This window comes from Corynebacterium mustelae (assembly GCF_001020985.1).
GTDB lineage: Bacteria > Actinomycetota > Actinomycetes > Mycobacteriales > Mycobacteriaceae > Corynebacterium > Corynebacterium mustelae.
The window spans coordinates 1-461,373 of sequence record NZ_CP011542.1; the positions used below are offsets into that span (position 1 = coordinate 1).

Annotated in this window: 414 protein-coding genes, 16 tRNA genes, 1 other RNA gene, 2 pseudogenes and 1 CRISPR repeat array (1 of these 434 only partly in view); of the genes and pseudogenes, 283 read left to right on the forward strand and 150 right to left on the reverse strand. The window is 52.3% G+C overall.

The genetic code is table 11. From position 1 onward, the window contains the following. Positions 1–207 precede the first annotated feature (207 nt). The 5 genes from dnaA to gyrB all read left to right on the forward strand — a co-directional run bounded on the left by dnaA (position 208) and on the right by gyrB (position 7,591). Entirely contained in the window at positions 208–1,821 is a 1,614-nt protein-coding gene (dnaA, locus tag CMUST_RS00005; protein WP_407922014.1) for a chromosomal replication initiator protein DnaA, read from the forward strand. Between the two features lie 591 nt (positions 1,822–2,412). Then, on the forward strand, positions 2,413–3,600 hold the full coding sequence (gene dnaN / locus CMUST_RS00010; RefSeq protein ID WP_047260799.1) for a DNA polymerase III subunit beta: 1,188 nt from the start codon (positions 2,413–2,415) through the stop codon (positions 3,598–3,600). A gap of 24 nt (positions 3,601–3,624) precedes the next feature. Next, positions 3,625–4,797, forward strand: a complete 1,173-nt coding sequence (gene recF, locus CMUST_RS00015) for a DNA replication/repair protein RecF (RefSeq protein WP_047260800.1) — start codon at positions 3,625–3,627, stop codon at positions 4,795–4,797. Next, positions 4,794–5,360 (forward strand): DciA family protein, encoded by a 567-nt coding sequence (locus tag CMUST_RS00020; RefSeq protein ID WP_047260801.1) that lies wholly within the window; start codon positions 4,794–4,796, stop codon positions 5,358–5,360. Before recF ends, CMUST_RS00020 begins: the two co-directional genes overlap by 4 nt. 179 nt (positions 5,361–5,539) lie before the next feature. Continuing rightward, positions 5,540–7,591, forward strand: a complete 2,052-nt coding sequence (gene gyrB / locus CMUST_RS00025) for a DNA topoisomerase (ATP-hydrolyzing) subunit B (RefSeq protein WP_047260802.1) — start codon at positions 5,540–5,542, stop codon at positions 7,589–7,591. A gap of 58 nt (positions 7,592–7,649) precedes the next feature. On the opposite strand, the gene CMUST_RS00030 is transcribed toward gyrB, so the two are convergent. The 7 genes from CMUST_RS00030 to CMUST_RS00060 form a co-directional block, all read right to left on the reverse strand. Next, positions 7,650–8,411 (reverse strand): MerR family transcriptional regulator, encoded by a 762-nt coding sequence (locus CMUST_RS00030; protein ID WP_047260803.1) that lies wholly within the window; start codon positions 8,409–8,411, stop codon positions 7,650–7,652. Next, complete coding sequence (locus CMUST_RS00035) at positions 8,408–10,006, reverse strand: hypothetical protein (RefSeq protein ID WP_052844444.1); 1,599 nt, start codon at positions 10,004–10,006, stop codon at positions 8,408–8,410. The genes CMUST_RS00030 and CMUST_RS00035 overlap by 4 nt, the downstream gene beginning before the upstream one ends. Before the next feature lie 2 nt (positions 10,007–10,008). Continuing rightward, positions 10,009–10,905, reverse strand: coding sequence for an ABC transporter ATP-binding protein (locus CMUST_RS00040; RefSeq protein WP_047260804.1), 897 nt, complete (start codon positions 10,903–10,905; stop codon positions 10,009–10,011). A 200-nt stretch (positions 10,906–11,105) separates the two neighbouring features. Continuing rightward, positions 11,106–11,549: a DUF6918 family protein gene (locus tag CMUST_RS00045; protein ID WP_047260805.1), complete on the reverse strand. Its 444-nt coding sequence runs from the start codon at positions 11,547–11,549 to the stop codon at positions 11,106–11,108. Positions 11,550–11,899: 350 nt separating this feature from the next. Next, positions 11,900–12,976: a hypothetical protein gene (locus CMUST_RS00050; RefSeq protein WP_047260806.1), complete on the reverse strand. Its 1,077-nt coding sequence runs from the start codon at positions 12,974–12,976 to the stop codon at positions 11,900–11,902. Positions 12,977–13,101: 125 nt separating this feature from the next. Next, on the reverse strand, positions 13,102–13,407 hold the full coding sequence (locus CMUST_RS00055) for a hypothetical protein (protein ID WP_047260807.1): 306 nt from the start codon (positions 13,405–13,407) through the stop codon (positions 13,102–13,104). Beyond that, entirely contained in the window at positions 13,407–13,631 is a 225-nt protein-coding gene (locus tag CMUST_RS00060) for a hypothetical protein (RefSeq protein WP_047263220.1), read from the reverse strand. Before CMUST_RS00060 ends, CMUST_RS00055 begins: the two co-directional genes overlap by 1 nt. Positions 13,632–13,742: 111 nt before the next feature. On the opposite strand from CMUST_RS00060, the gene gyrA reads away from it, so the two are divergent. The 8 genes from gyrA (at position 13,743) to CMUST_RS00100 (ending at position 21,170) form a co-directional block, all read left to right on the forward strand. Then, positions 13,743–16,319 (forward strand): DNA gyrase subunit A, encoded by a 2,577-nt coding sequence (gene gyrA / locus CMUST_RS00065; protein WP_047260808.1) that lies wholly within the window; start codon positions 13,743–13,745, stop codon positions 16,317–16,319. Beyond that, positions 16,319–16,663, forward strand: coding sequence for a DUF3566 domain-containing protein (locus CMUST_RS00070; RefSeq protein ID WP_047260809.1), 345 nt, complete (start codon positions 16,319–16,321; stop codon positions 16,661–16,663). Before gyrA ends, CMUST_RS00070 begins: the two co-directional genes overlap by 1 nt. 188 nt (positions 16,664–16,851) lie before the next feature. Beyond that, positions 16,852–16,928, forward strand: a tRNA-Ile gene (locus CMUST_RS00075). Positions 16,929–16,937: 9 nt separating this feature from the next. Then, positions 16,938–17,010: transfer RNA gene (locus CMUST_RS00080), tRNA-Ala, on the forward strand. A gap of 513 nt (positions 17,011–17,523) precedes the next feature. Next, positions 17,524–19,200 (forward strand): ABC transporter ATP-binding protein/permease, encoded by a 1,677-nt coding sequence (locus tag CMUST_RS00085; RefSeq protein WP_236690130.1) that lies wholly within the window; start codon positions 17,524–17,526, stop codon positions 19,198–19,200. After that, on the forward strand, positions 19,197–20,894 hold the full coding sequence (locus CMUST_RS00090) for an amino acid ABC transporter ATP-binding/permease protein (protein WP_047260810.1): 1,698 nt from the start codon (positions 19,197–19,199) through the stop codon (positions 20,892–20,894). The genes CMUST_RS00085 and CMUST_RS00090 overlap by 4 nt, the downstream gene beginning before the upstream one ends. A gap of 117 nt (positions 20,895–21,011) precedes the next feature. Then, positions 21,012–21,088 (forward strand) — tRNA-Ile (locus CMUST_RS00095). 9 nt (positions 21,089–21,097) lie between these two features. Then, positions 21,098–21,170: transfer RNA gene (locus tag CMUST_RS00100), tRNA-Ala, on the forward strand. A gap of 396 nt (positions 21,171–21,566) precedes the next feature. On the opposite strand, the gene pdxR is transcribed toward CMUST_RS00100, so the two are convergent. Next, positions 21,567–22,976: a MocR-like pyridoxine biosynthesis transcription factor PdxR gene (gene pdxR, locus CMUST_RS00105; protein ID WP_047260811.1), complete on the reverse strand. Its 1,410-nt coding sequence runs from the start codon at positions 22,974–22,976 to the stop codon at positions 21,567–21,569. Between the two features lie 90 nt (positions 22,977–23,066). On the opposite strand from pdxR, the gene pdxS reads away from it, so the two are divergent. Further along, positions 23,067–23,951 (forward strand): pyridoxal 5'-phosphate synthase lyase subunit PdxS, encoded by an 885-nt coding sequence (pdxS, locus tag CMUST_RS00110; RefSeq protein WP_201779210.1) that lies wholly within the window; start codon positions 23,067–23,069, stop codon positions 23,949–23,951. A 198-nt stretch (positions 23,952–24,149) separates the two neighbouring features. Here the strand turns inward: pdxS and CMUST_RS00115 are convergent, their stop codons facing one another. After that, entirely contained in the window at positions 24,150–24,596 is a 447-nt protein-coding gene (locus CMUST_RS00115; protein ID WP_047260812.1) for a protein kinase family protein, read from the reverse strand. Positions 24,597–24,674: 78 nt separating this feature from the next. On the opposite strand from CMUST_RS00115, the gene CMUST_RS00120 reads away from it, so the two are divergent. The 5 genes from CMUST_RS00120 (at position 24,675) to CMUST_RS00140 (ending at position 30,386) form a co-directional block, all read left to right on the forward strand. Beyond that, positions 24,675–25,922, forward strand: a complete 1,248-nt coding sequence (locus tag CMUST_RS00120; RefSeq protein ID WP_047260813.1) for a hypothetical protein — start codon at positions 24,675–24,677, stop codon at positions 25,920–25,922. Between the two features lie 123 nt (positions 25,923–26,045). Then, positions 26,046–27,047, forward strand: coding sequence for a substrate-binding domain-containing protein (locus CMUST_RS00125; protein WP_047263223.1), 1,002 nt, complete (start codon positions 26,046–26,048; stop codon positions 27,045–27,047). Further along, positions 27,044–28,072 (forward strand): ABC transporter permease, encoded by a 1,029-nt coding sequence (locus tag CMUST_RS00130; RefSeq protein WP_047260814.1) that lies wholly within the window; start codon positions 27,044–27,046, stop codon positions 28,070–28,072. The genes CMUST_RS00125 and CMUST_RS00130 overlap by 4 nt, the downstream gene beginning before the upstream one ends. Positions 28,073–28,078: 6 nt before the next feature. Beyond that, on the forward strand, positions 28,079–28,837 hold the full coding sequence (locus CMUST_RS00135) for an ATP-binding cassette domain-containing protein (protein WP_047260815.1): 759 nt from the start codon (positions 28,079–28,081) through the stop codon (positions 28,835–28,837). Between the two features lie 235 nt (positions 28,838–29,072). Next, positions 29,073–30,386 (forward strand): ATP-binding protein, encoded by a 1,314-nt coding sequence (locus CMUST_RS00140; protein WP_083987369.1) that lies wholly within the window; start codon positions 29,073–29,075, stop codon positions 30,384–30,386. A gap of 6 nt (positions 30,387–30,392) precedes the next feature. Here the strand turns inward: CMUST_RS00140 and CMUST_RS00145 are convergent, their stop codons facing one another. Together CMUST_RS00145 and CMUST_RS00150 are read right to left on the reverse strand one after the other, a co-directional pair. Continuing rightward, positions 30,393–30,734 (reverse strand): hypothetical protein, encoded by a 342-nt coding sequence (locus CMUST_RS00145; RefSeq protein ID WP_047260816.1) that lies wholly within the window; start codon positions 30,732–30,734, stop codon positions 30,393–30,395. Between the two features lie 33 nt (positions 30,735–30,767). Beyond that, positions 30,768–31,475, reverse strand: a complete 708-nt coding sequence (locus CMUST_RS00150) for a hypothetical protein (protein ID WP_052844446.1) — start codon at positions 31,473–31,475, stop codon at positions 30,768–30,770. Positions 31,476–31,553: 78 nt separating this feature from the next. On the opposite strand from CMUST_RS00150, the gene CMUST_RS00155 reads away from it, so the two are divergent. Beyond that, the gene (locus tag CMUST_RS00155; RefSeq protein WP_047260817.1) at positions 31,554–32,078 is read left to right on the forward strand and encodes a peptidylprolyl isomerase; all 525 of its coding nucleotides are present in this window, start codon (positions 31,554–31,556) and stop codon (positions 32,076–32,078) included. A 158-nt stretch (positions 32,079–32,236) separates the two neighbouring features. On the opposite strand, the gene cas5e is transcribed toward CMUST_RS00155, so the two are convergent. The 4 genes from cas5e to CMUST_RS00175 are packed head-to-tail and all read right to left on the reverse strand — an operon-like array spanning position 32,237 to position 36,001. Next, a complete protein-coding gene (gene cas5e, locus CMUST_RS00160) occupies positions 32,237–32,935 on the reverse strand; it encodes a type I-E CRISPR-associated protein Cas5/CasD (RefSeq protein ID WP_047263226.1) in 699 nt (232 codons plus the stop codon). Next, positions 32,932–34,002, reverse strand: a complete 1,071-nt coding sequence (locus CMUST_RS00165) for a type I-E CRISPR-associated protein Cas7/Cse4/CasC (protein ID WP_047260818.1) — start codon at positions 34,000–34,002, stop codon at positions 32,932–32,934. The genes cas5e and CMUST_RS00165 overlap by 4 nt, the downstream gene beginning before the upstream one ends. Continuing rightward, entirely contained in the window at positions 34,002–34,592 is a 591-nt protein-coding gene (locus CMUST_RS00170; RefSeq protein WP_047260819.1) for a type I-E CRISPR-associated protein Cse2/CasB, read from the reverse strand. Before CMUST_RS00170 ends, CMUST_RS00165 begins: the two co-directional genes overlap by 1 nt. 11 nt (positions 34,593–34,603) lie before the next feature. Continuing rightward, entirely contained in the window at positions 34,604–36,001 is a 1,398-nt protein-coding gene (locus CMUST_RS00175) for a type I-E CRISPR-associated protein Cse1/CasA (RefSeq protein WP_158408172.1), read from the reverse strand. Positions 36,002–36,336: 335 nt separating this feature from the next. Between CMUST_RS00175 and CMUST_RS00180 the strand changes: the two genes are divergently transcribed. From CMUST_RS00180 to CMUST_RS00215, 8 genes are all read left to right on the forward strand, one after another. Beyond that, positions 36,337–37,029 carry a type I-E CRISPR-associated protein Cas6/Cse3/CasE gene (locus CMUST_RS00180; RefSeq protein WP_047260821.1) on the forward strand — a complete coding sequence of 231 codons (693 nt, stop codon included), beginning with the start codon at positions 36,337–36,339 and terminating at the stop codon, positions 37,027–37,029. A gap of 5 nt (positions 37,030–37,034) precedes the next feature. After that, a complete protein-coding gene (locus CMUST_RS00185; RefSeq protein ID WP_052844447.1) occupies positions 37,035–39,710 on the forward strand; it encodes a CRISPR-associated helicase/endonuclease Cas3 in 2,676 nt (891 codons plus the stop codon). 7 nt (positions 39,711–39,717) lie between these two features. Beyond that, positions 39,718–40,668, forward strand: a complete 951-nt coding sequence (gene cas1e / locus CMUST_RS00190; protein ID WP_047260823.1) for a type I-E CRISPR-associated endonuclease Cas1e — start codon at positions 39,718–39,720, stop codon at positions 40,666–40,668. An 8-nt stretch (positions 40,669–40,676) separates the two neighbouring features. Continuing rightward, complete coding sequence (gene cas2e / locus CMUST_RS00195; protein ID WP_047260824.1) at positions 40,677–41,024, forward strand: type I-E CRISPR-associated endoribonuclease Cas2e; 348 nt, start codon at positions 40,677–40,679, stop codon at positions 41,022–41,024. 39 nt (positions 41,025–41,063) lie between these two features. Continuing rightward, positions 41,064–41,824: direct repeats of the CRISPR family, unit length 29 nt; unit sequence GTATTCTCCGCGCATGCGGAGGTAGTTCC. A gap of 252 nt (positions 41,825–42,076) precedes the next feature. After that, entirely contained in the window at positions 42,077–42,379 is a 303-nt protein-coding gene (locus CMUST_RS00200) for a hypothetical protein (protein WP_047260825.1), read from the forward strand. Positions 42,380–42,736: 357 nt separating this feature from the next. After that, positions 42,737–43,381: a rhomboid family intramembrane serine protease gene (locus CMUST_RS00205; protein ID WP_047260826.1), complete on the forward strand. Its 645-nt coding sequence runs from the start codon at positions 42,737–42,739 to the stop codon at positions 43,379–43,381. A 415-nt stretch (positions 43,382–43,796) separates the two neighbouring features. Beyond that, positions 43,797–44,183 (forward strand): hypothetical protein, encoded by a 387-nt coding sequence (locus CMUST_RS00210; protein WP_047260827.1) that lies wholly within the window; start codon positions 43,797–43,799, stop codon positions 44,181–44,183. Positions 44,184–44,224: 41 nt separating this feature from the next. Beyond that, positions 44,225–44,911, forward strand: coding sequence for a hypothetical protein (locus tag CMUST_RS00215; RefSeq protein ID WP_047260828.1), 687 nt, complete (start codon positions 44,225–44,227; stop codon positions 44,909–44,911). A 185-nt stretch (positions 44,912–45,096) separates the two neighbouring features. On the opposite strand, the gene crgA is transcribed toward CMUST_RS00215, so the two are convergent. Genes crgA through CMUST_RS00255 form a run of 8 tightly spaced genes read right to left on the reverse strand, consistent with a single transcriptional unit; the run spans position 45,097 to position 54,412 of the window. Next, positions 45,097–45,366, reverse strand: a complete 270-nt coding sequence (crgA, locus tag CMUST_RS00220; protein WP_047260829.1) for a cell division protein CrgA — start codon at positions 45,364–45,366, stop codon at positions 45,097–45,099. A 43-nt stretch (positions 45,367–45,409) separates the two neighbouring features. Then, positions 45,410–47,443 carry a Stk1 family PASTA domain-containing Ser/Thr kinase gene (gene pknB / locus CMUST_RS00225; RefSeq protein ID WP_047260830.1) on the reverse strand — a complete coding sequence of 678 codons (2,034 nt, stop codon included), beginning with the start codon at positions 47,441–47,443 and terminating at the stop codon, positions 45,410–45,412. Next, a complete protein-coding gene (locus CMUST_RS00230) occupies positions 47,440–48,876 on the reverse strand; it encodes a serine/threonine-protein kinase (RefSeq protein ID WP_047260831.1) in 1,437 nt (478 codons plus the stop codon). The genes pknB and CMUST_RS00230 overlap by 4 nt, the downstream gene beginning before the upstream one ends. Then, positions 48,876–50,327, reverse strand: coding sequence for a penicillin-binding transpeptidase domain-containing protein (locus tag CMUST_RS00235; protein ID WP_047260832.1), 1,452 nt, complete (start codon positions 50,325–50,327; stop codon positions 48,876–48,878). Before CMUST_RS00235 ends, CMUST_RS00230 begins: the two co-directional genes overlap by 1 nt. Continuing rightward, entirely contained in the window at positions 50,324–51,646 is a 1,323-nt protein-coding gene (locus tag CMUST_RS00240; RefSeq protein WP_047260833.1) for an FtsW/RodA/SpoVE family cell cycle protein, read from the reverse strand. The genes CMUST_RS00235 and CMUST_RS00240 overlap by 4 nt, the downstream gene beginning before the upstream one ends. Further along, positions 51,647–53,071, reverse strand: a complete 1,425-nt coding sequence (locus CMUST_RS00245) for a PP2C family protein-serine/threonine phosphatase (RefSeq protein ID WP_047260834.1) — start codon at positions 53,069–53,071, stop codon at positions 51,647–51,649. After that, positions 53,071–53,529: an FHA domain-containing protein FhaB/FipA gene (locus CMUST_RS00250; protein ID WP_047260835.1), complete on the reverse strand. Its 459-nt coding sequence runs from the start codon at positions 53,527–53,529 to the stop codon at positions 53,071–53,073. The genes CMUST_RS00245 and CMUST_RS00250 overlap by 1 nt, the downstream gene beginning before the upstream one ends. 16 nt (positions 53,530–53,545) lie before the next feature. After that, positions 53,546–54,412, reverse strand: a complete 867-nt coding sequence (locus CMUST_RS00255; protein WP_047260836.1) for a DUF3662 and FHA domain-containing protein — start codon at positions 54,410–54,412, stop codon at positions 53,546–53,548. Between the two features lie 208 nt (positions 54,413–54,620). Here CMUST_RS00255 and CMUST_RS00260 point away from each other — a divergent pair. Beyond that, a tRNA-Leu gene (locus CMUST_RS00260) sits at positions 54,621–54,704 on the forward strand. Between the two features lie 302 nt (positions 54,705–55,006). Beyond that, positions 55,007–58,552 (forward strand): SIR2 family protein, encoded by a 3,546-nt coding sequence (locus CMUST_RS00265; protein WP_047260837.1) that lies wholly within the window; start codon positions 55,007–55,009, stop codon positions 58,550–58,552. A gap of 84 nt (positions 58,553–58,636) precedes the next feature. Here CMUST_RS00265 and CMUST_RS00270 read toward each other — a convergent pair whose 3' ends face one another. Beyond that, a complete protein-coding gene (locus CMUST_RS00270) occupies positions 58,637–59,827 on the reverse strand; it encodes an MFS transporter (protein ID WP_047260838.1) in 1,191 nt (396 codons plus the stop codon). A 146-nt stretch (positions 59,828–59,973) separates the two neighbouring features. On the opposite strand from CMUST_RS00270, the gene CMUST_RS00275 reads away from it, so the two are divergent. The 4 genes from CMUST_RS00275 (at position 59,974) to CMUST_RS16255 (ending at position 62,405) form a co-directional block, all read left to right on the forward strand. Further along, a complete protein-coding gene (locus CMUST_RS00275; RefSeq protein WP_047260839.1) occupies positions 59,974–60,615 on the forward strand; it encodes a lipocalin family protein in 642 nt (213 codons plus the stop codon). Between the two features lie 131 nt (positions 60,616–60,746). Further along, entirely contained in the window at positions 60,747–61,244 is a 498-nt protein-coding gene (locus tag CMUST_RS00280) for a MarR family winged helix-turn-helix transcriptional regulator (protein ID WP_047260840.1), read from the forward strand. Continuing rightward, positions 61,231–61,974: a HEAT repeat domain-containing protein gene (locus CMUST_RS00285; RefSeq protein WP_047260841.1), complete on the forward strand. Its 744-nt coding sequence runs from the start codon at positions 61,231–61,233 to the stop codon at positions 61,972–61,974. The genes CMUST_RS00280 and CMUST_RS00285 overlap by 14 nt, the downstream gene beginning before the upstream one ends. Before the next feature lie 107 nt (positions 61,975–62,081). Beyond that, positions 62,082–62,405 (forward strand): CHY zinc finger protein, encoded by a 324-nt coding sequence (locus tag CMUST_RS16255; RefSeq protein ID WP_236690131.1) that lies wholly within the window; start codon positions 62,082–62,084, stop codon positions 62,403–62,405. On the opposite strand, the gene CMUST_RS00290 is transcribed toward CMUST_RS16255, so the two are convergent. Together CMUST_RS00290 and CMUST_RS00295 are read right to left on the reverse strand one after the other, a co-directional pair. Then, positions 62,402–63,037, reverse strand: coding sequence for a response regulator (locus CMUST_RS00290; RefSeq protein ID WP_047260842.1), 636 nt, complete (start codon positions 63,035–63,037; stop codon positions 62,402–62,404). The two genes, CMUST_RS16255 and CMUST_RS00290, sit on opposite strands and share 4 nt — an antisense overlap. Then, positions 63,034–64,239 carry a sensor histidine kinase gene (locus CMUST_RS00295; protein ID WP_047260843.1) on the reverse strand — a complete coding sequence of 402 codons (1,206 nt, stop codon included), beginning with the start codon at positions 64,237–64,239 and terminating at the stop codon, positions 63,034–63,036. Before CMUST_RS00295 ends, CMUST_RS00290 begins: the two co-directional genes overlap by 4 nt. 111 nt (positions 64,240–64,350) lie before the next feature. On the opposite strand from CMUST_RS00295, the gene CMUST_RS00300 reads away from it, so the two are divergent. Further along, entirely contained in the window at positions 64,351–65,208 is an 858-nt protein-coding gene (locus CMUST_RS00300) for a CPBP family intramembrane glutamic endopeptidase (protein WP_047260844.1), read from the forward strand. 166 nt (positions 65,209–65,374) lie between these two features. After that, complete coding sequence (locus CMUST_RS00305) at positions 65,375–66,772, forward strand: MFS transporter (RefSeq protein ID WP_083987373.1); 1,398 nt, start codon at positions 65,375–65,377, stop codon at positions 66,770–66,772. Positions 66,773–67,231: 459 nt separating this feature from the next. Here the strand turns inward: CMUST_RS00305 and CMUST_RS00310 are convergent, their stop codons facing one another. From CMUST_RS00310 to CMUST_RS00325, 4 genes are read right to left on the reverse strand one after another with little or no spacing between them, the layout of a single operon-like run. Then, positions 67,232–67,681 (reverse strand): hypothetical protein, encoded by a 450-nt coding sequence (locus tag CMUST_RS00310; protein WP_047260845.1) that lies wholly within the window; start codon positions 67,679–67,681, stop codon positions 67,232–67,234. Positions 67,682–67,688: 7 nt separating this feature from the next. Beyond that, positions 67,689–68,138 (reverse strand): hypothetical protein, encoded by a 450-nt coding sequence (locus CMUST_RS00315; RefSeq protein ID WP_047260846.1) that lies wholly within the window; start codon positions 68,136–68,138, stop codon positions 67,689–67,691. Next, positions 68,135–68,554, reverse strand: coding sequence for a YbjN domain-containing protein (locus CMUST_RS00320; RefSeq protein ID WP_047260847.1), 420 nt, complete (start codon positions 68,552–68,554; stop codon positions 68,135–68,137). Before CMUST_RS00320 ends, CMUST_RS00315 begins: the two co-directional genes overlap by 4 nt. 2 nt (positions 68,555–68,556) lie before the next feature. After that, complete coding sequence (locus CMUST_RS00325) at positions 68,557–69,954, reverse strand: M20/M25/M40 family metallo-hydrolase (protein ID WP_047260848.1); 1,398 nt, start codon at positions 69,952–69,954, stop codon at positions 68,557–68,559. A gap of 138 nt (positions 69,955–70,092) precedes the next feature. Here CMUST_RS00325 and bioB point away from each other — a divergent pair, with 138 nt between their 5' ends. From bioB to CMUST_RS00415, 17 genes are all read left to right on the forward strand, one after another. Next, a complete protein-coding gene (bioB, locus tag CMUST_RS00330; RefSeq protein WP_047260849.1) occupies positions 70,093–71,088 on the forward strand; it encodes a biotin synthase BioB in 996 nt (331 codons plus the stop codon). 23 nt (positions 71,089–71,111) lie between these two features. Continuing rightward, positions 71,112–71,357: a biotin synthase auxiliary protein BsaP gene (bsaP, locus tag CMUST_RS00335; RefSeq protein WP_047260850.1), complete on the forward strand. Its 246-nt coding sequence runs from the start codon at positions 71,112–71,114 to the stop codon at positions 71,355–71,357. A 108-nt stretch (positions 71,358–71,465) separates the two neighbouring features. Then, positions 71,466–72,167, forward strand: a complete 702-nt coding sequence (locus CMUST_RS00340) for a VIT1/CCC1 transporter family protein (RefSeq protein ID WP_047260851.1) — start codon at positions 71,466–71,468, stop codon at positions 72,165–72,167. A gap of 130 nt (positions 72,168–72,297) precedes the next feature. Continuing rightward, positions 72,298–72,564, forward strand: coding sequence for a hypothetical protein (locus CMUST_RS00345; RefSeq protein ID WP_158408173.1), 267 nt, complete (start codon positions 72,298–72,300; stop codon positions 72,562–72,564). A 68-nt stretch (positions 72,565–72,632) separates the two neighbouring features. Further along, positions 72,633–73,547, forward strand: a complete 915-nt coding sequence (locus CMUST_RS00350; RefSeq protein WP_047263228.1) for a Sir2 family NAD-dependent protein deacetylase — start codon at positions 72,633–72,635, stop codon at positions 73,545–73,547. Between the two features lie 41 nt (positions 73,548–73,588). Next, complete coding sequence (locus CMUST_RS00355; protein WP_083987374.1) at positions 73,589–74,245, forward strand: YceI family protein; 657 nt, start codon at positions 73,589–73,591, stop codon at positions 74,243–74,245. A 146-nt stretch (positions 74,246–74,391) separates the two neighbouring features. Then, a complete protein-coding gene (locus CMUST_RS00360; RefSeq protein WP_047260854.1) occupies positions 74,392–75,426 on the forward strand; it encodes an iron-siderophore ABC transporter substrate-binding protein in 1,035 nt (344 codons plus the stop codon). 85 nt (positions 75,427–75,511) lie between these two features. Further along, entirely contained in the window at positions 75,512–76,447 is a 936-nt protein-coding gene (locus CMUST_RS00365; protein ID WP_083987659.1) for a FecCD family ABC transporter permease, read from the forward strand. Next, entirely contained in the window at positions 76,444–77,490 is a 1,047-nt protein-coding gene (locus tag CMUST_RS00370; protein WP_047260855.1) for a FecCD family ABC transporter permease, read from the forward strand. The genes CMUST_RS00365 and CMUST_RS00370 overlap by 4 nt, the downstream gene beginning before the upstream one ends. Continuing rightward, the gene (locus CMUST_RS00375) at positions 77,487–78,302 is read left to right on the forward strand and encodes an ABC transporter ATP-binding protein (protein WP_047260856.1); all 816 of its coding nucleotides are present in this window, start codon (positions 77,487–77,489) and stop codon (positions 78,300–78,302) included. Before CMUST_RS00370 ends, CMUST_RS00375 begins: the two co-directional genes overlap by 4 nt. A gap of 12 nt (positions 78,303–78,314) precedes the next feature. Then, on the forward strand, positions 78,315–79,298 hold the full coding sequence (locus CMUST_RS00380; protein WP_047260857.1) for a siderophore-interacting protein: 984 nt from the start codon (positions 78,315–78,317) through the stop codon (positions 79,296–79,298). A 99-nt stretch (positions 79,299–79,397) separates the two neighbouring features. After that, positions 79,398–80,849, forward strand: coding sequence for an AMP nucleosidase (gene amn, locus CMUST_RS00385; RefSeq protein WP_047260858.1), 1,452 nt, complete (start codon positions 79,398–79,400; stop codon positions 80,847–80,849). Positions 80,850–80,861: 12 nt separating this feature from the next. Next, on the forward strand, positions 80,862–82,340 hold the full coding sequence (locus CMUST_RS00390) for a hypothetical protein (protein WP_052844449.1): 1,479 nt from the start codon (positions 80,862–80,864) through the stop codon (positions 82,338–82,340). Positions 82,341–83,431: 1,091 nt separating this feature from the next. Further along, on the forward strand, positions 83,432–85,045 hold the full coding sequence (locus CMUST_RS00400) for a SpaH/EbpB family LPXTG-anchored major pilin (protein WP_047260860.1): 1,614 nt from the start codon (positions 83,432–83,434) through the stop codon (positions 85,043–85,045). 51 nt (positions 85,046–85,096) lie between these two features. After that, on the forward strand, positions 85,097–85,972 hold the full coding sequence (locus CMUST_RS00405; RefSeq protein WP_236690132.1) for a class C sortase: 876 nt from the start codon (positions 85,097–85,099) through the stop codon (positions 85,970–85,972). 65 nt (positions 85,973–86,037) lie between these two features. Then, positions 86,038–86,838, forward strand: a complete 801-nt coding sequence (locus CMUST_RS00410) for an LPXTG cell wall anchor domain-containing protein (protein ID WP_144414080.1) — start codon at positions 86,038–86,040, stop codon at positions 86,836–86,838. Between the two features lie 7 nt (positions 86,839–86,845). Then, on the forward strand, positions 86,846–89,908 hold the full coding sequence (locus tag CMUST_RS00415; RefSeq protein WP_047260863.1) for a SpaA isopeptide-forming pilin-related protein: 3,063 nt from the start codon (positions 86,846–86,848) through the stop codon (positions 89,906–89,908). Positions 89,909–90,104: 196 nt separating this feature from the next. Here CMUST_RS00415 and CMUST_RS00420 read toward each other — a convergent pair whose 3' ends face one another. The 3 genes from CMUST_RS00420 to CMUST_RS00430 all read right to left on the reverse strand — a co-directional run bounded on the left by CMUST_RS00420 (position 90,105) and on the right by CMUST_RS00430 (position 93,238). Beyond that, positions 90,105–91,520 carry a dicarboxylate/amino acid:cation symporter gene (locus CMUST_RS00420; RefSeq protein WP_047260864.1) on the reverse strand — a complete coding sequence of 472 codons (1,416 nt, stop codon included), beginning with the start codon at positions 91,518–91,520 and terminating at the stop codon, positions 90,105–90,107. A gap of 198 nt (positions 91,521–91,718) precedes the next feature. Further along, entirely contained in the window at positions 91,719–92,636 is a 918-nt protein-coding gene (locus CMUST_RS00425) for an esterase/lipase family protein (protein ID WP_083987661.1), read from the reverse strand. A 20-nt stretch (positions 92,637–92,656) separates the two neighbouring features. Then, entirely contained in the window at positions 92,657–93,238 is a 582-nt protein-coding gene (locus tag CMUST_RS00430; protein ID WP_047260865.1) for a DNA-3-methyladenine glycosylase, read from the reverse strand. 147 nt (positions 93,239–93,385) lie between these two features. Here CMUST_RS00430 and CMUST_RS00435 point away from each other — a divergent pair, with 147 nt between their 5' ends. Together CMUST_RS00435 and CMUST_RS00440 are read left to right on the forward strand one after the other, a co-directional pair. Further along, complete coding sequence (locus CMUST_RS00435; RefSeq protein ID WP_047260866.1) at positions 93,386–93,958, forward strand: nitroreductase family protein; 573 nt, start codon at positions 93,386–93,388, stop codon at positions 93,956–93,958. Positions 93,959–94,053: 95 nt separating this feature from the next. Then, the gene (locus CMUST_RS00440) at positions 94,054–94,644 is read left to right on the forward strand and encodes a gamma carbonic anhydrase family protein (protein WP_047260867.1); all 591 of its coding nucleotides are present in this window, start codon (positions 94,054–94,056) and stop codon (positions 94,642–94,644) included. 40 nt (positions 94,645–94,684) lie between these two features. On the opposite strand, the gene CMUST_RS00445 is transcribed toward CMUST_RS00440, so the two are convergent. Together CMUST_RS00445 and CMUST_RS00450 are read right to left on the reverse strand one after the other, a co-directional pair. Continuing rightward, positions 94,685–95,740, reverse strand: a complete 1,056-nt coding sequence (locus CMUST_RS00445; RefSeq protein WP_047260868.1) for an ROK family protein — start codon at positions 95,738–95,740, stop codon at positions 94,685–94,687. 319 nt (positions 95,741–96,059) lie between these two features. Further along, complete coding sequence (locus tag CMUST_RS00450; RefSeq protein ID WP_047260869.1) at positions 96,060–96,842, reverse strand: NAD-dependent deacylase; 783 nt, start codon at positions 96,840–96,842, stop codon at positions 96,060–96,062. 48 nt (positions 96,843–96,890) lie between these two features. Between CMUST_RS00450 and CMUST_RS00455 the strand changes: the two genes are divergently transcribed. The 3 genes from CMUST_RS00455 (at position 96,891) to CMUST_RS00465 (ending at position 99,398) form a co-directional block, all read left to right on the forward strand. Continuing rightward, complete coding sequence (locus CMUST_RS00455; RefSeq protein ID WP_047260870.1) at positions 96,891–97,967, forward strand: TIGR00730 family Rossman fold protein; 1,077 nt, start codon at positions 96,891–96,893, stop codon at positions 97,965–97,967. A 148-nt stretch (positions 97,968–98,115) separates the two neighbouring features. Beyond that, complete coding sequence (locus tag CMUST_RS00460) at positions 98,116–98,541, forward strand: MarR family winged helix-turn-helix transcriptional regulator (protein ID WP_047260871.1); 426 nt, start codon at positions 98,116–98,118, stop codon at positions 98,539–98,541. A gap of 161 nt (positions 98,542–98,702) precedes the next feature. Continuing rightward, complete coding sequence (locus CMUST_RS00465) at positions 98,703–99,398, forward strand: hypothetical protein (protein WP_144414081.1); 696 nt, start codon at positions 98,703–98,705, stop codon at positions 99,396–99,398. A 42-nt stretch (positions 99,399–99,440) separates the two neighbouring features. Here CMUST_RS00465 and hrpB read toward each other — a convergent pair whose 3' ends face one another. Then, on the reverse strand, positions 99,441–101,825 hold the full coding sequence (gene hrpB, locus CMUST_RS00470) for an ATP-dependent helicase HrpB (RefSeq protein ID WP_236690133.1): 2,385 nt from the start codon (positions 101,823–101,825) through the stop codon (positions 99,441–99,443). A gap of 137 nt (positions 101,826–101,962) precedes the next feature. On the opposite strand from hrpB, the gene CMUST_RS00475 reads away from it, so the two are divergent. The 7 genes from CMUST_RS00475 (at position 101,963) to CMUST_RS16705 (ending at position 106,362) form a co-directional block, all read left to right on the forward strand. Beyond that, positions 101,963–102,598, forward strand: coding sequence for a DNA-3-methyladenine glycosylase I (locus CMUST_RS00475; RefSeq protein WP_047260873.1), 636 nt, complete (start codon positions 101,963–101,965; stop codon positions 102,596–102,598). Between the two features lie 113 nt (positions 102,599–102,711). Then, positions 102,712–103,419, forward strand: coding sequence for an SDR family oxidoreductase (locus CMUST_RS00480; protein ID WP_047260874.1), 708 nt, complete (start codon positions 102,712–102,714; stop codon positions 103,417–103,419). A 17-nt stretch (positions 103,420–103,436) separates the two neighbouring features. After that, positions 103,437–104,123 (forward strand): LysE family translocator, encoded by a 687-nt coding sequence (locus CMUST_RS00485; RefSeq protein WP_047260875.1) that lies wholly within the window; start codon positions 103,437–103,439, stop codon positions 104,121–104,123. Positions 104,124–104,249: 126 nt separating this feature from the next. Further along, a complete protein-coding gene (locus CMUST_RS00490; RefSeq protein WP_047260876.1) occupies positions 104,250–104,570 on the forward strand; it encodes a heavy metal-binding domain-containing protein in 321 nt (106 codons plus the stop codon). An 11-nt stretch (positions 104,571–104,581) separates the two neighbouring features. After that, complete coding sequence (locus CMUST_RS00495; RefSeq protein ID WP_047260877.1) at positions 104,582–104,875, forward strand: RNA-binding S4 domain-containing protein; 294 nt, start codon at positions 104,582–104,584, stop codon at positions 104,873–104,875. Next, entirely contained in the window at positions 104,876–105,691 is an 816-nt protein-coding gene (locus tag CMUST_RS00500; RefSeq protein WP_047260878.1) for a VOC family protein, read from the forward strand. Further along, positions 105,691–106,362, forward strand: a complete 672-nt coding sequence (locus CMUST_RS16705) for an MGMT family protein (RefSeq protein WP_158408174.1) — start codon at positions 105,691–105,693, stop codon at positions 106,360–106,362. The genes CMUST_RS00500 and CMUST_RS16705 overlap by 1 nt, the downstream gene beginning before the upstream one ends. Positions 106,363–106,475: 113 nt before the next feature. Here CMUST_RS16705 and CMUST_RS00510 read toward each other — a convergent pair whose 3' ends face one another. Both CMUST_RS00510 and CMUST_RS00515 read right to left on the reverse strand, forming a co-directional pair. Next, entirely contained in the window at positions 106,476–107,591 is a 1,116-nt protein-coding gene (locus CMUST_RS00510; RefSeq protein ID WP_047260879.1) for an ATP-binding protein, read from the reverse strand. 114 nt (positions 107,592–107,705) lie between these two features. After that, a complete protein-coding gene (locus CMUST_RS00515) occupies positions 107,706–108,605 on the reverse strand; it encodes an alpha/beta hydrolase (RefSeq protein WP_047260880.1) in 900 nt (299 codons plus the stop codon). A gap of 45 nt (positions 108,606–108,650) precedes the next feature. Here CMUST_RS00515 and CMUST_RS00520 point away from each other — a divergent pair, with 45 nt between their 5' ends. From CMUST_RS00520 to CMUST_RS00535, 4 genes are read left to right on the forward strand one after another with little or no spacing between them, the layout of a single operon-like run. Then, positions 108,651–109,241, forward strand: coding sequence for a CG0192 family protein (locus CMUST_RS00520; RefSeq protein WP_047260881.1), 591 nt, complete (start codon positions 108,651–108,653; stop codon positions 109,239–109,241). Beyond that, complete coding sequence (locus CMUST_RS00525) at positions 109,242–110,180, forward strand: ABC transporter ATP-binding protein (RefSeq protein WP_047260882.1); 939 nt, start codon at positions 109,242–109,244, stop codon at positions 110,178–110,180. A gap of 6 nt (positions 110,181–110,186) precedes the next feature. Next, positions 110,187–110,918, forward strand: a complete 732-nt coding sequence (locus tag CMUST_RS00530) for a hypothetical protein (protein ID WP_047260883.1) — start codon at positions 110,187–110,189, stop codon at positions 110,916–110,918. A 4-nt stretch (positions 110,919–110,922) separates the two neighbouring features. Continuing rightward, positions 110,923–111,648: a hypothetical protein gene (locus CMUST_RS00535; protein ID WP_144414082.1), complete on the forward strand. Its 726-nt coding sequence runs from the start codon at positions 110,923–110,925 to the stop codon at positions 111,646–111,648. Positions 111,649–111,715: 67 nt separating this feature from the next. Here CMUST_RS00535 and CMUST_RS00540 read toward each other — a convergent pair whose 3' ends face one another. After that, positions 111,716–113,635, reverse strand: a complete 1,920-nt coding sequence (locus CMUST_RS00540) for a M13 family metallopeptidase (RefSeq protein WP_047263234.1) — start codon at positions 113,633–113,635, stop codon at positions 111,716–111,718. Between the two features lie 52 nt (positions 113,636–113,687). Between CMUST_RS00540 and CMUST_RS00545 the strand changes: the two genes are divergently transcribed. From CMUST_RS00545 to CMUST_RS00555, 3 genes are all read left to right on the forward strand, one after another. Continuing rightward, the gene (locus tag CMUST_RS00545; protein WP_047260885.1) at positions 113,688–114,308 is read left to right on the forward strand and encodes a hypothetical protein; all 621 of its coding nucleotides are present in this window, start codon (positions 113,688–113,690) and stop codon (positions 114,306–114,308) included. Between the two features lies 1 nt (position 114,309). Beyond that, positions 114,310–115,254, forward strand: coding sequence for a PrsW family intramembrane metalloprotease (locus tag CMUST_RS00550; RefSeq protein ID WP_052844450.1), 945 nt, complete (start codon positions 114,310–114,312; stop codon positions 115,252–115,254). A gap of 74 nt (positions 115,255–115,328) precedes the next feature. Then, positions 115,329–116,543 (forward strand): MFS transporter, encoded by a 1,215-nt coding sequence (locus CMUST_RS00555; RefSeq protein WP_047260886.1) that lies wholly within the window; start codon positions 115,329–115,331, stop codon positions 116,541–116,543. Between the two features lie 104 nt (positions 116,544–116,647). On the opposite strand, the gene CMUST_RS00560 is transcribed toward CMUST_RS00555, so the two are convergent. The 5 genes from CMUST_RS00560 to CMUST_RS00580 all read right to left on the reverse strand — a co-directional run bounded on the left by CMUST_RS00560 (position 116,648) and on the right by CMUST_RS00580 (position 124,582). Beyond that, positions 116,648–119,965 carry an arabinosyltransferase domain-containing protein gene (locus CMUST_RS00560; RefSeq protein WP_047260887.1) on the reverse strand — a complete coding sequence of 1,106 codons (3,318 nt, stop codon included), beginning with the start codon at positions 119,963–119,965 and terminating at the stop codon, positions 116,648–116,650. Further along, positions 119,962–121,971: a galactan 5-O-arabinofuranosyltransferase gene (locus CMUST_RS00565; protein WP_047263236.1), complete on the reverse strand. Its 2,010-nt coding sequence runs from the start codon at positions 121,969–121,971 to the stop codon at positions 119,962–119,964. Before CMUST_RS00565 ends, CMUST_RS00560 begins: the two co-directional genes overlap by 4 nt. 72 nt (positions 121,972–122,043) lie before the next feature. Next, positions 122,044–122,805 (reverse strand): decaprenylphospho-beta-D-erythro-pentofuranosid-2-ulose 2-reductase, encoded by a 762-nt coding sequence (locus CMUST_RS00570; RefSeq protein WP_047260888.1) that lies wholly within the window; start codon positions 122,803–122,805, stop codon positions 122,044–122,046. An 18-nt stretch (positions 122,806–122,823) separates the two neighbouring features. Continuing rightward, the gene (locus CMUST_RS00575; RefSeq protein ID WP_047260889.1) at positions 122,824–124,251 is read right to left on the reverse strand and encodes an FAD-binding oxidoreductase; all 1,428 of its coding nucleotides are present in this window, start codon (positions 124,249–124,251) and stop codon (positions 122,824–122,826) included. A 106-nt stretch (positions 124,252–124,357) separates the two neighbouring features. Continuing rightward, positions 124,358–124,582, reverse strand: a complete 225-nt coding sequence (locus tag CMUST_RS00580) for a hypothetical protein (protein ID WP_047260890.1) — start codon at positions 124,580–124,582, stop codon at positions 124,358–124,360. 283 nt (positions 124,583–124,865) lie between these two features. Here CMUST_RS00580 and CMUST_RS15675 point away from each other — a divergent pair, with 283 nt between their 5' ends. Beyond that, positions 124,866–125,678 carry a hypothetical protein gene (locus CMUST_RS15675; RefSeq protein ID WP_052844451.1) on the forward strand — a complete coding sequence of 271 codons (813 nt, stop codon included), beginning with the start codon at positions 124,866–124,868 and terminating at the stop codon, positions 125,676–125,678. On the opposite strand, the gene CMUST_RS00590 is transcribed toward CMUST_RS15675, so the two are convergent. Further along, the gene (locus CMUST_RS00590; protein WP_047260891.1) at positions 125,675–126,388 is read right to left on the reverse strand and encodes a hypothetical protein; all 714 of its coding nucleotides are present in this window, start codon (positions 126,386–126,388) and stop codon (positions 125,675–125,677) included. The two genes, CMUST_RS15675 and CMUST_RS00590, sit on opposite strands and share 4 nt — an antisense overlap. Here CMUST_RS00590 and CMUST_RS16710 point away from each other — a divergent pair. Together CMUST_RS16710 and CMUST_RS00595 are read left to right on the forward strand one after the other, a co-directional pair. Further along, complete coding sequence (locus CMUST_RS16710; protein WP_158408175.1) at positions 126,387–126,557, forward strand: hypothetical protein; 171 nt, start codon at positions 126,387–126,389, stop codon at positions 126,555–126,557. The genes CMUST_RS00590 and CMUST_RS16710 overlap by 2 nt on opposite strands. Before the next feature lie 34 nt (positions 126,558–126,591). Next, the gene (locus CMUST_RS00595; protein ID WP_201779211.1) at positions 126,592–127,047 is read left to right on the forward strand and encodes a GtrA family protein; all 456 of its coding nucleotides are present in this window, start codon (positions 126,592–126,594) and stop codon (positions 127,045–127,047) included. A gap of 10 nt (positions 127,048–127,057) precedes the next feature. On the opposite strand, the gene glfT1 is transcribed toward CMUST_RS00595, so the two are convergent. Next, positions 127,058–127,990 (reverse strand): galactofuranosyltransferase GlfT1, encoded by a 933-nt coding sequence (glfT1, locus tag CMUST_RS00600; protein ID WP_047260892.1) that lies wholly within the window; start codon positions 127,988–127,990, stop codon positions 127,058–127,060. A gap of 229 nt (positions 127,991–128,219) precedes the next feature. Between glfT1 and CMUST_RS00605 the strand changes: the two genes are divergently transcribed. The 4 genes from CMUST_RS00605 to CMUST_RS00620 are packed head-to-tail and all read left to right on the forward strand — an operon-like array spanning position 128,220 to position 131,615. Beyond that, complete coding sequence (locus CMUST_RS00605; protein WP_047260893.1) at positions 128,220–129,164, forward strand: metal ABC transporter substrate-binding protein; 945 nt, start codon at positions 128,220–128,222, stop codon at positions 129,162–129,164. Between the two features lie 8 nt (positions 129,165–129,172). After that, positions 129,173–129,886: a metal ABC transporter ATP-binding protein gene (locus CMUST_RS00610; protein ID WP_047260894.1), complete on the forward strand. Its 714-nt coding sequence runs from the start codon at positions 129,173–129,175 to the stop codon at positions 129,884–129,886. Next, complete coding sequence (locus tag CMUST_RS00615) at positions 129,886–130,755, forward strand: metal ABC transporter permease (protein ID WP_047263239.1); 870 nt, start codon at positions 129,886–129,888, stop codon at positions 130,753–130,755. The genes CMUST_RS00610 and CMUST_RS00615 overlap by 1 nt, the downstream gene beginning before the upstream one ends. After that, positions 130,752–131,615 (forward strand): metal ABC transporter permease, encoded by an 864-nt coding sequence (locus CMUST_RS00620; RefSeq protein WP_047260895.1) that lies wholly within the window; start codon positions 130,752–130,754, stop codon positions 131,613–131,615. Before CMUST_RS00615 ends, CMUST_RS00620 begins: the two co-directional genes overlap by 4 nt. Positions 131,616–131,637: 22 nt before the next feature. Here CMUST_RS00620 and CMUST_RS00625 read toward each other — a convergent pair whose 3' ends face one another. From CMUST_RS00625 to CMUST_RS00635, 3 genes are read right to left on the reverse strand one after another with little or no spacing between them, the layout of a single operon-like run. Then, positions 131,638–134,370 (reverse strand): IucA/IucC family protein, encoded by a 2,733-nt coding sequence (locus CMUST_RS00625; RefSeq protein WP_083987376.1) that lies wholly within the window; start codon positions 134,368–134,370, stop codon positions 131,638–131,640. After that, entirely contained in the window at positions 134,367–135,110 is a 744-nt protein-coding gene (locus CMUST_RS00630) for a cyclase family protein (RefSeq protein ID WP_047260896.1), read from the reverse strand. The genes CMUST_RS00625 and CMUST_RS00630 overlap by 4 nt, the downstream gene beginning before the upstream one ends. 32 nt (positions 135,111–135,142) lie before the next feature. Then, positions 135,143–135,877: a cyclase family protein gene (locus CMUST_RS00635; RefSeq protein ID WP_047260897.1), complete on the reverse strand. Its 735-nt coding sequence runs from the start codon at positions 135,875–135,877 to the stop codon at positions 135,143–135,145. A 105-nt stretch (positions 135,878–135,982) separates the two neighbouring features. On the opposite strand from CMUST_RS00635, the gene CMUST_RS00640 reads away from it, so the two are divergent. Then, positions 135,983–136,675 carry a GNAT family N-acetyltransferase gene (locus tag CMUST_RS00640; RefSeq protein WP_047260898.1) on the forward strand — a complete coding sequence of 231 codons (693 nt, stop codon included), beginning with the start codon at positions 135,983–135,985 and terminating at the stop codon, positions 136,673–136,675. Positions 136,676–136,743: 68 nt separating this feature from the next. Here the strand turns inward: CMUST_RS00640 and wzt are convergent, their stop codons facing one another. After that, positions 136,744–137,544: a galactan export ABC transporter ATP-binding subunit Wzt/RfbE gene (wzt, locus tag CMUST_RS00645; RefSeq protein ID WP_047260899.1), complete on the reverse strand. Its 801-nt coding sequence runs from the start codon at positions 137,542–137,544 to the stop codon at positions 136,744–136,746. Between the two features lie 15 nt (positions 137,545–137,559). Next, positions 137,560–138,441 carry a galactan export ABC transporter permease subunit Wzm/RfbD gene (wzm, locus tag CMUST_RS00650; protein WP_047263241.1) on the reverse strand — a complete coding sequence of 294 codons (882 nt, stop codon included), beginning with the start codon at positions 138,439–138,441 and terminating at the stop codon, positions 137,560–137,562. A gap of 129 nt (positions 138,442–138,570) precedes the next feature. On the opposite strand from wzm, the gene CMUST_RS00655 reads away from it, so the two are divergent. After that, a complete protein-coding gene (locus tag CMUST_RS00655; protein WP_047260900.1) occupies positions 138,571–139,758 on the forward strand; it encodes an aminotransferase class V-fold PLP-dependent enzyme in 1,188 nt (395 codons plus the stop codon). A gap of 54 nt (positions 139,759–139,812) precedes the next feature. On the opposite strand, the gene CMUST_RS00660 is transcribed toward CMUST_RS00655, so the two are convergent. Further along, entirely contained in the window at positions 139,813–140,763 is a 951-nt protein-coding gene (locus CMUST_RS00660) for an NAD(P)H-quinone oxidoreductase (RefSeq protein WP_047260901.1), read from the reverse strand. Between the two features lie 72 nt (positions 140,764–140,835). Between CMUST_RS00660 and CMUST_RS00665 the strand changes: the two genes are divergently transcribed. After that, a tRNA-Ser gene (locus tag CMUST_RS00665) sits at positions 140,836–140,920 on the forward strand. A gap of 52 nt (positions 140,921–140,972) precedes the next feature. Here the strand turns inward: CMUST_RS00665 and hisC are convergent. Further along, positions 140,973–142,004 carry a histidinol-phosphate transaminase gene (gene hisC / locus CMUST_RS00670; protein WP_047260902.1) on the reverse strand — a complete coding sequence of 344 codons (1,032 nt, stop codon included), beginning with the start codon at positions 142,002–142,004 and terminating at the stop codon, positions 140,973–140,975. Between the two features lie 119 nt (positions 142,005–142,123). Here hisC and CMUST_RS00675 point away from each other — a divergent pair. From CMUST_RS00675 to CMUST_RS00685, 3 genes are all read left to right on the forward strand, one after another. Then, positions 142,124–142,212 (forward strand) — tRNA-Ser (locus CMUST_RS00675). 441 nt (positions 142,213–142,653) lie between these two features. Then, entirely contained in the window at positions 142,654–144,231 is a 1,578-nt protein-coding gene (locus CMUST_RS00680; protein ID WP_047263242.1) for an SLC13 family permease, read from the forward strand. 104 nt (positions 144,232–144,335) lie between these two features. Then, positions 144,336–144,408: transfer RNA gene (locus tag CMUST_RS00685), tRNA-Arg, on the forward strand. Positions 144,409–144,855: 447 nt separating this feature from the next. On the opposite strand, the gene CMUST_RS00690 is transcribed toward CMUST_RS00685, so the two are convergent. After that, the gene (locus tag CMUST_RS00690) at positions 144,856–145,896 is read right to left on the reverse strand and encodes a prephenate dehydrogenase (protein ID WP_047260903.1); all 1,041 of its coding nucleotides are present in this window, start codon (positions 145,894–145,896) and stop codon (positions 144,856–144,858) included. Positions 145,897–145,934: 38 nt separating this feature from the next. Here CMUST_RS00690 and CMUST_RS00695 point away from each other — a divergent pair, with 38 nt between their 5' ends. The 4 genes from CMUST_RS00695 to CMUST_RS00710 all read left to right on the forward strand — a co-directional run bounded on the left by CMUST_RS00695 (position 145,935) and on the right by CMUST_RS00710 (position 147,429). After that, a complete protein-coding gene (locus CMUST_RS00695) occupies positions 145,935–146,414 on the forward strand; it encodes a tRNA adenosine deaminase-associated protein (RefSeq protein ID WP_047260904.1) in 480 nt (159 codons plus the stop codon). Between the two features lie 75 nt (positions 146,415–146,489). After that, positions 146,490–146,921 carry a nucleoside deaminase gene (locus CMUST_RS00700; protein WP_047263243.1) on the forward strand — a complete coding sequence of 144 codons (432 nt, stop codon included), beginning with the start codon at positions 146,490–146,492 and terminating at the stop codon, positions 146,919–146,921. Between the two features lie 87 nt (positions 146,922–147,008). After that, entirely contained in the window at positions 147,009–147,248 is a 240-nt protein-coding gene (locus tag CMUST_RS00705; RefSeq protein WP_047260905.1) for a CsbD family protein, read from the forward strand. Positions 147,249–147,338: 90 nt separating this feature from the next. After that, positions 147,339–147,429, forward strand: a tRNA-Ser gene (locus CMUST_RS00710). A gap of 424 nt (positions 147,430–147,853) precedes the next feature. Here CMUST_RS00710 and CMUST_RS00715 read toward each other — a convergent pair. From CMUST_RS00715 to CMUST_RS00730, 4 genes are all read right to left on the reverse strand, one after another. Then, positions 147,854–149,311, reverse strand: coding sequence for an IS1634 family transposase (locus CMUST_RS00715; RefSeq protein ID WP_052844452.1), 1,458 nt, complete (start codon positions 149,309–149,311; stop codon positions 147,854–147,856). Between the two features lie 332 nt (positions 149,312–149,643). Then, on the reverse strand, positions 149,644–150,813 hold the full coding sequence (locus CMUST_RS00720; RefSeq protein ID WP_047260906.1) for a type II toxin-antitoxin system HipA family toxin: 1,170 nt from the start codon (positions 150,811–150,813) through the stop codon (positions 149,644–149,646). Then, positions 150,814–151,041, reverse strand: coding sequence for a type II toxin-antitoxin system Y4mF family antitoxin (locus CMUST_RS00725; protein WP_047260907.1), 228 nt, complete (start codon positions 151,039–151,041; stop codon positions 150,814–150,816). Between the two features lie 5 nt (positions 151,042–151,046). After that, positions 151,047–151,256, reverse strand: coding sequence for a hypothetical protein (locus CMUST_RS00730; protein WP_047260908.1), 210 nt, complete (start codon positions 151,254–151,256; stop codon positions 151,047–151,049). Between the two features lie 100 nt (positions 151,257–151,356). Here CMUST_RS00730 and CMUST_RS00735 point away from each other — a divergent pair, with 100 nt between their 5' ends. The 3 genes from CMUST_RS00735 to CMUST_RS00745 all read left to right on the forward strand — a co-directional run bounded on the left by CMUST_RS00735 (position 151,357) and on the right by CMUST_RS00745 (position 156,584). Then, positions 151,357–153,828, forward strand: coding sequence for an MMPL family transporter (locus CMUST_RS00735; RefSeq protein WP_083987378.1), 2,472 nt, complete (start codon positions 151,357–151,359; stop codon positions 153,826–153,828). A 5-nt stretch (positions 153,829–153,833) separates the two neighbouring features. Further along, positions 153,834–155,093 carry a tRNA guanosine(34) transglycosylase Tgt gene (gene tgt, locus CMUST_RS00740; protein WP_047260909.1) on the forward strand — a complete coding sequence of 420 codons (1,260 nt, stop codon included), beginning with the start codon at positions 153,834–153,836 and terminating at the stop codon, positions 155,091–155,093. 105 nt (positions 155,094–155,198) lie between these two features. Next, complete coding sequence (locus CMUST_RS00745; RefSeq protein WP_047260910.1) at positions 155,199–156,584, forward strand: ATP-binding protein; 1,386 nt, start codon at positions 155,199–155,201, stop codon at positions 156,582–156,584. 137 nt (positions 156,585–156,721) lie between these two features. On the opposite strand, the gene CMUST_RS00750 is transcribed toward CMUST_RS00745, so the two are convergent. Then, complete coding sequence (locus tag CMUST_RS00750) at positions 156,722–157,375, reverse strand: queuosine precursor transporter (protein ID WP_047260911.1); 654 nt, start codon at positions 157,373–157,375, stop codon at positions 156,722–156,724. 23 nt (positions 157,376–157,398) lie between these two features. On the opposite strand from CMUST_RS00750, the gene gluQRS reads away from it, so the two are divergent. Then, positions 157,399–158,295: a tRNA glutamyl-Q(34) synthetase GluQRS gene (gene gluQRS / locus CMUST_RS00755; protein WP_047260912.1), complete on the forward strand. Its 897-nt coding sequence runs from the start codon at positions 157,399–157,401 to the stop codon at positions 158,293–158,295. On the opposite strand, the gene CMUST_RS00760 is transcribed toward gluQRS, so the two are convergent. Both CMUST_RS00760 and CMUST_RS00765 read right to left on the reverse strand, forming a co-directional pair. Beyond that, positions 158,283–159,323 (reverse strand): glycosyltransferase, encoded by a 1,041-nt coding sequence (locus tag CMUST_RS00760; protein WP_201779212.1) that lies wholly within the window; start codon positions 159,321–159,323, stop codon positions 158,283–158,285. The genes gluQRS and CMUST_RS00760 overlap by 13 nt on opposite strands. 162 nt (positions 159,324–159,485) lie before the next feature. Further along, positions 159,486–159,571 (reverse strand) — tRNA-Ser (locus CMUST_RS00765). A gap of 118 nt (positions 159,572–159,689) precedes the next feature. Between CMUST_RS00765 and ffs the strand changes: the two genes are divergently transcribed. From ffs to recR, 21 genes are all read left to right on the forward strand, one after another. Further along, positions 159,690–159,786: signal recognition particle sRNA small type (gene ffs, locus CMUST_RS16260), an RNA gene on the forward strand. A gap of 311 nt (positions 159,787–160,097) precedes the next feature. Beyond that, complete coding sequence (locus tag CMUST_RS00770; RefSeq protein ID WP_047260913.1) at positions 160,098–161,999, forward strand: vWA domain-containing protein; 1,902 nt, start codon at positions 160,098–160,100, stop codon at positions 161,997–161,999. Positions 162,000–162,228: 229 nt separating this feature from the next. Then, the gene (locus CMUST_RS00775) at positions 162,229–163,497 is read left to right on the forward strand and encodes an aminotransferase class I/II-fold pyridoxal phosphate-dependent enzyme (protein WP_047260914.1); all 1,269 of its coding nucleotides are present in this window, start codon (positions 162,229–162,231) and stop codon (positions 163,495–163,497) included. A 3-nt stretch (positions 163,498–163,500) separates the two neighbouring features. Then, entirely contained in the window at positions 163,501–164,067 is a 567-nt protein-coding gene (locus tag CMUST_RS00780) for a suppressor of fused domain protein (protein ID WP_047260915.1), read from the forward strand. Between the two features lie 45 nt (positions 164,068–164,112). Beyond that, a complete protein-coding gene (locus CMUST_RS00785; protein WP_047260916.1) occupies positions 164,113–166,749 on the forward strand; it encodes a DNA polymerase III subunit gamma and tau in 2,637 nt (878 codons plus the stop codon). 72 nt (positions 166,750–166,821) lie between these two features. Continuing rightward, positions 166,822–167,133 carry a YbaB/EbfC family nucleoid-associated protein gene (locus CMUST_RS00790; RefSeq protein ID WP_047260917.1) on the forward strand — a complete coding sequence of 104 codons (312 nt, stop codon included), beginning with the start codon at positions 166,822–166,824 and terminating at the stop codon, positions 167,131–167,133. 379 nt (positions 167,134–167,512) lie between these two features. Next, positions 167,513–167,851 carry a WXG100 family type VII secretion target gene (locus CMUST_RS00795; RefSeq protein ID WP_047260918.1) on the forward strand — a complete coding sequence of 113 codons (339 nt, stop codon included), beginning with the start codon at positions 167,513–167,515 and terminating at the stop codon, positions 167,849–167,851. Between the two features lie 84 nt (positions 167,852–167,935). Next, on the forward strand, positions 167,936–168,229 hold the full coding sequence (locus CMUST_RS00800) for a WXG100 family type VII secretion target (protein ID WP_047260919.1): 294 nt from the start codon (positions 167,936–167,938) through the stop codon (positions 168,227–168,229). Positions 168,230–168,340: 111 nt separating this feature from the next. Next, positions 168,341–172,627, forward strand: coding sequence for a DUF6531 domain-containing protein (locus CMUST_RS00805; RefSeq protein ID WP_052844454.1), 4,287 nt, complete (start codon positions 168,341–168,343; stop codon positions 172,625–172,627). Next, positions 172,576–173,697: an RHS repeat-associated core domain-containing protein gene (locus CMUST_RS17000; RefSeq protein WP_144414085.1), complete on the forward strand. Its 1,122-nt coding sequence runs from the start codon at positions 172,576–172,578 to the stop codon at positions 173,695–173,697. The genes CMUST_RS00805 and CMUST_RS17000 overlap by 52 nt, the downstream gene beginning before the upstream one ends. Before the next feature lie 36 nt (positions 173,698–173,733). Then, positions 173,734–174,321, forward strand: a complete 588-nt coding sequence (locus tag CMUST_RS00810; protein ID WP_047260920.1) for a hypothetical protein — start codon at positions 173,734–173,736, stop codon at positions 174,319–174,321. Positions 174,322–174,336: 15 nt separating this feature from the next. Beyond that, positions 174,337–174,765, forward strand: coding sequence for a hypothetical protein (locus CMUST_RS00815; protein WP_047260921.1), 429 nt, complete (start codon positions 174,337–174,339; stop codon positions 174,763–174,765). 27 nt (positions 174,766–174,792) lie between these two features. Further along, entirely contained in the window at positions 174,793–175,572 is a 780-nt protein-coding gene (locus CMUST_RS00820; RefSeq protein WP_047260922.1) for a pentapeptide repeat-containing protein, read from the forward strand. Between the two features lie 106 nt (positions 175,573–175,678). Then, positions 175,679–176,116 carry a hypothetical protein gene (locus CMUST_RS00825; protein WP_047260923.1) on the forward strand — a complete coding sequence of 146 codons (438 nt, stop codon included), beginning with the start codon at positions 175,679–175,681 and terminating at the stop codon, positions 176,114–176,116. 15 nt (positions 176,117–176,131) lie between these two features. Further along, on the forward strand, positions 176,132–177,361 hold the full coding sequence (locus CMUST_RS00830; RefSeq protein WP_047260924.1) for a hypothetical protein: 1,230 nt from the start codon (positions 176,132–176,134) through the stop codon (positions 177,359–177,361). 36 nt (positions 177,362–177,397) lie between these two features. Further along, positions 177,398–177,997, forward strand: a complete 600-nt coding sequence (locus CMUST_RS00835) for a hypothetical protein (protein ID WP_047260925.1) — start codon at positions 177,398–177,400, stop codon at positions 177,995–177,997. 9 nt (positions 177,998–178,006) lie between these two features. Next, positions 178,007–178,594, forward strand: coding sequence for a hypothetical protein (locus CMUST_RS00840; protein ID WP_047260926.1), 588 nt, complete (start codon positions 178,007–178,009; stop codon positions 178,592–178,594). 15 nt (positions 178,595–178,609) lie between these two features. Next, on the forward strand, positions 178,610–179,041 hold the full coding sequence (locus tag CMUST_RS00845) for a hypothetical protein (RefSeq protein WP_047260927.1): 432 nt from the start codon (positions 178,610–178,612) through the stop codon (positions 179,039–179,041). A 45-nt stretch (positions 179,042–179,086) separates the two neighbouring features. Then, the gene (locus tag CMUST_RS00850) at positions 179,087–179,665 is read left to right on the forward strand and encodes a hypothetical protein (protein WP_047260928.1); all 579 of its coding nucleotides are present in this window, start codon (positions 179,087–179,089) and stop codon (positions 179,663–179,665) included. After that, a complete protein-coding gene (locus CMUST_RS00855; RefSeq protein WP_158408176.1) occupies positions 179,652–180,005 on the forward strand; it encodes a hypothetical protein in 354 nt (117 codons plus the stop codon). Before CMUST_RS00850 ends, CMUST_RS00855 begins: the two co-directional genes overlap by 14 nt. A gap of 131 nt (positions 180,006–180,136) precedes the next feature. Continuing rightward, positions 180,137–180,793, forward strand: a complete 657-nt coding sequence (gene recR / locus CMUST_RS00860; RefSeq protein ID WP_047260930.1) for a recombination mediator RecR — start codon at positions 180,137–180,139, stop codon at positions 180,791–180,793. Positions 180,794–180,797: 4 nt separating this feature from the next. On the opposite strand, the gene CMUST_RS00865 is transcribed toward recR, so the two are convergent. The 3 genes from CMUST_RS00865 to CMUST_RS00875 all read right to left on the reverse strand — a co-directional run bounded on the left by CMUST_RS00865 (position 180,798) and on the right by CMUST_RS00875 (position 184,215). Beyond that, positions 180,798–181,511: a type 1 glutamine amidotransferase gene (locus CMUST_RS00865; protein WP_047260931.1), complete on the reverse strand. Its 714-nt coding sequence runs from the start codon at positions 181,509–181,511 to the stop codon at positions 180,798–180,800. A 2-nt stretch (positions 181,512–181,513) separates the two neighbouring features. Further along, positions 181,514–182,854: a MurT ligase domain-containing protein gene (locus CMUST_RS00870; RefSeq protein ID WP_083987379.1), complete on the reverse strand. Its 1,341-nt coding sequence runs from the start codon at positions 182,852–182,854 to the stop codon at positions 181,514–181,516. Positions 182,855–182,943: 89 nt separating this feature from the next. Next, entirely contained in the window at positions 182,944–184,215 is a 1,272-nt protein-coding gene (locus CMUST_RS00875; protein WP_236690134.1) for a DNA polymerase III subunit epsilon, read from the reverse strand. Positions 184,216–184,808: 593 nt separating this feature from the next. On the opposite strand from CMUST_RS00875, the gene CMUST_RS00880 reads away from it, so the two are divergent. Continuing rightward, positions 184,809–188,813: a DUF5979 domain-containing protein gene (locus tag CMUST_RS00880; RefSeq protein ID WP_047260932.1), complete on the forward strand. Its 4,005-nt coding sequence runs from the start codon at positions 184,809–184,811 to the stop codon at positions 188,811–188,813. A 124-nt stretch (positions 188,814–188,937) separates the two neighbouring features. Here CMUST_RS00880 and leuA read toward each other — a convergent pair whose 3' ends face one another. Continuing rightward, positions 188,938–190,755 (reverse strand): 2-isopropylmalate synthase, encoded by a 1,818-nt coding sequence (leuA, locus tag CMUST_RS00885; protein WP_047260933.1) that lies wholly within the window; start codon positions 190,753–190,755, stop codon positions 188,938–188,940. 632 nt (positions 190,756–191,387) lie between these two features. On the opposite strand from leuA, the gene CMUST_RS00890 reads away from it, so the two are divergent. Both CMUST_RS00890 and CMUST_RS00895 read left to right on the forward strand, forming a co-directional pair. Next, positions 191,388–192,662 (forward strand): hypothetical protein, encoded by a 1,275-nt coding sequence (locus CMUST_RS00890; RefSeq protein ID WP_144414086.1) that lies wholly within the window; start codon positions 191,388–191,390, stop codon positions 192,660–192,662. Between the two features lie 248 nt (positions 192,663–192,910). Beyond that, a complete protein-coding gene (locus CMUST_RS00895; protein ID WP_052844457.1) occupies positions 192,911–193,309 on the forward strand; it encodes an ArsR/SmtB family transcription factor in 399 nt (132 codons plus the stop codon). Between the two features lie 129 nt (positions 193,310–193,438). Here CMUST_RS00895 and CMUST_RS00900 read toward each other — a convergent pair whose 3' ends face one another. After that, positions 193,439–194,290 (reverse strand): DMT family transporter, encoded by an 852-nt coding sequence (locus CMUST_RS00900; protein ID WP_047260934.1) that lies wholly within the window; start codon positions 194,288–194,290, stop codon positions 193,439–193,441. 196 nt (positions 194,291–194,486) lie between these two features. On the opposite strand from CMUST_RS00900, the gene CMUST_RS00905 reads away from it, so the two are divergent. The 5 genes from CMUST_RS00905 to CMUST_RS00925 all read left to right on the forward strand — a co-directional run bounded on the left by CMUST_RS00905 (position 194,487) and on the right by CMUST_RS00925 (position 209,032). Then, positions 194,487–195,752, forward strand: a complete 1,266-nt coding sequence (locus CMUST_RS00905; protein WP_047260935.1) for an aspartate kinase — start codon at positions 194,487–194,489, stop codon at positions 195,750–195,752. Positions 195,753–196,299: 547 nt separating this feature from the next. Then, on the forward strand, positions 196,300–201,696 hold the full coding sequence (locus tag CMUST_RS00910) for a DUF5979 domain-containing protein (protein WP_047260936.1): 5,397 nt from the start codon (positions 196,300–196,302) through the stop codon (positions 201,694–201,696). A gap of 205 nt (positions 201,697–201,901) precedes the next feature. After that, positions 201,902–202,945, forward strand: a complete 1,044-nt coding sequence (locus CMUST_RS00915; RefSeq protein ID WP_047260937.1) for an aspartate-semialdehyde dehydrogenase — start codon at positions 201,902–201,904, stop codon at positions 202,943–202,945. 673 nt (positions 202,946–203,618) lie between these two features. After that, entirely contained in the window at positions 203,619–206,945 is a 3,327-nt protein-coding gene (locus CMUST_RS00920; protein ID WP_047260938.1) for a DUF5979 domain-containing protein, read from the forward strand. A gap of 554 nt (positions 206,946–207,499) precedes the next feature. Continuing rightward, a complete protein-coding gene (locus CMUST_RS00925; protein WP_047260939.1) occupies positions 207,500–209,032 on the forward strand; it encodes a catalase in 1,533 nt (510 codons plus the stop codon). Positions 209,033–209,129: 97 nt separating this feature from the next. Here the strand turns inward: CMUST_RS00925 and CMUST_RS00930 are convergent, their stop codons facing one another. The 9 genes from CMUST_RS00930 to CMUST_RS00970 all read right to left on the reverse strand — a co-directional run bounded on the left by CMUST_RS00930 (position 209,130) and on the right by CMUST_RS00970 (position 217,205). Beyond that, positions 209,130–209,654 carry a carboxymuconolactone decarboxylase family protein gene (locus CMUST_RS00930; RefSeq protein ID WP_047260940.1) on the reverse strand — a complete coding sequence of 175 codons (525 nt, stop codon included), beginning with the start codon at positions 209,652–209,654 and terminating at the stop codon, positions 209,130–209,132. A gap of 1 nt (position 209,655) precedes the next feature. Next, positions 209,656–210,252: a peroxiredoxin gene (locus CMUST_RS00935; RefSeq protein ID WP_047260941.1), complete on the reverse strand. Its 597-nt coding sequence runs from the start codon at positions 210,250–210,252 to the stop codon at positions 209,656–209,658. Between the two features lie 265 nt (positions 210,253–210,517). Next, the gene (locus CMUST_RS00940) at positions 210,518–211,075 is read right to left on the reverse strand and encodes an RNA polymerase sigma factor (RefSeq protein WP_047260942.1); all 558 of its coding nucleotides are present in this window, start codon (positions 211,073–211,075) and stop codon (positions 210,518–210,520) included. A 51-nt stretch (positions 211,076–211,126) separates the two neighbouring features. Beyond that, positions 211,127–211,450, reverse strand: coding sequence for a Na+/H+ antiporter subunit G (locus CMUST_RS00945; protein ID WP_047260943.1), 324 nt, complete (start codon positions 211,448–211,450; stop codon positions 211,127–211,129). After that, positions 211,450–211,689: a cation:proton antiporter gene (locus CMUST_RS00950; protein ID WP_407922000.1), complete on the reverse strand. Its 240-nt coding sequence runs from the start codon at positions 211,687–211,689 to the stop codon at positions 211,450–211,452. Before CMUST_RS00950 ends, CMUST_RS00945 begins: the two co-directional genes overlap by 1 nt. A 33-nt stretch (positions 211,690–211,722) precedes the next feature. Further along, positions 211,723–212,139, reverse strand: a complete 417-nt coding sequence (locus tag CMUST_RS00955; RefSeq protein ID WP_047260945.1) for a monovalent cation/H+ antiporter subunit E — start codon at positions 212,137–212,139, stop codon at positions 211,723–211,725. 2 nt (positions 212,140–212,141) lie between these two features. After that, positions 212,142–213,737, reverse strand: a complete 1,596-nt coding sequence (locus tag CMUST_RS00960) for a monovalent cation/H+ antiporter subunit D family protein (protein ID WP_047260946.1) — start codon at positions 213,735–213,737, stop codon at positions 212,142–212,144. A 4-nt stretch (positions 213,738–213,741) separates the two neighbouring features. Continuing rightward, a complete protein-coding gene (locus CMUST_RS00965) occupies positions 213,742–214,188 on the reverse strand; it encodes a cation:proton antiporter subunit C (RefSeq protein ID WP_047260947.1) in 447 nt (148 codons plus the stop codon). After that, on the reverse strand, positions 214,185–217,205 hold the full coding sequence (locus CMUST_RS00970) for a DUF4040 family protein (protein WP_047263251.1): 3,021 nt from the start codon (positions 217,203–217,205) through the stop codon (positions 214,185–214,187). Before CMUST_RS00970 ends, CMUST_RS00965 begins: the two co-directional genes overlap by 4 nt. 204 nt (positions 217,206–217,409) lie before the next feature. On the opposite strand from CMUST_RS00970, the gene CMUST_RS00975 reads away from it, so the two are divergent. After that, the gene (locus tag CMUST_RS00975) at positions 217,410–218,978 is read left to right on the forward strand and encodes a hypothetical protein (protein WP_047260948.1); all 1,569 of its coding nucleotides are present in this window, start codon (positions 217,410–217,412) and stop codon (positions 218,976–218,978) included. Between the two features lie 1,008 nt (positions 218,979–219,986). On the opposite strand, the gene CMUST_RS00980 is transcribed toward CMUST_RS00975, so the two are convergent. The 3 genes from CMUST_RS00980 to CMUST_RS00990 form a co-directional block, all read right to left on the reverse strand. Beyond that, on the reverse strand, positions 219,987–221,855 hold the full coding sequence (locus CMUST_RS00980; RefSeq protein ID WP_052844458.1) for a right-handed parallel beta-helix repeat-containing protein: 1,869 nt from the start codon (positions 221,853–221,855) through the stop codon (positions 219,987–219,989). 249 nt (positions 221,856–222,104) lie between these two features. Continuing rightward, on the reverse strand, positions 222,105–224,090 hold the full coding sequence (locus CMUST_RS00985) for an OPT family oligopeptide transporter (protein WP_047260949.1): 1,986 nt from the start codon (positions 224,088–224,090) through the stop codon (positions 222,105–222,107). Positions 224,091–224,304: 214 nt separating this feature from the next. Next, complete coding sequence (locus CMUST_RS00990; RefSeq protein WP_047260950.1) at positions 224,305–225,828, reverse strand: adenylate/guanylate cyclase domain-containing protein; 1,524 nt, start codon at positions 225,826–225,828, stop codon at positions 224,305–224,307. Between the two features lie 73 nt (positions 225,829–225,901). Here CMUST_RS00990 and CMUST_RS00995 point away from each other — a divergent pair, with 73 nt between their 5' ends. From CMUST_RS00995 to CMUST_RS01010, 4 genes are all read left to right on the forward strand, one after another. Beyond that, on the forward strand, positions 225,902–227,098 hold the full coding sequence (locus tag CMUST_RS00995; protein ID WP_236690135.1) for a DNA polymerase III subunit delta': 1,197 nt from the start codon (positions 225,902–225,904) through the stop codon (positions 227,096–227,098). Between the two features lie 64 nt (positions 227,099–227,162). Further along, positions 227,163–227,238 (forward strand) — tRNA-Thr (locus CMUST_RS01000). Between the two features lie 254 nt (positions 227,239–227,492). Further along, complete coding sequence (locus CMUST_RS01005) at positions 227,493–228,038, forward strand: ImmA/IrrE family metallo-endopeptidase (RefSeq protein WP_052844459.1); 546 nt, start codon at positions 227,493–227,495, stop codon at positions 228,036–228,038. Continuing rightward, complete coding sequence (locus CMUST_RS01010; protein WP_047260951.1) at positions 228,038–228,553, forward strand: hypothetical protein; 516 nt, start codon at positions 228,038–228,040, stop codon at positions 228,551–228,553. The genes CMUST_RS01005 and CMUST_RS01010 overlap by 1 nt, the downstream gene beginning before the upstream one ends. Position 228,554: 1 nt before the next feature. On the opposite strand, the gene CMUST_RS01015 is transcribed toward CMUST_RS01010, so the two are convergent. The 8 genes from CMUST_RS01015 to CMUST_RS15690 form a co-directional block, all read right to left on the reverse strand. Then, on the reverse strand, positions 228,555–229,745 hold the full coding sequence (locus tag CMUST_RS01015) for a tyrosine-type recombinase/integrase (RefSeq protein ID WP_047260952.1): 1,191 nt from the start codon (positions 229,743–229,745) through the stop codon (positions 228,555–228,557). A gap of 8 nt (positions 229,746–229,753) precedes the next feature. After that, positions 229,754–229,993 (reverse strand): helix-turn-helix transcriptional regulator, encoded by a 240-nt coding sequence (locus CMUST_RS01020; protein WP_047260953.1) that lies wholly within the window; start codon positions 229,991–229,993, stop codon positions 229,754–229,756. 196 nt (positions 229,994–230,189) lie between these two features. Next, positions 230,190–230,327: a hypothetical protein gene (locus CMUST_RS16715; RefSeq protein ID WP_158408177.1), complete on the reverse strand. Its 138-nt coding sequence runs from the start codon at positions 230,325–230,327 to the stop codon at positions 230,190–230,192. A gap of 120 nt (positions 230,328–230,447) precedes the next feature. After that, a complete protein-coding gene (locus CMUST_RS15685; protein WP_052844460.1) occupies positions 230,448–230,867 on the reverse strand; it encodes a hypothetical protein in 420 nt (139 codons plus the stop codon). Next, entirely contained in the window at positions 230,864–231,478 is a 615-nt protein-coding gene (locus CMUST_RS01030) for a DUF433 domain-containing protein (protein WP_047260954.1), read from the reverse strand. Before CMUST_RS01030 ends, CMUST_RS15685 begins: the two co-directional genes overlap by 4 nt. Positions 231,479–231,562: 84 nt before the next feature. Further along, positions 231,563–231,985, reverse strand: a complete 423-nt coding sequence (locus tag CMUST_RS16935) for a hypothetical protein (protein WP_052844461.1) — start codon at positions 231,983–231,985, stop codon at positions 231,563–231,565. Between the two features lie 74 nt (positions 231,986–232,059). After that, positions 232,060–232,452: an ImmA/IrrE family metallo-endopeptidase gene (locus CMUST_RS01040; RefSeq protein WP_052844462.1), complete on the reverse strand. Its 393-nt coding sequence runs from the start codon at positions 232,450–232,452 to the stop codon at positions 232,060–232,062. A 74-nt stretch (positions 232,453–232,526) separates the two neighbouring features. Continuing rightward, positions 232,527–232,928 (reverse strand): helix-turn-helix domain-containing protein, encoded by a 402-nt coding sequence (locus tag CMUST_RS15690; RefSeq protein WP_052844463.1) that lies wholly within the window; start codon positions 232,926–232,928, stop codon positions 232,527–232,529. A gap of 59 nt (positions 232,929–232,987) precedes the next feature. On the opposite strand from CMUST_RS15690, the gene CMUST_RS01050 reads away from it, so the two are divergent. Continuing rightward, positions 232,988–233,254 carry a helix-turn-helix domain-containing protein gene (locus CMUST_RS01050; RefSeq protein ID WP_047260955.1) on the forward strand — a complete coding sequence of 89 codons (267 nt, stop codon included), beginning with the start codon at positions 232,988–232,990 and terminating at the stop codon, positions 233,252–233,254. A 109-nt stretch (positions 233,255–233,363) separates the two neighbouring features. Here the strand turns inward: CMUST_RS01050 and CMUST_RS01055 are convergent, their stop codons facing one another. Beyond that, positions 233,364–233,732, reverse strand: a complete 369-nt coding sequence (locus tag CMUST_RS01055; protein WP_047260956.1) for a hypothetical protein — start codon at positions 233,730–233,732, stop codon at positions 233,364–233,366. A 307-nt stretch (positions 233,733–234,039) separates the two neighbouring features. Next, positions 234,040–234,201, reverse strand: coding sequence for a hypothetical protein (locus CMUST_RS16720; RefSeq protein ID WP_158408178.1), 162 nt, complete (start codon positions 234,199–234,201; stop codon positions 234,040–234,042). Positions 234,202–234,427: 226 nt separating this feature from the next. On the opposite strand from CMUST_RS16720, the gene CMUST_RS01060 reads away from it, so the two are divergent. The 43 genes from CMUST_RS01060 (at position 234,428) to CMUST_RS01260 (ending at position 266,744) form a co-directional block, all read left to right on the forward strand. Beyond that, entirely contained in the window at positions 234,428–234,625 is a 198-nt protein-coding gene (locus tag CMUST_RS01060) for a hypothetical protein (protein WP_144414087.1), read from the forward strand. Further along, positions 234,625–234,918, forward strand: coding sequence for a hypothetical protein (locus CMUST_RS01065; protein ID WP_047260958.1), 294 nt, complete (start codon positions 234,625–234,627; stop codon positions 234,916–234,918). The genes CMUST_RS01060 and CMUST_RS01065 overlap by 1 nt, the downstream gene beginning before the upstream one ends. Beyond that, on the forward strand, positions 234,908–235,093 hold the full coding sequence (locus tag CMUST_RS01070) for a hypothetical protein (RefSeq protein ID WP_047260959.1): 186 nt from the start codon (positions 234,908–234,910) through the stop codon (positions 235,091–235,093). Before CMUST_RS01065 ends, CMUST_RS01070 begins: the two co-directional genes overlap by 11 nt. Positions 235,094–235,147: 54 nt before the next feature. After that, positions 235,148–235,360, forward strand: coding sequence for a helix-turn-helix domain-containing protein (locus CMUST_RS01075; protein WP_144414088.1), 213 nt, complete (start codon positions 235,148–235,150; stop codon positions 235,358–235,360). 3 nt (positions 235,361–235,363) lie between these two features. After that, entirely contained in the window at positions 235,364–235,912 is a 549-nt protein-coding gene (locus tag CMUST_RS01080; RefSeq protein ID WP_047260961.1) for a hypothetical protein, read from the forward strand. A 4-nt stretch (positions 235,913–235,916) separates the two neighbouring features. Next, positions 235,917–236,144, forward strand: coding sequence for a hypothetical protein (locus CMUST_RS01085; protein WP_047260962.1), 228 nt, complete (start codon positions 235,917–235,919; stop codon positions 236,142–236,144). Between the two features lie 13 nt (positions 236,145–236,157). Then, positions 236,158–236,319 (forward strand): hypothetical protein, encoded by a 162-nt coding sequence (locus CMUST_RS16725; protein WP_158408179.1) that lies wholly within the window; start codon positions 236,158–236,160, stop codon positions 236,317–236,319. 146 nt (positions 236,320–236,465) lie between these two features. After that, positions 236,466–236,642, forward strand: coding sequence for a hypothetical protein (locus CMUST_RS16730; RefSeq protein WP_158408180.1), 177 nt, complete (start codon positions 236,466–236,468; stop codon positions 236,640–236,642). A 227-nt stretch (positions 236,643–236,869) separates the two neighbouring features. After that, the gene (locus tag CMUST_RS01095) at positions 236,870–237,115 is read left to right on the forward strand and encodes a hypothetical protein (protein ID WP_047260964.1); all 246 of its coding nucleotides are present in this window, start codon (positions 236,870–236,872) and stop codon (positions 237,113–237,115) included. Then, positions 237,112–237,891 carry a hypothetical protein gene (locus CMUST_RS01100; protein ID WP_047260965.1) on the forward strand — a complete coding sequence of 260 codons (780 nt, stop codon included), beginning with the start codon at positions 237,112–237,114 and terminating at the stop codon, positions 237,889–237,891. Before CMUST_RS01095 ends, CMUST_RS01100 begins: the two co-directional genes overlap by 4 nt. Next, the gene (locus tag CMUST_RS01105; RefSeq protein WP_047260966.1) at positions 237,891–238,325 is read left to right on the forward strand and encodes a hypothetical protein; all 435 of its coding nucleotides are present in this window, start codon (positions 237,891–237,893) and stop codon (positions 238,323–238,325) included. The genes CMUST_RS01100 and CMUST_RS01105 overlap by 1 nt, the downstream gene beginning before the upstream one ends. Before the next feature lie 140 nt (positions 238,326–238,465). Further along, entirely contained in the window at positions 238,466–239,539 is a 1,074-nt protein-coding gene (locus tag CMUST_RS01110) for an HNH endonuclease (RefSeq protein ID WP_047260967.1), read from the forward strand. Between the two features lie 212 nt (positions 239,540–239,751). Further along, complete coding sequence (locus CMUST_RS01115; protein ID WP_047260968.1) at positions 239,752–240,324, forward strand: hypothetical protein; 573 nt, start codon at positions 239,752–239,754, stop codon at positions 240,322–240,324. A 223-nt stretch (positions 240,325–240,547) separates the two neighbouring features. Continuing rightward, positions 240,548–240,619 (forward strand) — tRNA-His (locus tag CMUST_RS01120). Positions 240,620–240,645: 26 nt separating this feature from the next. Then, positions 240,646–240,861 (forward strand): Acb2/Tad1 domain-containing protein, encoded by a 216-nt coding sequence (locus tag CMUST_RS16495; protein ID WP_047260969.1) that lies wholly within the window; start codon positions 240,646–240,648, stop codon positions 240,859–240,861. Further along, positions 240,833–241,156, forward strand: a complete 324-nt coding sequence (locus tag CMUST_RS16265; RefSeq protein ID WP_158408181.1) for an HNH endonuclease — start codon at positions 240,833–240,835, stop codon at positions 241,154–241,156. Before CMUST_RS16495 ends, CMUST_RS16265 begins: the two co-directional genes overlap by 29 nt. Positions 241,157–241,450: 294 nt before the next feature. Further along, complete coding sequence (locus CMUST_RS16270) at positions 241,451–242,083, forward strand: hypothetical protein (RefSeq protein WP_236690136.1); 633 nt, start codon at positions 241,451–241,453, stop codon at positions 242,081–242,083. After that, entirely contained in the window at positions 242,043–242,477 is a 435-nt protein-coding gene (locus CMUST_RS01135) for a phage terminase small subunit (protein ID WP_047260971.1), read from the forward strand. The genes CMUST_RS16270 and CMUST_RS01135 overlap by 41 nt, the downstream gene beginning before the upstream one ends. Positions 242,478–242,499: 22 nt before the next feature. Beyond that, positions 242,500–244,137, forward strand: coding sequence for a terminase (locus tag CMUST_RS01140; protein WP_047260972.1), 1,638 nt, complete (start codon positions 242,500–242,502; stop codon positions 244,135–244,137). After that, a complete protein-coding gene (locus tag CMUST_RS01145; protein WP_144414089.1) occupies positions 244,134–245,519 on the forward strand; it encodes a phage portal protein in 1,386 nt (461 codons plus the stop codon). Before CMUST_RS01140 ends, CMUST_RS01145 begins: the two co-directional genes overlap by 4 nt. A 17-nt stretch (positions 245,520–245,536) precedes the next feature. Beyond that, on the forward strand, positions 245,537–246,958 hold the full coding sequence (locus CMUST_RS01150) for a VG15 protein (protein ID WP_047260974.1): 1,422 nt from the start codon (positions 245,537–245,539) through the stop codon (positions 246,956–246,958). Next, the gene (locus CMUST_RS01155) at positions 246,955–247,293 is read left to right on the forward strand and encodes a hypothetical protein (protein WP_047260975.1); all 339 of its coding nucleotides are present in this window, start codon (positions 246,955–246,957) and stop codon (positions 247,291–247,293) included. Before CMUST_RS01150 ends, CMUST_RS01155 begins: the two co-directional genes overlap by 4 nt. A gap of 73 nt (positions 247,294–247,366) precedes the next feature. Next, positions 247,367–247,906 carry a hypothetical protein gene (locus CMUST_RS01160; protein ID WP_047260976.1) on the forward strand — a complete coding sequence of 180 codons (540 nt, stop codon included), beginning with the start codon at positions 247,367–247,369 and terminating at the stop codon, positions 247,904–247,906. Between the two features lie 20 nt (positions 247,907–247,926). Further along, positions 247,927–248,295 carry a DUF2190 family protein gene (locus tag CMUST_RS15695; RefSeq protein WP_052844465.1) on the forward strand — a complete coding sequence of 123 codons (369 nt, stop codon included), beginning with the start codon at positions 247,927–247,929 and terminating at the stop codon, positions 248,293–248,295. Positions 248,296–248,310: 15 nt separating this feature from the next. Then, positions 248,311–249,216 (forward strand): major capsid protein, encoded by a 906-nt coding sequence (locus CMUST_RS01170; protein WP_047260977.1) that lies wholly within the window; start codon positions 248,311–248,313, stop codon positions 249,214–249,216. Positions 249,217–249,218: 2 nt separating this feature from the next. Continuing rightward, positions 249,219–249,611 (forward strand): hypothetical protein, encoded by a 393-nt coding sequence (locus tag CMUST_RS01175; protein WP_047260978.1) that lies wholly within the window; start codon positions 249,219–249,221, stop codon positions 249,609–249,611. Between the two features lie 3 nt (positions 249,612–249,614). Beyond that, on the forward strand, positions 249,615–249,923 hold the full coding sequence (locus CMUST_RS01180) for a hypothetical protein (protein WP_047260979.1): 309 nt from the start codon (positions 249,615–249,617) through the stop codon (positions 249,921–249,923). Further along, positions 249,923–250,240, forward strand: coding sequence for a hypothetical protein (locus CMUST_RS01185; RefSeq protein ID WP_047260980.1), 318 nt, complete (start codon positions 249,923–249,925; stop codon positions 250,238–250,240). Before CMUST_RS01180 ends, CMUST_RS01185 begins: the two co-directional genes overlap by 1 nt. Positions 250,241–250,249: 9 nt before the next feature. Beyond that, positions 250,250–250,672 (forward strand): phage tail termination protein, encoded by a 423-nt coding sequence (locus CMUST_RS01190; protein ID WP_047260981.1) that lies wholly within the window; start codon positions 250,250–250,252, stop codon positions 250,670–250,672. A 52-nt stretch (positions 250,673–250,724) separates the two neighbouring features. Further along, on the forward strand, positions 250,725–251,657 hold the full coding sequence (locus CMUST_RS01195; RefSeq protein WP_047260982.1) for a hypothetical protein: 933 nt from the start codon (positions 250,725–250,727) through the stop codon (positions 251,655–251,657). Positions 251,658–251,737: 80 nt separating this feature from the next. Beyond that, positions 251,738–252,124: a hypothetical protein gene (locus CMUST_RS01200; protein ID WP_047260983.1), complete on the forward strand. Its 387-nt coding sequence runs from the start codon at positions 251,738–251,740 to the stop codon at positions 252,122–252,124. 146 nt (positions 252,125–252,270) lie between these two features. Next, positions 252,271–252,537: a hypothetical protein gene (locus CMUST_RS01205; protein ID WP_144414090.1), complete on the forward strand. Its 267-nt coding sequence runs from the start codon at positions 252,271–252,273 to the stop codon at positions 252,535–252,537. 17 nt (positions 252,538–252,554) lie between these two features. Further along, positions 252,555–257,189: a transglycosylase SLT domain-containing protein gene (locus CMUST_RS01210; RefSeq protein WP_047260985.1), complete on the forward strand. Its 4,635-nt coding sequence runs from the start codon at positions 252,555–252,557 to the stop codon at positions 257,187–257,189. A gap of 13 nt (positions 257,190–257,202) precedes the next feature. Beyond that, entirely contained in the window at positions 257,203–258,069 is an 867-nt protein-coding gene (locus CMUST_RS01215) for a phage tail domain-containing protein (protein WP_047260986.1), read from the forward strand. 6 nt (positions 258,070–258,075) lie between these two features. Continuing rightward, positions 258,076–259,716 (forward strand): Gp37-like protein, encoded by a 1,641-nt coding sequence (locus tag CMUST_RS01220; protein WP_047260987.1) that lies wholly within the window; start codon positions 258,076–258,078, stop codon positions 259,714–259,716. Continuing rightward, positions 259,717–260,115, forward strand: a complete 399-nt coding sequence (locus CMUST_RS01225) for a phage gene 29 protein family protein (protein WP_047260988.1) — start codon at positions 259,717–259,719, stop codon at positions 260,113–260,115. Further along, positions 260,112–261,959, forward strand: a complete 1,848-nt coding sequence (locus CMUST_RS01230; RefSeq protein WP_047260989.1) for a hypothetical protein — start codon at positions 260,112–260,114, stop codon at positions 261,957–261,959. Before CMUST_RS01225 ends, CMUST_RS01230 begins: the two co-directional genes overlap by 4 nt. 3 nt (positions 261,960–261,962) lie before the next feature. Next, on the forward strand, positions 261,963–263,699 hold the full coding sequence (locus CMUST_RS01235; protein WP_047260990.1) for a hypothetical protein: 1,737 nt from the start codon (positions 261,963–261,965) through the stop codon (positions 263,697–263,699). Positions 263,700–263,710: 11 nt separating this feature from the next. After that, a complete protein-coding gene (locus CMUST_RS01240; RefSeq protein ID WP_047260991.1) occupies positions 263,711–264,124 on the forward strand; it encodes a hypothetical protein in 414 nt (137 codons plus the stop codon). Positions 264,125–264,191: 67 nt separating this feature from the next. Next, on the forward strand, positions 264,192–265,520 hold the full coding sequence (locus CMUST_RS01245) for a GH25 family lysozyme (RefSeq protein WP_236690137.1): 1,329 nt from the start codon (positions 264,192–264,194) through the stop codon (positions 265,518–265,520). 1 nt (position 265,521) lies between these two features. After that, on the forward strand, positions 265,522–265,950 hold the full coding sequence (locus CMUST_RS01250; RefSeq protein ID WP_047260993.1) for a hypothetical protein: 429 nt from the start codon (positions 265,522–265,524) through the stop codon (positions 265,948–265,950). Positions 265,951–265,960: 10 nt separating this feature from the next. Then, entirely contained in the window at positions 265,961–266,401 is a 441-nt protein-coding gene (locus CMUST_RS01255; RefSeq protein ID WP_047260994.1) for a hypothetical protein, read from the forward strand. Next, positions 266,394–266,744, forward strand: coding sequence for a hypothetical protein (locus CMUST_RS01260; protein ID WP_047260995.1), 351 nt, complete (start codon positions 266,394–266,396; stop codon positions 266,742–266,744). The genes CMUST_RS01255 and CMUST_RS01260 overlap by 8 nt, the downstream gene beginning before the upstream one ends. A gap of 517 nt (positions 266,745–267,261) precedes the next feature. Here CMUST_RS01260 and CMUST_RS01265 read toward each other — a convergent pair. Continuing rightward, a complete protein-coding gene (locus CMUST_RS01265; protein WP_047260996.1) occupies positions 267,262–267,684 on the reverse strand; it encodes a GNAT family N-acetyltransferase in 423 nt (140 codons plus the stop codon). Positions 267,685–267,979: 295 nt separating this feature from the next. On the opposite strand from CMUST_RS01265, the gene CMUST_RS01270 reads away from it, so the two are divergent. Continuing rightward, positions 267,980–269,149 (forward strand): AAA family ATPase, encoded by a 1,170-nt coding sequence (locus CMUST_RS01270; RefSeq protein ID WP_047260997.1) that lies wholly within the window; start codon positions 267,980–267,982, stop codon positions 269,147–269,149. 68 nt (positions 269,150–269,217) lie between these two features. Here CMUST_RS01270 and CMUST_RS01275 read toward each other — a convergent pair whose 3' ends face one another. Further along, a complete protein-coding gene (locus CMUST_RS01275) occupies positions 269,218–269,787 on the reverse strand; it encodes a hypothetical protein (RefSeq protein ID WP_047260998.1) in 570 nt (189 codons plus the stop codon). 289 nt (positions 269,788–270,076) lie between these two features. On the opposite strand from CMUST_RS01275, the gene CMUST_RS01280 reads away from it, so the two are divergent. Next, complete coding sequence (locus tag CMUST_RS01280) at positions 270,077–271,015, forward strand: GDP-mannose 4,6-dehydratase (RefSeq protein WP_047263260.1); 939 nt, start codon at positions 270,077–270,079, stop codon at positions 271,013–271,015. Between the two features lie 50 nt (positions 271,016–271,065). Here the strand turns inward: CMUST_RS01280 and CMUST_RS01285 are convergent, their stop codons facing one another. The 11 genes from CMUST_RS01285 to CMUST_RS01335 form a co-directional block, all read right to left on the reverse strand. Next, positions 271,066–271,854 (reverse strand): hypothetical protein, encoded by a 789-nt coding sequence (locus CMUST_RS01285; RefSeq protein WP_047260999.1) that lies wholly within the window; start codon positions 271,852–271,854, stop codon positions 271,066–271,068. A gap of 135 nt (positions 271,855–271,989) precedes the next feature. After that, positions 271,990–273,630: an AMP-binding protein gene (locus tag CMUST_RS01290; RefSeq protein ID WP_047261000.1), complete on the reverse strand. Its 1,641-nt coding sequence runs from the start codon at positions 273,628–273,630 to the stop codon at positions 271,990–271,992. 99 nt (positions 273,631–273,729) lie between these two features. After that, positions 273,730–274,614 carry a cytochrome c biogenesis CcdA family protein gene (locus CMUST_RS01295; RefSeq protein WP_047261001.1) on the reverse strand — a complete coding sequence of 295 codons (885 nt, stop codon included), beginning with the start codon at positions 274,612–274,614 and terminating at the stop codon, positions 273,730–273,732. A gap of 18 nt (positions 274,615–274,632) precedes the next feature. Then, positions 274,633–275,493: a DsbA family protein gene (locus tag CMUST_RS01300; RefSeq protein ID WP_047261002.1), complete on the reverse strand. Its 861-nt coding sequence runs from the start codon at positions 275,491–275,493 to the stop codon at positions 274,633–274,635. A 55-nt stretch (positions 275,494–275,548) separates the two neighbouring features. Further along, a complete protein-coding gene (locus CMUST_RS01305; RefSeq protein WP_047261003.1) occupies positions 275,549–275,899 on the reverse strand; it encodes a DUF2304 domain-containing protein in 351 nt (116 codons plus the stop codon). 5 nt (positions 275,900–275,904) lie between these two features. Beyond that, positions 275,905–276,681 carry a glycosyltransferase family 2 protein gene (locus CMUST_RS01310; protein ID WP_083987384.1) on the reverse strand — a complete coding sequence of 259 codons (777 nt, stop codon included), beginning with the start codon at positions 276,679–276,681 and terminating at the stop codon, positions 275,905–275,907. Positions 276,682–276,713: 32 nt separating this feature from the next. Next, positions 276,714–277,529 carry a glycosyltransferase gene (locus CMUST_RS01315; RefSeq protein ID WP_047261004.1) on the reverse strand — a complete coding sequence of 272 codons (816 nt, stop codon included), beginning with the start codon at positions 277,527–277,529 and terminating at the stop codon, positions 276,714–276,716. 10 nt (positions 277,530–277,539) lie between these two features. Then, entirely contained in the window at positions 277,540–278,400 is an 861-nt protein-coding gene (rfbA, locus tag CMUST_RS01320) for a glucose-1-phosphate thymidylyltransferase RfbA (RefSeq protein WP_047261005.1), read from the reverse strand. A gap of 6 nt (positions 278,401–278,406) precedes the next feature. After that, positions 278,407–279,834, reverse strand: coding sequence for a sugar nucleotide-binding protein (locus CMUST_RS01325; protein WP_047261006.1), 1,428 nt, complete (start codon positions 279,832–279,834; stop codon positions 278,407–278,409). Positions 279,835–279,870: 36 nt separating this feature from the next. After that, a complete protein-coding gene (gene rfbB, locus CMUST_RS01330; protein WP_047263262.1) occupies positions 279,871–280,863 on the reverse strand; it encodes a dTDP-glucose 4,6-dehydratase in 993 nt (330 codons plus the stop codon). A gap of 89 nt (positions 280,864–280,952) precedes the next feature. Then, positions 280,953–283,097 (reverse strand): hypothetical protein, encoded by a 2,145-nt coding sequence (locus CMUST_RS01335; RefSeq protein WP_047261007.1) that lies wholly within the window; start codon positions 283,095–283,097, stop codon positions 280,953–280,955. 444 nt (positions 283,098–283,541) lie between these two features. Here CMUST_RS01335 and CMUST_RS01340 point away from each other — a divergent pair, with 444 nt between their 5' ends. Next, positions 283,542–283,844 carry a hypothetical protein gene (locus CMUST_RS01340; protein WP_047261008.1) on the forward strand — a complete coding sequence of 101 codons (303 nt, stop codon included), beginning with the start codon at positions 283,542–283,544 and terminating at the stop codon, positions 283,842–283,844. A gap of 819 nt (positions 283,845–284,663) precedes the next feature. Here CMUST_RS01340 and CMUST_RS01350 read toward each other — a convergent pair. From CMUST_RS01350 to CMUST_RS01370, 5 genes are all read right to left on the reverse strand, one after another. Then, positions 284,664–285,899, reverse strand: coding sequence for a hypothetical protein (locus tag CMUST_RS01350; protein WP_236690138.1), 1,236 nt, complete (start codon positions 285,897–285,899; stop codon positions 284,664–284,666). Positions 285,900–285,904: 5 nt separating this feature from the next. Then, complete coding sequence (locus CMUST_RS01355; RefSeq protein WP_047261011.1) at positions 285,905–287,272, reverse strand: M1 family metallopeptidase; 1,368 nt, start codon at positions 287,270–287,272, stop codon at positions 285,905–285,907. A 9-nt stretch (positions 287,273–287,281) separates the two neighbouring features. Next, entirely contained in the window at positions 287,282–289,261 is a 1,980-nt protein-coding gene (locus tag CMUST_RS01360; protein WP_047261012.1) for a prolyl oligopeptidase family serine peptidase, read from the reverse strand. A 163-nt stretch (positions 289,262–289,424) separates the two neighbouring features. Next, positions 289,425–290,492, reverse strand: coding sequence for an alpha/beta hydrolase (locus tag CMUST_RS01365; protein ID WP_047261013.1), 1,068 nt, complete (start codon positions 290,490–290,492; stop codon positions 289,425–289,427). An 872-nt stretch (positions 290,493–291,364) separates the two neighbouring features. Then, on the reverse strand, positions 291,365–292,432 hold the full coding sequence (locus tag CMUST_RS01370; protein WP_047261014.1) for an alpha/beta hydrolase: 1,068 nt from the start codon (positions 292,430–292,432) through the stop codon (positions 291,365–291,367). A gap of 478 nt (positions 292,433–292,910) precedes the next feature. On the opposite strand from CMUST_RS01370, the gene CMUST_RS01375 reads away from it, so the two are divergent. Continuing rightward, positions 292,911–293,438: a hypothetical protein gene (locus CMUST_RS01375; protein WP_047261015.1), complete on the forward strand. Its 528-nt coding sequence runs from the start codon at positions 292,911–292,913 to the stop codon at positions 293,436–293,438. Between the two features lie 499 nt (positions 293,439–293,937). Next, the gene (gene lpdA, locus CMUST_RS01380) at positions 293,938–295,350 is read left to right on the forward strand and encodes a dihydrolipoyl dehydrogenase (RefSeq protein WP_047263263.1); all 1,413 of its coding nucleotides are present in this window, start codon (positions 293,938–293,940) and stop codon (positions 295,348–295,350) included. Positions 295,351–295,383: 33 nt separating this feature from the next. Here the strand turns inward: lpdA and CMUST_RS01385 are convergent, their stop codons facing one another. From CMUST_RS01385 to ramB, 4 genes are all read right to left on the reverse strand, one after another. Then, positions 295,384–295,626 carry a hypothetical protein gene (locus CMUST_RS01385; RefSeq protein WP_047261016.1) on the reverse strand — a complete coding sequence of 81 codons (243 nt, stop codon included), beginning with the start codon at positions 295,624–295,626 and terminating at the stop codon, positions 295,384–295,386. Continuing rightward, positions 295,623–296,591, reverse strand: a complete 969-nt coding sequence (locus CMUST_RS01390; RefSeq protein ID WP_047261017.1) for a serine hydrolase domain-containing protein — start codon at positions 296,589–296,591, stop codon at positions 295,623–295,625. Before CMUST_RS01390 ends, CMUST_RS01385 begins: the two co-directional genes overlap by 4 nt. After that, complete coding sequence (locus CMUST_RS01395; RefSeq protein WP_047261018.1) at positions 296,588–297,034, reverse strand: winged helix-turn-helix domain-containing protein; 447 nt, start codon at positions 297,032–297,034, stop codon at positions 296,588–296,590. The genes CMUST_RS01390 and CMUST_RS01395 overlap by 4 nt, the downstream gene beginning before the upstream one ends. Before the next feature lie 84 nt (positions 297,035–297,118). Further along, entirely contained in the window at positions 297,119–298,540 is a 1,422-nt protein-coding gene (gene ramB, locus CMUST_RS01400; RefSeq protein ID WP_047261019.1) for an acetate metabolism transcriptional regulator RamB, read from the reverse strand. A gap of 447 nt (positions 298,541–298,987) precedes the next feature. Between ramB and CMUST_RS01405 the strand changes: the two genes are divergently transcribed. The 11 genes from CMUST_RS01405 to CMUST_RS01455 all read left to right on the forward strand — a co-directional run bounded on the left by CMUST_RS01405 (position 298,988) and on the right by CMUST_RS01455 (position 308,594). Further along, complete coding sequence (locus CMUST_RS01405; protein WP_047261020.1) at positions 298,988–299,746, forward strand: succinate dehydrogenase cytochrome b subunit; 759 nt, start codon at positions 298,988–298,990, stop codon at positions 299,744–299,746. A 28-nt stretch (positions 299,747–299,774) separates the two neighbouring features. Continuing rightward, on the forward strand, positions 299,775–301,790 hold the full coding sequence (locus CMUST_RS01410; protein ID WP_047261021.1) for a fumarate reductase/succinate dehydrogenase flavoprotein subunit: 2,016 nt from the start codon (positions 299,775–299,777) through the stop codon (positions 301,788–301,790). Continuing rightward, positions 301,790–302,539, forward strand: coding sequence for a succinate dehydrogenase/fumarate reductase iron-sulfur subunit (locus CMUST_RS01415; RefSeq protein ID WP_047261022.1), 750 nt, complete (start codon positions 301,790–301,792; stop codon positions 302,537–302,539). The genes CMUST_RS01410 and CMUST_RS01415 overlap by 1 nt, the downstream gene beginning before the upstream one ends. 191 nt (positions 302,540–302,730) lie before the next feature. Next, positions 302,731–303,081: a hypothetical protein gene (locus CMUST_RS01420; protein WP_047261023.1), complete on the forward strand. Its 351-nt coding sequence runs from the start codon at positions 302,731–302,733 to the stop codon at positions 303,079–303,081. Positions 303,082–303,362: 281 nt separating this feature from the next. Next, positions 303,363–304,820 carry an IS1634 family transposase gene (locus tag CMUST_RS01425; protein WP_052844452.1) on the forward strand — a complete coding sequence of 486 codons (1,458 nt, stop codon included), beginning with the start codon at positions 303,363–303,365 and terminating at the stop codon, positions 304,818–304,820. Positions 304,821–304,846: 26 nt separating this feature from the next. After that, positions 304,847–304,969 carry a hypothetical protein gene (locus CMUST_RS17110; protein WP_269082584.1) on the forward strand — a complete coding sequence of 41 codons (123 nt, stop codon included), beginning with the start codon at positions 304,847–304,849 and terminating at the stop codon, positions 304,967–304,969. 430 nt (positions 304,970–305,399) lie between these two features. Further along, the gene (locus tag CMUST_RS16735) at positions 305,400–305,555 is read left to right on the forward strand and encodes a hypothetical protein (protein ID WP_158408182.1); all 156 of its coding nucleotides are present in this window, start codon (positions 305,400–305,402) and stop codon (positions 305,553–305,555) included. 34 nt (positions 305,556–305,589) lie between these two features. Next, positions 305,590–306,384: a CPBP family intramembrane glutamic endopeptidase gene (locus CMUST_RS01440; protein WP_047261025.1), complete on the forward strand. Its 795-nt coding sequence runs from the start codon at positions 305,590–305,592 to the stop codon at positions 306,382–306,384. 90 nt (positions 306,385–306,474) lie between these two features. Next, positions 306,475–307,770, forward strand: coding sequence for a DUF445 domain-containing protein (locus tag CMUST_RS01445; protein ID WP_047261026.1), 1,296 nt, complete (start codon positions 306,475–306,477; stop codon positions 307,768–307,770). A 30-nt stretch (positions 307,771–307,800) separates the two neighbouring features. Next, the gene (locus CMUST_RS01450; RefSeq protein WP_407921993.1) at positions 307,801–308,094 is read left to right on the forward strand and encodes a DUF2516 family protein; all 294 of its coding nucleotides are present in this window, start codon (positions 307,801–307,803) and stop codon (positions 308,092–308,094) included. Continuing rightward, the gene (locus tag CMUST_RS01455; protein ID WP_047261027.1) at positions 308,094–308,594 is read left to right on the forward strand and encodes a beta/alpha barrel domain-containing protein; all 501 of its coding nucleotides are present in this window, start codon (positions 308,094–308,096) and stop codon (positions 308,592–308,594) included. Before CMUST_RS01450 ends, CMUST_RS01455 begins: the two co-directional genes overlap by 1 nt. A gap of 17 nt (positions 308,595–308,611) precedes the next feature. On the opposite strand, the gene CMUST_RS01460 is transcribed toward CMUST_RS01455, so the two are convergent. From CMUST_RS01460 to CMUST_RS01470, 3 genes are read right to left on the reverse strand one after another with little or no spacing between them, the layout of a single operon-like run. After that, positions 308,612–309,457, reverse strand: a complete 846-nt coding sequence (locus tag CMUST_RS01460) for an LmeA family phospholipid-binding protein (protein ID WP_047261028.1) — start codon at positions 309,455–309,457, stop codon at positions 308,612–308,614. A gap of 56 nt (positions 309,458–309,513) precedes the next feature. Then, positions 309,514–310,320 (reverse strand): class I SAM-dependent methyltransferase, encoded by an 807-nt coding sequence (locus tag CMUST_RS01465; protein ID WP_047261029.1) that lies wholly within the window; start codon positions 310,318–310,320, stop codon positions 309,514–309,516. A 28-nt stretch (positions 310,321–310,348) separates the two neighbouring features. After that, positions 310,349–310,852 carry a DUF2505 domain-containing protein gene (locus CMUST_RS01470; protein ID WP_047261030.1) on the reverse strand — a complete coding sequence of 168 codons (504 nt, stop codon included), beginning with the start codon at positions 310,850–310,852 and terminating at the stop codon, positions 310,349–310,351. Between the two features lie 29 nt (positions 310,853–310,881). On the opposite strand from CMUST_RS01470, the gene CMUST_RS01475 reads away from it, so the two are divergent. Together CMUST_RS01475 and CMUST_RS01485 are read left to right on the forward strand one after the other, a co-directional pair. After that, the gene (locus CMUST_RS01475) at positions 310,882–312,006 is read left to right on the forward strand and encodes a UDP-N-acetylmuramate dehydrogenase (RefSeq protein WP_047261031.1); all 1,125 of its coding nucleotides are present in this window, start codon (positions 310,882–310,884) and stop codon (positions 312,004–312,006) included. Between the two features lie 1,069 nt (positions 312,007–313,075). Continuing rightward, positions 313,076–313,828, forward strand: coding sequence for a hypothetical protein (locus CMUST_RS01485; RefSeq protein ID WP_144414092.1), 753 nt, complete (start codon positions 313,076–313,078; stop codon positions 313,826–313,828). Between the two features lie 105 nt (positions 313,829–313,933). Here CMUST_RS01485 and CMUST_RS15700 read toward each other — a convergent pair whose 3' ends face one another. Continuing rightward, positions 313,934–314,374 (reverse strand): SMI1/KNR4 family protein, encoded by a 441-nt coding sequence (locus CMUST_RS15700; protein ID WP_052844466.1) that lies wholly within the window; start codon positions 314,372–314,374, stop codon positions 313,934–313,936. A 48-nt stretch (positions 314,375–314,422) separates the two neighbouring features. Then, the gene (locus CMUST_RS01495; protein WP_047261034.1) at positions 314,423–316,126 is read right to left on the reverse strand and encodes a long-chain-fatty-acid--CoA ligase; all 1,704 of its coding nucleotides are present in this window, start codon (positions 316,124–316,126) and stop codon (positions 314,423–314,425) included. Positions 316,127–316,360: 234 nt separating this feature from the next. Here CMUST_RS01495 and mshA point away from each other — a divergent pair, with 234 nt between their 5' ends. After that, positions 316,361–317,671 (forward strand): D-inositol-3-phosphate glycosyltransferase, encoded by a 1,311-nt coding sequence (mshA, locus tag CMUST_RS01500; RefSeq protein ID WP_047261035.1) that lies wholly within the window; start codon positions 316,361–316,363, stop codon positions 317,669–317,671. A 26-nt stretch (positions 317,672–317,697) separates the two neighbouring features. On the opposite strand, the gene CMUST_RS01505 is transcribed toward mshA, so the two are convergent. The 3 genes from CMUST_RS01505 to CMUST_RS01515 form a co-directional block, all read right to left on the reverse strand. Beyond that, on the reverse strand, positions 317,698–318,444 hold the full coding sequence (locus CMUST_RS01505) for an SDR family oxidoreductase (RefSeq protein WP_047261036.1): 747 nt from the start codon (positions 318,442–318,444) through the stop codon (positions 317,698–317,700). 117 nt (positions 318,445–318,561) lie between these two features. Then, the gene (locus CMUST_RS01510) at positions 318,562–319,365 is read right to left on the reverse strand and encodes a DUF1963 domain-containing protein (protein ID WP_047261037.1); all 804 of its coding nucleotides are present in this window, start codon (positions 319,363–319,365) and stop codon (positions 318,562–318,564) included. Positions 319,366–319,417: 52 nt separating this feature from the next. Beyond that, on the reverse strand, positions 319,418–320,221 hold the full coding sequence (locus CMUST_RS01515; RefSeq protein ID WP_047261038.1) for a DUF1963 domain-containing protein: 804 nt from the start codon (positions 320,219–320,221) through the stop codon (positions 319,418–319,420). 216 nt (positions 320,222–320,437) lie between these two features. Between CMUST_RS01515 and CMUST_RS01520 the strand changes: the two genes are divergently transcribed. The 3 genes from CMUST_RS01520 (at position 320,438) to CMUST_RS01535 (ending at position 323,109) form a co-directional block, all read left to right on the forward strand. Then, positions 320,438–320,668 (forward strand): hypothetical protein, encoded by a 231-nt coding sequence (locus tag CMUST_RS01520; RefSeq protein WP_144414093.1) that lies wholly within the window; start codon positions 320,438–320,440, stop codon positions 320,666–320,668. Continuing rightward, positions 320,665–320,937: a hypothetical protein gene (locus CMUST_RS01525; protein WP_047261040.1), complete on the forward strand. Its 273-nt coding sequence runs from the start codon at positions 320,665–320,667 to the stop codon at positions 320,935–320,937. Before CMUST_RS01520 ends, CMUST_RS01525 begins: the two co-directional genes overlap by 4 nt. A 675-nt stretch (positions 320,938–321,612) precedes the next feature. Further along, on the forward strand, positions 321,613–323,109 hold the full coding sequence (locus CMUST_RS01535; RefSeq protein ID WP_047261042.1) for a succinic semialdehyde dehydrogenase: 1,497 nt from the start codon (positions 321,613–321,615) through the stop codon (positions 323,107–323,109). 84 nt (positions 323,110–323,193) lie between these two features. Here CMUST_RS01535 and CMUST_RS01540 read toward each other — a convergent pair whose 3' ends face one another. Continuing rightward, on the reverse strand, positions 323,194–323,694 hold the full coding sequence (locus tag CMUST_RS01540) for a hypothetical protein (protein ID WP_047261043.1): 501 nt from the start codon (positions 323,692–323,694) through the stop codon (positions 323,194–323,196). Positions 323,695–324,190: 496 nt separating this feature from the next. On the opposite strand from CMUST_RS01540, the gene CMUST_RS01545 reads away from it, so the two are divergent. After that, positions 324,191–325,810 (forward strand): DUF885 domain-containing protein, encoded by a 1,620-nt coding sequence (locus tag CMUST_RS01545; protein WP_047261044.1) that lies wholly within the window; start codon positions 324,191–324,193, stop codon positions 325,808–325,810. Positions 325,811–325,815: 5 nt separating this feature from the next. Further along, the gene (locus tag CMUST_RS01550) at positions 325,816–326,541 is read left to right on the forward strand and encodes a TSUP family transporter (RefSeq protein WP_047261045.1); all 726 of its coding nucleotides are present in this window, start codon (positions 325,816–325,818) and stop codon (positions 326,539–326,541) included. 97 nt (positions 326,542–326,638) lie between these two features. Here the strand turns inward: CMUST_RS01550 and CMUST_RS01555 are convergent, their stop codons facing one another. From CMUST_RS01555 to CMUST_RS01575, 5 genes are all read right to left on the reverse strand, one after another. Then, positions 326,639–327,400: an ABC transporter permease gene (locus tag CMUST_RS01555; protein ID WP_047261046.1), complete on the reverse strand. Its 762-nt coding sequence runs from the start codon at positions 327,398–327,400 to the stop codon at positions 326,639–326,641. Positions 327,401–327,471: 71 nt separating this feature from the next. Next, the gene (locus CMUST_RS01560) at positions 327,472–328,425 is read right to left on the reverse strand and encodes an ABC transporter ATP-binding protein (protein ID WP_052844467.1); all 954 of its coding nucleotides are present in this window, start codon (positions 328,423–328,425) and stop codon (positions 327,472–327,474) included. A gap of 361 nt (positions 328,426–328,786) precedes the next feature. Further along, the gene (locus CMUST_RS01565; RefSeq protein ID WP_047261048.1) at positions 328,787–329,983 is read right to left on the reverse strand and encodes a hypothetical protein; all 1,197 of its coding nucleotides are present in this window, start codon (positions 329,981–329,983) and stop codon (positions 328,787–328,789) included. 255 nt (positions 329,984–330,238) lie between these two features. Next, the gene (locus CMUST_RS01570; RefSeq protein WP_047261049.1) at positions 330,239–331,330 is read right to left on the reverse strand and encodes a hypothetical protein; all 1,092 of its coding nucleotides are present in this window, start codon (positions 331,328–331,330) and stop codon (positions 330,239–330,241) included. Positions 331,331–331,444: 114 nt separating this feature from the next. Next, positions 331,445–332,608 (reverse strand): hypothetical protein, encoded by a 1,164-nt coding sequence (locus CMUST_RS01575; RefSeq protein WP_047261050.1) that lies wholly within the window; start codon positions 332,606–332,608, stop codon positions 331,445–331,447. A gap of 565 nt (positions 332,609–333,173) precedes the next feature. Here CMUST_RS01575 and CMUST_RS01580 point away from each other — a divergent pair. Genes CMUST_RS01580 through CMUST_RS01590 form a run of 3 tightly spaced genes read left to right on the forward strand, consistent with a single transcriptional unit; the run spans position 333,174 to position 335,877 of the window. Continuing rightward, positions 333,174–333,920, forward strand: a complete 747-nt coding sequence (locus CMUST_RS01580) for a phosphoglyceromutase (RefSeq protein ID WP_047263267.1) — start codon at positions 333,174–333,176, stop codon at positions 333,918–333,920. A gap of 23 nt (positions 333,921–333,943) precedes the next feature. Then, positions 333,944–335,185 (forward strand): sensor histidine kinase, encoded by a 1,242-nt coding sequence (locus CMUST_RS01585; RefSeq protein ID WP_047261051.1) that lies wholly within the window; start codon positions 333,944–333,946, stop codon positions 335,183–335,185. Further along, positions 335,185–335,877 (forward strand): winged helix-turn-helix domain-containing protein, encoded by a 693-nt coding sequence (locus CMUST_RS01590; protein WP_047261052.1) that lies wholly within the window; start codon positions 335,185–335,187, stop codon positions 335,875–335,877. Before CMUST_RS01585 ends, CMUST_RS01590 begins: the two co-directional genes overlap by 1 nt. Here the strand turns inward: CMUST_RS01590 and CMUST_RS01595 are convergent. Next, a complete protein-coding gene (locus CMUST_RS01595) occupies positions 335,874–336,809 on the reverse strand; it encodes a hypothetical protein (protein ID WP_047261053.1) in 936 nt (311 codons plus the stop codon). The genes CMUST_RS01590 and CMUST_RS01595 overlap by 4 nt on opposite strands. A gap of 34 nt (positions 336,810–336,843) precedes the next feature. Here CMUST_RS01595 and CMUST_RS01600 point away from each other — a divergent pair, with 34 nt between their 5' ends. The 6 genes from CMUST_RS01600 (at position 336,844) to CMUST_RS01625 (ending at position 342,699) form a co-directional block, all read left to right on the forward strand. Then, a complete protein-coding gene (locus CMUST_RS01600) occupies positions 336,844–337,797 on the forward strand; it encodes a Ppx/GppA phosphatase family protein (RefSeq protein WP_083987386.1) in 954 nt (317 codons plus the stop codon). 3 nt (positions 337,798–337,800) lie between these two features. Beyond that, positions 337,801–339,390 carry a hypothetical protein gene (locus CMUST_RS15705; protein ID WP_052844468.1) on the forward strand — a complete coding sequence of 530 codons (1,590 nt, stop codon included), beginning with the start codon at positions 337,801–337,803 and terminating at the stop codon, positions 339,388–339,390. Positions 339,391–339,890: 500 nt separating this feature from the next. Then, entirely contained in the window at positions 339,891–340,697 is an 807-nt protein-coding gene (proC, locus tag CMUST_RS01615) for a pyrroline-5-carboxylate reductase (protein ID WP_047261055.1), read from the forward strand. Between the two features lie 285 nt (positions 340,698–340,982). Then, on the forward strand, positions 340,983–341,183 hold the full coding sequence (locus tag CMUST_RS01620; protein WP_047261056.1) for a helix-turn-helix domain-containing protein: 201 nt from the start codon (positions 340,983–340,985) through the stop codon (positions 341,181–341,183). 360 nt (positions 341,184–341,543) lie between these two features. Continuing rightward, positions 341,544–341,645 (forward strand): 30S ribosomal protein bS22, encoded by a 102-nt coding sequence (locus CMUST_RS16275; RefSeq protein ID WP_003402602.1) that lies wholly within the window; start codon positions 341,544–341,546, stop codon positions 341,643–341,645. Positions 341,646–341,916: 271 nt separating this feature from the next. Beyond that, the gene (locus CMUST_RS01625; RefSeq protein ID WP_052844469.1) at positions 341,917–342,699 is read left to right on the forward strand and encodes an NYN domain-containing protein; all 783 of its coding nucleotides are present in this window, start codon (positions 341,917–341,919) and stop codon (positions 342,697–342,699) included. A gap of 122 nt (positions 342,700–342,821) precedes the next feature. On the opposite strand, the gene CMUST_RS01630 is transcribed toward CMUST_RS01625, so the two are convergent. Continuing rightward, on the reverse strand, positions 342,822–343,865 hold the full coding sequence (locus CMUST_RS01630; RefSeq protein ID WP_047261057.1) for an HAD-IB family hydrolase: 1,044 nt from the start codon (positions 343,863–343,865) through the stop codon (positions 342,822–342,824). Between the two features lie 285 nt (positions 343,866–344,150). Here CMUST_RS01630 and CMUST_RS01635 point away from each other — a divergent pair, with 285 nt between their 5' ends. From CMUST_RS01635 to ccsB, 17 genes are all read left to right on the forward strand, one after another. Beyond that, the gene (locus CMUST_RS01635; RefSeq protein ID WP_047263271.1) at positions 344,151–344,366 is read left to right on the forward strand and encodes a glutaredoxin family protein; all 216 of its coding nucleotides are present in this window, start codon (positions 344,151–344,153) and stop codon (positions 344,364–344,366) included. A gap of 195 nt (positions 344,367–344,561) precedes the next feature. After that, entirely contained in the window at positions 344,562–345,956 is a 1,395-nt protein-coding gene (locus tag CMUST_RS01640; RefSeq protein ID WP_047261058.1) for a glutamyl-tRNA reductase, read from the forward strand. A 6-nt stretch (positions 345,957–345,962) separates the two neighbouring features. Further along, complete coding sequence (hemC, locus tag CMUST_RS01645) at positions 345,963–346,856, forward strand: hydroxymethylbilane synthase (protein ID WP_047261059.1); 894 nt, start codon at positions 345,963–345,965, stop codon at positions 346,854–346,856. Positions 346,857–346,874: 18 nt separating this feature from the next. After that, positions 346,875–347,693, forward strand: coding sequence for a uroporphyrinogen-III synthase (locus tag CMUST_RS01650; RefSeq protein WP_052844470.1), 819 nt, complete (start codon positions 346,875–346,877; stop codon positions 347,691–347,693). A gap of 60 nt (positions 347,694–347,753) precedes the next feature. Next, positions 347,754–348,764, forward strand: coding sequence for a porphobilinogen synthase (gene hemB, locus CMUST_RS01655; protein ID WP_047261060.1), 1,011 nt, complete (start codon positions 347,754–347,756; stop codon positions 348,762–348,764). Between the two features lie 134 nt (positions 348,765–348,898). Continuing rightward, positions 348,899–349,480: a hypothetical protein gene (locus CMUST_RS01660; protein WP_047261061.1), complete on the forward strand. Its 582-nt coding sequence runs from the start codon at positions 348,899–348,901 to the stop codon at positions 349,478–349,480. Positions 349,481–349,618: 138 nt separating this feature from the next. After that, the gene (locus CMUST_RS01665; protein WP_047263273.1) at positions 349,619–352,234 is read left to right on the forward strand and encodes a heavy metal translocating P-type ATPase; all 2,616 of its coding nucleotides are present in this window, start codon (positions 349,619–349,621) and stop codon (positions 352,232–352,234) included. Between the two features lie 620 nt (positions 352,235–352,854). Next, entirely contained in the window at positions 352,855–353,895 is a 1,041-nt protein-coding gene (hemE, locus tag CMUST_RS01670) for a uroporphyrinogen decarboxylase (protein WP_083987671.1), read from the forward strand. A 58-nt stretch (positions 353,896–353,953) separates the two neighbouring features. Next, the gene (locus CMUST_RS01675) at positions 353,954–355,366 is read left to right on the forward strand and encodes a protoporphyrinogen oxidase (RefSeq protein ID WP_047261062.1); all 1,413 of its coding nucleotides are present in this window, start codon (positions 353,954–353,956) and stop codon (positions 355,364–355,366) included. Positions 355,367–355,396: 30 nt separating this feature from the next. After that, positions 355,397–356,737, forward strand: coding sequence for a glutamate-1-semialdehyde 2,1-aminomutase (gene hemL / locus CMUST_RS01680; protein WP_047261063.1), 1,341 nt, complete (start codon positions 355,397–355,399; stop codon positions 356,735–356,737). Between the two features lie 181 nt (positions 356,738–356,918). Continuing rightward, positions 356,919–357,527: a histidine phosphatase family protein gene (locus tag CMUST_RS01685; protein ID WP_047261064.1), complete on the forward strand. Its 609-nt coding sequence runs from the start codon at positions 356,919–356,921 to the stop codon at positions 357,525–357,527. Positions 357,528–357,544: 17 nt separating this feature from the next. Continuing rightward, positions 357,545–358,147, forward strand: a complete 603-nt coding sequence (locus tag CMUST_RS01690; RefSeq protein WP_047261065.1) for a TlpA family protein disulfide reductase — start codon at positions 357,545–357,547, stop codon at positions 358,145–358,147. 16 nt (positions 358,148–358,163) lie between these two features. Beyond that, positions 358,164–358,970: a cytochrome c biogenesis CcdA family protein gene (locus tag CMUST_RS01695; RefSeq protein ID WP_236690139.1), complete on the forward strand. Its 807-nt coding sequence runs from the start codon at positions 358,164–358,166 to the stop codon at positions 358,968–358,970. Between the two features lie 103 nt (positions 358,971–359,073). Then, a complete protein-coding gene (locus tag CMUST_RS01700) occupies positions 359,074–360,624 on the forward strand; it encodes a cytochrome c biogenesis protein ResB (protein ID WP_047263275.1) in 1,551 nt (516 codons plus the stop codon). 183 nt (positions 360,625–360,807) lie between these two features. Next, positions 360,808–361,581: a nucleotidyltransferase family protein gene (locus CMUST_RS01705; RefSeq protein WP_047261067.1), complete on the forward strand. Its 774-nt coding sequence runs from the start codon at positions 360,808–360,810 to the stop codon at positions 361,579–361,581. A 28-nt stretch (positions 361,582–361,609) separates the two neighbouring features. Continuing rightward, positions 361,610–361,810, forward strand: a complete 201-nt coding sequence (locus CMUST_RS01710; RefSeq protein ID WP_047261068.1) for a hypothetical protein — start codon at positions 361,610–361,612, stop codon at positions 361,808–361,810. Between the two features lie 743 nt (positions 361,811–362,553). Continuing rightward, entirely contained in the window at positions 362,554–363,585 is a 1,032-nt protein-coding gene (gene ccsB, locus CMUST_RS01715) for a c-type cytochrome biogenesis protein CcsB (protein ID WP_047261069.1), read from the forward strand. Between the two features lie 35 nt (positions 363,586–363,620). On the opposite strand, the gene CMUST_RS01720 is transcribed toward ccsB, so the two are convergent. Further along, positions 363,621–363,959, reverse strand: coding sequence for an ArsR/SmtB family transcription factor (locus CMUST_RS01720; RefSeq protein WP_047261070.1), 339 nt, complete (start codon positions 363,957–363,959; stop codon positions 363,621–363,623). 77 nt (positions 363,960–364,036) lie between these two features. Continuing rightward, complete coding sequence (locus CMUST_RS01725; RefSeq protein ID WP_047261071.1) at positions 364,037–364,348, reverse strand: hypothetical protein; 312 nt, start codon at positions 364,346–364,348, stop codon at positions 364,037–364,039. Positions 364,349–364,548: 200 nt separating this feature from the next. Between CMUST_RS01725 and CMUST_RS01730 the strand changes: the two genes are divergently transcribed. Continuing rightward, entirely contained in the window at positions 364,549–364,851 is a 303-nt protein-coding gene (locus CMUST_RS01730; protein WP_236690185.1) for a DUF4229 domain-containing protein, read from the forward strand. Here CMUST_RS01730 and CMUST_RS01735 read toward each other — a convergent pair. The 3 genes from CMUST_RS01735 to CMUST_RS01745 form a co-directional block, all read right to left on the reverse strand. After that, the gene (locus CMUST_RS01735; protein ID WP_047261073.1) at positions 364,840–365,745 is read right to left on the reverse strand and encodes a 1,4-dihydroxy-2-naphthoate polyprenyltransferase; all 906 of its coding nucleotides are present in this window, start codon (positions 365,743–365,745) and stop codon (positions 364,840–364,842) included. The two genes, CMUST_RS01730 and CMUST_RS01735, sit on opposite strands and share 12 nt — an antisense overlap. Positions 365,746–365,807: 62 nt before the next feature. After that, positions 365,808–366,947 (reverse strand): o-succinylbenzoate--CoA ligase, encoded by a 1,140-nt coding sequence (menE, locus tag CMUST_RS01740; protein WP_047261074.1) that lies wholly within the window; start codon positions 366,945–366,947, stop codon positions 365,808–365,810. A gap of 86 nt (positions 366,948–367,033) precedes the next feature. Then, complete coding sequence (locus tag CMUST_RS01745; protein WP_047261075.1) at positions 367,034–367,987, reverse strand: 1,4-dihydroxy-2-naphthoyl-CoA synthase; 954 nt, start codon at positions 367,985–367,987, stop codon at positions 367,034–367,036. A gap of 236 nt (positions 367,988–368,223) precedes the next feature. Here CMUST_RS01745 and CMUST_RS01750 point away from each other — a divergent pair, with 236 nt between their 5' ends. Next, complete coding sequence (locus CMUST_RS01750; RefSeq protein ID WP_047261076.1) at positions 368,224–369,258, forward strand: o-succinylbenzoate synthase; 1,035 nt, start codon at positions 368,224–368,226, stop codon at positions 369,256–369,258. Positions 369,259–369,315: 57 nt separating this feature from the next. On the opposite strand, the gene CMUST_RS01755 is transcribed toward CMUST_RS01750, so the two are convergent. Both CMUST_RS01755 and CMUST_RS01760 read right to left on the reverse strand, forming a co-directional pair. After that, positions 369,316–369,561, reverse strand: a complete 246-nt coding sequence (locus tag CMUST_RS01755; RefSeq protein WP_047261077.1) for a hypothetical protein — start codon at positions 369,559–369,561, stop codon at positions 369,316–369,318. A 57-nt stretch (positions 369,562–369,618) separates the two neighbouring features. Then, entirely contained in the window at positions 369,619–369,993 is a 375-nt protein-coding gene (locus CMUST_RS01760; protein ID WP_047261078.1) for a roadblock/LC7 domain-containing protein, read from the reverse strand. Between the two features lie 179 nt (positions 369,994–370,172). Here CMUST_RS01760 and CMUST_RS01765 point away from each other — a divergent pair, with 179 nt between their 5' ends. The 7 genes and pseudogenes from CMUST_RS01765 to CMUST_RS01790 all read left to right on the forward strand — a co-directional run bounded on the left by CMUST_RS01765 (position 370,173) and on the right by CMUST_RS01790 (position 376,218). Further along, positions 370,173–370,898 (forward strand): hypothetical protein, encoded by a 726-nt coding sequence (locus CMUST_RS01765; RefSeq protein WP_047261079.1) that lies wholly within the window; start codon positions 370,173–370,175, stop codon positions 370,896–370,898. Continuing rightward, positions 370,898–371,356, forward strand: a complete 459-nt coding sequence (locus CMUST_RS01770; RefSeq protein WP_047261080.1) for a roadblock/LC7 domain-containing protein — start codon at positions 370,898–370,900, stop codon at positions 371,354–371,356. Before CMUST_RS01765 ends, CMUST_RS01770 begins: the two co-directional genes overlap by 1 nt. A gap of 572 nt (positions 371,357–371,928) precedes the next feature. After that, positions 371,929–372,166: pseudogene (locus CMUST_RS16500) on the forward strand (hypothetical protein); the annotation flags it as partial. 45 nt (positions 372,167–372,211) lie between these two features. Then, entirely contained in the window at positions 372,212–373,837 is a 1,626-nt protein-coding gene (menD, locus tag CMUST_RS01775) for a 2-succinyl-5-enolpyruvyl-6-hydroxy-3-cyclohexene-1-carboxylic-acid synthase (protein ID WP_047261081.1), read from the forward strand. A gap of 3 nt (positions 373,838–373,840) precedes the next feature. Next, on the forward strand, positions 373,841–374,338 hold the full coding sequence (locus tag CMUST_RS01780) for a DUF3592 domain-containing protein (protein ID WP_201779213.1): 498 nt from the start codon (positions 373,841–373,843) through the stop codon (positions 374,336–374,338). A 5-nt stretch (positions 374,339–374,343) separates the two neighbouring features. Then, positions 374,344–375,477 carry a glycosyltransferase family 4 protein gene (locus CMUST_RS01785; protein ID WP_047261082.1) on the forward strand — a complete coding sequence of 378 codons (1,134 nt, stop codon included), beginning with the start codon at positions 374,344–374,346 and terminating at the stop codon, positions 375,475–375,477. 51 nt (positions 375,478–375,528) lie between these two features. Next, positions 375,529–376,218: a demethylmenaquinone methyltransferase gene (locus CMUST_RS01790; protein WP_047261083.1), complete on the forward strand. Its 690-nt coding sequence runs from the start codon at positions 375,529–375,531 to the stop codon at positions 376,216–376,218. On the opposite strand, the gene CMUST_RS01795 is transcribed toward CMUST_RS01790, so the two are convergent. Next, positions 376,215–377,525, reverse strand: coding sequence for a geranylgeranyl reductase family protein (locus CMUST_RS01795; RefSeq protein ID WP_047261084.1), 1,311 nt, complete (start codon positions 377,523–377,525; stop codon positions 376,215–376,217). The two genes, CMUST_RS01790 and CMUST_RS01795, sit on opposite strands and share 4 nt — an antisense overlap. 137 nt (positions 377,526–377,662) lie before the next feature. Here CMUST_RS01795 and CMUST_RS01800 point away from each other — a divergent pair, with 137 nt between their 5' ends. The 7 genes from CMUST_RS01800 to CMUST_RS01830 all read left to right on the forward strand — a co-directional run bounded on the left by CMUST_RS01800 (position 377,663) and on the right by CMUST_RS01830 (position 380,787). Further along, positions 377,663–378,694, forward strand: coding sequence for a polyprenyl synthetase family protein (locus CMUST_RS01800; RefSeq protein ID WP_047261085.1), 1,032 nt, complete (start codon positions 377,663–377,665; stop codon positions 378,692–378,694). A gap of 62 nt (positions 378,695–378,756) precedes the next feature. Continuing rightward, a tRNA-Tyr gene (locus tag CMUST_RS01805) sits at positions 378,757–378,839 on the forward strand. A gap of 144 nt (positions 378,840–378,983) precedes the next feature. Further along, positions 378,984–379,409 carry a hypothetical protein gene (locus CMUST_RS01810; protein ID WP_047261086.1) on the forward strand — a complete coding sequence of 142 codons (426 nt, stop codon included), beginning with the start codon at positions 378,984–378,986 and terminating at the stop codon, positions 379,407–379,409. Positions 379,410–379,654: 245 nt separating this feature from the next. Then, positions 379,655–379,882 (forward strand): hypothetical protein, encoded by a 228-nt coding sequence (locus CMUST_RS01815; RefSeq protein ID WP_144414096.1) that lies wholly within the window; start codon positions 379,655–379,657, stop codon positions 379,880–379,882. A 512-nt stretch (positions 379,883–380,394) separates the two neighbouring features. Next, positions 380,395–380,467: transfer RNA gene (locus CMUST_RS01820), tRNA-Thr, on the forward strand. A gap of 37 nt (positions 380,468–380,504) precedes the next feature. Beyond that, a tRNA-Met gene (locus CMUST_RS01825) sits at positions 380,505–380,576 on the forward strand. Between the two features lie 138 nt (positions 380,577–380,714). Then, positions 380,715–380,787 (forward strand) — tRNA-Trp (locus CMUST_RS01830). A gap of 96 nt (positions 380,788–380,883) precedes the next feature. Here the strand turns inward: CMUST_RS01830 and CMUST_RS01835 are convergent. Next, positions 380,884–382,062 (reverse strand): IS481 family transposase, encoded by a 1,179-nt coding sequence (locus CMUST_RS01835; protein ID WP_047261088.1) that lies wholly within the window; start codon positions 382,060–382,062, stop codon positions 380,884–380,886. Between the two features lie 294 nt (positions 382,063–382,356). On the opposite strand from CMUST_RS01835, the gene CMUST_RS01840 reads away from it, so the two are divergent. From CMUST_RS01840 to CMUST_RS01870, 8 genes are all read left to right on the forward strand, one after another. Continuing rightward, a complete protein-coding gene (locus CMUST_RS01840) occupies positions 382,357–385,620 on the forward strand; it encodes a hypothetical protein (protein WP_047261089.1) in 3,264 nt (1,087 codons plus the stop codon). Between the two features lie 159 nt (positions 385,621–385,779). Beyond that, complete coding sequence (gene secE, locus CMUST_RS01845; protein WP_047261090.1) at positions 385,780–386,103, forward strand: preprotein translocase subunit SecE; 324 nt, start codon at positions 385,780–385,782, stop codon at positions 386,101–386,103. A 167-nt stretch (positions 386,104–386,270) separates the two neighbouring features. After that, on the forward strand, positions 386,271–387,092 hold the full coding sequence (gene nusG / locus CMUST_RS01850; protein ID WP_047261091.1) for a transcription termination/antitermination protein NusG: 822 nt from the start codon (positions 386,271–386,273) through the stop codon (positions 387,090–387,092). A gap of 208 nt (positions 387,093–387,300) precedes the next feature. Next, complete coding sequence (locus CMUST_RS01855; protein WP_047261092.1) at positions 387,301–388,584, forward strand: ATP-binding protein; 1,284 nt, start codon at positions 387,301–387,303, stop codon at positions 388,582–388,584. 13 nt (positions 388,585–388,597) lie between these two features. After that, a complete protein-coding gene (locus tag CMUST_RS16740) occupies positions 388,598–388,741 on the forward strand; it encodes a hypothetical protein (RefSeq protein ID WP_158408183.1) in 144 nt (47 codons plus the stop codon). Positions 388,742–388,929: 188 nt separating this feature from the next. Continuing rightward, positions 388,930–389,361 (forward strand): 50S ribosomal protein L11, encoded by a 432-nt coding sequence (gene rplK, locus CMUST_RS01860; protein WP_047261093.1) that lies wholly within the window; start codon positions 388,930–388,932, stop codon positions 389,359–389,361. A gap of 81 nt (positions 389,362–389,442) precedes the next feature. After that, positions 389,443–390,147 (forward strand): 50S ribosomal protein L1, encoded by a 705-nt coding sequence (rplA, locus tag CMUST_RS01865; protein WP_047261094.1) that lies wholly within the window; start codon positions 389,443–389,445, stop codon positions 390,145–390,147. A 389-nt stretch (positions 390,148–390,536) separates the two neighbouring features. Continuing rightward, a complete protein-coding gene (locus tag CMUST_RS01870) occupies positions 390,537–398,141 on the forward strand; it encodes a DUF5979 domain-containing protein (RefSeq protein ID WP_047261095.1) in 7,605 nt (2,534 codons plus the stop codon). 193 nt (positions 398,142–398,334) lie between these two features. Here CMUST_RS01870 and CMUST_RS01875 read toward each other — a convergent pair whose 3' ends face one another. Both CMUST_RS01875 and CMUST_RS01880 read right to left on the reverse strand, forming a co-directional pair. Further along, positions 398,335–399,666: an aspartate aminotransferase family protein gene (locus CMUST_RS01875; RefSeq protein WP_047261096.1), complete on the reverse strand. Its 1,332-nt coding sequence runs from the start codon at positions 399,664–399,666 to the stop codon at positions 398,335–398,337. A 100-nt stretch (positions 399,667–399,766) separates the two neighbouring features. Beyond that, a complete protein-coding gene (locus tag CMUST_RS01880) occupies positions 399,767–401,266 on the reverse strand; it encodes a CoA-acylating methylmalonate-semialdehyde dehydrogenase (RefSeq protein WP_047261097.1) in 1,500 nt (499 codons plus the stop codon). 351 nt (positions 401,267–401,617) lie between these two features. On the opposite strand from CMUST_RS01880, the gene CMUST_RS01885 reads away from it, so the two are divergent. Continuing rightward, positions 401,618–403,414 carry a PucR family transcriptional regulator gene (locus tag CMUST_RS01885; protein WP_052844471.1) on the forward strand — a complete coding sequence of 599 codons (1,797 nt, stop codon included), beginning with the start codon at positions 401,618–401,620 and terminating at the stop codon, positions 403,412–403,414. Positions 403,415–403,513: 99 nt separating this feature from the next. Here CMUST_RS01885 and CMUST_RS01890 read toward each other — a convergent pair whose 3' ends face one another. Together CMUST_RS01890 and CMUST_RS01895 are read right to left on the reverse strand one after the other, a co-directional pair. Then, complete coding sequence (locus CMUST_RS01890; protein WP_236690140.1) at positions 403,514–404,026, reverse strand: hypothetical protein; 513 nt, start codon at positions 404,024–404,026, stop codon at positions 403,514–403,516. Between the two features lie 53 nt (positions 404,027–404,079). After that, positions 404,080–405,615: a sodium/proline symporter gene (locus CMUST_RS01895; protein WP_047261099.1), complete on the reverse strand. Its 1,536-nt coding sequence runs from the start codon at positions 405,613–405,615 to the stop codon at positions 404,080–404,082. A gap of 721 nt (positions 405,616–406,336) precedes the next feature. On the opposite strand from CMUST_RS01895, the gene rplJ reads away from it, so the two are divergent. The 3 genes from rplJ to CMUST_RS01910 all read left to right on the forward strand — a co-directional run bounded on the left by rplJ (position 406,337) and on the right by CMUST_RS01910 (position 408,101). Next, on the forward strand, positions 406,337–406,852 hold the full coding sequence (rplJ, locus tag CMUST_RS01900; protein ID WP_047261100.1) for a 50S ribosomal protein L10: 516 nt from the start codon (positions 406,337–406,339) through the stop codon (positions 406,850–406,852). An 89-nt stretch (positions 406,853–406,941) separates the two neighbouring features. Further along, positions 406,942–407,328, forward strand: a complete 387-nt coding sequence (gene rplL / locus CMUST_RS01905) for a 50S ribosomal protein L7/L12 (RefSeq protein ID WP_047261101.1) — start codon at positions 406,942–406,944, stop codon at positions 407,326–407,328. 212 nt (positions 407,329–407,540) lie between these two features. After that, positions 407,541–408,101 carry a hypothetical protein gene (locus CMUST_RS01910; RefSeq protein WP_047261102.1) on the forward strand — a complete coding sequence of 187 codons (561 nt, stop codon included), beginning with the start codon at positions 407,541–407,543 and terminating at the stop codon, positions 408,099–408,101. Between the two features lie 43 nt (positions 408,102–408,144). Here the strand turns inward: CMUST_RS01910 and CMUST_RS15710 are convergent, their stop codons facing one another. Further along, positions 408,145–408,948, reverse strand: coding sequence for a DUF1266 domain-containing protein (locus CMUST_RS15710; protein WP_052844472.1), 804 nt, complete (start codon positions 408,946–408,948; stop codon positions 408,145–408,147). Positions 408,949–409,071: 123 nt separating this feature from the next. On the opposite strand from CMUST_RS15710, the gene CMUST_RS01920 reads away from it, so the two are divergent. The 7 genes from CMUST_RS01920 to CMUST_RS01950 all read left to right on the forward strand — a co-directional run bounded on the left by CMUST_RS01920 (position 409,072) and on the right by CMUST_RS01950 (position 421,378). Further along, a complete protein-coding gene (locus CMUST_RS01920; RefSeq protein WP_144414097.1) occupies positions 409,072–409,614 on the forward strand; it encodes a hypothetical protein in 543 nt (180 codons plus the stop codon). Between the two features lie 4 nt (positions 409,615–409,618). Further along, positions 409,619–410,596, forward strand: coding sequence for a hypothetical protein (locus CMUST_RS01925; RefSeq protein ID WP_047261104.1), 978 nt, complete (start codon positions 409,619–409,621; stop codon positions 410,594–410,596). A 66-nt stretch (positions 410,597–410,662) separates the two neighbouring features. Next, positions 410,663–411,814 (forward strand): DUF3068 domain-containing protein, encoded by a 1,152-nt coding sequence (locus CMUST_RS01930; RefSeq protein ID WP_047261105.1) that lies wholly within the window; start codon positions 410,663–410,665, stop codon positions 411,812–411,814. A gap of 412 nt (positions 411,815–412,226) precedes the next feature. Then, complete coding sequence (gene rpoB, locus CMUST_RS01935) at positions 412,227–415,721, forward strand: DNA-directed RNA polymerase subunit beta (RefSeq protein ID WP_083987673.1); 3,495 nt, start codon at positions 412,227–412,229, stop codon at positions 415,719–415,721. A gap of 115 nt (positions 415,722–415,836) precedes the next feature. Continuing rightward, positions 415,837–419,844, forward strand: coding sequence for a DNA-directed RNA polymerase subunit beta' (locus CMUST_RS01940; protein ID WP_047261106.1), 4,008 nt, complete (start codon positions 415,837–415,839; stop codon positions 419,842–419,844). A 523-nt stretch (positions 419,845–420,367) separates the two neighbouring features. Next, complete coding sequence (locus CMUST_RS01945) at positions 420,368–420,550, forward strand: hypothetical protein (RefSeq protein WP_047261107.1); 183 nt, start codon at positions 420,368–420,370, stop codon at positions 420,548–420,550. 24 nt (positions 420,551–420,574) lie between these two features. Next, entirely contained in the window at positions 420,575–421,378 is an 804-nt protein-coding gene (locus CMUST_RS01950; protein ID WP_047261108.1) for an endonuclease/exonuclease/phosphatase family protein, read from the forward strand. Here the strand turns inward: CMUST_RS01950 and CMUST_RS01955 are convergent, their stop codons facing one another. Beyond that, on the reverse strand, positions 421,379–422,023 hold the full coding sequence (locus CMUST_RS01955; RefSeq protein WP_047261109.1) for an anaerobic ribonucleoside-triphosphate reductase activating protein: 645 nt from the start codon (positions 422,021–422,023) through the stop codon (positions 421,379–421,381). Continuing rightward, a complete protein-coding gene (locus tag CMUST_RS01960) occupies positions 421,989–423,782 on the reverse strand; it encodes a ribonucleoside triphosphate reductase (RefSeq protein ID WP_047263280.1) in 1,794 nt (597 codons plus the stop codon). The genes CMUST_RS01955 and CMUST_RS01960 overlap by 35 nt, the downstream gene beginning before the upstream one ends. A 293-nt stretch (positions 423,783–424,075) precedes the next feature. On the opposite strand from CMUST_RS01960, the gene CMUST_RS01965 reads away from it, so the two are divergent. Genes CMUST_RS01965 through CMUST_RS01980 form a run of 4 tightly spaced genes read left to right on the forward strand, consistent with a single transcriptional unit; the run spans position 424,076 to position 427,857 of the window. Next, positions 424,076–425,377 carry a sensor histidine kinase gene (locus CMUST_RS01965; protein WP_052844473.1) on the forward strand — a complete coding sequence of 434 codons (1,302 nt, stop codon included), beginning with the start codon at positions 424,076–424,078 and terminating at the stop codon, positions 425,375–425,377. A 25-nt stretch (positions 425,378–425,402) separates the two neighbouring features. Then, complete coding sequence (locus tag CMUST_RS01970; RefSeq protein ID WP_083987387.1) at positions 425,403–426,110, forward strand: response regulator; 708 nt, start codon at positions 425,403–425,405, stop codon at positions 426,108–426,110. Further along, entirely contained in the window at positions 426,107–427,087 is a 981-nt protein-coding gene (locus CMUST_RS01975; RefSeq protein WP_047261110.1) for an ABC transporter ATP-binding protein, read from the forward strand. The genes CMUST_RS01970 and CMUST_RS01975 overlap by 4 nt, the downstream gene beginning before the upstream one ends. After that, a complete protein-coding gene (locus CMUST_RS01980; protein WP_047261111.1) occupies positions 427,084–427,857 on the forward strand; it encodes an ABC transporter permease in 774 nt (257 codons plus the stop codon). Before CMUST_RS01975 ends, CMUST_RS01980 begins: the two co-directional genes overlap by 4 nt. Here the strand turns inward: CMUST_RS01980 and CMUST_RS01985 are convergent. Next, positions 427,854–428,240 carry an A1S_2505 family phage non-structural protein gene (locus tag CMUST_RS01985; protein ID WP_047261112.1) on the reverse strand — a complete coding sequence of 129 codons (387 nt, stop codon included), beginning with the start codon at positions 428,238–428,240 and terminating at the stop codon, positions 427,854–427,856. The genes CMUST_RS01980 and CMUST_RS01985 overlap by 4 nt on opposite strands. Positions 428,241–428,633: 393 nt before the next feature. On the opposite strand from CMUST_RS01985, the gene CMUST_RS01990 reads away from it, so the two are divergent. The 5 genes from CMUST_RS01990 (at position 428,634) to CMUST_RS02010 (ending at position 432,725) form a co-directional block, all read left to right on the forward strand. Then, positions 428,634–429,623 (forward strand): chymotrypsin family serine protease, encoded by a 990-nt coding sequence (locus CMUST_RS01990; protein ID WP_144414098.1) that lies wholly within the window; start codon positions 428,634–428,636, stop codon positions 429,621–429,623. Between the two features lie 146 nt (positions 429,624–429,769). Further along, on the forward strand, positions 429,770–430,723 hold the full coding sequence (locus CMUST_RS01995; protein WP_052844474.1) for an ABC transporter ATP-binding protein: 954 nt from the start codon (positions 429,770–429,772) through the stop codon (positions 430,721–430,723). Positions 430,724–430,737: 14 nt separating this feature from the next. Continuing rightward, positions 430,738–431,484, forward strand: coding sequence for an ABC transporter permease (locus CMUST_RS02000; protein ID WP_052844475.1), 747 nt, complete (start codon positions 430,738–430,740; stop codon positions 431,482–431,484). Then, complete coding sequence (locus tag CMUST_RS02005; RefSeq protein ID WP_047261115.1) at positions 431,474–432,253, forward strand: hypothetical protein; 780 nt, start codon at positions 431,474–431,476, stop codon at positions 432,251–432,253. Before CMUST_RS02000 ends, CMUST_RS02005 begins: the two co-directional genes overlap by 11 nt. Positions 432,254–432,545: 292 nt before the next feature. Further along, positions 432,546–432,725, forward strand: a complete 180-nt coding sequence (locus CMUST_RS02010; RefSeq protein ID WP_047261116.1) for a hypothetical protein — start codon at positions 432,546–432,548, stop codon at positions 432,723–432,725. Positions 432,726–432,853: 128 nt separating this feature from the next. On the opposite strand, the gene CMUST_RS02015 is transcribed toward CMUST_RS02010, so the two are convergent. Beyond that, positions 432,854–433,627 (reverse strand): DUF1707 SHOCT-like domain-containing protein, encoded by a 774-nt coding sequence (locus CMUST_RS02015; protein WP_047261117.1) that lies wholly within the window; start codon positions 433,625–433,627, stop codon positions 432,854–432,856. A gap of 275 nt (positions 433,628–433,902) precedes the next feature. Between CMUST_RS02015 and CMUST_RS02020 the strand changes: the two genes are divergently transcribed. Together CMUST_RS02020 and pulA are read left to right on the forward strand one after the other, a co-directional pair. Further along, positions 433,903–435,003, forward strand: coding sequence for an ABC transporter ATP-binding protein (locus CMUST_RS02020; protein WP_047261118.1), 1,101 nt, complete (start codon positions 433,903–433,905; stop codon positions 435,001–435,003). A gap of 384 nt (positions 435,004–435,387) precedes the next feature. Next, positions 435,388–437,307 (forward strand): type I pullulanase, encoded by a 1,920-nt coding sequence (gene pulA, locus CMUST_RS02025; protein ID WP_047261119.1) that lies wholly within the window; start codon positions 435,388–435,390, stop codon positions 437,305–437,307. Here the strand turns inward: pulA and CMUST_RS02030 are convergent. Next, a complete protein-coding gene (locus tag CMUST_RS02030; RefSeq protein WP_047261120.1) occupies positions 437,304–438,902 on the reverse strand; it encodes an alpha-amylase family glycosyl hydrolase in 1,599 nt (532 codons plus the stop codon). The two genes, pulA and CMUST_RS02030, sit on opposite strands and share 4 nt — an antisense overlap. Before the next feature lie 173 nt (positions 438,903–439,075). Further along, complete coding sequence (locus tag CMUST_RS02035; protein WP_144414101.1) at positions 439,076–439,555, reverse strand: hypothetical protein; 480 nt, start codon at positions 439,553–439,555, stop codon at positions 439,076–439,078. Between CMUST_RS02035 and CMUST_RS02040 the strand changes: the two are divergent. The 11 genes and pseudogenes from CMUST_RS02040 to CMUST_RS02090 all read left to right on the forward strand — a co-directional run bounded on the left by CMUST_RS02040 (position 439,518) and on the right by CMUST_RS02090 (position 452,410). Then, positions 439,518–440,758: pseudogene (locus CMUST_RS02040) on the forward strand (extracellular solute-binding protein). The gene CMUST_RS02035 and the pseudogene CMUST_RS02040 sit on opposite strands and share 38 nt — an antisense overlap. 293 nt (positions 440,759–441,051) lie before the next feature. Beyond that, the gene (locus CMUST_RS02045) at positions 441,052–442,374 is read left to right on the forward strand and encodes a carbohydrate ABC transporter permease (RefSeq protein ID WP_236690187.1); all 1,323 of its coding nucleotides are present in this window, start codon (positions 441,052–441,054) and stop codon (positions 442,372–442,374) included. 23 nt (positions 442,375–442,397) lie between these two features. After that, positions 442,398–443,252 (forward strand): sugar ABC transporter permease, encoded by an 855-nt coding sequence (locus CMUST_RS02050; RefSeq protein WP_047263285.1) that lies wholly within the window; start codon positions 442,398–442,400, stop codon positions 443,250–443,252. A gap of 80 nt (positions 443,253–443,332) precedes the next feature. Beyond that, positions 443,333–444,061 (forward strand): hypothetical protein, encoded by a 729-nt coding sequence (locus CMUST_RS02055; protein ID WP_052844476.1) that lies wholly within the window; start codon positions 443,333–443,335, stop codon positions 444,059–444,061. Between the two features lie 316 nt (positions 444,062–444,377). Next, a complete protein-coding gene (gene rpsL, locus CMUST_RS02060) occupies positions 444,378–444,749 on the forward strand; it encodes a 30S ribosomal protein S12 (RefSeq protein ID WP_047261122.1) in 372 nt (123 codons plus the stop codon). A 5-nt stretch (positions 444,750–444,754) separates the two neighbouring features. Continuing rightward, on the forward strand, positions 444,755–445,222 hold the full coding sequence (gene rpsG / locus CMUST_RS02065) for a 30S ribosomal protein S7 (RefSeq protein WP_047261123.1): 468 nt from the start codon (positions 444,755–444,757) through the stop codon (positions 445,220–445,222). Positions 445,223–445,507: 285 nt separating this feature from the next. After that, entirely contained in the window at positions 445,508–447,580 is a 2,073-nt protein-coding gene (gene fusA, locus CMUST_RS02070) for an elongation factor G (RefSeq protein ID WP_047263287.1), read from the forward strand. 323 nt (positions 447,581–447,903) lie between these two features. Next, positions 447,904–449,097, forward strand: a complete 1,194-nt coding sequence (gene tuf / locus CMUST_RS02075) for an elongation factor Tu (protein WP_047261124.1) — start codon at positions 447,904–447,906, stop codon at positions 449,095–449,097. A 176-nt stretch (positions 449,098–449,273) separates the two neighbouring features. After that, positions 449,274–450,077, forward strand: coding sequence for a TrmH family RNA methyltransferase (locus CMUST_RS02080; protein WP_052844477.1), 804 nt, complete (start codon positions 449,274–449,276; stop codon positions 450,075–450,077). 228 nt (positions 450,078–450,305) lie between these two features. Further along, positions 450,306–451,808 (forward strand): hypothetical protein, encoded by a 1,503-nt coding sequence (locus CMUST_RS02085; RefSeq protein ID WP_047261125.1) that lies wholly within the window; start codon positions 450,306–450,308, stop codon positions 451,806–451,808. A gap of 71 nt (positions 451,809–451,879) precedes the next feature. Next, positions 451,880–452,410: a DUF421 domain-containing protein gene (locus CMUST_RS02090; RefSeq protein ID WP_047261126.1), complete on the forward strand. Its 531-nt coding sequence runs from the start codon at positions 451,880–451,882 to the stop codon at positions 452,408–452,410. Positions 452,411–452,467: 57 nt separating this feature from the next. Here the strand turns inward: CMUST_RS02090 and CMUST_RS02095 are convergent, their stop codons facing one another. From CMUST_RS02095 to CMUST_RS02110, 4 genes are all read right to left on the reverse strand, one after another. Next, positions 452,468–454,168, reverse strand: a complete 1,701-nt coding sequence (locus CMUST_RS02095; protein ID WP_047261127.1) for an ABC transporter family substrate-binding protein — start codon at positions 454,166–454,168, stop codon at positions 452,468–452,470. Between the two features lie 203 nt (positions 454,169–454,371). Continuing rightward, positions 454,372–456,255 (reverse strand): ABC transporter ATP-binding protein, encoded by a 1,884-nt coding sequence (locus tag CMUST_RS02100; RefSeq protein ID WP_047261128.1) that lies wholly within the window; start codon positions 456,253–456,255, stop codon positions 454,372–454,374. Beyond that, positions 456,252–457,190 (reverse strand): ABC transporter permease, encoded by a 939-nt coding sequence (locus CMUST_RS02105; RefSeq protein WP_047261129.1) that lies wholly within the window; start codon positions 457,188–457,190, stop codon positions 456,252–456,254. The genes CMUST_RS02100 and CMUST_RS02105 overlap by 4 nt, the downstream gene beginning before the upstream one ends. 2 nt (positions 457,191–457,192) lie before the next feature. Beyond that, entirely contained in the window at positions 457,193–458,176 is a 984-nt protein-coding gene (locus CMUST_RS02110; protein WP_047261130.1) for an ABC transporter permease, read from the reverse strand. 934 nt (positions 458,177–459,110) lie between these two features. On the opposite strand from CMUST_RS02110, the gene rpsJ reads away from it, so the two are divergent. The 5 genes in view from rpsJ to rplB are tightly spaced (at most 32 nt apart) and all read left to right on the forward strand, a layout consistent with a single transcriptional unit that may run on beyond the window. Further along, a complete protein-coding gene (rpsJ, locus tag CMUST_RS02115) occupies positions 459,111–459,416 on the forward strand; it encodes a 30S ribosomal protein S10 (protein ID WP_047261131.1) in 306 nt (101 codons plus the stop codon). 32 nt (positions 459,417–459,448) lie between these two features. Next, positions 459,449–460,105, forward strand: a complete 657-nt coding sequence (rplC, locus tag CMUST_RS02120) for a 50S ribosomal protein L3 (protein ID WP_047261132.1) — start codon at positions 459,449–459,451, stop codon at positions 460,103–460,105. Next, complete coding sequence (gene rplD, locus CMUST_RS02125) at positions 460,102–460,755, forward strand: 50S ribosomal protein L4 (protein ID WP_047261133.1); 654 nt, start codon at positions 460,102–460,104, stop codon at positions 460,753–460,755. The genes rplC and rplD overlap by 4 nt, the downstream gene beginning before the upstream one ends. After that, on the forward strand, positions 460,755–461,057 hold the full coding sequence (rplW, locus tag CMUST_RS02130) for a 50S ribosomal protein L23 (protein WP_047261134.1): 303 nt from the start codon (positions 460,755–460,757) through the stop codon (positions 461,055–461,057). The genes rplD and rplW overlap by 1 nt, the downstream gene beginning before the upstream one ends. Positions 461,058–461,081: 24 nt before the next feature. Beyond that, positions 461,082–461,373, forward strand: the beginning of a protein-coding gene (gene rplB / locus CMUST_RS02135; RefSeq protein ID WP_047261135.1) for a 50S ribosomal protein L2. Its footprint extends 551 nt past the window's final position; the window shows 292 of its 843 coding nt (coding positions 1–292); it begins with the start codon at positions 461,082–461,084; its stop codon lies beyond the right edge, outside the window.

A 461,373-nucleotide genomic window follows, 5' to 3' on the forward strand; every position in this document is an offset into this window, starting at 1 on the left:
GTGGCCGACAACTCCTCCCAGCCCAGAACGTTACAAACGACGTGGAATGCTGTGGTCAATGAGATTGTGCAGATCCGCACTCAGGAAAACAATGGTGCAGATCCGTTCAGTCCGCAACAACGTGCCTACTTAGGCCTAGCCAAACCACTGGCATTAGTGGAGGGGGTTGCACTTATTTCTGTGCCGCATCCTCGAGCAAAAGAGTTTATTGAATCTGAATTAAGCGGAGTCATTTGTCAGGCTCTGACCAAGAGTTTCGGTCGCTCATATTCTTTGGCGGTGACAGTAGATCCAGAAAACGCGATCCAACCATTTGAGTATCGAGTGACTCAGCAGGATCAACCAAGTAATCCACCCCCGATGCAGCAGCCACATCAGCCACCGGTTTCGCCAGCTGAGATGGCAGCGCCAATAGAAGCCCAATCGAATCCTGGTGGCAACTTTTCCCAACAATTTGGTGCGTCACCTTCGGTTTCGGTACCACAACCGATGGGTTTTTCCTCCGATACGGATCGGTTTTCTCCCCCAGTAAACATTCCGGCAGAAATGGCCACTGAGCAAATGGGGTCGCCGGTTCCGGGTGGTCATTACCCGATCCAACCGCATCATGTCCAGCCCCAACCGGCCGCACATGTTAGCCAGCAACAGCAGTATTTTTCGAATTATCCCCAGCAGTCAGATCCACAGCAGGGGTGGGGGATTAGCCATGCGGAACAAGTACCAAACCCGGTTGAAGCTCAACCTGCTTGGCGTACCCGCGAACAACCTGCTCATAACCCGAATCGGGAAGCTTCGTTAAACGAAAAATATACGTTTGATACTTATGTTGTTTCTGATTCCAATAAACTTCCAACATCGGCGGCAATTGCGGTCGCCGAAAAACCAGCACGAGCATACAATCCATTGTTCGTATGGGGGGACTCAGGTTTGGGTAAAACCCACTTGATGCATGCTATTGGAAATTACGCACATCAATTGAATCCGAAATTGCGTATTAAATATGTTTCCAGCGAGGAATTCACCAACGATTACATCAATTCTGTTCGGGATGACCGCCAGGAATCTTTTAAACGTCGATATCGTGATCTTGATATTTTGATGGTTGACGATATCCAATTTTTACAGGGTAAAGAAGGTACTCAGGAAGAGTTCTTCCATACGTTTAATGCATTGCAGCAAAACGGGAAGCAGATTGTCTTAAGTTCAGATCGGCCGCCAAAACAGCTAACCACGCTGGAAGACCGGTTGCGAACCCGATTCCAAGCTGGCCTTATTGCTGATATTTATCCGCCAGATTTGGAAACCCGTATTGCAATTTTGATGAAGAAGTCCCAGGCTGATGGTATTAGTACGTCCCGAGATGTTTTGGAACTTATTGCTTCGCGATTTAATTCTTCGATTCGGGAATTAGAGGGTGCGTTCATCCGCGTTTCCGCTTTTGCTTCGCTTAATAACAAGCCGATCGATGTTCATACGGCTGAGGCCGCATTACGGGATATCATGCCTGATGAGCAAAGTGTCGAAATTACCCCGGATACGATCATGCTGGTCACTGCCGAGTTTTTTGATATAAGCCATGAACAATTAGTGTCCACGACAAAGTCACGGCCGATAGCTCATGCCCGTCAGTTGGCGATGTACTTATGCCGCGAACTTACCGAATTGTCGCTGCCGAAGATTGGGGAGCTGTTTGGTGGTAAGGACCATACGACGGTGATGTATGCGGATCGAAAGATCCGGAAGGAAATCACGGAAAAACGTGATACCTATGATGAAATCCAAAAACTAACGTCAAAGATTAAAAACTACGGTCGTAGCTAGACATATAAATAGTAAAACTGGGCTTTCGTTTGATTACGAGAGCCCAGTTTTACTTTTCGACGTTCCACTGAAAGTAGTGAAAGTTATCCACAGTATCCACAACCTTATTCACACCCCTGTAATTACATAATTGTAATTTGGTGATGATGGACACATTTAAAGGTTGTGAAGTGGCATTTTAGCCCTGTGTATAACTCAATTTTTCTTGTGAGTAACCCGAACAGAACTGGGGATCAATTGTGGAAAATTCTGCTGGGGATAAAGTTATCCACAATTCCCCAAAGTTATCCACAGGTTTTGAACAATAAGACTAACATCCGAATTTTCGTCGATAAGCTGCCGCAATCACCCCTTATCCACAGTACTCACAGGACTTACTGTTGTTACCACTAAAATTTCTTTAAATATCTAAAGAGAAAGAAGGGTTGGGGAAATCGAAGCGCGTGTCAGGCAAACTGAGTCGGCAGCTATGAGAAGAAAAATCAAATAACAACTTTCCCAATTCCAAGCACACAGGTAGGTTGGAACTTGTAATTTGATAACCTTGGTCACGATTTACCCGTTATTGCCAATGAAGGAGCCAGTGTTCATATGGACGCACCAAACGTGTCATTTGAAGTAGCGAAAGACGATTTAGCTAGCGCTGTTTCATGGGTCGCTCGTAATTTGCCGTCCAAACCTACACAACCGGTTCTCCGCGCCATGCTCATTACCGCCGATGACGACGGCTTGGAATTTGCTGGTTTCGATTACGAAGTTTCCACCAAGGTGCGCATTCCAGCCGAGGTCAATCAACCTGGTCGCATTGCTGTCGCGGGTAAACTGATCGCAGAGATCACCGCAACGTTGCCGTCTAAACCAATCAAAGTTTTCGTTGAAGGTTCGATGGTGCAATTAGTGTGTGGTTCCTCCCGCTTTGAACTACCCTCCATTCCACTTGACGATTACCCAACATTGCCAGCGTTACCCGAGGTTACTGGTGCAATTAACCCCCGATTGTTCATCGACGCAGTTACTCAGGTTGCCGCAGCTGCAGGTCGAGACGACACACTGCCAATGCTTACTGGCGTCCACATGGAAATTGATGGCGAAAACGTCACGCTTACTGCTACTGACCGGTTCCGCCTAGCGCTACGAAGCTTTCAGTGGGCACCCGCTGTGGCTGATGCCCAAGCAAAATTGTTGATCCCAGCAAAAAACCTGTTAGAAAACGCACGTACGCTTGATGCAAATTCCTCTGAACCAGTTGAAATTGCAGTTGGCACCGGCGAATCCATTGGCGCCGATGGATTGTTTGGTATTCACATTGAAGACCGCCAAACCACCACCCGAATGTTGGATGCAGACTTCCCGAATGTTGCTCCGCTTTTGCCCAAGCAACACAAGTCGATGGCAAGCGTGGAGATTTCCGCACTACAGGATGCTATTCGACGCGTTGCTTTGGTCACCGACCGCAATGCACAGATCCGGATGCAGTTTTCACCGGGTGAAGTGATTTTGTCTGCGGGTGGTTCTGATGCTGGTCATGCCGAGGAATCTGTGCCTTGTGCATACACCGGTGAAGATGAATTACTTATTGCATTTAACCCAGGTTATTTGCGTGATGGGTTGAGCGTAATCCGCACCAATCGAGTTGTTTTTGGCTTTACTGAAGCCTCACGTCCTGCGATTTTGGTACCAGAACCAGAGGAAATGCCAGAAGCAAATGCCGACGGAATGTTCCCCACTCCAGAGACTGATTTCACCTATCTTCTGATGCCAGTTCGCCTGCCTGGATAACCTTTTAAGAAAGACGATTCCGCTGTGTACATTCGCCAACTCAAGCTGCGGGATTTCCGATCGTGGCCTGAGTGCCATGTCACACTCAAACCTGGAATCACCCTGTTTATCGGCCGCAATGGTTTTGGTAAAACCAATATCATCGAGGCAATCGGTTATATTGCCCACCTGGGATCACACCGGGTTAGCACTGATGCGCCGTTAGTTCGTCAGGGACAATCATCAGCTCGGGTATCCGTCACCGCTGTCAACCAGGGGCGAGAATTATCAGCGCATTTACTGATAAAAGCACAAGGGACTAACCAAGCACAGATCAACCGCACCCGATTGAAAGCGCCTCGTGAAGTGCTCGGTGTGGTCAAGTCTGTGTTGTTTTGTCCAGAAGATTTAGCACTTATTCGTGGTGAACCTACCGAGCGCCGCCGGTATCTAGATAATATTCTTGCATCCAGAAAACCTCGGTTAGCTGGGGTGAAAGCAGATTACGAAAAGGTTCTAAGACAGAGAAGCAGCTTACTAAAGACTGCCAGCGCAGCGCTGCGCAAAGGATATGGCAACGATGACGGTACGTTAAGCACCTTGGATGTGTGGGATGCACAATTATCGCACTTAGGTGCAGAATTAATACAAGCTCGACAGGCATTAGTGGCCGAATTACAACCTGAGGTCTTTAAATCGTATGCCGGGATTGCTCCGGAATCTCGACCCGCCCGTATTGCTTATCGGTCTACTGTCCCAGAGCTTTCCGATGATCGTGCGGTCATTGAAGCGAGCATGTTGGCCGAACTGGGGAATCTGCGAAAAAAAGAAATTGAACGTGGCCAAACACTGGTGGGCCCACACCGGGATGATCTGGAGATTTACCTAGGAGATGCGCCAACCAAAGGGTTTGCAAGTCATGGGGAAACCTGGTCAATGGTACTTGCACTTAGGTTGGCGGAATTTAACCTTTTGCGATCTGATGGCACAGATCCAGTACTCATTCTTGATGATGTTTTTGCCGAACTTGATGCGAAACGACGCCAGCGATTAGTCGAATTAACAGCCGGTGTGGAACAGGTTCTTATAACCGCTGCAGTGGATGGGGATTTACCGGATAACCTTTCAGAATCTGAAATTCAGCAATTCCGCATAGATGTTAAAGACACTGAAACTGGTCGGGTATCAATTATTTCCTCGATTGGGGAATCCGAATGAATAAGGCAGAAAAAGACAATGAGGATTCCGTTGCGGCCACCTTCAAACGGATGCGACAAGAGGCGAAGAATCGTGGTGGAAAGCTTCCTGATCTAGCTGCACCGGCTGCGTCACGGGAAACGTCGATAAGCAGAAGCAGAAACGCAAAAAAGCCGCATACACTGGGCAAACCCACCGGAAAAGACGGCCGCTACATTCCTTATGGGCAGACAAGCTTGGAGGGATTCGGGACATTAGTGCAACGTGAAATCCGAAACCGCGGCTGGAGCAAACCAATTGCGGGTGGTTGGGTGCATTCGCACTGGCCAGAGCTGGTCGGTGAACACGTGGCGGCGCATACCAAAGTGGAAATGCTGAAAGATAAAGCATTGTTTATTAGTTGTGATTCAACTGCATGGGCGACCAACCTACGAATGATGCAACGGCAAATCCTACAAACGATTGCCAAAAAAGTGGGACCAGATGTAGTGAGCGAACTGAAAATTTTCGGCCCGAAGACCCCTAGTTGGCGGTTTGGGCCACTACATGTGAAAGGGCGCGGTCCAAGAGACACCTATGGTTAAGAATCTCACGGAAGCCGAATCATGAAAAGCACCCCAGAATCGGTGTCGAAGAAGCCTAAATTGCGAAAAACTTGTCTATTTGGGTCTACGACGCGCCGAAACCTTTTCTATGTAGGGGGCTAGGCAGTGTAGAATGAAACGGTCTAAATCTAAAATTTTTAAAAGGAGTGCTAGGTTACGTGGCTACCGCTGAACACGAATATGGCGCCTCATCAATCACCATTCTTGAAGGGCTCGAGGCCGTTCGCAAACGTCCCGGCATGTATATCGGCTCCACCAACGAGCGAGGACTGCACCATCTCGTTTGGGAAGTCGTGGATAACTCGGTTGACGAAGCAATGGCAGGCTATGCCGACAAGGTCGAAGTGACCATTTTAGCCGATGGCGGCATTGAAGTTATCGACAATGGCCGTGGCATCCCGGTCGAAATGCATCCGTCTGGTGCACCTACTGTCCAAGTTGTCATGACTCAGCTGCACGCTGGCGGTAAATTCGACTCCGAATCTTACGCAGTTTCTGGTGGTCTCCACGGTGTGGGTATATCCGTAGTAAACGCGCTTTCCACTCGGGTGGAAGCTGATATCAAGCGCGATGGCAAGCACTGGTACCAAAATTTCAACAACGCTATTCCAGAAAATCTGGTCGAGGGCGGAAATGCCCGTGGTACTGGCACCACCGTGCGGTTTTGGCCAGATGCAGAAATCTTCGAGACCACCACTTTTAACTTCGACACGATTGCTCGCCGACTCCAAGAAATGGCATTTTTGAACAAGGGGTTAACCATAACCCTGACGGATAAGCGCGCCTCGGATGAAGAAATTGCGCTTGAAGAACTCGCCGAAGCTGGTGATTCTGCGCAGACCGCGGGGACTATTTCGTTAGACGATGTTGATGAGACTGTCGACATTGCCACCCAACAACCACCAGCAAAAAAGAAGGAAAAGAAAAAGACTTTCTACTATCCCAATGGGTTGGAAGACTACGTCACACATCTGAATAAAACCAAGCAGGCAATCCACCCGTCTATCGTCAGCTTTGAAGCAAAAGGCAAAGAGCATGAGGTAGAAATCGCCATGCAGTGGAATAGCGGCTATGCCCAAAGCGTGCATACCTTTGCAAACACCATCAATACTTTCGAGGGTGGAACCCATGAAGAGGGCTTCCGTGCCGCGCTGACCTCGTTGATGAACAAATATGCCCGTGAACATCGGCTTTTGAAGGAAAAAGAGGCGAACCTCACCGGTGAAGACTGCCGGGAAGGCTTGGCCGCAGTGGTGTCCGTTCGAGTCGCCGATCCGCAGTTTGAGGGCCAAACCAAAACCAAACTTGGTAATTCCGAGGTTCGCGGTTTCGTGCAAAAAGCAGTTAATGAGCACGTTGCTGACTGGTTCGATGCTAACCCAGCGGAAGCCAAAGTGATCGTGACCAAGGCGGTCTCTTCCGCGCACGCTCGGGTTGCTGCCCGCAAAGCGCGGGAAATGGTTCGCCGGAAATCTGCCACCGATCTTGGTGGTTTGCCTGGCAAGCTCGCTGATTGCCGCTCCAAAGACCCATTAAAGTCTGAGCTGTACATCGTGGAGGGTGACTCCGCTGGTGGTTCAGCTAAAGGTGGTCGGGATTCCATGTACCAGGCTATTTTGCCGCTGCGCGGTAAGATCCTCAACGTGGAAAAGGCTCGGCTGGATAAAGTGTTGAAAAACAACGAGGTCCAGGCGATTATTACCGCATTGGGTACTGGTATCCACGACGAATTTGATATTAAGAAGCTGCGGTACAACAAGGTTGTCCTCATGGCCGACGCCGACGTCGACGGTCAGCACATCGCCACCTTGCTTCTAACCCTGCTGTTCCGCTTCATGCCGCAATTGATCGAACAGGGACACGTGTATTTGGCACAGCCGCCGTTGTACAAGCTCAAGTGGGCTAAGGGGGAGCCAGGGTTTGCTTATTCCGATGCGGAGCGGGATCACTTGTTGAAAGAAGGCCTGGACGCGGGCCGTAAGATCAACAAGGATGACGGCATTCAGCGTTATAAGGGTCTGGGTGAGATGAATGCTAAGGAGCTGTGGGAAACCACCCTCGACCCCAGCACTCGCATTCTACGCCGCGTCGACATGATCGATGCACAGCTTGCCGACGAGCTGTTCTCCATTCTGATGGGCGATGACGTGGCAGCTCGCCGCTCCTTTATCACCCGCAAAGCAAAAGACGTTCGGTTCCTCGACGTGTAAAACCGTTGCGCTGATTTCCTTCGGCCACGCCACCTGGCTATCCCAGCTAGGTGGCGTTTTAGGTGATATTGTCAATGTCCCGCAGCCGAGAAAAACAGAGCGAAATATACGTTTGCATTCCCGGTTCCGGATAGGCGGCACGGGTAAGCTTTTCGACGATCGAGCTGCGCACTAGTGTGCTGGTGAGTTTTCGCATCCGATCGTCGAATGGCATGATTTCGTCCCGCAGTTTCAGGGTTTCATCTGTTAGTTCTTCGCAGTCCGCCATGGTCCATTCGGAGCCAAAAAGCTTTTCCAGTTTGATACAGAAATCGGCCAGCCGGTCGGCGGAGACGCGACGAGTGGAGTCGTTGAATTCGTCGCGGAAGAGCCCTAGCTGGAATAATACTTCTGAAAGCTTTCGTTTCTGTCGCACCATTGCCAGTGACTTATGGGCACCCCGGGCTATAAGTGCTGCTTCTATTTCGTCGTAGTAACCAGCTATAGGGTCTGGCGGGTTAACAGAGGTGGCGCTACGCCGGTCTTGTAATTCCAGAAGTTTCTTCCGTTGCTGTTTTAGCTTCGCGATCTGGGAATCAATGGATGCTAAAACATCCTCGAAACTTAAAAGTTTGGCGGAATCCAATTGGTGTTTGATTTCCGACAGTGGAATGCCGGCACTAGCCATGTTTCGGATATGAATGAGTAAGGCTACGTCTTCGAAGGTGTAATTACGCCACGCGCCGGTGCGTGCAGGAACCGGCATTAACCCAATCTGATGGTAATGCCGGATGGTGCGCACACTCACATCGGCGATTTCTGCTAGTTCGGAAATTTTCATTCGGCTAGATCCCGGTGTGTGAAACGGATAAGGCCGAGTATAAACGTCGAAAAGCCAATGACGATGAGCACAGCCGCACCGTAATAATGGTCGACTGCATGCGGTGCCCACGCGAAAACGGAGAGTTTTTGCAACCAATCTGGGAATTTGAGTAGTTCGCCGAAATAGGTGATTAATCCCGACCCGGCAAGCGGAAGCCACACTAGAGCGCTGAGTCTGTGCCAGCCGCCGATAATGAATGCGGCGATACCGGCGCAGGCTATTGCTGCTGGTAACAGGTCAATTATTGACCATGCCAAGGTGGAAAACGAAGAATCTGGCACCCGAGAATCCGCAATTGCACAATAGGCAGCGATCACACTCGTCACTACTGTTACAACAACGGCCGCAATACAGCTAAATACCCAGGTTAATGTGTAATTTTTCTTGAGGCTTAGCCCGGTGCTTAGCAGTAACGATACCTGTCCGTGGTGTTCATGTTGGTTAAACGATACAACGAGCGATATCACCATGCAGCAGACCAAAATCCCGATAATCGGGCTGGTAAATTCCGCGAAGATCGAAACTAAATCGGTGTTAGTGGTCATTAATGACAACAGTTCTTTGGTTCGTGGTGAAGAATCCATCAAGGAATTCATCTCGCCAGTTAGAGCATAGAAACCGGTGCCGATTGCAACGATCGCCACCGACCACCATACAAGCAGCCCACCGTGGAGCCGCCACCATAAGCCGGAGAAACTAAAACCAGAAACCCGCGGTGTTACCTGGTCGCGTCTTGGGAACCATTGTTCATGAAGATCCCTGCGAGTCAATAAAATCGGCAGGACCAAAACGCAATTGACGGCGAAGAAAACCGCCAGCGGCCAGTAGGTGTCGCGGTCAAACGCGTGGATAACATCACGCCAGCCAAAGGGACTCAGCCACTGCAGCCACGCGATATCGAAAATGTCGGCCACAACCCGGATGGCAAACGTTAGCGCGAGAAAACCCAAACCAGCACCACGGGTTGCTCGGGCTGTGGAAAAAGCTTCACCGCAATTGATCGTGACCAGGCCGAAGGTGAGGGAAAACAAGGCGGCAAAACCACCAGCCAAGGCACATGATCGTAACTGAAACCCCGACAAACTCAATGATGCCGACCATAGGGTAATAAAAACCATGAAGCCGAAGAGTAGGGCAGTGATTACCGAAAGGATGACCGCCACTGTTTTTAACGATCGGGGGCTTAGCCCAAGGCTGTGGAGGATTTCTGTAATTCCAGATTCTTCCAAGTTTCGGGTGACATATGCGGCTTGAAAGATACTCATGACCGCGCCCAAAATGAGAATCCAGGTCATGTTTTCCCACATGGTCCACGTCGCCACCGTTAAGTTCTCCGGTACTTTTCCATACATCACCACCATGCCAAGCGATGCGCGAATACCATCGCCAACTATTTGTAGCGATTTCGGATCGGGGTAGGAACTGTCAATCGGATACGGGGTGGTGGCAAGAAAAATACCCAGCGGCAGCAACCACGCCGTTAAGAAAACTAGTCTGGTGCGCAGCATAAAGAGCACCGTCATGGGGATTGCCCGGCTTGATGTTGTACTCATGGTTAATCCTTAGGCAGCGTTGCGGTGGCTGCGGTTGGGGATTCAACCTGGTAATGCTGCATAAAGAGCTCTTCCAGGCTAACCGGGCAGCAACTGATATCGGTGGCATTACGGTGGACAAGCTCCTGCAATGTTGCGTTAATCTCGGCACCAGTGTGCAGTTGATCGTAGGTTTCTCCAGTGGCTGTTACTGCCCGAATCCGCATGCCCCGCATATGCGAAAGGCTTGCTAAGGGGCCAGATTCGACGATTTCGCCAGCGCGAATAATGCTGATGAAATCGGCGACTTCTTGGATCTCGGAAAGAATGTGGCTCGACATTAACACCGCGACACCTTCGTCGCGACGTTCCCGGACAGCCTTTAAGAATTCCTGCTGGATCAGCGGATCAAGCCCTGAGGTTGGTTCGTCTAACACCAGTACGTCCACATCAGCTGATAACGCGGCCACCAGCATAACTTTTTGTCTATTACCTTTGGAATATGCCCGGATTTTCTTATTGGGGTCTAGGACAAAACGATTGATCAGGTCGGCTTGCCGGGCTTTCTCCGCATCCGAAACTAATGTCCCTGCAGCCTTGTGTCGAATCCGACTTAATGTTTTTATAACTTGACCGCCAGTGAGATTTGGCCACAGGTTTACATCGCCGGGAACGTAGGCCGCCCGGACGGTCGCTTGTGTGGGGTTACGTGTCGGATCATATCCACCTAGGCGAATTGTGCCGTTATCTGGTCGAAGCATTCCAAATAAGCACCGGATGGCTGTCGATTTTCCAGCACCATTAGGGCCTAGAAAGCCATGAACACTGCCCCGGTTTACCTGTAGATTAACACCCTGCAGTGCGGCTACTGGCCCAAAGGATTTATATAGATCGGAAATTTCAATGAGGTTATCGGTCATACCTTCAATTCTGCGGTGTGACGTCACGTAACAGTCAAGGAGAAAATTTTTCTAGGACTTCATCATTCATGGAAAACACATTTTTACTGGTAATGATGAGTGGGAAAACACCAAAACCTCTTGGGCATCAGAGTTTTTAGCTCCAACACCCAAGAGGTTGGACGGTACCTAAGGTACAACCGTTGCGGTTGTGGCGTGATTTAGACCTTCTTCATGTACCGCTCGATGACGTCGCCAAGCATGGGCAGGTGCGGCTTGATCAAGCCAGCTGCCTTGGAGCGGATGGTGTTATAGCCCTTTTGTACAGCAGAGTTGTCGACTTTTTGGGCGTTCTTGTCCAAAACTTCCAGGATGTCGTCGACAACGGCGTCGGAGTGGGTATTGAGGAAGGTGCCGAAATCAGCAACATCTGATGCTTGGTATTCCACCCAGCGTGGCTGGAGAGTTTCCAGGATTTCTGGCAACAGCCGGTTGGTGGCTTTTGCCACAACCTTATCGTTGACCTTCTTGGCTGCTCCGAGCAGACCCTTGACGGTCATGCCGGAGATACCGGAAGTGGAATCCACTGCGGATTCTACGAGTCCGGCGAGTTCGGCGGCCAGGGTTTCGCGCTGATCGCCAAGAAGAACGGAAAGATCTGACATGTAACATCCTCCTAGAAGATGGTTGAAGTCGAAATAGGGTTCATAGTTGAGGATAAAAGAAAAGCGATCGTAATGTTTGATCTCACCCTGAATGTAATCAAGGTGCAATCAACGATCACGATCGCTGGGTTGCAATTCTTCCGCCACAGTCGTATAAAACCCGAGGTGAAATAACACATTATTCACTCGAATTAACTGTAATCACAACAGTAACAGATGTTACAGGAGTGACTGTGGTTGCGCAACGAGACACGCATGAACGGGGTGAAAAATAAAAAACCGGGCAGATTGACTGTTACTTACGTTCAATCTGCCCGTGGTGTGTGCGGTTTGGCCCAGATAATAACCGCTTATCGACGCATGAGTGTCGATAACTGTGGCAGGGCAGCTAAAGCCGCGACAATTGCAACTAACCAACCAGCCACAGCGGCAACGACAGCCACGATAGTCGATTGGGACTTCTTCGGCTGCTGGTTTTTCTGTAGCCTTTCGATTTCGCGTGTTAATTCTTGATTGCGGTTAGCGACTGCTTCTTCACTGGTTCGCGCATCTCTGGCGGCCTTTTGCGCTTGGGCTAGTTCAGCGGCATTTTTTGCTGCCAGTTTTTCCGCCTGAGCTGCTTGCTCGGATCGAGCCTGCTTTTCGCGGTTCAGCTCTGTTTCTAATTCGGTGATTCGCTCTTGACGTGCTGTTTCTTCCTGTTTGTCTTTTTCGGATTTAGCTTGACAATCAGTCATTGCTTCGATCATGGCGTTTGTTTGATAGCCACCCACATCACTGATTGTTTCTTGGAATAAAACAGCTAGCTGCGCGTATTTGTCGGTTTGTGCACGGAGTTTCATCGCTTCAAGAAGCATGGGTTGTACGGCACGATCTTCTTTGGTTTGCTGCCAGTTTTCAAGCGCCTCAGCGATGTGTGGATCCATACTCTCAACCGTTTTGTTGCCGAATTCGCTCCAAAATTCTTCTGGAAGTAATAAAAGTCGATAATCTGATTCAGAGTAGTTAAGGAACCTAAAGTTAAATAGACTTCCGGTTCGCATCGTCTCAATCAGCGGATCCGAGGTTACGCCAAAATCCTTAATTTTCTGCGTGACGCTAACCGTAACCTGGTTTTTCCTTTCATCTGAAAGCGTCCTTGTTATGTCGTTATGTTGGTTGGACCATATCCGCAATTCTTCTCTAGTAATTCCGATGAGCCTGGCAAATTCGTCAAATCCTGCTTCGTAACGGCTTTGAATATCGTGACCTGCTGCAATTAACTCAGGATCATTTATACTGGCTAAAAATGTGCAGGTATGGGGTGCTCCGGCGACCGTAACGAAGCCAACTGTATCTGGCACAGCAGCATGTGCATGCTGAGCAAAGGAAAAAGTGGCTGCGCTATAGACGCATGCTACGGTTACGGAAGCGAGAAAGCGGTGCATGGTAAATCCTGTCTTAGGTTGATGGCAATCATGCGCGGTTGGTCTACATCATCTACACTATTCTAATTTTTATCTAAGTAAAATCACAGCTTTAGTGGTGTGCTTCCAGATAGGACTGTATTCAATTAGATTTCGGTGACTTCGATCGTTGTGTCGGCATATGCTTTATAAACCGCAGCGACAGCTTGGGCGAAATCGGAGTTTTTCGAGTTTAACGGCTTTAGTGTTCTGGTTGTCTTTTCAATAGCGCTGGCTACCTGTGCTGCGGATTCATGGACACGTATCCCTTGGAAGGCAGCCTGGGTTATGGCGGCAATGGCATAAAGCGCGCTGAAATTAGAAATGTTTAATTTGTGCTCTTCACAAAAAACATCAGCAATAATCAGCAGTTGCTCTGGGGTTAATGTCGGTGGGGGCGTGTGTGTAGGCATTACTGCTGGTTTTCGTTTCGGGCTCGGCGAATTCGGGCAGAAAGTGCGGCTTGAGTGGGAATGATGTGTTGTGCCAATTGGGTGATTTGGTCGTCGACCAGCGTGCGTGCCGCAGCGGAAACGATCGCACGAATCGCTGCTTCCTGTTTACTGCAATTCTGCGCGCGGGCAAGAAGAATGAGGGCGCGGTCTTGTTCCGCGGTTAATCGTAGTGTCATGGCCATACCCAAGATGGTATCAATCTGATACCATCTGTGTGTGAAAAACGCCGCTACAGCGCCATAGCAGGATAGAATTGGTACGTTCATCATTTTTGAAAAACGAAAGGCGCTTTAATGAGCGACGATCTCTTCTCCGGAGACGAATACGATCGGGTAAAACCGATCGACCTAAACGAGGAGATGCAGACTTCCTATATCGACTACGCGATGTCAGTCATCGTGGGTCGAGCGTTGCCTGAGGTGCGCGACGGTCTCAAACCTGTGCACCGCCGCATTCTTTATGCAATGTACGACAACGGCTACCGGCCGGATCGTAGCTACGTGAAGTCCGCTCGGCCCGTGGCAGACACCATGGGTAATTACCACCCGCACGGCGACTCTGCCATTTATGACACTTTGGTGCGTATGGCCCAAGACTGGAACATGCGGTATCCGCTTGTCGACGGCCAAGGTAACTTCGGTTCCCGAGGCAACGACGGTCCCGCCGCCATGCGTTACACCGAGTGTCGCTTGACCCCGTTGGCGATGGAAATGGTGCGTGACATCCGCGAAAACACCGTGGATTTCTCGCCCAACTACGACGGCAAAACCCAAGAACCGGACATCCTGCCCGCCCGGGTTCCGAACCTACTCATGAACGGTTCGAACGGTATTGCGGTGGGTATGGCAACCAATATTCCACCGCATAACCTGCGGGAACTAGCGGACGCCATTTATTGGTTACTGGAAAATCCTGAAGCTGAGGATACCGCCGCGCTTGAAGCGTGCATGCAATTTGTTAAGGGCCCCGATTTCCCCACCGCTGGCCTCATTGTTGGTACCCAAGGCATTAAAGACGCCTACACCACTGGGCGCGGTTCGATTCGGATGCGCGGTGTTACCTCCATTGAAGAAGAGGGAAGTCGCCAGACAATCGTCATAACCGAGCTGCCGTATCAGGTAAACCCCGACAATTTGATCTCCAATATCGCCGAGCAGGTGCGTGACGGCAAACTCGCTGGCATTTCCAAGATCGAGGATGAGTCCTCTGATCGCGTCGGTTTGCGTATCGTCGTCACCTTAAAGCGGGATGCGGTGCCTCGGGTTGTGCTCAATAACCTGTATAAGCACTCTCAGTTGCAAACCAGCTTCGGCGCTAACATGCTTTCCATCGTCGATGGGGTGCCGCGTACCTTGCGGTTGGATCAAATGCTTCGGCATTACGTCGCCCACCAGATCGAAGTTATTGTTCGCCGTACCCAGTACCGGTTGGACGAGGCTGAAAAACGTGCCCATATTTTGCGTGGTTTGGTCAAAGCGCTCGATATGTTGGACGAGGTCATCGCCTTGATCCGTCGCTCTGAAACTGTTGACATTGCGCGCAGTGGTTTGATGGATCTGCTTGCCATTGACGAAGTCCAAGCGGACGCCATTCTATCCATGCAATTGCGCCGGTTGGCGGCTCTGGAACGGCAAAAGATCATCGACGAATTGGCCGAGATTGAAGAAATCATTGCTGATTTGAAAGACATTCTCGCCACACCTGAACGTCAGCGCACCATCGTGCGGGATGAGTTGAAGGAAATCGTCGACAAGTACGGCGACGAGCGTCGTTCTGAAATCATCGCCGCCACTGGCGAGGTTACCGAAGAAGACCTGATCGCCCGCGAGAACGTCGTGGTTACCATCACCTCCACCGGCTATGCGAAACGCACCAAGGTTGATCTTTATAAATCGCAGCGACGTGGTGGCAAGGGAGTTCGGGGTGCAGAACTCAAACAAGACGATATTGTGCGGCATTTCTTCGTGTGTTCCACGCATGACTGGATTTTGTTCTTCACCAATTTCGGTCGCGTCTACCGTCTGAAGGCATACGAACTTCCTGAGGCATCCCGTACCGCGCGGGGACAGCATGTGGCTAACCTGCTGGAATTCCAACCGGAAGAACGCATAGCCCAGGTTATCCAAATCCAAAGCTACGAAGATGCGCCGTATCTTGTATTGGCAACCGCCCAAGGTCGGGTAAAGAAATCGCGATTGTCGGATTACGAATCCAACCGCTCCGGTGGACTAATCGCCATCAACCTTCAGGAAGGCGATAAGCTCATCGGCGCAGCGCTGTGCTCCGGCGATGACGACTTGCTCCTGGTATCTGAGGAAGGCCAGTCGATTCGCTTCAAGGCCGATGATGAGCAACTGCGTCCGATGGGCCGCAGCACCGCTGGTGTTAAGGGCATGCGGTTTAGGGGCGACGACCAATTGCTCGCTATGACAGTAGTTCGCGAAGGTGCGTTCCTTCTCGTTGCAACCAGTGGCGGTTACGGCAAACGCACTAGCCTGGAAGAATACTCTTCGCAGGGGCGTGGCGGTGTTGGTGTCGTTACTTTCAAGTACAACCCGAAGCGCGGCAAGCTCATTGGTGCCTTGGTTGTTGACCAGGATGACCAAATCTTTGCCATCACTTCCGCCGGTGGCGTAATCCGCACCGAAGTTAATCAGATTCGACCATCGTCGCGCGCCACCATGGGGGTACGGCTGGTGAATTTGGAAGATGGGGTGGAATTGCTCGCCATTGACCGTAATGTTGAAGGCGAAGGTGAGGAAGAAGCTTCCGCCGTTGCTGCTGGTAATGACGGTAAAAAACCCGTCAACCAGCAAGAAACCATTGATGAAATAATCGATGAAACCGCCACGAATGAAGGTGACAGCTAATGGCAACACGTGAGTATTCCATTCAGTTCATTTCACCCATGTCAGCGTTTCGCACCGGGTTCGCCTTGTCGATCATCGGATTGTTCGCTTGGCTGGTGTGCTCCGCATTTCTATACTTCGGCCTTAAAGCGGCTGGGGTGTGGGGACAATTCAACGATGTAATCGGCGGTGTTGGCGGCGAACAATCCATCACCTTCGGCGTAGTGATGTCAATGTCGCTACTGGTGGGAGCGATCTTTGCAATTATTTCCTCCTGCCTGGCACCACTGATGGCTATTGTCTATAACGCGGTTGTTGATCTGTTTGGCGGCATTCGCGTGACCTTGCGTCAAGAGGTGGAGTAACCAACTCTAAACCGTGGGGTGTGGGTGAGAGGTTTATGCTTGTCGACGCTCCACGGTTTGCGGCCGCTTTAGACACGGTAGGTTAAAACTTGCTAGACTTAAGTTCGTCATGATGAGTCTTAGGTATTGACCTTGTGATTTGCCTAAGCTTTACCGACCGGATATAGTTCTATTTCGTTCCGTTTTTTGGGCCTATAGCTCAGTCGGTTAGAGCGCATCGCTGATAACGATGAGGTCGCAAGTTCGATTCTTGCTAGGCCCACCATGGAATAAAGGGGCATTAGCTCAATTGGTAGAGCGTCTGCCTTGCACGCAGAAGGTCAGGAGTTCGATTCTCCTATGCTCCACAAATAGGCTCCCAACCAGTACTGGTTGGGAGCTTTCGCATTCCCGCCACCTTGTCCTGAATATCGTATCGCTGAAATTGTGACTACCTAACAAAGTGTTCAAACGAAAGATGGTTTTTGATAGGCATCTAACCAGTGTCGATGGTGAAATTACCAATAACAATTGGCGCCATATTCGAAGAAGGAATACTGGCGTTGATTATCCGGATGACAGTATTCGCGGATCTAAAAACATCACAAAATTCACCTAAAGGGAAGTCATAGCGCTGTCTAGCCATGACTCAATGACCTGGATTATCAGGCAATATACCAATCTGTCGGGAAATCAGCGTATTTATCTTAGAATCCCGGTGAACGAGTCCATGCCGAAAAATTTACACCTGATAGTTATTGTTTCCCCATTATTAACCATGGCAGGTTTTCTGGATAGGTGAAGCGAAACTTCCCCTCATGCCCCAATGCACAGCTCAGATCAATTGGGGGAGGGGATAGCCAGCTAGTTACTATATCTTTATGAAACTTAGGCAACGCAAAGCTGCATCGTCATCTGCGGCACGGCCTGCAGTTCCGTATCGGCTGAGTAATTTAGCTGTGGTGACGATCGTCCTCAATGTTGTTCTTACCTGGTGTGCGGTTGGCGGAATGTGTCTAACATTCATCGGCGCGGGAAAAATAATCGACGCTTATCCCGGCGACTACCCGGTGACACTGATAATTGCCGGGCCAGTGCTGGTATTTCTCGCGGTGCTGCTACGCACCATCATTGAGGCCCGCGGCCAGATCAGCGAGGAATGTCGTATCCGCCATCGCATTGTTGATGCAGTGTTTGGGGCGGGTCCGGCGCACATGGCCACTACCCGCACCGGGGCGGTGGTGTCACTGGCTACTGAATCCAGTGAGAAAATGATGGCACTGCGGGTGAAATTCGTAGCCCAAGTCATTTCCTCGCTGAGCGCACCACTACTAGTCATAGCGACAGTGGCTGTGGCGATCTCAGTAAAAATAGCGTTGGTGTTACTTGCTATGCTTCCCATTGTTCCGCTGCTCATCGGTGCGTTTAGAAAAGTCGTGTCCAAAGTATCCAGTGGCTCCCAGGATTCGCGGAAAGCCCTGGCTGCGGCGTATATGAACGCGCTGCAATCGCTGAGCACATTGCAACTTTTAGGCGCGGCAGGTCGAGTCGCAGAACAATTGGCAGAAACCGGGGAGAAAAACCGAGTTGCGGTGATGAAACTGCTGCGCGGTAATCAATTGATTTTATTTGTCATGGATTCCGCATTCAGTCTTGCGCTGGTTACCGTGACAGCCGGGTTAGCGATGTGGAACGCGGCGAATGGCACCATTACGACCGGTCAGGCGATTGCGCTTGTAGGTTTAAGCATCTTGCTATTAGAACCCATGGATCAAGTTGGCGCGTTTTTTTACGTCGGAATGAGTGGATTAGGTGCGCAACGCGGCATTTTCGCATTTCTACGGAAGCGCACTACCACCACAAATGACGAGGTTAGGCCTAGCCGGAAAGTGGATGTGAAAAACGCCGATGGCTCCGAACCCGTCGTGATAGTCGACAACGTCGACTTCGGTTACGAGCAACCAGTCCTACGCGGCGTCAACCTGAACATTTACCCAGGGGAACGAGTAGCGATCGTTGGTCGGTCCGGGCAAGGAAAATCCACCTTGTTGTCCCTTATCAAAGGGGCGTTGCAGCCAACCGAGGGAACGGTTGAGGTGGCGGGAGCTTCTGGTACTGCGTTGGCTGGGGCGTCGGCAAGCGTTATGCAAACAACCTGGTTATTTAGCGGTACCATCGCGGATAACCTGCGTATCGCCCGCCCGGATGCCACCGAGACGGATATGTGGCAGGCACTAGAGCGCGCCCTCGTTGCGGATGAAATCCGCAGGTTACCCGACGGGATAGACACGGTGCTAGGCGAACAAGGCCTGGGGTTATCGGGCGGTCAGGCGCAACGGCTTTCCCTGGCGCGGGCAATCATCTCCGGCAGAAAAATCGTGCTTCTCGACGAACCCACCTCGCATGTCGATTTGGTGTCAGAACGCAAAATACTCAATGCCATTGATGACCTAGGACGGGATTACACCCTCATCATGGTTACGCACCGATTAGGGGCATTAGCTGGGATGGATCGGGTAGTAGAAGTCGACAACGGAGAAATTAAGGAACGCGCATGAACCACAACCCAACCGTTATACAGTTGGTGACCTGGCTTCTGGGCATCACCCGTCCCGTACTTAGGCCACTAGCTGTATCCACACTGTGCCGCATTCTTAATCAAGTACTGGGAATAGTGCTCTACGTCGTGCCGGTCTACGCAATAATCGCCGGGAACCTCACAATCTCCACAGTAATAATCATCATGGTAGCTGCAGCACTAGCCAAGGCGTTCCTACGCTATCTCGAACATTATTTTGGGCATTTAGTGGCGTTTAAAGCACTTGAATTAATCCGCATCCGGGTTTTTAAAGACATCTACCCGCAGGCACCAGCCATCATGTCACGCACCGGAAGCAAAGCTGTGGGAAGCGGTGACATGCTCAGCCGACTAACCCGAGACATCGGCCAGATCGAAGTATTCTTCGCCCACACCACCGCCCCGGTCATCTCCGCGATTGTGGTGCCCACCGCCGTCATCATAGCCATCAGTATTCTTGCGCCGTGGCAAGGGCTCATTGCGGCGATTATCCTGCTTGTGGTCTTTGTTATCACCATTGATACCCACGTCTATCGGTATGCGGTTGAGGTCACCGGAATCCGCGGCACCATCGCTCAACACGTTACCGATTCAGTCGGTGGAGTTGCCGAAGTTACTGGTTATGGTGCAAGTAACCGCCGCATGAAGCAACTCGATGAGCTCGAACAACCATTGGTAACCAAAGTGCGGCGTCGGGGTGCGGTAGTAGGGGCACGCAACGGCCTAGTAGCAGCCGCGCGCATGTCAGTTGTATTCATGCTGCTACCTGGGGCGGATAATCTGGCAGTAACAGTAGCTTCCATGTTCGCAGTTCTGCGCTGCTGGGACATGATTAACGAAGTCACAGATCTAAGCAACCACCTCTCGCAATCCCTGGCGGCTGCGCGCCGGGTATGGACGCTGTCCCACGCGGGCTTGCAATTGCCAGAAGGTGAACACGAAATTTCGCCGCATGGGCCCGGGTTATCCGTGGCATGGCAGGATGTGAGCTTTAGCTATGAGTCCGCCGCGCACCCGGTGGTGGAGAACATTAGCCTTAGTGTTTCGCCTGGCCATTGGGTTAATATCGTGGGTTCCACCGGTTCTGGTAAATCGACGCTTGCCAAGCTACTATTGCGGTATTGGGATGTGGGTGCCGGAAAAATCGAACTCGATGGGGTGGACATTCGGGACATGTCGCTGGAATCGTTACGCTCAGCGGTCGCCGTGGTCACCCAGGATATTCGTGTCGGACATGCAACAGTTGCGGAGAATCTTCGATTAGCCCGGCCCAATGCCAGCGATGAGCAGCTTTTCGACGCCCTCACCGTCGCCTGCCTTGCGGATGAAGTAACACTTAGCGATAACGTTGGTGAAGGCGGAATGGCATTATCCGGCGGCCAGCGCCAACGATTATCGCTGGCCCAAGCCTTGTTGCGGGGCGGAAGAGTATTGGTTCTCGATGAATTTACCGCCCACCTCAACCCGGAACTCGTGGCCCAAGTGCGAAGCCGACTATTAGCCGCCTATCCAGATGTCACCGTCATTGAGATTTCCCATGCGCTCGATGATATTGATTCCGCCGATTGGGTGGCAGTCATGGATCAAGGCCGAATTGTCGAACAAGGAACCCCAACACACTTGCGTGCGGCGGATGGTGCATTATGTCATTTACTCAGCCGTGATAAACGTTAAAAGAGCACACAAAAAGCCTCCCCAATGCTGTGCTCTTAATGGAGTTTTATTGTTATTGAACTGGCGTTTTGCTAAGTGTAATCGCTTAGGATAAAGTTCTATTTCGTTCCGTTTTTTGGGCCTATAGCTCAGTCGGTTAGAGCGCATCGCTGATAACGATGAGGTCGCAAGTTCGATTCTTGCTAGGCCCACCATGGAATAAAGGGGCATTAGCTCAATTGGTAGAGCGTCTGCCTTGCACGCAGAAGGTCAGGAGTTCGATTCTCCTATGCTCCACAAATAGGCTCCCAACCAGTACTGGTTGGGAGCTTTCGCATTATTACGATAACTACGGTTTTCCGCAGCTCCTGCATGCAATTCCAAGGATGTCAAGCGTTTATGTTTTAGGTGAGCTTAAATATACGCGGAATGATTCCAACCAGATTTTGTGGTTGATTGGTTAACAATCATCGCTGTGCTATCGTCGGGCTTGCAAATGGGAATCACGTAAATTGTATATGGATAGCATATAAGCGAAACCATTCATTTACCTGTACTCCCATTCCTTCTTCCAAGGCGCTCCCCTAATTCCGGGTTGAGCGCCTCGTTTGTTTATTCCAGACCTTAGTTTCACTTTTGTCCCCTAACTCCTTTTTTGAAATTTAAACTTCACAGTCGTGGAAAACCTGTCATTCATTTGCTCCTGGTGGCGTGGGCTATTTCGTGAAGTGCGAAGTCTAGGGTGTCGTCGTCATGGCAGCCGAAGCCAAAAACGATGCCGTTTTCGGCGTTGTCGCCACCCCAATAATCTTCAAGCGCGGTCACGTGGATGCCGCTTTTTGCACATTCCGCCACGATTTCGTGAGCGGGCCGTGTGCATAGCAATACTGCGTGAAGTCCACCGGTGATAGGGAGGAGGGTTGCATTGGGAAGGTCAGTTAAAACCGCCATGACGCTATCGCGGCGTCGACGATATATGCGCCGAAGCCGAACGATGTGGCGTCGTAAAGCACCAGTGCGCATGAAATGAGTCAACGCGGTTTGGGTGATAGAACTTACTGGTTGGCCGGAGATTGACCGTAGGTGCGTGAGTGCCGGAATCAACTGGTGGGGAACCACCAGGTAGCCGCAGGCAACGGCAGGGGAAACCACGGCGGAAAAAGTGCCCAGCAAGACTGTGTTTTCTGGTGCCAATGCCGCCAGCGCGGGCACCGGTTGACCCACGTAACGTAGTTCAGAGTCGAAGTCGTCTTCGATAATGATACTGCCCGTGTCACGTGCCCAATGTGCTATCGCTATTCGACGACTACCAGACAACACGCCGCCGTAGGGGTATTGATGACTCGGGGTGATAAGAACAGATTGATTATCCGGCAGGCTCTGGAGTTCTTTGGGGTTCAATCCCGCTGAATCTGTTGCGATATTGTGCAATGCAAACCCCAAAGATTCCGGTATGCGACGCAGGCTGGGAAACCCGGGGGCTTCGACCCCTACTATCTTCGCGGTGGGATGCTGGCTGGGTAGCGCCCGAAGAAAAAGCGTCAGTCCTTCGCGGCTACCAGCGGTAACGAAGATGCGTTCTGGTTCGACCACCAGGCCGCGCATGAGCCGTAGATGTTCGCTTATCTCGTTGCGAAGATTCAGGTCACCTGCCTCGGGTGCATTATTGGTCACCGCGATGGCTGTGCATGCTTTGCGCCAAGCCGCCCGCCAGGTGGCATCCACGATGGTACTGGTGTCGGGTAGGCCGGGAGTTAAATGAATTTCGGCGGACGTGGGTCTTGGTGGTTTGGGGTGGCTGCCATCGCTGTGGGGAAATGCCGGTGTGGTGAGTTTGCCTAATTCGGGATTAATTTTCGTGCCGGAGCCGCTGATGCTCACGAGGAATCCCTCAGCAATGAGCAATTCGTACGTGGCCACGATTGTTCCACGTGAAACCCCGGTCTGTTGCGCTAATGTTCGGGTGCTGGGCAGGTGATCGCCAGCGTTTAGTAAACCTGTGGTGATGAGTGTTTTTAACTGCTGTGCTAATTGGGTTGGTAGCGGTCGGGGATCGGTTGTATCGGGGGTTAATGAAACATCGGCTACAAGATCAGGGCGCATCAGAATCACAGTTGCACACAAAAGTGGTCCATTGCAACTTGCGTAATGTGGATCTGGTTGATAAACCGCTTGCGTGATTCCATGGGCTACATGGCAGAAAATCTAATGGATAGAATCAAACGCACGCCAGCCCAGGCGCTTATCGGTGGGGTAATTATGGATGTGGTGAATCCGGATCAAGCGCGTATAGCTGAAGCCGCCGGAGCAACAGCAGTGATGGCATTGGAACGGGTGCCTGCAGACATCCGAGCCCAAGGGGGAGTTGCCCGGATGAGTGATCCTGCGATGATCGAAGAGATCATAGCGGCGGTTACCATCCCGGTGATGGCAAAGGCGCGAATTGGGCATTTTGTTGAAGCACAAATCTTGCAAAGCTTAGGCATTGATTTCATTGACGAATCGGAAGTACTAAGCCCGGCGGATTACACGCACCACATTAATAAGTGGGATTTCACCGCGCCGTTTGTGTGCGGCGCTACCAATCTTGGGGAAGCGTTACGACGGATTACTGAGGGGGCGGCGATGATCCGCTCGAAAGGGGAAGCTGGGACGGGGGATGTTTCTGAAGCGGTCCGGCATTTGCGGACGATCACGGGGGAGATCAATAAGCTGCGGACGCTGCATCCAGATGAGCTATTTGTGGCGGCTAAGGAGCTGCAAGCTCCTTATGAGCTAGTGCGTAGCGTTGCAGAAACTGGCAAGTTACCTGTTGCGTTGTTTGTTGCAGGTGGCGTTTCTACCCCGGCTGATGCAGCATTGGTTCGGCAGTTAGGTGCTGAGGGAGTTTTTGTGGGGTCGGGAATTTTCACTGCTGAGAACCCGGAGAAACGAGCCAAAGCGATTGTGCAAGCAGCGACGCATTACGACAATCCGCAGGTTGTTGCTGATGTTTCACGTAATCTTGGCGCGGCGATGGTGGGGATAAATGTTATGGACATTCCTGCGCCGCATCGGTTGGCCGAACGGGGGTGGTAATTAACACTAGATTTTTCGTTGATAAGAACACAATGGAAGTTTCTAAGTTTATCGTCCATTTTCAATGCGAAGTCTGAAAACGTTTGCATATGAAAACAGTCTCATTGGGGCGTCGAAAAGTAGAAAATTTGACGGTTAAAATATCTACTTTTTGTCGCCCCATTGTCGTTAGTGCTGCCTGTTTATATGCATTATTTTTTACATAACTTCAGCATCGGAAAGATTCTCGAAACCCACAATCTTTTCTCCGAAACCAGTTATCAAAATTCCATAGGGGGCACCAATAGGTAGGTCGCATTCTTGAAAAAGAAGATCCCAGTTTTCACCGTCTCTAAAAGTAAAAAGCGGAAGATCTATAAATTTTTTGTTATCAAAATTGGTGCAGGTATTGGTATCTTTCAATCCCACTTTTTCGGGGGTGGTGGCGATAGTTCTAAGTAGCAATTCCAAAGCCTCATGTTCGAATTGCGTACTTTTATCGACAATTTTTGTAATAAAGTCGAAATCGATGGAATTAATATCTAGGTTTTCGTCGATTTCTATAAAAATATTGCCCGAGTTTAAAAAGTAAATCTGCGAATCCGGGGTGGGTATAACCTCCATTTCGCCAATAGGGGTTAAGACGGTTTGCTTCTCGACGTTCATGAGAAGAATAATAAAACCTTACAATATGAAAAACCTTGGTATAACGTGAGAGAAGAACAAAGTAATTCAGGAGTCGCCATGTCTATTTCCATAACCCCCGAACATGTTATGCGTGCTCGGCAGCTGGTTTTGGCAGCCGCCGCACGAAATAAGCTGGTAGCAACTATTCAAACCACTGAATCTGGTGAGATTTTTGCTCTTGATAACGGCTATGGAATTAGCGTGCAAACGTTTGCTGAGCGAATTGCGCAAGCGGATCAGGCCGAGTGGGCTGAATTAGCAAACCAAATAGTTCGCACCGGGCATGACGATTCGGTTACCTCTGCCGCTATTACCGAAACTGAGACCCAGAGCGGTGTTTCCATTAATCCGGAAGTAGATTCGCAACCAATTGCCGAACCTGAGCTAGTTATTGGTGGCATTTCGGGTTTACTGGCGGACTCACAACTTTCAGTTGCTGGTGATGAATCAGAAACGGTACCTGTATTAGATCAAGACGCTATAGCGCCTAGTGAGACAGCTGCTATTTCTAGCGTTACTGCTCAGGCAGGGGATGTTTCTGACATGGCTATTAGCACTATTACCATGCCAGAATCCGTTATTACTGAAGAAACTAGCGAGCCAGCTATCAATGCCCCGGTTCAATCGACGGTTACCGAGCCACCAGCAAAAACTGAGGCTGAGATTCTGCGCAGTATTCGCACCCGCCTGATTCCATTGGATGTCAATGACACCGAGCGTTTCTCTTACGCTCGGAAGTTCCCGGCAGGAATTCTTCAAATTCTTTGCGAAGATACCCCAGAGGCAGTGAAGCTTCTCACTGCTGAAAACGTAGCTGAGTTAAATATCCCGCTGGAAAAACTCTATGAGGTTGGTCAGGCAAACACCGATGCTGAGCCTATTTCGCGCATCGTTGATGTTGACGACACGGTGCGAGTTATTGAGGGAGAAAGTTTCTTTATTGCCGCAAAAGCTGGCAACATGCGCGCGCTTGTCGATTCCGTCATTGGTCCGGCTCCGCACGGAGTTGTTTTTGGTATTCCCAATCGCGGCACGATTGTTTTCGCGCTACCGCACACTCTTCATCCCGCTGATGCGCTCATTGGTGTTACTCAAACGATGGATTCTATCGCACGTAACCCGGAGGTATATCACCCTGGTGGTTTGATAAGTTCTGCTGCGTTCTACTGGTCGCCGGACGATACCATCGATGTGGTGGGTTGCCGTCGGAAAAAAGACAACGGTGAAGAGACATTATCGATTGTTCCGTCGGAGGCGTACGAGAAGTACTGCCCACTAGGTTCGCATCAGAATTTGCTTTTCTAAATTGTTTTTGACTTAAAAAAGGAAAAATAATACTTTCTTAACACCCAGCTTAACAGCACTTTATCGGTAAAGTTGCAGGTCAAAGGGTTTGACGTTGGGCAATTTATCAGCCACCATGATTCGGTGAAGTCTTTTAAAAAAGCGATTCAAATTCTTGCCAGCCTCACTCTCATAGGTGGGTTGGCAGCCTGCTCTTCAACCGGTGGTGCTCAGAAAAACGCCGCCGACCCGGCGTCGACAAGCGGCGGTACGGTTGACACCCCACGGCTCGTTGTTGCTATGGTTACCCACGGCGCGCCCGGTGATACTTTCTGGGATTTAGTGCGCAAAGGCGCAGAGGACGCCGCGAAGAAAAACAACATTGAATTGCGGTATTCTAACGACCCACAAGCCCCTAACCAGGCAAACCTCGTGCAAGCAGCCGTTGACGCGAAAGTCGACGGCATTGCTGTGACCTTGCCTAACGCCGAAGCCATTGGCCCGGCTGCCCAGAAAGCCGTGACCGCTAAGATTCCAACCGTCGCACTCAATGCGGGAATGGACGAATACCAAAAATACGGAATTTCTGGCTTTTTCGGGCAAGAAGAAAAAGTTGCTGGCACCCAAGCGGGGGAACGTCTCAACAACGACGGTGCGAAACATGCGCTGTGTGTTATCCATGAGCAGGGAAATTCCTCCCAAGAATCCCGTTGCGCCGGATTGGCTGACGGTCTCAGTGGCGGCAAGGTAGAGATTTTGTACGTCAACGGCCAGGATCTGACCGCCGCCCAAGCAACAATGCAAGCAAAACTTGCCCAAGATCCCAATATCGATTGGGTGATGGGGCTGCAGGCTCCGGTCGCTATCCGCGCCATTGATGCCGTATCCGCCGCAGGTTCGCAGGCGAAAATTGCAACATTTGACACCAATGCGGAATTAGTAGATGCAATCAAGAACCAGAAAATTGCGTGGGCGGTCGATCAACAACCGTATCTACAGGGATACCTCGCTGTTGATGCACTGTGGTTAGCCAAGCGCAACGGAGCCACGGTCGGCGGTGGTCGTCCGGTATATACCGGCCCTAGCTTCGTTGATGAAACAAATGTTGATACCATCGCGGCAGCAGCTAAGGCAGGACTCCGATGACCGAAACGTCAGCCGACGATCGCCTTAACTCCCGCACGAGCTTTTCGACGCTTATCCGCCGTCCCGAATTAGCCAGCGTCCTAGGGGCTGTGGTGATCTTTGCACTATTTATGGTTGTTGCACCCCCATTTCGCTCTTTTGAGGCTTTCGCCACCGTCTTGTATGCCAGTTCCACTCTCGGAATTGTGGCACTCGCGGTGGGGCTTTTGATGATAGGTGATGAATTTGATCTTTCGTCTGGCGTGGCTGTGACCACAGCTGCCCTGTCCGCTACCATGCTTAATTACAATCTCGGGCTTAATTCCTGGGTCGGTGCTGCCATCGCCCTTGTGATCTCCCTAAGCATTGGCGCGCTCAATGGCTACCTCGTTACCCGCACCGGCATTGCGTCGTTCCTTATCACACTGGCGGCATTTCTCATGCTGCAGGGACTAAATCTCGCGGTAACCAAACTTGTCACCGGACAGGTAGCAACCCCACCAATTAGCGATATGGAAGGTTTCCCCTCAGCTCGGCTGGTTTTTTCTGGTTCCATCCCGATCGCGGGCATTAACGTGCGGGTTACCGTTTTCTGGTGGATATTCTTTGTCGCAATCGCATCATTCATGCTGTATAAAACCCGATTCGGTAACTGGATTTTCGCCGTTGGTGGCGACCAAAACGCTGCCCGCGCCGTGGGTGTTCCCGTACGAAAAGTTAAAATAATCCTCTTCATGTTTGTTGGGTTTGCCGCATGGTTCGTCGGAATGCACACCCTTTTTGCCTTCGACTCCATCCAAGCAGGCCAGGGAATTGGAAACGAATTCCTTTATATCATCGCCGCAGTCATCGGTGGCTGCGCTCTTACCGGGGGGCGCGGCACCGCCATAGGAACCGCAATCGGTGCGCTCATCTTCGGAATGACAAACCAAGGCATCGTCTATGCCGGGTGGAATCCCGACTGGTTCAAATTCTTCCTCGGCGCAATGCTGCTATTCGCCGTGTTGACCAATACCTCTTTCGCCAAATACACCACGAGGCGGTAACCCACTATGGCAATCATCGAACTACGGGACATCACCAAATCCTATGGCTCCTTCGACGCTTTGCGTGGGATTAATCTCACCGTCGATGGTGGGGCTGTAACCTGCGTCCTTGGCGATAACGGTGCCGGAAAATCCACCTTGATAAAAATACTTTCTGGGTTGCACGAACCCACCAGCGGCGACATGCTTATCGACGGCGAACCAACCCACTTCGCCAACCCTCGCGCCGCCCTCAATGCTGGAATTGCCACCGTCTACCAAGATCTCGCCGTTGTCGATCAAATGTCCGTATGGCGTAACTTCTTCCTCGGCAACGAATTAACCAGCGCATTCGGCCGACTGAAAGCCGAAGAAATGAAAAACATCACCCAGGAACAACTACGGGGAATGGGCATTGACCTGCCCGATGTTGATGTGGAAGTCGGCAGTCTGTCCGGTGGGCAACGCCAAGTAGTCGCAATTGCTCGCGCCATCTACTTCGGTGCCCGCGTCCTCATTCTTGACGAACCCACCGCCGCGCTTGGCGTTAAACAATCCGGCATGGTTCTCAAATTCGTCGCCGCTGCCCGCGAAAACGGCATTGGCGTGGTGCTCATTACCCACAACCCACACCACGCCTATCTGGTTGGCGACCAATTCACCATCCTCAACCTGGGGCGACAAATACTAAACGCGGATCGGGACAGCGTCACTTTGGAAGAACTAACCAAACAAATGGCTGGTGGTGGTGAACTTGAAGCACTAAGCCACGAACTCAGCCGATAGCTGGTCACAGCGGAACCCACCAGGCGCACCTTGCTGCAACAAAACCAAAGCCTGGTGGGTTCCGCTAATTCGTGCGGTGGGTTCCGCTAATTCGTGCGGTGGGTTCCGCTAATTCGTGCGGTGGGTTCCGCTAATTCGTGCGGTGGGTTCCGCTAATTCGTGCGGTGGGTTCCGCTAATTCGTGCGGTGGGTTCCGCTAATTCGTGCGGTGGGTTCCGCTAATTCGTGCGGATAAGTGACAAAATGGTTTTTAGCAGGGACAATAGAAGATATAAATGTAGAGTATCCTCGCTTCCAGCTTCCGGTCTTAGAAAAGCGACTTCGACGAAATCCGGTCGTCGTTATCCAAGGGGCCCGACAGGTGGGTAAAACCACTCTTACCCGGATGACCGATGGTGTGGTCTCCGAAAAGGAAATTGTTTTTACAAACTTAGATGACGCAAACACGCTTCGGTATGCGCAGGAAGACCAAAAATCGTTTCTGTCACAAGCCAAAAATGGTCTTCTTGTTATTGATGAGACGCAACGGCTGCCCGAATTACTGTTAGGCATTAAAGCCGTAGTAGATCAGTCCCGGCGGCCAGGCATGTTTCTCCTTACTGGGTCTGCTGACATGCTTGAAGTCCCGAGTGTTGCCGATTCACTGGCTGGCCGACTGAGTCGGATTAATCTATTTCCATTAAGTGCAGGTGAAGTGGAACATGAACCTGGGCGACCGCACGAGGATTTTGTGAGCTTTATCCAACAAGCAAGCGCCAATGACATGAGGAAATTGCCGAAAGATTCGCTTGAGCCCAGGCGGATTTTATTAGGTGGGTATCCTGAGATTCTGCTGCGCGAAGATGACATGGAAGATTGTTACGACTGGGTAGAAAACTACGTTCAATCACTTGCAACTCATGACGCCAAGGAGGTTTTTGGTGTTCATAGTAGCGGGGTCATACTGGGGATCATTCGTCGAATAGCGGCGGAAGGGATAGCTGAGTTTAATGCCTCAAAGATTGCGCGAGAACTTGATGTTTCCGAGCGAACCGTGCGCAAGTACGTCGAAATTTTGACCGCGATGCGACTTGTTCACGTGGTACCGGCGTGGAGCCGCAATACGACACAACGGTTGATAAAACGACCGAAAGTTTTGCTCAACGATTCAGGCTTGGCAATGATGGTGACGAAGCTGCACCTTGAACAGTTAACTGCTGTAGGCGGGCGTGAAATACTTGGGCATTATTTGGAACAGTTTGTTGTCGCAGAGCTTTTTAAACAACAGTCTTGGAGTGCAACACCATTCAAGATTTTCCATTACCGGCATCGGGATGGACAGGAAATTGATGTTTTGCTGGAAACCAACGACGGAACGCTCATCGCTATCGAAGTGAAACTAGGCACCACGATTCACGAGAAATGGTTGAAAAATCTCACATCGTTTAAACAGCAATACAAAGACCGCAAGGTTATCGGCGTTGTGCTTCATGGCGGAGACGACGTACAGCACATGCATGGATGGCTACATGTGCTGCCAATTTCGTCCTTGTGGCGACACGGCCTGTGATAGAGCCTAGTCGCAGGTGTTTTCGGCAAGTGAGTGCTTTTCGACGAATGCGTCGTACCAGTCGTCATAATCGTCGGGCACTTCACTCACAAAACCGTTACCATGCGCGAGAAGCATAGCTGTGTGGTACGTCTCTTCGTGAGCATCCAACAAGGCTGTGTAAAACGTTGGTGGGTCAACGCGCAGCATGTACTCGGTTACTTTTTCCTCAGCACGCTTAGGGTTCCACCGGAGGTAGTGGGTGAGAATACCAAACAACATGTAGGAAAAGCTGCGTTGATTGCATACAAGGGTCTCCCCAGTTTTCTCGTTAGTAAGAACGATTCCGTCGCGGAATTGATCAAACATAATTAGGCTTCACATAAAAGCGGGAGAGAGCGGTTACTTCTTGCCTTTGCGTTCCAGCTTAAGCTCTAGTTCTTCTGCTTCCTTGGCTTTAGCGGCGGCCTCGGCGTCGTCGTCAAGCGGAGCGTCGGAATGCTTAGCCAGTTGCTCTTCTAAGGCGTCGAGTAACTCCTCGTCGCGTTCAGGAGCACCCTCAGCGGGAGTGGCGGTGGAATACACCAAGCGGGATTCCTCAGCAGCGTAATCGTCAACCTTTGGTGGTTCCGTGTCGTATTGCTTCTTGCCCTGACCCAGGCCGAAAAGGTAATAAATCGCACCGCCGAGAGCAGCAGCAATCGCGGCAGCTAAACCGAACGTGAGCAACTTCTTGCCGCGCTTTTCCTTGCGGGCGAGCTTTTTAGCCTGCTTCTTAGCAGCCTTAGCCTTCTTAGCTTGTTGTTTTTTAAAAGCAGCAGTTTTGGTGTGTGCTTTCTCACCTAGCTCGGCAATTTTGTCGGTAGCGCGTTCAGTCGCCTTATCCAGATGCATTTCAGACTTCACATCGTCGATACGCTTGAGTGCTTTCTCCGATAGAGTGTTGAAACGCTGCGTGGATTCGTCGATAAGCCCCTGCACATTGTAGGTATTAGCGGCATCAACCAACGCCTCGTAAGCTTGCTTAGCTTTACGATCACGGTAGTCAGCGTAGCTCCCGTAAGCTTTCTTTGCGACGGTAGTGGCGGTCCTTAGGGCAGTAAGATTCATGTTCGCTCCTAGAAAAATCAACGACAATCATTCCCCAGCCTAGCGATATTTAGCCTGGCGTGCTTTAAGATGGGCATCATGAGTTTCAAGACTGCAACTGCAATCCTGCACACCAACTTTGGTGACATTGAAATCGAACTGTTCGGCAACCATGCACCAAAAACTGTCGAAAACTTTGTCACCCTCGCACAAGGCTCCGCGCCATACACCGAGAAGAATGCCGCTGGCTCTGACGAAGGGCCATTCTACGACGGTGCCATCTTCCACCGCGTCATCAAAGGGTTCATGATCCAAGGCGGCGACCCAACCGGCACCGGCATGGGCGGCCCAGGCTACCGCTTCGAAGACGAATTCCACCCAGAACTGCAATTCGACCGCCCATTCCTGCTGGCAATGGCAAACGCTGGCCCCGGCACCAACGGCTCGCAGTTCTTCATCACGGTGGCACCAACCCCGCATCTGAATATGCGCCACACCATCTTCGGTGAAGTCACCAACGAAGACTCCCAGAAAGTGGTGGAGAAGATTTCCACCACTACAACTGACTACTCCGACCGCCCAGTCGAGCCAGTAGTCATCGAGTCCATTGAGATCAAAGACTAAACACAACAGCTTTTAATCCCCAGTTTTACACAACGCATATGAACGACAAGTTCGGCGAGTGAAACTGGGGATTTTTGGGTTGCGAAAAACTCCTGTACCAAAAACAAGGTGTGCCGTTAGTTGGAGATATCCAAACCAACGGCACACCAATTGTGTATTTAGTGTGGTGCTAGGAAAAGCTTTTTCGTATCGTTCAGCCAAGAGTCCCGTGTAGAAACCACAGGAACAGAGATTCTCATAGGAGAAGTACTGCACCCTGGTCCCAATTGGAAAACTCGTAAGATCTTATTTTCCTGACCATCAGGTAATTTGGAGTCAACAGTAGGGATTTTTGTTAGCAGATCCTCAGAACTGGAGCCTAGGAAAAAGGGGAATGCTGGGGCGAAAGCCTTACGGCCTAAATAGGTTGAAAATCTAGGGTTTTTCAACCCATCCAGCAGTATGTCACCAAATTCATCAGATGCGACTTGAACTATAAATTCGGCACCTGCAAGGTAAGTACGCTGAACCAAAGATGTTAACCCTTGGCCATCAGGAGTAGCCGTCAACAGCTTATTCGTGGGGCGCTTACCCATCGCAAGTAGCAAACGAGATCGGAACTCCATTTCTGTATCGCGAGGATTAATCGTCTGAAAATCATCAATGAGAACACCACGATTATCCTCACGAACTTGGAAACACAGCGAATTTAACCAATCCGGCCACTCACCACGCAGGAACCCGCATGCCCCTGCAACCAAACCAACCAAACCGCTATGAGTTGGTCTAGGCTCAGTCCGGACAAAATTGCCCGTAATCGCAGGGCCGGCCCAAGACTGAAAAGGCCCTGCTAGACGGAAATAAACGGAATCTGTCATTGCTTGATCCACGCAACAATAGCGGCCACCAACTCATCCTTAGACCCCTTGGTGGCATTCTTAAACTTGTCATCCAAGCTGGTTGCGGTGCCAGCAACAAATTCCAAGCCATCAAAATTAGCAGGATCAAAAGCGCGTGCAGCCTCATACTGCTTGTTCAGTTCATCCAGCGTAGGCTCCAAAAAACCGCCATTCGTTCGGTCAGCCTGAACTGGAGCCTCAAAATCATAGCTGGAGCGGTAACGCTGCTCCTCAGCAAAGACAAGAGCGGGCTGAACAAAAGGTGCAGTAGAGTGCTGCTTACCACGAGGCAAACCGTAGATAATGGCGTCGACAAGCAATGCTAAACTCTCCTCTGCATTTTCGGAATCAAAACCAGTCCATGAACGATGCAACTGCTCCTTATCAATCGAAACAGTACGGTAAAAAACACCAGAAGTGTACTGAGCAACACCCAAATATGTAGCCCCAGACTCACGGTTTGCCTCCTTGATATCATCCACAGTGGAAAAATAATCAGTAGCAATATTCACAGCATGTGAAGTCACAGCAGGCGAAACACTCAACGCGGCCTCAGTGCCCTTCTGCGGAGCCTTCGCAAACATACGACCGAAAGCCGCAATAGCCAAAGAACCAGTTTTGCCATCCAGCAAAAATTCGTCATCAGTATTGCCCAAAATCTGGGCAGCAGCGACCTCAAGTTCCTCAGAACTCAGCCAGATAGAGCGTGCAGGCTCTTTTCCATTCTTGGTATCACCGCCTTCATCGTTCTTAGTCAAATTGCCAATGATTTTCTTTGCGGCCTTTTTCAGAGCTTTCTCATCAGCTGAAGGATTAATCTCAAGTGCACGCTGAACAACTGTATCCTCAAGCTGACCAGAACGCACTGAAGTAACCAACGCGCTATTTTCGTATTTCGTACGAATGCCCTTTTTAATCGCTTGAGAACTCAATAGCGCAGCCTGGAAACCGCCCCGACGAACATGCTTAGGGGTACCAGTGTCATCGCGGTTCAAATTGGAATATGGCACCGAAGCGACAATGTGAAGAGTGAGGTGATTAGACATTATTCCGTTCCTTCCGGAGTAGAGAGAATTTGGGAGCCGTAATAATCACGGAGGATCTGTAAACGGCGAGAGAGAGAAGAATCATCGTGGCCTTTGCCCCAATACCAAAAAACTTCAATCAGATTGATGCAATCAAATTGTTCCTGGAAACCGTGGCTCTTGGCATAATTTAAAATTCTACGAACCGTAGTAATCGCTTCTTCCACATCCTGAGTATGCAAATACCCCAGACGTGAAGAAACCATTCCATTCAAATCTTGAGAGGATTCACCCGTTGCATAAGCAAGGTGATTGGCCCAAGATCCAAACTTAGAAAGAGGTTTACACTCCTCATTCGATGAACCCTGAGACGAAGCGGGATTAACACCGCACAACTCGGGAAACTCTGCTATGAGAGCAGCACAACGCAACGCTACAGTACGCTGCATAGCGGAAGAATCCTGAAGGTAATGAAGCACATAAGGGTACGCACGATACTCGGTGGACAAAGAAGCACCGGCACGAAGCGCAGAAATTTCGCGGCGGGAACCGTCATTCTTAGCGATGTTAAGAATATGATTCACCAACCTGTGATAATGGAAAGTTGACATATCCTACACTCCTACTTCTCTCGCAGTTTTGCGTAGAGATTTCTTCGTGTTTGATTTTGAACAGCGAAATTACGCTTGGGATTTTGCAGAAGATAAGGTTTAACCACGGCATCTAACGCATTAATAGCCGCATCAACAGCGTGCCTTCGTACTACCTTCTGATCAAAGTCTTTCTTCTCTTTTACAGTCGTGATGATCTCTTCGTATACAGGCGTGATGTGACGCCAGAACGCAGACTTCGCGGTGTCCAGAAGATCCGCAAGGTCATCGAAAGTTGGGCACCTATCGTTCTTGCCCATGCGCCGAAACGGATTCAACATCGTAAGCTTAAGTTCAAAAATGAACTCCGCGTGAGAAACTAATTGCCGCTGGATTAAAGGATCTTGATCCAAACACCACAAGGTATCGGACGTCTGGGTAACCACTGATTCACGAATGAGGGGAGTAGAAGCATTGCCCCCAATCTGATGCCGGATAAATACCAAGGAATCACCGCGCTTGAAATTAGGTGGCAGCACTGACTTGCTGAAGTGCGAATCAAGATGTGCGACGGTATTTTCCCGTGCCCACTCCACCGCTAGTTCAGTGAGATCCTTGCTGAGGTCAAGGCGCTTGACCTTCAAAGCGTTAGAGTGAGAATCGCGAATATAAAGATAAAACGGATCTTCAGTATTGCGTTGATCACACCAAGCTTTGTAGGCATCCTTGTTCTCTGGGCTTGGGATTTCAGGAACGAAATGCTCTGGAGGGGTACCACCAATGCCAACACCAGTAAGCTCTCCGTCCTCCCAGAACCCGCATACGGAGTTTGACATCCAGGAAGCCCTCCACAATGGGTGGGATTCGCCATTGACGAAGGAATGCTCACCTGTAGGGTCTGCCCAAGCTGGCAGTCCTTCCCCCTCAACCCAAGATTTCGGAACTGATGCAAGAAGAGATTCCCACAAGGTATTGGCGTGAACAAAAACTTCAGTAGAAGTATTGCCAGCTCCAACAAACCTGATCCCAGGAGAGCCATTCTGACACTTCCTATTTTCAAATTTACTGTTACCGGCTGAAGAATAGATTTTAAAAATAAGAAGCGCTAAAAGCGCTTCCCCTTTGGGGAGGGTTTCGGGCTTTTTCTTGGAAAAATTCCAATATGCCTGAGAATTTTCACCTGGTGCGGTGGGGGACAACTTGAACGTGGGATTCTTGCCGCGGGAAACGACCCCAGTTATGTCTGGGATCTGCAAAAAATTTCTTTCACCTCCATACAGGGGTAAATCTTTTTGTAGTTCGGCGAATACTTCTGAAAGTAAGGAAACTGGGAGGGGATCTTTGAGATTTCTTTTAGCTAACTTTTTGTCTTTTCTGACAATCAGTGCGGCTATGTGGGTTAAAAGTCGAAGAATTGCACCTAGCTCCATACCTGGAACATCGCGAAGTAGTTGAAAACTGGGTTCGGTGGCGTGGGTGAAAACTTCATAGGTAGTCAACGTGCCGAGAGAGCTTTTGATGAGGGGCACATCTGTTAGGGGCATGGGTTGCATGTCATCTCCTTTGCGCCTTTTGGTTTACTGTTGACGTTCTTGACGATAGACGTCTACTATATTGTTGTCAAGTAAAAAATAGCACTACTCCCGCTAACGCGGGTAAGGACCACAATCGTGACGGTAGACGGAACTACCCCCAAGATGAATTTTTTGGGGAACGTGGTCGGTGCTATTTTCAACCATTCAGTCTAGGGAAGAAGTGTCAACAAATGCCATTTACTACTTTTCTAACCAAGTTTCCTGCCCATGAGGCACTCAATCGTATAGCCATCGAAAAAAAGAATCGCGAAAAGCAATGGAATATTGATGATCCGGAGTTTCGCCATCGTGCAGTGATGGGTTTATTCCCAAACTTTGAAAGCGACAGCGCCCGGTCGCAATCTAATATTCTGTTTCGCTACGAATTTGTCCCAGGTCAGCCACCGTACTTTCTCGTACAGTCTGACGTTCCGGTTGTTGCGCCTGATTTGGTGGGGCACATTGAGTCGAAACAAGTTGAAATCGGTGGTTATGAATCTGGTGAGGCGGTTCTTTTCCGGATTTCGCTCAATACCGTTACCCGTCGCGAAGTGGAAAATGCGGATGGGGATAAAATAACCAAAGTCGTTCCTGTGCCGTTGGCTCCAGTGAATGCTGATTCTGGGCTCACCCCGGCGGAAGGGTTTGTCGTTGATCGCTTGCGGTCAGCGCTGGTGAATATTGAGTTCCTCAACCACAATCGCCATGTGCTGGGTGTTAGCCCACGTGGGCGTGCGGCGAAGGCATCCAAGGTTGTTCAGGTTGATACTTTTGATGCAGTCGGTTTCGTCAATGACCCGCAGGAATTAGAAAATTTTCTTCATCGAGGGGTTGGTCGGGCGAAGGCATACGGATGTGGGCTACTTACTGTTAAAAGGGTGTAATAGCAGTGAATTTTGATCTTCTTAACGCAGTATGGGCTAAACAACAAGGATTAGCTCAACCATATCCTTTGGTGTGTCATTTGTTGGATACTGCAACCGTCATGTCTGAATTGGTGCGAGCGTGGTTACGGCCTGGTTTGGTAGATCTTATTTGTGGTGAGCTTGGTGCTGATGCTGAGCGCATTTTAATGCTGGTTGCGGGGCTTCACGATCTAGGTAAAGCAAATCCGCATTTTCAATATCAGCCTAGGCAAGCAGGGGATCAGTGGAATGATATTCGGCGTCGTTTGGAGAATCTTGGCTTAGAATTCGATTCGTTGGTTAGCGAAGAATTCCAGAATGTTGGTGTTCTCCGTCGGCATGAGAATTGGTCGACGTATCTGCTTGATCTTGATGATGAAGAACGAGCTGCTGATTCGTGGTTGGTGTTGGCTTTGGCTGGCCACCACGGGAAGTTTCACAAGGCGACCACGTGTGGGTATGAATACTCGACAATGCTTTCGGTGAAGGATGACCTTGATTCGTCACAGTGGGCGGACGTTCACGAAAGCTTGATCAACGCAGTGGAGGAAGCTGCGGGAATAGCAGTTGATGATTTGCCGGTCGAGGTTTCCCCTACTGTAACTGTATTGATTTCTGGGCTACTAGTGTTGGCGGATCGTTTAGCATCGCAAACTTCGTGGATTGCTGAGATGCAACACTATCTTGAACGCAATCCGGAAATTCTTAGCTCTCCTTCGGCGTGGGTTGACTATCGCCGAGAACGTGCGAGGGAAGTCATTGATGAGAACGTCGGAATTTATGAAAACTGGTCGAGTGTAGATCAGGCTTTGCACGATATTTTAGATGGTTTTCCGCCGCGGTTTACACAGGAAGAAGCATTGCGTCAGGGCGATGGTTTGTGGAATGTGATGGCGGCTACTGGTTCCGGGAAGACCGAATCGGCACTTTTACGCCATGCGCAGCGCAATGAGCGTTTAGTGTTTTTGCTCCCTACCCAGGCAACAACAAATGCGATAATGCGCCGTGTGCAAAAAGCATATCGTTCGACGTCGAATGTTGCTGCGCTTGCACATGGTATGGCCGTTAATGAGGATTTTTATACACGTGATGTTTCTGTACAAAACACAGAATGTAAAGATCCTAACTGCGATCATAGAGGGCTGAGTCCAAAGAAGTGTGAAGAACATTATCGTGATCATGGTGGGTTGTATCCTACTGAGTTTGTGAAGTCAGGCTCCTCGCGCCTTTTAGCACCGGTTTGTGTGGGAACTGTGGATCAAGCTTTGATGGCTTCATTGCCTACAAAGTTCAATCATCTAAGGCTTTTAGCTTTGGCGAATGCTCATGTGGTTATTGATGAGGTACATACACTTGATCAGTATCAGTCTGAGCTGTTGAGTGATTTATTGGTGTGGTTGTCGGCGACGAAAACGTCAGTGACATTTTTGACTGCAACGATGCCACGGTGGCAACAAGAAATTTTCAAGAAAGCGTATGTCAAGCAGTGTGCTAGTGTTGAGCGGTTTCCTTCAAGCTCTCTGTGGTCTTTCGACGGCGGGGATTGTGTGTCAAAGCCGATTCCCACACAACCGTATGAGTTGGGTATAGATATTGAGAAGGTGCCTTTTGATTTGCTCGTTGCTCAACATATTGCTTGGGTGAAGAATATGCGGACGCAATTTCCACATGCGCGAATTGGAATTATTTGCAATACGGTTGATCGAGCACAGGAAGTAGCACGTATCTGTGTTGGTGAACTTGGCGAAGAAACTGTATTGCTTCATTCGCGAATGACTACTCAGCATCGCCGGGAGTGCGTTCAGCATCTTGAGTCGAGTATCGGAAAGAATGGTACTGCTGATCGGGTGGTGGTTGTAGGTACACAGGTTATTGAGGCATCTTTGGATATTGATTTGGATGTCCTGCGTACAGAGTTGTGTCCTGCGGAGTCGTTAATTCAACGTGCGGGCCGTTTGTGGCGGCGTGATGATAAAAGACGTGTTGATCGTGTGCCAGGGTTGGAACAAAAGGCTTTGTCTGTTGCTGTGATTGATGAGCCGCGTAGCTTCCAGACTCTTCCGTATTTTTCTGCACAGCTGGGTCGTGTTGAGCGTTGGCTGAGTGAAAAGTCGTCGATTTCTTTCCCGGATGCAGCACAGGATTTTATTAATTCTTCGTCAATGGGGTTAAGTGAGCTTTTTGCACAGTTGGATGAAAAGGCTGATGCAGAGGTTTTAGCGGAGATTTCAAAGCTTGCGTTGCGTCGTAACACTGGGTTGTCCACAGTGGTGGGTTTCAGTGATGTGTTGGATGAGGAGGCTTTCTTTGACGCCTTTTCCAGGATTACTGCGAGTAAGGATGTTGATGAACTTGCGACTCGTTTGGTGGATTCTGAGCAGGTTCCAGTTATCGTGCAGGACTCAACGGGGACAATTCCGGGGGCTTGGCATGGGACAGTTGCGGAGTTAAACAAGGTTCGTTGGAATGATTCTGCCAGAATTAAGGAGGCGCTTTCTGCCGCGATTCAGATTCCTGTATCGCCTAAATATGCTTCTTTGCTGGCGCGTAAGAACCCGATTGACTCGGGTGGTTCATTGCTATGTCGCTATTTCGTTGTGGAAGAAGCGAGTGATTTCTATGATCCTTTCCTTGGTTTGTGTTCGCCTGAACAAGAGTGAGTGACTGATGGCCTATTCTGAAGAAGCGATTGCATTTTCGACGTTACCTGTGAGCCACCAAATTCGGCTCGAAGACCGTTTATCCTTCCTTTATCTGGAGCACTGCAAGGTTCGACAAGATCGTACAGGTGTCATTGCTCTACAGGGCGATGATCCTTCTGATCCAGATAGTTTGTTTTTCGGATTGCCGAGTCGTGTGCGTATCCAGTTACCAGTTGCGGGGCTAAGTGTACTGATGCTTGGCCCCGGCACAAGCATCAGCCAACCCGCCGCAACATCTTGTGCGCGTGCAGGGACGTCAATTATGTATTGCGGTGGTGGAGGTGTGCCAATGTATAGCTTGGCGACGCCGCTGACAGCGTCAGCGCGCTGGGCTATAGCGCAGGCACGACTGGTGTCGAATGAAGCAAAACAACGTAAAGCCGCAACGATTTTGTACCGAAAGCAGTTGGGAATTGAGGATATGCCAGGTACTTCAATCGCAAATATGCGTGGTCTTGAAGGACGCTTAATGCGTGATACTTACAAGCGATTTGCAGCGAAGTACAAAATTCGGGATTTTAAGCGGGATACAGCAGCGACTGATCCAGTGAACGAATCTCTTAATTTAAGCAATGCCATTTTGTACGGCTGTGCTGCTTCTGCCTGCTCAGCTATCGGGCTCAACCCGGCGTTGGGAATTATTCATCGTGGGGATGCGCGCTCTTTACTTTTTGATCTAGCTGACCTGTACAAACCATCATTGACAATTCCACTCGCTTTCAAGCATGCCAACCGTGAAGATTATTTAGCCGCAGTAAGACGGGATATGCGTAAATCATTGGTCAAAGACCGCATTTTGGCTGAAATGCTATCTGTGTTGATGGAAATTCTCGAACCTCACTTACCAGCACGTGATGATGATCGCCTTATCGGTGGAAGAAATAATGAAGTCACTGGCCATACCCAGTACGGATAGGTGTGAAAATGTTCGCAGTTGTTAGTTGCACAGCGATTCCCGATCACGTGCGTGGCTATTTGACACGGTTCTTTTCGGAAGTTTCAGTAGGGCTATATGTGGGGATAGTAACTCCCGTAGTGCTTGAGAATCTGTGGGAACGTATCGAACAAACCATAGTGGAAGGTTCTTTTACCCTGATTTATAGTTCGCATGAGATGGAGCAAGGCTTTGTAGTTAAAAGTTTTGGCCAGCAGTCACGATCAATCGTCGATATTGACGGGTTGCTTTTAGCAATCCGAATGCCGATGGAAGAAGAAATACTAGAGGTTGAAAGCGAAATGGTATCTAATTCTCCGGAATCAAATTTCGCATAAAAGCGAGACTTTGCTATTAATATATCAGGCTCACGTAGTGTATTCTCCGCGCATGCGGAGGTAGTTCCGAAAAGATCAGATTGAGTCTCCGCCAAAGCATGTATTCTCCGCGCATGCGGAGGTAGTTCCCACATCGGCGGCATGGAGTCCATTATTTTCGAGTATTCTCCGCGCATGCGGAGGTAGTTCCGATGCGGCGAATATCATTGGCGTTTCTCCATCGTATTCTCCGCGCATGCGGAGGTAGTTCCCCCAACCGGTCATACCGCGCCGGGTTGGTGAGGTATTCTCCGCGCATGCGGAGGTAGTTCCCAATTGACGGGTATCGTCAACCGACTTCGCCGGTATTCTCCGCGCATGCGGAGGTAGTTCCCATCATCGACAGGTGGCGCAAAGGCGTAGATTGTATTCTCCGCGCATGCGGAGGTAGTTCCGACGGGGAATAAAATCCTCAATACCCACAAAGGTATTCTCCGCGCATGCGGAGGTAGTTCCGATGTGGAGCGAGACCCAATACGGCTAGTACTGTATTCTCCGCGCATGCGGAGGTAGTTCCACGGTTGGCTGAGTTTAATTGCAGCCTATCCGGTATTCTCCGCGCATGCGGAGGTAGTTCCGATCTTGCTTACGATGGTCTGGCACTCTAGGTGTATTCTCCGCGCATGCGGAGGTAGTTCCCTGCTGAAGACATCGGTATTGGTATCGTCACCGTATTCTCCGCGCATGCGGAGGTAGTTCCGTATCCGGCGCACATCTTGAACCCCGGTGGGCGTATTCTCCGCGCATGCGGAGGTAGCTTCAGCTGTGTGGTTCGCGAGGGCGCTGTGGAATACTCAACGAATTGACCGCGCCGGGATCCGGATACCTATGTTTATGGACTTGTTGAAGCTCTAGCTGGGAAAATGCTGGTGAAAAGCATCGGAAGCTCGAAGAAGGAGGATTCTCGAATGTTGTGGATAAATACGATGTATTCATAGTGGACAAGGCAAATCTTGCTATTAGAAGTTGATACAGTGACATTAATGAATTTCTAAGGAAGGAGGTGAGAAGTAATGCCCGCTAATGATTTAATTCAACGGGTAGCGGATGAAGCGCGACCACCTGCAGTGTTGGGTCGGTATCCGGGGCTAGAGATTTTTCTCGAGGTCCTACTCGATGATCTTGTTACTTCTAATGCGTGGTTGTCGCTTGAACTTAAGAAGCCGTTCTTAGCATTGTGGGTTAATGAACCGGAGTTTGACGATCCTGATCTTGACGACCCAATTGAAGAGCTTAGTTACAATAATGTTCACGCGTTTGCGGTTATGGATCCGGTGGTCGATTTAGAAAGTCTTCGTAATTGGAAGGATTCATAGACCAAGAGATCAACTATTTAACCCCAGTCTTCTATTTGGTGGAACTGGGGTTTTCTATACCCAGAAAGGAAGACAGGTGTTCAGATGTGGAGTGGTCTTTCACTGGAGCATTTTTGGTGTAGCAGCCGGGAATAGTGCAAGTGGTGTTTCTGCTAAAAACGATACGCAGCAAATCCTAATGTTTGTGGGTCTAAGTTTCAGGTGGCCTCACTGATTTGGCTTGTGAGTGTGATCGTCGTAAAGCTAGTGAGGCCGGAAGCACTTTTTGCGGCTCATTGTTCAGAATAGGAAAGCCCCTGATTGGTGAGTTTGTTTCAGTAGCTATTCGCGCATCGCTTCGTTTCGTAAAATACAACAATGAACTCTTCAATCTCCCATACTATTCGCAATTACTATCGCCAGGCGCCTGTGACGAGTGCGCTTTTTATTGTCATGGCGGCGCTGGCGTTGATTACGTCTGTGCAGTCGGGTTCGGTAGAAAACAATCTGGATTACTCGTCAGTGGGGCAGGAATTCGTGCTATATGGGCCGGACCTTAATGTGGCAGGGGTTGTGGGGTCTATGTTTGTCCATGTTGGTATTGGGCATTTCATCGTTAATAGTTTCTTTCTTCTGCTGCTTGGCCGCGAAATTGAGCCGGTGGTGGGGTCGTGGCTGTATGGTGCGGTGTTTTTAACAGCGGGTATTGGGGCCGCAGCCGCCGTGTATGTCATGGATTTTTACGCCCCAACGGCGGGCGCTTCGGGCGCGTTATATGGGTTGATGGCGTTGTTGGTGGCTCTTGCTTTTCGACGCCGGGCTGATCTTCGGGCACCGATTGTGTTTATTGGGATCAACGTGTTGTTTAGTCTTATTTCACCGGGTGTGAGTTTATGGGGGCATCTTGGTGGTCTTGTTGCCGGGGCGCTGATGACCCCGGTGGTGTTGAGCAATGTGAAGATCGTGCAGTGGGTGTCGATTGTGGTCGCATTTGTGATAGCTGTGGGGATTTTGGTTAGTTAACAGCCTGTAGAGTTTTGTCCACAGGTGTGGTTATCCACAGAAGTTATCCACATTGTGGAAAATTACAAGAATGTTGTTCGCTAGGTGGTGATCTAATTGTTTTTAGAAAATGCCAGTTCAGAACATGTGAATATAATCAGTTGTGAACAAGTGATCTAATGTAGAAAAGTGGAAATAGTTTTTCACACCCTGTGAAAAAGTGGAATTATTCAATTCCTCCACAGTTTCTTCCACAGCCTGTGGATAACTTTCTGGGATAGTTGTGGATTAAATCGTGGTCAGGTGTTCGGTGGGTGTTGGTAAAGAGCTGTCTTCACTCTAAGCGGGTTAATTAAACCCGAGTTCATTCCATTTGTGGTGAAGTTTTCTCAATAGTTGTTTTCACTAGGATGAGGTTTGAAGGGAGTGACACATCATGCGAAAGCTCCGCTGGATAGATCCACTGGTTGTTGTGGTGATTGGATTCGTAGGATTCTGCGTGCTTAGCGCACTGATTTTCTTCGATCGGCATCCTGGTGGGGTAGGGGAAGCTGCGCTCTGGTTATCAGGCTTTGCTATCGTCGGTGTGATCCTCGTGTTTGTCCTTTCGCTGATTCGTTCAGCTTCTAACGCCAAGCCGCTTTTCATATATCTTCCGGGTGGTGCGATCCTTGTTGCTTTTCTGTTGGGATATTCGCTCACGCTAGATGGGACTGGTCTGCACCCCGAGTCTATTCGTTTTACTGCCATTATCACTGCCGTAATAGCGGTGGTGACTGCGATTGTGATGGAGGTGATGGTACGGCCACAGCAACACAAATAACCCCAATCCATGACGATGAGATCCGAGAGGAGGAAAACACGATGAAAATCTCACGTCCAATTTTCTCAACACTACTTGCCGCTGGTTTAGCCGTTTCTCTTGCCACCCCAGCGCACGCTGCGGCACCTTTCGTTCAATGGGCAACAACACCTGGTGTGGAAAAGTGTCGGGTGAAGGTTTGGGAGGTACGCACCCCTGATTACGGTGCATATCGAAACCATGCAACCCGGGTCTACAACGATTTTAAAAAGGCTACTGGGTTAAACGACGGTCACATGTATCGCTGGCACATGGGCATTGACTCATCGGCGGTACAAAAGACGCTTGCCCTGGAATCACATGATCCGACCAAGTTGTCCTTCGCTGAGGAATCCTTACGTTCGGTGTACCTACCTGCCGTTCATGATCAGGTTTATCGTTCGCCAGAATTCCGCTATTTAGTCGGTGAGGATGACTATTGGAATAAGGATATTCCAGGAAAGCGCATGACCCTGCAACGTGAGCGGGTACGGGTGACTGCTGAACGCGAATCGCTGACCGGCACGACTCTTGAAGCAATGGCCAGGGTGCGTGAAGAAACCACGCTTGCCGACTTGGCTGAAGCGGACCGCATTTACGCCGATTGCCAGCGAATGCCAGGAATTCCGACAATTGAGCAGATTGTTGCAGGTATCGTTGCGTTTATTAAACGCTACCTACCATTCTTAGTCACACTGCTTAGGCTCTAATGCCCGAAGCGAAATAGCCACGAACTTTTTGCGAGGTTCGTGGCTTTCTAGTAGAAACCGTGGCTAATCTAGGTCGTAGTTTCAAACAAAACACTAAGAATTGAAATGAAACGTCGAAAAGCAAAAAGCAACCCCGCATAGTGGTTACGGCGCAAGCACTACGCGGGGTGGGAAACGGCAGCTTGTTAGCGCCAACCCATGGTCATGAGCAGGCCGACGATGAATAGGCCGAAGCCGATGGCGTAATTCCAAGGGCCAAGTTCCATCATGAATGGGATGTGCAAACCAGCTAAGTAGTTAACGATAAGCCATGCTAGGCCTGCTAGCATCAGCCCGAACATGATGATCTTGTACCACAGTGGAGTGCCGGTGGAATTGATTTTCACCGGGGTGCGGTTAGCAGAGGAGCCGGCGGAAACGGGTAGTGAGTTATGAGAGATTTTAGCCTTTGGCATGAGTTCACCTTTTAATTGTTTTTAAGCAGTATATGAGTCAATGTTATTGCCCAAGCGAGGAGATGTCGAACTCCCATAGCTGAACTGACACGGTACCGTCCTTACGCACTGGGGAACCAGCCGCGGGTGTTTGATTGGCAATCCGTCCGCCATTGATGAGCGAACCAGTGCCGATAGGGGCGCCTTCGGAGATTTGAGCGCGGGTGCCTTTCCATCCAGCCCGATGCAGTTCGGTGAGCGCATCATCGATCACCATGTTGGTGATATTTGGCATTTGGATCATGGAACCATTGGATACCTGCACTTGGACTTCGGTCTTTGCTGGTACCTGGGTGCCTTCGCCAGCGACGGACACCACGGTGCCCTCGGGTTGCACACTATCGATGTATTCGACCTTTGGGTTGAACCCTAGTGAGGTGAGGTTACCTTCCGCTTGGGACCACTGCATGCCGGTGACCACCGGGATTCGTTCGGTGGCTTCGCCAGTGGATACTGTGATGGTCACCTTGGAACCCTTGGAAGCTTGCAAACCGGGAGGTGGGTTCTGGCCAATGATTTTTCCTTCTTCAACGGTATCGGAAGCTTCTTCTTTGACCAATGAATCCAGAACCAGTCCTGCGCGTTTGAGAACAACAGCTGCTTCAGCAGTGGTTTTTCCGCTTAGGTCTGGAACCTCGATGAATTCTTTACCTGTGGACACCATCAAAGTAATCAGTGTGCCGGATTGCACTGATGAACCTTTGGTGGGGTTGGTGCGGATCACGTTGTCTTTTTCTACCGTGGGGCTGGCTTCTTCAGTGATTTCCACTTTGAGACCGAGTTGCTCTAGTTGTGCCACGGCATTGTCACGATGTTCGTTGGCTAGATCTGGAACAGTGACCAATTCTTTGCTTATGCCTAGTAACCCGCGCAGATCATTGGTGAAGTATTCGTATGTGAACGCGCCAACGATGCTTAAGGCGGCAACCGCCGCAACACCAACTAGTACTTTGAATCCAGTGCGCTTGGGTTGCGGTTCTGGTTCGTCGTATTCCACCGGATCTTGCGCCACCGCCTGTACCGGCTGATTATTGCTGGACGCTGCCGTCGGCTGGAACTGCGTGGTCGGCATATGCTGCGCCGTTGCTGGGGGCTCTTGAGCGCTGATCGCTGGCACAACGGTGGTGTCGGCCTCCGAGGGGGCGGGGTCGTGAATGCTTGGCTCAACATACTGGCGGGCAGCCATTGTCACCGCGTTGCGTTCTAGGCGTTGCAGGTCAGCTGCCATTTCCATCGCCGTTTGGTACCGGTCACCGGGGTGTTTTGCCATTGCGGTCAACACCACCGCGTCGACATTCAGTGCGGCGGTAGGGGTGAGATCCGGAATGAACTCCGATGGTGGGGTGGCGTCTTCTTGGACGTGCTGGTACGCCACGGCGAACGGGGTGTCACCGTCGAAAGGCGGCCGCCCGGTGATGATGTCGTACATTACGCAGCCGAGTGCGTAAATATCGGAACGACCATCGACAGGCTTGCCGCGGGCCTGCTCCGGGGACAGGTACTGGGCGGTGCCGATAACAGCCGACGTTTGAGTCATCGCCGAGGTGGCGTCGTTAAGCGCCCGGGCGATGCCGAAGTCCATGATCTTTACCACGCCAGTGTTGGTAATCATGACGTTGGCAGGTTTGATATCGCGGTGGATGATGCCAGCATCGTGGCTAGCCTGCAACGCTTCACACACGGGGATCAACGTTGTCGCGGCTTCGTCCGGGGTGAGCGGGCCGTTGTCGCGCACGATGTCGCGCAGGTTACGGCCATTGACCAACTCCATGACGATATACGGAGTGCTGAGTCCGTCCCTCAGTGTTTCTCCGGTGTCGTAGACAGCGACGATCGCCGGGTGGTTCAACCTGCCTGCGTTTTGTGCTTCTTTGCGGAATCGTTCGCGGAACGTCGCGTCGAGAGCTAGGTCGGAGCGCAGCATTTTAACTGCGACCTCGCGCCCCAACAACGTATCGTTAGCGGCATATACTTCCGACATTCCGCCGGTGCCAACTACCGAGCCGAGTTGGTAGCGATTGGCAATAAGCTCACTCACTGGCCTGCTCCTGGGTTGGTTAGTTCGTTCGAGGGGAAAGTTCCGACATCCGGTTGCGTCTCGGGCAACGTCACCAGTGGCGGATTAGAAGGAATTGTAGTCGGTGGTTCTGGCAAAACCATCGTTGGTGACTGTTCAGTCGTTTCAACAGGGGGTTCTGCGCTTGGGGTAGCAGTCATTGACTCCGGTGGTTGTTCTGACGGTGTGGTCTCTGGCTGCGGTTTCGGTGTTGGTGTTGGAGTCCGGGTAGTTTTCTCTACCGTTGGCTCCTCAGTCACCGTCACCGTTTCCTGCGTCGGGGTCTCCCGGCTGGATGATTCCGACATCCCAGCACCAAAGAACCCGGTGCTGTAGAGATATACACCAGCCCCCACCAACGCTAGGAGGATCACAGATAGACCCAGACCGAGTGCGAAGCTTGAACCACTTTTCTCCGGTTCGCGCCGGGTTGCAGGGATTGCTTGTGATACAGGTGGTTTTGCCACGCTTTGCGACGGCCCCAAGGTGGTCACCGGCATGCTGGAGGTCACGGCAGTTGCGGAGGCAGCCGGAGCTGCGGCTACGACGGGTGTGCCTTGTGGTCGGGGTGGTCGCTTCCCCAATCTGGCTGCTGATATGGCTTTTTCCAATTCGCTGCCATTGGCATAGCGGTGCTCAGGTTCCTTGCGCAGCGCAATGCCAATCAACTCTCGGGTTGGGGCGGAGATGGATGTAGGCAACGGCGGTGGTGCCTGATTAATGTGTGCGATCGCAACCGATACAGAGGAATCACCCGTAAATGGTCGCCGACCAGCCAGCATTTCATAGCCAACCACGGCGAGGGAATACACATCTGTAGCGGGGGTGACGTCCTTGCCTTGTGCTTGTTCTGGTGAGACGTACTGGGCGGTGCCGACCACCATGCCGGTACGAGTAAGAGGTACTGATGCGGCCGCTTTAGCTATGCCAAAGTCGGTGATTTTTACCCGCCCGTTTTGGGTAATGAGCAGATTGCCCGGTTTAATGTCACGGTGTACCAGTCCCATGCCATGAATGCTGGCCAAGCCGTGGGCGGCTTGTTCTAAGAAATCCAAGGCGGATTCCTCCGGAATGGTCCCTTTACGTTCAATCATGTCAGCGAGTGATTCGCCCCGGATGAACTCCATGACGATAAAACAGAACGTGCGCCCAGTATCGTCAACAGATTCCCGGTAATCGTAGGTCTGCACGATATTTTCCGAGACGATATTTTCACTGGCTAGGGCTTCGTTGCGGAACCTGGAGAGGAACTCTTCGTTGTCGGAGAATTCCGGTTTTAACACTTTGATGGCGACTTCCCGCTCGTTACGCACGTCGTCGGCAAGCCAAACGGTAGACATACCACCGTTGCCCACCACCCAATTTAGAACGTAGTCGGGACCAATAAGCTGCTGTAACAACTGTTGATCGCTCATCACTGTCCTCCTTGGGCATTCGCCGATTGAATCGCTGCGATAACCGCGCGGCCGATGGGGGCCGCGACGGAACCACCAGTGGCGGCTTGGCCTAAGTCACCACCATTTTTCACTACTACTGCAACGGCAATATCTTCACCTGGTGCGAAAGCAATGTACCACGCATGTGGGTTGGAATTTCGAGAATCTTCACCATGCTCGGCGGTGCCGGTTTTAGAAGCAATGTTTTGGCCCGCGTGACCTGCAGTGTGTCGTTCAGACGCCCGCATTAATTCCGTCAAGGTACCCGCAATTTCGGGGCTAATGGAATTATCCAATTCCTGTGGTTGCGTCTCTTCCAGCACTGATAGATCGTTAGCCACTACCCGGGAAACCAGGTGCGGTTCCATCCGCACACCGCCATTGGCGACGGTGGCGGCAACAACCGCGTTTTGCAACACACTCATGGCAACATCGCGTTGCCCAATCGCGGTCTGGCCCAGTGCCGGATCATCTGGAATATCACCAATCCGACCTTGCGCCATTGGAACCCCGAGATCATAAGTCTCGGTCACACCGAAACCTGATGCGGCATCTCGCAGTGCATCGGCCCCAGTGTCAATTGCCATTTCCACGAATGCAGTATTGCAGGAATATTGGAACGCAGTTAACAGATTTACCTGCTGGGAACCGGCGCAAATTTGTCCGCCGTAGTTTTCCAACGTGGCTGTTGTGCCTGGCAGCGTGATTTGCGGCGCCCCGGTGACCGTTGAATCAGGTGAATAACCGTTGTTCAACGCGGCAGCAGTGGTGATCACTTTGAAAGTGGAGCCTGGCGGTAAGGTTTCCTGCGTTGCGTGATTAAGCAGAGGTTTACCTGGGTTTGCGTTCAAATCCGCCCACGCGGATTCAGCGGTAGTGTTATCAGCAATCAACGCCGGGTTATAGGAAGGGCTGGACGCCATAGCCAGAATCTCGCCAGTCGAGGGTTTAATCGCCACAACCGCGCCCTCATAATTGGCGTTGGTCAGCTGCGAATAGGCAGTCTCTTGGGCGGAAGGCAGGAGGGTTAATTCTACGTTTCCTACCACTTTATCCTGCGAAATCAACCGCTTCCACCACAACTTAGCCGAGTTGGCTGTACCTGATAGCACGTCGTTATGGCTGGCCTCAATGCCGGTGGCACCATAAATATCCGATAGGTAGCCTTCGACAGCACCGAAGGACTCGGGAGCGTTAGGGTAGCGACGGTGATAGAAACCATCCTCGCCCTCGAAGGATTCAGCCAGGACAATTCCGTCCGCCGAAATTTGGCCGCGCGGCTGTGATTTGGTTTCGATGATCGCTCGGCGGTTCAGCGGGTTCTTGGCGTATTCGTCCTCTTTAAAACCCTGGATGATAGTGAGATTCACCAGCAATATGATCACCATTACCAGGATAAAAATCATGGAATTGCGGATCGATTTATTCATGATCGAGCCTCCTGTGCAATAGAACCAGCACGAGAAGAATCCGAAATACGCAGGATAATACCCAATAGAATGTAGTTAGCCATCAGTGAGGAACCACCTTGGGACATAAACGGAGTGGTCAAACCAGTCATAGGCATTAAAGCAGTAATACCAGCGGTGACCACGAATATCTGGATACCCAAAGTGAGTGACAACCCAGAAGCTACCAGTTTGCCGTAGGAATCCTTAGTCAACATTGCGGTGTGCATACCGCGGGTGATGAAAACACAGAACAACATCAGGACTGCGGCTAGGCCAATGAAACCTAGTTCTTCACCTACAGCTGCCAGAATGAAATCCGATTCAGCGACTGGAACAAGATATGGATACCCCTGACCTAGGCCGGAGCCGGTAACACCACCGGTGGACATTCCAAACAGGGCTTGGGAGAGCTGGTAGCCAGTAACCTCATAATTGCCAATTGGGTCAAGGAAGTTGCTGAACCTGGATTGGATTTTATCTGAGATCTGATAAACAGCCGTGCCGCCTAATGCAACCAGCACCGCTCCGATTAACAGCCAGGAAACCCGACCCGTAGCTAGGTATAACATGCCAAGGACGGTACTAAACAGTAGCAATGCCGGGCCGAAGTCGTTTTCGCCAGCCATGATTAAAATCGCGACGGCCCACACACCAAGGATGGGGCCTAGGTCCCGCAGCCGGGGAAATTCCAGACCTAGGAACCGATAGCCTGCGACGTTAAACAGGGCTCGTTTATTGATGAGTAGCTGAGCGAAAAACAGCAGCAATAGAATCTTAGAAAACTCGCCAGGCTGCAAGGTTAGCGGGCCGATGGAAATCCAAATGCGGGCGTCAGCGACGATGGCTGGATCTGTTGGCCACACCAACGGCAACGCTAGAAGAATTAACCCAGCCAAACCCATGATGTAGGAATATCTGGTGAGATTGCGGTGGTCACGCAGGAAACCCAGTACCAATAACATCAGGATAATACCCAGCAACGTCCAAATAACCTGTCGGGAAGCCATGGCCGTTTCCTTAGCGTTATCTAGCCGGTACACCATGGCGAGACCAAGCCCATTGACCAGCGCGGCCACCGGAAGCATGATTTGATCGGCCTTCGGCGCCAGGAAGCAAAGAGCAATATGGGCGATGGTGAACACTCCGATGAAGCCACCGATCACCTTCAGCAGCTCCATGTTTACCGCCAGCCCCAATGCCACATTGAGGTTAAGCAACGTCACCGCAATGATTACCGTTGCTGCAATCAGCAGGGTGAATTCGGTGCGTCGAGCGGTTATTGTTTGCCACACACTCACTTACTTCACCTCCCGGCACGTTACACCAGGAGTGTTTAAGTTGCCATCAGTGGCCGTCGTGGTGGGTTCGTTGCTTTGCGACGGTTGCTGGCTATCCTTTTGTGTCTGAGCTTCGCTTTCTCGGGTCACACACACCGGCAATGCCTCGTCGGCAAGTCGTTGCATCTGTTGCAGTACTTCACCATAGTCACCACCCGGCAACGTTGCTACGGATGCACGAGCGGATTCTTTCAAATCAACCAGCTTGAAGCGATTGCAGTTTTCTTTCTCACCATAGGAAATCATGGTGAGATTTCCGTTAGCGGTTAGGCACGCCTCTTGATACGGGGTATTCCATAACCCACCCAGAATGTCAGAATTAAGGCCCTGATGAATCACCAAAATTTGGCTATCCGGGGTGGTAGTTATGAAATAACGCTCCTTAATCACATTATTAGCGAAAAAAAGACCACCACCGAGCGCAATCAACACGATCAGAAAGAAAAGGCCACGCTTTAAACCTTTGCGCTTCTTCCTAGGCTTTTCGACGCCACCAGGCGGCGTGGAATCCGTATCATTGCTTAACTTCGGCGTTATTGCTTGCGATTCCCGTGCTGCCGAAATGGCAATAGCTGCACGCCCGGCTGCCGTATCCGGGCGCGGATCTTCTTGGGTTTCACCATTAATGGCACCAGCAGTCACCGGAACGGTAGGCAACTTCGACGATTCGTAGTCATCATCGACGACATCAGCTACCAAAACAGTCACATTATCTGGGCCGCCTGAACGCAACGCCAATTCGATGAGGCGGTTGACACAATCCTCAGGTGTCGCCTCCTCTGTGAGGATGGTCTGAATAGTGCTAAACGTCACCGGATCGGATAACCCATCCGAACACAACATCAGTCGATCGCCTGGTTTGGCATCCAACATATGTAGCGTTGGCTCCACCGCACGACCGGTATAAGCCTTTAAAATCATTGACCGTTGTGGATGAGTGGAAACATCCTCCGGATCTAATTCACCCCGATCAACCAGCGACTGAACGTAGGTGTCATCTGAGGTGATTTGCTCCAGTTGGCCATCTCGTAGCCGGTATCCACGGGAATCTCCCACATGACACAACCCAAATTCTGTGCCATTGAACATCAATGAAGTCAGGGTAGTACCCATACCGTCAGTCTCGGGTTTCTCCCGAATACGGCGGGCAATGGCGTGATTGGCGTCGTCAGCAACGGAAGCCAACAACGCCAACATGTCATTATCACCCGGATCAGCATCAAGTTCCTTGATGTGGCTGATCATTATTTGGGAGGCAACTTCACCAGCTGCATGTCCACCCATGCCGTCGGCAAGCGCCAGCAGATTAGCGCCCGCATACGCGGAATCTTCATTATTTTTCCGCACTAAACCCCGGTCAGAGCCAATGGAATAATTTAATTTCATTAGCCAACCAACCTCACAATGGTACGGCCGACTTTAATATCACTGCCACCGGATACCCGTTCCGGCGAATCAATGCGTTGCCCCTGCACAAAAGTGCCATTGCGGGAGTCTAAGTCTTCAACAAACCACTCAGAACCACGCTTCATCAGCCGTGCATGCCGCCCGGAAGCGAAATCATCCGCCACCACAAAATCACAATCCGGCGCCCGGCCAATCGTGATTTCCGTAAGCGCACCCAAATCCATGCGGGAACCAGTCATAGGCCCATCAACGATAGTCATTTGTTTCGGTGCGCCACCAATCGCCGCTGGTGGCGGTACTGCGGAACCGCCCGCACTCGCCGCTGCTGTGGTGGAAAGGGAAACATCCTTACGCATCGCGTTTAAGGCTATGAAAATGAAAAACCATAACAAAACAAGCAAGCCAATGCGCAGTCCAAGCAGAATTGCTGAATCCATTACAGCTTAAACTCCTTTAATTGACGATGCGTACTTCAATATGGGAATGACCGACAGTAATCACATCACCGTCGGCAAGCAACCAGTTGTCAATCGGGGTGTCATTAACAGTCGTGCCGTTCGTTGACTGCAAATCCACCAAAATTGCGTCTTGGCCGTTCCAAATAATCTCCGCATGTTGCCGGGATACACCCGTATCTGGCAACCGGAAATCCACATCATTACCACGGCCAATAATATTGGATCCCTCGTTAACATAATACGTGCGGGAGGAACCATCCTGGAGCAACAAACTCACCGCAGTAGTCGCACGCGGCTGGCTCGGCGGTGGGGCCTGTGCTGTCATGTGTTCCGTAATCGGATTGTCGTAGCTCACATCAGGCTCGCTTTCACCTTCAAGGGATGGGGATTCAATGGAATTATAATCTTTCGACTGCTCATCATCGGCACTCGGCTGCGATTGTGCAGTATCGATACTTATAAAACCACTTTTTTGGGTACAAGTGTCAGTAATCAAACTTTCCGCCCGTAACTGCCCCGTCCGCAATGACTCATCACACTCGATCGTCACCACAACAAACCCCGGGGTCGTCCAGTTTTTATTTCGGATAAACCGGGACAGTTGGTCCGCGAAATCACTGCCCAAGTGGGGGTGTTCTGCGGAAAGCTTCTCAAAGTCCTTGGTGCTTACCCGCACCGAAAAAACATTAGGGGCTTCGGTGGTGCCTTCATAAGTGCGGACAAGATTATCCTCAGCTTCTTGTTTGAGAAGTTCCTCAATCTCAGCGGGGACAACATGACCACCGAAAACACGGGCAAAGCTATTGTCCAATCCACGTTGCATGGCGCTATCAAGCTTTGCGATCTTGCTCATGAAAGACATTCGTGCTTTGCCTCCTTATACGTAACTCTTAAGTAAATATTGACTAGTGATTCTCCCAGTATAGGGACAATGACCAACATGACCTATATTCACGCACCACAAAACAACACCAACAAGGAGAAAATTATTCAAGCTGAACTGGCAATTTGACGCAAATCCACGAGATTATGCTATGTTAATCAAGTCGCAACGCATATGCGTTCCACCTGCCCAGGTGGCGGAATTGGCAGACGCGCTGGCTTCAGGTGCCAGTGTCCGCAAGGACGTGGGGGTTCAAGTCCCCCCCTGGGCACAAAATAAATCCACAATCACCATAATTTCGGTGGTTGTGGATTTTGCTATGGATTAAAAATCAGCATCAATCAAATGAGCTTGATGTGACTAACGGTGCGGATCGATTAACCCTCAGAACTAACTCTTAACGAGGTTTTGGTAGTGCGCAAATGGAAAATCAATGTTGATTGCAGCTTCTAACAATCCGATCATTACAGTTCACACAATTCCAAAAAATATTCTTTCACATGGTATTTTCTAATAGCGAATATTCTTTTCTGGTGTTGGATGCCCCAAAATCATAGAAGCGAGAAAACTAATATGTGGATTACCGACGAAGTGGAATTACCCGATGCAGTTTTGGATGCACAGAATTCAGGAAAGCTTGTTTTCTTCGTCGGTGCAGGCGCTTCAATGGATGCGCCATCAAGTCTTCCGTCCTTTAAATTTTTAGCTGAAAAACTGGCAGGACTCGCAGAAGTTGAATTCGATAAACAGGAACATATTGACACCTTCCTAGGTTCCTTGCCTGGGCAGTTTGATACCCACCGGCATACTGCAAAGTTAATTAAAATCGATGGCTCTGAGCCAAACAGCACCCACAAAGCAATCGTGTCGCTGGCTGGTGTGAAAGGATCTCTCCGAGTTGTTACGACTAATTTTGACACCCACCTATCAAAAGCGGCCGATGATTTAGGGATAGATATACCGGAAGTGTGGCACGCACCAGCGATGCCTTTAGGCGATGATTTTGAGGGAATTGTCCATATTCATGGTTCTGTCGATGCACAAGCCAAAAATCTTGTCTTGACAGATTCGGATTTTGGACGTGCATATTTAACTAACGCATGGGCTACCAGGTTCTTGAACAGCATGTTTCATAATTTCACAGTGGTTTTTATCGGATATAGTCACGATGATCTTATTATGAAGTATTTGGCTTTGGGGCTGCCTAAAGGTACGTCACGTTTTGCTTTTACTGGATACAGCGCGGCTGATGAAAGAAAGAAAAACAAATCGAAGTGGAAAAGATTAGGGATTACCTCAATTGATTATCCAATAACGGAGAGCAAACATCACGCACTAGTGGAGGCCCTAGAAAAATGGGCAAAAAGTGTCCGTATGGGGCGAACCGAACATCGTGAACGCATTAGTGATGTGTTTAAGGGCGGTACAGGGAATCTAACTCCAGTGGATCAAGACTATTTGAAAAACCGTCTCAAACAGCAAGAAGGTGTTGAAGATTTTATTGAGGCCGCGTCATCACAAAATGAAGATTTGCATTTGCAATGGTTAACCTGGATGGAAGAGGATCCCGTTTTTCAAAATCTTTTTGAGGGGATTGAAGATCCTTCTGTTGGCCCTAAACTATGTGAATGGTTTTCTAATACCTATATCTCAAAAGAAAAATTAAACAGGGCGGCCCTTAGGACCGTGGCGAAATTAGGTCAAAAATTTTCCCCGAGTTTGTATTCAGAGATAAATGATGGAGTCACAAAACTTTATGAGCAAAACGCAGAAGATGCTCAAAGGTGGCAAGTCTTTCTAGCCTCATCCATTGAGGGAATTTCTGCTCCCACACCTATTCCTAGTCCATTGCTATGGAACACAGACGATAAACTTCTTCGAAGTTGGGCTATGTTGCGGGATCCGATCCGGCCCATGATGAAACTAGATCTGCCGATAGTGGAGTCAGAGGATAGATCAGAATTAACAATCCCCTATATGAAATTACGCTGGTGTCTAGGCACAGAGACATTGCGTAATTGTTTGGAATCCGTTGCTAAAAGTAGCGATCTAGATAGAAATCAGATCGGTTCCCTCCTTGAAAGCATTTTAGAAATAGCATATTTTCTGCAAGCCTCTTATAGTGGGACAGACTTTGACTATCTTGGCTACTTCCGATTTGCGATCGAGCCGCACCCTCAAGATTCTTTGAATGGAGAAATTGACGTTGTAGTTGATGCACTTAGAGATTTCGGAGAGAAAGCAGATTCTGAGATACCTACTTTAATTAAGCGATGGTGGGGTTTCGGTCAACCGTTATTTCAGCGGATAGCAATTCATCTTCTTAACCATGCGGATGAAATGTCCCCCGATGAGAAACTTCAATGGTTATTAGATAGAAACTTGTTGTACCAAAGTGAAACGAAGCATGAAGTGTATGGTGTTCTAAAGTCTGTCGTGCCTAATGCGACGGAAAAGTTACGCACGCAGCTTCTTGATGCCGCTGTCGCGGGGATTGAGATTGATGAGAGTACTTCGATTGATAATCACGAAAAGATGAAGTACAACTTGCTCAATTGGCTCGTACGAAAATGTGATGAGAGCTGGGATCAGGCGAAAAAAGCTTTAGAAAAACTCCAGGGAGAAAATTCAGATTTTGAACCTGGGGAATGTTTGGATCTAAATCATTATTGGATTATCGAAGGCTGGCAGAACGAAAATAATGCGCTTCCTGATACCGAATTATTTATAAGTCAACTCAAGAGAGATGTACCGGGCGCAATCAACACCCTTTTTGATCTAAAGGCACAATTACTCCCTTCTCGTTTCTCGTTCGTAGCAGACAATTATGTGCAAAAAGCTGTCAAAGAAGATCCAGAATTAGGGATAAAGATTTGGGATTTTCTAGACAAAGAATTACCGGAAGAAAGGAGTGCTGACGCTACCTATTTCAAGATGAAAATCATTCGTGCCTGGTCAAATGCTTCGTTATCGGAATCGTTTGACAACGTATTTTCTCGTATAAGATCAGTTCAAAAAGATGTCGATTTTATCGAAGCGATCAGTAGTTTCTTGCACGAACAGGTTGATCATCTAGAGAATTCTAATGTAGAAAAGCTGCGTTGGCTTGCATTTGAAATTTGGGAAAATCATACGTCATCGGTTTCACATTATGATCCGGCAACGATTTCTGAAACTGACCACGTTTTTTGGGCCAGTGAAATTGTTCGCTATTGGGAAAAAGAAGTCAGCCGTCGATGGCAACACAACCAGGAAAACTGGGAAGGGTTCGACGATGAGGAGAAAAGAGCGTTTAACGATTTTCTTGAAATTGATGGGCCGTTAAGAAAGTCGACGATTTCAGAATTGGCTAGTTCGTTGTATTTTTTATTTGCTGCGGATCCAGAATATGTCAAAAGTAATTTAATACCACTATTTTCAAATGGTGTCGATTCCCTTTATTGCTGGGAAAACTATCTTTATCATCCGAGGTGCTCAAATAAACTCTTAGAAGAAGGTTTTTTTGGGGCTGTTAAGCATCGTTGGGAATATCTTAAAGAAATATCTTCGGAGGAACTTCAAAGACAATTCTTGCGCTTAACGGTGTTAATAGCGATGTATTCCGGAATTTCCGATGAGGAGCGTCGTGATTTGTTGGGTCAGGGAATTGTGCAATATGAAGGAGAATTTGCTCCTAAAATAGCTGAAACAGTTTTGGAATTTTGCAGGGAAAAACCCGAAAATATTTCTGAGATGTGGGAGTCGTGGTTGAGGGAATGGGTTGGATCACGGATTGATGGTATCCCGCGTGAAGCTTCTCCAGAAGAATTAGCTCGTTGGATGGACATTGTGCCATTCCTTGGAAAATATGCACAAGAAGGAATCGATTTAATTGAAACGAACGAAATTGGTTTTGAAGATGGAATGCTAATTGATAACGACTTGAAGAACCTTCAAGATGAGCTACTTTTCGATTATCTTAGAATTAGAATCGATAAATCATTCTTTCTTAATTCAAGGATTAAATATATTGTTGGTATGAAGATTGAGGAATTAAAAAAGATAGATCAAGACAAAGCTCACGAGTTAGAAAAGTTGGTTGGGGAAAAACCTATTCAAAAGTCGCCTGGCTGGCCTTAATTGATTTTGTGAGGGAAATGGAAAGCTTTCTGACGCTGTCAAAATCTACTTCGCATGTCTGGTGGAAGTGTCTTTTGTGGTTTCTCAAAATCCATCCCCACGCCGAGCAACGCTCACCCACACCCCTGCGGCGCAGCCGAGAATCAGGCTTAAGCAAATGATGGTTGGTTGCAGTCCGAATGTTTGTATGCCCCAGCCTGCGGCTAGCGCAAAGATCACTTTGGCTGATCCGGCGACGGAGTTGCGGATTAATGCGAATTGTCCGATTTGATTATCTTTGGGTGCTTGGTTGGTAAGAACCTGCATGCACACGATGTGGCTGGTGAGTATGAGGGACAGGATGAATACAAGTGGGGTGGCACTGTAAATCGAATCGGTGAAGGTTAGTGCTAGGAAAAGGGTGCTGCTGAGTGCCAGCGCGGTGTTTAATGCGAACCGGCTAGTTTTTGTGGTGGTTGATAGGAGTATCCCGCCGATAATCCCACCGATCATTGATGAGACGGACAGTGCTGAATATGCGGTGGCTGTGCCGGGTGCCACGGCGACTGCAAGTGGCACGAGAAGCGTCGATAAGGCGACCATTGCGCCGCTGCTGGGGATGGAGAACAGCAGGATCGTACGTAGGGGCCGTGAGCGAAAAACTGACGTTGGTGGGGTAGTTGCACTGATTGTTCTTGGTGTTGTTTCGGCTGGGCCAACTGATTGTGGTGGGTGGTTTCCAATTAGTGTGGCAATGCCGAAGCTTAGTCCGTATAGGGTCGCGGCCAGCGCGAATGCAAAGGTTGCGGAGATCAGGTCTAGTGCCACGCCAGCTAGCCCAGCGCCGATTGCGCCGCCGATCATTGCGGCGGTGGTTGCGCGGCTCATAATGAGAGCACCTTGTTCGGGTGGAAATTGTTGGCGAATTGTGCGACCAATATATGCTTTATTAAACATTTTGACCAGGCTTAATACCGCGAAAAATACGAAGAATATTGTCAGTAAAACCTTGGGATTTGTCAGTAGATAATTCGCCACGGCGAGAATTATGGCGGCGGTGAAAATTGCAAGTGTCGTAAGCGATAGCAATTTGGGTGCATTGCCGGAGTCGGCGCGGTTGCGCAATATAATGCCGCCGATGACGCCGGGGAGATAGACCATTGCGTTTAGTGCGCCAACGATGAATGCTGATTGGGTTAAATCGTAGGCCACCCAGGATACGGCGATTGCTTGCAGGAATTCGGCAAGCGCCGAGAGAAGAAAGAACCCAGGTATGAGGTGTGGTGATCGTCCCAATCGTATTGCCCTTTCTTGAGTGTGCTACCCACCAACCTACCGCAGCTTTGTTTGTGCACTTTTTGCTTGTCGACGCCCCACAAGCGCGGTAAAAACAATACACTTGAGGTAGTTTTTGTTTTCGATTGTGATCGAGGTTGTGCGTTATGCGAAAAGTAGTTTCTCTTATTGCCGCAGCGGTGGTGTCCATTGGGGTGCTAGCGCCAGTGGCACAGGCAGATGATATTTTCAATGGTGGTCGTTCCAGCGGTGGTTCCTCGCAATTGATCCCACCTGGTATCACGGGTTCCGAACTGCCGGAGATTGATGGTTCGGTAGATCTGAAAAAGTATGTGGGCAAGTGGTATCAGGTTGCAGCGGTTCCGCAGCCATATACGCTTCAGTGCGCGAACAATACTACTGCCGAGTACGGACTAGTCAACGATACGACCATTTCGGTGCGTAATTCGTGTGGTACTCCGCTAGGTCAGCAGTCATATATTGATGGTTCGGCAACTGTACGCTCGAAGGCGTCGCTTCGGGTGAATTTCCCAGGCGTGCCATTCCAGAAGGAAGATGGCCCAACGAACTATCGGGTGACGTATCTAGCCGATGACTACTCGTTGGCGATTGTTGGCTCACCGAATCGCTCGGCTGGTTTCGTGTTGTCCCGCACGCCGCAGTTGTCTCAAGAGCAGTGGAAGATGGTGCGTTCCACCGTTGAATCGCGTGGTTGGTGGTCCTGTGCATTCTGGACTGTTCCAATGGCTGGCGGTCGTGGTGACGCCGTACCGGTGTGCAGCTTGTAAATAAAAAACACGTTAGCGGTGCTTATAGATTGCGATTGTGCTTTCTGTAGCACCGTTGTTTTTATGTGCCAGAGTTTGTGGAATAACGCAGCCATAGAATTTTAATTAGGCGCCTAGTAATATGGTGGCTAATGAATGAGTTTTTTGATGCAAAACAAGAATTAATGCTGGCCCAGCTCGGAGACACTGAATCCGTGCGGTTGGTCATGGCAGTTTTAGCGACTGCGCGGAAGATTGACGCTATGTGCGCGCACGTTCTTGGCGACTACGGGCTTAGTGAAGGGCGAATGGCGGTTCTACTGGCATGTCATTCAGAAGCGGAAGTAACGCCTCGACAATTGGCGCAGCGTATTGGTGTTACAACAGCAACAGTCACTGGGCTGTTAGATCGGTTGCAGCGAGACGGGCTGATTATTAGGAAGCCACATTCTGCTGATAGGCGTGCGGTGATCGTCCGAAACACTGAAGCGGGAACCCAGTTGGTGAAAAAACTTCTGCCACGTTATTCCACCTGGTTAACGGGAGTGGCAGCCGGAATATCTGATGAGGATATTGACATAACGGTGCGGGTGCTTGGTGCTATACACGCGAATCTTCAGGTAGGGGTGAGACCCGATGGCTCGGCTTAGTGCGGATAATCATCTAAAAAGTCTCAATGAAGGTACGGCGCAATCGCGGACCCTTTCGGATGCTGTAGCGATTGATCAGGCCGAATTGCTTGCACATGTTCTGCCCGAAATGGCGCAGAAACGGGTGGCGGAGATAGCTGCCGTGAATAGCGCTGGGATTCTGAAACGGATGCGGGCGATCGGACAGTTGCTTGTCGAGCACTCTAGTGGGGAAACACTAAAGTTTCTCGCAGCTCATACTTCAGATACGGTGCGAGGGTGGGCATGTTTCATGCTGGCAGAACAGTCGCAGAGCGATAACCAAAAGCTATTGGAAAAGATTAAACCGTTCGCTGATGATCCGCACTTTGCGGTACGAGAATGGGCATGGCTTGCCGTTCGACCAAACTTGGTGGCCGATCTCGATAGAAGCATTGCGCTTCTGACCACCTGGACGGGGGACGAATCTAAGAATGTGCGGCGGTTTGCCAGTGAGGCGCTTCGGCCACGTGGCGTATGGTCAGCTCATATCCTGGAACTGAAGACTCACCCAGAACGTGGCGAACCACTGTTGTATCCCTTGCGCGCGGATTCGTCGCGTTATGTGCAGGATTCAGTAGCCAATTGGATTAATGATGCTGCGAAATCGAATCCGCAGTGGGCGTTGGATTTGTGTGATGCCTGGCGAGCTGAATCAAAAACGGCAGCAACGGAACGCATTATTTCCCGTGGTTTACGTTCCATTACCTGACAATCGTGAAAATATAACTGTGTGGGACTGCCTGTCTACGTGTTGGAGAAATAGAAGGGCTTGTAGCTCCTGGACGTTTCCCTAACCCCGCCGATACAGTGGTGGTTGTGTGTGCAAAGACTATTCAGGGCATTGGGGTAGATGCCTGTGGCAGGTGCGTGCATTATCACAGCGATGTGGACGTGGTTGGCAATAAATGCGCTGAGTGTGGCATGTTTTGGGCGTGCTACACCTGCCATGAATTAATGGCGGATCACCCGTTTGGCCGGATGCCGCTTGATCAGCCAGCAGTGCTGTGCGGGGTATGCGGCCTGGTCATGGATTACGTGCAATACAGTGCGGTGGCGCAGTGCCCACGCTGTCAGCACGCCTTTAATCCTGGGTGTTCGATGCATCGTCACTTATATTTCATGGTTGAGCAGAATTATTAGGGCAATTGTCCGAAGGAACGTGCCAGTCTCAAGGCTAAAATGGTGCGGTCCCGCGCTGAGAGTTTCCGTAGCAGTGCCGATACGTGGTTTTTCACCGTTCCCTCCGCTAAGCAGAGAGACGCTGCGATTTCGGCGTTGTTTTTGCCCTCGGCGACCAGGCGAGCCACGGCGCGTTCAGCGCGGGTAAGCGTGGTAATCTGCCGGGTTTTCTCCGGTGGGGTTGCCGGGGTGTGGGCGAAGCGGGCGATGCGGGGGTCGAGCACCATGCCGCCGGATACGGCGGCATCGAGTGCGGCGGCGAGTTGTTCGGGGGAGACGTCCTTGAGCAGGTAACCGCTTGCCCCGGCGTCGATAAGCGATCGCACCAGCGATGCGTCGTCAAACGTTGTCAGTACCAGCACCGGCAGCCCGGGGTGCGTTGTGGCGCATTGCTTTACGACGGCTAACCCGTCGACGTTCGGCATGACAGCATCGGTAACAACCACGTCGGGCGAGTGGGTATCCACCAGGTCGGAGACGATGCTGCCGTCGGTGGTGGTGGCCACGACGTCATAACCGGGCATGGTTTCAAAAATCAGGGACAGTCCCCGAAGCAGCATCGGGTGGTCGTCGATAAGTATGAGACGGGTCATGGTGTCTCCTTGGGTACCCGAAGTGATAAAACGAAGCCATTATCACCGGTCACGTCGACAGTGCCGCTAAGCTCTAGGGCACGTTCGGTCAGTGAACGGATGCCGAAACCGGGGACAATATCGGCGCAGCCTATCCCATCGTCGCTGATGGAAAAGTCAACCATCGTGCCATCACAGCGCAGATCAATATGGACATGGTGGGCGTGGGCGTGCCGGGAAATATTCGTCAGTGCTTCTTGGGTGGCCGCCAGAAGCAACGCCTCCACCTCGGGGGTAAGCGTGTCGACGGAATCAGAAACGGTGACAGTGACATCCAAACCAGTGTTAGAAAACGCCGTTCCCAAGGTAGTTAACGCCTCGACAAAGCTTTCCGATTCCAATTGCACCGGGTGAAGGGCGCGCACAACCACCCGCATATCATCAAGCGCCTCGGTCACAGTAGTCCGGGCGAACTGTAATTCCTCCCTCGCGCGTTTCGGGTCAGACGCCATCATGCGATCAGCGAAGTCCAAACTCAAATTAACCGTGGTTAGCCGGTGCCCCAACCCGTCGTGCAACGCGGCAGCGATGCGGCCCCGCTCCCGCGACAACGTCAAATCCCTGGAAGTCCGCAGCAATTCCCGCAATTGGGCATTGCTTTCTTGCAGCTTAGCCAAGGTGTGTTTGCGATCAACATAATAGAAGGCGGATTTTTTAGCCAGCATGGCCAATTGCAATCCCACCCCTAAGATGATTGCGCAGTTTAAGACTTCTGCCCCAAAACGTGGACCCGGTGTTCCCGCATAGAGATGAATAAGGAAAACTGCGATGAGGAAAAGACCGGAATAGATCACTCCGGCCCGAAACGACACACTGACCACTATGACGAAAACCGACAAGCACACCACAATCAGCGTGTAGATAAACGCACCCATGATCGAGACGAGAATGCTTAAACCAACGAAAACACAAGCTGGTAACCGCACGTCACTGCCGGTTTTCACTCGGCGCACCCACCACAACCATGTGATAGTAAACAGCGTCATTGCACACAGCTGTGCCCACACTATTGGTGAACGCGCAAAGGAGACCGTGGTCAGATAGATGATGATGCACAGCGCAAACAAATAATAGAGAAACGGCAACCCCACGGCAGCGATGGCATGTGGCGGCACCGATCGGGTATCAATATCCGTATCGTGTGCGCTGAGCAAGCTAACCATGACTATCAATCTTAATAAGCACCACCCATGACTTGGGTCATGATTTTTCGGAACCAAAGTCATGACCGTAAGCACTACCTGTGCAGCTAGGCGGCAATTAGCGTGATATACATGAACACTTCATCCTCGCCACGCATTCCCATTAATTCCTGGGGGCTGACCGTGCGGGCGGTCATTGCCTTTGTCATCCTCTTGGCGGCAAACTTTATTCGGACACCATTTCATGTCCTGTTTGACGTGCAGGGTGAGGCACAAACGCCAACAGAATACGTTATTAAATCAGCGATATTTTGCGTCACTCCAGTGGTGGTTGTTTTTCTCGTCTGGCTCTGGTTGAGGTACATCGAACGGCAATCGTGGGCGATCACCACATTTCATTTTCGGCTAAAACCCGCCCTCAGCGGGGCATTCGGCGGGCTTATCGTGGTGGCCATTCCCGTCGTTATAGCGTGGCTAATTCTCAGTCTGATAGAAACACCCGCCGAGATTTCGCAACTACAAGGAGCGACGGAGAACCCAGTAACGACGACAATGATGATTGCCCAAGTGGTTTTCATCTTCGTTCGAGCGGTTATCCTGCAAGGGTTTCCGGAAGAATTGCTATACCGGGGCTGGCTATTTGGGCTCACCGCGAAGAACCGCCCGATATTCACCCTCATCTGGACCACACTTGCCTTTACCGTCATTCACCTGGTGTCATCTGGCGGCCAGCAAAGTTGGACCGAGCGCCTGTTATATCTGGTCATGCCGCTGGGAATGGGGCTGATAGCCGGTGCGGTACGGTTGTGGAAAGATTCCGGCTGGTGGTCGATGGGAACACACGGTGGTTTCCATGTGCTCAACCCACTAATAATGTTCATCAACCCAGTCGGGGTAGGTGCGTCCGGATGGATAGCAATGGGGCTTGCCCAAGCAATCATGGCCGGAATAATAATCTTGCTCTGGCAACAAAAACATGCTGCTGCTTAAAGATGCTTGGGTTATATGCCTGCTAACACGCACACGCAGACAAAAACATGGGCATGGGGATACTGCAGTAGGCTAGGAACGCATTTTTAATAATGTGTTACACATTCGCAGCCAAACGCGAAATAGTTTTTGCCAAGGTAATGAAGATGCAGAAAGATAAACCCCTATGACCCAACTACAAACCCGCCGAGAGGACACTCGGGTGGCGGCAGCCACCATCATTGGAACCGCCATTGAATGGTACGATTTCTTCCTCTACGCTGCCGCAGCTGGCCTGGTGTTTAACAAAACATTCTTCGCCACCGGCGACGGTGCAGTTGCAACCATCTTGTCATTCCTCACCGTAGGCCTATCCTTCTTGTTCCGCCCACTCGGCGCGTTCCTCGCAGGGCATTTCGGCGACCGCATCGGGCGTCGAAAAGTTCTCATGATCACTTTGGTCGGCATGGGGGTTGCCACCACCTTGATCGGACTGTTGCCCACCTACGCAACAATCGGCATCGCCGCGCCACTCATCCTGATCGCACTGCGCATCGTGCAGGGAATCTCCGCTGGCGGCGAATGGGGCGGTGCAGTACTCATGGCGGTCGAACACGCACCGGCTGGGCGACGCGGCTTATTTGGCGCATTCCCGCAGATTGGCGTGCCCATCGGCCTGCTCATGTCCTCCGGCATGATGGCGTTGATGACCACCATCGCGCCGGGTGAGGCATTCTTGGAATGGGGGTGGCGCGTTCCATTCCTATTCAGTTTTGTACTCATCTTCATCGGCCACTACATCCGGCATGGCGTGGCCGAATCCCCAGTCTTTGCCGAAATCGCAGAGCGCAAGGAAGTAACCAAAAATCCGCTTGGGAAAATGCTGCGCTACAACTTCGTGGTGGTTTTCCTCGCCGCCCTAGTATTTGCCGGTAACGGCGCATCCGGCTACATGACCACCGGTGGTTTCATCCAAAACTTTGCGACGAACCCCGACGGTCCCATCGGTCTAGAACGCGGTCCGGTTCTTCTTGCGGTCACCGGTTCCGCCGCAACCTGGCTGCTGTTTACCTTACTTGCCGGAATAATCTCCGACCGCATTGGTCGCCGCGCCACCTATATCGTCGGCTATATCGCACAAATTATTGGCATTTGGTTGCTCTTCCCGCTGGTTTCCACCGGTGACATCTGGTTGCTTTTCGCCGCCTTGGCCATCCTCACCGTCGGTCTGGGCTTCACCTACGGCCAGCAATCTGCGTTCTACACCGAACTGTTCCCCGCGTCGGTCCGGTTCTCCGGCGTATCCGTCACCTACGCACTCGGCGCGATTCTGGGTGGCGCATTCTCCCCAATGATTGCCGCCTACCTGATTAAACAGACCGGCTCCACCGACGCCGTCACCTACTACCTCACAGCTATGGCGTTACTCGGCATGATCGCGGTCCTGTGCTTTAACAACCGCGACAACATTCCACTGGGTCCGAACCATGAAGCCGAGCAGAAAGTAAGCCCATTGCGTTTTACATCGTCACCGGTGTCCTCTGTGACGGAACAAGCCCCAGTAGCAGAAGTCACAGTCCGATAAGGGCCTGTCACTGGCCGCCACAATGAGGTGGGAGATTACTCTGCAAAGGTCTTTTCCCAGCTAAAACCTCTTGTGCGGGAACAAAAATTGCTTCTATACTTTGGGTAGGCGCTTACACCATTTGGTGTAAACCAACCCAGCCGCAGCCCCGAGATTCCTTTTAAGAATCTTGGGGTTGACGTGATTTTTCACCGAGGTGGCGGGGAATTTCGAGGCAGTGATCATCCGTATGTATCCGCAATTCTTGGATGTACGGCTGGAAAGCACTGTTCTACTGAAGCTATGCACAGTTGATACATATAGATTTTCGCGGTAGGCTTTGAGTTAGAGAAGGCAAGGACAAGGTCCCTTGTCATTGCGATAGAGAGATCTTCAGGACATGCGCGTCTGGAGGTCTTTTCTTTTTATTTTCAGTGATTTGAGGGACCCCATTAGGAATGAATGAAGCGCCAGCCTTATCTAACACCCGCACGCCCCATCCGTGCACGGCCTAGTTTTCCACGCCCAGATCACGGTGATGCATAGTGCTGCAAGTGACGCGGTGGCGAGATAGGGCTGGATGGGTTGCCACACGCCAAGCGCCCCGGAGGTGCCGAGGATGAGGAGCACAATTTTGTTGCAGACGGGGCAGGCGATGGCGAAAAGTGCGCCGGTTATACCCAGCGCTATTGGTGTTTGCTGCTTGTTGACGCCCCGTTTCGGCAGTCCTGCCCATGCGGCGGTAAGAACTGCTGTGGCTATAAGGACGGGAAGCTCCCACGGGCGCACGGGTACGTCGCGGCCGAATATGGGATTGGGGATGATGTCGGTAGGAAGCCCCAAGATGATAAAGGTGGCGGCTGCCCATATGAGGGCACGAACGAGGTTGAAGTGGGGTGTTTGGGTTCCCACATGTGTGCTGGTTTCCATGCGTGTTTTAGGGTTCCTCCCAGTTGAAGGCTGTTGTCATTATTTCTACTCGTTTGGTGAGGTCGGCGATAATGCGCCCGGTGAGTGCCGTGAGTTGTTCATCGGTGATTCCCACCCGTGCGGGAATGGTGTGGTTGACTGCAGCAAATGCCCCGTCCTCATTGTCAGCGAAATCGAGGCTGTAGTTTCCCAGAAGATTGCTGGGTTGGTTGTGGGTATCGACCCAGGCGAAAACCTCGTCGAGGTTTTTAAAGTCGTGATAGTCGTCGGGTAATTCCCAGTACAGGTGTTGAATGACGAAACAGTATTGCAGCAGTTCATTGCGCAGTTCGACGGTGAGTTCGTGTCCATTGAGGAAGGCGTAAAGGATAGGGTAGTCCGCTAACTGTTCGGAATCTACACCGTTTGCGGCGAGTGCCGCCGAGACGCGTTCAAGGGTGATGGGGGTTGGGTTCATGATTGTTCTCGAATATAGTTGGGGAATTTCTTTTCCAGTGTTTGCTGAATTTCTAGGCAGCACTGGAAGACGTAGAGCAGCATGTCGGAGATTTGTTCGTCGGTGAACTCTATGTCGATTGGCCAGTCATATGTGGTGTACACGGAGATTTCATCAGGTCTGGTCACATCGGTGAAGCATCCAGAAAGCCACCCGTCATAGTTGAGGGTGTGTACTCTGCGCCGCAGTTTTGCTTTCTTCTTCGGTTTCAGTCCAATCCAGGTCCACTGGCTTTTAAACCGCAGTAGCTTCGACTCATGGTCGATGGTGATAAAAAGGCTGGCGGTTTCGGCGGGGAGCTTTAAAGTATCAGGGCCGTGGGTTACGTGGTCGGTGTCCTCGGCTTCGAGTATTTTCTTTAGACGCTCAAGATTCATGGCTAATTCTCCTCCATGTGGCAGGGATTGGTTGCGCGCAAGAAAGTGGCGGTGACGTGCGCGTATCCCTGGATGGTCAGTGCTAGGTCTTCGAGGTGGAGGTGTTCGTCGTGGGAGTGTAACTGGCCGTGAGCGTGGCCGAGGCTTCGGCCTACAGCGTGGACGGCAAAACCATAGCCGACTCCGCCAAGTTGCCTGGCAAACCGCAGGTCGGAGCCACCGGCGGCCACCATGGGAAGCACCTGGGCCTGCGGGAAGAACGAGAGCAATGTGTTTTCCAGGCAGCGATAGAGCGGAGTGTCGGTGGGGGATAAGGTAGCGTCTTCACAGATCAGGCGCTCGACCTCAACTTTATCCGCGAGGTCGCCTAGGGCGTCGAAAAGCACGGCGTCAACGTCGTCTTGGCTGTGGCCGGGCAGTGGGCGGATATCCATTTCCAGCCATGCGTGGGAGGGGAGGACGTTGATGGCTTGGCCTGCGCGCAGCACTGTTTGGGCGATGGTCAGGTGTGACACGGCATCGCTGTAGGCGGCGAGTTCACCCAGTGTGCGGTAGCTTTCCTCATTGCCTGCTTTCAGTGCTTTAGTGGTGGCGTCATCGAAACGGAACGCGTCGACAAAGCCTTGCCAGATTTCTGAGTCAGTGACCTTTGGCTTGGCCAACGCTATTCGACGCGCGACCTCCGCGATGGTCACGATTGCGGATTCTTTGGCGTAAGGGACTGAGCCGTGGCCGGGGTCGCCGTGGACGTGGATGCGGCGCTGCGCGGCGCCTTTCTCGCCAACATAAACGATGAGCGAATCGGAGCCGTCCTGACCTAGGATGTGGGAACCGCCGGTTTCGGACAGGCAGTTTTTCCAGCTAAACGCATCCGGGTGGTGTTCTTTCAGCCACTTCGCGCCCAGTCCGCCGCGTGCTTCTTCGTCGGCAAGTGCGACGAAGTGCAGGGTGCCCGCATTCGTTTTATTGCGCGCAACTTCCCGGGTGATGGCGGCCATCGTGGCGGTGATAAACAGCATGTCAACGGTGCCGCGGCCGTAGATGATGTCGTCTTCGATCAGAGCCTCAAAGGGTGGTTTGGTCCATTTTGCTTCGTCGACGGGAACCACGTCGATGTGCCCGAGGAATGTCAGGGGTTCGGCCTCGGGGTCGGTGCCTTCGACCGTGACCACCAGCGAGGTGCGGCCCGGTTCGGGTTCGTAGCGAGTGATGGTGACTTCGTCGGCGACGTCGGCAAAGAATGCTTTCAGAGTATTAGCGTTGCGGACTTCCTGGCCGGAGCCGGGGGTGTAGTCGTTGACGCAGGCATTACGCACGAGCTGTTGGAGCAGCTTGAGGGTGTCGCGGTAGAGCGCTGTGTGGGCAAAGCTAGCGAAAGGGATGATCGTTGGCGCGTGCATGGTGTCTACTTTATTGGAAAAATTTTCAAAATTTTGCGCAAATTCGCCACCTGCTAAACGATGTTCAGCTACACTTCTTGAACGGCGCTCAAGTTTTATGGTTCTCGTGACCCGCCATTCAGCCCAAAGGAGACACCCATGACTGATATTCTCGACCTAGCCCGCACTAAGGTATTAGAGCAAGGAATTGGTTTAGCCAAGGACGAAGTGCTTCAAGTGTTGGAACTAGAAGAATCTCGTATCCCAGAACTCCTGGAGCTGGCACACCAAGTTCGCCTTAAGTGGTGCGGCGAAGAAGTAGAAGTTGAAGGCATTATTTCGCTGAAAACCGGCGGCTGCCCCGAGGACTGTCACTTCTGCTCCCAATCTGGACTATTTGAATCCCCAGTGCGCTCCGCTTGGCTGGACATTGCAGGACTGGTGGAAGCGGCAAAACAGACCCAAAAATCCGGTGCTACTGAATTCTGTATCGTCGCTGCCGTTAAAGGTCCCGATGAGCGTTTGATGGGTCAATTGGAACAAGCAGTTGCAGCCATCAAAGCCGAGGTCGATATCGAAGTTGCCGCCTCTGTTGGCATCCTCACCCAAGAACAAGTCGATCGTCTCAAGGCCGCAGGCGTGCATCGCTACAACCACAACCTCGAAACCGCCCGATCCTTCTTCCCGAATGTGGTAACCACCCACTCCTGGGAATCGCGCCGGGAAACTTTGCGTATGGTTGCCGAAGCCGGAATGGAAGTATGCTCTGGCGGTATTCTTGGTATGGGTGAAACCCTGGAACAGCGTGCCGAATTTGCCTGCGACCTTGCGGAGTTAAATCCAACGGAAGTTCCTATGAACTTCCTCGACCCGCGTCCAGGTACCCCTTTTGCTGATAAAGAGGTTATGGAAACCTCTGATGCATTGCGGGCAATTGGTGCGTTCCGCTTGGCTTTGCCTAAAACTATCCTTCGGTTCGCTGGTGGCCGCGAACTCACCCTTGGTGATCTAGGAACCGAACAAGGTTTGCTTGGCGGTATTAACGCGGTAATTGTCGGTAATTACTTGACGACGCTGGGCCGCCCAATGGAAGAAGACCTAGATATGCTTGGCAAACTCCAAATTCCGCTCAAGGTGCTCAACGCCAGCGTATAAGTGATAAGCGACGGAACCCTCTTATGTCTCAAGAACTTCTCGAAGCCTTGCTCGCCGGTGACGCACCGGTGTTCCACCCTAATACCGGCCAGGAAGTCGCCAGTGGGGAAGAGATCATCCTCTCTCCCTCTGCGAGCGCCGGCCTGGAAGCGCCCCGCTTTTGTCAGCTGTGCGGGCGACGCATGGTGGTTCAGGTGCGTCCCGACGGGTGGGATGCCCGCTGCTCACGACATGGCGAGGTTGATTCCGTGTATTTAGGGCGCCGATAACTATCATTACCTGCCGATATGGCAAGCCTTTGTTTGCTTTTCAGCACCCATTACATAGTGCTTAGATGGGTATCTAAGCACTATTTTTATTCGGTGAGGCGGAAAAATATGACTGGTGGTGCTCGATTTCACCCAAACGAGGCGCATATCGATTCTGCGGGTAAGCTCAACTGGCTTCGTGCTGGTGTGCTCGGGGCTAACGACGGCATCGTATCTGTCTCATGCATTCTATTAGGCATCATCGCCGCTGGTGGGCAGCGCCAAGAAATCATGCTTGTGGCTATTGCTGCCATTGTCTCTGGTGCGGTATCTATGGCGCTGGGTGAATACGTCTCGGTATCTGCTCAGCGGGATTCAGAGCGATTTTTCATAGCGAAAGAAACCGAAGAACTTAAGACCATGCCGGAAGAAGAGCATGAAGAATTAGTGGCGATTCTGTGCGGCTATGGTATTGCTGCCGAAACTGCGCATGCGGCCGCACGCCAGATTCACGCAGCTAACCCGCTTCATGCACATTTGCGGCTGGAGTTAGGGATTGATCCAGAAGAACTCACTAACCCGTGGGCGGCGGCACTTTCTTCCGCTATTTCCTTTATCGTTGGTGCACTTCTACCTAGCATCGCCGCTTTGGTTTTCGGTGCTGGGATAGTTGCAGTGGTCACGCTTATGACGTTGGCGCTCACGGGTTTTATCTCTGCAAAACTATCCGGTACATCAACGTCGCGCGCGATGCTGCGTTTGGTGATTGGTGGCGCTTTAGGGCTCACAATCACCTATGGTGCCGGGGTGCTGTTTGGTATTTCTGGTTAGTAAGTGTAGGCATTGCACACGACGAAGCTGAGGGTATTTGAGTAGGCTGGGCACAAAGAGCTCGTTAGCTAGTGTAGAAGTGCTAACAAATTCGGGGATTCTTAAGGTCGTGCGGTGGGAGGTGGCTGCGATGGCAGGCCGAACTAGGCCAGCTCAGTTTTTCCTGTGTATTTCGCTTGCAGTTTCCTTTTTCGCATTTTTGGTTCCGGTTCTTTTTACTGAGCTTTTTCCGGGCACCGTTGCAGGTTTCGTTGTGGTTACCCTTCCGCTCGGTTTGATTGCAACAGCCTTGGGCTATTGGGCCCGCAGCATTAATGCCATGTGGTTTGGTCTGGTGGCGGGGCTTTCACCGGTCTTTTTTGGATGGCTATATTTTATTTTGGGCGTTAGCCAATAAGATTTATTGATGTGACATATTTTCCTGAGTCTCCACTGGCTGATCAGTTTATCGATCCGATCCATAAGATGGCGCACGAATCCGCATTACGATCAATTGGTCGTGTGGTTACGGAAACGGTAACTCCGACTCCGCCGGGGCAGGCATTGCCTGCTATCGTTCACCAGCTACGTTCCGGCGGCGTATTGGTGCTTACTGGTGCGGGTGTGTCAACAGACTCGGGTATTCCAGACTATCGGGGTGCGCAGGGGTCCTTAAAGCGTCACCGACCAATGACGTATCAGGAATTTCGGTTTGATCCTCAGGCATTAAAACGGTATTGGGCGCGGTCATTTATTGGGTGGCGCTATATCGATCGTGCGCAACCTAACGCGGTGCATGGCTATATCGCGGAATGGGAACGCGCGGGTCAGGTTGTGGGGGTTGTTACTCAAAATGTCGATGGCTTGCACCAGTTAGCCGGTAGCAGGAACATCCTTCCATTGCACGGAGATTTGGCCACTGTGATATGCCTTGATTGTGGGCAACGGGAGGATCGCCATGCATTCGATGCCCGTATGGCTGAGATTAATGCTGGATTCCTAGAATCCATCACCATTGATCCAACGGCTATTAATCCAGATGGGGATGTTGCGCTCGCGGCAGAAGATGTTGAGCGCTTTCACTGCGCCCCGTGTGCCAATTGTGGCTCAACGGTGATGAAACCAGATGTGGTGTATTTCGGTGAATCGGTGCCTAGGCAGCGAAAAGAGCGGCTCCAGGATTTGCTTGTCGACGCCTCCTCGGTGCTCGTTTTGGGTTCGTCATTGGCGGTGATGAGCGGCATGCGGATTGTTATCGATGCAAAGAAACAGGGAAAACCAGTCAGTATTGTTAACGCCGGGCCAAGCAGGGCCGATAACCGAATGGATATTGTTTGGCGTAGCCTATTAAGGCCAGCATGTGAAAAGATTTCCGAAGCGTTGGTGGGACGGCGACCGTAGGGCGTCGACAAGCAAAAACTGTAAGTCAAGGAAAGGTTTAAATGTATAGGCGGCGGATGGGGCTCGTAGCTGTAGCTGTCACCGGGATGGCTCTGACAGTAGCCATTATTGGCCCAAAAATCTACACGGATCGCATGACCGTGCCTCTGCCGTCATCACCCATTACTACCGTTGAATCCCAACCATTGCCTGCAGACGTTAACGGTGAATGGGTTGTAAGTACCGGTTCTTTCGCTGGTTATCGGGTCCGGGACATACCTGATAACCCAACTGGCGATTTTTTTAGGCGGACACAGCAGGTAATTGGGACGGTCACCGTAGCCGAGGACATCATGGCTAACGCCGCGGTTGAGGTTGATGTCGCGAGCATAACCACCGGTTCTGAGCATCAGGACGGCCATTTTCGAGAAAAAGCAATCGATACCAAGCTATATCCCACGGCCACGTTTGTAGCTACAATGCCGGTCGATGTGTCCGAAGGTGCTGGCTCTATTGAGGTTCCTGGGGAACTCACCATCGCTGAACATACGCATCCAGTCACCGCAATGGCGAATGTAGTCCACGGTGGTAGCGGTTTGGTGGTTTCGGGCACGATGTCCGTTCAGTGGTCCGACTACGGAATTGCGCCACCACAATTGGGGGCGGCAGGCCCGGAATCGATAGTTGACATTGAGTTTTTCCTGAATCTCAGCAAATAAATACGGGAAATGTGGGGAATAACACAAGGGGTGGTGGGGTTAAACACATGCAATGGTATTGATCTTAAGTTAGTCTAGGATGGCCTAAAAAATCATTCTAATTATCTACAACTTTAGGAGGGAATGTGCGTCCCTACAGTACCACCATGTTTCGCGCCGCAGCAGCTTTAGCTGCGGCATTAAGCTTGTCGCTGGCAGGTTGTGCGGACTCCGGCTCGCCGCAACCACAAAGTTCCGCTGCAAAGTCTGCTGTGAATGCGGATTTTGCCCCAGTAACCATCAGCCATGCATTCGGCGAAACTGTGATTGAAACCAAACCGGAGCGGGTAGCCACAGTGGCGTGGGGCAACCATGAAGTGCCCTTGGCGCTTGGGGTAGTGCCGGTTGGTATGTCCAAAGCAACCTGGGGTGATGACGATAACAATGGTGTATTGCCGTGGGTGGAAGAAAAATTACAAGAGCTTGGTGCTGAAACTCCTGTGCTTTTCGACGAGACTGACGCCATACCATTCGAAGAAATTGAGGCAACCGAACCCGATGTCATTTTGGCTTCGTATTCGGGGATTACGGAAGAGGATTACAAGCAACTCAGTAAAATCGCACCCACTGTAGCTTATCCAGAGCTGCCCTGGACGACTTCACTTGACGATATGATTTCCATGAACGCGGAAGCCCTGGGGCTAGCACCACAGGCAACCGAGCTGTCAACAGATTTGGATAAACAGGTCGCCGATGCGTTGGCTGCCCATCCAAAACTAGCGGATAAAAATGTGCTATTTACCTCGTTTGGTTCTCAAGGTGACTTTTCTAAAGTAGGGTTCTATTCCACTGGCGATCCCCGCGCTGGATTCTTGAAAGACGCAGGTTTGGGAGTGCCTAAGATCGTGGAAGAAAAGTCCAAAGACGCTGATAAATTCTGGATTGAGGTATCAGCAGAAAACCCCGAATTATTCGAAGATGTAGACTTGCTTATTTCTTATGGCAGCAACGATCCAGCCGAAAACGAAGCAACGTTAAAGAAGCTCCAAGAGGACCCTCTTCTTGGAAAGATTCCGGCGATCGCAAATGGTCATGTTGCCTTCTTAGGTGAAGGCCCGTTAGCATCTTCCGCTAATCCATCCCCATTAGGCATCCCATGGGGAGTAAACAAGTACTTCGATACCCTTGAAGCCGCGCTCTAGCCAGATCGGTGATCTGCCAGATACGCGCCACATAGTTACCAAACTCACCTGGTTGATTGTTCTGTCCGGTGGTCTGGCCCTGGCTATGGCCGCGTCGGTAGCGTTTGGTGTCCGTGACGTAGATTTCGGCGATATTGTTCGTGCACTTGGTGGGAGCAGTGCCACCGCTAGTGAAGCGGCGGTCTCGGTACGTATTCCTCGAACAGTACTTGCTGCGCTGATTGGTGGCGGTCTTGCGGTGTCAGGAGTTACAATGCAGGCCGTTACCAGAAACCCGCTGGCAGATCCCGGTATTTTCGGGGTTTTGGCCGGTGCGGCTTTCTTCGTCTCCTGTGGCATCGCGTTTTTTGATTTATCAGGGCAGCTTCCCACCATCGTGGTAGCAATAACTGGCTCAGCAGTAGCGGCAGTATTTGTCTATAGCGTTGGCTCTATCGGCTATGGCGGGGCCACACCGTTGAAGCTCGCTTTGGCTGGCGCAGCAACAACTGCCGCACTGTCGGCTATGGTCAGTGCAGTATTGCTACCGCGAAGCGATGTCATGGATCAATTTCGCTTCTGGCAGATAGGCAGCGTGGGCGGCGCGAATTGGACAGACATAGCGATTGCCATGCCAGTGTTCGTCGTTGGTGTTTTTATTTGCCTTGGTTGTGCAACCCAAATGAACTCACTTGCCTTAGGCGACGATATTGCCGCAGCACTGGGTCTTCATGTTGTTCGAGCGCGATTACTTGCGTCGTTAGGCGCTGTGATTGTGTGTGGGGTTGCCACCGCACTTGCCGGGCCGATTGGTTTTGTAGGGCTGATTGTTCCCCATCTGTGCCGACTCCTGGTGGGAACAGATCACCGGTGGTTGCTGCCGTATTCTGCGCTTTGTGGTGCAGTTCTATTAGTCCTGGCGGACACACTTGGGCGAGTAATTGCAAAACCAAGTGAGATTTCGGTAGGTATTCTTCTGCCGCTAATGGGAGCACCATTGTTCATCTGGATTGTGCGGCGATACAAGATGCAGGGATCATGACAAAAACAGATTTCATCAGTGAATTAACGTTTGCCCGTAACCGCCGCCGAATGCAGTTTATTCGAACATTCGGCCTGCTTTTCGCTGTAGTTGTCCTAGGGTTTTTCCTATACCTCATGCTAGGAACCCGAAACTTCAGTTTGATGCAGGTGATTGGTGTCATTTTAGGTGAGCATGTCCCAGGTGCGAATTACGCGGTGGGCGAATTACGGTTGCCGCGAGCCAGTTTAGCCATAGCGGTGGGTTTTAGCTTTGGAGTAGCTGGGTACAGCTTTCAGTCGCTATTGCGCAATCAGCTAGCCTCACCAGACATTATTGGCATCTCCTCCGGCGCAAGTGCTGCGGGGGTGACCGCAATTGTTCTTTTAGGTTGGGGACAAACAGCAGTATCGATTGCAGCATTAGTGGGTGCGCTGGTCACTGCATTAGGCATCTATTTTTTATCCGCCACCGCCGCTGGTGGTTTTGCCGGAACCCGACTTATCCTCATCGGCATTGGAATTTCTGCGATGTTGATGAGTGTCGTTTCTTTCGTCCTTTCGCAAGCTGCGGTGTGGGATTTGGCTACTGCCACGCGCTGGTTGAGCGGTTCGCTCAATGGTGCAACCTGGGAACGGACGCTACCAGTAGTTATTAGCTGTGCTGTTATGCTTCCATTTCTGGCTGTTCAATCACATCGGCTGTATTTGCTACGGCTTGGCGACGATTCAGCCTCCGCCCTGGGTATTTCAGTGGCAGCAACTCGCTTGAAAGTAGTAATCGCAGCGGTCTTTTTGGTTGCCATCGCCACCGCAAGCGCAGGACCCGTTTCGTTCGTTGCGTTTATGTCTGGGCCAATAGCGATGCGAATCAGTCGACCTGGCCCAGCAACCTTGGTGGTGGCTGGCTTGGTCGGGGCTATTTTGGTGCTATTTTCGGATTTTATCGGCCAGCACCTATTGGGAGTTCGGTATCCGGTGGGAGTAATCACCGGAATTTTGGGAGCGCCATTTCTGGTGTACCTACTTATCGCGCAATCTGGAGCTAAAGGATCAACGGTATGACCTTCGCAACAACCGACTACAATCTCCGGGAGCTAGCTGCCGACAACCTGATCTTGGATTATGGTGGCGCCACCATAATCGACGGGTTATCAGTTACCATCCCGCCTGGAAAAATAACATCTATCATTGGGCCGAACGGTTGCGGCAAATCCACGCTACTTCGCGCGCTTTCGCGGCTTTTAGCTCCAACATCAGGGCAGGTTACGCTAGACACCCGGCGGCTGGAGGAATATCCACGTAAACAGTTAGCGCAATTACTGGGGTTGATGCCTCAGTCACCAGTAGTTCCAGAAGGTATCATCGTCAGCGATTTAGTTGGGCGAGGGCGGTACCCGTACCAGGGGTTGCTGGGTAAATGGGACAAACGCGACTACGAGGTCGTTGTTGATGCATTAACCATGACCCAGACGAAAGATTTAGCCCACCGTCCAGTCGATGAATTATCCGGGGGGCAGCGGCAACGAGTATGGGTAGCGATGGCCCTAGCCCAAGAAACCGATATTTTGCTTCTCGACGAACCCACCACCTATCTTGATGTGGCTAATCAGCTAGAGATTCTAGACCTGTTGGTTGATCTCAACTCGCGAAGCAAAACCACCATCGTTATGGTGCTACACGACATGAACCTAGCGGCTCGATACTCCGACCACCTGATAGCTATGAAATCGGGTGCAATCATTGCTTCTGGTTCGCCAAAAACAGTCATAACCACCAAGACCATGCATGAGGTCTTTGGTATCGATTGTGTGGTTATTGACGATCCAATTTCACACACCCCGTTAGTTACTCCCAAAAGCCGACATCACCATTAAGGCAGTTTCTACATGTATCAACCGATGCGGGCACAGGTTTCGCAGACTATCCGGCTAAGCCCCAATTTTGTACGGATATACTTCAACGGCCCAGAATTAGCCACACTCGATACCACTATGCCGATCTTCGACCGACGGATCAAAGTGCTATTTCCCAACTCCCGTGGCGAAATCCCAGAATTCCATCCACTTGATAGTTGGTACCAGCAATGGCAAGAACTGCCAGAATCGCTTCAACCTCCCATGCGATCCTATTCAATCCGCGATATTCAACAAGGGGAAACTGGCGTTGAACTCGTAATTGATTTCGTGCTTCATTCTAAACCTGGAGCGCAAGGACCTGCGGGTAGTTGGGCTGAGGCAGCACAAGTCGGTGACACCGTGGTTATTGTCGGACCAACATCTCCCGCTGAGCCAGAAGCTATAGGTGAACCGCGGCCAGGGATCGAATTTCAGCCCGCGATCGCCTCGGAAATCGTGTTAGTGGGAGATGAAACTGCACTGCCAGCTATCGGCCGCATCCTTGAAGACCTCAGTGCCCAAGATGACACCGTGTCCAATGTGGCGGGGATGGTGTTTATTGAAGTCCCCGAAAAAGCAGACTACCAGGAATTACGGTGCCCACCAGGGTTTAGCGTTCAGTGGTTTCATCGGGAGAACCACCAGGAACCCGGTGCACAACTCATACAAGCAATAACTACCTTTTTGGGCAATAATGTGGGTATTCAAAAATCACAAACGCCCTCGACTGCCGACAAATCGCAATCCACCACACTGGATGGTGTAACGGAGCTTGTGTGGGAGACCCCGACCTATTCCGCCGCCGGGTACGACATTACAGACGAGGTACAGTCCCCTGGGCGTCGATACTTTTGGATTGCGGGCGAAAGCGGAGCGGTGACGAAAATTCGGCGGATACTTGTACGCGACTTCCACATTCCACGCAGCGATGTTGCCTTCATGGGGTACTGGAAAATTGGAAGAGCCATGGGATAACTAACCTGAGTGTGAGTTGCGCTCCATGCTGATTGTTTCGATCACCAGTACACTTTTTAATTAACGGTCACGACTCTGGTCAGAGGAGTTCACTAACTTATGAATTCACCACACGCCACTGGGACCTTGCGTACTGGATTAACGCCAGCGCAGGCCGTCGAAAAGCTCGAACATCACTACGGTGCAGCGGTGGCGACTGCGCGCCGGGTATTGGAGACTGGAATATCCAATGGTGATTTTTCTGATTACGCCGATGTGACGTATCCAAAACTTACAGTGCGGGTTAATTCATGGCACCCGGTGGATCGCACGGAACCTTTCGGCTATGTTGATGATGCAGGATTGTATTCGGCGGTTATCTCTAAACCTACGCTGTTATCAGCGTATTTGATAGAGCAATTGTCTCGGCTGAACAAAAACTACGATTGCACCATTTTTGTTTCTGATTCTGGGATCCGAATCCCGCCGGAATACATTGATGGGTTGGCAACAACAGCTACCCAGTTGACCGGTGCCCGCCGATCGCCAGAGATCCCCCGTCCCAGCCTTGACGACGTGGATGATGCCATCATTGACGGCGATTGGGATGCGTTTCACCAAGACGAAAAACCGCTTTTCCACTTCACCCCCCAACGCTTTGACATAGCGTGCGCACGGATTGAACACTACACCGGGATAGCAGTAGATACCGTGCAAAAGTTCATTCTGTTCACAAACTATGACATGCACACTCGGGAATTTCTGCGCTTCGGATTGGCGGAATTACGTAATCCCCATTCCCGGTATCGGGCGTTGGTGCTAGCTGATGGCACCGAAATCACGGCGGAAACTATCGATATGGTTGACGTTGATCAATTGGTAGGCGCAGTTAAGTATCAAATGCCACGGTTTGATCTGGTGGCTGCCGACAATTACGGAATCACCATGATAAATATCGGGGTGGGTCCGTCAAATGCCAAGACAATTACTGACTGCTTGGCGGTTTTACGGCCAGAAGCGTGGGTGATGATCGGTCACTGTGCTGGGTTGGACGGACGTATGCGGATGGGGGATCTGATCTTAGGCAATGCATATCAGCGCAGCGACCACCTGTTAGATGGACATATTCCGATAAATCTGCCAATCCCAGCGGTTCCAGAAGTACAGCGCGCTTTAGAAGCAAGCGTGACCGAAATCTATGGGTCTGACCTATCACTGATGCGCACTGGCACCGTCATTTCCACCGATGACCGCAATTGGGAGTGGCATACCCCCAAAGCATTGTGGGAATGGTTGCGTGGTTCCACCGCAGTTGGTTGCGATATGGAATCGGCTACGTTGGCGGGAAATGGCTACCGATATCGGATACCATATGGCACGTTGTTGAGCGTGTCTGACCTGCCATTACATGCGGTTCCAAAATTACCAGCTGCTGCTCAGACTTTCTATTCCAATTCTAAGGAAGCACATGTGATGTGTGCGGTACGGGCTGTGGAACATCTTGCAGAAACGCCGGAACGATTGCGGACGAGGAAATTGCGCCGTACCGTGGCGGAAGTACCGTTTAGATAGGATATTGCAATTATGGGTTTTGGAACTAGGAAGTTTTGGGTGTTTGTAGCGTCGATAGGCGTCACTATGGCACTGAGTGCCTGTAGCGCCGACCAAGGCGGGAAAACTCCGGCTGCTGCGGATAATGCCTCCGCGGCGCAACAGGAGACGCCGCCGCCTTCGCTTGTCGACGACGACACTGGGCGCGGCTTATTACAGCAATTATCTGGAGAAGATTCAGTCGACGTCGTTATCGGGGATGATAACGACGTGCGGTTCCAAGAACACGCACGCAAAGCTGTCCAGTTGAAGGCAGCGCTAGTTACACCTACAGATGGTGCTGGTGCGACAACAATGGCAGATGAAATGAAAAAGGATTATTCAGTCATTGCAACGGAAAAACTTGATGATGTTCAGTTAGAAAATCCCACGGAACAAGCGGTGACACCTGCAAACCTCTTGCACGGATACAAACCAACCATTAACGATACGGTGGTGGTTCTAGGCAAAGATGCCTCATTGGCCAATGTTGTCACCGCTATGGCTCACGGAGTTCGCATTGAGTTGCTGCCAGTTTCCGATGTGCGGGCGAGCGCTTCTGTGATGAAGCAGGTGGCGGAGCCGAAAAACCTAACAATTATCGCCGCTGGTAGTGATTTTGGTGGTAGCGCTGGCCTGGAAAAACAGTTATCTCTAGCTAAAGCAGGACCGGTTCCTGGTGGCGAGACCGGATTGGTATTTCCCGGTAGAAGAATGGTCGCCCTATACGGGCACCCAAGCGGACCCGCGTTGGGTGCAATGGGGGAGCAGAATCCAGAAGAAGCAGTGCATAGAGTAGAAGACTTGGTGCGCCAATACCAGGAGGCAAGTCTGGACAAAGATAATGGTTACGTCCCCGCCTTCGAAATTATTGCCACAGTGGCATCAAGCTCTGCGGGTGATGATGGCGATTATTCAAATGAATCCAAGGTTGAGGACCTGAAGCCATATGTTGATGCAATTGGTGCTGCTGGTGGTTACGCAATCTTAGATCTTCAACCTGGGCATGCCAGCTTCCTAGATCAAGCCAAGCGGTATCAAGAACTACTAGAGCTGCCCCATGTGGGATTGGCTCTCGATCCAGAATGGAAAATTAAACCCGACGAGCGGCCACTGGCACGGGTAGGAAACACCACCAGTGCCGAGATCGACGAGGTTTCTGACTGGCTTGCCCAGTTAGTACGAGAAAAGAACTTGCCACAGAAAATTCTGATCCTGCATCAATTCCAAGTGGCGATGATTGAGGGCCGGGAAAACATGAACGTCAACCACCCGGAATTGGCATTCGTTCTGCATGCTGATGGGCATGGTACCCCAGAGCAAAAGTTTGATACGTGGAATACGCTGCGTGAGGGATTGCAACCTGAAATCTTCTTGGCCTGGAAGAACTTCATAGATGAGGACACTCCGATGTTTGATCCAGTGCAGACAACTCAGATTGATCCACAGCCGTGGTTTGTTAGCTACCAATAAGGCTTGCGTGCAAGAGATTCTTATTAGCGGTTAAGTGATCGAGTAGAAAGTAGACTTTCGTCTACTAATAGTTACCCCCAGCGATATTTGCACAAAAATACCCCCAGTTTTCTCGTTGCTTCACCTGTTGTGCCCCTTATTCTCATAACTATAAATCGGTTTTGTGCTACCGCTTGGGTGCATTGATGGTCATGTGTTAGTGGCAAGTAGTTAGTCAAATTATGACCATCGATCCGAGAAGGCTATGCAAAAGTGGTTGCCTCAACAACGGGTTAAGCCTTTTCTTTATACAAACGTTTTCCTGAATAAAACTGTGTTTTACAGCCATGATTGTTAATTAGTTGTAGGTGGAATGCAACTAATTATTGGTGCTAGAGGTGGTGTTGATGGCGGGAATCTGGGCGTGTGGCTGGCTTGGGTTTGGGTGTTTGATGGCCGGACGGCGATCAATGTAGTGTCGGTGGTTCACCCCCGAAATGGGGTAAATTATTTTGCCGAAAATTTCGTACATTATTTTCTTGAAAAATGCAAAAATTTTAAGCGGGGGTAATGAGTTGCAGGCGTGGGGTGGCTAGGAAAAGATCCTGGCAGTTTTCGCTTGGAGAGGGTGAGTTATGCATGGATTAATAAAACGAAAAATTCCTGTTATAAACATAATTCCGCTGCTAGATACGTTTTTCCAGGGTGTGAAATTTCACCCTGTAGCACTTTTGTTGACGGGACACCTTCCGTAGGGGGTAAAAATACCCACAATATATATCTATGTAAAGAAAATGCTGTTCTAAAAATGAAATAATTCTTAAAATTTTTCAGGTCAGTCTTTTTGAAACCTGATTTAAGTGGGGATAGTTTTTAGTTAGTCATGTGCCCCACGGTCTAACCACAGAATGAAATGGCGAAATACCAATGGTAAAGCCATCAATTCTGCGTGCCCAACCCCGCTATTTACTGGTTCCGCAACCATTAACAACGCAGGGAGCAACCGCCAGCGCATCGCTCTCATGAGCGGTAACCCACTGCTTATGAGCTTTGACCCAATCCTCTCAGGTTGGGGTCTCAACTTAAGATTCAATAGCAGAAAGGATTTTCGCATGCGCACGTCCCGGAAGATGCGGGCTGTAGCACACTCTGCGATTCTAGCAATTGCGTTATCTGCTGGCTCCGCAGCAATCGGTCCAGTTTTTGCTTCACCAGCAATGGCTACCCAAGTACTACCTGGAGTAATCAATTTTGCTAAAACGGACAGCAGCCTGACTATCCACAAGCGTGAAGGTGTAGCAGGTGAAACGCGTGACAATGGTTTAGTCAATAACAACCCAGGTGGAAAACCACTACAGGGTGTTACCTACCAGGTTGCGCTGGTTAAGCCTATTACCAATGCGGCACAGTTCAGCGAAGCTGCGAAACTGCGGTATCCGAAGGATAAAGCAGCCATCGACCAAGCTGTGGCTAATGAAAATAAAAAAGTCACCCAAGTGACTGGCCCTACCGGAGAAGCGAATTTCCAAAACCTGAAATTAGGGCTTTACCTAGTAACCGAAACTAATGCGCCAGCTGATGTCCACCGGGCGCAGCCGTTTCTGGTTATGTTGCCAATGACAAGCCCGGACAACAATAATGCGTGGAACTACAATCTGCATGTCTATCCAAAGAACCAACGGCAGCCAAAGCCCGTTAAGGAAGTAATCGACGCTGAAGTCAATGCTGGGCATAAACTGACCTACACCATTTCCAATGTGCTTCCCGATCTGCCCACCAGCGCAGGCGGTGGCTATCAATCACTCATCATCTGGGATGATATTGATGAAACCCAGCTGTCGGTGGTCGCAGATGATGTCACCGTTGCCGTGGCAGGTACCACTAAAGCGCTGGCCAAAGGCGTAGATTACCGGGTAGATGTTGACGCTCGGTATAGCCCACCATCAGGTTCTGCCGGTTGGCAAAACGGCCAGAAAGTAGTTCGGATTGAGTTCGACCAAATAGGACTTAGCAAACTCACTGAGGCGTATCGGGCAGCACCGGGGCAGGCGAAAGTAGTGGCAACGATCAAAGCCACGGCAAAAGCAACCCGCACCCCATTGGTGGAAAATGAGGCAGTCGTTTATGTCGACAACGGCGCTGGCGGTGGTTTCGGTGCGATTCCTACTCCAGGTGCTGGGGTGAACAACCCAACCCAACCACCAGTCGGTACTAAGACTGACAAAGTAACCACCATCTTCGGCAACGTTAAGGTAATCAAGCACGAAGCTGGCAAAGAAAACATCAAGATCCCAGATACTACCTTTGAGCTTTATCGTTGTACCGGAAGCGCGGAATCTCCGGTGCTAGCTGGCAATAAATTGACTGTAGGCGGTAAAACCAGCTGGACTACTCAAGGCAGCCAAGGTGAAGTAGAGATTCAAGGTCTGCACGTCACCGACTTTGAAAACGGAGCCCCGGTTTCAAGCCCCAGCAAGAAGTACTGCCTGGTGGAAACAAAGGCCAATGCCAAGTATGAATTATCGCCACAACCTATTCAGTTCGACCTGAGGTCTGAGCAAGTACGCACGAAAATGACCCAGGATCTCAAGGTTCCAAACTTACTGAAGACCACCCCTAACCTGCCACTTACTGGTGGTGCAGGCGTAACCCTGTTGGGCCTGTTGGGCCTGGCAATCATCGGTATTGGTGCCTGGTTCGCTCGGCGCAACACCGTAACGGCATAGTCCAGTAACCAGAAAAGAAATCCAAAGAAAGCGTAACCAATGCACACGATAATGACATCTCCGAAAGCTCAGCCAAGTGCTTTTCGACGAATAGTGTTGCCAGCACTCGTTATTATCGTGGGCATTGCGGTTTTGGTTTACCCCGTTGCCGCCACCCAATGGAATAATTACAAGCAACTGCGCGTTGCTGAGCAATACTCCACACTAGAGCGCGATAAAGATCCAATTGTGCTCAATGAAATGGTAGCGGCAGCGCACGAATACAATCAGAATCGCGCCACCGGCCCTATCCTTGACCCGTGGTTAGCACGCATTACCCCAGATAACACGGATTACCAAGAGTACCTCCATCAACTTGATGCCTTTGATGTGATGGCACGGTTGGTAATCCCCAGCGTGAATATCGACCTGCCAGTCTTTCACGGAACCACCGAGGAGGTGCTGCATAAAGGGGTGGGTCATCTATTCGGCTCCGATCTGCCAATCGGCGGCGAATCAACCCACAGTGTGCTTACCGGTCATACTGGGTTATCAGTAGCAACGCTATTTGATAACCTGGCCGACGTTAAAATCGGCGATGCCATTTACGTGGCGGTAGCGGGGCAGCGGTTGAAATATGAAATCCACGACATGCAGGTGGTCCTGCCAGACCAAACGGATTCATTGAACAAACAAGAGGGCAAAGATTTACTTACCCTCATAACCTGCACACCATACGGAGTTAACAGTCACCGCATATTGGTCACCGCACATCAAGTGCCCATGAATGCCGCTGACGAACACGCCTTGAATGGTTCTGGCATGAATATCCAATGGTGGATGTGGCTATTTGGTCTCAGCGCGGTCTGTGCCGCCGCACTGTTATTGTCCTGGATCATGGTCATGGTCCGTCGATCACGTCCGAAAATCAATGGAGAGCAGCCATGAACGGGTGGCTATTGACACATAAAAAGTCCACGCTGTTTACGGTAGGCATATCCATAGTTTGTGTCATGATTATTGCGGTATTCCAAACAAGTATTGCGCCGTTTGTGCAGGCAACCAATATTGTTACTGGCCCGGCTCGCCTGGATTGTACACATCAACCCAGTACCGCAATACTGCCAGAAGCGATTGATCTTAAGGTGCATCTTCCTAAAGAAAATCCCTATGACAGTCAAGCGCAGCGGAATCCTCGACCACTTGGTGGGTATGCGGTACGGATTCAACGATTTTCGGATGCCACTCTTACCGATATTGAAAAACTCCATAATAACTACAGCGTCACAACAGCACTTGCGGGACCTAGCAGTGTTTTCGAGGAAACGATTTCGACCGTGACCGATGCTGATGGGGTTGCACAAGCCACCGGACTGGTTCCTGGTTTGTATTTGCTATCAGTCGATGCCCCCGCTGGTATTGATGAAACCGACACTCGTGATATGCAGTCAGCGCACCTAGACGAAGCCAACGATAGACAGCACGTGCAACACATGCGTCGGATAGTAGATGTCGAACCACAGCTAGTTATCTTGCCAACCATCAGCGAGGAATGTTTATGGAACGATTCGGTGGAGGTTTTTGTCAAACCGAAAGTGATGGCTGCACCGTCGTCGATAAGCTTTCCAGACCCGTTGGGTGAAAATCCGGCCAATCTGGAAAGCCACCCGGTGCCCAGCATCTCGTCACCATCGTCTTTGGCCCGCACCGGTGCCAATTCTGCCATCGTCGTTGCCATTGGTCTCTTAGTTTCGATTGTGGGGATGGTTGTTCTATTTACTCGAAAACGCACAGATCCGAAGGACTGGAGGTAATCTGCCCATGCTATCTCGAATGCGGTTACGAAAAAGCGTGGCGATATTGGTTACAGCCCTGGTCTGTGGTGGTCTTGCCCCACTATCGGCGACTTCGATCGATGCACGTTCCGTGGAATCAGATGAGACTGCGCAGTTGTCTACCAAAACTCCTCCTTCTAACAGTGCGCACATGGAGACATCGTCAGCAACTGAAGCACAAGAACCGGAGCCGTTTGTAGACTCCACCTTGGCCAAGCAATCGGTGCCAGTGACCGAATATGAGCACGTTATAGCGCGGATTGAGCAACAAAAATGGGATATTCGAACGCGAGCAAATCTTCGGGGAAGTGTCGATACCATCGACGTGGCTTTTCCCTCGTTGGGGCAGGTTCTAAGCAATCACCAGCAACTGAAAGTGTGGCGGGTCAGCACACCTATGAACTCTGCACCTGAGTATCAGTTATTACGGCTGACTGCGGAAACTAATTTTGCTGATGGCTACATTGCGGTGGTGGGAGACAAACTTTCGATTGATTTTACACAGCCAATCACTCTGGCTGCGGATGCACATATCCGCATGCAGTATGAGAGTTCTTCAGTGCCGACAATCGATCCGAATACCGTTTCAATAACTGTTGCGGGAGAGATAACCTCGCTACCGGAACCTGGTGAGAAACAGCAAGAGTATAGCGACTCGGTGGAGCAGCATACAGGACTTTGTTTCTGGGATACGGCGAGTGTTAGTTGGGTACGGAAGCGGATAAATAGTCGTCTCGGGTACGAGGCGACCCATGTCGTGGATCAAGATGACAATGCACCCATGCGTAGGGATGCGCTATCGTTTCAGTTTAAAAATAGCCAGCACAGCGATATTTTCTATCAACCAGTTGTCCATATAGATGGAGCACCTTTAGAAGCCGAACAGGATTTTCGCCTCCGATATGAGGAAAACCAGCTCACTATCACCTTTTCCGACTCCCGTAAGATTCGTCCGGGGTCAACGATCAAGGTAGGTTTTATATTCCGAGGTGACACCACTGGCGGATACTCGCCTCGGGTGAGTAAACCAACAGTGGAAGTCCGAGTATGTGAACTAGACGATGATGAGGTATCAGATTCCTCTGCCATGGGCTTTCTACATACAACTGTTGTGCCAAATCCACCGGTGGTGCATCGATGCGGACAACGGGTAGGTGTGGTTTTTGATTTGTCTGCGTCAATCGGTGATGACGGTTTGGCAAAGTTCAAGGAGGCGGGACTCGGAATCATCAATGGGTTACGGGGCACCAGCACGGAACTTGGGATTTACAACTTTGCCTCTTATTCTCCTGCAATGCGCAGCGATACGACTGGTAGAACGTGGACCAATCCGCTGGACATGCAGAGTTCGGAGAATGTGGACAGACTTATCAACACAGTTAAAGCATTGGCGATCGACCGACAAGCCGGCGGCACTAACTGGGAAGCAGGTTTGGCGAATGTACTTAAGCAAAACCTCGACATTGTTTATTTCGTAACTGACGGACAACCCACTAATTACGTTGGCTGGGAAGAACAATGGGCTCAAGCGCCTGCACACTGGCTGGACAAACGGGATTACGACCGCCTGAACTGGAGACTGTTATACGAGCAGCGCGGTGATGCAGGTTATGTTACCCACGTAAGTGACATTAACCGTGCTGTCACCATCGCTAATGCTATTAAGGAACAAGGCACCCGAGTTGAGGCGGTATCGGTTGGGTTGCGTGGCAACCGGATCGGTGTGCTGCGCGACGAAGCCGCTTACCAACAAGATGGTGATTATTGGGAATATTATTATCCGCGAGCGCAGTGGGGAGAAGCCCGCTATGCATGGGGTGTGCCAGAGAAAAATCGGGGCTTCTGGGGAGCACACCCTGGAATTCCGAAACCAGAAAACGTGGAGGATATTTATGGAAGCACCGCTGATAACGTATATCGGAGCTACAGCGAGGCGATAGCGGGATGGACCACCGACGTTGACATGCTGCAATATATCTCCGGTGGGAAACGTGGCGAAGACTATCACGTGATTAAGGATTTTCAGGCTGTAACTGATGCCCTTGTTCGCCGGGTTTTGCAGGAGTGTCATAACAAGGTCATTGTCAAGAAAAAATTGACCGAATATATCTCTGGGACTGAAAACGTTAGTTATACCGGCGGTGAAAAAGTTGCAGGGTGGAATTTCGGCGCGCAGGTTGGTAATTCAGGAAATGTAAGACTGATTCACGAATCCGCAACGACCGATCTAGAAGGCGAAGCGGCTTTTGAATATCGCAGATCCAGTGCTGCGGACGGCGAGATTGTCATCACTGAAAATTTAGGATCACAACCAGATGTGGCATTAAAAAGTGTGGCTACTGGTCGCGATGGATCACCACAGTATGCGCGATGTACCAGAAACGGCAGGCAAGTTAAGGTTGGTGCTGTCCGGGATTCAACTAGTTCACAGCGTTTTAAGCAGAATGCGTTTAGCGTTGCGATCTCCACAACGGGAATGACCGAAACTGAAGCTTTCGGGCCGATTGTCTGTGAGGTGGAGAATATTAAAAACTCGCGTACCATCTCGGTAGCTATTCAAAAATTCGGATTAGACGGTAATAACTCAAGCCGTACCCACAAGGTAGCTGGTGCGCACTTCGAGTTATTTGTGGCGAACCCAAAGGGAAGCGGTTTTCGAATGGGGAATAAGCTACAGGATTTCACGCCAGTACCGGGTCAAGAAGGATTCCTCGCGTTGCCGACGGAAATTGCAGCAGGAACGTACTATCTGGTGGAGCAACGCGCGCCTGATGGTTACCATCTCCTACCAGCACCGGTACTATTTAGAATCGAGTCTCGCCCTGGTTCGTGGCCCAAAGGCACGATCGTGAATTCTGCTGACACGCCAGGAGTCGACGTCCACCACGGAAAAGGAAACCCCAAGCATAATGTGGTCTTTTATATAAATGACATCCAGCAAGGTGATTTGCCCTTAACTGGTGGCAGCGGGGTGCACATGTGGGCATTGTGTGCTGCGGCCTTATTTAGTACGGCACTAGCTATGGTGGTGCGCAACCGTAGGGCGTAACGGACGTTGCCGCTCCAAAAAACAGCTGACAATATATGAGCTGGGCGGGGCGGCACACTGTCTCAACAAAAAATATCCCCATAGCTCTAGCCGAAGCTGGTTGGTGGTTTAAGGTGCTGTTACCACTAGTGGGTGTCTACCAAGATTCAGGTAGACACCCACTTAAATTAACTACGCAACCGAGATTTTCTGCGAGCTATTTTGATGGTGTAGTAGCCGATTCTGACATGTGTTCGGGGGTTGAATCAATTGCAGCATCAATCGGATCTTCGTTGACTGCTTCGTCGAAAGCGGAATGTCCGTGCTCTGCGGCGTCCCAGACCTTCTGATTAAGCAGACCTTCTCGCTTGGCGACGATCACTGAAATCAGATTCTGGCCGGTTACGTTAACTGCGGTACGTCCCATATCAATGATCGGTTCAGTTGCCAGCAGCAGCCCTACGCCAGCCAGCGGCAATCCCAATGTTGACAGGGTAAGAGTGAGCATGACGGTTGCGCCAGTGGTGCCTGCGGTTGCTGCGGAACCGAAAACTGACACCAAAACAATGAGAATGTAGTGGGTGAAATTCAATTCCACGTTGTAGAAGTTTGCAACGAAAATTGCGGCTATTGCTGGGAATACCGCTGCGCAACCATCCATCTTGGTGGTGGCACCTAGCGGGATTGCAAAGGAAGCATATGCGCGAGGAACTCCCATTGATTTTTCGGCAACGCGTTGATTAACCGGCATGGTTCCCATAGATGACCGAGTAACGAAACCTAACGAGGTGATTGGCCATACCCGCTTGAAGAATCCAATAACTGGGATACGGTGATAGGCGAGTACTGCTGGGTAGATTCCGAAGATAACCACTGCAAGCCCTAGATAGATCACGAAGACGAATTGCGCCAGCGACCCCAAGGCATCCCAACCGTAGGTGGCTACCGCATTTCCGAGCAGGGCGGCGGTGCCGATTGGTGCAAGGCGGATGATCCACCACAGCACAACCTGGACCACGTTAAGAAGGGATTCGGTGAAGCTTAAGAATGGTTCGGCGGCCTTACCAGCTTTAAGTGCAGCGATGCCGATGGCCATTGATACGACGATCAGTTGTAGGGCGTTGAAATCTAAAGTGGTTCCGGAATCCTGAACCTTTGCGGTGAGCCCAAGGATGTTATTGGGGATAACAGAGTTGATAAAGCCTAGCCAGGAACCAGTTTTGCTTGGCTCAGCAGCGGTTGCTGCGTCGATTGTGCTGTTGATCCCTGGCTTAAAGATCAAGCCGATCAGGATTGCGGACGTCACTGAGAAGAATGCGGTAATTGCGAACCAGATGAGGGTTTGAATTGCAAGCCGTGCGGCGTTGGCAACTTTCCGGAGGTTAGAGATCGAGGTAACCACAGCCGCGAAGATAAGTGGCGCGATCATGATCTTTAATAGTTGCACATAGGTGCCGCCAAGCCAGGCTAAAACACTGCTTAACCAGCTCATTTCCTCTTCGGGTAACCCTGCATTGAGATTGCGGGCTACCAATCCGAGGATCACACCTATGATCAAACCCAAGGTAATTTGGACACCAAAGCCACGTAGCCACGCGGGAATAATGCGTGACTTGGTTGCTCCATTAGTCATGAATGTTCTCCTTAACCAAGAATTGTTGCTAATGAAGCTTTAGACTAAGCGGTCTGCGATGCTTTGTAAAGTTGGCGGTATCCTGCTGGGGTTATCCTGGTTTTTCTTTCATTCGATATCTGTTAAAGGTGCAGTGCAGCTTGCTTTTCGACGCTCTGTTGATGACAATGCAAGATTGGTAGACAGATTGGTCTACTTTTAGCCACGTAGTACTCGCAGTGCTCGCTTGGCGCGCAGCGAAAATGGCACTGGTACTTCCGCTTCGGGTATTTCGGGGTCAAGTGGCGGACAGTTTTCTATTTCTGCAACGACTAATGCCCGCACGTGTTTGTTGTACGGCATATCTTCATGCATAACGAGCATGTGCTGTGCGGTGTCTTGTACGTAGATATTGTTGGAGTGGCGCCCATCTAAGAAGCATGACTCTACTGGGGTGATGATTGCATCGGATCGGGTGGTGATGCAGCTGTAGTGAATTCCGGGGATCGTGTCACCGGTTGCGTTTAGGGCGTCGATAAGCGGTGAATCGCTGAGCATTTCAAAACCGGACGGGCCAAACCAGGCGGTGATGAGCTGATGGATGCGTCGCTGAACATGTGGGGTTAGTGCAATATCGGGTAGGAAACCACCCGGTTGAGTGCCATGATTGGGAACCGACAAGCAAATGAGTTGATGGACTTTGCTACTGCCGCCTAAAAAGTGCATCCAGTAGCGAGCTAGTATTCCGCCTTGGGAATGGCCCACCAATATAGCTTTTCTTGCTCCGGTTACGGTCAAAACCGCGTCGATGTAAGCGCCGACTTGTGCAGCTGATTCTGCGACAGCATCGGTGCTTCGATTTCCGAAATCTGGTGCAAATACTGCATAGCCTAATTCGCGTAACTCAGTGCCAAGCCCTGCCCAGCACGCTTTGGTCTCGCCGGTACCGTGAATCAGGATAACTGGGCAAGGGTGCTTTGGGCTCGTGCGGGAACGCCAATCGTCTTCAAAGATTTTTGCGGTAGGGATCCTGGCTACCAGTGGTAGAGTGTGTCGTTTTGTGTTCGTCGTGGTTTCGGCCGGTAAATCATCAGACTGTTGATTGGTTTGAGATGAATGCGCGGGTGTTGGAGTCATAACTCCAGCAAACCAGAATTTCATTCCCTATGCTGATCAGGCTGGGGCGGATAGCCCTTACGGGCGGATACGCTGGCGTGATTGGGGATCCAAAACCGAAGTTTGGCTTCGGTGTTTTTCGAGATGCCAATCCGGGTACCGCGAACGATTTCCGGTACGGCGCTACGTTCGGTGAATTGCACCAGTGGGCCGTAGATGGATTCTTTATTTAACTCAAGGCTTAACCCTAGCGCGGCTCCGAAATTGCCGGGGCCTTGGGCTAGTCGGTGAAATGGCATTTGGCCACGACGCTGAAGTGCTAATGGGATACCGTCAATCACTTCGCCAGCCCGTAGTAGGCATGCGTGTCCCACGCCCTCTGGGGCGCACACAATATTTCCAGCAAGGTGGATGCCATAGGAGCGGTAAACGTATAGCCGGGCGGGTGGGCCAAACATTGCAATATTTCGTCGGGTCATTCCGCGGTAGGTGTGGGAGGCGGGGTCGGATGCGCCTAAATAGGCCTCGACTTCGGTGATGCGGATGGTTACCCCAGCGTGTGAAATTGTGGCACCCAGTAATAATGGGGCAACTATATTGGCTGGTTGTCCGAAGTCAATCATCACACATAACTGTAGCTGAAATGGCTGCACCCATGTAGGGAGCAGATTTGATGATGGGTATAGCCGGAACGTGGAAAATTTTGATGACGCTTCAACAACATGATAGGCTGAGTATCAATTGACTTTTCACCAAGAGAAAGAGAAAACATGAACGTTTCTGAAGCAATCAAAACCCGACGTGCAATTCGCAGCTACACCGATCAAGAACTAACCGACCAGGTAGTAGACAACGTTGTTTCTTTGGCACTAGAGGCCCCTACCGCTTTTAACCTCCAGCGTGCTGATCTCGTTGTTGTCCGCGATCAGGCCGTCAAGGACGGTTTGTTTGCTGCGTCGAACCAGACACAGCTGCGGGACGCACCAGTAGTTTTGGTTGTCGTTGCTCGCACTGGAGTTCCGACTGACATTATTGATGTTCTTGGTGAAGATTACGGTGCTGGTGTTGTTCAGTACTTCGAATCGCTGGATGCTGCAAAACTGCGAGAATCTGCCATGAAAGATGCAGTCCTAGTCGGCGCCTTTGCTTTGATTGCTGCACAGGCTGAAGGTTTGGCTACCTCACCAACCACCGGTTGGGATGAAGCAAAGGTCCTTGAGGCTGTTGGGCTGCCGGCTGATGGTGAGCACGGTGTCGCGTTGGTTATCGCGATGGGTTATGGCAATGAACAACCTGCTCACCCAGGTCGAAACGCCTCCCGCCGTGTCAATGACCGCTACTAAAAGTCTGTGCCGTACTAACGGCACCTACTGATAAAACAAAGCAAAGTGGGTCATAATTTAAGGTACTGCTCATTCGTTGAAAGGTATCGTAAATTATGACCCATTTTGTTGGACCACTTATCCTGCCGTTTAACGGTAAAACACCACGCATCCACGCCACCGCCTATATCGCGCCTACAGCAACCATCATCGGCGATGTGGAAATCGGGGCACATTCTTCGGTGTTCTATGGTTGCGTGCTTCGGGCGGATGTCAATGCAATCCGGGTGGGGGAGCGAACCAATATCCAAGATAATTGTGTGCTCCATGTCGACTCTGATGCCCCTTGCACGCTTGGCGACGATGTGACGGTGGGGCATCTGGCGCTAGTACATGGCGCCACCGTTGCTGATGGCGTCTTAGTGGGAATGAAATCAGCGCTATTATCCCGCTCTCGTATAGGTGCGGGTTCGCTTATCGCAGCAGGTGCAGTGGTATTGGAGGGACAGGAAATTCCTGAAAAATCCCTCGCCGCTGGGGTTCCAGCTAAAGTGCGCCGGGAGCTTTCCGACGAACAATCACAAGCGTTTATTCCACATGCTGCGCGATATGTTGAGACTGCCGCGGGGCAGGCTGATCCTTCGCAGGCACTTGATCTCAGTGAAGTTACCTACGAAGAGCAATCACGTGGGAAAGGCAACCTATAAAGCCCTTATCCCACATGATGTTCAAAGTTTTCGCTAGCGGCTAGATCGCGTACTGCGAGGAACCGGTAACGATTTGTTTTGCGAAATTGATCGGGTCGGTCAAAAGCCCACTCAAGGCCACCGATCGAGCTGCAGCCCGAGCGTTATCTATATGGGTCGGAATAACGCGTATTTCGACGTTTGCGTGCTTGGAGGCCCGCAACGCCCGACCAACAGCGTGGGCGTCTGCGGAATTTTCAAAAGCTGAACCCGCCAGAACTATGGTGTCCGGCGAAGTCTTGGAAGCCAGATCCATCGCGGCAGCTTCAACGCTTGTGTAATTGCCTACTTCTAATAACTTCACGGAGTTATAGGTATGAACAGCAGCGCCAATGGAATCATCCACATAGAAAATCAGGCCGCGATGCTCATGTACCTTAGGCACCTTTGGTAAACGCTTTTGGTTTGGTCGAGGTTTGGGAGCAGGTTTTGGCGGAATCTGGGTGTGCTGCTCCGCACCAGCGATAGCCTCAATGACACTTGCTATGGTGATCGGCACATCTAGTGCCTGGTGAAGTGGATTGACTATATCGGCATGATCCCAACCCAAATTGGCTGCGGTGATTAGTGAGTGATCATCCACTATTCCTGAGGTAGAGATCCCTAAGTTTGCTAGTGGTAGTTTGCTATCCGACACCATGCGGATTATGTGGGGCACCATCTCATTAACAAAATTTTGAACACTGTGCTCTGCAGGGCTGATTTCCACAAATTGTTCCCTCAGCAATTGACCGCGAGTGCCATAGACGCCTAAGTATGTGGATTTTGTGCCAATAGCCATGCCAACATGAACCCAGGGGCTTGGGGTCAGCTCCAGCGGAATCTTTGGTCGTCCGGGGCCGATAGGCATGATTTTGTCGGGACGCTCCCGAACTAATTGAGCACCCATCAATCCAAGTACCGCACGGGTAATGGTTGGCTGCGAGTGTGGGGAATGATCGACCAAGAAGGTGCGGGTTACCGGCTGCTTCAGTCGAATTAATTGTAGACATAGCGCGGCCGGATTGCTCGGTCCGGTGAATATAGTCGAATGACTAAAGCTGCTTTCAGTTCGCATGGGAAGAAAGCATAGTGGCAGTAGACTATTCTGTCTAATTCATGTATAGGAAAAGACGTTAAAACAAAATTGTCGATACGTCTCCGGATGGGTAATTGGTGGTCAGGAAAATATTACAAGGTCATCTGGTTTTTATTACTTTAGAGCGTTCGATAATCTTTCAATTTCAAACTAACGCTTTTTGCTACTCTGTTGAGTAATCACGGGTTTTTCAATCAATCTTTCAAAGTTATTATTGTTTATCTGTATAAATCTTCCAGTTGATGGCAGCTTTATGCATAAAAATAATCCCTTGTAGTTTGGTAAAAGTTTAATAACTTTATAAGTTATCTACGTACTGCGTAATTAGGGGCAAAGCAACCGCAGCAGTACTGTCCCAGCTGAACGAACATAGCGCAGACAGTTCCGTCTTGGCAGGAGAAATCTCAACAATCGGTGTCCCCAACTGATGTGCCACATAAGGCAAAGATGCAGCGGGCTGCACTACTCCCGAAGTTCCCACAATCACCACCAGATCCGCATTCATCATCCAATGCTGGGCAACTAACCACTCGTCTTCTGGCAATGCTTCGCCAAACCATACAACGCCAGGCCGGATCAGGCCACCACAGAACTCACAGCTTGGCGGTGCTAACCGCGCGACGGGGGCGTCGATAAGCGAAATATCGGAGGCTGCGGTACCACAATCAGTACAACGCCAAGCAAACAAGCTACCGTGCAGGTGGCTCACTGATTTTTGCCCCGCCCGTTCGTGTAAATTATCAATATTCTGCGTTGTTACATGAAATTCGGGTACCAATTTAGCCCACCGCGCCAATGCCATATGTCCCGCATTAGGTTCTGCTTTGCTGGCGAGATGCGCCCGCCACAGATACCATGCCCACATCGGATCTGGATCCCGGTGCCACGCCGAAATACTCGCCATCGCCTTAGGGTCAACGTTCTCCCATAGCCCGGTCTTATCATTTCGATACGTATCTAGACCCGACTCGGCCGACATCCCTGCGCCACTAAACACATGAACTCGCCTGGCCTGGCTAAGCAAGCTGAGAAAACCGGAAGGGCACTGCGCGGTGGATTCTGCCGAAAATCGCCTGTTCATAGTGCCCATTCTATTGATTTACGGTACTGGGGTTTAGAATTTACAGACATGCCTTTCGTTTTCACACAACCGGATACCGACGGACTTCACGCACGGACAATGACAGCCGAAGACGTAGAGTTACGCGCCAATGCGGTGCTTAGAAATCGAAATCGGATAACCCACCGATACGACCGGGCCGACCTAGAAACACCACAACTCAACCAATATTTGGAATTCACCCCAACCCGGGGCGACATAGGCATAGTTTTAGAAGATGAAACGAACAATCCAATCGCCAGCATGTGGGTTTCTTTTATCAAAGCCGATGGGTTCATTGATGACCAAGTACCAGAACTGGTTGTCAATGTTGAAACGGATTGGCAAGGAAAGGGCCTGGGTGGATGGTTGATTAAACAAGCCGTTCATCATGGCCGGACCCACGGCTGGCCCGGAATTTCACTCACTGTTGAACCTGAAAGCCCCGCACGTAGGCTCTATGCCCGCAACGATTTTGTGTCAAAAAATGCATCTGGGGTGATGCTGCGTACCTTGAGTCCAGCGATTAAAGCCGTTGCGGTGTACTGCGGTTCGGTAACTGGAAACCGCCCTGAATTTGCGGTAGCTGCCCGGCAGCTGGGTGAAGAACTTGCGCGCCGGGGAATAACAATGGTCTATGGTGGGGCAAGCGTGGGGTTGATGGGGGAAGCTGCTAACGCTTGTCTTGATGCTGGTGGCGAAGTGATAGGGGTAATGCCAAAGGATTTGAAAGATCTGGAATTGGCTCATCCAAAACTTAGCAAATTAGAAGTAACTGAGAATATCATGGCGCGTAAAATGCGCATGGAAGAGCTAGCCGACGCATTTGTTGCGCTACCCGGCGGAATGGGGACTTTGGAGGAACTCTCCGAAGTTTTAGTACGGCAACAGATCGGTCCGTACACCGGGCCGGTTGCGCTGTATAACGTTGGAGATTACTGGACTCCGCTTATCGACGCCCTGCGAGCAATGGGGGACGATGGGTTCATTTGGGAGCGGTATCTTGACGCGATAGTTGTTGCGGACAATGTAGATGATCTCTTTGATGGGTTCAGCAATTGGGCAAATCCCGGCCTGAAATGGCAAAAAAGACGTCTGAGGACCTAAAAGCCACCCCGAATAGGGGGTAAATCAAAGTAAATAATTGGCTTATATTTTTGAATGACCGTATGGGGTAAAAATCGGGTTTAACCGTTTGGGGCTAACCTTAACCAAGCCTACATTTAGCCAGGTTGGGTGCAATACAATCTGGGGTATGTCCGATCAGCAGAGATTGCGCACCATGATTAGTTTCCACTTCTATACCGGGTCACGTCTCATGCAGCGGATGTACCGCCCATATTTTGACGAATGGAACATTACCTATCCGCAATACCTTGTATTGCTATGCCTGTGGGAAAAAGACGGCCAAACAATCGCCGACTTATCCACGCCACTCGACTTGGATTCCGGTACCCTTTCGCCGCTACTTAAACGTATGGAAGCCAGTGGATACGTGCGCCGACAAGCCGACCACAAAGATTATCGCCGGGTTCTGTTCTTTTTAACGCAGCGTGGCAGGAAGCTTAAGGCCCAAGCTTCCGAAATGGAAACTGAAGTAACCGCAATGCTGGGTCTTGATGTTGATGATCTCAAGGCAATTTCCGAGATTATGGCAAAGATTAACCCGGTTATTGAATAATGTTGACATCATAAACCTATTATCTATAGTTAATAGGTTTATGATGCGCTATTGAGTGGTTAGCACTTGGGCAAAATCCTAGATTTTATGCAAACAATATTCTCACAATTTTCTCATTTGTAAATCCGATTTTACGCAACGAATGTTATTATGCTGTAATAATGCGGATTTTTCCTGAATTAAAGAGAATTGCTTATGACAGTGTCACATTGGGCGGAAATGATTACTTTCGCCCGGGCTTTCTTGAGTCAGAGGCTCATAAGGGGTGGCTGCAAAAATATTCCTCACGTGTAGGGGTCCTCGCGGTGAGGGGGTTGCCTGATTTTATGTTTAATTTGGTGACACGGAACTACCGCAAAAAAGGGTGTGAGGTTTTGGGATTAGGCTACCATTCCGTGGTGATAGCCGATGGTGATAATTGCGTGCGAAAAATACACCACCGGACCCTTTATTCCGGTGCTGATGAGCGACAAGCCTATATAGATCGGCTCTATAGAAAACAATGCCTTTTGTGCGATCATTTCCCGCCAGAAATGATCGAATTACAAGACTTTGTTATTGAAGAATTTCCCCTTAATCCCTCGTTAACCTGCGTAGTTAGTAAGCAGAAAAGGATTTTTGGAAACGGGATGGATTATGCAGAAATTAGAGCACATAACGATATTATGGATTTATGCCAACACATGTTTGATAAATCAGAGGCGTTGCCAGATATTGTAGGAAAGAAAAATATCTTTCAAGTTTCGTGGCGGAACCTTCCGGTCATTGTAGACACTATTCCGGTGGAAAAATCTGATCCCAGCGATCATGAGGCATACCGACGTGCACAAGAAATATTGTGGGGCGCGCCAGGCTAGCACGTAGTGCATCTATAGATTTCTCAATTCTTTTCATATCCCTTAACCCAAATGTCGCTTGGTTTTCGCGGTGGCAGTGGCAGTAAGGGGGTCTTTGGGCCACGGATGCTTCGGATACCGCCCGCGCATTTCAGCCCGCACGTTGTGGTAGCTGCCGGACCAGAAGCTGGCTAAATCATCGGTTATGGCCAGCGGACGTCCGGCAGGCGAGAGTAGGTGAAAAACTACAGGACGACCGCAGAATACGGGAGACGTGGTGATTCCAAAACACTCCTGTAGTTTTACCCGCACAACAGGGCGGCCATCGGAGTAGTCAATTGGTACCATACGGCCAGAAGCAACAGTGAGGGTTTCTGGGGCGAGTGCATCAAAGGAGTTCGCTTCCGGCCAGGGAAGAATGCGCAGTAGCGCAGCATGCATGTCGATGTCTGCGATGGGAACCCCCTGAGCTAACGCGGTCAACTCAGGTTGCAACCAGTACGTTCGGTCAAGCTTTTCGACATCCGGCCAGGGTTCACCCACCTGACGACTGATGAAGTTCAGGCGGTGACGCAACGCGGTTGCGCTGCTAGAAAACGAAAACATATCTAGGCCCCGGCGTGAGATCTCAGCGGAGATGGCTGATTGGGCAAGAGCGGGCGGAACTTCATCAATAGCAATATTGGTGGTATTCATAACGATTGCCCCGGCGTGTGTGATACGCCGCGCTTTGATAACACCGCTGTCGATATGGCAAGAATAGTTGGTACTAATTCCAATAATGTCTAATGCCGTCTCCCGATCGATTTCCGCAGCTGCACGAATGATCGCATTGCTGTTGCCTTTTCCACCGATAGTGACAGTGGCGATAGCCAACCACTGGGCATGCGATAAGCCTAAGTGGGGTGGTAAAACCGCGCGACTGCCATGAGCAAGAAGAAACACTGAATTACCGTTTTCCTCGCCGACGCGCTTGGCAATCTGATCGGGAAACGCCTGCCCTACAACAACACCTGGATCCACATCGGTGGTGTCGTCATGGGTGGTGGGGGCGTCGAAAAGCGGTGCGGCAATCCGCGACAACCGCGCAACCTCGGCGGAAAACCGCGACGTGGGTCGTAACTGGACGATAGCCTGCACGATGTCACCCCGTGGATCTTCCCCCAATGCAGCAATGGTTTCGGCGGCGGCCGGGCCCAGCTGCGCCAACGCCCGGGCAAGCCGCGGATCAGTCGGAATCAACGCTAGTTGTCGCCCCAGATCGGTCACCTGCCCGTTGCTATCCACCGCACCCAAGTGCTGCAGAGTGCGGATCGCGGATTGCCAGGCAGCCTCCGGCGGAGTGTTTGGCAACGGCAATTCCGCAATGCTTGAGCCCCAACACGCCACCGCTAAGGCTGGCCAGGTCACATCTGCCGACATGATCTCCGGAACCGAAAACTCGGTAAACCGCTGGTATTCGCGCTGTTCATACATGCGCAGGACGGTTCCAGGGCCCTCACGTCCCGCACGACCAGCTCGCTGATCGGCGCTGGATTTACTACAACTAACTGTCACCAATCCTGTCATTGCGCGGTTTGCATCGCGTTTCGGCACCCGAGCTAACCCAGCATCAACTACAAGGCGAACCCCCGGAACGGTTACAGAAGACTCCGCGATGGCGGTGGCAACCACAATACGTTGCCCGGTAAAACGCAAGGCTTGGTCTTGTTGAACTGCCGATAACTGCCCATGCAGGGCGAAAACCGGAATATCAGTCAAATTACTAAGCACTTCATGGCAGTGCTCCACCTGGCGCAACCCTGGTAAAAACACCAAAGCAGAATCTTCTCGACCCTGCATGTGCTCCAGCGTGTGCTGGGCAATCGCTGAAACGAAATCACGACTACACTCAATGCGACCAGGTACAGGTAGATAAGAAATATCCAACGGGAATGTCACAGCATCGGTTGCTATCACTGGTGCGGATAATAGCTGCGCAAATCGGTCGGCATCAACGGTGGCAGACATTGCAACCAGGCGGAGATCGTCACGCAATTGTTGCAGCTCAATAAGCATTCCCAACAATAAATCGGTTTCAACCTGGCGCTCATGGACTTCGTCGATCACCACAGCCCCAACCCCAGGCAAGTCGGGATCTCGCAACAGCCGTCGGATCAAGATGCCAGGGGTAACGAATTCGACCAATGAGCCAGGGCGGGAATCACCTCGTACGCTGTAGCCGACTCGATCACCCACCATGGAACCATCTAAATCCGCTAATCGACGGGCCGCAGCCCGCACCGCAACCCGCCGCGGCGCCGTAACAACAACCTTCTGCGGTGCAGTTATATTAGCTATAACTGGAGGAACCACGGTTGTTTTGCCAGTCCCAGGTGGCGCCTGAACCACAACCGCAGAAGTCGGCTTGGACAATGCTGCGGTAATCCGCTCTGCGGCCACACTCACCGGCAAAGTGGCACCTATTCTATAAAGATCAAAAATCACAGTCTCAACCCTAGCTTTTTCTCTAAAACCGCTAGTTATAACTGTAGGGGGTAATACAGCCCCCCATTCATGTCGGGGGAAATTTGTAAGGTGAGCTCATGACAAACATCAATACATCACAGACCCCCACCGATCTAACAGAAGCTGGGTTGGTGAAGTGCGAAGATAATCAATGGCGACCGCCATGGGCAGTACATGATCCACTGCTACGCGAGTACTATGACGGCGAATGGGGGCAACCCATCACTGATGAAAAAGGAGTATTTGAACGGCTGTGCCTAGAAGGCTTTCAAGCCGGACTAAGTTGGCGAACTGTATTGAACAAGCGGGAATACTTACGGGCCGGTTTGTGTAATTTTAATCCAGACCAACTAGCTGTCATGGATACAACTGATATTCCGCGCATCATGGAAAGCCGGGGGATGGTTAAAAACCACCGAAAAATCGCTTCGGTGCTCAATAACGCAGCGAAAACACTGGAATTACGAACCACCACATACGGTGACCTTGCACAGCTAATCTGGTCGTTTGCCCCGGAAAATCACATTAGTCCAGCATCGGTTGCAGCTATTCCCACTACCAGTCCTGAATCAACTGCAATGGCGGCAAAATTAAAAGAACTTGGATTTAGCTATGTCGGGCCAACAACCTGCTATGCCCTCATGCAAGCCATCGGTATCGTGGACGACCGAGTGATAGGAGCCGCGCGTGGTAGACCACAACCGGAAAGCTAATGCTTAACCTTTGGGGCTTAAAGGCTCAGTGCGTTTGTGGTTGCTCCACAGGGATCGACAGCGATTAAAAGAATATGCCCGTTGCTGTCGGCGGGAAGCTACACTAAGACACCATGAGCAAAAAAGTTGCAGTGGTAACTGGCGGATCATCAGGAATTGGGGAGGCAACAGCTAGAGCTTTAGCGGCGGACGGCTGGCATGTGATCGTTGCGGCACGGCGGAAAGAAAAACTGGAAGCAATAGCAAAGGAAATCGGTGGGCAAGCCATTGAATTGGACGTGACCGATGAAAAATCCATTGCGGACTTTGCGGCAGCGATCACCGACTGCCACCTGCTGGTCAATAACGCTGGCGGTGCCAAGGGTCTAGATCCGATTGCCGAAGCCAGCATAGAGGACTGGCAATGGATGTACGACACCAATGTGTTAGGCACCTTGCGTGTAACCCAAGCACTGTTGGATGTACTTACTCGCTGCCAGGGGCACATTATCAACATGTCTTCCGTTGCAGGTTTCGCACCTTATGCTGGTGGTGCCGGTTATAACGCTGCTAAATTCGGCGTAACTGCAATGAATAAAGTCATGCGTATCGAATTTGCCGAACGGGGAATCCGAATCACCGAAATTAATCCCGGCCGCGTAAAAACCGATTTTTCCCTGGTGCGGTTTAAAGGTGATGAAGAAAAAGCCAATGCTGTTTACGCCGATAAGCTCAATCTCACCGCAGATGATGTTGCTGAATCCGTTCGTTGGGTTGCTGGGTTGCCCGAACATGTCAATATCGACCGAATGGTCATTACTCCGCGTGACCAGGTGATCTAACGGTTTTGTGATGTAGAGTGACTTTTAGTTCCATCATTGCGCTTGTGAGCGTGTGGATAGCGGCTATCACCTTGCCCGGTCCAGATACCCTACAAATCACACGGTTAGGGACCAAAGAAAAACATGCTGGAATCATGTGCGCCATTGGCATCATGGTGGGGAATACCTTGTGGATTGTATCGTCCCTGATTGGATTGGCCGCCATAATGGCAAAGACCCCCTCCGTTATCCATGCTATTCAACTAATAGGTGGTGGGTATATCGCTTGGATCGGATTTTGTTCCATCCGGGCAGCTGTGGTGGCGTCTCGGCAGCAAACCGACCAAAACCACAACGAGGTTGGTCTGTCACTGTCTGACTCGCATGATCAACAACGGTTGTCTCACCGGTTATCGCCGTGGGCTGCGTTGCGGACCGGAATTTTAACGAACCTGGCTAACCCCAAGGCTGTGGTGTTTTTTGCCGCGATATTTGCCCAGTTTCTACCCCCGCAACTCGGGGTGGCAGGGGCTGTGGTTATCGCTGGAATCCTCATCGTTACTGGGTTGCTCTGGTTTGTGGGTTTCGCCGTGGGCGTGCACACGATGGCTGCGAAAATAGTAAAGAACGCCGCGATAATCGATCTGATTTCCGGCGTAATTTTCACAGTCATCGGGGTGGTGATGATCTATGAAGGGGTATGGGGGTTAGCGAAACATGTGTAAAACCACAGCGAATTTTCTGACACCACTACAATGGCGTGAAAACGACTAAAAGTAAGTTGCCACTCCACACCATCACCCATTAAAACATTTATCTAATTGACCGCATGAGAAAGGATCACAGGAATCATGATCGTCACAACAACCAATAACGTCGATGGCCGCACCATTGCCGAATACATTCGGGTGGTAGCAGGTGAAAGCATCTTCGGTGCCAATGCGTTCAAAGATATTGCCGCGAGTTTCCGTAATCTGGTCGGTGGCCGCAGCCAAGCATACGAAAACGAACTCATCAATGCCCGGGAAGCTGCATTGGGTGAAATGGTGCAGCGCGCCATTGAGCTTGGTGCTGATGCAGTGGTCGGCGTGAATGTGGACTACCAGACCGTGGGCATCGACGGTGGCATGTTGATGGTGGGCGCGACCGGCACTGCGGTGCGTTTCGCCTAAACTATCTGGTTATGCAGCCGATGGAAGTCGCGATACGCGATGACGTAATTAAACTGGGGCAGTTTATTAAACTTGCCAGCTTGGTCGAAACTGGTGGAATTGCCAAAGAAGTAATCGCCAACGGCCAGGTCACTGTCAACGGGGTGGTAGATACCCGTCGTGGTAAGACCCTGCGGGACGGTGACGTGGTTTGCGTGGGTGAAATGTGTGCCCAAGTGAAAGCCAACGTCGCCGATGACGACGATTATTTCGATGAAGCCACCGCCAATGATGATTTTGACCCAGAAGTGTGGAGGAACATGTAAATGCCAGCGTTTCAAGCAGAACCCGGCATGCCTTATTGGATCGATTTGACCAGCTCTGATGTGCGAAAATCCGCACATTTCTATTCAGAAATCTTGGGTTGGGAGATTGAGGAAGTAGCTGCGGAATACCGCATCGCCCGGATTCAAGGTTTGCCGGTCGCTGGCTTTGTCCAACGCCCGGTTGAAGCGAACCAGCCCGACACCTGGGTGACATATTTCCAGTCCGCCGATATCAATGCTGATTGCGCAACAGTATCCGAATTAGGTGGTCGAGTGCTGGTGGAGCCTACGGAAGTCCGACTTGGCCACATGGCCGTGGCTGTCGATAACGCGGGCGGGATGTTCGGTTTGATCCAGCCTGCGGGCGAGGACTCCTTTATTGCGGCCGGTGAGCCGGGTACCCCGGTGTGGCATGAACTGACCGCCACCACGGGCTATGACAAGGCCTGCGAGTTTTACCCTGAACTTTTTGGCTGGGTGACGTCGACAAGCGATGATGGGGGTTATACCACCGCGCTTGTCGACGGCGCGGCGTTCGCTGGCATCTTCAACGCCGTTGGGCAGTTTCCGCCGCAGGTGCCAAGTTTCTGGCAGTCCTACCTCGGGGTGCTCAACGTTGATGACGCGGCGGCAAAGGTGCCGGAACTCGGTGGCGAAATAATCCGCGAACCTTTCGATTCTGGTTTCGGCCGCATGGCGATTATCGCCGATTCCACCGGCGCAACCGTTACTCTCTGCGAGGTGCTACCACCTGTTGAAGAAGGTCGCGAATCCGACCCGCTTGAAGGAATCGATCTTAAAGATTTCACTTTCTAATGCTTATCGACGACCTCACCGACGCAATACTGTCGTGCTGCGATCGCATCCCACCGGGCATGGTCGTAGCTTACGGCGATATTGCCGCTCAGGTGGGGTGCAATCCACGCCACGTCGGTCGGATCATGCGCACCCACGGCCATGTGACCTGCTGGTGGCGGGTAGTGCGAGCCGACGGAACCAGTGCGGTGGCCGACCGGGCTAGGCCGTTGTGGGAAGCGGAGGGCATTATCAGCGCCGCAGGGCGGGTGGATATGGCTTCGTATCGCTTTGATTTCGATGATGATAGTCGTGACTTTCCCCATTTTTCATCTGCCAAATCTTCCAAACCTGCGGTTGTAGAGAAAACTCCTAGTGATGGGGAGCAAGTAGCGTCACTGCGTGAAATGTCAGGACTGTCTATTGAACAGTTAGGGAAGCTTTTTGGGGTAAGCCGCAGATCTGTTCGCAATTGGATGAATGGACACCGCATGGCTAACCGGCACCAAGAGCGGTTATCGATGCTCATATCTGAGATCCGCAGCTTGCCTGGTGAAACTCCTGATGAAAAGCGTGACGCACTTTTCTATTCTGTCGATAAACCAAGCCGATACCGAGAACTCGTAAGTAATGTGGAGCGACCAGTTCAGTTGCAGTACCCGCCCTTCTCGCCTGGTGAGCCACTGAGTTGATGGCATAAAGCCGATAGTTGAAGACGGCACCAAGTGTAAGTGGTAAGGGGGAATGTTTTTGAAGAGAACTAACGCAACATTCCGTGTATGTACTAACGAATGTTGATGATGGATCAGCCTCGATACAGATGCGCATTTTGATTAATGTGCTCCCGCAAATATGGCATGGCAAAAGTTACTTCACCATGACTTTTTGGGGTGAGCAATCCGCGATCAATGAGGCGGCGTCTGTAGGTTGAAGGTTGGCTTCCAGAAATCCCCATGGCCTCACCGATGTCAGAGGTTCGAGCCGATTCGCCCATGGCAGCAAGCGTGCATAAGAAATCCAACTCCCGAAACGGGATATTGCGCAACGCGGGTTTATGCACCATTTCCCCCATACGTTCAATGACTAGCGGAAGGCTATCATGAACCTCGGCTTCAGTTATTTCATCACCGGTGGCCATAGTCCACGCGATTGAGCCGATGAGCTGAATGAGAAAGGCGTAGCCGTGGCAATAACCAGTGGCAAGACGTAGTGCATCTGTTGTGAAGTGTTTTTCACCTTGTTTGGCCGTTGAATCCAGGGCGTAAGACACATCTTCATCCGTGATCTCACCAAGGGTAATAGGAGTTGCACGCCGTAGGAAAGTGGTGCCAGGATGTTCCAGCAATCGAATTATTTCACCTGGTAGACCGGCGAAGCTCAATGCGATGTTGTATCCATCACGTACGGAATCTTGAATGGCGTCGGAAAGTTCGTGGAGGTCTTTTGGATGAGCTGCTTGTAGCTCATCCATGGTAATTAGTAGACCATGCCCAGATTCGGTCAATATTCGACTTACTTCATTCAGGCTGGTCCATAACGTGTGACCTTCAGGAAACCGTTGCTGAACAGAAACCCCTAACCCACCTATGCCGCCGACATTTATATTTGTGATGCTACGGTCAACAGTTTGAGGGTGGATTGCGTTGAGGATTCTAGGTAGTTGTCCTTGTACCAAGTCTTCAACCATTGATTCAGATGCTCTGGCTCTAACTACATGCCAACCTGTTTCTTTTGCTTTCGCTTCCATCTGATTAAGCAACGCAGTTTTTCCGGTCCCACGAATTCCCTGAATAAGTGTGAATCTATGCGGCGAACCGACGCCTTCTTTGAGGGCGAATTCAAAGTTGCGCAAAAATTGCATGCGCCCGACAAAGACGACGGGGTTGACTCCAAAGCTCGGTCGGAATGGGTTGGCTAACATGACTCCTAATTCTACTTTTCGCTTGTAGTTTTTGTAGGATTTGTAGGTTTTCACACCGCCTGTAGGTTTTGTAGGATTTGTAGGTTTTAGCCAGAGCCAGGGATTTTAGGCGGGCTACAGCTGGTTGCGAAGAAACTCGGCGACATCGGTTACACGATCCCGTGCAACGGTAGGGGTGGAGATGCGATGCTCGGAAACATACTCTTTGACGGTTGCCTGCGCTTCCGCCCATAGGTAGCGGTCCGCGATAACGTCATGAGTGGCGACCTGCAGGAATGTTGGTGGGAGGTTTTCGGGGAACGAGGTGACGCCACCTCGCACGGACTCCGGCAACATTGACAGGTCAAGGTGTGGAAAGGTCAACGCTAGGGCGTCGAAAAGCGAACTTGTAAGCACCGCCAACGCACCGCCGGAGGAATAACCCCAGGCACCTAGCGATGATGCACCATTCGCACGGGCCCAGGCGGCGGCATCCGCGACGGCAGAAATCACCTCCGGCAGCGTGTTTTCCGGAACCAATGGATAGTCCAGGTCGAGGATCGTCACGCCTGATAATTCGGCCACACCGGCGACTTCTGGACGCCACGCGTTTTCCAGCGCCACCCCGGAGCCTTTCCACCAGCCGCCGGGGTGCAGCGAAATTGCCCACTTACCTTCCAGGGGTTGGGACGGGCTAAAAAGCTGGGCATTCAGCTCCGGAACGTCGGTGATCGTGACGTTTCCGGGGAACGCAACACCCGGCATTGCGTGATCCACAGCGGCCCCTAACATCAGCATCGCGGAATGGGTAATGCGATCTGGTAGCCGCGCGTCGAAGGTGTCTGCAGGTTCCGGATCGGAGGGATTATCGGACCACGGGGGATTTTTATCTGGCGCATCGTAATGGGCGGAAATATAGGTGGAGAGTTGTTCTAACTGCTGCTCAGGGGACATTTCGCGGTCGATGCCGCCGACCTGAAATTCGGCACGTTCAATTTTTTCTATCTCTTCTGCTGCTTTGGTGTTATCGCTCATGGCATCATGGTATCCAAAGATGAACTAAGTAGTAAGGGGCCAGGCATGGAACGCGTGTCCGAGATTCTTGATGCGACTTTAACTCCGACGAAATCGGAGATCCTCACCGATGTTTTTGGGCCGCATGAACTTATAGGCGCATTCCGGTTTGTGGATCCGAACGGCGAAGTGGGAATCGAAACCATGATCGTTAGTCAAACCGGACCGCTACTACAATTGCCCGTGACCTACCGAAGTCACAGAATCAGTGATGATTTTGAGGTTTCTACCATGCAGCACAGCGAGCTGGGGCAACGATATGTCACTAAAACCATCGCCGACCCGGTAGCTGTCGCCGAGTATATACGGGTGATTATCGAAGGCGATACCAATGCGCAGCGTTCCGATGGGGTACAACCACCGCTGGTTATTCGCGGAACCGGCAGCGCCGGGGCGGATAACCTGACAATTGAAAACATTCACCTTGATGAGATTTCCGGCGATACCGTCACGGGAAATATCGACATCAACGGTGAACGCAAGCACTTCAGACTGGAACTACCCACCGAATTAGAACCAAAGCCAGTGCAGTTGGCGTTGGTCGGTACCGACACTGAAACCGGGGTTGCTTATGTGCTGGCGGAGCTGACGATCTAGGTGGTTGTTTTAGACGTTAAAAACCTCAAGCGATCGTTCGATAACGGTGCAACGTTCGCGGTAAAAGACGTATCTTTTAGCGTGAATCAAGGTGAGATTCTCGGGCTGGTAGGCATAAACGGCGCGGGGAAAACCACAACGGTGAAAATGTGCGGCACGTTATTGGCACCAACTGCGGGCTCAATCACCGTCGCAGGCATTGATGCAGTGGCGAAACCGCAGCAGGCGCGTTCACACATCGGGTTGGTTCTTGGGGTGGAAAAAGGTTTCTATCCCCGAGCGACGGTGAATGCAAACATGCGGTTTTTCGCAGATCTTGCTGGGGTTTCCTACCGCAACCAGCAACAAGAAATCAGTCGGGTACTGGAGTTGGTGGGCCTTGCCGATAAATTATCGGTGAAAGCGGCCGCCCTATCCCATGGACAGAAGCAACGTTTGCATATCGCGCGGGCACTGTTAGGGAACCCGCAGGTATTGCTTTTCGACGAACCCACCAGCGGCCTCGACCCCGATATTGCGCTTAAGGTGCGGGACGTGATTAGGAAAGCTGCCGACCAAGGTGCCGGAATGGTGCTCACATCGCATTCCATGTCGGAAATCTCCCAGTTATCCGATCGAATCGCGGTTTTAAACAACGGCGAAATTTCGATTGTGGGCAAAGAGAAAGACATTTTCGACTTCGCCCACGTCGATCAGGTGCTCGGGTTTAGTTTCGTGCCGCAATACGATTCCGAATTAGAGGACATTAAAACCGCACTGCGACCCTACGGACGCACGGTTATCAAACCGCATGGCGGAATGTGGCGACTCACCCACTACGTTCCAGTGGGCGTATCAATGCCAGGACTAACCGATCTGGTTAAAGACCGGGAATACACCCTGCGCTCTGCGGTATTGGAGGACGCTTTCTTGGCGTTGGCGGCGAATGGAAACGAGTAACTAGGCATGGGGTTTGTGCGTTTTATCCGAATGGCGTGGTTTCAGTTGATCGAATTTAGCCGCACCACATATTTTTTCCAATTGGTCATAAGCACCACGGTGGTTGCCGGAATCATTCAACGAATAGGCGTTGCCGCTTGGGGCGGTGACCCCTACCTGGGTTTTGTTCGCACCATAGCCATCGGCATGTGGACCTTAGCCGCTACCGCGTCGGGGATCTTAGGGTTTGAGCGCTTCAAAGGCACCCTCGTTTTCTTAGTGTCAGGGCGTATTTCATCCCTTGCCGGATTAGCGCCCACCGTCACTGCCTGCGCCACCTTTGGCTTACTTGCGGCACCTATTTCTTGGCTTGTGTGGTTTCCGCACGCAACTAACGCACCGGCTCTTCAATTGTGTGCAGGGCTTGTGGTCTTATGGCTATCGGTCGTAGTTAGCAGCTACATGATAGCGGCGGTCTTTATCGCAACCCCCAATGCGTTGGCCTACGAAGGGTTACTACTGGTGCCGCTTTTAGCGCTCAGTGGCATTTTTGATTTCACGGTGGCGGGCTACCTGGCAAGTGACGTCACCAGGTTCTTTATCCCCAGCGCGGGGGCGTTTCGCTACCTTGCTGCAGGAAACCCAGTGGACGCGGTGATTGCCGTGGCGGTTACCGGGTTGTGGCTTGTACTGGTGCGAGTTGTAGCGAACGCAACACTTGCCGCCGCCCGCCGTGATGCAACGATAGATGTGGTGTAAGCTCATGCGATTTATCTTTGATACGGCACGGGTTGCCGCCCGAAGCACTGGAACCTTTGCCAATCTTCGCACCTTTATTGTCGGAGTATTTGTGATTCCGCTTCTTGGTGTGGCCTTCAATGTCCTACTCGGGCAGGGAATAGGTGCACCAGATGTGCGTGCGATCGCATTGGCGTCGTTAAGCATAGGCGTCCTAGGGATCGCGGCGAGTACCTTTGTTGCAATCGTGGTGCACGATCGCACGCTTGGAATCATCGACGAGGTATTCTTCCGCCCGGGACACAGCTGGAAATACCTCATGGGAATCGCTATCCCGGCTTTCGGCACGGCAGTACTCACCGGCTGCGTATTATTCCTGATACTCGGTGGTTTTCACCCGCTTATGATGCTGCGTTTGGTGTTGCCTGCGGCGTTATGCGGCATCTGCTTCGGGGTCGCTGCCGCAGGAATCGGCTTAGCTAAAGGAAATCCCTATTTTCTCCTCAATTGGGTCATAGCGTTTCTGCCTTTAACCACGGGTGCAGTGGTGCCGCTGAGCTATTACCCAGAATTTATGCGGTATTTGCCCCTAAGTGCTGTGGTGCAATCGTGGCGGGAGAACACCCCGCTATCGCTTGTCGACGCCACCTACAACATCGGGTTCTTTATCCTCATCGCAATCCTCGGATTCATCGCCACCAAACGCTATGTCGCAGCCATTAGATCTGGAACCCAATTCCACGCGCTATAAAACCACAAAACGCGCGGCAGTGATCTTCATTGGATCTGCCGCGCGTTCATTTTTGGTTAACCCAGGTTTACCAGATGGTCACTCGATCTTCTGGTTCGATGAACACCTTCGCGCCGGGGCTGACATCGAATGCATCGTAGAATTCTGCAACGTTACCGGCAATAACGTTGCAGCGGAATTCGGCAGGGGAGTGTGGATCGATGGCTAGCAATTGGGCTGCGTATTCCGGGCGGAGTTTGGTGCGCCAAATATGCGCCCACGATAGGAACAGTCGCTGCAAGCCGGAATACTCGTGTTCGCTTAATCCTGGATCGGCACCGTCAGCGATAAACGGCTTGACCGGGGAGGAATCGAAATCCAATCCCTTGTCGGCGAGGTAGAGCCGGTAAGCAACCACGGCGATGCCCAGACCACCCAGGTCGCCGATGTTTTCACCGAGGGTGAATTCGCCGTTAACGCCAGCTGTTTCTATGCCAGTTCCCTCTAATACCGCTGGAACGAGACCATTAAATTGCTTAACTAGCTTGGCGGTTAGCTCGGTAAAGGCGGCGCGATCCTCGTCAGTCCACCAAGATTGCAGATTACCATCGCCGTCGTATTGTGAACCTTGGTCATCGAAACCGTGACCGATCTCGTGTCCGATCACAGCGCCAATCGCGCCGAAATTCTCGGCAGTATCAGCCTCTGGGGAATAGAACGGCGGGCGCAAAATCGCAGCAGGGAACGTAATGTCGTTGACCACCGGGTTGTAGAACGCATTAACGGTCTGTGGGGTGCTAAACCACTCGTCCCGGTCGGCCGGTTTGCCAACCTTTGCTAGCTCGTATGCGTGCTCAAACGCGCTGCCCTTTCGGACGTTTTCTACCAGGTCGGCACCATAAGGGGAGAAATCCAGATCCCCATAGTCACGCCATTTATCTGGGTAGCCGATCTTGGCGCGGAATTTCGCCAACTTCTCCAACGCCTTTTCACGGGTTGTTGGCGTCATCCATGCCAGATTGCTGATGCGCTCGTGATATGCCTTGACCAGGTAGTCCACCAAGGTGAGCATTTCTTGCTTGGAACTTGCCGGGAAGTACTTGTCGACGAATAATTGACCGATCTCCTGACCCACAAACCCCTCGGCGAGATTAAGGGCTCGCTTCCACCGATCTCGCTGTTCGGTCGCGCCGGTGAGTTTGGTGCCGAAGAAATCAAAGCTGGCACGGGCAATCTCTCCGGTCAAAAGTGCCGCACGCGAATTCAGAATCCGCCACGTAGCCCACAGTTTCCAATCCGCCAGCCGTTCTTCAGTCAACAGGGAATCTAAGTGAGCCATGAAGTCCGGCATCATCACAATGAGCCGCTGTTGTGGCACCTCAGCTGCGCGCAACATAGCCGCAACTTTTTCTGGCATTTGGTCAAATTCGGTGGGATTGAAGGTCTTAACTGCGTCCCGGGTACTGACTACGTCCCAGTGACCAGCAGCGATGTCCTTCTCCAGGGCGACAATTCGGTCAGCCGCGTCACCGTCAATGTTTAAGAACTTCAACATGCGCGCCACATGTTCCCTGTAAGCAGCGAGGGTCTCAGCGTGTGCCTCATCCCGGTAATAGGCTTCGTCCGGGAGGTTAAGCCCGCCTTGGAATAGGTACACCACAGCGTCTTCGCTGGCGGAATCTTTCGTCACCCACATGCCTACTGGGGCGCCGATTCCCACCTTGTCGAGTGCTCCTAGCGCATCGACGAAATCGGCGACGGTGGAAACGTCGATAAGCTGCAAGTCCGGTTCGATTGCTGCGATGCCCTTTTCTTCAATGCCAGCTTCGTCCATGAATGAACGATACAATTTGCCTGCGCGGGATTCCTGGGTGGCTGAGACAATCTCATGAACATCAATTTCTGATTGGTCACGCAACTGATAAAAGGTGCCTTCAGAAGCGCGATCAGCAGGGATAACATGCGTATCAAGCCACGGTCCGTTAACAAAACGGAAAAGATCGTTCATCGGTATAGTCATGAAAACAACATTAGCTAATTTCGTCTTGTAAGTTAGGATCATGGCTTTTTACCGACACCGACCTACTGGCACCACTGCCTCGTGGGTGGGCTTTAGCGGATTTTTACTATTTCTCCTGGTACTTCCTACCATTCTTAATTTCGTGGTCCCCGAAGGCGAACCAGTAAAAGAACCCGTCCGATTGGGCTATAAAGACGAGGATTGGGAAATCCAACTCAAAGATTTCGACGGCCAACCAATCGAGTGCGCCGAAGCCGTTTCGGAAACTTTTACCAAACGTTGGGAATGTGACAACTTCGTGTTGGACACCACTGTCATTGAATCCGGTGAACAGCCAAGCCGCACACTGTGGCGGGCAATTCGGGGCTACAGCACGCACACCCCACCAACCAACGGCGATATGTATCGAAGCGGCAACGTCCGGTTTATGGACAACTTCGACGAGGCCAACCAAACCGGAATCACCCTCACTGGACATGGGGAACAGGACGGCAACGCTATTCTTGTGTTGATCTCCGGGGAAAACCGCGATGACGCGGTGGATTTGGTCCTATCCACCCTGCTCAAAGAAGACGCCGAACTTTCAGGCAAAAAGCTTTCACTCAACGAGGTCGACCCCGATAGCTTTCAAGAGATAACCTCAGATTGGAGCGCTGCCTAGCATGCCAAATACTTTCGGACGCATAGTGTTCATAGTTGCCATCTGCTTTGGCACGATTGCTGGCGTGGTTCTTGTTGGCTTAAACGCGCTGTTATCAGTATCCGGCTTATTCGTCGGCCTTTTCTTCGCGGCGATTTATCTGCTTGTGGGAACCTACCTGTTTAAAATTTCCCCAATGTGGCCCAAAGCTGGCTGGAAATGGTATCTCAGTTGCCTACTGTGGGGTTCTGGGGTTTCGCTTTTAGTCGTTACCATCTTTGGCTCCTCCATCGGCGACCTAACAGAAAAACTCGGCTGGATTGAAGTATCAGCGTCGTTTGGCGGTGCCTATCCAGAGGAGATCGCAAAGACGCTGGGAACCGCCCTCATATTGCTGCAATTTAACAAACTCAACCGCCCATGGCATGGCTTTGTCACCGGTGGCATCATCGGCTTGGGCTTCGAAACCATCGAAAATCTGCTGTATGGTGTCATCGGTGCAACTATCGACTCAGATAGTGACTTTTCCGGGACGCTGGAAATGTGGCAACTACGCTCCGTGGCGGGGCCAGGACTGCACATCACTATGTCGGCACTCGCCGGGCTTGGTGTCGGCTATGCGATGTATCTAGCGAATATCTCCTTTGCGCGGCGGTTAGCCTATCTCGCCACCGGATTCCTTGCCGCCTTCACGCTACATTTCTGTTGGAACATCCTGTGGGATAGAGGTAACACTTTCCAGATCACGTGGCTAGCTGGTGTGGCATTAGTGCTGTATCCCACCTTTATCTACTGCTGGTACCTATGTAATAAGCAGGCGAAACTAGAGGGCGAACCGCTTACAACCCCACAGCCAATCACCCGAATGTCGCAACTGCCACGCGGGGTTATAACGATCAACTTGTCAGGCACCACTGATTCTGACAATTCACCCGGTGAGGATACCCAGGTTCTAGCGCAAACCTAAATTCCACCAGATACAGCGTAGCTGATACCATACGCAGCCATGATGATTGACTGGATAGAACAGTAAGCCACCGCATGTTTCCTGCATCGTTTTGGTACCTGGTAGTAGGGCAAGCACTGCAATCGCTTGCCCTATCCGCATTGTCGTTAGGTCTCATTTTCGTAGGCGTGGAAGAATCAAACCCCACCGGAATCGGGTTGGTACTGGCAGCCCGAACGTTACCCACCATGGTTCTTTCGCTGCTGGGTGGGGTAGCCGCCGACAAATACAACCGAGTGCGACTTGCCAGCATCACCTTAGTGGTAAGTGGATTTCTCCACCTTGTTTTAGCCTTTAGCTTGACCACATACGGATTAGGGTGGCAGGTCTATGCAATTTCTTTAGCTACCGGTCTTATCAGTGCATTTGGCGCCCCCAGTTTGTATGCATTGTTGCCGCAGATAGTACCTACAGAACACAATGTGCGTGCCAACGCCATCGCACGCGGTAGCCGCAATGTTATGTCAGTTATCGGCCCGTTGCTCGTTGGAATATTGGTCCCATTATTCGGCACGGATTTTCTGTTTTACCTCGTTGCAGCGCTCATTGTTATCGCAGGTATCTGCATTAGTCAGATTCGCGACATCACCACCAATTCCCCAACCACCGAAGCGGGGGACAATGACGACGATGTGAATGGCACTGCCGAATCCAAGCACACTGCCGTAACGATATCGAATCTTAGACACAAATATCCGTGGTTTATTTTTTCTATCGCCAGCTGGTCGATCCTACTCTTTCTGGAGTCCGGGGCGACGGCAGTGACCCTACCGTTCACATTTTTAGAAACCGGAACCAGCTCCCAATGGGCTCTGACACTATCTGCCACCTCGCTTGGCTATATCGCGGGTGCTGCGTACCTGTTGCGGTTTCCGCTAAAGCGCAACATTCTATCGTTGTCGTTTCTGGTCTTTCCGCTGGCGATCTTGCCACTGGTTGCAGTGGCTTCAGATACGTCGTTCTATGTGATTCTTTTTGCGTGTTTCCTGGCGGGTATTGGATTGGAACTGTCAGGTTCGTTGTGGGGATCGGTTTTGCAGACCCGAATTAGCCAGTCGGAAATAGGTCGGATTTCCTCGCTGGATTACGCCTTTTCTTTCGGTCTAATACCACTGGCATATATCGGATACGGTGCGTTAAGTGCCGCCTATTCTGGTCACACCATTCTGGTTGGTTCCACAATAGTGGTAGTTCTGATAAGCCTTATGGCGGCATGGAAAAACCACGAAACCCCAACCAGCAAACCGTAATGAGAAGCGACCTCAGCCATGATTCAGCCGTGGCTACGTCGAAAAGCACAAACACCGCCTGGCCACGGCAATCAATCATCGTGACCAGGCGGTGTTTGTGGTGGTTAGTTGTATTCCTTCTTATCGGTATCGATATTTTGGTGACCTGGGTTCCACAACCCGGAGCGAGTTACGGACTCATGATCAATGATTGCGATGTCAGGAATATCGCCTACCGAATTCGGGCGGATCTGATAACGCTCAATGGAGCCCCAGTCGCGCAGCCAGTCATCTTTGGCGTAGGCGGGGATTTCGTAGGAGTAATTCACGGTCTCAGCTGTGCCTAAGACACCGCCACCGTGGTAGTCCTGGAAGCTAGTGCCAGTGCGCTTACCCTTATAATCCGGAACGATGCGATACGTTGGGATTTCCGCAACACCTGCGTAGTGGTTAAACGGGCGTTGACATGGGAATTGCAGCGGAACTGACCAGTCAAGCAAACCGGGGGCTTGCGAACCAACCGTATTATTTAACGTATCGAGCTTTGGCACCCGAGGTGGAGTAAATACCAGCCATTGTTCTTCATCAAGGGAGGAATCGACGGCATGGATACGAACAACGTCTGCTTCTTTAGGTAGGTCGGAAAGCGGAAGCCTAAGGTTTCGCCACTTCCGCATAGGGCCAATGTCCAGCATTCGGGTTTCCCCGAGCTTTTCGACGCTACCATCGCCGTTCGTCTTGCCGTATTGCAGTACCAACTTCTGGCCTTCTTGTTCCACCCCATCTGCGTCGACACCTTCGATGATGCCAGCCGCAGACACGACGATAAGCGGGGAATCGGAAGTTTCTTCCGGAAGCTTATACCACTCGGTAGTGGTTTGGGCGTAGAACTGACGGCCCTGCGTGTAGGAGCCAACAACTGGGACGACGTCCGGATCAAGATTAAACGGCAATGTCCACGTGGAACCGTTGATTCCTTTGTCGCTGCGGCGTCCACCATCAACATTGAGTAACTCTGCAGCACTGACCAAATTAGGTAGCTGATTCGTGCCCAATTGCGGCAAACGATTCGGTTGGAACCCTCGGGTTTTATCGTTGGTGAGGGAATTACCCAACGAGCCGCTCAAGGGGCTGAGGAAAGAATCATTTGTGTTGGTTTCCACCAAAACGTAATCAGCCAGGCCACATGCTTTGTTGGCAACACTACGAATATTGCCCAGACCCACCGAATACGCCGGGTACTGGTCAATGAACGCCTTGGCAAAAGACGCGAGGGAGAACATCACCGCTAATGCACAGAAGAAAGCGATCGGGGCGGCAAAGAGATTGGTAAACCGGCTGGGACGTTTGTCTTTGCGCTTGTAATCGGTAGATGCGTCGACAAGCTCAGTTGCTAAACCGCTGCGGAACGATTGCACCACACCGATGATCAAAACTACTAAGGATACAACCATTAGCACTGTTGAAGCTTCGATGGCTTTAAACTGGATTGACTTATCCCACCACGGAATACCGTAACTAGAGACATACCAGAAACCATTGGTGCCAGATAGCGCGAATGCGAAAACAAAGAGCAGGCCACCCAGCACTAAGGTGCGGGCGTGGCGGGAGCGAGTCGCAATTTCGCTGAGTGCGATTGCCCCCAACGCGCCTAAAGCTGCGGCGATACCTGCCCACACACCGAAGTGGTGCGTCCACTTGGTGGGGGTGAAACTCATGAAGAACAGTGTGCCCAGGAAGATCATCATCAATCGCAGCGCTGGGCCCTTAGTTGAGCCGGGAACCTTGCCGTTTTTCAGCATTGAGGCAAATATGAAGACCACGCTTAAAAATGCCATCAACACAGCGAAGCGACGCGAGAAGGAACCATCGACTGCCTGCTGGAACAACACCTCGTAACGCACCCACTCTTGGTGCCACTTCAAACTGGGCCCCTTGTCGCCGCGGACATGAATCGACTCCAACACTGTCATGAGAGTTTGGTCGCCGAAAACCGCAAGGAAAACCGCAGTTCCTGCCGCTGCAAACGGGGCTAGAAGTGCTGTCCATCCAGCAATGAGTGCAGCGCGGGGTGAGGTATCTGTCACTCCGAAATACCGCAGCCTGCGGTGCATCACACGAATGAGGCTAGAAAGGCTAACCAGTAATGCAGCCACCGCCATCAAACCGGTGGGACCACAAGCCAACGTGAATGCTGCGACAATGGTTCCTATCGCAGCTGGGAATAGTCGATGCTGGTCAATCGCCCGTTCAAATGAAACCCAGGTAACCAGCGTGCCAAGCGCAATGATAGGCTCAGGCCGCAGGCCGTTGTTATACGGCAGCCAAAACGCCAGTAACATTAAGGCTGCGGTCCAATGCGCCGCCTTGCGGGCATTGATTCCTGAACCCAGGCGCGGCAGAATCTCGCGAGAGACGATCAGCCAGATCACAATGCCTGAAATCAGCGATGGCAACCGCATCCAGGTAGAAGCAGTAGACACCGTGGTCATCAGTGCTAAAAAGTCGTAATATGGCGCACCAAACGGCGATTCTGGGACGCCAAACCACCGGTAATAATTTGCCATGTAATCCGACTCCAGCGACACCCGAGCCATTGTCAGAATGAAACCGTCATCGGAGGTATTAGCACCGAAGAAATACCAGGCCACAAGAATGCCGAATACCACGCCATCAATCAGTCGGGGTTTAAAGAAACCAGCGGGCCAGAACTTGTAACCCCCTGCATTATCGAGCCGGTCGAGCCGATATAACGCAAATAACGCAACAAGTAGGAAGAATGCGGCGCCAAACATGGTGGCGTACTTCCAAATGGTGGGGGAAGACGTGTACCGGGAGTTGATTTCAACATCGACGCTAAGCCCGGCGTCGATAAGCGATTTAGCGTCACCCGCTAGCTCCGTATAAATACCAGTAATCTGCGGGCGTTTATCTTCTTCTTCCTCACTGGTGACGTACAATGCTTCGCCATCAGCGTCAATCGCGCCGGGGATCTCCACCGTGGTTGCCTTAAGATCCGAGGTGACTGTGAGCACTGCATCAGGAGACAACGCGGCGACTTCCTCAGCCTCCAGTTGGAAGTACACGTTATCGCGCACCAAAACATCAATGGCACCGTCGAAAGACCGGACAAACAAGCCACGTGACGTAGCTTTTTCGCTATCTGGCGGCAACGTGCCAACTAGTAAGTTTTCGTCTTCCCGCAGCGAATTGATCGCGGAAATTGGAACACTCAAGCTGATTTTTTCCGGTGCGTAAGACTCAAGTGGGGCATTAACAGAGTTCAAAGAATCATTCTGCGGCCAATGCAAGGAAGATTGCACCTGGCTGACCGGCATAAAGGGAGTAAGGATAAAGAGCAAGAACCCCATGATGCCGCTAACAATGGCAAGGTTACGCAACCCGGTGTGACCATTCTTTGAAGTGGTTGTGGTAAGGGTCATGACCGGGTCACCACCACAAACGGGCCAATCTGTGTGGCATCCCACATGGTGCCAGTACCTAGGAATACTTCCGGATTAAACCGGACGCCATGGAACCGAACATTGGGATTATTAGGATAAATATCCTCCGCCAGGTCAAACACCCAGCCAGTGTTGTCATTACTACTGTTCATATCTTCGATTGTTGATTCAAGATCGGCGCGGAACACGAAAACTTCTGGTGCCTTCCACTCCGCCTCGTCGAGCTTTTCGACGAAGGTCTGCGGGGTTTTAAACTTATTCCAGCTACCCAACGCCCAGCTGGTGATCTCCTCATTTCGGCGATCAAACTCACCCAGAGGATTAGCATAATGGCTGGTGAAGGCCTGAAAACCTCGGAACGGGTGGTAAGACATGAAGTTACGTTCATCCGTCAAAATCACGGTATCGCGTGGAAGCTTGCCCGTCTTTTCAGTGATATGGCCAGCAACCTCGGCGTAATACTGGGCGGAGTCAGGCGGATACCGATCCGCCCGTTCCCCATAACCATCAGTATCGGTGTACGCAAGATCAATAGCGTCGGCGTTTTCATTCGGAATATTCTGCGCATACGCTAAACCAGCTGCCATAAGAACCGCAACAAAGACGACGGTGATGGTTCGGGAGGTCTTAACATCAAAGGCTTCCGGGAACAACCGATGAATGCTGTAAATACGTAGCTCTGCGAAACCTAAAACGCCAGCGGTTGCTAATTGCAAAGCCACCACTACATCCAACCGGAAGCCCAGCAACGTAGTACCGGTAACGGTGAACGCCATAGATAATGCGATCCAACCGTAAAACACAATGAGTCCGATGCCTAGCATGCGCACGTCGTAATTGCTGGCTCGCATGATCATGTAGACCAACCCCACCAAACATAAAACTCCGATCAACGTGGGAGCCAGCATGGGCAGCGGAACCTGGGTACCCGATAGTGGTAGATAATGAGCCGCGGTAGCGCCGGAGGCAGGATGCCCATTTACAATCGCAAAAATGTACGGACCCCACCAAATAGCGGCGATGGCCATCGATGCCACACCGATGATTATTAACCGGATGATTGGCACGACTGATTTCATCAAAACCGCTGCATACAAAGCAGCAATCACGATGGTGCTCAGTGCTACTACTGCCGTGTATAGGGTATAGGCGGAGGCCGACATGCCCAGATAGATGATTAATCCGACCATAGCTAGATTGCGGCCAACCAATGCGCGTCGCGCCAGAATGCATGCGGCGGGAACACCTAAGGCGATGATCGCCGCATAGGGTTCTTCTGCGCTCATGACCAATGTGATGGCGGTACTTACTAAAGCGATACCGGTTGCTACCGGAAGACTACCGACAAGTCGTTGCCATACTGGAACCAGTACACAAGCGGCTGCCGCGATTGACATCAATGACCACGGTTGGAATACCTCCCAGCCCGGTATGCCCAAAATATTGGCTACGCGACCACCAAACCAAAACCACATGCCTGGGTAAAAGGTGGGCAGGTCGATGTAGTTCATGTCTGACAGCGCCCAGGAATCGGCCAATCTGGTCATGAATTGGGTGCGGAATCCTTGGTCAACTGTAATGCCGTCCAAATAGAGGCGAGTTGCGGACAACGGAATGGCGGTGGTTGTGACAACCAGTCCCGCTGGTGCAAGGTAACACAGCGTATAGCTAAGCGCGGTACGCCAAAACGGACGCTGTGTTTTCTTCTTTTCGTCCATCACCCACAACACAACCAAGGTGGCTACCGCCACCAATAAGAGGATGGTGCTAAAAGTTGCCAATGCACGGCTGACCAAAGACGGGCCGAATGCTGGCAAATTAGTGGTTTTAAGGACGAACCAGCAAGCCAAGGTGAAAACCAGGCCGCCTAAAGCCGCTGCCACAATTCCCACCAATGTGTGTTTCACACTGGGCAAATCGGGGTGGTAGTCATCACGGCACGTGATAGCTCCTGGTTGTTTGTGACTTGATTCCTGAACAGTCATACCCATAAGTCTCCCATATCACACAGGCCAAAGCCCCCTTGGACAATGCCAAAGGGGGCGAAGAAACCGAAACTAGAACGGAAGTTTCCGGAAAATTGCCTGTGGAATGAACTTGAATGCCAACGAAACGTACTGGAAAAGGGGGTGCACGAAGATGGCGTCTTTCTTATTCAATACGGCGGCGACTACGGCCTTGGCCACGTCGTCACGCTCGACCGTCAGCGGAGCCTCGCCCGCGTTGGCAGACATCTTGGTGCGAACCTGGCCTGGGCGAACCACGAGGACATTGACGCCATGTTCGCGCAGTGCTTCACCTAAGTTTATGTAGAAACCATCCATGCCAGCTTTTGCGGCACCATAGACGAAATTAGATCGGCGAACCCGTTGACCAGCAACAGAGCTAAGCGCAACGATGCTGCCATGCCCCTGAGCCTTGAATTTTTCGCCCAGCAGCACACCAACGGACACTGGTGCCGTGAAGTTTGTCTCAGCCGAGTTAACGGCAAGCTTTTGGTCTTGCCACAACGCTTCTTGATCCCCAAGTGTGCCGAAAGCCACGATGGCGACATCCACATCACCATTGGCAAATGCTAAGTCGATAGTATCCGGGTGGGATGCGAAGTCAACCGCGTCGAAATCGATAACCTCTACATCCGAAGCGCCAGCCCCTTTCATCTCAGCAACAGCGCCTTCAATCCGCGGCGAATCAGGCCGGGCTGCCAAGATAACTTTCGCAGGTCCATTCTTGAGAAATTCGGTGACGATGGACAACCCGATTTCGGAAGTGCCACCAAGGAGCAGGATATTTTGGGCTTGGCCCACAGCGTTTAACATTAGGAGAAAACCTTTCTATTAATGCAGCTCAAGGCGGCGGGACATATCGGAGGCGAAAACACCAGTTGGGTCGATGTTGTTACGAACCTTGAGCCAGTCAGCCATGCCCGGATACATCTTATGGAAATTCTCGGCAGAAGTACGGGATTCTTTAGCTAAGTACAACCGGCCACCGAATTCCATAACTCGACGGTCAAGATCATCAAGAAAATGCCCGAGACCGCGCTTGATGGGGAAGTCCACGCACACATTCCAACCAGGCATTGGGTAGCTTAGTGGTGCCCGGTTACCGGGTCCGAAAAGCTTAAACACGTTAAGCGCGGAATAATGTCCAGAGCGTTGAATGTCCCGAATGATGTCTTTGAATGGTTCCACCGCATCCATAGGAACCACGAACTGGTACTGCAAAAAGCCCTTGGAACCATAGCCACGGTTCCACTCACCGATCAGATCCAGCGGCTGGTAGAACTGGGTTAGGTTTTGCACCTGGTTACGGTAGGTACCGGATTTCAGCCACCACAATTCACCGATAGCCATCATGGAGAGTTTATTCATGGTAAACGATGGGAAAATATCCGGCACGGTGACCAGTTGAGGCGCATTGAACTTCAGCGGGTCTTTAGCCAGCTTCGGATTTAATTCCTCCAACTGCGCTAAGGTGGCCAGCGAACCGCGAGAGATTGCAGAACGGCCAAGCTTTGGCTCTGGTGAAATCGCATCGAACCATGCGGAGGAATAGGTGTAATTGTGTTCTGAACCATCAGAGTGGAATTCGATAGTTTCGTCTAGGTTGGCAGTCAGATCGCCGTCCGCGATGAAGTAAGCGGTTTCGGTCTTGGTCATCTTGATTTGGGCTCGCAAGATAATACCGGTCAAACCCATGCCGCCGACGGTTGCCCAGAACAATTCGCCGGTGGGGTCATCGTCGGAACCTTCCGGCTCAAGGTGCAGCACGCGGCCGTCGGCAACCAGCAATTCCATGGACACGACATGATCGCCGAAAGAGCCCGCTGAGTGGTGATTCTTGCCATGAATATCTGGCCCGATGGCACCACCGATGGTTACTTGTCGAGTGCCGGGCAGCACCGGAACCCACAATCCATAGGGCAGAGCTGCTTTCATCAGTTGATCTAGGGTGACGCCGCCGTCAACATCCACGATGGCCGTTTCCGGGTCGATGGAGTGGATGTTGTTGAGCTGCTGCATGTCAATGACAAGACCGCCTGCATTTTGGGTGGGGTCGCCGTATGAGCGTCCCATGCCACGTGCGATGACGCCGCGTTTGAGGTAGTCCGGTTTATCAGCGTTGTCCTCGGCAACAAGCGCGACAGCGCGGATGATTTCCTCCACATCTGGGGTAGTGAGAACCTGCGCGGTGGTGGGGGCGGTCCGGCCCCAACCAGTTAGTTTCTGGGCGCTGGTTACAAGTGGGGAGTTTTTGGTCATGAGGGTTTTATTCACCTTCAAATCTGGAAAATGGTTAGAAACGTATCTCGCTCAACCCTACCGATATTTGGCGGGAGACTGGGAAAGAAGTGACGTTGCAAAACGATTACAAATCCAGCATTTCGCGTATTTCCGCTGGTAATTCTTCTTGGCTCGTGATGGTTGGGCCATCATACGTGTTGAGTATCTCATAAACGCGTACCCGGGATGCGGAATCTAATAAGGGAAGTTCTTCTGCTATCAGCCGAGTCATATGTTGGCTCATGGGTAGATTGGTGTGTTCCGCCGCGATGTGACCGGGGTTTTTCTTCTTTTTAAATAGACCGAACATGCCTCAAGTCTATTTCAGTCGCCAGGTGGGAGTCGATAACGGGATGTGCTTTTCGACGCGCCACGGACTCAATGTGCTCGTCATTTCACGGATCCCCAAGCCCAGTCGTTCCTATACGCTCACCTAATATATGCATGTAGCAGGGGTGATACGCAACATGCTGTTTGGGTTTTTCAGGGAATTGTCTCACGAAGTATGAATTGATAAGCGCACGTTAAGAGGTATTTAACTTGTCTTTGTCCGTCATAATTCACATTTTGCCGCTACCCTAGGGGCTATGTCCATGCCAGTCAAGAGCAATTTTTCTACCTCCTTGGGCGGGTTACGTGCTAAGAAGGCGTTAATCCTTCAGGCAAGAATCGCTACTCCCGGTGAGGAGATTATTCGTGATCTTGGTATTGGTGGGGATGCGACGATTTCTGACTTGGGAAAAATGCTAAGCATTTGCTTTGGGCTATCTGAAAGTGAAAAAAGTTGCTGCTGTAAAAATGATGAAGAATTGATTGATGAGCTCCGGCTGGATTGCTGTTGCCAGAATCAGGGCGATCAATTGCTGTTTACCGTGCAACGCCACGATATTGCAGTAAGACTCGTAGACGTGGTGGACTGCGAAGACGATGGCATGTCTGCGATGTGTCTTGGTGGTGTTGGAAGTCTTTATCAACCTTTTGAAATCGCTGACATTAACGCGACATTAGCAGGCGGGGACACCATGAACCTCATCCGGCCTGAAGTAGTAGACATAATCACCGATTCAGGCATCGTGGATTTTGTGCCGTTACTGCGCGCGTTGGATTTTTCCCATGCCAATCCAGTTGCGCCAGACGTGGCAATGGTCTGCGCGGTGCTCCCCGTGGAACATCACCCGGAAAGCCGAACCGCGTTTTGGGCAACCGTTTTAGCACATAGCTGCATGTGCGATGACGAACTCACCGACCGCATTATTGAAAGCATTGTTCGGGCATTGGGGTGGCGATGCACCGCCGATGAGGTGCGGTATAACTGTCGCACCTCACTGCGACAGTTATCCCAGATAGGTGGAATGCGCTGCCCGGTGGAACGCATTGATATTTATCGGGAATTACTGCGACGCTAAAATTCCATCTTTTCCCAATCCAATTGGGCAAACTCCGGAGCGTTATCCAACCAATACCGCATCATCTCGGCAACCTTCGCCCCACCCGTGACGAAGGTGCCGTAGTGATCGTCGGCACTACCTGCACGATATTCCAGCCGCCAGGAAACCTCATCGTGGTTGTTGGAAACCTCGTCGATGTCCTCCACACAGGTCTGGATAAAGGTTTCATCGTCTGTGGCGTCAGTAAGAATGAAGTATGGATTCACCGCTTCGTTGTCCACAATATAGTCAAAATTGTATTCCAGTGCTGCGCGGGAGAGCGCCGGTATGCTCCATTCGGCCGCGTGAACATGGTAGCGGGGGTCTTCGTCACCGTAGAGCAGGACAAAATTATCGCTCGCATCTGCCAAACCCAGCCCATGTGTGAGTGCAATCTGTATCAGATAGCTGCGGGCGGCATCTCGTGACGAATACGTCACCGGCACGCAGATTATACGATCGCCAGCCACGCTGGCGCTTTCAATGAGGATAGCCTCGCGTCGTGCCGCCAACTGTTCGATATCGTTGGATATTTGCGCCGCAACCGTATCAAGTTCCGGGGTGGAGTTTACAGTTTCTGCGAAATAACGGCGCAGTAGTTTAAGGTTGTGGGCCAGGTCGCGGGGGCCAACGGCAACTTCACCACTATCTGTGCGTTCCGGGGTGAAAAGGAAGAAATCATAGCTCATGATAAACATTCAAGCACAGCGGTCTAACATGGAACTTTTTCTGCCGTTACCAGCAGAAACGGTAGAAAGAATCGGCTATCGCTTTTCGACGTTTTTCGGTTATCGTCGTTGGTCGCTGAAATGGAATGACTGCGCCGGGCGGGGCGGCCGGGGAGGCGTCGAAAAGTAATCATTGCGCCGGGATACTGCTAGGGTGTGTTTTCATGACTGATGCTGCAACACCACAGAATTCCTCGTCGTTGAAAACCCAGTTATCGCGTTTTATCGCGGTGGGAGTCGTCGCGGCGGTTGTTGACTTTGGTTTGACGTTGGTGCTCGATTATCTGCTCGGTATGCCGCGTGCTTGGGCGAAGGCGCTGGGCTGGGTTGCGGGAACAATCACCGCATACATCATGAATTCCAAATGGACGTTTACCGCCCAAACCTCCGCAAAGTCCAGCGTGGCGGTGGCAGTATTGTACTTATCGACGTTCGCGGTTCAGAACTTCCTGTATTGGGTTTTGGAAGGTCCACTTACGGCTACCGGAATGCCAGGCGGTGCGGTGGATACCGTGTCATTCGTGATTGCTCAAGGTGTAGCGACAGTAACGAACTTCGCGGTGCAGCGGGCGTTTATCTTCAACGGTAAAACCGTGGCCGCCACCAACCCTACCGCCTAGTTTTTTGTGGTTATCGCGTTCGCCGTTGCGGCCGGTAGAACCGTTCTTTCCGGCCTTGGCGGTGCAATTTGAACCATTCGATAAAACCACGAAGGTCTTTCTTTTGCACCAGGAAAAACCAGCCGAAGCGGGCGTATTCCTGCGGTAACAGCCGCCGCATGCCGGGTTGATTCATCAGGTAGCCGCGATTGCGGTAGGTAAAATAGCGTTTATTGTCGTTGTCCGGGTACTGGGTATGCATGCGGCCACCCAAAATTGGTTTAAACTCATCCGAACCATCTGGATGCAGATAAGCGGTGGTCAGGCACGTGCCGAAGCGTAGCCCGGAACGTACAAGTCGTCGATGGTATTCGACTTCATCACCCCGAATAAACAACCGTAAGTCGGGCACCCCAATGACTTCCATCGCGGTAGCCGAGATAAGCGCGCCGTTAAACAGGGATGCAATGCCTGGCAAAAGGTCGTCGGTGGGGTTTTCCGGGTCGATGAGTTCGCTGCGCAACCTACGCCACTCCACCCCCCGGCGCAGCGGAAACGCGAGTTTTTCCGGTTCCGACAGATTACACACTACGGGCGATACCTCGTCAAGGCCGTGGCGCTGTGCACATTCCTGCAAGGTGGTCAGCACGTTTTCATCCTCAGGGCGGCCATCATCGTCGGCGCACCACACCGCGTCGGCCCCAAGTGCGAGGGCGGTAAGGAAGCCGTAGGCGAAGCCGCCAGCACCACCCAGATTGCTTTTCGACGCCAAATACACCCCACGGTCACCGGTGACGGTGTCCACCAGGTTTTTCACCTTGTCGTCGCAGCCGTTATCCACCACGATGATCCATCGGACAGCGGCAGTTTGCTTAGCAACTGTTTCCAGTGAGGCACGCAGTAATTCAACCCGGTTGTGGGTAACGATGACGGCAGCAACCTTGTCGGTGGTGGAAAGACTCATGATATGTATTGTTTCACATCACGGGATGATTAGCGGGGTCACGGCTGGTGGCGGATGTGTCGGATGAGTATATGCGGCGTGTAGCAAGGCATTCAGATAGATGAACATGAAAGTTGGCAGAAATTTTCCAGGTTAGGGCCGGTTTAATGAAATAAAGCATTCATTGCCTACCCCCATATTGATTCATACGGTAAAAACCCGACTTAAATGGCGTTTAAGCTAAAAAACTATGAGAATCAATTTCAAGAAAATCGGCGCTGTGCTAGCAACAAGCGCATTACTTACTGGCGTTACCGCATGCGCTACTGATACAGCTACAGATACGGCGAAAGCTGAAGGGTTGACCATCTTTGCCACCACCGGATATATCGGTGATGCTGTGGCAAATATCGCACCTGATGCCGACCTGACCGTCATGGTTGGTCCTGGTGGTGACCCACACACCTATCAACCAACCACCCAAGATATTGAGAAGATCAAAAACTCCGACGTGGTATTTTGGACTGGCCTTCACATGGAAGCCCAGATGATTGATCAGCTGGAAGCACAGGGGGATCGCCAGGTTGCTGTGGGCGAGAATATCCCAGAATCAGACCGGCTGGATTGGCCAGAGTTGGGCGAGGCCGGTGAGAAACTTTACGACCCGCACGTATGGAATTCCACCGAAAACTGGAAATATGTCGTTGAAGCTATCACCGAAAAACTCGTGGCGGTAGATGAGAAGAACGCAGATACTTATAAAAAGAACGCGGAGAAATTCTCTAAAGAAATTGACGAAGCCGCTAAGTACGTTGAAGAGAAGATCAATACTATCCCAGAAGAAAACCGCATCCTGATTACCGGACATGATGCCTTCAATTACTTTGGTAAGCAATTCGGACTAGAGATCCACGCCACCGACTTTGTTACCTCCGAGTCAGAACTTTCAGCAGCGGAATTGAAAGAGCTAGGCGAGTTCATTGCGGAGAAGAAGATCAAGACGATTTTCCAGGATAATCTTGCAAACCCGCAGGCCATTAACTCGTTGCAAGAAACAGTCAAAGCCGCAGGCTGGGAAGTTATCATCTCAGAGAAGGAACTGTTTGCTGACTCTCTAGGGGAGTCCGCACCGACCGATACCTATATAGGTGTCCTTAAGTACAATGCGGATACTATCGCTGAAGCGCTCAGCTAGGGTCATCGATGGATGCATTGACCATCAAAGGCCTTACCGTTGCATACGGCGCGACCTTAGCCGTTGAAGATGCCACCATTACCGTCCCTAAGGGGGCGGTAATGGGGTTGATCGGCCCCAATGGTGCCGGAAAATCCACCGTTATCAAGGCCGCATTAGGGCTGATTCCTAGTACGTCACGTGAGTGCTTGTTCTTCGGGCAGGAGCTCGATAGTGTGCGAGACCGGGTTGCCTACATGCCGCAGGCTGCTGCTGTTGATTGGGATTATCCCATCACAGTGGAACAAGTTGTCGCTATGGGGTTATATAGCGAATTGGGTTGGTTTAAACGGATGAACCCCGCCCACCGTGCCCGGGTAGCTGATGCTATGGAGCGGGTTGGAATTACCGAATTAGCTAAGCGGCAAATTTCTGAGCTTTCCGGCGGTCAACGCCGTCGCGTTTTCGTAGCCCGGGTTTTGGTACAGAAACCAGATTTCTATCTATTGGATGAACCATTTGCCGGTGTGGATGCCGCCAGTGAAAAGGTGATTCGCGGCGTGCTGCACGAATTGCGTGATGCTGGTGCGACCATCGCCATTGTCCATCATGACCTCTCCACCGTGACAGAATTATGCGACCATGTGTGCATTCTGAATAAACAAGTAGTTGCCTGTGGGCCGGTGGATACTGCATTTACCAGGGACAATATCAACACTGCATTTGGGTTGGGGTTATTGTGATAAGCCTGCTCGATTTTCTTTCGGAATTCTCCTACCGGCGCATAGTGATAGGAACCGTGCTTATTGGTGCGTGTTCCGGCGCGATGGGGGCATTTTTATACTTGCGTCGCCAATCGTTGATGTCTGATGTTATTGGACACTCTGCCACCCCAGGTGTGATGGGTGCGTTTTTAATCGTTGGGCTTACTGCCGCAGGGTTTGATGCCAGATCCATGCCGGTGATCGTGGTCGGCGCGTTGGTTACCGGCCTGTTATCGGTGGTTTTGGCCAATAGGGTGGCGGAAACAACCCGAATTGGAATTGATGCGACGATGGCTGTGATGCTGTCTTTATTCTTGGGCGGTGGGTTATTGCTGCTGCAAATCATTCAGCGTTCCCGTATCAAAGGCAAAGGGGGCATTGAAGAATTGATGTTTGGCAATGCAGCAACCTTAACCAATTTGGATGTCACGACAATCGCGGTGGTAACTGCGGTGGTTTTCGTTATTTTGGCGCTCATGTGGCGGCCGTTTAACCTTCTTACTTTCGACCCAACCTTGGCGCAGGTAAGTGGGGTGCGCACTCAGCGTATTTCGCCGGTGCTATTCGGCATTATCGTCTTAGCGATCGTTATCGGGGTCAAAGCCGTTGGGCTTATCCTCATGATCGCATTCGCAGTTTTCCCGCCAGCAGCGGCACGGCAATTCTCCCGCACGGTCGGCCAAATGGCTTTACTGTCTGGAGTGTTCGGGGCGTGCGCAGCGGTGATTGGTACGTATATCTCAGTTGCGGTTGGCAAAGTTCCCACCGGCCCGGTTATCGTCATCGTGCTAAGCATCATTGTTGCTATTTCTATGGTGATTACACCTAGCCGAGGAGGGGTTGGATGAGCTTCGCCGTTTCCGTGTCATTACTGGCTGCGGTTGTGTCCATGACGGCAGCCTTGCCGGGCGTAGTGCTGGTGTTGCGTCGACAAGCAATGCTGTCGGACGCATTAGCACATGCAGTTTTACCTGGAATTGCGGTGGCCGCGTTGTGGGCATCCTCGCCACGCTCACCGGTCCTGATCATCGGGGCGACCATCGGCGGGGTTGTGGTGATGGCAACCACCGAGTGGCTTCGGGGGCGCAAACGTTTTACCGAAGATTCAGCAACTGGGCTCATCTTCCCAGCATTTTTTGCAATCGGCGTGATTCTTATTTCCACCCGGTTTACCTCAACAACCATTTCCGAACATACGGTATTGGTCGGAGACTTAAACGTCGCAGCACTGACCCATCTGGAAATAGGTGGTTATGACCTAGGCCCTAAGGACATGTGGGTGGTCGGTGCGGCAGGGCTTATCACCCTGGCGGTGATTGTTATAGCGCATCGTCCGTTAAGCATAACCACCTTTGATCCGGTATTTGCCCGCAGCATCGGGATCAAGCATCGACTGTTGGATTATGTGGTGATGATCCTGGTGTCGCTGACAGTGGTGGTGGCTTTCAACGCTGCTGGTGCCGTGTTGGTGGTGGCACTGATGATCGTTCCTGCGGCCACCGCGTTGCTTATCACCCATTCTCAAGGAATGATGCTGGTGGTAACCCTGTTGGTAGCGTTGATAAGCTCCCAAGCAGGGTTCTGGGTGGCGTATCATCTCGACACCGCGACATCTCCAACGATGGCATTCGTCGATGGTCTGGTTTTCCTCGGTGTGTGGCTAGTGCACCTTAGGCTGCGCCGCCGACAACCAGCGGCTATCACCTAATCACCCCACCCAACCAGTTCGGCTAATCGGCTACGGGCTGCTCCACTGGAACCAACGGATTGGGGATATCGATGTAGATATCCCCAGCCTGCGGATCCAATGCCATGCGAACAAACGCTTTTTGTTTGATCGTTGGAGACAGCAGCGCAGCAATGTCTTCTTCCGGTGGATTATGCGTAGCGATCAACTCGTCAACGATCTCGCGAATACGGTTCCAATCGCAGGGGAAACCGGCCAAGTTCCCCAGGAAGGTGGCGTAATAGCCCTTATTGCAAAACTCGGCGTGATCCTCGGTCAAGGTGATCGCCCCGTCTTCCAGCGGAATGTCCAAAGCGCGTTCCTTTAATACTCGAATACCGGAGAAATCTCGTAGACCTAGCCCGGTGTAGACACCGGAGTCGTCGAAAAGCAACATTGTGTTTTGCAGATGTGCCTCCAACGCTATCCCATGATTCCACATGGTTGGCAACACCGTTTCAAGCAGGTCGCGGACGTAATCTTCGGGTGGGGTTTCGGTGCGCAACGCCGTCGCGGAAATCGCTACCGCTGCCGAACCAATATCCGCCGACCGGATAAGGGTACTGAGGCTGCGGCTAATGCGGGGATCAAAAATCACTCCCCGATAGGCACAACCAGCGATTTCCGGCAATACCGTCACAGTAGGATTAGTACGAGCCAAAAGCCTGGCAATAAAGCCCGCCACTTTCGGCGTACCCAGTGCTGAATCCGCCGACATCGACCGCCGGGTGGAGGTAAGCACCACATCAATCGAGGTTTTGATGTACAACCGTTGCCCTGAGGTTCCTCGATGATACGTCAGTGCGGTACGCATGGAAATAGTAGGCAGTACCGGCAACGTGGCGCCAAAATCCACCACCTTCTCGCGGAACTGCGGGGCGATAACATGTTCCCACTGCCACGGATGCACCGGAACGATCCGCAGTGGGGTATCTGGGACTAGGTCCGGAAATTCTCGCCGCAAGATCGCGGTGACATCGCCAGTTTCATTGAGCATCCCTACCGGCGCACCGATCAGTTTGAGGTGGGTGACCCGAAAATTCTCCGGACCATACAGCCTAGAATCTTCCAAGCTAAAGCCCCGTCTGAGCTTTGCTAACGGGTGAACGTTATGCCCGGTAATGGTCAGCGAATCCGCCAATACTCCCACAAAATCGACCGGTACTACCGGAAGATTCCGCCGTCGCTTTTCGACGACCTGCTTAACCTGCGCCAACGTCGCAATCGCATTATCAATATCGTCGGCGTGGGGGTCTTTAGCTACCTGCTCCATTTCTTTAGCCACAGCTAACCGGCTTAGTACATGTTCTTTGGCCCACTCGGTTTCATCAGTGGCAGGCGGGATACTGATCGGGTTATCAAACCACACATAATCCTGTTCGGTTACAGCACCAGATAGTCGCATTCCCAATACTCGCTTTCGTGGCAACCGGTGGGGCAAGCCATCTATCTCAATATCAGCAGGGTCAATCCCGGCAGCGTCACATAGCCCCAGGATCAAATTGCTAATCATCGGATAGATCAGTTTCGCTCGGGCGGTGTCATAATCGGGGCAAATCAATGCGGTATCTGCCAAAAAATCCCACTCACGTTGTTGGTAAAACGGCGAATCCATCACGATGCGGCAACCGCCAAAATCCCGGACCGTTACCGCATAGGGCACACCATCACGCAGCTTGAGCACAGTATTCTGCGGGTGGGGTTCCAGCGCCAGGCCGTACTCCACTAACTCCAGTGCCGGAGTGACGAGAATATGGGCTAATCGGCCGAACCATTCGGCAGCTGTCATACCTGATTCGGCCAGCACCTCATGAAAAAGCAGTTTCCCGGTGATCGGGTTGGTGGCCATCAGCGCTGCCACCGGAATCCCCTCCGGCTCAGCACGCACGATCGCCCCCAAATCGTCTGACACCCGCACCCCAGCCAGATCATGCCCCACAGAAAACGCGGGGGTGTCGTCAACCGTATATGGTGCGATGCCACGGCGTCGAATAGCGGCGATTGCTTCTTCCGCGATGACAGGGCCGGCTAACGCAGCCGGAGAAATTCCCCGGATCGCGCCTGTGAGCTGAAAACTTACCGAGGTCTTAATATGAACGCACCCGGTTTCATCAGACACCCGCAAAGTACGCACACTCATGAGCGGTTCCGCCCGGGCGGTCGTCTCTAACAACCGAATATCATCCGAGAGCTGTACCACATTCGCCAATTGCCAGGGATGCACTGGCACTGCCACAAAACCCGGAGGAACTTCATCCGCTAACCGCGCAGCTAACCCCGGAATATTCTCCTGCAATGCGGTGATAATTGGAATGCCGCTTTGATCGACGATCGTTTCTCGCACCGCCAGAAACGGCAAATCGAAACTTTCTACTTGCTCCGGTAGAACCTGCGCAAACCCAGGGCCTAAACCCAACGTTGTTTTTGCACACGGGTGCTTAGGGTGTCCCTCACACACGATCTGTTCCAGATTCCCAAGTTCAGTGCGGCCCGCATAGCGGCGCGCCACCCCAGCCCGCGCCCGGGCCAAACCTACAACACTATCGGCTAACTCCAACGCGGTGCGCTCAAAATTAGTAGCCGGCACAGCCAACACGGCGCGCACCGCTTCTAAAACCGCTACCGGGTCGGCATCTGGGGAGATGGAATCTAACACCGAGTTGTCGGTGAGTAATTCCTCTTCCCGTAGCGCGGTGAGTAACCGGGACAAAATGGTGCGCTGGGCAGTGTCAGTCATACTGTCATTGGTAGCACGGCAACCGCCCGGACCGGGAACCCCGTGCCCAACCTAGGTTTCGGCCACGCCGCAATCATCAATGACCCCGTCGCTGGTACTAGGTCAAGCCCAGTCATTCGCTCAATCTGCCACCGACCCAACCCTAAGATCCGCAACTGTGCCGGAAATTGGTCACGCGACACCAAGACACCAGGATCAGTATCAAGAGTCTCATGACCAATGGCGGTGATCTGGCGTTCGGCCACTAGCCACTCTATAGCTTCCGGGCTCCAGCCAGGGTAGTGGGCTATGCGGTTGGCGTCCTTATTGGACATGAGTTCTGGGTCGGGCCAACGCTTGGACCAATCGGAGCGAAATGCCACGAAAGCGTGCTTTGGTATCTGGCCGTGACGATTTTCCCACTTATAAATATCGGCAATACCCAGCGTAAAATCCGCGTTGGCGGCAACCTGTGCTGTGAAATCCAAAACCACTAACGGCAAAATCATCTCGGAAACGGGAATCTCATCTAGCCGCCGCCCGCCCACCACCGCATGCGCCGGGGCATCCACATGGGTACCCCATTGGCCTACCAAGGAAAATGCCGTTGTTAGGCAACCAGGTTGGGGCAGGTGTGGTATGTCGCGTTGTGTCTCGTCCGGGTCGGTTGGGAATTTCGGAATCCCCGGGCCAAACCCATGGCTAAGATCCACAAACTGCAGGTGGCGCAACTGCTGGGCTACCTGCCACAGATCTGGCATATCAAAACCTCCCAAGCTGATGCGCAGGCGGCTTAAACGATGGCGAAGGCGCGCGCCGGGAAGCCGGTGCCGTTTAATGGCTTGGGCCAGGTGGCCACGATAAGCGCCCCGGTAGCTGGCACTTGGTCTAGGTTGGCTAATAGCTCGATCTGCCATTTATCGTGCTGGAGAAGAAGCAATTCGGCGGGGAGTGTGCCGCCGGAAACCACGATGCCCTGGTCGGTGTCGGTGGTCTCATGGCCGATCGCGGTGATGTCTCGCTTGGTGATAAGCCATTCGACAACCTCCGGGTTCCAACCGGGGTAGTGGGCGATGCCATCGGCGTCTTTATTGGCTACCAATTCTGGATCGGGCCAACGCTTGGACCAATCAGAGCGAAACGCCACGAAAGCCCCAGCGGGAATCGTTCCGTGATCTGCTTCCCATCGCTTTATATCCGCAATTTCTGGTGTGAAATCCGCATCTGCGGCAACCTGCGCTGTGAAATCCAAGACCACCAACGGCAGGATCATCTGCTTGACATCGATATTGTCTAAGGTGCGTGCTCCTGCAACGAAGTGTACGGGTGGATCAACATGGGTGCCCCATTGTCCTACGAAGCTATATTGGGTGACTTCAAAACCATGTTCCGGAACGTTAAAGAGCGTGGTTCGTTCTTCATCAGGTAACAGATGAAACCGGGGTTGTCCTGATTGGAAGGCGTGGGTGAGATCAACAAAGGTATGTTCAGTGCGTAACGTGTGGGCTAATTGCCAAAGATCGGTCATGGCAGACAACTTAGTCTAGATAAATCTGAACCGCATAGTCTAGGGTGGTGACCATGAATAAAATTGATGTTGCAGCGAATTTTCGACATTGGTTAAGGTGTGGAAATGGACACTTTGGCACAATTTTGGCCGCCATTTGCGCTAAATATCACCGCTGCGGCCGGTGAGCGAAAAGTTATTCTACGCGTGGTTCGGGATGACGATTTGGTTGAAATGAGCAACGTTAACGAAGCGGATATCTATGGGCCGGAATTGCCCCCATATGCTTTTTGCTGGCTTAATGCGCCATATCCGGAGCGCGTTGCTGCGTCTTTCCAGTTTCGGTGGAATAATCGTGCACAATTAAAACCGGAATCGTGGTCGCTGGATTTCGTTGCGCGTGATGCCGAAACCGGCGAGGTTATCGGCGGGATGGACATACGGGCGACTAATTTCGCCGAAAACCGCACCGCTGAAACTGGTTCCTGGGTGTTGTACAAACACCAGGGACTTGGCTACGGTTCGCTGATACGGCACGCATTAATCCAGCTTGCTTTTGATGTTTTCGGGGCTTTGCGGGTAGAAACAGGCTGGCACGAGGGCAATACCGCGTCAGCGCGGGTAAGTGAAAAACTTGGGTATAGCGTTTTCCTAACGGATCGAACCAGCCCGGTCTACGACGGATCGTTGCAGCCGGTCATCGGGGCAGCGCTGTCACCGGATGCTTATCGACGCTCGGACGTCACCGTTACCATCGACGGAGTTCGCCCCGAACTTGCAGTGATGCTTGGTTTCGCACCAGCAGAGCCAGAGCATTGAGAACGCCACCTCTAAGGTGACGTTCCGTGGGTGCTTGAGTTTTTATAGGTAGTGTCCTATCCCGTTGGTTACGACTGTGCTTTGTGTCTTTCTAAATCTAGAAGCACCCGACGCACATGATTTGCAGCACCTTCGCCTTCGTAGGCTTCGACGATATCGGGGATTGGGCCTACTTGTCGGATTTCACCGTGATCTACCCATAAGGCGGTATCGCATAATTGTGCCAAGAAGTCATTGGAGTGGGAGGCGAAAACCAAAATACCGGAACGCTCCACAAGTTCTTGGAGCCGAGTACGCGCTTTGGCCATAAATGCGGCATCCACTGCGCCGATCCCCTCGTCGAGAAGCAAAATCTCCGGCTCAATGGAGGTAACTACGCCCAACGCTAGCCGGATCCGCATGCCGGTGGAATAGGTGCGCAGCGGCATTGCTAGATAATCGCCTAACTCGGAGAACTCGGCGATCTCATCCATTTTCTGCTTCATCTGCTTTCGGGTCTGCCCTAAGAACAACCCCCGAATAACGATATTTTCAAATCCGGAAATTTCCGGATCCATTCCCACACCTAAATCAAAGACGGGCGCAACCCGGCCTCTAATGTGGGCCGAACCTCGGGTTGGCTCGTAGATCCCAGAAAGCAAACGCAACAGCGTGGACTTCCCGGCACCGTTGTGGCCAACCAAACCTACCCGGTCTCCTTCTCGCAGATGTAGATTGACGTTTTTCAACGCCTCAACCACAACGGTGTTGTCTTTATTCCGGCCGATGGCGCCACCGGCTGCCCCTAGGAATGCTTTTTTCATCGAACGGGACTTCGCGTCAAAAATGGGGAAATCCACGCATGCGTTATAGGTGTCGATCGAAACCATTGAAAAACTCCTGCCTTAAACCCAGTAACTCACCCTAAACCGCCACTGGCGCATGGCCAGCATGGCCACCGCTAAACCAGCTATGGTGCACGCGAGCACTACCCACCAGTGATATGTTGGCAATTCTGCACCGATTAACGGCGCACGTACTACTTCCATGTAGTGATACAGCGGATTAAGCTGCGCGAGTTTTGCTCGTTCCGAGATTGTTCCGCCTTGATCTTTGAGCGTTTGGGTCATCCATACGATCGGGGTGACATAGAACAATAACTGAACCCCAGCTTCCAGGAGCGGGGCGACATCACGGTAACGGGTGGCAATGATGCCGAAGAACATCGACACCCACACGCCGTTTGCCACCAGCAATATCATCGCGGGGATCGCTAGCAATGCATCCCAGCCCAATGCGCGCGGGAAAATGAGCATGAGGATCACCCAGATAACTAGGTTGTGGCCCAAAAATAGCGTTTGTTTCCATACCAGGCGGTATACATGAACCGATAGTGCGGAAGGCAGTTGCTTAATAAGGCCTTCGTTTTCGATGAAAACCTGGGCGCCTTCCTTGATGCAGCCTGAGATAAACGTCCACATGATTAAGCCAACTGTGACGTGGGGGAGAAATTCGGCTACCGGAATTTTAAACAAAACCGAGTACAACAGACCAAGAGCCAACGCCATCACGCCGGTGGCGATGGTAATCCACAACGGACCTAGCACCGAACGGCGATAACGCTGTTTGATGTCTTGCCATCCCAAACTCAACCACAGTTCGTGTTGTTTAAAACCACGAACCAAATCGTGCCATGCGGCCTTGAAAGTCTTAGATTCTGACGGTTCTGGGTCCGAAGCGGCCGCCGCAGTGATACGGTCAATTTGATTCGACAATTTAGCCCTCAGGGCTGAGTCGAGCTTTTTGTAGTCTTCTTGATCCTGCACAAATGTTTAGCTTAGCTGGCTTGGTGCGCTAAATGGGCATGGAGGGCATACTATTTATGCGTTGGTTGTGTACACACTAAAGGAGTACTGATGGTCTTTGACGTTGCCCGCGTTCGAGGTTTGTACACCTCACTTGGTGATGGCTGGACATATTTGTGCGCCCATGCGCAGCCGCAAATACCCGAGCGGGTATCGTCGGCGGTTGCGCGCGGATTCCGGCTTTCCTCGGTTGTGGAATTCACAGATCCCTTTAAGAGCAACCACATGCTTACCCCCGAAGGAGGGCGATTGGGGGCAGAATCACAATTTGCCTCCGCGCGGTACGCGATCGCAGATTTAACCGGCACCTCACCCGAAGCAGTTGTGCTAGCCCCTAGCCTTGATGTTTTATATTCACGACTGAATCAGGCGCTGCGCCCTGTGCTTCGACGTGGCTCACTGCTTGCCTCCCGTGCCGATGTTCGACAGATCGACCACACCGATGTTCACTACGCAGAACCAGACCTCGGCAATGGTGAAGTCCCCGCATGGCAGTACGCAAAACTTGTCACCGGGGCGACCCGGCTCGTGACACTATCAGCGGTACACCCGCAGCTGGGAACGGTTAATAATGTTGCCCGGATCGCGGAAAACGTCCGGGACCATTCCCGAGCCTGGGTTTTGGTTGACGCAACCGGACTAGCCGGGTTTTCCTCCATCGCTGTTGAGGATCTCGGTGTAGACATGGTGGCGGTCGACTGCACCGCCTTCGGGGGCCCGCAGGTTGCGGCATTGGCGTTACGGGATGTCTCCATGTTCCCCCGGATGGATATGAGTGCCTTTATCAACGACGTTGCGCCGGGGTTAGCAGCCGGGGTGCCAGCCGCCGTTGACCACATTGCAAACTTGGTGGAACAAGATCGAGGGCGACGCCGGGATCGACTGATGACAAGCTTAGAAGAAGCCGGGGGGTACTTGCGCTACCTGGCTGATTACCTGGCTGATTCACTCAATGCCATGACCCGCTTGCACGTTTTTGGCGTGACTGGCGAGGTGGCCTTCGGTTCCACTGCGATTAGAATTCCTCGGGTAACGTTCTGCATTCCGGGCGTACCAGCGGAGACGATTCACAACCGACTTATAACCAACCGCATGGTTACCACCATTGCTTCCGACGACCCGGTTTTGACCTCGATGGGGTTAGCAGAGACGGATGGTGCCATTACCGTTGGGCTGGGGCCGTACAACACCACCCACGACGTAGACCAACTAGTGCGAGTGTTAGCGTCGTTGGCTTAAGGCACGTGCCCGCCTTAAGCTTTTCGACGCCGCCCAGGCGGGATGATAAACGCTCTAATCCATGGTGAGTACGAGTTTGCCCGTCACTTCACCATTCTTCAACATCTCATGTGCTCGCTGTGCTTCCGCCATAGGCAAGGTGGCGTGAATCTGATGCTTGATTACACCTGATTCCAGCAGCGGCCATACATTGGCGATGGTATCGGAAACGATTCGGGCTTTGTCCTCCCGATCGCGGGCCCGCAATGCGGTTGCGGAAATTGTTCCGCGTTTTGTCAGCAGTTTGCCGATATTCAATTCGCCCTTTACTCCACCTTGCAATCCAATAGTGACCATATGGCCGTCTAGGGCAAGTGCAGTGAGATTTTGATCTAGATATTTCGCTCCCATGATGTCGAGGATGCGATCGCATGTGTTTTTCAACACCTCGGCGAAATCTTGTTCTCGGTAATTGATGAGGATGTCCGCCCCCAATTTCTTACAGGTTTGAAGCTTCTCTGGGCTGCCTGCAGTTACCGCAACGGTTGCACCCATGTGCTTTGCCAATTGAATGGCGAAGGTGCCGATGCCGCCAGCTCCACCGTGAATTAACAAGGTCTGCCCGGCGTTAAGGCCGGTCAACATGCCAATATTTGACCACACGGTGGTGGCCACTTCGACAACAGCGGCTGCCTCAGCGAAGGAATATCCTTGGGGAATCGGTAGTAGTTGGCCCTCTGGGACTGCGACGAATTCGGCGTAGCCGCCGCCAGCCAAAAGGCAGGCAACTTCCTCGCCGACTTGGCGATCAGTCGTGCCAGGATCGACGATGATGCCAGCGCATTCCAAGCCTATGATCTCCGACTCGCCTTTCGGTGGTGGGTAGTGGCCTGCGGCTTGAAGAATGTCTGCACGATTGACGCCCGCGGCGCGAACTTCAACCAAAACTTCACCCGGTTGTAGGGTGGGGGCGGGGGCTTCAATAAGCTGTAGTTTCTTATCGTCAGCGACGGATATTGCTTTCATACCCACCCACGTTAGGTGAAAATCGGGTGGAATGCGCTACACTCTTAAAAGTCCGTTGCAAAACAGACATCTGGAGATATGGCAGAGCGGCCGAATGCACTGGTCTTGAAAACCAGCGTAGGGAAACCTACCGGGGGTTCAAATCCCTCTATCTCCGCAGATTGAAAGCCATGAGTGAGCACAAGTACACTCATGGCTTTCACGGTTTTCTAACGCAGCGATTCCCAGGCGGCTAACAACGTATCGGACTCGGCTTGATTGGTTACAGTGATCCGGAGCCCCTCATCAAAAGCCCGCACAATTACCCCCGCTTCTGCCAGCTGTGCCGCAACCGACTGTGCTTCTGGCAACGGTAGCCACACGAAATTCGCCTCCGATGGAGCTGTCTTGAGTTGGGTAGCCATTCGGTCGCGTTGCTTGATTACCTCATCGGTGCGTTCTAACAACTCATCGCAGGCGTTCAAACTAGCGATCGCACCTGCCTGCGCCACAGCGTTTACCCCAAACGGTAACGCCACTTTATTCAGCGCTTCGATCACCGACGGATTTCCAAATGCGTACCCAACCCGAACACCAGCAAGACCATAAGCTTTAGAAAACGTTCGCAATCCCACGAGGTTATCGAATCGGCCAATCAGTTCTGTCGCAATGGGGGTATCGTCAGCTCGCACATACTCGAAATACGCCTCATCTAAAGCCACAATGATGTGTTTGGGTACCTGTGCCATAAATTCAAGAAAATCAGACTCGCTCACGACAGTGCCGGTGGGATTATTTGGGTTGCAGACGAAAATCAGTCGGGTATGTTCCGTAACGGCGGCTGCCATAGCAACCAAATTGTTACGCCCGGCGTCGTCAAGCGGTACTGGCACCGGTGTCGCACCAGTCACCTGGGTAAAAATCGGGTAAGCCTCAAAGCTGCGCCACGGAAAGATAACCTCATCTCCCGGCCCTGCAGTAATTTGAACCAATTGCTGACATAAAGCCGATGAGCCGCAGCCCACCGCAACCTGTGATGGTTCAACCCCCAGCTGCTCTGCAAGTGCGGTGACTAACTCTGTCGCTGCCATATCGGGATAGCGGTTAGCCTGACCCGCAGCCTCAGACATTGCGGATACCGCTGCCGGAAGCGGTGGATGGGTTACCTCATTGCTTGATAATTTGATCGCATCAGGCCATCGCTTGCCGGGAACATACGAGGCAATGGTGTCGATATCAGGGCGAATAAACGGCGCATTCATGCAACATATCCTAACCACTTTGTTACCAGCCCGAAGCGTTAATACCGTCGTTTTTGTCGACATTTGGAACTAGGCGCTGGATTGAGTAATATTGGGCGGGATTCAAAATGAATCTTGTTGGAGACGTGCCAGAGCGGCCGAATGGGGCTCACTGCTAATGAGTTGTCCTTTTAACGAAGGACCGGAGGTTCAAATCCTCTCGTCTCCGCACCTAAACCCGTTTCGTTAATTCTTGCGAGACGGGTTTAAATTTTATCGATTTCTCTTTCACGGCTTTGAGTCGAGGAAACTGAACCCTAATGGCTATAACGTGCGTTAGCGTGAACTCCAACTCTAGCTACCAGGGTTATCTTGCGGTTTGCCCGGTGTTTTAAACATTGAAAGAAGGCTACCGATGAAGACGACTAGATCACCCCTGCATGTGCCCCTTAATGGGGGTAGGTGACTTAATGCTTGGTATAAATTCGGCCGCAGGTAATCTCAATAATGGTGCGAATTGGCGTAAAAGTAGGGGCACAAAACCATATTTATGCTGTGGGAATTGTGAGTTTATGGGTACGCTAAGGAAGAAATGGGTTTTCAATAACAGCCTTTCTTGAATGTGAGGCTGTTGCGGGAAGCTGTGTATCCCAAACCGAAGGCTACGATCATGAGTACCCCAATTACCCACGAATCCTCATCGCACGCACTTGCCGAAGATGCCGAGATTCGTGATGTTTCCGAATGGCGCCGCCAAATAGCTGGTCTAATTATTGGACTTGGCTTAGCGCTAGTGATCTATCTTGTATTTCCTGCCGGGGCGGTCGACGTTGTCGCCAAAGCCGACCCGGAACTTGATGTCACCTATGAAGCACTGCGGATAACAGCAGCAGTCGCCGTACTCATGGGTGTGTGGTGGATGACGGAAGCTATCCCACTGGCCGCCACGGCGCTAGTGCCGCTTATCGCGTTCCCGCTGTCGCAGGTTATCTCGTTCAAGGATATAGCCGCGCCATACGCATCACCCACGATTTTCCTATTCATGGGTGGGTTCATCCTTGCCCTGGGCATGCAACGATGGAACCTGCACAGACGTCTCGCGCTTAATGTGGTGCTCCTTGTCGGAACCAAACCAAAGCAATTGGTGGCTGGTTTCATGATCGCCACTGGCTTCCTATCCATGTGGGTCTCCAACACGGCAACAGCTGTCGTGATGCTGCCCATTGGTGTCTCTGTGCTACAACTTACCGCCGAAACCGTTGGCGGAATGCGTAATCAAAAACGTTTCGCAACTGGCCTGATGCTCGCCATCGCGTATGCTGCCTCCATCGGCTCGCTGGGCACAATCATTGGTACACCACCAAACACCATGCTGGTTGCCTACATGGCAGAATCTCACGACATCCATATCGGATTTGCCCAATGGATGATCGTCGGCGTTCCCTTGGCGGTACTCTACATGGCTATCGCATGGTTCGCCTTGGTGACCATCTTCAAGCCAGAAATCAGCTCCATCCCCGGTGGCAGGGAATTGATCCGCGCCGAACTGCAAAAAATGGGCAAGATGGGAATTGGCGAAACCCTCACCGCCATCATCTTTGCCGGTGCCGCACTGGCATGGGTTTTTGTTCCACTCATCATTGACAAACTCGGATGGAAGATCGAAGTCAGCGACGCAGCTATCGGACTTACCGCCGCAATGCTCATGTTCATCGTGCCCGCCGATGTGAAAACCGGCGTACGCATCATGGACTGGAAGACAGCCAACGAACTTCCATGGGATGTGTTGCTGCTCTTCGGTGGCGGCCTCGCCCTATCGAAAATGTTCTCCGACTCTGGTCTTTCGTTGTGGATTGGTGAACTGGCTAAAGGCCTCGGCGCGCTGCCATTGATCCTGCTCATCTTCGCTATTGCTGCACTTGTATTGATACTTACTGAGTTCACCTCCAACACCGCTACTGCCGCAACATTCCTGCCCATCATGGCGGGTGTCGCCATTGGCCTTGGTTTGGCGCAAAACGGGGATCAAAACATTCTCCTCCTGACCATCCCGGTCGCGCTGTCTGCCACTTGTGCCTTTATGCTTCCGGTCGCCACCCCGCCGAACGCTATTGCCTACGGCTCTGGTTTCGTGAAAATCGGCGACATGATCAAAGGCGGTGTCTGGCTCAATATCATTGGTGTTGTCTTGGTTACGATCGCCACCTACTTCTTGGCGGTTCCAGTATTCGGCATGGTGTTAGGCTAGCGGCGGCACCCTCGCTTTTCGACGGCTAAAATGCCAATCTAAATGGGATTTTGCCAAAACTGTGTAACGAGTGTATTGTTCTTTCTTGTTGCACAGCAACCTAAGCGCCCGTAGCTCAACGGATAGAGCATCTGACTACGGATCAGAAGGTTGGGGGTTCGAATCCCTCCGGGCGCACACTTAAAACCCCAGGTCAAACCTACAATAACCTGGGGTTTCCTCATGCCTAAACCGCACATAGCACCAATGATATTGTTGCAGGTTGTTGCTTCTCGCAGGGAACACTGAAGGAACAGATTGGGAAATCCACGATCTACTCTTCAAAAGTATGTGATAGTGGAGAACATCACTATGAGAAAGGTGAAGCTCGATGAGTGATGTTTTCAAATCTATAGACGCCTTGTATTCAGATCGCATCCGGTTGCTCCAGGTCGATCCAGAACGCTACTTTCAGCTCTACCCTCGCCCAAAATTTGGTTTTCAGCTAACAGGATCAGATTCTTGCAACGAAAAGGAGTAGCTAAAATGCTAAGTCGGCGGATTCTCTGGAGTTAAAAACTCGGTCGGTGTCTAAGGCTTAAGTTCTCACGGAACGAAAACCCGCGTTAAGCGGGTTTAACGCCGTTACCCCTTCCCATTTTCCCACAGCACTTCAATCCGAGCCCCGAGGCTTTCTGCTTGTATAAGTTGACGCACCCAACCATCTGCGCCGGGGTGCAGGCGAAACACTGGCCGGTTGGATACGGGGGTGGGGCTGACGGATTGTTCGACGTTTAACCCGGAGCGGGCTTCGAATCGAATGCGGGATCTGTAGCCATTATCAACGAGTTCTTCCAAGGACGGGTGGGTTTGTATAAGGTTGGCTCGGGCGTCGTTAAGTAAGGAGAGCGCTTCGTCGAGGGCGTCGAGAAGCGCCACGCTATTGGTTTCGCACATTGCGCGCACAAGCGACGGCGCGGAGCCTGCGACCCGGGTGGCGTCGCGGAAGCTGCCAGCGGCAAGGGAGAGTGCGAGTGCGCCACCGTTATCGCCGATGATTGCCAGTGTCTCGGCGAAGATGTGGGGGAGGTGGCTCACCCGTGCGACGGCTGCATCATGTTGTTGTATCCGGGCGGGTATGACTTCAGCACCTACCTTGGTGGCCATATGAACTACATCTACCCACAGGCTAATCCAGTCTTCTTCTAATTCATCTTCTTTGTCTGCGGCATGGTCGAAGGTGACTACCCAGACTGCGCGCCGGAATAGTTCTGGGTTGGAGGCTTCCCAGCCGGAATTAGCGGTACCTGCCATGGGGTGTCCGCCGACGTAGCGTGCTTGCATGTTGCGTGCTCTAACGAGGTCATAGACTTCACCTTTGACGCTTACTACATCGGTAAAGCCGCAGCTAGGTGCGTGCTCATTGATGGTTTCAAGCAGGGAATCAATGGCGGGCATGGGGGTAGCCAAGACGATGAGTGCGTTGTCGGCTTCGGCCCGGGTTAGTGTTTCGATTAAATTATCGCTAACGTCGTAGCCTTCTTTCGCGGCGGCGCGGGCGGCGGAGGGGGAACGGTTGAAGCCGTAGGCGATCACACCTTCGTCGATTAGCGCACGAAGAAGCGACCCCCCGATCAATCCGAGGCCGAGAATGCAGACAGGGCGGGAAATTTCATTGATGCTCACCTGACAAGTGTGACACATAACGACTACGGTTATTCGGTATGGAGCGTAATTTTGCAGTAACTGTTACCCGCGGCGATGGTTCGTGGGAAGTCCGGCCATTCAAAGATAAGTTTTCGTCGCTGGACACCTCTGTTCAGGCGGTGCGTAATTTGCGTGCCGAGTCTGCTGCGTTTGCGTTACTGTGTGTCGATGATGAGTATTTTGTGATCGTGCGTCCAGCGCCAACGGGGACTCGACTGTTCCTCTCAGATGCGTCCATGGCGGCAGTGGATGACTTCGCCGCCATGATTTTGGAAGAAATAGGGGTGGAGATCCCAGATATTTCGGAAGAAGAATTTGCCGACACGGAGGGGTGGCCGGAAGGCGACTTTGATATTTTGGCCGATCTTGGGGTGGGGGAGCAGGTGTTGAGCATTATTTGCGATGAAACGGAGTGGTGGGCTTCGGAACAGCTCCAGCGGCTCGCTGAGGAATTAGGGTTCGAGGAAGAGCTCAATCGCGCGGCGAAGTTGGATTAGTCGGTGGACACGCCTGCTTTTCGACGCCCCCCGGCCCTGCCGCGACCAGCTTTTCAGGTTCAAGCGGCGCAGCTGATGCACGAGGCAATCGCGGTGGCGCGCACTACCCCAACCGGCGACATCCCGGTTGGGGCGATCGTTCTTAACCCAGCCGGTGAGATAATTGGCACGGGTACGAATCGTCGGGAAACAGACAACGACCCCACAGCCCATGCGGAAATCATGGCTATCCGCGAGGCTGCTTGCAACCACAACGATGGATGGCGGCTTACTGATTGCACCCTTGTGGTTACCCTTGAACCGTGCACCATGTGCGCTGGGGCTATAGTGGGGTCTCGGTTAAAGCGTCTTGTGTTCGGTGCATTTGAACCCAAAACAGGCGCATGCGGCTCCGTTTTCGACGTCGTACGCGATAGGCAGGTATTACATTCACCTGAAGTGCTTGGCGGAGTTTTGGCGGATGAATGCGCAGCTCTCTTGGCAGATTTCTTCACGGGTTTGCGGTAGCTACAAAGTTGCTGTGCCCCACGCCACACCAGTTTTCGGTAGTGTGGGCTGATGTAAGTACACCAAATAAAACATAAGGAGTTACCAATGGGTGACATTGAAAATACCTTCGACGACCTCAAAGGCAAGGCAAAGGAAACCGCTGGCGACCTTACCGGAAACGAAAGCCTCGAAAACGAAGGCAAGGCAGATCAGGTGAAATCTGATGTTCGTTCCGCTGTGGAAAACGCAGGCGAACACATTAAAGACGCTGTTCACGACGCTGGCGAAGCCGTCAAGGACGTAGCCAACAAGGTGATTGGTTCCTTCAAGAAGGACGACGCCTAAACCGCTTAAAGGTTGTCATCGTTTGCAATCGGTGATGGGTCTGGCATGGGGATTTGCCCCATTTCGCCCCATCACCTAGGATTTTCAAACGGTGGCGTGTCCGAGCGGCCGAAGGTGCTCGCCTCGAAAGCGAGTGTTGGGTAACCCCCAACCGCGGGTTCAAATCCCGCCGCCACCGCCATTGTCATCAGTCGCGACATGGTGGACATAACCGGTGATTGGTGTTCTGGAATAGGAACCATCACCGGTTTTTTGTGTCAAGGGGTTCGTGTTGGATGGGGGTTCGCATTCGTTTTTAGAGCACGTCCTAGCAGTCGGCAACGAGGCGTTTGTGGCGTGTCGGTGCGTTAAGAGAAGGTAGCGTCTCTGGTTTCACGGCTTCCGCACCGAAATAACGAACCCTGCTGGGTTCTGTGGTCAATTTCGCGGTGTGGCCGTGGTGAATGCTATTAGCGGGCGGCCGTGTGGTTTTGATGAAGACTATTCATATGTCAACGATGTCGCTACAGACCCTGTCAACTATCAATCAGTGAACCCTAGAACAGAAATGTAACTATCTCATAAGCCCACACATCGCCGTTGTAGTCATCCTGACTTGCACAGTTTTAGTACGACATTTTGTTGAGGATTTCTTGGGCTTCTGGTGTGATTTTTGTGGGGATGGTTATCGGGCCGTGGGGTGTGTTGATGGTTACGTCTCGTAAGGGTTCGAGGATGTTGATGATTTTTTGTCGACTGAATCCGGTGAGATCTTGTAGGAAACGTGCGACGGCTAGGGCGACAAAGACGAGATTTAGGTGGGCGCGGATGGAATCTTCTTTCCGTACGTACATTGGCCTGGCTTGAAGGTCGCTTTTTGCCATTCGGAAACTTCGTTCCACTTCGTATAGGTCATGATATGTTGCAATGATTTGTTCACCTGACATGTCCTCGGCCGAGATGTTGGTGATGTATCCTTTCCAGCCTGCTAGTTGTGACGCTTTTTCAAAATCATCAGTGTTGAACTCACAACGGCCGCTGGTGTGGGTAACAAACCGTGCCCGTTTTTGTTTCCGCGTTCCTGTGACGATTTCTTCAGCACGTTGACGTTGCTTGGCAAGAGTGTGCTTGTCGTTGGCAAATCGCTTGTGTGAATACTGACAGACCATTCGCCGTGTGGTTCGGTGAGTTGTGCTAGGGCCCATTGTTTTCGTTGATTCGACGATATGCCCATCATCAATAGCGTGTCCTGTCTCATTGATGGGCATATCCATCTTGTAGGGAGCTTTGGACATTCTTGCCCCGATAATGAATTGAAACCCAAGCGCTTCTAGATGATTGCAGTTGTCCGCAGAAATCATGCCAGCATCGGCGACAACAATGATATTTTCCACGTTATGCCGCCTGCGAAAGCTATTCAGTACATCAATCATGGTGAGTGCTTCTGCTTTGTTTCCCTCGAAGCAGGAAATTTCCAAGGGAAGTCCACGGCTATCAACAAGCAGTCCCACAACAACCTGTGGATCGATACGACGCTCTTTCGAGTACCCCACTTTACGTAAATCGTCTTCACGATCTGCTTCAAAATACAACGTCGTAACGTCATAAAGCACCCACGCTACTGTGCCACGTGCCAGGCTGAAATCAAAACATGCTCGGGAAAACGCACTGTACTTATCCTCATCAAAAGCTGTTTTCACTGCAGCTGAAACCGTGTTGCGATGAACAGCAGGTAACCCTAACCGTTGAAGCACCATGGGTACTTGTGACTTCGAAGAAGGCTGGACTACACGTGCAAAAACAGTGCGGGCAAAAACAGAATCCACCGGATAGATCGCATCAAAACCAAGCGTCGACCACGCACAAGCAAAAACATCCAATAATACGCGAGCAGTCATCGACTCCACCGTCAACGAGTCTTCGGTATCACCTGCCACTGGTAACTCAAGATCTAACTCAAGCTGATCAGCGTAAAGCAGATCACGCGCTTTTTTGAGTAAAGCGTGAAGTTCAATCTCGTTATGGGCAGAACCGACATGATAATCCACCACAGTTCGGCGATGCACATCCCGCACGATCTGCACGGCAGTCGCACCGCTAGCAGTCCTAACTTTCCTAATCCGCACCACACAACAAGACTAACAAGCCCAAAAAACCCACCAAATTAGTACGACAAAAACCCAAAAAACACCCTAAAACCCCAGCTCACCCACAACCAAACCCACCAAAACCACAAACCACTGTGCAACTCAGGTCATAAGCCCACACATCGCCGTTGTAGTCATCGATCGCTACATGGTTGGCATGACCCGTGTTTCTGTTTTTGAAAAGTCAGCGATACCAGGTTCTAGGTTTTGTTGTCAGTGAGTGTGCTTGATTGGTTGTCAGTGATGTCTTAAGCGTCAATTGATGGTTTTTATAACCATGCCTTCCTGCGGCTATGTAAAATTCTTGGAATATCCCGTCGCTGTCTAGTGGTTAGGGAAAGGTTTGCTAGTAGGTTCTCTGCCAGTTGTTCCGTGGCATCAAGGGCAGCTTCGGCAACCTGGTTCACTATTATTTCCGGCAGCCCGATGGTTTTTCCAAAAGTAAGGAAACGTTTTTTGCTAAGCCCTTTTCGACTGCCGCCGACACTAAGTGCAAGATCGTTGTCGCCATAGATGAGAGTGGAAGGAATGTCATATATAGGGGTTGGCTCAAATCCGTTTCCTTTGTTGTAGAGGGAGAAATTTTTGGCATGAAGATCGCCGTTACCGCTAAGCCAAGCTAATGCGACTTGAAGAGCAACAGATCGAAGAGCCACGATTGGTGTTGCGCTTACTTGGGCGAGCCCAAAGGCTATTTCTTCATAGGAAACGTTATATTTGTCTGCTGGGTAGATGCCTAGAATTTGGGCTCCATCTTCGACTGGAACGCGATGACCACCATAGGAATCGAAACGACTTACCAGTAATCCGGAACGCCCGGTCTTGTCATGGATTATGCGTGCGTTAACAAGCTCGTGGCGAAGCTTATGGGAATATGCAGTTACGGTCTCAATGCAGGTGTATTCATTTTCCACTAGTTGCGGATACTCTGGCGGTGACAGTTTTAAAATTGCATCTGCATCCTGTGATTTAACCGGAATGGCAATGGTTCGTGCTGATGCTTTGTCTTGCGCCCCAGCGATTGCAAACGGGTCAGGTATTTGGGAATGCGATAATACTGCGGAGAAATCCACATTCTCATCGTCGGCGGTGATTGTAAATAGTGGTGACGGTAATGGTGGTATTTTTTCGGTTGGCAGAATCCTTACATTGCCAACTGGGGCAGTACCGACCCCAAGCAATAAACTCAGCTCGTCATCGGCCGATGCCTTGAGCTGTCGTTTGAGTGTTGATAGTCGTCGTCCTTCTGGTAGAAGGCCGGTAAAAAATGGGGGCAGCGCACCGCCTTTGTAGAGTTGGGGGTTCGTTTCCACGGGAAGGGTAGTAGCTATGGGTTGACCGTCATAATCGGACAAATATTTGAATTCGATTCCAAGATTTGTTCGGGTGAGGGTAGCTGCTAATACATCGGACACAAAGACGAATGCTTGGTTATTCATTTACGCATCCTTCCTGAGGTAGCCAGGAACTTGTTGGTTAATGGTGAGGGTTAGTCCCAAGGCATTGATGAGTGCGAGTAGTTTGTCCAGGCGAAGTGTCGCTTTTCCTTTCTCTGCTTCCCGGACAAACCTTTCAGAAACGCCAGCGTAAGCGGCTATTTCAGCTTGTGTTAGGCGAGTTAATTTCCGTTTATCACGTAGTGTTGCTGCAATCTCGTTGATGTCCATCACCGCTATCCTTCCGGAATGATCGCTCCGTTTTTGATTGATTGTACAGCGCATGCTTTTTGTTTTCGACAGAAACGGAACGATCGCTCCGATTGCTTCGTGATTGAACTAGTGGTGTTTTTGCAGTACCCAGTGGTTGCGGCACTACGGCGGTGAGGGGTTGCGGCAGTGGCGGCGTCGAAAAGCGGTAGTGCTTCAACCAACGGTCTAAACATTGCGCCATAAGGTAGTAGCATGGTGGGCACGCAATCGATAATTTTTTAATCGGTTATTTATGTTTAGCTTAACGACTGTGGGAGAAAGGGGCGCTTCGACGTGGCGAAGTTGCTGTACCGCCTAGGCCGCTGGTGTTATCGCGCCAAATGGATTGTTATCGTGGTGTGGGTGCTCATGCTGGCAGCGATCGGTGGTTCAGCCTTTGCTTTCCAGGGTGGCTATAACGACATCTTTACTATCAACGGAACGCAAGCCCAAAAAGCAACGCACCTATTGCTGAAGAACTTTCCCGGGACAAAATCACCCATCGAGTCCACAGGAGTGACCATTGCGTTCAAAGCCCCGGCGGGGGAAAAATTAGAGGACCCAGATAATAGCGCGGCCATTGATCAGGTTATTGGCCATATTGAAAATAATCTGGAGGGGCTTACCGACACTCAGCGCTTTGGTAATCCAGTGAAGATAAGTCCAGAGCTTCAGCGGTTCGTATTCGATACTGCCACCAGTCAGGGATTACCAGAAGAAGTAGCTAAAAAAGATGCAGATAATCTCAGTCTGATTAGCCCCGAAGGCAACATTGGCTTTACGACGTTTAGCATCGACGTCCCTATTCCAGCCGACGTAACTAAACAGCAACGCGAAGTCATCGCAGACGCGATGGACTTAGGGCGCGCTGCCGGGCTGGAAGTTGAGGCCGGTGGCCCCGCGTACGGCGACCCGATCGTTATCGAGGAAACCTCCGAAATTATTGGCCTTGCGGTGGCTGCGATTATTCTTGTGCTCACCTTCGGATCAATGGTTGCGGCGGGATTGCCACTGATCACAGCGGTTATCAGTGTGGCAATAGGTTCCTTATCCGTAACACTAGCAACCGCGTGGGTGCCGTTAAACAACATCACTCCGGTATTAGCAGTGATGCTTGGTTTGGCTGTTGGTGTGGACTACGCCCTGTTTATTCTCTTCCGCTACCGGCACGAATTATCCCGAATGGGCAGGGAAGAAGCGGCAGGAATGGCGGTAGGGACTGCAGGATCAGCGGTGGTATTCGCCGGGCTAACTGTCATCATTGCGTTGGTGGCGTTGGTTGTGGCCGATATCGCATTCTTGACTTATATGGGAATGGCCGCTGCGTTTACCGTATTTATCGCCGTCGTAATCGCACTGACGTTACTGCCAGCGATTCTAGGAGTGCTTGGACACCGGGTATTTAAGGGAGAGATCAAAGCGATCACGCACCGCAGCCGTACCAACCCCATGGGGGAGCGGTGGGTCAAGCTTATACATAAAGCACCCGCACTCGTGATTGCCATTGTGGTCTTTGGGCTGGGTGCGTTAACAATTCCCGCTGGTCAACTGCATCTTTCGTTACCTTCTGATGGTCAGTCGCCAAAAGAAACCACACAGCGAAAGATGGCCGATATCTTATATGAGGGTTTCGGTCCCGGCGCGGACGCCCAGTTTTTGGTGGTGGTGGACGCCCATGATGTCAATCCTGATTCCAAAGCATTAGAACCGTTGATCCGGGCGCAGCAACCGTTGGACCCTGCGGCGGAATTTGATCGCAATAAGGCGGCCGCCTTTGCCTCCTATATGCATGTGGTGCAGAAGTTCTCCGCAACTCAAGATGTTCGCCATGTGCAATTGATTGGTGTTTCCGACGATGGGTATGCCGCCCAAATGTTGTTGACAACGGATAAGGCGAATATTGATCCTGCTACTAATCAATTGATTTCTGCGCTTCGAATTAAGGAAAAGGAAGTCACCGCTGCAACCGGGGTTGATTCTGGTATTACTGGTTTGGTTCCGGTGCAGCAGGATGTGGTTAATCGCTTAAGTAATGCTATGCCGCTGTATCTTTCCATTGTGGTTGGCCTGGCGATTGTGCTCCTGCTGATTATTTTCCGAAGTGTGCTGGTCCCGATAATTGCTGGTGTTGGTTTTCTGTTGTCCGTGGGGGCGGCTTTTGGTGTCACGGTGCTGTTTTGGCAACAGGGCCTGTGGGGTGTGGTGGGTACTCCGGCACCGATCATCGCGTTCTTGCCGATCTTCCTCATCGGCGTGTGTTTCGGTTTGGCGATGGACTATCAGGTGTTTTTGGTCTCGGCGATGCGTGAGCATTACACACATTCCGGCAGCCAGGGTGAGGGTAAATACAACGGCACCGAGGCTTCCGTTATTCACGGATTTGCCAAAGGGGCACGGGTGGTGACTGCGGCGGCGTTGATTATGATCGCGGTGTTTATCGCGTTTATTGGGCAGCCGATTCCGTTTATCAAGATTTTCGGTTTCGCCTTGGGCGCTGGCGTATTTTTCGACGCATTCTTGGTGCGCATGGCATTTGTGCCAGCCGCTATGTTTTTAACCGGGCACGCAACCTGGTGGATGCCTAAGTGGTTGGATAAGATCCTGCCGCGTCTCGATGTCGAGGGTGCAAAATTGGAGGAGGAATTCGCCCGGAATCACCCTGAATTGGTCAAGCCACGGGTGATCCATACTGAGCCGGTTCGGGCGGCGAGTGCCAAGAAGATTGGCGCGGTATTTACCCAGGATAGCGATAGCGGGTTACACTAACCGGCATGGAATCACACGTTGACACAACTTTTAGTCTTAAAACCGAACTGGAGCCAGGGCCGGGAAAACATGGACGTACCGGCACGATTCATACCCCTCACGGTGATATCCACACTCCGGCGTTTATTCCGGTTGGGACGAAAGCAACGGTGAAAACACTTACCCCAGAGCAGGTGAAGGAAACGGGTGCGCAGGCGGTGTTGTCCAACGCCTATCACCTTTATCTGCAACCAGGTCCTGACATTGTTGATGAAGCGGGCGGGGTGGCTGCGTTCGAGAATTGGGATGGGCCAACCTACACCGATTCTGGTGGTTTTCAGGTGATGAGCCTTGGGGTGGGATTTAAAAAAGTTCTAGCAATGGACACCGCTGGGCTGACTGAGGGCGATATCCGTGCTCGGCACAAAGATCGCTATGCCAAGGTGGATGAAGAAGGCGTTGATTTCCGCAGCGTGGTTGATGGTTCTAAACACCGATTCACGCCAGAAATCTCCATGCAGATTCAGCATAAATTGGGTGCCGATATCATGTTTGCCTTTGATGAATTAACCACGCTTGTCGATACTCGGTTATATCAGGAACAGTCCGTGGACCGTACCCATCGGTGGGCGAAGCGGTGCCTTGATGAACACGATCGGCTTACCCGGGAACGCGCCGACAAACCACTGCAATCCTTGTGGGGTGTGGTGCAAGGCGCTCAGTACGAGGATTTGCGTCGCCAAGCCACCCGGGGCCTCATTCAGCTATCCGACCAAGCGGAGGCGGAGGGCAAACGCGGCTTCGGTGGTTTCGGAATTGGTGGTGCGTTAGAGAAAGAAAACCTAGGCACCATCGTTGGTTGGGTGTGCGATGAGTTGCCGAAAGAAAAGCCGCGGCACCTTCTGGGTATCTCGGAGCCAGATGACCTTTTCACCGCCATTGAGGCGGGTGCGGATACTTTCGACTGTGTGGCACCGACCCGGCTGGGGCGGCGAGGTGGCGTATACACGCTAGATGGCCGAATGAATCTTCTGAATGCGCGTTTCAAACGTGATTTCACCGGTGTGGATGAAGAGTTCGGCGGTTACGTCTCCGAGAACTATTCCCGCGCATATATTCATCATTTGCTTAAAGCAAAGGAATTCCTCGCTGGAACGTTATGCACCATGCATAATGTCACCTTTATGGTGCGGCTGGTTGATAACATCCGCGCCGCTATTGACGGCGGCTATTACGAGGACTACAAAGCCGAATTCATGGGCCGTTACTACGCTAAAAAGAACTAACTCGAAACCTACTCGAAAATCCGGTTTCGAGTAGAACATGGCCATGAGCTGTGATGATGAGGCTACTCGAAATCTACTCGAAAAATTTTCGAGTAGAATGACGATATGTTTAACGGTGACATTCAAGCGTTATGTGAGACCGGAGAATCGCAGTGGTTAGAGCGGAAGTCTTTCCGTATCAAAGGGAAAGACTTAGCGAAAGCCTTTGTAGCTATGGCAAATGCCGAAGGCGGGGTAGTTGCGGTAGGCGTGAGTAACCGACAGCCAGAGGGCCTACCCACAATCGCGCAGGAAAATGAAATCAGGCAAGCGACGTTTGATTTTTGTGACCCTACCGTTCCGGCCCGTATTAATGTCATTGAAACAACGACGCCTGATGGCAAACCTGCGCAAATATTTGTGTGTGAGATTGAGGCAAGTGACCGTGTGCATTCTTTAAAGAATGGCGAGTGCTTTTTGCGAGTCGGGGACGAAACTAAGCAATTACGCACTGATCAGATCTTGGAGTTACGGTATTCCAAGGGGGAACAACAATTTGACGTTACTCCAGCTCCCACCGCTGAACGTGACGATTTAGATGACAAAAAACTAGCAGCGTTCGCCACAGTGATCGGGGCATCTTCCGTCGACTCGGTACTTAATGCGCGAAGCCTGCTTACCCGTGAGGGAAAACCCACCGTTGCGGCGATTCTATGTTTTGGCAAAAATCCACAACGATATTTTCTTAATGCCTATATTCGGGTGCTGCGGTGGGGTGATAGTGATCGGTTGCCGGGAGTTTCGCAGCAATTGCTTTTCGACGAACGGTTTGAAGGCACCTTGGAAGAACAAGTCGCAGATGCTGCAGCGCGCATTGATGAGCTTTTGCCAAAAGTCAAACGATTGTCAGCTAACGGAAACTTTGAATGGCAGAGCGTTATTCCTCGTGATGTTTGGTTAGAGGGGCTGGTTAATGCCGTCGTCCACCGGTCGTACAGCATGATTGGCGACCACATTCGTTTTGAGATTTATCCAGACAGGATTGAGGTATCCAGCCCTGGCCGATTCCCTGGACTAGCGGATCCACGCAAGCCATTATCGATCGCTCGTTTTGCCAGGAACCCGTCAATAGCCCGTATCGCTGCTGAGCTTCGCATCGGGCAAGAACTGGGTGAGGGTATTAAACGAATGTTTTTTGAAATGCATCAAGTTGGTCTTGCGGAACCGGTGTATAGCCAAAACGGAAATGTCATTTTGACGTTACGCGCCCAACGGCGAATAAATGATGCAATGTTGGCGGAACTGCCGACTAATGCTGACACAGTTCTGGCTGCGTTGGGAAGTAGTCAGCAACCGTTGGGCACGAGCGAAGTGGCGGCTATTGCCAAGTTGAGTGTGCCCACCGCGCGCCGGGTGTTAGCGGCGTTACGGGATAAAGGCTTGATCGCGTGGGAGGGCAAAAGCCCTAAAGATCCACGCGCTGTGTGGCGAATAAAGCCGCCTCTAAAATAAGGGACTTGTGTTCTACTCGAAACCTACTCGAAACTCCGGTTTCCAGTAGAACATGGCCATGAGCTGCGATGATGGGGCTACTCGAAAGCTACTCGAAAATTTTCGAGTAGCTTGTGGCGTCGAAAAGCGGTGAGGTTTTACGCAACCTCGCCGAAGTTTTCCTTCTTTTCTACCCACTTAATCACTTGGAACGTAATCGGCATAACGAGCACCTCGACTGCGGTTTTCCATAAGAAGCCGACCACTACAAAATTCACGGTGTCGGAAACAGTTGTAATCCCGATAACCGGTGCGGCGATGAGGCAGAAAATCAAAGTATCGCCGAACTCACCCACCACGGTTGAACTGAGAAGCCGCTGCCACAGCTTGCCTGCGTTTCGATCTTTCATGCGGGTAAGCGTCCAAGCGTTTAACAATTGCCCCACGGCGTAGCCCGCCAAGGACGCGAGAACGATCCGCGGCACCAGCCCCAACGTCGCCGCGAATGCGTCCTGTCCCTCGTAGAAATCCGCCGCTGGCAGGGCGATAGCGATATAAAATGCGGCTACGGCGATCAGGGTTACGAAAAACCCAGTCCAAATGGCGCGCCGGGCCGCCTTGAACCCATAACATTCGCCGATAACATCACCAATAACATAGGCGGCGGGGAAGAGGAAGAACGCGCCATCTGTTACCAATGGGCCAATCATTACCCCTTTGGTTGATGTGATATTAGAAATTAGAAAGATAGCCACAAACAGCGCCAAAAGGATTGGGTAGGCACTGTTGCGTACCGGAATATAACGACTCATGCGGAAGATTCTACGATGGATGCATGGTAGAAGCGTTAACCGAAAGCACAAGTGGTGCGGGCCGGTATGCCCCCAGTCCCAGCGGCGACCTGCATTTTGGCAACCTCCGAACCGCCACCTTGGCGTGGTTGTTTGCCAGGTCTAGCGGCCGGAATTTTTATATGCGGGTGGAAAATATCGATACCCAACGCAGCTCCGAAGAATCGGCGCAACGGCAGTTGAAAGATCTGGCGGATCTGGGATTGGAGTGGGACGGCGAGGTGCTTTACCAAACGGATCGGTTCGATGCCTACGAAAAAGCGTTGGAACAGCTACCGCACTACGAATGCTACTGTTCCCGCAAGGACATCCAGGACGCCTCCCGCGCCCCACACGCCATCCCTGGCCAGTATCCAGGAACGTGCCGTGACCTTGATGCGGATGAACGTGCGTTACGACGCGCCACACTCGCCGCCGACAACCGCGTCCCCGCGTTGCGCCTGCGAGCGGAAGTGTCACAGTGGGAGGTTTCTGATTTTTACGCAGGTAGAGTCGTCGGTGAGGTTGACGACATGATTTTAAGGCGCGGCGGTCAGCAACCTGATTGGGCTTATAACTTGGCAGTGGTTGTGGACGACGCCTACCAGGGGGTTGACCAGGTGGTGCGTGGTGATGATCTCCTGTCCTCTGCACCGCGTCAAGGGTATTTGGCGCACTTATTGGGGGTTGCTGCCCCCGAATATGTGCATGTGCCGCTGGTGCTTAACACCCGCGGGCAGCGTTTGGCTAAACGCGATGGTGCCGTCACGTTGCGCGACCTTGACCCCCAAGATGTGTTTGCCCGAATCGCGGATTCTTTGGGGTATACCGCCCACAGTCCGCAGCAGCTCCTTGAGCTTTTCGACGCCCACACAATTCCATTGGAACCTTACGTGTGGTAGGCCTCCACGAGTTGATCTACACAGCTATCAAAGGTGTACTGCTGTGAAATTTCCGTACCGATCGGGACGTTCCCTAAGAGATCGTCGATGCGTCTGGCTAATGCTTGTGGATTGCGCGCCGGGAACAACTGGGTGGTGCTTATGGCAAACTGACTTGTCGCTGACAGTGGAGCTTCCGCGATAATCGGTGTGACTCCGCACCGCAATGCTTCCATGCAGCTCATGCCCTCCACTTCGATAAAAGCCGGGTGAATATAAAGATCGGCGGCAGTGATTGCGGCGGTTAAGGTGGGCGAATCGAAAAATTTGAACTGCGGGGCATGCCGCAACGTACCTTCGTCGATAAGCTCGCGCGATAGGCGTTGCAAACTTTCCTTGGTTGGGCCCTGCCCTGCGAAAATTAGTTGAATATCGTGTTTGGCCTTGGTGTAGCGCATCGCTTGCAGCAGTGTCTTTTGGTCTTTCTCTCGGGAAAATCTACCGACACATATCACTGTCCACCGAGCTGGCGACTCGGGAATCTCCGGTAAATCCTCAGGCAGCGGTTCTATTTTCACGCCATTGGAAATTACTTTCAGCGGCGCGCGGAAGCCCGCTTCTTGTAGCCGGATCCGCACATTCTCTGAAGGGCACTGCACCCAGGCACACCGATCAAAAATAAATCGCTGCCATAGTCGTAAAAACATTTGGTTGAGTGGTTTGAACTGTTCAAGATATACGGAAGCGGTCATGTTTTCTGGGTGCAAATGGTACGTCGCCACACATTGTGTGTCTAACTTTTGCGCATAATGCGCGGCCATTGCCTGTAATAAGAAGGGTTCTTCCAAGTGGACTATATCTGCCCACGCGACAGCCTCGCGTACTGTTTTTCTACGTGTCTTGGCGAAAATATACCCCTGCGAACTAATCAGTGGTTGTAACAAGGGGACTTTTAACACCGGCAAATTGAAATCCCCGCCTGCCGCTAAGGTGCGAACCTCAAAACCCCGCTCTTTTAGAGCGGCGATTGTTTGGCGTGCGGATGCCACGAGGCCATTTCCCCGGCTTTCGAGACTGTTTATGACGAAGAGAATTTTAGTAGGTTGCACACCAAAACTATCGATAGAGATACCTCTATTTGTTACTTGCTGCTGAAGGTTATTTGTGTCATAGAATGCGAAAAACCCCACTTAACGTGGGGTTTTATTCTGCGGAGGATGTGGGATTTGAACCCACGAGGGGCTTTCGCCCCGCACGCGTTCCAGGCGTGTGACATAGGCCGCTAGTCGAATCCTCCAGCGTACAACAAGCTTTTGTGTACCTCGGAAACTTTACACAGTGCGCTATGGAACTTACAAATTATGGGGTTAAACTGCGGGAATTGGGCTTTATGTGGATTGTGGACTAATGTTTGGGGCAGGACTTCGCATGGCGTTTATCCCGTGAACTCCCCCAGGGCAGGAATGCAGCAAGGGTCAGCGGGCTCTGGCGGGTGTGTGGAGTCCCTTTATTATGTACGGGCTTATGTGATTGGCCTAGCTGGGGGTCGGCAATGCGGGGCGGGTTTGTTTCGCCGGGCGTTATATGTGGTCAAAGTCATAGTATGTGGCTGGCGGTTATGTCGGCGCCGAAGGGCTAGCTTTGAAAACGTTTGCAGGCCTGCGATGTTGTCGCATCGTAGGTTGCTGTTGTATGGGATGGTTATTGGTTATCCGTGCGACGGTTTGCGCCTAAGAAGCGATAAATCCATTGTGATTAGAACCTCCGATTTATAGTCTGGAATTATAACCATTGCAGCCGATAGCTTATGAGAGGAATCCGTTATGTCGTTTCGGCGGTGTATCTGTGTGGGGGCGTCAGTGGTGCTGGTGGGGTTAGCGGCACCGGATGCGGTGGGGGTTGATAAGACATTGGAACCGACGGTGGTGGTGTTGGATGCGTCAGGGTCGATGACGGAGATGGATGTTGATGGGATGAGTCGCATGGATGCGGCGAAGCAGGCGGTTGATGGGTTTTTGTCGGGGGTGCCGGATGGTTCGCCGTTGGGGTTGGTGACCTATGGGACGGGTACGGGTTCCTCGGAGGAGGAGAAGGAAGCAGGGTGCCAGGATATTAGTGTGCTTGCCCGTCCGGGGGAGAAGCCGGTTGGGGTATTGAAGTCTGATGTAGATGGGTTGGTTCCACGTGGGTATACCCCGATTGGGAATTCGTTGTTGAAGGCGAATGAGTTGTTACCGAAGGAGGGGGCGCGGTCGATTGTGTTGGTGTCGGATGGGATTGATACGTGTGCGCCGCCGCCAGTGTGTGAGGTGGCGAAGCAGTTGAAGGATCAGGGGACTGATCTGGTGGTACACACGATTGGGTTTAAGGTTGATGATGCTGCGCGGGCGGAGCTGGAGTGTGTGGCGAATGTGACTGGGGGAACGTATGCGGATGCCTCCAATGCGGAGTCGCTGAAAGCTACGCTAACCCAGGCGACGAAGCGCAAAGCGGTGGGGTATCAATTACCGACTGAGACTGTGGAGTTTTCCACCAGTCAGACTGATGCGCCCACCATCGAACCCGGTACACTAACAAACCCCAACCGAATAACCGCGAAACTGCCTATCACCAGGTCTGAGGATACTGAGGATTTCTATGCCAAGGTCTCGATCCCTAAAGGGCACCGGCTGCATGTGGGGTTCACGGCGGTGCCAGAAGTGGGCACAACCGGCTATTTGTCTTCCTTTACCTATTTCCCGGATTTGTTCCCGAAGGAACACTCGTCGTGTTATGAATGGCGCGAAGAAGCGGGAAATACTACCGGTGGACGTCCAATATCGGGCTATATCATTAGCCGAGTGGAGGGGAAGGGCTGCGATAATACGTCATATTTGCTTAATCTGGAGGGAAGAACGAAAGATGCGCCAGACAACGTTGACATGTTCCTTGCGGCGGTTCCGGAACCCACCGATCTTGGCGATGATTTCAATAAAACGCCGAGTAAGGAGCGTACAACCGCTGATCTTGGCGCTCCTGCGGATTTGAGCCACGTGACCCCCTACACGCCGTTGAACTTCCCGGATCCAGATGCCCCAGAGGTAGAAGGAACGGTTGAGGCAGAGATCGTCGAAGGGGAAACGCAGTATTTCGCAACCCCGATCGGCTGGGGGCAAGCACTGGATGTCACCGTAGAAGTTGTGGATGATCCCCGTGCCAACCAAGTTGACGAAACTCATGAAAAATCGGGTCGCGCGCTAGAGGTGTATGTCAGTAATCAATTGATGCAACCCCAAGATGGTGGCCGGTACCCTATCGGTAAAAATGAACTGAAGCTTCAGGATATTGGCACCAAGATCGTCACTGGAACTACTACTCCGATCTCGTATGCGAATATTACAAGCAACAGTTCTGCGTGGCTGGGTGGTCGACACTATGTGCAGGTCGATTTCGTCAGTAACGGACGAAGCGCCACAGTGGGAGATACCGATGCGTCGACCGAGCTTCAGCCGGTGAAATACCGGATCAATTTCCATCGGGTTGGCAAAGAAGTCAAAGGCCCAACATTTACCGAAGGCGCCCCGGCTACAGCCGCACAAACCACCAACGCGACCCCAAGCGCACAACCTACACAATCGGAGAAATCCGGTATCGGAATGGTGTGGTGGTTTGTGATAGGCGCGGCGCTGTTATTGCTGGCGGCGGTGATGGTTGTCCTATCGCGCTTAGCCAAACGTTCCACCTAAAAACCGTAGATTTTTTAACGGATGGTGGGTGCAAGTGTGTTGGTTCGTGTGAAAAGCAGGGACGCACGGGGCAGGGTTTTTGCTTTTCGACGAACAACCGGGGGTAGGAGATAGCGTGTTCTAGTGCAGCCTGTGCATAACCCCGGCTAGAGTTTTGACAAGTGGGTTAAACCAGGCTTAAAGCCTAGGTGCCCGTTTCACGTTGATCCATTTGAAGAAGGTGAACGACATGTCACTGCTTGATTTTGATGCTGACCAATTAGCGGCGTTTCGTGAGGAGATCACGTCCAAGTACAACGAGCTTAAGGCCCGAAATCTTAAACTCGACCTCACTCGCGGCAAGCCTTCTTCTGAACAACTGGATTTTTCTAATGCCGTCCTGTCCCTGCCAGGGGACAACTACACCTCAAAAGACGGAACCGACTGCCGCAACTATGGTGGGTTGACTGGCATTGTTGATATTCGGGAAATCTGGGCCAAGCTGCTTGGGCTACCAGTGGAAAACGTGATCGCGGGCGACGCCTCCAGCTTGAACATTGAATTCGACCTGATTGCTTGGTCCTATGCGTTGGGGAATAACGATTCACCGCGTCCATGGTGCCAAGAAGAAAAAATAAAGTGGCTGTGTCCAGTGCCTGGCTACGATCGACATTTCACCATCACAGAACACTTCGGCTTCGAGATGGTTCCAGTTCCTATGACCGAAACTGGCCCCTGCATGGACACCGTGCGGGAATTGGTGAAAGACCCACAGGTCAAGGGCATGTGGACGGTGCCGGTGTATGGAAACCCGACCGGGATAACCTTCACCGAGGAAGTGTGCCGCGAACTAGCTGCGATTAAGACGGCTGCGCCGGATTTCCGGATTATGTGGGATAACGCCTACGCGGTACACACCCTTACCGATGACTTCCCGCCCGTCTACGATGTTCTGGCGTTCGCCGCTGAGGCGGGCAACCCCAACCGGTTCTGGTTTTTATCCTCCACCTCCAAAATCACTCATGCTGGTTCTGGGGTGTCGTTCTTTGCGTCTTCTACTGAGAACCTCAAGTGGTACCAGATGCACGCCAATGTGCGTGGAATTGGGCCAAACAAAATCAACCAACTGGCACACGCCCAGCTATTCGGCGACGCAGAAGGGGTTCGGATTCTCATGCGCAAGCATGCCGGTTCGCTGGCGCCGAAATTCGCCCGAGTGCTGGACATCCTAGACAAGCGGTTGTCAGAATACGGTGTGGCTTACTGGACGAAACCAGAAGGCGGATACTTCATTTCGGTAGACGTGGTCGACGGCACTGCCGCCCGGGTGGTGCAATTGGCCAAAGAAGCAGGCATTGCCTTAACCGCTGCTGGCAGCGCATTTCCGCTCAAACAGGACCCGAATGACCGCAATATCCGGCTCGCGCCATCGCTGCCGCCAGTTGAGGAATTGGAAGTAGCGATGGATGGGGTAGCCACCTGTATCCTGCTTGCCGCCGCAGAAAAGGCGGCACAGTAGCCGATGGATATTGCGGAGTCCGCAACGTGGTTGGCGGGGTTGTTCGATGGGGACATGGAACTGCACGAATCCCAACATGAAAAAGCCGCCACCCCGGTGCTGGCGACGTTTCAACAAGACGATGTTGTCATTTGCGCCACGGTTGGATTCAACGAGGTAGACACCGGTCTGGAATCGGCGGGCATGGATGTACGCTGCGAATTGGTGACGCAGACGCGCGCGTCGAAAAGCGAAGCAATGCGCCTTTTAGACGCCGCAACCCAAATGTTGGTGCGGTCGAACGGTGTGTTAACCGCCCAGCCAGGCACCCTGCTGCCAGGGGTCGGAGACGTGATTGAACTGCCCGAGCACATAACCGTGCGACACGGGCTGCTCATGTCGCCGTTTCAATGGGGGCCGCAAGTTCCCCAAGTGATCGAAGATGATCGCTGGACGCTTTTGCTTCAGCTTCTTATGCTCACTGAGGAAGAATTTCACTACTGCGTCACCTACGGCCCGGAAGAACTGTTGGAAGAAATGGCAAACTCCGCAATTGATTTATCGGATTGGACCCGTGTGCTGGAATACTAGCCAGCATTGAAGTTGCGGCGCGGCCGGTTACGGTAGGGTTAAACCGTGGCTTTATATCGGAAGTATCGCCCCGGTTCCTTCGGCGAACTTGTCGGGCAAGAACAGGTAACCGTGCCGCTGTCTGCAGCACTCAACAACGGCAGAATCAATCACGCCTACCTTTTTTCCGGCCCGCGCGGTTGCGGCAAAACTTCATCCGCACGCATCATGGCGCGCTCCCTCAATTGTGTGGAAGGCCCTACCGCAACCCCCTGCGGCGTGTGTAATTCCTGCATATCGCTAGCCCCCAACGGCCCCGGTAACCTTGATGTCACCGAACTCGATGCAGCAAGCCACAACGGCGTCGAAGACATGCGTGAACTGCGCGATCGCGCAATGTTCGCCCCCGCGGAATCCCGCTACCGGATCTTCATCATCGACGAAGCGCACATGATTACCAATCAAGGTTCCAATGCGCTGCTGAAAATCGTCGAGGAACCACCAGCGCACCTAATCTTCATATTTGCAACGACCGAACCGGAACGAGTCATCGGCACCATCCGGTCCCGCACCCACCATTATCCATTTAGACTCCTAACTCCCTCCGCCATGCGGGGGCTGTTGGAACGCACCGTCGCTAGCGAAAACGTCCAGGTCGAGGACTCCGTCTACCCGCTGGTTATCCGCGCCGGGGGCGGGTCCCCGCGCGACACGCTATCCGTATTAGACCAGTTAATCGCCGGTACGGGCCCCGAAGGGCTCACCTACGAGCACGCCCGGTTACTGCTCGGCGTTACCGACGATTCGCTTATCGACGCCGCCGTCACCGCACTCGCGCACGACGATAAAGCCGGGCTATTCCTCGCCGTTGATGATGTGATCGAGGCAGGGCTTTCACCCAGAAAATTCTCAGAGGACCTACTCGACCGGTTGCGGGATCTTATTATGCTACAGGCCGTCCCCGACGCTATTGCTGCGGGGCTTGTCGACGCCCCGACCGACCGGGGTGAGGTGTTACGCAGCCAAGCTCAAGCTTTCGCCCCTCACCAGTTGCCGCGCATTGCCGCCACGCTTAACGACGGCATCGCGGGGCTGCGGGGGGCTACCAGCCCTCGCCTGTTGCTGGAAATTCTGTGCGCAAAGATGCTCTTAGGCGGTGCCCAACAGCCGCAGGTAGTCAGCGCACCAGCAACCGCCGGGGCACCTGCCACCCTGGCAGCCGCCCCCGCCGATTCACCAGCCACGGCCACTCCGCCGAAATACGAACGCCCCTCGGTACGCCGCGCCCGGGAAGAAGCAGAAGCACGCGCCAAGGCTGAAGCCGAAGCACGGGAGGCGGAAGCGAAAGCCCAGGCGCAGGCAGAAACTGCACCGCAGCCGACCGTTGCGCCTGCCGCAGAGCCCGAGCCCCAGCCAGCAGAAGAACCCAAAGCGGTAGCCGCAGAACCGAATACTCCGGAACCGGTCGTGGCGGAAGAACCACCGCAATCTGCCCCGACTGAGCCGGTGGAACAACCAGCTATGGACCCAATCGTGGATGTCACTAAGGCTTGGTCGAAGATCATCGCCGAGGTGAAGCGCACCAACGAGGTCGCGGGCATCCTGCTTACCGGGGCAAAACCATTGGGGATTAAAGACGACACCCTCATCATCGGCCATAACACTGGTGCGTTGGCTGCCCGATTGAATTCCACTGACCACAACGGCTTTATCACCGATGCGGTTAAAGAACTGACCCAACACCCATTCGCAGTGGAATGCGTGATTGGCACCGACCCGAAGCGGCATGGTTTTGATGTTCCGCAACCGCAGCCAGTCTGGAATCCGCACGTACACACCGATGCGCAACCCGCTGACGCTGAGCCTGCTGATGAACCTCAGGAGCCTGAGAGAGAAATCAATAACGAAACGATAGAAGAGCCACTTCCGGCAACAGAACCCGCCGACACCTGGGGTGAACCAGCGCCCATAGGCGGGGAGAAAAAGACGCCGCCTCGCACCGAAGCGCCAACGCAACCAGCTGGTGAGACTCCGGCACCAACACCTACTGACACCTGGGGTGAACCGGCACATATCGGTGCGGAAAGTGATATTTCCGTATCCCAGGTGGAAACCGCCATTTCGGACATGGCACCTGTCGCTAAACCCGACCCGCAGCCGGTAGTGGCCGCAACTTCGGAACCTGCTGCAGCAGAAAACGTCGATAAGCAACCCTCTAAGGAGCAAGCCGCTAAGTATGAGCCCACGGGATTTGTGCCACCAGTGTTGCCTACTGGTTATCAGCAATCAACGCCGCAGCCAGTAGCAACACCACAACCGCAGCCTGCAGCAGAAACACAACCTAAACGCTCCCGCTGGCAAGAGGCTGCCGAACGCGGGGCGGCTAAACTAGCGGCACAAGCCAACGCGCCTCGCTTTGCTGACGGAACTCCAGCACCGCCCGAACCAGTTGGTTGGGATGATGCGCCGCCACCGGACGACCCATACGGCTATCCGCCCGATGAAGGCATGCCAGCGCCAACTGCTACCGTGACAACCACTCCGGCGACGGAGCCTGCGGCGGCTGAGGCGTCAACAAGCGAAAGCGAAGAGGCTGAAATGATGCAACAAGCCGCGAGCGAGGTGGGTACAAAAGACCACCGTAGTGCCATGACTGTTGCTATGGATTTGCTGGAACAGGAGCTTGGGGCACGCGCGCTGTAACTGCACGAGCGATTGCGCTACCGGTACACTATCAACACGACAGACGTTTTGTTTTAGAGAAAGGCATAACTTATGGGGCAACCAGACATGTCACAATTGCTGGCCCAAGCACAAGAAATGCAAGCGAAACTGCATCAAGCGCAGGAAGAGATTCTTAAGTCTCACGTGATCGGTCAAGCTGGTAACGGCTTGGTTTCCGTGGCAATGGAAGGTTCCGGCAAAGCCACCGCCGTTAATATCGACCCAAAGGTTGTCGACGTGGATGATATTGAAACCCTACAGGACTTATTAGTAGGCGCATACAACGATGCACACGATCAGCTTGCGCGTCTTGCTGAAGAAAAGATGGGGCCGCTGTCCCAAGGACTCGATGGAATGTTCTAAGATTCCTCACATTTTTGCCTCCGTTATGAGTGGTGTGAACTCATCGTGACGGAGGCTTTTGCTATTGCTCAGGCAGCATTCAAGGGTAGCAAAATAGCGGCTAGCTGGATATGTTTTGCATAAACCTTTGCATAATTTTAAATTATGTGCAACGGGCTACGTGGCAGAAGTACTGTGATTTTGCTGAGATTTCCCTTTTGGTTACAGTGGATGCGATTACGGGGTATCTGCGCAGGTCACGGACTGTAAGGGGTAAATTTTGGGGGCAAAAATCGTCAATATGTAGATTTCTCTATACCGGTAGCCAAGATGCAGTTACACTATGGCATTGACTTACGTCGATGTAATTAGAAGTACAAACGTTCTAAGGAGTGTTGTTGTGTCTCAGTCGTCTAATGTGTCTGTTGAGCATTCTGCGGTTTCGGGTCATGTGGAGTCGTTGCGGGTGAATCATGAGCAGTTGAAGTCGCAGGCGTCGTCGTTTGTGTCGGCTATTGAGCCGTTGCGTGGGGTGTGGAAGGGTGCGTCTGTGGAGGCGTGGAATTCTATGACGGAGGCGTGGAGTGAGAATATGGAGTTGGTGAATCAGGCGTTGGAGGAGTTGACGTCGCGGGTGGAGCAGGCTGGTAAGGATTATCAGGTGGGTGAGGATGATCAGGCTGCGACGTTGCAGCAGCGTTTTTCGGGGATGAATTTTCAGTCGGGTCCGATTTTGTAGTTTGTGTTGGTGCGTCGTGGGTGGCGCATTGTTGTTTGTTTTTGTTGTTTGTTGTTGTTTGTTTGTTTGTGAAGGGGTTTTGTTGTGTCTGTGTATGCGTATGATCATGCGAGTGCTGAGGCTGCGGCGGAGGAGTTGCATGCGGTGATGGGGGCGATTGAGTCGACGTTGTCGGAGATGGAGTCGGATGTGTCGAAGTTGGCTGCGGGGTGGGATGGTTCGGAGCAGGAGTTGTATCGGGGGGTGCATGGGAAGTGGTCTGCTGCTGCGGAGAATATTAAGGGTATTTTGGGGCAGGTGCGTGCGGCGTTGGATGAGAATACGCAGGCGGTGTCGGAGACGCGGTCGCGGGTGTCGGGGTCGTTGTCTGGCCAGTAGTTGGTTGCTGGTTGTTGGTGGTGGGGTGCGTGTGTGCTGGTTGGTGTGTGCGTGCCCCTTGTTTTTGTTTTTGTTGTGTTGTTGGTTTGTGGGTAGTTTGTAGGGGTTGTTGTGCCGGGTAGGTTTGTTGGGCCGTTTGTGGGGTTTGAGGTTTCGGATTTTCGCCTTGGTGGGGATGTGTCGGCGTTGGTGTTGGTGGGGGCGAAGTGGCGTCGGTTTGGGGAGCAGGCGTTGGAGACGGCGGGGTTGTTGCGGGGTGTGTCGGATGGGGGTTTTGTGGGTTCGGAGGGGGATCGGTTTCGGGAGTTGATTAATGGGGAGTTTCCGTCGCATTTGGATGTGGCGGGTGGGGCGCATGTGGGGGTGGGTGATGCGATTGCTCAGTATGCGCATCTGCTTGAGGGGCAGAAGGCGCAGATGCGGGGGTTGCGGGAAAATGCCCGGGTGGATCATGGGGTGGTGAATTCGACGGCGATGCAGTTGAATGCTGCGGAGGCTGCGGCGGCTGCGGCGGCGGGGACGCCGGGGGCTGCTGCTGCTATTGCGGCGATGGAGCAGGCGCGGTTGGCGCATGAGGCTGCGTGGGTGAAGTGGGAGCAGGATTTGGCGTCGGCTAAAGCGATTAAGGAGGTGTTGGGTGCTGGGGTGGATGTGCAGGTGCAAAAGATTGCGTCGCAGGCGCGGAAGCGGTTTGAGGAGAATCCGAATTTCCTTCAAGAGTTGTGGCAGAAGCTTGATGACTTCATGGATAAAAACGCCGACTGGTTGAAAGTAATATCTGACGCGTTGCAGCTTATCGGCGGCATTTTGGCATTGATACCAGGTTTGCAGGTGATTGGTGTCGCACTGTACGCGGTTGGTCTTGGCTTGAAAGGCCTATTGGCCGCTACCGGTAACGCCAGCTGGGAAGAATTCGCATTTGATGCCTTAACCTCCGGTGCGGTCGGGGGACTCGGAAAATTAGCCAAACTAGGAAAACTTGGCAGCACGGCCCAGAACCTGGCGACGAAGGGATCAAAGTTGTCGTCAGCTGCGGCATCGTTTGTGAAGTCGCAGGCGAAGTCTGCTGCGAAACTTGCCGCATTGCGATCCGCTGATGGCATGCGGTTTATCGCCAACGAACAACTAGCAAAGACCATGTACAGCAAAGTTACCCGGGGCGGTCAGATTTGCTTCGCCGCCGAACCGGTGGACATGGCCACCGGAAACATGGTTGATTTCGTTACGGACGTCCATATTTCTGGCGTATTACCACTGGTGGTTGATCGCCACGCCAATTCCAGCCACCAAATGGGCCGGGTACTAGGGCCACAGTGGGTTAGCCGGGCGGATACTCACATTGAAGTCATGAAAGACGAAATCCTTATGGTCAGCCCCGACGGTGCGCTATTGACCTTCCCATTGCCGCCTGTGGATGGGTCTGAGGTGCGTGCGGATGGTCGGCCGTGGTTGTTGTCGTTTGGTGATGGTGCGTATCGGGTTCGAGATATTTCCGCTGGTGTGGTCTACGAATTTCGGGTGTATGATCTTGATCCTGCGGAAGCTCATCGGAGCCAGGTGACGACGAAACCTGGGGCAATTGCTGGTGCTGGTGGTGTGGTTGATGGTGTGCCGTGTGTGGGTGGTTCCATGGTGGGGATGGGAATCACCCCAGGCAGCATCGCCGATACGTGGGAGATTGGTGTTGAGATTGGCCTATCAGCTTTGGTGCATCACACCGGCCACCGGATTGAGTATGTATGGGATCAAGCATCTGGCTTGATGACCGCGATGGTGCGCAGTGATGGAACCCGGGTGGATTTGGGTTATGACATGGTTATTGGTCGGTTAAGTGACGTGTGGGTGTCGAACCCACACACGCATCCTGACCAGGAACCGGTGAAAGTGATCGGGTATGAGTACGACGCGGACGGACAGTTGGCCAGGGTACGAAACTCCCATGATGGGATCCTGGAGTACCACTACGATAGTCACGGTCGGGCATACGCCTGGACAGACCGCAATGGCGTGTCATACTTCTACCGATTTGATGACCAAGGACGAGTAGTAACACAGGTCGGAACCGGTGGCATGTTCCCCAACGCACTGATCTGGCTGGAAGATACCGGTACCGACGCCCCACTCGGTGGCACAGTCTGCGTACTGGTTGAAGCGGCTGGTGCTTTCCACCAAGATCCACTTGTTGCTGGTGACAGTGTTGTCGATGAATACTTCACCCGAATTGAACAACTCCCATTAGTTAAAACACTTCGGTCCGGTGGGTTAGCTGCTGCGGGGATGACCGGTTCCGGCCGGATGGGTCCACGTGATACGGACGCATGGACAGTTCCGGAGGAGTGGCTTCATGATGAATTCTTAGGTGATATTCGTCCGACGGTGTACCGGGCGACTGCCGCCGGTGACGTATGGCGAATCATCACGGCAGAAGGCCGAGTACAGGACTCGGAATACAACGAGTACCACAAGGCAATCCGCAGCATTGACACCACTGGTAAGTCCAGCGAAGTTAGCTACAACGAGGACGGGTTAGTCACAGAGACTATTTTCCCGGATGGGAGTAGTGTTTGTGTGGAGCCTGGTTCGTGGGGTGTTCCGGTTCGGGTTGTAGGTCGGGATGGTCTGGTTTCTGAGTATGAGGTTGATGCGTGTGGGTTGGTCACGCGGGTTGTTGATCCGACGGGTGCTGTGACGTGTTGTGAGTTTGAGTATCGTGCGTCGGGTGTAGTACCGGCGGTGGTGGTGGATGCTGCTGGGGTGCGTACTGTGGTTGAGTGTGATGATGCTGGCCGCACTGTGGCGGTGGTGGATGCTGCTGGGGGTCGAACGAGTTATGTGCGGGATGTGCGTGGTCTTGTGTCGGAGGTTGTGGATCCGGTAGGGGCTGTAACTCAGGTGTCGTATTCGCCGGAGGGGTGGGTGGAGTCTGTTGTTCAGCCTGATGGTGGTATGCGGGTGTTTGGTTATGATGGGGAGGGTAATATCACCGAGGCGGTAAGTGAGATCGGTGCGGTGACCAGGACGCGGTTTACGGTGTTTGATAAGCCGGTGGAGGTGGTGGATCCGACAGGTGCTGTGACGAGGTGTACGTATAATACGCAGATGCAGCCGGTGGCGGTGACGAATGGGGATGGGCATACGTGGCGGTTTGTGTATGGGTTGGATGGTCAGGTGGTGTCGGAGACGGATTATAATGGTGTGACTACTACGACGAGTACTGCCACTGATTCTGATGGTGTGGTTACGCGTGTTGCGTCGGCTGCGGGTGTGAAGACCGTGCGGGTGAATCGGTTGGGGTTGGTGGATTCTGTTTCGGATGCTGCTGGGGTTATTCGGTACTCTTATGATGAGTTAGGGCGGGTGCGGTCTGTTACCACTCCGGAGACGACAGTTGTGTTTGGGGTGGATGAGTATGGTCGTAGAATCTCTGAAACGGTGACGCTTGCTAGTGGTGAGTCGACTGTGACGCAGGTGGAGTTTGATCCGATAGGTCGGGTTGTGGCGGAGCATACGACGACACCGACTGGTCAGGTGATTTCGGGGTTTGTTACTCATGATGAGGTCACAGGACTTATTGCGTCGACACTGGTGTCGCGTTCTACTGTGGATAAGGTGGCTGCGGGTGTACCGGGTCAGGTGGTTACGGAATGTGGGTTTGGGGTTGATGCTGCTAGTCGGCGTAGCTGGATGCATACTGGGTCGCTTGTCAGGGAGTATGCCTATGACAGGTGTTCGCGTAAAACTGATGATCATACGTACCTGTTGGATGCTACTGCGCCGGGTGGGCGTAGGCGTATGTCGGGCTATGGGTTGTCGTGGCGTGTGGATGATGTGGTTGTTGGTGTGGCGGATCATCTTCGTGGGATGAAGACTTTTGATGTGGATGTGATGGGTAAGATCACCGCTGTCACCACCCAACCACCAGCACACACCCCAACCAGCCACACCCCAACCGGCTACACATCAACCGGCCACACCCCGTCCCTAGCATCGTCGCAGGCGTCGGTTGGTGGGGTGTCGGAGGTGTATGGGTTTTCTGCTGCTGGTGTGCTCACGAGTATTCGTACTGATTCCCAGTTTCAGGCGGATGGTGGGTATGTGCCGTCATCGGTGTCTGGTGTGGTATCAGATGTGGAGTTTTCTGGGACGAAGCCGGTTCGGGTGGGTCGGACTCGGTATGAGTATGATCCGGCTGGTCGGGTGATACGTACGGTGACGAAGCGGTTGTCGAAGAAGCCTTTGGTGAAGACGTTTTTTATGCGGGTACGTCGACTCAGCCGGTGGGGTTTACCTCGTCGGATACACCTGGTGTGGGGTATAAGTATATTTATGATGGCCTGGGGCGTCGGGTGGCGAAGGAGACCATTGATACTGGTAGTGGTCAGGTGCTTGTGCGGGTGATGTTCACCCATACTGGTGATCTCCTGACTGGGGAACATGTCACCTACACCACCACACCTGATACTGCTTTGGCTGCTGGTGTCACCACACCTGGTGGTGATGGGGTGGTGGGTCGGATGTGGATCTATGATCCGGACACCGTGGATCCGATCGGGCAGCTGACCTTAACCACGCACGGCCAGCCGGTAAAACCAGCGGATGTTCGATCGGTGGATCCTGGTAGTGGTGGGGTTGTGGATCCTGCTGATCCGTCACGGGTGTTGTCGTGGTCGCAGGAGCAGGTGGATGTGGTGTTTGCTGCGATGACAACAGATCTTGCTGGTGCCCCGTTGGAGCTTGTGGATCCGGATTCTGGTGAGGTTACTGGGTGTAGTTCCCAGTCGTTGTATGGTCAGCGTGTCTGGCGGGGGAAGAATCAGTGCCCGTTGTTGTTTGCTGGCCAGTACGAAGACACGGAATCCGGGTGGGTGTATAACCGGTACCGGTACTACCAACCAGAAGCCGGAATCTATAACGCCCAAGACCCACTCGGTGTAAGCCCGAACATAGCAACACCCCAAGGCTACGTCACCAACCCCACCACACTTATCGACTACTACGGGCTTAAAGCTCATCAAATCATCCAAAACAAAGCCGTAGGTGATTTAGCGCGGGATGCCTTGGCGGAGTCACTAGAAGGCTCCGGAACGATAATGAAGGAAGCGTTTTTTGACGCTGGTAAAAAATCTGGAGGTAAGACAGGACGTCGGTTTGTAGATGTACTTGAGTCAGAGTTGGGTATTGGACACGAGCAAAAGACTGGTCGTGTAGGATCAAATAAGTTCGTTCGGCAACAAATAAATAAAGATGTTGTGTTGGTGCGAAAAGAAAAACTGAGTTCTGTGATGTGGCATGGTGATCCAGCACTCCAACAATCTGTTTTAATTAGGCAGGAAGCGCTAGGAATAAGTGGGGAAGCTGCAAGTTATGCAGTACGCGACGCACAATTTACAAAACCTGTACAAAAATACTTTGAACAAAAAGGTTTCCATTGGGATACTGCAAATCATGCTTTTGTTCTTTCTAAGTGATTGAAAAATCGTTGATTATTTTAAGGAAGTGTTGTCATGACTGATGATGATTTTGGGTTGTTTTGTTCGCGGTATGTGGTGTTTGGTCGGGATTGGATTGGTTGTGATGATGCGGCGCGCAGTGCTGAGGAAACGCAGTTGATTGTGGATGAGTTGTTAGCGCGTGAGGGTGAGCGGTTGGCTGCGGTGGAGTCGGCGTTGTCGGGTGTGCTGCCGTTTGATTCGTCGATGGATAAGGTGGTTGCTCTTGGCCAGCTTCTTGCGAAGTCGCGTGTGGTGAATGGGGATCGGAGGGAGTCTGAGGTGACGTTGAGTTTGGCGCATGATTTTGGGTGTGCGTTGCATCGGTTGTTGCATGAGGTTGATCCGGAGATTACGTGGCGGTTTCAGCGGCGGGCGAAGCGTGCGGTGTCGTTTAATCGCCCGGTGTTGGCACGCGATGACACGTTTGAGGGTGATCGATATATTGATGCCATTATTGATAGTTATGCTGCGGTGAATTTTGCGTTTATGAGGGATTTGGACCCGGTGGATCGGTTGTTTTCGAAAATTTCTCGGTTGGCGGAGTCGCAGTTTCAGGTTGATGTTGCGTTTCCGGAGTGTGGTTCTGGTGTGCATGGGTAGGGGTGAGGAGTTTTTATGATTAATCATGAAGATTTTGCTGGGTTTGATCGCTCGGATTTTGAGTTGGGTGGTTTGAGTCCGGAGTTTTTGGCGGAGGGTTTTGCGTTTGCGCCGGATTGGTTGCCGCAGGATTTCAAGGATTTTTTCTTGGATTATTATAGTTGGACTGTGAATGGGACGGAGATTCTTCCGCCTGCGCCTGCGGTGGTGTGGGATAACGCGCAGATGCACCTTTTTGATAATTTTCGTGAGTGGTATCCAGATCGGGAGGATTTTTATCCGATTGCGAAACTAAATGGTGCTAGTTATTTGGTGTTTCATCGGAAGTCTGATGGTCAGGTGGAGTGTGGGTATTACGATTTCACGGATGAGGCGTGGTATGGCGGTGGTCCGTATGAGTCCTTTGAAAAGTGGGCGTATGCACTACTTGAGCAGAACAATTAATTGCTAACACGTGAAACGGAGCTGCACATGCCTAAAGTGATGGGTTTTCATGACGACTTACATATAGCGGGTAAGGAATTTTCGTCGCTGGAGGTTGACGCAGCTTCGTTTCGTCGTTGTGAGTTCGTCGATCTTGCTCTTTCGAATTCTTCGCTGTACTACGTGAGTTTTGAGAATTGTTCTTTGAGCGGAATCGAGTTAGCGCAGACGTCGTTAAGCCGTGTAAGTTTGTTTGATTCCACGGTTACGGGGGTCGCTCAACCCATACCGGTGAAGGCTCTAAAAAAGCTGTTTAACTGTACGATCAGCGGTGTTGAGCTTGTGGGGGCTCGTAGTACCCATCTGGATTCGCTTGTGGTGCGTGGTGGTAGTGTGAGCGGTTCACTGTCAAACGTTTCTTTTGTGGAGGATAAAGAAGCAAGCCAGCTTTCGGGGACGGATTTATCAGACGCGGAATTGCACATGGTGAGGTTCGTTGGCGTGCCTATGGAGCGGGTGATAGTTGCCGATCATGTAACGAAGTTTATTGTGCCCAACTGGGTGGAACATGCCGGTGCGGTGTCTGACTATGCGAACGCTGCAATGGGAAAGCATTCCGTCGAATCGCCTGAGTATCGAGCTGCTTTCCATGTTTTTCAGCAAGTTCAACAGGACTGGGAGCGATTTAGGTTTGCACATGGGCGTGGCAATGATGGTGCGCGTGGCGGACGTTTTATCGCCGAGGCTGTGAACGAACAATTGCCGCCTTCTGTCCAAACGGCGGTCATTGAACTGTATCGTGCCGTAACTGGTATCGATTTTTCTTAAGTTGGTAGTTGCGCCCGTAGCCGGACACACCGGCGCATGGATACAGTGGTCGATTGATCACTAGTTTCGTTCCCAAATCTATTGGATGGTTGATGTGGAGAGACCGATGGTGAAAGCCGATTGGCAGGGTTTTATCGTTGATTGGTGTTGGTCGGATTGGGAGTTTTATTTTGATCTGGTGCCAGATTTGACGTTTGTCTCGACTACGTCGAATTCGTGGCGAGGGAATCTGGAGGCTGCCGGAAAGACTTTCATTTTGGAAGTGAGTTTCGATGAGCACGATCGACCCGAAGAGATTGCAGTGACAGGTCGGTTTGCAGGGGTGGACTTTGTTGGTGTGTCGTTGGATCAGCCGTGGTCGGATTTCATAGCTCAACTGCGTTCTTTGGGCGTGGACCTACGGGCAATTCCGGAAAACGATTATGTGTTTTCGATGCAGCACCGGGTTGGATTTTGGCAGTACGAGGGTATGGTGGAACAAATACTGTGGTACTCGCCGGTGAAATTTACTGATGCAGAATTCCTGGATTTCATTCAGCCCTAGGTGGGTGGGGTAGCTATGGCTTTCGATAGGGTTTGGGCGGAAACAGTAACAGAGTTGACCCGGTTGGGTTGGCGGGTGTCGGGGACAACGGCACGATGGGCAGGTGTTGCTTGCAATGTGGACGTGCAGTTTAACTTTCCGGCGTTTGGTTACGAAGATAACCCATATATCGCTGATGCTCAGGTGGAGATTTCCGTGCCGGTTGCGGGAGTGGATGAGACGCTGGTGTCGTCGTCGACAAGCGGGTTTATCACGCAGCTGTTTATTGGGAAGCACCCTAGCCACGCAACAACAACGGTAGCTATTTGTAACGACGCCGGTGACGTGAACCTGCCACGGCTAAATCAGATAACTGACCGGGTTAAAAGTGTGGCTGAGCATGTCGATCTTCGCTGGTTAGCTATCCACGTTCCCGCTCAGGAATTATGTACTCACCCAGATTGGCTTAGGATTTTAACCCAGTTTGTGACGCAACTTGTTCACCGGCAGATGGCTGATGTTGCTGACAACCTTCTGCGCCGGGTTGGCGATTATTTAGCTACGGCGCCGAAACCCCTGCGTAAGCAGGATGTCGAAGCTTTTAATGTCCAGTTGCAAGCGCTTGGGCTTTGCGACGTCGCCTGGCCGGGTGCTTCCGAAATGTCGTTTGCGCCGACAATGTACAAGTTTCTTCTCTATACACCAGATTCATTGCGCACGATCGATTCAATGTGGGAGATTATGGCGCGTGCGGCCAGTGCCGATTCGACGGATGATGCGCGACTGCACGAGGCGCATAAAGCTTTTGCGCAATTGAATATCGCCTCGCGGTTTCGTGGCGGGAACACCCTCCAGGTGACATTGCCGGTAAGCAAACCAGTGCCGCATATTTCGCGCTGGGCAGAAATGGGTTTGGGGCTTATCAATATCACTGCTTTTCGACGACTCCTGTTCGGCGACGAAATAATAGGCGACATATCCACCGAAACCTGGGGTGAAACTCGGCCGTGGTTCTCCCCGGCGGGCATCGGCTGGTTAGCTGAGCATACTGCCAAGAGCAATGCTTTGTGCGTCGCCCCGGAATCGCCACAGTTTGAAGATCGCGTTATCTACCGAAAAACGGCAGGAGAGCGTACCGTCTCCACGCTCGTTATCGGATTCGATCGCATAGAAAACAACTACACGGCAACTTTCGGCAACGACCCAACCGTAGCCAAACAAACGCTACCTGAGATAGTCTTTCTGGTAGAAAAATGGTTGCTTTGATAGGAATTCTATTGAGAAAATGAGTGCGGCTGCGTCATGATTGATTCTGATTTTGGGTTGTTTTGTTCGCGGTATTCGTTGTTTGGTCGGGATTGGTTTTCCTGTGATGATGCGGCGCGTAGTGCTGAGGAAACGCAGTTGATTGTGGATGAGTTGTTAGCGCGTGAGGGTGAGCGGTTGGCCGTGGTGGAGTCGGCGTTGTCGGGTGTGCTGCCGTTTGATTCGTCGATGGATAAGGTGGTTGCTCTTGGGCAGCTTCTTGCGAAGTCGCGTGTGGTGAATGGGGATCGGAGGGAGTCTGAGGTGACGTTGAGTTTGGTGCATGATTTTGGGTGTGCTTTGCATCGGTTGTTGCATGAGGTTGATCCGGAGATTACGTGGCGGTTTCAGCGGCGGGCGAAGCGTGCGGTGTCGTTTAATCGTCCAGTGTCAGCGCGCGATAACAAGTTTGCTGGTGGCGGTTATGTAGATGTTATTTGGGATAGCTACGGGATTATCAATTCCGCATATTTGAACGGCCAGGAACTCGTTCCTCGTTTCTTTTCGGCTTTTAAGACATTAATTCAGGGACGGTTGCAGGTTGATCTTGCGTTTCCTGAGTCTGTTTTGCGCGTTAGCGATGAGGGTAATGATTAGATTTTTGACATGACTGATTCTGATTTTGGGTTGTTTTGTTCGCGGTATTCGTTGTTTGGACGGGATTGGTTTACTGGTGATACGGATGCGCGTAGTGCTGAGGAAATACGCTCGATTGTGGATGAGTTGTTAGCGCGTGAGGATGAGCGGTTGGCCGTGGTGGAGTCGGCGTTGTCGGGTGTGCTGCCGTTTGATTCGTCGATGGATAAGGTGGTTGCTCTTGGGTTATTGCTTGCGAAGTCGCGTGTGGTGAATGGTGATTTGGAAGATTCTGATGTGACGTTGAGCTTGGTTCATGATTTTGCGTGCGGGGTGCATCGGTTGTTGCATGAGGTTGATCCGGAGATTACGTGGCGGTTTCAGCGGCGGGCGAAGCGTGCGATGTCGTTTAATCGCCCGGTGTTAGCGCGTGATGACACGTTTGCTGGTCGGGGGTATATAGATGTCATTTGGTCTGCGTACGGTACGGTGAATTTTGCGTTTACGAGGGGTTTGGATCCGGTGGATCGGTTGTTTTCGAAAATTTCTCGGTTGGTGAAGTCTCATTTGCAGGTTGATCTTGAGTTCCCAGAGTGTGGCCGTGTTGCGGATGAGTAGGTGTTAGGAGTTTTTATGATTAATTATGAGGATTTTGTTGGGTTTGATGGTTCGGATTTTGAGTTGGGTGGTTTGAGTCCGGAGTTGTTGGCGGAGGGTTTTGCGTTTGCGCCGGATTGGTTGCCGCAGGATTTCAAGGATTTTTTCTTGGATTATTATAGTTGGACTGTGAATGGGACGGAGATTCTTCCGCCTGCGCCTGCGGTGGTGTGGGATAACGCGCAGATGCACCTTTTTGATAATTTTCGTGAGTGGTATCCAGATCGGGAGGATTTTTATCCGATTGCGAAACTAAATGGTGCTAGTTATTTGGTGTTTCATCGGAAGTCTGATGGTCAGGTGGAGTGTGGGTATTACGATTTCACGGATGAGGCGTGGTATGGCGGTGGCCCGTATGAGTCCTTTGAAAAGTGGGCGTATGCACTACTTGAGAATAAACGTGATTAGCAATTGGTAATAGAGATTCTGGTTTTGTAAGGGTGGTGTGTTTGTGTGAGTGGTGTTGTTTCTGAGTTGCGTGGTCGGTGGGATTCGTCGCATGCGGGGTTGGTTCCGATGGTGGATGTTTCGCCGTTTGGTGTGGTTGATGGGCGGCAGGATTTTCGGGGTTTTGTTGCTAGTGATCTTCGGGGGCTGCATATGTTTAAGTCGGGTGAGGTGATTGGGAATGCGGATATTTCGTATGGGGTGTTTCCGCGTTATGTGGTCTCGGTTGGGGGCGCTGTAGAGAATGTGGTTGCTGTTGATGCGGTTTTTAACAGGTTGAAGGTGATTGGTGGCCGGATTGTGGGTTGTCGGTTTGAGGGGGTGGATTTTACGGATCAGTCATTTTTTGGTGATTCGGTAGTTGATGGGTGCGAGTTTGTTGGTTGCGTTGCGCCGGAGGCGTTTGGGGGTGTGGCTGCTGTAGTGGATTCGGTGATTGTGGATACGGTGATCCAGAGGATGGGTGATGTTAATTATGAGCAGTCGCCGTTGTTGTTGCGGAGTCGGTTTGAGACGAAGATGTCGAATGTGACTATTTGGGTGCATCCGGAGGCGCAGAATTTGCAGGGGTGTGATTTTTTCTAAGGCGAAGTGGCGGAATGTGAATTTTAAGGGGGTGGAGTTTGCTGGTGTGAAGGTTCCGGCGGTGTCGCGGCGGTTTATGGTGGATGATTATCCGCGGTGGCGGGGTGAGTTGGTGCGGTTGGCTGATGAGTTTGCTGGTGATGAGGATCATCCGTTGTCGGGGGTGGGGAAGATGATGCAGATTATTTTGGGTGCGGAGGATACGAAGTTGGCTGCGGCGGGTTGTTCGGTGCCGCAGGTGCGGTATTGTTGGGAGGCTGATCCGTTGGGTGAGTTTAAGAAGTCGGGTGCGGTTCGTTATCGGGAGTTTTTCGAAACCGCAGGCATCACATTCGAATGACGTTTCGGGGTGCTGCTCTGGTGATTTATTTGTAGGGTTTGCCCATGCTGCGGATTGTCACGTGGTTGTGTCGGGGTGATGTGGCAGAATCAGTTGCGGTTGGTTGGTTTTGACCGAAAGGAAAATTTCAGGTGTTTGAAGGGCCATTGCAGGATCTGATTGATGAGCTGTCCCGGTTGCCGGGGGTTGGCCCGAAGAGCGCGCAACGGATTGCATTCCACCTATTGCAGGTGGAGCCGATTGATATTACGCGGCTGCAGGAGGCACTGGGGGCAGTGCGTGATGGGGTGCGGTTCTGCCGGATTTGTTGCAATATTTCCCGCGATGAGGTGTGCCGGATTTGTGCCGATTCGGGGCGGGATCGGGGCACTATTTGTGTGGTTGAGGAGCCAAAGGATATCCAGGTTTTGGAGCGGACCGGCGAGTTCAATGGCCGCTACCACGTGTTGGGGGGTGCGCTGGACCCGTTGAATAATGTGGGTCCGCGTGAGTTGAATATCTCCCAGTTGTTGCAGCGGATTGGTGGGGTGTTGCCCGATCGGGAGTTAGCAGGCTCCACGCCGGATGCGCCGTTAGTTGATGATGCGCCGGAGATCACGGAGGTTATCATCGCCACTGATCCGAATACGGAGGGTGAGGCTACGGCGAGCTATTTGGTGCGGTTATTGAAGGATTTCCCGGATTTGGTGGTTTCCCGCCTGGCCTCCGGAATGCCGCTGGGCGGCGACTTGGAGTTCGTCGATGAGCTCACGTTGTCGCGTGCCCTTAGCGGCAGGTTGCGGTTGTAGCGCGTTATCGCCCCAGGCGTTCGCGCCGCAGCTTTTCGACGACCGGAATGTCCAGCGGTGCAAGCTTGGCCAGGGTGGTTCCAGTAGCCTGGGCTAGGAGCAGGTCAGCCAGTTGGGGGTTACGGGCGAATGCTGAGCCGTGCATATAGGTACAGATGATGCTGCCTTGGGTGGCACCTTCGTAGCTGCGCTGATCTTGGTCGGTATTGCCGGGGCCGGTGATGATGGTGCCCAGTGCTTGGGCGTCGGGGCCTAAGGTGGTGGCACCCATATGGTTGACAAATCCGGTGAAGGTGTCGGTTAACCCGCCGCCGATGGGGGCAGCGGTGACTTCCCCGATGGATCGGGTTTTTAGGGTTGTGGTGGTGGCGTCGATAAGCTCAAGTCCCGTGACTTCCGTGCCGCCTGCCCGGAAACTTGTTCCTAGTATTTGGAAACCGGCGCATACAGCGAATATCGGGACACCAGCGTCGGCGACCTTACGTAACCCGCCGTCGCCCTTGAGATGTTCTGTTGCGATTATTTGGGCGGTGTCCTCGCCGCCGCCGAGGCAATATACATCAAGTTGGGTGGGGACGGGTTCGCCGAGTCGAATTTTGTGGATCTCAGCGTCGATGCCGCGCATGCGGGCGCGCTGCCGAAGGACGAGCGCGTTTCCGTCGTCGCCGTAGGTTCCGAGGACGTCGGGTAGGACCAAACCGATTGTTAACGTGCTCATGGTTAGTTCTCCTTCTCGGTGGCGATGCGGCGTTCCAGCGCGCGTTTGAGGTCACGGAATGCGGTGTAATTGGCAAGGACCTCGATATTTCCGGCCGGACACGCTTCAATTGCGGCGACCATGTCTGATACTAAGTCGTGGTCGATTTCGGCATAAGTCAATCGAACGGCAAGGTCGGTGCCGCGTTCGCCGGAGGCGATGACCTTAAGCGGCCCGAAATCTTCGAATTGAACGTCCCATAGCCAGGACAGATCTTCGCCGTCGGCAACTTGACCATTGACGGCGATAACCAGCCCGTCCGCACTGCGATCAACCATGGACATGGCTTCCTGCCAGCCAGCCGGGTTTTTTGCCAGAAGGAGATGGATCGACCGATCGCCTAATTGCAAAGTGGAGTACCGGCCAGCGACGTCATCGACGGATTCGACGGCGCTAATCGCCTTTTCAACGGGAATATCGAAACATGCGACGGCAGCCGCCACGGCTTGGGTGGCGTTACCCCGGTTGGCGCGACCCGGCAATTGAAGTGACAACGGGTGGGTGTGACCGCTGGAATCGGTGATTCCCGCGTCGGTGATTGTCCAATCCGGTTCCGGCCGGGCGAATGCGGAGCCATCCGGCAGTGGTTTGGCGGCTTTCCAGGAACCATTGTTGTGAATGATGTGTCCGCCGGTGCGGGGACAAGAAACGGAGTCACCTAACCACCCGGCTCCGGCAGATACCCATACGACGTTTTTCGCAGCCAGTGCGATGGATGTAACGAGGACATCGTCGCAGTTAGCAACCACAGTTAGTTCGGGGTGGGCGGCCACGCAATCGCGTAATGCGCGCTCAATCTTATTAATCTCCCCCACGCGGTCGAGCTGGTCGCGGGATAAATTGAGCAAAACTAAACAATTGGGGCGGAGCCGATCCACAACTGCTGGCACGTGCAGCTCGTCGCATTCAAGGACGATGTGGCTCGCTTCGCGTCCCGCCATGAGGGCGGAGATAATGCCCGCGTCCATGTTGTCGCCGCCGTCGTTGGTGGCAACACTGTGGCTGCTACGTAACGCCGAGGTCAGCATTCGGGTGGTGGTGGATTTTCCATTGGTACCGGTGACGATGGCAACGGGCCTGCCACCACCCAAGTTTTTCATGATCTGTGGGTCGATTTTCTCCGCTATTAAGCCGCCAATCATTCCGCCTGAGCCGCGTCCGGTGGCGCGGGAGGCGTAGGTAGCCAGGTTGGCGATACCGATCGCGGCTTTGGTGCGCAGGCCGGGAACTTTTGCAGCGGCGGTAGCTGCTGCGGCTGTGGTGGCCAGCGCTGGAACCAGTGTGCTCAATCGAGGGAACTTCATGAGCTAAGAGTGTAGTCCGTTAATCGTGTTATTCGCCTGTAGAAGATCAGCGCATCACATTACTAGTTGGCAACAATTGCGGCATAAAGTCAGGAGGCCTCGGCGGGTGCGATGGTTGTTCCTGGTTGAACGGTTTTTACCAGTTCCAAAAAGTCGGTGTCGCTGATGAGCGGTATACCTTTTCGGCTAGCATGCATTGCTTTTCCAGTCAGGGGATCGGTGATGTTACAGACCACCAGCGAGGTTTGCCGGGTGACTTTCTCGGAATAGAAAAGCTCCGCCGCGACGATGGCCTCGATGATGATGTCGGGGTCGAGAGTGATCTCGGGGGCGACTACCACCTCCATACCGGCGATTAATCCGGTGTCGGGGCTATAGATACCAGGGTTTTCGTACTGGGCGCTGGCTTCTATGGCATCGACCCGAATGGCAGAGCGTTGCAAACCGAATGCATCGGCACGCAAGGTATCAGGTGTGGTGATGGCAATGGCGTCGGGGAATTGCCCCTGAGCGTGGAAAAACATATCGGCAACCAACGTCGTTTCTTCCCGTGCAACGTCGGCGGCTGGTTGCCGTGCTCGTTCAACGGTTGCTGTAGCAGCGGCGGTTTCGAGACCAAGTGCACGGGCCACGGTGCGAATCCGGATGTCGGGTAGAAACTTCGCTTGTCGACGCGCGATGCTGAGGGTATCAATAATGCCTTTAGGTTTCGGCACATGCCCCACCCGGTGTCTGCGGCGTGACCTATTTCGGTTGTTGCGGCTTCGGTTAGCCCGTGCAGCTTTAGCCATGGTGCATCGTGCTTCGTTGTGGATAAAACCCCATGATAATGGGGCGTTATTGACGATTAACGTGCGGCCGTCGATAAGTCGACCTAGAGGTTTAAGCACCTGTTCAAACCGGCTTCCTTCCGCAATTTCTACAAGCGTAAGGCCATGCAAATGCTGCGGGCCTGGATCACCGACCGGATTGATAACCGTGTAGTATTCATCGACTATTTCCCCGGTAGGTGACAGTAGAAGTGCATCGATAGCAACGATATGTGCGGTGCTTGGGTGGATGCCAGAGCTGTGGATCGTCATGGCGATATAAGGGCTACGAGCAAGTTCTTCGGCGCGTTCTGCTTGATATTGCAACCGCTTGGCTTCGCGTTCCGCTTTTTCTTCCTGGCTGAGAATCCGGCGTTGCGGACGGTTCTGGCTTTTTTGATTGCGGGTAGGTTGCGGAGTTGGCGTGCCCGATGGGCGTCGTCGTCGGCGACGCCGCGTCCGTTGCGCGGAGGTGGAATTTTTCTCAGTGGAGCGGGAGGAATCTTCAGATAGGGGGTGTGTGGCATTGGTGTGGGAAGAAGATTCACTCATGGGGGCTAATTGTATCTGGCTTTGCGTGCTATCAACAGCATGCACATGCCCAGCAGGGCAAAGATTGCGTGCAGCTTGCGCCCACGATTCTTAGGATGTGACTGTCGGCAGGATCGAAACCTGCACTTGTTGAGTTTTCCAAAGGCAAACTGCACTGTGGCGGCTTCCGTAGCTAGCAACGGTCGTGATGGGGACCAATAATGAATGTTTCCCACACAATTGGGGGGATTTTTGTACATAGGCGCGTGAAATCACTAGGCGCTGCCGTTGCGTGAACGGGTAGCGCTAAACCTATACCAATTGCGACGTATTGCGGCGACATTACGCCTAAGCTGGAACTTATTTTATGCTTAAAATATTTAGATATTTAGCAACTTCAATATTGATACTTGTGGCTATTTTTGCGTAGTGAATGAGTCTATTTAACACAATTGACGCAGCTAATAATTCATGCAAGGCTAGTTTCGTTAACGTCTCATTTAAAACTTGTAAAAATTTAAGCATATGGCACGATCGGGCTGAGCTTTTTAAGTTTTGGTGAAACGGTGAAGTTGAAACGTGTAAAACGCGGAGATAATGGAAGGTAGTAGATCGTGACAGCGATAGGATTGCACTGTAATCAGTTGCGATTACGCAGGTTAGCGTTGATCAACCTGATTATTGTGGCCCTGGTGATGGGATTTTGCATGGCGCCACGTCATGCTCATGCCCAAACTGAACAACCAGGTATTGAATTTTCCGACTTGGTCATCACTAAAAAGACTGCGAACTCGGAACCTGATGGGGTAGAACGCCCTAAGCAATTGCGGCAATACGACCAACTATCGTTATTCTTTAACTGGCGGGCCGCCCAAGGCGTAGTGGAGAATAACTTCTTCACCCTACAATTACCGCAACAATTCGGTTTCGTGAACGACTTTAGTTTCCCGTTGGCTGATACAAGTAAGACCGAAGGCGGAACGTGTTCGATAACAGCAGCAACCAAGATTTTAACCTGTACGTTTAACGACAAGTTCGTCACGAAAAGCAATGTGCATGGAACGGTCCGGGTGGATCTGGAAAGCCAAGCAGCTGGCCAGGTTAACCAATTACCTTTCACCTTCAGTGGCAATCGCATTATCAACTACGATGTCCCAGGTGGCGAGATTGGCCACAAGCAGGTGACCTTGAATACCCTCAACAAGTTTGGTTGGTATTCCGACGGTAAAGAAGCTGCAACCTGGCAGATCGCATTTTTTGGCGCTTGGTTAGCGGATTCACCGCACTCGCCTGCTGTGTTTACCGATGAATTCGAATTATCCTCGAAATACGTTGAACACACTCTCAACACACAGAAAAAGATATCTGTTCAAGAATTCAATACGGTTCCTGGATCTGCTGACACCTATGTATATCCGGCAATCCGAGAGTTAAAGGCCGAAAACGTTCGGGTTGATCCCTCGAACCCACTGAAATTCAGTTTTAGTGTCCCGGCACCACCTGGTGGGTGGAGCGCGGATAAAGCATATGAAATCTTCTATGAAACCAAACCCGCTACTGCTGACCGTGTGTTCATTGGCGCACAAACGAAGAACACGGTAAAGACAAATTTCCGTGCCATGCAGCAAGAATATACGTTGGAATATCAAGCTTCCGGCTCCGGAACGATCACCGGCTTAAACAGCGGTACCTTTGAAATTCGTAAACTCATTACCCCTGAGTCCCAAGGCGTGGGAGCGGGTACCGCGTTTACCGTTCGAGCCACGTGGAACGGTGGGCAAGAAGATGTCGAAGTACGCCTGAACGGGCCAGTAGCAAAAGGAACGGTACAAGTACCGGAGGGAACGGAAATTACCCTCTCGGAGATCAATTTCCCCAACATGAATGGAATCACCTTCGGTGACCCGGTGTTTAGTGCGACAAACCCTGCTGACCTACAGAACGGAAATGTGCGCATCACCAATGGTGGTAAAACTGCGGTAATTCGTACCAATTCTCAGGGAAATGTGGGTGTCACTGTAACGAATACCACCGTTGATGCGGCACCGTTTAGCGTCGTAAAGCGAGCTTCAGGCATTGATGGTGTAGAAAACCACAACTTTGAATTCAGCTACCTATGTAATGACCCGAATCGTTCCCAAGGCACAATCACCGCTAAAGGCAACGGACAGCCTGTTAAAAGTGATAAGAAGTTCCCCATTGGAACCGAATGCACGGTAACCGAGGTGGCAGCAGCCGCCGAAATTTCTGGCAAACGCCCCACCGTCACTCCAGCTACCGGTGTGCAAACAGTGCGAATTACCAAACCAGCAGCAAACAATCAGGTTGCGACTGCGGAATTTAATAACGTATATGCCAAAGATAAAGGCCGGTTTGAGGTTCGCAAAGTAGTCGAAGGACTAGCTCCAGCCGATGTAGACGCTGCACGGAATAAAACATTCCACTTCACCTACCAATGCAACGACCCGGCCAAAACTACGGGGGTCATCGAAGTTAAAGGCGATGGGGTTGCAAAAGCCAATGACAAAGACATTGAAGTAGGCAGCCAGTGCACAGTGACTGAGGATACAGCTCGTGCCGGAATTGATAATTACGCTCTTGGCAATATCCAACCGAAAACCGTAGCGATAGCTGCGCTGAATCTACCACGAGTGGTCGCTGAATTTACCAACACCTACTCCAAGGATAAAGCTACGTTCCGAGTTCAAAAGAACCTCACGGGTGTAGCTGGTGAGCAACAAGCTGAGGCACGAAACCGAAGCTTCAAATTCACCTACACCTGCGGCGCGGAAACCGGTGAACTTCTGGTTCCTGGCGATGGCACCTGGATTAGCCCATTGGTAGCAGGAACCCAAGAAGTGAAAAAATTCGATGTCGGAACCTCATGTACGATCACCGAACAGCCTGATAATACCGCTATCGATAATCACGATTGGACCCCAACTGCCGCACAGACGAAGGTGATTGCTGCAAAGGATCAGCCAGTTGTATCCTTCGGTTTCACCAATGCCTACACCCAGCACCGCGCGAAGTTTAAGGTGCGTAAACAGCTTGCTGGAAATATTGCTGCTGCTGATGAAGCCACCATCAAGGCAAAACAGTTCCAATTCACCTATGAGTGCAGTGATGGAACGAACGGCTCGTTAACAGTCACAGGGGACAAAGAAGCCGAATCTTTAGAGGACTTCCCGATCGGTACCAGCTGTACTATCACCGAAACCGAAGCATCAGCTAACGCCGATGGCTACGATGTCGCTATTCCAAAGCCGCAGGTAATTGAAATCAAACCTCGCACTGAAACCACCGTTGTGGAATTCACCAACACCTATACCCGCCACACCGGCGGATTCAAGGTGGTCAAGACAGTAGTGGCGAAAGAAGGCGCCCAGGTACCAGAGAACAAGACCTTTGATTTTGATTACACCTGCACAAAAGGCGACGAGAAACTCACCGGTGAGATCACCGGGGTTACCGTAGCGGAAGGTAAAACAGTCACCGGCATTCCAGTTGGCATGTCGTGTTCGGTGGTTGAGCGCGACGCGAAAATTGACTTGATGGATCTAACGGTGGCAGTTGGTGACCCAGTTACCATCGCCAAAGACACCACCGGCGAGATTGCCGTGACCAATACCTACACCCAGTGGGTAGGGACTATCACCGTCAACAAAGAACTGGTTGGTTCTGAAGCAGCCGTGGCCGCAGCCCGCAACCATACTTACCGGGTCGGATATGTCTGCACCAAGGGACAGGAACAAACCACAGGTGAACTTAAGATCACGCCAGACACCCCAGCTACCCTTGAAAAAATTCCAGCTGGCAGTAGCTGCGTATTTACTGAAACCCCAGACTCAGTCGCAGTGGTCGGGTTGCAATTTAACCCAGCGGAATCAGTGACCACCGGTACTGAGACAATTAAGGCAAATAACGACGCTAAAACTATCACCATCACAAATGCCTATAGTGAACTTGGACGCATCAGCATACGGAAAGTACTCGGAGGCCTTAACGCACCGCTGGTAGCCGCCGACAGAAAATTCCGCGTGCAGGCCACCTGGCAGCTAGCTGGCGTGAACCATAACCAAGAATTCGATATCAAGGCCGGTCAAACATACGCCGAACTGCCCCCATTGCCAGTAGGCACCCAAGTAACGTTGAAGGAGATTAAGCCAGAAGATGACGCGATCCTCCGCTGGGATGCGCCAATCTTTAGCTCATCGACCCCGGATTCCCTTAAGCTTAACGACGACGGCAGCGCGGTTGTCACCATCACACCGAATAGCTTCACCCAGGTGCTGGATGTGGAACTGCGCAACAACTCCAACCCGCCATTTTGGTGGGGGCTAATCCCGCTCGTTCCACTTTTGGTGACACCGCTTATCAGCATGCTGGTCAAAACAGTTACAAAGACAACACCAAAACCACAGCCACCTGCGCCGCAACCCCCTAAGAAGGGAATCGCGAAACAAGGAGTTGCTAAGCAGAAAGCAAAAGCAGCTGAAACTCAGCCCAAGCAATTAGCAAAGACTGGTGCTTCAGTACAGTGGTTCATCGCATTTGCAGCTTTGATAAGCGCGCTGGGTGCATTGTTAATGCATACTCATCGGCGGCGTAACCGATAGAGCTATCAGATAACACCCGCCACAGTGATCGCCACAGTGGCGGCGTCGAAAAGCGAAAACCACCGTTGCATAAGGGTGTCATAACCGGAACCTTATGCAGCGGTGGTTTTACTGTGCTTGGCGCCTAGCTCAACGCACGATTAACAGCGGAAGTAATAGCCTTCAACGACGCATACGTGATGGAACCTGCGATTCCCACACCCCAGTACTTCTGGCCATTAACATCGGCCAAGATATATGCGGCAGACTCCGCATCGTCGCCGGAAGTGCGGGCATGCTGGGTATATTCCTGCACCTCAACGTCAATATCCAACGACTCCAATGCGTTAGCATACGCAGCGATTGGGCCGTTACCGTGACCTTCAATGACCACCTCGGAACCATTGAACAGTAACTTAGCTTGGATCTTTGCCTCATCATTTTCCGTCTGCGCGGCGTCAACCCGCATGGAAACCTGCTCGATGGGGGTGACCCGATCCAGATACTCACGGGCGAAAATATCCCACATAGCCTTGGATTCCACCTCCCCGCCCTCAGCATCAGTAACGGCCTGCACCACGGACGAAAACTCCACCTGCATTGGACGTGGCAACGCCAACCCATGATCGGTCTTCATAATGTAAGCAACGCCGCCCTTGCCGGACTGGGAATTCACACGGATAACCGCTTCATAATTGCGTCCCACATCTTTCGGGTCGATCGGCAGATATGGAACCTCCCACTGCTCACCGCGCAATTCTTCCCACTTGACATCAGTGTGAGTCGCGCCGGGCTTAACCCGTGCTGCCATTGCATCCAGGCCCTTGTTTACCGCATCCTGGTGCGAGCCAGAGAACGCGGTAAACACCAAATCGCCGCCGTATGGGTGGCGTTCTGGTACCCGCAGCTGGTTGCAATATTCGACAGTGCGACGGATTTGGTCGATGTCGGAGAAATCGATCTGGGGGTCAACACCTTGGGTCAGCATATTCAGCCCCAAGGTAACCAGGCACACGTTGCCGGTGCGTTCACCGTTGCCAAACAGGCAGCCCTCAATGCGGTCGGCTCCCGCCAAATAGCCTAATTCTGCTGCTGCCACACCTGTGCCGCGATCGTTATGCGGGTGCAGTGACAAAATGATGGAATCACGGCGATTGAGGTTACGGTGCATCCACTCGATGGAATCCGCATAGACGTTGGGCGTGATCATTTCCACCGTTGCTGGCAGGTTGATAATGATTGGGTTTTCTGGAGTAGGGTCCATAACCTCAACGACGGCATCGACGACTTCTTTGGCATAGGCAACTTCGGTACCGGTAAATGACTCCGGGGAATACTCCCAACGCCACTTGGTTTCTGGGTAATCTTGCGCGATTTCTTTAATCAGGTGTGCGGCATCGGTGGCCAGCTTTTTGATGGACTCCTTATCCTTACGGAAAACCACGTCGCGTTGCAGGATAGAGGTCGAATTGTAGAAGTGAACGATCACGTTTTTTGCGCCCTGGCAAGCTTCGAACGTGCGACGGATCAAGTGCTCCCGCGCTTGAACCAACACCTGAATGGTCACATCATCCGGGATTTTATTCTGTTCAATGATCTCTCGTACGAAATCGAAATCCGTTTGAGAAGCGGAGGGGAAACCAACCTCAATTTCTTTGTATCCCATCTTGACCAGCAAATTGAACATACGGCGTTTGCGTTCAGGACTCATGGGGTCGATCAGTGCTTGGTTACCATCCCGCAGATCAACCGCACACCACTGTGGGGCGACCGTAATTTTCTTATCTGGCCAGGTGCGGTCTGGCAAACTGATGTCTTCGACTTCTTCGGCAAAAGCTTGGTAGCGGGTAACAGGCATCGCGGAATTGCGCTGTTTGTTCCACGGAGCCTGACCCGGAGCGGCTGGGCCGGAGGGGGTGGAGATATCGGCGGGAGCGGAAATGAATGTGTCGTGGATAGCCATTGAGTCAGTCCTTTAAAATCTGTTTAAAGAGTCTTTCCTCGACAAATCTACATTTAATGCGGCCTATTGCATAAACTTTTGGCAGTGGGTGGGGGGAGGACCGTGCGGATATTGATCGGCTGATCTTAGCCACAACGCCTTATCGAGGCACGGCCGGCAGCAACACAAAACTTCCCGCGACGGGGTGCCGGCCGAATGAATCAAGAATTTTTTAAGGCCTATCAAAACCCGCCGCGGCGAAGAAGTAGAAGAAAGCTCGCACGCTGCATGTGACACAGCATACACTTTTATGTGAAGCCGCGTTGACTAAAACTAGTGAAAATCTAGCCGATACGGATTTTTCCCAGTATTTTAGTTGAATATTTCTTTAAAAACTAAATTATTAAAATATAATTTTACAATCTCGATTTGTTGCGATTGGTGTGGCTACTTATCAAAGTGGCATATGGCAGTTGATAGCGCACGGTGGATACGTGACCGCTGTGACTATGCAACATCACGAAAACACGACGATAACTGGCGAAACGGTAGGAAAATTCTCTGCTGGATGTACGGGTTTTCACCATAGTTTTTTAAAAACTGGCCGCGTCGGTGGCTGCGCAAAAGTACAAAACCTGGTTAGGTGGAAATTTGTGAGTATCCCCGAAGAAAGCCGACCACAATCTCCTAGGGATGAAAAGCGGCACAACGAACCAGACGGCGATCACCACGCAACGGTACAGGCCAAGGTGTCTGATCGAATGCGGTCCATGGCTGACGCTGTGGCAGGTCGAAATGGCGGCAAGCTGCTAACGGCAACGGATTGGCTTTGGGCTATCTCAATCTATGCGCTTAGTTCATTACTGCGATTTTTCGCACTCTGGCTACTTTGTCCACCGCAGGATGCTGTTGCGAGCCTGTTGGGAAAATGGGATGCCCAACACTTCATTGCAATAGCGAGATACGGTTACTTCACTAGTGATGGTACCGGCCCGCCCGATCCGGCGATTTATGAACAACGACTTGCGTTCTTTCCGGGCTTGCCAGCCATCATGCGGTTCTTGCATGAACTAACCGGAATGAGTGTCATCGTGGCGGGGTGGCTAATAGTTGCTGTTAGTGCAGTAGTGGCTATAGCTGGTGTTATGGCGTTGGTCTCACTGATGGGGCATGGCAAACGAGCACAGCTCATTGCTGGGATAGTGGTGGCTACAGCACCTATGACGGTGACGTTCAACATGATCTATACCGAAGCTCCGTTTATGGCGGTTACCACATGGGCATTGATAGCGATGGTACAGCGTCAGTGGTGGTCAGCTGGGCTGTTGGTCTTCATCACAGGGTTGTTGCGGCTAACCGCGATTGACATCGTTGCTACATTCGCGCTGGTTGTGGCGCTTAGGGATCGTCGTAGCTGGCGAGCGTGGTGTGCGGTGGTGGTTTCGGCTGTTTCGGTCGTAGGTTACGTCGTGATTGCTTCCGGCTATACCCGCGCAATTGGTGGATATTTTGGCATGCAACAAAAAGGCTGGGATTCGAGTTTTGACTTTGGCGCGGCAACTGTTCAGTGGATTCAACGCACATGGTCCGCATGGGATCAGCCTGGGTATGTGTTGTCAACGATAGTGATTATTGCGTCGATATGCGGGGTAGTCATTGGTTTTCGCCGGTTGCCGTGGCCGGTGTGGCTGTTTAGCACGGCACTAGTTGCCAATATCGTTTTATCTGATGGGATTATGCATTCGCGGCCTAGACTGCTGTTGCCCGCGATATTTTTAATCTTGCCGATTGTATTGTGGCTGGAAAACCGGGATGCTGACCGCGCTTGTCGACGCCCATATGTTTGGCTGGTTCCCCTAGTTATATGGATTGCGTGGGGTACATGGTTCTCGGCGTACATGTTGGCTGTTTTTGAATGGGCAATTTAAGTCTTGATGTAGGCGATTTGAGGCGAAGGTAACCTAATTATCACCCCCGTTAAGATAAAATTAAGTTGTCTTGTCACCTATTGGCTTTGCTTCACAAATGCGGCATGTTGCAAGCTGCGAAAATGTAAAGATGCAGTTCGTTGTGTGGATTAAATTATCAGTGTTTCTACCTTGGAAAATTGGAGACGTCTGATGAATTTGAATTGAAGGGGGTAAATCTTTAATGAAAGCTGAGAAACATATATGCTATGCGTGTGACTAAAGAGATTTCCAAGAAACTATCCGTCCTGTCCGCTGAATGTGCATGCATCGAAGGGCGCTGCAGTCTTCCGGATCACGACGCCGACCGCATGGCTTTGGTGTTCAAAGCCCTATCTGACCCAGTGCGTTTTCGTATCTATCACTTCATTGCGAGTAACAATGGTGGAAGCGTCTGCACTTGCCACATGCCAGAAGTTTTCGGCATCACACAGCCTACCTTGTCCTACCATTTAAAGCGACTGGTCAAGGCTGGCCTTGTTACCCGTGAAATGCAAGGAAAGTGGGCGCATTTCAGCATCGCAACCCACAGCGTAGGACAGATCCAAACCTTCCTTGATGATGTTCTTGCTGCCGCGCATCAACCGGAATTGGAATCTGTAATCTAGGTTTCCTGAAGTGGAGGAACTGTTCTGTGAATCTTCCTGGTAGTTAGTACAGAACTGTCTAAGCCCCTGATTTCGGACGGCATCTTACAGGGATAATTCGCTACACCGTTATCGTTGGGGCCACCGGTGCTAATGGTTTCCACGAGCCGACAGGGCAAAAGTGGACAAGATCATCGCAACGATGGCTACAACCATAAATACCCAGTTGTAGCCATTGACTTGGAAGGACTCGTCGAGTACGAGGTAGCCGAGCGAAAACGCGACGATTGGCTCCACGGTAGTCATGGCGGGCAGCGATAGCCGCAGCGCGCCAGTGTTAAATGCATACTGCTGCACGATGGTGCCAAATACCGAGCCAAAGATCAGGGAATAAAACACCCAGGAACTGAGCAGACCGCCAAGCCCACCCATGTTATATACATCCACCGTCGCTTTCGATAGCACCGCGATAAAACCGTAAATTATGCCGACTATTACGCCTAGCATCAACCCTTGAATATTTTTGGGGCGGCGTAGTGACAGTCCATAAATAATCCCCATAGCCAAGGTTCCAGTCGCAAGCGCTGGAATCCATTCCCAAAAAGTAGGGATCGTCATACCAGGTTTGGGTTTACCCAAAATAATTAAAACTGCTACCGCAACCGTCAGAACCGCACCCCAAAATAATTCGTCTTGCTGCAGCTTTCGTTTGTCGTAAAAAGCAGACATGGGCATGGTGAACATCAAACTAAGAACCAAGATCGGCTGCACAATCAATAACGTGCCGTAACTTAGTGCGACAACCTGAAAGAAATATCCGATGAGTGCGGTCGACGTGGCGAACCACCATAGCGGGCGTCGGATCGCGGTAATAAGAGGTGAGCCACTCCAGGTGCCGTCTGCTGGCGCACGTTCGGCAATGCGGTGCCGAACAACCGTGCCCCACGCGATGACGAGCGCAGCGGCGAGCGCGAAGCCGACGGCGAGGAAGTTATTGTGCACCTATGAAATCCTAGTGGCTGTTTAGGTCAAAACGTGTATTACGGGGCCATGGAATAGTATGCTAGTTTTTCGATAACCCAAGATGATTTTTAAGGAAACTGCTGCTTGCCCCGGCGCTATAAACGTATGGAAGAATCTTCCTGCCTAAATTTAGGGGCCATATGCTTGCGGTAGATTTCATGGAAAGGCGTTGCCCGTGGCACTTGTCGTACAAAAATATGGAGGATCTTCGCTCGAAAGCGCGGAACGGATTCGTCGGGTTGCTGAACGCATTGTTGCCACAAAGAAGCAGGGACACGATGTTGTTGTTGTGTGCTCTGCCATGGGGGACACCACCGATGAATTATTGGATCTAGCTGCCCAAGTTAACCCGGTGCCGCCTGCCAGGGAAATGGACATGTTGCTTACCGCCGGTGAGCGCATCTCCAACGCGCTAGTGGCGATGGCTATCGAGTCTTTCGGGGCGCAGGCGCAATCGTTTACCGGTTCTCAGGCTGGGGTACTGACTACTGAGCGGCATGGAAATGCGCGCATCGTAGACGTTACCCCCGGCCGGGTGAGGGAAGCTCTGGATAAAGGAATGATTTGTCTGGTGGCAGGCTTCCAAGGTGTCAATAAAGACACCAAGGACGTAACCACACTGGGACGAGGCGGCTCGGACACCACCGCTGTTGCACTTGCTGCGGCATTAGAAGCGGATGTGTGCGAGATCTATTCGGATGTCGACGGTGTGTATACCGCTGATCCGCGTATCGTTTCCAATGCGCAGAAGCTCGATCAGATTTCTTTCGAAGAGATGCTGGAGTTAGCGGCCTCTGGTTCCAAAATTTTGGTGTTGCGTAGCGTGGAGTACGCGCGCGCCTTTAATGTTCCGATTCGTGTTCGTTCGTCGTATAGCAATGATCCCGGCACGCTGGTTGCCGGTTCAATGGAGGATATTCCTGTGGAAGAAGCAGTTCTAGTTGGTGTGGCTACCGATAATTCTGAGGCCAAGGTTTCGGTTTTGGGCATTCCGGATAATCCTGGTGAAGCCGCGAAGGTATTTCGGGTGCTTGCTGATGCCGAAATCAATATCGACATGGTGATTCAGAATATTTCTTCGCTAGAGGATAATCGCACCGACATCACCTTTACCTGCCCCCGCGCGGATGGCCCACGTGCGCTGGAGCTATTAAAGAAACTGCAATCCGACGGCACCTGTGAAAATGTGCTTTACGACGACCAAATCGGCAAGGTTTCCTTGGTGGGTGCTGGCATGAAATCCCATCCAGGGGTTACCGCCACCTTCTGTGAGGCATTACGGGATGCGGGGGTGAATATCGAACTCATTTCCACATCAGAAATACGTATATCCGTACTGATTCGGGAAACTGAGATGGCACCTTCTGTTAAAGCTTTGCATGATGCCTTCGAATTAGGCGGTGAAGAGGAAGCAACCGTTTATGCTGGGACAGGCCGCTAAATAGCCTGCAGGATTTAACGCCGGGTATTTCTTTAGATGGGAAATGCCCGGCGTTTGCCATAGGCGGCCAGCAAGGAATGATGGCTGAAATCTGACTTACGGCATCGTGGCCAATGCATGATCTTTGGTGCATTAGCGCTGGCGTGTTCCGAAAACCAAAGGAAGAGGCGCAACCGGCGCAGATGACTCGGTGCATCTCGACCTTTTCCCGTTCCAGTGACGGGAAGTCAATTGCCAAGCCATAAAAGGTCGAGTTGCTCTTACAAATCTGGGGCGGACGCTTGCCCAGTAACAGATGGAGATGGATAACTTTTACAGCTGAATCACTAATGCCCTGCAAGTCGGGATGCGCACCTTTCGGGGGTGGTGGGTGAAATTTTTATATTAGCGATTCTGCGTGTCTATATGGGCTAAAGCATATTTGGTGCTTTTTTGGTTTATAAGGGGACTTTGCTGGCAACTTCTAGTTTGATACTGTAAAAACTAAAGATTGCCTGAACTTTGCCTGGGCTGTCTATTAACTTAAATATCAGTTAGGAAGAATGTTATGCGGAAGTTATTCCGGCGTTCCCGAACTAAAGTGGGCTACGGCACTATCGCGTTGACCGCGATAGTGTCATTGTTCGCGCAGTTAGTTGTGGTCACGCCTACAGCGCACGCAGAGATAAACTCCAATATCGTCATCTCGGAAATCAAAATTCAGAGTGCCGACTCTAGGGGAAATCTCACTGGCGATGGCAATCAGCAACTCATGCAAGGCCTTAATGCGGCGAAAATTAGTTTTAAATACGATGCCGGACACGAATCGGTAACTAACGGAAGCCAATTTAATGTAAAAGTCCCAAGTTTCCTTGGTACGGGTGCCGATCAAAAACTCGATCTGGAAGTTCCCTATAACGGCGGCAAGGTTAAAGTAGCAAACTGCGTGTTAAATAATGCGACGGGTTTGACTTGTACTTTTAACGATCGCGTTGATGTTCTTCGCAAACTGGGATTCACAGGTTTTAAGGGCGATATTTCATTCGTTGCAGGTATTCAGAATACCCACGACCAAAACAGAGCGAACATTTCGGTGAATGGCCGAGATGTCGAGGTTGCGTTGCCTGCGGATAAACCCGTCGGAAAATTAAACAAGCCTTATGGTCGCGCGGGATTCGGGAAAGATGCAGGCAATCTGATCGGTGTCAAAGGTAATCTTGGCTGGGGCGTGAATTTCAATAGTGCTCTGATCCAACAAGAGCTGGCGAAAATTGGTGACGACCGGGTATTCGATGGCAAGAAAGTACACACGCTAACTTTCTTAGAAAGCGCTGGTCCGGGCCAGGAATTTGATCCAAATCTAGCCAACTGGATCCTGAAGTTTAAAGGCAATGCGGAGATATTCTCCAAATTCAACGGCAATGTTCCAACCCCATGCCTTAACGTCATCTTGGCTACTGGAACACGCCCAGGTGTCGTAACCACAGACAATAATGGTTCTGGGTGCAATACGGCGATTCAGCAAAATAATGTAGATTTCACGATGCCCGATGGCTTCTCCATAAGCGTTGAATTCATTGACACAAACAGTGATGGCCAGGCTGATTACAAAGATTCCCAGGCTCGCATTCGGGTAACTGGTCCGTTTGATCCGGATACCAATTATTCGATCAATCCGCAGTTGCGTCGCTCTGGTTACAACGAAGCAGGTCCCTCTGGTCAGGAAGCGCTTGCTGTTAAAGAAGGTATGGCCTACGAAAACAACATTGTCTTGGAAGATACCAAACAATCTTCGAGCTTTGTTGCTAAGGCATTTCAAACCCTCACCGGTACCATTAATATGGCCAATCAATTCGGTACATTCTCGGTACGCAAGTACTTACAGGGTGAAGGCATTGAAAATGTTCAACCGAGTGATAAATTCACCATTAATGGCACTTGGACCCTGCCAAACGGCAACACTGTAGCTTCGTATCCGGGGTGGCAACCGCAAACAGCAGATGGTGTGGAAATCACCATTAACGGTGATCAAGCAGCTGCTACCTCAGGTACCATCACTTTCAAGCTTGCCCCTGGTGAGCGAAAGACTGCCCCGGCACCTCACTTCCCAGTAGGAACTGAAATTACCCTTTCCGAGGATATGCAAACCGCGCCTAAACCTGGTGGTATTGAATGGGAAGAAGCGGAATTTCTTATCAGCAACCGAGTTGTTGAACCGACATTCAAAATTCAGAACCAGAAAAATACAGAGATTGAGGTATTTAACAAGACCAAACGCGAAACTGGCAAGCTTCGCGTGAAAAAGGTTCTTTCTGGTCTGCCTGCTGCACAACAACAGCAAGCGGCTACCGATGAATTCACCTTTGAATATCGGTGCGGTGTCGGCACCAACTACAAAGAGATCTCGAATGTGTCCGGCAGCGGTGCTGAGTTGGAAGTTCCAGGCGACTTCCCGGTCGGAACCTTATGTAATGTGCGCGAGAAGTTTAATCCGCAGGCTCCCCACACGGTTGGTGATTTTATCCAAACCGCCATGGAGCCAGCTGTAGTCACCATTAAAAAAGATGGTGTTGTTGCTGCGGTGACCAATAAGTATGCTCGGCTGAAGGGCGGGTTCCGTATCGCCAAGGACGTCACTGGTGATGCAGAAGTCCAAGCACTTGCCGGAATAAAGTCGTTCACGTTTAGCTACGATTGTCAGATTGATAATCAGTCGGTTGCTAAAGCGGACAACGTTACCGTCACTCCTGGCGAACCAGCCGACATTACCGGAGTGGACGTCGGAGCTGAGTGTGTCGTATCGGAGCCTGATGCAAACAACAATGGTGAGATTGACGGCTACACTTTGACTCGTCCGCAAGAGCAGCGCTTTGTCATTGCCAAGCAATCCACACCGGAGAATAATGTCAAGAACTTCACCAACGCGTATGAGTTGAAGCGCGGTGGCTTTAGCGTCGTCAAGCGATTCGCTGATCCTAAAATGAAGGATTTGCTGAAGAGCGAGACGGTCGATTTTAACTTCACCTGTAAGTCACCTCTAGGTGAGGCATCGAATCTTGAAGGTGACGCCCAGGCTGCGAATGGCAAGATTGCCGTACCTAAAGATGGAACTGCGAAGGTTATCACCGGGATTCCAGTGGGGCATAAGTGTGAAGTAACCGAGGTGGCCGATTCCGCTACCGTCAAGAACTACACCCACAACCCGTTACAGGCTCAGACCGCAGTTGTTGTGGAAAACCCATCCGCACCTGATGCGGCAGCTGAATCCAAGCTCACCTTCACCAATGAGTACACAGCTAAGACCGCCAAATTTGCGGTGACCAAGCAGGCGGAATTGGCCCCAGGCCAGGACGTATACCGTCAACTGTTCGATCAGCAGCTTCAGGCGAAAGGTGAGTTTGAATTCAGCTATACCTGTAGCGTGCCTAACTTCGGTGCACCGAAAACCATGCGTGTTGCAGCGGGTGGTCAAAAGGTGGAAAGCGCTGAAGAATACCCGATTGGTTCCCAGTGCACCATTACCGAGAATCTCGACCAAGCGCAATTGCCGGGATTTAATGCTCCGACGGTAAACAACGAGAGCATCACAGTTACTATCGCTGAAGAAGGTGAACCCGTTGTCACCGCAGCTTTCACCAATACCTATAATCGCAAGTCTGCTGGGTTGAAGCTGCAGAAGACATTCACGGATGGTCGTCCACACGAGCTTAATGCCGACCATAAGTTCCCGGTGAAATGGAGCTGTAATGCTAACAGCACGTCGGGGCCAGACACGTATGTCGCTGGAACAAAAGTTGCTGCTGAACTTCCAGCTTCCGGCGCGTTGGTGGATACCGGTTATGGTTTTGCTGAAGGAACCGAGTGTGTGATTAGCGATGAGGAAGTGCAGCTTACCAATGATTTAATCCGGGCTGGATACACTGCGGAGGCACCGCAATACACGCCACTGACTATCACCGCTGGGGTGGAAAACATTGTTGGAGTGACCAACACTTACACCAAGCAGGTTGGAACGTTTGGTGTTAGGAAGACTGTTGCGGGCGACAATGCTGCTGCCTTTGCAAAGAATAACTTTAGCTTCACCTACGTGTGTGCTGCGCCTAATGACGCAGCCAAGGCCAACGCCATTAATGGTGCAATTACGGTTGCAGGTGACGGCGTTTTAGGAAACGAGAAGTCTAAGGAGATTCCAGTAGGTTGGATTTGTGAGCTGACAGAAACTTCCGCCGTTCCTCAGGGTTACACCGTTAACACCGAGATTAAGAAACCACCTGAGATTGCGCCAGGTGATGGCAATATCTTCAACGTCACTAACACCTATACCCAGCAAACTGGTGGATTTAAAGTAAAGAAGGTCACCAATGATGGGCTCTTTACTGGTACTGAGTTCCGGGTGAGTTACACCTGCGATAATGATCCGGGTAGCAACAAGGAATTAATGGTGCCAGCTAACGGCGAAGCTGTTGTCGTCGACAAGCTCCCAACTGGCACTAGCTGTACGATTTCCGAAAGTCCAGACGACGCTGCCAAACCTGGTTACACAGTGGCTTCCACTATTGATACGCCGCAGGTGACCGTTGAAGCGGATCAGGTTAAAACCGTCACTGTGACGAATACTTATGCGGACAAGATTGGCGGCCTGAATATTTCCCACACCGCTACCGGAAATGCTGCGCCGCTTGGTTCGAAAGAATTGGTTTACACTGTGACCGGTACACCTGATAAAGGTGGCGATCCAATTACCAAGACAGTTAATGTCAAAGCAGGCGAAACAGTGACTGTTTCAGACTTGCCAGCTGGCACCTATACTGTAACCCAAGCTGAACCCCAAGCCCCAGCACCAGTGGTCATTGGCACCACCATCAACACTGAGCCAGGGCCAAGCGTTCAGGTGAAGGTTAGCGGTAACCCAGGTGAGACGGCCGAGGTAGCAGCAATAAATAACTACACCTTGGCAACTGGTTCGCTTACGCTCTCAAAGACAGTTACCACGCAGGAACACGCTGATCGCAGCTTCACCTTTGACTATGCGTGTGAAAGCCCACTGGATCCGAAGAAGATTGCCAACAGTGTCTCAGCTAAGGCAGATGGCACCGAAGTTGAAGTGGTGAAATCTCTCCCATATGGTTCGACCTGTACTATCAGCGAAGACCTTGAGAAAAACGCCATCGAAGGTTACACCATTGCGCCTGTTCCAGCGAAGACCATAAGCATCAACGCTGCGACGCAAAAGGTTGAGATTGAAAACACGATAACCCGCGACACAGCACCACTGTCCCTCGCGAAGGTTGTCACCGGTAATGAGGATTTTGCCAAGAAGGAATTCACCTTCCGCTACACCTGTACCGATACTGGTAATAAGGAAACCGAAATCAAGGTGCTTGGCGACGGCAAACCAGTGACAGTTCGTGACGCAGTACCGACAGGTACCTCTTGTACCTTCACCGAGGACGAAGAGAAGGCAGCCGAACAGCACTACTTCCTCAACATGGAACCGGCGAAGACTGTTACGGTAACTAAACGGGATACACCAGTAACCGTTAGCTTCACCAACACCTACACGCAGAAGCCGTACTGGATTGCTGGACTTATCTTGATCCCTGCAATTATTGGTGGTGCAGCTATCATCGCGGACCTGGCTAAGAAGGGGCACCGTACTGCTCCAGCGACACCTGCTCCGGGCGCTGAAAAGAAAGCCACCGATCCACAGGGTGATGGCGCTCAAGGCCCAGCTAAGAAGGGTGTTGCTAAGGATGGGGCTACCGCACCTCATGCGGCAGCGCCTAAGGGCGAAGCCGCAGGAAAAGCCACCGCACCAGGTAAGAGCCAGCCAGGTGCTTCCGGATCGCTAGCTCGAACCGGTGCATCGGTACTTGGCGTCCTTGCGGCAGCATTGCTTGTCATTGCGCTCGGAGTATTCTTCATCCGACGCGGACGCAATACTGGTACCAATGGTGAAAGCTAAACGATGTACTTAGCTTCGTAGCTGTTGGATGAGCGGCGCGTTGACAACCGATAGTTTGGTATGTCAACGCGTCGCTTTTGCATACCCGAAGCTGCACTGCTTTAGATTCACCCAACCATCGGGTCATTGTGGCGGTGCAACATCGGGGAGTACTATCGAAAAGACACGATCAACCCATAAAAGTAGATTGAGGGGCAGACCCTAAATGACAACAGTTGCAGTAGTTGGCGCGACCGGCCAAGTAGGTCGCGTGATGCGCAGTATCCTGGAAGAACGAAACTTTCCCGCTGATAAGGTTCGCTTCTTCGCTTCCGCTCGTTCTGCCGGAACGACGATGCAATTTCGTGGTGAAGACGTCGTTATTGAAGACCTCGCCGAAGTAACAGTTGAAAACCTTGCTGGCATCGACATTGCATTATTCAGTGCTGGCGGTTCCACATCCTTAAAGTACGCGCCCATTTTTGCTGAGGCTGGCGCAACCGTGGTGGATAACTCCTCCGCATGGCGCAAAGACCCGGAAGTGCCGCTGATTGTCTCCGAAGCCAACCCGGACGACAAGGACAATGCGGTCAAGGGCATTATCGCTAATCCAAACTGCACAACCATGGCATTGATGCCAGTGCTAACGGTGCTGCATAAAACTGCGGGTTTGAAGAAGTTGCACGTTTCTTCCTACCAGGCGGTTTCCGGTTCAGGCTTGGCTGGCGTTGAGACGCTAGTGAAACAGGTCGCTGAAGTGGGGGATCGCGCTGTCGAACTCGTACACGATGGGGCAGCTGTTTCTTTCGGCGACTTAGGGCCCTACGTAGCTCCGATCGCATACAATGCGCTACCATTCGCTGGCAATCTGGTTGAAGACGGTTCCGATGAAACTGACGAAGAGCAAAAGCTGCGTAATGAGTCCCGGAAAATTTTAGGAATACCGGACCTTCTAGTTGCGGGTACGTGCGTTCGTGTCCCAGTGCTCACTGGGCATACCATGACAGTCCATGCAGAATTTGATTCCGCAATCACCCCAGAGCAGGCTAAAGAATTGCTTTACGACGCCCCAGGGGTATCCGTGGTTGATGTGCCAACCCCCCTTGCGGCTGCTGGGCGGGACGACTCGCTGGTTGGTAGAATCCGGCAAGATCAAACGGTCGCCGATAATAAGGGGCTAGTCTTTGTCGTTTCGGGCGATAATCTCCGTAAAGGCGCAGCTCTAAACACTATTCAAATAGCTGAGCTATTGGTGGATACCGATAATTAACTTGACTGGGCTCCCCGGCAAAGGCTGTATGGCCTGACCGTTGCTGGGGAGCTTTCTGTTTACCTATAGCATGCAAAGTCAACGCAACGTATCTTTTATTTCGTGCTTGCGGTGCTGAAATTTCGTGAATTTTAGCGATGGGCCTAGTCCTACAGTAATTAATGGACAGCTGTTCATAATTTAATTTTAACTAATTTAATACTCCCATATAAGTTTTTTAGTATGAGTTCCGTGGTGGGTTTTGACGTTTATCGATGTTGATGGGGATATTAGGAACTTGGCTATTGATAGGGGGTAAAATTTGGGGGAAACAAAGGTAGAATGGGGCATATCACATATTAAAATTGCTCATTATTCACTTATGAAAAATTAACATTTGCCATGCAGTCAATCTGTAGCACTTTAGCCATAATTGGGTTTTGGCAACACTGGCTATATTAGTGTGATTTTATTTCCCAAAAAATAAGTAAAAGATAAGAAATCTACCTAAAAGACTATGAAAATACCGGGGGTAGATTGCTGCTTTTCCACTAATTCATGCATAAGGTTATTGCAAAACAGCCCTCACTTGGCAGAGCTATGCCCAGGCGGGCGGACTGTTTGCTCCGCATTATTAACAATGTGAGCAGCTATGAGAAACACTTAATAAATATTCAAGAGGAGGTGGCTACCAATGGGTCAACTATCACTTACCAATGCTCGCACTAAAGTTCGTGCATTCGTGATATTGATGGTTTTTGCGTTGGTATCGTCGGTTATCGTCGTCATGCCAACCGGTACTGCGAACGCACAAACAGGTTTTGTGCCAAAAGACTTCGCGTCCCAATATGGAACCAACTTGGAAATCAAGCGGGATGCAAAAGTGATCACAGACTCCGACGAGGATAACCGCCCGATCGTGGCCGGCAATGAGATCGATGCGATTTTTGAATGGGAGGTTGGCGGAAACGAGGCACCTCGGCCAGGCGATCAGATGATCATTAACCTGCCAAGCTGGCTGCGAACCTCAACCAATAGGGATGACTACAACGCTGGTAAATACACCACATGTGACTTCAAGGTAACTGAGTCACAGGTAATTTGTACATTTACTGACGCAGTTGAGGGGGACAATAACGCCAACATCAAAGGCCATATTGGTTTGCGGCTCAAGGCAACCCCAACTACGAGGGCTGAGTCTTTAACTTGGGGCCCTGAAAAATATGATGCCTTCTTTGACCTAACTGGCGAGCGAAATGGGGAGATCAAAGCCCCTGGTATCGGTGGTGACAATGCAGCTACCGGAGCGATCCGCAAAGGTGGCAATTTCTCCAAAGATCTTAAATATAAAGATACCGATTACCAGCAACTCTTTTGGTCGGTTCTTATTCCAGCGGAAAAAGTTAACGAGATTGCTGCTGGAAATAATAACGCCATTGAAATTGAAGACACTCTAAGTGATGTCCAGCTCGTCGACCCCGACACCGGTGAAGAAGTGACAGTACGGCACTACTTCGCTGCTGCGGGTGTTGGCGGAAACCTTGAGATTAGTCGGCGCGAAGGAGATTCGCTGGCTAATGGAACTTGGGAGGTGACGGAATCACCGAAATGTAATGCTGGTGGAGAGTACCACAGCGCAAATATTCCTTGCGCTACTCGCATCGCTCAGGCGAATAATGAAACCGGCGAAGTAGCTGCACGTTCTGGTCAGCCTGAAGTAATTACCGTCGATAAGTATTACGGCAAAAATAACTGGGAACCAGCCAGTAAGCTGAAGATCAAGATCGAAAATGTAAAGCCAAATGCGGCATACCGGATTACCTACTACACCTGGATTCCATCCACCTCAATTGGGCCGGATAAAGGTGCATTAAAGAATCCACAAGCAAAGAATTCTATTCGGATCAGCGGTCACGGTGAAACTATTGTCAAAGATGTTGCACTTTACGCCCGCGTATGGGGTGACTCATCAGGTGATCCAAACCGCACTGAGATCGTGGTAAAGAAAAAGGTTGAAGCCGCACCGGGTGAAACCTCTGACGTAAAAGAGTTCCCGCTAGATCTCCATGTCAATGGCAAGGTAGAAAAGTGCAGTGTATCCGAAGAAAAGCCATGCAAGATCATGGTTGATCCAGGTTCCAACGTGAAAATCGTAGAGCCTAGCGTTTCTGGCAGCGCACTTACGTGGAATCCAGGCGTATTCTCAGTTCCGGCTACTCAAGTTAATAAACAGTCAGACATCAAAGTCAGCGGTAATACTGCAACCATTGAGCGGGCAGTTCGTGGTGAAAAGATCACCTTGTTGTTAACCAATAGCTTCCAACCTTCAGTTAAGTATGGTCAGTTCGTAGTGAAGAAGATCCAGCAGGGTTTGGACCCTAAGGGCGGTACCGGTCCAGATCTGACTGCAAAGGAATATTCGTTGAAGTTCCAGTGCGATAAGGACAGCAAGCCGGTAAACGGCGCTTCCGCATATAAGGCCAACACCGACTATGACATCACCGTCACGGCCAAGGCTGAAAAACTTGTGGGTGAATTCCCAGCAGGGACCAAGTGTGTGATCAAAGACGAAGATCTAGCTTCGGCCAAGATCAAGGGGCCACATGCAAACCAAACCAAGGAGTTTGAGGCAACGGCATCCTACGTTCAGGCACCAGAAATTAAAGCTGGCGAAAAGAACGTTGCTACTGTAACCAACAAGTATCAAAATACGTTCTTCCTGAGCAAAGTGGTTGAAGGTGTGCCTCAAGAGCTGTACCAGGACAAAGATTTTACGTTCGAATACACCTGTGGCACTGAAACGGGCCGCGTGAAGCTGAAGGCTAACGGCAAAGCTACTATGATTCCTCAGTTCTTTGACATTGGGACTCGCTGTACCTATAAAGAGGTGGATTTACCAGAAATCCCTGGCTATAAACTCATCAACGTTGAAAAGCCTTATGCGGACGGGCTCTCTATCGTCGGTGCGCCTCGCTATCACGAAAAGCGCGTAGTGAACAAGTACGAAAAGGAAATCATTCTCGGCCAGTTTAAGCTTGAGAAGGCTGTTGTTGGTGTTGATGCTGCAGCTATTGGTAATCCGGAGTTCAAGGCTTCTGCTTCGTGGACTGTTAATGGTAAGTCTGAGAAGCGTGATGTAACTGTGCGTGCTGGTCAGGTTGTTGAGGATTTCCCTGCGCTTCCGGTTGGTACGGTTGTTACCTTGTCTGAGACTAGGCCTGCTGATAATGCTGCTGTTGCTTGGGATACCCCGGTATTTAGTGGTGATGGTGTTGTTGATAACGGCAACGGGACTGCTGACTTGACTATCAAGGCCGGTATTGTTGGCGGCCAGGTTGTCACGTTGACGAATAATGCGACACCACTGGGTCAGTTCAAGTTGCAAAAGGTTGTGAAGGGTCTCGGTTCGTACTTTGTAGGCGATCAGGAGTACAAGGTTTCTGCCAGTTGGACTGCTAATGGCAAGAACGAAACTAAAGATATGACTCTGCGTAATGGTACGGTTGTTGATATCCCGGATCTGCCTGTTGGTACAGTAGTTACGTTGCAAGAGCTCAAGCCAGCCGATAGTGCTACCGCTACCTGGGCTACCCCAGTGTTCAGCGGCGACGGAGTTGTGGATAAGGGCGATGGTACCGCTGAGCTGACTATCAAGCAGGGCACTGCAGATGGCCAGTTGGTAACTCTCACCAACACTGTTAACCCACAATGGTGGTGGTTGCTCATTGGTCTGGTTCCATTGATCAGTGGTGGCTTGGCTAGCCTCGTTCCTGGGCCAGTGGCACCATTGGGCCAGCAGCCACAGGCGCCTGCCCCACAGGCATCTACACCAGCTAAGCCACTCGGCGAAGCACCACAGAAGGGTATTGCGAAAGATGCACCTACGGCTAAGGGCGTGCAAAAAGATTCGCAGGCTAAGTCACTAGCTAAGACTGGTGCTTCCGTTCTTGGATTGGTTGCTATCGCGGCGTTGCTGGCAGCGCTTGGTGTATTCCTGGTGCGTCGTGGGCGTAAAAGCTAGCGGCACGCATAGTTAAGCGATAGTTATTATCGCAGCCGTTTAACCGGTGTTCCCTACGGTAGTAGGGGGCACCGGTTTTTCGCGTATCCTGCAGACGAGATTTGCTGTGCCATACGGCATCAGCGCTTTAGGTTTTAGCTATTAAATTTATTGTTGATTTTGGGTGGGGTGATTGGTGGCTGTATCCTGTTTGGTTTTCGGTATTGGTATGGCGTGAATTGGTATTGGGGAAGCGCCGCTAATGACAGCCTTTTAGCCTGCGAAATGACTGCAGGGGTGATATTGGGGGTGATTTTCGCTATTGATGCACGCGTTTTATGACTTTGAAAGGCTGGGACAATCAGTTTATTCATGCAGCTAGGGCTGTTATTTTGACGGTTATTACGAAATAATTAGATCGGTGTCAATGTGTGGGCATAGTAATAAAGGTTGATCTTTGGCGAATTGGCTTGTTTGCCCTTGGAACCGCCCGTCTTCAGTATTACGCTATTAATCAATCACTTACCCATAAGTTAATAATCTATATCAGTTATAGGTTTAAGAAAGGTTTGCATATGGATACCAATGACATTGTTTCGAATGGCATGCGTCCAGAACTGACCGGCACCACCACTCAGCACGGTGGCCGTCCCGTTCCTAGCGAAAACATTTCCATCACGGCTGGCCCGCAGGGCGCTAATGTTCTTAATGACATTCACCTGATTGAAAAACTGGCCCACTTCAACCGCGAGCGCGTTCCAGAGCGTAATCCACATGCGAAGGGCCACGGCGCATTCGGTGAATTACATATAACTAACGACGTATCCGCTTACACCAAAGCCAAGCTGTTCCAGCCAGGTACCGTAACCCCCATGGCTGTTCGGTTCTCTACCGTCGCTGGTGAGCAGGGTTCTCCTGATACTTGGCGCGACGTGCACGGTTTCGCTGTGCGCTTCTACACCGAAGAAGGCAATTATGACATCGTAGGTAATAACACTCCTACCTTCTTCCTGCGGGACGGCATGAAGTTCCCAGACTTCATCCACTCACAGAAGCGTATGGGGCAGACCGGTCTGCGCAATGCGGACGCACAGTGGGATTTCTGGACCCGCACCCCTGAGTCCTCCCACCAGGTTACCTATTTGATGGGTGACCGCGGTACCCCGAAGACCTCGCGGCACCAGGACGGCTTCGGTTCGCACACTTTCCAGTGGATCAATGAAGAAGGTACTCCTGTTTGGGTTAAATACCACTTCAAGACTCGTCAGGGCTGGGATTGCTTCACTGATGCAGAAGCTCAGGAAATGGCTGGCAAGAATGCGGATTACCAGCGCGAGGATCTCTTCAACGCTATTGAAAACGGCGACTACCCAATCTGGGATGTCAAGGTTCAGATCATGCCGTTTGAAGAGGCGGAAACATACCGGTTTAACCCATTCGACCTGACCAAGACCTGGTCGCAGAAGGATTACCCACTGGTCGATGTCGGATACTTCGTTCTGAACAAGAATCCACAGAACTTCTTCGCTCAGATCGAGCAGATGGCGCTGGACCCAGCGAACTTGGTTCCAGGTATCGGCCTGTCCCCAGACCGCATGCTCATGGCTCGTGCCTTCGCTTATGCGGACGCACACCGGTACCGGATCGGCCCGAACTACCGTCAGCTGCCAGTGAACCAGCCGGTATTCCCGGTCAATACCTACGCTCATCAGGGTCCGATGGAGTACCAGTTCAATCCTGCGAGCGCGCCGGTTTACACCCCGAACCGTTTTGACAAGGGTGCTGGCTTCTTGGACGATGGGGTTTCTTCCTCCTCCGGCGTGAGCTACGGCCAGGCTGCCGAGTTGTTCGTTAACCCAGATCCGCATGGCACCGACCTGGTGCGTGCTGCCTACGTGCAGCACTCCGAGGACGGCGATTTCGTCCAGGCTGGAATCCTCTACCGCGAGGTTATGGATGATGGCGAGAAGGAGCGATTGGCCGACAACATCACCAATGCAATGGTTGGTGTCTCCCCAGAGACGGAAGAACGTTGCTACTGGTACTGGGAGCAGGTTGACCCGCAGCTGGGTGCTCGGGTTAAGGAACTGTTTGCTACCAAGAAGTAGTTCGCTTTACGACGTCGCCTAGGGGCGACCGAGGTGATGTCGTAAAGCATAAAAAACCGGCGCGGAGGTTTTCCCTCTAACGCGCCGGTTTTAGTGATTAGCGAGCGGCTTCGATCTCGACTACCTGTGCGACACCTTGGATGGTGGCGGCAATCTTTACGGCCTCGAAAACCTGTTCTTTGGTTAGGCCCTCACTCCGTACGGTCTTTTCGTGCGCAATGGTGCAGTGTTCGCAGCCATTAATGGCGGACACTGCCAGCGACCACAATTCGAAATCGACTTTTTCTACACCGGGGTTTGCGATGACGTTCATGCGCAGTCCCATCTTCACCTGGGCGTAGTCGGACCCCAACCAGCCTTTTGCCCGATAAGCGACGTTGTTCATCGCCATGATGGATGCGGCGGCGAGTGCAGCGTTGAACGCCTCGTTACTGAGATGAGTCTTTGCGTCTTCGCTAATTTCTGAGAACACTGTTTCGCTGCGGGTGGCTGCGGCGGAGGCGAGAAGGGTTCCCCATAGCTGCTGTTCGGTTAATTCGGTGCTGCGCAGCAAGGTGCCGATATTAAGCTTTAAATCTTTAGCGTATTCTGGTAGCCCTGCTTTGAGATTATCGATGCTCATATTACTTCAGGCCCTCCTGCAGCTCCGCGAACTTGTCGATGTTCTTGGTCGGATCGTTCTTCTGCCAGTTGCAGGCGCACACCTCTTCGGACTGGAGGGCATCAAGAACGCGCAGAACTTCGTCCACATTGCGGCCAACTGCATCAGGGGTCACGGAAACGAATTGAATGATGCCGTCTGGGTCAATGATGAAGGTCGCCCGGTCAGCAACACCGTCGCTGTTTTCTACACCTAGTTCGCGGATGAGCTCATGCTTGACATCGGCGAACATTGGGAACGGGACGTCCTTGAGCTCTGGGTGGGTGGCGCGCCAATTGAAGTGGCAGAACTCGTTATCGGTGGAGCCGCCGAGGACCTGAGTGTCGCGATCCTGGAACTCTTCATCCAACTTGCCAAATGCTGCGATTTCGGTTGGGCAGACGAACGTGAAGTCCTTCGGATAGAAGAAGACAATTTTCCACTTGCCCTCATATTTGCCTAGTGAGACGGTTTCGAAATAGTCCTCTGGCTGTGCTGCATCAACATTGTGCAGATCGCCGCCCTTGAGCGCGGTAAGTTCAAATTCTGGAAATTTTTCACCAACGGTCAAAATTGACATCGTTTTTCATTCCTCCAACGGCAATGATTGTCTTTGTAGGGGTGTTTTTCGCCCCCACTACACGTTTCTACCGCCACGCTGAGAAGGTGTCAATGAACTAATATAAAAAATCGATCTGCTATAAATAGGAAAAATTTATGCTTGCGATTGGCTGGAGTTCTTAAGCCAGCGCGTTGGGTGTACTCGCATAAGAAAACAAACATATGCTAAGCGGAATATGACTGAAAACCGTGAGATAGATAACCCCGCAACGGGGTTAAACAATTCAAGCGCTACGTGACGTTCCGGTCGATGTTTGCGAAGCCGCAATAATATCTGAACGAGCGCGAGCAACCCGAGACCGTATCGTGCCGAGTCGGACATCAGCGATTTTTGCGGCCTCTTCATAGCTGTAGCCCAAGACTTGGGTGAGTATTAACGCTTCACGGCGCTCTGGCGGCAGGGCGTCGATAAGCATACGCACATCAACCCACTCTGACCAGTTGGTTTCCGTAGGTGAGTCGACCGATTCTACCTCAGCTGCAGACTTTCTAGGGCGAGCCATATCATGGCGAATGTTGTCCACCCATACCCGTCGCGCTAAGGACAACAACCAGGTTCGTGCCGATGACCGCGCCGCAAACCGGGGCAGGGCTTTAATAACCCGTAAGTAAGTTTCTTGCGTAAGATCGTCAGCGATTTCCGTGCCACCTAAATGCGCCAATAATCGCCACACATCCGACTGAGTAGCTTTAATGAACTCAGTCAAGGCAGCCCGATCACCCCGACCAGCCTTCAAGGCTAGTTGGGTGATATGTTCGTCCACTGCAAACTGTGCGGTCATGGTGAGAAAAGTTTAACACGTACACCTAATCGGGACAGATCGCATCTTCTGCTAGCGGGAGCTAGGTTCTTCTTCTTCGGTGGCAACCGCATATAACGAACGGCCAGCAATAAACGACCCTACGGCCAAAACCACCAGATAACCCGTAATCGATAGCACAGCCCGGATAAGATCACCAAAGACCAAACCATGGTTGCCGATGTCATAGATTAGCTTTGCGACGATCAACAACGGCAGCCCCACGCTGGTAGCTGGTCCCATCAGGTTTGCTTGGGTGAGGGGCTCTTGATAGCGCCAATACGCCAATACAGTCAGTAAAAATAACAGGCCAGCGATCACGATACACACGCCTGCGATAATCTCAGTAATAATCATTAACGGCGTCCCTTCGAAATGATGCGCGCCATTGACATTGTTGGCAAGACACCACCAGCAACCGCAGCTAGCAAGATGATCTCATAGGCAATAGCCGTCTCGCTTTGCATGGACCAGATCACATAGAACCCAATCATGGAATAAAACACCAAGTCCGATACCACCGCACGGACGAACTCATCCTTGGTACGCACGATCAAAACGATGATGCTCAGCAAGGAAACCGCCAGCAATAACATGCCAGCATAGGCAAAATAATCGAATACCATAAGCTATGCCTTCCTTCCCAGCGATGACGCTTTCGGCGCAGGATATTCCACCTTAGCAGCGGAAAGATCATGGGCAATTGCAGCTACGTGCGGGGCCAACATTTCTTCCATTTTTTGAAGATCAGCCAACACTTGGTCTGGTTTAGAACCATAGACAGCGTGGACGATCAAATGCCGATCGCCTTGTTCATTTTCCTCATCATCATCAACGATGGTCAGCGACATTGTGCCAGGCGTAATCGTGATTGATGTGGCGAATAATGTAATGTGCCAATCGCTGGTCACCCGAAGCGGATAGGTAACGACGCACGGATCAATTTTCTTATTACCGCTAAGTGTGTCAATAACCACAGTCCAGGTAGCAAGGAGAAGCTGAACCTTGAGCCACAAAATAAATTTCACAGCATGGACAATTGCCATAATTAACTGGCACCTCCCGAAATAGTGGCTGCCGCCACGGAACCTACCGCCTGGTTTGGATCCAAACCGAGCACGGCGGAGACGTAGCTGGAGACGTCGATAAGCGAATCAGCAGCAGAAAGTACGACCGAAACTAACGGGCCTGCAAAAATAAACATCCCGAAACTCAGCACGGCAAGCGCTGCAGCTGGGGCGATGCGCGCTAAGGGCACCCGGAGACTTTCTGGAATGCGTTGTTTATTCATTTCTCCGCCCCAGAAAACCTTCCGCCAGATTCGTAGCACTGCCTGGAACGCTGCGAAACTTGCGAGTATCACCACAGCAATAACAATCCAGCCTGCGGTTGTTTGCGTGGCAGCGACATTGACTATCAGATACACCTTCGCCCACAACCCAGAAAACGGAGGGAAGCCAACCAGAGAAAACGCGCCAGCAGCGAACACCGCGGCAACCAGCGGGTCACGACGCGCAATGCCAGAAAGTTTCGATAACACGTCCTTGCCGTAAGTTTCCTCCACTGCACCTGCGCTCAAAATCAATGAACCGACCGTAATCATGTGGTGCAGCATATATAAAATTCCAGCTGCCAAGGCTGCCTTTTCATTTCCTGCAGTGAAGGCCAACATCACCATAATCATCGGCATGCCATTGACCATCTGGTACGCAAGTACCCGGCGCATGGAATTTTCCGCTAAGCCCGCAAACGAACCCACGATCATACTTGCAATGCAAATGACAATGATCAGCGTTGTCCAGCGCGGATCAAGATCAAAGATCACCACGTATATACGGAAAAGAATGAAAACTGCGACCTTGGTATGCAGCGCCGAAAACAACGCCATAACGCTTGCCGACGTCTGCGGGTAGGAACGTGGTAGCCACGTGTGAACTGGGAACAACCCTGCCTTAACAACCATCGCTATCACCACGATCCCCATCGCTACCGTGGCTGGGCCGTGACCTGAAGCGACACCACGTAGCGCTGCGATATTGACCGTGCCAACCACGCCATAGACGATAGCCACACCAACCAAAAGTAACGTCGACGTAGCTAGATTAACCAGCACAAACGCGCGCCCAGCAGACAAGCGGGCCCACGTGCCAGTCATTGCCAATAAGCCATAGGACGGTAACAGCATGACTTCGATAAAAACGAAGAAATTGAAGAGGTCAGCTGTCAGCAGTGCACCCATCACACCGCTGAGCACCATAGTTGCCAGCGCTGGATAGAACCGGGCGCGGGTTTCGCCAACAACCAATGCAAACCAATTGGCAGCAATCGCAACAATAGACGTTGTCACGATCATCACTGCAGCGAATTGATCACCTGCTAATGGGATGGCAACGCCACCGATATAAAGTCCCACCGAATGAGCAATGGTGCCATGTGCGGCGGTGTAACCGAAAAGCCACAATCCGCCCAACATCGTGCCCACTGGAGTGAAAAGACATATGCTGTCGCGTATCGGGCGCCATGGCGCAATGGCAGCAAGTGCCACCAAAGCCAGCGGAATGCCAACAAACAACGGCAAGACTGCATCGACTTTAAAGCCGCCCGGTGCTTCCGCAGCAGCTGCGAGAAAAACTGGAAGCGTCATCAGGTTAATGGCCTTTCGGATCGATAGATTTCATACGTGCCTCATGTCGGCTCCGACGTTTTGCTAGATGAGCTTCGCTGGCGGCAAGCTCCGCCGTGGTTGTGGACCTACCTAAGGTCTGCAACGGTGAATCTTCATCAGCAACAACCTCGGCCTCGGTGTCATCTGACCGACCCAAACCGGAAAGCGTCAACATATATGTGGTGGTCGCCATAGCGATGACGATTGCGGTGAGAACAAACGCCTGGGGGAGTGGATCGGCAGCATCAGAAATCTCCGTGTGTCCAGGAAACGGTTCGCCCCGCCATACAGGTACACCAGCTGCTAAAATCAACAGATTGGCTGCGTGGCTAAGCAATGTCATTCCCAAAACAATCCGAAGCATTCCGCGCTGCACCACCAGATACACTCCACCAGCAGCAAGCAGGGCAATAGTTAACGAAATAATCACTTGGGGTCCTCCTGCTTGTCTATATTCTGCTCCGGTTCTCGATGGGTTATCGTGCTGGTATGAGATGCAGAATCCGCCCGCAGCGCTGCTGATTCTTGAAGAGCATGTTTCTCAATCAATGCCTGCTCCGGCGCTTCCGGCGCCCGCCGATGCTCATCCGGGAAATCACCTGGTTCATGTAATACCTGCACCAAAGGCTGCAATGGTGAATCCTGTCGATTGAAGTTCAAGTCCTTATATTCCATACCCGGACGTAAATAACCGCCCAAAGCATTGATAGCCATCGAGAGCATGCCTAGCACCGCCAAATACACGCCAACGTCGAAGATCAACGACGACGAAAGATGCTGCCCAAAGGCATAGCCATGGATTGCGTATAAGAATGAGCCATGCATCAAACCGATAAAGCCTGCCACTAACGCAATGATGATTCCAAAGCCAGTGAGATAAATCGGAACCGAAACCCCAAAAATTCTTCGATCACGTGGGAAAGCGATATACGTCAACATCATCGCAGCTCCGGCGACCAAGGCTGCGATAAAACCACCGCCGGGTTCATTATGTCCACGCCAGAAGATTAAGGCGGACAATACGACTAAAACCGGAACTAAGGCCTTGAGCAGCGTGCGTAATGGGATCGAATTTACCGTCGATTGACCGATAGGCCCCGGATGCGTCCCCTTGGCAAATGGATATCGAGGCATAGAGGTCACTACCGCTGCGATAACCACTGCAGCCATGCCCAGTACTGTTAATTCACCGAGGGTATCCAGGGCGCGGAATTCCACCAAAATAGTGTTGACCACGTTATCACCACCGGTGATGCCAGGAGCCTCATTGAGGTACCACAACGCAATCTCACTGCGATCGTGTCGGCCTAAGAGCATGAAGGATGCTAAGAACGTTAATACTCCCACCGTGGCCGCCAACATACCGCCAACCACCTTGCGTTTGCGCTTTGTAGGGTGGAAATTTTCTGGTTGTTGACGCACAACCATCATCATGATGACTACAACCAACGCCTCCACCAAGAACTGAGTAAGCGCCACATCAGGAGCACCCAGCATAAGCACCTGGAGGGTGACGCCGACTCCCACAGCACCTATCAACACCACGGCGGTTAAACGTTTTGTCGTTCGCGTCAGTGCAATCCCACTTGCAACGATGATGATTAGCGGCAACAGATCGTAAACCCGATCCGCCCCAGCTACCCGAGGGGAAAGCGCAACGCCGTCGACCCCGCCGTACAATAAACCGGAAATAGCAACTGTGGTGCCGAAAACCGCCAAGAGGAGAAACATGAAGGCCAAGTGGCGGGCAGGCGATAACGAATCAGCCATGCGCCCAAGCAGACGACCGAACTTGGACAGCGACTGATTGAATACCTTCAACAGATCATTGCCGGAATACGGTGCAAGACGTTTGGCGTCAACAAGCGACCAAATCTGGCGCCGGAAAAATATCCCGACGACACCGACCAACAGAACCACTGCCGATAATATAAAGGGCACATTTACCCCATGCCACAGAGCTAAATGCACATGCGGGTCTTCGCCAATCGCGGCAGCCGCTGCGGAAACCGGGGCGTCTAAATACCCAAGCGCAAAGACCAGTGGAATGGACATAAAACCGGGCAAAGCGGCAGGAAGCCACAACAAAACAGGTGCCTCACACACCTGCGACATATCTCGATCACCGTCAACGAAACCATCTGCAACGATGCGCACAGAATAAGTAAAAGTAAAGATCGCACCGATAGTTGCCGCAGCTAGAAGTAATGCAATGCCGAATGCACTAATGGGGGCTTCGGTAAACGCGGTCAGCATTCCCTCTTTGGAAATGAAGCCGAAGGTGGGCGGAATAGCGGCCATTGATGCTGCAGCGATCACAACCGAACCAAATGTAAACGGAAGCTGCCGCCAGGAGGAGCCAAGCCGGGTGGCATCGCGGGTTCCAGTCTGGTGATCCAGCACTCCGATGAGCATGAATAACGAAGACTTAAACAGCGCGTGGGCTAAAGTGTGCACTAACGCGGCAGCTAGGGCCGCCGGGGTACCCACGCCGATCGTTGCTACGATCCAACCGAGATGGGACACCGTGGAATATGCTGTTAATTTCTTTAAATCGGTTTTTTGGATGGCGAATAATGATGCCATAACCGCAGTTGTCATGCCGGTGATAATCAGGAGATAATTCCATACCGGAACGTTGTGAAACACCGACGAAAACCGCAGCAAAACATAAATGCCAGCTTTGACCACGGCGGCGGCATGGAGGAACGCGGACACCGGTGTTGCCGCAGCCATTGCCTCCGGCAGCCAGAAATGAAACGGCAACTGTGCCGACTTGGTAAAAGCCGAGATTGCAATCAAGACCGCCACTACCGCAGTTACCGTCGGGTTAGTCGCCCAGAAATCAGCGGCTATGATCCCGGTTATGCTGGTGGTGCCCGCTTGCGTGGCAGCAATAGCTAGTGCAACCAACAAGGTTAAGCCGCCGATAAAAGTCAAGATCAACGTGCGTTGGGAACCCTGTTCGCCACCCGCGCCACCGGAGCGAGCTATCAGCATAAACGATGCAAGTGATACCAATTCCCAGGCGATAAACAGCACGACTGCGTCGTCGGCAAGCACCAGAAGCAAAATCGCAGCGGTAAACGCCGTCATTATTGTGTAGAAACTTGTGTTCTTTCGATATTTTGGCAAATAACTGGCCGAGTAAATAAACACCACTGAGCCGATAACCAGTGCTAATAACGCAAAAAATACCGATAGTGCGTCAGCGCGCAGCCGCAGATCAACATTGATGCCAGTGCCGACGAAATCTGGCACCCAAGTGGCAGTCCATACCAGAGGAGTGCCTGAGAAAATGTCAGGTAAATGCGGAACGAGCACGCCGACGGCAACTAGGAATATTGCGGCGAGTGGCCATCCTGCGGCGCGGTCAAATAACTTGACGCACATAGGAGCCACCGCGACGCTCAGCGCCACCAGACCGAGGACAAAAATTAACGACACGTAAAAACTCACACCCACAAACGCTTAGAACGGGGGTGGCGCCACCAGTGAACACAACTGACCTAAAAACTCAAGGAAAACTGCCGGAAACCCGTGGCGCCTACTTTCATTTCTATAAAAATCGAACAATAACTTTGACAATAATACCAGTTACCTGCGGTGTGGCTTGGCCTTAAGGTTAAGGAAACGGATACATTTCACAGTATGACTTCGAAGCCGTCAGCCCTCAAACGCGCAATCGTCGCCCTTCTCGTTGCGGTTCCGTTGCTTGGCGGGGCTACCTTTTCCGTGCTTGCCGGAATCGACCCCGCTGACGCTTGGTCCGCCACCGATAACCGGGAAGGTGCACCAGCCGTCATCGACGATTCATTACTTATCGACGCCCGCCGTGCCACCGGTGAAGCCAATTCCCAAGCGGGATTCCTTGTCAATGGAACAAAACAACTAACCGAGGGTACTAAAAAAATATCTGGCCGAAGTGGCGAAGTCACTGGGGCGGTTACCGCTGCCGCTGATGGTTCGAAAAAACTATCAGATGGACTTGTCCAGTTACAAGCAGCAACTGGACAGTTAGGTGACGGGGCGACAAAAGTAGCCGACGGCGTAGAACACGCGGTTAATCAATTGGTGACATTTGAGGTAGTGCGCGGACAGATTGTTGGCACCATCGACCGGTATTTAGATGATCTCAAAGGTGCCACCGACGCCGATTCTGTGGAGCTTCGGGAACAGCTCACTGGTTTTAGGGATCAAGCCAGTTCCTTCCAATTAGACGAAGGAACCCGAAAGCAATTAGAAGAACTTCGCGACGGCTCGCGGGAAATCGCCAACCAACTTCACGTTCCGGGATACGCCTACCATGACGGGATTTTCTCGGCGACAAAAGGCGCAAAGGAACTCCACGATGGGCTCAATCAGTTAAACGCTGGTGTTGATGAAGCCCTTGCTGGTGTCGGGGAGTTGGAATCTGGTGCGGTGAAAATCGACGATATGGCGAAACTGACCAAGGAGAAGATAGCGGCCATTCAACGGGCCATGCCAATTACGCAGGCAGGCACTCCTGAGGCTGAGGCGGCTGGAGTTACCCGTACGTTTGCGCCAATGTACGCATTTCTCATTTCCGCTGGCGTGCTACTAGGTGCTGCATTGCACCGCCGGGGTGACCGCGAACAATGGTGGCTAAGCGCATTGGTTGTTGTCGGTCTGGGCGGCGTGGCAACCATCCTGAGCGTGATCCTCGGCTCGGGCATTGAGGCGGTTCAAATCCTTGGAATTACTGGCCTTGCGGTGCTGCTGGCTGCTTCCGCATTAATAGGCGGGATGCTGTTGTGCCGGATTCTGGGGCCGCGCATTGGGACGGTGGCTGCAATCCTTGGTTCGCTTGCCCAGGTGGGAATAGTCGGATGGGCTTGGAACTCCGCTACCACCAGCGCGGTTGATACTGCCTGGCTTGCGCTTTCAAGCCTGACGCCGGTGCATTATTCCACTGCCGGGTTGGCGGCATTGGGCAACTCCGGTGGGGTGTCGACCATGGTGGGGATCAGCTATGGGGTGTTGTTGCTTTTAGTCGTCGCCGGGGTTATCGGGCTGAAGCTTCTTCCAGCCCCTGAGATGGAACAGGCCCTTGCCTGGGAGGGCGACTATTCAGAAGAGTTTTTCGACGAGTACGACGACGGGGCGGATGTCGTCGACGCCGATGAGGAGTATCTCGATGGTGAGTACGCCGACGGCGAATATATCGATGATCAGTCCTATCGGGATAAAACCAACTAGGGCGAAATGAGTTACTCGCATTGCTGCGGGGACTGTCCACGGCGATCAAGGCAGTGGTGTCATCTCGCCTTTAGCGAACAACACTAGGTTCCTAACTCACGTCACTGCCGAGCTAAGACGCTGAAGAACTAACGTGTTGGCCTCGGCCCATCGATGGCACGGGCGGTGTATTTCCGCCCCAATTTCTCCAAAGCCGTGATCCGCAAAACCCTCTGTGAAAGCGCGGATCGACGCAGTGGTCGTTTTCCAACTCGACCTTTAGCTCCCGTCGTCCACGAAACCAACCCTCCAACCGCCTAAAGGTCGAGTTGCTTTCAACGCCTCCCCCGACCGGCCGGATAATCGCTGGACTGCAACGTCCAACCCGCTCAATTTCAGCACTCATATGACGTCAATCTGGATTCGCATTCCTGCCAAGAACTACCCGCGGCAATCAAGAGGGTTGGGCAAAAAGGAAAGGCACCACGATCACGTGGTGCCTTCTCGCCTTTAGTGTTAAAACACTAGGTTTGCATCGCACTATTACGATGAGCGGTGTTTCAGCGGGAATCCCGCTAAAACGCTTTCCTTATGAGGAAAGGCTGCTCAACTTGCTTGTAACAGTGTCAACTGCGTTGACTGCAAACTTTACGACAGTGACGATGAGACCGCCAATGCCATTGACCATACTTTCAACAAATGTAGTTACTGAACCCATGTCCCTAATTGTAAAGATAGAAAGTCATGAATTCAATGGAAAATCGCTTAAAGTTTCATATTCTTTTGTTTTGAGAAAAGCGGAGAAAATGTGAAAAAGACTGTCAGTAAAGCGGCGGAAATGGCTGATTTTTATTGATAAAATCCCGGATTGCAGTATTTTTGCAGATTTACCAACATGTGAAATGGGAAATATTCATATAGGCATTCATTGCGTGTGTATCTATTAAGAAAATAAAAATCACCTGAAATTCGCCGCTTTTTCCGGAGAAGTGCGGTGAAATCAGGTGAAAAGTGGTATCAAAACCAGCGTTATCGAGAAACGCTATTATCGTCGAAATCAATAGTGGCGGCACCCACAGCGGGCAACGAGCCGCTGTGGGTGACGATCTCCTCGGAGTATTCCTCGCCAACAACGGTGTTATTGCTGATATCAACGCCGGTGACATTTCCAATGAACTTTTGCTTGCCGTCGCGGCCAGCAGAGACATCGGCGCCAACATAAACCAGCGGGGCGGCCGAATTCTTTGGAGTAAAGGTGTTGTTAGTGACGGTGATGTCGGTCAGCGGGCCGCGTCCGCCGTTATACACGGTCATTGCGCCATCCACCGGATTAGGTACGGAACCGCCGCCCATATATGCATGGGGGTTGTGTGGGCGATTGTCGGGCAGGTTGGTGCGCGCGGAATCACCATCCCAAACAGACTCGATGCCGACCACTGCTTTACGAGCACCGCCGGTAATGGTGTTTCCGGTGAACGCGGTATTGGAGGAATCCGTGCCCACATACAAAATCCAGCTAGGGATATTGCTGCCAGTGACCGTAACCGTGTTATCGGTAAACGAGTTGCCGTTACTTGCTTGATACGCCTGAAGTAGGCCTTGGCCGGTGGAGGTGCTGGTGGTGACCGTATTGTTGCGCACCTGATTGTCGTCGGAATTGTATGCGATGTGAATGCTGGAGGAGAAGCTATCGCTTAGGTCATTCGATTCCACGACGTTTGTGCTGCTGTTATTCTGCATGGAAATATTGCGCGTATTGGCGGTAATCGAATTTCCAGAAACGGTGGAGTTGGTCACCCCGGAGAAGCTCAACCCGTAGTAGCCGCCGTGAATCTTGTTGTCGGTGACTTTCAATCCTGAAGCTTCAAAAGTATTGGGGCTTACCGTGCCGTCGGTTACGTAGCGATCCCAAATGGGGCTCGGGCTGTTATTGAAGTGAGTGTCCGGTTCGGTGCGGCGGGCGGATACCACAATGGAAATACAGTGGCCTTTTGTATGGGCTTCGCCTACTTGGTTGTTGATGGTGTTGTTGTGCATAACAATGTCGCGCAGATCCCCGGAGTTGGCAGATAGTTGAATGCCCCGGTAGAAGACGTTGTTCATCACGATATTGCTGATTTCGATGTCGCTTACCCCGTCGGCGGCGATGCCTCGGGTGAACTGGCCATGTTGTAGATCAAGCGTGAAATCCGAAATTTTGGTGCCCGTCGTGCCGCGTGCGATGTCGATGACGCTGCTTACTTCCTGGAAACTAGGCGTATGGATCTCTGAAATGATGCGCGCACCATTGCCGTTGAAATAGGCCAGGTTGTGGGGGATGACGATTCGCTTGGACAGTTTGTATTCCTTCCCCGCGCCCAGGGTGACGCCGGTACCCGCTTTAGCTGCGACGTCGACAGCTTCCTGTAGCGAGCTTGCAACGTCGCCGCTGTCGGCAAAAGCAATCATGGAAACGCCGTCTTTGGGTTTCGCACCATAGGTTTGACCTGCGACGTCGATGGTGGCGTAGGCGCCTGCAGTCTTATCGACACCACGCTCGAAATGCACATGCGAATGCCCGTCAGTGACGACGATGTGGTCTTTATCGGCGGGCAACGTTGCTGCCTCGGCGATCGTTGCCGCAGTGCGGGTCTGTGCCGGTTCTAGTCCGAGCTTTTCGACGGCCTGCTCTGGGCTGATGGCTGGGGTGGCTTCGTCCGCAGTGCGATTGATGGACGGCGAACCCGGAGCCTTATGCTGCGGTGCCGAATGCGAGCGGGAGCTACTGCTGCTGGAACTTAGGCGATCTAAAAGTCCCTCGGAAGATTGTGCTGCTGCCAGCGGTGCTGATAATGGGGCGATAACCAGGCTAGATGCGGCGGCGATGGCCAACCATTTCCGGGTAGAAAGTGTGAACATGGGCATAAATCTCCAAAGGTTGGGGAAGTGGAGTTAACACCCATAGAGGCTAGTGAAGAGGAATAGCGGAAAACGCTGTTTCTAGCGACTTTTATAGCGGATTTAGGGCAGATTTCAGCCTTGGGTTATCCCCTTTAAGCTATTTGTAAGAAATAACGATAAGTAGCAAAATATTTTCCCCTGTGTGGGTGGATTGCCCAGATCCCACCGGCATAGCCTGGTTATGAAAACCTGGGCAATCAACCGTGGTTAGCGCACGGTTTCGGTTTTAGACTGGGACGCCTTTAACCATTGATACAAGCCGAATCCGACGGCCGCGAAAACGACGATGCCGATAATGTCAGTCGCCTTGCCGAAATCAAATAGTCCCAGTGGCTCGTCGGAGCCGGTGGCACCGATGATCGCGGCCAGGACCACGCCGAAGAGAGATTCCCCGACGATCAAGCCGGTGGCTAACAATGTGCCCATCCGAGTTGCTGATTCCGGATTAGGTCGGGAAGCAGCCCACTTGTTGTATGCCAAGCCAGCGAATGCACCGATCGGGACCATTAACGTCAGGGCGATGGGCAGGTACATGCCCATGCCAACCGCCAGCGGTGGCAGGTAGAACTTGTTGCCCGTGGCCTTACGCAGGACTTCGTCGATGACAATCACGGCGACGCCAATGAGGGCACCAAGCCCGATGAGGTTCCAGTCCAGCGAATCGCCGAAAATTCCATTGGCGACGCTGGAAAGCAGCGCTGCCTGCGGTGCGGCCAGGGCTTCGGGGCCCGCGCCTTCCATTCCGGCAAAGCCGAAGCCGGTGAGCATTAATTGTAGAACCGGTGGGATGACAACCGAACCGAAAAGCACACCGATAACCAGCGCCACCTGCTGCTTCCACGGCGTGGCGTTCACTAACTGGCCGGTCTTTAGATCCTGGAGGTTGTCGTTGGAAATCGTGGCGATACCGAAAACGACAGCCGCCGTGAACAACGTATAAGCAACCAATGCGGTGGCATTTGTGTCCGACTCATTGCCGGTAACCGCCTTAATAAGCAAGGCTGCGGAAAGAACCACGATGATTCCCACACCGGAAATAGGCGAATTGGACGCGCCGATAAGCCCCGCCATATAACCGCACACCGAGGCGACGATAAGGCCAATGAGCAGGACGAAGATCACGCTCAAGATCACCAACGTGGTGGTGTGGTGGGAAATCTCCGAGACGTTAATGAACAAGTACAACAGCGCGCCTACCGGAACCATTGCAGCCAAGATGACCCCGACGACGATATTGAAGGGGATGTCGCGTTCCGTCAGCGGAACCTCGGCACCATCATGGCGTAGTTTCGAGGAGGCCAAGGAGTCCTTAATTCCCTTGACGATGGGGCCGATGATCTTCAGCAACGTCCAAACTGCGGCCACCGCCATCGCACCAGCGCCAATGAATCGTACCTCACTGGAAAACGTCGTGCTGACCACTTCGGCCAAATCAGCACCAGGCTCGCTTAATGCGTCGGCGCTTAACGTTGGTAAGAGCACCCCATAAGAAATGAGGAGACCGACAATCATCGCGATACCCACGCCGACACCTACTAAGTGACCGACACCGATCAAGGCCAGGGATAACGACGCACCAACCATGGTGCCGCCGGATAGGAACTTAAACGGGTAGGAAATTCCGCCTGCGACCGCCTTCATCGCAGCTAACAGGGCATAACCGGCGGAGGCGACGCCGCCGATGATGATTACCATCAAGCCCCGGTGGTTTTCTTCCGCACCCGCTGCGTCAGCGGAATCATCGCCAACCTTGAGCACCTCAGCCGCGGCAACGCCCTCCGGGTAGGGCAGGTCGGAACCAGTGACCAATGCCCGGCGAAGCGGAATGGAATACATGACTCCCAAAATGCCACCAATCGCGCATACTGCCGTGGTGGTCCAATAAGGGAAACCGGTCCAGAAACCGATCATGACCAGGCCAGGAAGCACGAAGATGATGGCAGATAACGTACCAGCGGCGGAAGCAATTGTTTGTACGATATTGTTTTCAACCACGGAATGATTGCGGAATTTCCGTAATACCGCCATCGAAATCACGGCTGCCGGAATGGATGTGGCAAACGTCAACCCAACTTTTAATCCCAGATACACATTGGCCGCGGTGAAAACCAGAGTGATCAGTCCGCCAAGAACAATACCTCGAATTGTTAATTCCCGGATTGGATGTTCGGTAGGTTTTGTCGGGGAAGTCACTGGAAAACCCTTTCTGAATTTATGGCTTTTTTGGAATAAAGACCGAATATCTAAAAGAGTAAAGTGTTCAGTTCCGCTTTGTCTATCAGCTGTAATATTGATAACAGATTGCGCTATGGCCGTCGAAAAGCGAAAAAATATGCGTTACACACGAAAAACGCGGACAAGGCACACGACGAAACCGGGAATCTGGGTGCCAGCGGGACTGTGAATTTTATGAACGATCTGCGAGCGTTGGCCTGATCGGTCGGGCAATCTGGGTCATCATATTGCGCCCGCGCAGTTCGACAGATTTCAGCAGCGTCCAACGCGCCTGTTCCGCCTCATTGGCTTTTGCCAAAGTCGCGGCGTTTGTCAACACTCGCCCAGGGGTATCCTTCGCTATTTCAGTCAAGCGGGCCGCCGTATTAACTGCGTCACCAATCACGGTGTACTCAAAGCGATCATGCCCACCGATATGGCCGGCAACCACATGTCCTGCTGCAACACCGATGCCAGCCTGAAGCCGCAAGCCCTTCAGCTCCTGCCGCAATTCGCGGGCAGCCTGCAACGCATGCCCAGTGGCGTCGGAAAGCGTGATTGGTGCGCCGAAAACCGCAAGTGCTGCGTCGCCCTGGAACTTATTAATAATCCCTTTATTGCGATGCACCACCTCAACCACATGCTCGAAAAACTTATTCAGCTCTTCCACCACTTCTTCCGGTTCATGGCTGACCGCAAACGTCGTTGACCCGATAACGTCAACGAAAATAACCGCCACCTCGCGATCCTCGCCGCCTAACTCCGGGCGTTCTTCCAATGCACGCCGCGCAACTTCGTTGCCAACATACCTTCCGAAAATATCCCGTACCCGTTGACGCTCCCTAAGCCCCCGCATCATCTCATTGAAGCCAGCCTGGAGGACGCCCAACTCCGAACCGTCGTAAATGTCAACCTCAACATCGGTATCGCCGCGTCGCACCCGATTAATTGCCGATTGCAATTCCACAATGGGATCAACAACACTCATGACAACCAACGTGGTGCCCAAAAAACCAGCAACCAACGCAGCCGCACACAAAATCATCATTGCCGGAATGAGCATCGACAACGGGCCAGTAAAAATGCCATTACGATGCCCCAAAAGCAGCAATAAAATACTCAAAATAGGCACAGCAGAGGTCAAAACCCACGTCATTCGCAACCGCTGCGTAATCGGTGGCTCCAGGGTCGAATCCTCAAACCTGCGTGCCAAAGCAGTCGCGGCAATCGGCCGCATGAGACGCTCCGCCTCCAGGTAAGTCAAAAGGCACATCACCAGCCCCGCCAAAGTGGTGGAAACCCCGATGACCAAAGCCAACCTACTCGACGCTTGGGCAGCAACCACAGTCACGATGATGATGCCAATAACCCACACCACCACACTCAGCATCGTCTGGTAAAACGGGATCCGCATCACCAGAATGCGCACCATATTCGGGTCATGATTATCCGGATCGCGTTGCCAATCTAAAACCGGCCGAAACAGAATAAACGTGACAACAGCACAAACAACAACAGCTACCGCTGTGTAGATTGCGCCGACCGTCGGCAAGCTAGCGCTAGCAGGAAAAATTCCAACGTCAGGCAGGGGCAAAACATACTTCAAAAACAAAATAATGAAAACCGCAGCGAAAATGTTAGACCCCAAAACCGTCGCCGTATAAAGCGGCCATGACGTCTTTGCTAACCATCGGATGGCCTGCCACATTCTCTGCATGATTTCTACTTTAACCACCTGAAGAAGAAACGGGGGTACACATTAGGCAACAGTACCTAATAATCTAGTGGGCGTGAGTACCGACATCTTCACCCGCATGGGAATCGCACCACAAGTTGCAACAACATTGCGAACCGCCGCTCAAGCTGCCCGCACCGGCGTAGGCGGCAGCGCAATGACTCACGCATGGCTATTCACCGGCCCACCAGGCTCCGGGCGATCCACCGCCGCCGTCGCATTCGCCGCCGCACTCGAATGCACCCACCAAAGCATCGTCGGCTGCGGGGAATGCGAACAATGCCAAAAAACCCAAGCGGGCGCTCACACCGATGTTGTCCACATCGCCCCCCGCGAACTCAGCATCGGTGTCGAGGCCATGCGGATAGGTGTAGTAACCCCCGCCGCCATGCTGCCAACCGTCGGCAAATGGCGCATCGTCATCTTAGACAACGCTGATCGGCTCACCAACGAAGCCGCCAACACACTTCTAAAAACCGTGGAGGAACCACCCGCCCACACCGTCATCATGCTGTGCGCCCCCTCCACCGACCCCACCGACATCATCCCCACCCTGCTGTCTAGGTCCCGCCACGTGTACGTCCCGCAACCATCTATCGACGAAGTCGCCGCCATACTCATGCGCGAAAGCGACATCAGTGAAAACGTGGCTAAACTCGCCGCCGCAGCCTCCGGCAACCACATCGGCCGCGCCCGGCACCTAGCCCACCACAAAGAATCACAAATTAGACGTGCCAATATTCTCAACCTGGCGGAACTGATCTTTCACGGCTCAGAAGCATTCCAAGCAGTCGGCACATTGGTGAAAAACGCTACCGAAGAAGCAAAAAGTATGCTCGCCGAAGAAAACGAAAAAGAACTGGAAAAACTACGCACCGCACTCGGCATGGGGGCACGCGGCAAAGGCGCCCAAAAAGCACTCAAAGGTACCACCACCCAACTCAAAGAACTGGAAAAACAACAAGCACTGCGGGAAACCCGTGCCCGCCGCGACACTCTCGACATGCAACTCGTTGACCTCATGGGTCTGTACCGCGACGCCCTCATGCGCGCCACCGGTGCAGAGGTTTCAGCCATCCACCCGGACATGGCGCCACTGGCCGAAGAACTAGCGAAAATTGGGCCAGAAAATCTCCTTATCTGCGTCGAAGCTATTCAACAATGCCGCAGCGACATCAATAAAAACGTCCGGCCCGAGGCCGCCATGGATGCAATGGTGGGACGAATCCGAAAAGCATGTAACACCCGCTAACCCCAGCGGTTTGTAAAAACACCACACAACTGTTGTAGAATCACCGCTTGAACATTTTGTTCGTGCCGCCTTAGCTCAGTCGGTAGAGCGCTTCACTCGTAATGAAAAGGTCAGGGGTTCGATTCCCCTAGGCGGCTCCACCAAAACACCTGCTAAAACACACTTTTAGCGGGTGTTTTTCTCACTCAACCCCATTTACAAGTTGTTGCAAGTTGTTGCAGGTTGTTGCTTCTTACACCGAGCAGAGACCGAGCAGAGACCGAGCAAACTTATTTCAGCGGGTAGAAAACTTCCTAAAATTATTCGAACGAATGAGCTTAGAAAAATGCCCCCATTTCTCCCCTATGTAGTAACTGTGCAATAGTATTGAATCAACACATGGAGAGGAGGAATTGTGGACAGTTTTAAGTTGGACAGCAACGGTGAAAAACGTGAGGTGAAAACATACGGTGATTTACGCAAGTATGCGCGTCAAGATGCAGCAGAGCTTTTAAAGTCGCATTGGGGAGATTCCATACCGGTTGATCCGGTAAAAATCTCCAGGAGATTAGGCGTTTCAGTTTTTACCGCTCAACTCGGTGATGATGTGTATGGGCAAATTATCGGATCGTCTGCTGGTGCTGACATCTATATAGATGAAGACCAACCGCATCCACGGTTCCGCTTTACATGTGCGCATGAACTTGGGCATTACGTTGATCGTTCAATAAACGGCAATATCCTTAAGCCAGGCATGGGATACATTGATAAACGCAGCGAGGATGATCCATATTCGCCGGATGAGGTCTATGCCAACGAATTCGCGGCATCGTTGTTGATGCCAGAGAAAGACTTTAAAGATGCGGTTGAATGTGGCGTGTCTGATTTTGATTTAGCCAAAAACTTTGAGGTGTCTTTATCTGCAGTGCAGTGGCGGAAAAAGCGCCTGGGAATCAGCTAGTGAGCGAGCACTTAACACCACAGCCTGACCAGCAAAAAGATGCGGTAATAAACCGGCATCGGGATTCCGATGATGAAAATCATATTGGCGATGATGAACCAATTAAGCCTAGGGAATCTGCTCCGATGCCGGTTTCTCCACCTCATACTAAGTCGGAAATCGAATCCGGCAGTAGCCAAGTGGAATCGCTTTCAGAAAAGTTTGTCGGTAATGGTCAAGACCCCATCGTCAAGTACTTCTGGCTTTATAAGTGGCATCCTTTTATCGAATCTTTCTGCAAGGTAGCTGAATGGTTGGAGCCAGCTGACAATCCAGTGCAGGCTAGAGTGCAATTTAAGGAAAAGCACTCTAGTGTATTCAAAGTTGCTTTTGTACTTGATGGGCTACTGAAATTGACCGTGCTGTGTGCACTTTTCTTCGCAATCGCACTGGTGGGGCTAAGAGCAGTGGGTCTTGAATTTGACTTTCCGGGTATTGACTTTTTTGTAACCAAAACTATAGCTCGGCAACCGTAACCTAATCTCCGACAGCGTGTAGTCCTTGGCGTTGCGCGGTACGTTCTGCGCGCCGGGCTGCTTTGGCGGCTTCGCGGTGTCGTTCTGCTTCCATGTGGGCGTTGATGGCGTCGGGTACTGTGTCGATGCCGGTTTCCCAGAGGTGTGCGTAGGTGTCGAGAGTCATGGCTGCGCTGGCGTGGCCTAGCATTCGTTGGACTGTTTTGACGTCTGCGCCTGCTGCGATGGCTAGTGAGGCGGCTGTGTGCCTGAGTTCGTATGTTGTGATGCCGGAGATGCCAGCTGTGGTGCATGTGGTTTTCCAAACTCGTCGCCATTTTGTTGTTGTCCATACGTGGCCATTTTCGTCTTGGAGTAGCCAGTCATCGGGTTCGCGGTTGTCTGCTGTATCTTCAAGATCGAGTAGGAGGTCTCCGCCTACGGGGACTTCGCGGTGCATGCGTGTTTTGGTTTCGTCGGGGTTTCCTAGTGCGTCGACGTCTCGGCGGATCATTAGTCGTTTTCGTAGTACGTCTAGGTCTCGTGCTTTTAGTCCTTTGGCTTCGCCGGGGCGTAGTCCGGTTTGGACTAGGACTGCGATCATGAGGGCGGCTTGTTCTGTTGGCGCTGAGTGTATGAGTTTGTCTATTTCTTTTACCGTTAGGTACCTGCGTTCTGCTTTGTACTGTCGGGGTATGTCGCCGGAACGCATTGGGTTTTTGGTGATGATGTCTAGTTCTACGGCTTGTTCGAGTAGTGCGTTGAATACTATGCCGATTTTTCGGAGGCTAGCGCTGCTTAGTTGGCCTTGCCCGTCGAGTCGTTGCACGGTTGGTATCCATGTGTTGAATGCTGCTCGATTGATCTTCCAGCAGGGGGCGTTGTGCCAGCGGGGTTGTATATGTTGCCATGCCGCTTTGTAACCTGCGATGGTTGGTTGCGCTCGGCCTGCTTTTGATGCGATCCATACGTCCCACATGTCGCCTAGTGTGACGTCTAGACGGTCTTTCGTGATCCAGTTTCCTTCTGCTTGGCCTACTTCTGCGCGGCTTGCGTAGAGTTTGGCTGCGTCGAGTGTGTCGAAGGCTTTGGTTACCTCTCGGCCGTTTTCGTTCCATACGGCAAGCCATCGTTTGCCTTTGCCCCAGCGGCTTGTTCGTATGCGCTTGTTGCCTTCGCCGGGTTTGGTCCATTGGTCTCGGACGTGTGCCATTGGTTTCCTTAGCGTGAAGGGGTGTGTGGGTTTTTAATGGGACTGCCGGGGCGGTTTTTGTGCCAGGTTTTGATTTCGTCTGCGTCCCATAGGGGGCTGCGTTTGTCGAGCATGGCAACAGGGGCGGGGGTTCGTCCGTTGGCGTAGTAGTTTGCCCATGTCCTCACGCTGATGCCGCAATGCTCGGCGCATTCGGTGCTTCGCCAGAGGCGTTTACCGGTAGTTTCGTCGATAATGATTGGGTTCATTGGGTCTTCTTTCTTGCTCGGTCTATGGCGTAGCCGATTCCCGCGAATGCAGGTAGCCATAGGAGGCTGCCTCCGCTTGAAATGGTTATGACGGATATGCCGAGTCCCATCAATGTGAATAGCATGTGTTTCCTCGTTTCTGATTGTGTAGTGTGGAGGGGAAGCCCCCCGCTAGTTCGAGTAGCGGGGGACTTTCCTATTTGTCGGACTTGCGGGTATCTATCCAGATGATGACCATCAGTATTAGTGTCGCGACTGATGTTGCCCGCTCGAAGGTTATCTTGTTGAAGATTTCCTTGAGGAGAGTTATCTGGTAAGTGACCAGTTCTAGCATGTCCACCTCCTTTCACTATTGAGTTTTCTTTGTGGTTCCTTGCGGAACTATCACTAGTATAACGTACTTTTACGTTACGTGTCAAGTGGTGGAACCTTGATTAATTCTGCTTGGCTAGTTTTATAGGGGTTGCGGGAAGCCTTCTGCGATGCTGTGTTTTCCTTGTGGTGGATTAAGTAGGAAAGCGGTGGGTTCTTTTGCTGCTTCAAGGTGTTGGATGAGGAAGTTTAGGCTGAAATATAGCTGGGCTATTTGGCTACGCATGATGTCTTTTCCCTTAAGTTTGGGGTTGCGTTGGATGCCTACCCAGTGCATGTTTGCTGCTTTGCATGCGCGGCGTTCATCTGTGTTGGATAGTTGTTTAATGTCGCCTGTGATGATGACGTCGTAGCCTTGTTTGTGAGCGGCAGAGAAAAGATCTGTGTCGAGCATGCCTTTAGGTAATTGGATTCCCACACGACCAATGTCTTTTGCGGGGAATTGGGTTGTTAGTACTTTCCAGGCGGCTGAGGGGAGGTTTTCGTCAAGGAGAATTTTCATGCTGCTAGCTCCTCGATCGATTTATTAAAGGCGATTGCGTTGCCTACCGATTCCAGACTGATGGTCGGGTATTCCTCGGCGATCTCTTCTGCGCTCATGTCGTCATGGAATAGGTCTACTATTAGGTCATAAGGCACGCGACTGTCTTCGATAGTGGGGGTTCCACTTAGCCGTTGTGGGTTGATCTCTATTCCTTGGGCAGGGTTGCGCAAGTCGGGCACTTCACGGCCTTGCATATTCATGAATGGCGCGTAAATATCTTCGAGGTTTACTAAGTCCCACTGGCCGGGGTTTTTGCTCAAGTTGAGGAAATGGGCGTTGTCTTCGTCGAAGACTTTGACACTTTTCCCGTCGGTCGCGAATTTGTACTCAGATAGGTGCTCGGTCAAATCGTAATCGCTGAGTCTGGCGATGGCGGAACGGATCCGCTGAAGTGAATTATTTACCCGAAGTTTCGCAATGGTGCGAAGCGCTACGATGTCACGGAAAGAATAGATCTTTGGCCGTTCAGGGTTAATCTCGGGCACAAGAATTTCATTTCGCGCCCATCGCTGAAGCTGATCTTTAGACGCACCGCTGAGATAAGCAGCAACATCAATGGTGTAAGTCATTCGTGTTCACCTCCTTCCGGTGCCTACAAAGCCAAGTATATCGAGATGAGCAGTAAATAAATCGCGCATGGTTAACAAAATCTCTTACATTCCAGCACAATGAGTGGTCCACCCCGTCGTTCCATCGGTGAACATCGTTGTTCCTGGCTGGTATGAAGGATCGTTCATGCAGTACGCAATGGTCTTATCTAGCTGCTGTGGCGCGCCGGTTGGGGCACCGGTAAAACCTGCAACCCCGTTATTGGCGGGCGCTGGCGCAGGTGCTGGCGGCGGCGCTTGATAGATAGTTGTTTGTTGGACCACTGTTTGCTGCGGTTCCTGCATTGGTGTTACCTGGGTGGTGGGCTCTTCGCTGGCAGACGTTAGCTCTGGTGTCTCTGATGACGTAACCGAGGGAGATACTGCTGTAACTGTCTGAGTGACCGTGGTCGGAGCTTGCTGCCCATTGCCGCAACCTGCGAGCACCACAGCCACTCCGCCAAGAACCAAGAATAAAGATTTGGACAAGATTAACTCCTTAAAACCCTGTAGGAAAAGAACTAACTTTATTTTTCCTTAAAACCGAGAATTGCGGGCGCTTTTCACGCAATAACCTTAAACCGGGCTAAACCCTGCCATGCTCGGACGATCTCCTGTGTAACTCCAAGCTCACTGGCAATCCCACCAACGTGCCCATCGCAAACCTCTTCCGCCCTCTGATAGTCACCCTGACTAATCAAAAACTCAGCGGCCCACTCGTTCGCCTCGCGCTCCTGCCGGGCATGAACCCATCCAGTCGCGCCGGGAACGTGCCCACAATGAGCGTGCCCTAGCTCGTGCGCGAGTGTGCATAGGTGCTGGATCGGATGTAGTCCTTTTCGGATGCTCACGGTTTTTCGGATGGGGTACCAACGGCCTTTTTCTCCGCCAGTGTGTGAGTCGATCGCAATGTCCATAGCTTCGGCCATCTGTTCCAGTTCTAAAATTTTGCTCATTATCACCTCGTAAATGGCAATAGAAAGAATGAAGTTATCATAAGTGAATTAGAACAGATGTACCAAAAAGGATGCTAGGGGCCGTCGTGGTATCCGTCATCACCCGGGAAAAGCTCCTCAGGCGACGAATCTGCCGCGTACTCCTCCGACCAGCCAGAATTCTCGACTGAATGAAACGCCGGCGGCTCTGATTTGGCTTTACGACGCGCGGCAAGGTCGTCTACCAGATTCATTTGCCTTTCGGCTTCTGCGACCACTTCTATGAGTTCAAGATTTAACGCGCTGCATAGCTTTTCTAGTTCGTCAATGTTGATCGGCCGGAGTCCACGAAGCTGCTTGGAGACCTGGCTTTGTGAGATCCCTGTTGCCTTTTCTATCTCGGCCTGCGTTACTTTTTGAATTCGCCTGTGAGTGTCGAGGATGTCAGAGATTAGTCGTCCAAACTTACCAACTTGCGATTTCTGAGCTGCGTTCATGTGGTCAATTATGCCGAATGAACTGCTAAAGTTCAAATGAACTTGACGGAATATTCCAAATGAACTATCTTGAAATTATGCCAAATGAACTAAGTTGCAGGTCTGGGCAGATAGCAGCGGAAATTAGAGCTGAACTAGCCCGGCAGGAAAAGACAGTAAATGACTTGGCAGACGAAGTAGGGATGCCAATTTCGACAGCAAGACGAAGCGTCAAAGGCCAACGACCGTTCAATGTTGATGAACTTTTCGCAGTATGCGGAGTTCTTGGGCTGGGAATGGTCGAGCTGATTGAGCGCGCTTCAAATGAGCAGACTACTGCGGCGTAGTCGCGCCGGGTCGTCGAAAAGCGGAAGAAAATACCCCGCGATGATGCGGGGGTAGGGAAAGGAAAAGAGAATGAGTCGGATTGTTCGCTTGAGGATGAATCCGGGATTGTTAGCGGAATTGGGGGTCGTCCCATTCGTGGAAGATAGGCTCTCCGTCGTCGCTGTCAAGGTCAAGGACACGGTATCCGTACCGTCTATCACCCTCGAAGATATTCATGTACTGATGAGTCTCATTGCTCGTAAGGCGCTCGGGAATCTCGGGGTCGGTGGGGTCAGTGAAAGTCAGGTTGATTTGATCTTCCGGGTTGATCCACAGGTAAAGCGATTCCGACGGTTTGGCAACATTTTGGGCACGAAGGTTCAGCGCAATGTTGGCCTTTTTAGCATCAGCAGCGGCCTTGGCAATCCAGGGGAAAGTCCAGTACGGCATTTGGTACTCGTGACCGTTGATGTCCAGAAAGAAAGTTTTTTCAAACATGCTACAAGGATAATCCGGCTGCAACGTGAAACACATTCCCGTTCGGCGGAGCCACTAAGCCCTACTGCGGCGTAGTCGCGCCGGGTCGTCGAAAAGCGAAAGAAAATACCCCGCGATGATGCGGGGCAGGGAAAGAAGAAAAGGAGTGATTCAAGTGGGATGGATCAGGGTAAATGATGAAGAATCCCCCGGCGGGGCGACGCCAGGGGAAGTGTGGGTTCCAACAGAGAGACAGCGCGAAGCCATCACGTGGCGGGGTGAGCTGTTGAGAAAGGTTGAAGCCCACAAGGCAGAGGCACTCTACTTACTAGCTGCGTGGGTGATGTCGATCCTTAAAGTCTTCGGCAAGCGCAAGCGCTAAGTACCACAAGGCGTCTGCTATCTGACGCTCAAACTCGGTGGTCGCAGCAGTTTTAGCCGAGCCAGCGCAGGCAGCAGCAATCTTTACGGTTTGAAGCTTATCCATCATTTTCACATCCTTTCTCAGGCAACAGTCCAGAGAAGGATTCTAGCCCCGTCGCCTAACTTCGTTGGGGCTGGGGTGTCGAAAAGCATAAATATTCGCTCATTGAGGAGCAGTGCAGTTCCCATCGATGAGCGGTAGGTCAGATAGCGACCTGGGAAAAGTGAGGCCTTTTGGTGAAAAGGCGTCGAAAATCCGCTCCTTGATGAGCGGTTACAGAATGGAAAAGGATATGAAGGACGAATTTGCAGAGATGCTGCACAGCTATATAGCGAATCGGATTGCCGGTGAGGAAGTGCTGCTTGCACAGATTCCAGTCGGGACTAACGAGTGGGATCAAGTTGATCGAGCGATTTTCGAGCTGAACAACATCTTGAGTGGCTTTGAGGCCGCTGTGGCCGGACGTAACCCTTTGGAGGTGATGGCGTGATGAACGAATCAACTGTAGGCGTATCGCTGGATGATGTTCGTGCAGCGTCGTGGGCGGGGCCGGTGCAGATTCTTCGGTATGGGTCCGATGATGATGAACGCGTGATGCTGCGTGTAGCTGATGGAAGCAAAAGCCCTATGCAGATTTCGCTTGATCTAGACCAAGCGGCTGAGCTTGCGCGGAAAGTTCAGATGCTATCGCGTCCGCGTTACAAGGAAGTTCGGGCGTATGGCGGGAAGTTACTGCGTCGGGTTGAGCGTAAGCCTGGGGAGGATGACGGTGATGAGTGCTGATCGTGAGTGGATGGCGAAAGAGATCGCTCGCAGGTCGAGGCGGGTGCTATTGCCGGAGCAGCTTGGAGCCGTTGATGCAGAGCAGATCATGAATGCGCTTGATGATGAGGGCTATATGGATCTGCGGGAGGTTCCAGCGCACGTACTGGAAGACAAGATTCGGGAATCAGTGTAAAGGAAAACCTGCATGTGTGAGGTCACATGCAGGCATTTAGAAAAAGGATATGACATGAAGAGTATCACAAAAATGTATTTGAGTGTAAGCGAGTTAGCGGCGATGTCACCGTATTCAGCGGCTCGTATACGGAGGTTCTGTAGGGAAGGCAGTTTGAAATCAACGAGGCGTCCGGCTGGCCCTGGTGGTGGTAAGAACACGATGTTTCTTATTCGTCCTGAGGATTTCAAGAGCTTTATGGAATCTCGTTCTGGCGGAGGGGTGTAAGTCATGAAGACTGAGCAGATGGCTGTTGTGCCTGAGGTGGTTTCTGATCCGGTGTCGACACTGGCGCGGTCGAATGAGAAGTTGGTTTCGATGCTTGCGGAGCAGCTGGGTAAGCCAACTGCCGCTAGTGGAGCGGCTGAGGTTGAAAAGCTGCGCTTGGCGCAGGACCGGATCAAGGAACTGGAATCGGTTCTAGCGTCAACGCAGCTGCAGATGCGCGAGGAAGGCAAAGAACTCGCCGCGTGTAAGCGAGACCTAGTGTCACATCGCGATGCCGCGGCGGCGCACGCTCTCGAAAACCAGTTGTTGAAAGAGCAACTGGCTGCGGAGAAAAAGAAAGTATCGGATGTTGAAAAGAAGCTAGAGGTCGCTCTTGTTCAGGAAGCTCCCGATGAAACAGCGCCCTCCGAGTATGCGACGAAAGTTTCTCTGGTTGATCGGGCGTGGAAGAAATTTTCAGAGCTGTGGGTTGATGACTCGGAAGGTGACATATATCTAGCTTTCGGCCAGCTGGAAAGGGCAATTGGAAATCTTTTGGAAGGGAAGAAATAGGGATATGACGATCGTAGTTTTAATCGGGCTGCTGCTGGTCTCGGCGATCACGGCAATGGGAATGGTTGATGCGAACCGAAAAGCGGAGATGGCGCTTGATGAGGTGGAGATGCTGCGGGTGCAGCAGCGGTGGGACTCGGAGCGCATTGAAGAGCTGAGTCATGAGCTGTTCGAGGTCATGCAGCATGTTGGTATCGTGCGTGTACCAGGGGAGGTGTGTGATGCCTCCTAGGGGGCCGGGTTGGGTGGCTGCTCATGGAGCGTCAGCAGCTTTTATTGATACGCATGCCGGTGTTGCTGCGACGAATTCCCGAGGTCTTGCAGAGGTGCAGCAGGCCATTGATTTCCAAGTTCGTGCTTTCGTCGACGCATGGTCGGAGGTTGCTGATATGAAGCGGGGTCGGTAGTGCGAAGAGTTCAGGAGGTTCGTAGAGTTGTATACCCCGGTTCCGGAAAACTTGTCTCAGTTGCTTTTACGAAAGACCTACCTTCACATGTAGAGATGGGCGATATTAGGGCATCGGTTCCGCAGTTTTTCGTGACACACGAGGTTATGTCCACGAGGATGGTGCAGATTCATGGACGCAGCTTCGCCAAAATCATTGACATTGAGCAGTGGGTGCTCTCGTATATCGCGGCCGATTACCGCAAGCAAGCTCAAGATTTGGGCGAGCTACTCCAATGGGTAAAAGAACTAGGGGCGGACATTGAAGAACCAACCTACGTGTAACAGATGCGGAAAACCGATACGAATCAACCGCATGGAAAACGGCAGGTGGGTGTTGCTCGAACTTCTGCCGTCGGATTCCGGAACATGGTTGATTTCCCATGGTATCGCTCGCTATCTGAACGTTGTGGAACGAGAAAAGGCACACATGCAAGGTCGGCGGCTATATGCCCACCATAACGATCATTGTCCAAATAAAAAGTTCAAATAAAAAGGGAGGTTTGAGGGGTATGTGTGAAACGTGCGAAAAGTCAGCCCAGTTTTTAGATAGCGCACGAAACGACTGGGCGAGTGTGTTCGGGAATGAAGAAGTGGTGATTGCGTCGTTCGCCCCGGATATCGGTAGGCCGATTATCGCGTGGAATAATTCCGATCTTCGCCAGGTTGCTGTGAATCTTCGGAAGTTTGCTGCTGGGCTGCTTGATTTTGCTGATGCGTTTGATGATTCAGTACCGCGGGAGATTGTGGAGCAATGAGTGCAATAGCTGACCGGATGCCGCAGTGGTCCACTGTTATGGCGTTTGCTGATGAGTTTTTGGCTGCGGTCGCGGCGTCGTTGAAGTTTGCTGGTGCTAAGCCCCCGAGCTATAACGTGATCCAGTTTCGTGTGGAAGACGACGTGGTTATTATTTGCGCTGCCGATGGCACTCAAATGTGCATGGTTGAAGCGGATTGCGACTTTACTGATGTGACTGATCGCGACGTTGTTTTTGAGATCACGAAGAGAAACGCTGCTGCCATTGTGAAAGAGATTATCCCTAAGGAATCCGACGAGGAGTGTGATGCTCGTGTTCGGGTGGATATCGGCGAGTCCATTATCAAGGTTATTGATGAGTCAAGTGATGGGGCTGGCGTAAGGGAGTTGGAGTTTACGCGGCTGGGGCCTACGCTGCCGGTGAATCCTGTCAAGGTTCTTCGCGGTATGTATGACGAATTTTCTTCGTTCGAGGATTCGGAGGGTGGGCATCAGGTGAAATTGTATGACCATCAGTCAGCTTCGCTAAGCCGGGCGTCGAAGGTTTTGGGGGTTGTTCCGACACTGACGCCGGTGGATCCTGGGGACTATGACTCTCGTGTAGTTGCGTCGGCTCGTGGGTTTGCTGCGCTATATACCGTAGCGAAACCTGATGCCACTGGTGAGCAACTGGAGATGGAGATAGATACCGGTTCCGCTTCTGAAGCTGATTCTTCTGACGGTGGTGGAGCATCTGTCCGGGTTGTGGAGATCCGTCCACCAAAGGGGGCGTTTTGATGCTGGATTCTAAAAATCTTCGAGCGTTAGCCAAATCGGTGCAAGACTTCGACCTTCGTGATGGGTTGTGTGTAGGTAACGAGAACCGATATTGGGACAGCACCGTCAAGGAGTGGGAGCCGCGTGAGTCGATCCTTAAGCGGCATGAGAAAGCGATAGAGCTGTGTCTGCAGTGTCCTTGTCTTGATGCTTGCCGTGCGTATGCGAATAGCCTTCGTGAGGCGGGGTGTGATGTTGATGGTGTGATTGCGGGTATTCGCGTGGACACTGATAATCGGCCTCGATGTCGTGAGTGTGGCGAATTGATGCAGCCGAAGAAGACGAAGAATCCGAAAAAAGGTAGCCGGGTGGAGTTGGCTTCGGGGTTTTGTACTAGGTGTTATCCGAAGGTGCGTCGACTTCGTAAGAAGCAAAAAGCTGAAAAGGCTGCGTAGGTGAAAGGTAAATGGGATGGATATACGAAGTCCGCCGGTAGTTGGTGTTTGAGTTTGTTGTTGATGTTGGTGCAGATGTTGGAGGTATTCGAAGTGTGTTCGTGCGAGTTAGCTAAGCCCCGGTCCGGGAGTGATCGCTGATGGCATGGGTGAAAGTCGGAGATACTTTTAATTCGGCACCAGAGTGGATGAGCGCGGCTGCGCTTGCGATCTCCCGGCAAGATATTGATCTCGTCGTGAAGTTGAAAGGCTACACGATAGCGTTGTACACGCAGTCAGCTATTGCGTGGTCTGATTACATCATCAACTATGGTACTGCGGTAACCGTGATTGGGATGCACAGTGCCAACCAGGTTATAAGTGATTTATGCAAGATCGGGATACTTACTCCGATCGATGCGGATGATGAGGATAACCCCCGTTGGAAATTATTAGAGCGGGAGGACTTCATCAATGTCATTAAGTCGAACGAACGATTCATGCGTACCAAACGCAGGCGTGATCGCGCCAACGCTTCCTTGGTCGTTCGTGTTCTCCTGCGAGATGGAGAAGAATGCCGCTACTGCGGCGTTGAGGTTAAATGGGGCGATAATAAGTCTGATGATGGTCAGACTTTTGACCACCGTGACCCAGAAGCTCCGACAACACCAGACAACTATGTTCAGTGCTGTCGTGGGTGCAACAGGCTTCGTGCTGAATTCGCGAACCCTGATGATGAGCTTCCGCTTCTTGCCCAACCGGAATATCCGGAATACGGTCCTGGGGTATTGAAAGTGTTACGCAAGTGGACGTCCGTAACGGCGCGGATATGCCGTGAACTAGGTATTCCTAACCCGCTTACTCGTAACAGCGTAAGCGAAACGGATACCTCGGTCCTCACAGCCAGTGAGGCGACGGAAACAAGTATCCCTACTACCCACTCTCCGGTTCTATCTGGTAGCCAGCCAGAGACTGAGCCGCAGCTCCCGGAGGGCGCTAGCCCTCGTCAGGTCGAAGCCGCAAATGAGAAACCCCGGCATGTGCGCCGGGGCCGTGCATCCAGCACGGCTAAAGCGCAAGGTTCTTACCCATCTTCTTCCCCGGTTCTATCTGGTAGCCAATCAGAGACTGAGCCGCGTCGTCTGGATTCAGCAAGTGTGCGTGCTGGTGATGGTGCTAATGGGGGGCTCGGACGCGTGCAATCCCGTCGTCGGAAAGGTCGCCGCCGCCGGTAATCGCTTTAACTTTTTAAAGTGATTTCGGTTTTTGGTGTTTTCTTTTTATTGCGTCGTCGGTTCTTTTGGCGTGCAATTTTTCGGGCGTGCGACCCGAAAATGATTGCAGCAGTCTGAGGGGACAGGATCGGAACGGCCGGGTCGGGACGGGACGGGTCGGGTCGGGTCGGGTAAGCCATTTTTATAAACCTTGTTTGCTAAAGGAAATCTTGATGCTTGATAGATCTGATGTTCATGTGTTGTCGTCGTGCTTGTCGTTTTTATCGAAGAATGTTTTTCTTCTTGATGATCTTCTTGAACCAGTGACGAATCTTGATGAGGAGCGAGTAGGTCGATCATCTCCTGCTTCTAAGGCCCCGTTGGTTCTTGATGTTTTGGAAGTCAAACGTCGATGCGAGATTGTTCTTTTTGGTTGGGCCGCATGCCTTGCGGAGTCATCGGGGGAGCAGGTGCCCGCCGGGCGAGTGGTCGGTGTGGTAGCTGGTTGGCTTTTCGATCGTGTTGGTTTGATCGTTATGCAGGAGTGGGCGCCGGATTGTCTGGGAGAGATTGCCGAAGTGACTAGGAGGGTCCGCGGGATAGTGATTCCTGACGAGATAGCGGAAGTTCCATCGTTGGTGTCTGCGAGGGAGGCGTCACGGTTGTGTTGTCGAGCCGGGCGCAGGTTATCGCATCAGACTGTGAGTGCGTGGGCGGCGTCAGGTGTGGTGACTGACTACCGGATAGCCGGGAGGCGATTAGTGAATGTGCGAGAGGTGTATGAGAAAGCAGGGCAAAGAAAGTAGGAAACCGCAGGGTAACTATATTTTCTTTTGCATCTCTTGACGCCACATGCGCTAAGCTTCGCTTGAAACCTCTGTGGGGATTTGTTCCCTCAGGGGTTTTTCTATGCCATGTGTTAGATCCAGTATGGGAGTTGGCTGGAAAGCTTGGGGGAGCGGAATGTGGGCATTGTGCACGTAGGTTTCCAGTTACTTGCGTCTTTACCTCTTGCTGCGCATGGCTATGGTGACTGTGGCCGAATGGTGAGGCACTAGGTTGTGGTCCTAGATCATGCGGGTTCGATCCCCGTCGGTCACACTGAAACGTCGAGAGAAGGGGCAGTCATGATTGAACGCCGGTTTAATTACGTTAAGCCATCACCGGAATCGCGCAAGCGAATGGCTACGGTGCGCCGTCGGGTGCGAAGCGTTGCTAAGTTCTTTGACGCTGAGTTGCCCGAAGGTCGCGAAAAGGATCGGGCGATAGATGCGCTTGATGATGCATTACTGCAATCGATCGCGGCTATCGCTCGTGAGCGTGGTGATGATGGCGTGGGTTAACGGAGCGTCTCGAACGAGTACGCCAGAGTGGCGTCGCCTGCGCAGGCATGCCAAGAAGATGTTGCCGTATGAGTGTGATGATTGTGGTGACGTTCCAGACTCGGAAGAGCTTCATCTTGACCATGTGGTTCCTCATGCAGAGGGCGGGTCGGATGAGTTGGGGAATCTTGTCTGGCGTTGCGCGTCATGCCATGCGGAGAAGACGCAAGCTGAGGCGCTTCGGGGGATTGCTCGTCGTAAACAGCGCGGCCGCGTTTATGATCCGGATCGGGAGCGGCATCCGGGCCTACTGTAATCGCTTCACTTTTGCTATGTGATCGTGGTCACCGGTAGGGGGTGGGGGTGACCCCAGTGCGACCCTCGTTCGGCTACGGGCCGCATAGCGCCTAGAAGCCCGTACGGGTTCCAGGGTTTTTGCAGGTCAGGGGCATTTTTTGGGTTGTGTGTCTAATTTTATATCCGTGTGACCTGCGGTTTTGCGCTTGGGTTTTTGCTGGCTATGTATCTTGTGGTGTTTCTAGTTTGCTAATTTGGTTATTAGTGCAGCTAGTAACTGGTTTATCGTGACAATAAAAGGTACTATGTAAGTATGGCAAGCGCATGTGAAGTCTGCGGAGATCGGCTGGAAATACCAACGAGGGGGCGCTCCCCGAAGTTCTGCTCCAGTAGATGCCGCCAGCGCGCATGTCGAGCGCGAAAGCTAACCCAATTACCTCGCCGTCTGCGCGACCTTCCTAGATGGGCAGCGGCAAACGGTAAGCGTCCGATCACTCCTAGCGGTCGGCCAGCATCGTCAACCGATGAATCAACATGGACGTCCTATGACAACGTGGCAAACCTGCCGCATGGAATTATGCTCGGTGGAGGTATCGCTTGTATCGATCTGGACAAGTGCATAAATCGTCGCGGGCAAGTAGCGAGCTGGGCACAGAAAATAATTTCTACCGTACCAACCGCTGTTGTAGAGAAGTCCGTATCTGGAAGAGGGCTCCATATTTTCGGATTACTGCCTGAATCGAAAGGTACGCGCCGGGGATGCGCGGAAATCTACAGCCGTGCCAGGTTCATTCGGACAACAGAGAACATTTTTCGAGCTGGTGGTCTTGTAGACCTAGCTCCTGCGGTCACTGTTATCGAGCGGCTGCATCGTAATGGGGAGATACCAAAGAAGGAGGTGGCTCATGCCAGGTCCCGCGCCGAAAAGGAAAGCCCAACGTCGTAGGCGTAACAAAGAACCAGAAGGATTCTCTGTTGTTTCTGCGATAGGGCAATCGGCTGTGAAGCCACCGCCAGAGGATGTGAAGTGGCACATCTACGCTAAGAATTGGTGGCGATCGCTGAAGAAGAGTGGGCAGGCGCAGTTTTATCAGGACTCAGACTGGGCAGAAGCTAAGCTGGTTGCTCAGTTGCTTTCTGAAGAGTTGCGCAGGGAACGCGGACCACGGTCAACGATGATGGATATCATCTTCTCTCGGGCAGATAACCTCCTGACTACTGAAGGGGCTCGGCGTCGCCTGAGGATCGAGTTAACTGCGCCAGCGTCAAATGAAGGGGCGGACGCAACAGTTTCGATGCTGGAGGAATACCGAAAAGAACTGGGGGAGCACGTCCCTTAAAACATGAGGGAGGTGATCGGTGGTGTCTGTCGCACCACAAAACCGGTTGGATACGTTGCCAGAGGGCGTACCGAAACTAACTTTGGGGTGGGAGGCACTGGCGTGGGCTGGGAAATATCTGCACCACCCCAACGGTATTCGACAGGGGAAGCCGTGGAAGTTTACTCCTAACCAGGCTCGTTTCATTCTGTGGTTTTACTCGATTAACGAGTTTGGGGCGTGGAATTACGCAGAAGCTCATCGGCGGTTGGCGAAAGGTTCAGGCAAATCTCCGTTTGCGGCCACAGCAGCGTTGATTGATTTTCTTGCCCCGGTACGGTTGGATCACTTTGATCCGACGATAATCGGCGGGTGCATCGGTAAACCGGTGCAGATGCCGTGGGTGCAAATTGCGGCAGTTTCGGAGAAGCAAACGGAAAACACCATGCGCATGGTTCGAGCGATGGTGGCAAAGAAGCGGAATCCACAGCTGCACAAGGACTATGAGCTTGACCCTGGTAAAACTCAAATAAATCTCGTTCCAGAGGGAAAACTCGAGGTTATTACCAGCTCGGCGACCACCCAAGAAGGTGCCGAAGTAACGCTGGTTATCGGAGACGAGCTTGAACACTGGACTCCATCAAACGGCGGGGTTGAACTCTACGACACGCTGTTGGATAACCTAACCAAATCCGGTAATCGGCTCCTAGGGACCCTTAACGCATGGAAGCCTGGCGTCGGTACCGTAGGTGAAACAGTATTCGACGCGTGGGTTGATCAGGAATTAGGCAAAACTAAAGCCGAGCGAAAAATCCTCATGGATGCGAGGAAGGCACCACCAGATACAACGCTGGCTGACCCAGTCAGTCTGCGTCGCGGGTTGGAATTTGTCTACGCTGATTGTCCATGGGCTGATATTGATGCGATTATGTCTCGCATCTGGACTCCATCCTCAAAACCTGACGATGCAAAGCGAAAGTACCTTAACTGGCCCACAACGTCTTACGATGCATGGGTCCAGCCAACAGACCTGGAACAGATGGCTCGCCCCGACATCAGAGTCGAGCAGGGTGAGCGCATCGCCATGTTTTTCGATGGATCGCTTTCACGGGACTCAACGGCTCTGGTCGGGTGCCGGGTATCCGATGGGCATGTATTTCTTATCGGGGCATGGGAGCCTGGAAACTCTCACGATGGGACAGCCGAGAAAGTCGACGTCGACGCTGTAGACAGAAAAGTCCGTTGGGCAAAGGGATATTACAATGTGGCAGCGTACTTCGCAGATGTCCGTGAATGGGAATCATTCACCAAAGTTGAATGGCCAAGATTATTCCGAGGCTCACTAGCTTTATGGGCGGTCCCGTCAGGTGCAAACGCAGAGCCGGTCGCCTGGGATATGAGGTCTAAACTCTTTGATTTCACCAGAGCATGCGAGCTTGTAGAACGTGAAATTAGTGAGCACTCATTCACCTATGACGGATCTGCGGTCTTGACAACCCACATCACGAATGCGCGCCGGGCCGTGAATCGATATGGAACTTCGATCCGGAAAGAATCCCCTAACTCCGCTAAGAAAATTGATGGTGCGGTTTGTCTTATTGGTGCGCGCATGGTGCGTAGGAAACTGTTGGAAGCTGAATTTGATTCAAATCAATACGACGGAGAGGCGGTGTTCGTGTGAACCGAGATCAAGCGACTGAAGCTGTGCGGGAGTTGCTTTCACAGCATGCTACAGAGTCGATTCGACATGAGCGGATTAATTCGGCTCTGCAGCCGTGGTCGAGGAGACAAGCCGCGAAAATGTTCGGGATCTCTCGTCGTGATAAGAATTATCACCGACATGTTGATTTAGCCATTGATTCGCAAGCGCCATTTTTGCCCCTAGTTCTCGATACTTTCGGCCAAGCAATGAAAGTGGAGAACTACCTCGCTGGCAACAGTGGTGATGAGCAGTCGCCAGCATGGAGACATTGGCAACGCAATTCCATGGACGCAGTCCAATCTGGTATTAACCGAGCAGCTCTCCAGTATGGGGTCAGCTATGCGATAGTGACCGGCAAAGACGCGCGTGATGAGCGTATCTCTCCGATCATTAGTGGGAAATCACCCATGAGCATCACTGCATTCTATGGTGAGTCCCTAGCATGGCCTGGCGAATCTGGAGCCAATTCCGAATGGCCGATCATTGCTGCATATATCAAAGGAAACCGAATCCGCCTCTATGACGAGGAGAATATCTATTTCTTTGGGGCTAAGAACTCTCCGAAGTCTGCAACTAGCTGGAAGGAGCAAGCGTGGAATTCTCCGAGCAATCTGGAATTCATTGAGAAGCGCCCTCACGGAGTAGGCGTTGTCCCGATAGTGCGGTTCCGAGACCAGTGGCTGCTTGATGGTGAATATCAAGCGGGTATGGTGGAGCCTCTGATTTCACTGCAAAAACGGATCGATCGTACTAGCTATGAGATGGGGTCAACGCAGTATGTTGCGGCTTTCAAACAGAGGTATGTGATTGGGTGGAGGCCCAAAGACGAACTCACTGCAGCACGCATGAAAGCATCGGATACGTGGTTTATCAATGAAGACCAAAGCAAGGTAAAGGTTGGCCAATTCGATGAGACGAACGTTGAGCAATACATCAAATCTCGTGAGTCAACAATCCGAGATCTTGCTGCGATTGCGCAGGTGCCTGCTCAATCGCTAGGCGCAGGCACCATTAGCAATGTGTCCGCTGACGGCCTGATTGCGATGGAGCGTGCGAAAGAGTCAAAAGTTTCGGAGCTACAAACAGCCCTTGGTGAAAGCTACGAACAGTTACTCCGGTTGTGCGCTCATATAGCGGGCGATGAAGCAGCCGCGAATGATTTCGCAGCAGAAGTGAAATGGAAAGACACATCAGCGAAAAACATTACGCAGGTAGTTGACGCTCTTGGAAAACTCGCGACCATGCTGAACGTCCCAGCCGAGGCATTGTTGGAAGATATCCCAGGGTTCACCTATGAGCGTATCCAACGGATAAAACGGCTCGGAACGAGCACCCCGGACGCTACCGGAGGGATGTTCTAGCCCAGAAATAGGAGGTGATGGTGTCTAACAAGGATCACTTCCAGGCTAACGCCAGCGCCACCGAGAAGATGGCAAAGGAAATTACGGAGGTAGTTCTCGCGGTTGCGTACCCATCGACTGTTGAACAGCTGTGGGAATTGACCCAGCGTGTGTTTCCTATCATCAGGAAATACCGTCGAGTTTTTTACGATAACGCAGTAACGGAGATGCTAAACGCACTGAGTACTCAGGGGTTAGAGATATCCCCAGCTGCGCCTAGAGCGTATTCCCCTCATGCAACGTGGAAAATGATTGCCCGCCTACTCGGCTGGGACACGACTCAATACCCACTCGATGCCCCGATCGAAGCGTACGCAGATGATTTCCGCACGGCTATTGACGAAAACGTCGTTAAACCTAACCCAACTGCACTAGACCATGAGAAACTTGCGCGCCGGGTAGTAGGCGCTGCGCGAAGACACGCAGCGTCAGCTGGGCGGGATGTGGTTGTGGATTCAGCGCGTTTTTCTGAGATCCGTGATGTGGATACAGAAGAGGTATTAAGACCATCAGATTTTGAATATCCGACACCGGATGATTTTGTGGAGTCGCCGGATGGTGAGTCTGGGATCGTTGTTGGGTGGGCGAGGGTTTTGACCGGCGAGGAGAACTGTCCTTTCTGCGCGATGCTCGCGTCTCGGGGGCCTGTGTACGAGGAGAAGACAGCTTTAAACGCTGCATCACGTGATGGGCGTCGGTACCATGACAACTGTGACTGCACTGCTGTGATGGTGGTTAAGGGGAAACCATGGGATGGGCAAGAGCAGTACGAGGCATTGCAGGATCTGTGGTACAGCGCAGATTTTCAACCGACAGATGAGGAAATCTACAACGGTCTTTTGTCGACTCAGGAGCGCTTTTATCACCGGTATCGGCGTGAACAGCAGATTCCACCGCATCCGGGGATCACGTTGGATCAGAATGAGAAAGGTTCTGCTGTAGTTATCCCGCCTGATGTCTTAGCTGAAGTTGATGATGGCGGGGATCGGTCGTGGTTGGCGAATATGTCTGCTGATATTGGAGCGCACCAGCCTGAGAGCCACGAGTGGAAAACGTTTATCCGATTAGCCCAAAACGGGCATTACGTGCATCTACGTAAGGTGAGCGATCTAACCTCACCTGACGTTTGGTTAGACGGAGTGCTTACTGAATGCAAAGCGCCAAAAGGTGGATCAAAAAACACAATCGCCAATAACTTCAAAGAAGCGAAGAATAATTTTGGTTCGTTCGAAGGGTATAATGGGGTCAAACAAATTGTTCTTGATTGTAATAGATGCCCGATTGACAGCGAGCAGATTGTCAAAGACATCCAACGTACATTCGCAAACCCTCGGTATGTGAGTCTTGACCAAGTAATCATTCTTCTAAAAAACGGAAGTGAGGAGGTGCTGAGCCGATGAGCGATAATTTCTTTTTAAGCACGCAAGCCCCATTACAAATCGTGAAAGATGCCTTCATGGCAGAGGCTTTTTTCGAAGAAACTCGGTTTGATAGTGACGAATTCTTCAATTTCTTCGCTACTGGACACAAACCGGTGCAATGCACCTTCGATATCAGTAATGATGGCGACTGCTGGGACACGCTGATCGCGGTGCGTGAAGGTGAGTACGAACTGCACAGGGATCTTTTCCAAACATTGCGGAATCTGCCATACAAATGCACCTGGATTGATCCTGAAGACGGGACAGAGCAGGAATTCACGCCGAAAGGCGCGCTGCCTCCTGTAGCTGCATAACAAAAACTTCTAACCCTTAACCCACCCCGAGTTTTCTCGGAGGTGGGTTTTTCTATACCCGAAAGGACGAAAAATGAACACTGATTCACTGAACACGACGGAAACCGAAACCAACGAAGAAAACCAAAGCACAACTTCGCAGGAAACTAACTCTACCGACACCAACGGGACTGACAACGTAAATGCGGAGAAGGAAAACGATACTTCCGCCGATGATCTTGCAGCCCGGCTTGAACTCGCAGAGCGTGAGCGCGAATCTCTCCGAGAGGCCGCAGCCAAGTGGAAAGAATATGAGGACTCGCAGAAAACAGAGTCTCAGCGTACCGAAGAGAAACTCAAAGAAATGGATGCGCTGCGGCAAGAAAACCAAGCTCTGAAGCTAGTTGCTCAATACGGGATTAAAGCTGAAGACATCGAGCTTCTTGGTGGGGGTTCACTCGAAGAAATGGAGGCTCGCGCCAAACGGGTAGCGACCCTATACGGCGGTTCTCCCACGCCACCACCAAACAAGCGTCCGTATGAGAACTATTCCTCGGGCGAAGGCGCGCAACGAACGCCAGCCGATGATACATACCCAGAGGACTGGATCCCAGCTGGCCTGAAAACCAAGTAACACCGAAAAGGAGTATTCCAATGGAAGTCACCAAAGTTCACTACAATCCCGCCGACCAAATCACAGTAAAAGCAAAGAAAAAGCTCTCAGCAGGAACCTTTGTGGTGGCGCATTCCGAGGGCATGTCGGGACGCACCCCAGTAGTTGATGTCGCTGGGGCTGATGCCTACCCGCTGGGTGTTGTGGCACACGATTGCGAAGCAGGCGACCACGTGACGATCTACCGAGCTGGTCACGTTGTAGATGTGCTTGCGACTGGTTCAATCGCCGCTGGTGCCAAAGTCAGCACAGCGGCATCCGGCAAAGTCAGCACCGCATCAAATGGGCCGGTCGTAGGGATCGCAGTATCGGCTGCGGCATCCGGCAAAGTCACGATTGCTCTTGTGTAAGGAAGGAATAGAAAAATGAAAAACTCTGGGTTTTATCCAGCTGCTGCACCACAGGTTAAAGATGGTGCTATCACCGTTGATTTGATGTTGCAGGAGCCAACCCGGCTTACTCGTTATGTCGCAGACATAACTCGTTTCAAGATGTTCACCGATCGCCTTTTCTCACCAGGTGAAGCCAAAGGCGGCGCATTGCTCTATGACGTCGCGCTCGCGAACACCGCTCTTGCCGATGACCATATGGGTATCATTGCGCCGGGTGCCTCACATCCGGTTATTGATGTTTCTGATGGTGAACCGAAGATTACGCGTGTAGTAAAGCTTGGTGGTAAGTATGGCATCACCGATGAGGCGAAAGACCGCAACGATATGGCATCGCTTCAGCGAAAAGCTACGCGGGTTGCGAACCAGATGGTCTTTGACCTGGATGCGATGGGTATCACCGCAGTCAAAGATGCCTTTACGTCTTACGACTCGGACACTATTAAGGTGCAGTCGGAAGGGTGGGCGTCTATAAACAAGACTGCCAAGTCTGCTGCGACTGCGGCGAAGTCTATTCGCGCGGATATCAACAAGGCAAAGGTTGAGGGCGAAAAATCGCTTATGGGGTATGTCTACAACCTTTTGATCCTCCACAGTGATGACTATCTGGAATTCACTAACAGCTTTGAAACCAACGAAGCTCAAAAAAAGTACCTGGGCTCGGAGGGGATCGAAGTGATCTCGTCACCGTTAGCAACTAAGGGCGAGGGCATCTTGGCTGCTGAAAAGCAGGTGGGAACCATTGGTATCGAGAAAGCGATGTCTACTTCGACGTGGTACGACGAAGACAAAGAGACCACTTGGGCTAAAACTAACGCTCGCATGGTGTATGGAGTAACTGATCCGCTGGCGATGATCCGACTGCAAAATATCGGGAGTTAAGAATGCAGTTCGCCACTCCTCAAGAGCTTCGTTTGGACTGGGTGCATTGTCCCGTCGATCTAACGGATGAGCAGCTGAATCAAGCATTAGAGAATGCGTCAGTCTGGTTGGCGACACTGTACCCAGCACTGGAAAACGAACTACCTGAAACCGCATCAAAGGTAGTCCGCCTGGTCGTGATTGGCATGGTCAAAAGGTCATTCATGGTCGGCCGGGACGAGGGGGTCAAATCTATCACTGACACTCAGGGGCCGTTCTCCACCAGCAAACAGTTCGCTAATCCAGAAGGGTCACTGTACATCACCAAGCAGGAGCGCCAGCTGCTGGAAAAAGCACTCGCCAATATAGGTAATGCCTACGACGATTTCGCATGCATCGAATCCACAGGGTGGTGACATATGTCCACGCTCACAGTGCTGCGCGCCTCCGCACGTGACCGTCACGGAGATCGCACACATCAATACTCACATGAGATCACTCACGCCAGAGTCGAGTGGGGTGGGCCGCGTGAAGACACCGATCGCAAAACTGTTGTCACAATCCCAACCAAGATTTACATCCGCCACCCGACCGTAGATTTGCGGAAGGGAGACCAGGTGAAAATTCTTGGGCGTTCGCTTCGCGTCATAGACGTGCAACCGTGGGAACACGTGCGATTTGAAGGGATCATCGTAGGCCATGTTGCCATCTGCGAGGAGGTCACCTAATGGAACACGTGCGAATTAAGCTCGACCCAGAAATGCTGCACAGCCCTGACATGAAAGAACTCATGAACAGAGCTGGGCACACAGCAGCAGTGGTCGTAGAACAAGCAGCACCACGCCGAAGCGGGCGACTGGCAGCATCAACCACAGTAGATGTGGCTGTCACTAAGCCATATCGGCGAGGGGCACCGCGCGCAACCGCGACAGTATCGACAAGCGTGGACTATTCAGCATCAGTGGAATTCGGACATAACGGAAAACGCAAACGCGTCACAGGATCCCGAACCCTCGCGTCAGTGGTGGCCACACTGAAAATCTAAGGACAACCAATGAACATACCTGGCACACTAAAATTCCCAGATGTCGAAAATCTCCTGTGCGATTACTTCGACACCGAGACCGCCACCTGGGACCCACAACCAAAGACCTGTACCTACATCCCAGACGACTATCCTAACGAGATCGCCAATAACCCGCTTATCGTAATCCAACGAGTAGGCGGCCCCGCAGATCCTACGATGGACTACCCGCTCGTCGAAATCGGCGTGCTCGCATCCACCAGAGCTGACGCCTGGAACATGTTGCTGCACATACGACAGAGCCTGACGGGGCTACGCGCAACCAAGGATCTCGGAAATTTCAGGGTGGCCGACATAGAAGAAAAAGGTGGGCCACGTATGTCTGCATGGGCCAACCCCGACCACCGGTGGGTGTCAACAATCTACGAACTAGGAATACGACTCCACCGATAAAACTACACCCGGCAGTCCTGTAGGCGCGCCGGGTTTTCACGAAGGAGAGAAAATGTCACACGTCGATTTTTATAAGCTGCAGCAGAAAAACGATAGTTTGTTGCTTGCGGCATTAAACCTCACGATTTTGCTTGCCCCCCGATGGGTCAAGTTTGACGGGCAAATTACGGTAAACGATGAGGGCAAGATTAAGGAGCTTCCGGAGGGATTCTTCTCGGTCGGTCAGATTGAGAAGAAGGCTGGTATGGACATGGCACCAGATACCAAGCTGGCTGGCCCGGAAGGGTATGGGTCTTCAGGCCGCCGTCGCACTCTTGTGGAGGAGGAAACGATTACGTTGTCGTTTACTGCTCAGGAGGCGCGGATTCAGAATCTCGAATCTTATTACGATCTGGGTGTGCACGAGTACAAGGAAAACGCGTTTTATGCGAAGAAGCGCCGCAATGCTCGTGTGCGTGAGTATCAGGCTCTGTGTATCGGATATGACGGTGCTCCACAGGAGGAAATTTATCCGTATTGGTATTACCCGAATGTTTCGTATGAGAAGCGTGGTAAGCAGCAGCTCGTGGATAACAGCACGATGGATTTTCCGTATGAGCTTCTTGCTAAGGAAGATCCAGATTTTGGGGCTTTGTTCGGTTTCGGTATCGCAGGCCCTGGTTTTACTCCGCAGCTTGCTGCTGAGATGGGTATTCCTGAAGCGATTGCTGTGACGAAGACGTTCAAGTTCTCGTTGCAAGGGGCAACCGGTGGCACGTTTGATCTGCGTGTGGGCACAGTAACTGTGAAAGGCCAGGCTCATAATGTCACTCACAACGCACTGCAGCAGGCGCTGCGAAGCGCGGGCCTAGAGGCCGTTGAGGTCTCAGGTAGTGCTGCAGCTGGTTTCGTATTCAAGAAGCTTGGGTCAAAGCCGGTGGTTGATGCGTCGAAGCTGACTGGCGGTGATTTCCCTAAGTCTGTTGACGTGACCGAAGAGTCATAAAGCGGTTAGGGGATAGGAGCGCGGGCGCCTGAAAGACCCGTCCTTTTTATTCGAATTTTCTTCTACGTTAAGGAGTCCCGATGTCTGAGAAACCAACTACCACTGTTGCTGATCGCTTTGAGGAGTTTCGCGCGCGAGCGGTGAAGTCAGGAAAATTCAAGGGCCTGAAGCAGTCGCGGTCGGTAACCGATGAGCCTTTCGTCCTCGGCGAGGAGTATGGCTTCATTAACCCGATTGAGATTGAGAAGCCGAATTTCTCCACTCGGCAGGCGCTGGCGGATGCTGCCGTGCGCGAGGATCTGATTTCCATGCTGAAGATCTTGATGAAGGATGACTTCGGCAAATGGGTAATGAAAATGGATGAAGCAGGTGATGAGGCGGAGTTCATTTCGGCGGGTCTTGTCATCGCCGTAATTGAGCACTTCTATGGCCCAGGCTTCCTGGAGGCTGCTGGTTTTTCTATGTAGTCTCGCTGATTAACTCGTTTGGCGTCGAGATTCGCTGGGATTTTCAGGAAATCCTGCATGTGGATCTCGACGATTTCTTTCTCGGGCATCGTCACTGGAAAACGTTCGAGGAGTTTTTTAAAGGGCTCCCACGGGGAAGTCGCACGATGAGTGCGATCGCGGACGATGACGATGTCGCTGAGGTGTTAATCGGTGAGGTTGAATCTGGAAAACCACCAGCACTGGAGGGGTGGGATGGGCGTGATGACGCTCTGGCAAATATCCAAGATCTTTTGAAATCACTTCTGGCGGCGTTAACGGGGGCGGATTTACCTCCGACGAGGCGGCCTGTCACGGCAGTTGAACGGCTTGAGCGTCGTCGGCGGGAGCAGAAAGAAAACAACCTACTCGATCAGCTTTTACCTGGTCGATAGCGATCAGGAGGTGGGGCATGGCTGAGTATTCAGCTGGTAGCGCAAAGATTACTATTTCTCCGAATTTGGCGGGCTTTGCGAAAAAGGCAAAGGCAGCATTGGAGAAAATGCAGCTGAATGTATCGGCGGATGTTGAGCCAGATGCAGATGGGTTCCGTGCGCGGCTCAAAGAAGAGCTGGGCGTAGTACCTGATGTTGAGGTAGGCGTTGATGCGGATACATCTGTAGCTACAGCGAAGATTGATGCTGCGGCGCAGTCCCGTACCGCGACGATCAACGCTGATGCAGATGTCGCTGCCGCTGAACAACGGCTCGATCGTATCGCACGTGATCGTGTTTCGAAGATTCGTCCTGATGTCGATCGCAGTGGTATTCGTCAGGCTACGGCTGCGTTTCGGGAGATGGGGTCGTCTGCTGCAACTACTGCGGGTTCAGTAGCGCGCATTAGCGGCCTGGGTATCGGTGTTGGAACGATTGGTGTTGCTGCGGCTGGGGCGATTGCTCCGTTGGCTGCGATGGCATCTGCTGCCGCTTCCGCCGCGGGAACATTGCTAACGCTTCCAGCTGCCGCAGCAGCCGCTTCGGCAGGTATCGCAGCCGTAGCTATTGGTGTCTCTGGCATCGGCGGGGCGTTTAGCGCTATGGGGAAATCTGCGACTGGCGGGGCGGCAGACACGTCCAAGGCTGTGAAATCTGCGGCATCGCAGGTTGCTGCAGCTGAACGACGGGTAGCTGACAGTCAGAAAGCTGCGAAAAAAGCCCAGGAAAACCTCAATGAAGCTAGGCGTGAAGCCACTCGTGAGCTGAAGGAGATGAATCAGCAGCTGCGAGATGCTGCCCTTGATGAAGAAGAAGCAGTGCTTGCTGTCGCTAGGGCGAAGCAACAACTACAAGAAACCAATAAGGATTCTAAATCTTCGGAGTTGGATCGGGCAGAAGCTGATCTTGCATACCGTCAGGCTGTTGCTCGCCTGGAATCAACACGTGAGAAAAACAACCAACTTGCACGAGACGTACAGGCAGCCAACGACGCTGGGGTTGAAGGAGCTAAACGGGTCGTCGAAGCCAAAGAACGCGTCGAGGACGCGGTCCAAGCTGAGGCTGATGCTCAGAGGAACCTAGCGGAAGCAATGGAACGTTTAGCGGACGCTGCGTCCACGTCGGCTAGTGGTGGTGTTGATCAGTTCGCTGAAGCTTTAAGCAACCTCTCCCCGAATGCGAGAGCTTTTGTTCTTGCGATCCAAGCGCTTGGTGATCAGTGGCGGGATCTGCGGTTCGCGGTTCAAGACAATCTTTTTGCCGGATTAGATGAATCAGTCACGCATTTGGCGAATGTACAGCTGCCAATCCTCAAGCAAGGACTTGCTGGTATCGCGACAGAGATCAATGGCGGTTGGCGTGCAGCTATGTCCGCATTGGCGTCGGAATCTTCCCAGGTAGGTATGGAACAGATTCTGTCAAATTCCGCTGGGCTGTTTCGAGAGCTGAATACTGCAGCAGTGCCGTTTACGCAGGGGATGATGGATCTAGCTGCGGCGGGATCATCGTATCTGCCGCAGCTGGGAGAGCATCTGGGATCTGCAGGACAGAGGTTAGGCAAGTTTCTTAGCACCGCAGCATCAGACGGAACCTTTGACCGGTGGATCACGAATGGAGTCGAAGCGCTCAAGGGCATCGGGCAAACCATCAGTGACGTCAGCGGGATTGTCAGTGGTGTGTTCAGTGCTGCCGCTGCGGCGGGTGAATCTTCACTATCGCCGTTGGGGACTGTGCTGGGGCATTTAAACCAGTTCGTTAATAGCGTTGAGGGACAAACTGCACTGCAGGGTTTCTTCTCATCAATGACTGAGGGATTAAATGCGCTCGCCCCAATCATGGGGACGGTGCTGACGACAGTGGGTAGCACCATCATGCCTGCCTTGTCTGAGTTCATTCAGGCTGCCGCGCCGGGTGTTGGTGCGTTTGTTGATTCACTTGCGCAGGGGTTTACGGCGCTTGCCCCAGCAATGGGCCCATTGGGTGAGGCGTTTGGCGCGATTGCACAGTCGTTGGTTCCTGTTGTTGAGACGCTTGCGCCGGTGATCGCTCAGATAGCTCAGGGGCTTGCTCCGGCTATTTCGGGGCTTGCTCCGGCGATAGGTCCGGCGGTTTTGGCTTTCGCTGGTTTTGCCAAGGTCAAAGGCTTTATTTCCCCGTTGATTTCGTTGTTCGGTGATGCTGGTGGAGATGAAGGCAGTGGCGGTAAGGGACTTGGTGGTGTCCTGAAGAAGGTCGGCGGGATTGTTTCCAAAGTATCGAAGGTTTTCGGAGTGCTGTCTAAGGGGCTGGTGTTTTTCACCGGCCCTGTGGGGCTGGTGGTTGCAGCGGTAGCGGCGTTGACGGCTGGCCTGGTGTATGCGTATAAGAATTCTGAAACGTTCAGAAACGCAGTGAACAAGGTCGGAAATTTCTTAAAGACCGCTTTTAAAGCCGCGATACAGATTGCAATCAGCGTCATAAAATCGATTATCGGCAAGGTTATTGAGGCGAAAAACAAGTTCGATCACTTCAAAAAAGCCGCCGAGGTCATGGCGCATATCGTTGCCCAGAAGATCAAAGATGTCTGGGAAAACATCAAGTCTCTGCCAGGGAAGATTGGTGAGGTTTTCCGAAACGCGGGCACATGGCTAAAAGATGCTGGACGTAACATCATCAATGGGCTGTGGTCGGGAATCCAAGAGAAATGGGAATCAGTAAAAAGCTGGTTTTCTAACTCCATGGGATCGTTCCTCTCGTCGATCGGTACTGGATCAGCCAACGCCAATGGGTCGGTGAGTTTCTTCGCCTCTGGTGGCGTTCGGGGTCGCGAGGTTCATGATCCTATGATCGTGCCAGCGGGAGACGTTCGGATTTTCGGTGAACGTGAGACCGGCGGTGAGGCGTATATCCCCTTGGCTAATGACTCGCGTCGTCCTCGTGCTGAGGGGATCTTAGGGGCTGTGGCGAACCACTTCGGCCTAGCCGTTGTGGATCAGAAAACCGGAGCCCCGTTTACCCCAAGCTATAAGAAATCATTGGCTCCGAAATCGACCACGTTCTTTGCCGAGGGTGGCGTCACGATTCATGAGCTTGATGATTTCGCGAAGGGGCTTGAGGGCAAGCCCTATGTGTGGGGTGGTGTGAAGTGGGGCGATTGCTCGGGAGCGCAGTCTGCGTTAGCTAGGTTCTCTGTTGGCCTTGATCCATGGGCAGGCAGGTTTGCCACCGGAAATCAAGCATCTGCGTTGCGCAGCCTGGGCTTTACTGCGGGTAAGGGTAAGCCTGGTGATTTCAACATCGCGTGGTTTAATGGCGGACCTTATGGCGGACACACATCGTCAACGCTGCCTACCGGGGTGAACACCGAAATGGGCGGCGCCAGAGGCAACGGCCAATATGGCGGCCGGGCTGCTGGCTGGAACCACCCGCAATACAACGAATTCGCCCACCTACCGCGCGCGTTTTTCCGACAGGTGGAAGTACCAAAAATCGGTGAGTTGGGAAGTCTCGGGAACCTATCTGATGTCGCAGATTTGGATTTATCCGACGTTACAACTGAATCTGCGCAACCGCTAAAAGCTCTACGGTCGTCTACGAAGTCTGATCCTGATTCTTATTCAACAGAATCGGAATCGGGGCCTTCCTCATGGTCGGAGATCGCAGGAAACTTTGCAAAGACCTTCGTTGAGGGCCAAGTTAAAGACTTGGCCGGCACGTTTGGTATTGCCGATGAGTTCCCTCCGCTGATGAAAGCACTGACCGCATACAGCAAGGCAACCAGCCGAGCCCAGGAATCAACCGGGCAACTAGCCGATAAACGGCTAGACGAAATCGCGTCCGCATCGAATACCATCCAGAAACTCGCGCCGGGTGTGCCTGTGGCCACGGTAACTGGTGCGCAGGTGTTGGCTAAGAAGCCGGTGGATACTATGCCTAAACGTGTCCCGGGAGAGATCGGGCATGTGTATGACCCGAAGCAGGGCGCAGAACAGTGGCGGGGTATGGCCATGGAGGCGATGCGTCGGACGGGGTTTGATGCCCGTAATTCTGCTCAGGTGAATGCGATGATTGCCCAGATTAAAACTGAGTCTGGCGGTAATCCGCGCATTGCCCAGCAGATTGTGGATGTCAACGGAACCGGTGAAAAAGCTGGCGTGGGTTTGCTGCAAATCATTCCAGGAACTTTTGCGGCCCACCGTGATCCGGAGTTACCTAATGATCGCAAGCACCCGTTTGCGAACATGGTGGCTGCGCTGCGGTACTACCGTTCTCGGTATGGTGGCGACTTGACCACCCATTGGGGAAAGGGTCGTGGCTACGCCAACGGCGGATCAGTCTGGGGTCCTGGTGGGCCTACAGACGATCTGATTCCGATCATGGCATCAAATGGCGAGATCGTGATCCGGGAAGCTGCAGCATCTGTCGCACGGCCACTACTAGAGCGTGTGAATTCGGATCCGTCGTATGCGCGGTATCTGCAACAGGAAACCGTTGGTGGACGGATAACCGACACGTCCCATTCCGGGAAAAACATTGAAGTGCACTACCACATCGAAACGAACAACCTTGATGACGGGCTGCGTCGCGCGGAAATGCACGCACGTCGTGAGGTGATCGGAATGATGGGTGTCTAACACGTAAGGAGGCATGATGGAACTAACTCCCGCAAATATCCAAATAATCGGCGTCGATGGCCAAAAATGGAATGTCTCTGGCGAGCTGATGGGGCTGGAAGGAGTGGAACTGGACGTCTCTCCGGAGGGGCTACACAGCGAAGCTCCGTTCAAAACCATCTGGCAGCAAAGCGCATACCAAGAGGGCGCAACCTACCTGGGAAACACCATCGAACCGTTAGACCTGGTAATGGGATTCAACATCTACGGAGACGAGGGGCGCAGCTGGGAATATGTTGAGGAACGATTTTTTAACAGCTTTTCCCCAGAGGAACCAGCAACGATCGTCTACACAAGCGCATCTGGGCGCCGGACTCTCGACGTTACCCTTCTGGAGAAAACAAAAACCGCCGTTAAAAATGACCCACGCCTGATGGAATACTCCAAAATGGTGCTTACCCTTCGGGCAGCCTTCCCCTTCTGGAAAGGAGAAACCCGGACAAATACTGTGATGTTTCCATCGGGATCGGGCACCAATACCGTCACAGTACACAACCCAACTGACCGCCCACTATATCTGCAGTGGGCTTGTACCGCGCCGGGGCGATGGACACTCCCAGACTATTCCTTTAAACGGGATGCACAATCAGAAAGAAAGATCACGACCCCTACTCTCACCGAGGGGCAAGATCTGACAATTGACACATATCCACGCACTGAGACCTACACCGCAGCAGATGGGTCGAATATCGCAGGCCGATTCTTCGGCGTGGATTTTCTCCACCCTGTACCTCCGCGTACCCCACCAACAGAGCTACCTGTGTCAGTGGAAAACGGAGGGGCCAATGCGGAGGTAATGGTGCGAATGGTCGAATACTGGAAACGCCCACACGGAGGTTAATCCGCTATGACAACTCGCACTCAAGAAATCTGGGAACAAGGGCAACGCCAGCGAGACGAACGAAAACGCCAGCGCCTAACCCCCGGACTGATCCGTATATGGGATGGTGACTGGAATTATCGTGCGACGATCACCGATGCAATCGAGTCGTCATTCCAGTGGAAACTCAACGACACCGGACACGGCATAGTTACCCTGCCCATAGATAACCCCACTGGCAAGTGGATCATGGACTACCGCAACCGCCAAAAGAAAAACATCCATATCACCATGGACAAAGACGGCGCCAGGTGGTCCGGCAGACTCAAAACAGCGAAGATCACAAAGACCCCCGCAGGGCAACGGTATTACGAGCTGGAGGTTCTCCATGACTACGAGGAACTAAAGCACGTCTACATCTGGCCGAACCCGTTCCTCCCCGACGTACTACAGTTTCCCCGCGCCTATGTCCTCATGGGTCCAACGATATGGGTACTCAAAACCGCGCTCATGATGAACCTGTGGCGTCTAACCGGAACGGCATGGAAATTCCCAGACGACCCTATGGAGGCACGGCAATGGATAAAAGCATTCCAGCCGCAACAATGGTCGATGCTCGTCAAACCCGATAAGGTTTTCGGCGATGACACCAGCCCATGGACAGTCATCAGCGCCAGGATGAAGACGTTCCATGAGCTGGCCGCCCCAAAACTAGCTGATGCCCATCTCATGGTCACATGCACCAGATACCTAGAAGGCGATCCTGACCCCTGGGAAGGCCACAAATGCAGACATGGAGCACTAATCTTCGACATCGTCGATAAATCCGGCTGGTGGACACCCACCGGAACGGCAACAAGTGGAAACATTTTTCACGGGCTCGTGCGCACAATCCAAGAAGTCGTCGGCAAGGTCGATACGACTCACGCGATCACCGCCGCGCCGGGTGAGGTTGCGGAGTATACGAAACCTAATTTTCTATCGACAGTGGTGGGTGCACCATATGTGGTGTATCGCGAAGGCAAGATTACAGGTATTGAGTCCAGTAGCTTTTCGTGGGCTCCAGCGACTACGGTGCAGGCAATCTGTGGCGGGCATTCTGCGTATGGGGTGAATGAGGCGATATCGGCTGCAGTCCAGTTTGCTGGAAATGCGTTGGGAACGATGGTTCTTTTACCCACTGCGGGCACAATTGCTGATACGCTTTTGCAGCCGATTTATGCAGATACTATCGCGGCGTGGAACACGTGGAAGTCTCAGCAACGTGCACGGGAGTTGGGATGGTCTCATTATTATGAGACTTTTTCGGAAGGTGCGGATAAGGCATATACGTTCTCATCAATCACCGCGTTACGGAAAGCTTTTTGGGATACTCGCGAAAAAGTCTCACATCGGCTAGTCATCGCCGATGGCGCTCCGTGGTTCGTGGGCGAAAACGGTAAGGGGCACTTCTTTTTAGGAGACCGGATTGGGGCTACGATCGTCGGGTTGCCCGAGGACCAGATCGTGGTGGAGCAGGTATCCGAGCTGAAGTATGTAACCTCGCGTGATAGCCGCGGGTGGGAAATCATCTGTGGTGATAAAGAAAGTCAAGAGTCGCCGCTGGAAAACACTATTAGACGCGTTCGTAATGCGATGGGCGCTATTCATGATTTGGGGGTTGTGTAAATGGGAAACATTCCATTGCAGCAAGACTGCGATATGAATGATCCTGATGAGCATGCGTTGTGGGCGTTAGTTGGTCTTGCAGGCCCTACTGCGCATGCGCCGTTGGTGCTCCCGCCACAGGTATTACGGAAATGGAGTAGGCGTATGTGGGAGTGTGGATTCAGGCATAATCCGGAGTTGCAGGAAATTAAGTATGTTCCTCCGCCTCTGGATACCAACTGGGTGTTGGGTGCTGCTGGTCAATGGGTGGGGATTGATACTCCTTTACCAGCTGAGATTACGGCGCCAGATACAAGTCATCTAACTGATGAGGAAAAACGAGTGCTGCTAGCTCGGTTGGTTAACGAGTTGAATCCAAATGATCTGGTTGATGGTGATCGGGCGGAGGTGCATGAATGAGCCAATTTGAGCTACTAGGTGGTGAGGATCCCCGCGAGGGAGCTGAAAACGATAAGGCGAAAAGCCAAATCGTACATGGTAGAGATGTAGTCAAATCTTTTAATACTGGTTTGACTGTTGATTCTTTGAAGTCGCGGATCCGTGCTGAGCATGAATTACCTTGGCTATCGTCGAATGGGTCGTTGTGGCAACGTTTTCGGTCCATATTTGCTGATATTGGCAACGCTATTCGTGGTGTTTTTACCAACCCGTTTAATTCGTATGCGTCGTCAGAGATCCGTGGTATCGCATCGGCAGTGCAAGAACCTCTAGGTGACATCCGTGACTCGGTTACCCACGCTGGGGAGCGCATGCGGCAGTTGGACGAAAAGGTCCAGCAAACCCAGCAGCAGCAAACGCAGATTACCGAGACGATGGGCAATATCGTCAGGGACAACACCAAAAATGCGGCAGCGATTACCGAAGCTCGAACCGCTGCAGAGAAGGCATTGGAGGGGTTATCCACCCGGTTAGATATCGACGCTGAGTTAATGCAGACTGGTGCTGACGGCAAGCCGGAGTGGGCTAAGGGCTTCACGCGCGTTACTCACCCTGATTGGGGTGTGGCATATGAGGCGCGAACGAAGATGGTCGAGCTGAGTCCTCACCATCCGATCAAGGGGAAGCTGGTAGAGGTCTCTGACAAAATTGATTACCGCGTGCGTATTGAGTATGACTGCCACTATGCAGGTGAGGATCCGGCACGTCAGTTGAACATTTTTGGTTTGATGTGGGTTACAGATACCGGCCACGCAGCTATCGATTCGGCAGCGCCTATTACGCGGTTCCCAGGTGAAGAAGGACATAGATACGTTGCAGGTTTTGCCGTCGTCCCTGGACTTGTGATCGGTAAGCATGTCACCGAAGTTGCTGTCCGGTTTAAACGTGGGGTGAAAAAGGTGAGCCTGTATGCCGTTGGGTTGGATCTTAATTTCACAGATGGGGATCAAACGCCATTTGTGCAGATCAAACAGATCACATGTAACCCGATGGTGCCCACTCAATATGACGTTGATAAAGCCCAGAATAATTCGATTATGGCGCTGGAAAAAGCACAAGCGCACGACCTGGAGTTTCAGAAACAAACGCTGCGGTGGCAGCAGTCTCAAACTGAGATCACCCGTAATCAACAAGATCAGATCTGGACAACGTTCGATATTCTGGAAATGATGCGGCTAACGCAACCCCGCATGTTTTTCTTTGATGCGTATGTTGATGGTGCGTGGAAAACTTATGACACGCCATACTTCAAAATCGACTTCACCCAAGATAATGACGGGCCGTACATCACATACAAGGGAATGTTTAAAGGATTCGCGCTTGTGCGTGTGTCCATGACAAACGGCGCCCTTGACGAATTTGGCAACAACATTGCTAATGCAAGCGGCCGGTTATTTAAAAACGCTCGTGGCGCTGGTCATATTTCCTGCCGGTCGGCCGTCGTACAGCTATATGTGTACTCACTAAGTCGAGCCGTCCGAGTTGTACAAAACCGGCAGCGAGAATGGGAAATACAACCAGGCACACTGACGGGGTACACGTGGGACACTGCTGTGACTGAAACAAGCCTGACTCGTCACATGGGCAAGTCACCCGCAGGCGAGCCTTTTATAAGGTTGCGCACACATGCTTTCTGCAACAGTGTCGTCACTGGTGAGGACGGGAAAACATATAACGCCTATGAAATGATTCCGCCGCAACGGATACCGCTGAAACCTACATACGGCGCGCTGCATTTTTATGAGTACTCCGAAGCACAATCGGAAAACCGTTTATACGGTCCATCGACACCAATCAAGGAGTAAAAGTTGGTTAATCTTCACTTCCGGCTAGCCGATATCACGGGGAAATCAGAGCCTGGCGACTATGTTGTCTTGTGGCCACCACGCACCCGCCAGTCTGTTGTTAATCTGCGGATGGTTCATACAGCGCCGATCCGGCTATATCTCGTAAACGGCTACGCATCCATCGTCGTCGAGCCGGGGCCGCTGAGAGTGGAACTGCGCTGCCGGAACATCGTAGACGGCGGTCCGTTCGACGTAACCGTCCCGGATGCCAGCGATGCAGATTTCTCACAGCTAATCGGTGCAACACTGACATACACACCAGCCGAAATTTCAGCTGTACAAAAGTCAGCGATCCGCGCCGAGAAGGCGGCCGCAGCAGCTGCCCGAGTCGAGGAGAAAACCACTGCCGTCAATGAAATCCTCACCCGAGCACAAGGATACATAGACCAGATAACTGTGGAATTCGATGGCGTCCGCGATGCCGCCGCAGCTGCTAGACGAAGCGAGCAAGAATCTCAACGCTATGAGCGGCTGGCCGCAGCTCATGCATCAATGGTTCCACCTCAAGGACCACCCGGGCGACCTGGCGCGAAAGGCGATCGAGGCGAACAAGGCCCACCAGGGCCGCAAGGTGCACCAGGAAACAATGGCGCGCCGGGTTCTCGTGGTGAGCAGGGACCACCGGGTCCGGCTCCTACTATTCGTATTGGCTCGGTGACCTCCGCGTCGTCAGCGGGCGCGAGTCTAACGGGCGGGAACGGTTCGTATACGTTGAATCTCGTGTTACCACAGGGGGCTAGAGGTCCTGCGGGACCTGCTGGTTCTGCAATGAATACCGAGAATTTTGTGCAAAAGTCTGAAGCTTCAGAGAACATAACACCAAGCGCGATAGTTAAGCGGAATGCGCAGGGAAAAATCCTTGTTGACTCAAATCCAACGAGTGAGTTTCATGCGGCTAGTAGGGGCTATGTAGATCGGATTGCTGGCGGTAAAGCTGACACTGCGCATAGGCATAATTTTTCTGAAATCACTTTCCCGATGGACAAAGTGGTTTTAGGCTATGGTGCTGCAGCATCATCTCCGGTGTCTGTTGCTGTTGGCGTGCGAGCATCGACAGTGAATGGTTATACAGTGGCTGTTGGTGACACAGCTGCAGCATCAGGGGCGTCGTCTATGGCGGTGGGAGCTTCGGCTAAAGCGACTCATAGTAAATCAATGGCTGTAGGAACTCTAGCTGAAGCCAAAGATTCATATGCCACGGCGTTGGGATGTAATGCTAGAGCTATTCATAACCGATCCGTTGCTGTCGGTTATTATGCGACCACGACAGCCGCTAATCAGATCATGCTTGGCACATCATCTGAAGTGGTCACTATCCCCGGAACAATTGAAATCCCTACCCCCACAAGGGCTAATCATGCTGCTACTAGAGGATACGTGGATGGAAAAGCGGATCAGGAACCGGTTAATGTGGCCGTTACCAACGTTAAACAGTCGGGAAAGATGACGGTCACCCGGTCTGGGCGTGTAGTGGAAGTCGTCATTAAAGATGCAGCAGATGGAAACATCGCATCCATACCAAACCCTCATTACCCCAATGGATCAGTTAATCGTATTTTTGCGGCAGTGGATACATATAACACGACCTACCCAGCGCATGTAGAGGTTACTTCGGGAGGATCAGTGATTGCTCGGGGTAGCCGGAGCGGGGCGAAAATTTCCACAACTTTTACGTATCTAGCAGACAACCCAGCGTAGGAAGGAAAACCATGGAGCTGGACACAATCAAAACAAACATTGAGAAACTGTCAACAAAAGAACTCACCGAGCTTCTCAACTGGCTGTTCCCGTATCACGAGGCGCGCCTAAACCATGATCGATATGCACCAGAAGCTGAGGCGGCGGCTATTAAACAGCTGCAGGAGGATGGGAAACTCGAAATGCCCGACGCGCTGAAAACCCCGCCACGGGATGTGGAGGACGCACCCGAATGGCAAAACCCGGTGCAAGGCGGGCGGACTCATCTGCACCAGTGTTACCACTCTGGTGACATCATCCAACACGATGGGCGTTTGTGGAAATCCGTATATCCACACCTCAATCACGAGGTACCTGGTGCGTCTGATCTATGGGTGCAGATCGAGCCCGCTGCGGCAGAAGAGCCCTCGGAGCACACCGAGTAAAACAAGCATCAAGAAAGTTTTAACCCCGGCAGTTGCGCTGGGGTTTTGTTATTGAAAGGAGGAAAATGTGTCAACTGTTATGCCGGTAAAGCGTGGTTTTGAGGTTACGAGTAGCTTCGGCCCACGCTGGGGCACGATTCATTACGGTACTGATTTTGGTCGCCCAGGTGGTTGTGGTGGCGAACCTGTCTTTGCGATACGCGCAGGCACTGTGACGAATGCTGGTCCAGCATCCGGTTTTGGTCGATGGGTATGCGTCGATCATCCTGCTGAGGTGGGTGGGGGTCTAAGCGTCTATGGGCATGTTGTGCCTGAGGTGCGTGTAGGCCAGCGTGTTGAAGCGGGTCAGCGTATAGCGCACATCGATCCCAATAAGGCTACAAACGGTGGTGTGGATCCTCATCTACATCTGGAATTTCACCGCTATGTGTGGTCACCTCCGGGGCCAAACCGGCTGGATCCCATGACAATCCTGAGGGGTGCTCCTTGGCCAGATGGCGCTCCGCCTACGACTGAACCTAAGGGTGGAACGATTTTTGGCGTTGATATATCTGAACACCAGGATGGTATGCCGTTAACGCGGGCTGCTGAGGAAGGGATACAGTTTGCCATCGTCCGTACTACGGATGGGACATACAAAGATCGAACGTATCGCAGTCACGTTGATGATGGGCGAGGGGCTGGTTTGGTACTGGCGGCGTATCACTATCTGCGTAATCCCTCGGAGGGCACAACGATTCGTCAGCAGGTGGATGCGTCTCTTGCGGTTATGGGTGAGCATCACAGATTGCCGATGTGGCTGGATTGTGAGACTGATGCAGGACTCCATCCTGACCATATTCGCGAAGCTAAGCGGTTGTTTGAAGATGCTGGTATTCGCGTAATCGGTTGCTATTCATATGTCCCGTGGTGGGAAGGCCGGATTGCTGGAGGTGAGCCGGATTCACACGAGTTTGGGGCGTTTTGGGTTGCTGCATATGGGCGTAATCCGTATGGCGCACCACGTGTAATTTACCCCGGTGACAACCATGCACAGTGGTCGTACCCGTTGGGTAACCAATTGCCGATTATCTGGCAGTTTGGTTCAAATGCTTCGGTGGCAGGTCGAAGCGTAGATATCAATGCATTCAAAGGGAATGTTGATCAACTCCGGGCGTTGTTTACCGGAGAGAAACCACGAGAGGAAAACATAATGCTAGGTATTACTCGAGAGATTCTCGACATTGTAAAAGACATTCGCGCGCAGTTACGGGGCCCGGAGCTGAAGGGGTGGCTGCAGCTTGGACAGAACGCGAAGGGTCAGTTTCTTACCCTCGTTGATGCTGTATCAGCGCTGCGGAAAGACATTGCTCATCTGACAGATGAAGTTAAAAATCTAAAGAAGGAAGGGAAGTAAAATGAAGTCTCAGAATTGGTTGCAACCGTGGGTGATCCGCAAGATGATCTACGGCGCAGGCCTTGTCATCGGTGCGATTCTCGTTGGTGTGGGCTTGGTTTCTGCAGAAACCGTGGAGAGCGCGCTTTCGAATGTTGAGGGTTTTATCACCCCACTGATCCTTATGATCATTTCGGGAATTGCGGCGAAGAAAACATCAATATTGTCGGATCAACCAGCTGATGCTGCGGTGCAGACTGCGGCCACTGTAGCGGCAAACGCTGCAGTAAATGAAGTGGTTGCCGCTGCGGAGGCGGTTCAGGCAAATGTAGAACAACTCGGTGATCAGATCGCATCTGCGTTGGCGCCGAAAGAGTCTGCTTCGTGGACGCAATTAGGGGCGGAGCGTGAACCTGAGTTGCCGGTCTATGATCTGGAGACCACTAACTAGGGAGGCTCGTATGCCTATCGATAAGTTACCTAGCAGGATTCAGCCTGCTGCTTATCGAGTTCGCTCAGCTGCAATGACGGACGGGACGGCACTTCTGATCGTTGGTCTTATGGGGGTTGCTAGGGGAGTTTCTTCTTTGGCAACGCCTCTATATATTCACCCGGCTGAGATGTGGCTCGATAACGAAATATGGGTGGTGACATGGCTAACCATAGGCATTATGAATGTGGTTTCGGCGGCATGCCCAGCCAGTAGATTTGCTCGGATTTCTTTTGGTCTGATTGTGGGATTGAACGTCCTTTGGGGGCTATCCTTCGCCGCTGCTAGCGTGCTGGATCATGTTAATTTGTGGGCTAGCGCGATCAACCACTGGGGAATCTCGGCTTTAGTAATGTGGTCGATTTGGCGAGGGAGTCGCCGTCATGTGCGTCTGGAGGTTTCGCATGAGTGATTTGATGAGTTTCCTCACCTCGCCCCATGGGCTTTTAATCGCGATAATCACAGCTGCATCCAGCTGGTTAGCAACGCGACAAAAAGCTAAGTCGGACAAAGATATTAGCCGAGGTCCCGAGTGGGATAATTTTTCGCAGCGCCAGAAGGAAATGATGGATGATCTACGATCGGAAATTGATAAGCTGCGGCAACTGTACGCGCAATTGGAGCAAAAGTTTCATGATGCGCAGGATCGATATTGGGCGGCAGTTAATCATATTCGGGACGTCCATCTGCATAATCCACATGTGCGGAAAAATCATCCTCCGCCACCTGCGATTGCAGATGATGTGAAACTCTGACTAGACCCCTCATCCTCAGCCATGCTTTACAAGGTTGGGGATGAGGGGTTCTTTTTGTTTTTGTAGCCTGGACACATTAGTTCGAATGCTAGATTATGTGCAATTGCGTGTACTTGAACTGGAAATGACTGAGTAAATTCTTGACCGAGCGGAGACCGAGCAAGCGTAACAAATTCCCTGGTAGATGCTCATTACGTTTTGCCTCGTAATGAAAAGGTCAGGGGTTCGATTCCCCTAGGCGGCTCCACCAAAACACCTGCTAAAACATGCTTTTAGCGGGTGTTTTTCTCACCAAGCCGCACTCGCAAGTTGTTGCAGGTTGTTGCTTCTTACACGGAACGCAGACGGAACAGAGACGGAATGGCAGTATGTGTTTCCCAGCGCAGAAAGTCATCTCAAGTACTCTCCCAACCATCAAGCCTTACGCACAAATTTTTTAACGGATTTCGGCCCGTGGAGTCGTCGAAAAGCGAAAAATCCTAGGCGCACGGTGTCGCCAGTCGCGGCCTTTCACCGGCTACCCGTTGAACCGAATGAACGCCCGCGTCTCGAAACCGGTGAAATCCCGGGATTCAGTGAACCCCATAGCCTCGTAGAATGCGCGCTGGTAGGGGTGGTCGTCGGTAAGCAAAACGTGTTGGCGACAGTGCATAAACGGCGCGAAGGCGTGTTGAAAAAGTTGTGTGCCGACACCGTGGCGTTGCGCGGTGGGCTTGACCAGTATGTCTTGGAGGTATGCGATCACTTCGCCATCGCCGACGATGCGGGCTAGGCCGACAAGTTCGTCGTCTTGGTATGCGCATACGACGAAGCGGGAACCGGCCAGCGCCCGCATGAGTTGCGCGGGGTCTTTGGTGTAGGCCGTCCAGCCCACCGAGTCGTACAGCGCAACCGCCTCAGCTTGGGTTGGGAGATGGTTGGGGCGGATTGTAAGTCCCATGGGATTTCCTTTGATCGGGGAGTGGGGCGCGGAGGTGAGGAACGAAAAACGCCGTGGGTAGTGATTGTTTGGCAACAATGTTACGGGAGTGCGGCAGGTGGCGCATCGATAATGCTAACGTGTCGGTGCTAGCCAGTGAAGGCGCTGCTGAGCCGGTGGACGGTCGGGGTTTATTGTGGCCTTAGGCACCCTAAAGAGGTGTTGTAGCGATCGCCGAACGAGGAGATACTTTGCGCAAGATGCTTTATACCTCTTTATAACTAGAATTTAGTTATAAAGAGGTATAAAGTGGGATATGCTAGAGGCCATGCAATTGAGTCCATACACTCCTGGTGTAATCGCGCGGCATTTATTCGGTCGAAGCAGCTACGTTGCCGAATTTGAGTTGAAGCTTCAGCAAATGCGAATGGCTTCCCGTTTAGAAGGTCGCATTGTTGCTTATGTGGGGCATCGAGGGGTGGGGAAAACATCGTTACTTCGCCATATGCAACAGAAAGCCCAAGATCTTGGCTTCGTGTCGGTGTGGATCACAGCAGGTGATGGAGCACTAGCCGATGAGGTTCTTAGCGGAATAGTTGCGAATGTTCACAACTGGCAGCAGCGATCAATCGATGCGTTTGCTGCGATGCTACGAAGTCTCGAACTGAGTGTGCATGGTGTGCATGTTAAGGTTCCAGAGGTTATCAGGCAGGAAGGTGAGCAGGTAGGGCGGGTGCTCCAAGCTGCGTTGATTAAGGCAGGAAAACTTGCAATCCAGGAGAAACGGTCGGGCATAGTTCTGTTTATCGATGAATTGCAGTCAGCGGATTTGGCGGGGATTCGTGGGCTAGCCTATACGTGGCAACATTTGCAAGCGGAAGCGCCAGAGCTGCCAATGATGGTGGTGGGGGCCGGTTTGGGACACACACCAGACGTGGTCACAGATGCGGTGAGTTTCGGTGAACGGTTCCAGTACGAGCGGTTAACAGACTTGACCAGAGCGGATTCGCTGCAAGCTCTTGTTCAGCCAGCGCGTGAGATGAACGTAGAGTGGGACCCACTAGCCCTTGGACTTGCGCTTGAAATGGCCAATGGTTATCCGTATTTTCTCCAGTTGATTGGTGACTATACGTGGAAAGAAGCGCGGTTTCCAGATCAAGGTGCAACACTTCACCTGGAACATACAGAGCGTGCTCAACAACCGTTCCGGGAGGAGCTCGCGCAGTTCTTTCGAGTTCGCTGGTCAAAGGTCACCGAAGCGGAAGGCCAGTTGCTTACCGCATTGGCTGAACTTGGTGGTGACAACGTGCCCCGAGCAGCGTTAGCGGAGAAAATGGGTGTGGACACGGCCACGCTAAGCATGGCGCGTAAATCGTTGATTGATAAAGGGATTATTGATTCACCTCGCTACGGACGGCTCAGTTTCACCGCGCCGGGCTTCGCAGAATATGTGAGACAAGAGCAGGGCGTTGAAGCTAAGAAGTGATACTAAAAATTAAGAGACAGGGGCGCCAACCGCAGAATGCGCAAACCCCGTCTCAGAGCCACCGTCTGTTAGTAATTATCGCTGTAGCAGGTGCCTACCCGCGTCCCGTCGATAGATAGGTCGGCAACCCAGCCTTCATCGAAATCTGCCGCGACCTCGGCCGGAATGATCGCCTGTTGTTTCTTCTCGGTAAGCGAAATGTCGGAGTCTAGTTCCACGGGATTGCCACCGAATTGTGTGTAGGTATTAGAAACTAACTGGCCAGCGTCGAACTTTAACATCCGGGCGGCACGCTTGGTTATCACGCCGAATGAAGTACTTCCGGTGCTAACATCGCCGGAATACTCCCAGGTGATTGTTTTCGTTCCTTCTGGCTGGTCGGTGCCACTGGCGTTAATCGTTGCACCGGTTAGTTTCACTGGGGACGCGCCGGGAGTGGATTCTTCGCAGGCGACTTTCACTTCCGGGGTTTCTTCAGCTGAGGTGGTTTCGGAAGCCGATGTGGTGGTTGTGGTGTTGCTAGCTGTGGTTGTGGCTGTGTTGCTGGTTGCCGTTGCATCTTTGGGTTCCTCAGAGCTACATGCGGTCAGACTGAGGCTGAGACTGAGTGTTAGTGCGAGCGCGACTTTAAGCTTCATCTTTTCTCCTAATTGGGGGTGCTGAAGTGATTGTAAGTTATGTTCTGACTTTAGTGCGGCTGTTAATGGACATATCTGGGACATTTGCTTAGTGCTTTTCGACGCGGCTCCGATTGCGTTGGGTTTTATGCTTACTGTGCTGATGAGTGTGCTCAAGTTGCGTGTTTTATAGGTATCTATGTGGTCGGTGCTTAAGGGATCGTGGTTGGCGTAGCGAATTATTGCGAAAACCTTGCAGTCTTGCTGTGTGGCAGCGCGGTTATTGCTATTGCGCTTGTACATTGAAATTATGAAAGCTTTAGTTACCGGCGGTGCTGGTTTTATTGGTTCCCATTTGGTTGATCTATTGGTCGCTGAGGGACATTCAGTCGTGGCGGTGGATAATCTCTCCCGAGGTCGGTTGGAGAATCTTGCTGCTGCGCTGGGCACCGGTGCGGTGGAGTTCATTGAAGCGGACTTATTGGAGTCGGATCTTGATGAGATAGTGAAGTCCACCCAGCCTGAAGTTATTTTCCATTTGGCTGCGCAGATTGATGTTCGCCATTCGGTGACTGATCCGTTGTTTGATGCGCATACGAATATTCTGGCGACGATTCGGTTGGCTGAGGCCGCACGAAAGTATGGTGTGCGCAAGATTGTGTTTACCTCCTCAGGCGGCTCTATTTATGGTGAGCCGAAGCAGTTCCCGGTGACCGAGGATGTGCCGGTTGATCCGCATTCGCCCTATGCTGCGTCGAAGGTATCGGGTGAGGTGTATCTGAATACGTATAGGCATTTGTATGGGGTGGAGTGTTCGCATATCGCGCCCGCTAATGTGTATGGGCCGAGGCAGGATCCGCATGGCGAAGCTGGGGTGGTGGCGATCTTCGCCCAGCGGTTGTTAGGCGCAGCACCGACGAAAGTGTTTGGGGCGGGGGAGAATACCCGGGATTATGTGTATGTTGGCGATGTGGTGCGGGCGTTTTACTTGGCGGCTGGCGATATCGGTGGCGGTATGCGGTTTAACATCGGGACCTCTGTTGAGACTTCTGATCGGCAGTTGCATAGTTTGGTGGCAGCTGCGGTGGGGGTCCCTGATGAACCGGACTTCGCACCCGCTCGGTTGGGGGACTTGCCGCGTTCGGCACTATCGTTTGCGCGCGCTGAGCGGGAATTAGGGTGGCGGCCGGAGGTGTCGTTGGAAGAAGGCATTGCACACACTGTGGCGTTCTTTAGGGATGCTGCCTAGCTTAAGAAGAACGGGGCCGGTTTACTTTTCCGGCCCCGTTTTCTTAGGGGTTAGCTGCTACGTGGGGTAAGTAGTTGCTGTATCTGTGGCAGGAAGGCGATGATTGCCGCGATAAAGGCCGTTACTGCGGTGACGATTCCAGCGATAATTCCAGCGTTGGGGCTGGTGGAAGTACCGGAGCTGCTGGGGGTGTTTGCTTTCGGGATGGTGCTGCGTCCTTCGATGCAGTTTTCGACAGCGGACAACAGGGAGCGGAATAATTCCGTTTGCACTGTGTTTTCGTGCGCTATGAGTGGGTATGCCGGGTTGGTTGGGGGAATGGCCGCTAACTCGGCGTTGATGAATTTCAGCGCGGTTTGAAATTCGCCTTGTGCTTTTTTGGCCTCGGCTTTGGTGAACTTCAGTTTTTGATTTCCGGTTCGCTCGATGCCGAGGAATTTGTAGTAATAGTCGATCTCGGATAGATCACTCTTGCTGTAGTTATAAAGTGCGCGAAGCCCTTCAGCAATTTCGGTGGGCTGCCGGTGGGGCAGGTGGGTGTGGGCCCAGTCTAGGACGGCAGGGGAGCCGGAGCTGGGGAGTGCGGCGTTTTCTTGTAGTTCGGCTTCGCTCAGCGTGCCGGTGGCGATGATGTCTGCGATTACTTTTTGGGCATCGGTGATGATTCGTTTACCGAGTGAGTCAATTTTGTCGTCTGCGAGGGTGAATATGCAGACATTTGACGTGCTATCGGCTTCGACGGTTGGGTTGAAGAGCCGACCGTACGCCTGTGCGGGTTGGGTGGATGTGATAAGGATGGCCGACATGAGTGTGGCGGCGATGAATTGTTTTCTTGGCACTAGAAGACCCTTTCAAGTGGCAGCAGAGTTCTTAAATATTAAGACTATAGTAAGAAAGGGTTAAGTGTTTAATGTGGTGGTGTGGTAGGGGTAGTGCTTTTCGACGTCGACAAGCATTCCCTACCGTCGGAAACGCTAGATTTGGGGCGGTACCAGCCGGGCGGGAACCACTTTCCCGGTTGGGTTGCGCGGTAGCGAGTCGACAAAATGCACGTCACGCGGAATCGAATGCTCCGCTAAATGGTTAGCTACCCACTGTTTGATGCTTTCCGCAGTAACGGATTTACCAGCGGCATCCTCGCTTCGGACGATCCATACCGCGATGCGTTTGAAGGTATCGGGGTCATCTACCCCGCCAGCGTACATGTCGGCGATGCCGGGCATTTCCTCCAAGACTTCCTCCACACTACGCGGATACACGTTTTCGCCACCAACGATAATCATGTCGTCGGCACGTCCAAGGACATAGAGGTATCCGTCGCTATCGAGGTAACCGCGATCCCCAATTTGTACCATGTGCCCATAGCGACGTACCGGGATTTTCGGATCGGTATAACCAGACAGGGTCACGGTGTTGTAGCAGAAAATTCTGCCCGGAGTGCCGGTTGGGCAGGGGAGATCGTTATCATCAAGAATGACTAAATCGGTGCCGGTGCATACTGGGCCAGCGGTGGCGCTGTGGGCGTTGATGTCCTCAATGCTTGCCACAGCAACAGCGGAGATTTCGGTGGAGCCGTAAAGGTTGCACAGGATTTTGCCGAAGCGTTCGTGCACTGCTTCGACTAGCCACGGCGACAGCGCATTGCCGGAGGAGAAAATGAATTTCAAGCTGGAACAGTCGTATTTCTCGTTGTCCTTGACGTTGACTATCTGTTTAAGGAAGATCGGCGAGGACAGCATGCCATCAAGTTTGTGCTCAGCAATATCCCGCAGGACCGCTTCGGCGTCGAAAAGCCTACGGGTAACGATCGTGCCCCGCATACCAAAGGTGATATTGAAACACGCCCAGCCCCACGCATGGAACATGGATGCGGTGACTTGTACTTTCATTCCGGCACGCCACGGTACCTTATTGAGGATGCCAGCAAGGACGGTTGGCATGAGCGGCTCGGGGCGCATGACGCCTTTGGGCACCCCGGTGGTCCCTGAACTCATGGTAACAATAGGACCATGCTTCGGGAACACTGGTAGTGAACCTGGAATATGGGTTTGCAGAATATCATCAAGGCTTTGGTATTGGGCGCTAGCCTCGGACTCCCGATGGGCAATGATGATCGGAATGTCGATCAGGTCGGTGTCGATGCGGGGGAGGAACTCCTCGTCGATGACTAAAACATTAACACCATCGCGTTGTATACAAGCGGTGAGTTGTTCTTTAGAGGAACCAATATTAAGCAAGTACACCGTGCCGCCCGCAAAGCCTTTTGCTGCCATGGGGTAGATGATGCCCCGGCCGTTACGTGCCATGATTCCCAGATGGAGGTTTTCTGGTTCCAATTGCCGCAAATAGCTGGCGATAATCCGGGAATTATTACGTAACTCGCGGTAGGTGAGTGCCCCGTTGTCGTCGATAAGCGCGGTGCGTTCCGGGCAAGCATAATATCCTTGCTCCACCTCCCGTGCGGTGGCAAAGCGGTACCGTGCCAAAATCGGCGCGGTGGCGGCTACTGCCTTGAGCCCTCCTTCGTGGGAAACGATCCCAGCGCGTAGCACCCCAGGAATAAAATCTTTTAACTGGGCAAGGGTATGGGTAAAACGGGTAAAGCGGAGGTTCATGAGGGCACGGTCTTTCACAGATGGTTAAAGTCAGTTGATAGCGATACTACAAAAGACCACCCTTGAAAGAAGAACCTCAAGGCCAACACCACAGGTGGTCTATTTGCTGTCGAAACTATCGGTTGCGCCAGCAGAAGAGTTACGAAGAATATGCGCTACCAAACCCCCAGCAATGGCAAGCCCAATGAAGATAGCAACCACTACGTCGCTTACCGGCCCGAACGTCACGAGCACCCACTCTTGGATACGTGCGTGACTGTCGACGCTAATAACCGACGGCAGCGTAGTACCGCCCCGGAAAAATAGAAATAACGCACCCACCAGGATCATGAGTCCACCAGAAAGCATTGACGTGGTGTGCAATCTAAGCGGGCCGAATTGCTGGGTCGAACCGCGCAGCGGCCGCCACTGTGAAACATTCCACTTATCCCAGACCAATGCCAACCCGAAAAGCGGCACGGTCATACCCAAACCATAAGCCGCCAGGATCAGTGCGCCGTATGCGGAGGCGGCGATTAGGTTTTCGCTACTGTTGCCACCAGCAGCGGTGATCGAACCACCACCCACCACAGCGGTGGTAAGCACCGCCCCTAGAAGCGGCCCGGTGCAAAAACCTGAGAACCCATATAACGCGCCGAGCAGAAACGTGGAACCACGTGAAGTGCCAGCCGGTGCCATGGTGGGGCCGATCCGAAACCCGCCGCCGAAGAACACGATGGCACCGAGGATGATAACAACAACTCCGCCAGCGGTGATCAGGGTATCGCGATACGTGGTGAAGAAACTGCCTACTATCCCGGCACCAACTCCAATGGGAACTAGAACAGAAGCTAGGCCAAGGAAAAACACTGTGGTGCGGGCAATAAGTTGGGTGGCAGTAGAAAACGCGTAGGCGAAAAACGCTGGCAATAATAACGCCGAGCAGGGGCTTAGCAGCGCCAATATGCCGCCGATAAACGCCCCCAAAATTCCGATGTCGATCACTAAAAAACCTTAAGGAGGTTAGTTTTTGGCGTTGGCTTTAATGAGTTCTTCGTCAATGATTTGCTTGAATACTTCATAGGGCTGCGCACCGTTAACAAATTGGGTGCCTACCAATGAGCCAGGGGTTCCAGTTAAACCAATCGCGGCGGCATAGTCGTGGGCATTGGTGACGGTTTCGGAATACGTGTCATCGGTGGCTTCGGCGCGGAACCGCTCCAAGTCCGGAACACCTGCCTGCTTAGCAAAATTCACGAAATCTTCAATGGTGTTTTCAGGGTGTCCGGAAACAGAAGCCGAGGCGGTAAATAGTGCGGTCTTGAATTCGTAGAATTTACCCTGGGCGGCCGCAGCGCGACCCGCCTTAGCTGCGGCTATGGCGTGGTCGCCGTTGATAGGGAAGTCATTCCACTCGATGCGCACCAAGCCCTTTTTGACGTAATCTTCCACGATATTTTTATATGCGGTGTTAGCATGCCGGGCACAAAATGGGCATTCGAAATCGGAGAATTCGGAAATAACAACCGGTGCGTCTATGGCGCCATAGGCAAATGGATCGGCTGCGTTACGACGATGCACGTTGAGGATATCAGCCTCCGATTTCACATCACCGTTGGAACCGAAAATTTTGGCGTCGATCTTTGCTGGGTCGCTTAACGGATCAATGGGAGCAGACCCAGCCGGTGCTGGGTCGCCGGTGGGTTTCGCCGTGGTGGTCTCTACTTGGCTAGGGGTGGCAGTGGTGCCACCGTGTGCCACCGCGGTGGGGTGCTCAGCGGAATTGTGCCCCACCACGTAACCGATCATGCCGGATACGGCGATCAGAACCGCAAATAGTGCCCAGATTGCAGGCGAAACGGATGAAAATTGGTTCTTTTTCATAAAAAGTTAAGGCTCCTGACAAAAAGTAGTTGCCTTATTGTAGCGATTATCCGTTTCAGAATTCATCTTCAGGCGTAATGGCATTTTGCAATGCGATGGCGCGCGCGAGCCGCGCGTAGCGCAATTCCTGTTCCCGGAACCGAATCCAAGTAGACAAAGTTGTAAAACCAAATGCCATGATGAGCACATATAACATCAGGTCGGTGCCCCGATCCACCCCGATGGTATTGGCTATGACGGTAACGTCATCCGGGCGTAGTACCGCCCAGATTGCCAGGATCACCAGTACGACGAAGCCGAGCTTCACCCCAGCCTTGGCGCGTGCTTTTCGACGATTGGTAAGGAAGTACAGCACCAAGAGCAGGGTGGTAATCAGCAGTAATAATTGCACGATGGTTGTTGTCATGATGATTAGATTCTCCTCGCCAACAGGCCATCGGCCAAGATATTAACGCCATTGATGAGGGATTGACCTTTGCTCATGGAATACTCCGTGTACAAAATATCCACAGGCTCTTCCGCAACCCGCCAACCCCGGTCGAGAATGTGGGATACGATTTCCGAGGCATGCGACATCCCGTTCATCCGAATATTCATCTCATCGGCCACCTTTTTGTTAAACACCCGCAGGCCATTATGGGCATCGGTGAGCCCCAGTTTGCGGGTGGTAACCGATAGCATGACCACGGTTTTGAGAACAATCCGTTTGAGCAGCGGCACTTGGTCATTGGCAGAACGTGGCCTGCCGAACCGGGTGCCGACGATGATGTCCAGGGGTTCGTTTCGCAGCCGGTGAAGCATCCGCACCACATCTTTGACTTGGTGCTGCCCATCGGCGTCGAAGGTGACGAAGTACTTCGCACCGGGTTGCGCCCGGGCGTATTCCACCCCGGTTTGAATTGCAGCACCCTGGCCGAGATTCACCGGATGATTGACTAAATGCGCGCCACCGGCGTGGATGCGGGCTGCGGAATCATCGCTGGAACCGTCGTTGACGGCGACGATATTGGGAAAAGTGGCGCGGGCGTTGTTGATAACGCCTTCGATAACTTGACCTTCGTTAAAGCACGGGATGATAAGCCAAGTGTCGTTAAAAGCATCTGCAGCACTGGTAGATGCGGCAGTAGCGTCAACAGCCGGAGTTGCAGCAGCTGCGGACTCCGGTGATGCAAGGGGGCGGTTATTCATAGTGAAAGCAGAGGTAAACAGGTAAGGAATTATTACTTGTTAAACAGTACAGAATATGCCCGTTTAAGCAAGGAGAATGGCAATAATCGATATAAACTGCGGATAAGGAAATTTGCTACCGCCCGGGGTTTGGAAATTAATCCATAACGCACCAGGTTATGTTGCATGGTTTTCTCCACTCGCCACATGCCACGCGCGGTGCGGCGGGCAAACTGATCATCGCTCACCCGAAAGTAGGTAAGCGGCTCGGCAATGTTATGAAATTGGTGGCCAGCAGCAAGCATTCGGGCGAACAAATCGTAGTCCTCCATGAAGTGAATATCGCGGTATCCACCTGCGTCTTTTACTGCACCGACTCGCATCATCACGCTGGGGTGATTAATGGGGTTATTAATCTTCATGTAGCGGGCGATTGCGGCGTGGGTCTCCGGCAACGACCGCACCGCATCGGTATCGCCGGGGGTGTGGGTAAATTCCGCCACGGCGCTGCCGATCACGTCAAGTTCCGGGCGGGAAGAGAAAAGCTGTAATTGGGTGGCAAAGCGATGCGGCGCGGCAATGTCGTCGGAATCTAACCGGGCGACGAATTCCGTGTCGATGCTGCTTAGCCCGGCGCGCAGCGCTGATCCAAGTCCTTGGTTGGTGGCCAGCGCTATACGACGACTGGACGTGTGCTGTGCAACGTGGTCGTCTAACACCTGGTAGAGCGCGGTGGAAAGCGGCCCGTCTTCAACGATGACGATGGCATCGGCGGGCCGGGTTTGCTCAACCAGGGATTGTAATGCGGCTTGAAGTTGTTCCGGGTTGGTTTTCTTATAGACGCTCATCAGGGCGGTTACAGTGGGCATATACGTCTTTCTACAGTACGTTGAGTAGGAGGTTTCCGTAGCCGGATTTTGCATACGGCCCGGTGGCTAACCTGGTCAAGTGATCGCGGTCGAGCCATCCTTGGTGGAAGGCGGCGACTTCCGGGGAGCCGATGACTTGCCCGGTTCGTTTTTGTAAGACTTCGACGTATGCTGCCGCTTCGCTCATGGAATCAAAGGTGCCGGTATCAAGCCACACATCACCCCGGCCGAGTTTGTGCACCTTGAGGGTACCGAGGTTGAGGTAGGCCTCGTTGACAGCGGTTATTTCCAATTCGCCGCGTGCGGAGGGTTGGATGCTATGGGCGATATCGACGACGGTGTTGTCGTAGAAATACAAACCGACTACCGCGTAGTTGGAGGTGGGGTGCTGGGGTTTTTCTTCGATTGATAGGGCGTTTCCTGCCGCATCGAAGTCGACTACCCCGTAGCGGCTGGGGTCGCTTACCTGGTAGGCGAATACTTTTCCACCGCTCACGTCGTCGATGGTGGATAGGGTGGTGGTGAATTGGGAGCCGTGGAAAATATTGTCGCCTAGAGCCAAGGCCACTGAGTCTGTGCCAATGAAGTCCGCACCGATAATGAATGCTTGGGCAAGCCCCTCGGGTTTGGGTTGGACTGCGTACTGTAATTGGATGCCGAATTGGGAGCCGTCGCCAAGGAGCCTGCGGAAATTGGCGTTGTCTTCTTCCGTGGTGATGATGAGGATGTCGTTAATACCCGCCTGGATGAGGGTGGACAGCGGGTAGAAGATCATCGGTTTGTCGTAGATTGGCATGAGTTGTTTGGATATGCCCATCGTGATGGGGTACAGCCGGGTGCCAGAACCCCCGGCTAGAATGATGCCCTTCATGTTCGATTACCGTTCCTTTTCACGCTGCGTGGCAACGTATGTGTCAAGACTTTCCCGCCACGAGGCTGGTTGAAACCCGGTGGCCTCGATTTTAGCCAAGCTAAGCGCGGAGTTCGCTGGCCGGGTGGCTACTGGTTGTGAACGGCCTGCTATGTATTCGGCGGTGCTGCACCTGGTAACCCTAGCCGGGTCGGCTCCGGCAAGGGTGAATACGTCTTCTGCTATGTCCGCCCAGCTCACCACATCGCCACTGCCGGTGACGTTGTAGATTCCAAACTCAGGTTCAGTTTCTAACAGGTGGGTCACTGCATGGGCCAGGTCGGTGCTAAACGTCAGTCGGCCGAATTGGTCGTCGACTACTGTCGGCTGCACCTGTGACCCCGCGAGGTTAAGCATGGTGGTGACGAAGTTTTTGCCCGAGCCGATCACCCAACTGGTGCGCAGAATATAGTGCTTCGCGGTGCCCATAACGGCGATGTCGCCTGCGGCTTTACTTGCGCCGTAGACGTTGAGCGGGGCACAGGCTGCGGTTTCGGTGTAAATATCTTTCGTGCCATCAAAGACATAGTCGGAGGAGAAATGGATAAGCGTGAGATTAAAGTCGGTGGCGAGCCTAGCTATGGTGGCAGCACCTAGCGCATTGGTGGCCCAGCAGTCTGACCGGTGGGTTTCGGCGGTGTCCACCTGGGTGTAGGCAGCCGCGTTAATGATGGTGTCGAACCTGGACCAGTCACAGAAATCGCGGATCGTTGAGTAATCGGCGGTGATGTCGAGTTCTGCCCGGGTAAAAACGTGTGCCGTCGGAAGCGCCTCGGCTAGGGCGGTGGCGACCTGACCACCGCCACCAATAATCGCAACCTGGTGTGGGGGAACCGCGGTAGCGTCGACAAGCAACGGGTGGTTACAGTCCGCATCAGATAACACGGCCTTATCCAGCGGGATCGGCCACGGAATGCCAAGCTGCGGATCCCCAAGATTCACGTGGCTATAGCTAGCATCAGGCGACCAATGCGCGGTGACCAGATAGCTGTAACTAGTGGGGCTTAATGCTTGGAAACCATTGGCCACCCCACGAGGAACGAAAACCGCAACGCTAGGGTCCATATTCAACCACACTGATTTACCAAAAGTCGGCGACCCGGCGCGCAGATCACACCACGCCGCGAAGACCTCACCGTAGGTGACGGAAACTAGTTTGTCCCACGGTTCCGCGTGCAACCCTCGGGTGACTCCGGCTTCGGCGTTAAAGGACACATTGTGTTGCACCGGGCGGAAGGCGCGAAGAGCTGGGGTTACGCCGCTAAGCTGGCTGATTTTCTGCCGCTGCCAGTTTTCTTTAAACCAGCCCCGGTGATCGCCGTGCACGCTAAGTGTAAGAATCTGAAGACCCGCGATAGCGGTGTCGGTTACTGTCAGTGGTGTGTTAAAGTCCATGAGTAAAAATCACCATACCTTTTCACCTATCTGCCCCTAGTGGCCGGTTTCGGCGTAGCGGGCTTCTACTTCTTGCTTTATCGGTAGCCACCAGTCGCGGTTGTTCTCATACCAGGCGATTGTTTCTTTTAGTCCTGCCCGCATGCCAGAATCGGTGTCGGTGAATGTCGGCTGCCACCCTAATTCGGTGCGCAGTTTCGTCGAATCCATGGCGTAGCGCATATCGTGGCCCGGCCGATCCGCCACGTGCTCATAGTCAGCCACCCCCATGATTTCGCAGATAAGCTCAATGACCTGCTTATTGCTGACATTGTCATTGTCGGCGCCGATGATATAGGTTTCTCCCACCACGCCCCGGTCGAGAATGACATGCACCGCATCGTTGTGGTCGTCGACGTGAATCCAATCCCGCACCTGCTCCCCGGTGCCGTAGAGTTTCGGCGGCAACCCCACTAGAACGTTGGTGATCTGGCGCGGAATGAACTTCTCAATGTGCTGGTAGGGGCCGTAGTTATTGGAACAATTAGAAATCGTGGCCGGGATATTGAAACTGCGTACCCAGGCGCGCACCAGATGGTCGCTGCCCGCCTTAGTTGCCGAATACGGCGACGACGGATTGTAGGCGGTGTGTTCGGTAAACCGATTGGGGTCATCAAGGCTCAAATCGCCGAATACCTCGTCGGTGGAAATATGGTGCAGCCGGGTGCCGTGGGCGCGCACCGCCTCCAGAAGAGAGTAGGTGCCGATGATATTGCTATGGACAAACGGCCACGGATTGACAAGCGAATTATCGTTATGCGACTCGGCGGCAAAATGCACCACCACGTCCGCGCCACGCACCAGCGGATTGATAACCTGCGGGTCTGCTATATCTGCCTCGACAAACCGCAGATCTAATCCGCTGAGGTTGTCTTTTCGCCCAGCGTAGGTGAGCTTATCCACCACGGTGATTTCGTATTCGGGGCGGGTTTCTAACGTGCGGCGGACGAAATTGGTGCCGATAAACCCAGCACCGCCGGTGACAAGCATCTTCATAATGCTAAAAACTATACCGCCCAACTACAGCCGTTAGGCCACCCGGCAGCATTCCGTCACCGATACGGCCAACCATCAAGCACCTATAACTGGTTCAACAGATCATATGTAAGTGCAAGCTGCCGCTGCGCCACCTCAAGCGAAGCGTCGGCAGGCAGTTCCGCAGCAGGGGTGCCAGGCGCCGAGGGCACAGACTGCGCCGCCGCGGCATCCGCATGCGCGGCCTGCCACAAGGCCATAAGTTCACCGATGGTCAGCCCGCTGCGGATTCGCGCAAGCTCCGCCCGCACCAGCGGGACGGCGTGGTCGTTTCCGTGGTGTAGGTTTAACACTCGACCCGAACGGTAGTCTATGTATTCCGGCGCGCCTAAGTGGAAGGCCGCCATTCGCTTTCGTAAGTAAGAATCAAGCCAGACCGCCTCACCCGAAGCAAGATCGATAACGACCGGAAGCACCGAGGCCGCTGGGGAATTGAGTGTGAGCCAACCAGTATCTGTTTCACCCGTCGCATGGCGCGCCTGGATGCGGATGGCGGCATGAGGATCATTCTTTATCAACTTGCCCTCCTGCGCCCACGAATTGTTAGTGTTGTGCATAGTGACGCTGATAATGGCATAACGGGCATGCGGGATCACCGACACAATACCGTCCCACTTAGTCTCGCCCAGGTGGATAGAAACAAAGTCAGGCGCGCACTCGATGAATTCGCGCAGCGGGGAGGACTGTAGCGTCGAAAAGCCTACCTTGCCTAGGCAAAACTCCAGGTTGGCATCGGCGAAGACGACACCGATGCTGCCCGAATGGGTGGCGTTTTGCCACCGCGCGGTAATCCGGGAGGGCTTGTTGCCCAACGCCAAAGCCTGTCCCGGCACCAGCTCCGAGGTTCGCTGCAGCAGCGGAACTGGGCGCATATCCGGCACCAGCGCGGCGGCATCCTCCGGCAGCGCGACCGCTTGTAGCTTTTCGACGATCACCCGGCCAAGTGCCGCCTCAAAAAGCTGTGCCACCTCCGGTTGCAGCCCATGCGTAGCGGCCTTCCGGAGATAAACCCCAGCATGCGGAACGTTGACCAACCGCTCCGGTGCAGTATTACGCACCGCATTAAGCGTAGCGATCACCGTTTTAAGCCGAAGGTGCCGCCCACATGCTTCAATGGCGGCAACCAATAACTTCCGATCAGCATCAGTTCGACAAATCGAACCGATGCGCACCAGTTCCCGGAACAGCTGAGCTGGCTGCATACTCAGCGCATCAAGGGCAGCAGGCACATCATGAGTTGCAATGGCGGTATTCGCTCGTGTCATCGCGTTACGGTGTACTACATTGCCGAAAATAACATCCAAACCCGATAAGGCCAGTTCATGCCCCGGAATCTGATACGGGTGCACCTTTTGCAACACCCACCGCCACAACCGCCGATGGCGCAGATACTCATCGAGGTCCGCCAATGACTGGAAGCGGCCAAGGGCGGCAATGAGCTCCCGCCTGGCCCACCTCGGCAGGGACGCAGTGCGCGCCGGGTAATGCCGGGAAAAACCCAACGTGACCGCCGCATAAGGGTCAGTGCTGAAGCACGCCAACACCACCCGCAGGACATCGGTCGGGCCGGTGGCCTTTCCAAGACCCACCCGAAACACCTCAGCGACAGCCGCACCACTGGCGCGAAGACTTAATAGCGCCGCCGCGAACATGGGCTGACTGCGGAACTCGGTGGTGTCGAAAAGCGACAACACATCCGTTGACGCGGAAAGCACCCGCACCACCTGGGTGAAATAATCGCAGGTGGAACGTGACGGGCTCAACCACATCGACCACAGCCGGTGAAGATCGTCCACCGCGGCTACCACCACGTTCAGCCGACGCGGACGCGAGTGCTCCGTGATGGTCTCCAAATGCTTGCGTTCAAACTCTTGCTCCGCCTGCGGCAACCAGAAACGAAAATCCGCATAGAAGTCACTCGCCTCCAGCCACAACTGCGCATCCTCGTCGGTTACGACCTCGGCGGGAAACCCCGGAAAAATCGGCGACCGCCGATCGTCCCTGGCATATACATGCGCGATAAGTTCAGATAATTCCGCCGGACTCAGCACCTGCAGCTGGTCTAGTTTCACGAAAAACCCGCAATTAAGCAGCTCCACAAAGGCCGTCGCCGCTTCCGGCAACGTGCAGGACGGATGATGAGAAGAAGTCACAATTGCGCCGTACCGCAATGCATAATGCGTGGGCATGGGAAAACCTCAAACATTTGAAAAAGTCTAAACGGGCGGGAAAGTGACCCCAGTAGGGTCTCCGCCAGCGGCGGGAAACGTGCGTAACTGGAATCTAAAGCCACGCCCGCTCCAATTAAAGCACACCAAGCACGTAGTATGCCGCCCCAAAAACTCCGGTACAACACAGCAAAAACAAGTAAAGCGGCGAGGAAAGCACACCGGTAGTTAGCCGATCCACGGCGGGTATAAGACGTAACCGATAATGAAAAGCCTCGCCTAATTAAGGATTAAAGCATACAAGTGTGGAAGGGGGTGCTGGGGGAGTGGCGTGAGTATCGCTGCGTTTGCGGGGCGGGGGGACATATAAGAAACTTTGCATGACGACGTGTAGCCTATAGCAAACTTGACCAAATGGGAACAAATATATTCATAATTGCTAGATGTCGTCCATATTTCTTTCCTATGAATTGGGCGCTGGTTGATGGGGTCTGCTTGCACGCGCGTTTTAACGCCGGTGCTGCCAACCTGGTATCGACAGTGGTTGAAAGCCCCTCAGTGAATCTCGTAATTGGATCAACTGCTTTGCAGGAAGCTGGACGGTGGTTACTGCAGCTGGGGGTGCTCGGTGAAGTCCAGCTGACGCAACTTGCGTTTTCGTGTCATATCGCCCTGCGGCTTTTCCGGCTAAAGAAACAACAAGTTGGCGACTATCAACTTCGGGCACTCCGCCGAACCGGCCCTGAAAATAACTTTTATGGACCGTGAAGCAAGGATGAATCGTGTGCAATCGGTGTGTGGCATCTGAAATGAAAATTTGGGGTGCAAATTAGGCGGTTATCCATAGCCAAAAGAAAAGCAGACTGGTTGCAAGGGTGATCATAATTGATAAGCTGCAACCCATAAATTGCCAAGTGGGGGCTGTTCTTCTGGATTTATTCGTGGAAGGTGTTAGGGAGGGATCTTTTCCCATAATTTCTCGAATAAAAGGCTTGAAATTCCGCAACCGCGTTTTGTAGTTGTATCCCGACATCCTAAGCCACATGGTAGATATGAAACAAAAATAAGCCAAGATCGAAAAGAATGACATGAAAATAATTTCTTGTCGTATTTGCGATGAATCCGTAAAGAACAAGACAATTAAAGCGGTTGCTGGGATGTTTCCAACGATAAAGAAAATGGAGAGTTCTGTTAAAAATACCATCCACCGAAAGGGTGATTTTTTAGGTGGTTATCCTTTTTCTCGGGGAAGATCATTACATACAAAAACAACGGCAGAAGCCCCAAAACTATCGTAATATTCGTTAATGTTGATTCGTTCATATTGTTAAAATTTATTTCTATTTTCCAATCTAATCTGTGTTATTAGAGTGAAATAAATTCCGTAGTTAATGGCCGCATCGCATTAGTCATTGCTTGATAACAGTATTGATGAAGTAGGGTTTTTCTGAGCGAGCATGGTGGGTAAAGATGCAAAATAATTACCAGAAGATGCAGATCTATGTAGCGAATAGCGTAGTTATCTCATATGTCAATTGATGAACTGTACTTATCGGTTCGCTCGTTAGAGAACTTGGTATTTTCTCGTCAGCTCTTATTGGTCACTCCACCCGCCTTCAACCCGCCCACATGCACAGCCAATCCCGCGATCGGCCCTACGGTGAGTGCGAGCCAGCTGGCGGTGGATAGTTCCAGGGGGGAGCTGAGAATCAGTGTCGCTACTATCGTGGCTGTGATCCAGCCGAGCAGATACACCCGGTGCTGTTCGACAGCCATGGTGGCAGCACCGGTGACCATGAGCGATGCGGTGCAGGCGGCACCGAGGGTCAACAGCGCAAGTAGCAAGGCTGGGGTGGTGTAGGAGGGTCCTAGGATCGTGACCATTAGCCAGGGGCCGATAAGCCATGCGGCAGCGGCACCTATGGTGCCGACGAGCCAGATCAGCGCCAATGGTTGGATCAGTGCGCGCCGGGGGTGGGTGGTGTGGTGGACGAAGCGCACGATGATGGCGGAGAGGAATTGTTGCAGCGGCACCAGGATGGGGGCGCGGGTGAGGGTGACTGCGTACACCACGACGGCGGTGCTGATTGCCGCGTGGCGATCAGCACCGTGGGTCAGTTGCACGAGGGTGGGAAATCCGGTGATGAGGATGGCGCTGGCGCCGGAGGCGGCGATGGCGTAGCCCAGGCGGGTGAGGAATTGCCGCGTGGGGACGTCAGCAAGCAGTTGAAGGCTGGCGCGCACGGGGGCGCTGAGAAGCACCAATATTAGCCACGATCCGGCACCCAGCACGGTGATGACGAGGAAGGCGACTAGTTTCCAGCCGAAAAGCCAGGCGACGATGGCCAGTATCATGCGGGAGGCGGTGTCGAGTGTGATCAGTACCGCGTAGCGTGACCACAGGCCCGCGCCGGAGAGCAGGCCGGCGACGGCGGCTTGGATGGCGTAGCTGCCTAAGCCGAGTGCCATGAGTCCCACCGCTATCCCGGCGGAATCCGAGACGATGCGGCCGACCCAGAGCGGGCCGGATGCGGCGGCGAGGATGGTGGTGATGAGCCCAAGCCAGGCGGCGATGACGATGGGGCGTGCCAGTGGGGTGGCAGCTGAGCCAGAACCAGGGGATAGGGTGCCGTGCTTTTTCGCGGCGGCAACCGCGCGGGTGGTTTCTTGGGTGATGCCGGTGAGAAACCCGGTGGCGGCGAAGAAGAGCCCCCAGTAGGCGGCGAATTCCGTGGTTAGGGCGGTGTCGGTGCCGAATGCGCGGGCGGCGAGGATGACAACGACGAACCCGGAGATGCCAGCGATGATGGTGGCAATCGTCATGTATTTCATTGGTGAAGCTCCGGGAGTGGGGTTTCATATAGCCACGTATGCCACAGTGCATCAAGGTTGGCCGGGTCGATGCGGGCGTTGGTGCAGGCGGTGTAGGCGGCGTGGCGTAAATCCATCGGCTCAACCACTGAATGTCGCCCCGCCGCGCAGTAGCGGTGCAGCATGGAAAAGAACTCTGCGTCGCCAAGCAATTCGCGCAGGCTATGGACGACTAGTGCGCCGCGTTTATACACCCGGTCGTCGAACATGTCTTTCGGCCCTGGGTTTGCAAGCAGGAGGTCTTGTGGCAGCGCGCGGAGTTTCTCGTAGTGTTCCCGGGCGGATTGGGCCGCTGGTTTCGCCGCGGAGTGTTCAAACCACAGCCATTCGGCGTAGCAGGCGAAGCCTTCGTTGAGCCAAATGTCTTCCCATTGCGCCAATCCCAGGGAATTGCCGAACCATTGGTGGGAGAGCTCATGGGCGATGAGACGTTCCCATTTTTTATCGCCCGCGATGTGGTTTGCGCCGAAACTGGAAAGCCCTTGGGCTTCGAGCGGGATCTCTAGGTCGTCTTCGGTGATTACCACCGAGTAGGAGTCGAAGGGGTAGTCGCCGAAGAGTTTTTCGTATAGTTCCAGCATACGGGCCTGGTCGGCGAATTCATGGTGGAAGTTGTCGATCAACGTGCGGGGCACATAGGCGTGGATCGGTACCCGGCTACCGGGGATTGTTACCTGAGTGTATTCACCTACGTGGATCGCCGCGAGGTATGCCGCCATGGGCGCGTTGGTTCTATAGTGCCATCGGGTCTGGGCGCCAGAGGTTGCGCGTGCAATCCGGTTGCCGTTGGCCACCACGGTGTATGCCTTCGGAGCGGTGATCTTAAAATCGAAGTGGGCTTTTTCGTCCGGGGTGTCGTCGCAAGGGAACCAGCTGCGCGCGCCACACGGTTGGCTGGCCACCAGCGACCCGTTCGATAGTTCCTCCCACCCGATCTCGCCCCACACCGAGGGCACGGGCCGGGGGTTTCCCTGGTAGCGGATGGTGATGGTGAATTCGTGATCGACCGGGATGGCCTCGGCAAAGGTGATGCGGAGTTTGTCGTGGGCGTGCCGGAACCGCGCGACAGACACGTCGTGGCCGCTGGTGCCACGTGCGGTCACTGATCGCACCTTGAGCGTGTCCGATAAATCCAGCGACATTGTTTTCAGCGGCAGGTAATTATCGACGTCGCAGGTGACCTGCCCGGTTAAATGATTCGGGCCGACCCGGTAATCCAGGTCAAGCTTGTAGCGGCGAATGTGAAACCCCAGGTTGAAATCAATTCCCGTGTAAGTATCACGGGTACCTGGGATGGGGGTGGAACGAAGCGCTGAACTTTTCATACTGGTTGTCTAGTGTACAAGCTGGTACAACCAGTTATAGACCAACGCCTCCACCGTCGCCGTTTGATCGTTATCGGCAGCCCCCGCGTGGCCACCCTCGCTGTTTTCGTAATAATCCACCGGCTGCCCAGCCGCCGCCAAAGCGCGCGCAAATAGCCGCGCATGCGCCGGATGTACTCGGTCGTCGCGGGTAGAGGTGGTAATTAACGCCGGGGGATACTGCCTATCTGCCCGCTTGTCGACGTTATGAAGCGGCGAATACTTCTCTAACACCGCCCGCTCCTTAGCCATCGCAGGATCGCCGTATTCCGCCATCCAACTCGCACCGGCTGACCAGGTGTGATAGCGCAGCATATCGCACAGCGGCACCTGGATCACCGCAGCTGCGAATAACTCGGGATAGCTGGTCAAAGCCACCGCGCCTAATAACCCGCCATTAGAACCACCCCGGATCGCCACTTGGTCGCTGCGTGCATAGCCACGAGCCACAATATCGCGCAACACCGCCTGGTGATCCTCAAAGACCCGCATCCTATTCGTCTTCGTCGCCTGCTCATGCCACTTCGGGCCGTATTCGCCACCGCCCCGTAGATTCGCCTGAACATAGAAGAATCCGCGTTCCAACCACGCCAACCCGCGAATCGCCGAGTAGCCAGGAACCAGCGACACCTCAAATCCACCGTAGGCATAGACCAGCGTTGGGCGCGGGCGCGTGGCGGAAAAATCACCAGTAATGAAATACGGAACTTTGGTGCCGTCGGCGGAAACCGCATAATGCTGCCGGGTGGAAAGCCCGGTGGCGTCGAAAAGCGACGGCGCGCTACGCACCGGTGTAAGCTCATCGGTCAACCGATACAACGTGTCTGGCTGGAGGAAACTGGACGCCCGAATCCACACCTCATGAGAAAACGGATCGGTGGCCACCACTTGCGCGGTGACGTCGTCAGGCAACGGAACCGGTACAAACGGCTGATCCCAACTCCCTAGCGGCAGGCGAAGAATCTTACTCGTCACATCGGATAAGACGGTGATAAAAACCTCCGACTTACTTAAACTAATCGACTGCAGACTAGAAGACTCATCCGGACTAAACAACACAGAAAACTCGCGCTGACCAGCCAAAAACTCGGCGCAGCCCATAACCCCCAACCCGCCCGGGGCAATACCGGCGAAACCCGAGCGCGGCAACACAAACAAGAAACCACGCGCGACAAAAACCTCGCAGTCCTCCGGAACCTCAATATGCGTCAACCCGGAATCCGTCTCAATGAACGTCTGCTTCCGATAAAAATCCAACACCCGCGTGACAAACTTATTTCGGAAATCCGGGTGCGTATCGGCCCACGCCTGCACCATCATGTCATCGACAGAACCTGCGAAAAACTCCGCAGACTGGGCAAGAGGCTCACCGCGCCGCCACAGGTGGGCGCGCGCCGGGTAACCCGATGTGGTTAGTGCGCCGTCGCCGAAATCGGTACACACCAAGACCGTATCTAGATCCACCCAACTGATCTGGGTTTTCGCCTCGGCTACCCAGAACCCATCTGCGATGAAGCTCAAAGTGCCCAGGTCGAATTCCCGAATCTCCACCGCATCAGCCCCGCCGCGGGATAATTCCACCAACGCCCGATCCTGCTCCAGGCGAACGTGTGCACCCTTCCACACCCAGTTTTCGTTCTCTTCGTCGGCTAATGCATCAACGTCGAGCAATACCTCCCAGTCGGTGTCATCGCCAAGGTAACTGTCAAGCGTCGTGCGGCGCCACAACCCGCGTGGGTGATCCGCATCGCGCCAGAAGTTATAGAGAAACTCGCCTCGGCGTGTGACATAGGCAATGCGGTCGTCGGTGTCCAATACCATACGGATTCGGTGCTTAAGCTCGGGGTCGATGATCGCAGCAGTTTCCGTCGACCATGTGTTGGCCCACTCCAACGCCGCAGGGGATTCGATCGGCTCCAACACTTCCGGTTCGATGAGGTGATACTGCATGGGAATCCTTCGGGGTTGGTGTGACGGCGGGCAGTGTGCCGAGTGGTTCTGGTGCTAGTGCGGCACACGTTACGGGCGTGGGTTATTGCACCTGGTATTTGCACATGGTGTTGCACGCTTAAGCATACGGTGGGGTTTACCAAGGGTAAAACCATGCAAAGATTTAAGAATTAAACGCTCGCTCAAAGGTCGGCCATGAATCCCGCAGATCCTGCTTCCAATAGCCCCACGAATGTGTGCCTGTATTACGCATATTGAATGTGGCTGGAATGTTCAGCGACTCAAGCTTCTTCTTAAAATCGTGGGTGCATTGATTCGTGGCTGCCTCAATAGCCCCACCGCTGGTTGTGCTGATCGTCGCGGACATGGAGGCAATGAACGGATCAACACCGCGCAATCTGGAACCATTCGGCATATCAGCTTCGCCACCGAGACCGCTGCCGTTGGATACGTAAATCTCCGTATTACGCAAGCTCTCGGCGTTGATGAGTGCATCGTTGTAGTGCCACAACGGGCCACCCCACGTACCCCACATTTGCTCAATGGTTGCGGCACCACGCTGCAACGTCAACGCGATATAGGCGGTAGGCGCTGGCTTCGAGGAAGCATAGCAACCGGAAAAGGCGCCAACGGCATCGTAGAAACCTGGGTTATGTTCGGCCAATAACACGGAACTGGTCGCCGACATAGACATGCCCGCAATGGCGCGTTTGCCGTTCGCCTTGAGTTCTTTTTCTATCGGGCCAGGCAGCTCTTTGGTTAGAAACGTCTCCCACATTTGCTTCCCGCCCAGTGCGGCGTTTTCCGATACCCAATCCGAGTAATACGAGAATTTACCGGTCATGGGGATCACCACGTTGACGTTCTTTTCCCGATAAAAATCTAAAACGTCGGTCTGCATGAGCCAGTTCGCATCGCCTTCGCCGCCGTCACCGCCATTAAGCAGGTAAATAATGGGACGATTCGGCTCCGCAGCCCTAATGACCACCAGCGGTATCTCCCGGTTATTCATCGCCGGTGAGGTGGCCCACATTTCCTCTACTCGCTCGCCGCTGACATTTGCGCGCCATTTCAGTTGCTGCTCGGGGTACTTCGCCCCGGAGATTGTCGCTAGCGGGGTGTCGCCCGCAACTTGTGCTGGTGTGACTTCGGCGCTGTGGGCAATCGGGGCGGTGCAGATGGCGGCCGCGCAAAGCCCAGCCAGCGTTGTTGCTAATCGAGTGAACTTCATCAGTGGCAGATTCCTCAAGTGAAACAATATGGATCAGGTATGCAACACAAAACGTGCATATATGTAATCGATAGGCTAGATGAATTTGTTAGCGCTCTATCCATTATCAACTATAAGGATCGGCCACGATCTGGGCGCTATTTTATGCAAATAACGTTATGCAATTGTTGCGGGTAGTGCGCTGAGCGAATAACGCATCGACATGGCTTTTCCGCAATATTTTCCAAAGTTTGGTTCCGTAAATCCGATTGAAAAACGGTGGTCAGCTCGGTTGGGAAAGCCCCAACTCGACTTTTACGTTCCTTAATGCAAGAAATGAACCACCAAACCGCGGAAAGGTCGAATTGCCCGTTATATGCCTGCGCAGATTACCCGCTTTACCGCCGGTTTTTTGAGATGCTGGCCCTCCGCAACCACTCGCAGGAATACACCAGAAAGTGCATCACCAAAGAACCTCATCCCAAGAAGTCAAAATGATTCCTGCCATGCGCCTTGAATTAAGCGAGAGTTTCCACACGAACCCGTTCTCGGACACCGCCAACATGTGAGAACTTAACCCAACTCGACTTTTGCGTTTCTTAGTCCACAAAATGAACCACCAAACCGCGGAAAGGTCGAGTTGTCCTTTGGTGGCCTGGACCGCTTGCCTTTCTTCAGGGGCTGATTTCTAATGGTGCGGCCCTATAACTTCAGCACTCAAGTGCGGAAAGTGAGGAATTAGAAGTTGGTGTTTTCCACATGTCAGGATTGTTGATTTGATTGTGGCTTTGAGATCGTCGTAAAGCTCACCGACAAAAGACGCCGGAAAACGCTACGAGTCCGCACCCAGACCTTTCGGTGTTGGGTGCGGACTCGTGTGAAGCGCGCGTTATTTAAGAATTGAAGCTTGCTTCAAATACTGGCCACGAGTGGCGCAGGTCTTGTTGCCAATATCCCCATGAGTGGGTGCCGGTGTTGCGCATATTGAAGTGGGCTGGAATCTGGAGAGAATCTAGCTTCTTCTTAAAGTCGTGGGTGCACTGGTTCGTGGCTGCTTCGATGGCGCCACCCTCAACGGTGGTGGCGGTAGCGGCGATAGAAGCGATTGCTGGATCGACACCACGCAGGCGGGGGCCGCCCGGCATATCCCATTCGCCAGCAAGGCCGCTGCCGTTGGAAACGTAGATCGCGGTGTTGCGCAGGCCCTCCGCCTGGGTGAGCACATCGTTGTGGTGCCACTGCGGTCCACCCCACTTGCCCCACATTTGTTCAATGGTTGCGCCGCCGCGTTGCAGGGTTAATGCGATATAAGCGGTTGGTGCGGGCTTCGCGGAGGCATAGCAACCCGAGAAAGAGCCGATGGCGTCGTAGAAGCCAGGGTTGTGTGCAGCCAAGAGTGCGGAGCTGGTTGCGGACATCGACATGCCGGCGATGGCACGTTTGCCGTTGGCCTTGAGTTCCTTCTCAATTGGCCCTGGAAGTTCCCTGGTGAGGAACGTTTCCCACATTTGCTTACCGCCCAACCCGGCATTTTCGGATACCCAGTCGGTGTAATAGGAGAACTTGCCGGACATAGGGATGACGACGTTGACGTTCTTTTCCTTATAGAAATCGATAACGTCGGTCTGCATGATCCAGTTCGCGCGACCTTCGCCACCGTCGCCGCCGTTGAGCAGGTAGATGGTGGGGCGATTGGCTTCCGTAGCCTTGATGATAACCAGCGGAATCTCACGGTTGTTCATTGCTGGCGAGGTAGCCCACATTTCCACAACGCGATCGCCATCGACCTTTTCGCGCCACCGGAGAGATTCGCCATTGGTGTCTTTCGGCCCTGAGATGACCGAAACTGGTGCATCCCCAGAAAGCTGTTGCGGGGTTACATTTGCGGCGTGTGCAGGCAGCGCGCTGGCGAAAATTGTCAGGCTTGCTACGGTCGCCAGTATCCGACGGGTGATCTTCATAAGCGTAGATTTCCTATAAGTCTTACAAATGGTTGCTATAAAGCACTAACCACTCCATCGGGTGGCGGGCTCAATGTGTTAGCACGGAGTTCAAGAAAAATGATAGAGCAACCACGTCGCAATATCTAGCGAAGCGGGAAGCTGTGCCGCGCCACCATTCCTGTGGCGGATGTGATTATTGGGGTTAATGTGGCGAAATGTGGAAACTATGCATCCAAATCAAAGCAGCGGCCCGGTGATACTGGTCGGAGGAATCGGGGGTGGCTGACGGTGTGACATTAGAGCGTGAGGGGATTTACCTTTATTGTCATAAAAAATTGCTAAATTAACGCTTACTCAAAGTTTTAAAATTCTGGCATTGTTGCCGCAGCGGGGATCACGGCTATCGGGGACCGGGCTGCGGTTCCAGAGTTAGAAAACTTGGTACTTTGAGCCGTTGGTATTCGTCCGCCTCAAATGCTGAAGAAAGGTAAAGGAAATGAAAAAGTTGTTAAGTTTTGCGGCTGTGGTTGCTGTGGGTGTGTCGTTGGTTGTGGTTCCGTCTGTTTCTGCTGTGGAGTTGGAGATTGGTCCTGAGTATAGTCCTGAGCGTCGTGCTGTGATTATGGCTAATGCTGAGCGGCTTGAGCTTGCGGCTAAGGAGCGTGCGCTGCGGCAGGCTGATGGTGAGTATGACAAATCCCCGCATTCCTTTTTCTCGGCGCGGTATATTGCTGCTTCTGATGTTTCTTCTGTTGAGAAGATGTGGGATTGTTGGAAGGATTACCCACATAATTTTTCGAACCCGTTTTTTTGGGTTGAAGACCAAGGGGTCCCGCCGATTAATGATGAAAGACAGTGGATTGAGTGTCCGTTGTTGCCGATAACGGATAAGGATCGTGAGGTTGCTGCTCAGGAATTGGCTGATGGTTCTGCGGTTCAATCATCGCCGGGGGTTATTTCGAGCTTGTTGGTTGCCTTTTGGCGGATTGTCAGTGCTGTTAAGAGTTTCTTGGGATTAAAGTAACTTTTTATGGCTTCTGAGTGAGGGGCACGGTCACCGCATGGCTGTGCCCCTTCCTTGCTATTTAGTATCTTTTAGGTCATCTTAGTCACGGGTCGGTGGGGCTAGCAATCGGGGTAAATCGTCGAATAGTTGAGGCGTTGGCGGGAAATTGTGCTTGATGGATGTAACGTCATTTCCAACGATGGCAATGTAGAAGTTGTATTCTCTTTTGCAGTTCCGTCAAACCATTGTAAGGAAATAACATATGTCTTTCATTGAAACTGTTGTCGTGAAAATCAACGAATTTTTGGGGATGCTGCTTCACATGGGCTCCTCAGCTTCCAGTGAACTAGGCGGCTCCTTGGGGTTGTTCTAAACCTACGTTCGCATATCTTTCACGCAGCTAATGTGTGTTGATGGCCCACCTTATGTGGAAACATGGGGTGGGTTTTTGCGTGAAATTTTTAGAAAACCTCGGTAAGATGCGACATTTTGCCAGATTTTCCGTATTCTAGTGGGCGTGACTGAACATTTTGACGTAGTAGTACTCGGCGCTGGCCCAGGTGGCTATGTGTCCGCCATTCGCGCAGCTCAGCTAGGTTTAAAGGTTGCTGTAGTTGAGAAGCAGTACTGGGGCGGTGTGTGCCTCAATGTTGGCTGCATTCCTTCTAAGGCACTATTAAAGAACGCCGAGGTTGCCCACATCTTCAACCATGAGGCAAAGACCTTTGGTATTTCCGGTGACGTGAGCTTCGACTTTGGTATTGCGCACAGCCGTTCGCGCAAGGTCTCGGAGGGCATTGTTAAGGGCGTTCACTACCTTATGAAGAAGAATAAGATCACTGAGGTAGACGGATTCGGTGTATTTAAGGACGCTAAGACCATCGAAGTGACCGAGGGTAAAGATGCGGGCAAGGTCATTACCTTCGATAACTGCATTATTGCTACGGGTTCGGTTGTCCGGTCGCTGCCGGGGGTAGAGATCGGCGGCAATATCGTCTCCTATGAAGAACAGATCCTTAACCCAGAAGCACCGAAGTCGATGGTTATCGTCGGCGCTGGTGCGATCGGCATGGAATTTGCCTATGTACTTTCTAATTACGGTGTGGACATCACCATCGTTGAATTTATGGATCGGGTTCTTCCCAACGAAGATGCTGATGTTTCCAAGGAGATTGCGAAGCAATACAAGAAACTCGGTGTGAAGCTTCTTACCGGCCATAAGACCACCGCGATCCGCGATTTGGGTGACGGTGGCGTTGAGGTTGACGTTGAATCCAAGGATGGTTCGAAGTCGGAAACCCTCAAGGCCGACCGGGTTATGGTTTCCATCGGTTTTGCGCCACGGGTTGAAGGCTTTGGCCTGGAGAACACTGGTGTGAAGCTGACCGATCGCGGTGCCATCGACATCGATGATCGAATGCGCACCAATGTTCCTGGTATCTACGCTATCGGCGACGTCACCGCGAAGCTGCAGCTGGCGCATGTGGCTGAAGCTCAGGGCGTGGTTGCTGCTGAAACTATCGCAAATGCGGAAACCCAAGAATTGGGCGATTACATGATGATGCCACGCGCAACGTTCTGTAACCCGCAGGTTGCCTCCTTCGGCTACACAGAGGAGCAGGCAAAGGAGAAGTTCTCAGGTCGCGAGATTAAGACCGCAACTTTCCCATTCTCGGCCAACGGTAAGGCCCAGGGCTTGGCGGAGTCCGCAGGCTTTGTCAAGATCGTCGCAGACGCCGAATACGGTGAATTGCTGGGTGCCCACATGGTCGGCGCCAGCGTCTCCGAACTGCTACCGGAGCTCACCCTGGCGCAGCGTTTCGACCTCACCTGTGAGGAAATCGGACGCAATGTCCACACCCACCCAACCTTGTCGGAGGCCATGAAAGAAGCCGCCGAAGGCATCATGGGTCACATGATCAACCTCTAATAAGATTCGGTCCGATCGCCCCCAACCGCTTAGCTACGGTTGGGGGCGGTTTGCGTTGTGCGGCCGGGCCCTAAGAATGGCCACGATGAAGCATGCTCCGGCAACGTACCAGGCGATAATAGGTACCACTGAGGGGCCGGAATGCCTGGTAAGCACCGTTGATAGAATCAGGCAGGTGAAAACCGTGTTTGCCACGGTGGGGATTAGTTTCTTGGGGCGGATCGCGGCGACAACTGCGGAAATGAGAAGGAATCCGAGAACGAGATAGACAATCATGGGGATAATACCTCCAATACGAGTGTTGTGGGGGAGGCGGTGGTGTTGGAAAGTCCGAGTGCGAATGAACGCTTGGCTTCGTCAAAAGCCAACATGCTGCTAAACCCGCCGGTCATGCCGTTGTGAAATGTGAAACCATCTTTCCTAATCCAGCCGTAGTCGGGTATGCCACGGTCCTGTACGTGCTGGGCAAATCGTGCGAGGTCGCCGGCGGTAGAAACGATTGCACCTGCCGGGGCGTAGCCGTCCATCGGCCAGGTTGCGGCATGGTGGCCAGTGACTAAGTATCCCGCCTTAAACTCGGGGGATTCGGTGGTGGCTACATGTGTGTTTGCCATGGCGAGTGGGCGAAGAATCCTAGTGGCAACAAGCTCGGGGTAAGGTGTTTGTGCTTGCTGTGCCAGAATTTGTCCCAATAACGCGTAACCGTAATTGGAGTACTGGTACGTCCCGACATTGCTTAACGGTTGATCTTTGGCCTGGTCAAGAACGTCGGAGGCGGTGATGCCTGCGTAAGGATTGCGATTGAGGTACGTGGTAGTAACACTGCGTAAGACCAAGTTGCGCGGTAATCGCGGTAGCCCGGAGGTGTGGTTTGCCAGGTCGCGGATGGTAACCGTATCGCTGGGGAATGCCACAAACGAAGAAACCGGGGCGTCAAGACTGATCTCGCCGCGTTCGACCGCTTGGCGGAGAAGTTCCACGGTAAACATCTTGGTTATCGAGCCGATTTCAAATTGCGTATGTTCGTCCGCGCCCAGCCCGGCGAATGTGGTGTCACCGTCATGGGTGGCAACGGCGAGCGCCTTGCTGCCGGGTGGTGCCTGGGCTGCGAGGGTATCGGCAAGTGTAGTGTCGCCGGTGCGGGTGGGCTCTAGGAAAATGGGGCGAGGTCCTGCGGCAATGAGTATGGCCGCGACCAAAATCGCCACCACGATGTTTCGGCGCGGAATGGTAGCGATCATGGCAGCTCCCCGGCGGCAATGATGCAGAGCAGTGGAATTACCCGCGTGCCTGGTATTCGAAACTGACCGGTGGTGGTTTTCTCCACCCAACCAGCCGCGACGAGCGCATTGACGTGATGATAACAGCTGCCCTGACTGGTGGTTATTCCCCGCGCTACTAGTTCTGGGACGGTGGTGGGGGCGTCGATAAGCGTGCGCATGATGGCAAAACGTTGTGGATGCGCGAGTGCAGCGACCCGATTGAGGCTAGATTCCCAGGCGGTGTCGATAAGATGCGCTGCGGGGCGGGCCCATTCGTATTCCCAGTTGCCGCCCGCAGCTGTTGCGGAGCCGGAGAACGTGACCATGCCGTCGTCGCTTAGAACGGCGGGTGTGGGCAGCTGCTGTTCCAGGGCCGATACACGGTGTTCTACTGCTTCAAGCCGCGTGAGGAAGTCGTCCATGTTCAGTATTTTAAAATTCTAAAATCAAGGGTGCTTCGCTTTTCGACGCCCTACTGTTGGCGGTTTAGGCACTGAAGCCTTGGGTTAGTACGGTGCGACGTTTGATGCGTGCGGATCGACGGAAATCGTGCGGTTAATTGCCGGGAACGCGCGCTGGGCACAATTTTCACGGGTGCACACGCGGCAGCCCACCCCAATCGGGACTGCGGAGGAAAAATCCCGTAAATCGAAACCGGTTGCGTACACTGTCCGGTCGGCATGGCGGGCATCGCAGCCGAGTCCAATGGCAAAGAGCTTTCCGGTCTCGCCGAACCTGCCCTGGTGGTGTTTGACGGTGCGGGCGATCCAGAGGTAATTGCGACCATCGGGCATTTGGGCGAGTTGCCGCATGATGGTGCCGGGGTTGGCAAAGGTCTCATATACGTTCCACAGCGGGCAGGTGCCGCCGGAGTGGGTGAAATGAAAGCCAGTGGCGGATTGCCGTTTGCTCATATTTCCGGCGCGGTCGACACGCACGAAGGTAAACGGAATGCCGCGCAACTTCGGACGCTGGAGCGTCGATAGGCGGTGGCACAAGGTTTCGTAACCAACGCCGAACATCTGGCACAGATACTCGATGTCGTAACCATTGCGTTCGGCTTCCTGGTGGAACATCCGATAGGGCAACATTAAAGCTGCGGCGAAATAAGAGGCGACGCCACGCAACGCCAACCGCCGGGCTTCCTCGGTGGTGAAGTGCCACTCATTGACCACATCGTTAATGAGTTCGCCTGCCTCCAGGTACCCCAATTCCGCCGCCATGCGAAACGCCCGCTGGCCGGCGATGAGGCGGGAGGAAAGCGTCAAAGTCTGGGAAGCAAGGTCGAGGTTATGTAACTGGTTGCCGATGTCTGCTCCCGTGGTCACGCCAATGCCGTGCTTGCTGGTCAGTCGTTCACTTAATGCGGACTCGGTGGCCCGGATGGCGAAAGTGGAAACGCCTAAATCAGCGGCGATGGCTTCGGCCTTGAGGTCGATGGCGTCGAGGTAGTTCTGTCGGGCATAGAAAAAATCGCGTACCTCATCGTGCGGCATGGACAGTGCTTCGGAAACCGCACCTTGATCGTTAGCGGTCAGGCGCACGTCGGTGGCAACGGACAATTTATCCCGAACGTTTCGGTAGCGGCGATGCATATCCACCATGGTGCGGGCGATGCTGGGGTGGTTTTGCACCATCTCATTGAGCTCATGAATGGGGATGGGGGTGGGGCATAGCTCTTTATCAAGAATCACGTCTTGGATTTCAGCCAACAGTCGTGAATCATCGTCACGGGAGAAAAACGTAGCGTCGACACCGAAAGTTTCGGTTATTCGATTGAGCACGGGGAGGGTTAATGGCCGAACGTCGTGTTCGATCTGGTTGACGTAACTTGCCGAAAGCCCCAAGGTGGTGGCCAGGGATGCTTGACTCAAATCTCTTTCCCGACGTAATTGGCGAAGTCGGGAGCCCACATAGGTTTTAGCCATGGTGGAAAGCTTAGTCAACGGGTTTGGGTTGTCGGACGTTTTTACTCATTCTTTGCAATAAATCTTCGCAATTTTGTGTAGTTGGGAATTTTTTATGTTGATGATGCGTTGCATCGGGTGGCTGGTTGCATTCGTTTCCCAGTTCACGGCATACTTTGACACCCAACTTAAGGTCAATCATTCGATTGATACCAAAAGGGTGGGATTTTTTAAAACCGGAAAATTCCGTTAAAAATACGGTGGAGATAGGTGTGTCATTTTACGCTTGTGTAAAAGTGCAGTTAGTGGCGTCGTAAAACGTATAAAGGGACAGCGATATCAGGTCAGGCTACCCTTAATTGCAGGTAGTTGCCTATTTTTTAAGATGTGGGGTAAGTCACAGGTGGCTGTGGCGAGTGGTTAGCAAGGCATTTGGGGGAATAAAGTAAGGGCGACACTGGAGGTGCCATGACTGTAAATAACATCGACCGTGACGCAATCGCTCACGGCAAAATCACAGAAAAGCCGCTGCGTGAGCGGCCCAAATTTCCGACATGGGCATTGAAGCTAACAATGGCCATCACTGGCCTGATTTTCGCAGGCTTCGTCGTGTTCCACATGGTTGGAAATCTAAAGGTTTTCCTGCCTCACTACGAGGATGGAACCCACCCAATTGACGTATATGGACAGTGGCTACGTGAACTCATGTATCCACTCCTGCCACACGAGACTTTCCTGTGGATCTTCCGCATTGTGCTATTGGCGGCAATTGCGCTACACATCTACGGCGCATTTGCGCTGACCAGTCGGTCTCACCGGTCTCGTGGTAAATTCCGCCGCACCAACTTGGTTGGTGGCATGAACTCGTTTACCACCAAAACGATGCTGGTCACCGGCATTATTTTGCTGGCTTTCATCATCTTCCACATTCTGGATCTCACCGCAGGCGTAACCCCGGCCGCAAGCGACGTGTTTGAGCACGGAGCGATCTATGCAAACATGGTGGCCAGCTTCTCTCGTTGGCCAGTGACTATTTTCTACGTCATCGCCATGGTTGTTTTGTTCCTCCACCTTTCACACGGCATCTGGCTGGCAGTTTCCGACCTGGGCATCACCGGTAAGCGCTGGCGCGCCATCCTGCTGGTCGTCGCATACCTGGTGCCAGCAATTGTGATGATTGGCAACATCTCGATTCCGCTTTCCATCGCCTTGGGCTTGGTCGGCTAGGTCGAAGAAGGACGAAAAGGTACACAATATGAGCACTCACGCTGAAACCGTAACTCGCCCTGAGTTCAACCACCCAGCTTCCATCGTCCCTGGCGTCAAACCAGGAACCGTGCTGGACGCACACGAGCCAAAGGGCGTTCCTGTCCGCGAAATGTGGCAGTACCATAAAGACCACATGGAGCTGGTCTCCCCACTTAACCGTCGTAAGTTCCGTGTCCTCGTTGTCGGAACCGGCCTTTCCGGTGGTGCAGCTGCAGCGGCACTCGGCGAACTAGGCTACGACGTCAAAGCATTCACTTACCACGATGCTCCTCGCCGTGCACACTCCATCGCAGCACAGGGTGGCGTTAACTCCGCCCGTGGCAAGAAAGTGGACAACGACGGCGCATACCGTCACGCGAAGGACACCGTAAAAGGCGGTGACTTCCGGTGCCGCGAGTCTGACTGTTGGCGCTTGGCTATCGAATCCGCTCGCGTAATTGACCATATGAATGCCATCGGTGCCCCATTCGCCCGTGAATACGGTGGCGCACTGGCAACCCGTTCCTTCGGTGGTGTGCAGGTATCCCGTACCTACTACACCCGTGGTCAGACTGGTCAGCAGCTGCAGCTTTCTACTGCATCCTCGTTGCAGCGTCAGATTCACCTCGGCTCCGTAGAGATCTTCACCCACAACGACATGGTGGATCTCATCATCACCGAAAAAGACGGCAAGAAGCGCTGTGAAGGTGTGGTTATGCGTAACCTCATCACCGGTGAGCTCACCGCTCACACCGGCCACGCAGTCATCTTGGCAACCGGTGGTTACGGCAACGTTTACCACATGTCGACTCTGGCAAAGAACTCCAATGCTGGCGCAATCATGCGCGCATACGAGGCAGGCGCATACTTCGCATCGCCTTCCTTCATTCAGTTCCACCCAACCGGCCTGCCAGTGAACTCCGAATGGCAATCCAAGACCATTCTGATGTCTGAGTCCCTGCGTAACGACGGCCGCGTGTGGTCGCCAATCAAGCCCAACGACGACCGCGACCCGAATACCATTCCGGAAGAAGAGCGCGACTACTTCTTGGAGCGCCGCTACCCGGCATTCGGTAACCTGGTTCCTCGTGACGTGGCGTCCCGCGCTATCTCCCAGCAGATCAACGCTGGTCTGGGTGTTGGCCCGCTGCACAACGCCGCATACTTGGACTTCCGCGACGCTATCGAGCGCCTCGGCCAGGACACCATCCGAGAGCGTTATTCCAACCTCTTCCAAATGTATGAAGAAGCAATTGGTGAAGACCCGTACTCCGCACCGATGCGTATTGCTCCTACCTGCCACTTCACCATGGGCGGGTTGTGGACCGACTTCAACGAAATGACATCCATTCCAGGGCTGTTCGCAGCTGGCGAGTGTTCCTGGACCTACCACGGTGCAAACCGGTTGGGTGCTAACTCGCTGCTGTCGGCATCGGTAGATGGTTGGTTCACCCTACCGTTTACCATCCCGAACTTCTTGGCAGGTTACTTGGGTCAAGAACGACTGCCTGAGAATGCACCTGAAGTACAGGTTGCACTTGACCGGGCGCAAGCTCGCATCGATCGCCTGATGAATATCAAGGGCGATAACCCACACGGTCCGGAGTATTATCACCGGCAGTTGGGTGAAATCCTTTACTTCTCCTGTGGCGTTGCCCGCAATATTGAAGATCTCAAGGCCGGTATCGAAAAGATCCGTGCTCTGCGTAGGGATTTCTGGGCAAATATGCGCATCACCGGTAGCCAGGATGAAATGAACCAGGTGCTGGAATACGCAGCTCGTGTCGCCGACTACATTGACCTCGGCGAGCTGATGTGCGTGGATGCATTGGACCGCGACGAGTCTTGCGGTGCTCACTTCCGTGACGATCACCTTTCCCCTGAGGGTGAGGCTGAGCGTGACGACGAAAACTGGTGCTTCGTTTCCGCATGGGAACCAGGTGCAAGCGAAGGCGAATTCATCCGCCACGCAGAACCTCTCGTGTTTGAAGCGATCCCTCTGATGACAAGGAATTACAAGTAATGAAACTGCATCTTGAAATCTGGCGTCAGGCCGGGCCTTATCAGGAGGGCCACTTCGAGACCGTCATTGTCGAAGACGCCGTAGCGCAAATGTCCATCCTCGAACTGTTGGACCACGTCAACACCGGTATGGTCGAACGCGGTGAAGAACCATTCGCATTCGCTTCCGACTGCCGCGAAGGTATCTGCGGTACCTGTGGTCTGTTGGTCAACGGTCGACCACACGGTCTGGAGCAAAACCAGCCTGCATGTCAGCAGCGTCTGCTTAACGTGGCCGATGGTTCTACCTTAAAGATTGAGCCATTCCGCTCCGCAGCATTCCCAGTGATCAAGGACATGGTTGTTGACCGTTCCGCCCTGGACCGGGTCATGCAACAAGGCGGTTATGTCAGTGTCAACGCAGGTACTGCACCTGATGCTGATACCCTCCACATGAACCACCAGACCGCTGAGCTTGCGCTTGACCACGCTGCCTGCATCGGCTGTGGTGCCTGTGTGGCTGCGTGCCCGAATGGTGCGGCTCACCTGTTCACTGGTGCTAAGCTGGTTCACCTTTCGCTCATGCCAATGGGTAAGGAAGAACGCGGCCGTCGTGCCCGCAAGATGGTGGACGAGTTGGAAACCAACTTCGGTCACTGCTCCTTGTACGGCGAATGTGCAGACGTATGCCCAGCAGGCATTCCGCTCACTGCGGTTGCGGCCATTAACAAGGAACGCGCTCGCGCATTCTTCACCGCTAAGGATGCTTAAGCCTTACCCCCAAACGGGATAGCCTGCCAGTACGCGTGACCAAAACTTCATGTAGGCATTGCTACACTGGCAGGCAGGCTTGAGGCTCCGCGATTGGGGCTCTCACTTTTATCGGTAGGCCACACGCATAAGCTGGCTCTTCCATAAACTTAAGAACCCTTATTATTAAAGCTCAGTAGAAAGGTACCCACATGTCCGCTGAAAAGCACGTGGCTGAATACCCAGTCTTCAATGGCGAGGTTTCTAGCCGTATGCAGTACATTGACGGCTACGATCCGGTTAGCTTAGGTGCACCGCACTCTTCTTTGCTGCGCACCAGCACGTGGTTGGGTATGGGCTTTGTACTCACGTCGCTTGCTGGCTTCGGCCTCATCATTTTTGGTGCTGCTACCCAAATTTACGGCACCCAAGAAGCCGCAATGACATATCTATACATCGGTATTGTTTTGGCAGCTGTGCTGTTGATCGGTGGTTTCGGCCTGATTCACTACGGCCGCCGCTACTACCGGCAATACCGCGCTGAAACCGGCCGGGTGAACTAATACACCACGGCACCTCCCAAGAAGGCCCCACTTCGGTGGGGCCTTTTTAGCGCCGTGAGTTTGGTGGATTCTGGGGCTAGGGGACGAAAAGTGTGGCTGTTTTGGGTATTACCTGAGTTGCACAGTGGTTTGTGGTTTTGGTGGGTTTGGTTGTGGGTGAGCTGGGGTTTTAGGGTGTTTTTTGGGTTTTTGTCGTACTAATTTGGTGGGTTTTTTGGGCTTGTTAGTCTTGTTGTGTGGTGCGGATTAGGAAAGTTAGGACTGCTAGCGGTGCGACTGCCGTGCAGATCGTGCGGGATGTGCATCGCCGAACTGTGGTGGATTATCATGTCGGTTCTGCCCATAACGAGATTGAACTTCACGCTTTACTCAAAAAAGCGCGTGATCTGCTTTACGCTGATCAGCTTGAGTTAGATCTTGAGTTACCAGTGGCAGGTGATACCGAAGACTCGTTGACGGTGGAGTCGATGACTGCTCGCGTATTATTGGATGTTTTTGCTTGTGCGTGGTCGACGCTTGGTTTTGATGCGATCTATCCGGTGGATTCTGTTTTTGCCCGCACTGTTTTTGCACGTGTAGTCCAGCCTTCTTCGAAGTCACAAGTACCCATGGTGCTTCAACGGTTAGGGTTACCTGCTGTTCATCGCAACACGGTTTCAGCTGCAGTGAAAACAGCTTTTGATGAGGATAAGTACAGTGCGTTTTCCCGAGCATGTTTTGATTTCAGCCTGGCACGTGGCACAGTAGCGTGGGTGCTTTATGACGTTACGACGTTGTATTTTGAAGCAGATCGTGAAGACGATTTACGTAAAGTGGGGTACTCGAAAGAGCGTCGTATCGATCCACAGGTTGTTGTGGGACTGCTTGTTGATAGCCGTGGACTTCCCTTGGAAATTTCCTGCTTCGAGGGAAACAAAGCAGAAGCACTCACCATGATTGATGTACTGAATAGCTTTCGCAGGCGGCATAACGTGGAAAATATCATTGTTGTCGCCGATGCTGGCATGATTTCTGCGGACAACTGCAATCATCTAGAAGCGCTTGGGTTTCAATTCATTATCGGGGCAAGAATGTCCAAAGCTCCCTACAAGATGGATATGCCCATCAATGAGACAGGACACGCTATTGATGATGGGCATATCGTCGAATCAACGAAAACAATGGGCCCTAGCACAACTCACCGAACCACACGGCGAATGGTCTGTCAGTATTCACACAAGCGATTTGCCAACGACAAGCACACTCTTGCCAAGCAACGTCAACGTGCTGAAGAAATCGTCACAGGAACGCGGAAACAAAAACGGGCACGGTTTGTTACCCACACCAGCGGCCGTTGTGAGTTCAACACTGATGATTTTGAAAAAGCGTCACAACTAGCAGGCTGGAAAGGATACATCACCAACATCTCGGCCGAGGACATGTCAGGTGAACAAATCATTGCAACATATCATGACCTATACGAAGTGGAACGAAGTTTCCGAATGGCAAAAAGCGACCTTCAAGCCAGGCCAATGTACGTACGGAAAGAAGATTCCATCCGCGCCCACCTAAATCTCGTCTTTGTCGCCCTAGCCGTCGCACGTTTCCTACAAGATCTCACCGGATTCAGTCGACAAAAAATCATCAACATCCTCGAACCCTTACGAGACGTAACCATCAACACACCCCACGGCCCGATAACCATCCCCACAAAAATCACACCAGAAGCCCAAGAAATCCTCAACAAAATGTCGTACTAAAACTGTGCAAGTCAGGAGAAGCCGCAATGACATATCTATACATCGGTATTGTTTTGGCAGCTGTGCTGTTGATCGGTGGTTTCGGCCTGATTCACTACGGCCGCCGCTACTACCGGCAATACCGCGCTGAAACCGGCCGGGTGAACTAATACACCACGGCACCTCCCAAGAAGGCCCCACTTCGGTGGGGCCTTTTTAGCGCCGTGAGTTTGGTGGATTCTGGGGCTAGGGGACGAAAAGTGTGGCTGTTTTGGGTATTAGCCCAGTTTAGAGTGGATAAATCGGTGTTGGTTTTTGGGCAACTCGACCTTTTGGTGGCCAGATGGCTGGTTTCGTGGCGTAAGGAACGTAACGGTCGAGTTGGGGAATGCCCCCTGAATGATTCGTGGTTTTTGAGAAAAGGTTTGTGGATTTTGGCTGAGGCAACGATTAGTGCGAAAAGCCAGTTCAACGGTTAAGGCGCTCTAGCATCTTCACTTACCAAGACGTACGTGGGGCCAACCAAACACGCTCCTTGCCCTTTAACCCATTTTCTGTATTGCTATTCCGGTACCGCGGTACTTTTGTTTCAATAGAAATATGAAAGGCTCTCGTATCGTCATTGCCGTGTTGATTACCTTGATTACCTTGTTATCGTCGGTAAGTTTGATCCAATATGCCTGGGAATTAGGAGATCAAATGCCAGGTGGCCCGGAAGAAACCACCGCATACTCGACAACGCCGGTTCCGGTATAGCCGTGAGATAACTAAAAAGATTGAGAATATCCGAATGGGACTTTCTGGAGACCACACGACTACCGAAACCCATCCTGATGCTGGTCGAGCGACTTTGCTTATAGCGGTGCGGCTGGGACTGGTTGTCGTTGTAACCGGTTTGTTGTGGCTGTACCAGCAGAAAGTGTTGGGCATTGATGGATTTCCGCCCGGCAGTTTTCTGGCCACGATCGGGCTATTGCCGGTCAACATCGTGTGTTTGTGGTTGGTTGTGTCGTTGTATCGCCGCATGGGGGTAACAGTGCGGCAAGCGGTCGGGGTGCGTGTCGGAAAGATTGCAGTCGACATCGGCTGGGGCTTGCTGTGGTTCATGGTGCTTAATCTGCCGTTTATGGTTGCGATATGGCTGGTGATGTTTGCTATCTACGGTACCGAAGTGCTTTCTGCCTTTGAGGTGATCTTTATTGATAACGCGGCGGTGGCGGCGGGAAACTCGCCGGTTGCCATAGCGGTGGGGATCGTGTCACTGATTGGTTTTGTGGCGATCAATGCCCTAACCGAAGAATTGGTTTTTCGGGGTTACGGTCTCGCCGGGCTTAAACGGCGGCTAGGGGCAACAATCGCTGTGGTGGTTTCGTCCGTTGCATTCGGGGTGCAGCATATATTTTTTGCATCGAGTGGTGCGGCGATGCTGGTGTATTTCGTTGCGTTTACGGTCTGGGGGCTTATAGCCTGCATGATTGTGCGTCGCCAGGGCAGATTATTCCCGGTACTGGTCGCCCATGCGTTGGTTAATTTTCTCGGTGCCGCCCCTGGTGTGGGGATTGCGGTGTATCAGCTCGTCACGTAAACCCTTCTTGTGCATGCCCTTGGGCGATCAAACTTGGTTTGAACAGCCAATAGATAAAAGATAGTTCGGTGGTGGGGCATAATAGCTAGCATGACTACAATTGACCGTCTCGCTGTTCCTGGACCGTCGCCTGAGGTAGAGGCGAGGCGTCGAAAAGAGCTGCGGCAGTATAAAGCATTCGCTACTGGGCTGTTGGTGTTCGCTGCCGTGGTCTTCTTGGGCTGTCGGTGGTACGAAACTCAGGTGGATCCGAGTGCCACCTGGGTGGGCTTTGTCCGGGCGGCTGCTGAGGCGGGCATGATTGGTGGTTTGGCGGACTGGTTTGCTGTCACCGCGTTGTTCCGCTACCCGTTGGGGCTTAAAATTCCGCACACGGCGATTATTCGCAGGAAGAAAGACCAGGTAGGTGAGGCTTTAAGCGGGTTTGTGGGCGATAACTTCCTTAATGCGGAACTGATTACCGAGAAGGTGTCCAAAGCTCAGGTTCCGGAGCGGATCGCCCAGTGGTTGGTGCAACCGGAGAACGCGGAAACTGTGTCACGGGAGGTGGGCAAATTTACCGCCAATGCGGTTAATGCATTAGATCCTAAGGACGCAGAGGCGGTTATTCGGTCGTCGTTGATTGATAAGTTGGCGCAACCCGAGTGGGGGCCACCGTTGGGTCGGACGCTGGGAAAGCTTGTCGACGGCGGCCAGGTGGAACCGTTGGTCGATCAATTCCTCGGCTGGGTGCATAAGAAGGCACTGGATTCTGAGGATATTATCGTGCGAATTTTGGATGAGCGGGCACCGTCCTGGGCGCCGAAATTTGTAAATGAACTGGTTGGCGATCGGGTGTATCGGGAATTGATTACCTGGACGGCTGCGGTTAATGCGGATAAAAACCATGAGGCGCGGGCGGCGATCCGGAGATTCATTAATCAATTTGTCGAGGATTTACAGAATGATCCGGCGATGATTGCTCGGGTAGAAGAGATTAAAGCAGACGTCATGAATTCCGAGCCGGTTAAAGACGCTGCTGGGATGTTGTGGCAATTGGCCCGCGACAATGTAGTGACCGCCGCGGTGGATCCAGATTCAGCATTGCGCCGCAAGATTGTGGAGTTGGCTGTAACGTGGGGCACCAAACTTCAGGAAGATCCACAATTGCGGCAGTCTTTGGATCGTCGGATTACTGGTGCGGCTGCATTTTTGGCGGATAATTATGCAGCTGAGGTTACCGGTATTATTTCCGAGACGATTGAGCGTTGGGACGCAGATGAGGCTAGTGACAAGATTGAATTGATGGTGGGTAAGGATCTGCAGTACATACGGCTTAACGGTACGATCGTTGGCGCGCTGGCTGGTTTGGCTATTTATAGCGTTTCTTATCTACTATTCGGATAAAAGCTTGTATGAAACAGGGAGTATTTTAGAGTGTTGGGCGAGATTAATTTTGTTCTTAACTTGGCTATAAGCGGAGTGTTTCTAGCCGTCGCGGTTGCTGCATTGATCGGAGCGTTTCTGGTGATCAGTACCCGAGACGATGCCTTTCCGGCGGCGGATCGACAAAGTAAATGGGTGTGGGCCGGATTGTTAGCGGGATCGTCCATCGCCATTTTCACCATGCTGCCGTTTCTATCTTGGATCGGCATGGTTATTACCGGTTTGTATTGGTTTGATGTGCGGCCACAGATCAAAAGCATCCTCGGCGGAAATTACGAGTGGTAATGAAGATTTATCGCACATTTTTAAGCGATGGCGTTGCTGTCGTGGATCTCGCTGAGGAGAATATTTGTGTTCTTCCTAACCGGGTGGAAATTGCTAACGGTGATATTGCCACTTTCGCCGGGTTTCCTACCGGTCAGCACCATGTATTGGTTAAGGCTGCGGAGGCCCGGTTAGCGGTTGAGCAGGGGGCGCGTCTGGTGATAGCGGTGCCAGCGAGCCTTGGCGAGCATGAGCTGTTGACTGAAGTGGTCACGTTGCGGCAAGCTGTGGCTCATCCCGCAACGTTGGCGGTGGCGTTAGATACCTGCACGCTTGACGACGACGCCATCGCCGCTGCGGCTAAGGTTATCTGTACTGGTGGCGCTGACGCTGTATGCTCTGGGGTTTATGAGTCTCGGGCGGCAGCTCATATAGCTCTTGATGGTATTTTGCCGATTATAGCGATCGGCCCCACACCAGACCATGCGGTGGGGGCCGATATTTGGCTAGCTACCAGCTAAGGCTAAAACAAAGCCGGTTAGCGTGTGGAATTAAGATACGGCTGGTTGCCTAGTTCATTCAGATTGACGTTTTCGCCACGCAGCTTCATGCGAATACCGCCGTCTTCTACCGTGATGGATTCCATGGTTAAACCGGTGTCGGTCAGAGAACCAACACCGGAGCTAAGCCCATTGGTAATAGCATCAGAGGCGCCAGCTGGCAGGTCGAAACCAAAGAGTGCGGTATTTTTGACAGTGAACTTTACCTGGCCATTTTCAACTTCTGGCAGTAACGTGAGCGTGGCGGCGCCATTGGTGAACTCTACATCTATGGAGTTTTCGGCTTTTTTACTGGTCACATTGGTGACCTTGATGATGTTTTGTAGCAGCCCTTGCGCCAGATCCTGCAGGGATTCGGTATTCGGGGAAAAATTATCTAACGATAATTGCGGTGTTTGTGGTTGTTGCGAAGCGATAGAACGCTGAATGAGTGCAAGAATGACCTCATCGCGCATAACCGTTTCCATTTCTAAGGTGCGCGCGGTGGGGTTCTGGGTGTCCTGGAACTTCAACCCATTCATCACCATGTGGGTCTCGGGGTTGCCTTGAAGATCCGGCAGGCCATCCTGTGGATTGGTGACTACAGTGGCAGAAGATGGCGCATCCACCTTGATATAGGGAATTTCGCCCTTGGCAATGCCGAACAACAGAGGGGTGGAGCCGAATGCAACGTCTACTTCTTGGCTTTGGCCGGTTTCGGAACTTGCGGAAAAGGATTGTTTCATTTCGTTGCCGAGGTACCACCGCAGCCCGAATTCGGCCACGAATATGAGTATGAGCAGTAACGCGACGATCCCAACTAGGACTTTTCCAAAAGTTCTCATAGCTATCCAGTTTGGCGGATTCTTCCCGATTCCGCCACAAGTTTTAGAACAATCAGTTACGGTGCAATTATTGACCACGGAATGGTCAGTATATTGTCTTGAACCAATCGGCTGCGGGTTAGCGGAATGTGATCAGCTATGAGCTTGCGAGTCTCATGCCACCGGATACGTGGACCGAAGCTTTCGAAACCGCTGGCTTTGTCCCAACAGTCGTCGATAAGCGTAAGTAAGTCGTGGATTCTTTCGCCTGCGGTATTACGATGAATGAGGATTTTAGGCAAGCGTTCTGCTATTTCCGACGGGCGGGACAGCTCCCACGGATTCCAAGCTAAGGTCAATGAAAGTGGGCCAGAGGCATCTAATAGCACCCAGGTTGCACGTTTGCCGATTTCATCGCAGGTGCCCTCAATGAAATACCCACCGGGTGCTAGTCGGTTGCAGACCATCTGCCACGCGGCTTCTACCTGTGCCACGTCGTATTGGCGCAAAACATTAAATGCCCGCACTAGCTGTGGGCTGTAGCCAGCTAATTCAAAGCCGCCTAGTTCGAACCGTACTCCGTCGCGGGGTGGCAGTACCCGATCCGGGTGGATCTCCAACCCAATAACAGAGGTATGTGGGTTTATTTTTCTAAGCCACCGCGCCCACTCACAGGTAGTGGTGTGGCTTGCCCCATAACCGACGTCAACGGCGAGTGGTTTCGGGGTGGTGCGCAACAGCTGATGGAGTGTGGGATTATAAAAAACCCATCGGTCGCTGCGCCGCAGCCGGTTAGTTCCGGTGGTGCCACGCGTGATAACACCGATGGGTTTGGTGGAGTTACGGCTGAAATCTGCGCGCTTATTGTGCCCGTGATACGCCATTGTGAGAAAACTACCACCAAGAAATGCGCTAGAGGTTAGCGCTGATCCAGGCTTCGGTCAGTGCGCCTTCGTTGGTGAACAAATCCGCCAAGGCTTCAGCCACCTTAGGCTCGATGGCGGAACCCATCATTGGGATATTGACGGAAACATCGTTGGTGTAGGACAAGGTTGTCACGTCGCCCGTGCCGCTGAGTGCAATGTCGCCCTTGAAATCAACTGGGGTGCCTTTGACATCAGCGGTGTAGGAGAGCGTAGCGGTGTCGTCGGCCAACGCCCCCACAGTGACGACACGTTTGACCTTGAGCGCCTGGGAGATCATAACGCGGACGGCCTCAGGAACGATCTCCATCGGCAGCACCTCATATAGGGTTGCTATAGCACCACCGTCTGCGGTGGTGAACTCATGAACTTCGCCCGGTTCCGGGGAAAGAGTTGCCGCAATATGTGCCCAATAATCTGGATTGGTCAAGGCTGCGTGAACTTTTTCCGCAGGATGATTGATTGTTACGGTGTTCTCACTACGTGTACTCATGTCTACAGACTACCCTTAGTGGGGTGAGTATGCCCATTAATGAATTGTTAGCCACCATCGAAGCATTTGACCACGTTGTTATCGACAACACCCCATTTCATCAGCTAACGACACTGCATATCGGTGGGACCCCTCGGGCCACCATTCGGTGTAGCAGTACAACCGCAGTCTGTGATGTGGTGCAACTGTTAGACGCCAATGACATTCCATTGCTGATCGTTGGAGGCGGCTCAAACCTGGTGGTTGCTGACGGCGACGTGCCGGTAGTGGCAGTGGTTTTAGAATGCACCGACTGTCGCATTGATGCGAAATCCGGTGCCGTGGAAGCGGAAGCTGGGGCCTCATGGGACGATATTGTTGCCGCCAGTGTTGCTGCTGGCCTAGGGGGAATCGAATGCTTATCAGGGATTCCAGGATCGGCTGGTGCAACTCCAGTGCAAAACGTTGGCGCCTACGGTGCGGAAATCTCGGACGTTCTTACCGAGGTAGAACTATTTGACCGCACCACCCGTCAACGTTCCTGGGTGCCAGCCAGCTCATTGGACTTGGCCTACCGATACTCCAATCTGAAATTCACCTCGCGGGCCGTAGTCCTTTCCATTCGGCTTGCACTACGCACCGATGGGCTTTCCGCCCCGTTGCGGTTCGGGGAATTGGCTCGAAAATTAGCAGTGGCACAGGAGGAATCGGATGCGCGTCGACCAGTCGCGGATGTCCGAGCTGCGGTATTACAACTGCGCCGGGCGAAAGGAATGGTGTATGACGAATCCGATCACGACACCTGGTCAGCCGGGTCATTTTTTACCAATCCGATCGTGCCCGAGGACATTGCTGAACAGGTGCGGGAGGTCGTCGAAAAGCGATACGGCGCTGAGACGGCAGCGGCCATGCCATGCTTTAATGCCGGTAGTGGGAAAAAGAAACTTTCCGCTGCGTGGCTCATCGATCGGGCAGGATACCACAAAGGGTATCCCGGACACGGGCCTGCTCGCTTGTCGACGAAGCACACGTTGGCCTTAACCAACCGTGGAACCGCCACAACCGAGGATTTGGTGAACCTCGCCCGCGACATCCGATCCGGTGTTTACGCCGCATTCTCTGTCACCTTAGAACCAGAACCAGTATGGGTGGGTGTCTCCATCGACGGTGACTAACGATGAGCGAAAGATAAGGTCTCGCGCTTTGTTTAGTTCGGCTTCCCAACGTGGATAGGCTGACAACGCTGTTTCCAGCTCCAAGCACTTAGGCTTGTAGGGTTTCGGTATATCCACAGGCTATGAACTCGACTGATTCTGTATGAGGGTGGGGTGTCTGGTGTTCCTGGGGCGGATTGGTCGAGTTGGTTGTTCGTGGGGTGTTCTGAAAACATGCTGATCGGGGTTCTGGGGCTTGGGGCCTGCTCGTTGGCTTGTCGGCTCGACCTTTGTGTGTGAAACCGGTGGTGTGGTGTGTCGTGGTGACGAATGGGTCGAGTTGGCGGTTCCTGGGGTGTTGAGGCTCAACTGGGTTTCTTTTGTGCTGTGTGGTGGGCGGACTCGACTGATTCTGTATGAGGGTGGGGTGTGGGGTGTTGCTGGGGCGGATTGGTCGAGTTGGTGGTTCCTGGGGTGTTCTGAAAACATGCTGATCGGGGTTCTGGGGCTTGGGTTTTGTCGGCTCGACCTTTGTGTGTGAAACCGGTGGTGTGGCCTGTCGCGGTGACGAATGAGTCGAGTTGGTGGTTCCTGGGTTCCTGGGGAGGGGTTAGGGGTTTCGTGCGGTGTGGTGGGTGAACTCGACTGATTTTGTATGAGGGCGGTGTGTGGGGTGTTCCTGGGACGGATTAGTCGAGTTGGCGGTTTCGAGCTTGGGGATTCTGGTGTGGGTTCCGTTCCTGGGGAGGGTTTGTGGGGTTTATCCACAGATACCCCCGGACCCACCCGGGTTTTCTGTGGCGTGTGTCATGTGAAAGTGGGGGTTATCCACAGGTGTGGGGTGATGATGCGGTTTCCCGTGACACGGGTAGGTGTGGTGTGTCAGGATCACAGACATGAGCCGTTTCACCGCTAGTACTCCTGCCTGTTATGAGGTTATGCAGGGTTTATGTCTTTTGGGTGTGTTGGTTGGGGAGCTTGTGTATCTGCGACGTGGTGGGCAGAACACCTCTGGGTGTGTTCGGTTGTGTCCTAGCTGGGGGTTGCGCATGATCGGTATGTTGGGTTGTTTCCGAGTGTTCGTAATATTGTGCGGTGTTATGCCACGATTATCTCGGCGCGTAGTGCGGTGTTGACGGGGACGGCGGCTGCGTGTGTGTTGGGGATTCCGTTTCTGGGTAATACCAGCAACCTGAAAACCATTTATCTAACATTGCCGGGGCGGATGAAACCATCGGCGCGTTATCAGTGGGGTGGGCATGTGTCGTATACCGCCCGGGTATTACCGGAATGTGACATTGTGTATGAAAACGGGATCCGTGTCACGAGTATCGCCCGGACGTTTCTCGATCTTGTGGTGCTGGAATCAGAGGAGATGGCGGTGTCGTTTATCGAGGCGGCGTTTTATCTGAAACGGGCATCGAAAACCCAGGTCATGCGGGAGCTTATGCGCATGCCCGCACTCCACGGTAAGCCTCGTGCGTTACGGTTGGTGGCAACCACCCGGGAAAATAGTGAAAGTTTATATGAGACCAAAGCCCGGCTTATGATCGAATATGCTAACCTATCGTGTGTGGAATCCATCGAAACGCAAGCCCACGTATCGTGCGGAGGTACGGTGTATCGTATCGATATCCTCATTAATGGGTTTTTAGGGGTGGAGATTGATGGAAGGTGTAAAACCAGAAACAACCCTCATGCGCTGATCAACGAACGGGTTCGGGAGAAACGCATCCAAAATCAGGGGTATATCATCATCCGTTACCACCCCGATGAACTGACCAGTGCTTTCCTCACCGACATCACCAGAATCCTCACCAACCACAAACGTCAAGCTGCATAACCAACGGACAGACAAACGTCGAAAAGCAATGTCGATGGGGCCTTTCACTGTAAGAAACAGAAAATACTGGTCAGAATTCTCCAGTGAAAAGCCTCAATAAGGAGGTCACCACCAATTGATTGGGATTTCTGTCAATTGTTCAAAGGCAGTAATGGAATCGGCGAATTTTACAACCTCGCCGGATTCGTGGTCCCAGTGGTAGATGGTGTCTGTTAACCCTGCGCCAGTATCGAGTAAGACGAAGTAATTCCCGGTGCCGTCTTCTTCACCGATTGCCAGCGCAGCTTCCGGAAAGTCCACCCATTCTGCAGCCGACCTGTGGTTTGCTACCAGGTGGTCTGCGGTTTTCGTGGCGTGGCGGCGGTCGGAATCATCGAAAACCGGGAAGAAGATAAACGGGCCGAAGTCTTCGTCGTTTTCGGCGAAGACTGGCTGTACTTCACCGCCATTTCGTTCCAATAGGAACCGACGGTAGTCGGGCGGGAAAACCACTTGCAGCTCGCGGGCGGCGCGATCGACATAAAACTCCGTGGTAGGCAGCGTCATTTACGTGATCCTTCGTATGTATAGAGTAAGCAGGCGTGCCTCAAACGATTAGCGACGCTTCTTCACCAGCTGTTCTTGGACTTCCCGCCGTCGGATTTTACCCATTTGGTCGCGGGGGAGATCCTCAAAGTGGTAGAAGGTACGTGGCACCTTATAGCGGGTGAGACGTTCCCGGCAGAATGCTTTGAGTCCTTCCGGATCAAGCGCAGCACCTTCCATAAGCGTGATGGCAGCAACGACTGATTCTGATCCGTCCTCCCGTGGTAGACCCACAACCGCGCAATCATCAACATCGGGGTGGGTTTGCAGTACTTCTTCTACTTCCAACGGGTAGACATTGAAGCCACCGGTAATGATGACTTCCTTGATTCTGGCCACCAGCCGGATAAAACCGTCTTCTTCCATGACTCCCACATCGCCGGTGCGGTACCAATCTTTGTGGAAGGAATTAGCGGTGGCCTCCGGGTTATTGAGATAACCTGCGAAAACCTGCGGGCCTCGCACTAATACTTCGCCCTCGGAGCCATCCGGCATGGTTTCGTCAAGGTTTTCTGGATTTCCGATTCGAACCTCAGTATCCGGGAACGGGATACCGACGTAGCCAGGCCGCCGGTTGGAATTCATGGGGTTGCCCACGATGATGGGGGAAGTTTCGGTCAATCCGTAGCCTTCTACTAGCAGCCCTCCGGTGAGTTTCTCCCACTCTTCCACAGTTTGCACAGGCAAGGTAGAGGCACCCGAGAAGGAATTGCGAATCCCGGAAATGGAGATCCCTTCCTTTTGTGCTGCTTCCACGATCTTTTGATACAGGGTGGGCACCCCTGGAACCCAGGTGGGAGTGCGTTTTTTCATGATCTGCATGACCAGTGGGATCTGAGGTGCTGGTAGTAGTTCCATTTCGGCACCCACATAGACCGCGAGGTTAAGTACGATGGTTAGACCATAGGCATGGAAAAACGGCAGCGCGGCCAACATGCGTTCGTCTTGATCGCCAAGTCCGCGAACCCACGCTTTACCCTGCAATAGGTTGGCGAATAATCCGCCATGGGTAAGCTGCGCACCCTTGGGGGCGCCGGTAGTGCCGGAAGTATAGAGGATAACCGCAACTGAATTCTTGGACACGGAAATTTCAGAGGCAATGTCATCGCCGGTGCCGCCCAATGCACTACCAATGAGTGCGTCCCATGGGATGGAGTGTGGTGCTGGTGCGGTGAGTGCTTCCCGTTTCTTGGCAATCATTGGCAGCGGCAAACTGAGCAGGATTTGCTTAGACCTTGGCATCGCATCGATCATGTTCACTGACACGATGGTTTCCAGTGGGGTGGTGCGGCGTAGCTTTTCCAAGGTGGCCGCAGCTTTATCCCACACGATGGCAACCCGGGCGGCATGATCTTTAAACGGGCCTTCTAATTCGTGTGCGGTGTATAACGGATTGTGTTCCACCACGATGGCGCCCAATTTCAACACGGCAAAATATGCCGCCACGTGCTGTGGACAGTTAGGCAAAATGATGGCGACCCGGTCGCCGGGGCGAACGCCAAGGGCGCGCAGACCGGCGGCAGCGGAACGAACTTGTTTATCTAGGTCGCCATAGGTTTGGCTGCGGCCAAAGAAATACGTGGCGGTTTTATCGGCGTTGATTGCCAGGTTGTTGTCATAGACATCAAGAAGCGTTGTGTCTTCATAGTCCAAGTTATGTGGCGTCCATTCGCCGTAGTAACTCAACCAGGCTTTGGTTTCAAAAGCCGACATATTTCACCTTTCGGTAATGCGCAGCTAGGATCTCGGATTTTAGGTATTTCCTCTCCCTACGCCACGGTAAGTTAATTCGTCAATGTCCAAGCATACAGCAGAACGTGAGGGTTTCCTCACCGTTTCAGTGGTAGCACAACACGCACTGAGGTGATACGCCGGGACGTAGGTGCGTCGAAAAGCGCTTAGGATGGGTGGTAACCGTCTAGTAATTATCTAAGGAAACCTCCTCTCATGCGCGTTGCAATGATCTCTATGCACACCTCCCCACTGGAACAACCAGGTATTGGTGATGCGGGCGGAATGAACGTTTACATCCTCAACGTCGCCACACACTTGGCGAAACAAGGTATCGAGGTTGATATTTTCACCCGCGCTACTCGTCCCAGCCAGGGAACTGTTGTGGAGGTTGCGCCGAACCTAAAGGTAATTAACATCGTTGCGGGCCCATATGAAGGCCTTGCCAAGGAAGAACTAGCAACTCAGCTGGCGGCCTTTGCTGGGGGTGTGATCCAATTTGTCAAATGCAACCAGCTAGAATACGACCTCATCCATAGCCACTACTGGCTCTCCGGTCAGATCGGGTGGTTGCTACGTGACATTTGGGAAATCCCGCTGGTGCATACTGCGCACACGCTGGCGGCGGTGAAAAACCACCACCGTGCCCCCACAGACACCGCCGAATCCGAGGCGCGCCGAATCTGCGAACAACAATTGGTTGATAACGCCGATGTCCTTGTGGTCAATACCCATGAAGAAACCAATGACATCGTGTACCACTATGATGGTTTGCCGGAAAAAATCATGGTGATGTCACCTGGTACAGACATCGACTTATTCACTCCTGGTACGGAACGCAATACGGAACGTGCTCGCCGTGAATTGGGAATCCCTATGGACGCAAAAGTCGTAGCTTTTGTCGGCAGATTGCAAGAATTCAAAGGCCCACAAGTGCTTATCAAGGCAGTGGGGGAGATGTTACGCCGTGAACCGGATCGAAATCTCTGTGCGCTGATTTGCGGCGGGGCGTCAGGGGCGTCCGCGCGGATGGAAAACTACCGTCGCCTGGCGGAAAGTGTGGGTGCCGCGCACCGGATTCGCTTTTTGGAACCACGTCCACCAGAGGAACTGGTTACTATTTACCGGGCAGCAGATATAGTCGCTGTGCCTAGTTACAATGAATCTTTCGGTTTGGTTGCCATGGAGGCCCAAGCATCGGGAACACCGGTCATTGCGGCACGGGTTGGCGGCTTGCCCATCGCGGTGGCGGAAGGCGACACTGGAATGTTGGTTGACAGCCACGACCCGTCTGATTGGGCCGACGCGCTGGGGCAATTGCTTGACGACGACGCCACCCGGCTGCGAATGAGCGAAGACGCCGTTGTCCACGCCGCTAATTTTTCCTGGGCATCATCCGCAGCAAAACTGGCCTCGATTTATTCCGATGCGCTTGCCGTGAAAATTGATGACTGCCATGACCGGCAGGCGCATGGAGGTTCATTTGGGGATAAGGCTGCGTCCGATTCGCTATTCCACACCCCGTAGGAAAGTAGTTTGAACCGCTGCAGTGCTTAACCTGCAACCAGTCGAGTCACAGTTCTAGCCACCCGAACCGGTGAAAGCTTGCGCGCAATGTAAAATACTTTATCTACGGCCGATACTCCGTAGTGCACCTTTCCCCGGTGCCAGCGGGACTTCGGATGGGTGGCCTGCCATACGGTGTCGGCAACCTGCTCCGGGGTGATCCGAACCCCCAACCGTTTTATTGAGGCCGCATCATTATCGGATAAGGCCGTCTTTACCCATAGCGGCCAGATTGCCACCACCCGAATCCGATCGGTACGCCACTCCAAATTCAGTGCCTCGGTCAACCCCACCACATAAAACTTACTTGCGGAATACACTGCAATACCCGGCTGCCCATAAATTGCTGAGGCGGAAGCGAGATTCACCACCGTTGAGCCTGCCCGTAAATACCGTTTGGCCGCCTGTGCGCCCAACGTCACCCCGGCGCAATTCACCTGCACCTGGGATGTGACCTGATCGGGAGAAATATCACTCAAATTACCTGCGGCAATAATCCCCGCATTATTGACCACAACCGTAATCAACCCGCCAGTGTGCGTGACAAAATCCGCCAAAGCGTCATCCCAGGACTTGGCGTCAGTGACATCAAGGTAACCAGAAACAAGATTTGGGTGGTCGTATTCAACTGGCGCGATATCATAGGCGCCCACCAGCCAGCCGGACTCTAAGAAACGCAACGCTATCGCCTTGCCAATACCGTTCGCTGCACCGGAAATAAAAATCGAATTCATGTCTCCCAGCATAAAACTAGCGAGCTAGTGTGTGGTGGCGAATGGAGAAAAACCGGCAATGCGGGGTGGCGCAATAATGAGCTACTGATCGCTGCCACCTGCACTTAAGGCAAGCTTCTAGCTTGACTGCACCGCCGCGTGGGTCAGGCCGGTTTTCTCCTTGCCTTGGTATTGCACGATTTGAAACACGCCAGCGTCACAAATGCAATATCCGCGATAGCTGAAGAGGGTAACTAAGTTGATCCAGTTCGTAGCTTCACTTTTGGGAAATTCGTAATACTCACATGCGTCCTCGGCTGCGTCGTCAAGGGTATAGGAAACGTGATTACCCCGGAATTGGATAATGAAGTCGGAATCTTGCGGTTCATTGATAGCTAGTGCTTCATATTCCTCGTACCATTCTTCGTCTTCGCCGATGACCTCACGGAAAGCATTTGAGCAATCTTCTGGGATATTGAGTCGTTTGTACGATTCCAATAGAAGTGGGATTTCGAAAAACGATCGGCCTAGTTCTGAATCATCCTCATAAAAATGGGGTTTGTTGAGGTTGTCTGGCTGTGGTGTGCGTACCAGTGGGGTGTTGGGTGCGATGAATTCTACGTGGTGGGGAATGTCGACCATGGTGATTTCCCTGCCTGCGAAAACCGCAATCATTCCTGGTTCCAGTGGGGTGGTGTCGATTTGGAATAAGAACGTCAGCGGTTGGCCGTCTGAAGTGGTGGGCCAGTTGAAATCCTCTGGGAGATCTGGATCGCCACCGATATGGCTTGCCCCGATGGGAATCTCGTCTGGCTGCGGATCAGCAATGGCGAAGCCTAAACATTCCTTAGTGTGCTTGATGATGATATCTGTGCGTTCGGTGAATTTCTCGATCCCAACCGCTTCGATGGCTTGATAAATCTCTTCTTTGGATTGATACATGGCCTTGATTGTAGGATAACGGGAATCCCTGCGTGACGGTTATTTCGAGCTTCTAGCTTGACTGCACCGCTGCATGGGTCAGAGTGGTTTTCTCCATGCCTTGGTATTGCACGATTTGAAACACGCCAGCATCCCAAATGCACAAGCCGCCATAACTGGAAAGAGCGACCAAGTTAACCCAGTTCGTAGCCTCACTTTTGGCTAAACCGTAATATTCACATGCATCTTCCCCTGCGTCACCACAGCTATAGGAAACGTGACTACCTCGGAATTGGATAAGGGTGCCGTCAGGTCCGTCGCTTTCGAAGCCAAGTTCTTCGTATTCTTCTTCCCACTCATAGTCCTCGCCAATTACATCCAGGTAGGCGTTGGAGGACCAGCGTGGAATGTCGAGTGCCTGGTGTGATTCCAGGAGGAGTGGGACATCGAAGAATGATCGGCCTAGTTCTGAATCGTCTTCAAAGAAAGACGGCTTGTTGAGGTTGTCTGGCTGCGGTGTGCGCACCAGTGGGGTGTTGGGTGCGATGAATTCCACATGGTGGGGAATGTCGATCATGGTGATTTCCCTGCCTGCGAAAACCGCAATCATTCCTGGTTCCAGTGGGGTGGTGTTGATTTGGAACAAGAATGCCAATGGCTGGCCGTCTGAAGTGGTGGGCCACGCGAAGTCCTCCGGGAGATCCGGGTCGCCACCAATGCGGCTTGCGCCAACAGAAATGGTTTCTGGCTGGGAGTCGCATGCTGTAAACCATAAGCATTCTTTTGTGTGCTTGAGGAGGGTATCGGCGCGCATGGTGAATTCCTCCACCCCAACCGACTTAATGCCTTCGTGGATCTCTTCTTGGGATTGATACATGGCCTTGATTGTAGGACAGTGGGAATAGCCGCGTAGCGACCATGACGGTCAAATTTACAGGTTATGAGATATTCTTAGTGGTAATCTGCTAATTCAAAATGTCAAGTCTGTTGGGTGTTATTTGTATTTTTTGAAGTGACGGTGAAAGGCGAAAAATGGAACGTTTTAAGATTCGTGCTTTTGCTATTGTTCCGGGACATATTGCGGTTTTTGCTAGTGAAAAAAATCCAGGATTTTTTAGACGAATCGTATCCTGACATTGAGTCTTTTGTTCGTCCAATTGTGGCTTCCAATCGTATCGAAGTAGTTCTATCGTTTGAAGCAGATGATTTCGTGGCGGCCGAGAAAATGGGAAACTTGGTTTTGGGTGGAGTTTTTTCTGCTACCGAGTCGATTGTTAGTGAACAAATCCACGAATCCAGTCGGATGCTCAGTCTTGCAGTATGAAACTAGCCCACAGGAAAACGGTCGCGCAACGCGGACGTCGTTTTCATGACCTCGTTGACTTCTTTGTTGAGTATTGGCCAAAAATAGCTTTTGGTTTTATCTCGTTAGTGGGATTGTTTGTGTCAGCATTTCCAGATCTTAAAGTCCAAGGTTTTCTTATCCGACACGTACTTTTCTGTGTTGTTTTGGTGCTAGCAATTGTCGCCGGATGGGCGGATCTACGTCGATCAGCCAGTTTTAAAGAATTGGAAAAAGAAATGCGGGGTTAAACACCCAGTGTAAGCAATACGAGAAGGATGTTGAAAAGGTCTTAAAAGTCGCTCTCAAACGATTGGCTGAAGAATGCGAAATCGCGGATAATGAGAACCTCCTAAAACATATGCGCATCACAGTTTACTGCCATGATGCAGATTTCCGTCGTTTCATTCCTGTAGCAAGAATCGCTGGTGATGCTCGATATGAAGAGCCAAGGCCGGACCTTCTACCCGGATAATGAAGGAGCGATTGCAGAGGGGTGGAATACCGGTACGGCCAAGATGACTGTCCCCTGGAAAAGGAGAACGCCAGTGGATTGAATCTATGGTGCAGGAATGGGATATTCCGAAAGAAACGGCTGCTTCTATGCGGATGAAATCTCGCAGTTTAGGCGCATTTCTGCTGAGAATCAGCACGGATAAAGTAGGGGTGTTGGTTGTAGAAAGTCTCCAGACGACAGTGGTTGGTGCTCCATTGTTGAGAAAAATCTCGTCAAGTCAGTGGTTCTCCGCAATCGGGCTTTTGGTTCATTCAGTGAAAAGACTCCCACGTCGCGGCTTTAGCCCTGGAAAAACCTGTTGGCTCAAACGAGCCATGACCTGATAAAGCTCTTACATTTGTAAGACCTTTACACTTGTTAAAATTTAAAATGCTGCGCAGTTTTTTGCTACTAGCTACGCTTGGACACTATGAGCACGACGCACCAGACCGACAACCGCAGCGACCTCATCGAAGTCATTAACCCACGAACTGGCGAAGTGATCGATACAGTCATCTCCCACAGTGAAGCTGAGACGCAGGAAGCGTTCGACCGGGCGCGCCGGGCTCAGCGTACCTGGGCGAAACGTAGTGTTGCCGAACGCGCGAAAATTATCATGCGGATGCACGATGTGGTGCTGGCCAACCAGGCGGAAATCTTAGATACCATCCAGCTGGAAACCGGAAAGAACCGCGCTTCGGCATTCGACGAGGTTCTTGATGTGGCCATTAATGCCCGGTACTACGCCAAGAAAGCCCCGAAACTATTGCGGCCGCAGCACGTAAAGGGTGCGTTGCCGGTATTGACAAAAACCATCGTGCAGCATGCGCCGAAAGGCGTGGTAGGGATTATTTCCCCATGGAATTACCCGTTAACCCTCACGTTGTCCGATGCGATTCCCGCTTTGATTGCGGGCAATGCAGTTGTGTTAAAACCGGATTCGCAAACCCCACTCACCGCATTGGCTGGCGCACAGATCGCCAGGGAAGCAGGACTTCCGGAGGATCTGTACCAAGTGATAACTGGACCCGGGGCGGTGGTGGGCGAAACGATAGCCAACCACGCTGATTTCCTTATGTTTACTGGTTCCACCGAAACGGGCCGTAAGCTCGGCGCTATCGCGGGGGAGCGGCTGATTGGGTTTTCGGCGGAGCTAGGCGGCAAAAATCCCATGATTATTACCGCCGATGCGAATATCGATGTGGCGGTGCGTACCACCATTGCGGGTTGTTTCTCCAATACCGGCCAATTATGCATCTCCATCGAACGCATTTATGTGCATGAAGATGTGGCGGCACAGTACGTCGACAAGCTCGTCGCGGCGGTCGAAAACCTTACGATCGGTGGTGGCGGCTGGGAAGAAAACATTGGCTCCATGATTTCCGCGACGCAGGCGGATAACGTCATGGCGCTTGTCGACGACGCCGTTGCCCAAGGCGCGAAAAAACTCACCGGTGGACGGCGACCCGACTTAGGCTCGGCGTTTATCGCCCCCATCGTGCTTGTCGATGTCCCCGAGGCCGCTCGACTCTACCGGGAAGAAGTGTTCGGGCCAGTCGTCTACATTGAAACCTTCAGTTCTGAGGCGGAGGTTATTGAGCGGGCTAACGATTCCGAATATGGCCTCAATGCCGCCGTCTGCGCGGGGCATAACCGCTGGCAGATCGCCGCGCAGCTGGAAGTTGGCACGGTGAATATCAACGAAGGTTTCGCCGCAGCCTTCGGCTCTATCGACGCCCCGATGGGCGGTTGGAAAGCCTCCGGAACCGGGCGACGGCATAGCGACGCCGGATTACTGAAATACACCGAACCCCGCACCATCGCTGAACAGCGGGTTCTGCCGATCTCCGGCCCCAAAAACCTGCCCCGCGAAACCTATGCAGCAGTCATGACTAATCTATTGCGGCTGGGGAAGAGGTTTTTATAACCACATAAAGTAGGTGGAATAACCGTTGGAAGCTGTGCCGATAATTTCACCTATGATCGCTTTAACTACGAAATCCAACGCAAGTTACTTAAGGAAGGTCAACAACACGATCAGCTCAATGATGGTTACTACTATCACGGCAAATAAAGTTGCGCAGCCTTTGAATAGCCACGTTGGCTGCGTTTTCCATTCGGGGAAAGGTTTATCCGAATCTGGGTAAGGATTTTTGCCCATAATTTCGCGTATAAATGGGCGGAAGTCGCTCAAACGTGTTTTCTGAAAATTGTCATATAAATAAATCCTTATGCAAAGCATTATGGCAACATACATCGTGACAAAAAGGAATAATGCCGATGTGAATCTAGGGATCAAAGGTTTATCGTCCGAATAGAAAAGCGCATTTATTAATGCTGAGGGAAAGATGCCAACTATGGTGTAAAAAGAGCATTCGAAAAAGAAATACCACTTGCCGAATTGCTTGGTTTCAAAATGCTCTTGTCTTCTAGTTGCGAAAACGAGAGTATAAATGGCTAACGGCAAAAACCCCAGGTAATATATGGTATCGGCATAATCTGTTTCGTTCATTTAACTCCCTTTTTATTTGGAATTTGTTAGAAGTAAACACGTTATCGAAATGTGAAGCATTTAACCCAGGTGAATCCTCAGCAATCTTTTTGCCAGGGTAAAAGCCTAACCGATATCTGCTACACGTGCTGTGGTTTCTTGCTTCGGATAAACAAAGCTTCTTGTTCTGGACAAACGGTGTAAAACACGGCAAAAAGCATGGTGTGCTTCAAATCCATATGTTTCTTCACAGCAGTCAACCCCGATGGTGCAGATATGCGGCTTACTATCGCGCCTGTACAGGGGTTGAGTAATTCCAGTTTCTGACTGGAATGATATGCCGCCGAAATGAATTGACTTCATGCATTCGTTAGTGTGGATCTGTTAAGGAGTTCTCCCTAACGCTTAGTTCATGGTTGGTTTTCGGTTGCGGCCTATGAATCCCGTTACGCTGGGGCGTCGAAAAGCAAAAAACTTAAGCTGAAACCCCACAAACTGCATGCCTTAGAATATGTGCATGACAGAATCTACTTCTACTGGGATTGGCCAATCGCCGTTGGATGCGGCGGCGGAAAAATATGTTCATGATATGGCGGCACTCATGCCGACGGCGGCGACGGCCTGGGGGATCGCCGGGCACGATCACGAATTGGAGGACTTTAGCCCCGGCCACCATGATGCGGTGGCAAGCCGCACGAAGCAGATGCTGGAACAGGTCGATGCACTCGACGGTGACGCGGTAACCAAGGCGGTCATGCGGGACCGGTTGGGGTTGGAGTTGAAGCTGCATGAACAGGGCGAAAGCTACCGGTCGCTCAATAACATCGCATCGCCGGTGCAGGAGATTCGGGATTCCTTGCTGCAAATGCCGGAGGATCACCGTCCGGAGCGCCTAACTAAGGTGCCGGCCGCCGTGGCGGGCTATCAGGAGTCGTTGCGGTTTGCGGCAAGCAGGGGGCAGGTTGCGGCGCGGCGGCAGATTGAGCAGGTGCGAAAGCAGATTGAGCAGGTGCGAAAGCAGATTGCGGATTTGGTGGACGGGACCACTCTTGATGGTTTGGGTCGCGAGGCAGATGTTGCCGCGGCGAAGCAGGCGTTTGCCCAGCTTAGCCAGTGGCTCGCGGAGGAACTCGCGCCGCAGGCTAGTGATAAAGATGCGGTCGGCCGGGAGCGCTACGAGCTATTTAGCCAGGAGTTCGTCGGCGCGAAGGTTGATTTGGATGAGGCCTATGAATGGGGCCAGCAGCGGCTTGAGCAGATCATTGCCCAGCAGCAAGAGTGCGCGAATAAGTTGTACGGGCCGGGTGTGGACGTGGCTGAGGCGATGGCACGCCTTGATGCTGACGAGCGCTACACATTGCACGGCGTTGAGGCGCTGAAAGAATGGATGCAATCGAAAGCTGATGAGGCGGTTTCCGATTTGGCGGGAACTCATTTCACCATTCCAGAAGAAATGCGCACAATCGAATGCTGCATTGATCCGGCTGGCACCGGCGGGATTTTCTACACCCCGCCCACCGAGGACTTTTCCCGCCCGGGCAGGATGTGGTGGTCGGTGCCGCCGGGGGAGGATACTTTCCATACATGGCAGGAATTGACCACCGTGTACCATGAGGGCGTTCCGGGGCATCACTTACAGCTGGGTGTGGCCATTGCAGAGCGGGATAACCTCAACCTGTGGCGTCGAATAGCGTGTTGGAACTCTGGTCACGGCGAGGGCTGGGCGCTGTATTCGGAAGCCTTGATGGCGGAGCTAGGTTACCTTGACGATCCCGGTTTCCGCATGGGGCTTTACGACGCCCAACGGTTGCGCGCCGCCCGGGTTGTCTTGGATATTGGCGTTCACCTGGAGAAACAAACCCCCGAAGGTGGGGTGTGGGACTTTGAATACGCCAAGAAATTCCTGCGAGGGCATGTCGCGATGAGCGACGCTAATCTCGACTTTGAGCTGAACCGGTATTTCGGTTGGCCGGGACAAGCCCCCAGCTATGCGTTGGGGCAACGGTTGTGGCAGGACATGCGGGCGGCTGCCGACGCTAAAGGCATGACCGCGCCGGAATTCCACGAAAAGGCGCTGAAGCAAGGATCCATCCCGATGGATATTCTTCGTGCGGTTGTATTAGACGAAGCGGTATAATTCCGATGGGTTTATTGGTGGTTGGGGCGCTTATTGCGGGCTGGGTCGATGCCGTCATCGGTGGTGGTGGCCTCATTCTTATCCCGCTGCTGCTGGGTGCTGGATATGTTCCCACCGCAGCTTTGGCCACCAATAAACTTGCCGCAGTTTCCGGCACCTTATCCGCAGCCATCGTTTTAATAAAGCGGCTGGGGCGGCCGCAACACCTGTGGCGCTATGTTTTCCTTGCGCTTGGTTGCTCCGGGTGTGGGGCACTGCTTGCGAGTAGTCTTTCCACAGATGTCATGCGACCGGTGGTGATTGTTCTTTTGGTTTCGGTGGGAGTTTTTCTCACCTTCCGCCGCGATTTTGGGCAAGCAACTACACCGGTCGCCGCCCGCCCGCGCGTTGCGTTGGGGCTAGCCGGTGTCATCGCGTTTTACGACGGCATTTTCGGCCCCGGCACCGGAATGTTTCTCATCATGCTGTTTACCGCAACTCTTACCGGCGACCTCTTACAATCGACGGTGTTGGCTAAGGTAGTTAATACCGCGACCAATCTAGGTGCCTTGATTGTCTTTGGAATGGGCGGGCACATCATGTGGCAATTGGGGCTCATTCTTGCCGTTGCCAATATCATTGGTGCGCAACTGGGTGCCCGAACAGTACTCGCAGGCGGAACTCGATTTTTGCGGTATGCGGTGCTCGTATTAGTTGTGGTGATGTGCGCGAAGTTGATTATCGCGCAATGAGTAAAGGCTAAGCAAGGAGCAGTTTTTGGCAATCATCGTCTATTTTAATTCCTCGAATATGCTGCAATGGGCTATCTCAGTAGATCATGGCAAAACGTCAGCGTCTAGAGTCAGTCTGTTCCCAACGAAAACTAGTTATTGCCAAAATAATAAACGCCAAACCAGAACCGATAATTATAAAAACTGAGAATCCAGCAGAAAAATATGGAGTTTGGTCAAAGAGTGAGGAGGATAGAAGTTCAGCAAAAACGGTGCTCGGCAGAAAATGTAAAATCCTGCTGAAAGATTCTGGAATCAGTGCCATCGGAAACGCAAGGCCCGAAACGAAAAACGTTAATAATTGAATAAGTGTGCCAATATTAGTGGCTAAATCTGGGGAATTTAACCTGCCACCCAGAATATAGCCAATTGGTAAAAATAAGAACAAACCCAACAATGACAACGCAAACAAGCGCGGAGCATAGGCGAAGTCAACTAATTTAAGAACTACGCCAAGCAGGAGCAAAACAAACACTTGAACTGTTGCCATCAGGAGTCGAGTGGCCGAATGTGTAAAAATCAACCTTGTGCGACTAAGTGGAGTGGTGCTCAGCAGTCTAAACAGGCCTTTGGAGCGCATAGACGCAATGGGGCCTGAAGTGATTGAAAAAGCGATACTTGTCACAGCTAAATAAATAGCCATGGGAATAATCAATTTGCTTATAAAGTCTTCACCAGAATCTTTAGGAATCAATGAGTTGATGAGCACGAAGGTTCCAAACATAAAGTATGGAAATAGCAATGCAAACCAGAAGTACTTGCGATCGCGGAAAAGCTCGCGAAAATGCAGCTTAATCAATTCACGGGTAGAATCTGCCATAAAAATTCCTCCTTCATTATTTTAAAAATAAGTATCTCGTAAGGCGCATCAGGAACGTAGTAAAAACAAAATCAACTTTCAATTCCATCGCCGTCGAAGTTGGACCATTCAGAGCCGGTAAGTTTTTGAAAGACGCCTGAGAGGCCAGTATCGTTAATCCGGATATCAAACGCATGTAAATTGGACAAGGCCTTAAAGCATGAATCACTATCGCTAGTTTTTATTTTGAGGTTGGCTACACCGTCCGAATCAATTTCACAAGAGACATCGGCCCCATAATTGTTTAGGTGAGATAATTGCGAGGGATCAATGTTGTTTGGCAACTTTGCGGTGATTACACGGGTGGCTGAATGATTGGAAATTAATGTTGTTGAACTATCAAAAGCCACCAAGCGTCCTTTTGAGAATAGTGCAACCTTATCGTTAAGTGCTTCTGCTTCTTCCATATCATGAGTTGATAGTAGGACCGTGGCACCATTTTCGCGCGCTAGTCGTATCGCGTTCCATAACTCATGTTTTGCATTTAGATCCAACCCGGTAGATGGCTCATCTAAAATCAACATAGATGGCTTAGATACCAAAGCGAGGGCTAACAGCACCCTTTGGCGCTGTCCTCCAGACAAGTTGGAAACGCGAACGTTACGGCATTCAAGTAACCCGAGTTGCCCAAGAACGTCAGTGGGATCATAGCCTTTTGAATACAAGGATCGCCAGAAAGTGACGATTTCCAGAGCTGTCTGATTTTCAAAAAGTGAAGCATGCTGTGGCTGAACCGCTACATTCGCCCTTATGGTGTCACGATCTTTAACAGGATCGACACCCAATGTTGTGACTCGTCCTGAACTCGGAGAGAGCAAACCGGAAATCATTTCGATTGTAGTGGTCTTGCCTGAACCATTTGGACCTAGGATGCAAACGATTTCGTTAGCTTGTACGGAAAAACTTAAGCCTGACACAGCCGGTTCAGAAGATGAGGGGTAAGTTTTAGAAACAGAGTCTAAGCAGATTACACCACTATCGGTCACTACAGTTTCCTTTCGAATTTTATTGATTTTTCAGCAAGTATACCCAAGGCATTCTTTACTAGGCGTAAAGCCCCATCGTTTATATTCAAAGGTGGTGGTTTATAAATCCTGTGGATTTGTGTTACTGGGTGACAGCTACAGAGAGCTGAATAAAAACTTTATTCGAGTGCGGTTTTTGCGGTATGCGGTGCTCGTATTAGTTGTGGTGATGTGCGCGAAGTTGATTATTGCGCAATGAGCTTGGGGTACAGGAACGTTTAACTTCCAGAAATTATTGCACACAATCATTACGGCGCGGGTGGTGCCGGTGACGCGACGCCGGCAATCGGGTCGCCCGCGCCGTAACTATCAGGCGTTCGTTCTAGCGTTGGCTACTGAAAAGAAACCCGAAAAGTGCTTTTAACAGCGGGAATTGCAACAACCGGGCAATAATCGTTCGCAGGAAATCGAATAGTGCGGAACTGCCGCTACCCGACTGCGGTGGCGGGGTGGGACTGGTAGTCGGCGGGGTAGTGGTTGACGTTGGTGCGGTCGTCGTTGGTACTGACGTGGTTGGTGTGGTGGTAGGTGCAGCACCGCGGCTACCGATCTGCACGAACTTATATGGCGATCCGATTGCGCCCAGGGGTGTTGCCTTATCCCAGTCGCGGGCACCGTCGGCGCTGGTTGCTTCGTTGACCTGGATCGGGAAGTTCGCAGGTGGGGTGATGTTCTCGCTGAATGCAAGCTTCGTGCCAATGGCGGTGAGCTGCCCCTTTTCGATCACCAGGTTTCCGGGATTTACCCGCACGCCCGCTAGTGCGCCAGGATAACTGGACGGCGGTTTTTCCAGATATCCGGCAATTGCGGTGAGGGTGCCGCCGGACATCATTAACGTCCCAGTTTCCACTTCGACACCAGCCGCGTGACGCGGACCGAAATAGGTGTAGCTGGTTATATCACCTGATTCGACAGTCAGCCCTTCCACTGCGTGAATGCCGGTTCCGGTGTAAACATGCTGGTACTTGTTTGTGGCATTAATGTCGGGACCAGCAAAGACGATCCTGCCGGAGGCGTCAATTCCGGAACCGCCCAAGTATTGCTGTGGGGTTCCGGCCGTGGATTCGGTAACCGTGATATCTAATGTGCCGGTGCCAGTAAACTTCAAGGTGGAGCCAGCATTAGGTGGGGGCAAATGCAGAATCCCTTTTGCAAAATGATGTGCGGGCGTGGTCGTGATAGTGTTTTTGCCTTGCACGTTGATCGTGAGATTCGGAATCTTTGCCCGAATACCCGCAATATCCAGTCCTTCCTCACGATGATCGGTGATGGTGGCGTCGTTAAGCTCCAACGTAGCGGTGTCGGGGTTAAAACGGACAGTTCCGTCACCCGTGACGTCATGCATATTACTGGTATCAACGCGGGTAGCGCCGACCCACACATCGAATGTTGATACCGGGGCGGCTGTTGTGTTCGGTATGTAACCTACGATGGTTAATACCAGGAATATGCTGGTGAAAATAATTGTTAAACGATGTAAAGTATTCCTGCTGAATATCGTGGCACCAGTGATGCGCATGGTAGACACTTCCCTTCACAATGGTTGGCAAGAATGTGGTGATAGCTTCGGCGAAAGGTTTTGTTCCACTTTCCATCGTAGTGATGCTGCATGAAAAACAGCCCCGGATATGGTGTGCTTATAGCCAATAATTGATAGGTATTTGGTACATGTATGGGGGCGTTGGAACGCGAAACCCCGTGAGTCTTTGAAAACAATGGCTCACGGGGTACTGGCTGCGATTTGTCGTTTTCCTGAATTCGGACAGTATAAGGATCAATCAGCGAATAGATAGCTTGATAACGCCCCAGGTGAAGAGCTGATTGACCCAGAAGGGGCTGGTTGTGTCGGAGGTGTTTCCGAAGACGCTTTGCCTTCTATGCGAACATAGCGATATGGGGAGTCGGCATCGCCAAGCTTGGTTGTCTTATCCCACGGGCGGGCGCTTTCCGCGATATGGTTTTCATTGACATAGACAGACTGATCGTCTGGCACCGAAACATTCTTGTCAAAAACAATGTTTTGTGAAATACCCGTCAAAGTGCCGCCTGTGACAAACAGCTTATCGCTAGGCACACTGATGCTTCTGAAATCACCACCTACCCGAGATCGGCGTATGGTGATATCGCCAGCAAGTGCAGTCACTTCTCCACCAGAGATTCTTAGTTCATCTTCAACACTTAGCGACGTAATACCTCGAGATCCGTATCGAGCATTCGCAATAATTTCACCTTTTTCCACGCTCAGTTGGTGTGCAGAAAGGGCTGAGCCGGAAACGGGGGAATCATTAAATTGATTAAGCACTAGTTTTGGCCCGGAGACATTCATGCTTCCTTGGTGGAATAACACACCATAACTTGCAAATGGGAAAAATGGTGAGGATTCTGGCTTGTTGTTCATCTGGAGTGTTAGAACACCATCGCCTATGAATTCAAGCTTAGAATCGACACCAGCTTCATGCATGAATACAGAACCAAAGGCAGTTGTCGGGACTGTAGTGATTTCGTTAAAACCAGTCACACTAATCTTGAGGTTTTCAAGCTCCGAATACACCGCTGCAAGTGCGCCCCTAGCTGGAAGATCGCTGTTGGGTTCCTTCGGATTGTGAATAGTAGCGCCATCGAGATACAGGGTTGAAGATTCTGGATCGAAACGTACAGTGTTATCGCCGGTGACGTTATTACTATTGCTGTCATCAACGCGAACTCCGCCAACCCATAGCGGATATTTGCTGGTTTGAGCGCTAGCAATTGGCGAAAAACTCATGATGATGAGGGTAAGAACTGTACAGAAAGCAATGAAAAAATAAACCGCTGCGAGCGGCGAAATTACGCATGTGGGTCGTCGTAGTAATGACGGGGAGTACATGGCACTCCTCCTTTCATAGAACGTTGCAGCTCAATGTGGTGTACATAATGAATACGAGATGTTGCTGGTAATTGGAAAGGCCCTTGTCGTCTGGCTGACAAGGGCTGGCGGAAATTACTTCCACAGGAATGACAACAAGCTCTTCAGCAATGGGAACTCAAGAACCTTCGACAATAGCGAGCGCAGGAAACCTACCAGATCACTGTTTGGGTCGGATTCTTTGGGCGTTGATGTTGTCGTTGGTGTTGGATTCGCAGACTCTGTTGGTTGCGTGGTGGGCGATTCTGTTGCAGTAGTACTAGGTGCAGAAGTGGTAGGTTCTGCAGGTGGCTGCGGGGAGTCTGCTAGCTCGATTTGAACAAATTTGTACGGTGAACCTTTATCGCCGAGCGGCGTTGTCCGGTCCCATGGTTTTGCGCCCTCGGCAGTATTTTTCTCGTTCACCAGCACCTTATACGTCTCTGGGAACGTTACTGTTGGGCGGAATGCGATTTCCGTACTTATAGCTATAAGTTTTCCACCAGTGATGAATATACGGTCTGGAACTGCAGAAACACCTGCGTAGCTATCACCTGAATATCCCGAATTGCTTTTGCTGCCCGCAATGCCGGTAAGTGACCCACCAGAAATGCGGAGATCTCCATCCCAGACGGATACGCCAGTAGCGCTTCGGTACCCGCTTGGGTAGTGTGCGACAACGTCTCCTGCCGCAACGGTGATCCCCCGTGGGCTTGATAACCCACTGTCTTCAATTAACACATTCGGCCCAGCAAACTTTGTTTGCCCCTCAGTCTCTACGCCTCGGTAAACAGGGACATGGAAATACTCGTAGGGCTTTTCGCGCGGCAGGCGGGAAAAAGTAATAGAGCCATCACCAGTGAATGTCAGCGTTGAATCAGGGCCAGCTTTGTGGAACAGTATCCCGGAACCGGGGCTAGTTGGTTTGTTTAGGATCCGGTTGTCACCAGTGATGTGCAGGGTGAGATTCTTTTCGGTGATACTGATCGTTGGGACCTGGTCCCATTTCCCCTCAGGAATTCTGCCATTTTCGTCTTCGATATCTTGGGCATTGAGAAGTCTTGCGCTATTGAGATAAAGCGTGGCGCTGTCCGGATCGAAACGAACTGTGTTGTTTCTAAACACATCGTCTTTGTTTGCTGCGGTAACCTGGGTTCCGGCAACCCAAATGCCCCATGTTTGTTCTTCGGCTACGGCTGCGGGAACGAGGCCTAAAGCCAGCGCGATTGATGCGATGATTGCGCAAACACGTGCAATCATGCTGGGGCGACCGCTTCTGGGGGATATCGGTACCCCAGGTGCTCTGAAGTTGGGGGATGTGTACATCGAAGAACACTCCTTTCGTGTCGTAAGACGGTAGAAATCGGTTTTTCTTCTGCTGCCCTCATGCTAATAATTGCGCACGATATGAAACTTTTCTGTGAAGTTTTCACAGAAAAATCGGCATAATTACCTCCAGATAGGTGTAGCTTTATAAGTATTTGCTAATTATTGAGATAACTTATTGTTTAATAGTGTGTGTGGGGTGGGGTCGTCTGTGTAGCAGATTCTCGCTTCGTGGTGATTGCGGTGTCGTGTAGAGGCGCATAATGATCGCGGCAACTTACACTGAAGGCGTTTCGTTTCTGGGTGAGGGGATCGTCGAAAAGCAAAAGTGCCCGTTCTAAGGCTAAGGCCGTGCGGGGCGCCATTGGGCTGTTTGTACGGAAACCGGGCACCGATGCTATGTGGTCGAATAAACCTAAAAGTGTTAGAAACTCCACAATTTTTAGTCGTGGTTGATTCTGCCGCACATGGTGCGAAAAACCGTGGCACACTGGTGGGTATGGCTAATGGAAAACTAATTCTCCTCCGTCATGGACAGAGTGAGTGGAATGCGTCTAATCAGTTCACCGGGTGGGTTGACGTTAACCTGACCGAGAAGGGCGAAGCCGAAGCCAAGCGGGGTGGGCAATTGCTGCGCGAAGCAGGGATTCTGCCTGAGGTTGTGTACACCTCGTTGCTGCGCCGGGCAATTCGCACCGCAAATATCGCATTGAATGAGGCAGACCGTCACTGGATCCCAGTGATCCGCGATTGGCGGCTCAATGAACGCCACTACGGCGCATTGCAGGGGCTGAATAAGGCAGAAACAAAGGAAAAGTACGGCGACGATCAGTTCATGGCATGGCGTCGTTCCTATGACACACCACCAGCAGCAATCGAGGATGATAACGAGTATTCACAGGCAAACGATGTGCGCTACGCAGACCTGCCGCAGGTACCGCAGACCGAATGTCTGAAGGACGTTGTGATTCGGTTCGTTCCATATTTCGAGGAAGAAATCCTGCCACGGGTCAAAAACGGCGAGACGGTTTTGATTGCGGCACACGGAAATTCGTTGCGGGCATTGGTTAAGCACCTGGACGGAATCTCAGATGCCGATATTGCTGAGCTGAACATCCCAACCGGTATCCCACTAGTGTACGAGCTTGATGCGGACGGCACAGTCCTTAACCCAGGCGGTACCTATCTGGATCCAGAGGCAGCAGCGGCAGGCGCAGCAGCCGTAGCGGCACAGGGCGGCAAATAAGTAAGGCGCAGCGAGAGTAGTTTGTGACTTCACAAATACCAGCTTTTATTGTGGGCGTGGTCGTAACCGGCCTCGCCCTAGCTGCATTCTCGTGGCTTAAATCTCGAGTGCAGCGATATCAGCACAAAGCAGCATTATCGGAAAACCATATCACCACGGTTCCGCAGATTTTGCATCTGGCGGTACAGGGTTCACCAACTGGAATAACGGTGGTTGATAGGTTGGGGCACGTGGTGTTGTCGAATGCTCAAGCCCATGAAATGGGGGTGGTGTATGAGCGTACGGTGAACGCTGATGTGTGGCAGATCGCTACTGCGGTTTTTGGGGATAAAGAAGAACGTTCCATCGCGTTTGATACTCGCAGGCAAACTGGATCACGAGTGCGGTCAGTGCGGGCTGTGGTAAAGCCGTTGACCTTGGTGGATGATCGTTATGCCATTATTTACTCCACCGATGAGTCGGAGAACGTTCGGATGGAATCAGCTCGGCGGGATTTTGTGGCGAATGTTTCGCACGAATTGAAAACTCCAGTTGGTGGGATGGCGCTACTGGCCGAAGCGTTAACGGAAGCCTCGGATGATCCCGAACAAGTAGCCTATTTTGGGCAGCGGTTATACAAGGAAGCGCATCGGTTGGGGGAAATGATCGCCGAACTTATTTCTTTATCCAAGTTGCAGGGCGCGGAGGCATTACCGGACATGGAGCCGATATGCATTGATGACGTTGTAGCCGACTCGGTAAACCGGAACCGGCTAGCAGCCGAAAGCGCCGACATTAGTCTTACCCAATCCCCACCATGTGAGGTCGACGTGTTGGGGGATAGGAACTTGTTGGTAACTGCGATTTCTAACCTGATTTCTAATGCCATTAATTATTCGCCGAACGGGGTGGAAGTGGCGGTCACGACCACCATCGTGGGCGATGATGTGGTGTTAATCCGGGTTACTGACCACGGGATTGGCATCGCGCCGGAACATCAACAACGGGTATTTGAACGGTTCTTTAGGGTGGACAAGGCTCGGTCGCGTTCAACAGGCGGCACCGGATTGGGCTTGGCGATCGTGAAACACGTGGCGGCTAATCACGGCGGCGATATTAAATTGTGGTCGCAACTGGGTACTGGTTCGACGTTTTCGTTAGAGTTGCCGATTTACCACGCGGATGATGAGCGTTCGGCTGCGGTTGAAAAAGTTGTAGGGCACAATTTGAAATCGGAACTGTTTCGTTCTCCCGGGTTGCGGGGTCGTCGAAAGGATAAGCAGTAATGACAACAACCATCTTGTTGGTCGAAGACGAGGAGTCCTTGGCTGACCCGCTGGCGTTTTTGCTGCGTAAAGAGGGGTTTTCGGTCATCCATGCGGCGGATGGGCCGCAGGCATTGGTGGAGTTTGCGGCGCACCCAATCGACATTGTGCTCCTGGATTTGATGCTGCCGGGAATGTCTGGCACCAACGTGTGCAAAAAATTGCGGGAAACCTCACAGGTTCCGGTGATTATGGTCACGGCGCGTGACACGGAATTAGATAAGGTTGTCGGCTTGGAATTAGGCGCGGACGATTATGTAACCAAGCCATATTCGTCGCGAGAACTTATCGCCCGGATTCGTGCGGTGCTGCGTCGCGGCGGCGACGGGCCGATCGTCGACGAAGGTGAAGGCTGGTTGCTGACCGGCGGCCGGGTGGAGATGGATGTGGATCGACACATCGTTACAGTTGACGCGCAACCCGTGGCAATGCCGCTGAAAGAGTTCGACCTATTGGAGTACCTGATGCGTAACGCAGGTCGGGTGCTTACCCGAGGGCAATTATTAGATCGGGTGTGGGGCGCAGATTACGACGGCGATACCAAAACGCTGGATGTGCACATCAAGCGGCTGCGGTCCAAGATCGAGCGGGAGCCGTCCGCGCCCACGCACCTGGTAACGGTGCGGGGATTGGGCTATAAGTTTGAGGCTTAAGCTTTTCGACGCCGGGCCGCAGCGGTGGCCGGATGGGTTACGAAAACATCAGGTTGCGTGGCGGTTGTAGCCAAGGCGCGTCGGGCCTCTTCCCGCCCGGTGAGGTGATCGGCCAGGATGTCGTAGGCGGCGTCGCCAAGCAAAGCGCGCAATTCCGCCTCGCAGCTTCGCCACAACGGTGTGGTATTGGTGTGACAGTCAGGTGCCGTAGTGCAGTACCAATCGAAATCCTCGCCTCCGTTACCCCAGCCACGTCGGTCATATTCGGTAATGGTTGTGCGCAGAATCTCCACACCGTCAGCACGTTCTTCGTAGGCTTCAAGGCGACGCAACGGTAATTGCCAGCACACCTCAGGCTTGACGACGGTTAAATCTTCACCGCTGTCTAACGCCCATTGGTGAATGGCGCAACCGGTGCCCGAAGACCAGCCGGGCCGGTTAGCAAAAATACACGCACCATCTACCAATGCGGTTTTAAGGGCTGGCTCCGGTTCTCCCTCATCATTATCCAATTCGTCCCACACCAACCACGGTTCCAACGAAATATCGTTAGCCTGGTCACAGGCCAAAAAGTAGTCGTCGACGCTTGCTGGTCGGAACTGCCAGTAGGCGGCAGGCATCCGCCTAACGGCGTCGAAAAGCTGGTCACGATCAGTTTCGTCGCATAAAAACGCGCCATGGTTACAGCATCCCACCGCAGCGTTATCCGCAACGATCCCTCGGCAGGCGCTGGTGCCAAACTGGCAGGAATAATGCGATTCCAACCACGTGAGATCAATGCTAAACACATGGGTTTCATCATCGGGGTTTGTAAACTCAAACCACTGCCTGGGAAAGTCTGGCGGCAACTCCGCACCGGAGCGAATAGAGCTAGCGGCGGGCGAAATTGACGGAAATCCGAGCGACACGGGCGTGTTATTGGGGCGGTTCACACTTAAATACCGTAGACCGTCTAACCTTAAACGTGTGAGATTAGGTGTTTTAGACGTGGGTAGTAACACGGTCCACCTGGTAGCCGTTGATGCGCGACCAGGTGGACCGCCAACACCCATGAGCGATTGGAAAACTACCCTCAAACTAGTTGAGTACTTAGACAAAGACGGCGCCATCGACGACAAAGGAATCAAAAAACTCACCGATTTCGTCGCCGAGGCCGCAGAATTGGCAGATCGTTTAGGCTGCGTTGAGCTTAAGCCATTTGCCACGTCAGCGGTGCGTTCCGCCGTCAATGCTGAGTCGGTTTTAGACCACGTCGAAAAAGAAACCGGAGTGCGGCTAGAAATACTCTCAGGCAAAGACGAGGCACGACTGACATTTCTTGCAGTTCGACGCTGGTATGGCTGGTCGGCTGGTCGGATCACCAATTTAGACATTGGTGGTGGATCTCTTGAAATGACTACGGGTGTCAATGAAGAACCTGACTGTGCCTTTTCCCTAGACTTAGGGGCAGCACGACTAACGCACAACTGGTTTGACACTGACCCACCAGAACGTAAAACCGTCAATCTATTGCGCGACTTTATCGACGCAGAGTTGGTAGAGCCCGCTCAAAGCATGCGAGCACATGGCAATGCTCGCATCGCGGTAGGAACATCTAAGACGTTCCGAACGTTGGCCAGATTGACGGGTGCTGCACCGTCGTCCGCTGGGTTGCATGTAACTCGGGAGTTGACCGCCCCCGGATTACGGCAGCTCATCGCGTTCATAACGCGTATGACAGCGGCCGATCGGGCAGAACTAGAAGGCGTGTCTGCGAGCAGATCCCACCAGATCGTTGCAGGAGCGCTTGTTGCGGAAGCGGCAATGCGTGCGCTGAATATTGAAAAACTTGAGATTTGTCCGTGGGCATTACGCGAAGGCGTAATTTTCCGGCGAATCGAACAGGGCCTAGACCCTGAACGAGAAATTGGGAAGGCATAGACGATGACCGACAAGCAACTCACCGTTGCGGAATTGCTGGCAAAAGCTGGCAAGGAAGGCGCAAGTAGCAACCAGCGAACGCGCCGCCGCCGTAGCATCGAAGACGGCGGCGTTACCGTCGCCGAGCTCACTGGGCGAATCCCGAAAGTGGATGCGAAACCCGCCGAAGCCAAGCACTCTAACCAGCCGCTTGATGCCGAGCCTGTGACGCCTGCAACCGCATCCGAAGCATCAAAAACCGATGAAGCAGGCTACGACGTTTCCCAACCACATGGAGTTGAACCAACCCCAGAAGTTGCCTCGGAACCGCAAACACCAGCCCGTAGCACCACTTTTGGTGGGAATACCGCAGCTGACCTGGAACAAACCACCCAGTGGTCCATCATCGACAACGAATCACCTCAAGATTTCGATGAACCCATTCCGACATCGCAACCAGCGCAGGCAACACCGCCAGCCACTAGCGAAACTCCGGTGCCGAAGCCAACCCTGAAGCCAGTAATGAAGCCTGCCATGAAACCAGCGATGGCGGAACCAGTTGCTTCAGAACCCGCAGTAGAGGAACCAGAACAAGAATCGCCAGCGGTTACCTATGTTGTGGTGGGTGAAGAATCCGAGGCAGAACCAGAAGTCGCCACCACTGGTGTGACCAAACCAGTTCCGAGCAGTGATGAAACCATCGTGTTGTCCGTCGTCAGCGAAGACGACCCAGTGCGGTTGACCACCGGTTCATTCCCGGTTGTTACTTCCGAACAATTCTTTGAAGCACCAGTAGCCGACCTGGCAAAGAATCCTACCGTGGTTTTCCAAGAAGAAACCCCAGCACCATCACCGCTTGACGACGCCGTTGCGCAGGCAATGGAACAAGGACAAGCAGAACTTGATGAGCACGGGTTTGATGATCCAGAACTGGACGAACACGAGTTTATCGAACCGGAACTGGGGGAACCCGATGCAACTGAGGACTATCCCAAGACGGAAGTAATGCCAGCGGCAACCGTTCCTGGCGCTACGCAGCAAAACGACTATGTGGTTGAAGCTGACGATGATACGGAATACTACGACGAAGATTTTGCTGAACCGCACGATGGTCAATACGAAGAGTATTACGACGACGAATACACCGAGTCTGAGTACAACGAAGCTAACTATGAACCAGAAACGGGATATGAGGAACACTATCTCGATGATGGCTACGTATCGGAATATACCGACGAATACGTCGAAGAATACGACGATCAAGATACTGTGGCAGAAGATCCGGAAGATCAAAATCCACCAGCAGTGTCAACCCGCGCCGCCGCCACAATGATCGGCGAGGAAGAGGAACCACTGGAAAAAATGTCGATCATTGCGGTGATCGGCATGGCAATCGCTGGAATCCTCGTTGGCGCGGCGTTGTTCATTGGCTTCCAGTACCTCTGGGCATCTATGGATAAAAAGATCGTCGCAGCCCTAGGCCTAGCGGTCACTATCGCGCTGGTGACGATCGTCCGCGTCATGCGGACATCCCGCGACGGGCTTTCAATGGCGTTAACAGGTTTGGTCGGCCTGGTAATGACATTCGGTCCACTCATTATTGTCGGATGGTAGTCTGACATTTTTTCACTCACACGCCACTAGCCTTACCTGGCTTTTCCCTTCCCAAGCCTGCCAGGTGCAACGGCTAGTGGCGTGTTTTGTTTTTCGTACTTAGCTCAATCCTGATTCCCGGCACTGCGAACTGAGCTAAGGGTTTTAATGATGCGACGTGATTTTTCCGCAGAATTTCCCCTCACGTCAGGTTTTACATCGCCCTGCCATGTAGCAGCCAGTAGGGCATGACCCAACTCGACCTTTTCTTCTTCCCAGCCCACGAAACCAACCACCACACCACAAAAGGTCGAGTTCTTTTTGGAAAACCCGAATCGCTAATCCATATGTGCTGCATGTTTTCCATGCTCAACCCCCTGTGGCTTGGGTCTTATTGTGCTGCAAATCAGGCACGCAGAACGGCTAGTGGCGTGATTTTTATTATTGCGATTTGATTAATAGTTGCAGCTGCCGCAGTGTTCGGAGTGCAACCATGCAGTGTTTTTGGCAAGGTTATCCACATGAGTTCTATTGCAGTAATCGGTGGCGGAAAAATCGGCGAGGCGTTGATCGCTGGGCTGATCGCGGGCGGAACCAACCCGAAAAATATTCACGTGACCAATCGATCTGCGAATCGATCACAGTATCTGCGGGAAAAATACGAAGTGGTCACGTTTGATGAGAACGGTCCAGCCGTCGACGGGGTGGACGTAGTATTCGTCTGTGTTAAGCCACAAGCCGTGTTGAAAGTTGTGGACGAGATCGCCGAAGTTATAGACAACAACGACGCAACAACAGTTGTGTCCATGGCGGCGGGAATTACCACCGCTGCTATCGAAGAAGTGCTGGCCGCAGGCTCATCCGTCATTCGGGTTATGCCCAACACCCCCATGTTGGTTGGTAAAGGAATGAGCGCCGTCGCGCCAGGCAGGTTTGCCAAAGACGAACATGTGGATAAGATCGTCGAATTGCTCGACATGGTTGGTTCGGTATGTGTTGTTTCCGAATCGGATATGGATGCCGTCACTGCATTAGCGGGCTCCTCCCCGGCCTATCTATTTCTATTTACAGAAGCAATGATCGACGCAGGAGTGAACCTAGGGTTTACAAGTGAAGCATCCCGCCTCTTGGCCGTTAATGCCTTCTATGGCGCTGCTGCGATGCTTAAAGAGACTGGCAAACACCCGCAGGCACTACGTGCCGATGTATCCTCCCCAGGCGGTTCCACAATCGCCGCAATTCGGGTTTTGGAAGAAGCTGGTATCCGGGCGGCTGTTTACAACGCCACGGAGGCTTGCGCACGCCGTTCCAAGGAATTGGGTTCATAGAACGCGGCTGAAAACGCCGATTAGTTGACGGCCATTTTCCGGCTTGTGGCTTAAATCACTAACAAATTCATAATTTTTTATACCCCCTTCTCTAAGTCGGAATACTATTCTGTTTCCTGCGCTTTCGTGAAACAACAGGGGTAATTTTCTTTTTCTGAGAGTTATTTTTTGCACACTAGGTCGCACCAGTCACATGTTTCACGCTAAGCTCAATTCAGCACGTGCGTGATACTACTGCGGGAGGGGAAGCCCGCAGCGCGCCACCTGCTGAAGGGTTAGATAAATATGGCTAGAGAAGATAACGGAACCTTCTTAACCGTTGCGGAGGTCGCAGAAATCATGCGCGTCTCCAAAATGACCGTGTATCGGTTAGTTCACTCCGGTGAATTGCCGGCGGTACGTGTGGGACGTAGTTTCCGCGTGCATGAGAAGGCGGTTAACGAATACCTCGACTCCTCTTACTACGAAGTGGGCGAAGTCGGTTAGGTATCACCGTTTACCTCTGTTTAACCGGTTAACAGCACCTTCGTCGTGCGCTCCTTACTTGCCAAAGGAGTTGATGGCGATGGTGCTGTTTTCTTTTTGGGGCCTAAGTGGCAGAAGTTGGGGTATGTTTTGTTCCCGGCAACCACGCTCGGTATGATTAGACCCATTCGTGTCAGCACCACGCCCATGCACGGCTAGTTTGCTACGTTTTGTGGCGGCTGCTTCGCGGGCGAAAGTGCACTTCGACTGCGTGGTGGGCAACAACTTTGGAAGTTGCCTGTTATAAGTTCAAGTCCGTGTGGGCGGCTGACAGGGAAGAAGTACGTACATCTTTCAATTAGGTAAGCGAGGGAAACCGGTATGGGTTCTGTCATTAAGAAGCGCCGTAAGCGCATGTCCAAGAAAAAGCACCGCAAACTGCTGCGCCGCACCCGAGTTCAGCGTCGTAAACTCGGCAAATAATAGCTTTTATGACAACCGCCACCCTCACTCAACACCATTGCGTAAGAGGGTGGCGGTTGTTGTATGTTTAGGATTTTTCTATCGCTAAAAAGATGTTTTGGTGTTTTACGAGGGACAAGTCCTACCTGGTTTCCGGGCGTGGTTAGCTGAGAAGTACCTAGCCACGCTTTTGATTGTGTTATTGGCTGCAATATTGCCAAAAGCTTTCCTTCGTCATTTCCTGTTGATCTATTCTAGGAGCAAGTTTTATGACAGAGGGTAAAGGTAAAAAATGGTCACACGAGTAGGAGTTTACTTCGATGGGTTCAATGTCTACTACGGAGGGAGAAACTTATTTAAAGATAGTCCACTCCAGTGGAAGTGGTACTCGCCTCGTGGTTTAGCAGAATACGTAGTCGATTTTGTTCGAAAGGCTCCGTTTTATTCCAGTGCCCAACGGATTGGGGAAGTTTGGGATTCCATAGAGTTGGAAAGGATAGTCTTTTGTTCTGCTCGCATTTCTGAAGATCGTGATCGTCAAGCAATGCTTGACCAGCTCCAGTTTTTCAATGCTATTCAACATGGTGGCTACGTTGACGATTTAGTGTTAGGGCACTATGTTAGCCGGGTTAAATACGCCCCTTTGGCGCGCTTCGGTGCAAACAAGCGGCCAGAGATATATCACCCTGAGTGGCCGATAATGGTTCAGGATACGACAGGTAAATACCAAAATGATGCCGTCTATCTCGTTTCGTATTTTCATAATGAGGAAAAAGGTAGTGATGTGAATGTTGCCACGCATCTCATGCATGATGCATACGAAAGTAGGATAGACGCTGCTATCATATTTTCTAACGATTCCGATTTATCTCTCCCAATTTCATTTGTTCGCTCGAAAATTCCAGTCGGGATCGTGAATCCCCAAGGGGGAACTCCACATAGGTCTTTAATCGAGAAAGCTTCGACGGAAAACGGAGACTGGCATTGTTATTTAAACCAAAATGCGTTTGTTCAATCTCAAATGCCTCCCAGTGTGGGGAAGAGTAAAATACCTAATGCTTGGAAAGGGATTTGACCTATCTCGATGTATACAGTAGAGTTTTTTCCATAATTCCCCCGTCCTCTTCGGAGGCGGGTTTTTTATTTTAATACCATCACTAAATGTGGTAATTCAGCCGTTATACCCAAACCTACCCGTTACGCTGACTCGTTGGGGGAGCGTCGAAAAGCTTTCCAGCTAAACACAGCAGTGGCCAGTGCTGGAACTCCGAACGTGCGGATTGCTTTGCGCAGGCTGCGGTAGTCGTGGATTTCCCAGCCCCGGCGTTTGGCCTCTTTGCTCAGCTGCCGATCCGGGTTAATGGCAACAGCGGTGCCGACCATGGACAGCATTGGGGTGTCATTGATGGAATCTGAGTAGGCGGTGCAGCGGGAAAGGTCGAGTTTTTCCATCGTCGCTAAGGCGGCGACCGCGTGGCGTTTACCGGGGCCGTGCAGGATGTCGCCCACCAAGCGGCCGGTAAATAGCCCGTCTTTGACCTCAGCGACGGTTCCAAGGGCACCGGTGAAGCCGAGCCGTTTCGCCAGGATCTGGCCGAGTTGGACTGGGGTGGCGGACACGAGCCAAACTTGGTCGCCCGCCGCGATGTGTTTGTCGGCCAGTTGCTTGGTGCCGGGCCAGAGTTTATCGCGCATGTGGGTATCGACGATCTCTTCACACAGGTCGACGAGTTCGGCAACGCTGCGGCCTTTGATGAATTCCAGGGCTTGTTCCCGGCCCTCGGCGACATCTTCGGCGTTTTCCGCGCCGGTGACCCGGAATTTTAGTTGCTTCCAGGCGACTGGGATGATGTCGCCGAGTGAAATGTAGCGACGCCTAGCTAATCCCAGTGCGAAAACGATAAGCGAGGATCCCTGAATTAATGTGTTATCCACATCGAAAAAAGCGGCGGCACCAGATCCGGGAATATCCGATGTGGGAATGTGGAGATGGGTCGAATCGGCGGCCTCATAGGAACCGGAGACGGAATCAAGCCCAGAGGTGAAATCTTTGAGATCGAGGCCGAAAAGCTCACTGGCGGCCATGGCGGCGGCAGCTTCACCGGCTTTCTGCTGGGTGCTGTCGTCGATGGGCGGTAGGGCGCGCTCTTCGAAGAATCGTCGTAGGTTTCCTCGGGTGCTGCTCCAGCTCGCCAGGAAGTCCTCTGGCCGTTCATGCCAGGTGGGTTCACGTTCAGACACGTTGACGACGAAACCTTTCTCATAATGCGCGGATAATGACTAGCGGTTAACGTTCCTGCGGCACGGGTGAAACGTGTTGTGCGTTAGGGCAGGTGACTTGAAACCGGTAGCCTTTATTCATGGTAGTCCGTGATTCTAGTCGGTGCTTTAGCGGGCGGGCTACCATTGCTTAGGTCGTGTCAGAAGCGGCGGCTCACGTGGCATTACGGCGATTTTGGTTATGAGGAACAGCCCTGACGTGATTGCTGAACGAAGGAGGATGATGTGGCGGAAATAGTAGAACTCATGGTGCGAAAAACCTGTGGTTCTTGTGATCGGGTGCGGGAGCAGATTAAAGACGTGATCGCCCAAGCGGGGGTGGAATTTCGGGTATGTGATGTAGAAGACGACCCGCAATTGCAGGTGGAATTTGGCGACCGAGTGCCCGTGGTAGTGATTGATGGGGAAGAATTCGCATGTTGGGAGGTTGATAACGCCGAGTTAGCCAATGCTTTGTTGTGAACTCACCTACCCCCGGCTACGGTGATATGAATCAGAGTAACGTCCAATTTTCAACCAAAAGTTTGAGGCTGGGCTGTTAGTCTTCAATCAGATACCTGGATATGGGTGGAATGTAGTGATCCAACATGAGGTCTTAGATCACTGTCGGTTGGGTGTTGACCGGCGGTTTTCAAGGCGGAAAGCGGTGAAAACGGCGTGAGTGTTTTGGTAGTGGGTATGTCCCACCGCTCAGCACCAGTGGCACTGCTGGAGAAGCTGAGCATGGATGGGGATGCAAAGACCCACACAGCGGCCGAGTTGATCGATCGGCCATCGCTTTCTGAGGCGATGATTGTGTCTACCTGCAATCGTTTTGAGGTGTATTGCACCACCTCAAGTTTCCACACCGGGGTCTCGGATGTGGTGGATGTTTTGCATCGCAAGAGTGGGGTTTCGGTAGAAACTTTACGTGGCTGCTTGTATGTGCGCTACGCGGATGCCGCAGCGGAACACTTGATGGTGGTGTCCGCAGGCATGGATTCGATGGTGGTGGGGGAGCAACAAATTATTGGGCAGGTACGTACTGCTTATCAACAGGCAACAGACGCGGGTACGGTAGGTCCGAAACTGCACAGCCTAGTGCAAGCGGCGTTGCACACCGGCAAGCGGGTACACACAGAAACCGATATTGATACCGCAGGGGCATCAATGGTGTCGTTCGCTTTCGAAGAGGCGATTGCTCAGTTAGGCCCCGTCGATATACACCAACCATTTGCAGGCCGTACCGCACTTGTTTTAGGCGCCGGCGCGATGGCATCGCTTGCAGCGACGCAATTAGGCCGTCTAGGCATTGACGAGTTGGTGGTCGCCAACCGTACCCGTGAGCGCGCGGAGCGCTTGGCGGCGCATGCCCGTGAGGCTGGGGTTGCGGCTCGGGTGGTGGATTTTGCTGACCGGCGGTTAGCGCTGGCTGAAGTTGATATTGCGGTTTCTGCAACCGGGGCCCAGAATTTCACTATCACCCGTACTGATATTCCTTCAGGGCACCCACTGATGTTGATTGACCTGTCGATGCCGCGCGATATCGATGATGCTGTAACGGAGGGGACTATGGCCACTTTGGTAAATATTGAACGACTCCACGCTATTCAGCGCGAAGATCAAGGCGGTGATGGGGCAGCGTTGCGGATCGTTGCCGAAGAGCTGGCTGACTACAGCTCCGCCCAACGGGTTAAAGATGTTGCTCCTGCGGTAACTGCGTTACGACGTCACGCCGCTGAATTGATTGACACAGAGCTTTTACGACTGCAAGGCCGCACCCCCGACATGGCCGATGCGGAGTTCGCAGAGGTGGCAAACACCGTGCGTAGGGTGGTGGATAAGCTGCTGCATCAGCCAACCGTGCGGGTGAAAAAACTGGCGGCCGAATCTGGTGTTGTTAGCTATGAATCTGCGCTACAAGAGTTGTTCGGTTTAACTGGTGAAAGCCAGTCGGTTCGCGTGGAACTTAGCGAGCTGCCAGACGCAGCGACCCTGACCACAGAAACCGCGACGGCTGCCAATACCAGCATTGAGACCCTGCGGCCGCAGCACCAAACCCAAGGAGTATAGTGCCCCATGTCTGAACTTGTCATTGGCACCCGCGGTAGTTTACTGGCCACTACTCAGTCTGGGCATGTGCGAGACGCCCTTGCCGCACATGGTTATGCCGCACAGCTACATACCGTTACCACGGTGGGTGATGTGAATATGGCTCCGGTGGATCGCATTGGGGTGGGAGTGTTTACCCAAGCACTGCGGGACGCACTTTTTAGCGGCGAATGTGACATAGCAGTGCACTCGTTCAAAGATCTTCCGACCGCAGCAGACCCACGCTTTACACTCATTGTGCCGCCACGTGCGGATATGCGTGATTGCCTTATAGCCCGTGACGGATTGACCTTGGCACAGTTGCCACCCGGCGCGGTTATTGGAACGGGTGCGCCGCGCCGTATAGCGCAGCTTAAGGCGTTGCGGCCCGATATCGTTACTCGCCCGCTTCGAGGGAATATTGATACCCGCATGGCAAAAGTTTTATCTGGTGAGTTGGATGCGGTGGTGTTAGCCTATGCGGGGCTTACGCGGGTAGGGCGGGAAAGTGCTGCCACGGAAGTTTTTGATCCAGCTGTGTTTTATCCCGCACCGGCGCAGGGGGCGCTGGCGGTGGAATGCCGGGCTGATGATTTGGCAGCCTATGCTGCTATATCCTCGATTGCTGACGGGCAAGCGTTTGCCTGTGCGACGGCAGAACGGGTGGTTCTTAATCGTCTGGAAGCTGGGTGCAGTGCCCCTGTCGCTGCCTTTTCGACGATTCAGGACGGCCAGTTGGAAGTCACTGGCGCGGTGGTTTCGTTGGATGGACAGGTGGTGTTGACTGCCACGCACACTGGGCTGCCTGCACAATCAACCGCTGTTGGTGAGGCGGTGGCGCAAGAATTAATGGAGCAAGGTGCAGCAGCCGTTTTGGGTTGAAAGCGGGTTGGATAGCGGATGGATAAACCGCTTTCGGGTTGGCGGGTGCTGGTGCCTCGGGCGCGGCACCAAGCGCAGCAGATGGTCGAGTTGCTGGAATCTTGTGGGGCGACAGCGGTAACTGTGCCAACCATTGAGATTGCGCGACCGATTGATGAAACGCCGATTCGGCAGGCGGTCTTGGAGTTGATCGCTGGGGAATTTACGTGGCTGATTTTAACAAGCGGAAACGCTGTGACCGCACTGAAAAAATATGTGGTGGAGGCGGCCTGGTGCCAGCACGTGCATCCGGGTGAGGTCATCGCTGCGATCAACCGCGGTACTCACGTGGCGGTGGTGGGTCGAAAAACCGCCCAGGCGGCACGTGACCTCGGATTTGAACCGATCTTAAGCCCACCGATTACTGAACAAAATGCGGCGGGTCTGGTTTCAGTTTTCCCCCCAGCGGATGTGCAATCTGGCGGGGTGGATACTCGGGTATTGCTGCCGCGAGCAGATATCGCCACTAATGTGGTGGCCTCTGGGGTTACAGCACGCGGATGGCGGGTAACAGATGTTATTGCGTACCGTACCGTTGCTGCTGCACCACCATCACCGGGTGTCATCGCAGCGGTACAAGACGGCGACATTGATGCGATATGTGTCACTAGTGGTTCCACTATCCGAAACTTGGTGGCGGCTACCGGAAAACCTCATCCTGGCACCATGATCGCTTGTATTGGCCCAATGGCAGCGGCGGCGTGCAGGGAATGCGGGATACGGGTGGATGTAGTGCCAAAAGTCGCCGAAATACCGGCGCTTATCGACGCCCTGGCTGCGGCGGCGCGTACCCGGTAGGCGTCGAAAAGCGCTAGCCGATTGGCTAAAGTGACACCCATACGGAAAGGACCAGTCCCCATGAACGTTCAACCCCCACTTCGGCGACCCCGCCGGTTGCGCACTACCGCGGCCATCCGTGACATGGTTGCCGAAACCCGACTTGATGCCAGTGACTTTATCTACCCGCTGTTTATCGCCGATGGGATTACAAACCCCCGCGAGATTTCTTCCATGCCTGGTCAATATCAACACACCCTCGACTCGCTTACCCGGATCGTTGCTGAGGCCATCGAACTGGGGATCCGCTGCGTTGACCTGTTTGGGGTACCAAAGCCCGAAGACAAAGACGCAGAAGGAAGCCACGCCTGGCAGCCAGACGGCATACTCAACCGGGCGATCCGGCATTTGCGGGACACCTTCGGAGACGACATTCTCATCATGGCCGATACGTGTCTCGACGAGTTTACCGACCACGGACACTGCGGTGTACTTAGCACCACCACTCGCGGTGAGAGTGTAGTGGACAACGACGCCACCGTCAGGTTCTACCAAAAAATGGCTTGTGCTCAAGCAGATGCAGGGGCACATATTGTAAGCCCATCGGGAATGATGGACGGACAAATCCGTGCTATCCGCACCGCATTAGATGAAGCTGGACACCAGGATGTGGCCATCATGGCATACTCCGCAAAATACGCATCCGCCTTTTACGGACCATTCCGCGATGCGGTAGGTTCCTCATTAGAAGGCGACCGGCGTACCTACCAACAAAACCCAGCGAATACCCGAGAATCCTTGCTGGAAGTACAATTAGACATCGACGAAGGCGCAGATTTTGTCATGGTGAAACCCGCGATGCCCTATCTGGATGTTCTCACGGAAGTAGCGCGTACTGCCACTGTTCCCGTTGCCGCCTACCAAGTCTCCGGCGAATACGCCATGCTGCATGCTGCGGCACGGTCCGGCTGGCTGGATTTAGAAGCCACCATGCTCGAGTCGCTTATTGCGATTAAACGAGCTGGGGCGAACCAGATACTCACCTATTTTGCACTGGATGCGGCCGCGTACCTTAGAGCCAACCACAAGTAATGAATCATTGTTTGTTAGGCTCGAAGGAACGACGATAGACGCGGGATAAGAAACTGGCACCGGCCGAAACTGATCCCGCGTTATCGGCGATGAAGAAATACACCACCAACATATTGTAAGGAAACGACAGCTCGGTGACCCCACCTACAACACAACCCGCTAACGAACAGCCGGAGACCAGGCCAGCCGCAGTCAGCCTGGTGGTCAAACTCTGGATGTTGGTTATTGCGTGCGAAGGACTGCACCAGATTGCCAACATTGTCTTGGGGTTATATAGCCGCGACGAACGCGCTGCACTTTATGTTGAAAACCTAAAAAGCGCGGGAGATCAACCAATCCCCAACAAAGACCTCATAGATACGGTTTTGACCGCATCCATCTTCGGAGTGGGACTTCTCGCCCTATTGATCTTGGTAGGCGTTGGATTTCTTGTGCGCAGTTTCAGCAAACCAGGCGAAAACGCCAAACTGTCGCGCCGGGTTTTAGGGTATTTCGGATTGTATTTTTCCATCAGGCTGATTTTGGTGTTCTTCACCGAACCCGTTAGTTCGGTACCGGTGCAGCTTTTTGCCTTCGACGGCAGCATACAAATCTTAAGCGGTGTTGCCGCAGCGGTGGCCTTGATCTTTGCCGGGCGGGAGGAATCCCTCACGTGGGTGGGGGAGACACCTTTGGGCGCAGCATCGTCCAAGACGCCACCTAGGCGGCGTCGATAAGCGGCAGGAATATGCGAGGAGAACCATAGTATGGCCCAGGACACCACCGGGAGTGCTGGTGATACAACCGCACATGCAGCCTCAGCCACGCAACCCGAAATGCCACCTATAGATAATTCCGTTTCTGGTGGGGAAACTATGCCCAAAACAAATATTGAAGCGACAAATAACCTGGTAAGCAACGCGATTTCTGCGGCCAAAGATGCCGCGAAAAGTGCGGGTATTAATCTGGCCATCAATCCGAACCAAGACCCGGACGAAGCCGCAGCTGAGGCAATCCATATCGGACGCACATCTTTCGCCTTTGAACTTGACGGATTAGAGAGCGCGGCTGCAGTAGGGGAGCTGGAAGAAGCTCTTAATGACTTAGCCGGAGTTGATGCTCGGATTGTTTACACATCCAAGATGGCGTGGATAACCGCGCAGCGCACAATCGACATTTCTGTGATCGAGGAAGTGTTTCGAACGTTCGGGATCGACGCCACCTTGACCGATTCTTCGCTTAGACGCCGCATGGCATGGGCGGATGTGGAAGAAGGACGCTATAACCGCTCCCGACAGCGTCACCGCAGGCGACGGTATTCAACCACCCGAACATCTGCCCGTAGACAGATAATGGAAGAAGACCGTGCGTTGGAAGCCGCCCGTAAAGCAGGGTTCTTAGATGGCGCTGAAACCCGGGTGGAACCTACGGAACCCACCGATGTGCTTTTTACAGCCCGAAATCTTCTAACCAGACGGCGGTTGATAATCACGGTTTTGTTTAGCATCCCTGTGGTGGCTATCAGCTACATTCCGTCGGTGCAGTTCGACGGGTGGCAGTGGGTCATTGCTGCACTAGCCTTGCCGGTGGTCACCTATGGGGCATATCCGTTCCACCGGGCTCTCATTGGTGGTTTGCGGCGCGGAATGTCAGCGCTGGATGGTGCGAGCTCACTGGCCATTTTATTGGCCTATATTTGGTCAATAGCGCTTATGATTGTCACCCCGGTGGGGAACCGAGAATATCGGGCAGAGTCGGAGCTCGTTGCCATTGATCCGATATCGTTTGAAAACGGTGCGCTGTTTTTTGACGTCGCCTGTGTGATGACCATTTTCCTGGTGGCAGGGCGAATTTTTAGCCGCAAGGCGCGCACAAACCTGGTGGATCAATTAGCAACGTATAAACCTGCACCAAATAGCACCGCCACCCTGGTGAGCAAAATCAGGAAAACCGGGCAAATATCTGAAACAGAAGTTCCCATTCAGAAACTAAACGTCGGTGATGATATCGTCGTCCCACCTTTTGGCATCATCCCCGTCGATGGTGTTGTTGTTGGTGGATCCTCCGTGCTCAATGCCACGGCACTCGGAATTGGAAATATTGCGGCAAAAGTAAACGCCAAGGTTTACGCTGGCTGCGTTAACGGCGAAAAGGCGTTGAAAATTCGGGTGGTTTCTACCGGGCACCGCACCTGGTTAGCCGCAGTAAGCCGATGGGTGTGGCTATCATCTATGCAGCAACATCACCTGGATGCGCTTGCTACAAAAACCGCATCGTTTCTCGTGCCATTGGCGTTGGTCATAGCGGCCACCGATTTCGCAGTGTGGGCGTTATTTACTGGAAATATCAACCAAGCATTCGCAACTAGTTTGGCGGTGCTGGGCTGTGTTGCACCAGTAGCGTTAGCGGTTTCTGCCTCGGTAGCGATGCGCCACGGCATTGAAAATGCGGCCCGGAAAGGAGTGTTGCTTCGCAACGCCGCCACCGTTAGGCAATTAGATAGGGTAGACGCGGTTATTTTCAACCGGGTAGGTGCACTGAGCGAAGGAGAAATGACGGTGGAAACCGTCACAGCTGATCGCGGGGAAAACCCCGATTTGGTGCTGCGGGTAGCTGGCGCGCTGACTCTTGAATCGGATCACCCCGTCTCACGTGCTTTGGTGCGCGCCGCGCGGGAATCCCGTGACGCCTCCTCGGATACCTCCATCCCCGGTTGGATCGAAGTAAGTCACGTGGAGATCGACGAACTTGGTAGCTTCACCGGCATGGTGGAAATCCCAGTGGCGGACTCTGATGGATACATAGAAATGCGCAACGTCGAGGCTAAATTATGGCGGCCCCGTAACCTTTCCGACCTTCAGGGACGGTTGGCCGCAGCCGCTGTCTCTGGTGGCACCCCGTTGGTTGTGCGGTGGAAAGGGAAAGACCGAGGCGTTATCACCTTGCATGATGAAGCAAAGGCGGATGCCACCCAATCGGTTGACGAACTGGAATCGATGGGAATCGAAACGATGATGCTCAGCCGGGATACCTATCCAGTGGCACGCCGGTATGGAGATACGGTGGGTGTTTCCCACGTATTGGCGGGAATTCAACCTGGCCAAAAGGAACAAACCGTCCGTAGTGTGCATAACCACGGCGCGATTGTGGCCATGGTGGGCGACGAGTCAGTGGAGCACTGCTTCCGGGTGGCCGATATCGGTGTGATGGTGGGAGCCATGTCGAGCCTGTCTAGTCCCGCAGCCCTGGAAGGAACCGCCGCCGACGTGGTTCTTCTGGATAATAAAACCAGCCCGATCCCGTGGCTGTTTTCTGGTGCGCGTCGTATGGCCCGGTTGATTAACACTAATTTCCTGTTTGCTTGGGTGTATAACGGTGTGGCAATTGTTGCCGCCTGCCTTGGTATTTTGCACCCAATGCTAGCTACGGTTTTGATGTTGGCATCATCATTGGTGATCGAATTTAGATCCCGGTTATCTAGAACCTTCTAAAGCGGTATTCGAGAGCTTGGCTCCTATCTGGTGCTTGTCGACGCCCGCCTGTGGGTTGGTGTGGATCATACGGTACGAAACCAGCGCATTGAACTGGTGCTTTTGATTTGTGGGGATGACTTTTTGTACTAGTTTTCCCTAAGTCAGGTTTTTGCACATCCCACTAAAAGCAACGGCTAGTTGCCGTAGCCAAGTTCCAACTCGACCTATTCTTCTTGCGTACCGTTGAAACTAACCACCACACCACGCAGAGGTCGAGTTGCTCTTAGATAACCTGTGCCGATTATTCTCCTAGCTGGGGATTTGTCTTGACTAACCCCTCAATTTCAGCATGAATGTTTTTGCAAGATAGTCAGAACTTTTCTACGACAAAGCGGGTGTTTCGGATAGCGGACACTGATATTGTCCAGTACTTTTCGTCGCACCCCTGCCTGTAGGTTGCATCTCTGGGGTGGATGTGGCTGGGTAGACGTGGTGCGTGGTGTAACAAAGGTTGAGCTTGCTTTCCAAAAGTTGGATAACCGGGCATACTTTTGGCTATGTTTGCTTCGTCTGATCTTCACCCTGTAGTTATTAGCCCTAGCCCCAAACGGCGACTGTTGCCACAAGCGCCGTTGAATATGGTTGCCGCCGCCACCCCAGAACGGGGTGCTATCCAACCGCCGCGCCGCCCAGTGTGGTTTATGCGGCAGGCTGGCCGCTCACTTCCGGAATACCGTCAGGTGCGCCGTGGGGTAGATATGCTGGACTCGTGTTTCATGCCAGAGTTGCTAGCGGAGATTACCCTTCAGCCGGTACGGCGGCATGATGTAGATGCCGCAATTTTATTCTCCGACATCGTTGTGCCATTAAAGGCGGCGGGGGTTGCCGTCGATATTGTTCCTGGTCGCGGCCCGGTAATGGCGCAGCCGATTCGAGATGCCAGCGATGTAGCGAGCCTTCCTATTCTTAGTAGTGATGTGCCGGAAGTGGCGGCGGGTATAGAGATTATTGTGGCGGAGTTAGAAGATCACCAATCGTTGATCGGGTTTGCTGGGGCGCCGTTTACCTTAGCCAGCTATCTAGTCGAGGGGGGTCCGTCACGCAATCATGAGAGAACTAAAGCGATGATGCATGCGGACCCAAAGTTGTGGCATGCCCTCATGTCGAAATTAACCCATAGCATCATTAGGTTTTTACAAGTCCAAATAGATGCTGGAATTGATGCAATGCAATTATTTGATTCTTGGGCGGGTTGTTTGACCCAACGAGATTACCGGGAGTTTGTGTTGCCGTATTCTACCCAGATTCTTAGTGCGGTGGCGGCTGCGGGAATTCCACGGATTCACTTCGGGGTGGGAACTGGTGAGCTTTTAGCGGCGATGAGCACTGCTGGTTCTGAGGTTATGGGCGTGGATTGGCGGGTGCCATTGGATTCAGCGGCGCGTCGAATCGCTGCTGAATCCGGCCCTAAGGTACTTCAGGGAAACCTGGATCCCGCAATGTTATTTGCTGGTGATGCTGTTGTCCGTGCGGAGATAGCGCGTATTTGTGGCGAAGCTGATGCCGCCATTGCTGAAGGTAACGCAGTTGGGCATATTTTCAATCTGGGGCATGGCGTATTGCCGGACACTGATCCCGATGCGATCACTCGTGCGGTAGCGATGATTCACGAATACTGAGTAGGAAAAGACTACACTTAAGACTCTTTATTGGCGAGGTTTTACACAAAGGGGAATTATGAAAATAGCCATTATTGGTGCGGGGCTGGCAGGTCTTAGTGCAGCGTGGCAAATTCACGCCTTAAATCCCGACGCTGCGGTCGATGTTTTTGAAGCCACTGACCGAATCGGCGGCAAGCTTTATACCGTTGCATTCGCGGCAGGGCCGACAGATATGGGGGCGGAAGCATACCTTGCGTATCGAAAAGACGCGACGGAATTTTTTGCCGAACTTGGTTTAAGCGAAAGCCTAGTAGCGCCATCGGGGTTGCCCTCACAGATATATTCTGGCGGTAGCTGCCATGCGCTGCCCACAGACACCGTGATGGGTATTCCGCGCGATGCGGCGTCAGTTGCCACGCTTGTCGACGCCGCCACCGCCGAACGCATCACCGCGGAAGCGGCCGCGCCACCGCTTGAGTGGGTGGCGGGTGAAACCGACATGACGGTCGGGCAATTAGTCCGCCAGCGGTTCGGTGACCAAATAGCCGATCGAATTGTTTCCGCATTGCAAGGTGGGGTGTATTCGGCAACGGCGGATGATCTGGGGCTTAGGGCAACACTGCCGCAGGTAGCGCAAGCGCTTGATGAGTTAGCTGTAGCTGGTCAGCCCGTGACGTTATCTGCTGCGGTGACCGGGCTGGTGAACGCCCGCAACGCACAATCGCAGAGCTACAATTCGCAGGTTTTTGCGACGTTTGCTAACGGTTATGCCGAATTGTATGAGGCTCTGGCGGAACAATCTCGGGCGCGGATACACATTGATGCGTTCATATCTTCGGTGACAAAAACCCCGAATGGCTTTGCGCTCAGTGGGGCAGGTGATGGTGTGTACGATCACGTTATTTTCGCCACCCCAGCGCCGACGACGGCGATGTTGCTGAAAACAATCGCCCCAGATGCCGTTGCGCCGCTGAAGTCCATTCGATTAGCCTCCAGCGTGGTGGTTGGTATGAAATTCGCTGATGATACCGGTTTGCCGGACTACTCCGGGATCCTGGTAGCTGCCGACGAGGAAGACATCACGGCTAAAGCCTTCACCTTTGCGTCGAAAAAATGGCCGCATCTAGCTGCCCGCGGTGGGGCATTGGTGCGGGCTTCCTTTGGTAGGTTTGGCGATGATGCTATAACCCGTGCCGATGAGGATTATCTTGTTGACTGCGCTTTAGATGATCTCCAGAAGATTACGGGGTTCGATGGTCGTGCTGCCGGATTGGATGAAATCTATGTGCAACGCTGGTTCGGAGGCTTACCAGTATTTTCCCCAGACCATCCTGAGGCTGTTGCCGCTGTGACTGCAATCATCGATCGCACTCCCGGCGTCTCGGTGACCGGTGCGTGGTGCGCTGGGGTCGGTGTGCCGGCCGTGATCGAACACGCCCGTGCGACCGCCCGCAGTGTTGTATCCGGTGCCGGTGACCCCACAAGCTAACTTATCTAACGAAAAGCGAGTGATTTTCTCATGACTGATACCACCTATAACGACGCTTTAACCTCGTCGAATAGCGCCCGTTCGGCGGAGTTAATGGTTCGGGCCAAAGCCAGCATTCCCGGTGGCGTGAATTCCCCAGTGCGGGCGTTTGGTTCGGTGGGCGGAACGGCTCGGTTTATCGCCGCAGCTGCTGGTTCCCGTCTGATCGATGTCGACGGCAATGACTACGTTGATCTGGTGAATTCCTGGGGGCCGATGATTCTAGGAAACGCCCATCCAGAAATCCTCGCGGCGGTGTCAGAAGCCATGTCTTACGGCCTGTCCTTCGGTGCCCCCACCGAGGCGGAAATCGAATTAGCCGAGCTGATTATCGCGCGTACCAGCGTGGAAGAAATCCGTATGGTGAATTCCGGAACGGAAGCCACCATGTCGGCGGTTAGGCTAGCACGTGGGTTCACGGGGCGGCCGAAGATCATCAAATTCGATGGTTGCTACCACGGTCATGTTGATGCACTGCTCGCGGCTGCAGGTTCTGGGGTCGCCACGTTTGCGCTGCCTGATTCCCCAGGCGTCACTGGTGCCAGTGCCGCCGACACCATCGTGGTTCCATACAACGACATTTCCGCCGTGGAACAGGCGTTTGCGGATAACCCTGGACAGATAGCGGCGGTTATTACCGAAGCTGCTGCTGGGAACATGGGTGCGGTTGCTCCCCGCGACGGTTTCAATGCCAATCTAAAGAAGATATGCCACGCCAATGGCGCGTTGCTGATCTTAGACGAAGTCATGACCGGGTTCCGCACCTCCTATTCCGGTTGGTACGGAATAGACCACGTGGCGGGCGACTTAACCACCTTTGGAAAAGTGATGTCCGGTGGTTTGCCCGCAGCGGCGTTTGGCGGACGTAAAGACATAATGGAATATCTCGCCCCGGTTGGGCCGGTGTATCAAGCAGGCACTCTATCCGGCAACCCGGTGGCGATGGCTGCAGGTAAGAAATCGCTAGAGCTTGCCACCGAAGATGTATACACCACAGTGCGTGCACACGCCGACATAGTGGCAGGTCTGATTCATGATGCCCTTTCTCGATACGGAGTGGAACACCATATCCAACGGGCAGCAACCATGTTTTCCATCCGATTCGCACCAGAGGCTGGCTATAATTTCGCTGATATGAAAGCGGCCGACACATTCCGTTACGCGCCGTTCTTCCATACCCTGCTCGATCATGGGGTGTATGCACCGCCTAGCGTGTTTGAGACCTGGTTTGTTTCCGCAGCCCTTGGCGACGATGACTTTGCTCGCATTGAGAAAGCACTACAGCCAGCAGCGCAGGCGGCTGCTCGGGCAACCGCAACCCCAAGCAGTTAACCGAACCCCAACATAACTACAATCTTGAAACCTGTGATGCGGCATCGCTCTTGTTACTTCGCATCGCTTAGCTCTTATTCCCCATAGTTGTCTTAAGATGCTAACGATGCGAAAAGTCGGGTTTTTGCTCAACTCACGGTAGATTCGTTGACGTACTGTTTTTCGTTTTCTGGAAGGTACCATGAGCACCACCATCATCCACTTGGTTCGCCACGGCGAGGTCTACAACCCCGACCGGATTTTATACGGGCGTATCCCGGACTATCACTTGTCGGCTCGCGGTGAATCCATGGCGGCCAAAACCGCCCAGGCTTTTGTAGGCCACGATGTGGCGCTGGTGAAAAGCTCTCCGCTAGAACGTGCCCAAGAAACCGCTGCGCCCATCGCGGATGTCACAGGCTGTGAGGTAGTCATCGACGACCGGTTGCTGGAAGCGGGTAACCGCTTCGAGGGATTGAGAGTACGCTCGTGGCGCTCCCAACTGTGGAATCCGGTGCGTTGGCCACTCATGTGGAATCCCGCGTTGCCAAGTTGGGGCGAATACTACATCGACATTGCCGATCGCATGATGGCTGTTATCGCAGAGGTGCGCAGCCAAGTTGCTGGCCGGGAGGCAGTGTTAGTCTCGCACCAACTGCCAATTGTGTGTGTGCAGCGTACTGTGCTGGGTAAAAGTCTGGCGCACAACCCAGCCACCCGAATCTGTGACCTAGCAAGCGTCACGTCACTGGTCTTCGATGGTGCCGATTTAGTAGATTACCGCTATAGCGAACCAGCGCAGGATATTTAAAAGGTTCTAGATACACTATGGCTTTTCGACGACCCCAACGTGCAGCTTTAATGGCAACCCTGCTCGTTACTGCCGCATTGACCGGCTGCAGTGCAGATGACACCGCAGGTAAAAACGCCGTCGCCGTTGGCGGCACTTTCCAATTCCACTCCCCAGGTGGTGAAACCGTCATCACTTATCCTGAATCAGAACGCGGTGTCATCGGTGATTTCAGCGGGCCGTCGCTTGCATCCGATACCGAAATCATCTCGCTGGCTGACTATGACGGAAAAATCGTGGTACTTAACGCCTGGGGGCAATGGTGTGGACCATGTCGCACCGAGGTGGATGACTTACAAGAAGTCCACGAATACTTGGAAAAAACCGGCGGCAGCGTCATTGGCATCAACGTTCGAGACACCAAAGCAATTGCCCACGACTTCATGGTGGATAACGGACTTACATATCCCAGCATCTACGACCCACCTTTTAAATTGGCTGCCCAACTAGGGGGACTGCCCGCAGCGGTCATTCCCACCACCGTGGTGTTGGATACCCAACACCGACCCGCCGCAGTTTTCCTTAAAGAAGTCACCGCAGCGGAACTACTCGAGACCATTAAAACCATAGAAACCAACTAAAGGTGAGCATCTCATCGTGTGGGAAATAAGCGGAAATATCAGTGACACTTTCGTCACAGCCATCACCAGCGGTCCGCTCCTGTTAGGATTTCTTGCGGCAGCCATAGCAGGCTTGGTCTCCTTCGCCAGCCCCTGCGTTGTACCGCTAGTACCAGGCTATTTAAGCTACCTGGCCAGCGTGGTAGGTGGTGAAACCGTAACCGACAACAAACACGGCGTCATAGTTGCACGCCGCAGCCGGTGGCGGGTCGCAGGCGCTGCACTATTATTCATCGCCGGATTCACCGTGATTTTTCTCCTCGCCACCGTGACCGCTTTCGGGGCAATAAGTACCCTTGCCCTAAGCAGCGATACCCTAACGATGGTTGGCGGAATAATCACCATCATCATGGGGCTGGTATTCATGGGGGCAATACCACTACTTCAGACCAGCACCAGGTTTTCCGCCAAAACATGGTCTACCTGGCTCGGGGCGCCCTTGCTGGGCGGAATATTTGCGCTCGGGTGGACACCCTGCCTAGGTCCAACCCTAGCTGCAATAATTTCCATATCAGCAGGAACCGAAGGCACAACAGCTGCCCGGGGAGCATTCCTCATCATCGGGTACTGCCTCGGCTTGGGGCTGCCATTCCTCCTAGTAGCCTTCGGCTCCGCCACCGCACTTAACGGAATCGAGTTTTTGCGTAAGCATTCCCGAACGCTTCAGATAATCGGCGGAATCACCCTGATACTCGTCGGTTTGGCACTGGTCACCGGAATATGGGGCGACTTCATCAACTGGATACGAATCATTACCCTAGAATTTGGAACCCCAGTCGTCTAAAACCGACTGCCCGGATACGTCGAAAAGCATAAAACGCTAAGGAACACACACCGTGAACTATCTCATCGCAGCGGCCAAAAAAGCCTGGCACTGGCTCACCAGCATGCGCACCGCACTCGTTCTGCTGTTCCTGCTTGCACTCGGTGCCATCCCCGGCGCCCTGCTACCACAACGCGCACTGAATGCTGATAACGTCACCGATTACATCGAAAACAACGGCAAACTCGCCGAAATCTACGACAAACTACAATTCTTCGACGTATTTAGCTCCACATGGTTCAACGCAATCACAGTACTGCTTTTCGTCTCACTCATCGGCTGTATCCTGCCCCGCAGTTGGGACCACTATAAAGCACTGAAAACCCCACCCGTTCGGGCGCCTAAAAACCTCAACCGGCTCCCGCACTACGGTAGCGGAACCGTCGAAAAACCCATCGCCGAAGTAGAAAAAACAATCGCCATCACCTTCAGCGGCTGGAACCTCGCCAGCTACCAACCAGCCGAAGATCGCGCCGGGTTGCGCTCCTTTGCTGCGGAAAAAGGATACTTACGTGAACTATTTAATCTGCTGTTTCACTTGGGCTTGGTGGGGATGCTTGCAGCGATCGCGATCGGTCGCCTGGTGTATTACGAAGGCCAGGTTATCGTCATTGCCAGCGATAAGCCCGAGGTGAACTCGCAATTCTGCAACACAGCCACCGCCAACTTCGACTCCTTCCGCGCTGGCTTGCTTTTCGACGGCACCGGGCTGAACACCTACTGCTTCGATGCGCACAATTTCTCTGCCGATTACCTGCCCAATGGTCAGGCTGAAAACTTCCAATCGGAAGTATCCTACGCGGTGGGTGATGCGATTAATTCCGATCCAGCCACCTGGGAAAACTACACACTTCGGGTCAACCATCCGCTTCGCATTGCGGGCGACCGGGTGTACCTTCAAGGCCACGGGTTTGCCCCTACCTTCACCATCACCTGGCCGGACGGCACCACCCGCAGCCAAACCGTGCAGTTTCGGCCCGATGATTTGACGTTCTTCCTCTCATCCGGTGTCATGCGTTTCGACCCGCCTGCCGGACTTTACCCGGAGCTATTCGACAGGCGACAGAATCAGCTAACTATCCAAGGACTATTCGCCCCCACCGCAGCCTGGAGCGGGGAAAACAACGAACTATTGTCCTCCTCCTACCCAGCCATGCGCGACCCAGCAGTAGCTATCGACGTCTATCGGGGTGATCACGGCCTGGATGCTGGAACCAGCCAATCGATCTTTACCATCGACCCAACCCTCATACACACCGGGCAATTACAAAAAATTAGCCGTGTGAATCTACTGGTTGGTGAATCAGTCACACTTGACGACGGCACCATAATCCGCTTCAACGGCGCGGAAGAATTCGCCAACTACCAGATTTCCTATGACCCCACCCAGATCTGGGTGCTGGGCTTTACCACACTTTCCTTACTCAGCTTGGTGGGGTCGCTGGTAATCAAACGCCGCCGCATCTGGGTGCGTATTAAACCGATTTCTGACACCGAAACCTATATCGAAACCGCCGGATTAGCCCGCACAGACCGGGCAGGCTGGGGCGAAGAATACGAAGAAATCCACCGGATTCTCCTCGACCTGCCAGAACCCGATGACGACGAAGAATAACCCGCGTGGTGGTGGGGGAGAGTGCTGCCTTAACTTCTAATAAAACAGATGCGATGGTACCCGTCTCTTTTCAAAACTGAAAAGGTGAAACTGAGTGTTGACGTGGTTTTATACTAGTTTTCGAATCTTTTGCCAAAAATCTTGGTGTATCTCAGGTTTATAACAAAGGAAGTCGAGCAGTAGATGCTGATCACCAATAAGCCTTCGTGGTCTAAGAGTTCAATTCACAAATTAGGTAAAAAGATGCGGGATGGTGAAGAGTATGATGTTGATCTTTGGGAATCGTTCATTGGTCATCATTCGTGCTTTCTTGAAGCATTGCTCGGCATAATGATGGCTAGAGCCGCATCGTTAAATTTTGACGCAGCAAACGTAAGCGAAATAAAACCTGGTACGCGGCAATACTTTCTAACTGGGCGCGTTAAAACCAAACTGACGACTATAGAGAAATTACGCCGTATGGGCACAACTCCGCTGGAAAATATTCAGGACATTACCGGGTTACGTTTTGACTGCGATATGAATCTTCAAGAGCAATCAGATATAGCAACGTACTTTAAAGAAGTTTTCCTTGAATTAGGGGCAAAGAAGGTAGATATTCGAGACCTACGAGAAGACCCACATAGTGGCTATCGGGCTATTCATCTGCGCATATTTTGCGAAGCGGGCAATGCAGAGTTACAAGTTCGGACAGCTTTACAGGCTAAATGGGCGAACTTATATGAGCTCATGGGGGATATATTTGGTAGGGAGATTCGTTATCTTCAGGTTGAAGAGTTATCTGAAGAAATAAGAACTTCGGCTGAGACGGCCCAACAGCTTTCGGATTTAATATACGACAGTGAAGCGCGAAACTCTGCTTATGAAAATCGGGGCAAACTGTTGTTTATCTATGAAAAGGTAGATGGTATGGTAAGGCAACTGGCTATGCATCGTAACCAAGCGCATATACACTAAAAGAAAGATTACAAGGTGGTTGACTAAAATGAGCGCATTTTTGATTGAATACCATCGCATGGGTGGCAACGTAACGGTGCAACTATTTGATTCTTTGAGTGAGGCGACGAGGGCTCGAATTCTCCGAGAGCGCCAAATTGATGAGGAACAGGTAGAAGTTGTTGTCATTGCTGCTGCAAATGAAGAAGAGCTTCGAGGATCCCACTCACGATATTTTATGGCTGCGTGACATCGCGGGGAATAAAGAAACATACTTACGCTTAATAGCCATATGTGGTAATTAGTCGTTGATATATGCGTTCGGGAATTCCTGGCTTCTGCGCTAATTTGTCCCTTAACCCCCGAATTCATCAAAATACGCAATGAGCATTGGCACTTAAAGCTCAGTGGCTGGTCTACATAAAGTAAACCAGCCACCGGAATTAGCGCGGTACGTGTGTTTCAACGCCGCCACTTCGCTTTAAATTATAGGAGTATCCCCGGCTCATGAAAACTACGGGATAAATAGGTCTTGCCAGAATCAGCAGCTAACCCTTTTATCATGATGCTGATAGGTGGCTGATCCTGACTTGTAGAAACCCCACGTTTTGTTATTTAGCTGCAAGGATTGCGTTATGTGAATCTCTTTACTCGCCGTTGATGCGGCGTGGATTGGGTTAATTATTCATTGATCCGCACAGTTAATGGGTGTCCTGTTGTGCGTATCTCTCGTGGTCCTGCGGTGCAGTCCTGTGTGCCGCGGAATTTTGATATCCGGTTTGGTTTTATCGCTAGCTGGCGGCTGAAACTGGAACTTGGTCTGGTAACCAGATAGGGGCTGTCCCCGCTATATCGTGTAGTGGTTGCCGTGGCTTCCTGTGAATAGCTGGCTAGGTCTTGGGTTATCCCGGAAAAGGCGGTATCGTGGATCAAAGCCTGATTCACTTTCAAAAGTGCATGTAAAAACCAAGAAATTATGAGGTTTCATTTTTAATGAACGTGAATAATACGCTAGCGGCCTTTTCGGATTACGCATTCTTCAGTGCGTTTATCATTTACTCCTTGGCGCTGGCGCTTTCCATTGTGTTCTACATCAAACGCCAAGGACTTATTGATCTAGAACGAGAAAAAGAACACGTCACCGCCGAACAATTGGTGGCGGTAGGGGCGGGAGCTGAAGTCTCCGGAAGCGTTGAAACACCTGCTTCGGTGGGGCCGTCGACAAGCGAGACGGATCTTGACACCCGCATTGCTGATAGGCAGGCTGCGGCAGAAAAATTCGCAGGCATGACGCAGACAGTGGTGTGGCTTGGCATCATTATCCATGTTGCTTCCGTGGTGCTGCGGGGGTTGTCGGCGGGTCGATTCCCGTTTGGCAATTTGTATGAGTACATCACGGAAATTTGCATGTTCACTATGATCGTTGCGGCGTTTTATTTGCAACGAAAGGATCTGCGGGTGCTGTGGCCGTGGGTGCTGTCACCGATTCTGGCGTTATTGTTCTTTGGCGGCACCAAGCTGTATGTGGATTCAGCGCCGGTGGTTCCTGCGCTGCAGTCATATTGGCGGGCTATTCATGTCAGTTCGGTGTCCGTGGGGGCTTCAATCGGCATGATTTCTGGTGTGGCATCCCTGTTGTATTTGCTGCGGATGTGGCAGCCGTTAGGCAAAGAATCTGGGTTCTTTGGAAAAGTCGCTAAACCATTGCCGTCGGCCAAGGTACTTGATGGCATTGCGTATCGCACTGCGATCATTACGGTTCCGTTGTTTGGTTTGGGAATTGTTTTAGGGGCGATCTGGGCTGAGGCTGCCTGGGGACGGTTCTGGGGATGGGATCCGAAGGAAACCGTGTCGTTTATCACCTGGATTTTATATGCGATTTATCTTCATGCCCGCGCGACGGCGGGCTGGCGTAATGCGAAAGCAGCGTGGGTGAATATTCTGGCGCTTGCCACCATGATTTTTAATTTGTTCTTTATCAACCTGGTGGTTTCCGGCCTGCATTCTTATGCTGGTTTGAATTAAAAATTCTTTTATGCGCGGGTGCGTGCCGTTGTCTCTTATAGGGAGGCAATGAGTGCGTGCACCCGCGCGAATTCTTTGGGGACGATTGCGTAATACGCCCATTTGCCTTGTTTGCGGCGCTGCACCAAGTTGACATCCACAAGTTTTTTCATGTGGTGGGTGACTGTTGGTGCCGAAACATTAAGGGCGCTTGACAGGTCGATGGCACAGATTTCCCGCTCGGTATTATGAGCAATGATGTAGAGGATCTGTAGTCGGGTGGCGTCGGCAAGTACTTTGAAAAGCTGTGCTGCGCGTTGGGAATCAACCAGCTCAGCGGAAGAAAGAGCTGGTTGCTTGCTGGGTGGCAGGTTGACAGCCGGTGTCGAACGCATGCCTCCAACTATATAGGCAAGCGTAAGCTAAGTAAACTCTTGTCTGATGTTTTATTCGGGGGTTGTCTTATTACGCTTCAGCTTTCCGACGCGGGTGGCTCCTCCATCGGCTTTGGATCGTCACCATCTTTCGGTTTGTGGTCGTAGCGTTGTTGCGCGCGTTTAATCCGTTCCTCCTCTTGGCGGTACGCTTCCTCCTGTGCACGTCGCTGCTTGAATTGTTTCTTTTCTAGCTCCCAAAGGAAATTCTCGTCGTCATCTGGCCCTTTAATCTTACGGGCCGGTTGACTCGTGTGATTTAAATTTCGGTTCCAGGTGTGCGGACCAAACGCTCGCCACACTATGTATGCTGCGAGAACTAAGCAAAGAAGAAGGATCAATCGTCCCACGTTGACCAGATACTCCTTGTCTGTACAACTGTTGGTTAATCGTCACATGACGAGGTTCATTTAAGTCTAGAGACAATCTAGCTGATTGGGGCAACCTTGGGGCCAGGCTTAAAAAAACTAGCTCAAATTGTGACAGTCGATTAGGGTCATAAGGTGTGTCTGAAGAACAACAGCTTCCAGAAGCACCGCAAGAATCAGCTATACAACCGCCACAGCGAGATCCGAGGCTTGCTAAACAGGCACGTACCAGTGTCTTGCTGTATGGTTTGGCTCGGCTGGGATTATTTATCACGTTAACGATGTGTATTCAGCTTCTTGCCTTGGCTATCGGTGCGCCAGTACCGATCTATATTTCTGCGATGTTGGCTCTTATTGTCGCGTTGCCACTATCGGTTTTTGTGTTTAAGGGGTTGCGCGTTCGCGCGACGAAAGCAGTTGCTGATTGGGATATGCAGCGCAAAGCGTATAAACAGTGGGTTAAATCGGAATTATCATCCCGCTAACGCTGTTATTCCAAGCGCTGCGGCGGTGATTATGGACCATAGTGCCATTGCTCGCCCAGTAGTGCCCAGCACTGGAATCAAATCGCGCCCCAGCGCACCGTGGCGCACTGGTTCAGAGGCCCGCCACTGGATCGGTGCGATTAAAAGACCGATCAAGGCATAGGGGGTCACGGTGGAAAGACATAGACTTACCCATAGGGGCGTGGCTGCCAGGATGAGATAGAGCCGCCTGGTCCATATATCACCAAGCCGTACTGCTAAGGTGATTTTACCGGCGGCGGAGTCAGTGGGAATATCGCGGAGATTGTTTACCAGATTGACACTGGCAGAAAGCGCACCAATCGCTACAGCGCAAAGGACTCCTACCCAGGTTATTAGTCCAGCTTGGGTAAATTCCGTGCCAAGCACGGCGATCAATCCGAAGAAGATGAAAATCGCGATTTCACCTAGTCCGTGATACCCATAGGGGTGGCTGCCGCCGGTGTAAAACCATGCCGCAGCGATACACACTGCGCCAAGCGCTACTAACCACCAGGATGATACAGCAGCAAGTGCAAGGCCGATTACGGCTGCCAGCGCGAAGAATCCGAACGCCGCATATTTTACGTGGTTTGGCTTGGCTATACCGGAACCCACTAGTCGTAGTGGGCCACTCCGGCTGTCGTCGGTTCCTCGAATGCCATCGGAATAATCGTTGGCGTAATTGACTCCACAAATCAGTGCCCAGCTCACAACTGCAGCGGCCAGTGCTCGCCATAGGTTCGCTCCACCTGCATAAGTGGCGGCACCGGTGCCCACGATGACGGGGGCAAAGGCATTTGCCCAGGTGTGGGGGCGGGCACCTTCCAGCCACTGGGCGAAGGTCGGTTTTGGTGTCACAGAGTCTTTCGGCACAGCCTATATTGTTCTGCCGGAATGGGAGAAAACCAAACCGAGTCAGTATTGGGTTTAAAAAACTAGCGTGAGCTAAAAAACTCCACCACTTTTAATCTATCGACTTTCCCCGGTCCGATGAGCGGAAGTTCCGGCACCCGTTTGAGCTGTTTAGGTAGTTGCCAGCGAGGTAACTCATCAAGGGCGGCAATGATGTCATGCGGGGAAGTGACACCAACATAGGCGGCCGCTATTGCTTGACCGAGCCGGGCATCAGGTACCCCAACAACACAGACATTGTCGACCCCAGGAACATCGAGAAGTGTTTGTTCAAGCACTTCCGGGTGTATTTTTAATCCACCAGAATCGATGATGGTATCAATTCGGCCGGTGACCGTGAGCAGCCCATTATCTATGTATCCGGTGTCTGAGGTGAGATAAAACCCGGGTCGAGAAAAGGCTTCGTGTTCGGGAAAATTCCGATAACCTGCAGCCACCATTGGGCCAGCAATGAGGATACGTTCGGCCTCCACACGGATGGTGACTCCTGCTAATGGCTGCCCGTTATAGACGCAGCCGCCAGCTGTTTCGGAAGAACCGTAGGTACTGACCACCGAGATTCCCAGGTCCCGCGCCGCACGGCGATCGTCACTGCGCAGCGGTCCACCACCGACCAGTATGGCGTCGAAAAGCCGCAGTGCTTCGATTCCCTGCAATGTATCCATGGCCTTGAGTAACTGCAGCGGGGTGAGCGAGGTGTAACAGCGCGACGATTCGGCGCGAAGTGTCGCTGCGGCTTGGGCGAAATCGTTGATGTGAAAGCCCTGGGAGACATCGACAACTATCGGATCAATTCCCGCGACCAGGCTACGCACCAGCACTTGAATGCCTGCAATGTGATGCGCGGGCAGTGCCAGGAGCCATGCACCGGCGCCGCCCAGGAAGTGATGGGTGGCGTCGGCGGAAGCCACCAGGTTCGCTGGAGTTAATTGAGCACCTTTTGGGGTTCCGGTGGATCCGGAAGTGGCCACTACAACCGCTATATCTGGGCTGATTTCTTCTCCCGCCCGCATGTGATTATGCAGGATCCGGGCGCGGGCTGGTTCGTCGGCGGGCACCGGCAATAATGTTCGTTGCGAAGCGATGGATTCTTCCAAGGCATCAAGAAACGGATACGGGTTTGCCGCCGCGACGGGGAAGGGTTCAAGCAGACGAAGCGCCATAGCCCAATAGTGTATCGTTTACCGGGCTTTTTGCTTATCGACGCCCACCTGCGGGTACCCCACATTGGTCACGATTTGATAGCGATCTAGTAGTAGTAAGGAAACTGCGACCAGTCAGGATCGCGTTTTTCCAGGAAAGAGTTTTTCCCTTCCACCGCCTCATCGGTCATATACGCCAAACGAGTAGCCTCGCCAGCAAAAACTTGCTGCCCCATTAACCCGTCATCGGTTAAGTTAAACGCAAACTTCAGCATCCGCTGCGCGGTTGGCGACTTGCCGTTAATCTCACGCGCCACCTGGATGGCTTCGTCTTCCAGATCAGCGTGGTCGGCGACGATATTGACCGCGCCCATCCGCTGCATCGTCAACGCGTCGTAGGTGCGGCCGAGGAAGAAAATTTCCCGAGCAAATTTCTGCCCCACCATTTTTGCTAGATATGCCGAACCGTAGCCAGCATCAAAGGAACCAACATCAGCGTCAGTTTGCTTAAACCGCGCCTCTTGGCGAGACGCGATGGTCAAGTCGCACACTACATGCAGGGAATGCCCGCCACCGGCGGCCCAGCCGTTAACAACGGCGATGACTACCTTGGGCATGGTGCGAATCAGTCGCTGTACCTCCAAAATATGCAACCGCCCGCCTTCTGCCTTGGTGCGTACCTCATCGACAGTGTCAGCGGTTTCGCCATCGGCATAGCGGTAGCCTGACCTGCCCCGGATTCGCTGATCACCACCGGAGCAAAACGCCCAACCACCATCTTTTTCGGCGGGCCCGTTGCCAGTAATAAGCACCGTACCAACGTCGGGGGTACGCCGAGCGTGATCAAGTGCGCGGTACAACTCGTCAACTGTGTGAGGTCGGAAAGCATTGCGCACTTCAGGGCGGTTGAAGGCAATACGGACGATCCCGTTTGCGCGCCCTGTGCCCACATGGCGGTGGTAGGTAATGTCAGTGAGGTCGTCAAATCCAGTGACCGTGCGCCACAACTCGGGTTTAAATGGATTATCAGTGCTGTAGATGTGGGTAGGTTCGTTACTCATAATGGTTACTTAGTGTACTGCCCGAAGACCCCTACTGGTGATGATGGGGCAATACGGGTGGGGGTGCGGCTATGTTCAGGGCATAAGTGGTTGATTGGGAGTGAATTACCTTCCGGCATGGCTATTGTCGCATAAAGCCAGTTGCCGCTTCGGATTATGAAAATTTGGCGTTTTGCTGGTGTTTTATTGGCGATATTAATCCCCAGATATGGCCGTTATCTTCTATAGTTAGGTAGATGAACATTCCACCGCTTGCCGATATCCAAGAACAGGCTCACGTTGTGAGTTTGCCGCTGCGCGTTCGTTTCCGAGGGGTACGGGAACGTGAAGCATTAGTGTTTCCCGGTCCGAGTGGGTGGGGCGAGTTTTCGCCGTTTCTGGAATACGATGCGAAAGAAGCTGCCACCTGGTTGCGCTGCGGGATAGAAATGGCATACGGTGGCGCACCAACAGCAGTGCGGGACAAGATCGCAGTGAATGCGACCGTTCCGGCTGTTAAACCATGGCAAGTTGATGAAGTGCTAGCCCACTATCCAGGGTGTAGCACAGTCAAAGTGAAAGTGGCAGAACCGGGTCAGCAATTGGTCGATGATATCGCCCGGGTTGAGGCGATTCGGTCGTATTTGCCAGGGGCGAAGATTCGGGTAGATGCAAATAAAGGGTGGACGGTTGATGAGGCTTTGGCGGCAGCCGAAGTGCTGGGGCCATTGGACTACATGGAACAGCCGTGTGCGACAGTAGCAGAGCTTGCGGAACTGCGAACCAGACTTGTTCGGGCTGGCTTATTCGTTAGAGTGGCCGCTGATGAGTCGATTCGCCGGGCAGAGGATCCATTTGCGGTAGCTAATCAAGGAGCAGCCGATGTAGCAGTGGTGAAAGCGGCGCCGTTGGGAGGGCCATCGAAGGTTTTGGAAGTAGCCAAGTTTATGCGGGCGAAAGGCTTAGACATCACGGTTTCCAGCGCGCTGGAAACCGGGGTGGGAATGAATGCTGGGTTGGCTGCGGTGGCGGCGTTGCCTACGCATGTGGATGATGAGGATCTAGATGTGCCTCCTGCGCCAGCGGGTTTGGCGACACAGCGGTTGTTTGTGGCCGATATAACGCCGCAACGTACGCTTATTGACGGGCACTTGAGCACCGAACTACTGGCTCCAGAGAATGATCGGTTGGAGGAATTTGCGGCTGAGCCCAAGCGGCGGGATTATTGGCTGGCCAGGTTAGCAGATGCGTGGGAAGTATTGAACCGCACGCACAACCTAGGCAAAAGCTAAGTAGAAGACCAAAAAACGTGAAGCACTCGTCAAAAAACCCATAGGCGGGGGAGTGCTTCACGTTGATTGTGGTGGATTTCCGAAAATCCGTTGCCAAAACTTCCGTTGGGAGTGATCGCGTGGCTCAGGCTCCGCAGATTCCACTTCAGCAGCGGGTGCGGACCCTTCATCTGACTCACTGACAGTTGGTGTCAAAATTTCACCGGTGCTGGTTTGCGGAGCCAGGGTGACCCCAGCAGCAACCGTCGTCTCCGGCGTGCCGCTGGGGGATTCGGTAGATACCGAGGTAACTTCTTCAATCACTGTGGAGGAAATTACCTCGGTGTCGTTGGCAGGGGGTTCTGCGCGTTCCGGTGAGCTTCAGGCCAGATTGTACTTGTTTACATTGGCGTTAACGGTGGTTCGCAGTAGTGCCAAATTAGTCTGGCCTGCCTGGACTGCAACATAAACGAAGAGATCATCATTAATCACTCGGATAAGGTGAAGCTGATCAGTCAGGGTAAGCAGCATATCCTGTAACGAGGACTGGATGCCAAGCGCCTGGATGGTCTTATTCTTAGCTTTCACCATCTCGCTGTTGTAGGCAGCGGCAACGTCAAGATCAAAGTTGGCCAACCGGGAGGTTGAAGCCAAAGACATGCCTGTGGCGAGATCGACAACAGATGCGCCGATAAAGCCATCGATGTCTTCTGCGAGACTATTCAGAAAGTTGTTTAGATGCTCTTGCTGGGACATATTAGCCAGTTCCTATTCCAATTCAATGCTATTTCACGGCCGATTGTTTTACATTTAAGTAAGCCGTTACGGCCGTCGGGTTAACCCGACCAATTATCAGATTAGACAACTAAGTCCTTTTAATCAATACTTAAGTCATTGGCTTAAATCAATTTTCCTTTAGGAATATCATTAAGAGCATGCTTCCAAATACCTATCGTAAACGACGCCACGGCAAGATCGAAGAATTAGATGTTGTTGACCTTGATCCGTATCACTGCATTCCGCAGGATGCGATCATTGGTTCCCCCACCACCACTGAGGTGATCTTTGTGGGGCCAGTCGGGGTGGGTAAAACTACCTCCGTGGAAACACTTTCCACCGTGCTTCCTATCACTACTGAAGCCAAGGCCGCGGCCGAAGGTGAATTTGTTTCTAGGTGGAAAACTACCACTACAGTGGGCATTGACTACGGTATTTGGAAGCCGGATGAGAAGACGGAAATCGGGTTGTTTGGCACCGCCGGACAGGATCGATTTGAGTCGACTCGGGTTGCGTTAAAAAACCCGGAAGCCGGGGTCGTATTGTGGCTCTACGGCGATGAGGCTTTGCTGCAGGAACAGCTGGAGCAATGGCTGCCTGCGGTGAACAATGCTCTTAAGCGGGGCCGGTTGTGTATTGCGCTGAATTTCCTGGAGGGGGACGCAGGTGCGGTTATGGCCAAAACCAAATCTTTACTAACGGAATTATTATCCAAGGCTGATAATGGGCTGGGAGATGGGTCCAATTCCACCCCCATAGAGGGGGCGGTTCCTGGAATCTTCACCGGGGCTCCTATTCTTCCTGTAGTACCTGTTGTTACGGCAGACCCACGTAGAAAAGATGATGTAGCCCGCGTTGTCGAGCTGGCGATCAGGAGTAGCTAATGACTGACGAGATTCTTGCACGACACCGCCGCGTGCGTGGCCGCGATTTTGGCACCAATGATATTGCGGCGGCTGCATTGCCGTTGCTTTCTCGGTTGCGTAATCAATATCCTGGGATTTACTCCATTATTTTGGGTACCGGTGACGGTATCCATGTATGTTCCATCGGCTTTAATTCCACCGATGACGCCTCCCGTATGGCGGCGCTTAATTCCTCTATGTTGGCAGTTTCGTTGGCGCAGGCGCAGGTTATCGACCCATTGAAGAGCGAGTTACGGGAGACTGTCGTTGCGGTTGAGTTGCCCGATAATGAGTTTTTGGGCATGGCTCGGATTGAGCATCCGCCGGTCGGGCATTTGGTGTTGGGGCTTTTTGCGCGGAACACACAATTGGGCATGGCTGTGCATCAGGCTCAGGCTATTGCAAAGGCGTTGCACGATTGGCTGGAAGAGGTATAGTCGCCTGCCTGTTGCCGCCAGCTGTGGATGTGGGTTCCATAGCTGGCGGCCTTTTGTTACCTATTGCAAGCCCCTACTGGAATATAAGATTTGCCAAAACGCGGCGTTGATTTTTGGGGCGGGTACCTTGTTCTGGCGACTATACCACTTATGATACTTTAAGGTTTTTGCTGGGAAGTGGTGCTAATGATGCGTTGTGACCCGGTGTTTAGGGGTTTATTGTTATTAACATTGCATTGTAAACTGGTTTTGAAATGAATTACATCCATGTAATTATGTCGCACCTTTGCAGCATTTAGGTCTGGTATTTAATTGCGTAATTGGGATAAAATTTTCGATAAATATCCGCATATCGATAATTCTGAATCGGTTAATTATGTTCCCTAATTTCACCAACATCAAATTCGCTAATATTGTATTGCGTTTATTTCTCCCTAACGTCAGGTTCGTAGGGCTTGACATGCTTATCACAGAAAAGCCCAGGCAACTGTCTTATGAATAGTCGACGTTTTCGTCGTCTGTTTGACTTGTATCAGCTATCAACTAGGTGTCGCCCGGCAGGTTGTGGCACGATGGTTAACCATGGCCTTTCGTCCGTTCCGCTTGTCGCTGATACCTATGGCGTTATCAAAGTGCGCAGTGCTCGTGTGAATATTGTGAAAAACCTGGATGGTGAAATCTCCAAACGTTGGTTGACAGTTTTCACCGAGGCATCCGGTTCGGGTAAATCCTCGTTAGTTTTTTAACACTATTGCTGCTGAACCACGTCGGCTTATCTACGAAACTGTTCCGCCTTCGGCCTTGGTTCAGCCCGCAACGCTGACTGGTACTTCTTTGAAACTAGAATTGTAAATCATGACGTTTGCTCAACATTCTGCTGCGGCATTGGCTGTGGCCTTAGCTGAAGAATTGGCCCGGCATATCACTGATGTCGTTATTTGCCCTGGTTCACGTAATTCGCCGTTGTCACTGGCGTTGATTGCTCGCCCAGATGTTCGGGTGCATAGTCGGATTGATGAACGCTCAGCAGCGTTCGCGGCGTTGGGTATGGCGCGGGTTACTGGTCGGCATGTGGGTGTAGTGACTACTTCCGGTACTGCGGTGGCTAATTGCCTGCCAGCGGTTGTGGAGGCACGTCATGCGCATGTGCCGCTAGCCATTATTTCTGCGGATCGCCCGGTGGATCTGGTGGGCACGGGGGCAAATCAGACTATTGAACAACGTGGGTTACTAACGCTTCCAACCATTGATGTAGCCACTGTTGCTGATCTTTCGATGCTTGTCGACGCGTTCACAGCCCCGGTGGTTCATATTAATGCTAGATTTGCGGAGCCTTTGGTGGCTGGTTTGCCGTTGGTGCCGGAACCGGTAGCGCGCCATAACAACTACCAGTTGATAGGCCAGGTGGATCACGGGGTAGTAGACGTCGATCTTCGTGTACGCACCTTGGTGATTGCTGGTGACGAGGCTTGGGCGGTGCCTGGGTTGGAAGATGTGCCGACCATAGCTGAGCCGTCGGCACCAACGCCGTATCACCCGGTGCATCCACTAGCAGCCCCGGTGTTTGCTAAAACTCAGGTGTCAGCGGCGGGATTTGTGGTGGATACCAAAGTGGAACAGGTGATCGTGGTTGGTCATCCTACGTTGCATCGCGATGTGCTAAAACTTGTGGCTGATCCAGATGTGGATGTGGTGGTGTTGACTCGCACGGATACGGTGACTAATCCGTTCCGTAAGCAGGTTCGGGTTGGTAGTCGGGTCAAGGTCACTGGTCAGCCCACACCGGAGTGGCTCAAGATTTGTACTGCCGCCTCTGACATGGCTGCTGCGACGGTGCGGGAAGTGCTTGCGGAGCCGGAATTTGGGTTTACGGGTTTGCATGTGGCTGCGGCGGTGGCTGACACGTTGGGCACCGGTGATACGTTATTCATCGGCCCGTCGAATCCGGTTAGGGATTGTTCGTTGGTGGGTTTGCCTTTCGACGGGGTAGACACGTTCACCCCACGCGGTGTGGCCGGAATCGACGGTAATATTTCGCAGGCGATTGGGGTGGCGCTGGCGACCCAAGCAAGGTATCCCGATCAGGTGCGTGCGCCGCGTACGGTGGCGATCATGGGTGATGTGACGTTTGTGCATGACCTTGGCGGGTTGGTTTCGTTGCCGGGTTCACCGCAGCCGGAAAATCTCACCATTGTGGTGGCTAATGATAATGGTGGTGGTATTTTTGAAACGCTGGAGATCGGTGCCGAAGAATATAAACCGAGTTTTGAACAGGCATTTGGCACGCCGCACGCGGTAGATATTGAATCATTGTGTGTTGGTTTCGGGCATGATTATCGGAGGGTCGAGACCCTATCTGAATTGGTTGCGGCGTTGTTGGATACTATCGATTCTGGTGGGTTTACTGTTATTGAGGCGCTAACCCAACGAGATACCCGACGACAGTTGCATGACGTACTGAAAGCTAAGAACGCAATTTAAACTATGTCCACGATGATCCAACGCATCCCGATTTATAGCGCTGACCGTATTAAACGGCGCGTGGTGCAGGCAGTGTTTGTGCTTTATGCCGTTGCTATGTTGGGCAGCGGTGCCATGCTGGCTGGTGCTGGGCTTAACGATTATATGATCGATAAAGACCCCGGCCGGGCGTTGGCTCGGGTTACTTCGGTGACGAAAACCAGGGCTATCGTGGAATTTCAAGACGACCAAGGTCGGGTACATTCCCCGGAATCTGGCTTGTTATATCCCACCGGATTGGGTGCAGGGCAACGGGTGTGGGTGACATATGCTCGTTCTAATCCGAACCTGGTCAAGGTGCAGGGTCGGGAATGGACGCTTGCGATTATTCCTACGTTGTCGACTATCGCGGTGATTAATGTGGTGGCCGTGATTGGGGTTATATTGGCACGCAAGATCACACCACAGCCTAAACCTGTGCGTACCCGTACGATTACCATTGCGCCCCGAAACAAAACGTAACCGTTATGCGGATAGCTATTGTTGCGGAATCGTTTGCCCCGCAGGTCAACGGGGTGAGCAATTCGATTATGCGGTTGCTGGAGTTTTGCCGCGACCACGGCCATGATGTTGTGGTTATTGCTCCCGGTTATCCGGTCTCGTCTAGCAGCAATTTCGCTTACGGTTTTCGGGTGGTGCGGTTACGATCCCTTCGGATTCCGGGTATTGCGTCGTTTCGGGTAGGTATTCCTTCGGGCAGGATCTATTCCACCATTTACCGGTTTCAACCTGATGTGGTGTACTGTGCTAGCCCGTTTGTTGTTGGCGCTGCGGGAATCCTTGCTGCCCGGTTGCTATCTATCCCGTGTATTGCCGCTTTTCAGACGGATGTGGCTGGTTTTGCCACCACGTACCGGTTGGGAGCAATGGTTCCGATTGTTTGGTGGTGGCTTCGGGTTATTCATAATGCAGCTGATCGCACGGTGGCACCTTCGACTGCAAGTATCACAGCGTTGGTTGAGCATAATATTGATAATGTTCAGCATTGGGGGCGGGGTGTCGATACCCAGCTATTTCAGCCAGCCAACCGCCAGGAAACGCTTCGGCGCAGCTGGGGCGCGCCGGACAAAACCATCGTCGGGTATGTTGGCAGGTTAGCCAAGGAAAAGAACCTGCATCGGCTAATTGCGGTTGCCAATGATCCGACGATGCAATTGGTTATTGTTGGTGACGGTCCGCTGGGTGAACATTTAAGACGCCTCCTGCCACAGGCGGTTTTTACCGGAACTCTGCACGGTGCAGAATTATCCCGCGCTTACGCCAGTTTTGATGTTTTTGTCCACCCGGGTGAACACGAAACTTTTGGCCAAACCATCCAGGAAGCTCTCGCTTCGGGGGTTCCGGTGATAGCTACGTCGGTGGGTGGGCCGGCGGATCTCATTCGGGTTCACGAAACCGGTGAATTGTTAGAACCTGAAGAATTCAGTGAGCGGATTGTTGCGGCGATCAAAGATATCCGGCATATCTGCGACTATCCAGCCATGGCTAGGGCCGCACGGTTAAGCGTTGTGCACAATGGGTGGGAGCGGCTATGCGCACAGCTATTGCACCAGTGTGACCAGGTGATTGCGGCTCGAACAGCGGTGAAGGCTTATGGTTAGCCCAACACGGGAACTAACTCGAAAAATAAAAGTGGGGTTAGACTGTTGCCTGTGGCTAAGGCATCAATGGAGAAAAACCCGCACGACGTTGCCCGCATGTTCGACTCTGTGGGAGCAAAATACGACATCACGAATACGATTTTGAGTTTTGGCCAAGATCGAATGTGGCGCAAACGTACCCGGGAACGATTGGACCTGAAACCTGGGGATAAAGTTCTTGACTTGGCCGCAGGTACCGCAGTATCCACGGTGGAATTGGGGACATCCGGTGCGTGGTGCGTCGCTTGTGATTTCTCCCTCGGCATGCTGGCTGCCGGGCGGGATCGGGAGGTGCCCAAGGTGTGCGGTGATGGGATGCAATTGCCGTTTGCAGACAACACGTTTGATGCAGTAACCATTTCCTACGGGTTGCGTAATATCCACGACTGTGCCGCCGGGTTGCGGGAAATGGCACGAGTAACTAAACCGGGGGGACGATTGACTGTGGCGGAGTTTTCCACTCCGGTCATTCCGGTATTTCGCACGATCTACATGGAATATCTCATGCGTGCGCTCCCGGCTATCGCCAAGGTGGTTTCCTCTAATCCTGAAAGCTACGAATATTTAGCGGATACAATTCGTGCGTGGCCGAACCAGGAAGCCCTTGCCCGTATCATCAATGACAACGGTTGGCAAGGGTGTGGTTGGCAAAACTTATCTGGTGGCATTGTGGCACTTCATTCTGCCACCAAACCTCTTTAATGAGTGCCCCATAGTGGCGCGGTATCGGCACGACGGGCTAGAGTGTCACCGGTTTTGCGCCACAACCAGGCTATTAAGTCTCGGTCGGCGTCGGTGACCAGGTTGCCCATCAACCGGGCTGCCGCAGGCATTAGCACCGCCCCAAGCGGTTTTCGCAGGCCCAGCGGGCCTAAGGTTGCCAGAAACTTCGGATACGTCAATAGTCGGCCAGCAGTACGAGCCAGTGTGAATGCTGCACCGTAGTGGTGTCGTAAAGTTGCTGGCCATAGAAGGCTGTAGTCCTTGCCAGGTGATAGCTTTTCGACGGCCAACTCCGCCGTCTCCAATGCATAGTCAATGCCCTCACCGTTCAGCGGGTTCACGCATGCAGCTGCATCCCCAATGAGCATCCAATTTCGCCCCGCAACATTGCTAACGGAACCACCCATCGGCAGCAGCGCCGAGGTTACTTTCTCCGGCTGGCCGAAGCTCCAGTCATCACGTGTCATCGCCGCATAATGATGCAATAACTTCTTGGTATTAATCTTCGCGGGGCGAGCGGTGGTGCTCAACGCCCCACAACCAACATTCGCCATTCCGTTACCCAGCGGGAAAATCCAGCCATAGCCCGGTTGGATGTCTCCCGATTCGTCACGTAGCTCTAAGTGGGAATGAATCCATGGTTCTGCTGATAGCGGAGTGGAACAATACGACCGGGCGGCAATGCCATAAACCTGTTCCTTATGCCAAACCCGGCCCAATAACTTGCCAAAGGTGGAACGAACCCCGTCGGCAACGATGACATGTTGCGGCTGCAACCTTGTGCCGTCGTCAAGCACAACGGTGCTGATACCGCCGTCGGAAAACTCCACACCGACGGCTGCCGCTTGATGAAACCGCACCGACTCGTTGCCCAATGCGTGCTCTAACAATAAAGCATCAAACTCAGTGCGCGGCATGGCCGAACCAACCGTGCCGAAGGAAGTATCCGGCCACGGCGCGGTCACACTGCCACCGAAACCGTGCAGCTTCAACCCCTGGGAACTGTACCGGTTGGTGATTACATCGGCTAAGCCTAGAGAGCACAACTGGGCGATCGCGCGGGGGGTGAGTCCATCGCCACAGGTCTTATCTCGGGGAAACCGCTGTCCGTCTATGATTACCGTGTCCATACCGCGCCGGGCAGCATAGCTGGCAGCTGCGGAACCGGCGGGTCCGGCACCGATGATAAGCAATTCCACCTGTTGCCCGTCTTGTACAGTGGGGGCGGCTAAGGGGTCGAAAGATTCGGTCACGTCCACTATTGTTGCAAGCAAATAGTCAGACATGCCAACCTTGGGGTGTATGTCCGGACAACTTTGGACTACGGTTAAGTGGTTAGTTAGAAAAATGCACTCCATAAACTGCCTTGTGCGGCGGTGGCTGGATTCGCGCTCGGCCTTAATGTAGTAAAGGTAGATTCAGCATGAGTAACCGTGCCGAACTTCGCCAGAACACTGGTGATTCCGCTATCGGTACCCGCGTCGATCTCGGCGACGAAGCCCTCAACGACCAAGTTTTGAGCGGCATGAGCCGAGTGGAAACGCTATTGCGTGACGAACTCGGCAAAAGTGCAGATTTCCTCAGTGAAAAAGTAATGCATCTGACTGCGGCTGGCGGTAAACGTTTCCGCCCCATGTTCGCGTTACTGGCCTCGAATTACGGGCCGAACCCCATGTGCGACGACGTGATTAAAGCCGCAGTGATTATCGAAATGACCCACTTGGCAACCCTGTACCACGATGACGTGATGGACGAAGCCGAAATGCGGCGCGGCGTGCCTTCGGCGAATGCCAGGTGGGATAATTCTGTGGCGATTTTGGCGGGCGATATTCTGCTCGCACATGCCTCCCGGATCATGAGTGAACTGGGGGTGGGAACTGTTGCACATTTTGCTGAAACCTTTGGCGAATTAGTCACCGGCCAGATGCGGGAAACCATCGGCCCGGGTGAGACTGACCCGATTTCCCACTACATGAAAGTCGTTGAGGAAAAAACCGGGGTGCTTATCGCATCTGCAGGTTACCTAGGCAGTATGCATGCTGGCGCGACCGAGGACATGCGGATTGCGTTGCGGGATTTCGGTGCCGCGATTGGAGTTGTTTTCCAGATAGTCGACGACATTATCGACATTTTCTCCGATTCCACTGACTCCGGAAAAACCCCTGGCACCGACTTACGCGAAGGGGTATTCACACTGCCAGTGCTGTATGCACTGGCAGAAGACACTCCGGTAGGTGATAAGCTGCGGGCGATCCTCACCGGTCCGCTTGTCGACGACGCTACCGTCACCGAGGCACTAGATCTGCTTGCCCGTTCCACCGGCCGAGAAAAAGCACTTGCCGATGTTCGTCACTATCTGAATATTGCGGAAAATAGCCTGGCGAAACTGCCGGAAAACCCGACCACGCAAGCATTACGTGCTTTAGCTCAATTCACCGTTGCCCGGGTGGGATAACACCCAGTTAAGGTGGCGATTTGCCAACACGTGGGTAGGTCATAGTAAAGTACTTAGCGCACGCCAGGTTGCCCGAGCGGCCAAAGGGAACGGACTGTAAATCCGTCGGCTCACGCCTACAGAAGTTCGAATCTTCTACCTGGCACAATAAAACCCCAATCCTATATAAGGACTGGGGTTTTATTCTATTGAAAACCTGCTACCCCCGCGCTCTTATTGGGTTAATTTGAAAACCAATCAAGCTATAATCATATCCCAGCTTTCTTTTATGATTTTTTAAGGAGTGGCAATGTCTTTTGACTTCCAAAGCCTTGTGGAGAAATTCCGCCCATTGTCTGGCCTGATGGCCCTCATCATCCCATTCGTGCTGGCGGCCATAGCCGGATTGGGCAACATGCTGGGTTTCTCTTCGGTAAATCCCGACCATACTGTGGTGTTTAAAGTGGTAGACCAAAACGGTCTGCCCCGCCATTGCTCAGTACGGTATGACACCACCGAACCGCAGACTGACGATGCAAAGTACACCACCCCCAACGGTATCTTCTCGTTACCGGCCAAGCCTGGGGAGCAAATCAGCCTAAGCTTCGACTGCGATTTCAAAAATGCTGGAACCCAGATTGCAAGCGTGACAGTCACCGCACCTGAGCAGGGTCCGCAGCCGCATAAAGTTGTTATTCCTAACCCGAACATCCCGTCGTTAAGTTCACAAGGCTAATGCGAATTGTGGATGCATAACCGGGTAAGACCAGTGCCCCCAATGGCTGTTTCCATACAAGTTGGAAATGGCCATTGGGGGTTTTCTCTTCACCTGGTTTACGGCATGTTTGTGCTGAAGCCGCGGGTTAAGTAGGGAAAATATGCACCAAAACAAGTGATAGGTGCAGGCACCCTGGGGACAACTCGACCTTTTAGTGTAATGGTGTTCGATTCCGTGGCGCTTAGGGCGAATAGGTCGAGTTGGTGCCCATCCGGGTGTTTTATCCGCGCCTAGGAATGGGACTTAAGGATTCAAAAACCCAGCCGGTTCGAGGTATAGGGCTGGCAATTAATTACCTAGCCCTCGTTGTGGGATTACGTGCCTATGATGCTGTGGTTTCAGGTCTGAAAACCGTGATCAAGCAGCGCGAATCTACGGCTGGGCCGGTAACCAGTGCGGGCCCGCTGGGGCAACTCGACCTTTTAGTGTAGTGGTGGCCGATTCCGTGGCGCGCAGGGCAAATAGGTCGAGTCGGGGATATTTTTTTACTCATGTTGTCAGTTGCTTTGCGGTGGCGCTACGTAGCCTAAAACAGGGAAAATGTAGGAAAAATTGCTTCCGCATTATCAAAACCCAGGCAGTTAACACACCTCACTGCCCGTGACAGTGTGAGTTTGACCCCTTAATAGATAAAAACAAGACAGGAATATATAACGGGTTTTGCTTAAAAAAGGGGGAAAGCATAGCTGGTTACCTTATCGGGAGAGCTCTAATAGCAAACTCCTAATTCAATGCCTAATCTGAGGCTGAATGATCTATTCCGCTTGAACATAAAAACGTGATCGTGGCATACCCCGCGACTGGTAGTTAGGGGATATGGTAAAACGAGAGCGTTGGCAAAAACTTGTCTTGAACTGGTGATTTGTTTTCTTGGTTGTAGTCGGGTTATTGTATTGAAGGCTTCAACGAAGCGGGTGATGCAAAACCCACAACAAGAAGCTTCGCCCCCTTAGCTCAGTCGGCAGAGCGTTTCCATGGTAAGGAAAAGGTCGACAGTTCGATTCTGTCAGGGGGCTCTGTTTTCTTTTATGGTCTAATAGAAGATAACGGTATGGCGGTGTAGCTCAGTGGTAGAGCAAGCGACTCATAATCGCTGTGTCGCGAGTTCAATTCTCGCCATCGCTACTGGATGATGTTTTGTAGGCGTCCCGAATAACTTGATATGTTTTTCGACGTCTGTTTTTTCATACATCCACCCGACACGTGCCGAATTTGGTAGTGTTGCAGGTAGCTTTTCAGAAATTGAAAGGCACACAATTACATAGGGGCGTAGTTCAATTGGTAGAGCAACGGTCTCCAAAACCGTAGGTTGCAGGTTCGAGTCCTGTCGCCCCTGCAAATGTCATCAGTCGGGACATAGTTGACATATCAGTCGCGACATGGTGGACATAACCGGTGGTCTGTGTTCTGGAATAGGAACACCGATCACCGGTTATTTTTGTGTGTTTTTCCAGATGGGTTTTTGGTAGTCGCGGGTTTCGTCGATGACGTGTTCGGTGAGGATTTCGCCGGTGGCGGTAAGCGCGGTGGTGATGTGTTTATCTACTATGACCATGGTGACTTTTTGCCCACTGTATGGGCGTCCAATTCCTAGGTGGTACAGCCGTCCAGCGTATCGGAGTGTGACACGTCCTGCCTTGTCTACTTTGTCTTTCCGGGTGCGCCATTCGTTATCGGTACGGGTCAGCGGTGAGGCTTTGGGAAGGTGTGTATACGCCTCATAAGGGGTTCTTTTGGCCAACGCTCGGTGTGGTCGTTGGGTGTTGTAGTACTTGGCGAATGCATCGAGTTGGTGTTGTAGTTGTGTTATTGTCCGCGCGGTTGGTTGGGCTTTGAGCCATTTTTTCAGCGTTTGGTGAAACCTTTCGATTTTTCCTTGGGTCTGTGGGTGCCCAGGACGACCGTTTTTCTGCTGGATATGGTGTTTGTTAAGGAAAACCTCAAACCCGTTGCGTCCACCACGCATGCCTGCGAATCGGGCGGTAAAAATCATGCCGTTATCAGTCAAGGTTGATTGTGGCGTTCCGTAGGTGCTGATCAGCTGTTGCATAGCGTCAACAACATCCACACCAGTACATATTGGATATGCTTTGATAAAAAGCAGGTAGCGGGAGTGATCGTCGAGGAAATCAAGAATTTCGACCCGTTGCCCGTTTGCAAGGTAGCAGTAGGTCACATCTGCTTGCCAACATTCGTTCGGTAGTGCGGCTTCGAACCGCACATAGGAGGATTTCGGGCGTTTTTGCGGTTGTGGTTTCACCAGTCCAGCTGCGGTTATGATACGACGGATCGTTGATGTTGACAGAACGTGCATTCCTTGACGACGAAGATGCGAGGCAATGGTATCTGGGCCCGCGTCAAATCCTGCTTTGGTGAGGTTTATGCGGATTGTGGTGATCTCGTGGCGCACTGAGTCGGTCACTGCCCGTGGGTTTACACAAGGCTTTTTCGATCGAGGTTGCACTGCAGCTTCTCCACCTGCTTCAAACCGATGCAGGATGGTGTAAACCCATTGACGTGACACTTTGAAATGTTGGGCAGCTTCGGCAACAGTGTGCCCTTGATCAACAACATATCGAACGATTGCAAGGTTTCGATGAGGACTATTCATGTGTCAACGATGTCGCGACTGATGTGTCAAGTGCCAATAGTTTTTCGGCCACACCACAACTGTCAACGATGTCGCGACTGACCTGTCAACTATCATTCAGAAAACCCCAGAACAGAAATGTCAACTATGTCATGACTCCACACACTGTCGCCCCTGCAAAATTAAACCGGTGATTTCTGCTTTAAAGGTAGAGGATCACCGGTTTTTCAATTGCAGCTGAGCCATAAGCGTTCGAAGCAAAGTTTTACCCCATTTAACCCCGCATGTTAGCCCTACTTGCTAGGTTGATTGGCTATGAAGCACAACGATGCGCTGGCAAAGGCAGTAGAGATTTTCAAAGAACTTCACTGGGATCAAGCCGATCCGTCTGAGGTTCTACAGCTTGAGATTGGCGATGCGAAGCAGCGGAAGATCGCCCGTGACGGGTTAGCAAAGGGCGATTGGTCGCGGGGCTTTTTCGACGAGAACGATAAATATCGCACCCAGTCGCTTATCGACGTTGACCGGAATATGCTCGCTTGTTTTGCCATTCGCGTCGGTGTTGATGCCCGCCGTGCTGTGGAGTTAGCCCCTGTCGGGCGGCCGGTGGCCCAAGTTGTGGCAAGTCGCGGTTCGAAGTACGCCGAGGAGGTTATTGATAGGACCTGCCGCCCAGATTTCCGGGCCTGGGAACACGCATTTGCCTATGGAGCTGGTGTTGCCATGTGGCTCGGAACCCTTCCAGATTTCACGATTCCGGCGCATGTGGGTTATCTACGGGATTGGGCGTGTTTGTGTGCTGATCGAATCACTGACTACCCAGCTGAACTTTTGACAGACGAGCCGTTGCCGGAAAAAGAGGACCTCAAGCTGAGGTTTTATGAACACCTTGTTCAGGGAGTTCAACTCAATGTGCCTGCCACAGGGCCGTTCGGGGCGTTGATTCCGGCAGCTATTGACATCGGTTGGTTGACTAGGCAGCAGGGGTTTAACTTGGTGTTGCAGGCGTTGGAATGCGCGCAACGTCCGGGTGATCGCAAGAAATGGTCGGAGATCTTAAGCGAAACGCTTGCGATCACTACAGAGGAAATTGCCGCGCATGGCGAGCTGTTCGCGGGGTTGTTGGCAACCGGGGAAGCTCCGTTGGTGGAGAAATTTGGGGTGCCGCTTATCGGTAGCGCCACAGGTATTCAACTTGGCGATATTGCCATGAGTTGCCTATTCGTCAAGACCGGCAAGGCACTAACCGCAGTGTTGAAAGCATTGTATGCCCGGCTAGAAAAGCTGCCCGAGAATGACCGGGCAGAACTTTGTTCGCTCATCAGCCCCCGAGTTATTGAGCTTGCCAACCAACGCAATGCGGGTGTGAAGAAAGCAGCCACGACGTTGTTGTCATTATGCGAGGTGAGACCAGATACGGTCGTCGCCGACACGGAGGCGGATTCGCTGCCGTGGAGATCCGTGCCGCCGCTGTGGGATTTGCCGCTTTTCGACGCCCCATCACCAGGCATTTCAACATTGGCTCACTTGGTGGAGACTCTTAATGTTTTTGAGGGCAGCACTTCTGATGTGCGGGATGAAGAATTTGTTGTCGTTGCGCATCAATTGCTCCGAAGCGACTCGGCGACGTTTATGCGGGGGATTGGGCGATTAAATGAATACTTTTTCAACCAGGCAACATCAAGAATTCTTTCACCGTGGGAAGCGCCGGAATGGGAGGTTAGCGTGACCGATATGCGCACCCAAGCTGTGCTGTGTTACGCAGAGGCAATGCCAGCGTTATTGAGCACGCCCACCTGTGTGGATTATTCGATCAGTGTCGCCGATTTCTGCGCCCGAATAGCGGAATACGAAAAGGCGGGTCTTCCCGTCTACGCCCCTGATTTTCTCCTGGCGGTGTTCCGGCTGGTAGACCTAAAAGATGCGGCGATGCAGCTGACAAGCTGCGCGGTGGGAATCATTGGTATTGACAACTCACCAGTAGCTAAAAATGTGGCGGAAGTGCTCGATCTTCTCAGTACTCATGAGGAACTGAATTCCCGGATGTATGGTGAGCCAAGTACGAAGGAATCCAATCAAAACTGGTTTTATTACGAATTTCCAAAGTTACTACGCACAGTTCCGAATTTGCTTCATCCAAAGATGGCGATCAAGTTTAACTACCAGGTCTTTCCGCGAAGTAACCAGGAACGTTTTGACAGGCTCGTCTGGTCGCCATATAACTATTCAAAGCTAGGCCATATCGCTAGCCAAGCAGCACGGTCAATAAAACCGTTGGAATCTGCAGTGGCGGTGAACCTCCTAGGTGCTCAACGCGATCAAAAACCTGAGGTACGCGCTGAATGCCGACAAGCTTTGGTTGATGCTTTTAATCGCGGGTTGATTGAACCGGAAAAACTTGATGCTACGGATCTTGACCGGTCTAATTTCCCGAAAAACCTCGCTGGGTTTGCTCACGCCATGCGTGAGGTGGCAGAAGAGGGACTACTCTCGGTTGTCTGGCCGGTGCTTGATGGGTTATTGGTTGCCTCCGGCAAGTCACAACGGCTTTTCGCCGGTACCGCTGAGATCGCGGCGCTGATGGCTGATCTTGCGCCATCGGTTGCCCATGCTCTCGCAGTTGGAGATGCGCCTGCACACAACGGCGCCGTTCCAGGACTGCGGGCATTGGCACGGCGCAACGGGAAATCGCAGGCGGTTGTCATGGCACGGGAGGCGGTAGCCGCACTGCCTGATCATGAGGGGCCGACAGCGGAGGTCGTCGACAAGCAAACTGCCGCCGAGTCGATCGACTTTGACACGCAGTGGATTGCGGGCGCCAGCGAAAAACCGCGGATTGTCGATGGCGCACGGCTGAGCGGCTTTAGGCTCGCCGATAGCCATACGAAGAAGAAAACCGCAGAGCTGACGCTAGATATTCCTGGGTTTGACGAGCCAGTAATAGTGAATAAATCCGGCTGGTTCTACGACATAGAAGCAGAAGCACAGGTGCAGTGCGAGAAAGGTGGTGAGTCGGGTTTTCTTTATTTCGAATCCGGAAAATTCTTCTTTAGCCGGTGGCGCAACCGCAAAGACAACACACATGCGCCGCTGGCGGTGAAGCCGACGAAACATTCAGACTTTATATTCCTGGTGGTAATCGGATGTCTTGCCAGTGAATATGAAGTCGAATGGGCGCGCAACTGCGTGACGACGATGATGCGGGAAGGCACGTTCTGTCCGCCGGAAACAGTACAAGAGGCAACACAGCAACTCGTGCAGTTTGCGGAATTTTCGCCAGCCCGGTGCGTATGGCTGATTGATAAAAATCCGATGACCGCGGCCTACCTGTGGCCGATTATCACCGCGTCACTGCAACACGCCGCGTCTAAGGAAACCCCGCCGATGTGGACAGCAAAGGTTTTGGCCTGTGCGCTTAACCACGCAACGCTATTTGCCGAAGCCACCCGGCGTGGGAAAATCCCTGCTGAGCAGTGGGACAGCCTCAGCGTGCTTGCCCAGGCAAAGAAGAAAACGGCGGCTAAAACCAAAGCCCAACAATTACGCGATATTCTCTTTGGCTCAGCCGAAAGCAGGTGACGTGCCGGTCAAGCGTGCTGCGGTTGAGCCAAGTAGTGAAATCAGTAGGGTATTTGGTATAGTCGAAAAACTGTGAGCTTTAGCTAAGTGGCAGTGAACATACACTTAAACACGAAGCTAAATGCGCAAATATTTAAAAACGTAGAACCGAGGAGAGCCGTGAGCGAAGAAAAGCCAAACCAGGTAGGCAGCGTACGCCCTACCGGTAAGCGTCAACTTTCAGGCGCTAGCACTACCTCCACCGCCTCCTATGAGGCGAAACAGGCTAAGGCAACAATCGAGCCGGAAGAAAAAGGCCCCAACAAGGTAGTCGCCTTCGTTCCTGAGGTTGTCTCCGAAATGAAAAAGGTTATTTGGCCAACCGCGAAGCAAATGGTCAATTACACCATCATCGTATTCGCCTTCCTTATCCTTTTAACGGCTCTTGTAGCCGGGGTTGATTTCCTTGCTGGTCTCGGAGTTGAAAAGGTGCTTACCAGGTAGGTAACATCAGTACATAGCTATTACAATCCCGCCGAAAATCCCACGTGGACGGCGGGATAATTTTTGCCCCAGTTACCACCTGCGGTGTAGGCGTCGAAAAGCAAATTTTCGGCTTTCGGATAGCATAGAAACAATAAAAAACTTCCACATACCTCAAGGAGAAAACAATGAGCGAGGACAACCTAGACTCCTTCGCGGCAGCCTTCGAAGAAGCAGAAGCCAACACCAACAACGACACCGACGAAACCGACGCGCCGGAAACCGTGGTGGAGGCCGCAGAGGCCGCTGACGTCGCCGTTGCCGAAACTGTTGACGCGGCTGAGACCAGCACCCCAGCCGAAGAAGATAGCGAATACAAGGCCCGGCTGCGTGCCTTTACCCGCGAACTAAAGAAGCAACCCGGCCAGTGGTACATCATCCAGTGCTACTCCGGCTACGAAAACAAGGTGAAAACCAACCTTGATATGCGCGCCCAAACCCTTGAAGTAGAAGACTCCATTTTTGAAATCGTGGTGCCTGTTGAGCAGGCCGTTGAAATCAAAGACGGCAAGCGCAAAATGGTCAAGCGCAAACTGCTGCCGGGCTACGTTTTGGTGCGCATGGACATCAACGACCGGGCGTGGTCCGTGGTGCGGGAAACCCCAGGCGTGACCTCGTTTGTGGGTAATGAGGGCAATGCGACCCCGGTTAAGCACCGCGACGTTGCCAAGTTCCTCCTGCCACAAAACGCCGCTGCTGAGGGCGCTGCCGCCGAAACCCCCGACGGGGAAAAAGTTGTTGCTATGCCAACCGAAACCGGCGCCCCACAGGTATCCGTGGATTACGAAGTCGGCGAAGCCGTCACCATCCTTACCGGTGCTTTCGCTTCCGTCTCCGCGACGATTTCCTCCATTGATGCGGAAAACGGCAAGCTTCAGGTGCTTGTGTCCATCTTCGGCCGCGAAACCCCTGTGGATCTGACCTTCGACCAAGTGGAAAAGGTTTCTTAAACCTCCGTTGCTTTTCGACGTTTAAAGCGCCCGCACGACATAGGTGTGGGCGCTTTCTTTACAACTTTAGTTGGATAAAAATTCTGCATTTTTCCGCCTAGGATGTCTGCAATTTACGGCCTAGGAGCCCTGCATTTTTCCGCCTAGGGTGTCTGCAGTTTTCGGCCTAGGTTGGATGAAGGTGGGTTTTCGCTGGTAGGGTGGGGTCATGGAAACGAATTTATTGCTCGGTGAAAACTACATTCCACGTGTTGTTGATACGCAAGTTGCGCGCGCGTTGAGTATAAGCGGTGCTGTCCTTATTGAAGGTCCACGTGGTTCAGGTAAGACGTTTACTGGATTGCGACATGCTTCAAGTGCTGTGTTTTTAGATGATCCGAAAACCCAACAACTAATTGATATCGACCCGCAATACCCACTTCAAGGTAAGCCTCCGCATCTTATCGATGAGTGGCAACTTGAGCCTTATGTGTGGAATCAAATGCGTCGGGCAGTGGATCGTCAGCAAGGTTTTGGGCAGTTTATTCTGACAGGCTCTGCCGTACCGAGTGACGATATTACGCGGCATACTGGTGCTGCTAGATTCTTGCGTATTCGTGAACGGACAATGACCTGGGAGGAAAAAGGTAAGTCGAAGCCAGCGATATTCTTCGACGAGCTTTTCCAGGGGCAATTACCTCACACTGATCCGATGCAGTGGAGCGTGGAAGAAAACATCGATGCATTACTTACCTCGGGTTTTCCAGCTCAGAGAAAACTATCATTGGAGGATGCCGGGCAGGTTCTTGGAGCCTATCTGGAAGAAATCGCACATGCAGATATTCCACGGCTTGCGGAAATTCGATTGGATGCAGAGGTGATACGGCACCTTCTACAATCAATTGCACGAAACGTCGCAACCGAAATGTCTATCACGACGTTGCGCAAAGATATTTTGACCGTGGCGCCTAGTATTCAAAATGAAACTATTGCTCACCTAGTTGGCTTGTTGGAACGAGTATTTGTAGTGGAAAGCGTGCCGGCATGGGCACCGAAATTGCGCTCAAAAGCAAGGTTGCGAACTTCTCGAAAATATCATCTTGCAGATGCGTCGTTAGCGGCGGCTGCACTATATGCGGGTGCAAAGACACTGCGTGAAGACCCGGAAACTCTAGGATTCTTGTTTGAATCTGCTGTGATCCATGATCTGACCGTCATGGCAGAAGCAATGGGTGGAAGGCTTTATCATTATCGGGATTCAAATGGATACGAAATCGATGCGGTTATCCAGTTGCCAGATGGCAGGTGGGGTGCAGTTGAAGTGAAATTAGGTTACCGGAGCGTAGAGGGTGGTATTGAGCGATTGGCAAAAGCTGTGGAACAAATAGACTCACAACAGCCACCATCATTTATGTCTGTCATATCTGGCACCGGAATGACCTACACTGCCCCCAACGGTGTATCCACTTTTCCGCATTTATCTTTGGGGTTCCATAAGGGTTTATTAAACTAAGAAGCTTATTCAGATGCTGGATTTTGTTGGTGGGGGTGTCGGGGTGGGTGCGTCCCCTGATTGGTGGTACAGGCAAGCTGGGGATGCCCGCAAGTTGTGGACGGTTATTAATGCTGCTTTGGTGTTGTGGCTTCGTCGAAAAGCAATAGTCGATTAGGGTATGGATGTTATCTGCGGTAAAATGTTTCGTCGCGTGTGTATGCGCGCGTTATTCGTTTTCATCCCCGGTGGCTTTGGTAATCCTTCAAGAAAGATTGCGGGGCATCCGGACGGGGCGTGACCAGTGGTTGGACCATCATATCCAGTGGTTGCATATGCCTCGTTAACATAGGAAGAGGTAAAAAGATGGCTCCAAAGAAAAAGGTCGCTGGCCTAATCAAGCTTCAGATTGACGCCGGTGCTGCTAACCCAGCACCACCAGTTGGTCCAGCCCTTGGTGCGCACGGTGTTAACATCATGGAATTCTGTAAGGCATACAATGCTGCAACCGAATCCCAGCGGGGCAATGTTGTTCCGGTTGAAATCACCGTTTATGAAGACAAGTCCTTCACCTTCAAACTGAAGACCCCACCGGCAGCTAAGTTGCTGCTGAAGGCTGCTGGTTTGCAGAAAGGCTCCGGCGTGCCGCACACCCAAAAGGTCGGCAAGGTCACCATGGATCAGATCAAGGAGATCGCTCAGACCAAGTTGGAGGACCTCAACGCAAACGATATCGACGCTGCCGCGAAGATCATCGAGGGTACCGCTCGTTCCATGGGCATTGAGGTTGAAGGCTAAGCCTTCGCATCGTTTTCATGTGGCAGGGCCAGCTTCGGCCCGTACCACAACATCCATTTGAAAAGTAAAAGGATTTCACTAATGAGCAAGAATTCTAAGGCTTACAAGGCCGTAGCAGAGTTGATTGACAAGGGTCGTCTCTACACCCCATTGAAGGCAGCTGAGCTGGCTAAGGAGACCTCCTCTAAGAACTTCGATGCAACTATCGACGTTGCAGTGCGCCTGGGCGTTGACCCACGTAAGGCTGACCAGCTGGTTCGTGGTACCGTTTCGTTGCCGCACGGTACCGGTAAGTCCGTTCGCGTTGTTGTTTTCGCAGCTGGCGAAAAGGCAACCGAGGCAGAAGCTGCTGGTGCAGATGCCGTTGGTTCGGATGACTTGATTGAAAAGATCACCGAGGGCTGGACCGACTTCGACGTAGCTATCGCTACCCCAGACCAGATGGCTAAGGTTGGGCGGGTTGCCCGCGTTCTTGGTCCACGTGGTTTGATGCCTAACCCAAAGACCGGCACCGTTACCACCGACGTAACCAAGGCTATTGCTGAGGTTAAGGGCGGTAAGATTTCCTTCCGCGTTGACAAGGCAGCTAACCTGCACGCAATCATCGGTAAGGCTTCCTTCACTGCTGAGCAGCTTGCTGAGAACTACGGTGCGCTTATCGACGAAATCAACCGGATCAAGCCATCGTCCGCAAAGGGTGTCTACATCAAGAAGGCAACCATTGCTTCGACCATGGGGCCTGGTATCCCTGTTGATCCTTCGATCCAGAAAAACTTCACCGCCTAATGTGGTGAAATAACCGCGTGACACACTGTGATGGTGTGTGCCCGTTGCCCGTTGACTAAAAATGTCGGTCGGCAACGGGCTTTTTCGTGCTGTGGATTCCTTAATGGGCGCTACATGGGGCCTCTAAAAACTTAACACTTTAATGGCTTCAGGTTTATTTAAACCTATCTTGAAAATTAGGATTAATTAAGGATAGTATTATTGCGTATGTAATTTTTATCTTGTTCGCCGTAGTCATTGCGGGAATCTAGCGTGAGTTTTACTAGTTTAGTTATTTCTTAATCTATGTAGGTTCAGGTTGGGTTTCTCAGCTAGTGGTCAAGGTGAGCTTGCTGCTAAGGAAAAGAGAATTGAAAAACGGAAGTAAATGGAGGGGCTGGCGTAAGATATTGACTCTTATTGCCATTACGCCCCTGGTTGCGTCCGGCACGCCCATAGTGCAAGCCCAGCCCAGCGTATCTGACGCGTCTATTGAGTCGTCCTATACAGATCCTGAAGAACCGGATGGCCCTCCGGAAGCGCCTGCTACTCCGCAGCCGGGGCTTGCTACCGTACCAGCGTCACCGAATGGGGGAAATGACGCGCCTTCCGATACGGGACCGAAGCCTGCTGACGAAGATTACAATCTTCACAACAGCCAACTAAACGCGCCACTGGATCTTGAGGTAGAAGTCCTGAATGACGGTGTTGCGCCTTTCGATGGAACCAACGACGCGGGTTATGACAGTGCTGAGAAGAATGGCATAGTTCGGACTAACGACACGATCACTTATCAACTGAGTTATCGGATGAATGTCGATAGCGGAGACAATCCCACGATAAAGATTCGGTTTCCTAAAGGGCTGGAGCTTCCTGAAATCCCAGGTAACTGTCTAGCCGGGTCCACTCTTACCCCGGAGAAAATTACGTATCCACCACTGCCGATTACTAGCACCTCGGTTGATGCGCTTCCCGAGCAAGAACTGTCTTGTAAGGTCAATTTCGCACCCCGGCAGCTGGTTAAAGTCCCAATCACGGTTAAGGTGTCAAACCTTCTTCACAATAACGCTGAAGTTAAACCAGTGTCAGCGATACTAGAACTTGATGGGCAGCAACCGTTTAGTGTTGAAGAAGGGAACCTGCCTGCGGTGCGGGTATCCTCGCGCCCGAAATGGGATATGTCCATCAATGGCGTTTTCGATAAGGAAAACGCAGGGTACGTATATGGCCCGGCGTCTGAGCCTTGTCCCTGGAATCGGCAACTGGTATGTAAGCGGCTTGATTACAGCCTATTGCTGTCCGCACCGTCTGGTGGTAAAGGGACTATGCCTGCCGTGGGTGACATTAGATTCACGCTAGGCATGGATTTGGAAACTTTATTTCCCAATCTCACCCCACAACAACGCCAGCAAATTCGGGACAATAAAGAAAAATACGGCGTCCGTTTAGCATATAACGATAACTTCTACTCGATCCCTAGCCCCAACCAGACGCATCGTTACGCAGGAGTGGCTGCGACACCAGAAAACGCGGTACGTGACTCCGGTACTATCTCGTATGCAGGTGTGCCAGCTAGAAATATAGATGGTGGTGGGCAGCTTGCCGTTGAAGAAGTCCCGATCACCATTAGTGGTGCAGATCTTTCGTTAATTACCTATCCCACTAAATTAATCCAACCAAGCGCTACACCGATTCCTGCAGGAAAAGCCTTTGCGGTTTCTCATTCCTTTAAAGTTTTTGTGCCTGTTCCGACGATTCTTGATTTCGGGGTGCAAGGAGACAATAGTTGGGTTCTTGCTAAAAAAATGCAGATCCGGAACTTAGAAATCCAAGGCTTTACCGGGGCGGACACCAATGATCCAGCAGCACAACTAACCTTTAATGATTACCGAGACTCCAGCCCGAATGTGCAAATAGGATCGAAATATAACAAGGCTTTCACTGGTGTTCCCGGCACCGAACGGAATATGCTGCCGCAAGAGTTTTCGCCCGGCTACGGAGCTCGTGGTGAAGGGCCGCCAGGTGGGGCAACTATTCGCAGCGGTGATATCACGGTGATGGGCGGGCAAGAGGTTTTGTCCCAAATTGAAATTTCTGGTTCGCTTCCAGAACTGCCCGCAGATATTTCGCTGGTGACATGTGATGCCTGGGATAAAACGCGTTTGCATCTGATGCGTAAGGATATTCCTGCATCCAAACATCGGAATATCTTTTTACAGGGTGTGCCTTCTAATGGCCAGCCAGTGTGGATTTCTGGGTACAACAATATAGCTGATGGATCCGGAGGAACTCGCTGGGCAACCAGTGCATCTGAGGTTCCAGCTATCAAGGTTCAATACGCAGCTGAGAGCGGTTCTCCTGGGAATAATTCGGATTGCTACGATAACAACATTCAGTGGTACGACAATCCGGAAGATGTTCCAGGTAACGATGCCGGCGAGCTTGCCAAGGGAGTATTCACTGGGGTAGGTCGGGTTCGTATTCATACGGTTTTGCCGGGCCCGGTAGCCAATTCTGTTTCCGTTGGTGCTGGTAGTCGCATTGCGATCTCCATCGCACAAAAAGTTGCCAAGACTGATAACCCACCAGGGGATATTATTCCCAACTGGGTATCGCTGAAAGAGGTTCCTAACCAAAACCTTGACCTTCAAGGGGTATTGGCCGACAAGAAGAGCGCTAAAGTTTCGTCATATGATCCTGCTAAACATTCCGGTGCTGCAGGAGACCGTTTAATTTACGGTTCAGTGCAAGCACGAATCGATAAGACCGTTCGTAAAGGCACATCTGGTTCGTTTAGCGATACTCCGCCGCAATTGCAGGGTGAAGACACTGTCGAATACCAAATTCGTCCCACCATTACCTCGCCGTCCTCGGCGCGTGGTAATCATACGGATGTGTGGGTGGAGGATTGCTTGCCAAAGGCACTGGTATATCGCAATGCTTCTCGGAAACCTAATGTCATTGAAGAGGGCAGTACCCCAGGTGATGCGAAAATTGGAGTGACTCAAGCTCCTGGTGAAGCAGCAGGTACCAACGCTTGTGCTGCTGATGAGACGTACTTGCGCTGGGAGTTTCCGCAGCATGAGGTCAATACCGAAATCGAACCGATTATCCTTGAAGCTCAGGTAAGGGAAGCTGCTGATTCGGGTACTTTCAATAACGTTGCTTATGTTTGGGCCGCTGATGATGCATCGTTACGTAAAGTGCGCCGAAATGATGCCCAGATTCAGATCACTAACCCGGCGGGCATCAAGCTTGCCAAGGAAGCGCTCACCCCTGTTGTTCAGCTCAATGACGCAAATAACCAGAATAAAGAATTAAACAAGTGGCGGGTTCGGGTGACCAACACGCTTCCTCGTGCAACTAACGTCAGCGATGTAGATATCATTGACGTGTTGCCTCGCATGGGGGTTGCGGCACCAGGTGAGACTCAGACTAATTTCTCTGGCGATTTCGATTACGTCGAAACGGTAGTAAAGAAAGGAAATGAGAAGCCCAATCAAAAAGTAAAGATTCTGTTTACAAAGAACACTACGATCAGCCCTGATCCGAAGCATCCATCAAACGGTGCCACAGGTGCAACTGCCTGGTGTGATAGCGCGGAAAACGGTCAAAAGGTTAGCGGTACTGGTGAATGTCCAGCTAATGCCGGTGAAGTAACTGGTTTGCGGGTGCAACGTCCTGGTGTGTTTGAACCAAACGAAGTTGTAGAGTTCGATGTCCACATGGTCGGTATCGGTAACGCCGCAGGCGATGTTTATGTCAACCAGGTTGCGGCTTCCGCTACCGGTTTCAGCCAAACTGTTGGCCCGATTCCGCGTCCGGAACGGGTGATTGCCGCAACGATCGGTGATTACACTTGGTTGGATATGAACCGGGATGGAATCCAAGGGGAGCGTACTGATGAGCCAGCATTGGGCAATATCGATGTCACGCTCACTGGTACGGATGATCTTGGTAACCCAGTGAACCGTCAGGCGAAGACGTCTGGTGATGGTGCCTATCTCTTTGAGAACTTGCGTGCTGCAAATCAAGCAGGCTATGTGGTTAGCTTCTCCAAACCAGCGCATCATGAACGAACCGTTAAAGGTGACGGCGCGGCAGTGAACACAGACTCCAATGCTGATGCTGGGACCGGACAGTCCGATCCGATTGCGCTTCAAGCGGGGGAGGATAACCGCAGCATTGATGCTGGATACTACGCGCTGGGGCAGTTGATCGTCGAAAAGCGAATCACGGGACCTGGCACGGCTTTTGCGGCCGGGGACAGCTTCGAATTTGGCATTGAATGTACCACCGGTGCAGGGCAACAGTTGCAGGAAACCCGCAGAATTAGTTTCCAGGCTGGTGAAACAACCAAGCAAGCGGCTCCGGTGCCAAATATCCCGGTGGGAAGCACTTGTAATGTGACTGAACGTACCGTCGGTAAATCCGATTCGGTTGTAGGACAGCTACAGCCGCAGCGGGTCACTATTGCTTATAATGCGCAAAACCCTGCGCAATCTGGGGCGACTGCGGTAATCAGCAATAATTACACTGGCAGTAAGCTAAAGATTGTCAAGCGGTTGGCTGGTGACGAAGCTGGAAAGGACCAGGTTCGCAACAAGACTTTCAGCTTCGATGTGACCTGTCTGGCGGCGAATACTGACGATAAGATTCTAGAACGCCGAAATGTTCAGATCACCGGAGAGGGCGAAACCATTATTGCTAACGACGGCACACCCGGTGACGTACTGTTGCCTCTCGGTGCGCGGTGTTTCGCCGTTGAAACTGAAAACCATGGCGCACAGAGCGCAGTTTCTGACCACCCGTCGATTGATAACCCCGCCGTAGTCACAGCTAGTGATGCGGAACAAACACTGGCGATCACCGTGGTTAATACTTACGGAAAGCCAGCGGCGCCGTTTAAGATCACCAAACAGGTTGCTGCGAATGGTTCTAGTGGCTCGGAGGATTTCCACATCTTCTACACCTGTGATGCGGAAGGAAAGCAAACGGAGGCGGTTGATTCACCGGCGGTACCTGCGCAAGGAAAAGTGCAAGTAGAAGCAGGCCAGTCCACTGTCGTTGGATTCTTCCCTATCGGAATTGACTGCCGCGTCACCGGCGAAGATCCAGCTGAACGTGACGGTTATACCTTGACCCAGAATCTTGGTACTCGCCAGCAGATCGCGGAGAACACCGGTGCAGAAATAACAGTAGTCAATACCTATACTCGCAAGCAGGGTTCATTCCGGGTGACGAAGACCATTTCAGGGTTAACGGATCAAGCCCAAGGGCGCACCTTTGAGGTAACCTACGAATGCGTCGACCCGAAGGCACAACCTGGAAGCCCCGCGATTACGGGTCAGCTGCAGGTACCAGCTGGTGGCAACGCAACATCACCGCTTATACCGGAAGGTTCCGTTTGCCAGTTGCAAGAAACTCCAGCTTCCGCGAAGGTTACTGGTTTTACTGAGGTGGCAAGCTTCAATCCATCGGACTCTGTGACTATCGGGGCTGCACCCGAGATTAAAGAAGTTACGTTGACCAATGCCTATACCCGTGACACCGGTAGCTTCAGCCTGACCAAGAACGTTGTGGTTGACGGTAAACCACAGCCAAGTGCCGAACCGTTCCAGGTGTCCTACACCTGTGGTGCAAAAACCGGCACCGTGGAGGTTCAAGGTGACGGCACCACCCCTGCGATTGTTAACGACATTCCTACGGGTACCACCTGTACCTTCACCGAAACTCTCAAAGAACGCGATGGTTATGGTGTGGTGGCGCAGTTTAACCCAACCGAGGTAGTGGTCGCGCAAAAGGGCCAGGTTGTGCCAGTCACGTTGACCAATAACTACGTTCGGGAAAAAGGCGGATTTAGCATCGCGAAGAAATTCGACGGCAATGCTGCGGTCTTGGCTCCTGAGAGCTTCACCTTTAATTACCAGTGCGTTGGTGACGATGCTCAGCGCACCAAGCGCAACGGAACGGTCACCGTGACCAAAGCCGAGCCGATGAAGTCGATTGCAGATGTACCAACTGGCAGCTGCACGATCACCGAGGAAGCACACACTATTAAAAATGGTCGAGTCGATGTGACCTTTAGCGTCAACGGTCAAGCTGTGCAGCCAGCTGATTCCGCAACCATCACTGTGACAAAAGGCGCCACGGTGCAGGTGGCAGCAACGAACACCTATACGGCTAATGAAGGTACCTTCGAGGTGGTCAAGGTTGTTACCGCTGATCGGGATAAGGAACTTGTGGCGGGCAAGACATTTGTCGTCGATTATCAGTGCACGCCAGCGTTCCCAGGTGCACCAGCACAACCTGGCGAACTGACGATTTCTGAGAACAAGCCAGCGGTGAGCCCATCAATGCCGGTTGGTACTGAATGTACGATCACGGAACGTCCGGCAGACGATGACCGCTTCCACTGGGACCCACCACAGCCACAACGAGTGGTTGTCGGTAATGCTCAGCAACCGACTCGGGTAGAAGTGCGTAACGAGTATGTGCGTAAGACCAATCAGGTTGCGGTTATCAAAAAGGTAATCGTTGATGCGAAGGTACAACCGACCCAAGAAACCTTCGACGTGGACTACACCTGTGGTGATAAGAAGGGAACTCTCAAGGTTGTTGGTGACGGTAAGACCGAGGCAGTGATTGACGGTATCCCGACAGGGACTACGTGTACGTTGAAAGAAAAACAACACAACAGGAACGGTTATTCCCTAACCTCCGAGTTTGCTCCTAGTGCCCGGATTGATGTTGGAACTGGCCCGATCAAACCTGTGGTACTAACTAATACCTACACCCGCGATGTCGGCACCCTGCGGATTTCCAAAAAGGTTACGGGCAATGCAGCAGCTTTGGCGCCGCGAGACTTCACTTTCAGCTACGAATGCGTTGGTGATGATGCCGCAAAGACCACAACCACCGACACGGTAACGGTCACCGCCAACAATTCGGTGACCGTTACAGATATACCGACCGGTGAGTGCACCGTGACTGAGCAGGATAGTGCAGTGTCAAACGCAACCGTGGCGACGTCGATAAGCGTCAACGGTGGTGAAGCTACAGCGACGAAGTCCGTAACCGTCGAAGTTACCAAGGGTGCTACCGTCGAAATCAAGGCGGAAAACTCCTACGCACCAATCCTTTCGAAATTTGGTGTAGTCAAGCAGGTTTCCGCCGACTTCCAGGAGGAATTGCTGGCCGGTAAGGACTACACGTTTAGCTACACCTGTACGCCAGCCTATGACGGCGCAGTCGCTGCAAAAGGAACTCTCACGGTGAAGGCGGACGGCAAGACCGCCTGGTCTGATGAAATGCCAGTGAACTCCACGTGTACCATTACTGAAAATCCAGCACCTCATGCAGGTTTTGAGTGGGTTGCGCCGCAGCCACAGCACATCACGGTTGCAAAAGACCCGGTGACAGCGACCTTCGACAACGCTTATCGACGCGAAACTGGCACGTTTGCGGTACAAGTTCACGTATACGGCTGGCCGTGGTTTAAGAAGGATAAATTCTACGTGAATTATTCCTGCACCGACCCACGCGGCGGCACCTATCAGGAACAAATGGCGGTTACTGGTGATTCCACGGTGGTACAAATCCCGCGTAGATTCCCGTTGGGGACCACATGTGAGGTAGACCAAGATCAACCAAGTGCGAAACGAACACTGTTTGTTCATAGCTATGAAGGTGACAGCAAGTTCACCATTGAAAGTGCTACCGAGGTTCCGGTATATGAGATGTCGAATACGTACGTAACGATCATCCCAGGAATCCTGGCAGCTGTTGGACTGTTGGTTGTACCGGTGGTCAATGCAGTGACCAAGCCAGCACCACCAGCGCCGCCGGTCATCGCACCGCAACCGGAAGAGGGCACACCAACGCCGAAGGCATCCAAGGCTGCCGGAGCTAAGAATCTCGCGGTCACTGGTACCTCGGAATACGTGGTCACCCTAGGACTAATCGGTGTGATTCTCCTGTTCGCAGGTAGCATCATCATTCGCCGTAGGTCGTAGCTTAGAGCAGGTAACTGCACCTAAAAGATACAAAGCGACGCGCCGGGAGCAACCGGTGCGTCGCTTTTTCTGTCAGATCCCCGATGAATATGGACAGCAAGATTTTTTAATGTTCGTTTCAGTGCATGTCGACGTCGACAAGCAAAAACCGTGCCACGTGAGGTGCGGCACGGTGTGCGCTATCTGCTCATTATCAGCCCAATGCTGCGCCGATGGATTCGTCGATAATATCCAAGCCGGTTGAAAGATCGGCTTCGGAAATATTCAACGGTGGAGCGACATGCATTCGGTTAAAGTGGGTCAGCGGCCACAGGCCACGTTTCTTACACTCCGCAGTTAATGCGGCCATCGGGGCGTTTTCCTCCGCAGTTGGATTGAACGGAACCAATGGCGTGCGGCTCTCTTTATCTTTGACCAATTCGATCGCCCAAAACATGCCTAAGCCCCGCACCTGACCAACACAATCATATTTTTGGTGCAGTTCTTCAAGCTTGGGGGCGATAACAGTCGCGGCAAGGTGCTGTACATGCTCTAAGATCCTTTCATCGGCGAAGATCTTGAACGTTTCCACACCAGGTGCGCAGGCTAGCGGGTGTCCCGAATAGGTGAGTCCGCCAGGAAACACGCGGGTTCCGAAAGTCTTGCGGATATCGTGCGACATGATGACACCGCCAAGCGGTACGTAGCCTGAGTTTACGCCCTTGGCGAATGTGATCAGGTCTGGTGTGACATCGAAATTCTGGAACGCAAACATGGTCCCGGTGCGGCCAAAACCAGCCATTACTTCGTCGGCGATATACATGATGCCGTATTTGTCACAGATCCTGCGCACCCCTGCGAGATACCCAGGCGGCGGCACCAAAATGCCGTTCGTGCCCACCACCGATTCGATGATGATCGCGGCGATGGTAGCCGGGCCCTCTAACATGATTTGGTTTTCCAGATGCTCCAACGCCCGTTCGGCTTCTTCTGCCTCCGTGGTGGCGTGGAATGGGGAACGGTAGAGATACGGTCCGAAGAAATGCACGATCGAGTTGTCGGCTGGCTCGTTGGGCCAACGGCGCGGATCACCCGTGAGACTGATCGCGGTTGAGGTCGCACCATGATAGGAGCGATACATGGCCATTACTTTGCGACGACCGGTGTGCAGCCGCGCCATACGCACCGCGTTTTCCACCGCTTCCGCGCCGCCATTGGTGAAGAACACACCAGCGAAGTTGTCAGTTCCTGCTTCAGTGACGATTAGTTCTGCTAGTTCGGAGCGGGTTTTTTCCGCAAAACTGGGAGCAACCGTACATAACGCCTCAGCTTGATCCTTGATGGATTGGATGAGACGAGGGTGTTGGTGTCCTAGATTGAGGTTGACCAATTGGGAAGAGAAATCGAGATAGCGGTTATCTTCATAGTCCCAGAAATAGCTGCCATCACCAGATTTGACCGGCAGTGGATCGATCAAATCTTGTGCTGACCAGGAATGAAACACATAGCTGCGATCGAGGGTTTTAATATCGGCGTTCGAACTCATGAACTCTCCTTAACAAAACGAAGGTTGGGTGTCTTAAAAAAGCTTGGAAACTGTCAGGTACCGACTTAGCCGGTGGGCTAGTCACCAGCCGAGACGGTAGTTAGTTGGTCGGGAACCCAAGATTAATCTGCGATTCATCGGGCAATGGCCACCGCGAGGTCACCACTTTGCGGCGAGTATAGAAATTGAAAGATTCTGGGCCGTACATGTGAGTATCGCCAAATAGCGAATTCTTCCAACCACCGAAGGAGAACGCACCGATAGGAACCGGAATGGGAACGTTAATACCCACCATGCCCACTTCAATAGCGAATTCAAATTCTCGGGCCGTGCGACCGTCACGGGTGAAAATGGCGGTGCCATTGGCGAACTTATTTGCATTGATCATCTCAACCGCCTCGTCGTAGCTATCAACTCTCACGATACACAACACCGGGCCGAAGATTTCCTCGTCGTAGCAGGGCATTCCAGGCCGCACATGGTCGATAACCGAAGGCCCTATGAAATAGCCTTCGCCCGGCAGATGACTAAAATCCCACTCGCGGCCATCAACAATAACCTCCGCGCCGTGTTGGGGTGCTTCAGCGACGAAAGTAGCTATTCGGTCAAGTGACTCTTTGGTAATCACTGGCCCCATTTCGGCAGCCGGGTCGTCATACCGCCCTACGGTGAGGTTCTTGGTGCGCTCGGTGATTTTTTCTACCAATTCATCCGCTATTGCGCCAACAGCGACAACCACCGAGATCGCCATACAGCGTTCGCCTGCAGAGCCATAGCCTGCAGAAACCGCCGCATCCGCCGCTGCATCAATATCCGCATCTGGCATGACCACCATGTGGTTTTTCGCACCGCCTAAAGCTTGGACTCGTTTTCCATGCGCCGAAGCTGTGGAGTAGATGGCGCTGGCAACCGGGGTGGAGCCAACAAAGCTGACTGCTTTTATTCGAGTAGAACTCAAGATATGATCGACGGCTTGTTTATCCCCATGCACAACATTGAGCACACCATCGGGAAGCCCCGCTTCTTTAAAAGCCTTGGCGATCCAGTTGGCGGCTGAGGGGTCTTTTTCACTGGGCTTTAAAATTACAGTATTTCCCGCAGCTATCGCGGTGGAGATCATCCACAGCGGAACCATCGCAGGGAAATTAAACGGGGTTATGCACGCAACCACACCGACCGGTTGCCGGGTTTGGTGCACATCAATTCCCGAAGCGGCTTGTTCAAGGTGCTCGCCTTTCATGTGGTGCACGACCCCGGCGCAGAATTCAACGTTTTCCAAACCGCGGGTGATTTCGCCAAGCGCATCAGAAAGAACTTTTCCGTGTTCCTCCGAAATTACCGCAGCCAGTTCGGCAGACCTGGACACGATAATTTCGCGCAGATTAAACATCACTTGGGCACGTTTCGCCATACCGGTGGCACGCCAACCAGGTAGCGCGGCTTCAGCTACATCAAGGGCATGTTCTAGAGTCTTTGAATCTGCAAACGCAACGCGGCGGATTTCCGCACCGGTTGCGGGATTGAAAACTGGGCCGGTACTAGGGGCGCTGTCGGAATGGCTTGTTAACTCGGTTCCGTTAATGAAATGTGGGACTATCATGCGAGGTGCTCCTCAAACTAGCGGATCGGGCGCAACGGATATGCCGTTGCGGTGAACATAATGTCAACCGGTTTGGTGCTCCGTCCTTTTTCATTGCCATTACGCCGCCTTAACTTCTGCACAATATCCGGCCGTTGCTGCCGTAGACATGCTTTATCGTCGGATAGTTTTAAGCGGCGGCTATGATCGAGTAAACGCGAAAACACCGGTTATATCTATGCTAAAAGTGGGCAATGGTGCTCGGATAGCCGCGAAATGTTTGCTCATTTGATATAAAAAGGACACATTGTACAGTCCTAATGAATGCTACGGTGAGGGCAGCGTCGTCAAGCGTCACCTAAAGGGAGAAAAATGCCGCAGTCACTAGTACCACCAAAAAATCAGCCTCCCTCACGCCGTGGAGCTCTCCTTAACGGATCTGATAACCTACAATCAACTGTCAATGACTGGGAATATGGCGCATTTTTAACGATTCGCGACGTGCTGGAAACTCCAACGCTTTCTGGTGCGCGTGTGGAAGCGCTGTGTGCCCCTCGGGACCTAGACCGCCCAGTGCGGTGGGTGCACATCGCAGATGCGGTGCGAACTGGTGAGCTGCTCGTTGGTGGCGAATTGCTGTTAACTACCGGGATAGCCTGGGGTGATACTGCAGATCAACGCACCGAAATGATCGCCACCTTCGCTGGGCACAATGCCGCAGCCCTTTTAATAGAGTTAGGTTCCCAGTGGCAAGAAGTCCCCACCGATGTTGTCACTGCCTGTCGTGCATACGACCTGCCGTTGATCGTGCTTTTCGACGAGGTAAAGTTCACTGAACTCACCGAAAACGTCCATACCCTGCTGCTGAACAATAAAATCACGCAGGTCACCGAAATTCATTTCGTCACCGAGTCTTTTAATTCTCTCATCATCAACGGCGCGCCCACGATGCAAATACTCGACCACGCCAGCAGACTATTGGGCTGCCCAGTGGTTTTAGAAGATCTATCCCACCAAGTAGTCGGATATTCCGAAGGGCACATGGTTCCAAGCGTGTTGTTGGCAAACTGGAGCGAACAATCCCGAAATTGGTCAACCACCATCGGCACCTACGGTAGCCTCATCCAATGCGTAACCGTGGGGGCGGGCGGGGAAACCGGAGCAAAGGCAGTAGTCAAAGCGCTAACCGAAGATGTAGTGTCACACGGATATGGGGCGAACCTGTGGACAATGATAGATATCCAAGCCCGAGGTACAGTCTGGGGCCGGTTATTCTACTTCGGCAGAAGCACCAGCGCCGCTGGTGGCGACCATATTCTCAGTCAAGCAGCAACCGCCCTAGCCATGGAACGGCTCGGCAGCACGAACCCCTATTCCTGGGTGGATCTGATTGAAAAAACCGCGATCGAACGGCTCGTACACAATCGCTATACCAGCGTTGATGGGGTAAAAGAGGTTCTATCCGCCTCCGGGTTCCGCATGAATAACCGGGAAATGATGGCGCTTAAAATTGAACACAGCGGCAGATATGTGGAACCAACCAGTTTCCGAAAGCATATTAAAAAAGCCTTCCCCAACTCCGATTTTCTTGCCACCACTGTAGAAACCGATCCGCGGGTCATTATCGCTGCACTATCTGTCCCCATAACCGAAAACACCCCACCACTATCTGCAACGATCGCAGGGCACTTGCGTCACATAGCCGAAACCATCATTGCTGGAACAGACACCAAAATCCGCATAACAACTGCCGCCGCTGGTACTGGCACATTGGAATTATCAGCGCTCATCCGCCAACTCTTTCAGCAAGAACAACAACCCATGCCGCGCGCAGCGATAACCGTCGTACCGCTGTCACGAACCCCGGTCGAATACTTGCTACTTCATTTACGTGACGATGTGCGCATCCAAGAATACGTAGCAACCACGCTGGAACCGCTTCTAGTGCACGATCACAAGAACTCCGGCGATCTTATTGACACCCTCCACGCAGTCATCGCCAACCCCACCTCCCGCACCGCCGCTGCCGAGCAACTGCACCTTTCCCGAACAGCACTGTACTCTCGAATAGCCACCATTGAGAGGTTGCTGGGGGTCGATCTAGCCGATGGCGATGCAGTCTTTGCCATATCCCTGGCGCTTCGCAGCTTGCCGCCACAGAGTAATTAACGGGCAAATGTGGCGCCACTTGCGATTTCGCCGTCCGCCATATTCATATACTGTGGCTAGGGTGTTGTGAAAAACGGTAACGGTAAGGCTTAAACGGTTTTAAGAAGCTTTTGCCTGCGCGGTGGTGCGCACCGAGGTATTTCCAGTTATTGCATCAACCAAAACGTCATGCCCTAAAAACTGAACACACCAATTTGGCTTCCACAACGGCCACCAGCACTCCACCACCTCCAAATCGAAAGCTGCCGCTAATTTCAACCGCCGCATGAGACTAGCGGTCACTGCGTGCCGTGCACTATCAATCGCCGTCGGGATATCTACGCGGAACTTCAATTGTGAACAATCAAGTGCACCGCTGGGGGTGCCGCAATCCGGACTAAGTGGCCACTGAGAAGTGATAATTGGAGTCCCGGAGCACCGGTCAACCGCGACATGCATGGTGGTGCCAGAAAGCCGTCGCGCCGGGCCGGAATTACTTCGAAGCTGGAAAGCCAACCCGAGAAGCGGAAAGTAGCTTTTCGACGCCCCCACCACATGCATAGGATCGGTGCGTGGCAGTGCTCGCTTTAGCGTTGTTACCGCAGTGTCAATCGCGACATCTTTGGTTATCAATGTCGCTAGACAGTGAGATCGTAGTGGTGGGGTGTACATCGAGACGTCCAAAATTATACAGGTGGGAATTGATGAGCCAGAGTCGGATCGGCATCCTTGTCTAACCTGTGGGTGGTTGGGGTCACTTTCGCAGCATCGTCTATGGCGGCAAGGATTTCGTTGGACACCGGGTGGCTAGTTTGGGTTGCCAGGGAACCGATGATCATCGATAGGGTAGAAGCGGTTAGACCCGTTAGTAGCGGGTCGAGACCAGTGCTTTCGCTCAGACCGGTTTGTTGCCAGAAAATGACGACCACGGTTCCCGCAATCATGGAAGCGATGGCGCCCACGGCGTTTGCCTTTTTCCACCACACAGCACATACATAAACCGGCACAAATGCACTACCGAGAATCGAAGTGGCGAAAACTACCAGTCCGAACACCGCAGGGGGCTGCCAGAATGCCAGCACTATTCCGCCCAATGACAGCAAAAGAACCGCACCCCTAGAAATCCACACCATTTGTCGCTCATTCATATCTTTAATGATGAATCGGCCGAAGATATCTTTGGCGGCAATGGTGGATGCTTGTAGGAGCAATGCATCAGCCGTGGACATGATGGCCGCCATGACAGCTGCCATGACTATGCCGACCGCGAAGGTGGGCAAGACTGTTTTAGCCACCTCAAAAATTGCTTGCTGTGGGTCGTCCAAGCTCGGCAAAATGAGTAGCGCGAAAATGCCAATAATATACGGGGCTGGGATAAACAGCAGGTTAAAGATAGTTGCATAAACACCAGCGGTGCGGGCGACCGACGGCTTTTTCATTGCCATGTGGCTAACCACCACATGCGGCCAACCCATGTATCCGATAGAGAACAGCAGGAGTGCCCCAATAATCACGCCCCACTGCCCTTGGAAGCTTAAATCAGCACCCCACATTGTCAGCAGATTTGGATTGATCTCACCAACCGCCTTATTGCCAGCGGTAAAGCCGCCGATGTACTGCAAAGTGGCGATAAAAATCCAGAGCATGCCGATAAGCATCACGATCGCTTGGATAAAGTCGGTATATGCAACGGCGAGGTAGCCGCCAAGGAAGGTGTACAGCACGATGACCCCCACGGCTATCAATAACGAAATTTTGAAGCCGAAACCGGTAACCGATGCCAGCCCCGAACCACCTGCCACAAATTGTGACAACACGTAAAGGAATAAACAACCTAATGCCACTGGCGCAGCGACAAGACGAACCCATTTGCTTTGATAACGATGCTCCAAGTACTCAATCGAGGTCAGCGACCCGAGCTTCTGCGAGAGCTTGCGCATTCGCCTACCTAAAACACTGAGGTTGATAATGCCGCCACCTATATCGCCTAGGGCGTACCACATGCTGTAGTACCCCTGGGTATAGGCCAAGGAACCTGCCCCTAAGAACATGTACCCGGACATGGAGGATGATTGCAGCCGGAGTGCGGTAACCGCCGGGCCGATGGAGCGATCGCCTAGGAGGTAACTCTCAGAATCATTGGAAGAACGCTTCATTGTCCATACACCGATGCCGGCCATGGCGATGAAATAAATGATGAGGAAGAACAATGCGATATTCATATTTGATCACTGCCCTTCGGTTTCGTCGGCCAAATGCCAATTTTTACTCAGGATCCAAAACACAAGTGTGTAGAGAACCCAAATGAGGCTCACACCTACTATGACAAAGAATGTGAAGTCGGGAAGTCCGAACATAACTGTTGTAAACCCCTTTCTGATATGGAGTTGTGTGATTAATGTCATGCGTTACATTCACTCAATCAGTCCAAAGTGGTTATGGAAAGTGAAAAATGTTCGTTTGGTCGGCAAAAATGTACACACTGTCCGGGTTGGCCCTATATTCCGATAAATGCATGCCATTGTTTTTTACACATGCGCGCCATTGTCTTATGTACTGGCACTATTTTTAATTCGCGGATGTCTTTATTTGTGTGCGCACGTTGGTGCTTATCGTCAGAAAAACAATGCCAAAATTTTCACATTCGAAAAGGGAGAGTGTCGCTGATTTGGTGTGATCGGGGGTTTGCTGATACTGTTTGTCGCGAAGTTTGAAAATATGGCGCTTAGCCGCCACATTTACTCAAGTTTCACCGAAGACCGTCGGTCAGCCACATGTGGCTCGAAGGTTTCCATCTAAATGGAACGGCCCACGCAGGAGTCACTTTAGAGTTCATCCTTACATATTGTGAGTGTTGTGCCCTGTGCTCTTGCACGGGGCTTTTGTTGTGAAAGCCTCGGCGGATTACACCTTATAACTGTTAATGAGGAAGGAGGCGAAGTAATGGCAAACCCCAAGAACAACGCATCTCTTGCAGACCTGAAACAGCGCTTTGCAGAAACTGACACATTCGTGCTCACCGAGTACCGTGGCTTGAGTGTTGCTCAGACCACCGAACTGCGTAAGTCCCTCGGTGCTGATGTCCAGTACTCCGTCGCCAAGAACACCCTGTTGAAGCTGGCTGCTAAAGAAGCTGGCATCGAAGGCCTCGACGAGCTGCTGGTCGGCCCAACCGCTGTCGCTTTCATCCAAGGCGAAGCTGTTGACGCTGCGAAGGCTATGAAGAAGTTCGCTTCTGAAAACAAGGCTTTCATCGTCAAGGGTGGCTACATGGACGGCAATGCCCTGAGCGCAGATCAGGTCAACGCCATCGCTGAGCTGGACAACCGCGAGACCACTCTTGCGAAGCTGGCAGGCGCCATGAAGGGCAACTTGGCAAAGGCCGCAGGCCTATTCAACGCTCCTGCTTCCCAGGTCGCACGCCTCGCCGCTGCGCTCCAAGAGAAGAAGGAAGCATAAAGGCCGCTACACTTGCAGCCTTTGGCAATAAAAACACCACTTTTCGGATCTAGGTTCGCTTAGGTCCACATACCGAAAGGAAAACCATCATGGCTAAGCTCACCAAGGACGAGCTAATCGAAGCTTTCAAGGAGATGACCCTCATCGAGCTTTCCGAGTTCGTTAAGGAATTCGAAGAGGTCTTCGAGGTTACCGCTGCTGCTCCAGTTGCTGCTGTTGCAGTTGCTGGTGGCGGTGCTGCTGCTCCAGCTGAGGAAGAGAAGGACGAGTTCGATGTCGTTATCGAAGACGCTGGCGCTAAGAAGATCGGCGTTATTAAGGCTGTCCGCGAGATCGTTTCCGGCCTGGGTCTGAAGGAAGCTAAGGAGCTCGTTGAGTCCGCTCCTAAGGCTGTTCTGGAAGGCGCTTCCAAGGACGACGCTGAGGCTGCTAAGGCTAAGCTGGAAGAAGCTGGCGCTAAGGTTACCCTCAAGTAAGACTTTCTTACGCGAAGTTTCCTGTCCCCACCGAAGTACATACGCACTTCGGTGGGGATTTTTGTGCTTAAATTCTGCTACAAATGCCGCTTTCATTGCATCATGGCCCGCAAGTTGCGCAATTTTTATGCGCGAACTCGCCAATTATTAGACATAGTCCCGGTACAGTGGTGGGGGATAGGGAGATGGAATTGAATGGAGGATAACTTCATATGGGGCGGCAATTACAGCCACGGCTAAACAAAAATTTCGTCGTTCTTGCCGGGATGATTGCGACACTATTTATTCTGCTACTACTAGCCGTTATTGGTGCAGGCGTTGTAGGTTCAACATTATTAGGGCGGGGCGGGGCAACGACAGCTAGTTCCTCCGCCTCGGCGTCAAGTACCAACGATAGCCAGGTCAGCGAGCTCAATGAGTCGAGCACGCAACCAACAAGTCAAGAACCCACTGCTACATCTTCTGCAGCCACCTCGGAACCGAAACCGTTGATAGATTTTCCGCCAGAAGACGCCCGCTATGTTGCTGATACGAGCGACGGGGAATTCGCTGTCTACTCCGGAAACGCCACGACCAGTGATGAATTTGTCATCAACGTCGGCTCTGCGCTCATCAAGGCCAACCCCGACCCGAAAGAGGAAACCACAAAACTCAGCGTCTATAGCCCAGTTACGCGACAAACATACATCATGACCTGCCAAAAAATGGGGGAGGAAGGCTACGACTGCCGAGGTGGCCGGGCTGCCATCGTGTTTGCGGTACGCAGCCAGTAACTGCTTGTCGACGCTTAGCCGTGCGTCGACAAGCAAAAAGATATCACGGTTGCAACGGCACCCGCACCCACGGTGAATCTGGAGAAACCAACAACCGGGTCAGACAATCGTTGTGTATTAGATGCTGCTCGGCATCGAACGGTTCGTCTGATAACCACATTGCCCGCCCCCACCAATAACTCAATGCCACCTGGTGCCATGTTGCAAAGGTACGCTGTAGCTCCCGCACCGCCCGGTGCGCATATTCCGCACCCAGCTCTGGAGCGATCAACCCAGCGCGCACACCATTGCCTGCAACAGCCTCCACCCGCAATAAATCCCAGGCTCGAAGCGTCGCAGGGATTTCCTTGGGCGCAATTTTTTGAAATTCCGGGTGAATAAAACGCTCGATCCATATCTGAAACGCCTTGGTCGCTTGATCTGGATCATAATGGTTGTAATACATCAAGCCACGCAAAAACATGGTGTATTCATCCACCATGCGGTGGAAATCCAACGGGTTGGCGGCATTTTTCTTTACGCTAAGCAAGCGTGCCGACGGTGCGATGATCGCATCATACATGGGGTAACCGTAGGCGGTGGAAAGCAAGTTCTCACAGGTAGTGCGCACCTGTTCTTCGTTTTCTACATTCCACATTTCTTTGAGGCCTTTTGCCAACTCGCCTCGAACCAGTCCTCCTTGTTTTTTAGCCGGAGCATCAACAGCAGGTCGAATCGGAAATACATCACGATACATGTAACCAAACGAACCAGCTCGTACCATATGCGGGTCCGGGTTCTTCGATGACCACTTAAAACTGGTGGATTTATTGGGAGAAAAAGGCAATACCGTGACAGTAGCGTGCATGCTTATTAACCATACACAGATCAAACACCAAGGTGGGCGAAGTTTTTAGAAAAAATGAATAAAGTGAAAAATATTCCACAATCCCCGCAAGCATCAATGCTGATAATGCTATCTTCTTAATCTATGGAACAACTCTTCTCCGATATGTCGGTGCAGATGGCTTATGAACGAGCTGGTGCGGATAAAACCACATACCCCGAAACTGCGCTTCATGTAGCGCGCGATATTGAATCCGTCCTGCAACCGGGAGAATTTGTATTGGAATTGGCGGATACCACCTCGCCCGGATTCCACTCTCTTGTGGGGATTACCAACCGGCGTATCCTGCTGGGTAGCGGCCCTGGGCAATTACAAGAAATCAATGTCGACATGATTACCGGTTGGGACATCATCGATGCTCCCGATCCGACGCTAGTGCTCAAGGTTTTCGATGCCGAGATTTCCATTTTCGGTCTGGGAACGCGGGGTTTTAGCCGTCTACACCATGCGCTTAGCTGGATTTCACTCTATCAACTAGAACCACCACAATCGTGGCGCCCAGAACGGACAATCTCGGATATTTTTGAAGATTGGCTAGCAATGCACCGTGAACTCCCACCGGATCCATCAGCTGAGGAAATGCATAATCAATTGTCCGGAATCTTGATTAACAAGAAGTGGTGGTAACCAGATGACCTACGACCCGCAATACTTCGGCCCTGATCGCAACCTACCACCTCGGGAACAATTATCTTCCTATAACCCAGTACCGGAAGACCACCGCGGACCCGACGATCTTCCAATGCCACCGGCGCGCTCGGGGCAACCGGCTATAGCTGGGGCACCAACGTCGCAAACGGGATCAGACCACATGGGTGCTGGGCAATGGCTGGGTGGGCAACAGCCCGGTGGACAGCAGCCTCCGGGGCAATTTGATGGACACCACGCTGGTGGGCAGCAATCACCACACCAATTCGCCAGTGCCGCGCCTGGTTCCGGGGCGGTGACGCCGACCGAACCCGTGATTAAGCTCAAGGCATGGCAGCAGGTATTGCTGGGCGTTGTGGTGATCTCCGTCGTCTCAGTGGTCGCGTATCTTATTGCAGGGCCGGATTCTGGATCCACAACAGCCAAGCCAAAAGCTTCCATCGAAGTGCCAACGGTGGCGGTGCCGTCGCTAAGCGTTGAAATTCCCACCATTCCAACATTCCCAAAACCCGTTAGCCCAGATCTAGATCCTCAATCACCGGTGGCTGACGGCAATATAATTCCGATTCCGGAAAAATGGGCAGGTAAAGTCCCGGCGTTTGTTGATAAAAGCATGCCAGTGTGCATGTTTACGGAGGAACTTAAATACTCGCTTGAAGTTTCTGTTAAAGACAAAATTGCATGTTCGGCTGTTCCAACCCAATACGGAATGGCAGTTTTCCACCTGGTGGAAGGAAAAGAAGCGGTGGCGGAAGTGCGCCAAGCAGCGGATAAGAAACCACAAGCGGACTTTGGAGTGACTATTAAACCAGATAAAAACATAAAAATCCTCGAAATGCCGCAGCTATATTATGTAGTAAACGAAATCAGTGAGGAAGAAATGATCGTGTATTCCTTCCTTAATCTTGGTGTTGAAATAGATATTCCGGGATTTTTAAGAAGCGAAGGTCTAGCCGAATAGTGCCCCTAACCACGTTGTTTTCGCTAGCAACGGTTACGGCGGACAAAGCGGTTAGAATTGGTTGTCATGCTGCCTAAGACCCGAATTGCATCCGCCATTATCATTGGCCTTGGCTTCGCTTTGATCGCGTGGGGCGTGGTTTTTCCCTACGTTGTGCCTGTCGACGCCCGGATGCCGCTCGCGCTTACTCAAACCACGGTGACCTTAGTTGATGATTCCGCAACCCAACGGATGCCTGGTGACGGCAGCACCTACACCGGTCCGATGACGAAGCAATACCATGCGGAGATACTGCCGCCAGTGGATTCGGATTTAGCGACCGCCCGGGTCGGGGTTTCGCTGCTACGCGGTGCGCCGGGTATTCAAGTTCCGGAAGAACAATCCGACTTAGACCGGTTGGTGGAAGCTTCGGTGTGGACGTATAGCTTTGCCCGCACCACGGGATTAAATACCTCACCACTGAAATTCGTTGATGTTCCGGCTACTCCGCCGCAAACTGTGGAGTTTTCCGGTTACTGGGTGAAATTCCCCAGCAATGCGGAACAAACCACCTACGAGGTATTTGATTCCACCCTACGGCGCACCACTCCTGCCGTTTTCCAAGAAGCGATTCAACGGGGTGGTCGCACCATTTACCGTTACCATCAGGAAATTGAACCCACAAACGTGGCACGAAACTACCGAAATTTTTTCACCACGATCCCGATTGAGATTCCAGCAGAATTCGTCGGCCCACATCAAGAAGAAATTCAACCGGGTGAAGAGCTGACTCCAGATGGCCTGCAACCGCCTGCCGATGGCGCAGAACCTCCTGCAACGGGAGGGGAGAATCTGCCCGAAGAAAATGCGGAACAACCGGGTGGCCCGGAAATGAAAACGGTGGCAGCTGATCTCTACCATTCCGGAACTCGTGATTTCTATGTGGATCAGATCAGTGGGATGGTCATTGATGTTGATGAGGATATCATCGACTATTATGGCGACGAACAGGGGGGAAAGCTTGCCGACGCGCATCTGTTCTCCGGTTCTGTTTCTGATGAGCAGGCTGCGGCGCTTTTAGCGCAAGCCTCACAAATATCGGACGGTAGTGTTGTTCGCACCATTAACTGGGTCGTGTTTGGCATCGGATGTTTATTAACCCTCATCGGATTGGCTGGGGCTTTCCGGATACGCAGACGACAACGCAAAGCCAATGAAATCCAGGAAATGATGGAATAGTTTTTAGGCAATTGAACTGTGAATTTTTCTACAATGGCGGTTGCGTGAGTTGCTAAATAGGAAGATGCTGCTATGGTGTTTGCCAAGCGGGTGGACGCCCAATTTTAACTTCATATGACCACACAGTTGGTGTGCATAATGCATCAGGTCAGCCAGGAATGTTGGGGCATTAACACACCGGTAGGTGAATGCGCAACACCGGCCTTTACATTCGCGTTAAAAGGCTATAAGATAGCTCTTTGCGCTGGAATCTATCCGCACCGCACAAACACGACCTTGCTCAGTGAGGGTAAAAACCCGGTTTGACAAGGTTTTTTAGTGCTATGTAGGTACGGGCGATTCCCTTGCAGACCGAAATGCTCATTTACCAGCGGTTTGGTGGTCAATATTGCGGGGCCACCATCCGCGCGAGGTGCTGGAAGGACCCATCTTGGCAGTCTCCCGCCAGACCAAGGCCGTTATCCCTGGGGCTCCCGAACGTAAGTCGTTCGCAAAGATTAATTCACCCATCGAGGTCCCAGGTCTACTTGATATTCAGCTGGAATCTTTCGCATGGCTGATTGGTTCGCCGGAATGGCGTGCTCGTCGGCAAGCGGAATTGGGTGAGGGCGTGCGTGTCACGTCCGGTCTCGAGGATATCCTCGAAGAACTAAGCCCAATTCAGGATTACTCCGGCAACATGTCTCTGTCATTGTCCGAGCCACGATTCGAGGATATGAAGAATTCCATCGATGAGTGCAAAGACAAGGACATCAACTACTCTGCGCCACTTTATGTGACCGCCGAGTTCATTAACAACGATACCCAGGAGATTAAATCCCAGACGGTATTCATTGGCGATTTCCCAATGATGACCGATAAAGGAACATTCATCGTTAACGGCACCGAGCGTGTCGTTGTCTCCCAGCTGGTTCGTTCGCCTGGCGTATATTTCGACCAGACGATTGATAAGTCCACCGAACGCCCCCTACATTCCGTGAAGGTCATCCCGTCGCGTGGTGCGTGGCTGGAATTCGATGTGGACAAGCGCGACACCGTCGGTGTCCGCATCGACCGCAAACGTCGTCAACCAGTAACTGTCCTGCTCAAGGCTTTAGGTTGGACCACTGAACAGATCGTCGAACGTTTCGGTTTCTCCGAAATCATGATGTCCACCCTCGAATCTGACGGTGTATCCAATACCGACGAAGCGCTGTTGGAAATTTATCGCAAGCAGCGGCCGGGCGAGCAGCCTACCCGTGACCTTGCGCAGTCCTTGCTGGATAACTCCTTCTTCAAGGCAAAGCGCTACGATCTGGCTAAGGTTGGGCGTTATAAGGTCAACCGCAAGTTGGGTCTAGGTGGCGATAACGAGGGTTTGATGACTCTCACCGAGGAGGACATCGCAACCACGATCGAGTACTTGGTGCGTCTGCATGCAGGTGAAACCTCCATGACTGCGCCTACCGGTGAGGTGATTCCGGTTGAAGTCGACGATATTGACCACTTTGGAAATCGTCGGTTGCGTACCGTTGGCGAATTGATCCAAAACCAGGTGCGGGTTGGTCTGTCCCGTATGGAGCGGGTGGTTCGGGAACGCATGACTATTCAGGATGCGGAGTCGATCACCCCAACCTCTCTGATTAACGTGCGCCCAGTTTCGGCCGCTATCCGTGAGTTCTTCGGAACTTCCCAGCTGTCGCAGTTCATGGACTTGAATAACTCGCTGTCCGGTTTGACCCACAAGCGCCGTCTATCCGCGCTGGGTCCGGGTGGTTTGTCCCGTGAACGTGCTGGCATTGAGGTTCGTGACGTTCACGCTTCGCACTATGGCCGCATGTGTCCGATTGAGACTCCCGAAGGTCCAAACATTGGTCTGATTGGTTCGCTTGCATCCTATGCACGCGTGAATTCCTTCGGCTTTATCGAAACCCCGTACCGCAAGGTCGTCGACGGTGTCGTCACCGACCAGGTGGATTACCTCACCGCAGATGAGGAAGACCGCTATGTGGTTGCTCAGGCGAACACCAAGTTCGACGAAAACGGCGTTATCACCGAAGATCGTGTGACGGTGCGTCTGAAGAAGGGTGACATCCAGGTTGTGTCTGGTAAAGACATCGACTACATGGACGTTTCGCCACGTCAGATGGTTTCTGTCGCCACCGCAATGATTCCGTTCCTTGAGCACGACGACGCTAACCGTGCTCTGATGGGTGCGAACATGCAGCGTCAGGCTGTGCCGCTGGTTCGCTCCGAAGCGCCACTGGTTGGTACTGGTATGGAGCTGCGCGCCGCTTACGATGCTGGTGACTTGATCATCAGCAAGAAGGCTGGTGCGGTGGAAACCGTCTGCGCTGATTACATCACCATCATGGGTGACGATGGCGTTCGGGACACCTATATGCTGCGTAAATTCGAGCGCACTAACCAAGGCACCTCCTACAACCAGAAGCCGCTGGTTGACATCGGGGACCGGGTGGAAGAAGGCCAGGTTATCGCCGATGGTCCCGGTACTCACAATGGTGAAATGGCGTTGGGCCGCAACTTGTTGGTTGCATTCATGCCATGGGAGGGCCACAACTACGAAGACGCGATCATCCTGAATCAGCGTCTAGTGGAACAGGACATTCTCACCTCTATCCACATCGAAGAGCATGAGATTGATGCTCGGGATACCAAGCTGGGTGCGGAAGAGATCACCCGCGAGATCCCGAATGTGTCGGAAGACGTGCTCAAGGACCTCGATGAGCGCGGTATCGTACGCATCGGTGCTGATGTTCGTGACGGCGACATTTTGGTCGGTAAGGTAACACCAAAGGGTGAAACCGAATTGACTCCAGAAGAGCGTCTGTTACGTGCAATCTTCGGTGAAAAGGCTCGTGAAGTTCGCGATACCTCCATGAAGGTGCCGCACGGTGAGACCGGTAAGGTGATCGGTGTTCGTCAGTTCTCCCGTGAGGACGATGACGATCTCGCCCCAGGTGTCAACGAAATGATCCGGGTTTACGTGGCCCAGAAGCGTAAGATTCAGGACGGCGATAAACTCGCTGGTCGCCACGGTAACAAGGGTGTCGTGGGTAAGATTCTTCCGCAGGAAGACATGCCGTTCCTACCAGATGGCACCCCAGTCGACATCATTTTGAATACCCACGGTGTGCCGCGTCGTATGAACATCGGTCAGGTGCTGGAAGTGCACCTCGGTTGGTTGGCTGCCGCAGGTTGGAAGATCGACACCGAAGACCCGGCAAATGCAGAACTGCTGAAGACGCTGCCGGAGGATCTATACGACGTACCTGCTGGTTCGCTTACCGCAACGCCAGTGTTCGACGGTGCTTCGAACGAGGAATTGGCTGGTTTGTTGGCTAATTCCCGGCCGAACCGCGACGGCGATGTCATGGTCAATGCCGACGGTAAAGCACAGCTTTTCGACGGACGTTCCGGCGAACCATTCCCGTACCCAGTATCGGTCGGCTACATGTACATTCTGAAGCTGCACCACCTGGTAGACGAGAAGATTCACGCCCGCTCCACCGGTCCATACTCCATGATTACTCAGCAGCCATTGGGCGGTAAGGCACAGTTTGGTGGCCAGCGCTTCGGCGAAATGGAAGTGTGGGCAATGCAGGCATACGGTGCCGCATACACCCTCCAGGAGCTTCTGACCATCAAGTCCGACGACGTGGTTGGTCGTGTGAAGGTTTACGAGGCGATCGTCAAGGGCGAGAACATCCCAGACCCAGGTATCCCTGAGTCGTTTAAGGTTCTGCTCAAGGAACTTCAGTCCCTGTGCCTCAACGTGGAGGTTCTCTCAGCGGACGGCACTCCGATGGAATTGTCCGGTTCCGATGACGATGAATTTGATCAGGCTGGTGCCTCCATGGGCATCAACTTAAGCCGCGACGAGCGTTCCGACGCCGACATCGCCTAACGTGCCAGGTCTGCTCGCTGCCGAATAGCTCAGCAGCGTGGTAGGCGGAAACGTACATCAGTAAAGAATTACTACGATCCCCCTTGAATATTTTGTGGGGGTGAAAGGGAGTTACGTGCTCGACGTCAACTTCTTCGAAGAGCTCCGCATCGGCCTGGCCACCGCCGACGACATCCGCCGTTGGTCCAAAGGTGAGGTTAAGAAGCCGGAGACCATTAACTACCGTACCCTCAAGCCTGAGAAGGACGGTCTATTCTGTGAGCGTATTTTCGGTCCAACCCGCGACTGGGAATGTGCCTGCGGTAAGTACAAGCGTGTTCGCTATAAAGGCATCATCTGTGAACGCTGCGGCGTGGAGGTGACCAAGTCCAAGGTTCGTCGTGAGCGCATGGGCCACATTGAGCTGGCTGCGCCTGTGACTCACATTTGGTACTTCAAGGGTGTGCCATCTCGGTTGGGTTACTTGCTGGATCTAGCGCCGAAGGATCTGGAACGGATCATTTACTTCGCTGCGAACATCATCACCAGTGTTGATGATGAAGCACGCCATAACGACCTCACCACACTAGAAGCAGAAATGCTTTTAGAGAAGAAGGATGTCGAAGGCGATGCAGAGCAAGAGATTGCTGACCGGGCTCAGAAGCTGGAAGAGGACTTAGCGGAACTCGAAGCTGCTGGTGCTAAGGCTGATGCTCGTCGTAAAGTGCAGAATGCCGCTGAAAAGGAAATGCAGCACATTCGGGAACGCGCTGAGCGGGAGATTGACCGGCTGGAAGAGATCTGGCAGACCTTCATCAAACTCGCTCCGAAGCAAATGATCATCGACGACAAGCTGTATGAAGAGCTCGTCGATCGCTATGAGGATTACTTCACCGGCGGCATGGGTGCCGAGGCTATCCAGACTCTGATCCGCAATTTCGACCTTGATGCTGAAGCAGAAGAGTTGCGCACCATCATCAACGAAGGCAAAGGCCAGAAGAAGATGCGTGCCTTAAAGCGCCTGAAGGTGGTTGCCGCCTTCCAGCGTTCCGGCAACGATCCCGCTGGCATGGTGCTTGATTGCATTCCAGTTATTCCGCCGGAATTGCGTCCAATGGTTCAGCTCGACGGTGGTCGCTTTGCTACCTCCGACCTGAACGACCTGTACCGCCGTGTAATCAACCGAAACAACCGTCTGCTCAAGATGATTGACCTCGGTGCGCCGGAAATCATCGTTAACAACGAAAAGCGCATGCTGCAGGAGTCTGTTGACGCATTGTTCGACAACGGTCGGCGCGGCCGCCCAGTCACTGGCCCGGGTAACCGTCCATTGAAGTCGCTGAGCGATCTGCTCAAGGGTAAGCAGGGCCGGTTCCGGCAGAACCTGCTGGGTAAGCGTGTTGACTACTCGGGTCGTTCCGTTATTATCGTCGGTCCGCAGCTGAAGCTGCACGAGTGCGGTCTGCCGAAGCTGATGGCGTTGGAGCTGTTCAAGCCGTTCGTTATGAAGCGTCTGGTGGAAAACGACTACGCTCAGAACATCAAGTCCGCAAAGCGCATGGTGGAACGCCAGCGCCCAGAAGTGTGGGACGTGCTGGAAGAGGCCATTGCTGAACACCCAGTGATGCTCAACCGTGCGCCTACCCTGCACCGCCTTGGTATTCAGGCTTTCGAGCCTAAGCTCATCGAAGGTAAAGCAATTCAGCTGCACCCGCTTGCGTGTGAAGCGTTCAACGCTGACTTCGACGGTGACCAGATGGCTGTTCACCTGCCACTGTCGGCCGAGGCTCAGGCTGAGGCTCGTATCCTCATGCTGGCATCGAACAATATCCTTTCGCCTGCTTCTGGTAAGCCATTGGCTATGCCACGTCTGGACATGGTCACTGGCTTGTACTACCTCACCATGGATAAGCGCGTCGATGAATTCGGCGGCCAGGGTGCCTACGCTCCAGCTACAGCTGAGGGTCCGGCAACAGGTGTGTATTCTTCCTACGCGGAAGCCATCATGGCGTATGACCGGGGTGTACTTGGCCTCCAAGCCAAGATCAAGGTTCGGATTTCCCACCTGCGCCCACCAGCAGATATTGAGGCAGAGCAGTTCCCAGATGGGTGGGAGCAAGGACAGACCTGGTTGGCGGACACCACGCTGGGGCGGGTTATGTTCAACGACCTCCTGCCGTGGAACTACCCATACCTTGAGGGTGTGATGGTTCGTAAGGGCGGCGGCTCCGACAAGATCATGCTGGGCGATGTCATTAACGATCTTGCTGCTAAATACCCAATGATCACCGTTGCGCAGACCATGGACAAGATGAAGGACGCTGGTTTCTACTGGGCAACCCGTTCCGGTGTGACCATCGCTATGTCCGATGTTTTGGTTTTGGACAACAAGGAAGAAATGCTCGAATCTTACGAGGCCGAGGCCCGCAAGATTGAACGCAAGTACTGGGAGCAGGGTGCTCTCACCGAGCGCGAGCGTTACGACCGCCTGGTTGAGCTGTGGAAGAACGCAACCGACACTGTTGGTAAGGCAGTGGAGGAGCTCTACCCAGACGACAACCCCATTCCGATGATCGTGAAGTCTGGTGCGGCCGGTAACATGCGTCAGATCTGGACCCTGGCTGGCATGAAGGGCATGGTTGTGAACTCCAAGGGTGACTACATCACCCGTCCAATCAAGACCTCCTTCCGGGAAGGCCTGTCGGTTCTGGAGTACTTCAATAACTCCCACGGTTCCCGTAAAGGTCTGGCCGACACCGCGTTGCGTACCGCTGACTCGGGTTACCTCACCCGTCGTCTGGTGGACGTCGCCCAGGACGTCATCGTGCGTGAGGAAGATTGCGAAACCCGCCAAGGTATTCGCGTTCCGATCGCAAGCGCTGTTAAAGACGCGGAAGGCAATGTCACGGGTTACTCCGCGCACAGCCTGATCGAAACCTCGGTTCTGGGTCGTGCGTTGGCTACCGACATTAAAAACGGCGATGAGGTTATTGCCAAAGCTGGTGACTACCTGGACGAAATGCTCGTCGAAAAGCTTGTTTCTGCTGGTGTCGAGTTTGCCAAGGTTCGTTCCGTACTGACCTGCCAAACCGCAACTGGTGTGTGCGCGAAGTGCTACGGCATTTCCATGGCTTCCGGTAAGCAGGTAGATATCGGCGAAGCTGTCGGCATCGTTGCTGCACAGTCCATTGGTGAGCCGGGTACCCAGCTGACCATGCGTACCTTCCACCAGGGTGGTGTTGGTGGCGACATCACCGGTGGTCTGCCGCGTGTTCAGGAGCTGTTCGAGGCCCGTGTTCCAAAGAACCGTGCCCCGATTGCTTCGGCTGCCGGTACAGTCCACTTAGAGGACGAAGGCAACTTCTATACCCTCACCATTACCCCGGACGACGGTTCGGACAATGTTGTGTACGAGAAGCTGTCGAAGCGTCAGGGCTTGGCAAATGTTCGGGTACCTATGGAATCCAACCCAAGTGCTTGGATCGAGCGCACCCTTGCCGAGGGCGATCATGTGGAGGTTGGTGACCGTTTGCTGCGCGGCCCTGCCGATCCACACGATGTGTTGGAAATCTTGGGTCGCCGTGGTGTGGAACAGCACCTGGTGGACGAAGTGCAGGCCGTGTACCGCGCCCAGGGTGTGGCTATCCACGACAAGCACATCGAGATCATCATCCGGCAGATGCTGCGCCGTGGTACCGTCATCGAATCCGGTTCGACCGAATTCCTGCCGGGTACCTTGGTGGATCTATCCGAGGCCAAGGCGGCAAACGCTGAAGCTATCGCCGCTGGTGGTCAACCTGCGGAATTGCGTTCCGAGATCATGGGTATTACCAAGGCTTCCTTGGCTACCGAGTCTTGGCTCTCGGCTGCCTCCTTCCAGGAGACTACCCGTGTGCTCACCGACGCTGCCATTAATAAGCGTTCCGACAAGCTGATCGGCCTGAAGGAGAACGTGATTATTGGTAAGTTGATCCCGGCTGGTACCGGTATCGCCCGCTACCGCAATATTGCGGTTAAGCCAACCGAGGCTGCCCGCAATGCCGCGTACTCCATCCCAACCTATGGTGATTCCATCTATGGTGACGATGGTTACGGCGACTTCACTGGCGCTTCGGTGCCATTGGATGAGGCATTCGACATGTAATACGGCCCGAATCCGCAATTTCGGTCTGTTGTAAAACCGCCCGCGCTGCACGATTAATGTGCAGCTGCGGGCGGTTTCGCTTGCCGACGCTCACAACTGCGGCGAGTTCACTCTCCGCATGGTGTGGCTTACAAATCATTCAGCCGGGAGAACAGTGCAACCTGCCACGAGGTGGCTAAGTAGGGCAGGCACCTAAGAGCAACTCGACCTTTTCATGGTTTGGTGTTCGGTTTCGTGTCTTAGCGGACTTAAAAGTCGAGTTGGGTCTTTTCCACCGCGCTGACCACCATTTTCAGTGGGATATGCGAACCTGATTGAGGGAATAGGTAGTGCGGATAAGGAATGTGAGTACACCGAGCTCCCAATGTTCATGTGCTAGCTGTTCACCGCACTAGCCGCACTGTCGAAGTTGGGCAGGAGGTTAGCAAAATGGAAGTTCTAATACATGTTGCGGTTGTGCCCCAATAGAATCTATGAGAAAGTAGGAGCATTGCTTTAATAAAGGTTGTGGAGGTGAGCGGGCATGTGGCAGAAAGTCAAGTCAATCGCACAATGGCTGGGAATTGTGCTTTTTTGTGTGATGCTCACGACCAAGACTACCGGTAGCTTTGATTATCTATGGATATCAGCTGCATTGTTTTTCTTCTTAGCCGTGCCGACATTCGTGGAGTGGGTCGCTAAAACTAGGCGAGCGGCGCAAAGCTAAGCGCTCGTGGCGGATTCCAGATAGATGCTACGTGTTCTCACCTTAAACATCGGCCGCCCCTCGGCGCAGCGGGCCAAGCAGCTCATCGGTTGGCTGAATGCTCACCCGGCGGATGTCACGGTGTTGACCGAATTCTCTGATTCGCCTGGCAGTGCTCTTCTGCGCCAGACTTATGAAAATGCTGGCTACCATGTCTCGGTTTCGTCGCCTGACACACCTAAGCGCGGGGTCGCCATCATCACTGCAGCCGCACCGGTGGATGTTCGGCACAGTGAGCTCTTGGGGGAGCGGGCACTAAGCGTAATCGTGGATACTGCTGTCGGGCCAGTGGATGTTGTGGGCGTCTATGCCCCAAGTTCGGACCCGTCTGCCTCCGTGACCGGGGAGTCGCTAGACCGCAAACGCACATGGCTTGATGCGTTTTACCAGGTGTTATCGTATTCCGATCCGCAAACGATGCGGATTGTGGCGGGTGATCTCAATATCGCCGACCCGAGGAAAATAACCGCCCCGGATTGGCTGGCGGATTTCGAGCGGCGGTTCTTTACCAATATGGAACGGTTAGGCCTTTATGATCTTTCCCCATTAGGTCCGACTGACCTGGAGTTTAGCTGGATCGGGCGCGGCGAACAGCAGCTTCGCTTTGATTATGTTTTAGCAAGCCAGCATTTTCCGCCGTTGGTTGACCGTCACGAATACATCCACGATGTGCGGGAGTCTAAACTGGCGGATCATTCCGCGCTTTTTGTCGATCTTCGTATTGAAAAATCTGATTCCGTGGAACGAGATGAACTTAAGATCCCGGGCGAACAATTGTCGATTTTCTAATCAGATAAAACTACCGTCCATTCTGCGGGCCTGTTGGATAACAAGGTCGTGCCCGAGGTTGGTGAGGCGGCGTTGTAGCTCGGGTAGGTGTTTTTCCACCGCACCACCGCGCCAGACGGTGGTGCGCACCTGGAGCGGCACCTCGGCGCGGCTGAGTGCGGCAAGTGAATCCCACACCCGATTCGCCGCTGTGGCGTGAATGCCGGTGACCTCGTACATGTCCTTAGGTAGTGCCTTGATGTCGAGTCCTACCCAGTCGGGTGTGGTTTCGGGGCGGGCTAGGAGCGCGGTTATCACCTGTGGCCGGTAGCCGCAGGTGTGCAGTCCAATGGGGAACCCGGCTGCATGGCTTGCGGCGATTGCGTCGCCAAGCCCGGAAACGGCGGTTGGTTCGCCGCCGGAGATGACGAGGGCGTCGATAAGTTTGCGGCGTGTCGTCGCTACGGCGAGCACGTCGTCGAAGTTATAGGCGGCGGGTGCGAATGGTTGCAGCTGTGGATTGTGGCAGTAGAAACACCGCAAGGGGCAGCCTTGGGTGAATGCGGTGACGGTGATTTTCCCTGGCCAGTCGGTGACGGAGAACGGAATAATACCTGCTACCGGAAGCGGGTTAGGCGAAGGTTTCGCTGAAATAGCGGCGTTCATGAAACTCGCCTTTCTTTCCGATATTGAAGCTTTGCACGGGACGGAAGTATCCCATGACCCGGGTCCACATTTCAGTTTCGGCGGCACAGTCCGGGCAGGTGGGGTGTTCGCCGGAGATATAGCCGTGGTTAGGGCAAATGGAATAGGTCGGGGTGATGGTGATGTACGGCAGCTGGTAGTTTTCCAGGGCGCGTCGCACCAGTTTGGCGCAGGCGATGCCGTCAGACATGGCCGCCCCCATGTAGAGGTGCAGCACGGTACCGCCTGTGTATTTGGTTTGTAGTTCGTCTTGGTGTTCCAGGGCGACAAACGGGTCGGGGGTATAAGCAACGGGCAGCTGGGAGGAATTTGTGTAATACGGTTGGCTGTCGCTGCCGGCGTGCACAATGTCGGGGAAGCGGGCGATGTCTTCTTTGGCAAACCGGTAGGTGGTGCCTTCCGCCGGGGTTGCTTCCAGGTTATATAGGTGCCCGGTTGCTTCTTGGGCGGCGGTCAGTCGCCGGTTAATGTGGTCGAGTAGCCGGGTGACTAGTTGTTTTCCTTCCTTGTTAGTGATGTCGAGGCGGTCGCTAAAGAAGTTGCGCACCATTTCGTTGCAGCCGTTGACGCCGATCGTCGAAAAGTGGTTGTCTAAGCTGGGCAGCCACCGGGCGGTATAGGGGTACAACCCGGCATCGAGATTGCGTGCGACGAATTCCCGCCGACGTTCCAGGGTGTCAACGGCAATGTCAATGAGCTTGTCGACGCTGGCAAGAAGTCCCGGCTCGTCGCCTGCATGCAGGTATCCTAGCCGTGCGCAATTAAGGGTGACTACTCCGATAGAACCGGTTAATTCGGCCGAGCCAAATAAGCCATTGCCGCGTTTGAGAAGTTCGCGCATATCTAATTGCAATCGGCAGCACATGGAGCGGATCATGCCTGGATCAAGGTCTGAATTAATAAAATTTTGGAAATACGGCAGGCCGTATCGTGCGGTCATGGTGAATAGTGCCTGTGCATTGGGGCTATCCCAATTGAAGTCCTTGGTGATGTTATAGGTGGGTATCGGAAAGGTAAACGGCCGCCCGTCGGCGTCGCCGTTAGAGAGCACCTCAATGAAGGCGCGGTTGATCAAATCCATTTCGGGTTGGAGGTCGCCGTAGTAGAAATTTTGGGGCTCATCACCAATAAAAGGCACTTGGTCGCGCAGGTCGGCGGGGCAAGTCCAGTCGAAGGTGAGATTAGTAAATGGAGTTTGGGTTCCCCACCGCGACGGGACGTTGAGATTGAAAACAAATTCTTGGATCACCTGCAACACATCGCTGTACCGCAGACTATCGAGCCGAACGAAGGGAGCCATGTAGGTATCAAACGAACTGAAAGCCTGCGCACCAGCCCATTCGTTTTGCAAAGTCCCGAGGAAATTGACCACTTGGCCGCAGGCGGAACTAAAATGCTTCGGTGGCGCGGAAGCAATGGTACCGGGCACCCCGTTGAATCCTTGTTCGAGTAGTTGTCGCAGTGACCACCCGGCGCAATAGCCTGAAAGCATATCCAAATCGTGGATGTGAATGTCGCCGTTGCGATGGGCGGTGTTAGCGGCGGGGGAGAAGACTTCATCAAGGAAGTAGTTGGCCATTGCTTTTCCGGCGGTATTGAGAATCAATCCGCCTAGGCTATAGCCCTGATTGGCGTTTGCGTTGATCCGCCAGTCAGAGTGGGACAGGTAGTCGTTGATGCTGGTGCTGCTTTCCCGGAGGTTGTGTCCGGCGGGGGTCATGGAGTGGGTGGCGTGTGGCTTCATGGTTGTCATGCCGTCCACCATAATGGCAACCAAACGAAAAGTGGCACAACATATTCCACTGAAAATGCCGTTGAATACTACATATTGTGTTTGTTGACGATGTTCCCGCTGGGGTGTGCCCCTAGATATTGCGCCAGTGGGATTTCTTACACCGGTGTCATTCGTGTCCAATATGCAGGCGCCATTCATACCTAAGCAGTGTGCGCCCACGGTATTTCATACCCCAGGTCGATCCGAAGCAGACCCGACACTGACTAAGCTCTGCTGGTATGGCCGCCACCTACACCGAAACAGAAACCAAACGGACGCTTCCGTGGTGGAAAGACTCCAACCTGGTTCTGCAATTAGTCTTCCAAACTTTTATCGCCGTGTTTCTACTGTTCTTTGCCTCCGCCAACAAAGTAGAAGACGAAACCGGGTCTGAATCGTTACTCATCTTCCCATCGATTGCAGACGATAGTTGGATTATCACAACCAGCTTGGTTTTCTTATACCTAGGTTCTGCTTTGTGTTATTTCGGGGTTATCGTCGAACGATTCCGGCCAGAAGGTGGCCTATTCATGGTGTTTATCGGCGGCATTTTATTGATCTTGACGCTGCGTTTCGTTCATCCAATCGGGTTCATTCTTATCTGCCACCAAGCATGGTTTGTCGCGGCCCACACACACCGACGACGTGCATTGTGGACAACTTTGTTGTATTTGTCCGCATCGCTTGGGGTTGTGTTCTTGCTGGTCATACCTACCTATAGTTTCAGTGTTCATTTCGAGGAAGTTACAAGCTTTAGCGATTGGATTTTTAATCCCCTCAACCTCGGCATGACCATCATGTCTTTTGCGATGATCTATCTCGCCATCGCACTATTTTGGCAATACGGCAAAAACACCAGACGCAGCATGCTCAAAATCCAAGCGCTCCAAGACCGCGCGGAATACGCCGCCGTTGCTGAACGCAACCGCATCGCCCGCGAAATGCATGACATTGTGGCGCATTCGCTCACCGTCATGATCGCCCAGGCCGACGGAGGCAGGTTCGCCGGGCAAAAAGACTCCGCCAAAGCCTTGCAGGCGCTAAGCACGATCTCTGAGGTGGGGCGCGACGCGCTGGGACAAATGCGGTCCCTGCTCAGCGTCCTGCGCGATGACCAAAACCCCGACCGCTCGCTCGGAGTGGACGGTGGGATAACCGGGATCGACGACCTGGTACGCGAAGCCCGGCGCGCCGGTGCGGAGGTCGACTACACGGAGACAGGAACTCCACAGAACCTAGCGGCGTCGATAAACTTAAGCGTGTACCGAATCGTGCAGGAAGCACTCACCAATGTGCTCAAACACGCAGGATCAGTCCCCGTCACGGTCACACTACGGTGGCCCGAACCGCAGGATAGCCAAGAACTTCGTATCGTGGTGAGCAATATCAACGGTGTGGGCCTGGTAGAAACCGAAAGTGAACTGCCCGGCCGAGGGCTGATCGGCATAGCAGAACGAGCAAAACTCCATGGAGGTACAGCCTCCTGGGGGCAATACGGCGATAATTGGCGCGTAGAAGTCACGTTGCCGCTAACCAGTTAAACCGAAAAAAGAAACGAGGCTAATCGTGTATCGCGTAGGGCTTGTCGACGATCAACAGCTAGTGCGCGCCGGGTTTTCCATGGTGCTGGGATCCCAAGACGACATTGAGGTCGCCTGGGAGGCAAGTGACGGTGCCGAAGCCGTTGAACTAGCCGCCAGCAACCCGGTGGATGTTATTTTTATGGATATTCAAATGCCGGTGCTCAATGGGATCGAAGCTACCAAAGAGCTCATTGCACGCAAACAACTATCACCACATGGGACACCAACCCGGATAGTCGTTTTGACGACTTTCGATACGGATAACTACGTGGTTAGTTCAATAGAAGCAGGAGCTTCCGGGTTTCTACTCAAAGATACTTCACCGGAGGAACTGATCAGTGCGGTATACAATGTGGGTGAATCAGCGGCAGTCATTTCACCAGCCGCCACCGCAAAGCTATTTAGCCACTTACGGCATCAACAGCCACCAGCGACTGGGGTGGCTGCGGGGACGAAGGACAATACCCTCGCGTTGCTCAATCATTGTTTGCCAGACCCTCTTACCGCACGGGAAGCGGAGATTCTGGTGCTCATAACCCACGGGAAATCGAATACTGAGATTGCTGATGAGCTATTTATTTCGCTACCAACCGTGAAAACTCACGTTGGGCGGATTCTCGCCAAAACCAATTCCCGAGATCGGGTACATGCGGTGCTATTTGCCATTAAAAACGGAGTGATTCCAGAATGATCATTGTTGATAACCTCACCAAGAAATATGGTACACATACGGCTGTATCTCATTTGAGTTTTACCGTCCCAGACGGCCAAGTCACTGGTTTCCTAGGGCCTAATGGCTCCGGAAAATCAACCACCATGCGTTGCATTTTAGGCCTAGATAAACCAACTGCAGGTGCCGCAACTTTTCATGGTGCGTACTATGATGGGCCGTTCGCAGAATTGGAGAGAAAGCCAAAAGTAGCAGGCGCAATCATCGATACATCATGGTTCCATCCGGCCCGTAGTGGACGCAATCATTTAAAAGTCATCGCGCGGGGCGCAGGTATTAGTGATAATCGGGTAGAAGAATGCTTAGCAATTGTTGGGATGACTGATGCTGGTGATAAAAAACTCGGTGGGTACTCACTTGGGATGAAACAACGGATTGGAGTAGCCGCTGCGCTTCTAGGCAACCCGCAACACCTCATTCTTGATGAACCAATCAATGGCCTTGATCCGGCTGGGGTTAACTGGATGCGTACCACTATTCGACGCTTCGCCGAGGAAGGCAGGGCGGTTTTAGTATCGTCGCATCTACTAGCAGAAATGGAACAAACAGCTGACCGGATTGTCGTCATCGGTAAAGGTCACATGGTAGGGGAATATTCCATGTCGGAATTCCTTTCCGGCGGAACCACCGTACATGTTGAAAGTCCACAGGCGGAACAACTCGCAGCTGCACTGACCACAGCAAATCTTGCCCCAGTCTCAGGTTCGCTGCCCAATACCATTATTGTTCCGCTAAACCCCAAAGTTACCGAAGCACAGCTGCGGCACCAGATTGCACAGATTGCATGCGATTCAGGTTGTCTAGTCACTCGGTTGCAACCAGTCCATGACAATCTTGAACAACGATATTTGGCAGCCACCGCACAGTGGCAGGAATTCCGTGCTGGTTCTAGTGCTGCCAACCAGCAAAAGAGCACTCGTGAAGGAGGACTGGCATGACCACATTTGTATCCGCACTACGCGCAGAAATATTAAAATTTAGCAGTCTCACAGCCACCTGGGTGTATCTGGTTTTCATGGTCATCGTTATCCCAATACCGGTGATAGTCATGAGTGTTTTTGCCGAGCCACCATTTGGCTACAGCTGGGAAGAACTGCTGATCGGTGTCACCATGTTTGATCTCATCGCGGTAATTTTCATTGGGGCCAGTACCGCAGGTGAAGTCGAAAATGGCATGAATGCGCATAGCTTTCTCAGCCAGAAAAACCGCGCAGTGTGGCTTAGCGCGCGGTTTCTCATAGGGCTTGGCACCATTTTCGCTGCGTTGATAATCAGCATCCTGCTATCGGTAGTAACCCAATTAGTGCTCAGTGATAAACAGCTAAACTTATCCGACCCCACCACGCTCATATTTCATATCGGATCTGTGACTATCATGGCGATTTCTGCCATCAGTCTGGCGGTGGCATCTCGATCCAAAGTAGTGGCGATAGCGGTGCCTATCCTGACGTTTCAGGTATTCGAGCCAATTTTTACAGTAGTCGCCGGATTACACAGCAACCTCACGTGGCTATCCTGGTTTTTACCGTTGGAACGCATGCAACAAATCGCTACTGTCATATCGCACCCGTCCGTGGCCAAAACCCCCACGGGATGGAACCTGGGTAACCTGCAACCTATGTGGTTTAACATCCTGGTGGTTTTAGCATGGATCATTGCCTTGTTTGTTTTGGGTTTTTGGACAAACAAGCGACGTGATATTCGCTAGTGCCTCTCGGTCGCAGCGAGGATTTCCACCCACTCTGGTGGTAACCGACAATTATCTGGGGCCTTAGCAAATAGTGGCGCCATGTCCGTATGGCTTAGCCCCGCTAGCCCAGTACCAAGCGCGGTGACGAAAAACCGCATATCTGGGTTGGATCGCGCAAAATCAATGAACCGATCCACATAGGTGCGAATCCGATCAATGCTTAGTGTAGTGATCGTTTTATCTTTGGTGGGGATAGCGAATGACTGGCCTTGTAAACCAAAGCCGCAGCCACGTACAGCACCGTAGTTTTTTACAGCATGCAGCGCCGCACCCTTACCGTGGCGGCCAGCCTCATTGCTGCCAAAAACGAAAATTTCGCCTACGGAAATCTCATGTGTCATGGATCAAACCTCCTTGTGCGATTTTCCATCTCATCTGGTGGTTTTCACCTTAACAACTGGGCATGACATGAGAAGTTGAATCACGGATCCCTTCGTGCTTGACGACGATTTTTCTAGCGGCGCGGTGTTTTCGTTATGTGGGATTACCCTAGCGGCTAGCACGCCTAACGGTGTTGTTCGGGGCGAATGCGTGAAATAGGGGAGTGAGACTGAAAAGTAAAAAGCCTGCCGAGTCGTAGATGGCTGGGTAGTATCGAAAAACGTCAATCGGAAACTGTGCAAAATCGTAGAAATAAGTTGAGGATCGGATGTATGGAACAACCCAAAAATAGTGATACGAAACCGCAGTCTAACCATCATTTCTGCAGTTCATCGCAGCAACATGCGGCCAGTATGGAACTTTCAAGGGAAATAGCAATCACACACTATAAAACAATCATCATGGTTGTGGTCGTGGTTACCGCATTAGCGCTAAGCGCAGTGGGAATCTTCATCAGTAGTACCAAACCACCCGCTACCACGGCCAAACCCGCTGAGAGTACCGAAACTACTACCACTAAGTTGCGATCATTAACTGAGGTGATGTTCGTTGACCCGGTAAAACACGACGATATTACCGGTGGAGATATCCGGCGCGAACTCGACGAACTGCTCATAAATGAACGAGCGCAGGCAGCCATTAACACTATCGATGTTGAAAACCAACGGCGCGACGGCAAAGTGCTTTGGCACCTCGACGAATACGATTTTCTTCGGACCAATCCACAAGGGATCTATCCCGGTTCGATGTTCCTGGTTCGTCGCAAAGATGGTTCGATGTTTTCTTGTTCTACTGGTTGGCTCGCCCGGCCGTCAAGGTTTCCTGATGAGGTGTGGATGATAACCGCTGGGCACTGCGGCGAACCAGGCGACCAGGTTTTCTATCCGACGGATAACGGTGATCTGATTCCAGCTGGCAAGTTTGAGGTGAGTTTGGCAGGCTCGAAATTGGGGGAGCTTGATTACGGTTTGGTCAATGTCACGGATGCGCCGGGGCTCTCCTCTCGCTTGCCGGTTCCAGAAGGGTTGCAGATCGTCGGTTGGCGTAGCTGGGAATGGTTGGCGGAAAACCGGCCCTATACCTGCCGAATTGGGGCGCGTATGGGATTAAGCTGTGGCGAATTCGTAGGTATAGAAGACATTGTGTATCGCTACCAGGGGATTTCTAATTCTGGGGATTCTGGCGGTCCCGTATGGGGGCAAGACCCTACCACCAAAAAATGGTATGCGATTGGGACTACCAGTTTTATTGAGGAATCGGATGCAACCAATGCTGGGGCAGTCGTTATCGAACCCATATTGCATCCAGAGGGACTGCAGATACTGGGGGCTGGGCAGATCTAACGTGGTGGGCAACGTTAATTTTGTACCCAACATCCCGGGGACAGATGATTATCCGATTCGACTGGGAGAACAAAACTATGATGGAAAGCACCTGACCTACTTATAGCTTCAGCGGCTATATCCTCACAGCCTTACAAGGGGTGAAAATGTTTGCCATTGATGTTGACAATGTAAGCAGAACCTTCAACCACAATGGCACTGTGGTCACCGCTTTGGACGGTGTTGATCTTTCGGTGTCGGTGGGTGAATGCGTTGCATTATTGGGTAAAAACGGGGCCGGCAAAACTACGTTGACGAAAATCCTCGCGACGCTTCTACTTCCCAGTTCCGGTTCCGCGCGGATTATGGGAAAAGATGTGGCAACGCATCCAGAACACGCGCGTGCCGCCACCAGTGCGGTTTTCGGCGGAGATCGAGGATTCTATCCCATGCTCAGCGGCCGGGAGAACCTGCGCTATCATGCTGCCTTAGCCGGTCTGGCAGGAACGAACGCACGATCACGGATCGCAGAAGCCGTCCAGGCAGTCGGACTAGAGCTTGCCCAGGATCGCCCAGTAGAGCAATATTCCAAAGGGATGAAGCAGCGCCTGCATATCGCGGCTGGAATGTTGAAACAAGCGCCGGTGATGCTGTTAGACGAACCGACGGTGGGGCTTGATCCAGTGGAGGCGCAGCGATTACGGGAATCTGTGGCCGCCTCAGTTCAATCGGGCACCACTGTACTACTCACGTCCCACAATCTGCATGATGTCGAGGCGCTGGCGCACCGGGTGGTGTTGTTGGATGATGGTGTGATTCGGATGACAGGCAGCGTGGCGGATTTTCGTGCACTAGCTGGTTTTACTGCAGTGGTTACGGCAACGGTGCCGGAGGCGTCGAAAAGCGAGTTAGCTGGGATAAAACAGCCCGTGGACGTAACGCTAGTTGAGCATGGCCACGTCCACATCAACGTGAAACTGCCTGATTGGGGTGCCGAATCGGTGGCGATAATTTCCCAGGTTCATTCAATCCCCGGCGTATTGGAGGTTGCGGTGCGAAGCGCCACCTTGGATGAATCTTTTGCAGCTTTTTTCGCGCAGAAGAATGAAGAGGCATCATGACGACCATACGATGCATGTTCCCGATTTTCTGGACCCAGATTGCGATGGTTATACGTCGGCCAATGAATATTGCAACTGGAATAGTGTTCCCGTGGTTATTCCTGGCGTTAATGACCTTCCAGCGACTTGATTCCTTAGAACCTGCGATCGTGACCGCAGCATTTAGCTCGTCAATCCTTGCTGCACTATGGAGCGCTGCGATTTGGAGCGCCGCCGGGGTGCTACGGAGAGAGATCTGGACGGGCATGATGGCCAGTACTTTCACCGCGCGGTATTCGCCCACGCTTCTTACTGCGGTAAAGACGGGTGCCGCGATGAGCTACGACATGGCGTTAATCTTGATTGCCAGTTTCAGTTTCTTAAAGATTTTTGGGCTCAGCATGATAATCGCCCAACCGTTGGCCTTTGTGCTGGGCCTTATCGCGGTGTTTATTGGCGGTGGCGCTGCCAGCATGTTGTTAGGAAGTGCCGTGATTTTAAGCCGCCGGGCGTTTTATCTCACCGCTGCTGCTGGGCCGCCGCTGTTGCTACTGGGCGGTTTTGTCATTCCGGTAGATTTGCTGCCTGCGCCGATACGTTACCTCAGTGCGGTGATTAATTTGCGCTGGTTAAGGGATTTTCTGGTCTCCACAGCCAGTCAACCGCAATGGTCGTCCTTGGCGATCGGGGTGGCGCTTTCTGCGGTGTATGTTGGTCTTGCCCACCGGGCGATCGGCGTGTTGCTGCACCGCGCGAAGGTGGTGGGTTCCCTTGAACTTTAAAACACTTATAACCTCAGAACTTCGGCTAGGTATGCAGATAGAACGTGCAGAACGGCCCCGCTCGGTGCTGCTGGTTGCGCACATTATTCCGGAGCTGTGTCGCATGACAATGTTTCTGCTGTTTGCAGTATTAGCTGGCGGGCGGGCGGCAGTTCCGATCGCGATCGTCGGCATTGCGGTTGTCGCTATGTACCGCGCGGCGTTAAGCGAGGTGACCGATATCCCGGTCCGTGATTCCATGTTTCATGTAACCGGGCCGTTACTGGCTGGCGGTGCGGTGGCTTTGCTGCGCTATAGCGTCCGATGCGCGCCATTATTGTTGCTAGCTGTTGTCGATTCGGTTCTTGCGGTTTGCATTCTCGCGCCGGCGTTGGGGGAGACAGAATTGCTTTTCGACGTCTTGCGGTGTTGGTGGGTTACCGTGCCAGTCTTGGCTAGCTCGTTGATGTGCGGTTTGACGATTGCATCCTTTGCAATCGGCAATACCTTTCAAAACCTCATTCACAACGCCATGGCGTCGCTTGCGGTGGTGTGTTCAGGAGCGTTTTTCCTGCTTGATTCGTTTCCGGTACTGAAAGCCATTGGTTCAGTCTTGCCAGGCCAGCATTCCATTGCGGGTTTGCGTGCACTTATTGTGGGTGAGTCCGCTGCATTGCATGTTTTATTGGAATGTGTGGTGGCATGTGGCTGGGCGATAGTCGGTATCGGGTTGTATTCGATAGTGATCCGCCGAGCACGACGGCACGGCAGGGGAGTGTTTGGCAATTAGCTAAGCTGCCAACTATTGCTGTGCGTCGGTGGGTAATTGGGTGGAAACTTGAGGCGAAAAGCTAGTTCTACCGGCAGATCACGGCTGCGTTCGCATCGAAGGTTACAAGAGGCTAACAAGAGCCGTAAAAGTTGCTGTCAACTTGGGATTTGGGTGATGCTGTCAGTTTTTTACGGGTATACATGAAAGTGAAGGCACTTACATAACACCAATTCTTTCTGGGCACAATAGGTGACTTCCATAACTCCATAAAGCTACACCAAACAAGCATAAAGTTAGTGGGTGATGGGCAATGTTAACTACAAAGCGAACAGTCTTTGGGTTGGTTGCGGTTCTGCTTACACTTGCAGTTTTTGCCATGATGGTGTGGGCGCAAGGAAGCGACGTGATAGCGGCACCAGTTGTGTTGATCGTCGCGGTTGCGATGACTGTGTGTTATCTCGCTATTGATTTCCGAGGCGCCAACGGATGACAACATCCTCAAAAATAGACCACGCTGAGCCAGTCGGATGAAGCCTAAAGGCGGGCATGCCCGGCTGGTTTTGCGGTTGTAACTTGATAGTAGTAAAAACACCAGGAAACTAAAACCTCCTGGTGTTTTTAGTTGCGGCGGCTAGGTACTCGTTTGATTTTGACTGTGCCTAGCGCTGCGAGGCCGGAAATAACCAAGGTGGGGGCATCGGGGTCCTGGATGGTCGACATCGGTCGGACTTTGCCGGAGTCTTTGATCTTGGCTTCACCAAGGATGGCGACAACATCTTGTTTTATCTGGAATGTATCCGGCACGATGATGGTGATCTCACCTAGAAGAGACAGGGCCGTTAAATTGGTGACCGGAGATTCAAATTGAGCGGTGGTTAAATCAATAACACTTTCCCCAAATGCTGAGACCACGGTGTGCTCTCTGGCACAGACCCAGGACCCGCTACGGGAATTTTCGGCGAAAATAGATAGAGTTTTACCGGTTTTACTAGCGCCTTGCGGCGCTAGTAAATTACCGACGATATTGGTCACATGGGTGGCCATAGATTGTGAAGGTGGGGTAGGGGTAGCAGGCTGACTGTTAGCTCGCGGTTCTAGGGTTCCGGAGTGAATGGTATGCATTTGATCCGGCATAATCGGCAATTGGAACCGCTGTGACACAGACTCTAGGTACCGAGCATCGGAGACTTTAGGCAAACCCGGGCCTAGATCAAGATCGGCGGTAAGAGTGGGTAATTCATCCCGATAGGTGGCCTGAAGAGCTTTTTCATTGCGGGTAGTGTATTCCGCGAAATCCAGCTGCCCGTCATCGAATGCGAACCGAAGCGCGTTTGAGACGGTTGTACGTTGGAAACTGCTGGCGCGGGTACGCGGTGCATTACTATCGCTCATTGTGGTCACAATCAGGTATGTGGTTTGGACAGTTAGTTCTCAATATACCCGAGTTCTTAATGTGACGGATAGGTTGAGTCTAGCTTGAGAAGCGACTCTAATAAGTGACCCAAACTACATAGGGTGGGGTGGTGTGATGTGCAATTGGCGGAGGCGGGAAAGAGGGTGCTAGCTTTAGTGATTAGGGCATTCGTTTTTTAGTAAGCGTTTGCACATTTTCTGTACTTCCCACTACGGATCGTTCGGCACGTACCTGCCGATGGAGGAAAAACGACATGGCATCTGTAACCTACGAGGCCGCCACCTTGGTCTATCCCGGGGCGAAAGCGCCAACTGTTAATAAGTTCGATCTTGAGATTGCCGACGGCGAATTTTTGGTTCTGGTTGGGCCTTCCGGTTGCGGTAAGTCCACTACCTTGCGCATGTTGGCGGGTCTGGAGGATGTGACATCTGGCCGCATCCTGATTGGTGATAAGGATGTCACAACTGCGCCGCCAAAGGAACGCGACATTGCCATGGTATTCCAGAACTATGCGCTGTATCCCCACATGACTGTTCGGGAAAATATGGGCTTTGCGCTTAAGATCGCTGGTGTTGGCGCGGAAGAAACTAACAAACGAGTCGAAGCGGCGGCCTTAACTTTGGATCTCGTTCCTTATCTGGATCGCAAGCCTAAGGCGTTATCTGGTGGTCAGCGTCAGCGCGTTGCTATGGGGCGCGCGATCGTGCGTAAGCCGCAAGTCTTCCTGATGGATGAGCCGCTGTCGAATCTGGATGCCAAGCTCAGGGTGCAAACCCGTACGCAGATCGCTTCTTTGCAGCGTGAGCTTGGGGTGACAACGCTGTACGTTACCCACGACCAGACCGAAGCGTTGACCATGGGTGATCGGATCGCTGTGCTCAATGAAGGCTACCTGCAGCAGGTTGGCGCCCCGCGGGAGCTTTACGACGAGCCGACCAACGTGTTTGTTGCCGGATTCATCGGTTCGCCAGCTATGAATATTTTCACCTTTGATCTAGGTGCTGATGGGGTAGCGACACTGGGGGATGCTCGGATCCCGGTCGCGGATGTGACCCGTAATGCGGTCACTTCTGCGGATGGCGGCAAGATTATTATCGGTTTCCGGCCTGAGTCTTTGGAATTGGTCGAAGCAGGTGAGAACACTATTCCAATGAAGCTTGATTTCGTTGAAGAATTGGGTTCAGATTCTTACCTGTATGGTCACATCACCGGGGTCAGTGGTGAACGTCAGCAGATTGTGGTTCGGGCGCTGCCTAATATCGCTCCGGAACCTGGCACTGTAGTTCACGTTCGCATTACCGAGGGTGGTCAGCATAATTTCTCTGCAGCTACAACCAATAGGTTGCCTGGCTAGAGCTTATAAGCAATGTCTCCGCGGCGTCTGGTGAACCGCAGACGCCGCGGGTTTTTTGTGTTCTTTCCTTTTTGGTTTAGACACAATCCATGTGTGCCGTGGTTGTTGAGTTGGTCGCCAGTGGTGGGAAATGTGGGTGGGTACGTGGGGTTTTATTTTTTAAAGGAAAAACCGGTATAAAATAATCGAGTTTTTGTCGGTAGTTGGTTTGTCACTAAAAAGACCTTGTGTAGTAGTCTGCAAATGACAGACATCAGACAGGTTCAGGTTTCCTGGGTGACTTTTGTGCATTTAACGCTGTTCATCTGCGGTTAATCCTAAAACCTGGCCCGGCTAAAAGCTGGGCAAGACGTAAGAATTAGGTATGTAAGGAAAGGAATCGGCATGCAAACCTATAGTCATGTGGATTTGCATTCCGCTGAGTTTAACGAGCGGTTTTTCTTTGATGGCGAACTCGGTGCCATCCACGATGAAACGGGCACCACCTTCCGGTTGTGGGCGCCTACCGCGCAATCCGTGGAACTGATTCTGCACACCGGTCCTGCCATCGGTTCGTACCTCATGACCCGCGGCGATCGAGGGCAGTGGGAATTGTTCATTTCTGGTGACTCGGAACTCGTGGAATATACCTACCAATTGACTTTCCCGGACGGAAAACGAGTGGAATCTGTCGATCCCTACGCCCGGTCAGTGACCGCGAACGGTGAGCGCGGCGTGGTTATCAACGTCGACAAGCTTTTGGGGCAGACGCACCGGTTACCGAGTTTTGAGCACGCCTCCGACGCGATCATCTATGAGGCACATGTGAGGGATTTGACGATCTCACCGGAAAACGGAATCACCCATAAAGGAAAATTTTTGGGGCTTGCTGAATCCGGCACCCGCACCAGCCACGGCAACCCCTCGGGCTTAGACTACTTGTCCGGTTTAGGTATCACACACGTTCAATTGTTGCCCGTATTCGACTTCGGTTCCGTCGATGAAGTAGGAGATCTCTCTTTCGATTCCCAGTACAACTGGGGGTACGATCCGGTGCACTACAACGTGCCAGAAGGTTCTTACGCCACCGATCCGATAAACCCGGTATCACGTGTGGTGGAATTCAAGCAGATGGTCGATGCTCTGCATTCTAAAGGACTGCGAGTAATCATGGATGTGGTGTATAACCACGTGTACGAGACCGAAAACTCACCGCTGCAACGAACCGTGCCAGGCTACTACTTCCGCATGGATGCGGACGGAAATTTCCATAACGCCACCGGCTGTGGGAACGAGACCGCCTCCGAGCAGCTCATGATGCGTAAATACATCGTCGATTCAGTGGTGTACTGGGCCAAAACTTTCGGCCTTGATGGTTTCCGTTTCGACCTCATGGGAATCCACGATGTAGAAACGATGAATGCGGTTCGCGCTGCGTTGGATGACATCGATCCAGGCATCATCGTCATCGGCGAGGGCTGGGCTATGGGCAACCATCCAGAAGGTATCCTCGGTGCACACCAAGGTAATGGCCACCTCATGCCTCGAGTTGGCATGTTTAACGATTTCTACCGCGACATTATCAAGGGTTCCAATTTCACTGCCTCGGACCCAGGTTTTGTCTCTGGTTGCGCTGGTGCCATGGATTGCGCGCAGTCGAGCGCCGGTGCACTTTTCGACGCCCTGCTTGGTGCTCCGGCCAACCGTGGTTATCTGGAAGCAGCACAGTCCGTTATCTATAACGAAGCGCACGATAACTGGACCATGTTTGACAAGCTTCGGGGCACCCGCACTCTGGTATGGGCAAGCGACGATGATATTGCAAAGCGCCATACGTTGGCTACCAGCTTGCAATATGTGGGCCGGGGTATTTTATTCCTGCATGCTGGTCAGGAATTCCTCCGTACCAAATATGGCGATGAGAATTCCTACCGTAGCCCAGACTCCATCAATTGTTTTGATTATGATCGGGCTGCCACGTATGCGAATGAAACGAAATTCGTGCGTGATCTCAACCGGTTCCGGCGAAAGTATCAGTGGATGCGTGAGTCGGACTACGAACAAATCAAATCGTCCTCGCATTTGGTTCATGCCGAAGGTTTACATCTAAGCTTCCGGGTAACCGACGGCTTTGGTAAAAACCGTGATGCGATCGTTTTGGTCAATGCCAATTGCAATCATTGGTCTCACCCGGTAACCGCCGGTAAATACCGGGTCCATATTAATGATGGTTCGGTATCCGACGAACCCGTGGATATTTCATTAAGCCACGAATTCGTCGTTCCGCCGCTCCGCCTGGTGGTACTGGAGCAAATCTCCGCCTAAACAGAATGGTTGTGGCTTATAACAACCGCCGATGTTGGTGGCAACGTCACAACCATATCCGTAATCGTTGCGCCGCCTAGCGTTACAAGCGGCCACCCCTGTGATGCGGATTCGGTTACCTGGGTGCTACCAGGGTTGATGATAACGGTAATCTCTTCCGTCCCCGCCAGCCGTCGATACGCCATGCACCTGGGATTAGCCGTATTTAACCTCTCAAAACCAGCTGATGCCTGCAACGCGATATGCTTGCGCCGCAACGCGATAAAGGAACGCACGGTTTCCAGCATGCTTTCTGAAACACCGATTTGCTTGTCGACGCTCGGCGCATCCGGGTCTGGATCAACCGAGATATACAATTTATCGGCTTCAGCGGTTGAGAAACCGAAATTTTCCGCCTGACTGTCCCACTGCATGGGGCTGCGCGATCCGGTGCGTGCGTAGCCGCCTTCGGTGGTGGGAACATCCAAGTAGCGCATCCCAATCTCATCACCATAATAAATAAACGGTACCCCTGGCATAGTGAGTAAGAACAAGAAAAACAGCTTACGTTCTGCTTCCGTCAAGCGGGGAGCAACTCGTGGGGTGTCGTGGTTCCCGGAAATGAGGGAGAAGAATCCGCTACGCTCGCGGGCTGCGGATTCCTGCGGCAGGTAGCAGGAGAAAAACGCATCAGCCGGTGTGTCGGAATCTGCTGCGAAATAGCTAGAATCGGTACCGCCGAAATGGTCATCGGTATCGCGTAATAACAGGTTATAGCCGTTCTTGGGCCAGTCGAGATAGAAATCCATGTCGAAGCCTGCGTCTAACGCCTGCCATGGTTTGCCCCATTCAGAAACAAAAGCGGCGTCCGGAAACTCTGACCGCACCTGGGCAAAAATATCTTGCCAAACGGTAATCGTACAAGGCTTATCGTCACCATCGAACTTGACCAAGGAATCGGCCATGTCTACCCGAAACCCATCACAACCTAGAGAAAGCCAATAGCGCATTACCTCAACCATGGCTTTTCGGTTTTCCATGGGCCCGGTGTCGGAAATGTCCTGCTGCCATGGGCGATCTTTGTTATTAAACCCATAGTTGAGCGCAGGCTGGGATTTAAAGAAATTCAAAATATAGGTGCCGTTGCGGTCGTATTCGCCGCCGATAAACGGTAGACCTGCCCCATTATCAAAAGCATGCGAAGTCCATATGTAGCGGTCGGAATACTCATTGGGTTCGACCTGGGCGCTGTGCTGGAACCACGGGTGTTGTTCACTGGTGTGGCCTGGCACTAAATCCAACAAAACGCGAATATCCCGCATGTGTGCTTGAACCAGCAGTTCTTTGAAATCTGAATGGCTGCCATATCGCTGCGCAATGGTGTAGTAGTCACGAACGTCGTAGCCTGCGTCTTTGAACGGGGAATCGAAAATGGGGTTTAACCACAGCGCGGTGACGCCCAGCTGACTCAGATAATCCAGCTTCGCGGTGATTCCAGGTAGATCACCGATGCCATCGCCATTGGTGTCATAAAAACTTTGCGGATAGATCTCGTAGAAAACCGCCGATTCCAACCAGTCTGGGCGTTGGAATTGCGGTGATGGGAATATGGTCATGGTTTTGATCTTAAAGTTGTGGATATCGACAGCACCACATAACCAGTTGTGAATTATTCTTTTTCCACGGCGAATCAAACACCATTCAGACAGTATTGGTTGGTTTTATCGCCATACAAGCGGATGACCTTTCCGAATTTTTCTTTCTGAATCGGTAAATAGCAGATTATCGGTTACAAAAATTCTGCAAAAAGTAAAAGTTCTATTGGTTTGTGTGGTTTTGGTTTAGGTTTTGCATGTGTTTTTGGGTGGGAAACAACACGGAAAAACTTGGCACAATAGGAAAAAGGCGGTGCGGGCCGGGTGTGAGATTTTTCATTAAAAATCGGCCTGAAAAGGGGTTTTATTGATAAAAATTGGGGTGTGTGTTTTAGATCGCATTCGCGGTTTTTCGTTGATGCTATCACTGTGCTTAAATCGGACAATGAGGCTTGAATGCTTTTGGGTTTTGTGGTGAAGCGTTGCGAAAATAAACGCGATCCCACCAAAGAACGAAAGTGCTCGAAAAACAAAATACGTTGGGTCGCACACACCGCAGTACCAACTGCGGCGCGACCACCGTCGGTTCGACGCTGACGCTGCGGCCCAGTTAAATAGAAAGTGGTGAACTTCACTATGGCATTCACGAAGCGGAAGGCTTTTGCCGCGATCATGGCGGCAACCATTGGTTCTGTAAGCTTGGTTGCTTGCTCTGACTCCTCCGAGTCCACCTCCTCTGGTGGCGGCGATGCTACTGGTCCTGTAACCCTGACCGTATGGACGTCTCAGGAGGACCAGACCGATAACGACGCCTGGCTGCAAACCATGCAGGCTAAGTTCGAGGAAGCTAACCCTGATCTCGACATCACTTGGAAAAACTCGGTTGTTTCCGCAGCTGATGCGGCAGACACTGTAAGCCAGGACCCGTCCGCAGCCGCTGACGTGTACCTATTTGCCAATGACCAATTGGGCTCGTTGCTGTCTTCTGGTGCCATTGGACAACTCTCCGATAACGGTGAAAAGCAGCTCAAAGAGCAAACCGAGGAAAACCTCGCTAACTCCGTCAAGCACACCGATGGCAACTACTATGGCCTGCCATATGAGCCAAACACCTGGTTCATGTACTACGACAAGTCCAAGTTGAGCGAAGAAGACGTCAAGTCCTTCGACACCATGTTGGAAAAGGCAAAAGTTTCTTTCCCGATGTCTAACTCTTGGTACCTGGGTGCATTCTATGCTGGCGCTGGTGCTACCTTCTTTGGTGCTGACGGCCTCGATGAATCCGCAGGCGTTCAGGCAGGGGATAAGGCAGCTGCTGTTACCAAGTATCTGGCTGAGGTCGTTCAAAACCGAACTTCATCAACGATGTTGATGGTTCCGGTATGGGTTCATTGGGTTCCAATGTTGACGTTGTGTTCTCCGGAGCATGGGATGCAAAGAATGCTGAGCAGGCGCTCGGCGATAACCTGGGTGTCGCCTCGCTTCCTACCTTCAAGCTGGATGGCGAAGACATGCAGATCAAGGCATTCTCTGGCTCGAAGGCTGTAGCTTACAACCCGAACACCCAGTCGCCACAGGTAGCTGCAATGTTCGCTGAATTCCTTGCTTCCACTGATTCTCAAAAGGTTCACTACGAAAAGAACGGCGTTGTTCCAGCTGATAAGAGCTTGGTTTCCGACGCAACCATCTCTAAGGACCCAGTGGCAGTAGCACTGTTTGAGACTGTTGCCAACGCTTCCATCCTGCAGCCAACCTTCAAGGCTATGTCCGACTTCTGGGAGCCAGCCGAAAACTTTGGTAAGGCTCTGGTTAACCGCGAAGTAACTGCTGATAACGCAGAAGAAAAGACCGAAGCTTGGTTCTCTAGCTATAAGTAAGCCAGGCATTCGCCGCTGTGCATCGTTTTAGCCGCATGAGGCTAAAAACCTACTAGCCCGAAGCGCCGTGACTTCCACGATATGGCGCTTCGGGTTTTAAAAAATTTTCATAGAGGAGCACTTAGCTTTTCGACGCTACCGCCTTAGGTTGCGGACGGCGCGGGAAGCGTCGAAAAGCTAAATGCTCCTCGCAAGAAAGGAGAAGGTCCATGAAGGTGGGCGTTGTGAATAAAAACACTGTGCCAAACCCACTGGAACGCGACCAATGTTGCACCCTGAAAGCTGATTATGGCATGGGGCTTGCCCGAATGAACGGCGACCTCTACACCAAGCTTTCTTTGTTTATCTTTGGCCTAGGAAACATAGTCCGCAAGCAGTATGTTAAAGGTCTGCTATTCCTTGCCATCGAAATCTTAAGTATCGCGTGGTTTATCAGCATCGGTTTTTCCAAAATTGCAGCGCTTCCTGAGCTTGGCGGCAATGGTGAGCAAACCCGCGAGAAAGTAAACGGATTCTGGGTCTATACCCAATCAGATCCCTCAGTTGTGGTTTTATTACATGGTGTAGCCGCTATTGCCCTTGTAATAGCTTTCATCTGGTTCGCCACTGTCGCCTTCCGAAGTGCCTACAAAGCGCAGGTGCAGGTTAACAATACTGGGCGAGCACGCACCTTTGTGGAGGACATCAAAGCGCTCACTGATTCCGATGCCCACATCCTCCTGATGTCGCTGCCAACGATGGGCATTCTCATGTTCACCGTTTTGCCATTGATCTTCATGATCTCCATGGCTTTTACTAGCTACGACTCCAAAAACACGCTCTACTTTAAATGGGTGGGGCTGGAAAACTTTGGCAAGGTATTCTCCAACGAGGGTGGCACCGTCAACCTGCAGTTGTTCTTGAGCGTTTTGACTTGGACCTTGGTCTGGGCGTTCTTTGCCACCTTCCTCAACTATTTCATGGGCATGTTCCTAGCCATGCTCATTAACCGCAAAACCACGTGGGGCAAAGGGGTATGGCGGGCAATCTTCTCGCTGTCTATCGCGGTGCCGCAATTCGCATCCCTGTTGGTGCTGCGCTCGATGCTGCAACCCCAAGGTGCAATCAACCGGTTGCTGATGGAAATCGGTCTAACGGAAACCCCGCTGCCATTTTTTACCGATGCAACCTGGGCTAGGGTCACCGTTATCGTCATTAACCTGTGGATCGGTATTCCGTACACCGTCATGCAAGTGACCGGTATTTTGCAAAATATCCCTGGCGAACTGTACGAGGCTGCTCGGTTAGATGGCGCATCATGGTGGCAGACGTACCGATACGTCACCATGCCGTACATGCTGTTTGTCATGACGCCGTATCTCATCACTACGTTTACCGCTAACGTCAATAACTTCAATGTCATCTACATGCTCTCCGGTGGTGCCCCCACCCCAGTCGGGGCCTCAGCAGGCAAAACGGATTTGCTGATTACCTGGCTGTATAAACTCACCGTGGATAAGGGCGACTATAACGTTGGTGCTGTCATCGGTATTTTGACATTCATCGTGCTTAGCGTCGTCGCTCTGATTACCTATCGCCGCTCCGGCTCGTACCGCAATGAGGAGGGATTCCAGTGACCGGAACCGTACGCAGCGAAAAAATGCACAATCAACGCACCGCCCGTCGGATTGCGGACATCGCTACCCACTTATTCCTCGGGGTGCTGGCGATCATCTGGGTAATGCCGATCGTGTGGGTGGTCTTGGAAAGTTTTAACAAATCCACCGCACCCTACCAGCCCACCTTCTTCCCTCGGGAATACAGCCTGAACAACTACAAACAGTTATTTACGGAAACCTCCGTTCTGAACTTCCCCAAGATGTTCATGAACACTCTCATCATTGCGATCTTCACCTGTCTTATCTCAGTGACCTTCGTTTTGATCGTGTCGTTCTGTTTATCCCGGATGCGGTTCCGCTTCCGCAAGATATACATGAACATCGCACTGATCCTGGGTATGTTCCCCAGCATCATGGCCGTTGTCGCTATCTACTTCATTCTTAAAGCACTCGGCCTCACTGGGGGCGGACTGACAAATATCGCCTTGATCATCGTGTATTCGGCTGGCTCCGGCATGATCTTCTACGTGATGAAGGGATACATGGATACCATTCCAATGTCGCTGGATGAAGCCGCTTATCTTGATGGCTGTACCCGGTGGCAAGTATTCCGGCTAATCATCCTGCCGATCGCGAAACCAATGATTGTGTACCAGGCAATCATCGGCTTCCTTACCCCTTGGCTCGACTTTGTATTGGCCAAGGCCATTGCTCGCACCCAGGATAACTACACGGTGTCATTGGGTCTGTGGAAGATGCTGGAAAAGGAATACATCCACGACTGGTTCGCTCGGTTTGCTGCTGGCGCGGTCTGTGTCTCCATTCCGATCGTCATTCTGTTCATCTTCATGCAGCGTTACTATCAAGAATCGATGGCCGGATCCGTTAAGGGATAAAAGGAACAACGTATCTACTCATGGGGCATCGTAAGACGATGCCCCATTTTTCATATCGTGGCTTAGAATAACTACTCATCATGACCAATACCGCTTCGCAATCTGGCTTTAAAATTCCGGCCTACTTTGTGCTCATCGGCATATTTTTACTGGCACAGGTGTGTGCAATAGTCGCGGAAAAGCACACCGTCGCCGATGCTGCCACCGCTAGCTTTTCGACGCTTACCGTAGTCATCCTCATTGAGCTCATCAGTTGGGCCGCGCTGCCGATCGTGGCGTTTGTGCTTATTGTTAGTTTTCGTCGGTTTGGGCTGAGCCTACGGCTATTAAGCATTCTGGTGGGACTCAGTCTCATCACTGAAATTTCGTACGACTTGGCCATAAGCGGAACGTTTCTTAATATGTCGAGCCAGAACTTCATGTGGGCGACCGTTTTGTGCTTCGTGATCGTGGCTGTTGATAATCACCTCAAAACCAAGCCGCGCCCTATTTACATCGCGGCAATGATCGCGGTGACACTCGCAGCACTGATGTGGGCGGTTCTTTTTAACATTGGGCTACGTTTTGGATTTGTCTATACCGGGGTAGTGCTCATTGCGCTTTTCCTTGTTTTTTACTACCTCCATGACCGGGAAAACACCATGATGATGACAGCCGCCTTGTTTGGTGCATCGTTTGGAATAAGCCCGGCTATCGGAGTTATTTTCCTTCACTACCGAGCTGAAAACCTCGACACACAATCCACGTGGCCACACCCAGTAACCCTTTTGATCTATCCTGCGATGTTATGTGCAGCTAGTCTGCTGTAACTTAAGCAAGCGATAGCTGCTGTCATGTGCTTGGATTTGACTGGGTGGCTAAATCTGTATAGGCTGCATTGAAGTCCCACATGTGTATGTGTTGGGAGCCTCAAGTTTTGCCTAATGGATTACCCATTACGGAAGTGGAACATCAACAGTTGTTGATTGTTTTCTTAACTTGCTGGAACACACGGAAGCGGCCCCGGAAAAGAGCCCCTATTTTCGTTTGTATAGGGTCTTTGCGGGGTAGGTGTGCGCCAAGGCGAAACTGTAAAGCACTAGTTTCTCGCTGGTGAGAAATGTAAAAATTATAGAAAGACGGTTCATGCCAACAATTCAGCAGCTGGTCCGTAAGGGCCGCCACGATAAGCCTGCAAAGGTGAAGACCGCTGCGCTGAAGGGTTCCCCACAGCGTCGTGGCGTGTGCACTCGTGTGTACACCACCACCCCTAAGAAGCCTAACTCCGCATTGCGTAAGGTCGCTCGTGTGCGCCTGACCTCCGGCATTGAGGTTTCCGCATATATCCCAGGTGAAGGTCACAACCTCCAGGAGCACTCCATGGTGCTTGTTCGCGGTGGTCGTGTGAAGGACCTCCCAGGTGTTCGCTACAAGATCATCCGCGGCGCACTGGATACCCAGGGCGTTAAAGATCGTAAGCAGGCTCGTTCCCGCTACGGCGCAAAGAAGGAGAAATAATCTAAATGCGTAAGAATAGAGCTCCAAAGCGCCCTATTGTTAACGACCCAGTATATGGTTCTGAGGTTGTTACCCAGCTGGTGAACAAAGTTCTCAAGGACGGTAAAAAGTCCGTCGCTGAGCGTATCGTTTACGGCGCCCTAGAGAAGTGCAAGGAAAAGACCGGTACCGATCCAGTTTTGACCCTGGAAAAGGCACTCGGCAACATCAAGCCTGAATTCGAGGTTCGTTCCCGTCGTGTCGGTGGTGCAACCTACCAGGTTCCAGTGGAGGTTCGCCCAGCTCGTGCAAATACCCTTGCTCTGCGTTGGTTGGTTACCTTCACCCGTCAGCGTCGTGAGAACACCATGATCGAGCGTCTCGCTAACGAGATTCTGGATGCTGCAAACGGTTTGGGTGCTTCCGTGAAGCGTCGTGAAGATACCCACAAGATGGCAGAAGCCAACCGCGCGTTCGCTCACTACCGCTGGTAATCATAGCCACGACCGTCGAAAAGCGATATCCAATGACCCAACCGGAGATGAACGCACCGGCTATTACCGCCAGGCTTTCCTGGTTGGGTCTTATTGTCACTTTTAAGACGCGTCATACCAACTACCACGTTGGTGCGTAAAGTTTTCGCCACACACTGGCAAAATTGAACAAACACTACCCGTAGTGAGTTCCGCCAAACTGGAACTCCAGCTACATAAGTTAGGACAATCGTGGCACCACAAGAAGTGCTTAAGGATCTAAACAAGGTCCGCAATATCGGCATCATGGCCCACATCGATGCTGGTAAGACCACCACAACCGAGCGTATCCTCTTCTACACCGGTATCAACCGCAAGGTGGGCGAAACCCACGACGGCGGCGCAACCACCGACTGGATGGAGCAGGAAAAAGAGCGCGGTATCACCATTACCTCCGCTGCTGTTACCTGTTTCTGGAACGGCAACCAGATCAACATCATCGACACCCCAGGCCACGTTGACTTCACCGTTGAAGTTGAGCGTTCCCTGCGTGTTCTCGATGGCGCTGTTGCTGTGTTCGACGGTAAAGAAGGCGTTGAGCCACAGTCCGAGCAGGTCTGGCGTCAGGCTGCAAAATACGACGTTCCTCGTATCTGCTTCGTAAACAAGATGGACAAGCTCGGCGCTGATTTCTACTACACCGTGCAGACCATCATCGACCGCTTGGGCGCTAAGCCATTGGTTCTTCAGCTCCCTATCGGTGCTGAGGATGACTTCGACGGCGTTGTCGACCTGGTAAACATGCGTGCTATCACCTGGCGCGGCAAGGTCGAAACCGGTGCAGAACCAACCATCGAAGAAATCCCAGCCGACCTGCAAGACAAGGCCGAAGAGTACCGCGAGAAGCTGCTCGAAGCTGTTGCTGAGTCCGATGAAGAACTCATGGAGAAGTACTTCGGTGGCGAAGAACTGACCATCGAGGAGATCAAGGGCGCCATCCGCAAGATGACCGTGAACTCCGAAATCTACCCAGTGCTGTGCGGTACCGCTTACCGTAACAAGGGTGTTCAGCCGCTTCTCGACGCGGTTATCGACTACCTGCCAAACCCACTGGACATTGGTGAGGTTGTTGGACACGCAGTTGGTGACGATTCCACCAAGGTTGTTCGTAAGCCTTCCGTTGACGAGCCATTCGCGGCGCTTGCCTTCAAGATCGCCGTTCACCCATTCTTCGGTAAGCTCACCTTCGTTCGTGTGTACTCCGGTATCGTTGAGCCAGGTGCACAGGTTTCCAACTCCACCAAGGGTAAGAAAGAGCGCATCGGTAAGCTATTCCAGATGCACGCCAACAAGGAAAACCCGGTTGACGAGGCACGCGCTGGTAATATCTACGCGTTCATCGGTCTGAAGGACACCACCACCGGTGACACCCTCTGCGATGCAAACAACCCAATCATCCTCGAATCCATGGACTTCCCGGATCCGGTTATCAAGGTTTCCATCGAACCTAAGACCAAGTCCGACCAGGAGAAGCTGGGTCTGGCTATCCAGAAGCTGGCTGAAGAAGACCCAACCTTCACCGTTGAGCTTGACTCCGAGTCCGGTCAGACCGTTATCGGCGGTATGGGCGAGCTTCACCTCGACGTTCTGGTTGACCGCATGAAGCGCGAATTCAAGGTTGAGGCTAACGTTGGTAACCCACAGGTTGCTTACCGTGAAACCATCCGTAAGCCAGTTGAGAAGATCGAATACACCCACAAGAAGCAGACTGGTGGTTCCGGTCAGTTCGCGAAGGTTATCGTTTCTCTCGAGCCATACGCGCCAGAACCAGAGACCTTGGAAGAGGGCGAGTCCGCAATCTACAAGTTTGAAAGCGCTGTTACCGGTGGTCGTGTTCCAAAGGAATACATCCCATCCGTGGACGCTGGTATCCAAGACGCAATGCAGTACGGCTTCCTCGCTGGCTTCCCGCTGGTGAACATCAAGGCAACTCTGCTTGACGGCGCATACCACGAGGTTGACTCCTCTGAAATGGCCTTCAAACTTGCTGGTTCTCAGGCACTAAAGGAAGGCGTTGCTAAGGCAAAGCCAGTCCTGCTTGAGCCAGTGATGGCTGTTGAAGTCATTACTCCGGAAGAGTACATGGGTGAAGTCGTTGGTGACATCAACTCCCGCCGTGGACAGGTCAACGCTATGGATGACCGTGCCGGTGCCAAGGTTGTAAAAGCCAAGGTCCCACTATCTGAGATGTTCGGTTACGTTGGTGACCTGCGGTCTAAGACCCAGGGTCGCGCCAACTACACCATGATCTTCGACTCCTACGCTGAGGTTCCAACCAACGTTGCCGCAGATATCATTGCTGAGCGTACTGGTTCTTAAAAACCAAGAGGTTTTTAAGTAAAACCACGGCTTAACGGAAAGCGCCCGCTGTGCCAGCGGGGCTACCTCCAAAAAAATGGGGGTAGCGGCCTTCTAAGGCCTTGAGTTACACTCTAGGTTTTAGACGGCCGTTACCCTGAAAGATTCCTAGAATATTCCGGTAGCGGTTTGAAAAACTAGCGCTGGGCGCTTAGGATCATGTAATTGGCACATTTGTAATAGCTGTGCTGCCAGGCTGCCGAATTAGCAGCTAGAATGTACAGCACTGATCAAACCCGTGGCTGCGAGTTTCGTAGCCACCACGAAGTCCAGGAGGACAACTAGTGGCAAAGGCAAAGTTCGAGCGTACTAAGCCTCACGTAAACATCGGTACCATCGGTCACGTTGACCACGGTAAGACCACCACCACCGCTGCTATCACCAAGGTTCTGGCTGACGCATACCCAGACCTGAACGAAGCTTTCGCTTTCGACGCCATCGATAAGGCTCCGGAAGAAAAAGAGCGCGGTATCACTATTAACATCTCCCACGTGGAGTACCAGACCGAGAAGCGCCACTACGCACACGTTGACGCTCCAGGTCACGCCGACTACATCAAGAACATGATTACCGGTGCTGCTCAGATGGACGGCGCAATCCTCGTTGTTGCTGCCACCGACGGTCCTATGCCGCAGACCCGTGAGCACGTTCTGTTGGCTCGCCAGGTTGGTGTTCCTTACATCCTCGTTGCACTGAACAAGTGTGACTCCCCAGACGTTGATGAAGAAATCATCGAGCTGGTTGAGCTTGAGCTTCGTGAGCTGCTCGCTGAGCAGGATTACGACGAGGAAGCACCGATCATTCAGATCTCCGCTCTGAAGGCTCTCGAAGGCGATCCTAAGTGGACCCAGGCTATCCTCGACCTCATGCAGGCTTGCGATGACTCCATCCCAGATCCTGTTCGTGAGACCGACAAGCCATTCCTCATGCCTATCGAGGACATCTTCACCATCACCGGCCGTGGTACCGTTGTTACCGGTCGTGTTGAGCGCGGTTCCTTGAACGTTAACGAAGACGTTGAGATCATCGGTATCAAGGAAAAGTCCACCACCACCACCGTTACCGGTATCGAGATGTTCCGTAAGCTTCTCGACTACACCGAAGCTGGCGACAACTGTGGTCTGCTGCTTCGTGGTATCAAGCGTGACGAAGTTGAGCGCGGTCAGGTTGTTGTTAAGCCAGGCGCTTACACCCCTCACACCGAGTTCGAAGCTTCCGTTTACGTTCTGTCCAAGGATGAAGGTGGCCGCCACACCCCATTCTTCGACAACTACCGCCCACAGTTCTACTTCCGCACCACCGACGTTACCGGTGTTGTGAAGCTTCCTGAGGGCACCGAGATGGTTATGCCTGGCGACAACGTCGACATGACCGTTACCCTGATCCAGCCAGTTGCTATGGACGAAGGTCTGCGCTTCGCTATCCGCGAAGGCTCCCGTACCGTTGGTGCTGGTCGTGTGACCAAGATCCTGAAGTAATTTCGCTTGCGCCACCTCATGTGGCACAGTGATCTTTCTTGATCTAAAAGCCTCCACCTCGCGTTCGCGAAGTGGAGGCTTTTACATTCTGCTTTGCTCTTTACAGCTGCGGGGCGGTAAGTTAAGGGGGCGGGTGTGCGTCGAAAAGCACAATTGGTCTTCTGAAAGGGTTCTTCGTGGAGAAAAATGATGATCTCAATCACGTACCAGTGTGCAACACCTCTGATATCCGCCTGGTGCGGGTAAAAGAAACGTTACGTAACCGCAACCTCAATCCCACATTATTCGTCATTGATGATGAAGAAAATATTATCCAGGCAGCGCGAGCGGGGGTCGAGCTGCTAGGTGTCTTCATTAGCTCCACCGCCCGTGTGTCCAGTGAGTTTTTCCAAGAAAAGTCACTAGCTAACGTCGATATAAATCAAGTGGAAGCTTCGGATGTACGCGAAATTTTTGGTTCAGAACGCTTGTCTCGAGTTTTTGCTCTAGCCAAATGGCATGATCGCCCGAACCTCACCTCCGTATTTGACCGGCCTGGCGACATTGTTGTCTTAGATGGCGTGCGCCTGATGGGCAATATCGGTGCCATCGTGCGAAATGCCTGTGCTTTTGGTGCTGCGGGAGTAGTTCTTATAGAAAGTGATATCCCAGACCTAGTTGATCGCCGGTTGATTCGGTCTAGCCGCGGAACCGTCTTTTCCATCCCCGTTGTTGTGGCAAACCGGGCGGAAATTATTGAGCACGCGCGGAAGAATGATATTCCCTTCGTGGTTCTTGATGGCGGATCGGAAAAAGATATTTCTGAGATAAGCAGACAAGACTCGCAGATTGCAATCGTTTTGGGGAGCGAAAAAACAGGGCCATCTGCGGTGATGAAAGACGTCGCCACCACGTCTTATCGCATCAGTATTAACCCTGCGATAGAGTCGCTGAACGTCTCGGTTGCAGCGGCTATAGCACTGCACGAGCGGCGGCGTTAAGTTGCTTGGAGGGCGCAGCACAATGCGAAAATTTATATTCGCATAAGTTTATTTATAGATTTTGAAAATCTGGGAATAGCTGACCTTGGTTCTGTGTTGAAGTAAATACAGCTCAACCACGGCGTGTGGCCTACTGCTGTCGATTTTGAAAACTGATAATAGCTTAAGTTAAATCAGTTTTGTCAACGACGTATGTTCATCTAGTCAGCTTATTGAAAGGACACTTAAATGGCGTTTGGTTTCAAACACAAAATCGCCGCTCTTTTGGTGCCTATAGTTGGTGCAAGTATTATCAATCTCCCAACCGTGGCCTCTGCGATGGAAAAATCCGACGTATCGATTAATTTCGGCTGCGAAATCACAAGAGGCGGTTCGAATCCGAACAAAGTCTTTTTCACTCATTCCGCTTTCCCAGTGCGGCTATCCGCAAACGTGTCGCGGCTTGTCAATGTCGGTATCGCTGATCCTTTTGACTACGCGATTAAGAACTTATCGGTATCATTCCCTAGCAGGCTTCCTGGTTCGACAAACCCAGAACTAACTGGAATCTCGCATGCTCGCATCAACCTACCGAACCCGTCGGGAGTCGATAATTTCGCAGCGGAGGCTGCACCTAACTCAGGTGGTATCGTCACGCAAAGCGGGAAGGTACTTGCGCTTTCCGGAGGAGCAACCAGCGATGATGTAGCGTCCTTTGATGATCTGGCCAAGATTACAGAACCCAAAGGTATTCAAGGGACTCGTGTCGGCGATGCTGTGAACGTGAAGTTTCCAGACACTACTTTGAAAGTTCCAGCCCAAAACGAGCAACGGGAACTAAAGTTTGTGTTGCCAGAAACTAGCAATCTTGCAGACGTTAATTCAGTGACATTGACAGCAGCGGGAACCGCAATCAATGGTAATGAGCGCCTTAATGTAGTTCTTCGCTGCATACCGGCATCGTTCCAGTCTCCATTCCCAACGGTAAATATAGTTTCCCAAGACGCAGCTGCTATACGTTTCCTCAACTTTGGCGAAAGTGTACGGACTGCTGTACTAAACCAGTCCAATACATTGACAGGCGTGGCCTTAAAAGAAAACGGTAAACCAGCGCCAAAAGACGTGCCGATCATCCTTGATTCCGATGAACATTTAGGCTCATATTCCAATGCGCAGGCTTTAACAGACGAAAACGGAATTTTTCGATTCGAATTTACCGCCCGAAGTGATGAGCTGTATTTCGACGGTGGTTTCGTCGATCTATTTGCGCGGGTTGGAGGGCTTACAAGTCCAAAGCTGCGGCTGAACACTGTCGCTGAAAACAAAGCTGGCAGCGCTCAAGTCAATCCTGAATCCATAGATGTGAATCCGAGACCAGGCACCATTACCATCGGTGGCACGACAACGATTGAAGTGACGCTAAATTTTGCGAACGGAATTCCAGAAAACCTACCAGAATCAATTCAGATAACTATCGATGGTTCTCCCGTCCAAGTAATGCGCAAAGGGAAAACCAATGTCTACAGCACAACCTATACACCTACTACCACCGGGCTGAAGATCATTGGGGCAACCTTCGGTAATGCCTCAGCCTTCGCGGCGCTGGATGTTACTGAGAAGAATAATCCGCCCAGCGGCGGCTCGTCGTCAAGCGTGTGGAAGATCGTGGCGGGTGTTGTTGGAGCACTGGGCTTAATCGGTGCCTTGATCGCTGGTGCCCTGAACTTCCTGCCTCGCGCTTTCAAGTTCTAAACCGGTGCGGTTAACTGTATTGCCCACAACCTTGGCGGTACAGTTAACATGTGGACCAGCTACTGACATTCATGACAACCCAATTGACCATTGAACCATGGCGGATCCCCGTGGTTGTTATGAGTGGGGTAGGAATCTACTTCGCCTTCTTGGTGTCGGTACGGGTATTTGGCTCCCGGATTTTAGCAAAAATGACCACCTTTGATGCGGTGGTCATTGTCATGTTCGGGGCAGTTGCTGGCCGAGTTATCGTCGGCCACCCGCCCACGCTAGCCGCAGGAATTATCGGTCTTATAACCCTAATGGTGCTGGAAGCTGTCTTTGGCATAGCACGTGGCGTCGGGCCAATTCGGGCGGCATTGGACGGTCGGCCCCAAGTAGTGGTCGCGCATGGGGAAATTATCATGAAACAGATCCGCAAAAGCCACATTTCCCGCTCTGACATCAAGCACGCGGTCCGCCGCGCGGGAATCCCCAACATGAAATATGTGCAGTTGATGATACTTGAACCAACCGGCGAGCTCTCCATCTTCCGGACCGGCGAACCCGTTGACCCTGACTTACTCAAAGGGGTCGCAGGCGTGGAGTATCTATATCCATAAAACCAAAACCGGGGCTTGCACCGATTAGGTAGCAAAACCCCGGCCGTTGGCGGTTATTTAGCTGGCGTCTTTAGCCCAGCCGATGTCTTCACGTGGTAGGGTTGCGAAAGAATGCGCACCGAAGTTCGCCAAACCCTTCTTAACACCGACCAATTGTGGACCATTGTAAATCGGTACGATACCGAACCGAGCAAAAGCCTCTTTTTCCAACTTATTAGCTTCAGCGATTTGCTCTTCAGCAGTCGGAAGTTTCTGAAGAGCCCGGATCTTTTCATCGAGCTCTGGCGTGCCAGTTCCCGATTTATTTAGCTCTGAATCAGAAAGCCAGGTCTGTCCAAAGTATGCGGCGCCGAATGGATCGGAAGAAGAGAAGCCCATGGGGAACAGGTCAAAGTCTTTTTCAGTAGTTATCTTAGAGAAATCGGAGCTTGGTCGTTCCTCTACCTTCACTTCAACGCCAATATCCTTGAGCATTTTTTGAGTAGCAGATGCCATTCCCTTTAGCAACGGCGAATCTCCGACAACGGTGTAACGTAGCGAAAGCTTTTCGCCATCTTTCTCACGAACACCATCAGAACCTTCGGTCCAACCAGCTTCATCAAGGAGCTTTTTAGCTTTTTCAGGGTCGTAGCTGAGTACCTGACCAAGGTTGTCCTCATAACCTTCTTGTGTCTGATAGAAAGTGAAGGATCCTGGTAGTTTTTCTTCGTAATCCAATCCGTTAAAACGGATAGCCGCGATCTGAGAGCGATCAAAACCCGTCAAGATAGCTTCGCGAACCTTAATGTCAGAGAGAATAGGCGCCTGGCCGTTTAATGTAAGGAGCGAGTTTGCTGGCTGCAATGCACCACGGATCTCGATTTTATCGCCCATAGCTTTAGCTTTAGCCAAGTTGTCCTTATTACCAACACCTGCAGCATCAATTTCGCCGGCTTGGAAGGCATTAATCATTGCTTGGTCTTCCATATACCGGTAATGAACCTTATCCAGTTTTGGCTTATCGCCCCACCACTTATCATTCGGGACGAAGGTTACGGTGCCGTTCTTGGCATCATAGGTGTCTACAGTGAAGGGACCCGCACCCCATTCCGGCAATAATTTATTCAGGTACGCTTCGTTGAAGGTTTTAGCATCAGAAACAGCTGGGTGTAGGACGTATCCGAATAGTCCCTGCCACCATGGATAGGTTCCTTGGAAAGTAATAACAACCTCTTTGTCGTTAGCACCTTTAGCTACGGACTCAATTAACTCATAGCCATCGGTACCGTTAGGAACAACTTCTTCATTACTACCGTTATTCATCTTCCAAGTAGTCTCAAACGCCGTCCAATCAATCGGGGTACCGTCGTTGAAAACTGCGTCTGGGTGGATCTTCCAAGTAAGAACTAACTTACCGTCAACTACTTCATCTTTGGTTTCAACTAGATAATCCGGATTGGCGTGCCAAGTGCCATCGCCATCCATCAGTGTTACCTGCGGGTTGTACCACTTCCACAAATCTGTAGACATCCGGGTGGCATTACCATGGAAACGGTTTTGCTGTTCCGAGAATTCGTCAAGGGGGAGTGTAAGCTCGCCGCCGTCTTTGATCTGGTCGCGCTCTAGTGGGTTGTAATCACCACTTAGTTTGATTTCAACTGCTGCGCCGCCTTTTTCGCTAGAACTGGAACCATCGGTACCAGTATTGGAACAAGCACCAAGGCCGAGCGCTAGGACAGACAATGCGGCTACTGCGCTGACACGGAAATTTCGCTTCATGTCGCATCTCCTATCTGTGTGGGTTGGGACGGGGTTAGATTTAACTAAGTGTTAAATCCAGAGCTTCTTTTGAATCAATGTAAAGAATCTCTCTTCATGGATCCCGAGTCTTTGAAGGAGACGGAATCCATGAGGACAAATCCTCGAATTTAGTCAAGCCGGGGATTCAGCTCTAGAAAACACAGGCGAATCCCCCATTGAGGTTAGCGTCGATCTGAAGCTGTTGGGTCGGGAATCGGGATCGCTGCTAATAATTTCTTGGTGTACTCATGTTGCGGGTTATCGAAGATTTCGTCAGCGGTACCTTCTTCCACGAATTCCCCTTTGTACATAACTGCAACACGATCCGATAAATGACGAACTACAGAGAGATCATGAGCCACAAAAAGATAGGACAATCCTAGTTTGCGCTTCAAATCATCTAAGAGATTTATAACGCCAGCTTGAATTGAGACATCAAGAGCTGATACTGGTTCATCAAGGACGATGACACTCGGATTGGTTGCCAATGCACGTGCTAAGCCAATGCGTTGGCGTTGTCCGCCAGAGAAGTGACCTGGGAAACGATCAATTTGAGACGAATCAAGTCCAACCAGTTTCATTAACTCCTGAACGCGGTGGTCAATATCGCCGTCATATCCCAGGGACTGAAGCGGCTCCGCTATGACCTCACGAACAGTAAGACGTGGGTTCAGAGAGCTCATGGGATCCTGGAACACCATTTGGATGTCTTTTCGGGCCGCCCGACGTTGAGTAGAGGTCATCTCAGATGCGAGTTGGCCATTCAAAACAACAACACCGTCGCTTGGATTCAGATCCATGATTTCGAGAAGCGTGGTGGTCTTTCCACAACCAGACTCACCAACAATTGACATGCACTCGCCTTCACGAATATCAAACGAAACACCGTTAACAGCATGCACTGTTCCTACACGGCGCTTAATCAGGGCCCCTTTTATCAGAGGAAACTCTTTTTTTAAGTTTTTAACTTCAAGAGTGACTTTTCGTTCGGATCGTGGTATGCCCGCTAAAACATCAGTGCTCATGGCTGGGGCCTTGTACATTTTTTCGCCATTTATCATTCCGTCATGAATTTCGTTCGACCGTACACAGGCAGCAAAGTGGTTAGGCTCATCGGCCAAAGCAGCAAGGATAGGTTCCTTTGCGGTGCATGTGCTTGTAGCTACCGGACAGCGGACTGCGAACTGGCATTCATCCTTTAGCGAAACCAGTATTGGAGGGTTACCCACAATCGGGGTCAGTGGTTCAGTTGCAGGAACATCAGGGCGAGGTGTTGACCCTAATAATCCGACGGTATAGGGCATCCGTGGCTTACCAAAAAGGGTATAAACGTCAGCTTTCTCGACTGGACGGCCAGCGTACATGACCATTACGTCATCTGCGATACCTGCAACTACACCCATATCATGAGTGATCATGATAGTGGCAGCACCTGTTTCGCGTTGAGCGATCTTAATGACATCAAGGATTTGCGCTTGGATCGTGACATCCAAAGCTGTGGTCGGTTCGTCTGCGATCAAAACACGGGGGTTATTAGCAATCGCTATCGCAATGACTACCCGTTGTCGCATACCTCCAGAAAATTCGTGTGGGAAAGATCGAATTCGCTTGTCTGGCTCTTTAATACCCACAAGATCAAGTAATTCAATGGCTTGTTTTGTTGCTTGTTGCTTGTTGATTTTTTGATGAACCTGAATAGCTTCAACTAGTTGTGTTCCGATATCAAAAACTGGCGTTAGCGCTGACAGCGGATCCTGGAAGATCATTCCAATGCCATTACCGCGGATTTTAGACATCTGACTATCGGTTTTTCCGATTAGCTCGTCGCCATTGAACTTTACTGAACCAGACACATTAGCGTACTGGGGTAAAAGACCCATGATCGCCATCGAAGTTACCGATTTTCCAGATCCGGATTCGCCGACGATGCCGAGGGTGCGGCCAGGATAAAGGTCAAAACTTACTCCGCGGACCGCGGAGACTTTTCCGGCTTCCGAGGGGAAAGAAACGTTAAGGTCTGTTACTTGTAGCACTGGTTGAGTGCTAGTTGATTCAAGTGAGGTCATGCCTTTCCTCCGGACTTCGAATTTGGGTCTATAGCGTCACGCAAACCATCTGCGATTAGTGCTAACGACACAGTGAGTAGCGTAAGAACTCCAGCGGGAAAATAGAATGTCCATGGAGCTGTTATTAGGGTCGATGTGCCCCCAGTGAGCAGCGTACCAAGCGAAACGTCAGGAAGCTTAACGCCTAAACCGAGGAAGGAGAGTGCGGTCTCAGACATAACAACTGAAACTGTCCCAAGAACAAACTGGATGACCAAAAGGGAACCAATGTTCGGCAGCATATGTCGAATGATGATTTTCGGCCGGGAAATCCCCATATATCGAGCTGCTCGAACATAGTCGTTCTCACGAATAGAGAGGGAAAGTGACCATATGACACGAGCAGAGAACATCCAGCTAAAAGCTATTAGCACTACGATGAGTAAGCGCCAATCACCGCCAGAATCAGAGACAATCAGAGCGATGAGAAGGAAGCTGGGAATAGCGAGTAGGAAATGAATTGCGGCGAGAACAACCTTCTCTACCCAGCCGCCGTAGAGTGCAGCACCAGCGCCAACAATAGACGAAATTATTAAAGTTGCTAACGAAACGCTAATGGCAATAACTAAGGATCTACCCAGGCCATGTGCTGTTTGGGCGAACAGATCGTGTCCAGCTTCGGTGGTGCCAAACCAGTGCTCGGCAGAAGGTGCGGTAGAGAGGTTCAGGAAGTCAGGATCGTCAAAGGACCAAGGCGACAACCATTCGCCAACGAAAGCGAAAACAACCAGTGCGAAAAGAATTAAAAGTCCGACAACGGCGAAAATATTTCGGAAATAACGCCGAACGTAAAGCTTTAAACGCGATGTACCGCGCACAACTTCGGCCTCGTCTTGTGCTGTAACCGCTGTGACCTTAACTTCAACTTCTGTTTGATTTATTTTAGCGTCAGACATAGTTAACTCACCCGCACTCGTGGATCAAGAGCCACAACAACTAGATCGGCCAAAATTGCAGAAACACCAGTCATAGCAGCTCCAAATGCTGCTACGGCAACAGCGCCGTGAACATCATTATTGGCAATCGTGGAAATAAAGTACTGCCCCATACCATTCCATGCGAAAATGCGTTCGGTCATAACGGCGCCGGTGAATATTCCAGGTACAGAGAAGGCAACGGACGTGGCGACAGGAATAATTGAGGTACGTAACGCATGCCGTCTAATCGCCTGTGAGCGGGTTAACCCTTTCGCGCGGGCGGTTCGAACGTAATCGGCATTGAGGTTGTCCAGCAACAAGCTGCGTTGGGTCAAGTGATATCCGGCATAGGAGATAAACACCAAGGAGACGGTTGGCAAGATTAAGTGCTGGCCAAGGTCGAGGAGTTTAGCAAAAAAGCCATCAATGCCCTGAGATGATGATCCAGTAACGAAGAAAATTCGGGTGCCTGCCCACTCGTTGATTTGCAAAGCTAAGGCAACTACAACGATTGATGCGACAACAATGTGGGTATTGATGGCGACGATAGATATTCCTTGCCAAATTCTGTCAGCCGCCTGGTATTGCCGAGACGCGGTATAGACACCAACCGCTACACCAATGACAACGGCGAGGATGGTAGCTAACAAAAGCAGTTGCGCTGAAACCCAGATTCGGAAGGAAATTTGTTCATTTACAGATTCCCCGAGAGGTGATTGTCCCCAATCCCAGTGGAAGAGAATATTAGTTAGCCACGTCCACCAGCGCTCTAACAAAGGAGTGTCAGGGCTTAGATTATAAGGAGCTAGTAGCTTCGTTATTTGATCTGGTGATAAAGGCGGGCGACGACCAATGTAATTTGCTCGTGGATCTAAAAACGACGCCGCGAGGAAAAACGTCAGGTTCGTCGCCAAGAAAACAATGAGCATCCAGCTCAGGGTCTTCTTTAGCAAATATTTGAACATGGTGTCTCCATGAATGGGTGGGACATGATTGAGCCTCCGTGCATGAAATGCGCGAAAACGCAGTGCAGAAGCATAAATGCAAGCGTTTGACATAAATCTACTCTCGCAGTTTCGTTAGTCACAATTGCGGGAGGGCGTCAATGCTTGCAGATGTGCGAGCTGTGTCACAATCTTACTAAAAGATTAACTTATCTAAAAACTTGAAGCGTGAGCTGTCTGCATGGCAGCGTTGCCGCATTTTTCCTTTTCGGTGCAAAAATATCGGTGAAAAAACCTTATAAATACGTCGGCATCATGGGGCTGGGGCGGGCTCATTTTGGGTAAAAATATTGTGATTTGCTCAGGTGCATAAAATTTAACGTCCTGGGGGCGTCGAAAGGCGGGAGCGGGGTTTGGTATTAGAACTTAACTTTTCGACGCTCCAAGGTTGCATTTTGCGAATATGCATGATTTAATAATCAGGTTGCCTTAACAGGATTGCTATCAGTGCTGGTAGGGCAAACATGACACCTTCATTGGTGTGGAAATTCAATCACTTGTGGTTGGGTTTGCAAAACCATGGAAGGACCTTCAAGGTTTCTGGGGCAAATTTCCAGTTCATACCTTGAGGGCCGGAAAAGTGAAGGGCATGGCAAATAAACAGCGGCAGTATGCGAAAGAGATCGTTAGCGCTTATCACGAGCATAGATCCCTTCCGGCTTGGCACACATCTGGGTCTTGTACCCCAGGGGTGGAAGCTTCAAGGAAATACGGTGAAAGTTTATTGTGCTTTGACCTTATAAATTTCCGGCAAGTCGTTTTAAGACAAGTCAAGTTAAGAACTGGCGTTGTGCTTTAGGCCCTTACAACTGGTCCGGACAACGTTATAGAGAATAGATGAAGCGATTCCCACCACTCCATATGCGATGTGGGACAAGCGAGGAAGAGGATAAGCGTGGCGGGAGAAAAGATCCGCATTCGCCTGAAGGCTTACGACCACCAGGCAATCGACGTCGCTGCACGTAAGATTGTTGAAACCGTGACCCGTGCCGGGGCGCGCGTTGTGGGCCCAGTGCCATTGCCAACCGAAAAGAACGTATACGCCGTTATTCGTTCTCCACATAAGTACAAGGATTCTCGCGAGCACTTCGAGATGCGCACTCATAAGCGCCTGATCGACATCCTCGACCCGACGCCGAAGACGGTTGAAGCGCTTATGCGTATTGACCTTCCGGCCAGCGTCGATGTGGACATTAAGTAATCGACGAGTTTCTTGGCTACGGAGAACAAATAATGAGTGAAACTGAGATCAAGGGCATTCTGGGCACCAAGCTCGGCATGACTCAGATCTTCGATGAGGAAAACCGGGTTATCCCAGTTACCGTCGTCGAGGCTGGTCCATGCGTAGTTACCCAGATTCGCACTGTAGAAACCGATGGCTACAACGCCATCCAGATCGCCTACGGCGACATTGACCCTCGCAAGGTAAACAAGCCACGCACTGGTCACTTCAATAAAGCAGGCGTTACCCCTCGCCGCCATGTAGCTGAAATCCGTATGGATGACGTTTCTGGCTACGAGGTCGGCCAGGACGTCACCGTTGACATCTTCGAAGGTATTACCTTCGTCGACGTTACCGGTACTTCCAAGGGTAAGGGCTTCGCTGGTGGCATGAAGCGCCACGGCTTCGCCGGTCAGGGTGCATCCCACGGTAACCAGGCAGCACACCGCCGCGTTGGTGGTATCGGTGCTTGCGCTACCCCAGGTCGCATCTTCAAGGGCAAGCGCATGGCTGGCCGCATGGGTTCCGATCGCGTCACCACCCAGAATCTTAAGATTCAAAAGATTGACGCCGATGCCAACCTCATCCTGATCAAGGGTGCAATCCCGGGTAACCGTGGCGGCATCGTTACTGTTAAGACCGCAGTGAAGGGCGGTGCACACGCATGACCAATCTGAAATTGGACGTCCAGACCGCTGAGGGTAAAACCAACGGCACCGTTGAGCTGCCAGCTGAGATCTTCGACCGTGAAGTATCCATTCCGTTGATGCACCAGGTTGTCAACGCTCAGCTCGCCGCTAAGCGTCAGGGCACCCACTCCACCAAGACTCGTGGTGAAGTTCGAGGCGGTGGCCGCAAGCCATTCCGTCAGAAGGGCACCGGTCGCGCTCGTCAGGGCTCGATCCGCGCTCCTCACTTCGCTGGTGGTGGTATCGCGCACGGCCCTAAGCCACGCGATTACAGCCAGCGCACCCCGAAGAAGATGATCAAGGCCGCTCTGTACGGCGCACTGTCGGACCGTGCTCGTAACGCACGCATCCACGTCGTCGAAGAATTGGTTCCTGGTCAGACTCCTTCCACTAAGTCCGCACGTGCGTTCATTGAACGCTTGACCGATCGTCGTAACGTTCTGTTTGTCGTTGGTCGTGAGGATATCAATTCACAGCAGAGTGCTCGTAACCTACCTAACGTTCACATCCTGTTCCAGGATCAGCTGAACACCTACGACGTTCTCAAGTCCGATGACGTTGTGTTCTCGGTCGAGGCTCTCACCGCCTTTATCGCCCGCGCTACCGGTGCGGATAAGGAGGAGAACTAATGGCTAAGATTGCAGACCCACGCGACATCATTCTCGCCCCGGTTGTCTCTGAAAAGTCTTACGGTCTGATGGAGGAAGGCACCTACGTGTTCTTCGTCGCAAAGACCGCTAACAAGACCGAAATCAAGATTGCCGTCGAGCAGATCTTCGGCGTAAAGGTCGCCTCCGTGAACACCCTTAACCGTGAGGGCAAGCGCAAGCGCACTCGCTCCGGTTTCGGTACCCGCAAGGCAACCAAGCGCGCCTACGTGACGCTTCGTGAGGGCAGCGACGCAATCGACATCTTTGGCGCTAGCGCTTAAGAAAGGTCGAGGTAAGGAAAAACTATGGCTATTCGTAAGTACAAGCCGACAACCCCGGGTCGCCGCCAGAGCTCCGTATCGATGTTCGAGGAGATCACTCGCTCGACCCCGGAGAAGTCCCTGGTTCGCCCACTTCCAAAGAAAGGTGGCCGTAACGTTCACGGCCACATCACCGTTCGCCACAAGGGTGGTGGACACAAGCGCCAGTACCGTCTGATCGACTTCCGTCGCAACGATAAAGATGGCATTCCGGCAAAGGTTGCTCACATCGAGTACGACCCAAACCGTACCGCCAACATCGCGTTGCTGCACTATG

What these genes read in the sequence shown, in the direction of transcription:
- CMUST_RS01240 (WP_047260991.1), top strand. Translation starts at nt 263,711, where the DNA reads ATGGAGCTGGACACAATCAAAACAAACATTGAGAAACTGTCAACAAAA.
- CMUST_RS00425 (WP_083987661.1), bottom strand. Translation starts at nt 92,636, where the DNA reads ATGACTCCAACACCCGCGCATTCATCTCAAACCAATCAACAGTCTGAT.
- CMUST_RS01470 (WP_047261030.1), bottom strand. Translation starts at nt 310,852, where the DNA reads ATGAGTACACGTAGTGAGAACACCGTAACAATCAATCATCCTGCGGAA.
- CMUST_RS01700 (WP_047263275.1), top strand. Translation starts at nt 359,074, where the DNA reads ATGCGCACCGCACTCGTTCTGCTGTTCCTGCTTGCACTCGGTGCCATC.
- CMUST_RS00135 (WP_047260815.1), top strand. Translation starts at nt 28,079, where the DNA reads ATGGCAATCATCGAACTACGGGACATCACCAAATCCTATGGCTCCTTC.
- CMUST_RS00580 (WP_047260890.1), bottom strand. Translation starts at nt 124,582, where the DNA reads ATGTTCGGTCTATTTAAAAAGAAGAAAAACCCCGGTCACATCGCGGCG.
- CMUST_RS00780 (WP_047260915.1), top strand. Translation starts at nt 163,501, where the DNA reads ATGGATATTGCGGAGTCCGCAACGTGGTTGGCGGGGTTGTTCGATGGG.
- CMUST_RS16740 (WP_158408183.1), top strand. Translation starts at nt 388,598, where the DNA reads ATGCTGGATTTTGTTGGTGGGGGTGTCGGGGTGGGTGCGTCCCCTGAT.
- CMUST_RS01880 (WP_047261097.1), bottom strand. Translation starts at nt 401,266, where the DNA reads ATGATAGTCCCACATTTCATTAACGGAACCGAGTTAACAAGCCATTCC.
- CMUST_RS00420 (WP_047260864.1), bottom strand. Translation starts at nt 91,520, where the DNA reads ATGACTAATGGAGCAACCAAGTCACGCATTATTCCCGCGTGGCTACGT.
- CMUST_RS01250 (WP_047260993.1), top strand. Translation starts at nt 265,522, where the DNA reads ATGAAGTCTCAGAATTGGTTGCAACCGTGGGTGATCCGCAAGATGATC.
- CMUST_RS01055 (WP_047260956.1), bottom strand. Translation starts at nt 233,732, where the DNA reads ATGTTTGAAAAAACTTTCTTTCTGGACATCAACGGTCACGAGTACCAA.
- rfbA (WP_047261005.1), bottom strand. Translation starts at nt 278,400, where the DNA reads ATGAAGGGCATCATTCTAGCCGGGGGTTCTGGCACCCGGCTGTACCCC.
- CMUST_RS02050 (WP_047263285.1), top strand. Translation starts at nt 442,398, where the DNA reads ATGCACAATCAACGCACCGCCCGTCGGATTGCGGACATCGCTACCCAC.
- gluQRS (WP_047260912.1), top strand. Translation starts at nt 157,399, where the DNA reads ATGGTAGAAGCGTTAACCGAAAGCACAAGTGGTGCGGGCCGGTATGCC.
- CMUST_RS01020 (WP_047260953.1), bottom strand. Translation starts at nt 229,993, where the DNA reads ATGAACCCAATCATTATCGACGAAACTACCGGTAAACGCCTCTGGCGA.
- CMUST_RS01255 (WP_047260994.1), top strand. Translation starts at nt 265,961, where the DNA reads ATGCCTATCGATAAGTTACCTAGCAGGATTCAGCCTGCTGCTTATCGA.
- CMUST_RS01135 (WP_047260971.1), top strand. Translation starts at nt 242,043, where the DNA reads ATGCCAGGTCCCGCGCCGAAAAGGAAAGCCCAACGTCGTAGGCGTAAC.
- CMUST_RS00430 (WP_047260865.1), bottom strand. Translation starts at nt 93,238, where the DNA reads ATGATTGACTTCGGACAACCAGCCAATATAGTTGCCCCATTATTACTG.
- CMUST_RS00815 (WP_047260921.1), top strand. Translation starts at nt 174,337, where the DNA reads ATGATTAATCATGAAGATTTTGCTGGGTTTGATCGCTCGGATTTTGAG.
- CMUST_RS00130 (WP_047260814.1), top strand. Translation starts at nt 27,044, where the DNA reads ATGACCGAAACGTCAGCCGACGATCGCCTTAACTCCCGCACGAGCTTT.
- CMUST_RS02030 (WP_047261120.1), bottom strand. Translation starts at nt 438,902, where the DNA reads ATGACCATATTCCCATCACCGCAATTCCAACGCCCAGACTGGTTGGAA.
- CMUST_RS00155 (WP_047260817.1), top strand. Translation starts at nt 31,554, where the DNA reads ATGAGTTTCAAGACTGCAACTGCAATCCTGCACACCAACTTTGGTGAC.
- CMUST_RS00230 (WP_047260831.1), bottom strand. Translation starts at nt 48,876, where the DNA reads ATGAGCGATCAACAGTTGTTACAGCAGCTTATTGGTCCCGACTACGTT.
- CMUST_RS01455 (WP_047261027.1), top strand. Translation starts at nt 308,094, where the DNA reads ATGAAGATTTATCGCACATTTTTAAGCGATGGCGTTGCTGTCGTGGAT.
- CMUST_RS00070 (WP_047260809.1), top strand. Translation starts at nt 16,319, where the DNA reads ATGGCAACACGTGAGTATTCCATTCAGTTCATTTCACCCATGTCAGCG.
- CMUST_RS01405 (WP_047261020.1), top strand. Translation starts at nt 298,988, where the DNA reads ATGACTGTAAATAACATCGACCGTGACGCAATCGCTCACGGCAAAATC.
- CMUST_RS00180 (WP_047260821.1), top strand. Translation starts at nt 36,337, where the DNA reads ATGCCATTTACTACTTTTCTAACCAAGTTTCCTGCCCATGAGGCACTC.
- rplC (WP_047261132.1), top strand. Translation starts at nt 459,449, where the DNA reads ATGAGTGAAACTGAGATCAAGGGCATTCTGGGCACCAAGCTCGGCATG.
- CMUST_RS00960 (WP_047260946.1), bottom strand. Translation starts at nt 213,737, where the DNA reads ATGACGCTTCCAGTTTTTCTCGCAGCTGCTGCGGAAGCACCGGGCGGC.
- CMUST_RS00840 (WP_047260926.1), top strand. Translation starts at nt 178,007, where the DNA reads ATGACTGATTCTGATTTTGGGTTGTTTTGTTCGCGGTATTCGTTGTTT.
- CMUST_RS01155 (WP_047260975.1), top strand. Translation starts at nt 246,955, where the DNA reads ATGAGCGATAATTTCTTTTTAAGCACGCAAGCCCCATTACAAATCGTG.
- CMUST_RS01420 (WP_047261023.1), top strand. Translation starts at nt 302,731, where the DNA reads ATGTCCGCTGAAAAGCACGTGGCTGAATACCCAGTCTTCAATGGCGAG.
- CMUST_RS01765 (WP_047261079.1), top strand. Translation starts at nt 370,173, where the DNA reads ATGCTTCCAAATACCTATCGTAAACGACGCCACGGCAAGATCGAAGAA.
- CMUST_RS02015 (WP_047261117.1), bottom strand. Translation starts at nt 433,627, where the DNA reads ATGAGCGATAGTAATGCACCGCGTACCCGCGCCAGCAGTTTCCAACGT.
- CMUST_RS01885 (WP_052844471.1), top strand. Translation starts at nt 401,618, where the DNA reads ATGCCGCAGTCACTAGTACCACCAAAAAATCAGCCTCCCTCACGCCGT.
- CMUST_RS01685 (WP_047261064.1), top strand. Translation starts at nt 356,919, where the DNA reads ATGAGCACCACCATCATCCACTTGGTTCGCCACGGCGAGGTCTACAAC.
- CMUST_RS01925 (WP_047261104.1), top strand. Translation starts at nt 409,619, where the DNA reads ATGACCTACGACCCGCAATACTTCGGCCCTGATCGCAACCTACCACCT.
- rfbB (WP_047263262.1), bottom strand. Translation starts at nt 280,863, where the DNA reads ATGCTTGTCACCGGCGGTGCTGGGTTTATCGGCACCAATTTCGTCCGC.
- CMUST_RS00590 (WP_047260891.1), bottom strand. Translation starts at nt 126,388, where the DNA reads ATGAGCTATGATTTCTTCCTTTTCACCCCGGAACGCACAGATAGTGGT.
- CMUST_RS01115 (WP_047260968.1), top strand. Translation starts at nt 239,752, where the DNA reads ATGCTTGATAGATCTGATGTTCATGTGTTGTCGTCGTGCTTGTCGTTT.
- CMUST_RS01675 (WP_047261062.1), top strand. Translation starts at nt 353,954, where the DNA reads ATGAAAATAGCCATTATTGGTGCGGGGCTGGCAGGTCTTAGTGCAGCG.
- CMUST_RS00550 (WP_052844450.1), top strand. Translation starts at nt 114,310, where the DNA reads ATGCCAAATACTTTCGGACGCATAGTGTTCATAGTTGCCATCTGCTTT.
- CMUST_RS01220 (WP_047260987.1), top strand. Translation starts at nt 258,076, where the DNA reads ATGACAACTCGCACTCAAGAAATCTGGGAACAAGGGCAACGCCAGCGA.
- CMUST_RS01395 (WP_047261018.1), bottom strand. Translation starts at nt 297,034, where the DNA reads ATGGACGACTTCCTCACGCGGCTTGAAGCAGTAGAACACCGTGTATCG.
- CMUST_RS00870 (WP_083987379.1), bottom strand. Translation starts at nt 182,854, where the DNA reads ATGAAGTTCCCTCGATTGAGCACACTGGTTCCAGCGCTGGCCACCACA.
- hemC (WP_047261059.1), top strand. Translation starts at nt 345,963, where the DNA reads ATGTCTGAACTTGTCATTGGCACCCGCGGTAGTTTACTGGCCACTACT.
- CMUST_RS00540 (WP_047263234.1), bottom strand. Translation starts at nt 113,635, where the DNA reads ATGAACGATCTTTTCCGTTTTGTTAACGGACCGTGGCTTGATACGCAT.
- CMUST_RS01170 (WP_047260977.1), top strand. Translation starts at nt 248,311, where the DNA reads ATGAAAAACTCTGGGTTTTATCCAGCTGCTGCACCACAGGTTAAAGAT.
- CMUST_RS00235 (WP_047260832.1), bottom strand. Translation starts at nt 50,327, where the DNA reads ATGAATAAATCGATCCGCAATTCCATGATTTTTATCCTGGTAATGGTG.
- CMUST_RS00410 (WP_144414080.1), top strand. Translation starts at nt 86,038, where the DNA reads ATGATTATTGCGGTATTCCAAACAAGTATTGCGCCGTTTGTGCAGGCA.
- CMUST_RS01210 (WP_047260985.1), top strand. Translation starts at nt 252,555, where the DNA reads ATGGCTGAGTATTCAGCTGGTAGCGCAAAGATTACTATTTCTCCGAAT.
- CMUST_RS00910 (WP_047260936.1), top strand. Translation starts at nt 196,300, where the DNA reads ATGCGGAAGTTATTCCGGCGTTCCCGAACTAAAGTGGGCTACGGCACT.
- CMUST_RS01355 (WP_047261011.1), bottom strand. Translation starts at nt 287,272, where the DNA reads ATGAAAAGTTCAGCGCTTCGTTCCACCCCCATCCCAGGTACCCGTGAT.
- CMUST_RS01800 (WP_047261085.1), top strand. Translation starts at nt 377,663, where the DNA reads ATGAGTAACCGTGCCGAACTTCGCCAGAACACTGGTGATTCCGCTATC.
- CMUST_RS02100 (WP_047261128.1), bottom strand. Translation starts at nt 456,255, where the DNA reads ATGACCTCACTTGAATCAACTAGCACTCAACCAGTGCTACAAGTAACA.
- CMUST_RS00955 (WP_047260945.1), bottom strand. Translation starts at nt 212,139, where the DNA reads ATGGCAATTGTCCATGCTGTGAAATTTATTTTGTGGCTCAAGGTTCAG.
- CMUST_RS02105 (WP_047261129.1), bottom strand. Translation starts at nt 457,190, where the DNA reads ATGTCTGACGCTAAAATAAATCAAACAGAAGTTGAAGTTAAGGTCACA.
- CMUST_RS00605 (WP_047260893.1), top strand. Translation starts at nt 128,220, where the DNA reads ATGAGAATCAATTTCAAGAAAATCGGCGCTGTGCTAGCAACAAGCGCA.
- CMUST_RS00865 (WP_047260931.1), bottom strand. Translation starts at nt 181,511, where the DNA reads ATGAGCACGTTAACAATCGGTTTGGTCCTACCCGACGTCCTCGGAACC.
- CMUST_RS01990 (WP_144414098.1), top strand. Translation starts at nt 428,634, where the DNA reads ATGGAACTTTCAAGGGAAATAGCAATCACACACTATAAAACAATCATC.
- CMUST_RS00050 (WP_047260806.1), bottom strand. Translation starts at nt 12,976, where the DNA reads ATGCACCGCTTTCTCGCTTCCGTAACCGTAGCATGCGTCTATAGCGCA.
- CMUST_RS00945 (WP_047260943.1), bottom strand. Translation starts at nt 211,450, where the DNA reads ATGATTATTACTGAGATTATCGCAGGCGTGTGTATCGTGATCGCTGGC.
- CMUST_RS01570 (WP_047261049.1), bottom strand. Translation starts at nt 331,330, where the DNA reads ATGTACTCCCCGTCATTACTACGACGACCCACATGCGTAATTTCGCCG.
- rpsG (WP_047261123.1), top strand. Translation starts at nt 444,755, where the DNA reads ATGCGTAAGAATAGAGCTCCAAAGCGCCCTATTGTTAACGACCCAGTA.
- CMUST_RS15675 (WP_052844451.1), top strand. Translation starts at nt 124,866, where the DNA reads ATGCCAGTCAAGAGCAATTTTTCTACCTCCTTGGGCGGGTTACGTGCT.
- CMUST_RS00460 (WP_047260871.1), top strand. Translation starts at nt 98,116, where the DNA reads ATGTCCGATCAGCAGAGATTGCGCACCATGATTAGTTTCCACTTCTAT.
- proC (WP_047261055.1), top strand. Translation starts at nt 339,891, where the DNA reads ATGAGTTCTATTGCAGTAATCGGTGGCGGAAAAATCGGCGAGGCGTTG.
- CMUST_RS01580 (WP_047263267.1), top strand. Translation starts at nt 333,174, where the DNA reads ATGGCTAATGGAAAACTAATTCTCCTCCGTCATGGACAGAGTGAGTGG.
- CMUST_RS15695 (WP_052844465.1), top strand. Translation starts at nt 247,927, where the DNA reads ATGGAAGTCACCAAAGTTCACTACAATCCCGCCGACCAAATCACAGTA.
- CMUST_RS16495 (WP_047260969.1), top strand. Translation starts at nt 240,646, where the DNA reads ATGATTGAACGCCGGTTTAATTACGTTAAGCCATCACCGGAATCGCGC.
- CMUST_RS00365 (WP_083987659.1), top strand. Translation starts at nt 75,512, where the DNA reads ATGGCCGCGTCGGTAGCGTTTGGTGTCCGTGACGTAGATTTCGGCGAT.
- CMUST_RS01215 (WP_047260986.1), top strand. Translation starts at nt 257,203, where the DNA reads ATGATGGAACTAACTCCCGCAAATATCCAAATAATCGGCGTCGATGGC.
- CMUST_RS02085 (WP_047261125.1), top strand. Translation starts at nt 450,306, where the DNA reads ATGGCGTTTGGTTTCAAACACAAAATCGCCGCTCTTTTGGTGCCTATA.
- ramB (WP_047261019.1), bottom strand. Translation starts at nt 298,540, where the DNA reads ATGGCTAAAACCTATGTGGGCTCCCGACTTCGCCAATTACGTCGGGAA.
- glfT1 (WP_047260892.1), bottom strand. Translation starts at nt 127,990, where the DNA reads ATGAGTCTTTCCACCACCGACAAGGTTGCTGCCGTCATCGTTACCCAC.
- CMUST_RS01160 (WP_047260976.1), top strand. Translation starts at nt 247,367, where the DNA reads ATGAACACTGATTCACTGAACACGACGGAAACCGAAACCAACGAAGAA.
- menE (WP_047261074.1), bottom strand. Translation starts at nt 366,947, where the DNA reads ATGGCGCTTCGTCTGCTTGAACCCTTCCCCGTCGCGGCGGCAAACCCG.
- CMUST_RS00825 (WP_047260923.1), top strand. Translation starts at nt 175,679, where the DNA reads ATGGTGAAAGCCGATTGGCAGGGTTTTATCGTTGATTGGTGTTGGTCG.
- CMUST_RS01375 (WP_047261015.1), top strand. Translation starts at nt 292,911, where the DNA reads ATGAAAAAGTTGTTAAGTTTTGCGGCTGTGGTTGCTGTGGGTGTGTCG.
- CMUST_RS01620 (WP_047261056.1), top strand. Translation starts at nt 340,983, where the DNA reads ATGGCTAGAGAAGATAACGGAACCTTCTTAACCGTTGCGGAGGTCGCA.
- CMUST_RS02020 (WP_047261118.1), top strand. Translation starts at nt 433,903, where the DNA reads ATGGCATCTGTAACCTACGAGGCCGCCACCTTGGTCTATCCCGGGGCG.
- CMUST_RS00290 (WP_047260842.1), bottom strand. Translation starts at nt 63,037, where the DNA reads ATGACCCGTCTCATACTTATCGACGACCACCCGATGCTGCTTCGGGGA.
- CMUST_RS00445 (WP_047260868.1), bottom strand. Translation starts at nt 95,740, where the DNA reads ATGCGAACTGAAAGCAGCTTTAGTCATTCGACTATATTCACCGGACCG.
- tgt (WP_047260909.1), top strand. Translation starts at nt 153,834, where the DNA reads ATGGAATCACACGTTGACACAACTTTTAGTCTTAAAACCGAACTGGAG.
- CMUST_RS00940 (WP_047260942.1), bottom strand. Translation starts at nt 211,075, where the DNA reads ATGACCGCACAGTTTGCAGTGGACGAACATATCACCCAACTAGCCTTG.
- CMUST_RS00040 (WP_047260804.1), bottom strand. Translation starts at nt 10,905, where the DNA reads ATGACCGATAACCTCATTGAAATTTCCGATCTATATAAATCCTTTGGG.
- rplW (WP_047261134.1), top strand. Translation starts at nt 460,755, where the DNA reads ATGGCTAAGATTGCAGACCCACGCGACATCATTCTCGCCCCGGTTGTC.
- CMUST_RS00610 (WP_047260894.1), top strand. Translation starts at nt 129,173, where the DNA reads ATGGATGCATTGACCATCAAAGGCCTTACCGTTGCATACGGCGCGACC.
- CMUST_RS00325 (WP_047260848.1), bottom strand. Translation starts at nt 69,954, where the DNA reads ATGCACGCGCCAACGATCATCCCTTTCGCTAGCTTTGCCCACACAGCG.
- rplJ (WP_047261100.1), top strand. Translation starts at nt 406,337, where the DNA reads ATGGCAAACCCCAAGAACAACGCATCTCTTGCAGACCTGAAACAGCGC.
- CMUST_RS01385 (WP_047261016.1), bottom strand. Translation starts at nt 295,626, where the DNA reads ATGATTGTCTATCTCGTTCTCGGATTCCTTCTCATTTCCGCAGTTGTC.
- CMUST_RS00055 (WP_047260807.1), bottom strand. Translation starts at nt 13,407, where the DNA reads ATGCCTACACACACGCCCCCACCGACATTAACCCCAGAGCAACTGCTG.
- CMUST_RS01795 (WP_047261084.1), bottom strand. Translation starts at nt 377,525, where the DNA reads ATGTCTGACTATTTGCTTGCAACAATAGTGGACGTGACCGAATCTTTC.
- CMUST_RS01415 (WP_047261022.1), top strand. Translation starts at nt 301,790, where the DNA reads ATGAAACTGCATCTTGAAATCTGGCGTCAGGCCGGGCCTTATCAGGAG.
- CMUST_RS00045 (WP_047260805.1), bottom strand. Translation starts at nt 11,549, where the DNA reads ATGTCAGATCTTTCCGTTCTTCTTGGCGATCAGCGCGAAACCCTGGCC.
- CMUST_RS01205 (WP_144414090.1), top strand. Translation starts at nt 252,271, where the DNA reads ATGAGTGCGATCGCGGACGATGACGATGTCGCTGAGGTGTTAATCGGT.
- CMUST_RS02035 (WP_144414101.1), bottom strand. Translation starts at nt 439,555, where the DNA reads ATGATCGCGGCAAAAGCCTTCCGCTTCGTGAATGCCATAGTGAAGTTC.
- CMUST_RS16715 (WP_158408177.1), bottom strand. Translation starts at nt 230,327, where the DNA reads ATGCTAGAACTGGTCACTTACCAGATAACTCTCCTCAAGGAAATCTTC.
- CMUST_RS00725 (WP_047260907.1), bottom strand. Translation starts at nt 151,041, where the DNA reads ATGGACATCAACGAGATTGCAGCAACACTACGTGATAAACGGAAATTA.
- CMUST_RS00405 (WP_236690132.1), top strand. Translation starts at nt 85,097, where the DNA reads ATGACATCTCCGAAAGCTCAGCCAAGTGCTTTTCGACGAATAGTGTTG.
- CMUST_RS00750 (WP_047260911.1), bottom strand. Translation starts at nt 157,375, where the DNA reads ATGAGTCGTTATATTCCGGTACGCAACAGTGCCTACCCAATCCTTTTG.
- CMUST_RS00895 (WP_052844457.1), top strand. Translation starts at nt 192,911, where the DNA reads ATGCGTGTGACTAAAGAGATTTCCAAGAAACTATCCGTCCTGTCCGCT.
- menD (WP_047261081.1), top strand. Translation starts at nt 372,212, where the DNA reads ATGACGTTTGCTCAACATTCTGCTGCGGCATTGGCTGTGGCCTTAGCT.
- CMUST_RS01195 (WP_047260982.1), top strand. Translation starts at nt 250,725, where the DNA reads ATGTCACACGTCGATTTTTATAAGCTGCAGCAGAAAAACGATAGTTTG.
- CMUST_RS01785 (WP_047261082.1), top strand. Translation starts at nt 374,344, where the DNA reads ATGCGGATAGCTATTGTTGCGGAATCGTTTGCCCCGCAGGTCAACGGG.
- CMUST_RS00440 (WP_047260867.1), top strand. Translation starts at nt 94,054, where the DNA reads ATGACCCATTTTGTTGGACCACTTATCCTGCCGTTTAACGGTAAAACA.
- CMUST_RS00565 (WP_047263236.1), bottom strand. Translation starts at nt 121,971, where the DNA reads ATGACTGTTCAGGAATCAAGTCACAAACAACCAGGAGCTATCACGTGC.
- CMUST_RS00295 (WP_047260843.1), bottom strand. Translation starts at nt 64,239, where the DNA reads ATGGTTAGCTTGCTCAGCGCACACGATACGGATATTGATACCCGATCG.
- CMUST_RS01550 (WP_047261045.1), top strand. Translation starts at nt 325,816, where the DNA reads ATGGGTTTATTGGTGGTTGGGGCGCTTATTGCGGGCTGGGTCGATGCC.
- CMUST_RS01525 (WP_047261040.1), top strand. Translation starts at nt 320,665, where the DNA reads ATGAAACTAGCCCACAGGAAAACGGTCGCGCAACGCGGACGTCGTTTT.
- CMUST_RS01390 (WP_047261017.1), bottom strand. Translation starts at nt 296,591, where the DNA reads ATGATCGCTACCATTCCGCGCCGAAACATCGTGGTGGCGATTTTGGTC.
- CMUST_RS01340 (WP_047261008.1), top strand. Translation starts at nt 283,542, where the DNA reads ATGAATTGGGCGCTGGTTGATGGGGTCTGCTTGCACGCGCGTTTTAAC.
- CMUST_RS15700 (WP_052844466.1), bottom strand. Translation starts at nt 314,374, where the DNA reads ATGACGCTGCCTACCACGGAGTTTTATGTCGATCGCGCCGCCCGCGAG.
- gyrA (WP_047260808.1), top strand. Translation starts at nt 13,743, where the DNA reads ATGAGCGACGATCTCTTCTCCGGAGACGAATACGATCGGGTAAAACCG.
- CMUST_RS16275 (WP_003402602.1), top strand. Translation starts at nt 341,544, where the DNA reads ATGGGTTCTGTCATTAAGAAGCGCCGTAAGCGCATGTCCAAGAAAAAG.
- CMUST_RS01100 (WP_047260965.1), top strand. Translation starts at nt 237,112, where the DNA reads ATGAGTGCAATAGCTGACCGGATGCCGCAGTGGTCCACTGTTATGGCG.
- CMUST_RS01190 (WP_047260981.1), top strand. Translation starts at nt 250,250, where the DNA reads ATGAACATACCTGGCACACTAAAATTCCCAGATGTCGAAAATCTCCTG.
- CMUST_RS02045 (WP_236690187.1), top strand. Translation starts at nt 441,052, where the DNA reads ATGGGGCTTGCCCGAATGAACGGCGACCTCTACACCAAGCTTTCTTTG.
- crgA (WP_047260829.1), bottom strand. Translation starts at nt 45,366, where the DNA reads ATGCCAAAGGCTAAAATCTCTCATAACTCACTACCCGTTTCCGCCGGC.
- CMUST_RS01710 (WP_047261068.1), top strand. Translation starts at nt 361,610, where the DNA reads ATGAGCGCATTTTTGATTGAATACCATCGCATGGGTGGCAACGTAACG.
- CMUST_RS01275 (WP_047260998.1), bottom strand. Translation starts at nt 269,787, where the DNA reads ATGAAGCTTAAAGTCGCGCTCGCACTAACACTCAGTCTCAGCCTCAGT.
- CMUST_RS00925 (WP_047260939.1), top strand. Translation starts at nt 207,500, where the DNA reads ATGGATACCAATGACATTGTTTCGAATGGCATGCGTCCAGAACTGACC.
- CMUST_RS00990 (WP_047260950.1), bottom strand. Translation starts at nt 225,828, where the DNA reads ATGCAGAGAATGTGGCAGGCCATCCGATGGTTAGCAAAGACGTCATGG.
- CMUST_RS00360 (WP_047260854.1), top strand. Translation starts at nt 74,392, where the DNA reads ATGTTTCGCGCCGCAGCAGCTTTAGCTGCGGCATTAAGCTTGTCGCTG.
- CMUST_RS01760 (WP_047261078.1), bottom strand. Translation starts at nt 369,993, where the DNA reads ATGTCCCAGCAAGAGCATCTAAACAACTTTCTGAATAGTCTCGCAGAA.
- CMUST_RS00640 (WP_047260898.1), top strand. Translation starts at nt 135,983, where the DNA reads ATGGACACTTTGGCACAATTTTGGCCGCCATTTGCGCTAAATATCACC.
- CMUST_RS01960 (WP_047263280.1), bottom strand. Translation starts at nt 423,782, where the DNA reads ATGACCCCCGCCGGACACAACCTCCGGGAAAGCAGCACCAGCATCAAC.
- CMUST_RS16720 (WP_158408178.1), bottom strand. Translation starts at nt 234,201, where the DNA reads ATGATGGATAAGCTTCAAACCGTAAAGATTGCTGCTGCCTGCGCTGGC.
- CMUST_RS00400 (WP_047260860.1), top strand. Translation starts at nt 83,432, where the DNA reads ATGCGCACGTCCCGGAAGATGCGGGCTGTAGCACACTCTGCGATTCTA.
- CMUST_RS01510 (WP_047261037.1), bottom strand. Translation starts at nt 319,365, where the DNA reads ATGTATCAATCCAAAGAAGAGATTTATCAAGCCATCGAAGCGGTTGGG.
- CMUST_RS00705 (WP_047260905.1), top strand. Translation starts at nt 147,009, where the DNA reads ATGGGTGACATTGAAAATACCTTCGACGACCTCAAAGGCAAGGCAAAG.
- bsaP (WP_047260850.1), top strand. Translation starts at nt 71,112, where the DNA reads ATGTCTCAAGAACTTCTCGAAGCCTTGCTCGCCGGTGACGCACCGGTG.
- CMUST_RS00660 (WP_047260901.1), bottom strand. Translation starts at nt 140,763, where the DNA reads ATGAAAGCAATATCCGTCGCTGACGATAAGAAACTACAGCTTATTGAA.
- CMUST_RS00515 (WP_047260880.1), bottom strand. Translation starts at nt 108,605, where the DNA reads ATGAGCGATAACACCAAAGCAGCAGAAGAGATAGAAAAAATTGAACGT.
- CMUST_RS00320 (WP_047260847.1), bottom strand. Translation starts at nt 68,554, where the DNA reads ATGAATCTTGAGCGTCTAAAGAAAATACTCGAAGCCGAGGACACCGAC.
- CMUST_RS01015 (WP_047260952.1), bottom strand. Translation starts at nt 229,745, where the DNA reads ATGGCACACGTCCGAGACCAATGGACCAAACCCGGCGAAGGCAACAAG.
- CMUST_RS01310 (WP_083987384.1), bottom strand. Translation starts at nt 276,681, where the DNA reads ATGAATAACCGCCCCCTTGCATCACCGGAGTCCGCAGCTGCTGCAACT.
- CMUST_RS00950 (WP_407922000.1), bottom strand. Translation starts at nt 211,689, where the DNA reads ATGTTATTGCTGGCGGTTTCCTTGCTGAGCATCATCGTTTTGATCGTG.
- CMUST_RS01040 (WP_052844462.1), bottom strand. Translation starts at nt 232,452, where the DNA reads ATGAGCAAAATTTTAGAACTGGAACAGATGGCCGAAGCTATGGACATT.
- pdxR (WP_047260811.1), bottom strand. Translation starts at nt 22,976, where the DNA reads ATGCGCCCTGATCTTGTAGCCGATGTTTCATTAACCCCCGATACAACC.
- CMUST_RS01260 (WP_047260995.1), top strand. Translation starts at nt 266,394, where the DNA reads ATGAGTGATTTGATGAGTTTCCTCACCTCGCCCCATGGGCTTTTAATC.
- CMUST_RS01665 (WP_047263273.1), top strand. Translation starts at nt 349,619, where the DNA reads ATGCCCAAAACAAATATTGAAGCGACAAATAACCTGGTAAGCAACGCG.
- CMUST_RS00845 (WP_047260927.1), top strand. Translation starts at nt 178,610, where the DNA reads ATGATTAATTATGAGGATTTTGTTGGGTTTGATGGTTCGGATTTTGAG.
- CMUST_RS00770 (WP_047260913.1), top strand. Translation starts at nt 160,098, where the DNA reads ATGTCGTTTCGGCGGTGTATCTGTGTGGGGGCGTCAGTGGTGCTGGTG.
- CMUST_RS00520 (WP_047260881.1), top strand. Translation starts at nt 108,651, where the DNA reads ATGGAACGCGTGTCCGAGATTCTTGATGCGACTTTAACTCCGACGAAA.
- CMUST_RS01290 (WP_047261000.1), bottom strand. Translation starts at nt 273,630, where the DNA reads ATGAACCTCCGCTTTACCCGTTTTACCCATACCCTTGCCCAGTTAAAA.
- CMUST_RS00030 (WP_047260803.1), bottom strand. Translation starts at nt 8,411, where the DNA reads ATGAAAATTTCCGAACTAGCAGAAATCGCCGATGTGAGTGTGCGCACC.
- CMUST_RS00380 (WP_047260857.1), top strand. Translation starts at nt 78,315, where the DNA reads ATGTATCAACCGATGCGGGCACAGGTTTCGCAGACTATCCGGCTAAGC.
- CMUST_RS00090 (WP_047260810.1), top strand. Translation starts at nt 19,197, where the DNA reads ATGAACCACAACCCAACCGTTATACAGTTGGTGACCTGGCTTCTGGGC.
- CMUST_RS01175 (WP_047260978.1), top strand. Translation starts at nt 249,219, where the DNA reads ATGCAGTTCGCCACTCCTCAAGAGCTTCGTTTGGACTGGGTGCATTGT.
- rplA (WP_047261094.1), top strand. Translation starts at nt 389,443, where the DNA reads ATGAGCAAGAATTCTAAGGCTTACAAGGCCGTAGCAGAGTTGATTGAC.
- CMUST_RS00980 (WP_052844458.1), bottom strand. Translation starts at nt 221,855, where the DNA reads ATGTTCACACTTTCTACCCGGAAATGGTTGGCCATCGCCGCCGCATCT.
- CMUST_RS01335 (WP_047261007.1), bottom strand. Translation starts at nt 283,097, where the DNA reads ATGCCCACGCATTATGCATTGCGGTACGGCGCAATTGTGACTTCTTCT.
- CMUST_RS01445 (WP_047261026.1), top strand. Translation starts at nt 306,475, where the DNA reads ATGACTACAATTGACCGTCTCGCTGTTCCTGGACCGTCGCCTGAGGTA.
- CMUST_RS00475 (WP_047260873.1), top strand. Translation starts at nt 101,963, where the DNA reads ATGACAAACATCAATACATCACAGACCCCCACCGATCTAACAGAAGCT.
- CMUST_RS01650 (WP_052844470.1), top strand. Translation starts at nt 346,875, where the DNA reads ATGGATAAACCGCTTTCGGGTTGGCGGGTGCTGGTGCCTCGGGCGCGG.
- CMUST_RS16270 (WP_236690136.1), top strand. Translation starts at nt 241,451, where the DNA reads ATGGCAAGCGCATGTGAAGTCTGCGGAGATCGGCTGGAAATACCAACG.
- CMUST_RS01720 (WP_047261070.1), bottom strand. Translation starts at nt 363,959, where the DNA reads ATGCGTTCGACACCGGCTGTCAACCTGCCACCCAGCAAGCAACCAGCT.
- CMUST_RS01875 (WP_047261096.1), bottom strand. Translation starts at nt 399,666, where the DNA reads ATGAGTTCGAACGCCGATATTAAAACCCTCGATCGCAGCTATGTGTTT.
- CMUST_RS01370 (WP_047261014.1), bottom strand. Translation starts at nt 292,432, where the DNA reads ATGAAGATCACCCGTCGGATACTGGCGACCGTAGCAAGCCTGACAATT.
- CMUST_RS00490 (WP_047260876.1), top strand. Translation starts at nt 104,250, where the DNA reads ATGATCGTCACAACAACCAATAACGTCGATGGCCGCACCATTGCCGAA.
- CMUST_RS00695 (WP_047260904.1), top strand. Translation starts at nt 145,935, where the DNA reads ATGGAGCGTAATTTTGCAGTAACTGTTACCCGCGGCGATGGTTCGTGG.
- CMUST_RS00150 (WP_052844446.1), bottom strand. Translation starts at nt 31,475, where the DNA reads ATGAATCTTACTGCCCTAAGGACCGCCACTACCGTCGCAAAGAAAGCT.
- CMUST_RS00680 (WP_047263242.1), top strand. Translation starts at nt 142,654, where the DNA reads ATGAGTACCCCAATTACCCACGAATCCTCATCGCACGCACTTGCCGAA.
- pdxS (WP_201779210.1), top strand. Translation starts at nt 23,067, where the DNA reads ATGGCAGAAAATCTAATGGATAGAATCAAACGCACGCCAGCCCAGGCG.
- cas1e (WP_047260823.1), top strand. Translation starts at nt 39,718, where the DNA reads ATGGCCTATTCTGAAGAAGCGATTGCATTTTCGACGTTACCTGTGAGC.
- CMUST_RS00560 (WP_047260887.1), bottom strand. Translation starts at nt 119,965, where the DNA reads ATGACCCTTACCACAACCACTTCAAAGAATGGTCACACCGGGTTGCGT.
- CMUST_RS00250 (WP_047260835.1), bottom strand. Translation starts at nt 53,529, where the DNA reads ATGGATTCAGCAATTCTGCTTGGACTGCGCATTGGCTTGCTTGTTTTG.
- CMUST_RS01565 (WP_047261048.1), bottom strand. Translation starts at nt 329,983, where the DNA reads ATGCGCATCACTGGTGCCACGATATTCAGCAGGAATACTTTACATCGT.
- CMUST_RS00435 (WP_047260866.1), top strand. Translation starts at nt 93,386, where the DNA reads ATGAACGTTTCTGAAGCAATCAAAACCCGACGTGCAATTCGCAGCTAC.
- CMUST_RS02110 (WP_047261130.1), bottom strand. Translation starts at nt 458,176, where the DNA reads ATGTTCAAATATTTGCTAAAGAAGACCCTGAGCTGGATGCTCATTGTT.
- CMUST_RS15685 (WP_052844460.1), bottom strand. Translation starts at nt 230,867, where the DNA reads ATGAAAATTCTCCTTGACGAAAACCTCCCCTCAGCCGCCTGGAAAGTA.
- CMUST_RS00035 (WP_052844444.1), bottom strand. Translation starts at nt 10,006, where the DNA reads ATGAGTACAACATCAAGCCGGGCAATCCCCATGACGGTGCTCTTTATG.
- CMUST_RS00500 (WP_047260878.1), top strand. Translation starts at nt 104,876, where the DNA reads ATGCCAGCGTTTCAAGCAGAACCCGGCATGCCTTATTGGATCGATTTG.
- CMUST_RS00120 (WP_047260813.1), top strand. Translation starts at nt 24,675, where the DNA reads ATGTCTATTTCCATAACCCCCGAACATGTTATGCGTGCTCGGCAGCTG.
- CMUST_RS01350 (WP_236690138.1), bottom strand. Translation starts at nt 285,899, where the DNA reads ATGACGATTGCCACCATCATCGCTGGCATCTCCGGGTTCGTCGTTGTC.
- CMUST_RS00820 (WP_047260922.1), top strand. Translation starts at nt 174,793, where the DNA reads ATGCCTAAAGTGATGGGTTTTCATGACGACTTACATATAGCGGGTAAG.
- leuA (WP_047260933.1), bottom strand. Translation starts at nt 190,755, where the DNA reads ATGGCTATCCACGACACATTCATTTCCGCTCCCGCCGATATCTCCACC.
- CMUST_RS02055 (WP_052844476.1), top strand. Translation starts at nt 443,333, where the DNA reads ATGACCAATACCGCTTCGCAATCTGGCTTTAAAATTCCGGCCTACTTT.
- hemL (WP_047261063.1), top strand. Translation starts at nt 355,397, where the DNA reads ATGACTGATACCACCTATAACGACGCTTTAACCTCGTCGAATAGCGCC.
- CMUST_RS01895 (WP_047261099.1), bottom strand. Translation starts at nt 405,615, where the DNA reads ATGAATATCGCATTGTTCTTCCTCATCATTTATTTCATCGCCATGGCC.
- CMUST_RS02010 (WP_047261116.1), top strand. Translation starts at nt 432,546, where the DNA reads ATGTTAACTACAAAGCGAACAGTCTTTGGGTTGGTTGCGGTTCTGCTT.
- rplK (WP_047261093.1), top strand. Translation starts at nt 388,930, where the DNA reads ATGGCTCCAAAGAAAAAGGTCGCTGGCCTAATCAAGCTTCAGATTGAC.
- CMUST_RS01625 (WP_052844469.1), top strand. Translation starts at nt 341,917, where the DNA reads ATGGTCACACGAGTAGGAGTTTACTTCGATGGGTTCAATGTCTACTAC.
- CMUST_RS01050 (WP_047260955.1), top strand. Translation starts at nt 232,988, where the DNA reads ATGAACTATCTTGAAATTATGCCAAATGAACTAAGTTGCAGGTCTGGG.
- CMUST_RS00730 (WP_047260908.1), bottom strand. Translation starts at nt 151,256, where the DNA reads ATGTTTAGACCGTTGGTTGAAGCACTACCGCTTTTCGACGCCGCCACT.
- CMUST_RS00275 (WP_047260839.1), top strand. Translation starts at nt 59,974, where the DNA reads ATGCGAAAAGTAGTTTCTCTTATTGCCGCAGCGGTGGTGTCCATTGGG.
- CMUST_RS01515 (WP_047261038.1), bottom strand. Translation starts at nt 320,221, where the DNA reads ATGTATCAATCCCAAGAAGAGATCCACGAAGGCATTAAGTCGGTTGGG.
- CMUST_RS00555 (WP_047260886.1), top strand. Translation starts at nt 115,329, where the DNA reads ATGTTTCCTGCATCGTTTTGGTACCTGGTAGTAGGGCAAGCACTGCAA.
- CMUST_RS00345 (WP_158408173.1), top strand. Translation starts at nt 72,298, where the DNA reads ATGGCAGGCCGAACTAGGCCAGCTCAGTTTTTCCTGTGTATTTCGCTT.
- CMUST_RS00280 (WP_047260840.1), top strand. Translation starts at nt 60,747, where the DNA reads ATGAATGAGTTTTTTGATGCAAAACAAGAATTAATGCTGGCCCAGCTC.
- CMUST_RS01690 (WP_047261065.1), top strand. Translation starts at nt 357,545, where the DNA reads ATGGCTTTTCGACGACCCCAACGTGCAGCTTTAATGGCAACCCTGCTC.
- CMUST_RS00570 (WP_047260888.1), bottom strand. Translation starts at nt 122,805, where the DNA reads ATGTTAAACGCTGTGGGCCAAGCCCAAAATATCCTGCTCCTTGGTGGC.
- CMUST_RS00245 (WP_047260834.1), bottom strand. Translation starts at nt 53,071, where the DNA reads ATGAAATTAAATTATTCCATTGGCTCTGACCGGGGTTTAGTGCGGAAA.
- CMUST_RS00170 (WP_047260819.1), bottom strand. Translation starts at nt 34,592, where the DNA reads ATGTCAACTTTCCATTATCACAGGTTGGTGAATCATATTCTTAACATC.
- CMUST_RS00875 (WP_236690134.1), bottom strand. Translation starts at nt 184,215, where the DNA reads ATGAGTGAATCTTCTTCCCACACCAATGCCACACACCCCCTATCTGAA.
- CMUST_RS00350 (WP_047263228.1), top strand. Translation starts at nt 72,633, where the DNA reads ATGGCGCACGAATCCGCATTACGATCAATTGGTCGTGTGGTTACGGAA.
- rplL (WP_047261101.1), top strand. Translation starts at nt 406,942, where the DNA reads ATGGCTAAGCTCACCAAGGACGAGCTAATCGAAGCTTTCAAGGAGATG.
- mshA (WP_047261035.1), top strand. Translation starts at nt 316,361, where the DNA reads ATGCGCGTTGCAATGATCTCTATGCACACCTCCCCACTGGAACAACCA.
- CMUST_RS00285 (WP_047260841.1), top strand. Translation starts at nt 61,231, where the DNA reads ATGGCTCGGCTTAGTGCGGATAATCATCTAAAAAGTCTCAATGAAGGT.
- CMUST_RS00165 (WP_047260818.1), bottom strand. Translation starts at nt 34,002, where the DNA reads ATGTCTAATCACCTCACTCTTCACATTGTCGCTTCGGTGCCATATTCC.
- CMUST_RS00115 (WP_047260812.1), bottom strand. Translation starts at nt 24,596, where the DNA reads ATGAACGTCGAGAAGCAAACCGTCTTAACCCCTATTGGCGAAATGGAG.
- CMUST_RS00575 (WP_047260889.1), bottom strand. Translation starts at nt 124,251, where the DNA reads ATGACCAAAAACTCCCCACTTGTAACCAGCGCCCAGAAACTAACTGGT.
- CMUST_RS01780 (WP_201779213.1), top strand. Translation starts at nt 373,841, where the DNA reads ATGTCCACGATGATCCAACGCATCCCGATTTATAGCGCTGACCGTATT.
- CMUST_RS00355 (WP_083987374.1), top strand. Translation starts at nt 73,589, where the DNA reads ATGTATAGGCGGCGGATGGGGCTCGTAGCTGTAGCTGTCACCGGGATG.
- hemE (WP_083987671.1), top strand. Translation starts at nt 352,855, where the DNA reads ATGGTTGCCGCCGCCACCCCAGAACGGGGTGCTATCCAACCGCCGCGC.
- CMUST_RS01475 (WP_047261031.1), top strand. Translation starts at nt 310,882, where the DNA reads ATGCCCATTAATGAATTGTTAGCCACCATCGAAGCATTTGACCACGTT.
- CMUST_RS01955 (WP_047261109.1), bottom strand. Translation starts at nt 422,023, where the DNA reads ATGAACGCCGCTATTTCAGCGAAACCTTCGCCTAACCCGCTTCCGGTA.
- CMUST_RS00595 (WP_201779211.1), top strand. Translation starts at nt 126,592, where the DNA reads ATGACTGATGCTGCAACACCACAGAATTCCTCGTCGTTGAAAACCCAG.
- CMUST_RS01315 (WP_047261004.1), bottom strand. Translation starts at nt 277,529, where the DNA reads ATGCCCACTGTAACCGCCCTGATGAGCGTCTATAAGAAAACCAACCCG.
- CMUST_RS01835 (WP_047261088.1), bottom strand. Translation starts at nt 382,062, where the DNA reads ATGAATAGTCCTCATCGAAACCTTGCAATCGTTCGATATGTTGTTGAT.
- amn (WP_047260858.1), top strand. Translation starts at nt 79,398, where the DNA reads ATGAATTCACCACACGCCACTGGGACCTTGCGTACTGGATTAACGCCA.
- CMUST_RS01460 (WP_047261028.1), bottom strand. Translation starts at nt 309,457, where the DNA reads ATGAGAACTTTTGGAAAAGTCCTAGTTGGGATCGTCGCGTTACTGCTC.
- hemB (WP_047261060.1), top strand. Translation starts at nt 347,754, where the DNA reads ATGAACGTTCAACCCCCACTTCGGCGACCCCGCCGGTTGCGCACTACC.
- CMUST_RS00200 (WP_047260825.1), top strand. Translation starts at nt 42,077, where the DNA reads ATGCCCGCTAATGATTTAATTCAACGGGTAGCGGATGAAGCGCGACCA.
- CMUST_RS00835 (WP_047260925.1), top strand. Translation starts at nt 177,398, where the DNA reads ATGATTGATTCTGATTTTGGGTTGTTTTGTTCGCGGTATTCGTTGTTT.
- CMUST_RS01110 (WP_047260967.1), top strand. Translation starts at nt 238,466, where the DNA reads ATGGCATGGGTGAAAGTCGGAGATACTTTTAATTCGGCACCAGAGTGG.
- CMUST_RS01745 (WP_047261075.1), bottom strand. Translation starts at nt 367,987, where the DNA reads ATGAGTAACGAACCTACCCACATCTACAGCACTGATAATCCATTTAAA.
- CMUST_RS00390 (WP_052844449.1), top strand. Translation starts at nt 80,862, where the DNA reads ATGGGTTTTGGAACTAGGAAGTTTTGGGTGTTTGTAGCGTCGATAGGC.
- CMUST_RS00415 (WP_047260863.1), top strand. Translation starts at nt 86,846, where the DNA reads ATGCTATCTCGAATGCGGTTACGAAAAAGCGTGGCGATATTGGTTACA.
- CMUST_RS01545 (WP_047261044.1), top strand. Translation starts at nt 324,191, where the DNA reads ATGACAGAATCTACTTCTACTGGGATTGGCCAATCGCCGTTGGATGCG.
- CMUST_RS01705 (WP_047261067.1), top strand. Translation starts at nt 360,808, where the DNA reads ATGCTGATCACCAATAAGCCTTCGTGGTCTAAGAGTTCAATTCACAAA.
- CMUST_RS01855 (WP_047261092.1), top strand. Translation starts at nt 387,301, where the DNA reads ATGGAAACGAATTTATTGCTCGGTGAAAACTACATTCCACGTGTTGTT.
- CMUST_RS00830 (WP_047260924.1), top strand. Translation starts at nt 176,132, where the DNA reads ATGGCTTTCGATAGGGTTTGGGCGGAAACAGTAACAGAGTTGACCCGG.
- bioB (WP_047260849.1), top strand. Translation starts at nt 70,093, where the DNA reads ATGACTGATATTCTCGACCTAGCCCGCACTAAGGTATTAGAGCAAGGA.
- hisC (WP_047260902.1), bottom strand. Translation starts at nt 142,004, where the DNA reads ATGAATGCGCCGTTTATTCGCCCTGATATCGACACCATTGCCTCGTAT.
- CMUST_RS00455 (WP_047260870.1), top strand. Translation starts at nt 96,891, where the DNA reads ATGCCTTTCGTTTTCACACAACCGGATACCGACGGACTTCACGCACGG.
- CMUST_RS01365 (WP_047261013.1), bottom strand. Translation starts at nt 290,492, where the DNA reads ATGAAGTTCACTCGATTAGCAACAACGCTGGCTGGGCTTTGCGCGGCC.
- CMUST_RS00480 (WP_047260874.1), top strand. Translation starts at nt 102,712, where the DNA reads ATGAGCAAAAAAGTTGCAGTGGTAACTGGCGGATCATCAGGAATTGGG.
- CMUST_RS00810 (WP_047260920.1), top strand. Translation starts at nt 173,734, where the DNA reads ATGACTGATGATGATTTTGGGTTGTTTTGTTCGCGGTATGTGGTGTTT.
- CMUST_RS00020 (WP_047260801.1), top strand. Translation starts at nt 4,794, where the DNA reads ATGAATAAGGCAGAAAAAGACAATGAGGATTCCGTTGCGGCCACCTTC.
- CMUST_RS00370 (WP_047260855.1), top strand. Translation starts at nt 76,444, where the DNA reads ATGACAAAAACAGATTTCATCAGTGAATTAACGTTTGCCCGTAACCGC.
- CMUST_RS01750 (WP_047261076.1), top strand. Translation starts at nt 368,224, where the DNA reads ATGAACATTCCACCGCTTGCCGATATCCAAGAACAGGCTCACGTTGTG.
- CMUST_RS00210 (WP_047260827.1), top strand. Translation starts at nt 43,797, where the DNA reads ATGCGAAAGCTCCGCTGGATAGATCCACTGGTTGTTGTGGTGATTGGA.
- CMUST_RS00530 (WP_047260883.1), top strand. Translation starts at nt 110,187, where the DNA reads ATGGGGTTTGTGCGTTTTATCCGAATGGCGTGGTTTCAGTTGATCGAA.
- rpsL (WP_047261122.1), top strand. Translation starts at nt 444,378, where the DNA reads ATGCCAACAATTCAGCAGCTGGTCCGTAAGGGCCGCCACGATAAGCCT.
- CMUST_RS01305 (WP_047261003.1), bottom strand. Translation starts at nt 275,899, where the DNA reads ATGACAACAACCATCGTGCAATTATTACTGCTGATTACCACCCTGCTC.
- CMUST_RS00975 (WP_047260948.1), top strand. Translation starts at nt 217,410, where the DNA reads ATGACTTCGAAGCCGTCAGCCCTCAAACGCGCAATCGTCGCCCTTCTC.
- CMUST_RS01950 (WP_047261108.1), top strand. Translation starts at nt 420,575, where the DNA reads ATGCTACGTGTTCTCACCTTAAACATCGGCCGCCCCTCGGCGCAGCGG.
- CMUST_RS01180 (WP_047260979.1), top strand. Translation starts at nt 249,615, where the DNA reads ATGTCCACGCTCACAGTGCTGCGCGCCTCCGCACGTGACCGTCACGGA.
- CMUST_RS01265 (WP_047260996.1), bottom strand. Translation starts at nt 267,684, where the DNA reads ATGGGACTTACAATCCGCCCCAACCATCTCCCAACCCAAGCTGAGGCG.
- CMUST_RS15705 (WP_052844468.1), top strand. Translation starts at nt 337,801, where the DNA reads ATGACCGACAAGCAACTCACCGTTGCGGAATTGCTGGCAAAAGCTGGC.
- CMUST_RS00930 (WP_047260940.1), bottom strand. Translation starts at nt 209,654, where the DNA reads ATGAGCATCGATAATCTCAAAGCAGGGCTACCAGAATACGCTAAAGAT.
- CMUST_RS00625 (WP_083987376.1), bottom strand. Translation starts at nt 134,370, where the DNA reads ATGACTGACACTGCCCAGCGCACCATTTTGTCCCGGTTACTCACCGCG.
- CMUST_RS01495 (WP_047261034.1), bottom strand. Translation starts at nt 316,126, where the DNA reads ATGTCGGCTTTTGAAACCAAAGCCTGGTTGAGTTACTACGGCGAATGG.
- CMUST_RS00450 (WP_047260869.1), bottom strand. Translation starts at nt 96,842, where the DNA reads ATGAACAGGCGATTTTCGGCAGAATCCACCGCGCAGTGCCCTTCCGGT.
- CMUST_RS00305 (WP_083987373.1), top strand. Translation starts at nt 65,375, where the DNA reads ATGACCCAACTACAAACCCGCCGAGAGGACACTCGGGTGGCGGCAGCC.
- cas5e (WP_047263226.1), bottom strand. Translation starts at nt 32,935, where the DNA reads ATGACAGATTCCGTTTATTTCCGTCTAGCAGGGCCTTTTCAGTCTTGG.
- CMUST_RS00635 (WP_047260897.1), bottom strand. Translation starts at nt 135,877, where the DNA reads ATGACCGATCTTTGGCAATTAGCCCACACGTTACGCACTGAACATACC.
- CMUST_RS00215 (WP_047260828.1), top strand. Translation starts at nt 44,225, where the DNA reads ATGAAAATCTCACGTCCAATTTTCTCAACACTACTTGCCGCTGGTTTA.
- CMUST_RS01575 (WP_047261050.1), bottom strand. Translation starts at nt 332,608, where the DNA reads ATGATTGCACGTGTTTGCGCAATCATCGCATCAATCGCGCTGGCTTTA.
- CMUST_RS01360 (WP_047261012.1), bottom strand. Translation starts at nt 289,261, where the DNA reads ATGCAGTATCACCTCATCGAACCGGAAGTGTTGGAGCCGATCGAATCC.
- CMUST_RS00465 (WP_144414081.1), top strand. Translation starts at nt 98,703, where the DNA reads ATGCGGATTTTTCCTGAATTAAAGAGAATTGCTTATGACAGTGTCACA.
- CMUST_RS01065 (WP_047260958.1), top strand. Translation starts at nt 234,625, where the DNA reads ATGAACGAATCAACTGTAGGCGTATCGCTGGATGATGTTCGTGCAGCG.
- CMUST_RS16735 (WP_158408182.1), top strand. Translation starts at nt 305,400, where the DNA reads ATGAAAGGCTCTCGTATCGTCATTGCCGTGTTGATTACCTTGATTACC.
- CMUST_RS00745 (WP_047260910.1), top strand. Translation starts at nt 155,199, where the DNA reads ATGTTTAACGGTGACATTCAAGCGTTATGTGAGACCGGAGAATCGCAG.
- CMUST_RS01810 (WP_047261086.1), top strand. Translation starts at nt 378,984, where the DNA reads ATGTCTTTTGACTTCCAAAGCCTTGTGGAGAAATTCCGCCCATTGTCT.
- CMUST_RS01075 (WP_144414088.1), top strand. Translation starts at nt 235,148, where the DNA reads ATGAAGAGTATCACAAAAATGTATTTGAGTGTAAGCGAGTTAGCGGCG.
- CMUST_RS01965 (WP_052844473.1), top strand. Translation starts at nt 424,076, where the DNA reads ATGGCCGCCACCTACACCGAAACAGAAACCAAACGGACGCTTCCGTGG.
- rplD (WP_047261133.1), top strand. Translation starts at nt 460,102, where the DNA reads ATGACCAATCTGAAATTGGACGTCCAGACCGCTGAGGGTAAAACCAAC.
- CMUST_RS01995 (WP_052844474.1), top strand. Translation starts at nt 429,770, where the DNA reads ATGTTTGCCATTGATGTTGACAATGTAAGCAGAACCTTCAACCACAAT.
- CMUST_RS01270 (WP_047260997.1), top strand. Translation starts at nt 267,980, where the DNA reads ATGCTAGAGGCCATGCAATTGAGTCCATACACTCCTGGTGTAATCGCG.
- CMUST_RS01465 (WP_047261029.1), bottom strand. Translation starts at nt 310,320, where the DNA reads ATGGCGTATCACGGGCACAATAAGCGCGCAGATTTCAGCCGTAACTCC.
- CMUST_RS00085 (WP_236690130.1), top strand. Translation starts at nt 17,524, where the DNA reads ATGAAACTTAGGCAACGCAAAGCTGCATCGTCATCTGCGGCACGGCCT.
- CMUST_RS00310 (WP_047260845.1), bottom strand. Translation starts at nt 67,681, where the DNA reads ATGGAAACCAGCACACATGTGGGAACCCAAACACCCCACTTCAACCTC.
- nusG (WP_047261091.1), top strand. Translation starts at nt 386,271, where the DNA reads ATGAGCGAGGACAACCTAGACTCCTTCGCGGCAGCCTTCGAAGAAGCA.
- cas2e (WP_047260824.1), top strand. Translation starts at nt 40,677, where the DNA reads ATGTTCGCAGTTGTTAGTTGCACAGCGATTCCCGATCACGTGCGTGGC.
- CMUST_RS01095 (WP_047260964.1), top strand. Translation starts at nt 236,870, where the DNA reads ATGTGTGAAACGTGCGAAAAGTCAGCCCAGTTTTTAGATAGCGCACGA.
- CMUST_RS00315 (WP_047260846.1), bottom strand. Translation starts at nt 68,138, where the DNA reads ATGAACCCAACCCCCATCACCCTTGAACGCGTCTCGGCGGCACTCGCC.
- CMUST_RS17110 (WP_269082584.1), top strand. Translation starts at nt 304,847, where the DNA reads ATGACATATCTATACATCGGTATTGTTTTGGCAGCTGTGCTGTTGATC.
- pulA (WP_047261119.1), top strand. Translation starts at nt 435,388, where the DNA reads ATGCAAACCTATAGTCATGTGGATTTGCATTCCGCTGAGTTTAACGAG.
- CMUST_RS16705 (WP_158408174.1), top strand. Translation starts at nt 105,691, where the DNA reads ATGCTTATCGACGACCTCACCGACGCAATACTGTCGTGCTGCGATCGC.
- CMUST_RS01150 (WP_047260974.1), top strand. Translation starts at nt 245,537, where the DNA reads ATGGTGTCTAACAAGGATCACTTCCAGGCTAACGCCAGCGCCACCGAG.
- CMUST_RS00920 (WP_047260938.1), top strand. Translation starts at nt 203,619, where the DNA reads ATGGGTCAACTATCACTTACCAATGCTCGCACTAAAGTTCGTGCATTC.
- CMUST_RS01770 (WP_047261080.1), top strand. Translation starts at nt 370,898, where the DNA reads ATGACTGACGAGATTCTTGCACGACACCGCCGCGTGCGTGGCCGCGAT.
- CMUST_RS01945 (WP_047261107.1), top strand. Translation starts at nt 420,368, where the DNA reads ATGTGGCAGAAAGTCAAGTCAATCGCACAATGGCTGGGAATTGTGCTT.
- CMUST_RS01105 (WP_047260966.1), top strand. Translation starts at nt 237,891, where the DNA reads ATGCTGGATTCTAAAAATCTTCGAGCGTTAGCCAAATCGGTGCAAGAC.
- CMUST_RS16710 (WP_158408175.1), top strand. Translation starts at nt 126,387, where the DNA reads ATGATAAACATTCAAGCACAGCGGTCTAACATGGAACTTTTTCTGCCG.
- CMUST_RS15690 (WP_052844463.1), bottom strand. Translation starts at nt 232,928, where the DNA reads ATGAACGCAGCTCAGAAATCGCAAGTTGGTAAGTTTGGACGACTAATC.
- CMUST_RS00720 (WP_047260906.1), bottom strand. Translation starts at nt 150,813, where the DNA reads ATGAATAACCAAGCATTCGTCTTTGTGTCCGATGTATTAGCAGCTACC.
- CMUST_RS01225 (WP_047260988.1), top strand. Translation starts at nt 259,717, where the DNA reads ATGGGAAACATTCCATTGCAGCAAGACTGCGATATGAATGATCCTGAT.
- CMUST_RS00265 (WP_047260837.1), top strand. Translation starts at nt 55,007, where the DNA reads ATGTGGATTACCGACGAAGTGGAATTACCCGATGCAGTTTTGGATGCA.
- CMUST_RS01910 (WP_047261102.1), top strand. Translation starts at nt 407,541, where the DNA reads ATGGGGCGGCAATTACAGCCACGGCTAAACAAAAATTTCGTCGTTCTT.
- CMUST_RS01200 (WP_047260983.1), top strand. Translation starts at nt 251,738, where the DNA reads ATGTCTGAGAAACCAACTACCACTGTTGCTGATCGCTTTGAGGAGTTT.
- CMUST_RS00935 (WP_047260941.1), bottom strand. Translation starts at nt 210,252, where the DNA reads ATGTCAATTTTGACCGTTGGTGAAAAATTTCCAGAATTTGAACTTACC.
- CMUST_RS01185 (WP_047260980.1), top strand. Translation starts at nt 249,923, where the DNA reads ATGGAACACGTGCGAATTAAGCTCGACCCAGAAATGCTGCACAGCCCT.
- CMUST_RS00175 (WP_158408172.1), bottom strand. Translation starts at nt 36,001, where the DNA reads ATGGAGCTAGGTGCAATTCTTCGACTTTTAACCCACATAGCCGCACTG.
- CMUST_RS00340 (WP_047260851.1), top strand. Translation starts at nt 71,466, where the DNA reads ATGACTGGTGGTGCTCGATTTCACCCAAACGAGGCGCATATCGATTCT.
- ccsB (WP_047261069.1), top strand. Translation starts at nt 362,554, where the DNA reads ATGAACGTGAATAATACGCTAGCGGCCTTTTCGGATTACGCATTCTTC.
- CMUST_RS01325 (WP_047261006.1), bottom strand. Translation starts at nt 279,834, where the DNA reads ATGGACTTTAACACACCACTGACAGTAACCGACACCGCTATCGCGGGT.
- CMUST_RS01985 (WP_047261112.1), bottom strand. Translation starts at nt 428,240, where the DNA reads ATGACACATGAGATTTCCGTAGGCGAAATTTTCGTTTTTGGCAGCAAT.
- CMUST_RS01060 (WP_144414087.1), top strand. Translation starts at nt 234,428, where the DNA reads ATGAAGGACGAATTTGCAGAGATGCTGCACAGCTATATAGCGAATCGG.
- CMUST_RS01920 (WP_144414097.1), top strand. Translation starts at nt 409,072, where the DNA reads ATGGAACAACTCTTCTCCGATATGTCGGTGCAGATGGCTTATGAACGA.
- CMUST_RS00255 (WP_047260836.1), bottom strand. Translation starts at nt 54,412, where the DNA reads ATGTCTTTCATGAGCAAGATCGCAAAGCTTGATAGCGCCATGCAACGT.
- CMUST_RS16730 (WP_158408180.1), top strand. Translation starts at nt 236,466, where the DNA reads ATGTCCACGAGGATGGTGCAGATTCATGGACGCAGCTTCGCCAAAATC.
- CMUST_RS00700 (WP_047263243.1), top strand. Translation starts at nt 146,490, where the DNA reads ATGCACGAGGCAATCGCGGTGGCGCGCACTACCCCAACCGGCGACATC.
- CMUST_RS00375 (WP_047260856.1), top strand. Translation starts at nt 77,487, where the DNA reads ATGACCTTCGCAACAACCGACTACAATCTCCGGGAGCTAGCTGCCGAC.
- CMUST_RS01070 (WP_047260959.1), top strand. Translation starts at nt 234,908, where the DNA reads ATGAGTGCTGATCGTGAGTGGATGGCGAAAGAGATCGCTCGCAGGTCG.
- CMUST_RS15710 (WP_052844472.1), bottom strand. Translation starts at nt 408,948, where the DNA reads ATGCACGCTACTGTCACGGTATTGCCTTTTTCTCCCAATAAATCCACC.
- CMUST_RS01635 (WP_047263271.1), top strand. Translation starts at nt 344,151, where the DNA reads ATGGTGCGAAAAACCTGTGGTTCTTGTGATCGGGTGCGGGAGCAGATT.
- CMUST_RS00775 (WP_047260914.1), top strand. Translation starts at nt 162,229, where the DNA reads ATGTCACTGCTTGATTTTGATGCTGACCAATTAGCGGCGTTTCGTGAG.
- CMUST_RS00495 (WP_047260877.1), top strand. Translation starts at nt 104,582, where the DNA reads ATGCAGCCGATGGAAGTCGCGATACGCGATGACGTAATTAAACTGGGG.
- fusA (WP_047263287.1), top strand. Translation starts at nt 445,508, where the DNA reads ATGGCCCACATCGATGCTGGTAAGACCACCACAACCGAGCGTATCCTC.
- CMUST_RS01540 (WP_047261043.1), bottom strand. Translation starts at nt 323,694, where the DNA reads ATGAACGAAACAGATTATGCCGATACCATATATTACCTGGGGTTTTTG.
- CMUST_RS02090 (WP_047261126.1), top strand. Translation starts at nt 451,880, where the DNA reads ATGACAACCCAATTGACCATTGAACCATGGCGGATCCCCGTGGTTGTT.
- wzt (WP_047260899.1), bottom strand. Translation starts at nt 137,544, where the DNA reads ATGGTTTCGATCGACACCTATAACGCATGCGTGGATTTCCCCATTTTT.
- CMUST_RS01980 (WP_047261111.1), top strand. Translation starts at nt 427,084, where the DNA reads ATGACCACATTTGTATCCGCACTACGCGCAGAAATATTAAAATTTAGC.
- CMUST_RS01535 (WP_047261042.1), top strand. Translation starts at nt 321,613, where the DNA reads ATGAGCACGACGCACCAGACCGACAACCGCAGCGACCTCATCGAAGTC.
- CMUST_RS01440 (WP_047261025.1), top strand. Translation starts at nt 305,590, where the DNA reads ATGGGACTTTCTGGAGACCACACGACTACCGAAACCCATCCTGATGCT.
- CMUST_RS00510 (WP_047260879.1), bottom strand. Translation starts at nt 107,591, where the DNA reads ATGTTAGCCAACCCATTCCGACCGAGCTTTGGAGTCAACCCCGTCGTC.
- CMUST_RS00545 (WP_047260885.1), top strand. Translation starts at nt 113,688, where the DNA reads ATGGCTTTTTACCGACACCGACCTACTGGCACCACTGCCTCGTGGGTG.
- CMUST_RS01505 (WP_047261036.1), bottom strand. Translation starts at nt 318,444, where the DNA reads ATGAATTCGATTTTTATTTCCGGTGCAGCGAACGGTATTGGCAAGGCG.
- CMUST_RS00535 (WP_144414082.1), top strand. Translation starts at nt 110,923, where the DNA reads ATGCGATTTATCTTTGATACGGCACGGGTTGCCGCCCGAAGCACTGGA.
- CMUST_RS01080 (WP_047260961.1), top strand. Translation starts at nt 235,364, where the DNA reads ATGAAGACTGAGCAGATGGCTGTTGTGCCTGAGGTGGTTTCTGATCCG.
- CMUST_RS00790 (WP_047260917.1), top strand. Translation starts at nt 166,822, where the DNA reads ATGGGGCAACCAGACATGTCACAATTGCTGGCCCAAGCACAAGAAATG.
- CMUST_RS02095 (WP_047261127.1), bottom strand. Translation starts at nt 454,168, where the DNA reads ATGAAGCGAAATTTCCGTGTCAGCGCAGTAGCCGCATTGTCTGTCCTA.
- CMUST_RS00655 (WP_047260900.1), top strand. Translation starts at nt 138,571, where the DNA reads ATGGTCTTTGACGTTGCCCGCGTTCGAGGTTTGTACACCTCACTTGGT.
- CMUST_RS00060 (WP_047263220.1), bottom strand. Translation starts at nt 13,631, where the DNA reads ATGGCCATGACACTACGATTAACCGCGGAACAAGACCGCGCCCTCATT.
- CMUST_RS01410 (WP_047261021.1), top strand. Translation starts at nt 299,775, where the DNA reads ATGAGCACTCACGCTGAAACCGTAACTCGCCCTGAGTTCAACCACCCA.
- CMUST_RS01590 (WP_047261052.1), top strand. Translation starts at nt 335,185, where the DNA reads ATGACAACAACCATCTTGTTGGTCGAAGACGAGGAGTCCTTGGCTGAC.
- CMUST_RS00300 (WP_047260844.1), top strand. Translation starts at nt 64,351, where the DNA reads ATGAACACTTCATCCTCGCCACGCATTCCCATTAATTCCTGGGGGCTG.
- CMUST_RS01085 (WP_047260962.1), top strand. Translation starts at nt 235,917, where the DNA reads ATGACGATCGTAGTTTTAATCGGGCTGCTGCTGGTCTCGGCGATCACG.
- CMUST_RS00915 (WP_047260937.1), top strand. Translation starts at nt 201,902, where the DNA reads ATGACAACAGTTGCAGTAGTTGGCGCGACCGGCCAAGTAGGTCGCGTG.
- CMUST_RS00630 (WP_047260896.1), bottom strand. Translation starts at nt 135,110, where the DNA reads ATGCCAGATCTGTGGCAGGTAGCCCAGCAGTTGCGCCACCTGCAGTTT.
- CMUST_RS00620 (WP_047260895.1), top strand. Translation starts at nt 130,752, where the DNA reads ATGAGCTTCGCCGTTTCCGTGTCATTACTGGCTGCGGTTGTGTCCATG.
- CMUST_RS01840 (WP_047261089.1), top strand. Translation starts at nt 382,357, where the DNA reads ATGAAGCACAACGATGCGCTGGCAAAGGCAGTAGAGATTTTCAAAGAA.
- CMUST_RS01030 (WP_047260954.1), bottom strand. Translation starts at nt 231,478, where the DNA reads ATGACTTACACCATTGATGTTGCTGCTTATCTCAGCGGTGCGTCTAAA.
- CMUST_RS01230 (WP_047260989.1), top strand. Translation starts at nt 260,112, where the DNA reads ATGAGCCAATTTGAGCTACTAGGTGGTGAGGATCCCCGCGAGGGAGCT.
- CMUST_RS00205 (WP_047260826.1), top strand. Translation starts at nt 42,737, where the DNA reads ATGAACTCTTCAATCTCCCATACTATTCGCAATTACTATCGCCAGGCG.
- CMUST_RS01930 (WP_047261105.1), top strand. Translation starts at nt 410,663, where the DNA reads ATGCTGCCTAAGACCCGAATTGCATCCGCCATTATCATTGGCCTTGGC.
- dnaN (WP_047260799.1), top strand. Translation starts at nt 2,413, where the DNA reads ATGGACGCACCAAACGTGTCATTTGAAGTAGCGAAAGACGATTTAGCT.
- CMUST_RS00145 (WP_047260816.1), bottom strand. Translation starts at nt 30,734, where the DNA reads ATGTTTGATCAATTCCGCGACGGAATCGTTCTTACTAACGAGAAAACT.
- CMUST_RS01555 (WP_047261046.1), bottom strand. Translation starts at nt 327,400, where the DNA reads ATGGCAGATTCTACCCGTGAATTGATTAAGCTGCATTTTCGCGAGCTT.
- CMUST_RS01280 (WP_047263260.1), top strand. Translation starts at nt 270,077, where the DNA reads ATGAAAGCTTTAGTTACCGGCGGTGCTGGTTTTATTGGTTCCCATTTG.
- CMUST_RS01300 (WP_047261002.1), bottom strand. Translation starts at nt 275,493, where the DNA reads ATGAAAAAGAACCAATTTTCATCCGTTTCGCCTGCAATCTGGGCACTA.
- CMUST_RS01975 (WP_047261110.1), top strand. Translation starts at nt 426,107, where the DNA reads ATGATCATTGTTGATAACCTCACCAAGAAATATGGTACACATACGGCT.
- CMUST_RS02000 (WP_052844475.1), top strand. Translation starts at nt 430,738, where the DNA reads ATGTTCCCGATTTTCTGGACCCAGATTGCGATGGTTATACGTCGGCCA.